The organism is Niallia circulans NBRC 13626, assembly GCF_001591585.1.
Lineage (GTDB): Bacteria > Bacillota > Bacilli > Bacillales > Cytobacillaceae > Niallia > Niallia circulans.
Genome location: NZ_BCVE01000001.1, coordinates 114,413 through 468,772 on the forward strand (window position 1 = coordinate 114,413; position 354,360 = coordinate 468,772).

The window sequence follows — 354,360 nt, forward strand, 5'->3', positions numbered from 1 at the left end:
CTAATCAACGTAAATCAGCAAATTTTATTTTTAGTTGTTTCTTTTTCATTTCATCAATCGTTTTTTGTGGTGCACCAACATCTGTGAGAAGGATATCAATTCCTTCGATTGGTACGGATTGCATAAACATTTCATGACCAATTTTTTCATGCGGTGCTAAACAGACCACTTTTTGTGCAACGCTGGCAACTGTCTGAGCAAATGCAGCTGCTTCAGGAGTAGAGGTACTTATACCTTTAGCATTAATTCCTCCTCCAGTTAAAAAACAAATATCCAAGGAAAATTTGCGCATCATTTCCATTGCAATACAATCAATTATACTACTTGATGAAGATCCTCTTAATTTCCCTCCGATTAAATAAGAAGCTATATTTTCTTTCATTCTAACAAGATCGGCAATTTTCAATGAATTTGTAACGATTGTATAAGGGAAATCAGTTGGCAAATATTTTACCATTCCATAATGTATACCTGCTCCTCCAATAAAAACAGTATCATTTTCTTTAATATAAGAGGCTGCTAATTTGGAGATAGCATTTTCATGCGGGGCAGCCGTTCCATATCGAATAGCTGATGGCTGCGGCATTGTTCTTACTTTAGGTATTGCTTCAGAAAGAATGGCGCCACCATATGTTTTTTGCAGCACTCCTTGTTCTTCCATAATTGTTAAGTCTCTTCTAATGGAATCAAGAGACATCTCAAATTTACTTGCTAAATCTTTAGCAATAACTTTCCCATCTCTTGAAATTATCTCTAAAATTAATTTTCTTCTTTCCTCCGCTAGCATACTGTTCCCTTTCCCATCAAAATCTAAATTCATCTTATTCCGTTTCATTAACTTTTGTCAAATGTTTTTTTCATTTTTCTTCCGTTTTATTCCGTATTATGCCTTTTTCACCCTATCGAAACATATGTTCTATTATTAATCTTTTCCTAATTTCTTTATTTTTCGTTTCATAAAAAACTACAGTGTAAGCACAGCAGTTTTTATGAAAGCTCCACATCATATTCCATTCTTTTTGCTGTTTCTTTCGCTATTTTCACACCTGCTAAACGTTTGACAAGATGAAAGGACATATTAATGCCTGCCGAGATGCCACCTGATGTAATAATGCGCCCTTCATCGACAAACTTCACCTTCTTTACCACATTGACTTGTGGGTATTCCTCCTCAAGCCTAGTAAGGCTCGCCCAATGTGTTGTCGCGTTCAATCCATCAAGCAGCCCTGCTTCAGCAAGCAATAACGCTCCCGTACAGACAGAAGCCATCCATTGAACCTCTTCCATTTGTTCCTTAATCCAATTAATCACCGTTTTATTATGTACTTCTCGTTCTCTTGCACCTAGTCCCCCTGGGATGATTAAAAGATCGAACTTGGGCATCGTTTGGAAACTATAATCCGGATATACCTTTAATCCATTTCTCGCTCGAATCATTTGTCCCGTTTCCGAAATAGTCTGCACTATAAACGGTTTAGACCCATCCTCTCTTGTTGTAACAGAAAACACTTCAAACGGGCCAGCAAAATCTAATACCTCCACATCATTAAATAAAAATATCCCTATTTTCCATTGGTCGGTTTGCATTTTATCTCTCCTTCGTTAAAGCTATATTCTAGCTAGTTACTTATTATTATACTTAAGAATTTCATCATAGAGAGATAAATTATCTTAAACTTGATTAACTGACTGATTTTTGAAAAAATAAAAGGATAAAAAGGAGAGGCGGTTATTTAAAGTGAATGGACAAAAGAGGCTGCGAGATTATGGAATAATAATTGGAAAATTAGAAACAGGTAAAAGAAATGCCATTACAGATGTAGAAGGTGTCACAGTTGGCCATACTACATTAAATAATAAAGACACTCAGACTGGTGTTACCGCAATAATCCCCCACCAAGGCAATATATTTAAAGAAAAGGTAATCGCTGCAAGCCATGTAATTAATGGGTTTGGCAAAACAATGGGTTTAATGCAAATAACAGAATTAGGAACGATTGAAACACCTATTCTTTTAACCAATACATTAAGTATCGGTGTGACAGCTGATGCATTAATTGAATATATGCTAGAACATAACGAGGATATTGGTAGAACAACAGGTACTGTTAATCCCATTGTGTGTGAGTGTAACGATATGTTTCTTAATGATGTGAGAGCAAGAAAGATTACGAAAGACCATGTTTTCGGGGCAATCGCTAATGCTTCTGCGGAATTTGATGAAGGATCAGTTGGTGCTGGCCGCGGCATGCTATGCTATTCTTTAAAAGGTGGAATTGGAACCTCTTCCCGCATAATACATATGGAGCATGGTAGCTATACAATAGGAGTACTGGCACTGACCAACTTTGGTACTCTGAGTGATCTAGTGATAGCGGGGAATCCAATTGGACAACAGCTCAAAAAACAGCTTACACAGACAAATAAAGATAAGGACAAGGGCTCTGTTATCATCATCGTAGCTACTGATCTTCCCGTTTCGGAAAGACAATTAAATCGAATAATTAAGCGCGCAGTAACAGGATTATCACGAACAGGTTCGATTATCACAACAGGAAGTGGTGAAGTAGTCATTGGTTTTTCTACAGCAACAAAAATACCACACGAAAATCCTTATTCCAGCGTCCCCATCTCAGCCATTCATGAAGAGGATATCGATGTTGCATTTAGAGCTGTTGGAGAAGCTACAGAGGAAGCAGTGCTAAATTCCTTGATAACCGCAACCCATGTAATTGGTCGAGATGGGAATGAACGGCCAGCCCTTAAAGATTTATTAAGAGAATACAACATTCATTTACTTTAGAAAAAAACAGACGCCTGTATGATACAAAGCGTCTGTTTTCCTTATTTATATTTACCTTGCAAAATCGATTCCTCTAACGGACGGCGGCTAGACGGAATTTCTCTTGCTTGAAAATCTTCCGGCAACGCTTCTTTTTCCCCTTGATAACCAATGGCAATAGTTACTTGAATATCAAATTCTTCTGGGATGTTTAATACTTCACGAGCTTTTGCTTTATCAAATCCACCAATAGCATGTGTTTTTAAACCTTCTTTTATAGCCTGCAAGGATAAGAATCCCCATGCAGTTCCGCTGTCAAAAGCATTCATCCCATTTTGTTTATCCGAAATAAGCACTGCTAATACCGGTGCATTTTTACACCACTCTAAATTTCTTTCAAAAATAAAAGAATGGAATAATGATCGTTCCTCTGCTGTTCGAGCAACAATAAAACGCCATGGCTGCAAATTATTTGCAGAAGGCGCCCAGCGAGCCGCCTCAAATAGGCGCATTAAGACTTCTTCAGAAACTTCTTTATCTAAAAAAGAACGGGGTGACCAACGATTTAAAAAAATAGGATCAATCTCGTGGTCTGCTTGACGAAATGTATGTATTTCATTTTCCTTCATAAGTATCCACCCTCAAAAGTTATTTCATTTCTATTCCATTTTAATGATAAAAAAATGACAATTCAACTAATTGATTCTAAAGAATAGAAAGAATCAATCAAAATAAACAGGCTCCAACGGATTAGCCATATGTTTAAAGGCTAGTAATATTTGTGATTCTGTATTTCTTGGAATGGATAAAGGCGGAAGATCATCTTTTGCAAAGAAACCGACAGAGCTAGTTTCTACTCCTTCCTGCGCCTCTCCTCCTACAATCTCACACTGAATGAACATTTTATATACATGGTATGGAGATGGAGGATGCGGGTGGCATTTCTTATCCATAACCGCAATTAATTTTACAGCTTTCACCTCAAATCCTGATTCTTCTTGTACTTCTTTTACTGCGACTTCAGCTGGAGTTAAGCCAATATCGCCCCAGCCTCCTGGCAAGGCCCAGGAGTTATCTGTCTTCTCTTTCACCATTAGTATTTTATTATCTTGAAAAACTACTGCCCTAATATCTACTTTCGGTGTAGCATACCCTGTTTCATTTGCAAAAAGATCACGAATACATATTGTATCCACCTTGGTATATTCCGACATAATTTCTAAACTGATCTTCCTGATATCTTCAAATCTTTCCAAATCATAAGTATCCTTTGAATAGCTTAATCCGGCTTGGGCGATTGCTTGAAGTTGTTTCGCCCATTGTAACCATTTCGGTTCCATCTAATGACCTCCTTTTTTTAATAAACTGAAACACCTTACAAATTGCATAGACTTACCTTCCAATAACAAACCCAAATACACAAGTTAAAAAAAGTACCAGCACTAACGCAAGGCTTAGCATACCGCTTACAGCTTTTTTCCTTGCTGAATAATAAGCATCACTTTCCATATATTTTTTCATCAACGTATGGTAGTGGCACACTTTATTCCATAGGGTAGTAAGCCACCCATGCATGATAATAGAAAACCCTGCAAAAATAAGAATCTTTAACCATAGCGGCGGTACTATAATCATGGCGCCTGTAGTACTATTAATTAACATCAAATACCCATATAAATAACTGGAATTACGTATAACAATCTTAATAAATAATTCGATAAAGCCGTTAATTGGTGTGCGTTTTTGAAAGATCCGTTTAGAGTTTTTGAAAATACGCGGTTTCTTTCTTCTCATAATGACCGGTTTTTCTATTTCAGGAGCCGCTAAATAGATAGCCTGAACCATGCTAGTTTTACGCTCTTGCTCTAATTCAATATGGAGATCAATGGACGCGATCTTTCGTAAAGCTGTCAAACTAAAGAAGATCGACAACAAGAGAATAATTAGTGATAGTGCATATACTGGAATAGTCATTCCCATATCCACTATATGATAAATCCATTGACTAAACCAATTCAATACAAGAAACAAGAAAACCACCAGCAAGCTTTTTGCCCATATAGAACCTATTTTTCGGATATGGTACTTCCATAACATGAAGCAAGATTGTAAAGCAGTGAAATAGACAAATAAGACAAGGATTTCTGACCAATTTAACAAATAATAATGGAGTAAAAATGGTAGAAGGCATAAGAAGCCTGCTGCCAGCACCATTGTTTGAAAGAACAGAGAATAGAAATAGCTCAGCGCTTTTAACCTTCCAATTAAATGAAGCTGTTTGACTAAAAATACTTTATCAGCTTCCACAATAAGGGTTCGAATATTGCCAATCCATGCCAGAAAGTAAAGGCAGAAAAAAGGAACAATAAAAGGGATCTTATGTATCCAGACAGGCATCTCCAGCCACCAAGAACGATAGATAACACCACAGAAAACACCTAGAGGGACTAAGATATATACAATTACCGTCCAATCAGCAATCGATCGAAGTACTTTCCATTGATAGTGCCAATTGCTAATTAAACGTGAAAAAAACAACTTTCTACTATTCATTACCATGATCCTCTGCTAACAAATGAAAACAATCATACAAAGAGCCATCAGTTAACTGACATTGCTCCCTTATCTCCTCTAATGTTCCTTTTGCCACTAGCTGACCATTATGGATCATAAGAAATCGATCACAAATCTTTTCTGCTGTATCTAATACATGGGTAGACATTAATATGCCAGCACCACGGTTTTGCTCTATTTCCATCGATCCGAGAAAAAGCTTCATGGCATTGGGGTCAAGTCCCATAAACGGTTCATCAATAATATATAAGGATGGATTTGTAATCATCGCAAGTATAAGCATCGCTTTCTGCTGCATTCCCTTTGAATATTTAGTTGGGTTTTCATGCGCGTGTTCCGCTAACTTGTACATATTTAGTAACTCATTAGCCTTTTGCTTATATTCCTTTTCTTCTAGCCCCTCTACTGCTGCAACAAAATCTAGGTGTTCCCATAATGTTAATTCATCATAGAAAATAGGTCGTTCTGGTAAATAGGAATAAGTTATCCCATCTATGTAGGAAACCGTTCCTTCTAAATGTTCGATTAAACCTAATAAACTTTTGATTGTCGTACTTTTGCCAGCACCATTTGGCCCAATTAAACCAACTAATTCTCCTTTTTCAATAGTAAAATTAATTTCTCTAATAATTTCTTTCTTTTGCTCGTATCCAGCTGATTGAATCTCTACCTCTAAAAGAGACATTTACACACCCTCCCCATCACATTCTTCTTTTATACGGACAAATCTGTAAGAAAGTTTCTAAATTAGAAAAAATTTTTGGAGATTAAAAAAATCGCACTACTGGTAGAGAAGCATCATGAAGAAGGAAACAAAAAAATAGATGCAGTCAGATAATAATTACCTTCCTGCATCTATGCCATCGATTATTCGATTTACTATCTTTTACACAGCTTGACTATCCATTTTCACACGCAGTTTGCTTCCAACAAGCTTTATCAAATCAACCACTCGATTAGAATAGCCCCATTCATTATCATACCAAGCTAGTATTTTCACTTTATTTTGCCCGATGACCATTGTAGATAAAGCATCAATAGTTGCAGACTCGGTTGTTGTATTAAAATCAACAGATACTAAAGGTTCCTCTGTAATGCTTAGAATCCCTTTCAGTTTTCCGTTTGAAGCCTCTTCAAAAGCTTGATTAACAGCTTCACTCGTCACATTTTTTTCTAAATCGACGACTAAATCGACTAAAGAAACATTTTGTGTTGGCACTCTTAACGCCATTCCATGAAGTTTTCCTTCTAAATGTGGAAGGATCTGTTTTAAGGCCTTAGCTGCTCCAGTCGAAGTGGGAATAATATTTTGCCCACATGACCTTGCCCGCCGTAAATCATGATGGGGATTATCTATATTGTTTTGATCATTGGTATAGGAGTGAATCGTTGTCATTAATCCATTCTTTATCGTAAAATGTTCGTCTATAACCTTAGCAACCGGTCCTAAGCAATTGGTCGTACATGATGCATTCGAAATAACATGATGTTTATCAATATTTAATATACTATCATTCACACCTATGACGATGGTTGCATCAGCATTTACACCAGGAGCGGTAAGCACTACTTTATGCGCACCAGCTTTTAAATGCATTGCTGCTTTGTCTCTCGTGTTAAATTTCCCAGTAGCTTCTACTACGATATCGATTCCCAATTCACGCCACGGAAGTTTTTCTGGATTACGGTTATTCACTAATAGAATCTCTTGGTCATTTATAAGAATCGAATGTTCTTTAGCCACAACCTTACCTGGAAACTTCCCGTGAATTGTGTCATACTTTATTAAATGTGCTATCGTTTCAGAAGGATAACTGGCATTAATAGCAGTAATATGTATACTTTGATCATTAATAGCATTTCTAAGCACCATTCTTCCAATTCTCCCAAAGCCATTAATTGCAACTGATATTGTCATAGACTTCGCTCCTTTTTAAATATGTTATACTATTAAATTAATACTCTATAATAAGTATAACATATTTAAAATAAAATACATCTTATTTGATTAAAAATAAGATGTATTCTTATAGTGCCTTGAACTTTATCTCACTCCTTTTACAAAATCACTTGGCATCGTAGCTTCTTTGTTATTATGAACAATCCAAGATATTATCGTTGTACTGTCACGAACATTTTTCTTTTTTATTTCCTTTAATAAATAATAGACGCTCTCTTGATTGGAAAACGAATCAAAAGCTTGAAAAATGGATTCCATCCTATGATAATCCGTGTTGGGACATTCAATCAGTCCGTCAGTAGTGAGAAAGATATGTGTTTTTCCCTTTCTTAATTCTTTCACACCCTGATTATAGGAAGGTACTTCTTGATGAAAACTACTGTTTAGCCCAATCCATTCATAAAAGCTACGGTGATTTTGCTGGTATTCTCCTAATCTTGAAAGTTCTGGATGATTGAGTGCAAGTATACAGTCGCCAATTGATAACCACCATAAATAGTTTTCTTTTCGTACAACGATTAAGCACGCAGTTTCTCCTTGAATCATCATGCTTTGCTCCAGAAACTCCTTGCTTGCGAAATGGTTTAAGAAAAAGGAAGTAATTTCTTGGAATACTCTCTTTAACGGTAATTGTAGAATTGTTTTGATCTCCTCTTTCTTTGTCGCTATACTTTTTATTACTAATTCTGCACTTTGTGCTGAATCATGTGCATCCAAGAGGATGACAAGCTCCCATTCGCGTTCTATCCAAATGAAACAGCCGTCTTCATTTTTATATTGACCTGCAGAGGAGTTTCCTCCAAAGCGTCCAAGTACTAAATTATTTCTTAGATGGAGGATATTAATTTCATCTACATAATTCTTATCAGAACCTACCCATTTATATTCCATTACGCTTCCTCAAAAACTTCATTTGCTAAGTAATTTTTTATTCTTTTACATAAAGAGCTCATTTCCTCTTCGTTTGCAATCGGAGCCTCTGGCCAATCATATAACTCCGTTGGTCCCCAATATCTTTCAGGAGTATTGGGATATCTTGCAATTAGATGAAGGTGAAGATGAGGAACCGAATTTCCTGAGACGAGAGCGTAAATATGTTCCGCGTTTTCTGTTTCCTTTAATGCCTTGCTGACTCTTGAAATAATAAGTCCAAACGCCTTTGCTTCATCATTTGTCATCTCAGCAAGTGTAGGAATATGTCTTTTTAAATCGATCATAAGATGTCCTAGGTAACTGCCCTTGCCTTTTCTGTCAATATGACCAACATAAACATATTCATTTTCATAGATTGGTATTCCTGCTGTTTTAATAATCCCTTTATGTTTATCGCATATGAAACAATTGGTTTCCATTTCCCTTTCCCCCTAAAATAGTATAAAAAAATCCTATTGTCTCTTAAAAGAGACGATAGGATTTATCGTGGTACCACTCTTCTTCATTCGTTAGAAAAACGAACCTTCTTAAGCTTAATGACGAGAGCCAACCGTCTAGATATACCTTTCTACCTAACCACTCCTAGGCGAGTTGGGAAGTGATATGCGCTATCTTTCACCAAACGACAGCTCTCTCTAGCATACTTACTTCTTAATACTCCTAATCATCGTGTTTATCTTATTTAACTAATTTAAACTTTCTGTTATTTTAGGAAAAACTTCAAAAAATGTCAATCGTTATTTTCTAAATAGGTCTGACAATTCATTTTCATTTTTTATCACAAAAATTTTGTTCTGATACTGTTTGTATGTATGAAAGAAAAAAGGTTTACCTACTTGCTCGAAATGCTTATTCCATTTAAACATTTTAAAGAAAATTGTTAAGTTTGGCTGATAATGGGCCATTTCTTGACCAAGCTTCTGTTTAACGTATCGTTTTACGATACGATAGGTGCGCTTAGAATAATTGGTGTCCAAAAAAACAATGACGTCTGCTTGTTGAAAGCTGCCACTTACCCATTCCTCACTATGAACACCTTCTACAATCCATCTATCTGTTTGGGTGATGGACAGTAAATGTGCTTTCCTCTCTTCTTCCGATCTTCTAATATCTCCACTATCTGATCGTTTCCAAACAACATTATCTAATTCATAATAGGGAATTTGTAATTTCATTGATAAATCTTTTGCTAATGTTGTTTTTCCACTAGCTACAGAACCAATGATATGTATCTTATTAGGAGTAGCTTTCACTATTTCCCCACCTCCTTTATACAAGATTTTCATGAGTGTCGGGGAAGCATCTATTCAATATTTAAAGATAAAGACATCTTTCCATTATCACGGAAAGAGGGATCTGCTACTTTTTCGACCATTATTTGACTATCTTTTACGTGAATTACAGAAACGCAGCAATTATCATGGTGTGGGTAATCAGCCATATTTAGCAGAGATTTAATGAAAAATCCAATCGTAACACCATGAGAGAAAACCAAAATATTGCCGCCTGTATCTTTATGCTTAGCAATAATATCGTCAACAGCCGCTCTTGTCCGCGCTAATAATTCAGTAAAGGATTCTCCATCTTGGACTTTGCTTTCCATATCTGTAAAGGAGAAGAGTCTTTCCACTATATCTCCATGCTGTGCGATAATGTCTGTCTGCAGCATTGCTTCTAACATTCCGAAATTCATTTCTTTTAATCTTGCATCTTTTGTTAATTGAATATTTCTATTACCAATAGCAAATTTTGCCGTATCTAACACTCTCTGACTATCACTGGCATAAGCAGCCTCAAAAGGTATATCTGATAAACCAGCACCAACCGATCTTGCTTGTAAAATCCCATTTTCTGTTAAAGGAGAATCACAAAACCCTTGCATTCTCTTTTCGATATTATATTGAGTCTCTCCATGTCTGATAAAATACAGTCTCAATTCCTTCTTCATTTGAAACTCCCTTCCTTTGCTTTATTTTTCACAGGATACTATCAAGAAAAGCGGAATCCTCATTCGCCTTTCATATTCTTCTTTTTGCAGAAAATTTTCTCGTTTTGGCATTCCTTCCCGTAAGTCGGTTATTTTAAAGCCTGCTTCTTTTAACAGTCGAAAATACTCCTCTATCGTGCGATGATATTTTACTACTTCCTCGTCTATCCATCGCTCAATTCTTTCTCCCATGGAAAAGTAATCATCGACAATCCAATTCGTTCTTTTTTTCGAGGAAACGGAACTTTCAAATGTAGAAAGACATAGAGGATGCTGCACACTAAAGATAAACTTACCATTATCATTTAACTGATCATATACACCCTGAAAAATTGGCTGTAAGTCTTTAATATAGTGAAATAATAAGCGTGAGACAACGATATCCACTTTGCTATTGGTAAATTTCCAATCCTCTAGTGTAGAATGGTAAACAGAAGCAGTTGTGCCATTTAAAAGATGGGAAGCTTCATCAAACATTCTCTTTGAACCTTCTATTCCTGTATAGCATGCTGCACCTTTTTCTAACAGTTCTATACCAAAACGAGCATCTCCACAACCTAAATCAAGGACAGATTTACCGTCTACTTCCCCTAATAGCTCATACAAAATAGGGCTTTCTATACTATTGTTGGGGCTTGTTTCTCGATTTCTTCTAGCCCGATAACTTTCAAAAAATTGTTCCTTATCGTATAAAGATGAACCTGTATATGCCATATCTCCACCTACTAAATTTCATGTAATTTTTTTACAAGCAAATCTACTAAAATAGCATAACCTTCTTCCCCAAAATGAAGACCATCATTATGTATACCTTTTAGTTTCTTCTGATAATCTTCTAAAGAGAGCATTTCAGTATAAAAATCAATAAAGTATGCTCCTGTTTCATTGGCAACTTCCTTAACTGCATTTGCATACCTTGCTAAAACCTCATTTGCCCTCGCAAACTGCAACGTTTCATCGACGGGAGCTGGCGTAATCAGAATAGCTTTGTCTGGATCAATTAATTGGACGATTCTCCTCCTATTTTTTCGATAGGTGGTAAGTCAATCATCTTATGAAAGGCTGCATCATTTGCACCAAATAAAATTGTTACTAAATCAGGCTGCTTCTGGATAACATCTGCTTCAATTCTATTTAATGCATCAACCGTGTTATTCCCATTTATTCCTGCATTGATTATTTCATAATGATCGATTGTATCTGCCAGCATGGCTGTCAAAACAGGTTCGTTTCTAGTTTCTCTCCCTGCGGTAATACTATCTCCAAAGCATATTAAAACAGGTATTTTTTCTCCCTCCTTCCTATAAGAATATTCAAACCACTTGCTTCTATCCTATTTTATACTAATTATAATGATTCGTCTTTTTCTTTTCATTGATTAGGGGAAATAAAAAATTACAAGTAGCAATTAGATTATTGCACAAATTACTTCTGCTGAAATTAACCTTTTCGCTCTGCTAATCTTTTTTCTACACGCTGAAATCCCCATTTCATAATCATTGGGACACAGAATAAGATAAACAACAATCGAAATAGCTGATACGTTGTGATAATCGGCAAGTTAGCATGAACAGATTGGCCAAGTACGGCCATTTCTGCCATTCCTCCTGGAGCTAACCCAATAAAAGCAGTCAATAATGAGATATCCTGATCTACACTTACTAAAATATAGCCAAGTACTAAAGAAAAAAGGACTAGTAAGGCAGAAGTTACTGTTACCACGCTTAAAAACTTTGCTTTGTTTTCGATATTACCAAATTTAATTTGTAAACCTAGATCAATACCTATCAATGTTTGCGCCACACATGCAAGAGTTGTCGGAATTGCAGGTACATCCATCCCAGCAATCGATATAGTTGCAACAAGAAGCATCGGACCAATCATAAACGGCGCTGGAAACTTCCACTTTTTTACTATGCTTGCAATTAAATAGCAAAAGAATAAGATCAAGAAAATGATCCAATGATAGCCCGGGCTTCCATTAGTGGATGTTACCGCTGCCACTCCTTGATTGCCATACAAAATCGGACTATATACGAGGAGTGGAACGAGAATCATGACAGATAAAATTCTACTTATTTGAATAACTGTAACGACAGTGAGATCAATTCCTTTTATTTCTGAACTAATCGCCACCATTTGAGATAGTCCCCCTGGGATACTGCCGGCAACAGTTGATTTTAAATTACTATGCGTTAATCTTGAGGTTATAAAGGCGAGAAGTATACTAAAGGCAAGCATAACAACCGTCATGAAAAGCATAGAGGGGAGATGGATCCCCATTTCAATAAGTGTCTGGCTGGTAAATTGTCTTCCAATGAGGTAGCCAATAACAAGGAGTCCGATATCTCGAAATGAGAAAGGTAATTTCGGAGAGATTTTGGCAAGCCGCACATAAAGGATCGTACTGAACATGGGGCCAAGCAGCCAAGACAGGGGAAGCTGGCATACTTGAAACACCCATCCTCCAAGTACAGCGCTTAAACATAAGAAAAGTAATGACATAATTTCGATCCCTTCATAAAGAAATAAGTACTTTCATTATACTACTTATTTCTCCTTAAAATGAAGAATCTCTTGTTTATTGGTGATTCGTTCCTTTATAACTAATTTCCTTCACTTTTACTTTTTCTAATACCCATTCTTCCTTTTTCCATATCCACCAAGTTTCTAAGTAACCAATCGTATCAACTGTCGCCAGTCCACTAATTCTTTGTTTCCCTTTCATCGCCGTTTGATTGTTAAATCGTGTTACTTTTAATTCAGAGAAAGGGGATAAAATTAATTCAGTTGGTTCATTTAATCTTCCTTTATGGTAAAGACCTAGTTTCTCATAATGGTTTCTCCGATCATACAAATCGAAAATATATGTTTTTTCTTTGTTTATTTTTATTTCAGCTTTATAGGCATCTTTAAACTGACTTTCAACCGATGCCAACTCTGGTTTTTCCAATTCTATTAAATGATTGCCTTGCAGTTGAAAGAAATAAAAGTTTTTTTCTGTCCCTCTTTCATTCGCAGAAACAGTAAGTAATATTTCTTTCTGATGATCATCATTTATATCGATTATATGTAATGTAGGATCAAATCCGCCTTCCACTGTTAGAGTGGCGCCCTTATCTTTTCCTTTCGTTACCTTCAGGGAAAATTCCTTAAAGAAATTACTATTTTCAGGCTGATCGGATGCATCTCCTTTTAATTGCACAATTTCTTCCTGCTCATCATTAGTTATATCAATTTTTTCTTCCAAAATTAATTTGTTTGTTTTATCTTCTTTTTCCATTGCATATACACCAGTAATAGCAGTTAAAGTCATCAAAAAGAAAGCACATAAAGCAACAAGCATTTCCCTTCTCATGCTAAAACCTCCCTATGTCTTATTACTTTTAGAGTGTCCTTTTTTGGTAAAATCATGTAAGAAAGGAAAAGAAAATTTAATAGAAGGTTTTTGCATAAAGTAAAGCGGCATTATTAGAAGGTAAATGAGCTCTATCGTTCTTGATTTTCGTATTAAAAAAGCGGGGGTTGCTCGGATAAAGGCTGCTATTTTCAGTGGTATTATAAAAAGTAGTATTCATTTGTTTGATGAACGCTATTTTCACCGGCATTCTTCGCAAAAGTGGTTTTCTTTCATTCGATGAACGCTTTTTCCCCTTCGTTCTCTTCAATAGAGGTTTTCATCGCTTTTTCCTATATCCAAAACTTATTCATTTATAAAAAGAAGTTCCCGATTCGCAGGTTAACCTTGCGAATCAGAAACCTCTTATTCTAATATTATTTATACTTGCTCATCGCTAACTTTTTCTTCCCATAATTCAACAATTTTACCTGCTTCTGTTTCATCGATAATAAAGGATCCATTTGAATAGCGATCATTAAAACGAAGATCTGCTGTTTTCACCGATTCAATTTCGCCTTTTTCGGTTTGAATATAAATGGTATCTTGTGCCCCAGCTATTGTCATCCCAACAATTCGGTGTGGATTTGCTTTTAATTCTCGAAGCATAATCAAGCCTCGTTTTGCTCTTCCAGAAAACTCAAATTCAGTGAGTTTCATTTTTTTTATGGAACCGCGTTGCGTAATAATAACGACGCTTTCCTGCTGAGGATTTGTTATAACTTTACCAGCAACAACATAATCATTGTCTTTAAGATTAATACCTTTTACACCAGCTGCTCTTGCGCCAACGATATTGATTTCTTCTTCATGGAATCGTAAGGCATAGCCGATATGAGTTGCTATTAAAACTTCTTGTTTACCGTTTGTTAGGAAAACATCTACTACTTCGTCGACTCCTTTTAGGTTAATAGCAACTAATGGTTTAGAGTAACGCTGTGCTTTATAGTTAATCAACTCTGTTTTCTTTGCCATACCATTTTTCGTAAAGAAAAGCAGATATTGAGTTTGTTCAAAATCTTTTATAGGCATCGCCTTAATAATCGATTCATCTCGGTCAATTGGTATAATATTGGAAATATGCTGACCGAGATCCTTCCAGCGTATATCTGGCAATTCGTGTACCGGTAAATAGAGATAATTGCCTTTGTCTGTAAACAATAACAAGACTTCAGTTGTGTTTACATCTATCTTAGCAAGTATTCTATCTGTATCTTTCATGCCAAAATCTTGGCCATTGCTCGCTGCATAAGAACGCTGGCTTGTGCGCTTAATATATCCATCTTTCGTTACAGTGACAATTACATCTTCACTCGCTATTAAGACTTCAAGATTGATTTTAATTTCTTCAATTTCATCTTGTATTAATGTACGTCTTTCACTAACAAAGCGTTTTTTTACGTCTTTTAGTTCTTTTTTAATAACCGAAAGCAATTTCTTTTCACTTGCTAGGATTGCCGTCCACTCTTCAATTTTTTTAGCCAACTCTGCCGCCTCTGCTTCTAATGCCGTTATATCTGTATTGGTTAAGCGGTATAACTGTAAAGACACAATTGCTTCTGCTTGAGGCTCAGTAAATTGAAAAGCAGCCATTAAGTTATTTTTCGCATCTCGTTTATCTTTTGATGCGCGGATCGTTGCTATAACCTCATCAAGAATAGATAATGCTTTAATTAATCCATCCACAATATGCTCTCGATCTTTAGCTTTTTGCAAGTCGAATTCAGTACGTCGTTTAATCGTTTCTTTTTGATGCTCGATATAAGCATCAAGTAAAGCGATAATTCCCATTAACTTTGGACGTTTATTATGAATGGCAACCATATTAAAGCTGTAGGTAATCTGTAGATCGGTATTTTTAAATAAGAAATTTAGAATTCCGTTTGCATCTACTTCTTTTTTTAACTCAATTACAATTCGCAATCCTGTACGATCCGTTTCATCTCTTACTTCTGCAATTCCTTCAACTTTACGATCCAAACGCAATTCATCAATCTTTTTCACAAGATTGCTTTTATTTAGCTCATAAGGAACCTCGGTAATGACAATTTGCTGCTTGCCGCCTCTTAATGTTTCAATTTCTGTTTTCCCGCGAACAATGATTTTCCCTTTACCAGTCTCATATGCCTTTTTAATGCCTTCTACTCCTTGGATAATACCACCAGTCGGAAAATCTGGACCTTTTATATGTTTCATAACGTCTTCCACTGTACAATTTGGTGAATCCATGCGCTCAATCACACCATCGATAACTTCTCCCAAATGATGTGGTGGTATATCTGTTGCATATCCTGCCGAGATACCTGTAGAACCATTCACTAACAAATTCGGAAATTTCGCTGGTAACACCGTTGGTTCATTGGATGTATCATCAAAGTTTGGAATGAAATCAACTGTTCTTTTTTCAATATCACGGAGTAACTCTGCAGAAATAGCCGATAATCTAGCCTCTGTATAACGCATAGCTGCCGGCGGATCCCCGTCAATACTACCGTTATTTCCGTGCATTTCAATTAGGACATTACGAACCTTCCATTCTTGACTCATTCTTACCATCGCATCATATACAGAAGAATCGCCGTGGGGATGGTAATTACCAATAACATTCCCGACTGTTTTTGCTGATTTACGGAAATGTTTATCATGTGTATTTCCTTCTTCATGCATCGCATAAAGAATACGACGCTGAACAGGCTTTAATCCATCTCTCGCATCCGGTAACGCCCGTTCTTGAATAATGTATTTACTATACCGTCCAAAACGATCACCGAGAACATCCTCTAAAGGTAAATCACGGTATTGCTCTAATGAACTCATGATGGACTCTCCTCCTCAGTGACCATAATATTTTCATTTTCGAGAATATTGCCTTCTTCTTCTAATCCAAATGCAACATTCGATTCAATCCATTTTCTACGTGGCTCAACCTTATCACCCATTAATGTTGTGACACGACGCTCTGCACGGGCCAGATCATCTATCTTAACTCGTATTAATGTTCTTGTTTCAGGATTCATCGTTGTTTCCCAAAGTTGATCGGCATTCATCTCGCCAAGACCTTTATACCTTTGCAAAATATAGCCTTTTCCCACTTTTTTAATGGTATCTTGCAAGTCATCATCACTCCATGAGTATTCAATGACTTCTTTTTTTCCAGAACCTTTACTAACCTTATACAATGGAGGTAAAGCGATATATACCTTACCTGCTTCTACTAGAGGTTTCATATAGCGATAGAAAAACGTTAATAGAAGAACTTGAATATGTGCACCGTCTGTATCAGCATCTGTCATGATGATGACTTTATCATAGTTTGAATCCTCTACTTTAAAGTCGGCTCCCACTCCAGCTCCAATCGCATGAATAATTGTGTTTATCTCTTCGTTTTTAAAGATATCTGCAAGCTTTGCTTTTTCTGTATTAATTACTTTTCCGCGCAATGGAAGAACAGCTTGAAAGCGGCGATCTCGCCCTTGTTTTGCGGAACCACCAGCAGAATCTCCTTCCACTAAATATAATTCATTTCTTTGTGGGTTTTTCGATTGGGCAGGAGTTAGCTTACCAGAAAGAACAGCCTCTCCACGTTTACGTTTTTTCCCGCTTCTTGCTTCTTCTCTTGCTTTTCGAGCAGCTTCTCTAGCTTGTGCCGCTTTAATCGATTTTTTAATTAAAAGGGAGCTGACTTCAGGATTTTCCTCAAAGAAATAAGCTAAGTGTTCAGAAACAACAGCATCCACAGCTGATCTTGCCTCACTTGTCCCTAATTTTCCTTTTGTCTGCCCTTCAAATTGTAATAAATCTTCCGGTACACGTACAGAAACGATAGCAGATAAACCTTCACGGATATCGGAACCATCCAAGTTTTTATCCTTTTCTTTCAGAAGATTAACTTTACGCGCATATTCGTTAAACATACGAGTCATGGCTGTTTTGGCCCCAGCTTCATGTGTCCCGCCATCCTTTGTGCGGACATTATTAACAAAGGACAAAACATTTTCTGAATAGCCATCGTTGAATTGAAAAGCATATTCCACTTCAATCCCGTTACTTTCGCCTTCAAGACTTACGACTGGATGCAAGGTATCTTTCTCTTCATTTAAATATTCAACAAATGCTTCTATTCCATTTTCATAATGGAAAACACCGTGCTCATTATTTCTTTCATCGATAATTTCAATTCTTAGCCCTTTTAATAAAAAGGCAGATTCTCTTAATCGTTCACAAAGCGTTTCATAATTATAAGTGGTTGTTGAAAATATCGCTGGATCTGGCTTAAAGTGAATCGTTGTTCCAGTTTGATTTGTTTTCCCGACTTTTTCTAGTGTGGTGACAGGTTTTCCGCCGTTTTCAAAACGTTGTTCATAAATAAAGCCATCGCGCTTGATCTTTACAACAACCCATTCTGATAATGCGTTCACAACAGAAGCACCTACACCATGTAAGCCGCCACTTGTTTTGTAACCGCCTTGTCCAAATTTTCCTCCAGCATGAAGAATGGTAAAGATAACTTCAGGAGTTGGCTTTCCAATCTTATGCATTCCAGTCGGCATTCCACGTCCTCTATCTTTGACACTAATGGAATTGTCGCGATGAATTTTTACAATAATTGCATCTCCATATCCAGCCAGTGCTTCATCGACTGCGTTATCTACAATTTCATATACAAGATGATGCAAACCTCTAGAATCTGTACTCCCGATATACATACCTGGACGTTTTCTGACAGCTTCTAAACCTTCTAACACCTGAATGGCATCATCATTATATTCGAATGCTTGCTGATTTTTTGCCACTGACATACCCCTTTCACTTCTACAAATCCGACATAGTATCTTTCTATGTATCATGTCGAACAATTGTTTATGTATTCGTCTAAAAAACGAATTATCCTCTAAGATTCAAAACATTTATCGGAAAATTGTTTATTAGGCAGTTAAGAATTTTTGTCACTTTCTTATATAAAGCTAATTTCTATCGTTAACAATAATTCTAAAACAGCCCTGCTTTTTATTAGACGAGTTTAAAAGAAGGCTTTTTCTACTAACCTTCTTTTTTCAAATTATCGAATTTTAATAAACAGTTGTTGATACCTGTCTGATTAAGAACATTTGTTCTCATTTCGTATTGTAGCACATATTCTCATTTTTCACGTTCAATTTCCATTTTATCTTTCGATTTTTTCCCGACAAAACCAATATTATACCAATAATGGCAAAAGCAAAAGATTTTTTTAAAGAGGATTTCCTCTTTTTATCTATATTATGTTAACACAGATTCTATGGAAAAACGAATAAGATTATAAATACTGTCTTCTTTTTTTTAAAATTGATAACGTTTTAACCACTCAAACAAACAGTCTTTATAGGATAAATGCTATTCTATTACAAACGACAAAGCAGAATGATTAGTGACAACCATTCTGCTTTGTCGTTTCCTATTTTGTCATCGCATGTTCTACTTTAATGCAGCGATCCATGATTACCGTATAGCCTTTTTCTGTTAGATCATGAAATGTTTCTTCATGTACAAGCCCCAATTGAGCCCAAAATACATCTGCATCTATTTTTTCAAAGTCAGCTGCAACCTCTGGTAAGAATTCCGATCTTCTAAATACATTAACAATATCAACATGTCCCTCGATATCTGTTAATTGCTTAACTGCTTTTACACCTAGCACTTCGTCCACCGTTGGATTTACGGGGATAATTTCATATCCTGCCTTTTGCATTGCCTCTGAAACCATATAGGATGTTCTGGAAGGATTATCGCTTAAGCCAACTACCGCAATTTTTTTCGCTTTTTTTAAAATTTTTCCAATTTCTTCTCGACTTGGATTTTCAATTGTCATTAAAATCGCTCCTTTTCCAATTCATTTCTAGTATATTTCCCCAAAGAGGGAAGAAAAAACGATGGAAAGCATAATAGAATACACTATAACAATAGCAAATTTTTCCACACTTCAAAAGAAAATTGCATTATTTACAAAGATTTATTCCAACCTAAAGTTTTTAGCAATATCTAAACATCTGCAGGGATCATTTTCAAATAATACCTTAAATCTCCCCACTTATCATTCTAATAAATGCTCGCAAGACTTATATCGGTTCCCAGAAAGCACGCTTTTCCATTGTTTTATATTGAACACTGAAGCAATATTATTCATTATAATTCCCTCTATCCCTTCCAAAATAGTTACTCTAAAAACAATGTGCTTCCATTTTTTAATTCATTATCGCTTCTTTTTAAAACAAAATTGGTATTTATTACTAGCCTTTTTCCTTTGTTTTTTTAGAAAAAAAAAGTAGAAACATCCAGCGAAAAAAATATTTTCAAAAGTTACTTATATACTGCTTATCCCTGCCGATATAGTAGTGTAAATATTATTTTAACTTAAAGGAGAAATCTGCTTGAAACTACTAAAAATCTAAATATTACCAAGAAACTTTTTATCATTATTTTAGTAAGTGCCCTTTCTCTGGGAACTATTGGATACACGGGATTGCACTACATTAAAGATATGGCAAAAGATTCACAAGAAATGTATGAGAAAAGTTTAATACCGATATCCAATCTTATGCAGATGAGAATTAACACAAGAGCTAGTAATGGCTACACTTTAGAGCTCTTACTTACTACTGATTCAGCCAAAAACAAACAATTAAATGATCAGTTAACAGCTACATCTCAAGAAACGGATCAGCTGTTGTCTGAATTTTTAAAAGAAAACTTAACAAGCGAGGAAAAAGAGCTTGTTACCGTATATAACGAAGAAATGCAAAAGTTAAATGATGCAAGAAAAGATGTTATCTCACTTGCCTTACAAAATAAAAATGAAGAAGCCTACCGTATTTTTACAACTGATGTTGAGGAATATAGAATCAAAGTAAATGACACTCTTACAGCGCTTCAAAACTTAAAAGCTTCTTCTGCAGAAGCTACTTATAAAGAAAACTTAGATAGTGTACAAAAAATTACTATTTTTGTCTTTATCATTAGTATTGTTGCTCTCATTCTCTTATTATTTATTAGTCTTATTATCAGTCGTATGATTGTAAGACCAGTAAAACAAATAAAAGATTTGTTATTTAAAGCAGAACAAGGAGACTTTACAGTAAAAGGAACCTATCAATCAAAAGATGAAATAGGTGAACTAACTACCTCTTTCAACCGAATGACGGAGAAACTCCGAAATGTATTTAGCACTGTTCAGGAATCCTCACAGCATGTAGCGTCTGCATCGGAAGAACTTAGTGCAAGTGCAGAACAAAATAGCAGTGCAAGTGAGCATATAAGCCTGACTATTCAAGAATTAGCAACTGGCTCTGAAACACAAGTAATGAAGGTAAAAGAAAGCAATCAAGTCATCACAACAATCTCGGAACATACAAATTCAATTGCTGCACATACGGAAAAAATGTCTGAAAACGTTAAGCATGCATCTGAAGTGTCGACAGAAGGCAACGAAGCTATTCAACAAGTAAATAAGCAAATGAATTCGATATACTTAAACGTTAATAGTCTTTCAGATGCAATAAGCATTTTAAATGAACGTTCAACCGAAATTGGCCAAATCACGGATGTTATTACCGGAATCTCAGCCCAAACAAACCTGTTAGCTTTAAATGCAGCTATCGAAGCTGCTAGAGCTGGTGAGCACGGAAAAGGATTTGCGGTTGTTGCCGACGAAGTAAGAAAACTTGCAGAAGAATCAACGGCCTCTACCGAAAATATTGCGAAGCTAATCCACATGATCCAAAAGGATACTGAGCAAACCATTGAAACAATGAAAAAAGCTTCCAACGAAGTTCAATCTGGATTAGATATTGTGCAGATTGCCGGAAACTCTTTTCAAAAAATTGAAATAGCTGTAAAGAATGTAGTTGGTCAAATCGAAGAAATATCGAAAGCCTTAGTGAAATTTACAGAAGGTACAGACATTATTAACCATACAATTTACGAAGTAAGTGATGTTGCGATTGAATCCGCAAATAGGACACAAAATATATCTGCAGCAACCCAACAACAGCTTGCTTCTATGGAGGAAATTTCCTCTTCTTCCTTATCTCTTGCAAAATTAGCTGAAGAGTTACAAACAATAGTTAATTTATTTAAGATATAAAATGCTATCAAAAACCACTTTCCTTTGTATGGGAAAGTGGTTTTTAAGCATTACTTATTGTTCTTTTTTCTCTAAAGATAAAGCAGACCATGCTGCTTCATTAGCAAAGGTACGCGACCAACTCGCAAGTCCAGCTAAGTTATACTTTTCGACTAATTCTGCTCTCTTCGTTAAAGATAATTCATCTTCCAGCCAAATTTTAAAGGTTGATTTCGTTTTTTTATCATAATATTCCCCATAATTTTGACCGCTCGCTTCATCATAGGTAGGAGTAACTTTATGTTCTTTTAACCACTCCTCCACACTTTCCATCGAAAGTGATTTAGAGGATAATTCTCCATTTTCTTTTTCTTCCCATAGTCGCGCATATAATGGTACTCCGAGGACAAGCTTATCATTTGGAACAATGTCAAGTAATGTTTCTAAATTTGCTTCAACCCATGGAAAACTTGCCACACTTCCAGGATTCGGGCTTGTTGCCCAATGCTCATCATATGCCATTACAACAAGATAATCGACAATCTCAGCTAAATGGTCTCGCTGTAAGAATGCTGAATAATTTCCGCCAGCTATAAACGTTATATCCATTGACACAGTCAGACCCGCATCATGTAAATAAGGTGTAGCTTCTCTCACAAATTGGGTGATATATTTGCCATCTTCTTCCCGAACATTTTCAATATCAATGTTAATTCCATCTAAATCGTACATTTCACTATAGACTAAGAGTTGTCTAATCACCGTTTGCCTTTTCTGATAGTCTTTGAATACTTCGTGTGTTTTATCAGGATCAAAATCATTAGAAAACAATCCCCACACTTGATAGTCTTGTTTATGCGCCCAATTAACATAAGCTTTTGAGCCTAAATTACTAACATTACCATCATTCCCCTTCAGTTTAAACCAAGTTGGGGATACAACATTTACACCGTGCATTTTTGAAATCTTTGAAGTATCTGGATTTCTTGAATAAACAGCTTCCCATGTTAATTGGATTGGTCCATTGACCTTCTTCAATTTAGGTTCTTTCTGTTCTAATTCAACTTCAACAACCTCTGATTTCCCTTTATCTACATATTGCTTTTTTACAAACCCAGCAATTCCATTCGCTTTTCTTACAAAATAAAAATCATCTACATCTTTTTCAATTGTTACATGCTCACCAGGTGCTAATTCCCCTGTGTAAGGAGATCGTAATGCAGCCTCTGAACGCAATCTGGTGAAATCCTTTCTAACTTTTTTCGTAGTAAATATTCCACTTGCTCTTTCTTGTCCATTTTCCTCTAAAAGCACCACATGGTCATCCTCTACTAAAGTGTATTGGATTGGATAAAAGCTTGCTAATGGATCTAAGGCCAAGTAAACTGTTCCATTCTCATCTCTTAATGGATGAAAGGAAAGTTTAGTGTTTTTATTATTTACATAATAGGAAACAGAATCGGACGGAAATTGGATCACTTTATCTTTAGTCGTTACAATAACGGAATTACTATTCTCATCAAAAGTGATACTTTCATCTATTTTTTCCTGCCAAATATTTAGCGGCAAATAAACCGTCCCCTTGTCTATAATGGCATTGCCGACTTGTTCTCCATTTAATAATACAGGATTTTCCCCTTTGAAATAATCCACCTTATCCTTATTGCCAAATGGGTAAAACATTAGCATAATGAAAGATATAGCGACTATTAATGCCGCTATGATAATACCGCCAATTAATTTTCTCTTTGTTGGCTTTTTTTGAAATGAATAATTTATTTCTGTCATTTTTACCTCCTTGAAGTAGTCCCTGCAAACGGATTCTATCAAAATCTAGACGATTTTCGAATGATAATAGTTTCATATTAACACAGAATTCGACAAAAAATAGAACCATCCAAACGGAAGGATGGCTCCCTTACTTAAGTTCTATAAAGTTATTACTAGTTCAGGAATACGGTATACATCCATTCTTTTTTCGATTCTCTACTCCTATGTCTTTTTCTATTCTAAATCTTTTAAATTTATCTTTTTAACAGAAAAAGAAAAGAAAACACTGATAATCACATAGTAAATACCTAAAATAGCAAAACAGTCTGTTGCAACTACGATTAGTTCTTTCTGCAGCATGATATATCTCCAACCGAAAGAACTAAGCAAAAATATTAATGGAAAAAATAAGAATAAAAGGATGAATATAAAATTTCTCTTATTATTCATTACCAATTCTCACCTCACTTCTGGAAGTACCTTCTAATATGCTTATCAATACCTTATTTATTGTACTCAAGGAAGGTTTTCCTATATCCATAAAATGACCGGAAGCCTTTGCTTTCATAATAAGTATTAGAAGTACTGCTAGCAAGCATTTCCACTCTGGTTAAGGGGTATTTACTATGTACATAGTATAAGAGTGCTTTCCCAAGACCAATCCCTCTATAGTTCGGATCAACGAGTAATTCGCAAATAAACAAAGTAATCGAACGATCGGTAATACCTCTAATATAGCCTATTAATTGATCATTAAGAGTAGCGACATAGGCAGCATTCGAATGATTCCAGGCAGACTTAGTATCTTCTTTATTCTCTACTAAGTTAGTCCAGTGTTCGAGTTTGTTTAATTCATGAATCGATTGGAAATCATCTTCTTTATATGGACGAATTTGAATAGCTAACCCATTTTTTAAATTAATCACTTTCACACACCTACTTTTCTAATTTTTAAATATTATAGTGGTCATTGGCGTATTGCAATCTTTCATTATTAAAAATCTGATTTTCCCTTTTGGAATATTGTACCATATGATAAGAAAAGACGCTCCTAAAGGAACGTCTCAGACCGTCGACAAACTCCTAATTCAGTAATTAGGAGTTTGTCTTAGTTTATAAATATGCATCTTTTAAATAAGAGTTGATTTCCGCTGCAGGGGTTCGCTTTCCGCGGGGCTCGCGCTGAGCCGCTTCGGCCTAAGGCCTGCAGGGTCTCAGACTGTCTCGCAGATCCCACAGGAGTCTCACCCCTTCCACTCCAATCAATGCATAATAATTCCATTTGCATTTCCTAAATTCCTTTTGTCAACAAGCTGAGACGCTCCTAAAGGAACGTCTTCTTTTGTACTCTTTAATTTTTAGAAACACCATTTACAGGTCGATCAAGTACAATACGCGGAGCAGAAACTACTAAAAGAACAAGAATAATCGAACATAAAATAGTTGCTCCTAAGTAGGAACCACCGTTTACAATCAAGGAATTGATAAATGGTGACATACCTTCTGGTGCAAATTTTGCCCATACAGTTACACCTGCAATGAAATGCCAAATATAGCGAGTAAACCCACCAACAACCACTGCCAAAATAATTAAGCCAGTCGCTAATCCTTTTTGTTCCGTTTTTAAAGCATTTTGAATTGAGGAAGCAAATAGTCCAGCAAAGCCAATACAAGCAAATGCAACTAAATATTCTAAAATTACTTGCCAGAATGTTAAAGCTTGTAAATCAAAAACTATTTGCAGTAGTCCCCATAAAAATCCTGCACTTGCACTAGCTTTAAAGCCCCAGCGAAATGCGACGATAAAAATAGGTACCATGGCAAAAGAAATCGAAGTATTAAATATTGGGATAGATGGCAATAAATCAAGGATAAGTGCAATTGCCGCCATGATTGCCACTTCTATCATGACAACTAATTTCATATTTTTCATAAAAAAATCTCCTTTTTCTGCAGACCAAAAGGAGAACTAACGCGCGAAATGAATAATATAGCAATACTATATAAACTCTTCCCACATTCCTACGTTAGAATTAACTAACAGGTTCGAAGGGTCAGATCGATTGATCACTCTCAGCATTACGCTCCCCTTGTGGTTTGCTTTTTATCAAATTACATTTATTATAACATAGATTCTCCTTATAAATAGACGTTTTCCTTAAATAAAATTCAGACGTTAATATTTATAGCATCAATAATGAGATTTTTAAACTGTTTGGGTTATGTTCATTTGTTTTTTAGAATTTGTTTCCTTTTTAACAACATAACCCATTAATAACAAGCCTAATATCCCAAATGAGAATAATCCTAAAGACATCGTTAAGGCAGAAATTTGGGTGCTTATAGTAATTGCTAAGCCAGCTACTATCATCTGTCCTTGACCAATCAATCCATTCAGAGCTAAATAAGAGCTACGGTAATTTTCATTCACTAAATCTGCAAGGATGCTTTGATTAATCAGAACATACATCAATTCGCCTATTGAAATAAACAGCATCATCATAATAAGCCATAATGGTGACGAGATATAGGTTAGGATACAATAACTAACCACAAATAAACACATTCCTATAAAATATTGCTTATTGTCCGATATTTTTTTCATCATCCATGTAACAATACCTACACAAAAAACTACCAGTATAGTATTTTCCGCATGAAGAATTCCCACCATATTGATACCATTTACAGGAAGGATTCCAAAAAGGTTAGTATCTTGCATTGTATCTCTTAAATGAATGGCAATATAATTTGTTAAGTGGCTCTCAAGAGAGAAGATAAGGAAGCAGGAAAGTAAATAAATCATAAAAGTCCGGTCTTTCCAGACATGAAGATAATTAGACCAAATAGTAAATTTAGATTTATTGTCGCTCCTTAAAAATTTATTTTTCATAAGAGATTCTTTAATAAATACATAGGTAACTAAGCTTGATCCAAGTGACACAATACCAACTAATAGGAAGAAATAGAAATGATAGTCAATAAAGAAAAATGCTCCTGTGATAGTACCAAGTGCGGTTGCTAAATTTGCTAGCCAATACATCGCTGTAAAAACAAATTTCCGTTGCTCTGCCAATACTAAATCATGAATCATTGCTGTAGATGCAGGGAAAAACATGCCATTAAAAAATAAATTAATCATAAATAAACCAGCGCTTATATATGGTAGATTAATCCATGGTGAATTAAAGACTGCAATAAAAAGATAGGTTATTCCTATGCCCGCTTCTGCTATTATCATCATTTTTCTTCTCCCGATTCTGTCTGCCAAGTAGCCGCCGATTAATGCGCCAACTATACCAGAGAGAATGACTATGATGACAATTACTCCTGTTAGCGTTGATCCGATTAGTGAGCTAAAATAAACAGATATATAAGGGATGATTGCACTTGATGTTAAAGAAGTAACAAACTGTAAATACATGCGGATACGAAGGGAAATATGTAATTGCTAAATGTTTTCATCGGCTATTCCCCTTCCATACCAAATAAACGGTAAGCTTGATTTGTAAATGTGCTTGTAAACATAGCATGCGCATGATCTGAATAGGTTAACCGAGCTCCCATTAGGAAAGCCAGATATCCATACCCCACCTCTTTGGAGTTACTTTTTGGCAAGAAGCCTTTTTCCATTCCTATATGAACAATTTCTTGAATATAAACTAAAAATAGTTCAACAAATTCATCTAATGCATGAATTTCAGCGAATCTATCTGGCTGCCCAATCACATATTGCACAATACGAAGTTCTTTTTCGGACTCCATGAATAAATTCAGATGTTTTTGAATGATATATTTAAGTTTTTCTTCAGTTAAATCAGTAAGTTCATTTTTGGTTTCATTTATTATCTCCTTAAATAATTGGAGAGGTCTATTTACACATTCTGTAAACAAAGTTTCTTTATTTTCATAATAAGTAAATACCGTTCCAAAACTAACACCTGCTTCTGCAGCAATATCCTTAATGGTTGTTTTACTAAAACCGTTATGTGAAAACAACTTTAAAGCAGCTTGGTAAATATCTTCTTTTTTTTGTTCAGATCTTGGTTTAGCCATTTGAATTCCCCACTTCTTAAATGATTGATTAATCAATCATATTATATAAAAGAAAATATTGGTAGTCAAACTCTTTTTGTGAAATTTTCAAACTATTTATCCCCTTACTAAAAACTCCCTTATTAAGGGAGTGAAGTAAATGTATGCCGCTCGTTGCTGCCGCTTATATCGTAAACAAATCTTTCACCTGTAATTTATTTCTTCTTAATGATTGATATTCACAAGAGAAAGGCTTTGTTACATAGTCCCTTACCCATTCATCTTGGTATTTTAGAATCTTTTTAATAGCCTCCACTATATAGTATACTTCTGCGTTGCTCATTGTAGGATGTAAGGATATTCGCACCCACCCTGGTTTATGGGAAAAATCTCCTTCTTGTATTTCTTTGCTTATTGCTTTGGAATATTCCTTTGTAATTGGTAGTAAATAATGTCCGTATGGACCAGCACACGAACAGCCGCCCCTTACTTGTATACCAAAGCGATCATTCAATAATTGTACGACTAAATCATAATGAATATCTTCACAAATAAACGAGATAATGCCTAACCTATCTTCATTTTCTCCTTCTAGTATGCGAACTCTATTGATTTTCTTCAGTTCTGACATAGCTAATTGAATTAACTCCTTCTCTCTAGCCGCTATTCTTTCTATTCCCATTTCTTCTTTTAGTTGTATACATAACGCTATTTTAATCGCTTGTAAAAATCCTGGCGTTCCCCCATCTTCCCGTTCTTCATCCTCTTTTTTGTAGAGGATATCTCCCCACTCATTCGTAAAATCAACGGTTCCCCCTCCTGGCTGATCCGGTATACTGGAATAAATAAGCTTCTTTGACATCACTAGCACTCCGCTTGTTCCCGGTCCACCTAGAAATTTATGAGGTGAAAAATAAATAGCATCTAATCGTTCCTCTTTATTATCAGGATGCATATTCATTTCTACATAAGGAGCTGATGCCGCAAAGTCAACAAAGCAATAGCCTTTATACTTATGCATTATTTTTGCCAGCTCGTGGTAATTTGTTTTCCTTCCAGTAACATTAGAGCATGCTGTAAATGCCCCTATTTTTAATGGGATGTCCTTATATTGCTCTAGCAAAGATTCTAAATGTTCCTTGTTGACATCCCCATTGTCATTTGGCTTAATCATTATGACATCTGCATTTGTCTCCAGCCATGATAAATAATTAGAATGATGTTCCATATGAGTGACAAATACTACAGCAATTTTCTCCTTTTTCGCACATGCACAGCTATTCTTTAAACCTATTATTCTTTGTAATTTATTAACAACCCCTGTCATACCAAATCCATCGAATAAAATAATGTCATTTTCGTCTGCATGAACATGCTTTTTGATAATTCGCTTTGCTTCCTTATATGCCTTAGTCATATAAGTACCTGTAATATTTGATTCCGTATGTGTATTAGCAACATAAGGACCTAATTTATTGATAATCTTCTCTTCAATAGTCTTATATAATCTGCCGCTTGCCGTCCAATCCGCATATAGCAGCTGCTGCGTTCCATAAGGTGTAGAAAAGGTTACATTATTGCCAATGATATTATGCTTAATTTTTGAAAAATAATGTTCTAATTTAGTATGATATTGGTAGACAGACTCACCAACTTTAATTCTAATCAATTTAAATATCCCCTTTCTCTCTCCTTCTTTAACCTATGTCAAAATAAGAAGAGAGGTTATTGCATTTCGGATAGTTTGAAAAAAATTCATAAGAAGGATGGAACATATATGATGATTACCTTGCCTGATTATGCACTTGACTATATGGAGAACTTAAATCAATCTGGACGAAGCAAACTTACATTAAAACAGTACGAATCTGATTTAAAGAAATTTTTCAGCTGGCTTTCTACATACAAGGAAAATACTAAATTTGAAACAATAAAGGCATTAGGAGCTGATGACATTCGCGCTTACTTTCATTATTTAAAGGAAAAGCAACTGTCACAGGCAACAATACGCCGTCTGGCATCTGTCCTTAGCAGACTAATGATGTACCATCAATGTGTTTGTGCCCATGAAATTCATAAACTAGCTGAAGCTGCCCCATTGCGTTCCCTGACTACAAAAGATTTTATTACAAGTGAAGAATATAATAAATTATTGCAAAATCTGCTGACAAAGGATTTTGAAGGAACCAAAAAATCGGCTCGAAACTATCTGCTGACAAGAAATTGGACAATTGTGGCTTTATTAAAAACTTTTGGCCTGACACCTCTCGATATACATAGTATTGAAATGAAAGATGTAAACTTAGCACAAGGAGAACTAACTCTGCATAGAGAGGATAATGCGTTCCTTCTCGCCATTCCAAGTGATATTCTGACAAAATTACGAGCATACTACTTTTCCATTCCGGAAGTCCTTCGACCAAAATATTATTCTAATGATCCTGTGTTTGCCGCCTTTAACAATATTTCTTATTCTTTTCAATATGATTATGATCGACAAAAACCAAAAGCTCTGTCTGTCCGCGCTATTCAAGAAATGATTAAAGATGAAGTAAGAAGAGCAGGTTTACGTAAAATTTCTGCAGTCAATTTTCGCAATGCTGCTATATTAAAAGAACTAGCATTAGGAGTGAGCGATGAGAAGGTAATGCACCAATTTCATTTAACAAGTGAAGCTGCACTTAGAAGGTATAAACAATATTTGCAAAATAAAATCAATAGTTAAATAGAAAAAAGCTGGACCTCCAATATAAAAGGTGGTCCAGCTTTTTCTTCGTTATTGCTGTGTCGCATCATTTTCTTCCCAATACACCTTTGAGAATACGTCAGCAAATGCTGCAATGCTGCGGTTCAATTCTCCTTGCGTATTGTCTATCCCACCTACTTCAAGTAGGATAGCACGGTCAGAAAAGTTCTGATTGTATACTCCGTTTCCTTCTTCTTTTCCCTTAAGGAATACGCCTCTTGATATCCCAGGGTATTTTTTTTGCAGTTCAGCATGAAGCTTTTTGGCAAATTCTTGATTTTTTTCATATCCTTTATTCGCATTGCCTATAATAAATAGTAATTTGGCATAGTTTTTGCCATTAATCGTAGCACTAGTAGTTTTTTTCCTTGCTGAATCTCGGTGTATATCAATTAAATAGTTTATATGTTTATTTTCGCTAACTGCTGTCTCCACCACTTCTTTAGAAACGGCATAAGATGAGAAGAAATTCCAGCCTCTATCAAGAAGCTTTTGGTTAATATTTGTTTTATCTAATTGCACGCCAATCCCTTCATCTTGCAATAGACTACTTAATTTATTACTTAATCCAACTACATTAGCCCGTTCATCTGAGCTGACTGCTTCATTTTCATTTGCATTCTTTAAAAGTGGTAGATAGGCTTCTAGATTATGAGTATTGTAGACCAACACTGTTTTATTTTTTGGAGTAGTAACTGGTGCTTTGTTATCTGAAGGCTTTTCTTCCTTCTCCACTTTTTCTTCATCTACTTCTTTAGGATTTTTCATAAGCTCTTCGGATGGTGTTGACTCAAACGGAAGATTAGCAAGACTTGTCCCTTCTTCTGCGACAACTATTTCAGTATGAAAAAAAGTCAAAGCAGGTAGTTCTCTTCCTAAAAGTGTGCGCGTGTCATCTAAACGAATATTAGTGGCAATTTGAAAAAGAATATTTCCGATTGAAAGTCCCTTTCCATCTGATTTTGGAAAAAGATGATTTTCACTATGAAATATTTCTGTATAAATTTCCGTTGTATTTACAGATTTTAAGATATTGGCAACATTATCAGAAGTTAATTTAAAGGAAAAAATAGAGGTCGTGATTCCCGCAATAAGGATAAACATTAGGATGATTCCTAATATTGTTGTGTTCAAATATTGGATTAATGTACGTGTTTTGGAGGTTTGCATATAGGTACATCCCCTTTCTCCTTATAGATATATGTCTATTTACTAGAAAATAGTCTTGTAATCTATGAAATATTTGATAGGGAATTGTAATTATTTTAAGGAGGATTTATAAATTTTTTTATTATTTTGGATGCGTAAAATTTATGATAGAAACTGTTGAAAACTGCTATAATTAGCTATCTAATCTTCCATAAAAATTAAAAATCACCTTCTAGAAAAATTGTCCATTTCTAGAAAGTGACCAAGTATTGGCATTGCTTATTGAAAGGAAAAAAGAAACTCTGCTTCACAAATCAATTCACCAGCTACTGTTGCTTTACCTCTTGCTTTAGCAAAGCTATTTTTCACCTTTTCAACCATTACTTCCATACAAAGCTCATCCCCAGGAAATACAGGCTTACGAATTTTGGAATGATTTATGCCTGCTAATAAGGCAAATTTATTCCTATGTTTTTCTTCACTATGAATAGCTACTGCAGTAACTTGAGCAATCGCTTCAATTATAAGGACGCCTGGCATAATCGGATTATTTGGATTTTGTCCCGTTGCAAATGTATCTTCCTTGTTAATTTGCTTTACTCCAACTGCCATTTTGCCTTCTTTTAACTCTAATATTTCATCTACTAAAGGCAGAGGATACCGACTTAGTATATCCTTCACTTTCTGTAGATTCATCATTGCTTACCGCCTCTTTTATCTAATTCATTTTGTAATTGTGCCATTACATCACTTAATTCCCTTGTAATATCAGCTGGATCTTTTTTTGTACCATCTTCCTTTTTCAAGGAAATTGGATCACCGAATATAACATGTATTTTCCTGCCCCTTAAAAGACCCTTTAAATCTGTTGGACCACTATAAGCTGCTGGAACGATAGGCACTCTCGCCAAGTTTGCAATGGTAGCAGCTCCCTTTTTTAATGGCACATCCTCAGAAGTTCTTGTTCCACTAGGAAAAATTCCTACTATCTTCTTGTCCTTTAATAGTTTTACTGGCGTTTTTATACTGCTTGGGCCTGGATTTTCTCGATCCACTGGAAAAGCATTAATACTATGCAAAAATTTAGCTGCTTTTGGTTTATTAAATAACTCTTTCTTTGCCATAAAGTGAATTTCATTTGGTAATAAAGAAGTACCAAGCGCAACCACATCCACCCAGCCAATATGAGAACATGCAACCACATAACCAGTATCTTGCGGTAATTTATCTTTATTGATTACCTTTGTTCTTCCAAAAATTTTTAAGACAACATTTGCAAATCTGCTCGTAAATGCATACATTTTTTCTTTCTCCTTTATGTAAAAATTACTAATATTTATGTGTAGCATTACTATATATATAAGATTTTTAAAATGGCCAAATATTCCGCTGATAAAAACCGCTATCAAAAATAATATCATCTGCTATTAGTACTAGATACTATTTTTTTACTACCTACTTATTATATCTCATTCTCGTTAAAAAAAATAGTATCAAACCATTACAAAATAGGCATCTCCCAGTTGAAGGATCTATTGTAATTAAAGTAGTAATTAAAAAATATGGATAAATTAAAATAGATTCGCTATAAAAATTCAATGTATCGAACTAATTTTCAAACAAGTTTCTTAAACCCTTCTTGCTGATATGCATAGGACACAGCAAAACGCCTAAGACCTTGCAGACAAATGGCAGAAAGCAATTTTTGCGCTATTCCCTTGGAAAGGGCCGTGTAATCAAGCTGCAAATAATGACATAAGCTTTCTTTATCCAAATTAAAAAACCTAAACAATCATAAGAGATTATAAATGACTTCTCCGTATAATTGTTTAGGTTTTATTTAATTCTAAGACTTATATCCATGCGGCTTTCCTATTATATAGTAATCGAGGACAATACTATCCGCTTAATCGTATTTGCGACTCCATCCTGGTCATTCGTTTCAGCGACCTCTTGTGAAGCATCTTTTACATCCTGCCTTGCATTTCCCATCGCTACAGGATATCCGACCTTGATTAACATCGATAGATCATTCATACTGTCACCCATTGCTAACACATCTTTTAAGTGAATTCCTAAGTGATTCGCTAGTTTTGTCAATGCGTTTCCTTTGGAGGCATCCTTATGCTCAAATTCAAAATTATAGGTTCCAGATGAAACAAGAGTGATGGCGGAATCATCTTCGAATGTTTTCCATCCAGCGTCTAGCTTCTCTTTATCAAAGGAAAATGCCAAAATATTATAGACATCAATTGCAGGATTTTCTATTTCTTTATAGCTATCAATATAAGAAAATCCAGTTTGCGAAAATTGAATAGTCGCATGCTTTTCAAGCTCTTCTCTGCTAATTTGAGGATTTGCCGTACATAAACGATCAAGTTCAATTGCAATTAATTGTCTACCACGCTGTGGCGAGTAAAGATAATCGCTGCTAAAAACTTCATAATAGTAATCTCTCTCATCTAACCATTGTAATAGACTCATTGCTTTTGGCTTATCCATCGGAAGATGATCAAATAGGTTTCCTTCTGGATCATGAATGGTCGCACCATTTGCGCCAATAACCCAAGTTTTTAATCCAGTTTCTTTGAAAATCTCCATAACATCTGGATAGTTTCGACCTGTTGCTACAATTACTTCTATTCCTTTTTCTTGTGCACTTTTCAAACTGGCTGCATTTTCTGGACTAATCTTACTTTCATGATTTAAAAGAGTGCCATCTAAATCGGTTACAATACATGTAATCATCCTTCTCCATCCTTCCTGTCTGCCACTAATAACTCCACACCATTTTCCTTTAATAACTGAATAAACCATTCTTCCGGTTCTTTATCTGTGATAAAGAGATCAATATCGGAAAGATTCGCGAATTGGTAAAAGTCAGTAATGCCTATCTTGCTATTATCACCAACTACAATAACCTGCTTTGCTTGCTGCATCATCTTTTTTTTAACATCACCGTCTTCTTCGTCGACAATTGTTAGTCCTTTTTCAGATATACCGACAATACCAATAAACACTTTATCTACATAATATTTATCTAATCGTTGAATAACAGAATTCCCGTATAAATAGCGATGTTCTTTTTGCATCACTCCACCTAATAAATGAATTTTCGGCAATTGCTTATCTGATAAAATATCCGCCAAATTGATAGAATTTGTTATCACTGTACATTCTTGATTAATAAAACTTCCGATTGCCTGCACAGTGGTGGAGGCGTCTAAAATAATATGATCATTTTCTCGAACAAAGGATGCAGCTAATTTTCCAATTGCTTTCTTTTCTTCTGATACAGCTTTCAATCGATTATGATAATTATCTACTTTACGATGAATTTTTGGTAAAAGTGCACCACCCCTTGTTCGAATAATTACTTGTTCCTCTTCTAGTTTTACTAAATCTCTTCTAGCTGTATCTCTGGAAACATGAAAGAGGGAACAAATTTCTTCCACTGTTATTTTTTCATGCACATTTAAATACTGAATAATGTCCATTAATCTTTGCTCTTGTGCCATATTATCCCCTCAAATTCATTTCATCTATTTACATTTTAAGTTATTCACTTATAAATTTCCATTAAAATAAGCAAAATAATTATTTTCACTTAAAAAAAACGCAAACGGATATCTACTTCATCCATTTGCGTTTTTAATTATTTCCTTTCTAACCAGTCAACCGTTCCATTAATCAGCTTCATAAATTGGCTGCCAGATGAGAAAGTATGTATTCCCTCTTCAATAAATACGGATTCAACAGTTCCTGTATTTCTAGTTAAATATTCATTTTTATATTTATTCAAATAGTGATAAGGAATATCCTCATCAGCAGTACCGTGCACAAGAAGAACATCTCCTGAAAACTTATGACAACTCTTTAATGGATTATAATCTATTAAAGAATCGAAATAAGTTTGATAAAAAGAATAGCCGTAAAAATCAACGACTTCTCTTTCTGCTAATTCAGACAATCTCTCTTCTCCAAATATTCGTTTAATATCAACCGCTGGATCCCCGACAGCAGCCCACTGAATTAACCGTCTGACTCGTGCATCTTTGATAGCTGTCAATACAGCGACAGCTCCACCCAAACTATGGCCAAGTAAAATAAGTTCCATTATCGAGAATTTTTCATAAGCAAATTGAATAATGGCTTCTGTCTGATCGATTAAATCAGACAATTTTGTGCTGCCATACTCACCACTAGATTCGCCACATCCCCTATAATCAAAACGAATCACTAAATAACCCAATTCTGTCAGTACATTACTTGCCTTAACAAACAAGCGATCAACGCCAATTCTACTGCCAATTAACCCATGGCACATTATCACTACTTTATATTCATTCTGTATTTTCTTTGGATAATCAACAGACAAAACAATGGTATCGTCTTTCCAGTTGATTGATCTTACCTCGGTCATCATTTCCTCCCCCTAAACCTTCATACATCTATTATACATTATTCCTACCTGTTTAGTAAGTTTAAAACAGGAATTATCTGAAATCTTTTTTATCATATAATAATAGAACCTCTTTCCAACTTCAAGTTTGTTATTAAAATATGATAAAATAAACAGGATTATCGACTGACAAATTAAAGGAGATTCTTATGTATTATATTGATTATCATCACCATTCCAATCATTCATTTGATTCTAAAGCAATAATGATGGATATTTGTGAAAATGCTATAAGAAAAGGGATAAATGAAATTTGTTTTACCGAACACTTTTCTGTCAATCCGAATGCCCCGACTTACGGTCATATGAATTGGCCAACATATTTAGAAGACATCAACAAATGTAGAATTAGTTATCAGGATCAATTAATAATTAAATTAGGAATTGAACTATGTGAACCCCATTTATTACGTGAACAATATAAAACAGTGTTAGCACCAATTCCTTTTGATTATATTCTTGGTTCTGTTCACAATTTACACGGGCTAACACTTCGTAAATATATGAATGCTCACCCTGATGAGGATATTTATCTTACTTATTTTAAAGAGGTTCTTGAATTAGTTACATACGCAGATATTGATGTCCTCGCTCATTTTGATTTAATGAAGCGATATGCCCATCCAACACGAGGTATCTATCACTTCCCTGACTATCAGGAGATTATCACTACTATCTTAACAACAGCAATTAAAAGAAACATCGGTTTAGAAATTAACACTTCTGGCTGGCGAACAAGCTTAAATGAATCATTACCTTCTTTAGAAGTGTTGGCATTATATAAAAAGTTAGGTGGAGAAATACTTACAATTGGTTCTGATTCCCATAGAAAAGACGATGTTGGCGCAGATTTCATGCAAGCTCTTAATCTAGCAAAGAAAGCAGGTTTTACAGCATATTACAAATATGAAAAAAGAAAACCTATTCGAATAGATATGTAGAAATCTTAACAGCTTCTTATAAGCATTAGAGCTAAACTAGCAGAGACTCTTCTATGGGTAATATTTTCGATCATTCGGTTAGGAACGGCTGATAAAAAAATAATTAAAAGGACAATACAGCACCATTACTCCATATTATCCGAAAATAAATAAAAAAGAGTGCAAAGGTAGTTACCGATAAAAGTTAGTATTGTTATTCTAACTTTTGGAGATCAGTACCCAAATGACACTCTTTTTTATTTTTGGAAATTCGCTTTAGATATAGGAAACAATCAGTTCTGCTTTCCCAGTCAATTCAAATTCACCAAATTTATATGGCAGTAAGAAATGATCCCCTTTTTGGAAAGTGAATTCTTTGCCATCCTTTTGCAGAGATCCATCGCCTTCAATTACGCTACATAGTAAAAAATCTTGGTCTTGTTTTCTAGTAGACTGTCCGTCCAACACCCATTTTTCTACTGTAAAATAATCACATGTAACAAATTTAGTAATCTCCATGTTTCCTTGTTGTTCAACAACTGGAGTAGTTGCCGCTAATTGATGTGGAACAGTTGTAACGTTAATTGACTGTTCAATATGCAGCTCTCGCTTATTGCCGTCGCTATCTGTACGATCATAATCATATACACGGTATGTTGTGTCAGAATTTTGTTGTGTTTCAAGGATGATAATTCCTTCACCGATAGCGTGAATTGTTCCGCTAGGTACAAAGAAGAAATCACCTTTTTTCACTGGTACCTTGTTTAATAATTCATCCCATTTATTTTCAGCTATCATCGTTGTTAATTCATCTTTTGTGTTCGCGTGATGCCCAAAAATGATTTCTGCTCCTTCTTGACAGTCAATAATATACCAACATTCCGTTTTACCAAGTTCTCCATTTTCATGAACTTTTGCATAGTCATCATTTGGATGCACTTGTACAGATAAATCTTGATTAGCATCTAATATTTTTGTTAATAACGGAAAACGGTCACCTTCTATATTACCAAAAAGCTCATGATGATTCTCCCATAACTCTTCTAAGTTTTTACCCGCTAATGATCCGTTCTTTACTATACTTTGACCATGTGGATGTGCAGAAAACGCCCAGCACTCCCCTGTTATTTCACTCGGAATATCATATCCAAAGCTACGCAGTGCAGTACCGCCCCAAATTCTTTCTTTAAATACTGGTTTAAAAAATAATGGCTCGTTCATATGATTTGGAACTCCTTCTTTACAATATTTACTAGACTATTCTATCATACTCCCACATAAATTGGGTTTGATTTTCATAAAACGAAAATATCGATCTGCTGCCGATTTTATTAAATGAAAAAGGGATAACATACAATTTTTTCTAAAAATACAAAAAATATGAGGACAAATAGGAAGAAAGGTGATTTAATAGATTTGTAATATACCACTTATAGGGGGGAAATTATGAAAAAGTGTAAATGGAAAACAATTTTTGCTTTGTTATTAACGGTGACATTAGTATTAAGCGCAATGCCATCAAAAGAGATCCTAGCATCAGAAGGAGAAATTTCAGCTGCTACTCTTTCGATCGGAAAAGAGTTATCCTCGAGCTTTCAGCCAGATGAACATGTTAAATGGTTTAAGATCGATCCAAAATCTGTCGTGACTAAAGCAACTCACCTAGAGGTTGAATTAAATTCGACGGAAGAAATGAATATTAGCGTATATTCAAGTAAAGATAATGCTATGTCAGACAACACCTTCGATCAATATAACGCCGTTAGCTTTATGGATAATAAGGGCGTCATTTACTTCCCGATTGCTTGGGAAGGTCCGTACTATATTAAGGTTGAGTATTATTCCAACGTAGATGATGAGGAATACATAGAAGAAGAGGAAGTACCTGAACCGAATAGTCAATTTTCCTTAAAAGTAACGGATACAAAGCAAGCTCCTACTGTTGAAGCAGAAGAAGCTTGTCCAGTTGAATTAAGTACCAAGGAGTCAAAGGACAGCCAAACAATCCTTACACAATTACGTACTATTAGAGATACCATTTTGTCTTCAACGGCAAATGGGAAAAAACTATCTTCTTTATACTATCAAGTATCGCCATTTTTATCGGCGAAAATGATATTTAATAAGCAGCTAAGACAAGATGTATTAACAAATTTAAAAGCGCTAAAACCGATTTTCACTAACCTGCTAGATAATGGTACAAGCAGCACCTATAAAATTGGAAAAAACGAAGCAAAAGCAATAAATAATTTATATGAAATCACCTTAGAAGCTTCTCCTACCGCTTTACAAACCAAGATTTCATCCCTCGCTAACAAAGTAGAGTTATCTAATATAGAAGGAAAAACGCTTGATGACATTTTTACTTTATTAGGAGCTTCCAGCTCAAGTATAACGAACAAAGAGATAAATAATAAATATATTGTAAAAATGAAATCTGGTAAAACAGTTTCTTCTTTGAAAAACAGTTTGGGTAAAACTTCTGCTCAATCTATTAAAGGGTTAGAAGGAAGCGAAAAAATTGCTGACGGGATGTTTACCCTTGAATTGAATGAAGGAAAATACACAACGAAGAGTGCTAATACCCTTATTAACAAGATTCAAAACGCAAATGAAGTAGAGTATATAGAGCCTGTACAGCAATATACCTTACTATCCTTGCCAAGTGATGTATCTGCACCTTACCAATGGTCATTAAAAAACACAGCCCAAACAAATGGGAAAAATGGTGCTGATATTCAATTTGAAAAGCTTTATCAACTTCAACAATCTACTGATGTTAAACAAATGAAAATTGCTGTCTTAGATACTGGTGTGGATGCTTCCTTAGCCGATTTAAAAAATAAAATCACAGCGGGTTATAATTTTATCAACGAATCAGACAATGTATATGATGACAATAATCATGGTACACATGTAAGCGGCATTATCGCAGCAGGTATAAATAATGGCTATTCTATGTCTGGCATCCATTCAAACGCAAAAATTATGCCAGTCAAAATATTAGATGCATCTGGCTCTGGTGATACGGAACAAATTGCAAAAGGAATTAAATATGCGGTAGATCATGGCGCAAAAGTCATCAACATGAGTTTGGGTGGTGGTTATAGTAGAGTAATAGAGTCCATGCTTCAATATGCCAACAGCAAAAATGTTACTATTATTGCAGCAAGTGGAAATAATGGTTATGAAGGACTTGATTATCCGGGCTCTTCCAAATATGTAACGGCCGTTGGAGCTTCGAACGATTTAGATATCGTTGCTGATTATTCAAGTTATGGGAAAGAGCTTAAGCTTGTTGCACCAGGTTCCAACATTCCAAGTCTTGTTCCCAATGGAAATCTTTTATTATACAGTGGTACTTCGATGGCTACGCCACATGTATCTGCTGTGGCTGGATTATTGCTTTCTTTAAATGGGAAGCTAAAGCCTAAAGAGGTAGAAAAATATTTAATTGAAACAACAACATCTATTGTTTTTAAGGAAAATGACAATCCTGAAAATGAATTTTCGGAAGAATATCCAGATGATTTACCCGCTAGTAGTAATCCCATCGGTTTTGATAAAGTATCTGGCTGGGGGCGATTAAACGCATTTTCTGCTTTTAGTGCTCTAAAATTAAAAGCAAAAATTAATCCTGTTTATAATAGTACTCGATTACTTACCGGAACAGCTGAACAAGGAAGCAAAGTAAGTGTAAAACTTGGCAGTAAAACCTATTCTTCGTCAGCAGACAAAAATGGCAAGTTTACAGTAGAAATACCTTTACAAAAAGCGGATAAGCTTATGTATGTCCAGCTTTCAAGCAAAAATGGAACGGCAAGTACATCCCTCAGAACAACTGTTCAAAGAGACACGAAAGCTCCAAATGCACCAACCGTTCAAAAGGTTGGCGATAATGATAGTTTGCTGAAAGGAACAAGTGAACCTTTTGCTAATATTAATGCAAAGGTTAAGGGGAAATTGATCGGTAAAGGAACGGCCGATAAAAGTGGGAAATTCGCTATTAAAATCAAAAAACAGAAAGCTAATACAATTGTATCTGTTACAGCTGCAGATGGTGCAAAAAATACAAGTAAACCAGCAACCGTGAAAGTTGTGGATAACACACCACCTCCTATCCCAACGATAACTGGAACAATCAGTAATAAATCAGATAAAATCACTGGTAACGCGGAAGCTAATTCTACTGTTACTGCCAAAGCAGGCAAAAAGAAGCTCGGTTCTGCAGTTGCTGATAAAAAAGGAAAGTATACGATTAAAATTAAAAAGCAAAAAGAAAATACTAAAATCAGTGTTACAGCTACAGATAAGGCGAAAAATATAAGTAAAGCGAAGACTATTACAGTAGCAGATAAAATAGCTCCTGCTAAGCCAAAAGTAAATACGATCACGACGAAAACAACAAAAGTAACAGGAACTGCTGAAAAAAATGCAACCATTATCATTAAAAGAAACAACAAAGTATTAGCAGAAGGAAAAACAAATAAAAAAGGAGCTTTTTCTATCAAAATTAAAAAGCAAAAAGAAAAAACCTCTTTAACTATTACGGCAAAAGATACATCTGGTAATGTCAGCAAATCTGTTATAAAAGTGGTCACAAAGGCAAAATAATAACAAAGACTCTCCTTTTAGAAAAATTTCATTTCTAAAGGAGAGTCTTTTTTTAAGCACCTCTATTTAATTGTTCTTTCTTCGTTACTGTCTTTTCATTTCTAATCGTTTTACCATGCAAATAGTAATAAACAGCAATGCCGATTAAAATATAAATGCTGCTTAATGAATAGAAAGAATTTAATCCAATAGCATCACCAATAATTCCAACAATATAGGAGCCAAACCCTATTCCTATATCAAATATGGATAAAAAAGTAGCTGTTGCGAGACCTCTTCGATGTGGTGCTGCTTTCTGAATCGCAATGGTTTGTAGACACGGGAACATTGATCCATATCCTAAGCCAATTAATGCAGCAGATAATAAGAACATCCATTCAGATTGTGCAGTCCCCAAGACAAGCATCCCGATGGAAAATAGTACGATACATGGATAAACAATTTTATTTGCACCATAGCGGTCAAACCATTTACCAGCAAAAGGTCTTGCTATTAGCATAAAGATAGCGTAAACCACAAAGAAATATCCTGAAACACTTATAAATCCTTTGTTTTCAGCATAAACCGAAACAAAAGAAAGAATCGATGAATAAACAAGACCGAATATGGCTGCTACGATACTAATTTTTACTGCCGTACTCTCTATAATTCGATCAAATTGAATTCCTTTTTTCTCTTTCACTTTCGCTTCTTGTTCTACTCTCTCTGTTTCCATATCTGAGTCCAGTTTCATAAATCCACCTGTTAATATCGCAAAGAAAGCAAATATTAGCGCCAATATAAACAAGGTAGAAGTTCCCCATGAGTTAATTGCCTGGAGTCCGATAAATGGACCGACTACCATCGCTAAATTCATACTCATTGAATAATACCCCATACCTTCTCCTCTTCTGGAGCTTGGTAAAATGTCTGCAACAATTGTCCCGGTAGCGGTTGTAGCCATACCAAATCCAATGCCGTGTAATGCGCGAACGATGAGCAAACTAGTGATAGAATCACTAAATAAATAAAAAACCGCTGCCACTAAGAAAATAAGTAATGATGTAACAAATATGGCTTTTTTGCCAAACTTCTGCATCAAGTTACCAGCTACAGGCCGGATAAGAATAGCTGTTATTATGAATACCGTAACAACTAAACCTGCTGTAGACTGCTTTCCATTTAATTCTCGAATCGCATAGATTGGTAATGAAACTAGTAAAAAATAAAACGTCATAAATAAAAAAAAGTTACTTACCCATATTTGGATAAATCCCTTTGTCCATAATGGTTCTTTATTCACTTCTTTTCCTCCTTGATTGCTAATGAATGAATCCATTCAAAAATTATATGTTGTAAAGTCTTTTGAGATTCGATTGGCAATTGTTTAAGTAACTCCTGATTTGCTAGCAGAACAGCTGCTTCCCATTTCGCATACTGCTGTATAGCAAAATCTGTTAGAAATACTCTATTTGTCCTCTTGTCTTCTCCCTTTATTTGCAGAACATATTTTTTCTCCACGAGCTTCTTTATGGTACGTGTTACTGGAGGGGGTTCTATGGATAGATAATCGGCGATTTCCTTTTGAGTAAGGGGACCATTCTTTTTTAATACATACAAAATTGCCCATTCAGAGCTATAAATATCAAATGGCTCAAGTGCTGTATTTAATTGTTTGGTTAATTGTCGTGCGAGCTGCTGGATAGAATGGAATAAATCATGAGTCGTGTTCATTGCTTTCTCCGATCTAAAATTAATTACCTAGGTAACTATATCATAACTTTATTGGAACGGCAAGATACTATTTCATTTAATCAAACGTTTGATTAAATGAAAATATTACTATGTATAAAAAAGCACCCTTAGGTAGACTTTTTAATGTCTACCTATAGGGTGCTTTTTTACTCTTCTGCTGCTATATTTGTTAGTTTTTCGCCAGTCTTCTACAAAACTGAAATGGAAGTGGATGACAAGCTCCTATAGCCTTTTTAATTTGTAACTAATTGAAAAAACAGGCAATTCACTAATTAACCATTTTACCAAATGCTACTAATTAGGCGAAATGCCATCCTTGGTATAAATAGTAAAATGTTCCAGACTACTTCCCCAACTATCTCAAATAATACTTCTTTTAAAAAACTGTTACTTTTTCTTGTTTTAATTTTCATCTTCTAACTTCCCGTTATAAAATTTGGGTACCTATTCTGGGTTAATAACTATAACTTGACTGCCTGAATAGATTCTTCTATTCAATTCCATCTTCCACTATCCTACTGCTTCTCTATAAGCAAGCCTTTGATCTAGCAGCAGAGTTAAATATGGACATCAGGTATTGCTGTTGGTTACCCCACTTGCATACATATCTATTATTACAGCTTAATCAGCAAAGGTATTTATTATTTACTGCGAGTAAAAACCTTTACTATCGCACTAATTATTCCAGGCACAAGAAAAAAGACGCCAAAAAAGACAGTGAGTAGATTATACTGTGGCGTTTTATAGAAATTAAACCATTCAGTGATAATAAAACTGTCAAGAAGCTTCCCGAATATTGTTCCATCCATATCTCTGTATTTAAGTATCCATCCTGTTGCTTCTGATGAAAAAAAGAATATTTGTGACAATACAAATACACCAATAGAAGATACCCAATATTTTTCCAGAAATGATGAAGCTTTTTGTTTCCTAACCAATGTAAATCCCATCCTTTACAAATACTCTTGTCTATATATTCATAAATTCATACGTATGGTTAGGAATTAAGTTTCAAAATCTTCCCTGTTTTATTAGAAAAATTGAATTGAATATTAATACCATTTCTACTAACTTGTTAATCCAATTATCAATAGAACCTTAAAACAGAAGGAAACGGCGGGAGGAATACTCTGTTCCTGAGGTACCAGAAAGGCTTGCTCACGATGGATTAATTGGAAGCATGATGAAAACAAATAGTTTTTATATTTGCACTGTAATAACAGAATGTTCAACTATACAAAATTAAGTATTATGTTTGCACCATCTTTATAAAATAGCTATCTTATCACCAATATGAATAATTCCAGTCTTAATCACACTTGCATATAAACCAAAATGGTTATTTCGCTCTTTAACAATCTGTTTTAATAGCTTCGGCTGTCGGGTGCCTGTTTCAGGATCTACTGTTATGATCATACATCTTTCACAAAACTTATTAATCTCCAGAATTACATCTGAACCGATTTTAATTTGTTTCCCTAGTAAATCTTGTTCGTTTAGGTCACTTTCTTGGAGATCATAGACAATATTTCCTCTGAATCTTCTCTCATCAATCGATTCACCAAATGATGTAGATAATTCTGATAGAGCTTTTGTGGAAATTAATAACAGATTATCTTCTTCAATTGCTGGAAAGGGAACAAAGGTTGGAGCATAGGCGATTGAATCTAATGTCCGATTCGTTTCTTGTTCTAATCTTTCTAATAATGCCGTTTCGCCCCAAATATATTCCGAGCCATCATTGGCAGTTATAGTTAAATTAGGATATTTTTCTATTGACTCTTCTCCTGAAAAGCCCGCTTTATATGTAACCATTTTAGGGTATTGCGTAATGGTTAAATGCTTATTATTCGCTCTATCGATAAAAGCATGACTTCGATCGCCATATATTCCATACGACATAATCCGTGCCTTTTCCAAGCTTTCTCCAGTAAATGATTTTATTGGATAGCGCATGATCTTTTGTATATTGCCTATCATCTTTTCTCCCCCTTTACTCTCTTTCTTCTATTAAAACAAAAAAACTCTCTAAAACCAATTATTTTAGAGAGTTTTTCGAAAATTAAGGCTTTGTTTCCTTCATATCTACCGATAATAGTCGTTCTGTGCGCGTATCAAAAGTTAAATGAACAAATACACCAATTTCCTTTTGATCTTTGTTTACAATTAGCTTAAACTTTTCCACAGAAGTTCCTTTCTTATCTTCCTTGCCTACATGCAGATAATCAGTAACTTCACTATTAGGATATTTTTCTTGTGTTTTTGTTATGGCAATTCTCCCCCATTTTACATAGGAAGGCAGCTCTTCCGCACCACCATGTAAAGGACTGCTAAGCTGCATTAGGAATAAGCTTACCAAAAAGATGCTTATGAATGGATATTTTAATTTTTTCATGCAAACATCTCCTTTCTTGTTATTTCTAGTATGAACAGAGAAACAAAATATATGTATTTTTATATGTTAACTAAATTATATTATAGGTTGACACAAATCAATTAGAGAAGTATAGTTAATTACAGAAATTAAACAAAAGGGAGTGGCCATTTTGAAACAGTGGAAGCCAATAGATATAACAATGATTGCGTTATTTGTTGCTTTTATGGCGGTGGGAGCAAATGTTACAAGTTTTCTTATCATTGGAGGTGTTCCCGTAACTCTTCAGACTTTCTTCTCTATTCTTGCAGGGCTGATTCTTGGTAAAAGATTGGGAAGCGTGGCAATGTTTGTTTATATGCTTGTTGGTCTTATCGGAATACCCATCTTTGCAGGGATATCGGGCGGCCTTATGGTAATCACCAGACCATCATTTGGCTTTATTTTAGCCTTTATTATGACAGCATTTTTTGTCGGTTTCTTCATCGAAAAAAAACAAACCATTCCATTCTATATTTTTAGCGGCTTCATTGGATTATTTATTAATTACATAATTGGGACTAGTTGGATGTATTTGGCTTATAAAGTTTGGTATGCTGCACCAGAAGGATTTACTTACCAGCTAATGTGGAGTTGGATGGCTCTACCTTTAATAAAAGACATCATCCTAACTTTTATCGCTGGTATTTTAGGACATCGTTTATATTATTCCGTCATCAAAAAAAGTTCCCTTCGCGTGCATTGGCATGAAAATTCATCGCGATAAGAAAACTGCCACATAATAAGGAACAGCTGAGAAAAAAGACTATAGACAAACCTCATAATTACTTAAGGTAATTGCCTATAGTCTGAAAGTCCTCAATAATGGAGGACTTGTTTGTTACCAAATCCGATTGCTTTTTATATTATTCGCTATAATACGACTTTTTTTCCTAAAAATCCTGTCTGATTATGCGCTTTCCCAAGAAATATTTTTCCTATTCCCATTTCCCTCTTCATGAAACTTTATCTTATGTCGATGGAGTAAGAATAATCCAGTGATTCTAATTTATCGGTTAATACATGTATTTCTACATCCCATTTACCCGGCTGATTTAACTGAAGATTTTCTGCAAAATAATGTCCTTCCTTTTCCTTCGTTAATGGAAAAGACATTTCTTTCTCTCCTTGTCTTAAACTAATTGTAATTTGTTCCACAGGATCGATTGGCTTGCGGTTATTATCAAATACAAATACTTCATACTGATTTTGTACACCTGTTTTCTTAGGTGTGATCGATAAACTGATATTTTCATTATAACCAAGTTCTGCTTCTTCATAGAACGGCAGGTCGATAGGCAAGGTTGGTGTCTGTATTTGAGTAAACGCCGTAGTTACAAGCAATATTAATATGCCAAGTGTAATTTCCATTTTTATTGATTTTTTATAAAAGTCTTTCTTTCTTAATAGAAGTCTGCTGACAAGGTGATATGCACCAAAAATTAACATTAAAACAAGTAAACCAATTTTAATAAGCAAAACCTTTCCATATGCCGTACTTACTAATGACTGAAAATCAGGAATTAATAAGGAGGCATTTATTGCGCCAGAAATGGCTAAAACCGCAACAGTAATAAGGGCCCATAATGAATACCTCTCCATAGTTGCCCAATATAAATCATGTCCTTCCCCTTCTTTAGAAAATATTCCTTCTCGTAAAAAGAGAATAATGACAATCATTCCGCCAAGCCAAATAGATGCTGCTATTAAGTGAAAGAAATCAAGCACGATAGCTACTGTCTCATAAGGCGAACTGGAAGGATGACCAAGAAATGCTTTTGAAAGCATGATGCCTATAAATGCTAATCCGGGAATTATCCAATGCTTTCTTTCTAAATAAGCTTCTTTTGTCCAAATAAATCGTTGTGCAAGGAATAAAATAGCCAAAAGGATCATTTGTACAATCCAAATAATTCCTTCCTTCGTACTTGTCAATGTTTCCATTAAATTACTTGGCTTTATACTAGCTAATAGACTCACACCAGCATAGCTTTGTGTTTGAATAACTAATGAGCTAATAATACTAATGGCAAGGAATAAGACAGCAATAATGGATATTTTTTTCGTTCTTTTTACTAGCTTTGCAGATAATTTTTCATTTCTATACCAAATTGTATAGCATAACAATAATCCCATATAGATAGAAAAACCTATATAAAGAAAGCCTTTATTGATCATCGTACTTATAAAGCTCACTAGATTACCATTGTCCTGTTGAGTTGGAAAAGCTGCACCATCAGGTAATTCTCCAATGCTGAAAGGAATCATCCCAGAAACGGAATGGCCATCAGCAGATACAACCCTCCATTCTACCGTATATATATCATTCGGTAAATCTGACTTTAGATCAACTTCCATTGATTTTTCTGTATCAGGATTAATGACTACATTTTTCTTGTCTACTCTTTCACCCGATGAATTTAAAACATTTAAGATTTTAAAGCCAGTTTGAATCTTTTCATTAAACTCTATGTATACCTTCTCTGGCGCTGTCTTTAATATTTCATTCTCACTAGGGTTTGAATTTGTAATATAAGCATGTGCAGAAACTTTATTAATCCCTAAAAAACTAAACATTAGTACAACGATAGGAAGAATCATAAACAGCCTTTTGCTATCCACTTTTAAAATCACGTCCTTCTATTTTCTCATTCCCCTCCCAATTATAGCGAAAGAATAGTCATTCGTACAATGAAGTGTTACCCTTCCTTAACGGGTTCGACATTATCCAAGGAGAAAAGTCAACTTTTGTCTTTATAGCGCACTTTTTGCGCTTTCCCAAGAAATATTTACGGAAAAATCGAATAAATCCTGTTGATCTGGTAAATAATATGAATAAATTTAAAAGGAGGTAGGTCCATGGATATTAGCATGACTGCCGATGAAGTAATGTTGGCTATTCAACAATTACGCTCAAATGGCATGAATATGAATAAAAAGAAGATAAAACAAAGCCACCCGGATTTAATGCGCCATGCGCTCCATTATTTTCCTGATTGGAACAGTGCGGTTGAAAAAAGCGCATCTGCTTAATAATACCAGATTAACTACTTCTTAGTCATACATATTCAACAAGTGTCTGATAACACCATAGACTTACGAAAAAAATGAGTGAACAAGGTTTTTCAACAGTATCAAATAGAAGTTAATAGAGGCTTCCCTTACAATATAACCACTTAGATTTTGGCTGGTTAGAAACGGGAAGTTCTCTTTTTATTTGTACACGACCTTTACTAAGGAAGAAGGGTATAAGATAGAATGAAGGAATTCTTAATATTATTAAAGAATGGAAACCGTTCGGCTCTGCTTGCTGCTTTAGTAAATACCGTTATCTCCTTATTAAAAGGAGTTGCTTACTTTCTCACCGGTAATGTGGCGATGTTTGCAGAAACCATGCACTCCCTTGGTGATGCAGCCAATCAATTTTTTGTGTTTATTGGATCTGCATTAAGTAAAAAAGCTCCAACAAAACGCTTTCCCGGAGGATTTGGCAGACTTGTCAATATTGTTTTATTATTTGCTGTTTTAATCGTTGGAATTATGGCTTATGAAACAATTCGCGAAGGACTTGATCATGTTCTTAAGCCACAAGAATCAACAGGCTTTTTACTCATTATCATTATCCTCTCCATATCTGTAGGCTTAGAATTTACCGTTTTAATTAAAGCAATGAAAGAAATTGTAGCAACAGCGGGTTTAAAAACAAGAGGTTTACAATTGTTTTCTGCCAGCATTGCCTATTTAAAATCTGCCAAGCCTGCAACAAAGTTAGTATTTTTAGAAGATTCCGTAGCAACAGCAGGAGGAATATTAGCAATTGCGGCAGTAATAGTAAGTGAATATACAAACTTTAAACAAGCAGAAGGCATTGTATCCATTATCATCGGCATTTTTATGTTTATTGTTGTTGGGAGAGTTTTTTTAGATAACGCTGCAGGTGCTATAGGGGAAGCAGATTTAGAAATGCAAGATACAATTGGCAATATTGCGATTAAAGATCCTGATGTACGTGATATCCAAGATCTAGCAGTTTACAAAGAAGGGGAAGATTTCCACGTAGAACTAAGTATCGAAATCGATAGTAAATTAACCGTTGAGCAAGTCGATAAAATAAGACAACGAATTGAAAAGCAAATTTTATCAGAAAAAGGCGTATCTGATGTGATTATCGAATTTGATAAAGATGATGGTATTTTAAAATGGCCCCATTTTATTTCTGAATTGGATAAACATAAAAAGGTGGCTGAAAAGCATACAAATTAATAAATCTAGGCTTATAAGATTCATTCTTGAATAAGTAGTGAATTAAAAATCACCAATACTTCCATCATAAAGGCCAGGAATTCTAAAAAAATCCCTGGCCTTCCATTTATAATGAATCTATTTAATTACCGCGTCTTCAAACGGCGCATAAAATACTCCCTTAGGTGCTAGAACACTGGTTTCTGACTCCTCTTCTCTCCCATCGACTTTATAAGTACCTGCTGGAAAATAATCATAATAACCAGACTTTACATGTAAATCCACATAGTATTCATCGAGTTCTCTCATTAATATGTGATATGCTTCTCTATCCATAATTTCACCTAAATCATCTAGTTCAAAATTTTCTTTCACTGCCTCCATAAATGGTTCACAAGACTCTGCCGCAACATATAAATCTACGTCACAACATTCCATACAAAGTAAAACCTCTTCACCTTTTATATTAGCATAAGCATCATCGACCATTTGTTTTAAAATCTGTTTGATCTTTTCTTGATTAACCAAATTCATGGTTGTTTTCACAACAGTTCCCTCCAAGTATTTACAACTGACAAAAATATCTATAGCTTTATCATACACAAAAACAAGTACAAAATGAAATAATATCATTTTGTACTTGCTTCAGCCTTTTATTTTAAAATATTTTTTACAATTTCATATGAACGAAGACGTTCAGATTGAGAATACACTTGTGTGTTGATTATTATTTCGTCCGCTTGGGTTTCCGCTAAAAATGTTTGTAGTTTCTGAGTAACTGTATCTTTGGAGCCGATAATAGATGCTTTCAATTGCTTGTGAACAATAGCTTTCTCATAAGTACTCCACATTTCCTCCATATTGGAAACCGGGGGCTGCAGTTGTGCCGGCTTGTTCCGAATAAGACTTAAAAACTGCTGTTGTGAAGACGTAGCAAGATATGCCGCTCTTTCATCCGTATCTGCTGCAATAATATTCACTCCAACCATCACATACGGCTTCTTTAAAGTTTCTGATGGACGGAATGAATGAAAATAAGTATTAAGTGCAGGAATCGTATAGTCTGGTGAAAAATGGCTAGCAAATGCAAATGGCAGGCCAAGTTGAGCAGCCAATCTAGCACTAAAGTCACTGGAGCCTAACAGCCAAATCGGTATTGTTTCCCCTTCCCCTGGTATAGCCCTTACTGGTAAATTTGTCTCTTCGTATGGTTTAAAATACGTTCTTAATTCCTCTAGCAATTCTGGAAAATCACTTCCATCACTTTGATGGTAACGTCTTAATGCTCTTGCTGTCAGTTGATCACTGCCAGGAGCCCTTCCAAGACCTAAATCAATACGATTGGGGTACATAGATTCTAATGTACCAAATTGCTCAGCAATAACTAAAGGCGAATGATTCGGTAACATAATCCCGCCTGCCCCCACTCTAATCTTGCTTGTACCCCCAGCTAAGTAGCCAATTAATACGGAAGTAGCACTACTAGCAATCCCAGGCATACTATGATGTTCAGCTACCCAATAGCGGTTATATCCCCACTTTTCAGATTGTTGAATAAGTTCTAAACTATTTTTAAAACTTTCAGCAGCATTGCTTCCTTCTCTAATCGGTGCTAAATCAAGAACGGAATATTTTATTTCCTGTAATGTTTTTCCCATATATCCAACCCCTTCTCTCTACACTATAAAACTGTTCCATTCTTCCCTTCAACTTTATTGCCTGTACATTGAAACATCCGTGAATATATTAATCAAAATGATTTAATAGTTGCTTACTGTTTACATACTCTAATGTATCTTGATGATATCGTGAAAGAATATATTCCATTTGCGGCATTGGGGAAACAATCGGTATTTTCTTGTTTTTTATAATCCTAATAATTGGTTTTGCAGTTGATTTTGAATCCACTATTGCCCATTTTCCTTTTTTCTTCTGAAGCGTTAAATCAATGATCCCAAGGTGATTTCCCCAGTTTCCTGCTTGGACTGTCGGTTTTCCATTAATCAATCCTTTTTCATGGTTAACACCTTTTGGCCCTTTTTCTCCTTTAACTGGAAAGATACCATGCGAGTGACCATAAAGAATAACATCTATTCCTTTGACTTTGCTAATATCTCTGACATTATTCCCTTGTTTTGGCCAATATTGATCAGAATATAAACCGGCATGTACTAAAGCAATGATTAAATCTGCGCCTGCTTTTTTCATTTGAGGGACAATTTCTTCCGCTGTTTTTCGCATATTTTTTATGATAAGTTTATCTTCCAAATGCTCCTTGTCCCATACCTGGGTTATTGGAGTAATTAATCCTATGACACCCACCTTAATATTTTCCGTTTTTCCTTGATCATTTACTAACTTTTTATCTAATAGTAGATAAGGTTGAAAAAAATGAATATCATCTTGTTCATATCCATTATGATCATCAACATAAATATTAGCATTCGTATAGGGGAAATCAGCCCCTATTAGCGTATTTAACAAAAAATCCAATCCGAAATTGAACTCATGATTCCCAACCGTTGCTGCGTCATATCCCATTAAATTCATACTCTTATAGGCTGGATGAATATCACTAGAATAAAACATCGGCGAATTTGCTACATATTCAGCTAGCGGACTCCCTTTTATCACATCGCCCACATCAAACAGCATTGTATTTCTTTGTTCTTTTTTTGCCTGCAATATTAAACTTGCAACACGATTGTATCCATATTCAATCGTTTTCTTTTTCTCTTCGTAATTATAATCTAAAAGATAAGAATGAATATCCGTTGTCTCTAAAATTCGAAGTGGAAAGATAGATTCCTTGTGATTTTCTTCAGTAGCTTTTGTAAGTATAGGGTTGGCATGTATAAAAAGGATAAAAGTAATACAAATAATAACAAAGAATTTCTTTTTCATCTCTAAGTCTCCCCTTTTCTCCGAGCACACCTTTTCGCTTGCCTTAGTTTATACAATAATGAACATACCTACACAGAAATTAACAAAAGGAATTAACAATATCGTTTCCTAAAATAGAAAATGTGGGAAATTTGTCAACTAATCAGAAGTTTTGATAGCTTTTGTCTTGTTGCAGGAAATTAATTCCCCCTTCTCTAAATACATATAGTAAAGATGGTCAAATTACCTTGATTATTCAAAAGGAGAGAGAGAAATGAAAGCATATACGATAGGTGAAGCATCAAAAAAACTGACGACAACCCCAACTATGTTAAAACAATGGGAAAAGGAATTTCAAGGAATTATCGTGATACCTAGAACAAAAACAGGGGCGCGTATTTATACCGAAAAAGAAATTACCCTCCTTCATGAGGTGAAAAATTTATATAAAGAGAAACGAAAAACAGCTGAAGTAAAAGAAACATTAACAATGCTCATTAACAGACCTAAGAAAGCAGAGATTGCGGAAATAAAAGAAAAAAGCGAAAACACAGCCGTCGAATTGCTTCCTAAAAAGGATGCTTTAGAACCTGCTGAGACGACGAAATCACAAATTACAGAACAAAACTTTCGCCTATTACTTTCTTCCTTGGAAAATTATAAACAAGATTTTCTTGAAGAAGTTAAAGATGAAATTAGAAATGGGATTAAAACGGAAGTATTAGAAACAATTTCAAAGGAAATAAAAGCTGGCCATGAAGAAACAATTTCCCATATTACTAATTCAGTTAAGGAAACGCAGACACAAACATCCGAACATTTAGATGAATTTTCCGAACTTTTACATAAAAACGCAGAAGCGACCACAACTAAATATGAAGAAATTCAAACGAAGATCAAAAAACTTTCCCAAATTTCAAAAGCTGAAAGAAAAACCTACTCGAAACAATGGACATCTAATGTTTCATCCACAAAAGAAATTAAATCAATGATCGAGCATCTCTCGAAATCAAATGAAGAACTAAACAAAACGGTGGAACAATTAAATGAAAATGATCAATATTTTATGGAAACATTGCAGCTAGAAAGAGAACAACTGAATAAAGAAATTAAACAAAGAGAAAGAAGTTTCCAAGAGCTTGTCCAAACATTTCGTCATGCCGCTGCTGCTCAAGAAAAAAGGAAATCCTGGTGGAAAATTTGGCAATAACAAACTTAGGAAAATATTAAATAATGGATAACATGTAAAATTTACTGAAAGAGTAGCCAAATAATTTCCCTTTTTGGTTACTCTTTTTCATTTGTCCTTTTCATATGGTAGTATGGTATTGAAGAAATGTAAATTTAATGGAGGTAAAAATGTCAATCACTTATAAAGTTTTGTTCCTAGATATTGATGGAACTATCTTAACACCAGAAGATACGATCCAAGATTCCACAAAAAAAGCAGTGCAATTAATGAAAGAAAAGGGATTAGAGGTCTTTTTAGCAACTGGAAGACCACTACATGAAATATCACATATTGGAGAGACACTCGCCATAGAATCGTTTATCGGTTATAATGGCGCATATGCAATACATAATGGAAAAGATGTTTTTAGACAACCGATGAGTCCTGACTTGGTCACGAAATACTTAGATATTGCCAATGAAAAGGGAAATGAACTAATTTTATATACAAATACTCATAATTTACTTTCCCACCCTGAAGAGAAAATGACAAAACAATTTAGTGAAAAATTCCATTTAAAGCAAAATAGAGCTTTTACTCTAGATGAAAAAGCGAATATTCTAGGAATTACTATTATCAATTTAAGAGAGGAAGATATTTCACTATACGAAGATTTCCCTGATATCCACTTATCACAAGTTAATATCGATGGATTTAGACATTCCTATGATGTTATTAGTGACAAAGTAAATAAAGGGTTTGCTGTCTCCCTTATTTTAAAAAGATTAGGAATCGATAAAGAAGCTTCTATTGCTTTTGGAGATGGTCTAAATGACAAAGAAATGCTCCAAGTAGTTGGAGAAGGATTCGCTATGGGGAATGCACATGAGTTGTTGTTTTCCTATGCTAAGCATACAACCACATCTGTTACCGATTCAGGTATTTACAATGGCTTGAAATGGCTTGGATTAATCGAAGAATAAGTAATCATTCCTTTAACAAAAAGGATCAGTCTCCTAAAACGGAAACTGATCCTTTTTTGTTACACTTCTGTACTTTCCTCAGTAGCTTCTTTGTTCAGATGTTGTAATATTTTCTTATCAAAATATTCTTCATTCATCTTGTAGGAGATTTCAAATGCTGGAGTGCTGGCAAATTCTTTTTTTATCCAGAAAAAATTCTCTTCTTTTATTGGCTCTGTTAAATCAAGCATAATAGTGATTTCAAGAGAGATAAGATTTTTGTTTTTTGTAATATTTACAGTTGGATTCGTACTTCTTGCTACTTTGTTTATAAGCTTTTTGTTAAAAAGCATGGAAAAGTGAAGTTCGTTACCGCTTTTATTTTTCTTATTGACTTTTAGTAAATAAGAATCACCTAAATCTACTAATTTCTCTTTATCCATATTCTCTATTGCTAAAATTAAGCGTATGTACGTATTTTCCACTGGTGAAATGTTTATTTTTGTCGAACTCATTTGTTACCTCCTCTTACTTGAAACCGCAAAATGAACCCTCTTTATCATATGACAACATTTCATTTATTATAACGAAAAAAGGGAGCAAAAAATAACTGCATAAATATAAATTATAATGGCAATATCCTATTGTTTGCATCCTTCATCTCCTACCTTGTATATTCTTATCTTTCTAACGTTATAATGCAAATAAAATGCTTAAAGAAAAGAATGCATTTTGGAGGAAAGAAATACCTTTCATGTGTATAATAAAAATTGTAGTAACTTTTCATAGTTATTAGGAATTCTTAAATGAGGAGCTTAAAGATATGAATGAAATTAAAACAGTAGAAACATTTGAAGAAATTATTAACAATGGAGATACAAATATTGTGAAGTTTTTTACCACTTGGTGCCCTGATTGTACAAGAATGGATATGTTCATTGGGGAAATCATGGAAGCAAACAATGACAAAAAATGGTATAGTTTAAATAAAGATGAACTTCCTGAAATAGCTGAAAAATATGATGTCATGGGGATTCCCAGCCTGTTAGTTTTTAAAGACGGCGAAAAAATTGGTCACTTACACAGCGCCAATGCCAAAACACCTGAGCAGGTAGAAGACTTTTTAGCATCATATAAATAATTTTTGGAAATAAAACGAGGAGAAATATTGATTTCTCCTCTCAGCTTGTTGACAAAAGGAATTTAGAAAATGCAAATGGAATTATTATGCATTGATTGGAGTGGAAGAGGTGAGACTCCTTTGGGAGATGCGAGACAGTCTGAGACCCTGCAAGCGGCTCAGCGCGACCCCCACGGAAAGCGAACCCCAGTAGCGGAAATCAACTCTTATTTAAAAGAATGTATATTTATAAACTAAGACAAAAGAGGATCAGAATGTTTTCATTCTGATCCCCTTTTGTCTTATATGGTCTTTTTTCGTTATTTTATTGTATTTTAATCTATTCTTTATACTCTTCTTAAGTTGTTACCGGACTCACCCAAGTCCAGTTGGCCGTCAAGCGTAGTCTCCATCTTGTGAACTAAGTGATTTGGTGGAACAAGTTAATCTAAGCAATCATTTCTAATTGATCTCTTTGAATAGAAGAATGTTTGGAAAGCATGATTTCACCTCTAAAAAATATCTACCTATATTTTAAAACCAGAGCAGTTAAAATTCTAGACTAACTTGATGAAACCAGGTTGATTGGAGCGGAAGGGGTGTGACTCCTTTGGGAGATGCGAGAAAGTCCGAGACACTGCAGGAGCGTATGATACGAAGCGGCTCGGCGCTCGTCCCAAAGAAAGCGAACCCCAGTAGCGGAAATCAACACCCTATTAGAAGAGATCACAAAAAAAGACCATAGGCAAAACCTCAAAATTCAAGGAGTTTGTCTATAGTCTGAAAATTAGACTCATCTTTTTTTAGGCTATCCTAACTCAACCTGTATTACGTAAACCAGCAGCGATGCCATTAATGGTTAAAAGAACTTGGTTCAGTAATTCCTTATCAGGAACTTCTTGGTCACGAAGCTGTTTAATTAAATCAACTTGGAAGAAATTCAATGGATCTACATATGGATTTCTTCTATAAACAGACTCTTGAATAGAAGGTGTGTGATCAAGTAATTCTTCTATACCAGTGATTTCTAATAAAATAGCTCTTGTCTTATCATACTCTTCTTTAATATTTTGATAAATACGATTACCAATGGCTTCATTTTCCACAAGGGAAGAATATTCTCTTGCTGTTGTTAAATCTGCCTTCATTAATGCCATTTGTAAATTATCAATCGTCGAGTGGAAGAATGGCCATTTTGCGTACATTTGTTTTAAAATTTCAATATTACCTGATTTTTGCTGAGCAAACTCAGTTAATCCAGTACCAGCAGCATACCAAGCAGGAAGCAGCTGTCTACTTTGAGTCCATGCAAAAACCCATGGGATGGCACGAAGATTTTCAAAAGTTGTCGTATTTTTTCTGCTCATTGGCCGTGAACCAATTTTTAAATTTCCGATTTCATTTAAAGGCGTTGCTTCTTTAAAATAAGTCATAAAATCAGGATCATTAAAAACCAATGATTGATATTTTGCAAGCGCAATAGCAGATATTTCTTCCATGCAATCTTCCCAAAGATTTCTCTCCTCTTTATGTTCGCTAATATCCTTAGAAATATGAGCAATTGCCATAAGCAACGTAGAAGTTGCTTGCTCTAAGCTTCTAAAAGCAATATCTTCTAATAAATAGCGCGAGGATAATACTTCCCCTTGTTCCGTGATTTTCACGCCATCCCCTAATGTTTCACCTGGTTGAGATAGGATACTCTTATTCAACGGACCACCGCCGCGACCAAGTGAACCGCCACGACCATGGAAAAATTTCAAGCCGATTTGATAGTTACTAGCCATTTCGTGAATTTCACGCTGAGCTTTAAATAATTTCCAGTTTGCTGTTAATGTGCCACCGTCTTTACTACCATCAGAATATCCTAGCATGATTTCCTGCTGATCATTATGTTGTCTTAAATGTTCACGATAAACCGGCATACGGAATAATGTTTCAATGATTTCAGGACCGGCGATTAAATCATCAATTGTCTCTAATAATGGTGCTACATTTAAGTGACTTTCTACTGTTCCATCCGCATGCAGTCGATAAATTCCAGCTTCTTTTGCTAATACAAGTACTTCAAGAATATCACTTGGCGACTGTGTCATACTGATTAAATAAACATTAATTGCTCGTTCTCCAAACTTCTTATGTGCTTCTCTAATCATGTTAAAGGTGCTAATCATTTCCTGTGTTTCATTTGAATAATCTTCGTTTAATAACAGAATAGGACGAGGATCATTCAAAACAGATTCAAGAATTCCTAATTTTTCATTTTCTGGTAAATTTTTATAATCATCTGTTATGCCGACTTTACGCAGAATCTCGTCTATAGCTGCCTCATGCTCACCACTATGATTACGAATATCCAATGTGGCTAAATGAAAACCAAACAATTGCACTTGTCGAATTAGTTTTTGTAAATCTTTTTGCTGATGAGCTTTCGGTTGGTGCAAGGCAAAGCTTTCTTGAATTAAATATAAATCATCAAGTAACTCTCCTGCCTTCACATAACCTTTTTCAGATTTGCCATATTCTTTTAATCTTTCTAAAATAATTGAAAATTTCCGGCGATAAACTTCTTTTTCAACTGGCCATTTCTTTTCTGGTGTAAGATATAGCTGTTCTTCCTCCATAATCGTCTGAATAAGCTTTGAACTAACCTTAACACGATTAGTAGAATGACTGAATCTCTTCATCAATTCATCTACTGCATGAATGTATTTTTGGATGACTAATTCATTTTGCTTATGCAGTGTTTGCCATGTAACGTCAGGTGTTACATTTGGGTTACCATCTCTGTCTCCACCAATCCAAGAACCAAACCATAAGAAATTAGGTACTTTCCATTCGAAATTAGGATAGTTTTCATCCAGAGCATCCTGAACCTCTTGATGGATTTCTGGCAATACATCAAATAATGTTTGCTCAAAATAATAAAGACCATTTCTAACTTCATCCATTACGGTAGGACGTTCCTGCCGTAATTCATCTGTCTGCCACATGATCGTTATCTCTTCAAATAGATCATCATTTAAATGCTGTCTCTCTTTCTTCGTCAACATTGGGTTATCAAGTTGTTTTAAGATATTAGCAATTCTCTTTTGCGATTCTAAAATCGTACGTTTTGTTGATTCTGTTGGATGCGCTGTAATAATAAGTTCTAACGAAAGAGTATTTAACACTTCTTGAATGGTCTCTTCAGATAAATTCTTTTGTTTAAATGCCATGATTGCACGATCAATGGAATATGGCTGTACACCTTTTTCTTGACTTAGTTGGTATTCTCTTCTACGACGAATACGATGATTTAACTCAGCAACATTCACCAAATGAAAATATTTCGAAAACGCTCGAATAACTTGTCTGCGAACTGGCTTATCTAGTCTTTCCATTTCGAACTTTAATTGGTTATATGTATGTTCATTATTTGTTTCCCGCAGTTCTTTTGCTAATTTACGAATTATTTCTACCTTGTCTAATAATTCTTGGCCACCATGGTGGATAAGTACCTCACCAAGAATATTTCCAAGGTGTTTGACATCTTTTCGTAAAGGTAAACTGCTCTCATTTCCTTTTATCGTTGTTGTCATTAGATTACCATCCCTTAATCTAAATTTTTTAACATAAATACTTTATTACCATTAATCCTATCATTATTCTTTTAAAAATTCATTAACAAAAATCGATAATTAATAGATAGATAAGATAGATTTTTAAGGAATCATCTATTTTTTATATTAATCATACAACAATAAGCATCTATTGGATTTTTTTGTAAATTTTTTTGGACTTATGGGAATACATGAGACCTAAATATTATTTTTTCGTGATTCTCATCATTTATGTCATTAATGTATATAACCTAAAAAACTAAATATGTAAACTCAAATGCTCTGTTACGCTTAAAAGTGACGGATTATATACAGAACAGGTTTCATTTAGGAGTTAATTATAACATATAACAGTCAGTATGGAAATGTCTCATTTAGAATGAGGACAAAAGCAAATATTAAAAAAACAGGAAGTGTTTCCACTTCCTGTTTTTTAATGATGATGTTGTTCTTTTGATGGATTATAAATAGTGAATCCTGGCTGTGGAACATGAAAATATTGAATCCATACACCATCCAAGAAATCTGCATCTCTCGTATCTAATAAAATGGGAATATCTTTGTCAGACTGCACCACTTCATCATGTTCCGTCTTCTTGTCCAATTTTAAATCGTAATGTGCATGGTTTCCATGATTCTCTGTTATGTATACCCGAATCATTTCTCCTTCTTCAGCTTTTTCTAACATTTGATTAAGCACTTTAACAGCGTGTCTGTTTATTTTGACTTTCATCTAATAATCCTCCTAAGCAAACATTTGCCTTCTTCATAATACTATCCCATTGTAATCTTCCGGAAGGACGTTTGCAAATAATCAAGACTGTATGAGCAAATTAATTCATTTTCTTCTGTTTCTATTATGCAGAGCTCCTTTGCTCTTTTATAAAGATTCCCTAGATTGTCTCCCTTCTGTTTATAAAAACAAAAAAGCAATCCAATATATCTAAATGGATTACTCTTAAAATTCAATATAATCAAGTCAGAGCAAGCTCATTTTGAAGGGATTTTAAAGTATTAAGCTCCTTGGCAAAAAGCTCAAACTGCTCTTTATTTAAGCCATCTAACGATTCATTTACTTTATATTCTAAATAATTCATTCTTAATTCCATATCCATTAAGGAAGTGATCTTTTTATTCGCAATAAATTCTTCTATTTCATCTATGAACATGAAGAAACTATAGTCATTTACCATAACAAGTAAAAGCCAGCCAAGCGAATCAACGTATTTTTTTTCTTCAGTAACGGTAATTATATCTCCTTTATGTAAATCAAGAATGAAAGTATGTTCAGGTCTAGGACAGGTACATTCGATCATATATTGAAATGGAGCTAAAACAATGAAATCATTTTTCATTATATCTTACACCTTCCTAATCTTTTCGTTATTTGTTTTCATTTTAAATGAAAATGATTATCACTGTCAATTATTTTTCCTTATAATAATATTGAGGATAAAGAATATCTTTTTTATTAAAAAATAAGTTATATTCCTCTAACTCCACCTTTAGGATCTAAAACACAACCCCTATACTCCACCTCTCAATATTATGGAGTGGAGTATAGGGGTTCCTATGGTTAAACAGATTGTGTTTCAACCACAGATGTAACTTTTTCGAAATTAGTTTTACTCGTATTTCTATTAGCTATTTTTTCCTTGAAGGTACTCATCATAAAGGAAATTATAAATACTGATACAATACTGTATAAGCCTCTAATTAGTCCTACACTGTACAAGCCAATTAAAATAACAATTGTATCAAAAATGAAATTTGTTTTTCCCATATTCCAATTAAATTGTTTTTGAAGTGTAATAGACAGAATTTGGGCTCCCCCTAAAGACGAACCATTCATAAACAAAATAATAGTTCCTATTCCAATAATAAAGCCCCCAATGATAGATCCTAGTAGGGGATATAGAGCGAATGGCGGTAGAATGATGGATAACAAATAGGAAAATAATGTAACTAACGATACAGCTAAAATGGTTGAAATCGTAAATTTCTTCCCCATTTTAAAGTAAGACAAAATATAAAACGGGATATTTATTAAAGTAAATAAGATTGAAAATGAAATAGGTAATAAATAAGAGATACTTAATGCGAGTCCAGCTGTTCCTCCAGTAACAATTGCTGACCCTTTTAATAAATACAGACCAAATGATGTAATTAAACAACCAAACATCATTACTATTATTTTTCTCAATGCAACACACTCCTATAGTAATCATGATAAGTAGAAGATAAAAGAGGATTTATCGGTGAAATCCTAAAAATTTGTGATTTTAGGGTGGAATTCTTACATATATAATGATAGAATATATCGAAGTGTTTTTACATACCAATATGAATGTAATTACCTTGTACTTCCTCTATTTCGCATAAATATATGCATCATTACATTCATTTTGCAAAAAGGAGTATTCATTAAAATGGATAAGGTTGACATACAACTACTAAAAATTTTACAAGAAGATGCCAGAATTACGGTTAGTGATTTATCCAAAAAGTTAGCTTTGAGTCGCCCGAGTGTTTCGGAAAGATTATTAAGATTGCAAGAAAAGGGTATAATTTTAGAATTCAGCGCCCGAATTTCACCTGCAAAGTTGGGGAGAGAAACGCTTTTATACATTCAAATCAGTGAACTAAAAGAAGAACCACATGCATTTGAGGAATTTATTAAAACAGAAGCAGACATTATTGAATGCCACCGTGTAACCGGTACTGTCAGTTATATTATTAAAGCAGCTGTTTCTGGAATAGACGGAATGAGAAATTTGGTCGATCGCTTAATTCCCTATGGCACTATTAATACTTCAGTCATCTTGGCTTCACCTGTTCCCTTTAGACATATATTACCTAACGAACAATCACAATAAAGAACAAAAAATGAAAAAGTCTAGTCGTCATAAGTGGCAAAATGTCTCCTATGATGACCAGACTTTTCTTCTTGCTTAATCTAATATAGCGAATAATTCTTCAAGCTGATGTATTTCATATGTGGGCAGTACATCTTGCTTTTCAGCCTTTTCGCGATTAATCCAAACGGACTTAATTCCCGCCCGATTAGCTCCTAAAATATCTGTCATTAAATTATCTCCCACCATTAAGCATTCTGATTTGTCTACACCTATTAAAGAAACAGCATGCTCAAATATAGAAGGATCAGGCTTTCCTCTGCCAAAATCGCCAGAAATTACAATATGATCAAAATAAGGAGAAATTTCAGGTGTAATAGATAGCTTTGTATTTTGCAAATGAGGTGATCCATTCGTTAATAATAACAATGAGTATTTCCCCTTTAATTGATTAAGGACAGAAAATGTTTCTTCATATACGAAAGGAGATTTCTTTCTATTTTCTGGAAAAGCTTCCGCTAATTCTTCGCCAAATTCAGGATCATCAATTCCAAGTGCTAGTAATCCTTTGGTCCATGCATCTTTCCGGTAAAACCGGATGAGCTCTCTCATTTTTGGAAAAGAAGCATGTTCTTCAAGAAACTCTCCCCAAAGTCCTTCAAAGGGATTAATCCCAATCATTTTCGTAAATTCATATGTATCATAACCTTCATATAAAGCTCTGGCTTCCTTCCGCACAGCTTCTTCTAAGCGTACAGCCGAAATAGTATATTTCTCTTCTGCCAATTTACATGTTTTAAAAAAAGCTTCTTGTACACTTTTTTTATCCCATAGTAGTGTATCATCCAAATCAAAAATAATTGCTTTAATTGTCATTTTCCGTTTCTCCTTTTAAACAAAAATATTTTATTCAAAGCATAGCCAAGAAAAAGGAATCTTTCTTTATAAGATTACAAGTGTTTTTAAACCACGTAAACCCTTCTTTTTCATAAAAAAAGAACTTTGCTATTAGAAGCAAAATCCTTCTTTGAAAAATAATATTTTAAGATATTATTTTAGTTTTTTTATAAAAACAACTTTTAAATAATTACTTTCTGTTACCTCATTAATATTCGCAAAATCGGCAGGTAAACCAAATTGTTCGACTATTTGATATGTTTCTTTCTGATGATGAAAGGCAGCATCAATAAATCCCTTAAACTTCTTCATATCAAAGGTTGCACAATTGGTGGAAGCGACAATAATTCCGCCATTTTTGGTTATGGCAATTGCTTCTTTAAGTAAATTAGTATAGTCTTTTGCTGCGCGAAAAGTATGCTTTTTTGAACGTGCGAAGCTAGGAGGATCTAGAATGACCATATCAAAGCTAAGTTGTTTCTTTACTGCGTATTTAAAATAGTGAAAAACATCTTCTACGATAATTTTTTGACTCGATAAGTCAATATCATTTAACAGAAAATTATCTGTTGTTTTCTGCTTGCTTCGATTTGCCAAATCAACACTAGTAGTCGATAAACTACCACCAACAGCTGCCGCGACCGAAAAAGCCCCTGTATAAGAAAAAGTATTTAGAACATTTCTTCCTTTTGCATATTGATCTCGAATTGTTTTGCGAACATCTTTTTGATCTAAAAAGATTCCTGTCATAGCCCCTTCATTCAAGTTTACTGCGTATTTAATCCCATTTTCTAAAATAGTAAGGGGGAAATCAGCTTTTTTCCCAACCACAAAATCATCGTCTTCCATATATGTTCCATTATCGTCGAATCTTTTTTTCTCATAGATTCCGTCTATTTCTAATAATCGCTGCAACGATTCAATAATCCAGCTTTTATATTTATAAATGCCAATACTGTACCATTGGATTAACAGATAATTTTGGTAGAGATCAACAGAAAATCCTCCAATACCATCGCCTTCCCCATTAAAAATTCGAAAAGCAGTCGTTTCATGATCCTTAAAATAGGCTGCTCTTTTATCAATCGCTTTTTTTAGCCGCTTTTCAAAAAAAGCACAGTCAATAGGAATGTTCCTTTCTCTTGTTAAAATCCAGCCAATTCCTTTATTTTGAATAGCATAATATCCTCTGCCAATAAATTTGTTTTTCTTTGTTATAACGTCAATTATTTGCCCTTCCTCAAGAGAAGTATTAGCATTTATAGCTTCTTTATAAATTAAGGGATTTCCATTTAGTAAATTTTTCTCAAATGGTGTTTCAATTTGTACTGTTACGATTTCCATTTTGCCACCTTTAACTTTCCGACCTAATATTTTCATATGCCCTTTCTATTATACATGAAATGAAGCTAGACGCTAATTTTCCTATCGGAATTTGGATTAATCGTATATTACATTTTTTCCTTCTTCACTTAACTTTTTTAAAGATTCAAGCATATGATTTATTTCTTCATCAGAATGTCTTTCCCATGCGCCTAACTCAGCTATAATTTTCACTGGGGATTTAGAACGATACGAGCGGGTTGGGTTTCCTGGAAATCTCTTGTCCGTTACGTTCGGGTCATTTTCAAAATCACCTAATGGTTCTACAATGTATATTCGTTCTTTTGAAGTAGACCTCGCTAACTCAGCACCCCATTTAGCAGCATTTAATGTTGCAGTAAAATATATATGGTTCGATTTTTTATCTTGGTAATTTGATAAGTGATTAGGTTCTAATAAATCGCCAATTTTCAGTTCTGCTTTCGTACCATGAAAAAACGGTCCATTGTCTAAAGCATTTATTTTAGTATCCATCCAATGCACTCCTTAATTATTTTGATTTTTGTACAACAATATTAGTATAGTGGGAATTTATTAAAAAACTAGTCTATAAATAGTAGTGTTAGTAATGGTATAATATTAGTAGAAAAAGAAATAATTATTTAACTAAATGGGATTAGACTGGACTAGGTACTATCTTAAGTGAACTGCGAGAATATCCTAGATCCTGCCCGGAGAGCACAATAAAATAGCAGGCTTCGTCATAATTATTCCGTAAAAAGCGAAACAAAAGTCTGCACGCGTCTCCTGCAAGACTTCTTTAATAAGTCAAAAACCGAACGAATATACTGCGATGCTAATAGGATAGTCGTATATTCGTTCGGTTTTATATTTGGTTAGAATACTTTTGCTCAGCCTCTTTTTATTTCACGCAAATTATCTCATCGACAATGCCATATTCTTTTGCTTCTTCAGCACTCATAAAATAATCCCTTTCTGTATCATTTGCTATTTTCTCAAAAGATTGACCCGTTTTCTCGGCCATAATACGATTAATATGTTCTTTTAGTTTTAATATTCGTTTCGCAGATATTTCAATTTCAGTTGCCTGCCCTCTCGTTCCACCTAATGGTTGATGAATCATAATTTCGCTATTCGGTAAGGCATATCTTTTGCCTTTCGTACCGGCAAGAAGTAATAACGCACCAAAGGATCCAGCCATTCCTGTACAAATAGTCCGAACATCCGGCTTAATATAGTGCATCGTATCATAAATAGCAAAACCAGCAGAGGTGGAACCGCCAGGGCTATTGATATATATAGAAATATCTTTCTCTGGATCTTCTGCTGCAAGAAATAGCAGCTGAGCCACGATATTGTTAGCAACTTGGTCATTGATTTCATCTCCAAGCATAATAATTCTATCCTTCAAAAGTCTTGAATATATGTCATAGGACCTTTCTCCATTTGCTGATTGTTCAATAACATAAGGAATAGTACTCATTTGTTATAAACCTCCTGTATTCGATTATTATGCGGCCATAAGCATTGGCTGTTGAGACAAATATTTTTTTTCTTCTTTAGCTAAAAGGATGTTTTTATAGATTGAATTAATTAAAATAGCGGGATCTTCTCTCTTTAGTACCTCATAGTACAGCCTTTGCATGTTTTCCTTATCTTCATCATGCTGATTTTTAACGATTATCGTTTCTTTTTTCACTTGATTCCTGGCTCGGAACAATACTGATTTCACAGCAGTTTCTGTTATATTTAATAATTCTCCAACTTCTTTTAAGCGAAATTGAAACCCCTCTACGAGCAGATAAATTATCCCTTGTTTAAAGGTCAATTTTTCAGCTAGGAATTCAGCCAGCATCAGAGAGGTTAAATTTTTTTCTTCTGCTTTTGGTTCCTTTACTGGGATACCAATAATATCTTGTTTTTTTCTTAATTTATCAATCAATTGATTATCAGCAATTTTTTTGAGTAAAGCAGGCGTAATATCTTTATCTTTATAATTTTCCATCGCTTTTAAAAGGGCTTCTTGAATTAAATCTTCTCGTTCCCATTTATCTAAAGAAAGATACCGACAATAGGAATCGAGTTTTTGATACAGAATTTTTATATTTTGCATTTCCATCCTCATTGATAAATCCCTCCTTTGACTGTTTATATATAGAACGTTTCAGATAGCGAAAAAGATACGGGGTCAAAAAAATTATTCTTCTAATCGATATTTTTTCTCCTTTTGATTTTCAGGCACTTTCTTAGCCAACTCCATTGTATTAAGCAACTTTCTTGCACGGTCTTCCACGATATTATAGCTCTGCCATTTTTGATCTGTATGCTGAAGGCGTTCCTTTTTTGCAAGCAATAATTCTTTTACCCTCTTCATATCAGGATTTTTTTCGTAATAATCTACTAGAACCGGAATAGCTGAATAAGATAGAGAATCTATATAGGTAAAATCAATTAAATTTGTTTCCTCAAACCGCTGCAAATTTTTGCTAACGATTATACGATCGATGTCCATAACATTCAGGCCACAGTAATATAACAAGGAGAGCAATAAGAAAAAACGCATAAGTTGAATTTTCTCCATCCAAATTTTTATCAATGTGAATGAGAAAAATACCGCCAATAGTAAAATAAAAGAATGAGAAAATAATCGTAAATACGTATAACCATACGCCTGTTCATATAAAGACAATCGTAAATGAGCAGACAAAAGAATGATAAAGCTAAAAGCAATTAAAAAGGATAAAATTATTTTTAAGAAAAGAGTGCGTTGTTTAGCAAAGCTATTTACTAACAAAATAATTGATATGTTAATCACTGTCACGATAATAAGTTCAAAGAATCCTCTTCTCGCATAGGTAGCATATGTAAAACCTTTCATTAATACATCATTGAAAAAATATTGAAATTGTACGATGGTATAAAATATATATAGCCCATTAATGAAAAGTAAAATAGTTAATAAAGTTGCTTGCTCCCATCTTCCTTGTTTTCCTTTTCTTTCGCTTGGAATAATAATCGACCTTTTACTAATTGTCTTCATGAATAGTAATAGAAAAATAAATATTAAACCTATTCGTAGCAATGTACTTATTCCATCTATATGAAATGAAAAAAGCCGGGTGATTATGGTTACCATCATATTATTAAAATGCTGATCTGAGGAACTAAGCAGGAAAATTAATAACATTAAAATCGGTGTTACAATAACCATTCCTAATACTATTCTTTTTATAGCGACATAATTCCTTTCATCAGCACGTCTCTTTACCGATTTCCGCACAAGAAAGGTTAAATATTTTCCTAATTTAAAAAAGGAAGATACTTTCTTTTTTAAATAAAAATAAAAGAAAACATCTTTATTGCTCCAACTAAGAAAAGAAGGACTCGTTAGTAACGTTGTATGAAAGCCGATTAAACTAAAAACAACAATAAAATTTAAGGCATAAAAATACGGATTAGCAATGAAAACAAAAGACAATGTTAATAGCCATATGCACACAAATAAATATATACCAATTAAACGATGTGTATGCGTTTGTTTCCTCGTTAAATAAAAATAATAAACATAAAAAACGACAACAAAAATACTAAGCGAAATTCCAATTGTCTCTGTAAATAACGTTATTTCTGCAATAATTGCTAGTAAAAAACAGCCTATAAAATAAATAATATTTTTCTTGTTCATGCTATTTCCTCCTTTACATAGATAATCTATATAGTTAAACAAAAAAATAAATAGAACTTCGTTACACAGTAATACTAGGTAGTGTACAATAGAACAACTTATACCGATCTTGTTGTTCCATAGCGAAAGGCGAGATAACATATTGGATATAACATTATCGTAAAAGAAATACAGATAAGTACAAATTCCGGTGTTAATAATGGATCAAAGAGTGTTAACGGAATAATCTTAAAGACAATGGAACTCATAAGTAATAGATTAGGAACTAAAGAAATACAAAATGTCTTCAGTAAAAGTTTTTTTCCGCCAAGACCAAATTCCTTGCCCACTTCATATCCAAGTAAAAGCCAAAAGAATAAGTAAAGAACAATAAGAAAAAAAGGAATACTGGTTAAGAGTGACCATAATTTACTGATTGTTGGATTGGATAAGCGATGATAAATGACCGTCAAACTAATTCCGCCGACAAAGAAAAACAAATTAGCAAAAAAGAAATTCCATTGCGTTTTTTTCGCAGTCATGTTTAACTCTTCTTGATACATGGCGGCAATCTCTAGTGGTGTTCCTAATCTTTGGATTGCCAAAATTAACGCTTCTTCTTCTGAACATTGTTTTTCGAAAGCAATATCTTCCAACATGTCTACTAGATGTAGCTCATACTCCATGCATATTTCTTCTGATTGCTCATGATCTTGGAGTAAATCCCGCAGCTGTTTCATGTAGGATTCTTTTGAAGAAATCATATTCCTTTTCTCCCAATCACTTTATCAATCGTTTGCACAAAGTTTTTCCATTCTGTTGTTTTTTGCTCCAATATTTGCTGACCAGAATCGGTAATTCGGTAATATTTCCTTGCTGGTCCTTTTTCTGATTCTTTCCAGAAAGATTCTACATATTCCTGTTTTTCTAATTTATGCAGAGCAGGATATAAAGTCCCTTCTTTTACTTGCAAAGAATAATCACTTCTTTTTTCCATTTCTTTGACAAGTTCATATCCATACATTTCTTTTTCTGCTAACAGCTGTAGAAGTATTAAAGATGTACTTCCTTTTACTAGCTCTCTATTGAACATATTTTCACCTACCTAGAAATAAAATGTACTTTGTTAGTATTGTATCGTTCCTATCGCTATAATGCAATATAAAATAGGACTCTCCAATCTAATTTTTTCCTCCGTCTATGCCTTTAAAGACTAGGAATCTTAATTTAGCCACTGATTATTGTTTAGCGAAAGAATTGGTTCGCTTCCTTCGATTTCTTTTTTCAAAACGCTATTCCCTAAATACTGAATAAAAAAACCCGAATAATTATGCGAGTATCCATTATTTGGGATACTCGCATAATTTTCGAGTCTAATTTAGAATGGAGTACTTATAACCCACCTCTGATCTTTAACAGGAACATATTCCCTGCCAATTTTACAAGAATGATTATATTAGAGATAAAATAACAGGCAATGTTATTAAACTAGCTAATGTGCTAAAAAAGGTTGCACTTGATACAAAATCAGGTTCTGTTCCATATTGGACAGCATAAAGGGTTGTGTTTGCTGCTGCTGGCATTCCAGCAAGCAGAATCATTATTTGCTTTAATATTTCATCTACTGGCAAAATAAGCGTCAGCAGCCATGCAATAACTGGCGAAACTATAAGTTTAAGTAACAATGAAATAGATAGAGGGCGATATGAAATATTTTTTATACGGACATTAGCAAGTTGTATTCCTAAAACAAGCATGACGGTTGGAATGGCCGCATTGCCAACTAGCTTAATTGCCTCAAGCATCGTTGCTCCAATCGGTAGATGAAGAGAATGCAAGACTGCTCCTAGAATTGCCCCATACATAACTGGTACTTTTAATACTTTTTTTAAAGTATCTTTCCCATTTCCATCATCAACAGAGCCTTTTGCTGCATAATAAACACCAATCGTAACCATAATTAATTGCTGAATAACCATTAAGATAACTGCATAGTGCAAGCCTGGCTCTCCGAAAACAAATAAAACGAGCGGAGTGCCATAATTACCGTTGTTCATAAATGCCGAGGATAGTATCATTCCGCATGTCTTTCTTACCGAATAACCTCTAATAAATCCAATAATGTAAACAATCGCGACAATACTTAATACTAACGTTAATGCGTACAGTGTCATATACAAATAGTCCATTGTAAAAGTTGTTTCATAAAAAACACTAAAAGACAACAATGGCGTCATCAAATAGACAGATACAGCCGAAACAGATTTTATATCAATATGAAGCATCTTTTGTCCAATGAAACCAACGGAAAAAATAAAAAAAATAGGTAATAAAATACTTAAATATTCCAATAACATCATCCAATCTTCATGAACTATGACATACCCTGGTGTAACTGCCAGCAATTAATTTCTAACTTGACCTTCTCCATAAATAAAATATTTAAAGGATGTTAAGGCATTTAATCCCATTGGACCTCTAGCATGCAGTTTTTGCGTACTGATTCCAATCTCCGCCCCATACCCAAATTCAAATCCATCTGTAAATCTTGTACTCGCATTATGATAGACTGCTGCAGCATCTACTCCAGATAAAAAAGTTTCTGCATTTTCAATATTTTCAGTAATAATCGCTTCTGAATGCTTAGTACCATAAGTATTAATATGGTTAATTGCTTCTGTAACTCCATCTACTATTTTTATACTTACTTTCAAAGCAGAGTATTCCGTATACCAATCTTCTTCTGTCGCTTTTTTTGCAAAAGAAAAAGTAGTGCAGACAGTGTCATCTCCATAAATCTCCACACCATTTTGATGTAGTGCTTCTAAAAGAGCTAATCCATATTGAGCAAACCATTTGGTTTCGATTAAAATAGTCTCTAAGGCATTGCATACAGATGGACGCTGTGTTTTACCGTTCAAACTAATCGTAAGTGCCATTTTCAACTCTGCGGTTTCATCAATAAATAAATGGCAATTGCCTGCACCTGTTTCAATAACTGGAACGGTTGCTTCTTTTACTACCGTATCAATTAACCCTTTGCCGCCACGAGGGATTAGTACATCTAAAAATTCTTTTAAATGAAATAGTTCTTTCGCTGTTTCTCTGCTTGTATCTTCAATTAGCTGGACGGCTTCTTTTGGAATTGCGGATTTCTCCAGTGCACGATGGATTGTATCAACAAGAGCCAGATTTGATTGCTTAGCAGATGAACTTCCTCTTAAGACAATACTATTCCCTGTTTTCAGAGCAAGACTTGCTGCATCAATCGTTACATTTGGTCTCGCCTCATAAATCATTCCCATTACGCCAATTGGCACAGTTTTCTTAATAATTTTTAAGCCATTTTCTTTTTCAATTTTTTCTACCACAACACCGACTGGATCATTTAGTTTAATTAACTCTTTTAGTGCTAAGGCCATATTATTAATCCGTTTTTCATCCAGCATAATTCGATCTAAAACAGAAAGAGATAGATCATTTTCTTTCCCGTTTTCAAGATCTATTTTATTAGCTTTTATAATTAAATCTTGGTCCTCTATTAATTGCTTGCTAATAAGGGATAAAGCTGCATTTTTCTGTTCTGTTGTCTTATTTAATAATTGATAACTTGCATTCTTTGCTAATTTACCTTTTTGATATACTTCGCCCATTTTCCATCTCTCCTTTTTATAATTTCACCCATTTATCACGATGAATAACTTCGATTTTTGGATGTTTTATCATTGTTTTTTCTTCTGCTCTTTGTGTAATAATAGCTTTTAGCTCTTCTGAAGAATAGAGTACTTCCCCTTTTCCGATAACTCCTTTTTCACCATAGACTTCGACAACATTTCCTTTTTCAAAGAGCCCTTCGACTTTATAAATACCAGCTGGCAGCAAGCTCCCACCTTTATTTAGCAAGGCCATTTCTGCCCCTTCATCCACATAGAGACTGCCTTCAACGGTAGAATGGAGGGATATCCATTGTCGATTATTGTTAATAGATGATAAAGCATCTGAACCAATATAGGTTCCGTCTCCTTTCCCCTCTATAATATCGATGAGCTTCTTCTCTCCCTCGCCTTTTCCAATAAAAACCTTTACTCCTAAGGAATTAGCTGTTTCTGCAGCAATCAACTTTGATTTCATGCCACCAGTTCCAATCTTTGAACCAGATCCTTTAGCAGCATTCTTCCATTCCACCGTTATTTCAGGCAAATAATCAATCCGTTTTGCTGAAGGATCTTCTTTTGGATTTTTGTCATATAAGCCATTAATATCTGTGAGAATCATTAACTGATCGGCATGGACAAGTCCACTAACAAGGGCAGACAACATATCATTGTCTCCAAACGTTAATTCTTCTACAGATACGGTGTCATTCTCATTTATAATTGGTAAGATATTTCTTTCTAATAATTCCGTTAATGTAGAATAAGCATTTCGGTAGCGATCACGTTTGGAAAAATCATTTCTTGTTAGTAATACTTGAGCGGGAACAATCCCAAACTTACTTAATTGTTCATTATAGCTTTGAATTAGCAAGCTTTGACCAACTGCTGCTGCTGCCTGTTTCCCTTTCAATGTAACCGGTCTTGAAGGATAGCCGAGTTTTCCAAAGCCCGCAGCCACTGCTCCTGAAGATACTAAAAGTACTTCATGACCATATTCTCTTAATTTTGCAATGCTTGCGATATGGTCACTTAGCTTTGATTGATCGATTGCACCTTTTGTATCTGTAAGAGAGCTGCTCCCGATTTTTACAACAATTCTTTTCTTCTCCATTTGATTTCCTCCGTACTAAGTTAATCCGAATTCACCCAATTAAAAAAGCTCATTTTCATCCTCATAAAAGGACGAAAATGAGCTTTCCGTGGTACCACCTTAATTGAACCAATATACAAATTGATTCCACTTTGTCTGATAACGCAAGAAATGCGCCTACTGCAGCAGGACTTGAAAGGCAGGTTCTGTGTTCTTTCATTATGAAGTCTTTCAGCTTATAAACTTCACTCTCTTTTATGAAAGGTTCTCACATACTAATCCTTTCGCTTCGTTCGATTTTCTTTTTTCTAATTATAAGCAGTTTTCACTATTGTTTCAATCGTTTTTTGAAATTTATAAGAATAGCCAAAAATTTTTTGTTCTATTTATCAGTAAGAGATTATTTTTTTATCCCAGCCATTTCTTTTTTTAAGGCCCATTTTCTGATAGCATAAGCGACACCATTATCATTATTCGTAAAGGTAACAACATCTGCTGTCTGTTTCACTATATCTTGTGCATTTCCCATGGCAACGCCTATTCCTGCTTCTTTAATCATGCTAATATCATTTAAACTGTCTCCAGCCGCTAATACTTGATCCATTGTAATATCTAGAAGCTCACACACTTTTTTAAGTCCTTTTGCTTTATTTATACCAAGCGCATTGACCTCAATATTTACTGGAGAAGAATTGCTGATTTCAAAGCATTTTTTCTCGTTTAAGCTAGTTAATACTTGTTCACGAACTTTATCATCTTCTATATGATAGCCAAATTTGAGCCATTCTGATTTATTGATGTCTTCCGGCATTTCATCTACCCAGACTTTCTCACAACTAGCAGCCCACATTTTCGCTTTATGCTGTTGTGCTAGTTCCCACATCCATTGGATATTGCTTGCATCAACAAGATTTCTTTCGATTAAATTACCATTCATATCCCATATTTCACTACCATTTACTGTTATTAGATAAGAGTTTAATAACAAACTTTTTGCATGATCTCTACATGTTGCAATAGTTCGACCAGTACTTAATACAACATGCAGTCCTTGTTCATGAGCCTCTTTAATCGCTTTTTTATTTTCTTCTGGAATTTCTCCTTTTTCGTCTAATAAAGTACCGTCCATATCTAGTGCGATTAATTTAATCTCTTTGTCTTCTAACCTCTTTGTCATTTTGCTGTTCCTCCTAATGATTATTTTTAGAAGTGATAGCCAAAAAACACGACTGTCAGAATTTCCGCATTCTTAAGCTGTATATTTATCTTTTTTTACCATAACTTAGATTTTTGAAACAGAACTTGTTCATTCTATGCGAAATAAACTGTTTGCAATAATCCTTAAAATTTTTTGCGAATCAACGTAATAACAAAATTCAAATCATTTCTTCTGACTAACATAATCAACTTCTAAATTTACCTTCCCTACTCATTAACATAGTATAACGAATGGGGATAAAAAAGTAAAAAATTCCGATAAGTCTAACAAAACTTCATAAAATCATTAGGATTTTAACAAAATTTTTACCTTTCCTTCAACATACGATCATAACATTTATGAAGATGCTTCCATGCTTCTATTTATGTGTATTTTTTTACTTGAATATACACTATGTAAAACCATTCCGAACATAACTAAACAGATACCAAAAAAACTTAAATGACTAGGTAAGGGGGCAGAAAGAAATAGAACTTCTCCTATTAAGGCAAATAAAACTTCTAATGATTGTGTTGCCTCTACCGCTCCTAATTTAATCAAATTGTCTTTTACTAAATCTGTTGCGGCAAAAAATAAGATGGTAGCAATTATCCCGGAAAATATGGCGACTATGGCCGACTGAAACACTTGCTGCTTACTCGGTAATCCTACTGTGTACGCGCCAACACCTGATAATAGAACCCAAAAAGGAATACTAGCTGCAGTCATACCTAATACCCTTTGAAATACATCTAATCTCCCATCACACACCTCCATCATCTTCCGGTTACCTAGTGGGTAGGCAAAGGATGCAATAAGAATTGGAATAAGGCAAAATAATGCATTCTTCAAGGAAATGGATACGGCAAATTCAAGCTGCATAATGATAATACCTAAGACAATTAACATAGAAAAGGTTAAGCTCTTAAAAGGAATTTTCCTTCTCATATTTTGAATACTGCCGTTTTTATCCCTTTTTTGCTCATAAAAAAAGGGAGCAAGCAATGTTCCAGATATAATAGTCAGCTGCCATGTTCCTGCTACCAGCCAACCAGGTCCATATGCCCCTGCCAAACAAATACCTCCATAAAACAAGCCAAATCCTACTGTACTCCAAAGGATCCAAGGAACTGGATTCCTTCTTAATTCTTTCCATACTGCTGTTAAATTCCTTCTCCATCCAACTATTAGGAGCAATAACGGGACCATAAAAAAATAACGCAGAGAAGCACTCCAAATCCAGCTTCCTCCTCCTATTTCCATAGACTGATTTATTACAAAAGTAAACGCAAAAAATAAAGCTGCAAATATCCCTAAAATGATTGGCCTCAATTGTTACCCTCCCTTATTTTTGTTAATCAAAAAACTTATATCCAATATATCGCATATTGGATATTAATAACAATAATTTTTTCATTTCCTTCTAAACTATGTTTTTTGTGTTATTTAATTGTGGATGCTTCTTGTTGTGACCAAATCATAAAAAAAGGTCTGTACCTTTAAATGTACAGACCATACGATTATCGTTGATATTGAACACGATGAAGGTTAGCAAAAATACCATTACGCTCTAATAATTCATCATGCTTTCCTTCTTCTTCTATCCCATTTTCAGTAACTACTACAATGCGATCAGCATTACGAATAGTTGCAAGCCGATGAGCAATAATTAATGTAGTTCGATTTTTAGCTAGTTCATTTAAAGAATTTTGAATAATTAATTCTGTTTCTGTATCAAGGGCAGAAGTTGCTTCATCCAATATTAAAATTGGCGGGTTCTTTAAGAACATCCGAGCGATGGCAATCCTTTGTTTTTGACCACCAGAAAGCTTTAATCCTCTTTCCCCAATTTGGGTTTCATAGCCATCTGGTAATTTAAGCACTAACTCTTCCAAATGCGCTCTTCTTACTGCCTCGTAAATTTCTTCATCTGTAGCATGTAAATTTCCATACGCTATATTTTCTTTCAGCGTACCTGTAAATAAAAAGACATCTTGCTGTACGATTCCAATTTGTGATCTTAATGAACTCATTGTCATATCACGAATATCGATACCATCAATTTTAATACTACCACTATTTACATCATAAAAACGTGGTATTAATGAACAAATAGTTGTCTTTCCGGCTCCGGATGGACCTACAAAAGCAATTGTTTCACCAGCAGCAATGGAAAGATTGATATTTTTCAAGACAGGATTTTTATCATAACTAAAGGATACATCATTTAAATGGATATTTCCTTTTAATGATTCTACTTCAATTGCATCTTCCCGATCTTGGATTTTTGGTTCAGTATCTAACAACTCCAAGAACCGTTTAAATCCTGCCATTCCTTTCGGATAGAGTTCCAAAATCGCACTAATCTTATCAATCGGTTTTTGCAGTATATTTACAAAAAGGATAAAAGATACTAATTCGCCAATTTTCATCTGATTATTAAAAGTTAACCATGCACCAAATACTAGCACGACTAATGTGAAAAATCGCATTAACATATAAACCGAAGAAGAAGTAATCGACATTACTTTATATGCACCGATTTTGGCTTTACGGAATCTTCGGTTATTCACTGTAAATCGTGAAATCTCAAATTCTTCATTTGTAAATGATTGTACAACACGCACACCAGATACACTATCTTCCACTCTTGCATTGACATCTGCAATATCTCCATACATTTGTCCCCAAGCTTTGTTCATGCTTCGGTTACAGTATGTAATTAACCAAACAAGAATTGGAACAATAAAAATAACGATAAGTGCTAGTTTAATATTAATCGTAAGCATGATCCAAAATGCTCCGACAAATGTCATAATGGCAATAAATAAATCCTCTGGTCCATGATGGGCCAGTTCTCCAATATCAAATAAATCATTGGTAATCCGACTCATAATATGTCCCGTTTTCGTATTATCAAAAAAAGAAAAGGATTGTCTTTGCACATGAGTAAATAATTGACCTCTCATATCTGTTTCAATATTAATCCCTAATTTATGTCCCCAAAAGTTAACAATGTATTGAAGAAAAGTACTTATACCATATAATAGCAGCAAACCCACACCTACAGATAAAATACTACTCCAATTTCCTTCTGGAAGAAGTTCATCAATATACCAAGAAACGGCAAGTGGAAATGCCAGCTCTAATAAAGCAACCACTATTGCACTGGAGAAGTCGAGCGTAAATAATTTTTTATGTGGCTTATAATATGTAAAAAAGCGTTTTATCATAATCTTTCTCCTTCACTCCTATCGTTTTAATTACCGTTTTACCAAATAACTAGTTTTTCTCCCTTTTTTTTATTGTTGCAAGATACTATTCTTCCTTTACTTCGATTTTCCCATAGTAAAAAATGTAATCTTTTACCAGATTCGAGCGTAATGAGAATCATTATTGATTATATTAGCAATTTACTTTTTCTACAAGAAAAATATTTATCATTTCGAAATAATTAAAGAGGAATAGGAAAATAGGAGTAACGACTGATTGCATATTTTTATTTTAAAAAAGGAAAAAAATAATTTAGTTAATATTCTTTATTTTTAGATTATTCCATTAATTACTCTTTTTTCTTTAGTAGTTTTTAGTATAATAGATAGAAAGAAGAACTGCCTTTAAATATAAGCTAATCTTGAAAAATGGTATTTTAATGTATCATGAATTCTATGTTCTATAAAGGAGCGTGTTTTTTTGGATTATCATCTCTTAACCTTTGTAACCGTTGCTGAAAAACTGAATTTTACGAGAGCCGCAGAAAGCTTACATATTACGCAATCAGCAGTAACACTTTCTATTAAAGCCTTGGAAAAAAAATATAATGTTACCTTCCTAGACAGAACGAATAAGTATGTAAAACTCACTAAAGCAGGCGAACTCTTTTATTTTCATGCTAAGAAAATTTTATCGGAGTACAAAGAAGTAAATGATTTAATAGAACACCTTTCCGAAAAAAAGAGCCGTCCTCTCACCATCGGTTCAAGCTTTACATTTGGAGAGTATTTACTGCCAAAAATAATGGCTAAAAATGTAAGAATCAACAAAAATCAAGAGAAACCAATGATAAGTATTAGAAATTCCAACCGTATTGTTGATCAACTATTACGTGGAGAAATTGATTTAGGCATCATTGATAGTCCTTTAAAAACACACCCTCACCTCTCCATTACACCTTTTAAAGAAGATGAATTAGTAATCATCGTCAGTAAAAATCATCGATTTGCAAATGAAACATTTGTGGAATTAAGCGATTTATATGAGGAAACTTGGATTTTAAGAGAAGAGGATTCCGGAACGAGGCAGATTATTAATCAGTTTTTTCATGATCAGGCATTCTCCCCGCCGGTGATTCGGTCATTTGGGAGCATACAGATTATTAAAGAATCAATCGAAGCTGATTTAGGCATTTCTATTCTCTCTAAATATGCTATTCAAAAAGAAATTTTCATGGGGAGTCTAAAAATATTACGGATAAAAAATAGACCAATCACCAGATATTTTTCCTATATTATTCCGGAATTTTCTTTTAAACAACATGCAGTTTCCCCGCTGATCAAGGCGCTGACCAAAGAAAATAAACGATTATATCAAAATATAAATTTGGGGAATAATATGTAGTTGAATTCCAGATTTTATATTCGCAAACAAGATTGTCGAAATTGATAGATGCAAAAAGTAAAGAGCACTTTTAAAAATACGGAAATGAACAATTATATATTTTTAGCAACTATTCAAAAAGAATTGTAACAAGGCTAAATAGCCATTCTATTAAAATATATAATCCCTTTGTTAAGCTAAAAGCTAATTATGAGTTTTATATAGAATACTTTCTTCTAATTTTTCTCAAAAGAGTATTAAAAATCCCCAAAAATATTTATTTAATGGAAAAAAATAGAGCAGCCTGAATACACCAAGACTCCCTGTTGGATAGGGTAACAGCTAGCCCAACGGAAAACGAAGTGTATTCAAGCTGCTGGTAAATAAACAGCAGCCCTCACTAAAACCTTCTTTTATATCCTAAACAAATAAAGAATTTTGCAATTTTTTTTCATATTGTTCACTATTATCACTAAATAAAACACATATGTCCCAACCTTAAAAAGCAGGTAATGTATTCCCTTTTTTACTAGCAGCTATTAACGCTTTTATTTCTTCTAATTTATTTTCTGAAAATAGTTGTACAATTTTACTTCCTACAATGACACCATCACAATATTCTATCATGCTCATAACATGTTCAGGAGAAGAAATTCCAAATCCAGCCAGAACCGGGATAGGACTAACTTCCTTAACCTTTAATAAATGGGCTCCTAAATGATCATGAAAGCTTGAGCGAGATCCCGTTATTCCGGTAACAGTTACAGCATATAAAAAGCCATTTCCTTTTTTGGCAATTTTTTCGATACGATCTAAGGGACTTGTTAAGGTTACTAATCGAATTATTTCCACACGATATTTTGCTGCTGCTTCTTCTAATAATACTTCTTCTTCAACAGGCAGATCAGGAACGATTAATCCATTAATCGCTGCTTCTTCACAATCCTGAAAAAATTTCTCTACTCCATAGGCTAAAATAGGGTTTAAATAAGTCATGATAACAAGCGGAATATTCGTTAACCCTCTAAATGACTGTATAGTTTCTAAAACACCTTTAAGCGTAGTGCCCGCTTGAAGAGAACGAATCCCTGCTGCTTGAATAATAGGTCCATCCGCAACTGGATCAGAAAATGGAATACCAAGTTCAATAGCTGTTGCACCTGCTTCTTCTAGGAAAAGTACTTTCTCCTTTAATGTTTCCAGTCCTCCATCTCCAGCCATGATATATGGAACAAACGCTTTATCCCCTTTATCAAGTACCGCTTTAAAGGCTGCTTCAATTGTTATCATCCTCTTACTCCCCCATTCTTTCCATAACTGTATTTACATCCTTATCTCCTCTACCAGATAAACAAACAATAATTCCTTCCTCTTTATTCATCTTCGCTGCCAGTTTTACTGCATAGCTGATGGCATGTGCACTTTCTAAAGCAGGGATAATCCCTTCAACCTTACAAAGTAATTGAAGTGCTTCGAAGGCTTCGTCATCTGTAACAGATTCATAGATAGCACGACCGATATCATGTAGGAAGCTATGTTCAGGACCAATCCCAGGATAATCTAAGCCAGCTGAAATAGAGTGTGCTTCTTGGATTTGACCGTCTTCGTTTTGCAATAAGTACATATAGGAACCATGCAAAACACCTGGTTTTCCTTTCGACAATGATGCAGCATGTTTTTCTGTATCAAGACCATGTCCTGAAGCCTCTACTCCATATAAAGCAACATTTTTCTCCTCAATAAATGGGTAAAAGATTCCCATTGCATTACTACCGCCGCCGATACATGCCACAATCGCCTCAGGTAGCCTGCCGATTTTTTCGATGTATTGTTTTTTCGCTTCTTTACCAATAACACTTTGAAAGTCACGTACCATCATCGGAAATGGATGTGGTCCCATAACAGATCCAAGAATATAATGAGTATCTATCACATTTGTTACCCAATAACGTAAAGCTTCATTACATGCGTCCTTTAAGGTAGCACTTCCAGATGTAACACCAACAACCTTTGCGCCTAACAACTCCATTCGAAAGACATTTAATTTCTGTCTTCGAATGTCCTCTTCTCCCATGAAAATCGTACATTCTAAGTTTAATAGAGCACATGCTGTCGCTGTTGCTACTCCATGCTGGCCAGCTCCTGTTTCTGCGACAACCTTCTTTTTGCCCATTCTTTTTGCAAGGAGCGCCTGTCCAAGAGAGTTGTTGATTTTATGAGCACCAGTATGATTTAGATCCTCTCTTTTCAAATAGATTTTTGCACCGCCAGCATATTTTGTAAGATTTTCTGCATAATATAGCGGTGTTTCTCTGCCTACATAGTCCTTTAAGAGATTATTTAATTCTTCATGAAAAGCGGGATCTTCTTGTGCCTTTTTATATTCCGCTTCAAGTTCTGTTACTGCCAGCATCAGTGTTTCCGGAACATATCTTCCTCCATACATTCCAAAATGGCCGCTTTGATCTGGATAAACATAAGTTTCTGTCATAATAAGCTCCCTCTTTTCTTAAATTTGAACAGTTTTTGCTAATTCTAAAAATACTCTTATTTTTTCTGAATCTTTCTCGCCATCTGTCTCCACGCCGCTGCTTACATCGACCATGAATGGATGGGTGGTTTCTATTGCTTCCGTAAGATTATTTTCGTTTAGCCCGCCGGCAAGAATAACTTTCTTATTGCCAAAGTCATAACCCTTTAACAAATTCCAATCAAACGCTATTCCATTTCCGCCATGATACTTTCCTCTCGGGCTATCAAGTAGTGCATAGTCACAAGGATAAGCTGCCACTTGTTTTAAATCCTCTGGCGTGGAAATACTAAATGCTTTAATGATTGGCAAGGAAAAACTTGCTGCGAATTCTGCCGTTTCATCACCATGAAGTTGAATTACATTGATTCCTGTAACATTCACAATTTTCATTATATTCTCTTTGGACTCATTGACAAAAACGCCTACCTTCATTAAGTCTTTAGGAAGAGTAGCGATAATATCCTTAGCCTGTTTTTCACTTATTTTTCTTTTACTATTTGCAAATACAAAACCAATTGCACTTGCACCATAGCTAACAGCACATGCTGCTGCTTCTATTGTCGTAATTCCGCAAATTTTTACATTCATTCTATCTCCGCCCTTATAGACACTTTCATTTCTTTCATTTTCGTTTCAAGATCCGCTGCTTTCATAAAACTTTCCCCAACTAAAATAGCATTTGCTCCGCTTGCACTAACTTTTTGGATATCTGCATATGTGGAGATGCCGCTTTCACTAATCATATACCTGCCACTTTCTTTGATTTTTTCTGCAAGATTCTCGGTAGTATCTAATGTTACTTCAAATGTTTTTAAATTCCGATTGTTGACTCCAATTAATTCGGCCTTCGTCTTTAAAGCTCTTTCTAACTCTTCTTCATTATGAACCTCTAATAACACTTCAAGTCCAATATCTGTTGCATACGTATATAACTCATGAAGTTCTTTATCTTTTAAAGCTGCAGCAATTAATAGGATAATGTCCGCTCCATAATATTTCGCAAAATCAATTTGAATTTTATCGACGATAAAATCCTTGCAGAGAATTGGCAGATTTACTGTTTCTCTTACTTCCGCCAAATCCTCATATGTTCCTTTGAAAAATGGTGTATCCGTTAAAACAGAAATGGCATCTGCACCATATATTTCATACATTTTCGTCTGTTCCTTAGGATCTTTATCGATATTTATATCCCCTTTTGATGGGGACGCCCGTTTAAACTCAGCTATAATTGCTAAGTTTTCCGCATCCTTCAATTTCTCTATAAAGGATCTTTTTTTAAAAGAATGCTTCTTCGTATGCAGTACTTCCTTTCTCTCATAAAGATCAGCAATTGTTTCTCTTTTTTTGGTAATAATTTTATCTAATATGGTTGTCACTTAAATCCCTGCCCCTTCCAATTCTTTACTAACCTCTACTAATTGGTTTAATTTATAAAGTGCTGCTCCAGAATCAATGCTTTCCTTTGCTAAATGTACTCCCTCTCCAATACTTTCCGCTCTTCCTGCTGTATAAATGCCAATGCCTGCGTTTAACAGGATCGTATCTCGATAAGCACCTTTTTCTCCTTTTAACACTTTTAATAAAAGTGCTGCATTTTCCTTTGCATCGCCTCCACGTATTTGATCATTTGTATAATAGGGAAGATTAACATCATCTGGAGTAAGAATGGTTTTCTCTATTCTTCCATCTTGTAAAATGACAAGTTGATTACTACCTTGTAGGGAAGCTTCATCCATTCCACCTGCTCCATTTAATACTACCGCTCGTTTTCTACCAAGTTTCCGTAAGCTTTCCGCAAAAGTAAGTAATAAATCGCTTCTGTATATTCCTAACACCTGGCTTTCTAAAGAAATTGGATTAGTTAATGGACCAATCAGATTAAATATAGTTGGAAGTTTTAATTCTCGTCGAACCTTCATTATTCTGCCCATTTTCGGCTGCACATGTTGTGCGAATAAGAAAGTGATTCCTACTTCTTCTAATTGCTGCATATTTTGTTCTGGAGTAACATTTAACTTAATGCCAAGCTCTTCTAATACATCCGCACTTCCTGTCTTACTAGATATACTGCGATTTCCGTGTTTAGCGACAGGAATTCCAGCTCCAGCTAACACAAATGCCGAAGTGCTGCTAATATTAAAGCTTTGTGATTTGTCTCCACCTGTACCACAATTATCGATACACCCACTGACTGGTTCAGCAAAAGACAAGGTTTGTTTACGAACGGCTTTTACAATACCCACGATTTCTTCCACTGTTTCTCCCTTCATTTTTAAACTGGTCATAAAAGCAGCAATTTCTGTATCGGTAATGTCATCAGAAAAAAGAAGATCCGCAGCTCCTTCCATTTCTGTTTCGGTTAATGACTTATTCGACATGATTTTCTCCACATAGTGTTTCATCTCTGCACTTCCTTTCGAGTTTCATTGATAAAATTTTGCAATAATTGCTTCCCGCTCTCAGTCCCGACCGATTCTGGATGAAATTGATAGCCATACAGGGGATAATCTTTATGTTTGATCGCCATAATTTCATGGTCATCAGTTGAACTAGCCAAAACCTCAAAGTCATTCGTTAATGTATCCTTTTTTATAACAAGAGAGTGATAACGCATCACCTCAATCGGTTCCTCCAAAGCATGGAAAAATGGGTGACCATTAACTTGTAATGTCGATGTTTTTCCATGCATGACATTTACTGCCTTCACTATCTCTGAACCGAAGGCATAACCAATTGCCTGATGCCCTAAGCAAATCCCTAATATGGGAAATTCCCGATAAAGGGATTGGATAAGTTCAATTAATATGCCTGCATTTTCTGGCCTGCCTGGTCCAGGAGACAAAACAATGCCATGAGGATTTAATGTCCGAATTTCCTCTATAGTTATTTCATCATTTCGAACAACCTTTATCTCTTCTCCCAACTCCCCTAAATATTGAAATAAGTTATACGTAAAAGAATCATAATTATCGACTAATAAAATCATGTTGTCCCTCCAAAAATAATTTTAATTTATGGATTGTTTCTTCATATTCCTTTTCTGGGATGGAGTCGTGAACAATTCCAGCACCAGCTTGAATGTATGCCTTTTTGTCTTTAATAACCATCGTACGGATAGCTAAAGCAAAGTCCATATTCCCATTTTGGGAAAAATAGCCAACAGCACCGGAATAAATACCTCGCTTTGTTCCTTCTAATTCATTTATAATTTGCATTGCTCTAATTTTAGGTGCACCTGACACTGTCCCTGCAGGCAAGCAAGCAATTAGGGCATCTACACATGAGTAATCCTTCTTTAAATCTCCACTAACTTCTGATACAAGGTGCATAACATGCTTAAACTTTTCTACTTTTATATACTTATCAACAGAAACACTGCCAAAATTACTCACTTTGCCAACATCATTCCTTGCTAAATCAACAAGCATTTTATGTTCCGCTAATTCTTTTTCATCTAGCAGTAAATCTTGTTCTAACTGAGCATCCTCTTCCTTCGTCTTACCTCTAGGTCTTGTACCTGCAATAGGATTGGTAATGACGTTGCCATTTATGGTTTTAATCAAGCTCTCAGGCGAACTTCCAAGCACTGCATAATCTGCAAAATCAAAGAAATACATATATGGGGACTGATTTTTGATACGCAGTTTACGATAATAAGAAAAGGGCGATCCTTCTATCTTAGCTGTCATTCTCTGCGAAGGAACTACTTGAAAGATGTCTCCTTCTAAAATATAATGCTTTGCTTTCTTCACTTTCTCCATAAATTGTTCTTTCGATATACTCGCTTGAAAGGGAGTTAACTTTACCTCAGATGATTCTTCTTTAAATGGTGCTGTAATCTCTAACTTTCTTATCTGCAGGCGGAACTTTAACTCTTTTTCCGTTGTAGTGTCTTTTAATGGGCTAGCAATTAAATAAACTTTAAGTTCTAAATGATCAAAAATTACTAAATCTTCAAAAAACATAAGATGCACATCAGGGATTCCGATTTCATCCTTTGCTTCTGGGCCAATGTTTTCATAAAGTCTGATATTGTCATACCCAACATATCCAAAAGCACCTGCATTAACTGGCAGTTGAAAGGGAAGTGGCGCTTTTTTTTCAGGCAAAAATTCGCTGATTAAGTCAAGTGCTCTTCCTTTTCTTATTTCTCGCTTTTCCCCTTCCAGAATAGTTGTTTCCAATCCTTTCCCAATAACTTCAAAGGTTGGATCGCAGCCAATGATAGAAAACCTTCCCGAATCTTCGTGTTTTAATGAGCTTTCGAGCAAGAATTTCTTTTTTCCAGATAACCTTTGATAAATACTAATGGGTGTCAGTGTATCTCCTTGGATTTCATCGATTAACAAAATGCTTTTTTCCATCATAAATCCTCCTAGTCAGCTGCTTTTGAAAAATGCTCAGCTTTAAAATTCTATAAAAAAAAGTCCCCTATCTGCATGATCATTTGCAAATAGAGGACGATTCATAAACCGCGGTACCACCTCAGGTTAGAGTGAAGCTTCACTCTCTCTTATCGAGTACAATATTATACTCTATCCCGGTAACGGAGGATACCGTCAGGCCATACTTCTTGTTCAAGCCTACACTCAGAAGTCCATTCGGTATAATCAATGTATCGGTTCACACCAGCCACCGACTCTCTTTAACATCTTTCTTATACTTACTACTCTTCATCATTGTTTTCCCATATTTTTTTGAAAATAAAAAAGGGTCTCTCTCCTATAAAAAGGACGAGAAACCCGTGGTGCCACCTTCATTAGCTTAATTAAATCAAGCTCACTTTAAGAAATCAGTCTTATAAGACAAATTTCTGTCTCTTGTAACGATGAGACATTCGCTAAAGCCTACTACAAAAGTTGGTTCGGTTTAGAAGCTCAGAAGCCCATTCTCTTTATCGTCCACACTGGTTCACACCAACCACCAGCTCTCTGACGTTTTCAATAAAGATACTACTCTTCATCATTGCCGTTCGATATGTTAATTACATAATAGTGAACTCTCACATAAAAGTCAACCATTTTCTTCAAAAATTCATGTAGTTTTTTGAAGTGCCTTTTTATAGCGATTCTTCCAATCTTCTGCTAACTCGTCAATTTGCAGGATTGATTGGATTGCTTCTTTATTTTTACGATCAAGAAGCATTACTTTTGTTGCGTCCCAAACTGATATCTTGTTCTGCGGACGTTCTATAAGCTCCATCGTAGAATCTTCGCTGACTACTCCTTCTTCTAGCACCTTTAAAAAATAGCCAGTATAACAAGTTTCCACAATTCTACTTAAAAATGGATCAATCTGATTATATTTTGAAATGGTTGAACATGGTACTCTTCCTTGTGTTACCTGAACAACTGCAGATCCTAACGAAAAGATGTCCCCGATATATGTACTTTTTTCTGTAAATTCCGTTCCGCATATATTTTCCCCAAACGCAGGAGGATTTATTTTTGTTTTAAATTCTTCTTCCCATTTTTTATAATGTTCAAAAGGATAATAACAGACAGCCCTTTCCTTGCCACCATGAAATGCTGGATTAGCAACACCATCGCCTACAAAACCATCAAACGTTAGAATGACTTCACTCACTTTTTCTTTGCCAATCGCGGAAGAAACGCTTTTATTTTTCCATATAAATGTTTTTTCCTTCCCAATACTAAGTGTGATAATTTTTCCCACGTATAAACACCACCACTATTTTTATTACATCATACCATATAACTATACGAAAAGTGCTAATAAACAAAATGATTAAATCCAGTTTTTGGATGATAGAAAATGCTTTATTTTTTGCCGTGGCTGTACATATTAACTATAGTTAACTATTTGAAAGCAGGGAGAATGAAAATGGATCATGTAAATGATGATAAAAACATAGTAAACCTTACAAACAAAGCACAAAAGACAGCGAAGAAGCAAAATGTCAAGGTTTCGAAAATTGCGATATTCTCACTTTCTTCCATCCCATTAGTAATGACCCTTGGAAACAGTATGCTGATTCCAGTATTGCCAGCTATTGAAAAAAAGCTAGATATATCTTCTTTTCAGGTAAGTATGATTATTACAGTCTATTCTGTTTTAGCGATCATACTAATTCCCGTGGCAGGCTATCTTTCCGATCGTATCGGCCGTAAAAGGGTGATTATTCCCAGCCTAATTATTGCTGGTATTGGCGGAGTAATTTCTGGTTTTGCCGCATGGCTGATGGATAACAGTTACTGGATTATCCTTATCGGACGCGCCCTCCAAGGCGTTGGAGCAGCTGGTGCCTTCCCAATTGTATTGCCTCTAGTAGGTGATTTGTTTAAAGATGAAGAACAAGTTAGTAGTACTTTAGGCGTTATTGAAACAGCAAACACTTTTGGGAAAGTACTTAGTCCCATCCTTGGAGCTTTTTTGGCAGGATTTATTTGGTTCATCCCATTTATGTCTATTCCTGTCTTCTGTTTGGTTTCCATCATTCTAATTTTAATCTTTGTGAAATCTCCAAAAAGTAATGAAAAACCTGTACCATTTAAGGAATTTATACAGCATACAAAAGAAACTATGCATAAAGATAAAAAATGGCTCTATGCCATTTTCTTTATTGGTGTAATCGTTATGTTTGTATTATTTGCCGAAATGTTTTACCTATCAGATATATTAGAAAAGAAATATCATATAAAAAATGTTAAAAAAGGGCTCTATCTTGCTATACCGCTAGGAGCTTTATGTCTTACTTCCTACATTACCGGGAAAAAAATTAAAAAGGACAAAAACTTAATGCGCTGGATTACTTTTATTGGATTGCTTGCAATCATTATTGGTACGATTGCACTTAACTTCTCTGACAATATGTGGTTTATCATTCTCTTTCTAACATTGGCTGGCATAGGCATTGGTGCTAGTTTACCACCTCTAGATGCCCTTATTACAGAGGGAATTGAAAAAAAAGAAAGAGGAACCATTACAAGTATATATAGTAGTATGCGGTTTATTGGAGTCGCAGCAGGACCGCCTATTATGGCGATTTTAATGAAGCATATCGACCATTTACAATTTTATTTACTAAGTGCATTTACATTAATCGCTGCGATTGCTGCCTTCTTTCGTTTAAAATATGTCGATGGTCAAGAAGAAAATAAAATAAACCAATAGAAAATTTCTCCATCGGTTCTTTGACCATACTAAAAAAAGCTGTAAATTAACGATTATAAGTCAATTTACAGCTTTTTCAATATTTATTTTTGTTGAACAGGCTTCTTTAATAGTCCTAATAATAAGGCTGATATGATCGCACCTATTACGATAGACAATAGGTATAGCCATGGATTTCCATCAACCAATCCAACTACGAACACACCGCCGTGTGGTGCTCTTAAACCGATATGGAAGAACATTGATAGTCCACCCGTAACTGCGGCACCAATTGCAACAGATGGAATAACACGTAATGGATCACCTGCTGCAAAAGGAATAGCACCTTCTGTAATAAAGGAAAGACCCATAATAAAGTTTGTTAAACCTGCATCCTTTTCTTGCTTTGTAAATTTCTTTTTAAATAAAACAGTTGCTAAAGCAATTGCTAATGGCGGAACCATTCCACCGGCCATAATAGCAGCCATTGGCTCAAATACACCATTGGCAATTAGCCCTGTTCCAAAAACATATGCTGATTTATTGATTGGTCCACCCATATCAAATGCCATCATTGCCCCTAAGATAATTCCTAAGAAGACCGCATTACCAGTACCAATATTTGACAGCCAATTGGTCATTCCAGTGTTAATAGCTGTAACAGGTTCCATAATCACATAATTCATAATAATGCCAGTAAAGAAAATTCCTAATAATGGATAAAGCAGAATCGTTTTAATACCTTCTAATGATCTAGGAAGTACTTCTAACACTTTCTTTAGACCGACAACTAAATAACCAGCTAAGAAACCGCCGATTAATCCACCAAGAAAACCAGCACCACCTTGAGCAGCCATAAATCCTGCAACCATACCAGGAGCAAAACCAGGACGATCAGCAATACTCATTGCGATAAATCCAGCAAGAACAGGCACTAATAATGCAAAGGCATTATCGCCGCCAATATATTTAATAACCGCAGCAAAAGCATTATAACTCGGATCATTCGGATCAGCTGAGTTATAACCAAACATAAAGGAAATAGCAATTAATATTCCGCCACCAACAACAAATGGCAGCATGTTCGAAACACCGTTCATTAAGTGTCTGTAAATTTGACCACCGATTCCTTTTTTCCCTGCGTTTTCTTCGCTGGAATTAGAACCTGATCCACCATTATATACTGGTGCCTGCTGTTTAATAGCACGATTGATTAATTCTTCAGGCTTACGAATACCATCTGCAACAGGGGTTTCAAGCACATGTTTTCCATTGAAGCGTTCCATTTGCACTTTCGTATCAGCAGCAACAATTACAGCCGTTGCTTTTTCAATTTCCTCTGCTGTCAGAACATTTTTTGCTCCACCGGAACCATTTGTTTCAACCTTAATATCAACACCGATTTCAGCTGCTTTCGCCTTTAATGAATCTGCTGCCATATAGGTATGAGCAATCCCCGTTGGACAAGCAGTTACTGCCACAATAAAATTCTTTTTATCAGCAATATTTTCGTCAGCTGTTTCTTCCTCTACATCATAACTGTCAATTATTGATATTACATCTTGTTTAGAAGCCGCATTTAATAATTTCGAGCGCACTTCTTCTTTAAGCAATAATGTAGATAGTCTTGATAGTGCTTCAAGATGAGTATTGTTAGCCCCATCTGGTGCAGCGATCATAAAAAATAAATTTGCCGGCTGTCCATCTAATGATTCATAGTCAACACCACTGCTTGATCGCCCAAACGCAATGGCAGCAGTTTTTACAGCACTCGTTTTTGCATGGGGAATTGCTATTCCTTCACCAATTCCCGTTGTACTTTGCTCTTCTCTTTTTAAAATCGCTTGCTTGTACGTTTCTCTATCTGTTAATTTTCCTGCTGAATGAAGAATATCCACTAACTGATTAATGGCATCAAGCTTTCCATTTCCTTCTATATTCAAAAGGATAGTCTCTTGCGTTAATAATTCTGTAATTTTCATTTTATAACGCTCCCCTTTAATTTTATTTTTATCCACTTTCCAATATCTTTCTAATAAAATGGTGTGTGACCATTATGATTGGACTTGGACTTGCGGAAGAAGTTCTTCTACTTTTTCCTTTGTACATAATCCAATTGAAAAAGCTGTCGCACTTCCTGAGGCAATACTGTAGCGGAAGGATTCTTTTATATCCTGTGTTTCTTTATATTTAGATAAGAAGCCTGCTACCATGCTATCTCCAGCGCCAACTGAGCTTTTCACTTGCCCTTTTGGAACCGTACTAATGATTTCTTCGTGTTGAGTAATCAAGACTGCACCATCACCTGCTAATGAGACGATCACATTTTGCGCTCCCATTTCCAATAGTTTTTTTCCATACGGAATCGCTTCTTCTGGAGTCGAAATAGTTACCCCAAACAATTCACCAAGTTCATGATGATTAGGCTTGATTAAAAACGGTTGATAAGGCAAGACTGCTTTTAATAATTCACCTTCTGCATCTACGACGAAAGAAACATTGTTCGCATGACAGATCTTGACTAGCTCTTCATAAGTCGTTTTAGGAAGAGTAGATGGAACACTTCCAGCTAATACTAGTAGGTCTTCTGACGTTAAAGAAGCAATCTTCTCTTTTAACTCCTGAAACTTTTCTTCAGAAATAGTGGGTCCATTTGCGTTTAATTCTGTTTCTGTATCAGTCTTTAACTTCACATTGATACGTGTATCTTCTTCTACTTTCACAAAATCTGTTTCAATCATTTCTGACAATAGTTGTGTTTCAATAAAACTTCCAGTAAATCCGCCGACAAATCCTAACGCTTTACTTGGCACGCCCATTTTTTTTAACACTCTAGAAACATTTATTCCTTTTCCACCCGCAAATTTACTTGTTTTTTCTAACCGATTTAGTTCTCCTAAATGCACTTCTTTCACTTCGATAATATAATCGACAGAAGGATTTAACGTTAGGGTATAAATCATTCTTTCACAACCTTTATGCTAGTTTTCCTTGAATATAAATCGTTTACTTCTTCATCCAGATAATTAGTAATAATAGAAGCATTGTGCAAATCAGCTATCTTTGCAAAGTAAACTTCGGAGAATTTACTATCATCTGCGACAAAAAAAGCTTCTCTTGACAATGATATTGCTTTGCTTTTCACCATTGCTTCTTCTTGATCAGCAGTAGTATACCCATATTCAGGATGAATACCATTGACACCCATAAAGCACTTATCAAATCGATAGTTATCAAGACTTAATAATGCGCCACGACCGACTAACGCGTTTGTTTTTTCTTTTACATAACCACCTGTAATATAGGTTTGAATACGAGCTTCTAGTAAGCTTGTCATATGCGTAAGACCGTTCGTTACCACCACAATGTCTCGATTCTTTAAGAATGGAATCATTTCTTTAATGGTTGAACCAGCATCCAAATATATACTATCTCCATCTTCTACTAGCTTTGCTGCGTATGCCGCAATCATTTTTTTCTCTTGGAGGTTTTTGAACGCTTTTTCACTCATACTCTGCTCCGTTATTTTCCCTTGAAGCCTAGCTGCACCACCATGCACTCGTTTCAAGAACCCTTCTTGCTCTAATTGAGTTAAATCGCGTCTGATGGTGGATTCTGAAGTATTCAATACATCTATCAAATCTTGAATTTTCACAACACTATGTTGTTTTAGTAATTGTAAAATAAGTTCATGCCTTTCAGGTGTTAACAAGATTATCACGCTCCCTTTTAGGGTATATCTTGGGATTATGTCATTTTCTTTGAGGTGATTATCATTAACTAAACAGATTACGATAAATAAGATTTTTACCCTCATAAAAAAACAACTTAATTTAAGAACATCATACTGTAAACGATTTCACATTTCAAGCATTTTCTTTCAAAAACAATCAAATATTATCATATTTTTGACGTTTTGTGAACGTTTTTAGTATTATATGAATATTTTTATTGTTCTTCCTTTTAAAACTATCATTATTTTTCCCTAAATTATCTCTTTTAATTTACCGATTTTACGAAAATTGCGGCACTAAATGTTCAACACCGACAGAATTTCCTTTATCATTTTCTCGTTGTTTATGGTATTCTGTGTTCTGGTGAGAAAATATTTACAAAAGAAAAGGAAGGAATATATGAAGAAAATTTCTTATTATTATTTAGACTTTGTTAAAATACTATTTTCTGCGGTACTTTTATTTGCCATTTTCGGAACAGTTAACGATACGATTATAAAACTTATTACTGGTTACTCCTTTCCTAATGTGGACTTTTTAAAGGAAACACAGGCTTTAACAGGATTGTTTATCTTACAATATATAGGATTTGCCCTAATTTATTTTGTGATATACAAAAACAGTCTATCTTTTATTGGATTTACTAAAGATCGAGAGCGAAAAAAGCTTTCTCCGATGTGGACTAAATACTTCATACTATTCGGCATAGGATTTATCCTCTTGTTTTATATTGTATTACTTATTGTTTCCTAGATTAATTTAATAGAAAATAATTGCGTAAAAATGAATTGTATGATACTATCAAATCAATATATAGTTATTTTTTTATAAAATTACACTATATATAGTTATCAATTCAATCTTTAATCCAATGTCTCTTTTCGCTTCTATGAAGCGACTTTTTTTTGGATCATTTTCCGCTCTCCGGCTTTAATATCCCCCTATTAATTAAACGTTTTGATAGAAATGCTTTATAATTACCAAAATTCACACACAAAAAAAGCTGCCCAAAGTTTGAGTCAGCCTATTCATTATTCACTTACTCCTATCGGGAAGCGGTCACTTAAGTGCTACTTACTTGATTTGTATGGGATACACTTGCTGAAGGTTCTTGTAACTTTTTAAAATACTCCTCTTTTGTCATACAATAATAAACGCTTGTAATTAATTGGTTATCAAAAAGTTTATAGCGGTTGGTTTTCTGGAATTTATAATGAAATCCACATTTTTCATTTACTCGTCTTGACTTCGTATTAAAATCAAAATGTCCACACCATATTAAATCCAAACACAAGTGTTCAAATCCATATTCTAACAGATAATTGACTGCTTCTGGCACGATCCCTCTTCCCCAATACCGGGGATTAAGAGCAAATCCTACTTCACGCTGTGCTAAATGAGAGAGTTTAGTATCAGGCGTTCGTTCATGAAAACCAATACTTCCAATCACCTTATTCTCTTCTTTCCACACAATCGCATATGAATTTTCATTCTGTAAAAAATAGCGGATTACTTCTTTACTTTCTTGTTCACTTTTATGGGGTGGCCAGCCAGCAAACGGACCTACCTCTTCCTTTTGCGCATATTCATATAAATCTTTATAATCCGCTTCCTTCCACCCTCTTAGCAACAGTCTTTTTGTCTCAAATACATCCATTTACTTTCACCACCAGTTAATTATTAAAACTTTGTCCTCTATTTTACCGCCATGCCAATCTTTCATATATATCCTGTAAAGTGCGACAGCCCAATTGTTCAGCCCTTTGTAAATACTGACACCATAGAACAGCGGTTAATTTAGCATCCCCTAAGGCATGATGACGATTTATGACAGGAATATCACTAAATTCACACCATTCCTCTAATGTCAATATTCTTTGTTGTGGTTCAACAATTTTAAACAAAAAAGAAGTATCAACGATTCGATGTTTAAATGGTGTTTTAAAACTTCTCCAGCATGCAGACTGCATAAAGCTTTTCTCATGGGAAGAGTGATGAGCAATCAGTGTATTATCCTTAACAAATCCAAAAAATTGCACCAGTACATCGGATAGGGGCGGGGCATCATGTAAATCTTCGGTTTTAATTCCAGTTAAACAGCTTATTTCTTCTGGTATATCTATTCCAGCGTTAACTAATGTATAAAATTGCTCATCTAAGATATCGCAGCCTTCTACCTTTATAGCACCAATTGAAATAATTTGATCGCCTTTATCAGGTAAAAATCCCGTTGTTTCAATATCAAAAACAACTGCTTTTAAATTATTTAATGGCAACCTGGAGGCAGCTTCAACCTTTAAATCTTTTTGAAGCTGTCTCATAAAAGCAATTTGCTGAGAATTACTCCCACTCGAGGTAGCGTGCAATACACTCGAATTGACTTTTCCATATAAATCTCTCATATATTGTAGAAACGATTCGACTCCCATTTTAACACCCTTTTTCAATTATCCTTTGTACTTGATGATATAATTTGATACCATGGCGCATTAATCCTTTTATTTCTTGTCTTTGTTCTTTTGTTAACTGTTTTATATTCAAATAATGAACATCTTCATATGTTTTTGCCTCTTTAAATAATTCGATGCGATAATCTAATATTCTCCTAAAAGAGCTTTCATATAGTCTTAACCAGTTGTCATATGTCTCCATCGTTCTTAATGTCTTAATACGTTCTAACGTCGATGTTTCCTGGATTTTTTCCTTAATAGCTAAAAGCCTAATCGAATTAACATACGGTAAATACATCGTATGCTTCAAATGAATGGAACCTTTATGCCTTCCCGTTCTTTCCACAAAAAATTGGCCGAATATTCCGACCCCTTTTTTTATACGCATTACATTATTCATAAATCTTTTTAGTAGCATTGGATGAAGAACGCAGTACTGATGAATATAACTTCTCAACTCTTGAACATAATTTCCCTCTCCAAACAGTTGTCTACTATCATAAAAGATTTGCAAAAATCTAATTGATTCCCAGTTTTCTTTTTCCATCCATTGCTGTAATTGGTGTTTCCATTCTTCTACGGATTTGCACCAGGTAGGATTACTACTCATGACTTTCCCTTCACAATATGGATAACCTATTTCATTTAACGCATCACTTAGGCATTCTCCAAATTGGATAAAATATTGATTGCTGTTTTCGTCATTGCTTTCATAGATAATGCCATGATCTTGATCGCTAAAGATGCCTTGTTCTTTTCTGCCAGCACTTCCTGTAACAAACCAGACAAATGAACATGGAGGTTCACCGTAATTTTTTTTATATTCACAAAGGACAAATTGAAATAACTCCATAAATAGTTCATCGTAAAAATTATTTAACTGAGTGTTTTGATAGGTGGGTGTTTGTAAAAAAAGTTCCTTTTCTCTTTTCCATTCATTTAACCTATGACTTTTAGAGCACATCCATGCACTTCCTTCTTCGATAAGCGATATTTATATGAATCTATATGTCTATCATAACATGTTCTTATTTGCAATTGATTAATGAAAACAGATAAAAGTCTCACTTTTCAGCGAGACTTCTATCCTCATTAAGTTTATAGTCTATTTTCTTAATCGCGACGATAAACGTCTGATTTTATAAGCTTTTTGTTTCGTCTTTTGACAAGAATGCTTCTGGGTAACCATATGAACCATGTTCACTAATATCTAAGCCCATGATTTCTTCTTCTTCTGTTACTCGTAGTCCGCTAACCTTCTTGATAACAAATAGAATGACATAGCTTATTGCAAAAGCGAATAACCCACAAGTTATAACACCAAGCGCCTGCACGCCTAATTGCCCGAAGCCGCCGCCATAAAATAGACCAGCTTTCCCTACTCCCGTATATTCCGCTAACTCTGCTGTTGCAAATAATCCATTAGATAGTGTTCCCCAAATTCCCGCAGTACCATGAACAGATAGTGCAAAAATTGGATCATCGATTTTTCTATTCTCGAAGAAGCGTACACTATAAAATACCAGTACTCCAGCAATTAAACCAATTACTACTGCTGCCCAAGGCTCAACGAATGCACAAGATGCTGTGATGGCAACGAGACCTGCTAAGGCACCATTTAGCATGGTTGTAATATCTGACTTCCCTAAAACAATCCAGGAAATTAGTAGTGCTGCTACAGCGCCAGCTGCTGCTGCTAAGTTTGTATTTAATGCAACATATCCAAAGAAACCGTCCGCTACAGAAACTGTACTACCTGCATTAAATCCGAACCAACCGACCCAAAGAATTAGTACGCTTAACGCTGTATAAACTTGGTTATGACCAAATATCGGGTTAGCCGAACCATCAGCATTGTATTTTCCAATACGCGGCTTTAAAAGCATTGTAGCTGCTAGCGCCGCTGCTGCACCAGTTAAGTGAACAACAGTTGAGCCCGCAAAGTCTTGCTTTCCATGTTCTGCTAACCAGCCGCTTCCCCAAATCCAATGGGCAATGACAGGATAAACCAAAATACCAAATAATACAGAGAAAATGAGGTACACAGATAATTTCGCACGCTCCGCAAACCCACCAAGTGCAATTGTTAAGGAGATGCCTGCAAACGCTAGTTGGAAGACGAAGAAAACAGTAGTTTGTAATCCATCTCCATCTATTTGGCCAACGCTACCGCCATTGTAGAAAAACTCACTCATTCCGACAAAGAAATTAGCATTGTCTCCAAAAATAAATCCATAACCAACAGCCCAGAAAACTAATGAAGCTATCCCAAATGTAAAAATTGTTTTACCAGCAATATGGCCAGCATTTTTCATTCTTGTGGAACCTGCTTCTAATAAGATAAATCCACCAAGCATAAAAATAACTAAAATTGCAGCAATCATTGTCCACAAGCTGTTCATTAAAAACTCTAAATTTTCCATTAAGTTACCTTCCCCCTTTATGTACGTTAATTTACCATCAAGTGTCATATAATCTAACACTCTAATAACTTTATTTTACCTATATTAAATTTTCTGTCAATAAGAATTTTAAATTTAATTTTCTTAAAACTTAAAATATTATATTTATTTTCTTATACCTGTTGTTTTATTTGTTTTATTACGATAATTGTATTTATTTTCGGTGTTTTTTTGAAATCGTTACCATATATAATCTAAAAAGTACCTATTACTGAACGAAACAAAAATCCTTATATATGTAAAAAAAGCTGACACAAGGTCAGCTTTTTATCTTCTATTAGCAAATAAATGTCGCACCGACGATAATTAATAAGATAAACAATACTACTATTAATGCAAATCCGCCACCGAAGCCAACGCCGCCAACAGCTCCAGGACCATATCCGCATCCATATCCACCATAACCGTACATATATACATCTCCCTTTCTCTTTTGTAGTATAATTAACCATTTCTTTTTTCGGTTAACAAATAAGGAGCCTTTATGTTTTCTTATTCTAGCTCCTCTACAAAATCATTGTATGCAGGCAGATATGTATGGGTTGGGTAAATGTCTATTTTCCGCAAAAAAACCTAAACTCTTTCCATTTTATTTTTTAAAAGTATATAGCTTATGCTTGGTCAAAAACTGCTTTTCTTAATTCTATCGTTTGTTTATAAGGATTCTCCGCCATACTTATTTCTGAAATAACAGCGACTCCATCTGCTCCTGCTTGTATAACAGGACGTGCATTTTCAACTGTGATCCCCCCTATCCCAACAATTGGTATAGAAAAGTTCTTTTCTCTTACTATTTCAACAAGAGAGGTGCCTTGTACTGCTTTAGCATCCTTTTTCGTACTTGTAGGATAAATTGGACCTATGCCAATATAATCTGCTCCTGCATCTAGTGCTGCTTGAATCTCCTCGATGGAATGAGCAGATACCCCCAATAGTTTATTACCTAGCATTTTTCTTACTTTTATGGCATTTTCATCGTCTTGTCCAATATGTACTCCATCCGCATTAACAGACAAGGCTAATTCAATATCATCATTCACAATGAATGGAACATGATACTGCTTGCAAAGTTCTTGCATTCTCATTGCCAGTTGAATTTTGTCTTCACCCATTAATGCTCCGTCGCCTTTTTCGCGAAATTGAAAAACGGAAATCCCGCCTTTTAATGCTTCTTCCAAAATAAATTCTGGATCAGATGTACTGTTGTTGCTTCCCATGATAAAATAAATTTTTAGCAATTGTTTTATTTGCTCTTTTGTATAAGTTGTCATATATCCCCCGTATTATCTTTTGCTTTCTTGGTAAGCCCAATGGTTGGTTGGACCATGCCCGCTGCCTATATGAAGATCATTTTTTATAGCTTGATGAATAAATTCCTTACCTAATTGAAAAGCATCATTAATAGAAAAGCCATTGGCAAGGGCTGCTGTAATCGCTGCCGAAAAAGTACAGCCTGTTCCATGCGTATTTTTTGTTGGAATCCTTTCTGCCACCAAGCTTGAAAAATCACTGCCATCAAATAATAAATCAATCGCTTCCTTCTCATCCCCATGGCCACCTTTTATAACGACATAAGTAACACCCATCGCATTTAATCTTTTGGCAGCTTCTTTTCTTTCCTCTATATTTCGAATATCTCTCCCAGTTAATACCTCTGCCTCTGGTATATTCGGTGTTAAAACAGTTGCAAGCGGGAGGAGCTTTTTTTTCATAGCTTCTGTTGCTTCCTGCTGCAGTAAATTAGCACCACCCTTAGCAATCATCACAGGATCAATCACTAAATTTTTCCAACGATACTCTTTTATCTTATCCGCTACCAATTCAATTATTTCACTATTAAAAAGCATACCTGTTTTTAATGCATCTGGTCGTAAATCCACTGCGATAGATTCTAGTTGTTTTTCAATCGCCTCAAGGGTCATTGGGTATACCCCATCTACTCCGCGGGTATTTTGTGCGGTAATAGCGGTGATGGTACTCATTCCATATACTTTAAGTTCTTGGAAGGTTTTTAGATCTGCTTGAATTCCAGCTCCTCCGCCACTATCTGATCCCGCTATTGTTAATGCTTTCGCTGTAGCCATATAATTACCCCCTCTTAATCTCCACTCTCATCGATTCCTTTATATTTTCTTCCTTTATTTTCGCTAACTGATTTAATAATTCGATTTGAAAACTACCTGGACTTTCTTCGCTCGTCTTTTCAAAAGCAAGTTCTGATGCAACTCCATATGTTACTAAACCCGCTATAGAAGCTAGAAAGACATCCTCTTCTACTGCAATAAATGCACCTAAAATGGAGGAAAGTAAACAACCTGTACCTGTAACCTTAGTTAACAAGGAATGACCATTATGGATAATAGAAAGTTTCCCGTCAACAGCAACTATATCTTGTTCACCTGTTATAACAACTGGTACTTGTAATAGCTTTGCAGCTTCCATTGCGATTCCTTGGCTATTATGTTCACTGACAGAGTCTACACCTCTCATTTTTGCTTTAATTCCAGCTACATTCGCTACTTCTGCTGCATTTCCGCGAAGCAAGCTTATTTTTACTTCCTTCATAATGCGGTGTACAGATTCCGTACGATAACTAGTTGCTCCTGCACCAACAGGATCTAGAATTACGGGTGTATTAGCCTGATTTGCAGCCTTCCCAGCTATAATCATACTCTCTACTTTTTCAGCTGTTAGTGTTCCAATATTTAAGACAAGAGCATCCGCTGCTGCTGCCATTTCCGCAACTTCTTCCTTTGCATATGCCATTACTGGTGACGCTCCTAATGCTAGTAACCCATTTGCCGTAAAGTTAGTAACAACAACATTAGTAATATTGTGAACCAATGGCACATGTTTTCGAAGTTTTGTTAATATCGCCGGAATTACCATGTCAACATTTTCATTCATCTCTTAAAATCAATTCCTTTCTAAAGTTCCTTATTACTCTTAAGACTTTTATCCTTTGATAGGTAAAGTGAATCCTCCCTCACATGGAAATTCATCACCACTTTGGATAGTATTTTCTGATGTCCAGTCTTCTCAAATTCAGTTATCCTTACAATTAAGTGCTCTAGTTATAAAAGCGAAATACATTACATACATACAAAAAGCCATAACTAACTGAATTCCTAACACGGATACGAAGGAAGCGCCGTGCGATTTTTCAGCAATTATGGCAAAAATAAAAACACTACGCCTAAGCAAAGTGTTTTGATTCCATTACACCTCCCTACGCTGGCATTATCCAACAGGTTCATTCGGTCAATGGCAGACTAGCCATACTCTCAGCCTGTTTCCACAAGCCCCCGCTTTATATTTAATTGAATTCTCTTAAATTTTAACGAAAAAATAGGAATAATGCAAGAATGGCAGCCTAATAGTCTAATGCATATAAGTAATCTTCTGCTGGTGCTATCGTTTCTTCGGCCTTTTCCAGCTTAATAATAGGCATTATTTGACCTTCATATTCTTTCTTTTCCAAGGTTCCTGTTATCACATACCATTGATTACTTTGTAATTCACCAACATCTCCCTCCATCATATAACCAAACAATCCTAAATCTGCAATACAATGGGTCATAACATATCTTGCAATAACTGCTTGATTATCGGTGAAGGCTTTTTCTCGATGAATAAAACCAGTAATCATCACTTTTTTTCCTGCCATATCGTTTAAATTTGTATGAATCATGTCCATTGTCTGCAAATAATTGTCATCTTCGATTGTAATCATATCTTCTTCCCCTAAGGTCTTGAGCTGACCTTGACTAGCAGAAAAAGTTTGTCCTTGCTCAAATTGAATATTTGGAAGTATACTTTTATCAATCGACATGTCTTGTAAGGTAAAAAACAACATCAAGGGGCTAATAAATAGAAGATAGGAAAAAGTAAGCTTCAGGAAAGAGGCATTCTCATCACATACATCACAATCACAATCGGCCCCCTTTAAATTACTATTTAACAACCGGAAAAATCCAAGAAAAAACATCAATATCATCGTTATACCTAGTAATGGCACCATTTTGGGGGCAACAAGCTGTCCTACATCTCCTGTCACCAATAACTTAAAAATAAGGAGACTGAAGCCAATCAGTACAATTCCTTGCAGTTCGTTTGCTAACTGCCAGGTTGGACTCCATTTGATTTTCACCATTTTTCCTCCTTATATGTGTCATGAAAACAAAATGAATCGTGAAGCTAGCGAAAGTAAGAAGACAACTATTGTAACTATCATAATAAATACGAATACAAATTTCATGCGAAAAGAAGCCATCATGACAAATGTATTTTTAAAATCAAGGATTGGTCCAAAAACTAAAAAACCAATAATCGCTTCAGGGGTAAACATCTTGGCAAAGGAAGCTGCTACGAAAGCATCTGCCTCTGAGCAAAGTGACAGCACATACGCTAGCCCCATCATTACTGCTGTACCTTCAATTGGTGATTCCCCCGCCTGCATGATATAACTATCCTTTAAATATACCTGAGCAACACTTGCAAATACTGCTCCAATAATGAAATATTTCCCGATCGTAAAGAATTCATGACAAGTATGATGCAAAATTCCTTTCCATTTAGAATCTCCTTTGTTTTCATTAATAGGAACGGCTGCCATTAAATCTTCCCTTTGTGTTTTTAATACCTTTTGTTTCGAAAAAAAGAAATAAATAATGAGACTCACTATAATGGCTGCCAATATGCAAATGATAAAACGTCCGTATGCAATCGATAAATTATCTTGGAAGGCATAGTATGTACTGCCAAAAACGATAAAATTAAGAATTGGCGCTCCCATTAACAAGACAACACCAATATGGACAGGAATTCCTTTTTGAATTAATCTGCGAACAACTGGAATAATGGCACATTCACAGACTGGTGTAATCACTGCAGCAATTAAAGCAGCACCAATGGCCGCTATTGGGTTTTTCGGCATAATTCTAGCAATATACTCTTCTGAAATATAAATATTAATTATAGAGGAGGCGATGGCACCTAATAATAAAAACGGAAGTGCCTCAAGCAAAATCCCAAGAAATAACACAAAAATAGTTTTTATTTGATCTGGCAATGCGAAGCTCCATTGCTTTGCCACATAAAGATCCCCGAAAAAAAATAGATACATTAAAGCGATAAATAAGCAAAAGATAAAAATATCCTTCATACGAGTTGGGATAGACATAGCATACTCCTTTTCTTCCATCATTTATCCTTATATAGTTTATATCTATGCTTGTCCTATCCTATCTATGCAAAAATAGTGTATCTTATGATAGATTCGATAAGATACACAAAGAAAGTATTATAGAATTACTTTTTCAGGTAATTTTTCACCTATTAAAATGATCTCTCCTTTTCGATTAGGAAGATATTCCTTTACTTTTTGCCATTCTAGCAAACCAGAAGCATATTGAAAATGATACCAAGAATGATCATCACTATTTTTGATTGTTCCTTTAGCTCGCATTAACTTATCTTGATTATTTTTTAAGAAATCTCGTAATTCGCTTTTCGTCATAGGGGTTGTTTGAACTATTTTCATTGCTTTAATATGATGATGGTGATGATGACGCGAAATAGATTGGTCTTTGATTTTAGTACCTTCCTGTTTTTCCAAATATGCTGTTACTCCATGGCCATAGTTACTATGTAATAATGGAGCATCAGGATTTATCTTTCTAATTCGCTTTTCCACCTTTTCAACAGCAAGCTTGCTTGAAAGCTGATCGATTTTATTTAGGACTAATACTGTTCCATTCTCAATTTGCTCTTTCTGCAGCTGCCTCACTTCTTTGCTGCTTGAAAAAATACTTGTGTATTCCGTAAAATGCAAGCTGTCAATTAAACAAATACTTTCAACGATCTCAAAAGTATCTTTATATTGCTGTTCCTTGAATGTCTCCATTATTTCGGAAGGATTTGCTACTCCAGTCCCTTCTAGCAACACAATTTCAATGTTCTCTTTATGCAATGTTACAGTTAATTCATCAAGTGTTGATCTCAAATCTTCTTTGATTGAACAACAGACACATCCATTTAACAATTCATAGAGTGACTCCTCTTTAAAAAGATGTTTTTCGATATTTGTTTCCCCAAGTTCATTCAATATAATGGCATACTTTTTATTTTTCCCTTTAAAATACTCCATACAGTTTAATAGAGTTGTCGTTTTTCCGCTCCCAAGGAACCCATTTATTAAATAAACTTTGATTTTTTTCATGAAAATACCTCCCGCATATAAAGCCTAACGCTACTTTATGCAAGAGGTACTTTTCATATGACGATTAATAGGTAAATAGATGAAGATTTCGTTTGAGTTGTTCCGCCATATTCAATAAATTCTTTGCAGAACCTGAAATTTCTTCGATAGCAGCCAGCTGTTCTTCCGTTAAGGATACAACCTCTTCAGAAGAAGTCGAATTATCAGAGGCAATCTTTGCTAATTCTCCTGCTGTGATGCTTACCTCTTTTAGTGTGCTTGCCATATCATTTGAAGTTTCCGTAACTTTTTGAATATGTGGTGTCATTTCCTTCATACTATGTACAATTTCTTGAAATCTTGTATGCGATTCATCCGTTACTTCTAATCCTGCTTGAACAGCTCGTGACACCTCTGCCATTCTTTGAACTGTATTCTCAGTTGTTTTTTGTACATCTGTAATTAATTGCGAAATATTACTCGCAAATTGTCCAGACTGCTCCGCAAGTTTACGTACTTCATTCGCTACAACAGCAAACCCTTTGCCTTTCTCCCCCGCCCTTGCTGCTTCTATTGCTGCGTTTAGTGCCAGAAGATTCGTTTGTTCGGAGATAGTAGTAATGCTTTCTGTTATTTTTTCGATATGCTTAGATTGTTCTACGAGTTCTTTAATCATTTTATTTGATTCAGCAACTGTCCCATTGATTACATGCATTTGTTCCAGTGTTGCTTTTATGGAGTTCCCTCCTGCATATGCTTTTTCTATCGTGCCTGTCGAAAGATCTGAAACCTCTTTGCTAAAAACAACGATTTGATTTGTTCCTTTTAAAACAGACTTAAGACTATCGACATTATTATCCAAACCTTTAGTCTGAATTTCGGCACCACCAGCGACTTGCTGAATAGTATTGGTTACATGCTCTGATGCAATAGTCACCTCATTCGCACTTGCTGTTAACTGACCAGCACTTGCCGCTACATTCTCGGAACTTTGCTCGATATTGCTAATAAGCTCTCGTAAATTATTCTGCATCGTATGAAATGCTGCTGCCACATCGCCAATTTCATCTTTAGCGGCCATGTTAATGGCCGTTGTTAAATTACCTTTACTCACTGTAATGGCTTGTTCTTTCAATTTTTTAATTGGTTTGATAATAGAGGAAACAATCACCATCATCATGATCCCTCCAATAATAATAGAGACGGCTAATATCCCTGTTATCGCATACAAAAGACCTTTTGTATGATTGACAATTTCTGATTTTTCCATCGTTCCTGCTAACTTCCATCCAGTTAACTTATTTGTCTGAAAAACCATTTTCCGACTAATCTTGTCTGCTGAATAATCCAATGTGCCAGCTTGTCGGTCATAAAGTGTTTCATAATAGGAGGCTTTCACCACACCCCCTTGTTTTTCATCGGGATGAACAATAAACCGTTTCTTTTGATCAAGTAAGATGACATAGCCTTCTTTTCCAAATGTTATTTCACCTGCGAGTTCTGCTAAGTAATCTAAATTCATGGTTACTGCCATAACGCCTGCATTATCTGCAATCGTTTTTCCAATGGTAATAACCATCTTTTTAGAAACTGGGGAAAGATAAGGATCCATGATAACTGCTTCTCCTGGTTTATTAACAGCCGCTTTATACCAATCTCTCAACCTTGGATCCATATGATCATTATTTTCCTCCATAGACTTCTGAAAAAGCTTTCCATCATTTGTTCCAATATAGATACTAGAAACTTCAGGATGGACTTGGCTATACTGCTCAATGGTTTTCTGCAGACTTTCCGGATCTTTTTCTAATAGTTCTTTCGTCATTGTTTCTGTTAATGCTGACACATCATAAATTTTTTCAGACATTAAATTGGTTATACTCTTATCCAGCATGTTTAAATTAGTACTCGCATTGCTTATAAAATCTTTTTCCATCTGCTTGTTTGCATATAAAAAAGAAAATGCACCAATTAAGATACTCGGAATTAATAGCATTGCTAAAAAGGAAATAATAAGCTTCTTTTTTAACGGAACTCCTTTTCTTTTATGAATAAGAATTTTTTTCAACGTAATCGCCCCTCTCTTTGTATACGCATACATTCTTAAAAGAAAAAAAAGGTAATTCTTTCTGCCCTCTTATTTTACAATAGATAGGCGATGATTCCTATGTCATTTGACCTGTTTTTTATTTGTTACTCGTTAACATTTTATCCTGTCATAAATGTAATCTTTATGTTTAATTGTACGTTAATGGAAACTCTTAAAATATTGGAGGAATTCATATGAAGGATGAAACGATAAAGATTGGTATTGGTGCTGGGGAATACAGGAATAATCCTGGCTGGATTCATACTCAGGAAGATGAGCTTAACTTATTATGGACGATTCAACTTGGCTACAGTTTGTAAAATGTTCCATAGACGCTATTTTAGCGGAACATGTATGGGAGCATCTCACCTTTAAGGAAGGCGTTCAAGCAGCCTCACTTTGCTATCAATATTTGAACCCAGGAGGTTATATTCGCTGTGCTGTACCAGATGGCTTCTTTCCGGATGAATCGTATCAACGAATAGTGCAAATCGGAGGGCCAGGGCCTAAACACCATCCTGCCTTCACTCATAAGATTGTTCATAATTATCAAACATTGTCAAAAATGTTTGAATTAGCAGGATTCGAAGTACATTTATTGGAGTATTGTGATGAAGAAGGTATTTTTCATGAAAATGAATGGCACGGAAAAGATGGCGTGATTTTCAGGTCCAAAAAATATGATCCAAGAAATAACGGGGAAAAGCTTTTATTTCCTTCTCTTATACTCGATGCATGGAAAAGATAATGAAAAATTAACCAGTGCATTCCCTTATAAATATCAAGCTGGAATAAAAAGCAAATTCATCGAGAAATATCCTCTGAATTTGCTTTTCATCTTATAATCTTGCATCAATCGGATCTTCTTCCAAAGCCAATGTTGCAAGGACACATTCATGAATTCTTTCCAATGACTCGAACTGAATAAAACGATTGATACCTTCTATTCCTAAAGCCAATTCCTTTAAGGCATTACGCTGCTTCTTACCTGTTTTGCGGTCTTTTAATCGTCTTAATTGATCCTTTTCTAAATAATCCATGCCATATATAATTTGAAGATATTTCTGTCCTCTTACTTTAATGGCTGGTTGAAGTAATTTTCCCTTTGGATTTCTCGCAAGAAAATGATAAGGTTTAAAGATAACCCCTTCATGACCATCTGTCGTAATCTCTTCCCACCAGCTGACAGCTTTCTTTAATGATTCATCATCATTTACAATCAGATAATCTGTTTTCATAAAAAGACTGCTAATTGTGCTGAAATATTCGTTCTGCTCCATATGCCACTGATGTGTTTGATGAAAATAACTTTCGTTGCTATGTGCAAGGATATGAAATGGAGCGATTTTTATATCCTCTAATTGTTGAATTTCCCAACAATATTGATTGTACACTTCACTAAAACTTTGCGCATTTTGTCGCTTTTGTGCAAATTCTTCTACCCAGCCATGAACAGCCATGCCATTTTGCTGCGCACAAAGAAGCTGCTCGTAAATCTTGTCTCTATCCATCACGCTCATTTCAGCCACATGTGCGTATTGCTGAATAATTAAATCCTTTGCCTTTAAATTCCATGGAAGAATTTCAGCATCAAGCAATACCCAGTCAGTCTGATTCTCTTCAAAATAATTTACAGCTGCTAGATCATAATGAAGCTTTGTCAGAATTTCCTCTTCAAGCTCTTTAGAAAAAAAAGCTCTCCCTGTTCTTGTATAAATTGTGCCTATGCTTCTTTTCCCAACATACTTTTCTGCTGCTTCTGGATTTTTAAATAACAAAAGTATCCCTCTGCTGCCCATATGCTTTTTCTCGACAACCATTTGATCTATCCCATTATCTTTGTAGTAATGATAGGCATCGATCGGATGTTCCAGATATCCTTCGATTGTGGAAGTTTGCGGCGGAGGACTCATCGTTGGCGGTATATAGATTAACTCTTCCATGGGAATTGTAAAATGAGACACTTTGTCCATCGCTGCTTTCACATTATTTTGCGGACAGCTAATTTCTCCAAACGTATCTGTCCAAACACTATAACCATTAATAAATCGCTGAATATTCGGCAGGGCAAGCCTTGTTTCCTGCCATTTTTTCAATGGATTATCTTCTATTTGAGCATAATCCTTTTGAGCCTTAACCGATATAAATTCCCTTTCTGGATAACGAAAGGCCGTTAACTTTCCGCCAAAAACAACCCCTTGATCAATATTAATTGTATTATTCACAAAGAGCGGCTCTGGTTTCGGATCATGTCCCCAAATAATTAATTCTTTCGATAGATGATTTCGGTACCAGTCTCCACGGATCGGCTTCCCGTCTGTGTCCATACCTAATGTTTCTCCATATCTCGTAAAATCAGAAATCGTATTTGATTGTTTGCCAATATAATGATCTTTTATCCCTGCATGGGCAACAACTGCTGTTTTCACACCATTTCTTGTCAGGACATAATGGGAAGGTGAATGAAGAAGCATAGTTTTCCAATCTTCTCTTATTTTTTCTATCTGCTCCTCTGTATATGTAATGGAAAAGGAAGTAAACGCTTCTTTAATCCATTCATCCCCATGACTTAGTGTCACTTTTTTCCCATCAAGCCATCTTGCTATTTTCCAACCATGGTTACTATCAATCATATACGCAAGATTATGGTTAATGTGGGCAGAGAAAAAGAAAAGTGCTTCTGCTGATTTTGGGCCGCGGCTCATAATATCCCCTACCGAAACAAATTTCCGACCTTCTGGATGGCGATATAATCCATCATCATGTTTTATATATCCTAAACGTTCTAGCAATTCGTAACATTCATCCATACATCCATGAATATCTCCGATAATATCTAAGCCATTGTCAGCATTTAAATAGTACGAAGCTTCTACTGTTTCGATATTCACTGACTCGTCCCGATCTCTAATATAATATATTGCGTGATAGCTTTCCCTGTGGATTTTGCGGATTTCCTGACGCATTATTTCAAATTGTCTTTTTACCTTCCCTTTTCCTCTCGAATGGGTGCGCTTTTCGTCTCTTTCAAGGAGAACAGGTAAAGAGAGATCAAAAACAATCGCTACTACAGGAACATGATATTTTTTTCCAAGAATTCGATATTTTTCCCGTTCTGCCTCTTTTAAATGGGTTGCATCGATATAGCTTCGCTTATTCAATGTCGCTCTTGCACTAATCATTTTTTCCATCATTTCAAAGGCAGCTCTTGAGATTTGGCTATATTCTTCCAACAAATTGGCAGCTACTTCTTTAGGCTGATTTGTCCAGTCTAAAAAGTCAATATTACTGACTAATTTCCGAAAATGATCGGAACTAATTACTTCTTCCGCTTGCAGAAAGCCTTTGTTTATCCAATTTTCCAATGTTGTAGATTTGCCACTATTTGATGGTCCTATTAGTAAAACAATACTGTTATGGGGTATTAGAATCGTTTTCATTTATCCACCTCTTTTCTGCGAAAATATGACCATCTGTGTAGGATAGCCGTAACCTTCTACATATTCGCCTATCCCATCGATTTGCGCCTTATAATTAGCATGACTTTCCCAATACTTGGTCCATTCTTTAAACTGTTGCTGCGTCCATTCAAAGCGATGGTCGCTGTGCCTTTTTGCCTCATTCATATCATATACAGCATTGTAATCTTGATTTGGTGTTGTCACAATTACATGATAAGGCTTGTATTTTGTAAAAATGGTGTCAAATATCTTCCCTAATCGATTTTCGTCAATGTGCTCGATGACTTCACAGAGAATAAAGATATCTTTCTTTTCCAATTCACTATCATAATAAAATAAAGAGCCCCATTTAAAAGTTGGAAGAAGAAAGTCAGGCTTACCCACTAATGCCTCGATTCTTTTTTTAGCTTTTAACTGTTCTCGTTCAGAAGGTTCTACTGCGACAAGTTCTTCTATTCCCCTTATAAAGCCTAATTGGGCCGTTAACTTTCCTTCTCCAGCCCCCATATCCACAATTCGGCTATTATGCGGAAGCCCTTTTACAGTTTCTATAATTTTCTCATAACGCCACTGATTTAAGCTTTTCTTTTTTGTCAAAGGTGCTTGTTTTTCCTTTGAAGGCTTTGATTCTATTAACCTTGATTTTTCTATTAAATCTGAAAAAATAAGCGATTCCTTTATAATCTCATTTCTTTTCGGATGGAAGGAAAGCCATCCTTCTCCATATCGCTTCAGCTTATCCACTTCTTTTTCATCAATATAATAATGTTTATATTGGTCCATTACCGGAATCAGCACAAACAAATGGCGGAAACAGTCTTGAATCGTCTGATTTGCCTTCAGCGTAATAAATTTTGCTGAACTTTTTTTCGCGAATGACGCTGGTAAAAGTACCTTTCCATTTTCGATCGTAAGCTCGTATCCTAATGGTTCAAAGAGTCCTGCTAATTCATGATTGGTTAACTTGGTGGATAACGGTCCAAATGTAATTTCTAATGGAAAAGAATAGTTCACCCACTCTTTAAATTCATCTTTTGGCTTTCCATTCAATGCAGTTCCAACTGCTTTTCGTAAAACCGAGCAGAAAATACTGCTGACAGCACTTTCTCTATCATTAATATAATGCGTAATAGACGAAAAATTAGTTTGATTTTTCGTCAATTCCATATTATCTACTGTAACGAAAAATAATATATGGACTTCATGCTCCTCGTTTTTGGTAAAAACAATGCGCACTAACCCGCCCTTTTCTTTTCTTTCATATAAGTTATGGGGATTTTTAGCAATAAGATGGGAGACCATCCTAGCATGCTCGCCATATACCTTTAGACTTATTTGCATATACTCACCTCTTTTTCTCTTAAAACCATTTGAATACTATTTTACCATATTTTTCTTTACAGAATTGTGCATATTTTATCTATAATTAAATAATGACTTTTTTGAAAACAATACAGATTTTTAATAGGGGTAATTGGCTGTTTTTCATAAAAAAGAACCACTATTACGAGTGGTTGCAGAATGAGGTCAAATTCCTTAAAAATTTGAGGATATGCCTATGAACTTTTTTGTGACCGCTTCTAATAGGGATGTTGATTTCCGCTACAAATGTTAAAAAGGGTTCAGAATGAAAACATTCTGATCCCCTTTTGTCGACAAACTGGAACCTCTATCCTCGTGGTTGTCTTAAGAAGGATTTTAAGCTTCTTCTAGGCTTGCAATGTCAACTTCTGTTTGTTCTTGACTTCCGCCTACAAGATGAACAATTGCGGTTGCATCTTTTTCTTTAATATCTTCCAGCCAAACAGAAGCACCGTTATACTTTACTTCTATTTCTGCTGATGAGGAAAGTATTTGCTTTGCTCTGTTAATATCCATCATTCCACCTACTTTCTATATAAAGAAATGTTAAGTTCCCCATAGGGTTCCTTTTTTAAAATAGATCCTTTTTCATTATGTGAAAGTAGGCGGAAATCTATTCTCTCCATTTTTTTGCCTTGCTTGAAAACTATTTAAAGCTCTATTTAAGATGTTTTTCAATCACAATAAAACAGGTGCTGTCAGGAAGTTTAACCACGTTTTGAGACGAATCCATCAATTTTACTTTCGGTAATAGATGCTCTGCATAGCCATCTTGTAAATAATGGTCAAACAATAGCACTTTCCCCTTATTGCCAATCACCTTTTGAATAACATCTTTATATTCAGCAGGGGTAAAGTACCCGAACTGCTCTTGTACTTCATGCGGATAGGCCTCTTCTCCCCATGTATAAGTATATAGAAATTCCATCGCATCATTTATCGGCAATTGAACAGTGCTTTCGTTAATTTGCTCAAACTCGATCTGTCTGCCTTTAAAATCATTTACATAGCGTTTAAAAAAATCCAAGCCATTTGGCAGCTTAAATTCAATTTGTCTCCATTCTTCTTTCGGCTCGGTCATGATACCATCTCTAATAATGATTCTGCCACCTGGTTTAAGGACTTCAAATGCACTTGTCAAGCTATCCAAAATAACCTCTGGATTAAATTTCATCCCTTTATACGGAATATAAGAATACATCTCATGAAGAATCGAAGAAAATATAATGGTATCCATGCTATTCACCGCAAAAGTTTCTTTTAATTGCAGAGCATCTGCCTGTTTAACAAGCCATGTTTTCTTTTCTCTTATCTTCCTTTTTTCTAATGCCTCGATAACATTGGTAGAAATATCAATGCCGATAACAGTTGCATCGGGGTGGCAATCCGATAGAATATCTAACATAATTCCACCGCCTGCCCCTATATCCAGCAGCTTATTTCCTATTGCATAGTCAGCAATCATCTTTTTATGGTCTTCAGCATTATTCATATCAGCAAGATAGTTTTGTTCATTCTGCATTCGATCAAAGCCATCCTTTCGAAAACCAAAAAAATCATATAAAAGAATGATTGCCCGTTCATAAAGGGGTGATTTTTCTGCTTCCTGACAAAATTCAATTAATTTCTCCCCAGCCTTTGAATAAACAAATGTTACGCTAATATTTTCATTTAAAGAGTCAAGCGGAATAATCACTAATTCGACATGTTCATTTGCGCACTCTGTGCCGGCAATTAAATCATCAATCGTTTGTTCTTTCAAAAATGCCTCAATGATTCTCTTTTTGTATAAGTTAATTGTCTTTTTACCTTTATAGTCATAATAGATGTCTTTCATAAACGGTTCAAAGCTGATTTGCTTTATCGTTAATGGATCGACTTTTTGATAGATTAATAGGAAGATTTTCAAAAATTCTTCCAAGGAGAAATCATGCAGAGCAGACTCCACATACCACATATCCGTTTTATGAAAAAATAATTGAAGCAATTCAATTCTTTTCGATTCTTTTAAAAAACGACTATACTCTTCATCAAAATTTTCTCCGTTTTGGATAGCGGCTTTTCTCAGCCTCTTAATTCTTTCCTCTAATGGTAACTCTTGCTCCCTTTTCCCTTCCAAAATAGAGCTAATAACTTCTTTAACTTCCTCTTGAACTTCCTTCCATATTTGCGGTGAAACAGCTTCGATGATACATTGATTCAAGACATATAATAAACGGTACCTATCCTTTTTATCTACTACGAAGTTTTTATTCATAGATAAAATTAATGGTTCTAATTGACAATAGCGAACTTCTCCTCTTATAAATTGACCAATTAATCCATGTGTATAAATAAGTGTAAAAATAAGCTCTTCTAAAACCAACCTGCGTTCTCTATTTGCTGTCTTTCTTATTTCTTCTGCATATATTTGCGCAGAACCAATATTATGAATGCCTAATTGAAATCCCCGTTCTCTCCAATATTTACGCTGAGAAGGAGAGCCGCATTTTGCTACATCGCTCCATATTAAAACCTGTTCAATTATTTGTTTTTCAGCATTATTTAAACTTGTACAATTATCTAAGATTAATAGAGTCTTTTCCACATAGGACAAAACTGGATTGCTTTCTATTCCTTCTAACGAAGGAACTTGTTCTAAGTTTACATTCTTTTCTTTTGTTATATAAAGATATTGCAGCCATTTCTGTTGTCGCAATACCTCTTTATTTCCTTGTCTCACTTCTTGAATTGCCTGTAGAGAGGCCAGCATTTCATTTCCCTCCTGACGAAAATGATGTATACAATGTTATCACCGGACTTAAGTTAATTCTAAACAGTCTTATTATCATTTACAAAGCTTAATACTGTCTCTTTAAACGCATCTTGATTCTCTATGTATGGATGATGCCCGCCATTAATATAGTGAACGACCGCATCTTTACATGGAAAAGTTAAATGATGGTTTGGTCCAACAGCGTGATCAGATGTACCAGCTATAATTAAAGTCGTTTTTTTTATTTCTTTCATAAGTTCTGTAAAATCGTGATAATATTCTTTTAAGGAGAAAACCTTCTTTTGGAAATAGGGGTCAGTTCTTAATTCCTTATCTATCCTATCTACTTCTTTTTTCTTGTCTATATCGGTATATTGAAAATGATCGTAACTTCCGTTCTCGATTAATTTAAAAAGAATCGAATAGAATAATTCTATATAATCCTCCTGTGGGTCAGACGGGAAGATATTTCGTTGTTCTTGTAAAATTTCAAGTCCTCTATTTATTTGATACTCAAACGATTCATACATATTCAGTGTTACATTGACTAATATTAGCCCAATGGTATGTTCCGGAAATCGAGCAGCATAGTTAACTGCAAGAATGCCGCCAAAGGAATGCCCCATAATATACCATTTATTAATTCCTAGCGAAATTCTTAATTCTTCTAAATCCATGATTAATCTATTTAATGAATAATCCTGAGATAGGCAATGTTCAGATCGGCCGCATCCCCGCTAATCTAAATATATCATTTGCAAATCTTTTTCTAAAAGCCCATGGGCAAATAGCTGGAAAGGTTTGCTCCAATATCCTGGACCTCCATGCAGATAAAGGCATGGATCTCCGTTTCCACTCATTTCATAATATACTTGTAAGCCATCACTTGTTTTTACATACATGATTGTCTTCTCCTTTTACAGCAAATTACCTTATGAAGTCTCAATAAAAAGGTGCTAACAAATTAAAACATAGACCTTTATACCATTTAGTTTCATGATGCTTGCTTCAATGATTTTTCCTTAATAAAAATTCCGTTACCATTTTACTAAACCATTCTGGACTTTCATTATGAGGCGTATGCCCACACTGCTCTATTATTTGAATTTCTCCTTGTCGAACATTCTTATCAAAAAAATCTATTTGCTTTTCACAGGTTACTGGATCATATTCACCTACTATTTAAAAGACTTGGTACTTGTATCTTCTTTAATAGTGGTAAAACAGATTCGAAGATCTTGCCTTCATTCCTTAATCTTGCAAAATGGATTTCAGACTTATCATAAAAACGATCCCATTGTTCGTCTGTATAAATACTTGTTTCTAGATTAATAGAATGCAAACTATATATTTCCATTCGTTTTTCTTGCAAATAAGAGCTTAGCTGCAAATAGCCTTCTACCAATTCTTTTGGTGACACAGCTTTAGCAATTAAACGATTGACTTTCTTCTGTAATGGCATCATATTATATCTTGCAAATAAGCTAGCCGTTCTTTTTAATAAGGATTTTGCTGTTAATTCGAAATCAAATGTAGGACACTCAAAAATTAACTTTTCGATAGCATATGGATAGCGATTTGCATATAGGACGGCTAAATATCCACCGAAAGAATGCCCTATAATCGACCATTTAGAAATACCTAGTTGGACACGTAGTTCTTCACAATCTTCTATTAAATGGTTTATTCCAAAAGACTCCTTCTTAAAAATTTCTTCAGAGCGACATACTCCTCTCTGATCTATAACAACTAAACGAAAAAAATTGTTTAGACGATGTGTTTGATTCATGGAAAAGTCAAAACACCCTTCACCTGGGCCGCCATGCAAATATAGAATAGCTTTTCCTGTGATTTTCCCATGCGTCTCCACATATAATTCTTTACTATTAATGTTCAAGTAGTTTACTGCCATCGATTTTCATCCTCCCTTTTTCCATTCTTCTTATGCCTATTGAAAAGGGAGGAGCTCGTGGAAATGGCCATAACCTTGAACGTTAATGGAAGCCTTCAATTAAATACATAAATATTCCTCCTACTCCTTATATTTTGTTTGTACAGGAAAAAGGATTTATCACTTCCCAGCCAATTCCTTCAAAAAACTTTCTTAACAGCCACAAATGGTCACTGCCAATAAGAAGCAAAATACAATCTTGATCATTATCCTTTGTAATCTCTAGCACATTATTAAATATATACAATTCTCTTTTCATCCATTTATCTAGAAATGGAATACCAATTTTTACACCCTGTTTATTTTCAACTAAGACAAAAGATAAATAAAGATCCTCAAGTCTATGTATATATGCGTTCTCATTCAATCGGCGAAATGCCTCTATTAATGAACTTGTTGCAGACAATACGGGACTAGCTTTATTTAAACTTTCCATTTTTTCAGATATTTCTAGATAATTTTCCTTTATTTCATTAAATAGGTTTTGAACATCTTCTTGCCCTAATTCCCCTTCCCAATTTACCCCATATACCTTATCATGGTGTAATTTATTCGCTAATCTAAAACCAATTTGTTCAATCTCATCTGTAGAATATTGATTACTTTCTAGATGAAATTTTTCAATAAGAAGCTGCTCATCTTTTTTATCCCATTCTAAGGCGATTTTGGAAGGTCTCCATTCTGCTAATAATTGAACTAATTCTTCGATCTCTTCGTTTTTCCTTTTTATCATATCAGCATTTTCCGCAAAATGAAAAGTGCCTACTAATATTATCTTCTTCCTCACATACTCACCACCATCGCTAAAAATAATTTATCGTTAATTATTGCTTTTGCCTCTTTTTTGAAATTCTATTTTCTAATTCTATTAAAAATAATTCAGCGTTCTGCGGCGATATTTTTACACTGCCAAGGCTTGCTGTCATGTAAAATATTTCGATTGCTGGTTCGCATGTTAAGTCGAAAACCAGTAAATATATCATTCGTCTTAGCAACTTTAGTAATATTTTCATAGCGGATTTTACTGGGAAAAGGCCCCCCTTTTACTAGTAAATACTCATCAGTAAACACATACTTATTCCCAAATGTAATCCATGCAAAAAAAGAAGTACATAAGATAAAAATGGTGCTCATAATAATACTAGGCAATATGGTTCGTTCCTTCTCTATAAACAATGGACCTAACGTAACAAGCCCCATACTAAAAATAACGACTAACAACATGATAATAAAGAAGCGATCTACTTTCGAACGGAAAATCATGTTTTTCCCCACTCCTCTTACCATACGTATAAGGATAATAGTAAGTTTCAGTCAATTGTCTTTTCTTTTATGTAAGCACGTTGAAATAAAATTTCATTTTATTATTTGTTATTAATTATTGAAATTTCATTTTAGTTTTATTATAATCATCTCAAGGAAATCGCTTTCAAATCTAAACAAACTTGGAGAAGGAGTATTTACAATGGAAGAAAAGCTTGAGCTATTAACAACAGAATCTCGAAATGAGCAAACAATGCAAATCGATACGGCTGAACCAATGGAAATATTGCGGTTAATGAATGAACAAGATCAACTAGTGGCTCTTGCAGTCAAGGAAGTCTTATCTGATATAGAGGTAGCCGTCCAATACGTTTTTGAATCCTTCCAAAAAGGCGGTCGCCTTATTTATGTGGGCGCAGGAACGAGTGGAAGATTAGGTGTTCTCGATGCTGTAGAATGTCCACCAACATTTGGTACAGATCCCGAAATGGTGCAAGGACTGATCGCTGGTGGAGAAACAGCCTTTTTTAAAGCGGTCGAAGGATCAGAAGATCAGCCAGATCTTGGTATCAAAGATTTAAAAGCTATAAGTCTTTCAAAAAATGATACGGTGATTGGTATTGCCGCCAGTGGAAGGACTCCTTATGTTATCGGAGCATTGCAGTATGCAAGAGCAGTTGGAGCAAAAACAATTGCCTTATCCTGTAATAAAAATGCAGCCATCAGTAAAGAAGCAGAGCAAGCAATCGAAGTGATTGTCGGTCCTGAGGTGCTTACCGGTTCAACCCGGTTAAAATCAGGCACTGCACACAAAATGATTTTAAATATGATCTCCACTTCCTCCATGATATTGCTAGGAAAAGCATACGAAAACTTAATGGTAGATGTTCATGTAAGCAATGAAAAGCTTAAGGAACGAGCAATCGCTATTATTTGCAAAATTGCAGATGTCTCCTATGAACAAGCATTAGAAACATTGGAAGAGGCAAACTTACAAGTCAAAACAGCAATCGTCATGTTAAAAACAAATTCAAGCAAGCAAGAAGCAGAGCAGCTTTTAGCAAATGCTAATGGTTATGTAAAAAAAGCAATTCAAAAGTAATCTGAAAAGGTGGTTTAGAATGTGGTAGCAGGTGGTTTAAAAATTATTCAAAGCATGTTGGAGCAGCTCCCCGCTTCCGAGCGAAAGATTGCTGCGTTTATACTAGAAAATCCAAATATGCTCTTAAACAGTACCGTTCATGAAATCGGCGCACATGCAGGTACAAGCGGAGCCGCAGTTATTCGACTCTGTAAATCCTTAGGCTTAAATGGCTTTCAAGATTTAAAAGTTAGAATTGCTGGCGATTTAGTGAAGCCCCTTGAACAAGGATATCGCGATATTGAACCTGATGAATCCTTCTACTCTATTGTTCAAAAAACAACTAGTAACAGCATTCAGAGTATCCGTGATTCTGAAGAAATAATTAATTATGAAGAATTGGAGCGCGCTGTCCACACTATATCTGCTGCAAAAAATGTTCATTTTTTTGGGATTGGCGCTTCCAATATTATCGCTAAAGATGCTCAGCAAAAGCTTCTGCGAATTCATAAAAACGCTACTGCCTTTACTGATATACATCTTGTCGCTACATTAATCGGAAATGCTGGCAAGGATGATATTGTTTTTGGAATCTCCCATTCAGGCGAAACTCCTGAAGTAATTAAAGTCATGTCACTTGCCAAAAAACATGGTGTAAAAACAATCAGTCTAACAAAATACGGTCAATCCTCTGTTGCTTCATTATCAGATATTAAGCTGTTTACTTCCTATTCAGCGGAAGCTCCCTTTCGAAGTGCAGCCACATCGTCACGCCTAGCTCAGCTATATATCATGGATATTTTGTTTCTTTCAATGGCAACAGCTCAATATGAGGACACTATTACCTCTATTGATAAAACAAGAGAAGCTATTCAATTTATTAAAGAAGGAAAGTAGCATTCGCTTAAATGTGTCTTCCCTATCTAGAAACAACATGGTGCCTGGACACATTTGATGGGAGTGCAAAAATAAATAATAGTGGAGAGAAGGGAATTTAAGATGGCTGGTGAAAACAACAAAATTTTAGCAGAAAAGATTCTCAAACAATTAGGTGGTCCTGAAAATATTGTTAGCTACACACATTGTATGACAAGACTTCGTGTCACACCGAAGGATTCTTCCTTAATCAATAAAGAAGAATTAAAAAAAGTGGATGGAGTATTAGGAGTTGTAGTAGAAGAAACACTGCAAATTATTCTTGGCCCTGGAAAAGTAAATAAAGTTACAGAAGCCTTTAGTAGATTAATCGATGATGCTGGCGGGATTAATTTAAAAGAAAAGGCAGCAAACAAAAAAGCTGAGATTAACAAAAAGAATGCAACACCTTTCAAATTATTTTTGCGCAAAATTGCTAGTATCTTCATTCCTTTAATTCCTGCTCTTGTAGCTTCGGGATTGATAACAGGAATTACAAAAGCCATTGTCCAGGCCGGTGTGCTGGCAGAAGAATCACAACTTGCCATCATTTTATCTGTGATTGGCAGTGGATTATTCGGATACCTCGGCATATTAGTCGGCTCAAATGCAGCAAAAGAGTTTGGCGGTTCGCCAGCGCTTGGAGCTATTGCCGGTATTTTGATAATAAACCCCGCTGTTGCTGGCATTCATTTATTTGGCACAGATTTACTGCCTGGGCGAGGCGGATTAATTGGCGTGCTATTCGCAGCTATCTTTATCGCATTAGTTGAAAAACAAGTTCGTAAATATGTGCCAACCTCACTAGATCTTTTTATTACACCGACTGTCGCTTTATTGCTTACTGGTATTTTGACTTATCTTATATTTATGCCGCTTGGTGGTCTTATTTCCGATATTATTACAAAAGGATTAACCTCCTTACTGGATATTGGGGGCGTAGTTGCAGGATTTGTTCTTGGAGCAACCTTCCTTCCCCTTGTTGTCACTGGGTTACATCAAGGGTTAACACCAATTCATCTAGAGTTAATTAATACAATTGGTGATGATCCTCTTCTGCCAATTCTTGCAATGGGTGGTGCTGCCCAAGTAGGTGCGGCGTTTGCGATTTACTTTAAAACAAAGAAAAAACGATTAAAAAGAGCTATTGCTGGTGGTCTTCCTGCAGGGATTCTTGGGATTGGAGAGCCATTGATATTCGGTGTTACCCTTCCGTTAGGGCGTCCCTTCTTAACGGCATGTTTGGGAGCTGGAGTCGGCGGAGCATTTCAGGCTGCATTCGGAGTTGCTACTGTAGCTGTCGGCGTATCTGGTATACCACTTGCATTCCTAGTTGTTACTGGTCAAGTGTTTCTATATTTAGCAGGGGTATTAATTGCTTATGCCGCTGGATTTGTTTTTACGTATTTATTTGGCTTCAAAGATGAAATGGCTGGTGAGTTTGAATGATTGGCATATCCTTTTATTTAATGGATCCTATAGCGGAAGAACGAATTATCCGCGCTGGAAAATTAGGAGTAAAGCGGGCATTCACCTCTCTCCATATTCCGGAAGAGTCTGGGGAATTAGCGACTAGAGCCAAAGCGCTTATGACTCTGGCTGCTGAAGCAGGAATAGAGGTTTTTGCCGATGTTTCCTTAAAAACGCCTAGTCATTTAGGATTAAACAGTTTAATGGAGTTAAAAAAGCTAGGGGTTATTGGCCTTCGATTAGATGATGGTTTTGATAATGAAATGATTTTTTCCCTTTCCAAAGCTTTTAAACTGGCTCTTAATGCTAGTACTTTCCAAGAGGAGGACTTGTCTACACTTATAAAAGCTGGTCTGAACGCCAATCAATTGATAGCATGGCATAATTTCTACCCAAGACAAGAAACAGGATTATCCATTTCCTTTTTTCAATCACAAAATGAAATCTTCCAGCGTTTTGGAATACCTATTAGTGCATATATTCCAGGTGATAAAGAAAAACGCGGCCCCCTATTTGACGGTCTGCCGACATTGGAAAATCATCGGCACTTAGAGCCATATCATGCTGCATTAGAGTTATTTCTAGCAGGGGTTGAGGATGTTTACATTGGTGATTATGGAGTCAGTGAAGCACTACTTCATAAATTAATCGATTTTGACCAGCATCATTATGTCTCCATCCGCATCCAAGGTTACCAAGAAGGCGAGTTCCAGCTTCGTCCTGATCTTTCCCGAGATGTTCTCCGCTTCCTAGATACGAGAAGTCTAGAAAATATCTACCCGGAGAACACAGAAGCACGTCCAGCCGGCACAATCACAAGAGATAATGACCTTTATGGACGCTATCGCGGAGAAATACAAATCACCCTGTGTGATCTTCCAGCAGATGAGCGAGTCAACGTTATCGGAAAGGTGGTTGATACAGATATACCGCTTCTATCCTTACTAAAACCTAGTCAAAAAATAAAACTTGTTCCTGTTTACTCCTAATTAGAGCAAAATTGTAAAGAGGCAAGATACAAAATATAAAAACATCCCAAATGCTTGCTTGGGGTGACAGTTTGTCGACAAAAGGGAATCAGAATGTTTTCATTCTGAACCCTTTTGTAATTTAGGGTCTTTTTCGTTATTTTATTGTATTTTGATTTATTCTTTATGCTCTTCTTAAGCTGTTACCAGACTCACCCAAGTCCAGTTGGCGTTCATGGATGCAAAAATAAGCATCGCCTGCATAGACAATTTTTTAAGCCCCCTTAAAGTTGTCCATCGCATACCATGCTTTTCTTTTCCATCTGCGAAAACACATTCAATCGTTTCTTTTTGCATAAATTTTTCTGATAACTTGTTTATGTCGAAGGTGATCTAAAGCAAGATTTCTTTGAATAGAAGAATGTTTGGAAAGCATGACTTCACCTCTAAAAATTATCTACCTATATTTTAAAACCAGAACTCGCCCCATGAAAAGCGAACCCCTGTAGAAGAAATCAATACCCTATTAGAAGAGGACACAAAAAAGACCATAGGCAAAACCTCAAATTTCAAGGAGTTTGTCTACAGTCTGACATCCCAAAATGCTTGTTTAAGATGTTTTTATTTGCAGCTAAAGAACAACTTGTTTATACAGTAGTTCTTTCAATAAAACGAAAAAACATTTCCTCTTTCGTTATTTCTTTGCTAATAGCTTGTTGAAATAAGTTCTTTCCCATCTCTAAAAGCGGAATTTCCATTGTAGATATTTCCATCAGTTTTGCAATAGATTCGTTATGATAACCTATTATCGCAAGCTCTTCTGGAATTTTGATTCCTTGTTTTTGACAATAGATAACAATTCCTGCTGCAACTTGATCACTTGTCACAATTAATGCAGTCGGACGATTATCCATTTGCAGTAAATGATCCATCACTATTTTGGCATCTTCAAAGTAATTACAGTGATCGATAATATATTCTTCACAATAAGGAAGTTGATGTTCCGAAAGAAACTCTTTATAGGCATTTGCACGTAATTGGCTGCTTGGACCAGTTTTTCTTCCAATACAGTAGCCGATTCTTTGATGCCCCTTTTTATATAAAAATGCTAATGCTTCTTTGAAAATTTTATACTGGTTAACAAATGTAGAAGAAACTTCCTTCCCCTTTGTGTCTTCACACAAAACAATTGTTCCATAGGAAAGATATTCTTGAATTACAGACCATTCGCAAGTTCGCGAACAAATGATGAGGGAGTCAATTTGCTTTTGCTTCAACATTTGTAATGCCTCTAATTCCCTGCTTTCCATATAATCCGTCTGAAACAATACGAGTTTATAATTATTCTCCAGCGCTTGTTTTGCTATCCCTTTTAACAGCAACGCAAAATAAGGATGGTCAGAAAAAGGAAGGACAACACCAATCATTTGTGTTTTTCCTTTACTTAAATGAACTGCATTAATATTTTGTTCATAATTACTTTCTTTAATTGCCGCTAGTACAGCATTTCTCTTTTCCTTGCTTACATATGGATGATTATTAAGGACACGGGAAACAGTTGTTACAGAAACACCAGCCATCTTTGCTAGATCTTTAATGTTTGTCATACTTTTCACCTTTTCAAAACCCAATATCTTTTTTACCTTATATATTAAGAATACAGTTTCTGGTCTTTTCTGTATACCCCAATGAAATAGCCTGCAAAAGATGAAATTTATGTTACATCCATTGATTGTCCAGACGACTTAAGCAAACATAAGCTAAGCTATAAAATAGAAGCAAAATAAATTTCTGCCCCGCTTATCTTATTTGCTTAAAGTGTAAAGGATGAAACGCATACCAGGTTAATGTGAAAAAACAGATAAGCATGGTAGATCTATGTATATTTTTCCAATGTATCCTATTTAAATAAGAGTGCCATTATAAAAAAATTAGGATACAAATACAAATGTCCATTTTTTATTTTTTCGTGCTTTTCTATCAGTCTTGGAGTAATTAATCCATCTCATTTGATTAATTCTGGTCATAATCATTAAATCGATTTCTGCTTGGGCCTCATCCATAATCTCCTTAATTGCTGACAAACTGAGGGAAAAATAACTAGACGCCTCTTTAAATGGGGAATGGTTAACCAATAGCTCCATAAACTGTTTCTCGCTCACAGCTATCTTCTCTAACTCTTCTTCTTTAGTCGTTATGTATTGATAAATTTCCCGTTTTTTTTCTGGCATATTTGCAATCGCGCTTCGATAAAAAATTTGCACTAATACAGGATTAACGGAATTCATTTCTGATTCCTCCATTTTTTGTGTAGATAAAAGTCGTCAAACCCATAAGCTGACGACTTTTCTTTCTATTCATTACCAGCTTGATTTTTTCACTCCTGGAATTTGTCCTTTATGGGCATATTCTCTAAAAGCAATGCGGGACATTTTAAATTTTCTTAAGTACCCTCTTGGTCTACCAGTCACTTCACATCTATTTTTCAAACGAGTCGGTGAGGAATCTCTTGGTAGCTTTCTAAGTGCTTCCAAGCCTCCCTTTTCTTTTAATTCCATTCGAAGCGCTTCATATTTTTCAACCATGGCTTGGCGTTTCTTTTCTTTTACTACTTTCGACTTTTTTGCCATTTCTGCTTCCTCCAATACATTTGAATTACATAAAACGAAATGATTACGATTTAATAACTATAAAAAAATTATTTTGTTTCTCTGTGCAAAGTGCGCTTTTTTAAACGCGGACAATACTTCATCAACTCGATACGGTCTGGATTATTTCGTTTGTTTTTGGTTGTAATATAATTTCTATCTCCTGTTTCTGTACATGCTAAGGTAATTTTCACTCTCATTTTTTCTTCCTCCTAATAAAATTGAATTTTTTTACTCAAAAAAACGCAGGCAGTGGATCAATAAATTTAGTCCAATCCTTTTTCATTTCCATATCAGTCAATAAACAAGCATCTAGCTCTTCTTCCATTTGCTGTTGATTCATGCCAATCCCAATAAACACTAACTCTGTCATGCGATCTCCGTAAAGAGGATCCCAACGTTTTTGTAAATCTGCATCTTCCTCTAAAACTTCTTTCTGCTCGCTTTCCGAATAAGCTGCTACCCACATGCCCGCTTCTTGTATGGTTAAGGACGGTCCAGCTTGGGAAAGTAATCCGGCAATATCATTTCTCGTGGCCAGCCAAATAAATCCTTTCGCCCGAACTACTTCAACTGGCCAGTCTTGCAACCACTGCATTAATCTCACAGGGTGAAAAGGTTTATTGCTACGATACACAAAGGAAGAAATTCCATATTCCTCTGTCTCTGGAATATGCTCTTCATTTAATTCTTTTATCCAGCCTGCACCTTGACTAGCAGCGTCAAAATCAAATAACTGAGTATTTAAAACTTGATTTAAAGGAATTCTGGAATATTCACTTTCTATAATTTTGGCTTCCGGGTTAAATTTTTGGATAACTGCTTTCAGTTCCTGTAGTTTGCTTTCCGAAACTAAATCCGTTTTATTTAACAAAATGACATTCGCAAATTCAATTTGATCAATTAACAAATCTGCTATTTCTCTTTCAGCCATTTCACCCACTGCTTGCTTTCGGTCTAAAAGACTTTCACCAGATGCATAATCATGCCAAAAACGATGAGCATCTAAGACTGTAACCATCGTATCTAACTGACAAAATCGCGATAAATCAATCCCTACACTCTCATCTACATATGTAAATGTTTGCGCAACCGGAATCGGTTCGCTAATTCCGCTTGATTCAATTACGATATAATCAATATCACCTAATTGCACAAGCTTTTCCACTTCAATTATTAAATCCTCCCTAAGTGTACAGCAGATGCAACCATTTTGCATTTCCACCAATTTTTCATCCGTTCTTGAAAAACCGCCCTGTTTCACCAATGAAGCGTCAATATTTACCTCACTCATATCATTGACAATCACAGCCACCTTTAGGCTTTCCCTATTGGATAGAATATGATTTAGCAAAGTAGTTTTGCCTGACCCGAGATAACCGCTTAAAACAGTAACAGGGATTTTCTTATTATTCAATACTCTCACTCCTAAAAAACAAATCGTTATCATTCCGATTTAAACTTTACACTTTAGTTATTTCTGATGAAGTAATAACTATTCTATAATAAAACGAAATGATTACGATTTGCAAGTGTTTATTATATACTTTTTTATTAGGAGTGACATTTAGTTACGGAAGGGAAGTTAAAATTTATGTTAAATTCCCCTTCTTCTTCTATCTTTATCTTAATTACTCTGCTATCTTTATACTATTAGTCTCTGTATCAAAAATTCTAGTGCGAATATCATCTTTAGAAAGCAATAAATCATTTCCCTCTTGATCAAAACAGTAAGCAATTGGGATAGAAAAACCGCAATTTCTATAGGAACCATCAGCATGACTTGTCTGCTAATTTCAACCTCCACCAAAACGATTAACTAGCTATGTTTGTGGTTGACCTGGCATGATATAAGTCGGTATATCTTTCAACATACCATTTTGCACTTCCTTCTTTTAACTTCTAATGTAGTAAGGTAAAACATAGGGCTACTAAATAGAGATAAGTAATTTCTGAGTTGACCATTAACTAAATCAATTTTCCATATCTTTAAAATTTATCTTACTCATAATTTGTAGCTGTAATAAAATCAAAAGCACCTGTTGAGCTAATTTCATTTTGATATTGAAAATTATATATTAAAATCACAGCATTATATGATTTCTTTAGATTTATACTTTTCTGGATTTTTGGGATGACAATTTCTTCATACGAACACCCATCTAATAATGCTGCAATATCACTACTACTATTCTTATACACTTCTTTTTCTATCGTATCCTCATCTGTTTCATCCACATCAATCTTAAAATCGATAAAGAATTGGGATGGGACAGACTCGCCATCCTCATCATAAGTTAAATCTACATACTCTCCTATTGAGTCCTCATCGTTTATATTCCCTAACCAAACTGAAACCCACCCCTGTTTTTCCATTATAGTAGCCTCCTATTTTAGTCTTAAAGTATGAGGCAGAGACATAACTCCACCCTCTAATCTATTACTGCTAACAATTATCATGTGCTTTAACGGGGCTTCCCCCTACATAATCGGGATTGACATCTGATATAGTTGTTCTTATATCTTTAATCTCTTCAGTATTAAATATATCCACACTTAAATTGAGGAACCCTTTAAACTAAGTTCTACTCATGTAAATCTCCTGATTTTCTAAGTTAACGTGCATTTTTCTTTCTATTTTTTTATTTTTAATCCAATTTATAAGCAATAATTTTTCCTTCTGGATAAGCACCATTCCAACCGCAAGGAAAGGCACCAAGTTGATATATCTCAAACAAATCTTCAAAAAAAGATTTATTCTTTCCGTTTATCGCTCGATTAATGGCACAATTAGTAAGATCAGCTACAACATCGTTATAAAATATACTATATTTAAATGAGTTTTTGCTCACATTACCAGCAATAACTTCTAATAATTCTTCCAATCCTTTAGGCTTTTCCTTTTCTGACATTGCGTAATAAGTCTCCCAAACTTCACTCATTTCCAATTCTCTGATATCTTTCCAATTATACTCTTCCTCACCAAAAATCTCATCATAAGCTAAATATTCTGCTTTTTTTATATCATTAATAATAACAATTTTATTGATAATATTATTAGTAAGTTCGCTCTGGAAATTTTTCGAGAACCGAATTACCTCTTCAACTAAATTATTAAATACACCATAGTTCATTACTTTTATACCACCTTTCTCAAAGTCAACGGTTACCCCATCCACCTGCATGTACCATGTTATCTCACCTAATTATCGTCTTATTTTCACAAACCACTTAAAATATAATGCCTTGATGGTACTAGGATTCTAAGCTCTCCGTTCTCAAACAAAATTTTCTTTTCGTTTCACTAAATATCAGTTTAATTTATTATAAATTAAAAAAACCTTGAAAAGGCACTTTGCCAATCAAGATTTGTAATTTTTTTATTTTAAGGCACATACACAATAATTTCACCAATCGGGTATGACCCCTTCCACCCACATGGCCACCCTCCTTGCTTATAAATCTCAAAGATTTTTTCATAAAAATTGTCTGTTTTCCCATTAACTAATCGATTTAATGCACACATCATGAGGTCACCCTCAACTTCCTCATTAATATCAATATAATCCAAAGGAAGAAAGTCGTTCGAGTAATTGTTATAGTCATTAAAAAAATCATATAAATCATCTTGTTCAGTTACTAAATCCAAATCATATACCTTTTGAACAATACTTCCTGCTTCCTGTGATTTAACATTTTCCCATACAGTATCAACTTCACTTGAGTCCTGAGACCAGGCAAGGTTTTGTGCTTCCTTGAAATTATTTATTACCTCTAAATTATTTACATGAAAGTTAATCATATTAAACATCTTATTATGACGAATAAAATCCATTACTTCTTCTACTAATTGAGTGTTTTCACCCAATTTCATTTAGATAACCACCTTTCCCTTAATTCTTCTATTTTTCTTACAATATTGTTATAAATTGCTTTGAAAGCAACTATGTCTAGATAGACTACTAACATCGTCAAAAGGTATAGGTAAAAATACACCATTTGTAAAGTCATTCATTTTCATTTTTAATAACTGGAAGTTTATTTTATGGAATAGGAATTTTATATCTTGCTTGATAACCTATCCAACTTATAGAGCCGGGGAATCCCATTAACTCTAGTAAATTTTTTCCTAGGATCGTGTGAGATAGGGTTTCCAGAAGGACATGGAATAAGTCTATTTGCCTTATCTATAACTTTAGGAATATTTAAAAATAATGGCCGACATCCTATCGCTTTTGATTGCCTTGTTTCGTCTTCTTATCGTTTCATATGCAATGCTATATCTACCCCTTGCTTGACCTTGTGTAGATACTCGAATATTTCTGATAACTTCATAACATGTTATGCTTTAGGATTACCGTAACGCTTAGCCTCTATATTAATCAAATCATTGTATGGGGCTTTTGCGATGCAATCAACCCCTTTACCGATTAGTTCTCTTCTTTATATGCTAAGGCAATCTCTACTACTTCCTCTGGAGATAAATCCTCATCATTCCAAAAAATTAAGTCACTCGGAGCAGGATGAGGAACATTTTCTTCCAAAATTTCTATATATTCACTTACCTTTTCATCAGACTGCTTAGGATTACATATTTTTTTTACTAGTTCAACTAACTCATCTTTAGATAACTTTTTACTCATTTTTCTACCATTCCTAAATTACTGCCCTTTCTTTCCAAATTGATAAGCAGTTTTTTAAATATTTTAGTGTATTTTTGATGAAGTAATCATTAAATTATCAAGTTTGAACACTTCTTTACCCTTATCTATAGGCTTTTATGTAAGTATATATGATTTATGTTTACCATCATGTTCTACTATAGGAGCAATAGAGGTATTTCCCTCTAACATCCTTGAAATATTACGGTTGTTAGACTCCTTTGTAAGTCTATGATTTTCCACAGTCTTCTAAATCTCTTTTTCTAAAATTATCAAAGAATTAAATTGCTTACCTAACAGTTTTATCTCCTTGGCATTACACTAATTGACTCTTTTTATATAAGTTTGGTGTGGGTTTGAAGACTTCTGTCTAATTTAAAGCTATTACATTTTAAGGATTTTCCTATACGCGAGAGGTTATTCAAATAGATTTTCAAACTCAGTAGACCAAAAGAATCCTGCTTCCATACACTTACTATCAATTTTCTCTAGTTCCCCTTTTAGCCACTCCATTACTACTTTAGGTATATCGTTATCAATATAGGCATCCTCTCCGTTAATCTCTATTGCTTTATCAATCATGGATACATAAGCTAATATACATTCTGCAAACTGATTCAGAGATGAATTAACAAATATCACTTTATAATTATCCCCATTAGTAAGTGACACTATGTTTTCATCCTTCTCCGTTATACAGATTGGATTCCCCGAACCAGTTGACCCTAACTGTTCTGGCATATCAAATACATCGGTAATAGGTTTAAATTGGGACGAAGTAAATTCCAAATACGGCGGTGGAGTCTCCGGTAGACCTCCTATAGACAAAAACCTCTTAACTTCATCCGAAAAATATGTATTCATTAAATCTACTTCTTTAAATTTGTTCAGTGGGCCATTCTTAATACAATCCCATTTATTAATAAATTCTTCTGGTGTCATCACCATTCTCTCACCTTCTTGAATCTTTTATAAAGGTATCCAGCCTTCTTGCAGTTTCATCATCTATTCCAGCCCCTAATCCATTTTCCATATTATGGATACCAACAGTAGAAGAACCACCACGTTTTCTAGATTTGTGATTTTTAATATCCTTTTGACCTTTTTGACTTTCCCAGTAATAGGTTTCATCCTTTTCTACTATTCCTTTAAATAAATCTATATTCTTTAGCGAGTACAAAAAACACTTTATGTCTCAAATAAAAAGCAGTAACGTGAGTATACCAACTATCTTGGTTATCTCGGGCATCTGCCTACATTCCATTGAATCTGTCACCATTATGAATAGTTGTTCACTGTATTCCAATAGGTACTAGGTTCATTTTATCTGGTGCCAAATCACACATTCTAGTCTTCTTCCAATTACGGTATCTTAGCCATTCAAATTGTGCCTTGACATTACTTTAACCAGAGAATTTCTGGTACATCTTTAGTTTCTACCACAAGTCCAGCACCCTTGAAAACTACAAAACCAAATTCCATTCCAACTGCAATTGCTTTTTACTTTATCAATTTTCGCTTGTGGATAGTTAAATACTCTCCACCAATAAATGACTTTTTCCGTGACCAAATTTTGTTTGCTGAATTTTTCCACTGTAATGCCTAAAATACCAGTTAATTTATTATAAATTAAAGAAGGCGTAAAAACATTCAAGATATGTTTTATTACCGTTCTTTAATCAGGTAGTAACTCCAAGTAATAATTATCATTTTCTTCCATCTTTCTTAAAAATTCTTCAAGAGAAGTGGCAATTTGAACGTCATAATAATAAACTGGATTTCTATTATTATTATTCAATTCGATGGACATTAATGCCGATTCACTGCCTTCAAAAAATATTAGTTTATTATTCTCAAATTCTTCATAGATTTCTATGCCGGGATAAAACTCAAAATCATTAACTCTTAATCGAAAATCTCTTACAGAATAGGGACCCATAATTCGATTAATATTAAATTCTGAACCTTTAATAAAACCGTAGCCCACCTCTCTATAAAAATGAACTAACTCATTAGGGAATTTTAAATTAAGTGCCTTCTCAGCCTCTTTTATTTTGTTTTCAGCCACTGGATAAAAACTATTTTCTTGGTTTGTCTTAATAAATTCATAGCTCATTATTTTTTACCTCCTATACATAGGGTATTTGCTTTTGGGCTTTTCATGTATACCAGCTTGATGCGCATTTAGGAATATTAATTGTGTTAGTACAATCATTTAGCTAACTCTTCTTTTGTATTTCATCTGCAAATTCAATGCCTAGCTTTTGTTTACAACCCTTCTTTATAACTATATCTAATTAATACTTTAGAATAGAATCTTCTGTGTTTTTTAAAAGTATCTTGAAAATTGTTAGTAAGTATTTATTTGGCCTCCCTATCACTGTCAATGTCCAGAAGTGATAAATTTTATCTATTACCTATCATCTTCTGAGGTTTATTTTTCCTTTACTCTCTTTCTCATTAAAAAGTTTGTCTATGTAATTAATATTATCAAAAATCCAGTATCTATCCTCTTCAGGAATATAACTAGTAAAATCATCACGAATCCCTGTCCAATTATTAGGAACATAATTTTCAAAAGGTAATAGCTCAGGATAAAGGGAGAGAAGCTTTTTTTGATTAAAGTCTATAAATAATGATGGCCTCAATTCTAGAATAGTACTTCCATAATCTTGATGATCAACTAACTTTTTTAATTCTGAAGACGGTACGATATTATCAGTATATTCTTGTAAATAGAGACGATAAGTCTTTTCATTTACAACTGAAATGTTATTTCTTAGAGAAAGAGCAAAGTCCATATCAAAACTAAATCCATTTTTTTCATATAATTTTTTATATTTTACTATATCTAGTATCCAAACATCTCTTTCTGTTAGATACCATGAGAATTGAGAAGAAGTTTTTACCCCGACTATTATATTTTGGGCATACTCCGGTTTTAATAACAACGAAAACACCACTTTCTCATTCTATTTTTGCATAATGTTTATATTCTAAATTCAAACAAATCTATTATTCAATGATTTCTTACCTACCTAAGTTACGATTTATTTCTCTTCTTGTTAATAAAATAGCATATTGGGTATTTTCTTTATCTTGTTCTAATTCCTTTTCCATAATAAGTTTTCCATTAGCGTCCCATTCTTTATAGTTCAATTCAATTGATAACTCGACTTCACTTGTCGATTTAACATTTCCATTTTCATGCCAACAAATACTTTTTCCATTAACTAGTCCATATTTAAAGTACTCTTCACATTTTATTTTTCCACTTTCATAAAATTCGCGATTTAAACCATGAGCTAATCCATCTTTATAGAAACAAAAATAAATTAGATTCCCATTTTCGTACAGTTCGAATGCTAATCCGGTAAATGGCTTTCCACCTTCATCTTCAGGGTTATCAAGAATCTCGTCACTATATGAAGTAAACCATAAATCATCAAAGTTTACACCGTTTTTCAAGACAAAATCCTTTGTATATTTACTATCATTTTCCATAATTAAGCACCTCTAGTATATATTAAGATCAGGCTATGATGTATGCATAGTGTGGATATCTTATCTTTTTCTTTTTGTACCCTTTTGGCATGAAATTATTGAGCTTCCTTGCACGGATTAAATATACCATAAATTCTTCCAGCTTCGCATCAGACCTCGCCACTAATTCCTTCATCTCTAAAAACATCCATCAAGTCGTTTTCATCACAGTAGGCTTTAATTTCCTTTACTTGATATTTAAAACTTTATCCATCTCTTGCTTGTACTTACGTTGAACACGTCTATACCCAACAACGTTCAACCTCTTCACCCTACCGTTGCAGAAATTGTACATTATGTAACCTTTTTTGGTTATCCATTGTTTAGCGCACGTGCATTATTATTCATTTTAGTTTAAGTGCTTTACAAAAAGGAGCCCGTATCTTTAGTTAGTATTACAACCGTACTCCATAATGGTATTGCCATCATGGGGTCTCTATTTCAAGCAGTATTATTCATTCGCTTAACTAAGCATATTACATACAAACAAGCACTTGATACCTTAAATGTGATCAAGTGCTTATCTTGAGATTGGTTCTATTTAATCGGTCCCATAAATTCTGTAATAATAAGAATGTGTTCTCTTATTTTTACCTTTTTTAGATTTTCTACTTTTTCAGATCCACCTAGACCTAGTAAAGGAGTGTATCCAAAACATTCGTCATAATCAGGTCTACCATACTTACTATAAGCTTTAGGGTATGGTTCCCACCGTAATTCATCATTTATGAAGTCATTATCCTTTAAATCATCAAAAAAGAAATTAAAGCCAGATGAAACAATGTGCACGAGTCCTTTCCTAAAGTTCAACAAGTTAACATATTTATTTTTTTCCCACACTATAATATCACCCATCGAGGTCGTAAAAATTGGAATTGCTTGTTCGTACCTTCTATAACATCTTTCTAAAATATCCAAATACTCATCTGGATTAATTAATTTTAAAAAACCGTTTAATAATGTTCCAAAACCATATTTATACCATACTTCTATCAGTTCTCCCGGAAGTTTATCTTTATATTTTAAGATAATCCTTTGATCAACAGTATGATGTTATAAAAAATTCTCAAAGGTATCCAATTAAAATGCTCCCTTAATTTAATTTGTCAACTTTACATTCAAATAAGTATTCTTTGGTGACTTCTTGACATATTATTTTCCACTATTTTTTATGTCGTTACGCCATAGGATGTTCTCTTACTTGATTCCATCGATTCAAGAACGATTACTGGATCGTGTATAATCGCATCGACCGTTTCTGTAGCACTTTTCAAGAAAGTTCATATAATAATAGAGTCATAGTTAATTGTATAGTTGTAATTCCTTTAAAATTTCTGTCCGCCAATCATTCGCAATATTCCCATTCTTATAATTATCCAATAAAAAATTTATTCTTTGAATATAACTATCTGCATTCTCTACACATTTTCCAAAACAATCCATAAAATGGTCTACTAATGTATCATCAACTAAAGCTATTGGTTCTGGATAATATTTGACACCTTCTCTTTCAAATGCTTTTCTACTAATATAAGCAACTGCATCAATAACACAATTCCAAGCTATGACGTCTGTTTCATTATCTGACATTTCTTGAATTATTGTTATACCATTTTCCTCATTATCTAATAATTCATAAAGAATAACCCCTATATTTTCTTTCCCTTTTAGCCATTCCCAACATTTATATATAACTTCTTGGGCTAACATTTGATCTTCCTTGCGAGAAAATACCGACAAAACTTTTTCTGAGAGTCCAAGGAAAAATATTACTTTACCATCTTCTGTTAAACTACTAAAGTTAGCATTTTCCATAATTAACCTCCCACTAATCATTAATCTCCATTTTTAATCATTAAATTAAGCCTACTAGTTATTTTTATGCTTTCACCCATTTCTGATGTTACTTCGATTTTATCTTAACGTATTTTAACCTCTCATTACATAAATGTTAATTTTCGTAATGCTATTTAAACGAATAGCGAGTACTATACGACCATCTCTAGTAATAATACAACTTATATTTCACGTTACCCTATTGTTTATCGCCACGAGCTTTGTCATTGTCTTTAGTTTGCGGGTTTTGCAGTATCATAAGTCCCCCACACCATGTAAAATGTCAAATCATCCAATTTTCGTACTTTTTTATCAATCCTATATAAAATAAAACTCCATGATGTGCAGTACCTTCATGAAGTCTCTATTTTTCAAACATATCATTGCTCTTTTTGTCCAACTCAAATATCTTAATTGTATTTTAATTCACTTGCTTTATGTACACGTAAACCCTTTCGTATAACTAATTTAAGCATTAGAGTACTCTAAACACGTTATCTTTCCTCTTTACACAAATAATTGTAATGACCAAATTCAGGAAATACATCCCAGTTTCTTTCAAGGATATCGCTAGTTTCGCGCTCCTCGACTGAACCGGTCTTTAAATCTCTCTTTTCCATTGCTATAAAGCCATCTTCTCGGAAGCCCAAAATCAAGGTGCTTACTTCTATGTCAGTTTCATCATCATATTCCCAATACATGGCTGTTCTTAAAAAAATCTTACCATCACTCATAACTTCAAAATCATAATTTAAATATTTACGAATCAGGTCATCATAAAACCCTAACGAAACCCATTCATTTGTAACATTTACAATATACTTAGGTTTCTCATCCTCTAATAATACCGCCGTATATGGTTCTTGTTTTTGATGGTATGTGTATGCAGTACGGACATCAAGTATGTTCCAAGGCTTCTTTTTGATGTCCGACCATTCGTCACAATAATAAATTTTCATAGTCAATTATACACCTTCCCCTTAATATCCCTAATAATAATCCTGCTTTTTGCTGCCTCATCAAGAATTATTTGCTGAATTGGTTTATTTTGTACAGGTATTTCTAATATTAATTCACTTTAAGTCGCCCTTCTTTGAAAGCGTTAGAATTAAAAGTCCCATTTGTTATTTTAGAACCCGAAGAATGTTTTTTGTGATTTCATTTAAGTAACTCTTAGCTGTTTTTTTCTTGCACTTCACTAAGTTGAGTAAATTTTCTCGATACTATTTCCTTGTTGGGTGCATTCGAGTCAACTACTTACTTTTTACCCCTACTTCTTTTGCTTCCAACTCTACCTCATCATTAGTTTGTCAACCATTCCATATCATAACTACCCCTGCTATGTAAAATGTCATCTCGCCCATTTCTCTTTCTTATTCAGTCCCGCCAAGTATTAAAACGATACTCCTTGATGGTACAACCATCATGAGCTTTCGATTTTCATGTAAATCATTTTCTTTTTGTCTCACTCAAAAATCCTCACTTTCTTTTTACTAGATTTATGTATCTGTATCGTTTAGCACTACGAGCTTTGTCATTGTTGTCTTTAGTTTGTGGTTTTGTAGTATAATAAGTCCTCTTTGCATGTAAAAATGTAGTCTCACCTATTTATCTTATTATTTTCACAAACACAGTATTAAAACAAATGCCTTGATGGTATAACCATCATGAGTTATGAATTTTCATTAGCATTTTTCATGTAGACCAAAGCATAAATTTCTCACAAAAAACAAAAAGCACCTGTTGCCTATTAGACAATCAAGTGCTTAAAGTAAATTAAATAAGTGTTACTAACTTACGGGCATTATATCAAGGTTTAGATACTACCAACAAGTATCTATTCTGTTAACATATTTAGAAATTCTTCAAAGCTATTACTTACAATATATGTTATAGGATTTAAATCTGAAGACTCTTCATGATTCCAAACGCATACAATAGGCTCTTCAACATTGTTACGATAGTCTAAGCAAACAAAGTCACCTGCAAATAAAACAGCTATTGGTAGCAGTTCAGTACCTACTAAATTTTCATCAAAAACAATTCTTTCGTCTAGTTGTGTTCTAACTACTCCTATATCGTAATACTCATCATCTCTTTCACCGGTTACTTTTAAAATACATAAAAACCTATCAATCGCATAAATATGGCTATTACACTTAAAACTATCCTTTATAGGAGTACCACCATTATATTTTTTTATAAATTCTTTATACGTCTCTGGTAAATTTATTCTCCACTTACCTTCCTTTTCAGAAAGCAAAGTATCGTCCGGCAAGGGATAAATTATTGAACCATCCTTAAATTCCATTACTATACCTCCTCAATATTATTATCTTGGAGCGTCTGCCCACATACCTTTTGTCCTTCCACCATTATGAGGTGTAATATTATGAATGCCAAAGGGGACTAGATCCATTTTACCAGGAACCTCCGTATGATGCCACGTCATCCCTTTTCTTGTACCACCTATTTGTTCGTCTAACCACTTAAACTGTTCTTTATCCGATAACTTCCAAAATCTCTCTGGTAGCTGAACAGTCTCTTCTACAACACCTGCACTTGCAAAGTCGGCAAATCCATACCTCATACCATCTGCTTTTGTAACCTTTATTTCAGGAATATGTCCTTTTTCTATAGCCATTTCTTTTATCTTTCTTTTTTGAACAGAAGACAAGCTATCTCCACCCGGAATAGTATCATCCCAAGACCAAGGTTTGTTTAAATCAACATGTTCTTTATATACTTTTGCATAGTCTTCAATGACTTCATCAAATTTCTTGTTACCATTTATAAAATCATCAATATTTCTTAAATTAGTTTCACTAACTCCCTTATCTTTAACTGTACCCTTAGTAGTTCCCTTCCCTTCCACTTTCCTCAAAGAGGCCGGAACGATTGAATCCATCCGATTTTCTATTGTGGCTCTGCTCCACACATTGATAGGAGCCTGATTCGCTGTACTTAGTTGGAAGGACGGATTGGGCATAAGGTTTTGTCTAAAGAAGTGGGTAACTTCTTGGACATATTGTTTTCCACTATTTTTTATACCATTAGGCCATAGGCTGTTCTCTTTCTTGCTTCCATCGATTCGTTGGAGCGATTTTGTTGTTTTTTGTGAAATGGCTGAACGGATTTCGTTGGCTTTATTTTTACTTTTTTCTCCTTTTAACAGCTTTAGGTATTTTGCTTGGCCGACATATGGGAGGAAGGAAGTGGCTGCACTCCCCGATACATACATAATCCCTTCTTTTTCGGCGGTGTCTGTTATAGACTGCGCCATCGATTCAAGGACGATTACGGGATCGTGTATAATCGCATCGAGTGTTTCTGTAGCACTCTCTATCCTTTTCGTAGAAGCTTTTTTTAGAAAATCTGGCTCTATAGAATCTGGAATTATTCCTGATGCGGCCACGATTCCAGCATCGATCACAAGCGTAATAAGGCCTTTGGCTATCTCATAAATCGCTACTGCGAGACCTTTTACAAAATCCCAAGCTCCCTCTGCTGTTACAGAAATCACATCGCTTACCCTTTCAGAGAAGGTTGTATAGCGATCCTTGACCCGAGAGGCCTTGTTTGCATATTCATCATCTGTGTTTTCATACTTTTTTACTTTTGACTCATAGAGATCCCACAGCTCTTCCATTTTATTTTTTAGCTTGGATTGAACAGATTCCATATCATTTCGAATGCTTTCCAGCTGTTGTTTATTATATCTGCTTCGCTCTTTTTCTTCCGGATCTGTATCGTCAAACAGACTAAATAGAAGGCTGGGGGACCGATATGTTTCCTGAATGGCGCGGCTAAGTCTATAGGTTACTCCCCATTCAATCTGGGTGAGATTTCCCCAAATATCGTTCCGATCGACTCTCATCATGCTGTTTCTGGAAATAGGGCTAATATAGGCCGTTGTATCAGCCACATAGTTTTCAAACAATGTTAATAAATCCTCTATTTGCGTCTGATAGCTTTGGATATTTTTCTTAGATTGCTGCATGAGCTCTTCCCAGGCTTCCAGGCTCTTTCCCGCGTTCCTCTCTGTATAGCCAGCTATCGTATGCAGAGAAGTCTGCATCTGATGAAGAGCCCGCTTATATGTATGAAGCTGTTCAATGATCTGATCCAGAATCCCATAGTTAATTTTTAAGTCCCGTTTCATGACTAGCCGCTCCGAATGTCCTTGCTGATTTCTTCGTCTGCCTTTGTCATTTCTTCCAATATGCTTTTACCGGCTGTATAGACAGCATGCATATTTTTTACTAACTCTTTATTTACATCATTATTCATATGATCCAGAATAGCATCTACTTTATCAATGAAATCAGAATGAAAGTTTTTCAGCTGATTTCTTGTGCCCGTACGAAAGGTGTCTGTGTAACTACTAAACTCATCGATACTGGATTGCAGGGTTTGTAAAGTAGCCTGTAACTCACGGATATCCATCTTTATCTGTGCGGTTCCCAATGGTAAACTCCTCTCTCCTATTTTCTCATCTAAAAGGAACGGATTCAATAGCGACAATCAGTCGATTCAGTTCTATAATCATTTCTTCTATTTTTTCCCGCATCTCTTCTTCCACAGAGGCATTTTCTAAGTCCATTTGCTCAAAATTTTTCTGTATGCCCTCTTTGGCATCTTCCAAAAAAGAGATCATATTTGATACTAAGCTAGAGGAAAAGCTTGACGTATAGTTTGCCATTATCTTTCACCAGCTCTTTCCATTTCCACTTGTAACGATTGCATGTCCTGTGCGGAAAACTCAATCGATGTCATCTTTTTTTCTACAACTAGCTCTTCTTTCATAAGCAGTTCAAATGCTTCTTCCATCTCATCTTTAAAACCCATATGTATGACATTTGTAATCAAAGGCTCTGTGAAATAAAGGATGGCATCTTTCTTCATTTCTCCTACAGGATAAACCACACCGCCGTACGGAAAAAACGTTTGATAACCTGTTGGAACGGTATAACGCTTGGTGATGACAATTTTGGCTGCTGAAGAAGTTTGCTGTTCTGGCAGAAAGTAAAGTGGATTCAGTTCCACAACTGACCCTAATGGCAGCACTTCTCTCATTATTTCCATGCAGGAAGTAACGAAGGGGAAGAAAAGATTGTCCTGTAAACGATAATGGGACTGTCTAAATTGAATCACATGCTCCTTATCCTCTTTTCTATAATAAATGATTTCCTGGTTAGTGCTCTTTATATCATAGGAACGGAGCCCTTGCTTATAAGCAAAATAGAGTTCCCGAAAGACGAGCTCGTCCTCCAAATATAAGTCAGCAAACGCATGGATTGCCGCACGATATTTCCCCTTTGATTCATCGGATAAAGAAACCATGAGCTGAGCTATTTTTTTCATTGCCAACGCCTTTAACTGTTTTCTATCATTCAAATGGCTCCCTCCCTGCCATGTAAATATTTTACATACATATATTATAAATGAGGGAATTGGAAATGATAAGGTTAAAAATAGCTAAATACCAAAGACCTACTTATATTCCTTTATTTTCCTAAATACCCCTTCATTCAAATGCTGTCTACTAATAATTTTGAAGCCGGAAAGACTGACTCAATCAAAGGCTAATTTTGCTTTTTCCTACTAAATTTTCTAAATCAGATTCTATCCTCCTTAGTATATTTTTTGAAATCCCTGCAATCCTTGACCCTTATAGGGATGAGATGGATTTATTATTTTATTGCTTTTAAAACATATTAGCTCTGTTCTTTGGTAAAATATAGAATAGTTCAAAAATAAATTAGAGGATTTTTTTATGATAAATGTGATGAAAGGTTTTTTCGCGAGCTTTTTTTGTTATCTATTTCTTTATGCTATCTTATTTTTAATAGAAAATAAGATAGATGAACTTTTTGAAGCTCTTATTTTTCTGTCTATTAGTGGATTTTTCATTATTTTAATCCAGACCATCATAATGGAGCTTTGTTTTAAAATAGAAGGATATAACCGATTGTTTGCCATAATGATAGGATTTATATACGGTGTTGCCATTTCTATTATATTTTCTGGAACACTTGATACGGAAATCTCCGTTCATTTATGGATTGGTTTTATTGGGAGTATTTGCAGTTTTATCTATGCGATTACTCGAAATGATTTCTAAATGAGGGCTGCCTACAGCATTCTAAGAGAGATACATAAGGGCATTGCTTTACCGACAGCAAAAGATTATGATATGCAACAGCGGCAATTTAAAAATTTCATCCTTTTTTTAGAAAATGAAGGATTTATTGAAAGAGTACTAAGAATCGATCCCTTTTTCTCCATAAAACCAGCTAGATTAACGAAAAAGGGACAAGCCTTTTTAGAAAAATACAATTACTTAGAGGAAACTTATCCAGATAAACAAAATATGATGAAATGGATCCGAGTAGGATAAGAAGTGTACTCGAATGAAGCTAATGAGGAAAACTAAAATCAATTTAATAATAGCTCCAAGACTTCATTCCCATCAAGGAGCTATCTGTTTACGCTTTTTATTTCTCATTATTATTTAAGCTGGTTTTTTTCCCCTTAACCAGCTTCAAAGTTGCCACAATAAGAAAGCTAACTATCACCAATAATAGCCATGAACTCACTTTCCCAACATGAACAAGGCTCCAAGCATCTTTTTGATTGGGATATTCCCATGCACTAAAATAAGTTGCAATGTTTTCCGCTATCCAAATAAAAAATCCAATCAGTACAAAAGAGAGTGCTAGCGGCATTCGATATCTAATACCATTTACCTTGTATAATACCCATGATTTCCAAAACACGATTAGGACCAATCCAGATAAATACCAACGAATATCTATCCAAAAATGATGGGTGAAAAAGTTCAAATATATAGCAGCAGCAAGTGGCACAACAACTAAAAAAGATGGCCAATTTACTAGCTCTACCTTTAACCTCCTCCATGCCTGACATAAAAAACTCGCAACACTTGCGTACATAAAGCCACTAAAGAGAGGGACGCCAAAAATTTTTGTAATGCCCGCTTCTGGATAAGACCATGAACCCATATGAACCTTGAAAAGCTCAAGGGCAAGTCCAATCAAATGGAAAACGGTTATAACCTTTAACTCATCAATCGTTTCCAAACCAGTACGGACCATCACCCACTGCATAAAAAGACAGATAAGAAGCAGCCAATCGTATCTTGGTAACAAGGGAAGTTCTATCATTTTTGTCATTGCCAGTGACGCAAAAATAGCTACAGGAAAAACACAAGCTAAAGCTTGTTGCCATCCGAAACAAATAAGCTGCTTTAATGCTCTTATCACTAGATTTCCTCTTCGTTTCTATATTCCAGTATATCGCCTGGCTGGCAATCCAATGCTTTGCATATTGCCTCTAATGTTGAAATACGGATTGCTTTTGCCTTTCCATTTTTCAAAATAGAAAGATTAGCCATTGTTATTCCAACCTTTTCCGATAATTCTGTTACACTCATTTTTCTTTTTGCTAACATTACATCAATATTTATTATAATTGCCATTTATATCACCTCAGACGATTAAGTCGTTTTCTGATTTTATATCAATTGCCTCTTTTAATAGCTTTTGAAGTACTGCAGCAAAAACGGCAATGACCATCGAAGCAAAAATCAGAACAAGTCCAATTAAAATAATTCCTGGCGCATCATCCCTTTCTGCTAAGAGGTAAAATAACGGCAATCCCAACACAAAAATCGCGCTTATAGAAATGGCACAGTTTTTTATTTTCTTTAGTGCATTAACGGACAACTCCGAAAATGCTTCATTCTTATCAATATAGTTTAACAGTTTAAATGCTTGATATAATGCGAAGTAGAAGGGAAATGCTGCTGCATAAAAATCAAGCATTATCAAATATTTTAAATAAGCATCATTAGGATACAACTCAGCAGCAAAATTTCCGATTTCTGGTACTAAAAAGATACATAAGGCCAGAATAGGTACGCCAATAAGAATAACAGCAATCTTTAAAAAGAGCGTTGATACTTGTTTCATCAAAAACACCTCACTATTTTATTTCTATTTGAATTTATCATACGATTTATCGATTTACAATAAATTTTTATTATTAATTATTTATTTTTTATTGTTTATAATAAAAAAGAGTAAAATAAAAAGTATCTCTTATAAAAAGAAATACTTTAACAATAAAATTATTTATCAATAAACTATCCTGTTACAAACATAAAGTCTTGTACAAATACGGAAACGGCCTTTCAATCAATCCGCTGGTTTTTATACAATGCTTCTGCCTTCTTCAGTTCTTTCTTTACTTCAGGAGAAATTCTTTCTGCTTCTTTTAACGAAATGTCTCCAATTAACAAATCAATTGCTATTTTTCGTATGTTTTCTTCGTGAGACTGATGCAATATGTAGGAAATACAACTAATTTGATCCATTCTTACACCTCTCTAAACATATTTTTATGAATAATTCTATGTTTAGACAGAAAATTCCTTCTTTATTTGCCATTTCTATATCAGGGCAATTCAAATCTGTCTTTTACAAACAATTTGAATTGGGTTCCCATCGAGATCTTGCACCCACCCTGCTCGTAAATCCTTTAAAAAATCATGTGGGGCAGATAACAGGGTGGCGCCATTTTCTATTATATATTGAATAGCTGAATCTGTATCTTCTGTCCATAACACGATTTCGCAACCCCTATTTTTTCCAGGCTTTAAATCATGTACTTCTTGTGCAGATTCTTTTGTTGCAATTCCTAAATTAAAACCGTCCAATAAAAGTTCATAATGTACTGGTTTTCCCTCGATTTCCGCTACAAAGGTTTGTGTGAATCCAAGCTTTTGATAAAATTGTTTTGATTTGTCTATATCATTCACATACAGAATAATTTGTGGAGATTTAAAGTTCATTCAATTTCCCTCCCAAATTCTGAAAATATTGTCCTCCAGTATTTTTATCTATTATGATAAAGAAAGTTCCAACACCCATTAGCTTATATTATCTAAAATGCACCTTAATAAGGCAGTTTATAACTCTTTATTACGCTTTTTCTTTCAGTTCAAAAAGGAAGTTCGTGTGAAATCAAGACAATCTTCTCATTGAAGTCATTCATTTCTTGCCAACAAACTTATGTGATCCATCACAATTAGGCATTTTTTGGGAAAGGCCACAAATACAGTCATTTAATCCCTTGCCATTTAGGATTCTCTCCATTGCTTTTTCAATCCTTGTTACTTTTGTTTTTGCTTGCTTTGGCTGGGAAAAATGAAGAATGTATGCTCTTTGGCGTCCTGGTGTCAATCCTTCAAAAGCTGTTTTTAATGCTGGTATTTCTTCAAATTTCATTTCAAGTTCTTCAGGAATACTGAATTCTTTATGCTCTTTTATCGTCACTTCCAAACCGGATTTTTCCACTTCAATTGCTTCAAGAATATATTCTTTTATGACAGATTCCCTTTTCACTATTTCTTGTAAATTCTTAAAGCGGATTTGCCGTGCTGCCTGGACATTTTCTGTTTGTTGGACTAGAATTCCTTGAGGATCCTTTAAGAGAGCACCTTTATGAAATAACAGGGCACAATACTCTTTAAATCCATGAATAAGCACAATGTTTTTATTTTTATAAGTGTAGCATGGATGCATCCATTTAAATTCTTCGGTCAGTTCTTCGCACTCAAGAGCAAGCTGTCTTAGCTTCACATATTCTTCCTGCCATTTGCTATCTTTGCTTAAATATTCTTCCACCTGAGGATTTAATTTTCTATTTGTCATACGAGTACACCCTTCTATTATTACTCTTTTCTCCAAAATGTCTTACAATTTGCTTTATCAGTAATATTAAAGTCAATCATTTTTTCTAATAAAGAAAAATCAACGGGATTGTCCCACTTTATTCGTACGAGCTGATTCGTATGATCATAGCCAGCTTGCACAATTGCTTCTGAAAATTGGATGATTCCCGCTCGTTCAGGTGCAACTGCCAAATGCTGCTTTGCAATACTAAAGCCAATTATGAATGTTTCATGATCTGTAAACATCGGCTGATTCCAAGCCATTTTCGGAACTAAATTGGGGAATTTCTTCATTACCCACTGTAAAACCTCTTCTGTTCGAGACCGATGCTCTGGATTATCAATCCCTGCTAAAAAATCTGCAAATACTTCCATATTTATCCTCCAACATACATTCTATTGCCACTTAATCTTATTTTGATTCTGAGTCTATCATATCGTATATTCATTTGTTATTCTAGATACAAAGAAGGTTAAGATTCAACACTTTTGCTATAGTTATAAGTTCTTTATACTTATTGTCTTAGCTATTATCCTTAAAAATATACTACACTTAATCCAACATAAATTAACATAGAAATGATAATAAACACTGAAAAGAATAGCCCCTTGCCAAAGCTAGACCAGTTTTTCATCCATCCCCATCTGCTTTTATTTCTATCAAGCCAAAAACAATCTGTAAGAACAACCAATCCTATTATTATCATTAAGACAATCGGATTCTTCTTCTCCCTCCCTTATGATCATTATATGAAAAGTTATTCTATTTTAATCTTGCTCTAAAAGTTCTTTACCGATTAGCTAAAATTCTCTTTTTTCTTCTATAAATTTTGTTATATTAAAAGAACAGTAAAATTCAATAAGTAATATACAAACACAAGGAGACACTTTGATGAAGGAAATTATATTTGTAACAACCAACAAAGGAAAAATTGCATCTGCTGAAAAGGAATTAAAAAATATAAAAGTGACTCCTATACAGGAAGAGTTAAGCGAGCCACGTACTGACGATATTAAAGAGATTGCTAAACAAAAAGTCTTGCAAGCATATGAAATCGTTAAGAGACCATGCGTTGCTTTAGATACTGGTTTTTTCATCGAAGAATTAAACGGTTTTCCTAGAGCATATGTAAACCATATGTTAGATACTATCGGTATTACTGGTATATTGAAATTACTAAAAGAGGAAAATAACCGTGCTTGCGAATTTAGATCTTGTTTGGCCTATTATGATGGTGAACAAATAACCTACTTTGAGAGCAAATCACAAGGAACGATAGCTGAAGAAATAAGAGGTTTAGATAATGATAAAAAATGGTCTGATCTCTGGTATATTTTCATTCCCAAACATTTAAATAAAACACTTGCTGAATTTACGGAAGATGATTTCCATATATATGAAGAAAAGAAAGAAGAGTCCTGTATTCGTAAATTTGGAAAATGGTTTGAAGCGTTGTGATAGAGAAAATCTAATAAAAGCGGTGCAAGAACATACTTAAACACAATATGTTCTTGCACCGAAAAAGCAAACAAGGAATGCTTGGATTCTATTATCTTCATAATCTTAGTTTATTTTATTATTTAACAAATGAACATATAAATTGTTTATAGCAAATCCTTATTTTTGTTATAAGAACGTTTTAAAGAAATGTAGTTAACGAAAAACCATAGCAAACCTGCGAACACTATTAACATAATTGTTTCCATCCATTCATTTATATTGGCTGGAAAACCTGAAAAAATAGCATAAAACAAGAAAAATAAAATGACAAAACTACTTGTTTTCATCACAATACTTCTTAATTCTTTCTTATAAGAATCTTCTGTTGCAATATCTGCATACTCAATGCCAGATAGTATATACCGCCCTAACACATAAAGGAGAAATATAGCAATAGGTAGTAATAGAGATGTTTTAGCATCTAAATTAACATAGTTATTCAGTATAAGCATTCCTGCAAGGATAAGCAAAAGGATTATTGCTCCTTCTGAAAAAAAGTACAAAATCCTTTTTTCCTTATATTCATCATTAGGTATTAAAAAAGATATCCAAGATCTCATGACAACTCGACCTCCCAAAATAAATCATCTAATGTTGTATTTAATTCTTTAGCAATAGCAATACATAAATTCAAACTAGGATTGTATTCTCCTTTTTCAATCAAACCGATAGTCTGCCTAGTAGCATTCACTCGTTTTGCAAGCTGTTCTTGTGTTAAACCTTTTTCTATTCTTGCTAGTTTCATTTTACTTGCCATATACTCACCTACACAATGAAATATATATTTAACAATATGTAAGATTTATCTTACATTATATATTTATAAAATGCAAGATAAATCTTACATTGAAAATTATAATTCCTTAGCAACAATAACATCTCTTTGTCTAATCACGCATTTAAACTGAAAATTACATCTTTTATTCTCATACTAAAAAATTTGTTATGTTTTTTCGAAATCACTTCTTCCCCCCCCTTATAGATTCGCTAGTTAGACGATATAGTTATACCGTAGGATTCACTTTTTAAGGGTAATAAGTTTTCTTCCGTAATGATAATTACTCTTTATTCCTCTCCATCATAATTACTTGATAAATAAAAAAGCTAAATTCAGTTAAGAATTCAGCCAATCATTTTGCATCTGAATATTTTGTATTCAATAACAAGATTTTTCTTTAAACATAGCAAATTACTCCTGTTAAGAAGGATTCATCGATAAAATAAATATTAGGTAAAATAAAAACTTCACTAACAATGGAAACGCCTCGAATATCATATAACATGCTCCTATCCTATTCGATTATCTAATATATAATATGAAGCGACTCCTTTTTTTTGTAAGCGTTATCTTTATGATAATAAAAAAAAAACTCTCAAACAGAGAATCACCTTAACTAACTTTATAAAACTTATCAATCTTACCAGCCAATATTCTTAGAAAGTCATTAATGGTCATATTTTCAATTTTTTTAGAATACCATGACAATTTATTCCCCATGTCTTCTCCATCATAATTAACATTTAATGGAACATACCCTTTTGTTTTGGAAGCTAAAGTATGATCGAAGGCAATGATTAATACTTTCCCCTCAGGCGTTTCTAACTTCACTTTATACCTTGGAAATTTGTAATCTGTGCTATACTTTACACCTTTAATCTTAGCCTTTGTTTTCATACATTCTCCTTTTCGAGTGTGTCTATTACTATTATAGCTTAAATGGAGATAATTAGACATCTTTAATTGGGATAATGGAAACAATGGGTATATATTCATCACAAAACAACAAATATTTCTACCTATCTTACACCTTTTTCCCGTAAGTTATTATTCAGTGTCCGCTATTACCTCTACAGAGCCCTCCTCACTGTAATGGATGATATTCACAATTTTGTAATAAGCTTTTTCAATGACAATTGTTTCTCCAATGGAGGGAGGAATTTGATAAATAACTTGTTTTGATTGCCAGCCCTTTACTTTATGCTGATATAAAGTATTTAGTCTCACCATGCGTTATCGCCTCTTTCTAAGAATGATCCAACAACTAGTAGCTATATGAATATGTATGCATTTCTAAATTTGTCCTTTCCTTTTAAATAAAAAAACTGAAGCCGGTTTATGACTTCAGTTAAGAAAGAGCGCATTCCATAAAAAAGCTCCATAAATATTCACAAAATCTCTCTCTCTATCCAGTGTTTGGGTCTTTCAAAATAGTTTGGTATTTTAGTATGAACATCGCCAATAGCGGAATTAATTTGCGATTGTGTAAGGAAGAGCGCAGCTTCCAGGTTTGCTGCCCTTAAGTCAGCGTCTCGTAGATCTGCACCAATAAAATCAGCTCCCCGCAAATCACTATTCCTTAGATTAGCAGCAATCATGAGCTTCCCTCGAAAATTTTCCCCTTGTAAATCTAATCCTTTTAAATTAGCCCCTATAAAGTCCGATTTATTTTTTAATCTCTTTCTCCCTTTATTCATCCAACTCTCTCTATACTTTATGCTTGAAGCAATTAAGAGCTCGTTAACTTTCCTTCGATGAGAATTAAGATCAATTGTTAAAATCTCTTTCGGTGTTCTCTCGGTTAGTTCAACGGTTTCATCATAAATACGTTGAAGTTTGTCATGAAAAGAAGAAGTTTCCTTTAACGTAAGTGCTTGATTTAGATACCAGAGCATTTCATGTAGTTGTTGAACAAGCGGAAAGATAAGGAACATTTCTTCTGCATGCTTGCCCCTCCGCCAGTCCTCCCCCTTGTAAATGGTTTGAGATACATGCTGCCCCGCACCGAAGCATTCATATGATACACAACCGCGGAATCCTGTTTTTCTCAATTTATCATGGATGGAACAAGCATTGTCTGAACATAAATTTCTGCATGGCATTCCACTCTCTTTATCAAAGGGAAAATCTGCTGATTCTCCATATGGCAATGCTACACAACATAATCCAAAGCAATTTTGACAATCTGACTTTAACGCATTAATCATTTCCAAAACTCCTAGTAATTATTTATAAGCTTCTCGGTGAATCAGACATACTATTTACTAAAATAATATAAATAAGAATGGATATTGGTATAGTAATTATAAAGATTAAGCGAATACCTAATGGCGTAATACCAAGAAATTCACCTATCCCCCCACAAACGCCATAAATCGCTTTATTATTTTGGGATTTCCTCATTTTGCGATTCATCCTAACCCTCCCATTTCATCAAATAAGCATGTGAAATTTCATTATCCTTTTTTCTCATTTCAGAACTTTTCAAGAAATTGATTTCATTCTTCTTCAACTAATTGTGTCTTTATCATCATTTCCTTGTAATAAGTGTAAATTCCCAAGGGATATTCTCCTTTTTCCAACCACGGTGTTCCTCAAATCGATCGATTGTAAACCTAGCCGTAATAACTGCATTAAGAATTTCGCTAAGTGTATAAAAGCGGAGAGAAACATCGGGAAAACCAACTTGCTCTTCTTCAGGGAAAAAATGTTTATATGCGATATCGCCTGTATGTATTTCCGTATCAAAATAAGCATGCTTCGCCGAGAAATCCTCATTCAAGCATTTCAGCAAAGGATGATAATCGCTTAGAATCATTGTGCCACCCTTTTTTAAAAGGGAAAATAAAAGGGACAGAAGTTTATCTAAATCATAAAAATAATGGAGTACTCCACCTTCTAAATAGAGAATGTCAAACGTTTCTCCGTATGATTGTAAATTGATGTCATAAACATCTCCTACCATATAATTTATGGACGTATTAGCATAATACGCTAGCTCTTTCGCGTATCGTTCATTTTCCTTTGATAGATCAAAGACTGTCACCTCAGCTCCTAACAGTGCTAATGGCACTGCTTTCCTACCATTTGACCCACATAGATTTGCTATCTTTTTGTTCTCGACATTCTCTAAAAATGCTCGAGGGTTTTTCCTTATTTCTTTCGCTTTTTCCTTTGGGTGGCCATCTCGCTTTATCCAAAATTCATAGGCACGGTATTCCCATGCTGCTTTATTAGTCGCACTTTGCTCATTCATAAGAAAATCCTCCCCTTGAAATCACTCCCATAATCTTTCCACTTCTACTAATTCATTTTTCATAAATTTCATCCGGTAAATATCTGGCTTTGTCGTATGAAGTAAAAAATCTAAATCAAACCGCCTATCGTAGTAGCTCATCATTAACGTCATTACTACCCCAGGGGTTCCAATTACGATCTTTTTTCCTACATATGTAGTTAGTAACTGTTTTAAAACCTTTATTGCCCGTTTTTGACATACTCTATTAGACTCAGCTCCAGCTAAGGCATAATCTGGATTCGAAAACGACTTACTAAGATATGGATACAATTCATTATTAGTTAATGGAACGGCATCTAGACTAAACACTTTTTCTTTTAAGTCTTCCATAATGAACACCTCTTTGCCCAAGGCTGCAGCTAAATCATTAATGGTTAAGATAGCACGTTGATAAGGACTGGAAACAAAAAGATCAATTTCTTCCTTTTGTAGCATTTTGCTTATACGTTCAGAATCCTCTTTTCCTTTTTCTGTTAACCCTCTTGTTCTTTCTGTTCCTTGGGCTTTTGACGATTCACCGTGTCTTACCATGTAAATATATGTTATCATTTTAATCTCCCACATTTTCCACTCTAATACGTAACCATTCCGTAGGTTTTTTCTTAATAAAGTGCTTTTCGATAAAGGTAAGAACTTCGTCATTTCCTGGCAGTGTTACGAATTCCTTTGCTTCTTCAAAAGACAACCATTTATACTCACTATGCTCATTATTTAAACGTACTTCTTGATTTTCCTCTACGATGCCAACAAATACTGGGGCAATATATAGGTAGTTTTCTACAGGCGAATATATTTGGTCAAATGTATTCGAACTATAAAGGGCTAGCTTGGTAATACCTGTTTCTTCCTTTACCTCTCTTAGAGCTGCTTCCCAAGCTTGTTCCCCTTGTTCTAGGCTTCCCCCTATGTAACACCACATATCTTTAAATACTGGAGTTGCTCGTTTCAATAATAAAACTTTATCTAAACCATTTATTTTTTTTAATAACACAACAGCAATTCCAGTACTGCAAATCGGTGTTGTATCCCTTTCATTTTTTCACTCCAAACATTATGATAAATATTTTGTAAAGTTAAGTCCTTTTTTATTATAGTTCTTTTTTTTTGAAACTGGTAATATTTCTTAGATTTTAATTTGGTTAAAAGGGTATAAAGCTATTAGTGAGTTTCATAACACAAAAGGAGGTTAAAAGATGAGTGTATTACAGAAAATTGCCTTAATACTTATCGTAATCGGTGCTATTAATTGGGGACTTATCGGCCTATTTCAGTTCGACCTTGTCGCGGCGATTTTTGGAGGACAGCATGCAGGATTCTCTCGAATTATCTATAGTATAGTTGGAATCGCTGGTTTGTTGAGTCTTAGTTTACTTTTCTCATCAAAAAGCTTATCAAAAACAAGTTCCAAAAAGCGTACCGCCTATTAAATTGGAATATTCGCGCTTAATAATTACATGTCGACTATATCGTCATTAAAAAAATTAAAACGGCAAACAAAACTATGCATTTGTTTCGTTTGCCGTTTTTTCAATTATTATCTTGTTATAAAATAATCGCCACTAACTGAATTCCACTTAAGAACAGACCGATAATAAATCCGCATACGGCTCCGTTTACCCGAATCCATTGCAAATCTTTACCAACATTATTCTCAATCATATCGACAAGTGTTTCGTTATCCAGCTTATCCAGATTTTCTTTTACTAAATTGCCAATTTGATCATGGTTTTTCTCGATAAAATGAGAAATTTGGTGAATAATCCAAGGATCAATCTTTTCGCTATTTTCTTCGATTTTTTCCACTAACTGCAGAATAAATGGAAGAGCTTTTGTTTCCATAAACTCCTTATTTTCAAGAAGTTCGATTGCCTTCTCTTGTGCTTGCTTCAGACTTGTTAAGATTGTATGATTGGACTCAAGTGAATCAAGTACTTTATCCTTCCATGTATTGATTCCTGCTAATACTTTCTCGTTTTCTGGAAGGCTTTCAATTTCCTTTCGAATGTACAAAACCAGTGCTTCACGGTTTTGCTCCCCATCTTTTTGAAGACTACGCATTCCACTCAAGCAGAGATTTTGGACAATTTGCCCTAACTTTTCCTCTGTTAAAATATTCTGCAATGTTTTTAACGCAAATTGCAGCATGCCGCTTGCCTCGACATTATTTAACACATTCATCGAAACAGAGCCAAGTTTTCGAGCTGTTTCTTCTTTTCGCAGCCAAGCTTCCGTTTTTACTAGAATATGATCCAAAGCCTTCTTGTCAACTTCTTCTGAAATTAATTGATTTGTAAGCAGATTTAGAATATTACTTATTTGCACATCTGATAGAGCCGCTGACATTTGCTTACGCACAAATGGAGTTATTTTTTCGACGTCTATATTTCTAATTGCTTGCTGTGTAGCCTTTATCATTGCTTTCTTTACTGGTTCTGATTCTATTCTTGTGTTGATGGCAGCAGTGATTTTTTCGGTAAAAGGAATATTCTTCACTTTATCCTGGATACTTTCCTTTGATAACCAATCTTTTTTCAAAACATTCACTAACCCATTTACCATCCTATCCCTATTTTTAGGTAGTAAAGCAGTATGTGGGATTGGCAAACCTAAAGGATGTCTAAATAGTGCTGTAACGGCAAACCAGTCTGCTAGTCCTCCGACAAGTCCAGCCTCAAAACCGCCATGAATTAGATGTATCCAACTATTATCTTGAAAAGGAAATGTCAGGATAAACCCCAATCCCATAATAAGCAGTGAATACCTTGCAAGCTTTCTTGATGATTTTTTTTCCACGCATTGTCCCTCATTTTACTTTTAAAATCGTTATTACATCTTTTTAGAGGTAGAACCTCTATTCTGTAGTATACCAATAATCACCTAAAAACAGAAAGAGAAAGTAGATATTTAGCGAATTTTTTCTTATGGTACAACAAAAGCCAAAAGATCTGTTCGACCTTTCAGCTTCCTCGCGCCACTTTATCACTTGTCTAATAGCGATAAAAATTCATTCATTACCTTTCTATACTGTTCAGGTTCTTCTATATAGGCCATATGGGCACTTTCTTCAAATACATGAAAAGCTGCATGTGGAGTTCTGCTACTATAATATTCTGTTGATGCAGGTGTTGCTTCATCATAGCGCCCACAAGTATACAATGTTGGTATAGAAATTTTTGATAGCTGTTCTGTACAATCAAATGTTTTTAAGTTCCCTTGTACAGTAAATTCGGAAGGTCCCCACATTATTTGATACACATGTGGATTTCTAAAGTGCTTACCTTGTTTTAAATGTTCTGGATAAGGCTTTAATCTACATACAAAATGATCATTAAACACTTCAATCGCTTGTTGAAAGGCAGGTGTATCTGTATTTCCCTTTTCTTCACAGCTTCTGATCGTTTCTTGCACCTCTAGTGGTAATAAAGCTAAATTTTTCTTTTGATCTTTTTCCCACAATGGTGCACTTAAACACGGACTGGAGAAAATAATGCTGCTAATTCCTTCTGGATTATTAAAATAAGAAGCAGCTGCAAGAGTAGTGCCCCATGAATGGCCAAGAATATGGACTTTTTTCAACCCTAAACCTGTACGAACTTGAGCGACTTCTTCTACAAACCTGGCTAATGTCCATAGGGAATCATCATCTGGTCGATCTGACTTTCCACAGCCTAACTGATCATATAATATGACTGGTCGATCGGTTGCCAATTCTTTTAACCCTTGTAAAGAGTAAGAGCTAGAACCTGGTCCTCCATGTAAAACAAGCAGTGGAGTACCTTCTGCTGTCTCATTATGTATGATATACCATACTTTTCCCCCTGTAACCTCTAAAAATCCTTCTTTCATCCGCTTACTCCTTTTCGATTATACTAACTAGTTTAGCCTATATAATTATTCCAATATCTTTCTTTCAATTATCTCCACGCGGTTTCCAAATGGGTCACGGAACTCAAAGCGCTCATAGCCTTCAATAGGAATAGAATTGGTGATTTCAACTCCTAAATCACTAAGTTTATTTTTCCAATCCGACATACTATCTACTTGGTAAGCAAGGTGAGACTTAGTAGAATAACGATCAAATCCATCTTCTGTTCCAACATGGACATCCATATTTCCTAGTGATAGCCAAAAACCACCTCTTCCTTGCAAAGATGCAGGCTTCGCTATTTCTTTTAACCCCAGCTCGTCACAATAAAAATCCTTAGCCTTTTCTTCCATTCCTTTAGGAATGGTTATTTGCACATGATGCACACCAATTATATTCATCTTCGCTATTCCTCCCTATATCTTCGTCCTATTAATCTTATAATGAACTAACCTAATAAAACCATATCGTAAAACTAATCACTTATGATTAGAAAAAATAATGGAGAATAGGGGTCAATAAGTCATACATTTCTTGGCTTCTCGACCCTACGTAATAGGGCACAGAATAAATCATACATTAAATCATGAGACTAGCGAAGGTACTAAATACTTTTTACTCCTACAATTAGGTTTTTATTATTCCTTACCAAGCGAAAATCCCGCAAACAGCTTGCCGCCATACGGCTTTAATACTTTTTCCGTAAGCTCTATAATTTTTTCTTTTTCTCTGGTTCGATAAAAGCAATCAAATGCTTCAATAAACTCATCCGCTAATAGAGAATCATAGTGCCGTAAACTCCTGACCATCCATTTCGATGTACCAACCCATTGCTTATTTACTCTTAAAACAAATTCGTGGAGAAGAAAGCTTAATGTGCTCGCAATGAAAATTTCCTCTTGTTTATTGTCTGCTCCGATCAAATCATCTAGTACATCTGTTATAAAGTAACGCTTCGTACGAATTGTTTCCTCTGACCATTCTTTCGGTCCCTCTGCCAGCATTTGTTTTGCTTCTTGTTTGATTGCTTGTAAAGCTCCGTCGTCTCTTAACACGATTCCTTCTGTGATCATTCGCTGCATGGAAGGTTTTGCTATATTATAGTCCATTAAGAAGAAATCTTTATAGGAAGAGAAATTATGTACAAATACTTCGATTGGCCAACCAAATTCCATCATGGACTCTCTATAAGAAGAGACGATTTTTTCATCAAAAATGACAATATCAAGGTCGGAAGTAGCTGTTGCTTGTCCCCTTACTACACTTCCTGCTAAAACAGCAGCATTACAATGTGAATAATATGTATCTATAAAAAGGCGGGCTGCTTCCACTGGCTCTAATCTTTCCATTAATTATCCCCCAATTCTAATCACTAGTATCATCAATCAATAGTTATTTTTAATTCCTTGACAAACACTGCAGTTCCACTAATCTCCACATCCAATTGACCATTCCTCTCAGAAACAATAACAGATACTCTCCCATCACGACCTATCTCCTGACCTTGTTCAATGACAATAGTTTTATTTTTCCATTCCTCATCCACATATGTAATATAATATGCCCCCATCACTCCCGACGATGTTCCTGTAACTGGATCTTCTCTTGTACCAGAGTAAGGAGAGGAAAAATGCCTTCCATGCATAATTGCATTTACATCGTAGGTTTCCAGGCAAAATGGATGAATGGACGCATGAGGAATTTCCGCTAAAATAGCTGGAAACAAGTCATTTTTCACAGCCATTTTGGAAAATACACCTAGTTCTTTAATAGGAACAAGGAGTGTCCACAGCCCCGTATTGCCATAAAGAATCGGAATATTTGTATCTAAATCAGATTCTTTAAGACCGATTGCTTCTGCTAATGCTAATCGTGAACCTTTGAATTGTTTAAATTGTGGTGTAACTTGCTTCATCGTAATGGCAGGAGAAGACTGATCACGATAATCAATTTTAATCGGAAGCACACCCGCCTTTGTTTCGATAGAATAAACTTCTTTTTCAGAGAGCAGCCCCATCGTTTTAAGAGCAAAAACAGTAGCGATAGTAGCATGACCACAAAGATTCACTTCATGTCCGGGGGTAAAATAACGAATTTTTAGATCAGCACATTCTGATGGTGAAACAAACGCCGTTTCATTAAAGCCCACCTCTTTAGCAATTTTCTGCATTTCTATTTCGGTATATTTCTCTCCCTCTAACACAATTCCAGCAGGATTTCCCTTATCCGGCTTATTAGTAAATGCATCATAATGTAAAACAGAAATTTTCTTCATTTCAATTTTCCTCCTACAAGTCTATTTATCTATCATATTCCATCCGCTTTGCTGTTTCCCTTCCTACTTCCTTGCCATATAACTTCTCTACTATATGAAAGGACATATTGATTCCGGCAGATATCCCGCCAGAAGTTAGTATCTTTCCTTCATCTACAAATTTCACTTTCCTAACTATCTGAACCTTTGGAAATTCTTGCTCCAAGCGATCGATATCCATCCAGTGCGTGGTAGCCTTTAAATTATCCAACAACTCAGCCTTCGCTAATAAAAATGCTCCTGTACAGACAGAAGTCATATATTCTACTTTCTTTGATTGCATTTTAATCCACTTAATGACAACAGGATTATAAATTTCGATTTCTTCTGCTCCATAGCCGCCTGGAACAATGAGAATATCCAAATCAGGATGGTTTTCAAAAGAAAAATCCGCTTCTATTCTAAGACCATTTCTTGCTAAAATAGTTCCTCCTTTTTCTGAAATAGTATAGACATGAAATAATTTATTCTCTCCACCAGCTAAAGAAAACACTTCAAATGGACCAGCAGCATCCAATACTTCTACTTCATTAAAAATCAATATTCCAACAATGCGAGCCTTCATAATTCCCCCTAAAATAGTATTCGTATGTAAAATAATGAAAAATCAATTAAGAACCCTAGTCTTTACATCCTACCACGTTTTGTGAATTTTTAAATAATATTCCCACCAAATTTCTTATAAATAAATGGTATAATATTTGTTCGAATGAATTATTTGGGAGGAAAATATGATTCAAGCAATTGGCGTCGTTGATTTTCATTACAAACCAACGCGAACAACGAAATATAGAGAGAATGTAACAAAAAGGATTAACGCAAAAACTAATAAATACGATGATTCTTTTGAAGTTCTGACGATTTCAGAACCATATGATATGGATGGAGATATTTTTGTCCGTGTATCCTGCTCATTTACCATTTATATGTACGAAAAGGCCTATATTCGAAATCCCGAAGAATATGTTGGATCTGTATTTCCTACATTAAAAGAACGGATTACACCGCATATCATTGCAACAAAGGTTTATAGTTTAACAAAAAGAAGATGATTAAATGGGACTGTGCACATTTTTAGCGATTGTTAAGTTATAATAAAGTCATTTAGAATTGTATATAGTTGTTTGCAAGTCCTCCTTTAACTAACGTGGCATTTAGTACAATTAGAATGGAGGAACTAATAACCTTAATATCGAAAAGAATATACAAAACGTAAAAATCAAGAGGAGACACTAAAAAAATAAGAAGTCAACAAAACAAAGCAGGTGGGATATATGGGCGAAAGAAGCAAAAAAATGGATACATATTATAATACAAAGGATATTGCCAAACGCAATGCACTATTAAAGCAATTAGTATTTGACTTGCCAGATGACGGAAAGGACTTTTTTTTAAGAGCTTATAAAAAAGAGCGATATTTAGATATGCGACTTACTGCCATTCGAGGATATGCTGCCTTTGCAAGCGAAGAAGAGGTGGCAATTTTAATGAATAGGATGTTGGAAATCTTAAAAAAGATCCCCGAAAGTACTCCATATAATTATCAGGAATATGAAATCTTGCGGTCAGCTTTTTTGATGCCCTACCTGCTGGAAAAATATAATTATGACTGTTTCAAAAAATTTAATGAACAGTTAGAAAAACAGTACGATGCCATGCCCGAAGTTTTCAAAGGAATTTTTACCTGCAATGAAAAAGGTGAACATATCCAACTGGTTCTCCCAGCAGCAGTACAGAAACGGATTAGAGCTTTCCTGCGTGGGTCAAAGACATCCCTGAGTGATTCTTGAACCCACAAGCCGCTTTTATCATCATGCTCGTAATATTCAATAGAAAATAATTTCGCCCCGCTATCACTTGGTATCTATGATAACTTTTAAAGAAGCTCCTTTGAGCACAAATATATATAATCTACGGAAATTAAACAACTTTAAAGATCTAACACTATATGTATATCTTTCTATCAAATTTTAATAGCTTTAATATCATTTCAAAATTAGCAAGTATTACTGTTAATTTTCCTATTACGCAAATGGTTAATGGAGTAATAGGTATTCATACTATGGTGCCATTTGTTAATGAAAGTGGGAGGTTATAGCTTGGAGAAAACAAAAGGAAAAAAAGCGAAAAAGGACTCCTTTTTTGGGAGCCTGTTAGACATTTTAATAGACTTTTTTGAGATTTTTTATGGATTTTTCCGATTTTTATTTCGCTCGCTTTTGAAATTCTTCTAAATGTGCATATTTGGAGAGAGGCGGAAGAAGAATCCTTTCCCTCTCCTTTATTTATATTTTTCAGCCTTTCTATTTCCTTCTTAATTTGCCTTAAAGTTATACAAAGGCTTAATAATTTCTGCAATATCAATAGTCTCTGCTGTATGTTTAATTATCTCTTCCATTGGTTTATAAGCAAATGGACTTTCATCTAACGTACTATTCTTCACGGAAGTACTCCAAACTTCTTTCATGGCTGACTCAAAATCTTTTAAGCTAACGGTCTTTCTCGCTTTGGTCCTTGACATTAATCTTCCTGCGCCATGAGGAGCGGATTGGTTCCAGTCCTCGTTTCCTTTTCCAAAGGCAATAATGCTGCCATCTCTCATATTCAAAGGAATAATTACTCTTTCTCCTTTTCTAGCAGAAATAGCTCCTTTTCTTAATATCATATTTTCCATATCAATATAATTGTGAATAGTAGTAAATTGATCTAAAACTGCCCAATTCATCTTTGTAACAATAACATCAATCATGGCAAGTCGATTTAAATAAGCATATTGTTGCGCAATCTTCATATCATGCATATAGTCTTTAAATCCTTGGGACTCTAAATAAGCAAGTTCTTTGTTTATTTTTGGTAGTTCCATATTTTTTAAGCTTGCTTGAATTTCAGCATGCCTCCCCTCTTCCTTCAATTTAGCAATCATTTCTTTTTTGATCCCGTCGATATTAACTAAATTATCGTAAGCAAGTGTTTGGTAATATTCTGCTACTTGTGCACCTAAGTTACGGCTTCCACTATGTATAACGATATATACACTTCCATCAGCTGCTTCATTTAACTCGATAAAGTGATTACCTCCACCTAAGGTTCCAATACTATGTTCTGCTCTTTTTTTATTTATAGGAGCTTTCACCTCATCTAAATCAATTTGTTCCCTATATGAATGAGCTTTATCTCTGATCGAGAATCCGCTTGGAATAAACTTACGAACCGTTTCATCTAGTTCATCAAAATTCAAACTTGCTCTGTCTATCTTTAATTTTGCTACCGCCATACCACAACCGATATCTACCCCTACTAAATTAGGGACAATTTTATCTTGAATAGTCATAGTCGTACCTATCGTACAGCCCACTCCCGCATGCGTGTCCGGCATAATTCTAATCTTACTGTTCTTAGCAAATTCCTGATCACATAATTCCTTAATCTGTGCTTCAGCCACTTCTTCTAATTGATCCGTAAATACTTTAGCTCTATTATATTTTCCTGTTAATTCAATCATTTGGTCACTTCCTTTTTTCAGTTTTTTTACTTATAAAGCTTGTATAATCATTGACGTATAGCTCCAATCTGTTATACACTTAATATAACAGATGAAACTGGAATGGGAGGAATAAAACGAATGAATTCTATTTATATTGGGATATCTCTGCAATTATTTCTGGCAGTAATAGTTCCTATTATATTAATGGTGTATTTACAAAGAAAAAAAATGATGTCTTGGAGATCCTTACTTGTTGGTATTGTTATCTTCATTGTATTTTCGCAAATTCTTGAAAAAATCGTTCATTTCATCGTGCTTAGCCCTACTGGAACGGAGTTGAAATGGAGCAGCAATCCTTATCTTTTTGCCTTATACGGCGGCCTAGCTGCAGGTATATTTGAAGAAATTGGCCGCTATTTTGCTTTTAAAGTATGGTTGAAGAACAATCATCAATTTAATGATGGACTATCATATGGATTAGGACATGGAGGAATAGAAGCTATATTTATAGGCGGCATGTCAGCACTAAATTCTCTGCTCATCTCATCTATGATCAAAACTGGGAACTTGGAAACAATATTGGGCCCTGCTGCGACACCTGAAGCCATTAACAACATTAAAGAGCAATTTGAACAAGCTAATGTAATGCTTTTTGCATCTGGTGGTTTAGAAAGAGTCTTTGCCCTTGCACTGCACCTTGCATTATCCATATTAGTCCTTTATGCAATTAGACAGCAAAAATTTATATATGTTATTTATGCGATTCTTATACACGCAGCTATCAATTTCTTCCCAGCATTATATCAGGCGGGTACTATCACCAACCTACTTGTAATGGAAGTTTTTCTAGGGATAATTGCTGTACTATCCATCCTATTTATTGTAAAAATGAAACCAAAATTCGAGAAATAAATATTAGATATTCTGCTCTCCTTTTTATGGAGAGCTTTTTACCATTGTTCACCTTCCCATTCATCCATAATTACTATATCTTCTGTTGCGGCACCTGAACTGGTAATCCCACCATTTTCATAGCTATTAAGTGGTACTACATAATTATTTTTCTTATCATATCCTTTAACCCCATAATATAGTCCTTCACCATTGTAAGAAATAAAATCTTCCTCCTGATTCTCTATCTTTATTTGTGCTGCATTCCATATGGCTCCCCATTTATCTGGCACTTTGTATATACCATATGGTTTTCCACTGATTGATACGTCTTCCTCGATTTGAATTGCTGGTTCATACCATTCACCGCTCCAGCCACTTGTAAAATGTCGGTCTCTTATTAAATAGAAAGTAAGAGTTTCTATCTTTTTTTTGGAATCAAGATTCCATAGAAAATAGGATTCTGACTGATTTCCCGCCTTTATCCTCCATATAAGCGGTTCTCCAGTGGTTGATACATAGGTTACTTCCCATTTATTATCTATCCATTCTAATAAACTATAGCCATATTGATTATCACTAGAAAGATGTGGAATGAAAATATGCTTTTCATCTAAGGCTCTTTGGTCAAAAACTCTATTTATGTTCATTTCACCAGTATCTTCAATCATTTTTCTTATACTAGTTTCATTAGGAAGATCGGATGGAGAGCTTTCGGCTTCCTTTAAGAAAAGAAAAATAAAAAAGCATATAGCAATCATGACTACAACTAGTAAATACCATACTCTTTTAAATTTCATCTAATCTGTTCCCCCTTTTAATACAGATTCAGAGGAGCGAAAATAGTACTGACCCTTTTCTGTTGAAATAAGCATCCCCTTTCCATCTCTTTCCATATAAATGGTAGATTCATAGCCAATCCCCCACTTTGGAGTCGCTCCTAAAAGAATATAGGGAAAGCGTTCCATTGTCTGATGTGGCATCTGTTCTTCCTCTTCCCATTCTTCCTCCTTAATTTCTGGAAATGATTCATAATACCATTGCTGTGTATCCATTTTCCCAATCTCCCAAGAAGACAGACTTTCTATAAACAGCTCTTTATTAAGAACTGCTTGTTTGCCTGAAGGATGAATTAATAGAATGCCAGGATTATTTAGTTCAGCTAAAAAAGTCTCTACTTTATTGGTTGGATACAACAAACTCTGTACCAGAGTACTAAGCAAGGTTGTAATAAGAAAAATATAATTTCCAAAGAATCCAAGCCAAGCAAATGGTCGATACACCTTCCAACGTTCTTTCCGCTTTCCAAAAACCAATATAAGTATCCATACACCAAGTGGTAAAATAGCTATCTTTACTGGTGTTTCACTAACCATAAATGAAAAGTTAAAGCAAAATAAACCGATGTATAAAATAATGGCCATTTTCCATATAACAGGTTTTTCTGTTTGTTTTCTATACACATAACATACTGCACCAATAAGTATGCCCCAACCAATTATAGTCATCATACTTGTACTTAACGGAATGGGAATCCAATAATCAAACATATACATCTCCTATAAATCCATTGAATTAATCCTTATTTTAGCACAATTACCAAATAACAACATCTCATTTTGTAAAAAAGTGAATGATATCGTAATTGTAGAAATAGGATTATATTAGATGGTTTTAAAAGCATATGGTAAGATATTTTTATATGAGTGAATGGAAAATATAAGGAGTGCATGGAATGGAAAATTGGATAATAGAAACGATGGAAAATTTTGGATATACAGGTATTTTGATATTGATTATGTTTGAAAATATCTTTCCACCCATCCCTTCGGAAGTTATTTTGACCTTTGGAGGCGCTATGACTGTAAAGACTAGTATGACCATTACAGGCGTTGTCATCGTATCTACAATTGGTTCTGTACTTGGAGCTATTATTCTTTATTTTATCGGTTCCTTATTGGATATAAAAAGATTGGAAAAAATTATTGATAAATGGGGCCATATCCTTCGTTTAAAAAGAGATGATTTATATAAAGCAGATCGCTGGTTTGATAAATTTGGCTATTGGACAGTCTTCTTCTGCCGCTTTATTCCACTTATTCGAAGTTTAATTTCGCTGCCAGCAGGCATGGCAAAAATGAATTTTGGTATTTTTCTATTTTTAACAACGATAGGTACATTCACATGGAATTTCGTTCTTATTCGTATTGGAGCAACAGTTGGTGATTCATGGGAAGACATCGTTCATTATATGGACATGTACTCCAATGTAGCATACGTGATAATTGCTGTAATAGGTCTTGCTTTTATTGGACAATACATATATAAACGAGTCATTAAGCAAAAATAAAAGGTCGTGGCTGGGACAAAATAAAATATATAATGGATAAAGAAGAACAATCTCTAATTTAGTGGTGAAACCAATTCGTTCCATTACACTACAGACACTTGATGAGTCGGGGAGCAAACTAAGCCTCCTCATATAGTGAGGAGGAGGATTGGCGCTTGCCCGATGGAAAGCGAAGTGTATTCAGACAGCGGGTGATTACCACAAACCTCCTTTCTTAAATTTAATTAACCCCCGAACAACTATACGAATATTTATTAGTGTGTACGTATAATTGTTCGGGGTATATTTGATTGAAAGACTTATGTCCTACCCTCTTTTTGTTCCTTTTCATTTCGGTAACAAGATTTCTATTTTCCAACTAATCTATTTTTTAATCCAAAGCGCTATCCTAAGAAGGAGTTATTTTACCACCAATTTTGAACAGAAAAGGAATAAGCGCCACTAAAATAATCCCTACTGTAAATGTGGCAATGACTAACTCATTCCATCTAATTAAATTTATGGAAAACATATGATAGATTACGAATGAATTGATTGGAAGGTTAAGTAATAAACCAGTAAGAAGTCCAGGTGCATACTTTTTCAAGAAAATAGTTGCAACAAGATGAGGAAAAATAGCATTTAATATCATTGAACCTAAAAATCCAACAAAAATCCATTTCGCTAACACTGATTCTGGCCAGTATAAAAAGCTGGTTGCAGACACATAAGCTAATATAGTTACAAAAATAACAGCAATATAGAATTCACTTGAAGTAACTGGCTTTTGAAACCTCGAAGATTGCTGAGACCATTTAGGAAGCCAAATTGCCTCTTCTATATTATGAAGTGTAATAGCAAAACAAAAAAGTAGTATATGAGAATAGTCCATATCCCTTTACTCCACCCTTAAAGTAATTTTTCCATTTATCCGGACTTAATTTTTATGTTTCCAAATAATCCGGTTTAAAGAATAGTATGCTGCGACAATTAAGAGAAAAATAAGATATACATTTACTGGATGTGTGTCGATAATTCTTCCATGTAAAAAGGCAAACAAGAAATGACAATTATCCCAAGAACGAATATCTTTACTACTAATCTTTCATCCTTCATCCATTATTCTCCACATTCTCAGATGATTATAGAAAGCACTTTGTCTTTCCTATAAATAATGGAAAGTTATAGCTTTAATCAGGCTTCTTTAAGTTTGCAGCTTGAATTATGACTGCTGTCAAACCAGTATCAGATCCTGTTTCATGCCATTCTCCTTGCTCCCAAAAGACTGCCTCCCCTTTCTTTATAAGAAGCTTCCTATTATCGGTATCTCTAACCCAGCCTTCACCCTCGACTACATGGAACAGCTGTGGAACCGGTGCTGGATGATTACCTAATATTCCTTTTGGACCAAGCGTTATTATCCCAATATTCGTAGCTTCTTCTGTTTTCATGATTTTACAATAGCTAGCAGAAACAGAATTGTATTGCTCTATGCTTTTTCCTTCCCCAATTGTAATTAATTTCATTTACCATAATCCTTTCTTTTTATCGGCACAGAATAAACAGTTATTTATACGTTTTTATTTTCGTCATAAAATCCTCTATATCCTCACTAATAAGCTGTTTAAATTTTATTGTATCCTTTTTATACTTTATCGTTATATATTGATTCATTAAATTTCGCGTTAACTGAATTGCTTCTATATTTGCATAATCAAAACTTTCGATTAGTTCATTTCCAGGAATGGAGTCTGCACAGAAAATTAATCGTTTTTCTGTTGCTGCCAGCATTCCTGGACGCACTATTTTTTTATAAATAAACACTTCCAATGAGCATCTAATAGATCCTTGTATCGTTTCGTTTTTCTTTAGTTGTTGGTGCAATATTTGCAAATCTGCTATCATCATTTCTTCCTCCTTCGCCTTTTAAATTACTTTACGGCTGAAGTCGGCAAAAGATTCCTAATCTATTAACCTTAATCATTAGGATTAATGATAGCCAGAATTTGATGGTCTTTCCACTCTCCGTTTATTTTCACATTGCTTTTGGCTACTCCCTCTTTGTGAAACCCAGCCTTTTCCAGTACGCGAATCGAGCCAATATTATGGGGCATCACTCCTGCTTCTAATCGATGTAGACTAAGTGTATGGAAGGCATAATCAACTAATTTTTTCACAGCAAGAGTCATATAGCCTTTGCCGTTACTGTCTTTATCAAGAACATAACCAACAATAGCATTATGTGCCGGCTCTCGTCTTACCATATATAAATTAACACTTCCAATTAACTCATTGGACTCTTGTAGAAAAATGCCAAAATGATAATCAATGTCTTGCTTTGCATTTTCTTTCCATGTGTTAATAAGCTGCTGTTGAAAATTCAATGTATAGAACTCTTCCTTGCGAGCAATCGAATATTCCTTAAAGAAATCTCGATTTTTTAATTCGAGCTTCCATAGTCCCTCTGCATCCTTTTCCTCTAATAATCTTATGTAAATAGAATCAGTTGTTTGAACCATTTTTTATCCACCTCTCTAAATCCTATTTGTAATCATCTTTACAAATGAATACTACAAAATTTTCTAGAAATAATAAATGCAATTTATCATTTGATTTTCTGCTTTTTAAACTAGGTTATAATGAATATCTTTCTAGCAAAAAAAGGTAATTGCAAAGTGACTATATTAAAGGTCTTTTTTTCTATTGGTTAAATTTGATTGCGTAAAATTTATATTCCTATAAAAAGTTGATATTTTCCATTTCTTCGAGACGATTGTTTTTAATCTGAAAAACATTATTTCCTTCTACAGCCATTAACCGATTGTTATAAAAATACATTCCTGTACCTTCGTCTATTCCAAAATGTTCATGGGGCTGAAACTTAATAACAGCTTTCCTTAAATGATTTTCATCCATCCATTCACTAAAATGAACAGCAATAACCGTGTTTTTCAACAGCCCTAATCCTGTTTGCCACTTAAAAATTCGATCTTCATTGTCATTTGCTGAAATGATACAATGCTCCATACTAATTAGAGCTCCAGCAGAAAAACCAGCAATTGGTACTCCTGCTGAAAATTGTTCTTTGAGAATCCTTGATAAAGTAGTCTCGACAATATACTTTGCATAATGTTCCGTATTACCACCACCGATGATAATCCCGGCACTATTCTTTAGCAGTTCAGCGGCCTCTTTCTCTGAAATAGTTGGCAAAGGGATAAATTGGAATTCTGTTATTCCATTTTCCACTAATATTTTTGTATACTTGGGCATATATTCCTTCCAGTTTGGTCTATCGATAATTAGCAAAGAAATTTTTCCTGTTCGTACCGAGATCAGTTCGGAAAATTTTCTTGCCATTTTATATGTAAATGGCGGGCCGCCGCCAAATAAGAATAAATGTCTATCCATTATTATCCTCCCATATTCTCTGAACCGTTATTAATTGATTTCCTTTAAATATTAATTTATAAATATCAGGCATCTCTAAATTCTTCCAAAATGAATAATCATAGTCCTTTGAAAAATAATTCATGATTAAAACCATGATATTTCCATGTGTTCCGATAACAATTTTTTTATTTTCATATTGCTTTAGTATTTGAAATAAAGCTTGGACTCCTCTTTGTTGGGCTGTTATATTAGACTCTCCACCATCCCAGAAAAAGGTTTCCTCTCTCCAAACTTTTTCGATGGCAGTATTAAAATCAGGAATAGATCCTTTTGCCAATTTACGTTCTCTAAATTCGGAGATAAGCTTGATATCTGTTTGAAAATATTCTGCAATTCCTTCTATTGTCTGAATCGCTCTCTTATATGGGCTCGATAAAACGATATCGATAGCTTCCTTTTCCATTCGTTTAGCTACTTGTTTAGCATCCGAGCTGCCTTTCTCCGACAAAGGTCTGCCTCTTTCATCTTCGGAATAAATGGAGTGTGCATGCCTGACAAAATAAATCGTTGTTCTAGATTCCAAATTGCTCATCCCATCCAGCATTTTTTATTCATCTTTCAGAATAGAGTATACATTTATATCAAACGCCTTTCCATTCTGTTCATAGTACTTTCTCAAAACACCTTCATGCTGAAAGCCAAGCTTTTGAATAAGTTTATTTGATGCTTCGTTTTCTAAATAAATCATCGCTCCTACCCGATTTAAATGAAGCTCTTCTAATGCATAGGAGACAACTTTTTGGACTGCTTCAGCTGTATAACCAGAGCGCCCATATTCAGGATGGATTTCATATCCGATTTCTGCTCGTTTATGAGAAAGTACTAAATTGTTTAAACCAAGTGTACCAATAAGTCGGGTAGTCCCTTTGAGCTGCATGCCCCATCTAATTCCTCGTTGATTTTCAAAGTTATTAGAAAAATGCCCTATTAATGCTTCTACTTGCTCTATACTTGTAAATGCCTCTTGCCCATAATACTGCATGACTTCTTTATTAGAAAAATAAGCAAATAAATCCCCAGCATCCTCTTTCTCAATCTCTCTTAATAGCAATCTCTCTGTTTCTAATATTGGAAACATCCTTATTCCCCCTTTTCTCTGTTGATCTTTATTTTACCATAATTTTCTTATTATAAGGGATAGCCTTAGATTATCCTAGGGGAACTATTTTAAATATTTTCACTTCCCTTCAATTTTTTATTCTCATCCAAACATTTGGTTAAAATAGACAGAATCCAGATTATAAATCATTCTTCCTTAAAAAATGTCTGACTATCTATACATTTTATATGTAGAAAACGTTTTTCTTTTTCTTTTATTTTCCATTACAATTATTAATGCATGTTATAATAGTTGGTAAGCGATTAAAGGGAGGATAAACATTGGCGGCAATCTATTTTGTTTTTATTACGGCAATGATTTTATTGATTGTTCTTTCACTCATCTATTTTTGGTGGCGAACAGATAAATATGTGGAAAATCTCCAAGCAATTCGAAAATCATATTATGTTTTATTTTTTCTCCTTGTTTGCCTTGGAATTTTGACAAAGCAGCTGCAAATGGCTGACTGGACCATGATTTTATCATTAGCATGTGCAGCAGTGTTCATTGATATTGCGGTTTTTCAAACACCTGATATTCTTAAAATTTGGAATACTGAATTTCAACATAGTAATTATATTCGGAAAACGATTCGCAAAAATGAAGAAGTATTAGGCTACAATGCTAAAAAGGTTCAGAACTTCACTGAAGTTATTTCCAAAACAGCTGATCATTTTATGGAACGCAATCTTCCCCAGCATTGGCGTCAATATAAAGATGAATTACGGACCTATTTAAACCTATACGCAGACACATTTCAATTTCATATTGCGATTTTCCCTTTTGCGATTAGTGCAAGTGCGGAAGATTTAAAGCAAAACTTAGAATCTGCTTTTAATAGTGTAGAAATTTGCTATAATATTAGCTTTTTAGACAGAGAAGTGAAAGAAAATGTTATTCAAGATCTTCTCGCTGGAAAAAGTATCCCCTTAAAAGATCCAGAAAGTAATATAAATAATGAGGATTTAGTTAAAAATGTTTTCATCGTTGCATATTATGGGGAAAGTTACAATATGTTGATAGGTATCAGCTCCCAGTTCGTGGAAGTGGACGGAATTGACGCTTCCCACATTCTTAATTTAGCACAAATTTTCGATTGGTACATGGTTTAAGGCTCCTTTTTACCTGTTTTGTAGTATAATAATATGTAGAAAAAAATGCATGAGCAAAATTTCACGATCTAAAGATTTATAGTTTTGGAGATTAATAGCTTGTGCCGGATTTTATAAAATTTTTCTATAAAGGAGGAATTGATATGGCAGAAAAAAAGAAAACTGCAATTGCTTCCACTCCTACACCATTCAATAAACCAAAGAACCAATCAAAAAAATCAATGAATCCGAATAGGAGAAAGATGACAGTAGCAGTATCAGAAACATTTGAAGATATTCATGACATGAATAAGAAAGCATTAAACTTACTAGCTAAACGTGCCTAATGAAACAGAGTCTTTAGACAAGGAGGGGAATTTCTGCTCTAAAAAATTCCTCTCCTTGTCTAAGACTCTTCTTTTTTTCCGGTATATATTAAAATCTGTGAGATGTGCGGCTTAATATATGATAAATGGTAAATGATTGATTAAAAATAGGTTTGGAAATTCCCCACTAATTTTTTGAAAGCAAGCTGTAGCTTTTTTGCATTATTTTATCAGACGAACAACTACCACCATTTATTGTTTATTTTCTTGCTGCTATATTTATCATCCTGTATTTCGTTTCCTGAATGCTCACTGCAGAAAAATAATAATTCAACGAGGAATGCTGCAAATAACAATTTACAAGCTAATGATTAGAAAAATTACTTGTATAAAAACACTAATTATACGGACAACCTATAAATAAAAAGTCACGAGGCTATTTTTGTATGACATTAATAAGAAAACAAAGCCAGAATCCCAATAGACGGCATATGTCTGTACCAGCCATGCATTTTTCTGTTTCCGTATACAATAAACAGGCTTTAGCTATTTTAGAAACGATTGAAAAAAGAAAAAGATGATCCTTTTCCTTCCATCGCCACTATTTTATTTTAGGTTCTTTCTTACTGTACTGCACATCTGCTTCTAAATGCTTATCCATATAGGAGTAAAATTTTTCCATTGTATCTTTTTCTTTTAAAATGCTTTGAAGCTTTTGAGGATCTTTCCTAACTACCTTATGTTTTTTTAATAGCTGAAATACATCTGGCAAAATACTGATATCTTCACTTTCTAAATGTAAAATGGATTGGTCCTTTAATTGAATAATTATATTGACATGTAAAGAGGAGCCTAAAAGGTATAGGTAGACAGTAGGAACACGGTGTACATTAAATTCCACAGAGACGATGTCTTTATATCGTATTGTTCTTAAATCCCGTTTCTTTTTCCGTCTAAATAACCCGCATGGTGTAAACAGAATTCCTAAATCATTAAAGCTTGTATAATATATGGGATAAAGCTTACTTGCATAAGGAGGATATTTCTTTTCATATACCTCAATAATAACTGGTAAGACTCTGTTCTTTTTAGGTGATACAAACTCACTCCACTTCATTTCCGCTCCCTCCCAATTGTTAATTGCCTCCTTCAACCCCTTTTATCATTCACTCTTTGATTATAATCTATTTTATTCTGTTACAATAATTATATTGCCAAGCAAATTCTTCTTTTTTAAACTCTATATTCTGCATAGTATATTCTATGTCTAAAGAAAAAGTTATAAAGATTCGTACATTAGATAATTTATTCGTTAAGTATAAGCTATTTTCCTCTATCTCCTCTGAAAATACAGCAATTTTCTACAGCATAATTTTTAGCTCTCCCCTTTTCAATCACCGTCAAAAAAAGGGGAGAAATGACAAAAATTATGAATGTTTTTGTCCCATTATCAGCAGATTTAGCTCTTCTTCTATTAATCCTAAATCTAAGCGCGCAAAAAGTGGCGTGACAGATAGTATTTCCTCAGGAAGTGTAGGCTGTAATCGCCACTCTAAATTTGTAATCCCAAGCATTGCTCTAATTTTCCGGGTGGAAAATGGGACAAAAGGTTCAAGAAGCTGGGCAAGATTGACAATCATAAATGTACAATTTGCTAATGTGATTTCACCAGCCTCCTTATCATTTTTTACTTGTTCCCACGGTTTTTGTTGATCAAAATAGCGATTTGCAGACCGAATATAAGCAAAAATTTCTTCTAACGCTTTTTTACTTTTTCCTCTTTCTATCCAATTACCTGCGCTTCGATAAACTTCGTCTGTGCTAGCAATGATTTCTTTGGAGACTTGTCTATTGGGAATCTTGCTGTTGTATGCTTTTTGAATAAACTTTAAGGTTCGATTCACAAAGTTCCCATAGGCGCCTAATAATTCACTATTATGACTATAAATAAATTCTCGCCACGAAAAGTCCGTATCTCTGGTTTCTGGAGCATTTATCGTTAAAAAATACCGAAGCGAATCAGGATCATATTTCTGCAAAATATAAGGAACCCAAACAGCCCAATTTTGACTAGTAGATAATTTCCTTTTTTCTAATGTTAAATATTCACTGGAGACAATATGGGTTGGTAGAGAATTTCTTCCCAATCCAAGTAAAATACTCGGCCAAATAACTGTATGAAATGGAATATTATCCTTTCCATGAACATAGTAAGATATTGTTTCAGAGTTCCAATAATCATCCACATGGAGACCTTTTGCTTTACAGGCCTCCATACTTGCTGTTAAGTAGCCTGCTACCGCTTCGATCCATACGTAAATTTTCTTTCCTTCAAAACCTTCTAAGGGCACATCAATCCCATTAGGTAAATCTCTAGTTACTGCCCTATCTGGTAGTCCTTCTCGCAAATATCTTTTCGTTAAGGAAACTGCATTTTCATTCCAGAGCTGATTATCTTCTGCTTGTTTTACATAGTTTTCTAGCTCATTCTGAAAATTGCTAAAAGCGAAATAGAAATGTTCTGTTTTCTTAATGACTGGCTCCTCCCCACAAATTTTACAACGTTTATCTTCTAATTCTAGTGGGTCTAATATCGAAGAACAGTGATCGCATTGGTCCCCTCTGGCTCTTTGCTTGCAATAAGGACAAATTCCTTCTACAAATCTGTCTGGCAAGAACTGATTATTCTTTTGGCAGTATGCCTGCTCTACGGTTTTTTTGGATAAATACCCCTTTTGCAATAAGCTTAGAAAAATCTCTTGAACAGAAGCATGATGATGCTTTGCATCTGTTCTTGTGAAAAGATCATATGAAAAGCCTAGCTTAGAAAAACACTGGGAAAATTCAGCATGATAGCGATCCGCTATTTCTTGAACGGATGTATTCTCTTGTTGGGCGCGAATAGAAATAGGTGTCCCATTACAATCACTTCCTGATACGTAAAGAACTTTTTCTCCCTTTTGCCGATAATAACGGGCTAAAATGTCCCCTGGCAATAATGCTGCCACGTGCCCTAAGTGCAAAGAGCCATTCGCATATGGCCATGCTCCTCCTATAAATATATTCATATTTACTTCCTCCTTTTATAGAATTGCTTCTTTCGTTCATTTGAAATTATTTATCCAAATAAAAAAAGCATAAAAAAACGCCCTAATCTAAAAAGATTAGGACGAGTTAACCCGTGGTACCACCTAGCTTCACAAATAGTTTACACTATTTGCCTCTATTCAGTACGTCTTTAAAAAAAGAAGAGATACTGCTGCTGTTATAACGAGTGCCTATCTCGTCGTAGTCTACTCACGGATCGTTTTCGGTACGAAGCTCCAAGGTCATTTTCAATAAGGTTCATTTGCCTCTTTTCCACCGTCAGAAGCTCTCTATAAAATCTCCCCTTATTTACTTTTCCTTTTCAACGCCTACAAATTTATTAAGATTTATTGTAATTATATCCATGCTAAATGTCAATATGTTTTGAAAAAACAGGATAATTTCTACCATCCACCCTATATGATAGCGCCTACATAAACATGCAGATCATTAGGAACGATAATGTTTCCATCTTTACTGTACTTATCGAAAAGAAACCCCAGTTCTTCTACAAATTCATCATAAAAAGGATCATCTTTTTGCGGAGAATAAGATGCAGAAAGATTTCGGCCAATAAAATGTTCTTTATTCATTTTTAATGGATTGGATACCGCATAATGTTCATATCCATTTGTGAAAAAATGCTGCAGACCTAAACGATCAATATTTATACCGCCACTAAAACCTTGGAAATTCGGACAATATCTTTTGGATATTTTAGCAGTTTCTGAATTTAATTGACTCGTATGATCACGACTATTCCAAATGAGCATCACCTGACCATTTTTCTTTAGTATACGTCTGCATTCTTTTTTAAATGCATCCGCTTCAAACCAATGAAACGCCTGTGCAACTGTAATTAAATCCACACTATTATCTGCGATTCCTGTGTTTTCGGCTGAAGCATCTAGGCAAGTTACTTGTTTGAAGTCTTCCATTCTTGCTTTAAGAATAGATCTCATATCATCATTTGGCTCTATAGCGATAATATTTGTGCCGATATTTGCAGCTAGCTCGGTAAAGATTCCTGTGCCTGCTCCAATATCTGCGATGACAAAATGATCATTTGAGCCACTATACTCGGAAATAAGCTCCTTAAAAAAACGTTTAGGATAACCTGGACGATAGCGATCATATAATGTAGACTTCCCTGAGAATTTTGCCTCTGAATTCATTGTATTCCCCCTCTTTTTAACCAGTCCATTTCCTTCTGCCCTAATTAATCCTATTTCCACCATATTAAATAAATATTCCACAAATAGCATTACATTCCTGCTATTGTTTGATTAGAAACAGTCCAGCTTCCATTCAGACTTCATGCTGGACTGTAATCTTATAGATTAGGCTTTAGCAACATAACTTGCCAATGCTTTTTGGACGTCATAAATACTGTTATCTTTTTTAAACTGTTTTGAAATGGCGGGCAATTCTGCCCCAGAGATCCAAATTTTTAATTCAGCATCCAAATCAAAGTGACCTGCCGTTTCTATACTGAAACGCGAAATACTTTTATATGGTACAGACATATACTCAACTTTTTTACCTGTCAGTCCTTGCTTATCAACAAAAATTAGTCGTAAGTCTGTGAATACAATTAAATCTCTGACTAATTTATAAGCAAGCTCGATTCTTTCATTCGAACCGATTATGCTGCTTAATTCTTTTTCTAGTTCTTTCACATCTGTTTCACTTGCAATTCCCAACAACCCATTTAAAAAGCCCATTTAATCAACTCCATTTTTTGTTCATATAAAAATTTAAGATTTGTAGCTTAATTTAATTATCTACTTTCTTGCTAATGTTTGCAAAATATTCGATAATCATCTACTTGATTTTCTTTTACACCTGTAATAAAATTATTACATATGAAACATATAAAAAATGGAGACAAATTACTTCTTGTTCTTGAAGCATTATCAAACCCATACCGTTTGAAAATTATCGCTATCTTGAAAAATGAAAAGAAATATGTCAGCCAACTAGCAAGAGAGCTTGGAATCAGTAGACCGTTATTATATTTACATCTTCAAAAATTAGAAAATGCAGAATTAATTAAAGGTCATCATGAAATTTCTGAAGATGGAAAAGCAATGAAGTATTATGTGTTAATCCCTTTTTCGCTTCCTTTATCAGAGGAATTAATTGCAAACCTGGCTGATAGTGTCACGATTAAGAAAAGAAAGGAGTAAATAAAAAAATATTTTAGGGGGAACAAAATGCAAATATTTAGTATGATCAATCTCTTTATCGTAAGTATTCCTATTCTAATTGTACTTGGTTTCATATTTTATTTAGCAAGATATATGAAAAGAGCGGAAACTCGAGCAGATGAGAAGTTGAACTTAGAAAAAGAAAACATAGCTTATCAAAAAGAACAAATAGAAGCACTCCACAAATTGAAAGAAAGAATTGTGAACATCGAAAAATTGTTAAATGAGACAAATTAAAGGAGATAAACGATGAGCGTTCTTTTATTATTCTTGCCAACTTTAATTCTTTATATTTTTATTCCAGCTTTGCTGATTTTTATTCTCGTACGTTTTCTAAAAAGAAAAGAAGCACGAGCTATAGAAAGACTAAAAGTAGAAAAGGAAAGCCTTTCGATACATAAACAGCAAATGACCATTATTAATGACTTAAATAAAGAACTTTACGCGATTGAAAAAATGCTAAAAGATGTAGAATAATCTACACCATTTAGCATTTTTTTCTTTATCTTCATACATTATTCATTCAAAAAAGGGAAAAATAATATTAAGACTAGGAAGGAATGAAGTGATGTATGAAAAGACAAACAAATTTACCATTGATAATCATGGTTATCCTTGTAATTATTATTCAACCTTTAAATGCTTTCGCCATTTCACCGAATGTTGTTATTACAAAACAATATAAAAATATTGAAGAACTAAAATATCCATCCCTTGTTAGTGCTCCTAACAACAAAGCGCAGAATAGCGTGAACAAAATCTTATTACAACATATAAAAGCATCGTATAATCAATACATAAAGTTGATGAAAGAAATGGAAAACCTAAAAAAAGATCCAATTTGCAAAGAATCAGCATCTGCCTGTCAGTTTGAATATATAACCAACTATCAAGTCAAATATAACCAAAATAATAAATTAAGCATTTTGTTTTCTGACTATCAATTTACCGGGGGAGCACATGGGAATACAGTGATAACAACCTATAATTTCGACCTCAAATCAGGAAAGCTATTAACATTAGATGACTTTCTACCTTCCAAGGAACATTATGGCAAAGTCACAACTTATGCGATAGCATATATGAAAAAACACCCAGAAATTTTTTACTCAGATGCAAAAGAATTCACCGATTTTAAAGTGACAGACGAAACGAATTTCTATTTAGCAGATAACGGGATAGTGCTCATTTTCCAGCAATATGAAGTTGCCCCGTATGCTTCTGGCAATCCTTCGATATTCATCCCGGCATCTGTATTCTCTATATAAGGAATAATAATTTAAAAAGTAAAGGTGCATTATTATACATTGCTTGAAGCCGAAACAGCTTCATCTAAAAAACCGATTCTGAAAGAGTTATTTTATGCGAACTAAAATAACTCTTTCAGAATCGTATTATAATTAATGAAAAACACGAATAATCATTAGAAGATCGTATGCAGGCTTCTAATAAATATTCGTGTTCGTCTTTTTAGTGGATATCCAACTGCTATTTTCCTTTATTTTTTCTTTGTCTCTCTATTTCTGCTTGCAGGCGGCCTTCAGGAGCAAAGTCTTTTTCCCAATTTGGCGGCTTAATAATTTTACCATCTTCTTCTCTAAATCTTGGTTTACCATCTTCAAATAGCTTACCCATATTTGCTTCTTGAACAATTTGGAAGAGAGAAAATGGTTCAACACCAGCAATGACAAAACTTCCTTGATTAAAGTATTCTACATCCGTTAAAGCATCCATTTGTGCTACTAATTTATCGTCAACGGGTTTCTTTTCCGAAAGTATTTTATCAGCAGCTTTATTTAGTCCCTTTAAAAACTGCTCATATAATGCTTTAAATTTACTTTCGTCCCCTTCTGCTGTTGCATATAAAAATTCTACTAACTCTTCTCCAGTCCAAACAGCTCGATTAACAGCTGTTTTTTCTGCGATTGCAGTAGGTTCTGCAGCTACTTCATGTCCAAATGCTTCATGAAATTTTTTTACCATATGATACATTGTATTATTATCCATTATTACTCCTTCTCACAACTTTAGCCAATTCCCTCAACTAGTCTAGCTTGGTTTAGTTAAGAATTGCTGACTTAATTAATTAATTAATCATAGATATTGTACCATTAGATTCCCTGTTTTGCAGGGGATTCGATTAATTTTAAAAAATTTCACGGCAAAAGGCTTCTCTATCTTTTATATAACACCTTTAAAATCCTATTATAATAATCTTTTTCAAATAGTGAAAAAACACTAATTTACTACAGTTTAATAGCCTGTTATAATACTAGAGGGAAAGAGGTGTTTAATCAATGGAGATATTTAGTATTCAAGAATTAGAAAAAGTAATACGTCATGTCGAAATTGAAGGACAAGGGGGAATTTTTCAAGAAGAAACAGGGAAACAACCTAAAGATTATCCGAAGGAATTCCTTGGTCGTATCGTTAATTACATTACTGATAATCAGTTAATTAAAAAAATCCAGAAATTAACCGATGATGAAGCACTTCACTTATTTGTAAAATCAGTATACGTTGTCTGTATTAAGGATTTACATAGCGCTGATGATATCCAGGAACAAGATCTTGTACAAAAAGTTTTTTCTGATTATTTAAAAGAAACATCGATGGCCTAATAAAATATAAATATATTTTGCAACATAACAAAGACTAGGATGGCTTCCACCCTAGTCTATTTTTTCCATTGATTTAGTACGGTACATATTACTGTATATAAGCTTTGTCGGATTTTTTTTGTATAATTTTTCATATTTCTTGTGGGCCATTAAGTTATCTTTCCAATTAGGAGGAAAGACGATTTTCTCTTTTAATTCTTGAAAAATACTCATGTTTTTCCCACCCTTATCTAGATGATAATCTTCGTATACCCGCTTCCACTCCTTCTTTAAACCTAATTTTCCTAATCCATTTTTATTTTTTAGTATGGAAAGGATTTTCCCAAAAAGAATCACACAATAGTTGTACTTCCCTCCATCTTTGCGTAAAATAAATAAATAGTTATCTATTTTTTAAAGGACAGGAAGTTAATTATGACAAAATTCGGTTGGTTTTTATCGTTGGTTGGATTTCTTGCAATCTTAAGTAGTATTCTTTATCCATTTGATGTTATTAGTAAGCAAACAGTCTTGATTCTTCTTTTTGGAGGCGCTGGAACTATGTTTGTTGGTTCAATGATTAGAAATTTATCCCTTCTTAAAAAAATTCCAAAATAACTGGAGGAAAACGGGAATACTAAGCTAATGCCCCATTTCTATCCAGTCACAAGGCTGTCTCTACAAACGGGACAGCCCTTTTCAATCAAGAGGAGGAAGGAAAATGGAAATTAGACAGCTACATTACTTCGTTGAAGTGGTGAAACAAAAAAATATGACAAAAGCCTCGGACAAGCTGCATATTTCACAGCCTGCTCTAAGTAAAGCGATCAAAAGCTTAGAAGCGGAGATTGGCTTAACCTTAATTCACCGTTCCAATAAAACCCATGAACTTACAGATGCAGGCTCAGTAGTTTATGAATATGGACAAAAAATTATTGCTCAAGTGGAAGAAATGTCATCCACCTTGCATGATATGACCAATTTAACAAGAGGAAATATTAATATTGGTCTTCCGCCGATCATTGGAAGCTTATTCTTCCCCAAAATAATAGCCGCATTTCATAAAGCATATCCAAATATCCAAATAAATATAAAAGAATATGGGGCGGCAAAAGTTGTGAAAAGTGTCGAAGAGGGTGAATTTGAAATGGGTGTCGCTGTTCTTCCTTTAGCAGATGAGGCTTTTAACGTCTTCCCTCTTGTAAAGGAAGAAATGAAATTAATAGTACCTGTATCTCATCGGCTTGCAAATAAAAAGAAGGTGCAAATGAAAGAATTAAAAGAAGAAGAATTTATTTTTTACAGTGAAGAATTCGCCTTATATGAAATTATGCGCAAAAAGTTCATTCAAGAAGGATTTGAACCAAATATTATCTTCAAAAGCTCCCAGTGGGACTTTATGGTTGAGATTGTGGCAGCGAACCTAGGAATTTCGATTCTCCCCGAATCAATATGCAATCGAGCAAATAATAATCAAGTTCGCTTTGTTGATTTAGAACCTATTACCAATTGGGAACTAGTTATCATTACGAAAAAGGATCGCTATTTATCCGTTGCTAGCAGAAGATTCATTGACTTTGTTCTTAACAATGAATAAGGTCTATATAGCTCTGCTAGCATCATTATAACTATTAGTTATATTAACTATAATTACTATGTATTTTACGAATAACCAAGTTAAGCGTATGATATTCATATACGAAACAGATGGAAGATTTCATTCCATCAAATGAATATCAGAAGGTGATCTCATTGAAGAATATAGTGATAATTGCTGGGCAAATCATATTCCTTCACGTTTTTCTTTTTATCGGGATGGGAATTAAAATGATTGTTACGATACCAATTCCTGCTTCAATGATTGGATTAATAATTCTTTTTATTGGATTAAAGCTTAAATTAGTGAAAGTGGAATGGGTAGAAAAAGGAGCAGCTTGGCTGCTTGCAGAATTGTTATTATTTTTTATTCCATCAGCTGTTGGAATTGTTAATTATAACGAAATTTTCAATATAAAAGGAATTGAAACAGTCTTACTAATCGCAATAAGCACATTTTTTGTTATGGGGGCTACGGGTTTTACTGCTGAAAAAATTTATAACAGAAAGAGACGTTTTAGCAAATGATCAAAATTATTATTCTTACCATTATGACTTATGTACTTTATCGAATAGCAAAAGCATGTTATAAAAAATATAATATGCCGCTATTTCACCCATTATTAGTTACCCCCATCTTGCTCATCTTATTTATTACTGTTTTTCATATTCCAGCAACAACTTATATGGAATCAGCTCAGCCTTTAACCCATTTATTGGGTCCAGCGACTATCGCTTTTGCTGTTCCTATTTATAAAAATTTACATTTATTAAAAAAGCATTTTTCCATTATTATAGTCAGTGTAACAACAGGCACATTGGTTGCTATCTTTTCATCCTATTTATTATCTATTTTGATTCGATTAAACAATGATTTTATTATGAGTATTTTACCGCGTTCCATAACTACCCCTATCGCTATTGTTGTTTCAGAAGAAATCGGTGGTCTGCCGACATTAACAACAATATTCGTCATTATTACAGGGGTTCTTGGAGGAATTATAGGTCCTTATGCTATAAAATGGCTGTCCCTTCGTTCTCCCATTGCAAAAGGCTTAGCGCTTGGAATGGGAGCACATGGGGTTGGAACATCAAAAGCAATGGAAATTGGTGAACAAGAAGCAACCTTCTCGACATTAGCCATGATATTAGCAGCATGGATCACTGTCCTATGGGGTACATCCTTAATTCCATTAATGCTTAGCTTGACTGTATGATTAATCGAGTTTTAGGGACAAAAAATTTTATTGGAGCTGCATTAAAAACGCAAAAATAGTGCTAGAGACATTAAACTCCTAAGGAAAGGTGAATGTCTCTAGCACTATGGAATGTTCGATAAAAATGATCAAAAGAGCTCAAACGATATATGTTTGCATTTATGTATTTATTTGCGTTTATTTTAAGCTGGAAAATAAACGCAAATATCAAAAAAATCTCCATCAGTGGTTTGGACCATACAAGATTTATCCCACTAAATATAACCTTCAGTGGAAAAGTCTTGTGAGGTCCATCCTATTTTGGAAAATTCCTCTTTTATTTTGAATATATACTATTATTATTTACTACTTGAAGCTCTCTAGTTGTTTTTACCATGTCACTTCCGCAGATTGGGCACTTTGGTGTCTCACTGCTTTTAAAATTATCACGAATCCAACATTTACATGTGTCTGATGTACAATCCCAAACCACCACTTCTTCTTTAACAATTTCTTCATTATTTCTTCTACCAAATCCCATTGCCAAATGAAGCACCTCCAGGAAGCTAATTATTTGTTAAAACTTCGATTCCCATATTCGTTCATAAAAGTAAATCATTTACTGCTACGAACTAAATAATGAACTACAAAACGATAGTTTTAACAGGATAAAAATAAAAAACACTTGTAAACCAGAGAAAAACATAAAAATCCCTAAACAAGTGTAAACAAAAAAATATGAACAAAATCTATTATTAAATATACCATATCCTGATAAAAATGTCAAACTGTTTATTATGCCATACTTTCTACCCTCAATGCAAATATTATTTTAAAAAACTACTTTATTTTTTTAAAATCGATTAGAGAGCAATTTAGTCCTAGCAAGAATACAATTAGCTATTCCCGCTTTTATATGATATTATTTTCAGAGTGAAAACACTATAATATTGTTGCGAATTTATTGGAGGTTTATGGAGTGAACATTAAAGAATATACTGTTGAGGAAATTAAAGATCCTACCGGCATTCTTGCTGGTCAGCGCTTTGAATTTTTTCTTACTGTCGAGTTTGATGAGGAAGATGAATTAGCAGATGAAGATCATTTACAAATAAAAATCTTATTTTCAGTAGACGTAAATGGATCCCGTATATTGAATTATCATTTTTATAATAGTTTAGAAAATAAATATTTGGATTATGGTTTAGAGGATGAAGAATTAGAACAAATACAAGCATTTTGCAAGCAGCATTATTTAGAGGATTAATATTAAACCAATGCCGTTCAGATGGAATTACGCTAATAAAGCTGGAGAAAATAATCTCCAGCTTTTTTCTTTATACTTCTACCGATTTTCCATCCTCTACAATATGGTGCATTAAATGAGCCAGATAGTGAATAGGGCCAAAGTCCTCTTCCTCTTCTTCGCCTTCTTCATATTGGAGATCATTTAGGTGCAAGGCAACAAATTGATAAAAATCTTTTAGTTGAAAACTAAAGCATGCTGTTGGTTCTTCCTTTTCTTCTTCATATTGCAGAACTAAGTATGATTCTTTACCGTGTTCATCTTCAGCGTCAAAATAAATAAAGAATCCGATATTTGTATCTAATTCAAATAATTGACGTGTACCGCCACTGGTAACACGATTAAAATCGTCCTCACTTAGTTTTTGCACAATCATTTGGTCTACTCCATCTTCTACATGAAAATTCACTGTAAATTCTTTCATGTTCTGCACCTCTTTCTTTCTCTATATCACTTAACAGATCAAAATAAACTCCACTTTAAACTCAATGTGGAACACAGCTGCATGAGCCGATAAGAAACAAACATCAAGGAAATTTTTTTCCCGCTTGATGAAAGTATTCTATCTTATTTTATCCAAACAGTTTCCATTTAGCAAAAAAAGAGCCCCGTAGGACTCTTCCTTACATTTTATAGTTTTGTTACATTTACAGCCTGCGGCCCGCGGCTGCCTTCTTCTATATCAAAATTAACTTCTTGACCTTCGTCTAAAGTTTTGAATCCTTCTGTTTGGATCGCTGAATAATGTACAAATACATCTTCTCCGCCATCTACTTCGATAAATCCAAAGCCTTTTTCTGAATTAAACCATTTTACTTTACCTGTTGCCATTTTTTTATTGCCTCCTAGATTTAAATAACAAGGATATATCCTATCCTTCATTTACCTAGTTTCCCCAATTTATTTCTTTTAAAACGCTGAAACATTAAATTCCATTATTTTCTTCCTACTATTAGGGAGACATAGGTATAAAGTAAACTTAAAACGATTACTTACTTCTGTTACGACTTCTAGGTCTTCTATCACCAGAAGAGTTCGGGCGTTTTCTATCATAGCTGCCTCGTTCTCCCCCACGATCAGAACGACGTCTACGATTACCGCCGCCAGATCGGTTATCTTTTTTCTTTGAACGCAGTGGTTCAACAGCCGTTAATTTAACTGGTGTAGCATCTGGCTCTTTTGTAAGAAGCTTCAATGCTGCTGCAAGTAGTGTTACAGAATCTGTTTCTTCTAATAAACCTTCTGCAACTCGCTTATACTCTGCATAGTCATTTTCTTCGATTGTTTTGGCAATTTTACTAATTGTTGCTTGTTGGTTTCCAGCTAACACATCTGTTAGAGAAGGAATCGGCTTCTTCGTCATTGATTTCTTCGTCACATTTTCAATAATACGTAAATGATCAAGTTCTCTAGGAGAAACAAATGTTACAGCAAGACCTTTTTTACCAGCACGTCCTGTTCTACCGATTCGGTGAACATAGCTTTCTGGATCTTGTGGGATATCAAAGTTATAAACATGAGACACACCGCTGATGTCAAGTCCTCTAGCTGCTACATCTGTTGCTACCATAATATCAATGCTTTGTTCCTTGAAACGACGAATTACTTGGTCACGTTTACCTTGTGGAATATCACCATGAATTCCTTCTGCAGAGTATCCACGTTTAATAAGACCTTCCACCACTTCGTCCACACGTCTCTTCGTACGACCAAAGACAATAGCAAGTTCAGGTGATTGAATATCCAGCAAGCTGCATAATACATCAAATTTTTGACGCTCTTGTACTTCGATATAATGTTGCTCAATGTTTGTAACAGTCATTTCTTTCGCTTTCACTCTTACAACTTGAGGTTCAACCATAAATCTTTCAGCAAGGCTTTGAATTCTTTTCGGCATTGTTGCTGAAAACAATAACGTTTGACGAGACTCTGGAGTTTCGCTTAAGATTCTTTCAATATCATCAATGAAGCCCATGTTAAGCATTTCATCTGCCTCATCAAGAACAATCATTTTTAAATCTTGTAAACGAATTGTCTTACGCTCAATATGGTCAATTAATCGACCAGGTGTAGCCGCAATAATTTCCGGCTTCTTTTTAAGTCCGCGAATTTGGCGGTTAATGTCTTGTCCACCGTATATTGGCAGGGTACGGATTCCTTTTACTGAGCCAATACGATTTAATTCTTCTGCTACTTGGACTGCTAATTCTCTCGTTGGAGCAATAACTAGTCCTTGAACTGCTTTGCCAACCTCAATTTTTTCTAATAAAGGCACACCAAAGGCAGTTGTTTTACCAGTACCTGTTTGAGCTTGTCCAATCATGTCCTTACCTGATAATGCAATCGGAATCGCCTGCGCCTGAATTGGTGTTGGCTCTTCAAATCCCATATTTGATAATGCTTTTTCTAAACTGCTGCTTAATTTAAAATCTGAAAAAGTTGTCAATACTTTTTCCTCCTTGTTATTGTACTCCGTTGATTGATATTCCTTAGAATATAGGGCCAGAAATGTCGTAGGATAGGATCTTTATCATTTTTAAATGAATGGATCCCACTAATTTTAGCGCATGATTACTCTTATATAGACCTTAAAACACCGCCCTATTATTAGGGACATTATTTGTTTAGAAAATACCAACCTAGAGTGTATTGTTTTATTTTGTTATAAATATATACTCTCCATTTTATTTCACTTTTTTTCATTTTCCAAAACATTAAGGTAAATAGGACCAATTAAAAGCCTGCATACCATACTTTAGTGGGAAATTATGTGGTTTTTTAACGGATGAATATAATGAAGTTGATGGAGAATTTTTTATCCAAATGCTAATCTAAGCCATTGATTTTTGTTATTCTTCCTTTCAATGAAAAACAAAAGCTTTATGGGAAACATCATTAAAAAAGGTGATGCATTTTGAAAGGCATCACCTTTTTTTGTTTTCTTATTAAGCTTTAGTTACGTTAGAAGCTTGTGGTCCACGGTTACCTTCAACGATTTCAAAAGTTACGTCTTGGCCTTCTTCTAAAGTTTTGAAACCTTCTGTTTGAATTGCAGAGAAGTGAACAAATACGTCTTGACCTTCAGAAGACTCGATGAATCCAAAACCTTTTTCTGCGTTAAACCATTTTACTTTACCTGTGTTCATTGTAAAACCTCCAAAAATGTGTTACACACTAAGCACCTAATATAACTTTTAGGAATCGATACGTCATTCAACATGAAAAAGCCGTAACTGAAATGATGTAGAAGAAATCGCCTACATACATTGCAGCTACGACCACCTTATCCATAAAACATATACCGAACTTAATTGCGTTACACTTATAATATAATTTTTTTACGTTTTTGTCAATAACGTTTTCAAAACTTATAATATTACACCAATGGTATATTTTTCCTATTTGATTTTTTAACGTTATTCCCCGATTGCTGCTTCTGCAGAGTCAACCGTATGCTTTAACAGCATACTAATCGTAACTGGTCCAACTCCTCCTGGAACCGGGGTAATGGCAGAGGCTTTTTCAAAACAAGCTTCATAATCAACATCTCCGATATTGCCTTTATTATAGCCGGCATCCAAAATAACTGCACCTGGTTTAATCCATTCACCTTGAATAAAATTAGGTTTTCCAACAGCAGCAATCACAATGTCTGCTTGTCTGACATGATTTTCTAAATGAACCGTTCTTGAGTGGCAGGTTGTCACGGTTGCATCTTTATTTAAAAGCAATGCAGAAACAGGCTTTCCTAAAATTGGACTACGCCCTACTACTACCGCATGTTTTCCATTAACTTCTATATTATAATGCTCCATAATTTTCATTATAGCTGCTGGAGTACAGGATGGATATTTACCAAATCCTAAAGCTGTTTGCCCATATCCAAAACTAGTAACACCGTCCACGTCTTTCTCAATCTCAATTGCTTCAAATGCTTTCCGTTCATCTATATGGCTTGGAACTGGATGTTGTAAAAGAATCCCATGCACCTTTTCATCCTTATTTAATGAATGAATCGTTGCTAACAACTCTTCTGTTGTTGTTTGTTTATCTAAATGAATTTTTCTTGATTCTATGCCGAGCTTTGCACATGCATTCCCTTTCATTCGTACATACGTTGCGGATGAAGGATCATCGCCAACTAATATTGTTGCCAAGCATGGAGTAATCCCTTTTTCCTTTAAAGCACTTATTCTTCCTCTTAATTCATCTTTTACTGCATTTGCTACTACATTTCCGTCTAAAATTAATTTTTCCGACATGTATATACCTCCTGGTAAATTATAAAAAAGAAGTGCTTTTTTGCCCTTCTGCCCAGACGACCGGCTATACATATACACAGCTCCCATATGGTTATTTCCATTTATGTCGTCAGTCACTATGTATTGATAAGTTCATTTGTATCATATCATAGCTCCCTTTCAAATAAAATAATCTTCCCGTTATTTTATTTGAAAGATAGTGGGAAGTACCAGATTAGCTTTATCAAATATAAAAGGACCTTTTAAGTCTGATGATCAACTCAGATTTAAAAGGTCCCATTCATGTATTCATCGATCGAATACAATTAAGCAATGCATATATTTAAGGAAATACACTTCTATTAAAAATGGTGTAATGCCTAAAACAACGAAAGCCCTACCTCTCTTTCATCCTTACGGTTCCTAGACCGCGCCAGTGTGAATTTAGGGTGAATTGTGCAGAACACAAAAATACATTTTTGAAAAAATAATGGAAGGATTAATCCGCATTAGGAAGGATTTAAATGTGTTTTTGAAGATAAATGGAGTGTAATTGTTTTGAATGCTATTATATAGTTGTTCCGTATACTTATAAATTTCCTGTTACTTTACACAATAATTCTACAAAATTCTGTTAAACCTCAAATACATACAAGGAACATCTTATCGCAAAATTTGCTTATAGTCAACTATTAGTTTCCCTATTTTTGTAAAAACGCTTATTTTGTGGAAGGGTTAATCGATATTCTCACTATTATCAGGCACTCGTTTCCCTCCATTTCATACACTTAATTATCATGTTGTAATCAATGAGCTTCCTATCCTGTTGTCTGCTCGAGGCGACCGCATGAATCACTTACGTGCGGTCGCTTCGAGCTAACCAACCTATCATTTGTTCTAAAGAATTTCATTAAATGGGAAAGCCTTATTTCCTATTAACTTTCCATTACCCTGCAAACGGAATAGTTGCTTTGTGTATTTCTTTTTCTAGTTCGGCTGTTAGGGTATTAGTTCTTTCGGTGCTCCAATCGTAATATTCTGCCATGTATTCAATTACTGCATCTTTTACTTCCTTTACTTTAGCAATATCAAATAAAAGCATTCCTGTCCGTCTTAGTAGTACATCTGTCGGAGTTATTGCATATTCATATTCCATTGCATAGTGAATCCGTGCAAGTAGGACTGGGGAAAGTTCTTCATATTTCCCGCTTAACTCCTTTGCAATTTCATAAAGAATAGGCGCATTACTGCCATATAGCCTTGCAATGTTTTCTGCTTCCTCTTTTGAAAGTCCTCCATTCATTCCCTTTGATACAACATCTTGGATATACGTAGAAAAACCTTTTGAACCACCAACATCTCCACCAGAGATTGGCATCGACTTTGTCATACATTGTTTAAATGACTTCCCCGTCTTCTCTTGCAATCTAGTGGAAACAAGATTAACAACTGTTTCAGCCATTTTACGATACCCCGTTAATTTCCCTCCAGCAATAGTAATAAGCCGACTGTCAGACTCCCAGATTTCATCCTTGCGAGAAATTTCAGAGGGATCTTTTCCATCTTCCAAAATCAATGGTCTAACTCCCGCCCAGCTTGACTCCACATCTTCTGCGGAAACGGAGATCGAAGGAAACATAAACTTAATTGCTTCTAAAAGATAATCTCTATCTTCTTTCGACATCGAAGGATGAATGGGATCTTCACTATAAAAAGTATCTGTTGTCCCAACATATGTTTTTCCATCCCGTGGAATAGCAAAAACCATTCTCTTATCTGGTGTATCAAAATAAATCGCTTGTTTTAAAGGAAATACAGATTGATCAATAACTAAATGAACCCCTTTTGTCAGCTGAAGCGCTTTACCTTTTCGGCTTCCATCAATCGTTCTTAATGTATCAACCCATGGTCCAGTTGCATTTACCACAACATTGGCATAAATAGGGTAAACCGTATTTGTGATAAGATTTCTAACTTCTACACCTTCTACTTTTCCGTTTTTATCATATAGGAAGTTCTCTACTTTCGTATAGTTAATCGCAGCTGCACCACAATCTACGGCCTTTTTCATTACCTCTACAGTCAGTCGGCTGTCATCTGTGCGATATTCCACATAATACCCTCCGCCTTTAAGACCATCTTTCTTAATTAATGGCTCTTTTGCAAGTGTTTCTTCTTTCGATAGCATTTTTCTTCGTTCCGATTTTTTTACTCCAGCTAAGAAATCATATACTCTTAGACCAATATTGGTGGAAAATTTTCCAAACGTTCCTCCTTGGTGTAACGGAAGTAACATCCATTCTGGTGTAGTTACATGTGGTCCATTTTCATACACCACTTCTCTCTCCTTCCCTACTTCTGCAACCATCTTCACTTCAAATTGCTTTAAATAGCGGAGACCACCATGGACGAGCTTTGTTGATCTGCTTGAAGTTCCTGCTGAAAAATCCTGCATTTCTACAAGAGCAACTTCCATTCCTCTAGCTGCGGCATCTAAAGCAATTCCCGCTCCTGTAATACCTCCCCCGATCACTAACACATCAAATTTATTATTCATTAACTGTTGTTGTATTTTTTCTCTACTACTTGGCTTCTTTTGCAAAGTAAAACCCTCCCTATACTTAAAAAACTTGTTAGTTTAATAATTTCCTTTCGTAATACATTCAAAACAATTTAGTTTGTACATGATCTATATACAAACAAAAAGAGACCACAAAGTTACATTACCAATAGAACGATAATGCTTTGTGGTCTCTCCATTTCTCCAGACAAAAAATATTAACTTGTGTTTATTATATCATATTAACCTAGATATTCATAGTATTTATATTATTATATTAAACTTTAAAACAGTAGGTTCCCCTTTTATTTAAAAGCCATTGTAGCCTTAACAGCTTTCTTCCATCCAGCATATAATCCTTCTCTTGTCTCTTCCTCCATTTTTGGTTCGTAGGAACGATCTAGGCTCCATTGTTCCGCAATTTCCTTTTGATCTTTCCAGAAACCAACAGCTAAACCAGCAAGATAAGCTGCTCCTAATGCAGTTGTCTCATTTATAACTGGTCTTTCCACAGGAACATTTAATATATCTCCCTGGAACTGCATAAGGAAATTGTTTCGAACGGCTCCTCCATCAGCTCGTAATGTTTTAACTTGAATATTCGAATCAGATTCCATTGCAGCCAGAACATCTTTTGTTTGATAGGCAAGTGATTCTAGTGTTGCCCGAATAAAATGCTCTTTTGTTGTCCCTCTAGTTACTCCAAACATTGCCCCTCGCACATCACTGTCCCAGTATGGAGTTCCTAATCCAACAAACGCTGGTACAATATAAACTCCATCTGTAGAATCTACTCTGCTTGCATAGTCTTCGCTGTCTTTCGCATCTTTTATCATTCTTAAGCCATCTCTTAGCCACTGGATAGCAGATCCTGCCACAAATATACTTCCTTCAAGGGCATAATTTACTTTTCCATCTATCCCCCATGCGATTGTTGTTAACAAGCCATGGTCTGATTTTACTGCTTTTTCACCTGTGTTCATTAACATAAAGCAGCCCGTACCATAAGTATTTTTCGCCATTCCCGCTTCAAAACATGCCTGACCAAATAAAGCAGCCTGTTGATCTCCTGCCACTCCTGCAATTGGAATTCTATTTCCAAAGAAATGTCCTTCCACTGTATGAGCATATATTTCAGAAGATCCTTTTACTTCTGGGAGCATCGATTTTGGAACTGTTAATATTTCAAGTAGTTCTTCATCCCATTTTAATTCATAGATATTAAACATTAACGTACGTGAAGCATTTGTATAGTCTGTTACATGCGCTTTTCCACCAGATAATTTCCAAATTAGCCATGTATCAATTGTACCAAATAATAAATCCCCGTTTTCTGCTTTTTGTCTAGCTCCATCTACATGATCTAAAATCCACTTTACTTTGGTACCTGCAAAATAAGCATCAATTAAAAGTCCTGTTTTATCACGGAAAAGCTGATTATATCCTTGTGCTTTTAGTTCTTCACAAATTTCATTTGTTTGTCTTGATTGCCATACAATGGCATTGTATACGGGCGCCCCAGTATTTTTATCCCATACAACAGCCGTCTCCCGTTGATTGGTAATCCCAATACCTTCTATTTGTTCCGGCTTAATATCTGATTCTGATAAAACTGTCGCAATAACAGCTAAAATAGAACCCCATATTTCATTTGCATTATGTTCAACCCATCCTGGCTTCGGAAATATTTGTGTGAATTCCTTTTGGGCCACATGCACAATATCCCCTTTTTTGTTGAAAATAATCGCCCTTGAGCTTGTTGTCCCTTGATCTAATGATAATATAAATTTTTCCATGAATAAAACCTCCCATTAGTAAATGATTATGCTACTTTTTTACCAATACTTTTACTTTCCCCTTTTGTCTTAAAAAATGCAAGTAATAATACAATGACAGTAATCGCTATTACAATCCAAAAGCTTGATAAGACAACCCCTTTAAAGATATACGTATAAAAAACGGCTGCTAGTGATCCGCCTAAAATGGGACCAACAACTGGTATCCAAGCATATCGGAAATTGGATGATCCTTTGCCGGCAATTGGTAAAACAAAATGGGCAATTCTTGGACCAAGGTCACGTGCAGGATTAATAGCATAGCCAGTTGTTCCCCCTAATGACATCCCAATTACAACAATAAGCAAGCCTACAGCAAGCGGGTTCAATCCCTCAGCAAAACTATTTGCTCCAATAAACAATAAGCCAAGCACTAACATAAACGTCCCTATCAATTCGCTTAATATATTTCCAAAGGTATGTGGAATAGCAGGACCTGTTGAAAAGACTGCTAATTTTGCTTCCGCATCCTTTGTTGCACCCCAATGCGGGAGATAGTGTAAATATACAATACATGCACCTAAAAAAGCGCCAATCATTTGTGCCAAAATATACGGCAATACTTGATTCCAAGCAAAATCACCAGTGATTGCAAGCGCGATGGTAACAGCTGGATTTAAATGGGCACCACTAATACTTCCGACAGCAAATGCTCCCATTGTAACTGCCAATCCCCAGGCAAGAGTAATCACAATCCACCCTCCACCATTAGAGAACGCTTTCTTTAAATTCGCACCAGCTACAACGCCTCCCCCAAATATAATCAAAATCATGGTACCAACAACTTCTCCCATAAACGCAGACATCAAAATCCCCCTTTTCCTTGTTTCACTCTGTTAAAATTCTGACAATGAATTATATTAAACTGCTTTACCCCTAAACTACCATCATACTAACATTTATTTTTATCATTACAGAGTGATTGTCATATAACATGCAAAAAAAGGAGAACACGACAGATTAAGCCACTAAAATTTTGGTGACTACTGCGTGTATCTCCTTTTCTCCAACACATTAAATTAACTTGTAAGGTTATTGTAAACGCTTCCTGTTGGTCTGTCAATTATTTTTATTGTTTTCACTATAAAAAAATTATTTACTTTATTTTTTGCCATAATTCTTTTTTAGAAGTAGTTATACTAGTAGCCCCTGCTTCAATTGCATTGCTTATATCCTTATCCGTGCGAATCAAACCACCTGCAAGAATGGGTACATTTAAACTCTCTTTAATTTCTTTAATCATCCAAGGCATTGTTCCTGGAAGCACTTCGATATAATCTGGATGTGTTCGTTGTACTAGTTTAACGCTTTTCGCTATTGCATGACTATCAAGGAGAAATACCCTTTGAATTGCTATCACGTTTTTCTGCTTTGCTTTTAAAATAACCGATGATTTTGTAGATATAAGTCCATATGGTTTAAATTCTTGACAGATAAACTCTGTTCCAAAATCATCACTTTTCAATCCTTGGATTAAATCAACATGATAAATCATTTTCTTATTTGCTTTTTTTGCAAGCAAGCTTATATGTTTTAACTGTGAAACATGTACCTCTAAAAATACGCCAATTTCATAATCGCTTTTTAAAAACGCTTCGAATTCCTTCATATTTGATGATGCTGGAATAATAGGTTGATTCATTTCATTTCCCCCAAAAAGTTTCATTCTTAATCTCTTCATGACCATTCAAGGCTTCCCAACATTCACTACCGTTTCGTTTTAAATTCATATAGGCGAAATGCTAATATGCAAACAGCAGAATAGGCGATACCTATTGAGTAGCCACCTACAACATCTGTTGGATAATGGACACCTAAATATACTCTGCTTGTTCCTATTAAAAGAATAAGCATACAAGCAATTATGTAAGCCATCACTTTCTTTCCAGTTGAATTAAGCAAATGTATACATAAGTACGCACATGAGCTGAAGAAAATAAGAGAACCCATAGAGTGTCCACTTGGAAAACTATAGCCTTTTTCTATTATAACAGGCAATATATCCGGACGCTCTCTTTTGAAGAACCATTTAAGAAGCGTATTTAATAATGCACCAAAACCATTAGCAGAAATAAAAAAAATGGCTAAAGCATACTTTTTCTTCCATAGTAAAAGTACTGTAATAATTAGTATCGCTGCTGCGATAAACAAAATAGACCCTAAAAAGGTTATTCGTTCAACCCATATTGTTAATTCGTCTGAAATAAATGATTGAGTAAAATGGATGATTGTATCATCAAATGAAATAATATCTGAGCTCTTTACATGTCTTGCAATAATATAAAATAGCCCGCTAAAAATCAGGATAACTGCTAACATTACACCGATATATTTTGACGTTATTCTTCTCTCCATGTAAATCCCTCGCTGTTATATTTTAGTGCTAGCTATTTCGCAGTAGCTAGCACTTTATTTTTAAGCTTCTTTGACAACTTTCTTTCTTGTGGTCTTTTTCTTTTTTTCCTCTGTTTTCTTACTAGGCTTTGTATTATCAATAGATGCTTGTAGTGCAGCCATTAAATCCATGACATTCGATTCCCTTGGTTTATCTGTGCCTGTCACTACCTCTTTGCCAGCTTTCTTTGCTTCAATCAATTCAAGAAGAGCTGTTCTGTATTCATCTGTATATTTCTCTGGTGTAAATTCAGTGGTTAATTGATCAATTAATAAAATCGCTGTTTCTAATTCTTTTTTCTCTATTTGATTTACTTCCGGAACATTTGGTACATCGTCCACCTTACGAACTTCATCAGGAAAATGAATAGTTTCCATTACGAGAGTATTTTCATAAACCCGAATAATTGCCAGCTGTTCTTTGGAGCGAATAATAATTTTCGCAATTCCCACTTTCCCTGTCTCAAGTAAGGCTTGTCTTAATAAAGCATATGCCTTATTACCACCCTCACCGGAAGACATATAATAACATTTTTCAAAGTAAATAGGATCAATCTCTTCCATCTTCACAAAATCAATAATCTCCACTGCTTTATCTTCATTCTCTTTGTGCAGATTTTTCAAATCTTCTTCATCAAGCACAACATATTTTCCTTTTGCATATTCATATGCCTTTACGATTTCTTCTGGAGCAACTTCATTTCCACAAGCAGAACATTTCTTTTCATATTTAATTGGGGCATGACAAGCCTTATGAAGTGTTCTAAGCTTGATATCTTTATCTTCTATTGCTGAATGCAGCTTAATCGGTATGCTTACTAATCCAAAACTTATATTTCCTTTCCACATTGTATGCATAATTAATCTCCAATCTTATTAGTTGAACACAATATTTCTTTTATGAAAAAAAGCAATATTCATCACTTTTTCTTCTATCTATTTATACATTGTGTCACCGTTTTTTTTTCATACTATTTAATTATTGGCAGCAGACACTGTTCATACTATGTACTTAAATAGATATACTAATAAGAGTTAGATAAATCAGGAGGATAGACAAATGCATACAGCTGCATTTTTTATTAGTAATTATTATAAAAAAACAGACTCATTTGGTGTCAGTGTCGTTGGAAACGAGAATATTATCACTGTAGGTTCTTTTCAAAAAGGCTTAAAAAAAGCAGAAAAAACAGCATTAATACAGATTATAAAAGAACATGCTATAAAGGAAGATGACGATTTATATTATTTAAATCCAGGAATTTGCGTAGAATTACAGTTTTCCTCCTTTCAACAGTATAAACTGAGCAACCCCGTTTTTATCCAATTTTTATATAATATAGATTGGAAAGACTGTACATTAGAGAAACTGGTCGCAACAGAGTCTACGCCTATTACTCATGCTGATAAACCTCTATTTCCCAACACCACGATTACGAAACTCGATTATATTTTATATTTAAAAGAGGTCAGTCCATATTTACTTCCTTTTTTAGAAAATCGCTTATTGACTACGATTCGATTTCCCCATGGTTTATTTGGAGAATCTTTTTATCAAAAACAATGTCCAGACTACGCTCCATCTTATGTACAAACATATAAGAACGACGACATAGAGTATATCATTTGCAATAACCTAGAAACGCTTATGTGGCTTGGAAATCAATTAGCGTTTGAATTTCATATACCATTTGAAACCATTTATTCTAATAGCATGCCTTCTGAAATTGTCTTTGATTTAGATCCGCCTTCTGTGGAACATTTTTATATGGCTATTAAAGCGGCAAAAGTTCTACAACAGATTTTGGAACGATTACATCTTTTATCTTTTGTGAAAATATCAGGAAATAAAGGAATTCAGGTATATTTACCACTTCCAGAAAAAACATTTACTTATGAAGAAGTACGTTTATTCACAGAATTTATTGCAAACTATATGATTGCGGAAAATCCAGAGCTTTTCACCATAGAACGATTAAAGAAAAACCGCAAAAACAGATTATACATTGACTACATCCAACATAGTGAAGGAAAAACAATTATCGCTCCCTATTCTATTCGCGGTAATAAAGGAGGATATGTTGCATGCCCAATTGAATGGGATGAATTAACGGAAGATTTACATCCTCGCCAATTTTCAATGGACGTTGTTTTACAAAGACTACAAAAAGGGATTCATTCCTTCGCTGGTTATTTTGCGGCAAAAGAAAAACAACCTTTTCGTCAAGTACTAGATGTGTTAACAAATGTCCAAAACACTGAAGGGCAGAAAAAAATCTGAATAGATGATTGCGAAAACTTTCTAATCATATCCTTGTATGCAAACATAAAGACAATAAAACGCCCAAACAAAGGAACGGAAATTTTTCTGTCTAATGTTTGGGCCTATTTCTAGAATAATTCTGGCTATGCATGTTGTTATACTAATTTGCATTCTTCAATGGGGATAGTGACAAATGACTCGATGACCGGATGCCTTAATGTTCTGCCTTCTGTCCATTCTAAAAAGGAGATTTTGACAGTAAGTGCTGGCCGCAGCCAGACTCCATCTTTCGCTTTCCTGAGATTAGCAAAAGGACTCTCATTTATAATGATTGGCTCAATCGCTTTTGAGACAGCAGCCCAGTCATTTGCGGTCAATTTACCCGAACCAGCACTTCCAATATAAACCAGCTTCCCCGACTCATCAAATAACCCAAGGTGGAGAGAATGGACCGTTTTATTTTTAAATGTTACTCCTCCCACTATAGCGATTAAATCCTGCTCTTTTTTTCGCTTAAGCCATCTGGCATCCTTTCCGCCCAGAACATAGGAACTACTAAGATCCTTGCAGACAATTCCTTCTAACTGATGTTGTTGACAAACAGCAAATAAACCTCGCATATCTGTAAAGTTTTCAACTAGACGAATATCTTTCGTCTCAGCTACTTTTTCATGCAATATTTTTTGTCTTTCCAGTAATGGTTTGTCTACCAGCCACTGTCCATCGAGGAACAGGATATCAAAAATCATATAGGTAATCGGGATTTCCTCTTGTAGCTCACTTAATCGCTCAAGTTTTCGCACTCTGTCCCGTCTCATTACTTCATAAAAGGATGGTTTCCCATCCTGTAAAGCAATGACTTCGCCGTCGAGAATACAATTTTTTGCCTGTACAAAGGAACCGGTCTTTAATAATTCAGGATATTGCTGCGTTCTTTCATTTTTCTTTCGATTAAATAATTTTGTGTCCTCTCCATCATAGTAGGAGAGAATTCTTGTTCCATCCCACTTAACTTGAGCAATCCATTGATCCCCTTTTGGAATTGCTTCTGTTAGTAGTGGTTCAAATGGCTTTATTGGTTTCATGTGCTTTTATTCCTTTTATTCTTACCATTTGCTAATAGAACAAAATTATACAAGGATCTTATCTATCTCAAACTGCAAACAAACCTCAGAATTTTAGAAATAGTAGTTGGTCTTTAGGATATTTTTTAATTTCTTCGAATAGAGATGAGATATTGCTTCCCGTCGGGCTCGCGCTGAGCCGCGGTCTGCCTTCAGTCTGCAGGGTATAAGACTGTCTCGCTAATCACGCAGGAGTCTCCCCCTTAGACTACAAGCAGCGCATAAAAATCATTTTTAACTTTTCTAAAATCATTTTGTCAACAAACTAATCTATTTTTAATTTTTTTGACGCTCTTAACCTTGCTGTTTAACTACTAATAATGCTAGAAATGAAGTTTGTCCATTTTCTAATCACTTTATCATCTATAACAAAAAGGTCAGTTTCTATTCCACATAACAGAATGTTGAATAGACCTAACCTTATCCTTCCATACTAACCAACTACTGTTCTCTCCAAATTTATTTTAAATGATTTTCGACATATTGCTTTGCTTCTTGTTGTAGTTTTTTATATTGAACAGCTTCTTCCTCGAAATATATCTTATTCGTTACGGCATAGTTTTCTATTGTATCCCATTCAAATGATACATCTGCACGATATACATAAGTAGCGTTGCCAATTAAATCAATTCGATATTGATCATTTTGATAATGTACATAGCAGCGAACTTTGCCCCCATTATTATACACATCCACATAGGTATTTTTTTCATTAAACCCATTTAGTATGGAAACAAGAGTGGAAGCAGACATAGCAGTCCCACAAGCATTTGTAAACCCTACTCCTCGTTCGTATGTACGCACATAAATACTTCCTTTTTCTAATATTGAAACAAAGCTAACATTTACACCGTCTGGAAAATACTCATTCGGACCATTCACATATTTACTTATCGTTTCTTGAATATCCGAATCAAGTATTGCCTTATCTACAAGTGTAATTAAATGCGGATTAGGTACAGCTAAAGCAGTAAATAATAAATCTTTATTTAACCCCGGAATTTTCTCATTTATTAGTGTAGTCGATTCTACCTCAAGCGGCAGATCCTTCGTCTGAAAAGATACAGGAGATATTTCTACCAAATACGTTGGGATATCCGGATAAATATCTGTTTCATTTTTCACTTCTAAATTTGCTTTCATTGTTTCAATCATCGCTTCCTCTACCTGAAGGAGTTCACAAACATATCGAGCGACACAACGAATACCATTTCCACACATCGATGCTTCGGAACCATCGGCATTAAAAACTCTCATTCTTGCATCAGCAACTTGACTAGGCATTACAAAAAGAATACCATCCGCTCCTAAAGAAGAAGCTCTATTACATAGCGTTTTAGCTATTTCTGCTCTTTCTTCTTCGGTAAACTGATAGGCGTCTGAAATTTCATCTATTATTAAAAAATCATTGCCACTTCCATGACATTTTGTAATTTTTATATTCATTTCATCGTTCCTCCAAGCTATATTTGTTTCTTATTTATTTTACTGTTCCTTTGTCTAACCTGCAATCAATTCTTCCTTGCCCCAAAAAAGAGAAAACCTTAACAGCTTTTAGTCAAGTCGTTAAGGTTATTACCATTCATCCATATAAATCATCATCTAATAGCTTCTTTGCCCATGAAATAGATTCTGCATATACTTTAAACAATTCCTTTTCTTGAATATCCAATTCTTTACAACCAAGTGCAATTCCCGACCAGTCAGCTGTTTCTGCTGCAATGACCAATTGAAGCACATCATATTGAACATTTTTCTGTCCTGATAAAGCTTGTACAATTGTCTCATCCAATGGTAGATCGGAAAGAATGGTATCCATATCCTTGTTCATAATGGTATCCATAAGAGAGAACATTCCCGTCAAAAAAAAACTTCCATATTCTATTCTTCCCGGTATAAGTTTTGCTACCGCTTCGCACATTTTAGAACGTATTAAGCAATTATGAATCACTTCTAAAGAAATTCCATTCTTCCAGTCCTTTTCCCTAACTGTAAGAATATAAATCCATTTTCGAAGTTCTCTAAGCCCAATATATACAATGGCATGTTTAATACTGGTTACTTTTTGCTTTACTCCATATCCTAGTGTGTTAATTAATTTCAATAACTTATATGATAAAGAAATATCCTGTTCAATCAATTTAGAAATACGGGTTATATCTGGATTTTCATCATGTAATAGCTCAAGGATCTTATAATATGCCGTCATATAGGTTGGCACATCATGGGAAGACATGATGACTGGTCTTGAAAAATAATAACCTTGAAAATAATGATAGCCGCTGTTTCTAGCTTGTTCATACTCCGTACTTGTCTCAAGTTTTTCAGCAATTAATTCAATGTGATGCTTTTTAGCAATCGCTTCTAATTCTGTTCGCACTTCTTTAGTCGTATGTTGAAAATCGATTTTAACCATATCTGCTAATAGCAGTAAAGAATAGGAGTATGGGTTACTTTTCTCTAAATTAAAATCATCTAAAGCCAATTTGTAGCCTAATTGTTTGAGTTCTAAACAAATATCTATAATTTTTTGACTTGGAACAACAGTTTCTAGAATCTCTATTACAATATCCCTTGGCTGAAAATATGTAGGAAGTTTAAGTTCTAATAAATTCTCAGTAAAATTAATAAAACAAGGTTTACCGTCTGATAATTTATCTATGCCAATATTAAGAAAACTGTTAATAATAACATTTGTTGTCGCCTGATCACCATTTATATTGGGGAAGGAATTAATATTATTATGTCTATATAGTAGTTCATATCCATAAACTTCTTCCATTCGATTAAATAGTGGCTGTCTCGCCACAAAAACTTCCATTTATTTACCTCCGTCAATCTTTTTGCGCTTAGTTATTGTCATTTTAATAAATTTATTAGTAGAAGGTTGTCGAACCTTGCTTGTAAGAAAATAAAATTCTTACCAGAAATGTCATCGTTAATGTTTAGGGGTCATCTAGGTTGTATTTAAAGGGAATGGAGAAAAGATTCTTTGATTCAAGGCTATATATAATCAAAATGATAGCTAATCCAGAAAAAAGAACTTTTTTACATTCTATTTTTCTAAAAGCTGAATAAAACGGGGAATTCTAAAAATACAGGGCAGTTTAAAATACCATTAAATAGAGTAAAGCTATAGAGACAAAAAGCTTATGCACAAAAACGAGTATAGTTAGACAGCTAGTAACAACTTCTGAAAAAAGAAAATGACTTTCTAATTTCAGAAGTGATTTTGCTATTAATGTGTATATTGAAGTAAAAAATTAATCAAAAATAATGAGGATATGAAATACAAAGGCAGTGATACTTCTTTCGCTTTACCTAAAGCAATCTTTAAAATTGGGTAAAGAATAAACCCAATAGCCATGCCATCTGCGATACTGTACGTAAACGGAATCATCGCAATAATAAAGAAGCTAGGAAAACTTTCACTTAAATCCTTTAAATCCAGATTTCGGATATTCTGTAGCATTAATCCTCCAATAATAATTAAAATTGGTGCAATCGCACTATCTGGAATTAATTTTATGACAGGAATAAAAAATGCTGAACAAATAAACAGAATACCTGTCGTTACAGCTGTTAAACCTGTTTTTCCACCAGCGGTCATACTTGCTGAGCTTTCAACTGTAGCTACTGTTGGACTTGTGCCAAATAAACTAGATAGAAAGACAGAAATAGAAGTAGCTCGAAAAGCTTTTTGAAATCGCTCAGATTTGTTTATAAATTGGACATGATTGTTGACCAATCCAATATTCTCAAACACAAGGACCATTGTAAGAGAAAATACGGCAATCCAAAAAGGAATCGATGCAAGTTTTTCAAAAGACAGATGACCAAACACACTTTTGTATTCTTGAAGGTGAACCGACTGGCCACTTCCTGCATTTACATTGATCAGTCCAAACATCCAAGCAATGAAAGTACCAACAATAATCGTGATCAGAAAGTTTCCCTTCACATTTCTTAAAAATAGAATAATACTTATTAAAAATGTGAGTACTGTTGCTAGTACATGTAAATCATTAAAAGATCCCAAGGCAATAATTGAATTTGTTCCTCTTTCTACTATCCCGCCTTTTTCCAATCCAATTAGCATTAAAAATAGACCTAAACCAACGCTAATCGATTCTTTTAATGAAACAGGAATAGAATCACTGACAATTCTAGCTAGTTTCGTAAAAGCAACAATCATAAAGAGAATTCCAGAAACAAACACTACTGCCAACGCTTCTTGCCAGGTTAGAGCCATTGAATTTACAATGGTATAAGAAAATAACGCATTGATACCCATACCTGGTACAAGCAAAATTGGCACATTTCCATAAAAACCCATTAAAAAACAGCCAACAACGGATGTTAAAATGGTTGCAATGATTGCTGCTTCCAATGGAATACCTGCTTCTGCTAAGATTAAGGAGTTTACTACCACGATGTATACAACAGTAAAAAAACCAATAAACCCTGCAAGCACCTCTTGTTTAATGGATGTTTGACTTTCTTTTAGCCGAAAAAATGAAAAAATATAATCTTTCATCTGATATACCTATTTAGTTGTATCCCTCTCCCTACCCGCTTCCCCTATAAAATGCAAGTAAAGCATGTCAAAGACTGACATGACTTTTAGCATTCAATAAGGTAGCCACAAGAAATTATAATAGCAGATTGCCAATGTTTTGCCAATGTTTTTTAGGAGAAAATACTCATTTTTTCCTATTTTCCTTATTGCTATTTCTTATTATTTAGTCATTTTTCCTTAAATCAGCTTATCAAAGAAAAACTTTCTGTTCTAAAACTCCATCCATATTAATGATTCGTATAAGCGAATAACTTTGTCAATATAGCATAGAGGTGAATAATTTCTTTATCAGACGCATGGTGATCAATTGACAATAGCGGCAGATTAGGATCTTGAAAACGTTTGGCCCACTCTTTTGGCATCCAGCCCTTTCTTAACTGGGCCAATTTATGACCATCTTCTTGCTCAAACTGATACTCCATTTGTCCAAAGGTTTTTTTCATTATGATTGTGTCTTCCCCATAAAGAAATTGGATCACTAATCGTTTTTCTGTCTTTATTTCTAGAATTCTGCTGATTATTTTTTTATCCTTATTTTTTATATCTATTCTATCTTTTTTTAATGTAAAAACATATTGGAGATCCCCTTGTGTATTATAAAAGCCATACGATTTTGTATAAAATCGATCGAATAAGAACGGCAAATACCAACGAATAATCGAGAATTTTTCATCTTTTATTTCTCCTATCTCTTGTCCATCTCTATCAAAAACAACCATTCTTAAGGATGGCGCAGGTAAAAAAGATAAAACCACCGTATTTGTTTTCAAAATTGATCTTGCTTGTCCCGCGGAGAAAAAATTCTCCATTTTCTCTAAACGTCGTTTATGTAAATAAAATTGACTAAAGCAAATTACACTGTATATTGCGAATGGGACTAAAAGGTAAAGAAAAATGATATTTGAATGATTAAATAGAAAGATGCCTATAAAAAGAAAGATAGGAATACAACTAATTAAACTAGCGTTCAAGGAAGATATGGCTGTATATTTATAATATTTTTCAATATTCATCATGAAGACTCCTTTATATCCATTCTTATAATGAAAGGTTAGCGCGACTGTGCACTTATCTTTCTCTTTCTTTTTATTCTATTAATTTCTAATGAAATCTATGATTAATTAGAAGAAAAATTTTAAAAGAGTCTAAACTATCATGTTACCTATTATTAAGGTTTGAATGTGGTAATATAAAAACCGAAGAAGTAGATGGTGGTTTATATGTTCATGCAGGGAAGTTGAGCTTTTTCAGCACATTGGTATGTATATGTGAGAAAAAATAAAATGCCAGCCTATTCGTTAAAAAGCGAGTCACCGAAATTGGTCGCTAATTTAAACGAATAAGCTGCCATTATAAAAAGGTTAATGATCTATATTATTTGATAAAACGAATCGTTAAAGGAATATGATAATCCTGGCCTTCATAAGCCTTAATAGCAGCAATGATTGTAAATACAAATGCCATAATTCCGATTATTGGTAAAATAATAAATCCGATTAAAAGAAACACAAGAATCCATGCTATGAAGGAATAAATGGCATAGGAAATTAAAAAGTTAAAATATTCTTTACCATGATAATCCACAAAAGGCGAATCTTTCTTCACGAGCCAGATAACTAATGGTCCGATAAAAGTAGTAAAAAAACTAGACACATAAATCAACATCGCAAAAACTCTATCATCATTTGATGATCTGTCTTTATTTAAATCCATGAAAGAAACCTCCAACTAAAATAATAATTGCTATGTTATTATATACGATTATTCTATATAAATGTTTCATTTTCTCATAATAATTGTCCAATTAATTCAAATAAGCTTTCATCCGTGACATTTATCATTCTTTCTTGCCTGTTTATATACTTTATCGGCAAGAGTTAAACCCTTTCTGCTATTGTGAATTAGTTTATCTTTCTTTACAATGATTCATTAATTTTTTACAATTTGTTTGTATTTTCCTATTTTCAATTTCACCGAAATTTTGTATGATATAGAAAAGTAATTTGTTATCATGAGATAATATTTAAAGATGGGAAGGCAAATGGTGCGCCACCGCTTTGGTTCTAGTGGGTTCGATTCCCACCCCGAAATTTTTTTTCAATTGGATTAAAAATTTCGAGGGTGGGCTTTTTCTTATGCATGAATAAGTTCTGCTCTCAAATGGAGGGATTATTGTGTTAAAAAAAAGAGATCTTGAAGAATGTCAAGCATTATATCCTTTAATGACGCATCCTGATGTCTTCCCTTTCGTGCGTCAAAAAGCTTCTTCTTATGAAGAATACCTTTTTCTTACCAAACAGACTATAGAAGCGGAAGAAAGAGGGGAACTCATTTCTAGAACGATATTAGATGAATGGCAAAATCCGATTGGAACCATAAATCTATATGATATAAACGAAAATATCGGTTTCCTCGGAACTTGGTTAGGAAAACCTTATCACGGCATGGGATACAATCAAATAGCAAAAGATTTATTTTTTGCTGAAGCATTTTTTGAGCTGAATATCGAAAGCATATTAATGCGAATTAGAAGCAATAATATCCGCTCACTAAAAGCAGCTGAAAAGCTTCCCTATGTGGTTTCTGCAAATGAAACAAGAAGTAATTTGTTACAAATTTTAAATACTTCTGGGATCCCTTATCAACTATTTGAAATTCCTAAAGATTTATTTACTCTATACACATTACGTCAAAATACGGAAGAGACGACAAATGATTGCAGAGAGGCGTAATTTAGCTCCGATAATAAAATAAGATCAGTCGATAGGAGAATAACTATCACTGATCTTATTTTATTCTTCTATAATATTGTCAGCGAATTGGATGAAAAAAACCCTCCATATATTCATCCCCGCCTCTGATTGAAAGATTATAGTAATTTATTGCTTCTTTTTATAGCTTTGATAATTCTTATTTCCACCAGAAAGATTATAGATATTCATGAATCCTAAATTACGCAGGATATTTTGGGCAGCATTTCCGGTTACACCACTATTACAATAAGTAACAGTGAGCCGATTTGGATCTAGCTCCTTGCATTTCTCTCGCAAATCGCCCAAAGGGATATTAATAGCGGTATCCACACATGACACATTAAATTGTTGTGCAGCTCGTGTATCAATAACTTGAATGGATTCCTCTTTTTCTATTCTTGCGGTTAAATCTTTTGGCGTGATTAATTGATTTTTCTTTTCAATTGCATTATGCAAAGCCATCCCAGTATACATGACAGGATCTTTTGCCGTACTAAATGGCGGCGCATATGCAAGATCAAGATGAAATAAATCTTCCGCTTTTGCATTAAATGTAATGGCTGTAACAAAAACATCTATTCTTTTATCGACACCTTCTTCCCCTACTATTTGTACACCCAATATTCTGCCTGTTTTCCGATCGGCAATTGCCTTGATTACTAATTGTTTGCCACCCAAATATTCAGCTCTAGCAGGCTTGATATTATGAAGAACTTCTATATCATAGCCTTCCTCCAATGCTTCCGTTTCGTTCATACCAGTTTGTCCAACAGCTAAGTCAAAAACACGAAGAATAGCAGTTCCTAAAATTCCTCTATGTTCTAATGATCCTCCGGTTATCACATCACCGGCTATTCTGCCCATTTTATTTGCTGTGCTTCCTAATGGCCGATATAGGGGTTTCCCGGTTATAAGGGAATAGCTCTCAGCAACATCCCCTACCGCATATACATCAGGTAAGTTAGTTTGCATCTTATTATTTACGGCAATAGCTCCAGAATGTCCTATATTTACACCGATTGACTCTGCTAACTGAACATTAGGCCGAACCCCTGTTGCTAAAATAACCAAATCTGTTTCTATAATATTTCCTGATTTTGTTTTTATTTCATTAGTAGTTATTTCACTAACTTCCTCATTCAATAGAAGGTTAACTCCTTTTTTTTCTAGATGGTCTTCTACATATGTAACAATATCTATATCCATATGTGATAATATGTGATCACTGCGTTGTACTAATGTAACATCTAACCCTCTATTTGTTAACTGTTCAGCCATCTCTAAACCAATATACCCTGCCCCTATAATCGCAGCTCTTTTTGGCTCGTTCTTTTTTATAAATCGGTCAATAGCACTTGTATGTTGAATGGTTCGAATGTGGAAAACATGATCTTTATCTGCCCCCTCCATTGCTGGAGTGTAGGGTGATGCTCCTGTTGCAAATACTAATACATCATAAATATCCTCAATTACTTCACTTGTATTCAAGTTTTTCACTTGAATCTTTCTCCGCTTTGCATCTATAGCGATAACCTCATGCCGTACAAGAATATCAACATTATATCGTTTCTTAAACCAAGCCGGATTTCTCGGTGTTAAAGTTTCTAATTCATCAACTTCTCCGCCTAAGAAATAAGGAATTCCACAACCGGAGTAAGAAATGTCATAATCTGCATTATAAAGTGTGATTTCTGCCTGCTCGTCATTTCTGCGTGCTTTTGTTGCTACTGAAGTACCTGCCGCTACTGATCCTATAATAACAATTTTCATGATCATCCTCCTATAAACAATAGTGTATTTTATAATTTATCTTTTCCTGTACTGTTACCCCATAAACGATTTTTCTAATGTCTATTAAGAAATGATTGATAGCCATAAGTATAAACCAATTAATGTAATCATAAGGGTTGGAATGGTTAAAATTATCCCTGTCTTAAAGTAGGTTCCCCATGAAATCTTTACCCCTTTTTGAGACAATACATGAAGCCATAATAAAGTAGCTAATGAACCAATCGGCGTAATTTTTGGTCCTAAATCCGAACCGATAATATTAGCATAAATTAAGCCTTCTTTTATTACTCCTGCTGCATTTGTATCCGCTATAGCTAAAGCATCAATCAAAACAGTGGGCATATTATTCATAATAGAAGAAATAACAGCCGCAAGAAATCCCATCCCTATTGTCGCAAGAAACAGTCCATGGTCGGAAGCAGTTTGAATAAGATTTGATAACAAGCCAGTTAAGCCTACATTACGAAGTCCGTAAATGACTACATACATTCCTATAGAAAAGAAAACGATTGACCACGGCGCTCCTTTTATTACATTGCTAATGGATACTGCTTTGCTTCGTCTGGCAAAAACAAGAAAAACAAGTGAAAGGCTGCCAACAACAGCGGATACCGGAATCGCAAGAAATTCACTGCCAAAATATCCAATTAGTAGAAAGGCTAAGATTATCCAAGAAAATCGGAACATTTGCGGATCCTTAATAGCTTCTGCCGGCAACTTTAGATGGTTTAAATCATACATTTCAGGAATTCTCTTGCGGAAGTAGATATATAGAACAAGCATACTTGCCAATAAGGAAAATAAATTGGGAATAATCATTCTAGAAGCATATTCAACAAATCCGATTTCAAAAAAATCTGCAGAAACAATATTTACTAAATTACTGACGACTAGAGGCAAAGAGGTTGTATCTGCAATAAACCCACTTGCCATGATAAATGGAAAAACCATTCTTTCTTCTACCTTTAATGCTCGAACCATCGACAGCACAATCGGGGTTAAAATAAGCGCTGCACCATCGTTTGCGAATAAAGCTGCCACAAGAGCACCTAAAAGGGAAACATAAAAAAACATTTTTAGCCCGCTTCCATTAGCCATTCGAGCCATATGTAGTGCTGCCCATTCAAAAAAACCTATTTCGTCTAAAATAAGGGAAATGATGATAATAGCAATAAATGCAAGTGTTGCATTCCAAACAATTCCAGTCACATCTGCAACATCATTAAAATCCACTACCCCGACTAATAAAGCGAATATTGCTCCCCCACAAGCAGACCAACCAATAGAAAGATTTTTGGGCTGCCAAATCACAAATGTTAATGTTAATAGAAAAATAATAATTGCCAAAAATGTGTGTAGCAAATTAAGACTCCCTCCATTAGTTACATATAATTTTAATCCCTTTTTATTCCAATACTGTTATATCCTCACATCCATTTGATAAAAATTGTAAAATTTCATTTATCAGTCCATAATATTTACATGTCTTGTTTAATGAATAAAAAACCCATTGACCTTTCTTTTGTTCTTTAACAATCTCTAAGTCTCTCATTTTACGGAGATGCTGACTAATAGCTGGCTGCGACATATTATATATTTCTACCAATTCACATACACAAAATGCTTTTTCGGACAACAAACTTACAATAGATAATCTTGTCTTATCTCCTAACAGTTTTAATACATCTGCTGTCTCTTTTTTAGATAATACAGGTAAAGATTGGTTTTTCTTCATCATTTTCCCCCCTTATTTATGCTACATATAAGCATATACTTATATATTTATGGGAAAGGTAACAAAAAACAAACACATTAATCAGTATTTGTTATCCTGTTATAATTAGAGAAAACTATCCTATCCTTTGAATCTTCATAATAATGGGAGTACTTTTACTTTGCAAGCCAAAAAATAAACGCGGTTGTCCCCCTCTATTTTACGAACAAATTTGAAGTTTTCGTTTTTTCTCTCCTTCAATCACCCTATTTATGGTATAATACGAAACGTTATTGTAAAGAAAGAGGACAAGCAGATGAAACAAACATATTCTATCAAACAAAAGCTATCTCAAATGATTATTATTTTATTTCCTGTACTGGTTACCCAGGTTGGTATTTTTGCATTAAGCTTTTTTGATACAACGATGTCTGGACATTATAGTCCGGTTGACTTAGCTGGAGTAGCAGTAGGCAGCTCCTTGTGGACGCCAATATATACAGGACTTAGTGGTATATTGCTTGCTTTACCTCCGATTGTCTCCCAATTAATAGGAAAAAACGAGCAAAAAGGGGTATCATTTTCTGTTATCCAAGCAGCATACTTATCTTTTAGTATGGCTATCGCCTTATTAATTATTGGTTATTTCTGTTTAGATTCGATTCTTGCAAATCTTGGCTTAGAACAGGATGTCTATAGAGTCGCATATCATTACTTAATCGCATTGAGTACCGGAATTATTCCTATTTTTCTATACTTTGTACTGCGTTCTTTTATTGATTCTCTTGGCCAGACGCAAATTACCATGTTTATAACGCTAATCGCAATACCGATTAATATTCTCTTAAATTTTGCACTAATCAATGGCATTTGGATTTTCCCCGAATTAGGCGGAGTGGGAACTGGGTATGCAACTAGTATTACTTATTGGGTAATGCTCTTTATTGCGGTTTATATCGTCCATAAAAAAAATCCTTTTGTAGCTTTTCAGTTATTTAGCCAATTTCCGGCCGTATCATGGAATAAATGGAAAGAAATATTGACAATTGGCGTCCCGATTGGTTTTTCTGTATTCTTTGAAACAAGTATTTTTAGCGCAGTCACGATTTTAATGAGCAATTATGATACCAATACAATTGCTGCCCACCAATCAGCTATTAATTTCGCTTCTCTTTTGTATATGGTTCCCCTCAGCATTTCTACTGCTTTAACCATTCTTGTTGGTTATGAAGTTGGAGCTAGACGAACAAAAGATGCTAAAGCCTATAGTTGGTTAGGTGTTGGACTTGCTGTAATCATCGCATTTATTAGCGGAATGATTCTTTTGACGTTTCGAACTAACATTGCTGGTATTTATACGAATGACTGGGAGGTTCTCCATTTAACAGCCCACTTTCTTATTTATGCGATATTCTTTCAACTATCTGATGCAATACAAGCACCAATTCAAGGAGCTTTACGAGGGTATAAAGATGTAAATGTTACCCTTATCATGAGTTTTCTATCATATTGGGTAATAGGTCTGCCTAGCGGATATCTTCTTGCCACTTACACTAACTTAGGACCCTTTGGCTATTGGATTGGACTCATTATCGGCCTTGCAACCGGTGCAATTTTCTTAACGAGCAGACTATTTAAAATTCAAAAACACAAATTTAGTGATAAACAATATGAAAATTAACACCGAACTGTGTCAATTAACACAGTTCTTTTTTATGAGATGAAAATGAATTCCTGCCCTAAATCTCCCTTTAGGCAAATACACACTTTTGGCATATGTGAATACAATAAAAAATAAGCATATATTTGTAAGTGAGAAAGGATGAATTTCCAATGTTCCCGTGGAATTTATTCCCTTTTAATAAAGATGCCAAAAGTAGAATGGACCAAATGAATCCGCAAGATATCCAGAAGTATGTGCAAGAAATGATGGATAAACTTATGCCTGAATCTCTACAAAAAATGGAACCAGAGAAAATGTTTCAGAGCTTTTCAAAAGGAGCAAATTATCGTAACGATAATCTTAACCATGCCGAGAAATTTAATTATGTTGTTTTTGAAACACATCATCATGTCTATGTCAGAATTCCTATTCTTGATAGCAGCTGGTTAGAGCATATTAAGATTTTTTATACATCCAATCAACTTATTATACAGCATATCCCCTTATTTGAAGATAAACACACAATCACACTTCCAGCAATTGTTCGAAAAAAAGGATCTGTCGCACTTTATAAAGATGATATTTTAGAAATAAGAATTCAAAAGAATATTGATATTCACTATTCAGAGATTGATGTTACAGAAATGAATTAATAGAAAGAGGAGATTTTTATGAGTTTTGATAACTTAAAAAAAATCTATCAATTTTCAGAGAATAGTCATAAGGAAGACTACTGGAAAGATATGTTTGGATCAAATGAAAAAGCATGGTTCTCCCATCCATCTGCATCCATAAAAAATAGTGATGCGTTTCCTGCTTGCGATTTTTATCTATTCCATTCTCGATATTATATTGACATAGAGTTACCAGGAATAGATATGAATCAGCTTTCGATACATTTAAATAACAATCTTTTATGTATTGAAGGTTATTACCAAACCATTATTCCTGATTGTGCCTATCTTTTAAAAGAACGGCAAAACAAACATTTTATTAAAAATATAACAATACCCAATTATGTAAATCAAAAAGATATTGACAAGAAATATGATAATGGAATATTACAGCTTTCTTTTCCCTATAAAGAAAAGGAGGGAAAGTAACTTCCCTCCGACTAATTATCCTCTTTAAATTTACCGATAATAATTATAGAAATAATTTATCATAGCAATAAAACGGTTTGTCTTTTCCATCAAAAAATGTCGAACCAACCTTATTATATCCATTCTTCACAAATAAGTTTTGGGCCTTATCATTTAATGAATATGTATCCGTTTTTAAGTAAAAAATATCTTGTTCAATCGCATACACTTCAGCAAATGCTAGTAAGTTACTTGCAATGCCGCCTCCACGAATATCAGGATCAACAACTAAACGGTGTAAAACCATATATTCCTTATTATCATAACTCCAATCAATTTTCTCATAATTTTTATCGCCAATTCGATCTATTGTAATAGAACCAACGACTTTATCATCCATAATAGCTACAAATAGATTATTGTTTTCCATATCAGCCAGGAAGCTGGCTTCGTTTGGATATTTATGAGACCATTGATCATTACCTTCTTCTTGCATAATGACCAAAGCCTTTTTTACAATCTCCATAATAACTGGTAAATCATCTATATGTCCTTGTCTAATTTCCACAAATAATTTCTCCTATACAATAATTTATTACCTGATGTCCTATTCTTTATTTTGCTTTATATAAAAGTAGATATTCAGGAAAAATCATTATATAAATTTCTAATCAAAAATACCACTATTTTGATTAATTATAGCGTTTATTCTAGAATTTCCATTTTTCAGATAAAAATATATCCGGACACAAAAAAAATACAGCCTCATCATCAATAGATTGAAGCTGTATTTTTAAAGTTGCGGAAATTTATACTTTATTTACCAATAAATTGCTGCGTCCAATAATTACCATTTTCTACATAACCAACACCAATATGGGTAAATTTATTGCTTAAAATATTCGCACGATGACCTTCACTATTCATCCATGCATTTACTACTTCTTCTGGCGTTCTTTGACCTTTGGCAATATTTTCTCCGGCTGCTTTATACGTTACACCAAATTGTTTCATCATATCAAATGGGCTTCCGTATGTTGGGCTTGTGTGATCAAAATAATTATTTGCACTCATATCTTGTGACTTTGCTTTTGCAACTTTACTTAATTCATTATCTAGAGTAAGTGCTGGCAATCCATTCTTCGCTCTTTCTTTATTCGTTAAATCTACTACTTGCTTTTCAAATGCGCTCACGGAAGAACTTGCATTAGCTGAATTGCTTTTTGTAGATTCAGGGGTAGTATTTTGTTGTGTTGTATTAGATTTTGAATTTGGTTGCTGCTGTACATTACTAGTTTCTTTTGGTTTCGCTGTTTCTTTTTGTACTTCTTTTGGTTTCGCTGTTTCTTTTTGTACTTCTTTCGGTTTGATTGTTTCTTTCTGTACTTCTTTTGGTTTGACTGTTTCTTTTTGTACTTCTTTTGATGTTTCCTTCTGTTTAGTAACAGGATAAAAAGCCTGTTGGTTATCCATAGATCCTATTAACTCGTTCAAAACTTTATCTATATCTATATGATAATTAGAAGATATATTATGGAAAATTTTATTTAACTGTTCTTCTGAAAGATTGTGTGCTTGATAGATTGTTTTAGCTTCTTGTGGTTGAATCGTTGAAGCCTCCGCTTTATTTGCTAGTGGAGTTGCCATCAATAATGTTGAAGCAGCTGCCACTGAAAAAATTAAATTCTTCTTTTTCATTGTTTATTTCCTCCTTGGTTATCCAAATCGAAATAGTCGTAGATTTTGTTGTTTCGACTTACAACAACATCATACCATACGTTTTTTTGTCATATTTCTGGATATTAAAACCAATAGAAAGAAATTGGAATCATTTCACATGGGTAAAAAAGGGATATATAATAGGTTAATAGCTATATCAACTAATTTATCTCCCTTCTTTTCTACAAAATATGAATGGTTATAAAATCCTTTTTTTATATTTTATAGTAACTGAACTATATTTTAGATCAAAAAACATCCTTGACAAACTTTTTTGGACTAACTTTAAATAACATTAAAGACAAACAGTTTACAAAAATTTAGGGTTTATTACAAGCTTTTAGTGTTTATTCTTATTCCTTAGAATGCATAAAAAACGGTAAATTTGGAAACCTAATATGGATTAAAATACCTTATAAAGAATGGAGTATTGATATGAACAAACCGTATTGCTGCCCCAATTGCAAAACAAATCGCAGTCGCTTTAATATTATTCAGCAAGTTCCTCAATCCGTTAAGCTAGATCCGCAAACAGGCAATGTTATAGAGGAATATTCATCTGAGAATTTATCTCCTTTTCATATGGGATATACTGGTCCAGATTATCGAATTCAATGCGCTGCTTGTGGTTTGGTTGAAGATGAAAAAACCTTTATTAAGTTTGGAGAAATGAAAGGATAATAAACGGATTTAAGCATAATGGTAAAAAATGTGGGTGGGACTTAACAAAATATATAATGGTTAAAGACGAACAATCTCTAATTTAGTGGTCAAACCAACTCGTCCCATTACGTTACAGACATTCCATTTCACACCGTTTTTAAAGATTATTTCTTTCCAGCATTTATTTCAAAAGAAACTAAATGGAGCAGCCATGATACACGTAGACTCCTATGGGAGCTGCGAGAAAGTTCAAGACCACACAGGAAAGAGGAGGCTTGGCGCTCGCCCCATGGAAGCGAAGTGTATTCAGGCTGCGGGTGATTACCACAAACCTTCTTTCTTAAAATAAATAAAAAAAACAAACAATTATACGAATTTTTTTAGTGTGTACGTATAATTGTTTGGAGTTAGAATTTGGTTGAATTACTTATGTCCCACTCTCTATCTTTTACCTGAACTATTCAAACGGATGTTCCTTCACTTTTACCTTCCATCCTTCTAATGGTGAAGTCCGAACTAATACTAGATCTTTTTTTATATTTCTTGTTCTGGCATTTTTCATATATACATTACATTCAATGGTAAGAGTAACTTGCAGCGCCTGCCCATAAACTTCAGGATTAACCTCATTTAAACGATTTATTTTGATATTCTCTATCATAGCTAGTTCTGAAGACCAATCTTGCTTCGTTGTAATGTATGATAAAATGGTTGCATCTTTTTCTTTTATCCCTGCGATAAAGGCTTTGACTACATCATTGGGATTCATTTGTTCTAAGTACTGTCTTAATTGACCTGCTGCTTTATAGATCATTAATTTATGAGAAAAATCCATCTTATCTGTTTTATGTGTTGTGCTCCCTAAAAAATGCACACAAAAATGTCCAGGAAAGTTATTTGCTAAGGCACCTGCTCCATGAGGCATGCCATGCATGGAAGCTGCGAACCATTGATCATTTACCATAATGAGAATCGCTCTTCTTCTCCAACTCCATTTCCCTTCATAAATACCTTTCATTATCTTTGTATCTTTTACAGTTAATGGCTGTACATCTGCATGTTGGCTGCCCGCTCTCCGTTGTACCTTAAACTGCTTACCTGTTTCAATATCTAAAATAGTAAATTTGCTATATTTTGGAATAATCTCATTAATGGCATTCCATGATAATAATTGAATATCAAAACTAATCGGGGAAGAAATATTTTCTTCGGCTCCCATCACTAAAGGTGCCGGAGTTATAAGAATACAAAAAAGAAAAAGTAATAGGAATTTTTTCTTGTTCACAATAAACCACCTTCAATATGATTTCCTATTGAAAGTTTGCCCTATTTTCTTCTCCGTACTCTGATTTATCTTCAATTGTTAAAATATCATGCTATTTATAATTGATCCAACGCTGCCCCTATCTTCTTCCAATCGACATTTTCTCCAATAAACACCATATTCAGTGGCATTTTCATGTCTTCTCTCATAAATAAAGGCATGCCGTATGAATATTGAAATAAGTCTGGATGTTTTGCTTGGTGAAATTGAACATATCCTTTTATGCGATAGATCGTATCAGGCAGCTCTCTTAAGAAATCTTCAAATTGGTCTGCTCCAATGCTCTTTTGGAATGTATAAACAAATGTACTTAAATGCAAAGAATGGATGGATGTTTTTTCGATATCCTTATAGTAATGGCTCTCCATTTGGAGTAATTTTTCAAAAGGGAATTTGGAATAAGTAGTCAGCAAACTAAAAGCATGTGGATTAATCGATTGAAGCTCAAAGCTAATTTTTGCTTTTTCAGCTTCTGTTAACTCGTCTTCTTTATTAATAATTAATATACTTGCATGCCTTGCTTGCTCTAGAATAAGTTGTTGAATTGGTGCGTTTAAAGCTGATCGCTCAAGCCACTGTCTTCCATCTATAACTGTTATGATTCCTTTGAATCGTAGACGATTGGCAAAAAGAGGAGAAAGAATCCCATCTATCGTTTCAACAGGATGAGCAGCTCCAGTTGTTTCAAAATAAATAACATCTGGTTTTTCTTCCACTAATAATGTTTGTATTTGTGCTTCCACTTCATCTTGGATCGTGCAGCATACACACCCACCAAGTAACTCTTTTAATGGAATATCATCATCTATTTCGTTAGAGTCAATGGAAATCCTGCCTAATTCATTCATTAAGACAGCCACTTTTCTGCCAAGCTCTTTCTCTTTTTTTAATATTTCTTTTAATAATGTTGTTTTTCCACTACCTAAAAATCCGGAGAGGACGTATATATCTGTCTGTTTCATCTTATATCTTCCTTTATTTATAATAATTTTTGAAAAAAGAGCATGCTTACTTTTTGAAAACAGCCTAAGAAAAAGAGGATGACAATTGTCTGTCACCCTTTACCATGAAGATCTTATTTTTTCATTTCATCTTTTAATACTTCTATCGCTTTTTTCATTTGTGTATCTGATTTTTGAAGTTTTTCCCGGAGTTTATTCATTAATTCTGTTGTTGTTTCTCCGGTAATAATTCCATCTTCTTTTAATTTTTCTTTCTTTTGAAATTCTTTTGCAGCATTTTCCATACTATCATCAAAATAGCCATTTGTATTGTCTACATCATATCCTAATGCTTTTAGCATTTCTTGCGCCGTTTTAACTTCTTCTGAATTGCTGCCTTTTTTCAATTTACTTTCTGGATTAATCATTGTTAAGCTTGCATAACTTGGAAGTTCTACTTTATAGGATGGTTCAATCCCTTTTTCATGAATCCAGCTACCATTTGGTGTCAACCACTTATCTACCGTAAATTTAATATTACTTCCATCTGTGAAACTTTTTGCTTGTTGAACGGTTCCTTTACCAAACGACTTAACGCCAACAAGTGGAACATTGGCAGATTGATTAACCGCACCAGCTAATATTTCTGAGGCACTTGCACTTCCACCATCGATTAACACAACAAGTGGAATGTCCATATTACTGCTATTTTGCGAAGTAACTTTTTCTACAGTTCCATTTTTATGTTCGATTTGATAAATAATTTCCCCATCTGGGACAAATAAACCAGCAATTTTCTTTACTTCTTCTAATAAACCGCCTGGATTATGACGTAAATCAAGGACAATACCTTTCATACCATCCTCTTGATATTTATTTAAGATATCGACTAATTCCGTTGCTGTATGCTCCGAGAAGCTTGTTATTTGGATTTTAGCAATTTTATCTTTACCCATTTCTCCATAAACAGTCTCAATCGGAATCGTATCTCTTGTAATCGTTATTTTTAACGGTTCACTTACACCAGACCGTTCTATTTCTAATTCTACATTTGTCCCTTTTTCACCACGAATTAAAAGAACAGCTTCTGAAGAACTCATTCCTTGTAATGACTCACCATCTACTGTAAGAATTTTATCGTTCGGTTTAATTCCTGCCTTTTCAGCTGGTGATCCTTTTATTGGCGATACTACTACAATGCTATCATTTAATTGCTGAATTTCTGCTCCTATGCCTTCAAAAGAGGAAGAAATACTTTGTTGGAAGTTTGCAGCCTCTTCTTCATTCATATAATCAGAATATGGATCATCAAGTGCTGTAAACATCCCGTCAATAGCACCATTCACTAAATCTACTGAATTTAAATCCTTGTAATAGTTATCCATTAATGTATCATACGCTGTATACAGTTTATTGAATTCTTCCCTCTGATTATTTACCGTAACAGCAGGCTCATCACCAAAAGAAAAAGCAATCGTTGTAATCCCAGCAGCGGCAATGACTACTACAAATAAAAGCATGACAAAATAAAACTTCTTAATTTTTATATATCCTTGTTCGCTTTCTTGCTCTATTTCTTTTTCTGTATTATTGTTACTGTTATCCAAATACTTCACCACTTTCGTTTCCAAGAGAGTTTTACACTATGTATGCAAATAGAATACCACGTTTATTTTTACTTAATCAAATATAAGGAAATTCTTCTATTAATAGGGAACAGAAAAGGAATGATTGATGTGGTATTCCTCCTTTTCTGCGCCCTAGCTTATATTTTTCGAACGACCTTAAAGTACTCTTCTAAGGTCCAGTCATTTTCATAAATATCTTTTGCAGATTTTTTACCTACATATCGAAAATGCCACGGTTCAAATTCATATTGTGTGATTTTCTCCTTCCCTTTCGGATAACGGAGAATAAAGCCATATAAATGAGCATTTTCCTTTAACCATTTTCCTTCTTTCGTCTCTCCGAATTCCTCTGTTAATAAGAAGTTGGCACTCTCACTTGATATATCCATTGCAAGTCCTGTTTGATGTTCACTATTTCCAGGGTACGCAACTGCTTGTACCGCCTTCTCTTTTCCAACCCGGCTAACCTCCGCATCATAGACCTCCGTTTGACGGTTGTAAGAACGATAACCAGAAACTGCATAAAGTGTAATGCCACTTTTCTTTGCATCGTTAAACATGTCCTGCAACGCTTTTGCTGCTTCTTTTCTCATATAACTTTTTTCAATATCCTGATTACCAAAGGAAAATTCAACATTTGGTCTCACTAAATCCTTTGGAGCATAGCCATCTGGTAAGCCGAATTCTTTATTAACAAGAGAAACAATATTTGTTGGATTTTGAATGATCTTTCTTCCATCAACCTCTTTTATGTCATTAAAAAAAATAGATTCAAGTGTCCAAGGTGTTTTTTCTTCCTCTGACACTGTCTCAGAAGGTTGTTGCTCCTCATCCTTGACCTGATCCTCTTTGTTAACTGGTGTTTCCACTTCTTGTTCCTTTTCAGTTTTATCCCAAAAAGAAACTTTGTCTTGTATTGATTTTAAATCTACTTTTTCACACCCTGTTAACATTGCAATCGCTAATGCTAAAGATGAGATAGCTACTGATTTCTTCATTTATGTCACCTTACATATCATTAAATTTTCTACACTACTGGATTTTATAAAGGTATGCAAAAAGCATACCTTTTTCTATTGCTAATTATTTTATTGCTGCTTCTAAAGCCACTTCAATCATTTCATTAAATGTTGTTTGTCTTTCATGTGCTGTTGTTTCTTCGCCAGTTAAGATATGATCACTTACAGTTAAAACAGAAAGGGCTTTACGATTAAATTTAGCAGCTATCGTATAAAGTGCAGCTGTCTCCATTTCTATTGCTAAGATTTGATATTTCGCCCATTTTTCCAGCTCAGAATTATCGTTATAAAACATATCTGCGGTAAAGACATTTCCTACTTTTAAAGATAGTCCTTTATCCAATCCACTATCATACGCTTTTTTCAGCAAATCAAAGTCCGCTGTTGGCGCGTAATCTACTCCTCCAAAGGTTAAACGATTCATTTGAGAATCCGTTGAAGCACTCATTGCAAGAATGACGTCTCTTACTTTTACATCCTTTTGGATTGCACCACATGTTCCAACACGAATTAAGTTTTGGACATTATAGCTGCTAATTAACTCATTAATATAGATAGAAATAGATGGAACTCCCATCCCTGTACCTTGTACACTAATTCTTTTTCCTTTATATGTCCCTGTATAACCAAACATATTACGAACTTCATTATAGCACACTGCATCTTCTAGAAAATTTTCAGCAATATATTTTGCTCTTAATGGATCCCCTGGAAGTAAGACAGTTTCTGCAATTTCCTGTTCTTTTGCACCAATATGTACACTCATTTTTATTTCCTCCAATTGACACTCATTTCATTGTTTCAATCCAAATATTACATGCTTATGAAAACTTCACTATTTGTACTATATCATATTCTAATATGCTGTAAAACATATTTAATTTTAGCATAACAAATTTTTGATGAGGTTATACTAAAATTAGTTTTCCTACACTAAGAGAGGCAAAACTAATTTTTATCCTATTTTATAGGAAAATAAAGGATTCTGTCATGAGGGGGATTATAATGGGTAAAAAACATCGAAATAGGATTAATTCTCCAAAGAAGAATAATCATATACCAAAAGAGGCTATTATTGCAGAACAGGAAGCGCATGGAAAAGAATACTCTGCAACGGGACGCAAACGATAATATGACCTTTCAAGCTATTAGAGTGCTATAAAATTAGGTATAAAAAAATGGTGAGATTTCCTCACCATTTTTATTATCTTTATTCATCAAGTTCTTCGTCAATAATGCATTTGTCCAATAAATATTCAAATGTAATGTCAGCCAATTCTTCCATTTCACCTTCAGTAGGAACGAATCCCCTTTTTACTAGCTCACGAAAGAAAAACTCTGCTATTTCCTCAGTATCAATAATTACGTCGATTTCTTTCATGCTTATCGCCCCCCTTTTTTAAAGAATATATGTGACATTAAGAAAAAAATGCTTTCACAATAAAATTATCTGATAAAACAGGCTTTTTTTCAAGAAATATTATCTAGTATATAGCAAATTAATTGAAAAAATAGACATGCTTTGCATCCGGTCCACATATAGTTTAAATAAAAAAGGGAGGCATTTAATAATGAATAAAATCCAATTCGTAGTCGAAGAAATAAAAATAGATTTGAACAAGGAAAACAGTGAAATCCTCACTATTTTTCATTCCCTTTTACAAAAGCTTTTTTCCCTTCTAGTCATTAGCAGCATACCGATGTTTATCTATCTATTATTCTAGATTTTCGTTTCATTATCTTTATCAGATCTGCTGCTGACCAACTTGAGTTTTCGAAGGGTTAACTTCATAACCTGCTCATATTCGGTATCTTTAAATAAAGAATATAAAATACTGTAATCATTATAGATATCTAGCAATCCGTCAATGAGCTCTTTCTTCTCCTTACTTCTTTCTAATAATTCTTTTTCGGTCTGCTGGAAAGAGCTATTCGCCTTTTTTAACTCAATGGATTTTTGTTTTTTATCCAATATATAAAGTAGTCCTAATTTTTGTATAAATGAATCTGCACTATCTGCATCTGCTACTAGGGTTAATTCATCTTCCCCTGCTTCTAGCCATTCTCCATCACTTACTCTAGAAAGCTCATAAATTACATCTTCCCATGCATCGTTTTTATATCTCCAAATTTCTGTTCGAAACCCCATTATTTTAAAAAGATTGGATCCATATCCTTTCACTTTGACTAAATCACCAATAAAGAAGTGAAATTCAATATCAATCTTCTCTGAATCCATAATTTCACCATCATACTCAGAAAGCATTTGCAAACTGGATTCCAAATATAAACCTTCACTTTTATTTACTTCATATACATGCATATGATCCAAATATTTTACATCCGTGATTTTTCCGACCGTTCCATATATCGTGATCACGACTGTATCACCAATTTTGAATTTTGGTTTTTTTCGATTCGCCATAATAACAAATCCTCTCTAAACAAGATTGTGTGGCACTGCTACTTATGCGTTTTTCCCCCACACTCTTGAATAGAATATTTGATCCATGAAGATGGGGGATATTAAAGGAATATTATCCTATCTTCAATTACCATGTAATTTCCATCCTTTTCCGGCTATACTTTCACTTATTTGGTACTACTATCATATGCAACAAACCACTATTCGCGCATAAAAATTCTCTATCTTCCTAATTGTGTTATTGTCACTCCTTAAACGGTTTATTCATTATATGTGTATAGGTTAAAAGGAAGAATACTTTCCAATGTTTAAGTACAAGCATCAGCTCTTCCTTTTTTTCTTCTTATTATTTAAGGAATAATTAACCTTTTAGACAGGCAACATTAAGAAGATAAAAAAACATCCAAACAAATTGTGGTTGGATGTTTTCAATAGCTATAATTCTTCTTTTCTTCTTGAAATAAATATTTCTCCCATGCCTCATCAAAAATACGCATGCTCGGAAGATAATGACCATTTAATTCTAGATAATCGCTTATTTCATCATAATCAAAACTATTTTTGGGAAAATCAAGATCAAGATAAGCTTCATTCGCAAATTCGCTAATTTGATCATTTGGTTCGGGATGTCTAAACTTCATAAGAAAATGATAAAAAGATTTAGTCATGATCTCACCTTCCTTGATCGATAGATATAACGTATACTATACATAATTGAAAATAATGGTGCAAGTGATTTAGTTGAATTTAAATTCATTCAATAGTAATTGTTCGAAGAGCCTAAATTTCTTCTCATTCAAAATACAATAAAATTACTGGTTACCTTGTATTTCTGTAGGGTAATTTAATGAACAGGATATTCGTTAATTAATAAGGAGGGTAAGCAAATAGAAAAATGAAAAAAGGATTGAAATATTTTATTTACTCTCTTATTTTTATTGTCATAACCAGCATGGCATATGCATTAGTTCATTCTGAACAACCGAAAAGAAATGTTTACAAAAAAATTACGGATGGAAAACAAGTGAACTATTTAATTGTAGGCGATAGTATTGGCAGGAGTTCAGGGGCAAGCAACAATCATCGAAAATGGTTTCACCTTATGGAAAGGAGCTTAACAGAAAAATATGGAGGCTCATTTAAAAAACAGTTAGTAGTACAAAGCGGAGCCACTGCATTTGAAGGATTATATAAATTGAAAAATAGTTTATCTAAAAATATTGATTTAGTATTTATTGTATTTGGAGAAAATGATCGAAAATATATGGATGATAAGCAATTTTATTTCTTTTATCAGTCTTTATTAGAAGAGGTTGTCCTCCGTTATCCTGATGCAGAATTAATAACAATTACAGAAAGCAGTCTAGATAATGAGGACTTTGTGAACGTTATAAAACAGATATCTAAAAACTTTTATGCAACAAATATTGATATGAGAATTCCTTTTCGAGAATCTAGATTATCAACTGAACGATTAACAAATGATCTTGTACACCCAAATGACTATGGATATTATCTATATGCTCAAGAAGTCGTTAATACGCTGCAAAAAGCAATTCACGATAAAAAGAAAGTACTGACTTCTACTATACCTGTTAATGAAGTATCTAGTTTGAAGATGAAAACCAGTTATCCTATTGATTCAATCGACCCTTCTTTCCGAAAAAAAGATGGTTATTATACATCCGGTAAAATTGGCGCAAATATTGAATATCATTTTAGTGGTTCTTTTTTAGGAGTAAACGTAATCAGAAGTGAAAAGGGTGGAATGATGGATGTATTTATAGACAATAACTATGTAACTACTATTTCCACATGGTGGCCATTTAAAAAAGAAAGATCACTCTATGTTACTAGCGGTCTAAAAAATACGGATCATAAGGTTACTTTTCAAATTTCCGCACATAAATCAAGATATAATATAACCGATCAACATTTGATCCAAATATCTTCTATTATCACTAATTAGCAAGAATACTTCCTTAAAGAAAGGGGGGGATACCTATCATGGCATCCCCCTTTCTTCTATTATCTAAATAAACTTAAATACTTACCGTATCCTTTTTCTTCCAATTCTTCTTTTGGTATAAACTTCATCGCTGCTGAATTCATGCAGTATCGTAAGCCTGTAGGTTGCGGACCATCATTAAATACGTGACCAAGATGAGAATCAGCCTCCTTACTTCTCACTTCTGTGCGTATCATTCCATGACTAGTGTCTTTCTTTTCCGTTAATTCTTCTTCATCAATTGGCTTTGTAAAACTTGGCCATCCACAGCCAGCATCATATTTATCAAGGGAACTGAATAATGGTTTTCCTGAAACAATATCGACATAAATCCCATCACCAAATTCATCCCAATATTCATTACGAAATGGTGGTTCTGTTCCATTGTTTTGTGTTACTTCATATTGTATGGGTGTTAATTTTTCTTTTAGTTTGTCTTTTTCCATTACTCATCTCTCCAATTCTCTTGAATATATGCTGCACGTCCTGATCCAATATGATAACGATTATAATGTTCAGGATTCTTTCTGTAATAATCCTGGTGATAATCCTCCGCAGGATAAAAAGTAGATGCTGGAAGAATTTTTGTTACAATCGGTTTACTAAATCTACCACTTGATTCTAATTGTTGTTTAGATATTTCAGCTGCTTGCTTTTGTTCCTCACTATGGTAAAAGATTGCTGTTTGATAGGATTGACCGCGATCATAGAATTGCCCCCCTGCATCAGTTGGATCAATTTGCTGCCAATAAATACTAAGCAAATTTTCATATGAAAAAACATCTGGATCATATGTAATTTGGACTGCTTCATAATGTCCCGTCGTTTCAGAACAAACTTCTTTATAGGTTGGATTCTCTTTATGTCCTCCTGTATACCCAGAAACAACTTTGATAATCCCTGGCTCCTGATCAAAAGGCTTAACCATACACCAGAAACATCCTCCTGCAAATGTTGCCACTTTTACATTTTCCTTCACATCTATACCCCCCTAAATAACTTTCTCCTCTTTTTTATTCCCTTATCTCCATGATTTCACACTATTAGCTTAATGTTTATAAGAGAAATATGCAAAAATTAAGTCTCTAAAAGAAACGTAAATCCCCTGATTCATAAGACCAAGGGACTTTTTATAAAAACAATCAAGTAACTACATCTTCTTAAATTGTTTATTCCTATTTTTCCATATTTTCTTTTGATCTGATTGTGCTTTTTTATCTTGTCGTCTCTCAAGAAAAGCCAGTTCTCTTAACAGCTTTTTATAGCTAAGTAATCGTTCTTCTTCGATTTTCCCATTTTCAATAGCAAGCTTTACTGCGCAGCCAATTTCCTTTTCATGCTGACAATCTCGGAATTTACAATATGCTGCAAATTCTTCTATTTCAGAAAAACTATTAGAAATACCCTCTTCACTATTCCATAATTGCAGCTCCCTCATTCCTGGAGTATCAATTAATACTGCACTATTCGGCAACAAAACCATCTCTCGATTTGTAGTAGTATGTCTTCCCTTTGCATCGGACTCTCTAATTCCTTGGACTTCCTGTTTATTGTATCCGCATAGATAATTTGTTAAAGTAGATTTCCCGACACCAGATGAACCTAATAAAGCGACTGTCTTTCCAGGAGAAAGAAATGTTGTCAACGTTTCTAATCCAATGTTATTTACAATACTTACTACTATAATAGGAATACCAAAAGCTACTGATTCTACCAAAGTGACTTTTTCACTAATATCATCTACTAAATCCGCTTTCGTTAAAACAATGACCGGACTTGCTCCACTTTCCCATGTTAAAGTTAAATAGCGTTCTATTCTTCTTATGTTTAAATCTTCATTCAATGAATTAACTAAGAAAATAGTATCAACATTGGCTGCTACTATTTGTTCTTCGGTACTATTACCTGCTACTTTTCTAGAAAATTTGCTTACTCGAGGTAATATGTTTATAATGGTTCCTTTTTCTTCAAGAATTCTCGGCGAAACAATCACCCAATCGCCAACTGCGGGTAATTCTTCTCTTGACTGTGCAGTGTATGCTAATTTTCCGGATACTTCACATAAAAGCTCACCATATTCCGTCCACACTCGATACATTCTTTTGTGTTCTAAAGAAATTCTGCCAATTATTTGATTTTCCTTTGCAACCATTTCAAACGCTTCTTTGATAGTTTCGTTAAAACCAATCTGGGTTAATTCCATGTATAGACCTCCAAATATTTGTAAATTAAAAAACCATGGTGCATACAGCCCATGGTTTCCCTACAAACATTTAGAAGTCTCCACATAAGAACTTATCCTCTATCTATAGATGACAAATACTCATTTATTGACGTAACCGTTTGGGCTGTATGCTATATGAATAAACGATTTAAAAAATGTATTGTTACTCATAAGACATCAGCCCCTTTCACTTATTAATTTTATTATATAAATATTCATTTAAATTGTAAAGCCTATTTTATTAGGCACTCTCCCTAATCTTTAGCATATTCTATTTTCAGAAGACTCATTTCTTCATCTGTCAAGCTGGATTTACTTTTAAATCGTAATGGAAAGTAAGAGAATTATGAATATTAGGGGGAAGTTCCATGACAAGAGATCATTTTCACTCCATCCAAGAAGCTGGAATGTATAACGTATTAAGTGATTACTATAAATATACGAATCCTGAATTACATGTATATTATTATCATAAGCATCTTCAAAGCTTAACCCATGCTTTAAAGAAGGAAAGTAAGTCTGCTATTGTCTCGGACATCCAGAGGCAAAATGAATATGGGAAAGTCAGGTTTTTACAAGGCACTAATAACTTGCCTGCTGTTGATATTTACATGAATGGTATATGTCTGTTAAGAGAAGTATCCTTTAAAACGATGAGCAATGAATTAACATTGCCTGCTGGAAAATATCAACTGGATATATATGAAACTGGGAAGCAGATAGATCCATTATCCAGTCAAATATTGAATATTGATTGTAATGCATATCATACTTTTGCTCTTGCTGGCAATGAAAGAAACCTCACAATACATTCATTTCCTGAATTTCCAATTGTACCAGCAAACGAAACAAAACTACGAATTATTCAACTGGCAGAAAACCTGCCAACCATTGATATCGCCGTTCAAAAAGGAGATATCGTATTTCCATCCATTCCTTATAGAGGAGCAAGTTCTTATTTAGGATTGTTTCCAATGACTGTCTATTTAGAAGCAAGAAATACAGAAACAAAGGAAGTATTAAAGAAATTTCCTGCTCTCCAATTAGAAGCCGATAAAACATATAGTGGATTTATTGTCGAAGAAACCGATGAAAAAACTTGTGAATTATTAATTTTTTCCTGTTAGCATAAAGAGGCTATTCTCAAAATCTCCCACCAATAATCCATTTACATTTGGGATAGGAGACTTTTTAGAAATAGCCTTTCATACATTACTTATTCAGTTGGCAGCAATAAATTAAATTGAATTATATTTTGCTCTAAATCAAATGTTTTCGCCTCTACTAACATTCCGTTTTTCAAGTCCATCTTAGTTAAATGAACATATATTTCTTCTTCATTTGGCTGAATATCAACCCAATCTGGAAAATTATATTGATTTTCAATGAAATTCATTACATAAGATACGGGTAACGGCAGATGACCAATACTTATTTCTTTTTGTTTTAATAATAAATCCCCATTTTCTAATGCTATTGGTTCAAAGGTTAATTTCATTTGAATATCTGTTTGAAAAATCGGCATCGTACCATATAGCTCTACTTGATCCGCTATATTTATTTCATAATGAATCGGACCATTAAGTCCTTCTTTTTCTAGAAAATGATTAATTAGCTTCGTCAAATCCTCACGATTTGTTGTAACAGCAAATGGAACTTCTTCTCCTTGCTGCTTTAATATCGGTGTCTTCTCAACTGGTTTAAATATCATTATCGCTATATAAATGATACCAAGTACAAGAACACCTGCTAATGTTAAAAATGCTAGTTTCCACTTGTTCTTAAACAACCTTTTCTCCTCAATTCTCCGTCTGCAAATTCTCCAGTATATCAGCTAGTGGCGCTGTTAACATCTTTTCATAGATGGCTTCAGCAATAAGCTGATATCCCTTGTCATTAGGATGAAAATAATCTTCATAAAGTAAATCTGATGTTGGATTTTCAAAAATATTCTCGATACTCACGAAATATGTATGCTCATATTTTGCTAATACCCTTTCACTTGTACTATTCCAATCGGCCACAATTTGATTCATTTCTTTGATATCGGAAAACATCTTGATAAATGGGTTATAGACCCCAACTACTATTACGACAGCTTTAGGATTGTATTCTCGTATACTAGCCAAAACATTATTTAGATTATCTTCATATTCGCTTAATTGTGCCTTAAAAGAATCCATTTGCAAATTGGTAATATTATTTCGTACAACTTTCATAATATCATTTCCACCAATAGTAATAATTACACCATCTGCTTTTTTAATTGACTCACTAACTTCCTCTGTTTTAATTCTTTTTAATAACTGATCGGACCTGTTGCCTCTTACCCCATAATTCAAAAAATCTGCCTTATTTACTCCTTTAGTTTCTTCAAGTAAAGTTTGCAGATATGGAATATATCCCCCTTTTCCAGTGCTGTCACCAACACCTTGTGTAAGAGAATCTCCAACAGATACTATTGCTAATTCTTTTGGTAAAAAACTGACTGGTATATCCTTTTTATTCAAAACTACCATATCTTTTTCTGTATTATAGAGTGTCTGATTGGAGCAGGAAACAAGCATTAAAAGAGAAAATAATAAAACAAGAAAGGTAAATGGTTTTTTCATCTTTTCACCTACCTTCATTTTTTATAGTATAGCATATTGAAGAGAATTCGAAATGAATTTATGCACTTATTTTTTTCCAATAAGCTCCCAATATGCATCCTAATCACTGCGAAATAAGTAAAAAATTCTCTTATTTAAACTTTTTCTTTTAGGAAACTCTAAATTCATCCATATGTAAGGAGAATTACTTTTTTTACTCATTAAGATAGAGAGGGATGAAAATTCTAAATAACGTGCCCCTTCCTTTTTCGCTTTGTACTTCAATATGTCCTTTCATCTGCTCAACCATCTGATAACAAACCATTAAACCCATCCCAGTCCCCTTTTCTTTTAACGAATAAAATGCAGTACCTAATCGGTTTATCTCTTCTTCTGTCATTCCTATTCCAGTATCCTCTATTTCAAATACCCCATATTTCTTTACTGGATAAAGGTTAATAGTTATCGTTCCTCCATTTTTCATTGCTTCAATTGCATTTTTTAAAATATTTATAAGTACTTGCTTTAATTCATTATTATTAGCTTCTAGGTATACTTGTTGAATATTCTTTTTAAAGTGAATACCTTTGCCCATCATTGCATAAGAGTGCATTAAGTCAATGACTTTATTTGCCAATGCTGCTCCATCAACCTTTTGTGATTGTTCCACATCAGGCTTTGCTAAAGATAAATAATCATTAATAATTGTTTCTGCGCGATTCATTTCCTCAATCATTAATTTAATATATGTTCTTTCTTCTTCACTCATATGTTCTTTTGCATAAAAAATTTGCAAAAAACCTTTGACGACAGTCATCGGATTTCTTATTTCATGAGCAACAGATGCAGCAAGCTGACCAACTGCATTCATTTTCTCCGCTCTTTGTAATTCCTTATTCATTTTCAAGTAATCTACAATATTATCCATTTGCATAAGTGCTTCTTCCATTGTAGTTAGTTGAAAATCCTTTGATATTGTTCCAAGCTCTTTTGCAGTATTGGTTAAACGATAGAAAAGAGACGCAAGATTAGCAACAACTTCATTATAATTTTTCATCAACCCTTGTAATTCTGAGTTCTCATTTATCTCCATTTTAACATCAAAATTCCCACCACTTATTTCATTCAAACCTACCATCATTTTGTTAATAGGGTGAAGGATTTTATTTAACCAGTTTCTTATATAAATAAACAGAAAGATAAAGCTAATTAAAAGGAAAAATATCATTTGAAGTGCGAGTTTTTTCAGAAAATAGAACTGGTCATTGAGTTTCCTTTCCATTCCAATAACGCCCACCAAATGGCCTTTTTTATCATAAATAGGAATGAAGGAACTCTTAAAATGGTCTTTATTAAGTTTGTATATGCTACTGTGCTGAACTTCATGCATAGTAATTGTTCTCTTATATACAGGCATTATATTTTCTGCTAGTCTATCAACATAATGAATTCCTATTTTTTGATTTTGCTGTGAGATAACAGCTATATGATTTTGCTTCTCATTTTCTGCTAATACCGATATATAAATGCGTTCCTTTATTTCCAAAATGCTTTTATTAAAATCTGGAGAGTTGATTATATTATGAAGTAGTTGCTTAGAATCAGTCCTTTTCGATTCACCCATATGCAAGGAAACATTATCACTTAATAATGTTAAAATTTCTTCCCCATCCTTTTCAAAATATGTCTTCCACTCTTTATACTGGTAATAGAATATGAATGTTACAAAAAGCATGAGAAGAAAAAAGGGCAGAAAAAAAGAAACAACTTGATATTTATTTACAAACGGAATAGTATTATATTTTTTTATCATACTGGCCACCTATTTCTTATATTCCTTGGTTACAAAAGACATACTATACTTGAAACTACTTCTCCCAATTACAATTGAATTATATATCGTTATTTATGTTCGTTATCTTAATTTATATGTTGATTCGACATTTTCACTTAAATTCCCTTTAATTACCCCATTTTTTTAATTCACTAATTTTAAAAAAAGAGGAGGTATGAATTGCTCTTTCCTTCTAATGAATAAGAGGATTCTACATTTATCCTCACAAAATCAAAGTGTTTCAGATATAACTTATTTAGACAGAAAAAGCCAAACAATCACAGGATGTTCCTATGATTGTTTGGCTTTTATTGTTTTTATATTCCTATAACCCACAACATTCTTTTTGTCGAGCAGCAATCTGCCTTTTGCTGAATCCTACAATAAAAGAATGATTATTCCATATAATAGCTAAACCCGATTGCCCCTGGTCCCGTATGGGTGGAAATGATAGGAGTTGTATAGTCAATATCAACTCTATTAAAACCAGTAGCCTTTTCTATTGCTTCTTTCAATTTAAGCGCAACATCTAGGCTGCCAGCGTGTGTAATGCCTACCCCTTTGATCTTTTTTCCTATGCTGTCTTCCGCAAAGGCATTAGCTAAATATTTCACTGCTTGTGAACGACTTCGTACCTTTGCTACAGGTGTATATACACCGTCCTCTAGAGTTGCAATGGGTTTAATATTTAATAAAGAACCTAGAAACGCTTTCCCTTTTCCTATTCTTCCGCCCTTCATTAAATTCTCTAATGTATCTACTACAACAAAAAGTTTCGTATGTTTTTTCACATGATTTAATCTTTGCAAAATTTCGGCAGCGTTATGCCCGTTTTTTACCATTTCGGCTGCTTCTAATACTTGAAAAGATAAACCTTTAGAAATAAATTCTGAGTCTACAACAAAGACGGTTGCCTTTGTTAATTGGCTGGCACTTTTAGCTGATTCTACTGTCCCACTCATTCCACCAGTCATATGAATGGAAATTATATCAAAGCCTTCGTCTGCAAGTTCATCATATTTTTCCACAAAAGTGCCAACAGATGGCTGGGAGGTTTTAGGTAGCTCATCTGCTGCTATCATCTTATCGATAAATTCCGCTGGTGAAATATCTACTCGATCCAAATATGATTTGTTATCAACATAAATAGATAAAGATACTACCTCAATTTCATATTTTTCTAAAATTTCTTGTGATAAATCTACCGTTGAATCTGTTACAATTTTGATTTTTTTCATTTCACACTTCCTATTAATCATTCATTTTTCAATTAAGCGCTTACTTTATTATACATTTATTTTTATTATATTCCTATGCTGCTTTGTATTTTTTTGAGCATCTATTATCCACTATACCACAAATTAAGCATTTCGTAACCTGTGAATCGCATCACAATCTCTGACGAAATAACTGAACTCAAAACGCTTTAAAAAGTAAATGCATGCTCAAAAAACCATGCGCTCAATAACAACGCGCATGGCCATATTAGATGGATTAGACCAGTAAATGGAATAAGTTAGAATCTCTATTCACTTCCGTATACGGAAATCCTTTTTTATCCATTCGTTCAATTAATTCTCTGTAATCATCCCTATTTTTCAGTTCTAAACCTACAAGTGCAGGACCACTTTCCTTATTATTCTTTTTGACGTATTCAAATCGAACAATATCGTCATCAGGTCCCAAAACATCATCTAAAAACTCTCTTAGTGCACCTGCTCTTTGCGGAAAATTAACAATAAAGTGATATAATAAACCTTCATATAATAAAGAGCGTTCTTTAATATCCTGCATGCGATCAATGTCATTATTACCACCACTAATGACAACCACAACATTTTTGCCTTTTATTTTTTCCTTATACAAGTCTAGCGCAGCAACTGGAAGAGCTCCAGCTGGTTCAGCGACTATGGCATGCTCATTATATAAAGACAAAATAGATGTACATACTTTGCCTTCAGGCACTAACACGATATCATCTACATAATCTCTGCAAATTTCAAAATTCTTTTGTCCAACACTCTTGACTGCTGCCCCATCTACAAATTTATCAATTTTATTTAATGTTACTACTTTATTTCTAATTAAGGCTTCCTTCATCGAAGGGGCACCAGCTGGTTCTACACCAATCATTTTCGTTGCTGGAGAAACGCTTTTCATGTATGTACTTAACCCTGCCATTAAGCCACCGCCACCGATACTTGCAAACACAAAATCAATCGGGACATCAATATCATTCATCATTTCGATTGCCATTGTCCCTTGACCAGCAATAACATTTTCATCATTAAATGGATGGATAAATGCTCTTTCTTCCGCTTCTGCACACGCTACTGCTTCTACATATGAATCATCGAAAGTATCCCCTATTAAAACAATTTCTACATTTTCTTTGCCAAACATTTTAACTTGTGTGACCTTTTGCTTTGGAGTTGTTGCAGGCATAAATATTTTTCCATGCACATTTAAATAACGACAAGAATAGGCCACTCCTTGTGCATGATTCCCTGCACTTGCACATACTACGCCATTTTTCATTTTCTCTTTTTCCAGCATCTTCATGGAATAAAATGCTCCTCTTAGTTTGAAGGAACGAACATGCTGTAAATCTTCCCTTTTTAAATAAATGTTGCAATCATATTTTTCGGATAACCGATAATTTTTTTGTAAGGGAGTATGGGCTACTATGTCTTTAATACCTTGGTATGCAATAATAATATCCTCCAATTGCACCCATTTTTTCATTACATTTTGTTCCATTTCCACACCCTCATTTCTAACCATTTTAATTTGTACATTATATCATGAATTATTCTTTTATCACTAACAAAATTTTAAATTTTCATTTTTTTTAAACTTTTTTGACCACGTAAAATTATCTGATTGCAGCGTATTCGGCAATTGTTTGTTTTTATGAAAGAAATCCATTACAATTAGGGGATAAGGAGTGAATAAAATTATGAATTTTTCGATTAAAGATTTCTCATTAAAAGAAGAGATTGCAAATAGTATTACCCACGGGATTGGCTTTCTTTTAAGTATACCTGCATTAGTGATGCTGATCATTAATGCTGTTGAAACAGATAACCCATGGAGAATCGTCAGTTTCTCTATCTTTGGAGCAACCATGATTATCCTATATTTATGCTCCACCCTATTGCATAGCATTACCCATGAGAAAGTGAAGGACTTTTTCGAGATACTCGATCATTCTTCTATATATCTTTTAATCGCAGGTACCTATACTCCTTTTGTTTTAGTTGCTATCCGTGGCGGGTTAGGCTGGACACTATTTGGAATCGTATGGGCTTTGGCCATTATTGGTATTGTCTTTAAATGTTATTATGTAAAAAAATATATAGTTACTTCCACCATTTTGTACGTTATTATGGGCTGGCTGATTGTAATGGCTATTGTCCCGTTATATCATGCCATTGGCACAACTGGTTTTATGCTTCTCGTAGGCGGCGGGCTTTTATATACGATCGGAAGCATCTTCTATGTCATGCAAAAGATTCCCTACTTCCACGCTATTTGGCACCTATTCGTATTAGCAGGGAGTGCTTTAATGTATTTTTGTGTGTATCTTTATGTATAGATAAAAGTGAATAAAATACACTATTAGTAAATAAGAGGATGGGATATAAGTATCTTGTCTAGAAATAAAGCCAAACAATATACGAAAGTTTGTCGTATAACTGTTTGGCTTTTTTATTAACTTTAAAATGAAGTGTAATGGAGCTACTCTCTGCGGGATGTAGAAACGCTTTATATAGCCCACACAGAGATCAAGCTTACTCAATTCGCATAGGTGGTAGAGTGTCTGTAGCAGAACGGAAACAAATATCTTTCCCTTCTCACACTCTCTCATAAACTAAAAAGGTATGCGGGTAAATATTTTGGTCATCAACTTCCCCTTTTTTTTCACTTACCAGCTTCCATTCCTGCCAATTTAATGCCGGAAAAAAGGTATCTCCTGAAAATTCATGATCAATTTGTGTTAAATACAATCTATCTGTTTTCTTAATTGTTTCTGCAAAAAGCTCCGCTCCGCCAATAATAAAAATTTCCTCAGTCTGTTTCTCTTTGCACCACTCATAAAAATCTTGAATAGAATGGAGAATCGTGCAGCCTTCACACTGATAGGCAGAATTTCTCGTTATGATGACATTTTCACGATTAGGCAAATTTCTGCCAATTGAATCCCTTGTTTTTCTACCCATTACGATTGGATGCCCAGTTGTTATTCTTTTGAAATACTTTAAATCATTCGGCAAATGCCAAGGTAATTGATTATTTACTCCTATTACATTGTTACGATCCATGGCAACAATTAAAGAAATCATACGCTTACTGCTCCTTTAATATGAGGATGGGCTTCATAATTGATAATTTCAAAATCATCAAATTCGAATGAGAAGATATCTTTTACATTTGGGTTAATTTTCAACTGTGGCAACGGCTTAGGATCTCTCGTAAGCTGCAGCTTTACTTGCTCAATATGGTTCGTATAAATATGAACGTCACCAAATGAATGCACGAATTCTCCTACCTCTAAATCACAAACTTGTGCAATCATATGTGTTAGTAAGGCGTAGGAAGCTATATTAAAAGGCACTCCTAGAAATACATCTGCTGATCGCTGATACAATTGACAAGATAATTTGCCTTCTGCTACATAAAATTGAAATAAACAATGACAAGGTGGTAATGCCATTTTCTCAATATCTCCTACATTCCAAGCACTCACTATTAGTCTTCTTGAATCAGGATTTGTTTTGATGGCATGAATTAATTCCGAAATTTGGTCAATTGTATTCCCTTCTCTTGTCGTCCACGAACGCCACTGATGACCATAAACAGGACCTAAATCCCCTTTTTCATCTGCCCATTCATTCCAAATGCGGACATTATTATCTTGTAAGTATTTCACATTAGTATCACCATTTAAAAACCAAAGTAATTCATGGATAATTGAACGTAAATGAAGCTTTTTTGTCGTAATTAAAGGAAAACCTTCGGAAAGATCGAAGCGCATTTGATATCCGAACGTACTAATGGTTCCAGTTCCTGTACGATCTTCTTTTTTTACACCATTTGTTAAAATATGTTCGCATAGATCTAAATATTGTCTCATTTTTTAAACACCCTTTTTTTATTAATCAAGCTATTGAATAGAAGCGATATAATGATATGTTTTTGGAGCATACTCAAAAAGTTTTTCCTTTTCCGTTCCACCAACATAAAACATAGCAAATGTTTCGGCGAAATATTCTTCCGCATATTGTAGAAAATATTGTCTAGTTGGAAATAGTCTACTTTTTTCTTCATTCCATATTGCTTTATATCCTTCTGTTTTACTTCCATATTTTAAAATTTTATAGTCAATAGAATGGGCTAATTCATGATACTCTAAATTAACTGAACTATGACCTTTTCCCTTTTCGCTTGCGCCAATCTTCACTAGCACAACCTTGCCTCCCCCAATACCAGGTACATCATCCCATGGTTTTTGGGAGGTGTATCCTCTAGGAATAATACCAGCGAATTTCTGTGCCGTTTTATTATCTGTTAATTTACCTGTAAATAATTTCACCTTTATTCCACTAGATTGTATCTTATTTAATAGAGTAGGAGGTAACTTATTTAATCTTTCAATTATAGTAGCTGCTTCTGTTTGGTCAAACTTCGCATCAGGCAGTATAATAATATTCCCTAAATTTTCTTTTGCATCGGTGGAAAGATGTGCTTTAACAACTGTTAAATCAGACAGATTTTTTAAGTATGTTTCATTATTTGGAAGCTGTGAGTTTCCCATAAGAATACTGGTTGCTGCTATCATTCCTACTGGTGCCAATCTTTTGAGCCATCTCATCCCTCTTCCTCCCCAATAAACCGACTGCACTTTTTATCCATTACTCATTCATCGGATAAGAATATACTAATCTATTAAAATTATATCATGGGGAGTCAACGCAAAATACTAGTTAATATTGGGTAAGAATTCCTAAAAAAATCCAAAAGAATAAAACATAGAGAAATCACCGCATACTTCTATGTTCACTCTTTTGGACATATGTCAGCAAGGAGAAAAATCAAGACAAAATTTTAATAGTTTTCCTCATTAAACCTCTAAACCATAATTCCGACATAGTGCAGCAAGTCCTCCAGAAAAGCCGCTACCTATTGCGTTAAATTTCCATTCTCCGCCATGTTTATAAAGTTCGCATACAATCACAGCTGTTTCAACTGAAAAATCTTCCCCTAGATCAAATCGGAGAATCTCCATATTATTATCTTCATTTACAACGCGAACAAATGCATTTGAAACTTGTCCAAAATTTTGTCTTCTTGCTTCAGCGTCATGGATGGTTACTGCAATCCCAATTTTGCTTACATGTGCAGGGATTTTTGTGAAATCGATAATGATTTGCTCGTCATCCCCATCGCCTTCTCCTGTACGGTTATCACCTGTATGTTCCACACCGCCGCTAGGATGAATAAGATTATTATAGAAGATAAAATCCACATCATTTATCACTTTCCCATTGTCATCGGCCATAAATGCCGATGCATCTAAATCAAAGCCAGCCCCACCGTCATATTGGTTAATATCCCAGCCTAATCCAATAATTGCTCTTGTTAAGCCTGGATTTGTTTTAGTTAAATCAATTCGTTGTCCTTTAGAAAGATTAATACTCAATTTCTATTCCTCCCTCGTCAAATAATAGATGGATCCTCAAATTACTATTGCTTTACCCCTATCATGAAAACGATTTAACCAACTCTCCTAAACTACCAGCATTTGTACCTGTGCCAACAGCCGCAAACTTCCAATCCTGTCCATGTCTGTATAATTCTCCAGCTATTACACTAGTTTTCCCTGCATAATCATCTGATAAATTGTAGTGAATAAGTGATTGATTCGTCAATGGGTTAACAATTCGAATAAAGGCATTTTGAATCATTCCAAAATCTTGTCTTCTTTTTACTGCATCATAAATATTAACAACAAATATGAGTTTATGTATATGTGCAGGAACTTTACTTAAATCAACGCGGATTTGTTCATCATCTCCATCCCCGTCACCTGTTAAATTATCGCCTGAATGGATTACACTGCCATCGCGACTTTTTAAATTGCCAAAATAAATAACATCACTATTTGCTTGAACCTTTCCTTGTTCATTTACCATAATTACAGATGCATCACAGTCAATACTTGCTGCCTGTCCTCCACCAAAAAGAGAACCGAATAAGCCCCCGCCCTTATTTTGTTGAACAGGATCCCAACCAAGTCCAATTAAAATTCTGCTTAATCCTGGATTCCCTTTTGTTAAATCAACTCTCTGACCTTTTTGCAAATTAATCGCCAATATTCCCAACTCCTATGTATGATATAATTTTACTTTTTTAAAGTTTTTTATTTTAACACTAATTCACACCGATTATTTAGCTCTAAAATAACGTCTTTTAATATTTCTCTACTATCTTATGATTCTAAAGTGCAATCAAACTCCTAGTAATAAACTAGTATCTTTCCCGATTTATGTTAAGATGGATGATATATTTTCTAAGACAATTTCTCGCCTCAGAAAATATATCCATTTCAATCAATGCAGCTAAACTTTATAGAGTTTCGAAACACTTTTCTTATCAATTATTCTCATGATAATTCATAAAAAGTGATTGGAATTAACTCTCTCATTAACCTTGAAGTTTCATTTGCTTAAAGTTATTTTGTAATTCTTCTAATTTCTTTGTGCCTTCTTCTCTTAACCGCTTATTTTCTTCTTCAATTGTTTTTGTTTCTTGCATTCCTTTTATAATAATATTCCAAGATTCTTCAATCGTCTCAATCTTAATGCTGGGACTTCCTGCAAGTCTTGCAATATCGACGCTTTGCTGGGATATATTTTGCGCATTCTTGACAAGCATTTCATTTGTTCTTCTGTCCAGTTCACTCATGCTATCTGCGACTAATTTTTGTCTTTTGGCAGCAACAGCTTGGATTAGTCCATTTTTGAAAATTGGAATCGTCGTAACAAATGCCGAATTAATCTTTCCAATTAATTTTGTATTTCCTCTTTGAAGCAAACGTATTTGCGGTGCTGTTTGCAGAGCAACCATTTTGGCCATTTCTAAGTCATAAACCCGCTGATCAAGGAGCTCTATCGCATTTCTAAGGGAGTCGAGCTGCATACCCGCTAATTGATCTCCAGCAGTTGCTTTAGCTTCGATTTGCGGAAGCACTTGTGTCTTTAATTCTTCCGACTTCATTGCCCCTGCAACTGCATATTTTTCGAGCGTCAAATAATATTGATAATTTTGCTCATACATTTCATCAAGCATCGTCGTCGAATCAACCATTTCATTTTGATATTTCGATATTTCAACATATACTTTATCAATCTCTTGTCCCATAGACTGATATTTCCCAAAAAGTTTTTCCATAATCTTTTCGCTTTTTTTAAACAGTTTGCCAAAGAAACCTTTTGACGCATCTTCAAAATCTTTCTTATCAAATTTATCCATTATTCTGCCGAGCTGTTTTAATAATTCTCCGGAATCTTCCACTTTAGTAGTTCTCATATTGTTAAGAATTTTATCGGAGAATTTTGAAATTTGCGTTGCCGGCTCTTTCCCGAATTCAAGAATCTGAATTTGATCCTTTTCATCAATAGACTGGGCCAATTTTTGCACTTCTGGCTCATTTCTAAGCGCTAATTTAATTTCTGATACTTTTTCTTCTGTTAATAATTCTGCGACCTGGTTATCCGCATTGTTTATATTTGATGGTTGCATGTTCATCCATTATCTCCCTTTCTACTCTTTAAAAATCCGCCAAACAGTCCCCTTTTCAAAAAGGATGGCTCTTTATACTCCATATCAAATACAACGTCCTCGAGCCAATGGGCATCAAATAAATTGTCTTGTATAAAGTTCTCCATATCGACATGTCCAGGTGGATTATAAATAATAATATCAACACCCAATGCATTCATTAAAATTAACATTGCTGCATCTTCTCGCGTGAATACGCCGCTTTTTTCTGTTTTAAATAATACAATACTTGGTACTTCTTGAGAGTAATCAAATTTTTGCAGCATTTTTAAAAGTTCATCTGGTATAAGTAAACATTGTGAAAATAGAAAAATTGCTACATCTTCATCTGATTCATCCGATTGTTTTATAAGTACTGGTCTTGAGCATACTCTTGAAATTGCAGCAGCTATCCCTTTTTGTAAGCCGGTTGGCAGCTGTTTATAATTCCAATAATGGGCACTCATCATCTTTTCCGGATCAAGTAAACCGTTTCTTCCCAGCGCTCCGCGATAATGATATCGGTAATCGCTAATAATTGCTCTTGTAAACGGAAAATCTTTAATCAATAGCGTATCCTCTCGATTGACTATTCCGTGAATACGATCCCAGTATTCTTTGCGATTTTTACTTACACCAAATATTTTAGCAAAAATAGCAGGGATATGCACTTCTCCATTTTTCACTTCAAAGTTTGGTCGAATCATAGCAAGCTCTTTCTCCAAAAGAAAAATTTCATCATATGTAGTTTTTAGGGTAACCGAAAAGGGGATATAATCTCTAAATTGCCATGGTTTATAAAGATTGGATCCCTCATGATGCAGTATACTCTCAATTTCCTTTGACGCTCGATATGCTACAGTCGCTGTTCTTTTTCTTTCTTCTGTAGGAAAGCTTTCAGGTTCTTTCCGTTGTGGATATTGATGCTGAAAAAACAGCTCCTTATCTAGCTTTAACTTTTCTAAAATATCTGTGCCATTAGGATGAACCATTACAATATCACACCCAATGGTAAGGAGATAATAGATAAAATAGGACTGACTTTTACTTGCATCACCATACCAAAGAAACTTAGGCATATTTTCATTTAATTCGGTTTCTTCTAAGACAGGCTGTAAATGATTAATCGACCATTTTACAATATCCACTACTAATCTTCTTAAATCCTTATTTTTCAAGCCGTTTTCTTCCAATTCTGCGAAATGCTGAATTACTTTAATAAAACTTTCCCGCAATTTCCGATGAATAGCTGGAACAGAGGATTTTATCAGTACATTCTCTCCGTCAAGAAAAGCAACAAATCGATTAATGGATAAATTCTGCTCATTCATTCGATTAAATACTTTTTGAATAGATTGGAAATGCTGATTATCGATTGTCCTATCGAGTGTTTCATCTGTTAATAAGTGTAAACCAGTATTATCTTTATGTATCCAATTAAACAGCTGATTATAATATTCATCCTCGTCTAGCGATATTCCCAGTAGTTTAACGACTGCCTGCCCGAAAGTAAATATACGATTACTGGTATCATATAATGGTCTTTCTTTAATAGGCTTTAGCAAAAGTTTAAACCAGTTTTCTTCAGACAATGGAAGTATTATATTATTAATGGTATAAAAGTCTTTATTCATTTTCTCCACTTCCTAATTTTAAACCAAAGATAACTTTCTATCTTTATCATAGCATAGCTCCTTGTAAACACTAAACATTCTACTTTATATTTATTTACGAATTTTTAATAAAAAAGTTTCATTTTTTGTAGTCCGAAAAGAAATCTTTCGTAAGATTTTAAACTGTATATAAACCCACAGAATTTTAGAATTATAAGTTTGTCTATAGTATATCCTATGTATAGGGTTATTGCTTTTTGTTTCAGGGGTTCACGCTTAGCCGCGTTCTGCTTTCAGACTGCAAGGTCTCAGGCTATCCCGCTTATCCTACAGGAGTTCCCCCCTAACCACCACAAGCAGCACATAAAAATCCCATTTAATTTTACTAAATCATTTTATCGTCACACTGAAATCTTTCGTAAGATTTTTCTTTATACTCTTCAACCTGTGTTTTTAGCACCTAACCTTCTGTTTGTGCATATAATACAGTACAATAGGCGAGTAGGTGCTAACTATGAGATCATTTTTTCGAAAATACACATATCATGAAATTGAGACAGATTTAAATTATGTGCAAAATGTTCTATCTTCCAACATGTATGTTTTTATTGATTTAATCTTTATTTCTCTAATAATTAGTTTTTTTATGGCCATCTTTTTCGAATCTATCTTATTTGGGATTATTATATTTGTTTGCTGCTATTTATTCTTTGTCGCCATTTATTGTTTATTGCTCAAATTGATAAAAGATTCACCTGATGATCTATAAAATATATTTATCTTCATTCAAATCCATCTCTTTAACGACTCTAAGGCGACCGTGATTCGGTCGCCTTAGAGTCGTTAAAGAGTAAATTCTTTATAAACTTTTCTTAAGATTTCTTCTCCAGCAGACGCACCTTTATGAGCTGTGGCTTTATGAGAGTATCTACTTGATTCACCACATATTAACTCGCCATGCCTAGGAATAAACGCTGTTTGGCATATATTTAAAAAAGGTAGATCCAATAAGGAATCTCCAGCTCCAATTGTTTGCTCGATTCCTTCTCGTTCCTTTATATACTTTATTGCCTCTCCTTTACAAACAGGACTCGGCATAAAGTAAAGCTTTCTTCCTTGCAATGAGATATTCCAGCCATTTGCTGCTGCTATTTTTGCTAGTTGTATTTTTAAATCGGAGTCTATAGTGGTATTTAGCACATAATAAAAGAAAAGATTATCAGCAATTTTCAATTCTCCAGGGAGAGAATACTCTCGGAGCATTTCCAATATCTCCTCTTTTTCGATACATTCCACACCAAGCTTCCGCTTTAGCCTTTCTTCCCACTCTTTCATGATTTCTCCATTATGATGTATTCTTGCCCCGTTACTGGTTACACAGTAAGATACCGGTACATCTCTTTCAAATATAAAGATCCGCTTATATTGCTCATATGTTCTTGTTGTCACAGGAATAAATAAATAGTGGGAAGCAATCTCTTTCAATAAACCATAGCTCTCCTTTGTCATAAAAGAGACATACTTCCCATTCTTCTCTTCGACCCCAATCATCGATTGATTCCAAGGAGTTTCCATTTCTTCTAAAGCACGTTTGGAATAAATTAATGTTCGATCTAAGTCAGATGCAAATAATTTCATCCCTCTTGCACAACCTTTTTAATCAAACCGCAGCATGTATAGCTCATTTGGGGATATGGAATTATTTCTACGCCTCTTTCTTCGGCAAGCAAAACGATGTGCTGCACATAAGGACTATCCGGATCTTTCATTAAAACCTTCCATGGCACTCTTCTTAAAAGGACTCTTGTAGTTTCTCCAACGCCTGGTTTAACATAATGCGTGCTCTCAATATGAAATTCCTCCTTAATGGCTAGAACTTCTTTCATCCCTCGAAAATCAACGGATTGATCAAAGCCATTCTCATTCATTCTTTCTTCAACTTGCTTTGAATTAATATTTTGAAAAGCCTCAGTAATTTTATCTAAATAAATATTTGATACATCATATGGCTCTAATTCCTGATAATATTTAGCACCATGAAAATCATCCATTTGAATATATCTTTCATTTAGTACGGTACGGCTGACAAGTCCAGACACAGTGGAATTTAAGCAAGCACTCGGTATCAAGAAATCTTCTCTCGTACCATAGAGTGTAGTACAGTATCCTGGATCTGCCAGTACAGCTAATGTATCATCTAAGTGAACCTGATATTTATTAAAAAAACTTTCACAGGCTTTTGTTAATTCAATTGAAATAGCTCCTTTACCTGTCCATCCATCAATAAATTGGATAGCAGATCCTTTATGTGTTTTTAATATGTACTTAATGGCATTTTCATCTATCCCTCTGTCTCTGATGATCGAAATACTATAGTGCGGTAAAGAAACATGATATTTTTCTTTTAAATATCGCTTAATTAATATCCCAATAGGAGTACCAGCTCTTGCTAATGAAACTAAGACCGTTTGTTTTCCATGTTTACGATAAATCTGCTCTGCGACAACTGCGGTACTAAGTGCTACCTTATCTTTATAATCATGCAGTGTCTTCCAAAAAAGCTGTAAATACTGTTCTGGTGGATTATATTCGATTGGTAATGTTTCGCTATAATGTGCTCCACTTTGAATCTTTTTTTCTCGTTCCTCGGTGGAACCTTCTAGTATAATTCCGTTTAAATTTTTCAAAAGAAAAATGACATCTTCACTATTATAAGATCCGAATTTCACTTGCTCATTTATGTTTAAATGCATCTTTACCTCCCGCTAAAATAGACGATATTAATCTTTTTTACCTGAACTGCTTTTAATGCCGTCAGCAGCTCTTTTAAGCTATCTTCTTTCACATTTCTCTCAAAGAATAAAAATATGTCATCATATTGATTAGGCTTTACATTATATAAGAAATTTACAATCTCTTTATCTTCTGGATTTGCAAAACAATATGCTGTTTGAGCTCCATAATGCTCTTCATTATGTGGATAAATTGGACTTCTTGTAGTCGATTGATAAGATATGTCTTCCCCCATGAAGCTAGCTAACTTCATGGGTATATACATAAATTCTCCTGTTCCGACACAAAGACTAGTTCCCCTCCTCTTCTTCTTGAGCATCTTTGCAGCCTCTTTTATCCAATCATCTGTTCCTTCTTCTGTATGAATCCCAAACCTGCCAGTATCCTTTAAATATCGGAAGCTATTGCACTCACCCGCAAGATTTGAAGACGTCAATGGCACAATGCGATCTTTCACATAATTTTCTAGACTAATATATTCTATCAATGGATTCCCTTCATTTGTTACCAAACTCTCCATTTTAGGTGTAAGATTTATTTGCTCCCCAACTAATTCAAAACTACCTTTCAATAAGGAGACAGATTGCACCGTTATTTGCAGCTCTTCTTCAAGAGCTTTCATTTCTAATTGCCATTTATTAGAGCGCCAATCGAGAATGGATGCCACCGTATATTTATCTCTTGGATAGTTTCTATGGAGATCTCGGATAATATTAATCGCTGTTTTTCCAGTTGTGAGTTCATCATCAACGAGAATTATTTCCCGATTATTAGCAAGAATATCCGTTTTTACGTAACATCGATGGGAAGTGGCATGTGAATGTTCTTCTTCAAATGAAATGATTGGATCCAGCTCGTTAATCTTTTCTCTTGTGGTATGAAAAAAGGATGCTTGTTTAAAAGCCTTGAAAAAAGAGTGGCCAAGTGCAGTTGCTGTTTCGGCAAAGCCAATAATAATAGGATTGCAAACTTCTTTTTGGATAAAAGGCTTATCCAGGAAAGGCAAAGAGGAATCATGATAAATCTCCAATAATTTCTCCTTTTGCGGTGAGTGCTTTCCTGTCATAATTTCTTCATATCTCGCTGCAAGCATAAAACCTGTTAGCAGACCTTTTTTTGGTTCTATTGGCAAATGCTTTCCCAGTAGTCTACTGACAAATAAAAACGCCCGTCTTTTATTGATTCTTGCAGCCATTTTAAAAAAGTCCTCGATAGGAAGCTGAAATGGATTTTCTTTAACATAAATGTCCATCTGTAAATGATCAATGATTGGTAATGAAATTTTCTTGTTTAAGTAAGTCAATGTATGTAAATCCTTCATGGAACACCCCGTAAACCTTTGATTTTAAAATAATTTTTTGCGCCCAATATAAATGAGGCTTAATTTCATTCATTTTATTGGAGAAACTACTTTTTATAACACCAATTTCTCCATTATTGCTATCCATAATATTTAATGCATCCAAATATTCTTCATAGGAAACAACGTTTAATGCCTGAACTGGCTTTATATGGGTCGGATGAATAATCGTTTTCCCTGTTAATCCATTCGTTATATCCATCATAACTTCTCTTATTAATCCGTCCATATGTTTATCAATTAGCTGTGTTCGCATACTCATTCCTGCTTTTCCATAACGTTTTCGAAAAGGTGTCTCTCTTAATTGAGGAATTAGAAATCTTTCTTTCGTCGTAAAATACTCCCAGACTGGTCCAGAAACAACATAGGCACTATCTGCCCGTGTAAATATATTAATAATATCTGAAATACAATCTCGAATAATGGCAATATCATATATGGTTGTTTCTGGGCTTCTACGTATCCCATATAATCCACAAAAATCAGTTGCACCTATTCTAACATTTAAAATTAAGTGCTTATAATCATCAAGCACTTTTTTTATGGAGAGAAGCTCATTCATTCGCGTTTCTTTTTCAATTATTTTTTTCGTTTCCAATATCGGCATTGCATATAAACAGTATCCGAGCTTGTTATATTTTTGTAATTCCTTTAAAATAATTTCTCCTGCTTCTGCTTCAAATTTTGGTATTACAATACCTGTTAATAAAGCGATCTTATCACCAAGTATATCCATTAAACTTAAAAACTGCGCAATGGAACGGATTCTAATAAAAATCAATGGCAATTCACTCTTTATCAGGGAGCCATTTTGGATAGCATGATCAATATCGGTTAACTCTTCTACTAATTTTCTTTCTGCTAAATCGACCTCATGATCGCCAATAGAATCCTCCAGACAAATAACCATAGAGGTTAAAGCAGGATGTTTCTTTCTCAATAAGTCCTGATAAATATTAGGTCTAGTTGCAGGCATATACAATGTCGAAGCAAGTGCGTAGGATAATACTTCTTTCTCCGAAGTGCTAAACACCTCTTCTGGTAATTTGAAGAAAAGACGTTCCAATTGTTTTTCATTTAAGTCAGAGAATAATTTCATTTCCTTTGCTCCATTCCAGTATTTTCATTCCATTTATATACTATTCTGAAAATTCACAAATAAATAGTTTTGTTTGAAAGAGGATAATTATTACTATTTTACTATAAAATTCATTTTTTGAGTATTATTTCGTTATGAATGGCTTTAGCTGCATCCATAAGGTTTTTATAGAGGTTTTCGGGAAGGGTTACAGCAAAGAAGTTTTCTTATTAATAAAATAGAGGATATCCCTAGTACTAACTATTGACAGAAACTAGAAATATCCTCAAAATTATTAAGCCTCGCCTTGTTGTTCTGCTTTCTTTTTATTTTTAAAGTGAATAACGAAAGTTGCTCCAAATGCTATTACTAACAATCCGAAGAAATAAATATGTTCGATGTGAATATCAAAAACGCCTAATAGCATCTTAACTGCGATAATCAAGATTAGAATATAAGCAGTTGCTTCCAGCTCTGGAATTTTATCAATTAATTTAAGGAAAACACCCGCTACACCACGCATCATAAGCACACCAAGAATACCACCCAGTAATAATACCCACACTTGGTTACTGACACCAAATGCTGCTAAAACACTATCCACTGAAAAGGCAATATCCATTAATTCAACAGAAATTACCGTTCCCCAAAATAATCCGAATGTGCGAATAAGAATTCCATTTTTGTTGATTCCTTTATTCTCTTCTTCTCCGTCTTCTGGTTGATTCGCAGCTTTTTTACGATCCACGAAGTACTTAATAGAGAGATAGGCCAAATAGGCCGCTCCTAGTATTTTCACCCATGAGAATTCGATTAAATAAACACCAATACCGATAGCTATAAAGCGGAATATGTATGCACCTAGTAACCCGTAAAACAACGCCTTTCTTCTTTGTTCTGGTGGTAAATGCTTAACCATCACGGCAAGAACTAATGCATTATCCGCTGATAACAAGCCTTCCAATATTACAAGTGTTCCAATATAGCCCCAGCTGACTGGGTCTGTTAGTACCTCACCCCACATTTGCCAGTTAAAAAACTGCGCATATGTATCTATAATCGTCTCAAATATCCCCATGAAAAAAGGTTCCTCCTAAAATATGCTTATAAAGTCTTAGCCAATTTGCAGACCAAAGTCTGTTGCTAATGCAGCTAAACCACCTTGGTAACCACTGCCAATAGCACTAAATTTCCATTCATTATTATGACGATATAGTTCCCCAACAACTAACGCTGTTTCAATAGAGAAATCCTCTCCTAAATCGTAACGAATCAATTCCTCATTAGATTCTTCGTTAACAATACGTACAAATGAATTAGAAACTTGTCCGAAATTTTGATTCCTTGCTTCTCCATCATGAATGGTAATCGTAAAAGTAACACGTTGAATATTAGCTGGAATACTTTTTAAATCTACGATAATTTGTTCATCGTCTCCTTCGCCTGCGCCTGTACGATTATCTCCGGAATGAACAATCGCACCATTTCCACCTGATGGATTATTGTAAAATACAAAGTCAGCATCATTTGTTACTTTTCCATTTTCGCCAAGTAAGAATACAGAAGCATCTAAATCAAAATCAGTTCCGCCATCATACTTATTTAAATCCCAGCCTAAACCAATAATTACTTTTGATAAACCAGGATTGCCTTTTGTTAAATCTACTTTTTGTCCTTTGGATAAACTAATTGCCATAATCTTTCTACCTCCAAGTTTTTTCAGTATAGTTCCTTTACGTAATCATAGATAAAAAAGTTTCAATTTCCCCTTTTTAGCTCATCCACTTTGGCGGAGTATTTTTATCCCAGTAAATTTCTCCAAGTGCATAATGAGTTTGGAATTGATCATGATACGTGTGGTAATGGAAGTTAAAATAATAACCTTCCTGTGGGGGACGATCCCTTCTTACATGAAATCGGATAATATCCTCGTTATCTCTCGTAATATGAAATATCCGTTCACTTGTACCTGCAGCAGGAAATTCAGTTACTGTTAAATAACTTAACTCTTCTTCTGGAAAAATATGCGTTACTTCATTAATTGCTTTTTCCATATTTGGAAGAACAACTAAACGAAATTCATCTTCAATTACTGGTTTAATTTTTGGCCCGAATTTTAAATAGCTTTGTGCTTCTGCTTCCTTCATCATATTGCTGATAAAATCTGCTCTTGAGAAATTTCCCTCAGTACTATCAACAAATATCGCTTCATCTTCGATACTTTCTCTAGCAAATGGTACTTCTCGCTCATCAATTGGTTTCTTATCATTATTATTATTATTTAAAAAGGTTGCTGGTGATGGTGAAACAAGACCAAACGTTAAAATAGAAACAAATACGACCAGGCTTTTACGAAGCCAATTAGGCATTTATTACACCTCGCTTTCCGCATCCTGATGTTAATATATGAAAAAATATTTATAGAATAAGTATATATTATTTACTAGCTAATCTTCTACTATTATCCTTATCATAGAGGTTATTTTTTTATTATTCTTTTTTTAACCAGATTCCATAATGGAATTTAGCTGTTTTACGCTTCACCTGTTCAAATTGAAATTGGTTAAATCTGCTGCTCCTAAAATGATCTTTCCATACGACTCTTTCTTTCGCCACTCGCTTTGCTTGATTGATTAATTCTACCGACACTTCTTCATAAAGTGCTAGTTGTTTTAACGGGTTGATTCCAGCTGATGAAATAGTTTCCTCAAACATAGGATCAAAATATACGCAATCTATACTATTGTCTTCTTTTCGAGCAAGTGCCTCTAATGCGTTAATATGCTTGACTGTAACCCTTCGCATTGCCTCATCAACAGCGGCATTACTCGTCTCCCATTCTTTCAAACCTACTTTTACAAGAAAAGCAATCACTTGATTCGCTTCTAATCCTTCCACTTTTCCGCTACTGCCCACGACATAACTTGCAACAATACTATCTGAAGCAAGTCCTAAAGTACAATCTAAGAAACTCTTTCCCTTTGTTAAATTGGTTGCGTCAATAAAAGGATCATTTTCCTTATTCATCAGCCTTTTTATTCGAAAGACTGCTGAATTTGGGTGAAAAAAGAAAGGCTCCTCTCCATTTAACGAACAGAACTCAAATCTATTTTTCCCAATTATCAGAATATCTGATTGATATTGCTCTTTTAAGTGCTGAATAGATACTTTTTCTCTCCTGACATATCTGCAGTTGAAGTCTTTGGCAATTCTATCTGCGAGAATTTGCATGTCCTTATTTGTCCTACCGGCAGTTGTTACAATCATATTTTTTCTCCTACTTCTATGTAATACTATATTCAATACGAATCATGTTAAGATTAGGTCATCATTATAAAATAGATAAATTTAAATTATCTATCGACGAATATAAACCCTATACAAAAAACCTAAAAAAGAAAGTCCATGAGAAAAAAGGTAACCCTTTATTCTCATGAACCAAGTTTTTAGCAATATTGTTCAAAAGCTGATACAAGATTTTCCATAATTGCTTCCATTGAATTTCCTTCAATATCGTAGCGATGAATAAAATGAACAACTTTATTATCTTTGATTAATGCCATGGACGGAGAAGAAGGCTCAATATCCCCGAAAAATTCGCGCATTTTTGCTGTTGCCTCTTTATCTTGGCCAGCAAATACTGTTACTAGTTGATCTGGCTTTTTTTCAGATGCAAGCACTGCCTGCGTTGCTGCTGGTCTTGCTAAACCTGCAGCACAACCACAAACAGAATTAACCACTACTAAAGAAGTACCTTTGTTTGTTTCAATAAATTGTTCCACAGCGTCTTCTGTCAGCAATTCTTCAAAGCCTGCTTGGGTTAATTCTGCTCTCATCGGTTTTACCACTTGTTTCATATACTCATCATATGCCATTGACATAAGTAATCCCTCCATAATATACGTATATTCTATTCCTAAATATACATTAGAAATGTTTTTCGTACAATCTTTAGCATTAGGAAAATATAGTTACAGCTTATTTTCGCGCTTCGGTCATTTGTTTCCAAACAGAACCTTTTGCTTCTTCTCCTAGTTCAATTCGCTCAATTGCTAGTTTTATTTGTAAGCTCACTTCAAATTCTGGATCATCCTCATGAGCCTTAAGTGCAGCCAATGCTCTCTCATCTCCAACTTCATACAAGAACATAGCGGCTCTCCATCGAACAATCTTGCTTTTATCATCTAATGCATGGATCATTTCTTCCATTGCTTCTGGAAACCCTAAGTCGGATAAGCAATCTCCTGCAGTACGCCGCACTGTTACCGTTTTATCCTTTAATGCTTTATATAAGGAAGGAAGAACAGCTGTATCTTCAATCATTCCAAGATAGACAGTCGCAAGTCTGCGGATAGATGGTTTTTCATCATCTAATGCTTTCGTTAGTACAGGAATATCATCTACTGTAGGATCTTCGCTTTGTTCCAGCTTTTGATATCTAACTTTCCAATCTGGATTCTCTAAATCTGCAAATGACAGCCTTGTTCGCACTCGTACCGGTTTTTCATTTGCTTCAGTTTGCGGATTTTTTGCATGCTCAATAATCGCATTAATTCGCTCTTGTGGATATGCTGCAACAAGTTCTTCCACCATTACATGCCCAATTTCCTCAAAGTCACCGTAGCGCACGCCGAAATCTTTCCATTTACGAGTCATTACTACATTATCTTCAGGTGTACGAACTTCTGATACTGCTTGAATAAAGGAATCAGGTAAACCGAACCTTCTTTCTTCAGTGCCATCCGATAATTTAATTTGCATGGGAATCCCTTTATACATTTGAACTTGAACATTTATCTCTCCATAATGTTCATTTATCTCTTTTGACTCCTCTGTAGCCTCGTCCTCCCCAAAGACATTCCGCACTTTTGAAAGTAATTCTTTCCAATCATAGCGGGCATTTCTTTCAACCGCTAGAAAATCAGCTACATGGTAAACCCCTTTAATCCCTTCAATGGAAAGGATATTTTGAATTAATTCAGGTGCTTCCGCTGAATTATCAACCTTATAATTATTACTTTTTCCCATTGGCAGCTCTTGGTCTAAATTAATTTTCATCGTATTAGGACTTGGTGTTGGCTCTATAGAAATAATTCTCATTTTCCATCCCCCTCTTTTTCAACATTTATCTTATCACGCTTAATGCTATATCGAAAATAAACAGCTTTTCTACGAATTATCAGCGATTTCAGATAAATAGCTCCAGCGTTCAATTAGGTGTTCTAATTGGTTATTTAATTGTTCTTGCTCTTTCATTAACTCAGCTGCTTTTTCGAAGTCACTGCCAGTCTCGGCTAATTCTGTTTCTATTTTAGCTAATCTTTCTTCGACTTTTTCGATATTCTCATCAATGGTTGCCCATTCCCTTTGTTCATTATAGCTTAGTCTTACTTTTTTCTCTTTTACTTCCTTTTTAGCAAGTGGTATTTCTGTTTTATCTTTTATTTGTTGATCTTCTTTTCTCTCCACCTCTAAATATTCACTGTAATTGCCATAATAGGTGTCGATAACACCATTTCCTTTTAAAATCAACAGTTGTTCAGCAACCTTATCGAGAAAATAGCGATCATGGGATACGGTAATAACCACACCATTAAAATCTTCTAAATAATCTTCCAGAACCATTAATGTTTGTGTATCTAAATCATTTGTCGGCTCATCTAATAAGAGTACATTTGGTTCTCCCATTAGTATTTTCAACAAATAAAGTCTTCTTCTTTCCCCACCAGATAGCTTCCCAATAATCGTTCCATGGGTATGAAGAGGAAATAAGAATCTTTCCAGCATTTGGGCAGCTGTAATGACTTTTCCATCGGAGGCTTCTATAACTTCAGCCGTTTCTTTTAGAAATTCAATCATTCTTTTAGATGTATCCATATCTTCATTTTCTTGCGTATAGTAAGCCACTTTTACTGTTTGACCAATGATTCTTTCGCCAGAATCAAGGGGTGCCTTGCCTGCTAAAATATTTAAGAAAGTTGATTTACCAGTCCCGTTTTTACCAATTATTCCAATTCTATCCCCTGGTTTTACAAGCAAATTATAATTATTTAAGATTATTTTATCATGGAAACGTTTGTTTGCCCCCAGCAATTCAAAGACTTGCTTACCTAATCGACTACCTTTCAAGGAGATATCTAATTTATCTTTAGCTTTAACATTAGCTAATTTATCATCTAATGCGTCAAAACGCTGAATTCTGGCTTTTTGTTTAGTAGAACGCGCTTTTGCCCCTCTTCTAATCCATTCTAATTCTCTTCTAAATAAATTCTTTTGCTTATCAAGAGTAGCTGCTTCATTTTCTTCCCTGATAGCTTTGGCCTGTAAAAAGTCACCGTAATTGCCTTTATAGCTATACAAATTGCCCCCATCTAATTCAAACATTCTGTTTGTGACACGATCTAAGAAATAGCGGTCATGCGTTACTAATAATAGTGCTCCTGTGTACCTGCTTAAATAATCTTCCAGCCATTTAACTGCCTCAAAATCAAGATGATTTGTCGGTTCATCTAAAATAAGCAAATCTGGTTCTTGAATCAGAACTTGTGCTAAAGCAACCCGTTTTTTTTGCCCGCCTGACAATTCGCCAATCTTCTTATTAAAATTAGTAATACCTAACTTCATTAATACCGTCTTTGCATTTGTATGAACTTCCCAGCCATTTAAAGCATCCATTCTTTTTTGTAAATCAAATAATTTTTCATGAAGCTTATTGTTCTCAGGATCATGGTTGATTTCCATTATCATTGCTTCATAATCTTTAACTAATGCTAAAACCGGTGCATCACCAGCATATACTTGGTTTAATACGGTAAGATCTGGATTTAATTCTGGACTTTGGGCAGAATAGGCTATACGAAAATCCTTGGGTGCTATGATATCTCCTTCGTCTGGAATATCTATTCCTGCAACAATTTTTAATAAGGATGATTTCCCAGTTCCATTGATGCCAATTAAACCTACCCGTTCTTTTTCACTTATTGAAAAAGAGATGTTTTCAAATAACTTTTTCTCTCCATATGTCTTTGTTACATTTTCAATTGAAATACTCTTCATTTTGTACATTCCATTCTTTATAAAATTCTTTTAGAAAGCTTTCCATAAATTGATGCCTTTCCACGGCCATTTTTTTAGCACTGTCTGTATGTAAATGGTCTTTAATTTTCAATAGTTTTTCATAGAAATGGTGAATAGAAGATGAGTTGTTTTTTCGATATTCTTCTTCTGTCATCTTTTCCCTTACTGCTATATGTGGATCATAGATAGGACTTCCTATACTTCCTCCATAAGCAAAAGTACGAGCGATGCCAAGTGCTCCAATCGCATCTAATCGATCAGCATCTTGGACTATTTTTGCCTCCAGGCCATTGGGAGTTATCCCATTTCCTCCTTTAAAGCCAACTGTTTCGATGATAGCTTTAATCTGTTCCTTCTCTTGATTCGCAATTGGAATCTGCATTAGTATATTTGCTAATCTCCGTTGCCCTTCGCTTTTTGATTTATTTAATTTTTCATCTGAAATGTCATGCAATAACGCAGATAGTTCAATAGTATGAGAATACCCAATTCCTTCTTTTTCTGAAAGTAATAAGGCTATTTTACGTACTCTATCTACATGATACCAATCGTGACCACTAGCATCATTCTCCATCTCTTGCTTTATTATATTTTCAACTTTCGTAATAAGCTTCATTTATTCTCACATCCAGCAATCTATTATGTCCATATTGTATCATGAAAAGTAGTTTTTCGAATATGAAAGAACAATCAATATAAATATGAAAGCCGGAGTAGAAAATAAAACTATTCTACACCGGCTTTCGTTTCATTATTCATTTCCTATTTCTTACTTAAAAAGGGCTTTATTTTTGGAAATACCTTCAATGCTGTTCGATAAAATACGTCTTCATGGTAAGTTTCTGGAATGAGCTTTTTTATAAACTCTATATATGGTTCAAATGGGGCTAGCGGCCAATCTGTCCCAAAAAGCAATTTATCATATGATTGGGCAAAAACTAATGCATGGCGTAAATGATCGAGAAAAATCCCTTCATGTGCTTCTTCCAGTTCTTTTTTTGTTCCAACGATTAAACCAGATAAATCGGCATATACATTCGAATTTTTATAAATAATTTCCGCACCAGTCAATGTCCAAGGATCACCGAAATGTGCCATCATAAAATTCACATTACGATGTTTCACAGCCACTTCATCAATTGCTAGAGGATGACTATATTTTAAGTATCCTCTTTCAGAGTATGTATCTCCAGTATGGAACACAACTGGTAATTGATACTTTTCTGCTAGTCGATAAACAGGTTCATATACTTCATCATAGGCATAAAAAGGGTAGTAGCCTAAATAAATTTTTATTCCCACAACATGTGGCTTTTGAATCTCCTGCTCTAATCGTTCTTGTGCCGATAAATCCATATCATATGGATTTATCCCAGCACAGCAGACGACATTGTCTGGAACCAATAAGTCCAAATCTAATCCCATTGGAGTCTGGGCCTTATAATCAGGAAAGCCCATCTCCGGCGTTTCTGTAACCCCCATCCCAATCGCAAGGACAATATCAGCCTTCCTCATCTCTTCTTTCAAGCCATTATAACTATAATCTACAAAGGAAAGATCTCGAGCTGTCTCTTTAAACGATCCAATATTTGAGTAGTGTATATGGGCATCAATTATTTTCATCTACGTATTCCCTTTCTGAAAATGCTATTTGCCTTACCTTATTAACTAAAGAAGACTGTAATTCCCCCTCGGTAAACAGAAGATAGGTTGGTTCTGTAAATAAGCGGTTCTCTGTTCTTCTGCACTTAGCATAGGAAATCAACTGTATCACATCTTTATTACTATAAAAATCTATACCTTTTGATTTATCACTTGCAATATAATAACACTTTTCTTGCTCTAGCGATAAATAGGAATGACCCTTTATATTAACTTCTTGCTCTTCTGAAGCAACCATATATTGTTTCGTACTCACCTTGTTATCCTGAATATGGAGAACAGCTTTTTCCTCCTCATTGCAAGTGATAAATAGGTTTGTATGCCATTCTTCTTCTGCCATACGTCTGCCTGCATCATCGATTATTTCTATAAATGTAATGAGCAAAGGAATCCCTGGCATTGTAAGGAAATATTGTTCATACTTTAACCCCTTCCATTTCTCATGATGCCTTATCGTTGTTACCAGCTTCACACCAGTCCATTCGTTATGATGGATATCTTTTAGACTAGTAAATGCACAAGCTGTCTCTTCCTTTAAGAGAGAAAATACATTTAAATCTGGCGGACCGTTTTTTATACCTCCACACCACGGATTCCACCAACTTTTTGCGATAGGCTTAGGAAAAGCATGCTCCAACCATTCCTTCCCATTTACTACTAAAGAATAGACGCCTGGATAGTAAGCAGGAGAAGCTTTAAAAGATACTATTCCATTCGAAACATGGTATACGGTAACTCCTTCTTCTATTTTTACTTCTGTTGTCATGTTCTTTCTGCTTGGCACAAAAAATAAATCATCGTTATCTATTATTTTTGCCGGCAAAGAAATGGTTGTTTTCACTGTGTTTAGCCCTAATTGAAGATCCCTTTGAGGCTGAATTTGGTAGATTTCTGATGCCCCCGTATCAATTCTCTGTGAATCTCCCTGTCTTTCATTCATTGTTATGGTCATTTCACCTTGTATTGCTTGATTACTATAATTCTTTATTCGTACTTTTAAGTCATTATCTCTATCTATAATGAGATTTGCCTCATTAAATTCAACCTTAAATCCTGGGGTAACAGTACTTGCGTGCTCTCTCTGTAACCCTTCTGCTGCTAACTCCCATTGCTGCCAATTACGATAGGCACCGATATTTACACTGATGGGCGAAAAAGCAACGGATTCATTTTTTCCGAGTATGCTTGTCGCCTCTACATGCACCTTCCAATTATCCATTTTGATGCGGGCCTCTTTAGCCCATGCAACACCGAATGGGGTAGAGTTTGGAGAAGTAAAATACCAATTCCCCGTTATATCCTTTGAATTTAATTCAAAAGGTTGTACTAGGTTCCATTCATTAAAGGAAACAACTTCCCCATTTAAAGGGAAATAGAGATTCTGCCATATGTCAAAAAATGTTTCCTGTACACTGATTTCTTTTTCTTCCAAACTATTATTAGTAATTGTTATCCAACGTTTAATCAACCCTTCTGCAAAGAGCTGATTTGTTAACATAATATCCAGATACGGAAAAGCATTAGACTTAAAGAATAGCTCTAGTTTAATACTGTTTCCAGTCTTTTCTGTACGAACTTTATATGGCTTTTGTTTAGACAGCTCATTGGAATAAGGCTTTCCAATAGACGGTGCAAACAGAGCAAAGTCTGTATGAGCAATTTCTGTCGTAAGATCTATTTTGCTTACGGTAAGTTGATGTGGACCATTATAAACCTGCCAACTCTTTTCTTGTTCTACTACAAACTGTTCGCCAATCCCTTTTAAGGCAAGCGCAATTTCCTTTTCAAATGTTAAAATCCCCTGCTCATTCTCCACAATTTCTCCTATGATTTTTTCTTTAAAACTGCCGCAGCTCTTCACTTGAACCGGAATTCGAATCCACTTCTTCGCTTTTTTAGCCAGTGCGAATGAATACTTATCCCCTTCAAAATATAAGTGGCCATTTTTGGGAATGGTGAAATATCCATTAATATCTTTTTCTAAATTATTACTAATCTCTAAATCTAAGTAAGTCTTCATTCCATTCGCTAAAATGGCCTCTATTTCCTTTCCCTCTATAGAAATAGGCGCTTGCGGGAAAACCCCCAGTTGTAAGCTTGTTTCTAATCCATTAATTCTAACTGTAACCTTTAATGCTGGAAAGGTCTTTCCATCTACAGGTTCTTCTCCTTTTTTAATCGTAAAGGGAGAAGAAATCGCTATTTCTTGATTACCCTTTATCTCTTGAGAACTTTGAAAACTGCATTGAATTCTGCCCTGATTATCTGCCAATGCTTCTAAGGAAAGCGGGTTTGCTGTTTTATTTTTCATCTTTAAATAGACCTTATGCTCTATTTCTTCTATACATTTATGATTGTCCATTGTTAATTCAATCTGAAAATCCTTTGTTTCCAAAGAGCAGATTCCTCTACTTGTTTTTTCAAATTTTACAACAACAGTCTCTGTTTCTTTTTGCCAAATATATTCATAATGTGTAAAACCTCTTTTAATCATCCCATCTGGCTTTATTTCAAGATTTCTTTTTAAATCTGCATACCAATCCATGTTCTTTAAATAATGATTCATTACTTCATCATTTCGGACAGTTGGGATAAAATTCATAAGATGAGTATATTGGTCATTATCCTCCCAAAAAAAACCGCAGCGTTTATATAATGGAACTGCCTTAAGATTACCTGCCCAAGTATATAAATCAAGTCTTGGCCATTTTAATTCTGTCGCTGCATTGAGGGCATGCAGTAAAAGCAGCTTACCAATTTTCTTGCCATGATAATCTGGACGAACATTTAATAAAGGAACATACAAGGCCCCTGCATCTTCTTTATAAACAGAAAAACCACAGTACCCTACTACTTCTTCTCCTATAACAGCTAAGAATGTATCAATATTATCTGAGCTTTGCTGTTGATCGCGTACTTGTTCTTCTGTTTTTCCTGTTCCTCCCCAAGAATCTTTACTTTTTGTCCACATGTCGGCCACTTTACCAGCAAGACCATCATGGTAGCTTACTATTTTAATTGCCTCTGAACCCTTGATTATCTTTTCCACTAAGAACCCTCTTTCCTCTTATTTTCCATTTTTGTTTGCATTGTTACTTCTTTATTTGTATTCATCCTAACTCCTCCTTTCTTTATTGTAGGAATGTTTTTCCAATATTCCTATTCTATCGTATTATTATTGAGAATTTTTGTAAAGATACCATAATAATAATTTTTCTAATAATTATGTATATCCAACAAAACTAGACAAAGCTCGTCAAAGGATTTTTTTTTCTTTTCGCGAAAATTATAAAGACAAGGGTTTTAAACGTCCTTCTTGCCATTGGTCTGTTTCGATTATTTTATAATGAGGGGTGTGTAGAATGTTAAGCGTACAATCAAAAGAACTTACGATTAAGGAAGAAAACAGCAAATTATTAAGTGTGAAGGAAGCTGCAGAATATATTAATGAAGGTCCTGGAGTTGTTCGAAATTGGTTAAGAGAATTGAAAACACTCATACCAGTTATTATTGGCGAAAATGGCTACCGATATTTCGATCAAAAAAGCTTAGACATTTTAGTAAAAGTTAAACAAATGCGTAATGAAAAACAAATGTCTTTAAGACAAATTGAAGATGAGCTGACAAGCCCTTTACCCTCTATCCCCATTGCCGCTGAAGCTACGGAAAAAATTCTTCAAGATTTACAAACAATCAAAGAAGAATTAGAACTTCAAAAAAATTTCAATCAAGTATTAGTACAGCAACTAAAAAAGCAGCAAGAGCATATCGAATTTCAACAAGAACATATTGCCAGTCAAGAAAGAAAAATAACTTTATTAGAAAATCCAATTGTTCTAAAAGAAAAAGAGGAACAATACTATGCTAAATCTAGAAAAAAGAAGCTGGCCGATCTCAATGAGCGGGAAACAAAGGAGAAAAAAAGTGGATTTATCCGCCTCTTTTCTTATCGTTAATCGTTCCTTATCATAAAAAATAAGGATCTTCAGCCCTTTAGTGAAAGGGTGTTCATTCACTAAAAGCAGAAGATCCCTATTTTTTTCTGTTATCAGATGAGCTTTTCAATATCCGCTTTTATCTCACTAGGACTTGTACTTGGTGCATAGCGGTCCACGACATTTCCATTTCGATCAATAAGAAACTTCGTAAAATTCCACTTGATTGCTTTCACACCTAATGTACCTGGTGCTTCTTTTGTTAAATATTGATAAAGAGGATCTGCCTCTTTTCCATTCACATCAATTTTAGCAAACATCGGAAAAGTCACACCGTAATTCATTTCACAGAATGATTTTATTTCTTCATTCGTTCCCGGATCTTGACTCATAAATTGATTACTTGGAAAACCTAGAACAACAAACCCCTCCTCTTTAAACTTTTGATACAATTCTTGCAGCTCTTTAAATTGAGGAGTAAAACCACATTTACTTGCAGTATTCACAATTAATATGATATTCCCTTTAAAATCGCTTAATGCCTGCATTTTTCCATCCATCGTTTTTACTTTAAAATCGTAAATGCTCATTTTACAATCTCCTTATACAGTTAATAATGAATCAATCGATTGAAGGGCAGCTAAAGTTTTTTCCATAAATTCCATCATCGTAATCATATCATCTATCTGTTCTTCTGTGATTAAACGATTAAAATCAATCGTAATATGATTCAGTATCGTTTGCTCCGCCTCAAGTGGCTGATAGCTGATTTCTTGCCTAATCTTCAAGTCTTTTCCCCATATATCTTCCACTAATTGCTGTAATAGTGGATAAAGAGTTTTGTCTTGCTTATGGCGTAAAAAAAGATGAATATAAACGGTAGCACCAATCCATTTTTCTTTTTTTACACTTTCTAATAGTTCCGCCGATAAATTTTGTAAATCAGCGGATAATTCAAACATTAGCTTAGCATTTTGTTGATTTTTCAATCGAAAAGTAATGGTATAATTTCTTGATAGCTTACTACTATTAAATACATCATTTCGATCTAAGACAATAATATCGCCATCTAAATCTTTATCATATATTAAGCCTTCCATTACTGTTCTCATATTTTCAAACGCAGTGGGATCAAACATCCTTTGTTCTCCTTTTTCCTAAATACAACCGTATTTTAAAACAATCCAACTGCTTTACCGTCTTCATCAACGTCCATGTTTAAAGCAGCAGGAGTTTTCGGTAAACCTGGCATTGTCATGACTTCACCAGTGAGTGCTACAAGGAAGCCTGCCCCAATAGATGGCTTGAATTCACGAATTGTAATCGAAAATCCTTCTGGTCTGCCAATTAATGATGGATCATCCGATAAAGAATATTGTGTCTTCGCCATACAAATAGGAAGATGTCCCCAACCATATTTTTCAAAGTCGGCAATCTGTTTCTTTGCTTTAGAAGAATATTCTACCCTATTCGCACCATAAATTTTTGTTGCAATCGCATGCACTTTCTCTTCTATCGTAGTATTAAGCGAATATAAATGTTGAAATCTTTGTTCCTTCTTTTCGAGAATCGCTAAAACCTTTTGAGCAAGCTCTATACCGCCATTTCCACCTTTTTCCCAAACCTCTGTTAAAGCAACGGGAATCTGTGCTTGTTCACAAAGCTCTTTTAACACGCTAATTTCTAATTCAGTATCTGTTACGAATTTATTAATAGCTACAACAAAAGGTAAACCGAATTCTTTAATACTGTCCACATGCTTTTGTAAATTAGCGAAACCTGCTCGCAGCGCTTCTATATTTTCAACCCCAAGCTCCTTCTTTGCTACTCCTCCATGCATTTTTAACGCACGAATTGTCGCAACTATCACGACGATTTCCGGATCTATCTCTTTATTTCTAGCCTTAATATTTAAAAATTTCTCTGCTCCTAAATCCGCACCAAATCCAGCTTCTGTGACAACATAATCTCCTAATTTGGCAGCAGCAGCAGTTGCTATGACACTATTGCAGCCATGGGCAATATTGGCAAACGGACCGCCATGAATAATCGCTGGAGAATGCTCGATTGTTTGAACCAAGTTTGGTTTAATTGCGTCTTTTAGTAGTAATGTAAGCGCACCTTCTACTTTCAAATCTCCCACGGTTACAGGTTCTCTGTCTACATTATACGCAACGACCATTCGAGCTAATCGAACTTTTAAATCCTTAATATCTGCAGCCAGACATAATACAGCCATAATTTCAGAAGCAACCGTAATGTCAAAGCCATCCTCTCTCGGAACTCCTTGTAATGGACCACCTAAACCAATCACTACTTTTCGCAGCGCACGATCGTTTAGATCAACTGCTCTTTTCCAGACTATACGGCGCTGATCAATACGACATTCATTCCCTTGATGTATATGATTATCTACTAAAGCTGCCAGCGCATTATTTGCTGTTGTAATGGCATGAAGATCTCCAGTAAAATGCAGATTAATATCCTCCATAGGTAATACCTGTGCTTTACCGCCCCCTGCAGCCCCTCCTTTTATGCCCATTGTTGGACCTAAAGATGGTTCTCTCATTGCTATGACGGTTTTTCTCTGTAATTTATTCAACGCATCCCCTAATCCAACTGTAACAGTTGATTTGCCTTCGCCAGCAGGAGTTGGATTAATAGCCGTCACAAGGATAAGTTTACCTGATTTATTCTTTTTCAACTTATTTAAGGTAGATGCTGTGATTTTCGCTTTATATTTTCCATATAATTCAAGATCATCTTCTGATAAACCAAGCCTCTCAGCAATATGTATTATTGGTTTCATAACTGCTTGTTGAGCAATTTCGATGTCAGATTTCATTTACGTCTATACCTCCATGATTATCCTCTGCTAATTTCGGTCTTCCTTTTAACATTGTACATTAAATGAGACGTGATACATACACGTTTCGACAAAATCATTATCTTACAAACATACTTATTATGTATCCACTAATCCTTTTTAACATTTCTTCCTTCCAAAAGATTATATAATATCTTTCAAAAATTCAAAACATTATGATTGCGACATATTCAAATCAAACTTATAATAAGCTATGATATTGATGGGAGAAAGTAATAACTAATTTATCGTTTAAAACCGATTGTTATGAAAAAAATGCAGTAAGCACCACTGACATTACTGAAAAGACGATTATAACTTTAGGAGGAGACATACCTTTATGCCTATTAGAATTCCTCAACTTTTGCCAGCACGAGAAATACTGGAAGATGAAAATATATTTGTAATGGAAGAAGGGCGTGCAAGAACCCAGGATATTCGACCATTAAACATATTAATATTAAACTTAATGCCTCAAAAAGAAAAAACGGAGGTACAAATATTGCGATTGCTTGGTAACACTCCTTTGCAGGTCAATATCTCCTTTTTAAGAACAGCATCGTATGAATCAAAGAATACAAGTTCCTATCATTTAGAACAATTTTATCGCGATTTTGCAGCAATAAAAACAAATAAATACGATGGAATGATTATTACAGGAGCCCCTGTTGAATTAATGAGTTTTGAAGAAGTAGATTATTGGGATGAGTTAACCCAAATAATGGAATGGTCGAAAACAAATGTGACATCTACTTTACATATTTGCTGGGGTGCACAAGCAGCTTTATTTCACCATTTTGGGATTAATAAGTATGAACTGGATCAAAAGTGTTATGGAATTTATTCCCACCATGTATTAAATCCGTCAGATAAATTAATGCGTGGTTTTGATGACAGCTATTTAGCTCCACATTCAAGATATACTAATGTATCAAGTGAAGAAATCAATGCACACCCAAACCTTGAGCTGCTGTCTGCCTCTGATGAAGCTGGCGCCTTTATTATTAGTGGAAATAAAGGCAAACAAATCATGGTTACTGGTCACTTAGAGTATGATGCTAGCACACTTGCTGAAGAATACAAACGAGATAAAGAAAAAGGTTTAAACATTCATCTGCCTCTTGGATATTTTCCCGAGAATAATCCGAGTAAAAAGCCATTAAATAGCTGGCGATCCCATGCTCATTTACTATTTTCCAACTGGCTGAATTATTATGTCTATCAAGAAACACCTTATGAGTGGAAATAAAAATGCACCAAGTAAAAAAGACTGGCACATAAGATTCAAACCCAAACGAAGATTATCGTTTGGGTTTTTTAATGATAGACTATTTAGCTGTTATTTCCTCCATTATTCGAAAAATAAACTTCTTCATATGGCTGAATAACCACAAAGCCCTCTCCGGAAAATTTCATTTGAATAGATTCTCCGCTGCCTCTCCCAAAAAACGATTTAAGAGTTATGTCTGTTACAAATTCTGGTTGTAGACTTCCCGACCAAGCAACTGTCGCATTAGGATCTGTGAATACCGGGTTATTTGGAGTAACTCTTAACGTTAATGGTTCGTAATGTGACGTAATGGCGACGATGCCACTTCCTGACAGGTTGATATTAAATAAGCCGCCAGATAGCATCCCGGCAATTCTTTTCATTAACTTAATATCCCATTTGATAGACGGCTCAAATGCCAGTAAATCATTTCCATTTACAAAGATAGAATCACCATTTAAACGGAGAATGGATATTTTCTTTCCTTGGTCAGCTAAGTAAAGTTTCCCCGTTCCTTCTGCTTTCATTAAGGAAGCACCTTCACCAGTTAACGCTTTTTTAAACATTTTACCTATTCCATGTTCCAAAATACCTTCGCGGGTAAAACGAATGTTTCCTCGATAAGAAACCATACTTCCTGCTTTCGCCCAAATTTTATTTGTTAAATTAATTTCAAGCATTCTTTCAGTTTCTAGTTCGAAAACTCCTTCATTTTTATCTTGCTGCTCTGTCTTAACTAAAAATTCCTCTAAGTCATATCTCCCCATTTTCTCACCTCTTCTAAAATTGTTAATTTAAGGATATCATTTAGCTAGTTGCATGAAAATAAAAATATAGGGTAAGGTTAAATATATTTTCTTCTATAATCTATCACTGCAGCCGGCAATTCATGATAATTTTAAACGTGTTTGTATATACTATTTTATATACATTAATTGGTAAGAAAAAAATCATATGTGATTACGAAGGAAAGGGGCTAATTATGGAAAAAATTGTTGCAGTAGAGCGAAATTATATGGGAGACATTATTAGTTTTAAAACATCTAATGGTAGAGTAATTTCCTATCGAAAAGCTTTGCTTGATATCGAAACTGGGGTAATTGATGGAGTAGATGTTGTGGAAAATGAAAGAGAGCAAGAAGATTTATCCTACTCGATAATAGATAACTTTGACAATTATCCACCTATTTTTTAACAGTTTCTTAAAAAATCAAGGGCAATTCTCTGTAGGCGTTTATTCTGCTTTATTAAAGCACACACCTAGAGAAAATTGCCCTTCCTTTATTCGATCGAATCGTTTTTTTGTTGGATTATTTTTAACTCTTCTACATGTTGTGGATTTTCTTCAAAAAATTGCACTAAATCCCCAATACGATCAATAGAGTCCCAGCTTAAATGGTGTTCTATTCCTTCCACATCATTATAAATATTTTCTTCTTTAACCCCAATAATTCGTAATAATTGCTCTAAAAGCTCATGTCTATACACTAATCGTTTACCGATTTTCTTTCCTTTTGGGGTCAAAACCAAGCCTCTATATTTTTCATAAACAAGATATTCATCCTTATCCAATTTCTGAACCATTTTTGTTACAGAGGAGGGATGGACAGATAGGCCTTCGGCGATATCTGATACTCGTGCATATCCTTTATCTTCTATTAGGTTGTAAATGCGCTCAATGTAGTCTTCCATACTAGGTGTCGGCAATTCAACCCCTCCTTTACCAGGATTACTCCTTTTTTCTATTCTATTCCATCATGCTTGTCTACGTTATATGTATGTAAATACCTGTTCAAACAAAAAATTCGCCTCTTTATAGAGGGAATAAGCATTTTAAGGATAAGCTAGTTAAACTAGGATGGTATAAAAGTGTTTCTTAAGCATTTTACTATAAAAAAAATAAGGAAACAAGATTCTTTCTAACACAACCTTCTAAAAAGACTGTTTCCTTATGTAAAATTCCAATGTGCTATACCCTTCTATTTTAGCACTGTTGCAAATTTGTAGCAAAATCTATTCGGGAAATTCCATTTTCCAACTAAAATACTCGTTATCCTGATTTTTCTCATATTTCATGATAGCATCAAATTTATTTCCTTTTTTGCTAATTAATCCTTTAACTGGTGCTTTCCCATTCTTGAGTAGTGCTTTAACCATCGTTTTCGTCGGCTTCTTCTTCATGGTCGCAAGAAATTTATCATTTTTCCAAATGACATATTTACAGCCATTTTTCCAGTTACTGCAGCCAAACCCCTTTTTTCCTTCTATAACAGCATGACCACAAAGGGGACATTTTCCCAATACTTCTGTTTTGGCCTTAGCATATGTAACTTCTTGGATAATGATATCTTCTTCCTTCTTTATTGTTTCAACCGCGTTTGTTGTGAAGCTGCTAATTATTTGCAAAAATTGTTGTTTACTAAATTGTCCTTTTTCAATATCATAAAGTGCTTTTTCAAGTCTTCCTGTGAAATCTAAGTTAAACAAATCTTTAATCGGAAAAATTTCGACCATTCTTCTTCCTAACTCCGTACAAACTAAGCTTTTATTTTTTGCTTCTATATAACCGATATCTTTGAGTTTTTTGATCGTTTCAGCGCGAGTAGCTGGCGTCCCAATGCTAAATCCGCTTAAAATGGATAATACATCTTCCTCTGTATCCGCATCAAAATTTTTTCCGCAAGTTTCCATCAGCCGAAGCAGTGTCTTTTCCGTATGTTCCTTTGGCGGCTGTGTAGTATGGGTGCTAGTGGCTGCTTTTTGTGTAAAAACCTCTTCTTGCAAGTTTACTAACGGAAGCATAACATCTTTCGATTGTATATTCTCAATCTTTTTCCAACCCTCTACTAATTGAACTTTTCCTTTTGTTACAAAGCTACCTTTTAATTCCACATGATTCATGCTTGTGATGATTCTTGTCTCTTCTACCTCAGCAACAGGCATAAATTGCATTAATAACCGATTTTTTATCGCTACATATACTTGTTCTTCCTCTTGGCTTAATTTTTTTGGGAGGACATAAGTAGGAATAATCGCACTGTGGCTTTCCACTTTTTTATTATCAAAAATCCGTTTGGATGGAACAAATTTCACTTCATTTTTAAATGGTAAATCTGCTGCGAGGAGATTTACCACTTTTTGTGTTTTTGCAATTAGACTTTCTTCCAGGGCAATACTTGCTGTTCTTGGGTACGTGATATACTTCTTTTCATAAAGACTTTGCGCAACTTTTAATACTTTATCGGCCGTCCATCCCTTATATTTGCTAGTTATATAGCCTTGAAGATTAGAAAGATTAAACAAAAAAGGCGGATATTCCTTTTTCTTTTGCACTTTCTTATCTGTTACAATTGCTGTTTTGCCTTTAATCTGTTCTTCTATTTCTTTCAAATATAGTTCTTCTTTAAACTTTTCTTCTTTTTTTTCAGTATAAGTACCTATATAACTGCTTCCGTTTTCTGTCATAAACGTTGCCTGCAGTTTATAATAATTTTCTGGAACGAAATTTTCGATTTCTTTATCACGATCATAAATGATTTTAAGAGTTGGCAACAAAACTCTTCCAATATTTAATGCCTTCCCTTTGCCTTTTTGATATTTCAAAGTTGCCACAGAGGTTAAATTAATACCAATTAACCAATCGGCCCATTGTCTGCTGACACCAGCATCTTGAAGAGGACGTAACTCTTTATTAGAGCGAAGATTATTTAATCCATTCAATACTTCATTAGGTGTCCATTCATTCAGCAATAGGCGGTAAACTTCTTTTTCCGTTTTTAAATTATAAATAATACTATCTCCAATGAGTTGCCCTTCTCGATCATAGTCACATGCAGATATAATGGAATCTACATCTTGTCTTTTTATTAATCTATGAATAATTTTCAGTTGTTTTTCTGCTCCACGGTCAGGTTTGTCTCTATCTTTCGGATCAGACTTTACTTTGTATTGAAATTTTGGAGGGATAAATGGAAAATTTTCTAATTTCCATGTAGACATTTTTTCATCATAATCTTTTGCATCATTTAACTGCAATAAATGGCCAAAAGCCCATGTAACAATATAGCCATTTCCTTCAAAATAACCATCTTGTCTGTTTTTTATTTTTAAAGCATCTGCAATGTTTTTCGATACAGATGGTTTTTCTGCCAATATTAATTTCATCTATATCACCTTTTTTCATAACTTACGTTCCTTGTTATTTTATACAAAATAATATTATAATCGCAAAAAAGATAATTGTATAGAAAGGGGAAAAGCTGTAGAAATGCAACTAGAGGATATTGAGGTATTTTCAATTAACTTATAAGATTACTATATTTTTGCTACTGATTTAACCATACAAAAAGGGGGGTTCCTTCCATACTAAATAGACGGAGAACATGGCCTCCGTCTTTCTATAGTAACTAATATGCCACCTTCAGGGATTTTTTAATTTGTAAATACTGTTCTAATTCTTTTAAAACAAAAAAGACATGCGCCTGTTCTTCAAATGAATCCCAGTCATCAGGCAGTTTATCATGCTTAATCAGCTCTTCTACTCTTTGCAGTTTACTCAAAAATAATACGGCTGTATTTCCTGAATGGACACATAAACTAAGTTCTTCCAGAAAGTCTGCCACAAGCTCTCGTTGATTATCTAATGTCTCTACAGATAAAATCCGATCAAAAAGCCTTGATATGATCTCTAATTGCTTTTCTCGAATTGTGAAGTAATGATAATAATAATTCTCTTTTCGAGTAAAATGATTTTCAACATCACGATAGGCGACTGATTTTGCACATTGTACAATATCAGATGCACGCTTTAATTTTGAAGCATACTCTTCTGTGATTTCATTTGTCCGCAAGTAAACAACCATATCCATCAATAATGCTTTAAAATAGTACTCTATATCTTTTTGATGAACTTTCATTTCCTTATCTAGACTAGGCATATAGCTATTAACAAGTAATGCTGCTCCTATTCCAATTACGATTAATCCCCATTCATTAAGAACAACGTCCCAAGTCATATGGTTGGTGGAATATATATGGAGGATAATAACAGTACTTGTTACAACCCCTTCATTTACCTTAAGTAAGACAGTGGTTGGGATAAATAATAGCAATAATAAACCAATGATATACGGTTCATATGCCATACCCTCAAAGAAAACATAGGAAAATGGAATGGCAAGTATACATGCGATAAAACGTGAAAATGCACTATGCAAAGACTTTTTCTTCGAGTTTTGAACACAAAGTATGGTTATAATTGCTGAAGATACATAGAAATCTAAGTGAAAAAACTGGGCGATAGTTATTCCTATACTTACCGCAACTGCTGTTTTAAAAGTTCGATAACCAATTTTATATTTTTTCAGATTTCGCAAAGCTCTATGCATTCGCATCATCAATCACAACCAGTAACTAATAAATCATCCTGTAAAGAAGCTAACCTCGTATTTATTGCAATTTTATCACCAGCTTTTACTAAAAGTTGCACCACAGATCCACTAAATGGAACACTGACATCTTTTATTTCTCCTGCTAATGTTCTAATAGTCAAAATAGGTTCCCACTCATAGAAATAAGCTTTTTCCTTCATTAGAATCTCACTAACAGTTCCTTCAAATGGACTAAGGATCATCTGGTCTTCTCTGGAAATTTCATAATACGGACTTTGACTGCTCTTTACAATCGTTTCAATCATTTTAATAAATCTTCCCTTTTATTTATTTTTTACTTTACTTGTTTTGGGTTTATTTCATAAAAATAAACTCAGTTATATAATAGTAATCATGTTAATAAAAACACATTTCCCCCTATAATTCAATGATTTCAAGAATAATTTTTGCTTTTTTTCACAGGAAATTTTTGCTTAACAAACTCCTTTTAAAAGCCTGTCAGAATTGAACTCCGCAAGTACAACAATGAAAGCGCGCACAGTTTTAAAAAAATAATTTTTCTCGTCACATAAAAAAACTAGCTGTCAGCTAGTTTACATAAAGTACTTCTTAATTTTGCTGTCTGTTTGGATATACCAATTTTCTTTTTCAATTATGTTTGATACAGTTAAAATAAGAGATGGGATTTTTTCTACAATGAATACGATTAACCCGATTTTTTTTACCAAAATGACAAACGACTCCCCATGTGAAAAGCTAGGCAGCACACTCCCTAATTGAAGAATACTTTTTACTAACGCTTCCTTACTGTCTTCCTCGAGAACAATATTTGGGGTAAATCGCAAAATCCAATTTTCCTTTTCAATTGAAAATCGATACATTAAGCCACCCTCTTATTCTAATTCCTAAAAAAAACAAAACTGCTATTTCATCATATGTGGAAAATCATTATTTATGTAACATTGTAGTTTGGGTAAAGACCTCTTTCAGATCCCTCCTCTTTTTCTCATCCAAGTATCATATTATCATCCATTTATTTTGAATCACACCATATTTAATTCTTCTATGTATTCGTTTTCTTTTTTATTCGCTTTATAAGAAAACCCTTCCAAAAATTTAATTAAGTTTTCCGAAAAAACGCTTAGAAACCTTGACTACATATGGGTAATCGTGTATATTATAGACATCATTTAACAAAATTCAGAATAATTTTTTTCTATTATTATTTTGTTCTATGAAAATATTTATTTTATAGGCACAATTCATGTGTCTTGAAAGGCTTAGGAGGAAATTTATTATGCAAAACGGTAAAGTAAAATGGTTCAATAACGAAAAAGGATTTGGCTTCATCGAAGTTGAAGGCGGAGATGACGTATTCGTACATTTCACTGCTATTCAAGGCGAAGGTTTTAAATCATTAGAAGAAGGACAAGAAGTTTCTTTCGAAATCGTTGAAGGAAACCGTGGACCTCAAGCTGCTAATGTTGTTAAACTATAATTAATAATAGTATTCAGGGGATTTTTCAAGGAGTTTTCTTCTTGAAAAATCCCCTTTTATTTTTTGCTTATGGAAAAAGTGACCCCATCACTTTGAACTGGATAGTTTTTCCCCGTATTCCCTTAGCTTATTTCCCACCGTACATTGCGAAATACAAAAGCGGTGAGCTCTCCTTTTACCATACTCTACTTTGTTTTGGCGATATAAAAAACAATCTTTACAATAATCTTGCATTAATTCATCTGCTTCTTTCATCAGTTCTTTTCTTTGCAAGCTTCACCACTCCTTTCTACTTACTTGCCGATTAGAGCAATTGCATTTTGCTATAGATACGTTTCCCTTCTAATGCTTGAGTTGCCAGTTTATCTGCTTCCTTATTGTCGTTTCTGCCAATTGAAGTATAAACCATACTTAAATGTAAAGTTTTGATTTTCGCTTCTATCCGATCGAGCCAATTATTTAAATCTTCTTCATAGCATGGCCACTCGCCTTCTAATTGTTTCAATACTACTTGAGAATCCCCCTTTACTTCACAAGTAACACCCTTGACTTCCAATTCTTCTAAAAGATTTAATGCGTGGAAAAGAGCAGCATATTCAGCTTCATTATTGGAGAGGATATCATGAAATAATTCATTTGCCCTAACTCTAAATTTTTTCTTTCCTTGATGAAAGAAAAGTACGGCGCCAATCCCCGCCGTTTTCGTTTCTTTATGGTAACCTCCATCAAAATAAATCGTAAAGTCATGTGGCTCTTCTTCTAATTCTTCATTTAGCTTTCGTAATTCTTTTAATGTCCAGCTTGTGCCTTTTTCATCATAAAAAAGAATATCTGCTACATCATTGCGTTTTTCCAACTCATCCCCTGCTTCGAGAGCCATACTTGATTGAATCCAATCTGATGTAAAGTAGATAAAATCTTTCTTTTTCTTCATTTGAAATTTATATTCTAATTTGTATTTCATTACGGAACAACCTTTCTACATATAGAATGACGTCAATAAGGGCCGGACTATTCTTATTGTCCGTTAATGGAGGGGAAAATAAACTATTCTGCTAAAAGATATCAAAAATTCACCTAACTATACGGTTTTTATAAAGATTGATTAAGGAGCTCAAGAACCTTTTTGTTTTCTCCCCAGCTGTATGATCTCTCACTTTCTCCCATCTCCGTAAAAAATAGCTTATCAATTAGAACTTCACAGTATGTCATCTACTGAAACTATTGCAAAAACAACGGACTTTTAGAAACCAATCTTTTCATTTATAATATTTTACATCCTATTTCTTATTTATTTTTCATTTCCTATCCTGATGGAAACTTCTCACACCTAATAAGTCGATATAAGTTTAATGATATATATACAATTTATACAATTAGTATGAAAGTAAAATAGTCACAGATCGTACATAATCATTGCTTAATCATATCAAATTTTTTGGAGGTAGCAAAATGATTGAAGTTTATATAGATGGTGCTAGTGCTGGAAATCCTGGTCCAAGTGGTGCCGGTGTCTTCATAAAAGGCCATGGTTCTGCGGATAAATATTCATTTCCTCTTGGTTCAATGAGTAATCATGAAGCGGAATACTATGCATTGATTAAAGCATTAGAAATCTGCATCCATAATAATTATCTTACCGTAAGTTTTCGTACTGATTCGGAACTAGTAAGTCGTGCAGTGGAAAAGGAATTTGCGAAAAACAAAAAATTTGCTCCGCTTTTAGAGCAAGCTTTAAAGCTTATCAGTCAATTAGAATTATTCTTTATTAAATGGATTCCAAGTAATGAGAATAAAACAGCAGACGAATTAGCAAGAATTGCCATTAGAAAAAATAAATAAGGAAGTTTTCATCCTTTCTGTTTTAAGCCTTCCCATCAAAAGCAATAAAATATACATTTCTTTCAAACGGGATTTTTTTAGAAAATAGTGATTTAATCATATAATAAAACCCAATAATTAGCGGATAAAAAAGAGGTTGGCACCAAGTAAAGGCTTGGTAAAACAATCGTTAATAAAACTAGTAAGTAGAGCTGCGATTATATATTTGGTTATTTATGTTTTCCCTAAAGTTAGTTAAGTAACCGCATATGATTAATGAAACAGCATTTAGACTATTCAGGTGCAGGATTACAGCTGCAAACGCGAAGGTTATTTAGGATGTAGGATGCGATATGCAACAACCTTTTGGAATGCCTTAAAAAGAGCAAAAACCCATGCGATTATACGAATTTTCTAATAGCTTTCTCGTATAATCGCTCGGGTTATCTGATAACTGGATCGAAATATCCTCTTTTCTGGATGGAAAATAATATCCCTCTTTTTCTAGAGGGGAAATAAGTGATTTCTTTTTATAAAGCCGATTACTTCTTTTTTTGTTTTCAATTCGTTGTCGTTAAACATCTCGAGTAAGGAAACGAAAAAACTTCCATCAAATTTTTTTTGTATTTTTAAAGTACATTCAATTGCAGTTATGACAAGTTCATCTGTAGCATTTGTATATGCTTTACCAAAATAAATAAAACCTATCACATCTTCACCAAAGGAAAAGCCTTTACTTTCTAAAAAGAGCAAAAATTCCTCTACCGTTTTCAAACTTAACGTACATTCCCCTCTATCCTTTTACCTATATGTTACTTTATATCACGACAATTTTCTAGCTTTTTCAACATTTTTCCGTCTCTTTCCAAACGTTTGTCACCTATTTTTCTTATTCTAGTTATACAATTAAAAAGGCTAGAGAACATAAGAACTTTATTTCTCTAGCCTTTCGTTTACCACCGCAGTAATGAACGTTTCTTTTTTGTAAATAAATGTCCAAGAAAACCAACTAGTACCCCTAATAAAGCTCCTCCTAACACCTCTTGAGGCTGGTGGCCAAGCATTTCTTTCAGTTTTTTTGGCTGCTGCTCCTTAAAGGCGATATTTTTGTCTTTATTAATTTTATCGACTAACTCGCCTAAATCATTTACTTTTAATGTTAATTCACCTGTTTGTCTTCTAATCCCTTGTGCATCATACATAACAATTAAGCCAAAAATTAAAGACAAAGCAAAATCAATTGTTGGTAAACCACGCTTTAATGCTATAAATGTTGTAAGAGAAGATACGCCTGCCGAATGAGAGCTTGGCATACCGCCTGTTTGAAAAAACAAGCCTTTATCCCACTTCTTTGTTTTTAAAAATTGTATAGGTATCTTTAGAAACTGTGCCAACCCAATACTAATTAAAGCAACATAAATGCCCTTATTCATCGTCATCACCTCTTTTAAATAGTCTCTTTCTTTATGGATGATATTATTCTTGGTTGTTCATACTATGAATGAATTTTTATTTCCACAACTAGTTGATGAGGTGAATATAATGAGTAAAAACCATGGAAACAGAGGAAAAACAGCTGGAGGAGTAAATCCACAAGGCTACGGTCAAGACGCCGATATAACTCCATCTCCAAAAAGTAAATTGGAAAATGCAGCGAAAAAGAAAAATACAAAATAATGATATTCCAGTAACCTCGCTATGAGGATGGGGCTGTATTAAAGCCTCATCCAGCTTCTCTTATTCTTTTCCCCCTTCTTACAAATTTATATAGACATAGAACAAAGGAACAGAAAAAGTTATGCTGTAAAAATGTAAATGTCTAGTTTCCCTTTAAAAAACAAAACGAATAAAAAAAGATTATACGAAACATTCCATTAACATTCCGCCTAATCTTTTGGGTTAATCTGTTATTAAAATAAAGTAAGTGCTTCTTTCTTTTCTACGTAATGATGAAATCTTTTAAACTCTAGCTCTTCGAATTTTTTTACTGCACTTTCTGGATTGATATTTAGATAACTTTCTTCTAACAAACAGCTCACTGGTACGTCACATTTAATTTCTGCTAATTGCCTACTTAAATGGAGAATTTCAAGATCCGCTTCAATCTTTGTTCGTTGTCCCTTTGTAAGAAGGGATAAATTAGCTAGAATTCCTTCGATATTCTCATGAACTTGCAGCAGCTTCAATGCTGTTTTTTCGCCAATGCCTTTTACTCCTGGGTAATTGTCGCTTGTATCGCCCATTAAGCCTTTTAAATCAATCATTTGTTTTGGCGTTATTCCTTTTTCTTCTTGAAAACTAGAAGGTGTATAAAGCATATAATTACCATAGCCTTTCTTTAATAGAGCTACGGAAATATGGTCATCTAATAATTGAAGGATATCCTGATCTCCTGTAAGAATAATGACATTTGCTTCCCCTTTCATTTGCTTTGCGATCGTTCCTATACAATCATCTGCTTCAAATCCTGCTACACCTATATTCGGTACATTAAAACTTTCGACAACTTCCTTTACTAAATCAAATTGTGGAATGAGTTCAACTGGGGCTTCCGAACGATTCGCTTTATACGAAGGATACATTTCTGTGCGAAATGTTGTACTCCCCATATCCCAGCAAACCGCCACATGAGAGGGATTAAAATGTTCAATCGCTGTGAAAAAGTGTTTTACAAAACCATGAATCGCATTTGTTGGAATTCCTTTTGTATTGACCATAAATTGACCTGTTACTGCTGTAGCAAAAAATGCACGAAATAATAGCGCCATTCCATCTACTAACATTAGGTTTGCCTGTTTCTCCTTGTTCAAAATGCATCTCTCCTTTATATCCATTAGTTCATTATAACAGAATCTCCAAAAATTGTGGCTGGTAGCTTTTTCTTTTTCTATTACTTACTTAAAAGAATAAATATCCGCTTAAGTATATTGACAATATTTTGTTATTGTTTTATAGTTGATTACACAACTAATCAACCAATCAACAATATAAGGAAGGGGCAGATCGTGAAAGCTGTTTTTGATGACTCAAAACCTATTTTCCAGCAAATTTCAGATATGATTGCAAATGAAATCGTCGAAGGTGAGTTGTTAGAAGGTGACCAAATTCCATCCACCACCGAAATTTCTAAATTTTATCAAGTGAATCGTGCAACGGTACAAAAAGGGCTTGCTGCATTAGTGGAAGCTGGATATGTATATAAGCAGCGCGGAGTTGGAATGTTTGTTTCTAAAGATGCTAAGCAAAAGTTACTTGAAAAGCGAAAAGAAGAATTCTACAACGATTATTTAAAACCAATGTTTGAGGAAGCAAAGCGTCTTGAATTAAAAAAAGAAGAATTATTAAAAATAATTAAGGAGGATTATAAGCATGATTAAACTCGAAAATGTCTCTTTTTCATATGGAAATACGCCTGCTCTGCGGAATGTAAGTATAGAGGAAACAGAACCAATCATCATGGGGCTCTGGGGTCGAAATGGTTCTGGTAAAACAACGTTTATGAAACTTTTAGCGGGTATGGAGAATATTGATGCTGGAAGAATCAATGTAAGTGGGATTACCCCATATAATAATACAGAAACAATGCACAATATCACTTATATACAAGAAAATCATCCATTCTCTATTCTTTGGAATGTCGAAGATGCCTTATATTTCGGTCCATTATTTAATAAAAACTGGGATGCAGATTTAGCCGAACAGCTGGTTTCTCTTTTCGTACTTCCACGAAAAAAGAAAATCAAGAATTTTTCTAAAGGAATGCAAACGATGTTACAAATCATCCTTGGGTTAGCTAGTAAATCACCTGTAACGATCATGGACGAACCTACAAATGGACTGGATGCTCATATGAGAAAACAGTTCTATAACGCACTTTTAAATACGTATGAAGAAGATCCACGTTTAATCATTTTATCGACACATCATATTGATGAAATGGAAGCATTGTGTGAAAAAATTGCCGTCATTAACGAGCAGACAATCGTACGATATGAGGAAACAGAAGAATTAAAGAGTCGTGGGATTCATTTATCTGGATTAGCTTCAGCAATCGAGCCTTTAATAGAAGGATATCCCATTTTAGAGAAAAGAAAACTCGGAAAACAAATGACTGTGATGATGGACGACGTCTATTCGGACAACTGGATATCCAAAGCAAAAGATGCAGGTGTTACTATAGAAAAAGCTAAATTACAGGATTATCTTGTTAACTATACAACAAGAAAAGAGGGACAAAAAATATGAATACTTTTACAGGACCATTCCGATTAATGATGCGCGAAATGAGCATGACATTTTATATCAACGTTTTTATTACTTTTGCTCTGTTTGTTTTTTATAATGTTCTAGGATATATGGGTGTAGCAGAATCTGGTTCCTTTATCTTGTTCGGTCCCCTATTTGTCGTTTTTCTTTTATACCCATTTATTAATTTTAGTGGTTATCAATATATCCTTTCATTAGGAGGGACGAGAAAGCAGTTTGTATTAGCTTTCTATCTTTCCGCAGTCATTTATAGTGTTTTGGGTGGAGTAATTCTTAATTTATTCTATTTTTTCACTACCCTATTAACAAGCAGCAATTATCTTTTTCATTTCGCAAAATTCATCCATACCACGAACTGGCTTATTTATTTTTGGATAGATTTTTCTTGGATTTTCTTTTTATTTAGTTTAGGAATGATAGCAAAGACAGTTTGGTTTAATTATGGCACAGCATTTTTACTCGCTGTATCTACAATACTGCTAATAATCGGAACAATTGCCGTAGTTTTTGGTGACATGAGCTCTTTAATAACTACATTTTTGGAGCATCATTTAAAATTTGTTACCATCTTATTTGGATTATCAATCGTTTTTCTTTTATTATCTTATTCCCTAATGAAAAATGCGCCTTTAGAAAAGGGGGGACGGTTGAATTTCAAACAATATAAACAAAATAATTTAGTCATTCATAGGTAAGTACACTATAGATAAATAATAGAATATAAATATTGAGGACAGCCTCTAAAAAACTAGCGAGAGCATTCGGATCCGCCGCAAGGAAATAAAGCCAAACAATCACTTAAAAGTTTGAATGTTTGGCTCTATTTTTGTTCATTTCCCGTATTCATCAAAAGATAGTCTTATTCTCCATATTTTTCAAAGGGAATTTTCCTCTTTCAAGTCAATTGGCGAACAGGTTTCAATTTCATTTTCTTCATAAGAAATCCAATCACTAAAGCTGCCTGGATAAAGCTTGACCTTATCTAGTCCAGCCATTTTTAAGGAAATATAATTAGGAGTAGCAGTAATGCCAGAACCACAATAGACAATATATTCTTTATTCGCATCTAGAGAAGAGAATCTATTCTTTTGCTCCCTTTCTGTTAAAAAGAAGCCGTTCTCTATCCCTTCTGTCCATACAAAGTTTATTGCTCCTGGGATATGTCCCTTTTTTTTATCAATTGGCTCTATTTCTCCTGTATACCTTTTATGCTCTCTAGAGTCAATCAATATCTTATCTTGGTCTTTTGTTTTTACTAGTGCTAAAACCTCCTCATAAGTGGCAATCATATGAGACTGAATAAGAGGAGAAAAATTACTCTTTGAAAATGCAGGGACTTCTTGTGAGGTCGGATAGTCCTTCTTTAGCCATTCCTTATAGCCACCATCTAAAATATATGTTTTCGAATGACCTATATAGTTCATTAACCACCAAAGTCTTCCGGAAAATGCCCCTTCTCCATTATCATAGGCGATGACTGTTGTATCTTTACCAACCCCTATATTTTCTAACTTATGAACAAACTCTTCTATGGCTGGCAATGGATGCCGTCCCCCATGATTACTGATTGGATCGGAAAGATCCTTTTCCAGATGAAAATAAACACTATTTGGGATATGACTTTTTTTATACCATTCTGAACCTGCATCAGGATTCTTTAAATCACAGCGACAATCAATCACTCTAATCGCATCCTGATCTATGTTTTTATTTAACCAATCAACACTTTTTACAAATTCCATCATTATTCCTCCACTACTGTTCTCATTTCTAGTTCGTTTGCTGCGCAAACTCTGTTTGTGTTGATTCTTTAATAATCCACTCTAGTTTTTCAATATTTTCATGTTCAGTTAATAACGCTGTTTTTCCATCATAATATTCGGCTACTTGTTCTTTTAGATTAACAAGAAGTATATCAAAATGTTGTGCAAATAATTCTTTATAAATAGCAAAAAAGGAGTTAATTTGTTCTTTTATATATATGTTACCATGCTCATCAACCAATTGTTCCATTTCTACTCCCATATTCTTTCGTTCATTCTTTTCAAAAAAACTCTTCGGATTTTTGTAATATTTCATGCCAATTTTATTAAGGATAGTATCTAATTCTTTAAAAGGGGCATGGAAAGTTATATTAGATTCTAACTCTCTTTCTATTTCTTCTTGTAAACGAATTTCTTCATTAATAGACTGAATCAAATGCCGAACTTCCTCATAACCTTCTATTCTTTGTTTATAAAAGAGTTGATCTAGTCTTAGGTTTACTGCTCGTAACTCTTGTTCAAATTCAAAATTCAATTGAATGAGAAACGAAGTAGTCGCAAGCGATAATTCCCTTTTCTTATTGTCTCCTCGTAAGATTGATGGATGATAAGCTTCCTTCATTAATTCATGAAAACGAAACATCACTCTTTGCTTTAAATAAAACAATTGTTCCTCTACTTCCATTTTGAATTTTGCCAGTGTATCCTGGAAATCTTTATTTTCTATTTGAGATAGAATGATCCGTTTTTCCTCCTTCAATCTCGATAACTCTTGTTCTGCTACTTCTTTTTTCGCAAAAGTTGATTCTACCAATTTTTTTAATAAATCTATTGTTTCCACGTAATCTTTCTGAGCAGATTGAAGCATCATGGACAGCCACTCATGTTCGATAAAGTCATACATTTGCTCTTCTGCTTTTTTCATCCACTTTCCATAAACATCATGCTTATAATAGAGACTAGAAACAGGAAGAATTCTTGGCGAACGTATCCCGTATAATTGCAATTGTTCTTGTAGATACTCCTCTACTGCTGCTTGCTCTTCTTCATTCTTTGCTAAATCAATTGCATTAATGACAAAGAATATTTTATCTTTTTCAAAAGCATCCTTTAATCGTCCAAGCTGCATTAAAAACGCGCGGTCTGCTTTGGAAAATGCATGATTATAGTAGCTGACATAAAAAATACAATCCGCTTTTTTCATAAATTCAAAGCTTAATTCCGTATGTCTGCTGTTAATGGAGTCTCCTCCTGGAGTATCAACAAGTGTTATTCCTTTTCTCGTAATCTTACAATCAAAATAAACATCAATGGATGCCACAAAACAAGAGGTCTCTTCTATTGCCACATAATTTGCAAGTTCTTCTAATTCAATGTTGATCTCACTGCCTAAATAATGACGATGGTCAGAATACCCTTTTAGGAAAGCTTGAAGATAGCGAAATTCATTGGCATATCTCTCCATTGGATTAGCCGCGAGCGTGTTTATTATCTTTTGTGCAGCTTCTAAAGAACTTGCCTCTTCCTTCACTAGCTGTAAATAGTCATTTATTTCTCTAAGCATTTCTGACTCTGACTTCCATTTAACAATAACTGTTTTATGTGGATGTTCGTCATCAATTGGTAATATTCTGTTTATTGTAGCAGTTGTTGGGTTTGGTGACACAGGCAAAATGGGATAATCAAGTAATGCATTGGCAAATGAAGATTTTCCAGCACTAAAAGCTCCAAATAAGCATATAGTATATGTTCGATTTTCAATAATGGCAGCTTTATGGAATAAATTTTTCGCTATATGCGCAAATCCCTTTACTTGTTGTAGCTTGCTGCTTAAAAAACGCAGCTGTTTTAATAATAAATCTGTATCCATTTCCTTACTTTCGATTTGTTTTTGAACTTCAGCAGGTTTTATATTCTTTTGTACGGTTTTTGTTTTAGGAGAGGATAGTGACCGATAAGTTATCTCTTCCTCGTTAGTTTCAAGTAACCTTCGCAAAATGCTCGCATCCACGTTTTGTATTTCACAAAGATGTTCAAGCTCTTCTTTCCACTCTTGCCATTTGGTCTCCATCTCCTCTTTTTTCATCTTACAGTTTACAAACTCTTGCCATTTCTTCTCTTCTTTTAAAAGATTTTCTTTTTCTTTCTGTAATTGCTGCTGTCGTTGTTCTTTCCATTGATTAAAGAGTTGGGTGATTTCTTTTCTGAAAGACTGCTTCAAATCATTTTCAACTGTTTCACAATAGACTAGAACATAATTTTCGGAAAGCTGTGCCTCTTTATTTACTAACGCTTTTAATGTCTGGGTACTTAAAATAGATGTAAGTCCTTTAATTTGCGAAAAGAACTCTGCCTTACCCTGTTTCTCAAAAAACTGAGATAATGGTGTTATTAATTGAATTTGAACAAGCTTTTCCAATTCTATGTAAAAAGTTGAAAGTCTATCTTCTCTTTCCCTTTGCGTTTTGCTTTTACTGCCAAATAGGCCAATTTTAAAATTTTTCTGTTCTGATTCTAGATATAATTTAGCTAGTTCCCGAAGATTATATGGCATGATATAGGCATTCTTAATAATCGAATGCCACTCATTTTCTAATGACATCACTGTTTTATTTTCATCCTCATCCATTGTTTGGATGGCTTTTTTGGTTGTCTCTAAGGTTGCTTCTAAAGAATGATACTCGTCTTCTGTTAATTCTAATAATTGGTCCTCGAAGGGAGCGATTATTTCAGCATTCTTTGTTTCTATAAAGGAAATATGATCTTTATATAGCTTTTGAAAGGATTCTTCCAGAGAGTAAGGCAGTATTAATTCTTGTTCTTCCATTTTTCTCATAATATAGTTCTTTAATTCTTTCAATCCTTGATAGAAAGAATTCGTTTCGATTAAGGTGGTAAAGAATATTTTCTCTGGCTTTATCCCATAAGATAAAAAAGAATCATATACACTTTGCTTAAAATCTGCAAACGAAATTTCTGCTTCTCGATGTTTATCCATCTGATTAACAATTAACACAAATTTCTTACCTGACTCCACAAGCTGCTTTGTAAAGTCAAAGTTTATTTCCGACTGAACATGATTATAATCAACTACATAAAAAATAATATCTGCAAGATGAATACTAGATTCCGTTGCTAATTGATGAGCTTGATCTGTACTATCTATTCCTGGGGTATCCATTAAAATAGCATTTTTTATTAGCAGCTCCGTATCTAATTGAACCTCTAATTCTTTTATATTTTCCACTCTTTCTGCTGCCTGTAAAACTGTTTTGATATCAAGCACTTCTTTGTAAACATCTGCTTGATTAGAATGGTATAAAACTTTCAGCTGCTTGCCACCCTTTTTTACTCGGATTATATTGGCTGTTGTGGGAATAGGACTTGTTGGTAAAACTGTTGTACCAACTAGGTTATTAATCATGCTTGATTTCCCGGCAGAATAATGTCCACAAAAAGTTGCAATAAATTCTTGTCTTGTCGCTTTTTTAATAAGCTCTTGTAATCTTTGCGCAGTTTGTTGATCATCATATGCCAAAAAATATTGGTAAAATGCTGCCCATTTATGTAATGTGTCTATATTCGTTGAAAGCATGATATACTCCTTTTCATCTATGTATTTCTTTTATTTTAACTATTTTCCACATAAGAATAAAGTAAAATAAACTGAAAATTGAAAGCGAAGACAAAATAAACTTGGTCCATTTTCCTTATTATTCGAGGACTTCTGATACTTTTGACGTTAAGATAAGAAAATTTTTTTCGATTATTATTGTTTAAATAAAAATAAAAAACTGTTTCTCCTTTTCAGCACTCCTACAAGCAGGTAAAAAGTGCTGAAATGAAAAAACAGTATACAATCCTTTTATATTAGTTATTTCTATTATTTCGTAGCTTTTATAGTATTATGTAAAACGTATTTCATAACAAATAAATAACTGATAAGTGTCAAACCAATTGGAAAAGCAATCATTCGTTACACCCCTATCTTTTTAGCTGAGAATAATTCTCTATCTCAATTAAATAATATCACTATTGAAAATCATTTTCAATAAGAAAAAAGTTATTCAATTTTTAGTATTTTTTCCCAAAAGACCTGATATATCAACAAAAATAGGAAATATGTACCATGAAAAACAACCTATTTTCCGAAAAAAATATAAACAAAATAGGTCTAATTTATGATAAGATATTTTTATCAGACGGATGGGGGAATAGTAAGTGACATTAACAAAAAGTACTACTGAAATTTTAAACGCAACTATAGAAGCTGTAAAAGGTGTTATTCCCTGCGAACAACAAATTGAGAAGCCAAGTTTAACTGTATCACCATTTATTTTACAATCTTTAGGGGTTTTAATAGGATTAACAGGTGATTTCCGTGGTCGAATTATTATCGACGGAAATGAACAGGTTTTTGGTAAGATTGGCGAATCCATGTATGGAATGTTCTTGGAAGGGCCAATGCTGGAATCTTTCTCTGGGGAATTAGGTAATATGCTTGCTGGAAATTTATCTACATTTGTATCTCAAAGTGGAATTGAAATGGATATTACACCGCCTACTGTTTTAGCAGGTCAAACGAAGCTGTCAGGGTTTGATAAGGCTCTAACCCTGCCGATTTCACTTCAAAATATTGGTCAATTAAACATAGTGCTAATTTTAGAGAATTAAAGGATTGTTTCAAGAATCTTTTAGCTTGCAGAATTTTTTTGTCTCATAACTAGTTTGTTATTTTCCATATGATGATCACTCTTATTGCATATTATCATAGAACAAACGAAAAAAAGCAGAATAAACATTTTCTTCTGCTTTTTTTACTGTTTACTTACTATCCGTATGGCTTTGTACTTCTATTTTTATTAGATTCTCCGCTTTATGCCCGCAGCATTTACATATTGTCTTTTCTTTATAGATAGTCAGGCAGTAGCTACAATAATAATTTACCATATAAATCACACCCACTTCTTCATAAACATATATTAGTATATTTATCATTTGTGGAATATGTGCGGAAACGAGAGAAGTTTAACCGTTTTGCTTATATTCTGGTTTATTGAGAGCTACTTTTATAAAAAACATGCCCCAAAAGTTAAGTTATATTATCACGATTGAGGAATATATTTATTACAGATCTAGTTGATAAACATCACTATACTTTTTGTATAAATAATCAATTAAATATTGGGCGTTTAATCCTTCCCCTGTTACATCCTTTAATATTTCGAGCGGTTTTTTCATTTTCCCAAAACGATGAATTTTTTCATTCAGCCACTCTTTAACAGGAAGGCAAGTTACCCTGCTCTAATAAAGCATCAAAATCAGGTATATCTTTTTCCATCACTTGCTTTAGTTGGGCAGCATACATATAGCCTAGAGCATAGGATGGAAAATATCCAAAGCTTCCCCCTGCCCAATGCACATCTTGGAGTACTCCTTCTCCATCATTTTCAGGAACTACCCCTAAATAAGATTGATACTTTTCATTCCATATCGCCGGCAAATCCTTCACTTCGAAATCACCATCAAATAAGCCTTTCTCAATTTCGTAACGAATCATAATATGTAATGGATATGTTAGCTCATCTGCTTCAATTCTAATCAATGACGGCTTGGATTCATTAATAGCTCGATAAAAGTCTTCGACACTCACATCATCAAATTGACCATTAGCAAATGATTTCAAAGCTTCATAATTATGCTTCCAGAACGCAAGATTTCTTCCCACAAAATTTTCATAAAATAGTGATTGGGATTCATGAATACCCATTGAGGTACCTGTGCATAATGGTGTTCCGATAAGCTCTTTCGAAATATTTTGTTCATACAGTGCATGACCTGCTTCATGGATTGTTCCAAAAACCGCCACTCTAAAGTCAGATTCATCATATTTAGTTGTAATTCGAACATCGCCAGGATTGATTCCAGTCGCAAATGGATGCACCGTTTTATCTAAACGTCCAGCGTCAAAATCGTATCCTACTTGTTTTAATACATCAAGACTAAATGCCTCTTGACTTTTTGCTGGAAATGTCTGATATAAAAAATCAGTAGTCGGGGGATTTTTTGAAGCCGCAATTTTATGAACTAACGGTATAATTTTATCTTTTACATCTAAAAATACTTCATCTAAAACAGCAACTGTCATACCAGGCTCATACATATCTAATAAAACATCATATTTATTTTCTTTATGTCCCCAATATTCAATGAATCGTTTATTCATCTCTACTAATTTTTCTAAATAAGGCTGAAACAAGGAAAAGTCCGCTTTTTCTTTCGCTTCTTCCCATACACTTTCCGCTTTTGATTGGAGCATCACATATTCTTTATGTTCCTCTGCAGGAATTTTTTTATTGCGATCAAATTCCTTTTTCATTTCTTCAACTGTCTTTCTTGTAATTGGTGATAATTGAGCTTGGATACTTTCCTCAGAAAGGACAGTAAGATAGGACTCTAGCTCTTCAGAAGTTGATAATTCAAATAATTCAGAGGATAGGACACCGATTACTTCTGTTCGTTGGTCTACTCCCTTTTTTGGGGCACCTGTACGTAAGTCCCAGTAAATTAGAGCAAGTGCTTCATTGTAAGCCCCTATCTTCTTCACATAATTTATAAATTGTTCTTCCATTTCTTTTTGATTAATAGACAATATACTCTCCTCTTTTCTTATCTGTATGATTTTATCTTAACATATTGTTTGGAGTTGAGACATAAGTAATCCAACCAAATATAAAACCGAACAATTAGATGAATGTGCCTTGAAAACCTTGTATAATTGTATACTTTTTCTTCCTAATAAAGAAGATTTGTAGTTATCCCTTGCAGAATCGGCCCATCCTATAAAAGAATGAACATACAAAAAAACTCATAAGATTATTCATGCATTGTTCGATAACAACTTAGAATTTCTTATGAGCCTTTTTATTATTGAACCAATTACATTGCTGTTACTGGTAAAGCCTCTATTACAGCATTCTTTACTAGGCCTGCTACATTTGCATCCATACATATATGAATCGTACCTTTATCTTCATGTGTACGGATTAAGCGACCAACACCTTGACGCAGCCTTAAAACCATATATGGCAAATCAACTTCTAGAAAAGGATTTTCTACATTTTCACGCTTACTTTTATAAACCGGATCATTTGGAGGGAATGGCAAAGAATAGATAAATACGTTTTCTAATGATCTCCCAGGTACATCTAGTCCTTCCCATAGATTTACTGCACAAAGGATTGAATTTTCCTCATTTTGAAATTTTGAAACAAGGGTACTAATTTCTCTTTCCCCCTCAAAGTATATCGGTAAGGAAAATTCCTTTGGCAGATTGTCCTTAAACCTAGCTAAATCTTCTTTACTATTGAAAAGAACAAGAGATCGACCTTCTGCTTTTATTAACTCTTCATAACAATATGCTTGTTTTTCTGTGTCTTCATTCTGATTGAATGACTTAATATATACAGCCATATTCTCTTCATAATCAAACGGAGAATCAACAGAAAACGATAAATAATCAGCTGCGCCAATACTTTTGGCCATATATTCAAAGGATTTATTCTCAGATAATGTTGCCGAAGAGAAGATAATCGGTTTTTGTTGACTAAATACTTCTTCTTGCATAATATCTTGAACAAGTCTTGGCATAATAACAAGCGTTCTTTCCCCGTTATTTTCCTCAAACCAGGTTATTCCATTCATTTCCTTTAAAAATAGACCTAACGAATGAGAAATCTGCTCTAAATACTCTTCTACCACTTTTAAGTCATACTCATTGATAACATACATTTCACTTTCAAAGACAAGCTCTTCTTCTAGCTCAGAAATATAGCCTGCCAATTTTTTACCTGCTTGGATTACTCGATCTGTTTTTTTGATTTCCTGTTTATCTGAACCTTCTGTTTTATAGGATGCATCTGTTAGTTCTCTAAAAAACTGTTCATTTTGATAAATAGTTTCCTCAATAATATTTAGGGTTTTCTCACGTACATCGTTTGCCATTAAACGTGTTAATAGATTTTCTAAGTTTTGCTCTGTCAATCTGTATGTTAATGCACTTTGGGCAGCATATTCTAATAAATGTCCTTCATCAAAAACAACACAAGCACTATCAGGTAATAAAGGAAGCTGTCCTTCTCTTTTTCTAGCTTCTTTTGTCCAAATATGTTCCATATAAAAGTCATGGGAACAGATGATTAAATCTTTAGCATTACGATAATAATCTCGATGTAATGTCTGCCCACAGCGATGGCGTTTATCACAAGTAAAACAATCTTGCATGGAATCCCATGCTACCCCTTCCCAATCCTTATCATTTAAATCTGGATAATCTTTTCTGTCTCCATATGGTGAAAAAGATTGTAATGATCCTGTTCCGTGCACAAAATCTGGAAGGCTGTCATAAATCGTATTATACGTATCTTCCAATGTAATTTTTTGATCCAGTTTAGTTAAGCATAAATATTGGTTTCGTGATTTAGCTAAACGAACATCAATGTTTAATCCAAGCGCCTGCTCTAACTTTGCAATATCGCCTTCTTTTTTTACTAGCTGTTCAATTAACGTCTCATCTGAACAAGCAATAATGGCAGGCTTGTTTACATAACGGGCATAACAAATGCTATATAATAAATAGACAAAGGTCTTTCCAGTTCCTACTCCAGCCTCTGCAAAAATTGTTTTCTTTTCCTTAAACGCTTTTTCTAATTGATAAGCCATATATACTTGCTCATCTCGTAGTTCATAACCTGCTTCTGGAAGAATGTCATAAAAGACATCGCCAATCCACTCTCCCAGCTTCTCATAAAATGATTCTGTTTTTGATACTTCAAATGGCATGCTATTTTGCATGTAAACCCCTCCGACCTACGAATTATGCTGCTTGTCTTTAATCTTTATCTATTTAATAAGCAATGAATAATTTACTTAATTTTTTCATGACGAACCTTAATCATAGTCAATTTGACTGCAATATTCAAGTGAAAAGAGGGTTGCCTCCAAAAGAATCAGGCACCCTCTTTTACATCATTTCATTATTAATTATTTTGGAATATCGTCGTCCTGCTTTTTCTTATCCTCTATCTCTTGATAAGGAATAAGTCATGGCCTGCTGAACCATTTGTTGTGCTGCTGATAATTGCTGTAAAACAGCTTGATCAGCAATACCTTCTTCTTCTATTAGATTTACCGAAGAATTTAACGCACCGATTATTTTTGTATAATCTATATTACTATCTTTCATAAAACTTCCCTCCAGAAAATTACGTATAGAATAAATATATACTGTTACTCAAAAAATATACTTATTTATAAGATGTAACTTTCTAAAAAGCAGACTTTATGTGTTAGTCTCTTTTTCGCTTGCCCCAGTATTGATAATAATCTGTTCGAATGAATCCGTTGAATAGTTTGCGTTTTTTCGTCGCTTTTCTGCCATAATGCGTTTCAAACTCTTCATCACTTGTAAGCATATAAATAGACCATGTTTCAAGTGGTGCAAATGCTTGTCCCATTTCCTGATACATTTTTTGAACAGACGGTTTATCTCCTAACCGCTCTCCATATGGCGGATTGCCTACAATAACACCATTATCTTTCATTGTGGTAAAATCTTTTACTTGCATTTGCTTAAAGGTAATAAGGTCTCCCAGTCCTGCTTCAAAAGCATTTTCTTGCGCTATTTGAATCATCCGATGATCGATATCAGTTCCAATGATTTCAAGTGGTTGATCATAATTTGCGTTTTCTTCTGCTTCTTGACGTACCTCTTCCCATACTTCATTTGGCATCCAATCCCATGTTTCCGAGATAAAATCACGATTAAAGCCTGGTGCGATATTTTGCCCGATTAAAGCTGCTTCAATTGGAATGGTACCAGATCCACAAAAAGGATCTACAAAAGGTCGATCCGCTGTCCAATTAGTTAATAAAATTAAAGCAGCAGCAAGTGTCTCTTTCAAAGGTGCTTCCCCTTGTCCTGCGCGATACCCCCTTTTATGGAGTCCTTGTCCTGAAGTATCAATCGTTAATGTAACAATATCCTTCAAAATAGCAACTTCAATCTTAAATAACGCGCCGTTTTCCTCTAGCCACCCTGTTTTCTTATAATGAGTGCTTATCCGATTAACAATCGCCTTTTTAACTATTGCTTGACAATCTGACACACTGAAAAGCTTTGATTTGACAGATTTACCTGAAACAGGGAATTGTGCATTTACTGGAAGATATTCTTCCCATCTTATCGCTTTTGTTTTTTCAAAAAGTTCATCAAAGGTTGTTGCTTTAAATTCAGCAACTTTAATCTTTACACGATCAGCAGTACGAAGCCACATATTGCTTCTTGCAATTGCCTTTTCGTCGCCTTTAAATAAAACTTTACCATTATCCACCGAACATTCATAGCCTAGCTCTCTTACCTCTTTTGCAACTATTGCTTCAAGTCCCATTGCTGCAGTAGCTATTAAGTCAAAATTTCTCATAACGACTCCTTTATCATCATTTTAGCTGTATTTTCTTATGTATCATTATTGCTTGTTCTATAGCTTCAAATTAGTATGTATATTCCATATAAAAAGGATGACCAGATTATATGAATGACATACTGATTAGAAAAAAATTCTCCCAGCATATCAGACACAAATCTACGTGTCACCCTTTGTCATGTTATTATCATTATAATCAATATCACGCTCTATAAGCCATGTTCTGTTCCTTTGTACTCATGCGACTTTTCATCTCGTACTAAGGCGGTAATCATCTATCTACAGAAAATAATTTCTGTCCTTCTCTTCCGTTCATTTCCTCAGAGAAAGTTCCCCTACCATAATTTGGGTTTCTCGCTCGTGGGGTTTACCTCGTTCCACCCTTGTCATTTCTGACAAAGCTACGTCACTGTGGCACTTTCAAAGTATTCATACCATATCCGAAGACTTAGGTATTTTCCCTGCCGTCAGCATAAATATGCTGCCCTAGCTTATTTTTTGACTAGGCACGAACACTACAAGCATCTCAGCTTGTGCGAGCATGGACTTTCCTCTACAAACAAGGTTTGCAGCGATTACCAAAGCGTTTTATTGATACAATAGCTATTATAGTTGTTTTACCTATCTAATGCAATGGTTATTATAGGAAATTATTAGCTTTTCAACTATAATACTGCATAGAAAATTTAAAAACATTAATCATATAGCTTACTTCCAAATACATGCTTTTCTAAATTAGATAACCTTTTTAAAATATCAAAGTTTGTAGTTCCGGCTGTCGTTGGAGCAGGCTGTCTACGACTAGCTTCCTCTGCCAGCTTCTTTAAACGTAAATTCTCCTGCTGCAGTTCTTCAATTTCTTGGTGAAGGGTTTCATAATCTTTAATAATTAAATCCAAAAACTTATCAACTTCTTCTGGTTTATAGCCCCTTACACCTGTTTTAAATTCTTTTTCTAAAATATCTTTTGCTGTTAATTTCATTTTATCTGATAGCATTTATCGCTCACCTCAGTCGATTACCATTTATCTCAATTATTTTTTCAAAGAAACGCCATTTTGTCAATAAATCTATTAATACTCGTCCTGAAACCTTGCTTCTTCTACAATATCTTGGAGATCTGAAAATTGAATTTTGCGAATTTCATATGAGTTTTGCTCCTGATACTTTTGTGCTAGCTCATATAAGTACTTAGGACTGCCAGGGTTCTCTTCATCATAAAAAAGCAGTAACACATCACTTTTTGTTAGTAAAAAAATATTCTTATCTTTTAATTGCTGGGGACTTTCATAGGGCTTCTTCGAAACAGAATCAACAAAATCAGCTTGCAAGATTATTTCTTCATACCATTCTTGATTTGCCTCTTTCCAATTCTGTTCCTGTTCAAGGAAAGGTGTAATCACCCCTAGTTTTAAGTCTGGATATTCTTCCATCTGCAAATCGTATACTACTTCTGCAGCCCATAGCTCTGTTCCAAGCTGGCCACTTATTAATACCCACTCGAGTCCTTCTTCGAGCAGTGCTTGCAAGTTCTTTCTAATCGCTATCTTTATGTATTCGGCTGCTAATTCGTCTCGCTTAAATATTCCAATTTCGAAAGGCTTATAGCCAGAAATGACGGCTATTTTCATAATAATCTAAGGAACTCCTTCACAATTACAGTAGTTATATAAAATATATCATAAATATATTATCCCATAAAGAATTTATATTTTTTTAGCCAAAGATTGCTGTTTCGCAGCCAGTCTATCATTACAGATTCATTATATGATAAGTATTTGATAAAATGAATGAAAATAATCTACCCAATAAATTTCCACACATTTTTATATAAACATAAACGAGTTTGCAGCAATGCCTCGTGTTCTCATTAGTGTGCAACTTAAGGAAAATGATTCCGTTGTATAGCAAATAACACAATATAATAATACGAGACCCGAAATGACAAAGAGGACTAGAATGAAAACATTCTGGTCCTCTTTGTCTACAAACTACAAGAAACTTAAAAAGCAACTTGTGTTTTTTCCTTATCGTTTTCTGAATGGAAATCCACCAGGCATTCCAGACATACCAGCTTGACCTGGGAAGAATTGACCAGTTGCTGTAAATGGAGTTCCTCCCATTTGAGGAACAGCAGGTGCAGTTGGGAATGGAGCTGGAGCAGGACCCATATTAGCTTGAGTATTAGTTACTACTGTCTCACTAGATTGAGTATGCGGGAAGAAATGTTGGTGCTCGTAGTTCACATGATTTACAGTAGTAGTGTGAGTTGGGTGAATATGCGGCACAATATTATTTGTAAAAGTGTTATTCACGCAACATTTTGTCGGATGAACTACTGCAGGTAAAATATGATTAGGTTTACAATGCATAAGAAAATCTCCTCTCAAATAATTTTAGTTATCTTACAGTAACAACTTATGTTGAAAGGGATAATCTTGTACTAATACAAACACCTATTTTGTCATGTTTTTTAAAGCTTTGTTTATCGATGCAAAAAATTGTATAAAAGAAAAGCGTAAAAGCTGTCTTTTAGTGTTGAAAACAAGATGATAGTTAAACAAACAAGCACAAAAAATAAACACATAACTACTTTATACAATTCGTTCACTCCATTAGTATTTCATTTAGACTATTTATCATTCTATGAAAAATACTTCTTTTCCCTATCTTCTTTCAAGAGAATATTATTTCACTTAATGAATACATTCCTATTTTAATAGGGAACGAGAGTACATACAACTAGGTGATTAATGGAATTATTGATTTCATTTAATCGTATGCAGTTTTCTAACTAGACGTTCGTGCCTTTTTTGAAGTTCTTGTTCCATCTTCCCTAATGTTTCTTGTTTATAAAGTAGATTTTGCGCTTTTTTTGTGAATTGTAATGCTCTTTGAGGATTTTTCTCTTTATGTTCAGCGAATTTTGCTAGTTCAATTAATGATTGAATAACCATGACCTGATTCGTCTTCCCTGTATATGTTTCCGCAATTTTTTGCCACAAACCAAGAGCATCCTCAAACTTCTTCTCTCTTTTATACTCCTTAGCTAATAAAAAAGCTGCTTCTAAAAGCTCTTCTTTATTCTGCTCCTTAATACTCTCTAAGTTTTGCTTGGCAACATTTGTTTGCCCGATAATTGCGTACCATTTCCCTACCTCTAAAGTCTCTCTTGCACTGATTTTTTGATCTTTTCTTAACAATTGACTGCTTAGATGGGTGTACAAGGTAATTAAAGAAAGAATATCTATTTCATTATGCTTTAAGATGCCAAGCATTCCTTCAGGATTTTTTCTTTCTACAAAATCAAAGTAAATCATTGGAGCAAGAAACCCAGGAATGTCATTCTCCCGCTTTACCCCGAGAATTTCTTCTTCCACTATAGATAATTTTGTTCTTTCTAAACGATGCTTCCACATACGGCGGGAAGCGTGGTACAAATCAAAGTGACCAAATTCAGGAAGCTTTGGTACATGCTCCTTAATTAACGTATGTCTTGTTTTCACTTGCGGCCAATCAAAGGCCTTGCCGTTATAGGTTACGAGAGTTGTATAGTCTACATTCTCTAAGAAACTATTAAATAAAGGCACTTCTGCTCCAGGATGTGGCAATACATGCTGTTTTAAAACGATCTCCTCTTGTTGTAGCTGAGCATAACCAAGAATAAAAATAGTATTGCCTGCACCGCCTCCAAGTCCTGTTGTTTCTGTATCAAAAAAGAATAAATCCTTGGGCTGATGTCCTTTTGCAGAAAGGGGATGATCATAGCTTACCTTATTCCATTCATCAACCACCCCACAAAAATCTCGAAATGTATAGTTCCCGTGATTATAATCGAGAGGATAGCGCACTTCTCGAATTAAGCAGTATTCACTATCCAACCAATAAGGCAAGACATTTTCCTGTTCCCACTCCTTCATAAAGGGGATTGTCCCCTTTTTTGCTTCGAGATTTTTCACAAGTATGGTCTGCTCTTCTTTTTTTAGATGTGTCTTCATTCTGTTCAATTTATTTTTAATAGACATTTTAATCCCCTTATATGGAAATCTCACTATTCTCTAAAAGCGAGAGAATTTTCATTACATCTCTTTTACTGTTATGCGCATGGCTCTCTGTCCCTATGCAGGAAGGACAGCCATATTCACAGGAACAATTTTTCACCATTTTTTTTGCTTCTTTTAATACGGCAGGCATTTCTTCATATATCTTCTTACTTAAACCAATCCCGCCAGGATATTGGTCATAGAAGAATATTGTTGCTTTTTCATTATGTTCTGCTTTTACTTGTGGGACTACATGCAAATCTTGTGGATCTGCCATGACAAGTAATGGGGCAATATGCTTTAATGCATGAGCAGCCCCTAATAGACCCTGTTCTGTTTGCTCTTGTTCCCATACCAAATCACTTGGCTGAAAAGATATCCATGCTGCATTTGTATGGAGCTCCTCTTCTGGCAGAGTAATCGGGCCAGAGCCAATATTTTCATGGGTTTCAAATTTTATTTTTTTAAAAATAGTGCTCATTGCAACAATGCTGACATCACCAAATCCGGTTTCTGCTTTTAGATAGTTGCTTTTATTATCTTCTTCTAACACTTTTAAGGATACCGCTAAATTTGCATCTGTATAATAATCAACACTTACCTCGCGGACATATGCTTTCTTTTCTTCCCAATCAAGCTTTTCTACTTGATATTGTATTCCTTGATGCATATAAATTGCTTCTTCATGCAATAATGTCATCGCTGAAAAGCGATCGCTTTCGCCAATTACTCTGCTTTTACTTACATCCGAAATATCAATAATAACGATATTTTCTTGAGAAGCAGAACGGAGACTAATATTATGAGCTGGAAAAGAATCATTCATCCAATACCATTTATCCCCATTTTGAAAAAGAATGCGCTCTTCTGTTAAAAATTCAAGTATTTCGGTAATCTCACAATTGCCAAAAGTATCCCCTTCTTTAAAAGGAAGTTCGTAAGCTGCACATTTCATATGATCAATGAGAATAATAAGATTATCAGGATTTATTCTCGCCGTTTCTGGATTTCTGCTAAAGAAATAATCTGGATTTGCCACCATATACTGATCTAGAGGACTTGAGCTAGCGACCATAATAACAAGGGATTCATCATGCCTGCGGCCTGCTCTTCCTGCTTGCTGCCACGAACTTGCAATTGTACCAGGGTATCCAGTCATGACACAAGCTTGAAGTTGTCCAATGTCCACTCCTAGCTCTAACGCATTTGTACTGACCACACCATAAATATTGCCTTGACGTAATCCCTGTTCAATTTCTCTTCTTTCTGTTGGCAAATAGCCGCCTCGATAGCCGCGGATGGATTTAGGTCCAAGCTGAAATTTGACAAGTTCCTGTAAGTACGTAAGCAATATCTCTACTCGTACACGGCTTTTGGCAAAAATAATCGTTTGAATTTTATTTTTCAACAATTCTCCTGCTAATTGGCGTACTTCTAAAGTAGCACTTCTCCTTATATTCAAAGGGATATTCACAATAGGAGGATTATAAAAAACAAAATGTTTCTTTCCACTTGGAGCACCATTGTTATTTATTAATTGGACACGTTGTTCTGTTAAGTTTTCCGCTAATTCTTTTGGATTTGCAATCGTAGCAGATGTACATATAAAAATAGGATTGCTGCCATAAAATGCACAAATCCGCTTTAATCTACGGATTACATTGGCTACATGACTCCCGAATACACCTCTGTATATATGGAGCTCATCGATAATGACGTACTTAAGATTTTCAAATAGAGATACCCATTTTGTATGATGGGGCAAAATGGCAGAATGAAGCATATCTGGATTGGTAATAACAATATGGCCAGCTTTTCGAACTTTCTGCCGAATAGAAGCAGGTGTATCTCCATCATATGTATAACTATTTATTTGTAGTTCTGCACTTTCAATTAATTCATTCAATTCGCTTTTCTGATCCTGTGCAAGTGCCTTTGTAGGAAACATATATAATGCTCGGGCGTTTTTGTCCTCGGCAATCGACTGGATGACAGGCAGATTGTAGCAAAGCGTTTTACCTGATGCTGTTGGGGTGACAGCAACGATGCTTTTCCCTTCTCGAATTGCCTGATACGAGGAATGTTGATGTGTATATAACCGGGTGACCCCGCGCTTTTGCAAAGCATCTTTTAAATTAGGAATTAAATCATCTGGAAGCGGAACGGTAACAGCCTCTTTCGCTTCAATTGTATGCCAAAAAGAAATTCTCTCTTTATATTCATCTTTTGTTTTTAAATCCTTTATAATTTCTTGAAGATTTTTACGTACTTTCATTTTGTTTCACCTCTAATACATCTATTTTATCGAATAGACGTTCGATTTGAAAGAGATTTTAACAAGAAAAAAGCAGCCATTATTTACTATTTGACGAAATAAAGGAATGAATCGCATTTGCCAGCTTCTCTGGTGCTTCCTGCATACTCATATGCCCTGTTTCTAATTGCACTTCTGAGACATTCCTATTTGTAGCAGAAGTAACGCGATCTAAGGAAACCACTTTATCCTTCGTTCCCTTTATAAGTAAAACAGGAATCTTCGCCTGTTCAACTACACCATTTCTATCTGGTCTTTTTCTCATTGCTGCTTGTGTCTCCATCGCCGCAATTCCATCGGTTTGATAGCCAATTTTTTTTGCTTTTTCTACTTCATCAGTTAAATTCATTAGTGACTCATCTGCGAATAAATTAGGAATTAACCCATTGACAAACTCTTTTATTCCAAGATTTTGGATTTTACGAATAGCATTTAATCGGCCTTCTTTCCCTTCTTCTGTATCAGAATAGGCAGTGGAATGTACTAAGCCAAAGCCTTTTAAATGCTCTGCAAAAAGTTCAGCAAAGGCCAATGTTACATAGCCCCCAAGTGAATGACCAAACATATATACTTTTTCTATCTCTAATTTTTTTAACAGCCTATTTATATCCTTTGCTAAATCTTCTATCTCAAATGGTTCACCGCTATAGGTAGAGCTGCCGTGTCCTCTTAGATCTACTGCTATTACATGATACTTTTCAGAAAGGAGTGGAATGATATACTCCCAATAATCGACACTGCCACAAAAACCATGAATTAATACAACGGTTTCTCCGTTTCCTTCTTCTATATAGGATAGTTGTTCATTGTCAACTACAATATGATTCATCTTTAAAAACTTCCTTTCTTTCTTTTTCCTTTAATATATCACTTTTTTTCTATATGGATGAACGAAACATCCTCTGACTATATAGAATTTCAAAAAATTTACACCCAAACACCAATTCAAGCTATTGGGCATAGGATAGTAGAAAAAAGTATATCCATTTTTAAAGCAAAAAAAAAATACTTAAAGCTTTCATTCATATTTTAAGTGTAAGGAGTGAATTTATTATGTCATCCAATTTCCCAATGGATCCAAACAAAAAAGAAAAAACACCGCAGCCATTAAATGGGTTCATGCGTTCTATGAATCAGTTTTTTCAGGAAAAGCCAGTGAAAAACTTTCTGCAGCAAATGGATGAATTTTTTAGTAACCCATTTCCTAATATGGCTTTTCCACTGAGTGTAAATGAAACAGAAGGTGCTACGATTATTAAGGCAGAGCTGCCTGGAGTTAATAAAGAACAAATTCAATTAGACATCTATGATCATTATTTAACTATCAGTATTAATCATCAGGAAATTTTAACAGAGGAAAATTCGCAGACTAAAACATTTCATACAAGTAAAACGTATAAAAGAAACAGCCGAAGCATTGCATTTCCTCATCCAATTGATGAAAGAAAAGTAACGGCATCTTATCAAAATGGATTGCTTACGATTAAAGTCCCTAAACAAAAAGGAAAAAAAATTATGATTGAAGATCGAGACTAATCCATAAATTCAGAAAGAGTAAATTCTCCTTTCTCTGCACATATTAATAGTGGGTGTTAAAAGAATATCCTCTCCTTCCATACGGTAGAAGGAGGGATCCTTTTTCTATCCCTTCTATTTCTTTCTAATCTTACTTCCTGAGGTGATATGATGAGTTATAGAGATCAGTTAGATTCTCATTCTGCGCTTTTTCATCACAATTGGACGAGACCTAAACGTTCTAAATCCCAAGTAAATGGGCATACGCAAATGTCTCAGAATAATATCATTCTAAGAAGTAATGCAAAAGCACACCGCTGGTAGTAGAGAAAAAGAAATGGAGGCTGTCGCATGACAGCCTCTGCTTATTGCTTCCTAAGGTATGTTACACCTTAAAGATTCCCCCGACTCCTTTTACCAATCCTGTTACTTGATTCATTGCATTCATCATCATTCCTGCAGTATCCATCATTTTATTAAAATCTAAAGAACCATCTTGTGATTTAAAAGAATTCATAATGCTTTTCATATTTCCTTGTTTTTTCGGAATAAAGGACTGCTTTGGATATGGATTCATAAAGCCTTGACTTTGATTCATATAATTGGGTGTGTATTGATTCAGTTCACTGTTCTCCATATAATGAAGTGGATTTTGGAATATATCTTGTGTATTGTTTTTATAAGCATTTTGCGGGTGGTAATAATTCGATTGGTTAGTTTGATAATTCGGCTGCATTGGTGGCATGTTGTAAAAATTTTGTCCATTCATGCCTGCTCCATTCCACTGTCCTTGATTTATATATGGATGATATAGTCTGTTATCAGATGACACAGGATGCGTATAAGCGGTCTGATAAGGTGGCATGTTCCAGCTTTGTTGATTAGATGCTTTATTCATGAAATTCTATCCTCCCACGTTAAAGATATCCTTATCTACTATATGATAATAACGCCTATACTGTGCATTGATGTACCAATAATTTGACCTCTATGTTATCTAAGAAGGAACAGGAATTTAAATTTAACAAAAAAGCAAAAAAAAAAGAGAAATTTCATCTCCCTTTTACTAATCCTTATTTCGTTTCATTTTTTAACGCATCCAGTAATGTTTGCAGTATATATTTTACAGATTTCGCTGAATCAAGAAAGCGTTTTTTACTTGTTTGCGTAAAAAATGCCTGAATGGAAATAATTTCAATATGATCAGCGGCTGTATTTATTTGGATCTTATTCAAATAATCAGGCTTAGATTTCTGCACCCACTCTGTCGCCATTTCCTTCCATTTATCATTAAGCTCTTTAATCTGATTGGCAAAAGGTCGGACAATCTCATAAAAATCCTTATCAACTCCTGATTCCTTCACTTTATAAAACGTATCTAATGCATACTCTACTGCTTCTAGAAGCTTAGTTGTATATTCCATCAATTGATGATTTTCCGTCAATTTTGCCACTCCATTTTTACCTATTATCGTTAATGATTTTATTTTAACGATTTACTTTGCCAAGTTCAAGTAAAGAGGCATTTGTTGTCGCGGACCATCTGTATGAATAGTTAATTTACTGGCTGCCATTTTTTTCTCCATAGTAGTGATTCCTCTTTCTATGTCATTTAAAGAAGTAATATGATCCTTCACAAGATGCATGTTTTGATTAAAGGAATTTAAAAGCATTGCATCCAATGTATCTAATTCCTCTTGGATTTCCTCTAACAGATTCAATAACTTTTCTTTTGTATAAGCATTTTCCATGCAAATCCCTCCAGGCTATTTTGATATATACTCTTTCTTTTTTTTTAGCAACTATCCTGCATCGTTGACAAAACTAGAAGAGATTCGGCAAAGAAAGTACATATTCTTATTACTGGTTTAAATTTCGACAAGATTAAGCAAATATTAGGTTAACCATTTGTTTTTCTGACGAATAAGCGCATGTAATTGCTGCTGTTTTTTCAGATACCAATCAGTAATATGAAAAGGTTCTTTCTGTTCCTTCAGGATGCGCCACTTTTTCTTGATATTCTTTTTAAACCAATCATTTCTTAATATATATTGATGCCTCACTACTGGATAAGCAGCTCGTAAAAAAGGTGTCGTATTGGTTAAATTTGGGTATATGTATTTTTCATAATCACTCCTCGAACCTGTATGTTCTATTTTTCTTGCAAAATCATAGAACTCTTGATATAAATTAGGTTTAAATAAAAGACTTGCTAAAGTATTGCCAAGCTTAATCCGTTCGCTTAGTGATGTGAAGTTAGAAACGCTTGCCCCATAAAGTGTTCCTTGCAAAGTTGGGAAAAGGACTGCGTTAAAATGGAAAAAATCTTGAAAAAGATATGGAAGATAATGAAAAACATGATGCTTAATTGTTGTGTTTTCTATGACAGGCTGTTGAATAACATTTTGTTCATTAATAATTAAGCTATTCATTAATCTTTTCTTATTTTTATTCTCCCAATAGAAATTCCATTCTTCTTCCATAAAAGAGGAAACTTGAAAAAATTTTAATAAATGAAACATTGGCAAGTTTTTTTTCGTCGAATATTCATAGAGTAATAATTGGGGGTATGCATCATGAAAGATCAGCCAATTAGCTTTCTCGTAAGTTAAGAATATTTGCTGTCTTTTTTCTTGACTAACTACTTGTGGGAGCCAACTTCCATTCAAATCGCACATATTCCAGCCTGCATTTCGGGAAACTTGACTCGCAAGAAACGCCCATTGTATTTCTTTATGTTTGTTATAATAGTGGAGATATGCTTTCGTTCTCGAAATATTGTCAAAGTTGCACTTATCGGTAATTAGTCTTATTCTATTAATAAGTTTTTCTTCTTCCAATGAAGAAAAATATGATTTTTTACCTATCAAATTGTTCACCTCTTATGAACGCTTTATGGTATTATTGTTTGTTGATTGCAATAAGTTATACTTTGAAAGAATCTTTGTGAGGTGAAAAAATGAAGATTCATTATCCAAATGGGAAAAGGTACACTCCTTTAAAAAACGTACATACCAAGCCGCCCCAAAAGGTAAATTATAGTAATCGAGGTATGACACTAGAGGATGATCTGAACGAAACCAATAAATACTATTTAGAATTTGGAAAGGCAGTCATACATAAAAAGCCGACGCCTGTTCAAATAGTCCAAGTCGATTACCCTAAAAGAAGTGCTGCTGTAATAAAAGAAGCCTATTTTAAACAAGCTTCCACTACAGACTATAATGGTGTTTATCGAGGTAAATATATTGACTTTGAAGCGAAAGAAACGAAGCATACAACTTCCTTTCCGCTGAATAACTTCCATGAACACCAAATCAAGCATATGCGGTTGGTATGTGAGCAACAAGGAATTTGCTTTGTCATTATCTCCTTTTCTGAAACTAATGAAATATTCTATTTAGATGCAGAAAAACTATTTGTATTTTGGGAAAGAATGATAAATGGGGGAAGAAAATCGATTACAAAACAAGAATTAGAAAGCAATGGTCATTCCATCAGCCTAGGTTACCGACCTCGAATTGACTATATAAAAGTAATCGATACTATTTATGATTTTAACTAATTCCTTTTGTTTTTAGAAAGAAAGGTAGGAATAATTATGACAGATAAATATCAAACGCGAGAGGAGCGCCGTAAACAACTTGAAGCCTCTAAGAAAAAAGCTCCTAAAAAAGCAAAGAAAAAAAGCGGCATGAATTTGTTTAAGCGCGTTCTGCTTATTTTATTAACAATCGGCATTATCGGCATTATTGCCGGTGGTGTGACCTTTGCTATTATGGTAAAAGACGCACCTGAATTAAATCCTGAGACATTAAAGGATCCTATTTCTTCTACTATCTATGACAAAAATGACAAAGAAATAGCAAAAGTAGGTGCCGTAAATCGGGACTATGTAAACTATGAAGATATACCTGATTTAGTGAAAGATGCGTTTATCGCAACCGAGGATTCGCGATTTTTTAAGCATCATGGAATTGATCCTATTCGCCTAGGCGGAGCTGTTATTGCAAACTTCCGAGATGGGTTTGGTTCTGAAGGAGCAAGTACGATTACACAGCAAGTAGTGAAAAACTTCTTCTTTAACCAGCCGCAAAAAACATTAAGCCGAAAAGCACAAGAAGCATGGCTGGCTCTTGAATTAGAACGGAAATACTCAAAAGAAGAAATATTTGAAATGTATGTCAATAAAATCTTTATGTCTGAAAATATGAGCGGCGTGAAAACCGCAGCCAGAGTCTATTTTGATAAAAGCTTAGATGAATTAACCTTACCTGAGGCTGCCCTCTTAGCAGGAATGCCACAGGCGCCAAATGCGTATAATCCGTTTAATAATCCGGAAAGAGCAGAGAAAAGACGTAATATCGTCTTATCTTTAATGCACCAGCATGGCTATATTTCTAAAGCGGAAATGGAAAAAGCTCAAAAGACTTCTGTGGAAGATACATTAGTGGCAAAAGAAAAACGTAAATCAAATGACTTGCCATTTGATCCATTTATAAAACAAGTTATTGCCGAAATTGAGAAAAAATATCCGGATGTTAATGTATTTACAGATGGATTAGAAATTTATACAACAATGGATCAGAAAGCTCAGGAATATGTGGAAAAATTAATGTATGAAGGAGAAATCGTTCCTTTCCCTGACAAAGATTTCCAAGCTGGAATTACATTGTTGGATACAAAAACAGGCGGTATTTTAGCACTTGGCGGAGATCGTGATCCTGAAGTAAAGCTAGGCACAAACTATGCAACAGATATGAAGCGCCAGCCAGGATCAACAGCTAAGCCAATCTTAGATTATGGTCCAGCAATTGAACATTTAAAATGGGGTACTTATCAAACAATCGTAGATGAACGCAGTACCTATTCAGACGGAACACCGATAAGCAACTGGGATAACAGCTATAAAGGCTCTATGACTATGCGAAAAGCGTTAGAAATGTCAAGAAATATCCCTGCTCTTAAAGCATTCCAAGCTGTTGGTGCTGAAAATGCTAAAGAATTTGCCGTGAATCTTGGTATCCCGCTTGAGGAAGCATATGAATCATATGCAATCGGAGCGTTTGAAGCTAGCACACTAGAAATGGCTGGAGCTTATAGCGCCTTTGGTAATGAAGGAGTATATAATGCACCTCATGCTGTGCGATCCTTTAAATTAAAAGATGGTACAAAGATAAATATGGAACCTAAATCAAAAGTTGTCATGCAGGATTATACAGCATTCCTTATATCTGATATGCTAAAAGGCGTTCTTACAAGCAGCGATGGAACAGGAAAACTTGCAAATATTCCTGGATTGCCTGTTGCTGGTAAAACAGGAACAACCAACTATTCACAAGAAGAACGAACTAAATGGGGCATAACGAATTCTAAAAGTGTTCCTGACGCCTGGTTCGCTGGTTACACAACGAATTTCACCATGGCTGTATGGACCGGATATACGGAACGAAAAAATCCACTCACGCCTGGTGCTAATCAGAAAGTTGCCCAACAAATTTTCAAAGCTGTCATGGGACATATTTCTGAAGGGGTAGAAACAGCGGATTTCAAGAAACCAGATAGTGTGGAAACCGTTAAAATTGAGAAAGGAACCTATCCGGCGCGGTTAGCAAGTTCCTATACACCAAGTAGTCAAATACTGACCGAATATGCGGTAAAAGGAAATATTCTTAATGAGGTATCACAGAAATATAATAAACCAGATGCACCAAATGGAGTAAAAGCTAGTTATAATGAAAACAGTGATGAAATTGACTTATCTTGGAATTATGGCAAAAAAGATGGCATTAAATTTGATGTCAGCGTCAGTGTAGATGGTGGAGCTAGTGAGCAATTAACTGTCACTTCTGACACAAGTTTAAAAATCGCTAAACCTACTCCTGGCAGCACCTATAACTTCGCCGTAAAAGCAATTAAAGGTGATCAAGAAAGTGATCCTGCGTCTGCTAGTATTACTGTACCAGAAAAAATTGAGGAACAGCCGCCAGAGGAACCGAATGAGACAATAGATGACGAGGATAAGCAAGACGATCCTAACGGCGAAGATTCTGAGGACAATCAAGATAATGGCGACAATGATGACTCAGACAATGGGGATGAAAATCACAACAATCAAGATAACAACAATGGCAATAACAATGGTAATAATGGCGAGAACAACAATGGCAATAACAATAACAATAATGATAATAACAATACTGGTAACAATAATACTGGACAAAATAATCATCCTAATAGTAATGAACCTAACCAGAACCAGAACCAGAACCAGAACCGTAATAGAGAACAAAATCAAAATGATTCTCAATAAAACGAACTTCCAACAGCGGGGACTTCCCTCCCCCTGTTAAATAATTAGTTAAATTAACCTGACCTCTTTTATTAATGAATAAAAAACCCAACCAATTATACAAAGTTATCACCTCCGTATAATTGGTTGGGGTTTTTTTGATAGAACATTTATGTTCCAGCTTTTTCTACTATTTAATTGCTTCTCTTTAATCTTACTAATTTAATCGCAAACTGTTTTTCTAATTCTTTATATAGCTCATCCAGCTGTTTAAAGGAATGATAACCATTTAATCTTTTTAATATAAACTGAAGTCGATCTTCTAAATTGAAAGGTTTTACTTCTAAACTAGGATCTACTAAACCATTTTTAAATGTGACCGGTTTTTCGTTAACCCAATATAAACATTCTAAAAAGTATTCCACTCCAATCGTTAGTCCTTGTTGAAGCCTATTAGAATCTCTTTCTTTCACAAATAATTGTATTTCCTGTTTAAGCTGTCTCCACTTATCAAAAACCAATTTTACACACTCAGAAAAGTTTGCTTTGTTCCATGGCTGATAAACTACCTTATTATGATAGTAATTAGCCTCATGCAAAAAAGCTGGCATTAGTTCAAAGCTATCCGGAGCGATACTAGGAAATTGCTTTACAGCTGGGAACGGTCCATATATAAGCTCAGGTAGTGCATCTAATTGATTGTTAGCCATTAGACTATCCCCTTCGTCTTCATTCTCTTTTTCCCTTCTCGGCACAATGCTAGTAGTGGACAAGCCTCGCATTGCGGGTTTTGAGCTTTACAGTGATATCTTCCAAAAAAGATCATACGATGATGCGTTACAGACCATTCCTCTTTGGGAACTTTTTTCATAAGTGTTTTCTCTACTTCTAAAACGGAGTCTTTCCAACGACAAAAACCTAATCGCTTACTAACTCTCTCCACATGTGTATCAACAGCAATAGCGGGAATATTATAAGCGACAGAAACAACGACATTAGCCGTTTTTCTTCCGACACCAGGTAAATTAATCAGTTCATCCCGATCCATTGGTATTTCCCCATTATATTTGTCTAAAACCATTTGGCATAGTTTTTGAATATTTTTGGCTTTATTTCGATATAAGCCGATCGAACGAATATCATTCTGTAATTCTTCTAAGGGAACACTCAAATAATCTTCTGGTGTTTTATATTTTTGAAATAAATTTTTTGTTACCTTATTAACAAGGGCATCGGTACACTGGGCAGATAATGATACGGCAATCACTAATTCAAACGGATTAGAATGAACTAATTCACAATGCGCTTCTGGAAACATCTCTCCCATCGTATCTAGACAATATCTAATTTCATCTTTTTTTAACATGTGATCCTCCGAAATGAATATACTTACTCTCTATAAAAAAAAGGGTCATCCTAAGAATAGTAAGACTAACATCTATCTACCTAAGAAATCTTTCTATTTGATAGATGTTTTAATGAAAGTCTAAACGTTATTCTAGTGACAATCCTAGCTTTCAATGTTGCTTTTTTACACAAGTATGCTACTTTTTATCCTATATTAGGAAGAACAATTAGTACTCAGGAGGAAAGAAAAAAGGAGCCTCCTGCTCATTTTTGCCTATACATCCTTCTTCTCCATCAAAAGATTATTGATCCAACCAATTATAAAATGGCACAGTCTTGTTGTTAGAAGATTCTTCTGATTGTTCTGCTTTATAACCAACAGATTGATGCTGTCTAAACTTTTTCCCATGGCTCTTTGCTTGCTCGATTGTCTTAATTCCGTTCTTTTTCCATTCAAACAAGATTCGGTCAATATAACGAAAATTTAATTTACCTGAAATCACAGCTTCCCGAAGCGCTGCTTTTATAATTACTATTTCATGCTGATCGTCGTCAACCCACATATTTAACGTTTCAATTTCAAAAGGAGACAATGGTCTTCCAAATTCTCTTTCAAAACAAGTATATAAATCTGATTCTTCTTTTTCTATTAAAGCTTCTTCTTCTTTTTTATTATTTAGGAGAAATTGCTCAATTAATTTATTCCAAAGAGGCTCTAATGAATATCTCTCAAATCGGATTCCAGTATCACTATTTCCATCTAATATGTCGATAAAGCCTTTGCGGATAAGTTGACTCAATAATTCATGACATTCATTAATATCTATCGTCATTTGCGCAGCTATTTCTGCAGGGGTCGGAAAATCCTTCCCTCGTTCTAAGTAATAATGTACTTGCAGTAAAAGAACTAATTCTTTTTCATTTATTTTTAAATGTTTATAATGTGTTAGAAGTGTGGAAGGAATATTTACATTCCCTTCTTGCAGCCATTTTAAAAAAATTGTTTTATTCATAAGGACACCTCTAATTAAGTATATCATGTTGGCAATAAGCATGTAATAATGAAAATCACCCAAACCTAGCAATAGTTAACAAAAAGAAGAAGGGAGAAAACAAGGAATGTTATCAAAGATGAAAACCTCACACTGTGTATTCGCTGTGAGGTCTTCCTCCTAAACTTTCCGTATTTTCTACCCTTGTTGATTAAGGATATAGACGATTTAATAATCTTGGGAATGGAATCGTTTCACGAACATGCTCCACTCCTGTAATCCAAGCAACTGTTCTTTCTAATCCAAGACCAAAACCAGAATGAGGTACTGAACCATATTCTCTTAGTTCTAGATACCATTTGTATGTTTCTGGATCTAGCTGATGCTCTTCTACACGTTTATTTAATAGATCCATATCATGGATACGCTCAGAACCACCAATAATTTCACCATAGCCTTCTGGAGCAATTAAATCTGCGCAAAGGACAACATCTTCTCTTTCAGGGTCTGGCTGCATATAGAAAGGTTTAATTTTAGTTGGATAATGTGTGATAAACACAGGCTTATCAAAACTTTCCGCAATCGCTGTTTCATGCGGAGACCCAAAGTCATCTCCCCATTCGATATCATCAAAGCCTTTTTCATGTAAGAATGTGATTGCATCGTCATAGCTTATTCTAGGGAAAGGAGCAGTGATTTTCTCTAATTTAGAAACATCTCTTCCTAAAGTGTTAAGCACAAGCTGACAATTTTTCAACACAGATTGAACAACATATGATACGTATTGTTCTTGAACTTCTAAATTCTCATCAAACTCTACAAATGCCATTTCAGGCTCAATCATCCAAAACTCGATTAAATGACGACGAGTTTTAGATTTTTCGGCACGGAATGTAGGGCCAAATGAAAACACCTTTCCTAAAGCCATTGCAGCTGCTTCCATATAAAGTTGTCCACTTTGTGACAGATAAGCATCTTCCTCAAAATACTTAGTTGCAAATAGTTCTGTTGTACCCTCAGGAGCACTTCCTGTCAGAATTGGTGGATCGACTTTTACAAAGCCGTTTTCATTAAAAAATTCATATGTTGCACGAATTATTTCATTTCTTACTTTCATTACTGCATGCTGGCGCTTAGAACGTAACCATAAATGACGATTATCCATCAAGAACTCTGTTCCATGTTCTTTTGGCGTTATCGGGTAATCTGTTGAAGTATGAATCAATTCAATATTTGTTACTAATAACTCATACCCAAACGGAGAACGTTCATCCTTTTGAACAGTACCAGTAACATATACAGATGATTCTTGAGTAATTGATTTAGCTGTTTGGAAAACTTCCTCTGCTACGTCACTTTTGACAATAACTCCTTGTACAAATCCTGATCCGTCGCGAAGTTGTAAAAAGGCAATTTTTCCGCTAGAACGCTTGTTGGCAATCCACGCGCCTACTTTAACCTCTTTATCAACATATTTTGGTAACTCGGCAATAGTTGCTTTAATCACGATTAACTCCTCCAAAAACAAATAAATATATGTACTTAAATAGATACTTCGGTACACCCTATAGAAAAATAAATGGGATTAACGACCGATTGATTCTACTCATAGTAGCAGATTTAATAGAAATCATTCTACACCATAAAAAATATTCTACCAAAACATTATACCTTTACATCTGTAGACAATCAACACTATCGATCACCTTCCAGGATAATATTAGCGTATACAACGACTTTTCTTTTATTTAATCCTACTCCGGTCAATTTCTCTTCAAAAATAAATAACAGAAAAAGAAAGAATGCCCTAAAAGAAATAGTATCTTTGTGGGCATACTCTACTAATAAAACTTTACTTGTTAACGACTATTTTTTTTTCGACAAATTGCTCCATTCGCGTTACTGCTGCTTCTAGTTTTTCAAGTGATGTTGCATAAGATAGTCGGATGTAGCTATCTGCTCCAAATCCTGAACCTGGAACAACTGCTACTAATGCCTCTTCTAATAAAGCTGTTGAAAACTCATCTACAGACTTAAATCCAGTTAATTCTACAGCCTTTTGCACATTAGGGAAAAGATAAAACGCTCCTTGGGGTTTTAGACATGAAAACCCAGGAATATTATTTAATTTTTCATGAATAATATCTAAGCGCTTATTAAATGCTTGACGCATTTCTTCGACTGAATCTTGCGGGCCTGCATATGCTTCTATCGTTGCATACTGAGATGGTGTCGTCGGGTTTGAAGTACTGTGACTCGCTAGATTTGTCATCGCTGTAATAATTTCTTTAGAACCCGCTGCATAGCCAATTCTCCAGCCAGTCATGGAGTGAGATTTTGAAACCCCATTGATAATAATAGTGGCTTTCTTCAGCTCAGGGGATAAAGAAGCAATTGATACATGCTTGTTATCTCCATAAACTAACTTTTCATAAATTTCATCAGATATAATTAAAATATTATGTTCTAGACAAATCTCCCCAATTGCTTTTAATTCTTCTTCTGTATAGATCATTCCAGTTGGATTACTTGGTGAATTGATAATGATTGCTTTCGTTTTGGAAGTAATAGCCTCTTTTAATTGTTCTGGGGTAATCTTAAATTCATTTGATTCATAACCTTTAATAAAAACAGGCTCTCCTTCTGCCAGCTTCACTTGTTCTGGATAACTAACCCAATAAGGCGTAGGGATAATAACTTCGTCTCCTTTGTCCAAAATTACTTGGAACAAAGTATATAATCCATGTTTTGCTCCATTTGTGACGATAATCTGATTTGTTTCATAATCCAGCTGTTGATCTCGCTTTAACTTTGCTGCAATTTCCTTTTTTAATGCTTGTAAACCTGATGCTGGAGTGTATTTTGTATGTCCTTCATTCATGCTTCTAACTGCTGCGTCAATAATATTTTGAGGAGTGTTAAAATCAGGCTCTCCAGCTCCTAAACCGATCACATCATGACCATCTGCTTTTAAACTAGCTGCTTTTGCAGTAATGGCCAAAGTTGTTGATGGAGTTAATGCATTCACTCTTTGTGCTAACTGAATTTTCATTGTTATTTACCACTCCTATTGGTTAATAATTTTCAATTGTTAAAAGAATTTCTCCTGTTTCAAAGTCTATCCAATGATAGTTTATGGAGTCTTTATTTGTATGAGAATAGATCTCCCATACCGGTATGCCATCATACATTCCTAAACGCACATGATTGACTTTTTCTGGCGTCTGCTTCGATAATAATATATTAAGCGCTTCTTGTTTGGTCAGCCCATCTTTTTTCAATTTCTCGGTAACTTTATGGGTTTTTTCATTAATCCAAACAATAATATCCTTATTATCATCGTTTTTACCTTCTAAAATATAATAGGCTTCCTTGCCATTATATAATTGAAAGTTGTCGACTTCTTTCAAATCGACTTCTTTCTTAGCAATATCTTCCGCTACTTCCCTTGCAAATTTAACAGGCTTCATCGCTTGAACATATGTATTAATACTTACAGCTAGTCCAATAAGAACAACAACGACAATTATCCAAATCCATTTCTTCATTTTCATCACTTCTTTAATACAATATTTTATACATAGGTTATTATAACAGGATTTATAAACAGAAAGAAATAATAATACTAATAATCAGTAGTTTTTTCTAGAAATGACCAGCCTGCATCCACTTCCTTTTCTATTTTTTAACAGAAATTCTGTTCCTTTAAAAGTTGATGTGTATGCAAGCTGCATTAATAAGATAACAGAAGGGTTATCTACTTCTACTTCAGCCACTTTTCAATAAACTCGACCATTTTGGCATTATTTTGCTGCTTAATTGGTACAGCAGGAATAGACTTTAAAAATGTTTCCCCATAAGAAGTGGTAACAATGCGCCGATCAAATACAATTATAAATCCTTTATCTTCTTCTGTACGAATTAATCTTCCGAATCCTTGTTTAAATCGCAAAACTGCCTCTGGAAGACTATTTTCTAAAAACGGATTTCCGCCCTCATTCTTAATGCGTTCATTTTTCGCTTCTGTTAAAGGATCTTCTGGTGAAGAAAAGGGAAGTCTAACAATAATTAGGCAGGTTAAGTCTTCTCCTGGAATATCAATGCCTTCCCAAAAACTATTTGTTCCCAATAATATCGCCTTATCGTATCGTTGAAAATTACGTGTTAATCTCATTCGGCTTCCATTAGTAATTCCTTGGGCCAAAATAGCATATTCTTCTAGACAGCCACTTTCTTTCATGTAATCATATGTCTTTTTCAGCATATCATTTGCAGTGAAAAGAATAAGCATTCTCCCTTTTGTAGCTTGCGCGATATTAATGATTTGTTCGCCAATAGTCGATACATACTCATTTAATGAGACTGTATTCACTTCGGGTACATCTGTTGGAATAAGCAGCTGTACTTGTTTCTCATACTTAAATGGGGAATCAATTTGAACCTCTAACTGGTTTTTCCCTAGCCCTAAAACTTTCAAATAGTAATCAAATGAATTATTTACAGTTATAGTTGCGGAGGTAAAAACAATACTTTGTTTCTGATTAAAAAAACGATTCTGTAAAGGTTCTGCAACAGAAGATGGCTGTGTATACAAAACAGCATTATTAGGAAAACTTTTCTTATCTGCTTCCAACCAGGCTATATTGTCTCCTTCACGCAAAAACATCTCTCGCAAATGATTAATATATATTTGCCAGTCATTTAATATCGATTCAATTCGTTCAACTACAAGCATTTGCGAAGAGCTAAATTTTCTATTTTGCTCTTTTAATCGAAGCACTTTCTCTCCAAGCGCGTTTCTTCCATCCTTCCATAGAAAAACCATTCTCTCTGCAACGCTTTTGACTGCATTCCAATCTCCTGTTTCGGTTTTCTTTAAACGGTAGCTGCCTTTTCCTTCTTTACTTGACTGATTTGTTTTTTTCACATAACGTAGAACAGCACGAAACAGTTCATCTAATTCTACATGTAACGATAAAATAAATTGATTGAATTCCACTTTTTCCGTTAGAGATAAATCACCTAGCAAATGTTCTAAATGATACATAAGCTGCTTTTGATCTGTCGTCCCAATCGCATTGATACTTAATCGTACGGCTACATATGAAAAGCGGAAACCAAAATGCTTAGTAGCTGTTTTTTCAAAATGATGGCCCTCATCGATAATGGCATAATGATAAGATGGAAGCAAATGTTGATCTGCTGTTAGATCTTTTACAAGCAAAGCATGATTCGTAATAATCATATTAGCCTTTTGAGCAGCATTCCGGGTTCTCCGATAAAAATCCTTCTGGGCCCATTCTTTTGAAATTGGTAATGAAAAATTTCCGTCATTTTTTATTTTTTCCCAATAATTTATTCCACCGCTTGTTAAATTTAATTCATCTTTATCTCCCGTTTCGGTTTCGGTTAACCACACTAAAATCTGCATTTTTGTTAAAACAATATCATAGTTATCCTCTTGCTCCTTTAGAGATATTTCAAATTTATCTAAACTAATATAGTGATTTCTGCCTTTTAAAAGCGTATAAGTAATAGGAAACGGAAGAATTCTTTTAAGCAAAGGCAAGTCTTTATGAAACAGTTGTTCCTGTAACTGAGTTGTAAATGTACTAATAATAACTTGCTCTTTATTCTCTATCGAAAAATAAGCTGCTGGCACTAAATAACCAAGAGACTTTCCGACACCGGTACCAGCTTCAATAAGCCCATGCTGATTACTTGTTAGTGCTTGATGAACGGCATTCATCATTTCTAGCTGTCCTTCTCTTTTTTGATAAAAAGACAAAGTATCTTTCATTCGTTTTTCAACATTATTTACATCAAAAGAAACGGTATAATCTTTACTTTGGCTATTAATCAAATTATTAGGTAGTCTTTTAAGTGTTAATCCACGATATACTTCCCAGCTTTCAGGTATATACTCAACTTTTGATTGTTTCTCTTGAAGTAATGTTTGTAAATAAATATCTAAATCGCTTTTTAGCGATGAACTTAGAAATTCTAATTGCTTTGTCGTAACTTGAGGCAGTGCATTCAGTTTCTTTAGCAATAAAAGCAATAGTTCTGCTGTCACATAAGCATCACTATCAGCCTGATGTGGTCTTGTATGGACAATCCCTTCCTGTGCGGCAAGGTCTGTTAATTTATAACTGTCTGCTGTAGGGTATAAAATCCTTGCTAGTTCGACTGTATCAAGGATAGGGCCATAAAATTGTCTACAACCTGCCTGTTCTAGCTCTTCATTTAAAAAAGATAAATCAAATAAAACATTATGTGCAACAAAATAAGCATCTTCTAATAAATGAACAATTTTGTCTGCTATTTCTTCGAAAATTGGTGCTGATTCCACCATTTCATCTGTGATTCCAGTTAATTCTTCAATAAACGGAGTTATCGGCTGCAGAGGATTAAGTAAGGAAGAGTACTCCTCAACAATCTTCCCATTCTCTATAACCACCGCTGCAAACTGTATGATTCGATCCCCTTTTCTCGGAGAATTACCGTTTGTCTCCAAATCAACTACTACAAATTTGTTACTCATTACGTCCACCTCAAACTTTCAGTCAATCAAACGGTATCATAAAAATGAAAAAAGGGAAAGATGTTCCTGTTTTATGTAATGATTCTTTTATTGTGCTTTTTTTTCGTTACTTTTACACTTTAGAGAAAAATAAACGAAAAAAAGGTTGGAACATAAATATTCCAACCAAATAGAAATCCGAATCATATACGTACATATTAAGCAATATTTATATAATTATTTTGGTTTTAAGTTTTTCCTGTTGTTATAGCACTGTTTTCTCTGGTTCTTGCTGAAGAATAGTTGTAATACGATTGTTTTCATCCATAATCGCTACTTTAGGCTTATGCTGGGTAAGCTCTTCATTTGAAACATAACAATAAGAAATGATAATAACAATATCTCCTACTTGAACTAATCTTGCGGCTGCACCGTTTAAACAAATCGTCCCAGTTCCTCTTTCACCAGGGATAATATATGTTTCTAATCTTGCACCATTATTGTTATTTACAATTTGAACTTTTTCATTCGCTACCATTCCAACCGCATCTAAAATATCTTCATCAATTGTAATACTGCCAACATAATTTAAGTTTGCTTCTGTTACAGTAGCTCGATGGATTTTTCCGTTCATCATTATCCGAAACATAAGGATAACCCTCCATTATAGTCATATGTTTATCTAGATGCATTGTCTAATTCAAAAATTATATTGTCTATTAGTCTTGCTTTACTAAATTGGACTGCAATCGCAATAATAATCTTCCCATTTAGCTCCTTTAATGTCTCTAATTGGGGATAGGATAATATCTCAAAGTAGTCAACCTTGCCGCTTGACTCTCTTTCAATGAAAGCAATAATAGAATTTTTTAATGTTTCTCTATCTGCAGTTCCTTTTATTAATTCACTTCTAGCTATACTAAGAGCTTTATATAAAATACCTGCCTCTTGCCTTTCGGTTGGCGTAAGGCGAACATTTCTAGAACTCTTTGCTAAGCCATCTTCTTCTCTTACCGTATTAACCGCAACTAGATTAATAGGAAAATGAAAATCTTCTATTAATCCATCTACCACTGCGACTTGCTGTGCATCTTTTTTACCAAAATAAACATTCGTCGGCTGAACTAAATGAAATAACTTCGTTAATACAGTTGCTACTCCATCAAAATGACCAGGTCTTGACTTACCACATAAACAGTTCGTGCGTTTTTCCACTTTAACAGTCACAGACATTTGCCCTGGATACATTTCTTCCACAGATGGATGAAATAAATAATCTACTCCTTCTTCCATTGCCACTTGTTTATCATGTTCAAAATCTTTTGGATAGGAGGCAAAATCTTCATTTGGCCCAAATTGCAGTGGATTGACAAATACACTCATAATAACAATTTCATTTTGTTCTCTTGCAGCTTTAAGCAGTGCTCGATGTCCTTCATGTAGATACCCCATTGTCGGCACAAAGCCAATGGTTACTTGATTCTTTTGTAACGAAGTAGTTATATCCTGTAATTGCTTTGGATTTGTGAGGATATTCATTGGGTGTTTCCTCCATATAAGCTTTTTATTTCTTCCGCTTTCATCTGAAAGCTATGCTTCATTTCTGGAAAGGTCCCCATTTTCACTTCAGAAATATATTGATCGATTGCAAGAGAAATAGCTTCATTGACATTTGCATATTGTTTTACAAATTTTGCAACTCGATCCACACCATATGTGATCAAATCGTGATAAACAAGAACTTGCCCATCTGTTTCACTTCCAGCTCCGATACCGATTGTAGGAATATCCAGTCTCTTACTCACCTCTTTAGCAACTTGCATCGGCACACACTCCAATACTATCGCAAAAGCTCCTGCCGCTTGGCATTTTAATGCATTATCCATAAGCCGCTTCGCTTCATCCGAACTTTTTCCTTGTACTTTATAACCACCTAAGACACCTACTGACTGAGGGGTTAAACCTAAGTGCGCCATCACTGGAATACCAGCATTTGTTAAATAGTTGATTTGTTCAATTACATCGTCTGCGCCTTCCAGTTTTACTGCATTTGCACCTGTTTCTTGGATCAAGCTTGCTGCATTTAATAAAGTATCGCGACGAGATAAATGATAGCTCATAAACGGCATATCAATGACGATAAACGTATCTTCAGCACCGCGTTTAACCGCTTTTCCATGATGAATCATATCATCCATTGTTACTGGAACGGTAGAATTATATCCAAGTACAACCATTCCCAAGGAATCCCCTACCAATATTAAATCTGTTCCTGCTTGTTCAACTAATTTAGCAGAAGGGTAATCATATGCGGTGAGCATCGTAATCTTTTCACCCTTCTGCTTCATTTTGATAAAATCAGTTGTTGCTTTCACTAAGTTTTCCTCCTTTTAAATAGGAAGAGGGAATGGCTTTAAACGAAAAAAAAACCTTCTACAAAGCATAGAAGGATTGTTTTATATGTCTATTTTCATCCCTCTGTCCTTGTCCAATTGTGGATCTAGGCAGATTAAATTATGGTTTATGCACATTCAAACAAACTGGTGCAGTTCATTAAGATACTGCCCGACAAAAGCATTATAACAAATATTTCTCTATCCTGACTATGGGCAAATTACGTTTCCAACAAAATATCCGCAGAGTAAATCGAATGCATAACACCTTGCTCATCTTCAAGTAGCAAAACACCATCTTCTGTAATACCCTTTGCAAGTCCCACTATGCTTCCATTCAGCGTATTAGCCGTCACTTTTTGTCCTAGACTCACCGAATAGCTTTCCCACAGAAGCTTGATTGGATAAAAACCTTTCTCTAAATAAAGCTGATATAATTTTTCCAGCTGCAGCATGATTCCTTGGATAAGTTCTGCCCGATCCCAGCTCTTTTGTGTTTCTAGATAAATAGAAGTGGCACTTGATTGGAGATCTTTCTCAAAGTCCTCAAGCTGCTGATTCACATTAATTCCTATTCCGATGATCAACGAATGAACTCTATCACTATCTGCTTGCATTTCTGTTAAGATGCCTGTTAGTTTTTTTCCATGCAATAAAAGATCATTTGGCCATTTAATATCTGCTTGCACCCCAGTTACTTCATGAATTCCTTGGACGACTGCAACAGCTGTCAGCAATGTCAGCTGCGGCGCTCTCATTATCGGAATGTTCGGTTTTAAAATAAGACTCATCCATATTCCCTTATATTTAGGTGATTGCCATTTTCTTTCTAACCGTCCTCTGCCCCCTAATTGCTCTTCTGCTATCACTAATGTTCCCTCTTCTGCTCCCTCCAGCGCAAGTTTCTGGGCAATAGTTTGAGTAGAATCCACCGAGTCTTCAAAATGAATATTTCTTCCCATGTACTTCGTATTTAAGCCAAAAAAAATTTTATCCGGCACAATTTTTTCTGGTGAACTGATAATTCGATAGCCTTTTTTGCGGACAGCTTCTAATATAAAGCCATCTTTTCGCAATGACTCAATATGTTTCCAAATGGCTGTTCGCGAACACCCTAAAAGTTCTGCTAGCGATTCACCAGATAAATATTGATCAGGGTTATTAGTAAAGGCTTCAATTAATCCTTTTCTTATATCTGATGACATTGTTTCAGCCACTCCTTTATTAATTGCTTGTCATTAGAAAGCTTTTCTTCTACGACATTCCTTTCCACTAAGGAGAGAACATCTTTTATCCACGGACCAGGTTTTTTTTCTGTCCAGCTTAATAGATCGTTTCCGCCAATTTTAAGTTCTTCCATTGATTTAATCGGCAGCTTCTCATACCTTTCTTCTAGATGAACAATATCTATGTTTACCTCGTTATTTTTTAAAAGTTGATACATTTTTTCCACACTAACCGCAACAGATAATGTAGCAAAATACAGCGCCTGATTAGACCAATTAGTCATCTGTTCTCTTTGCAGCATCCAATATATTAGCTTTTGAATAGCCTTTATTTGCTTGACCGATAACTTCCATGCTCGCAAAAACAATTCTATCTGGTGCTTCTCCTTCCTTCCTAGACATAAAAGTAAAACAGCCCATTTTTCTTGCAATTCAAGCTTGGTCAGCGGTAATTTTGCGAATTTAGAAATCCCTTTTTCTTCTGAGGATAGCATCGGTAAAATTTGATACATCTTAGTTTCTACCATAATTTCTAAAGCTTCCAAACACCATGGACCATGTAATAGTTTTTCAAATTCAGCGGTTATTCTCTCTACCGCTATTTTTGAAAGCAGCTGTCGATTATTTCTAATGCCATTCAGCGTTTCTGTCTCTAGGTGGAAGCCTAAAGTACTCACAAACCGAATTCCTCTCATTATTCTTAACGCGTCTTCTTTAAAACGTTCGTTCGGATTGCCAACTGTTTTAATTTCTTTCTTTTCTAAGGATTCTTTCCCATTGAAATAATCGATGACATGGCCGTTTTTATCCATTGCCATTGCATTAATGGTGAAATCACGGCGTTTTAGATCTTCTTTTAGCTCTCGTACAAAATATACTTGCTCTGGTCTGCGGTAATCTCGATATGTGGATTCTGTTCGAAAAGTTGTTATTTCATATGTATGTTGATCCCATATTACCATCACGGTTCCATGGGCAATCCCCACATCAATAGTGTGAGGAAAGATCGATTTAATTTCTTCCGGCGTTGCGGAAGAAGCGATATCGATATCATGAATTTGCTTATTTAATAAATGGTCGCGAACTGCTCCTCCTACAAAATATGCTTCATAACCCGCTTCCTCGATTTTATTAATAATCGGGAGAGCTTCTTTAAACGGATTTATCATTCATTTCACCAGTTTCTAAAATAGATTTATAAATCTCTATATATTGGTCAACGATGATATCGGCCTTGAAATAATCTCGTACTCTCGAAATCGAACGCTGTGAAAATTGGGCATGCTTCTTTTCATCCGTTAACAGCTTTATCGAATGTTCAGCAATATCTTCTATATCTCCAAGTTCACAAATATAGCCTGTCTCATTTGGAACAATTACCTCGGGAATACCGCCGACATTTGTTCCTATGACGGGAACCCCGCACGCCATCGCTTCTAATGCCACTAAACCGAAGCTTTCTTTTTCCGAAAGAAGCAGCATGAGATCACTTAAAGAATAGAGCTCCTCCAAATTCTCTTGTTTGCCAAGGAATAATACCTTTTGTCTTAATTGGAGCTCATCCACTAATTTGGTCACCTTCGACATTTCCGGTCCATCACCAACAAGCAATAGTTTTGCTGAAATCTGATTTGCGATTTGTTTGAATGCTTGTACAACATCCGTAACTCTTTTCACTCCTCTAAAATTAGAGACATGAATAACAACTTTTTCTGTATCGGAAATTGCCAGTTCTTTTTTCAAATGACTTGCGTCGACTTTACGATAAATTCGCTCATCAATAAAATTATAAACAGGGAGTATTTCTTTGTTTGGCTCAATTACTTCATGAGTTTGTGCGATTAATGAATTAGAAACTGCTGTTACTAGATCTGATTTTTCAATTCCAAAACGTATTCCCGCTGCAAGTGATGGATCATATCCTAGTACTGTTATATCCGTGCCATGAAGCGTTGTAACTATTTTGACGTCCCTGTTGCTCATCTGTTTTGCTAATATAGCACAAACAGCGTGTGGGATTGCATAGTGAACATGCAGCAAGTCTAACTCTTCTCGATTAATGACTTCTGCCATTTTGCTGCTTAATGCTAAATCATATGGCGGATATTGAAAAACAGCATATTGATTTACTTCCACTTGATGGTAATAAATATTCGGATACATTTTATTTAAACGAAAAGGAATACTGGAAGAAATAAAGTGAATTTCGTGTCCTCTCTCAGCCAGCATCTTTCCTAATTCTGTTGCAATAACTCCTGATCCGCCAACTGTTGGATAACAGGTAATGCCGATTTTTAATTTTTTCATTTGTCTCCACCTAATAAATCTTGATTTAATAATATTGGCTTAGATTTTATAAATCCTTCTGCATAAATCACACCAACTTCTTTGCCAAACAGTTTTTCTCTTGCTTCTATTGTGTCAATATAACCATTTGTTAATGGGGTTTCCACACTGTTTTCGCCTTTAACAAATTGACTTTGATAACAATTTAAACTAGCTTGCTTTTGCTCCATATAATCGCTAATATCAATAACAAAATCAGGTTTATGAAAACCATTTATCATATAATAGTATTGATTCTGTACTTTATGCGCTGATGTATTTCCAACCCGATAGTTTTTTATACCTGCTGAAAAGACTGCTTCCTTCACAATTCTGGTGCAATTTCCATGATCTGGATGTCTATCTTCCCAATAAGGGGAAAACACTAACTTTGGTTTGTATGTACGAATCACTTCCACTACTTTTTTTATAGCATTTTCTTCTAGATATAAACCTCGATCAGGAATCTGCAATGTAATCCTTTCAGCAATCCCCAAGACTTCTCCTGCCTTTTCCGCTTCTTGTTTACGTCTTTGTACTGTGCCATTTGAAGAAAGATTACTTTCTGTTAAATCACAAATTATAATCTTTCTCCCCTGTGCGGCATATTTTGCAATAGTTGCACCCATGCCGATTTCTACATCATCGGCATGAGCACCAAAAGCGAGTATATCTATTTCATCAGTTATCATTGAGTTTTTCTGTGAATTTTTTTGCCACTGGTTCTGTCTTTCCATGAACTATCTTTCTCCAATCTATGTCACCTTGCTCGAGTCCTCGAATTAATACTTCTCCAGTTCCCATATTTGTTGCTAGAGGAACAGAATAAACATCACATAAACGGATTAATGCTGTAACATCAGGTTCATGAGGCTGTGCTGTTAAAGGATCTCTAAAGAAAAAAACCATATCCATATCATTATTAGCAATATAAGAGCCAATTTCTTGATCACCGCCGAGTGGTCCTGAATGAAAACGATGTACATCTAACCCTGTTGCTTCTTGAATTCTACCACCTGTTGTTCCAGTTGCGTATAAAGTATGCTTTGCAAATATATTTTTATAAGCAACAACAAAAGCAACCATGTCATTTTTCTTTTTATCATGAGCAATTAAAGCAATGTTCATCCTAATTCCACTCCTACTCCATAATATTTTCTAAACCGTATATCAATACATTTACCTTTAATACCTCTTCTACTGCAAATTTAACACCTGACATAAAGGAAGCCCGATTATAAGAATCATGTCTAATGGTTAATGACTCTCCATCTGATCCGAACATAACCTGTTGATGGGCAATTAAGCCTGGCAGACGTGTAGAGTGTATTCTCATTCCATCAAAATCTGCGCCTCTTGCTCCTGGAATGGTCTCTTTTTCGTCTGGATGACCTTGTTTTTTGCTTTCTCTTACTTCCGCAATAAGCTCGGCTGTTTTTACAGCAGTTCCAGATGGTGCATCCAGTTTTTGATCATGATGCATTTCCATAATTTCCACATCTGCAAAATAGCGTGCAGCCATTTTAGAGAATTTCATCATTAACACAGCACCCAAAGCAAAATTTGGCGCAATGATACAGCCGCGATTCATTTCTTCACATAATTTTTCTAATTCGGCTAAGTTTTCTTTAGTAAATCCAGTTGTTCCTACTACTGGTCTAACGCCATAGCTTAAAGCTGTTTTAGCATGATGCATCCCGAACTCAGGCGTTGTTAAATCAATAAGTACATCCGGCTTTTCTGTTTGTAGACATTTTTCTATATCCGTATATACTGGTACATCATAAGAAGCAAAGCCTTCTATCTCTTTTAAGCTTTTCCCCTCATTCTTATGATCTAAAACTGCAACAAGTTCAAAATTCTCTGTTCTTCCCATTAAATAAACTGCTTCTTTTCCCATTCTGCCTCTAGGTCCTGCGATTACGATTTTTACTTTATTCAATGTCCTAACTCCTTAGTATGTATTTTGTCTTTATTGATCTTTTCTTGTCCAACGATCTTTATCCCGTGTATTAAATTTATGCATAACACGATTATGCGCTTCTTCTAAATCGATATTAAGTGAATTGGCTAAACAAGTTAACACGAACAGCATATCCCCCATTTCATCCGTAATTTCTTTCTCTGTTTCCGTTTCTTTTTTTGGTTTCTCCCCATAGTAATGGTTTACTTCTCTAGCCAGCTCTCCTAACTCTTCTGTCAGACGGGCAAGCATAGCCAGCGGACTGAAATAACCTTCTTTAAATTGTCCTATGTATTCATCTACTTCTCTTTGTATGTCTTTCACCGTTTTTTCCTGATTCAATATAAGCACCTCTAGTCAATAAGTAATCTTATCCAATTCCATGTTAGCTAATCTAAACCATTTTTACAAACATTTTTGACGATATTGATATAAGTACCTAAAAATGCTTGTCTTTATTTACCTAACATTATTTTTTCTTGCTTATCTGCTAGATTGCCCAACTGCATGTGATTCGATATAATGGATACGCTAATAATAATGCATTTTGTCTAAGAAAGAAGGCGAGTCGATGTTTAAAAGTATTAAAGTTAAAAATATCTTGTTCATCCTTTTAGGATCTGCGATATTTTCCTTCGGTATTGTTCATTTCAATATGCAGAACAATTTAGCAGAAGGCGGTTTTACTGGTATTACGCTTTTATTATATGCATTATGGAATTGGGATCCTTCCATCACAAATTTACTGCTAAATATCCCTTTATTTTTTATTGGATGGAAGTTATTAGGAAGAAATGTTTTTATTTACACGATTATTGGAACCGTAGCAGTGTCTATTTTCCTCTGGTTTTTTCAGCTTCCAAAGATCGAGTTACATATTCCCCTCACTGAAGATTTGACTCTAGCTGCTTTATTTGCAGGAACATTCATTGGTGTCGGCTTAGGTATTATTTTCCGCTATGGAGGGACAACTGGCGGAGTTGATATTATAGCTAGATTAGGGTTTAAGTATTTCGGATGGAGTATGGGAAAAACCATGTTCTTTTTTGACTTTTGTGTCATTACGCTTTCGTTGATCACCTATCTATCATACAGAGAAGCAATGTATACATTGGTTGCTGTTTTTGTTGGGGCAAGAGTAATCGACTTTATTCAAGAAGGCGCATATGCAGCTAGAGGAGCAATGATCATTTCTGACGATAACGAAAAAATCGCTAATAAGATAATGAGTGAAATGGATCGTGGTGTTACTGTATTAAAAGGACATGGTTCTTTTACTAAACAAGATCGCGAAGTACTTTATTGTGTTGTCGCAAAAACAGAAATTGTTCGTTTAAAAAGCATCATTACAAGCATAGATCCACATGCATTTGTATCGGTTAGTGTCGTTCATGATGTAATGGGTGAAGGTTTCACTTTAGATGAATATAAACAGCCTCTCGAGAAATAAACTAAAAAATTGTATTCACTTTGCATTTAATGAAAGAAAATACTCGCAATGATGAATACAATTTTTTTGTTCTTACTATTGACTTAATAATCATTGCCAAAAATAGAATGATAGATCTCACCTATTATCCCTTTCATTTGATGTACACCTAAATCAGTATTTGTCATAATTATCGCGCCTTTTTTTAATAATGGGTAAGCTACAAGCATGCTCTGAAATCCAATCCCCCATCCTAATGAAGAAATTTCCACTTCTTTATTAGAACTATCTAAAAACACGCTCAGTCCGATCCAATTTTTGTTCCCTTGCGGACTGATTATATCCTTAGCATTTTTTCTCGATAATCCTAATTGACTTCTACCTTCCAAAGCATTCATTAATTCCAATACTAAAATCGCTAAATCAGCGGGAGTAGTCCAAATACCACAGGCTGCTGGATAAGGATAAAAGGGGTAGCTTCCGTAGACAATCTGTCCTTTTTTATCATGACCAGAAGAAATATTTTCGACACCTCTTATATCAATACAGCTCTGATTCATATGTAAAGGCTGAAAGAGAAATTCTTTTAATACTATGTGAAAAGATTTCTGCAAAGTATCTTCAATCAGTTGTTGAATAATGCAAAAGCCAGCGTCCGAGTAATGAAATGCACTCATTGGTTCACAACTAATCTGTATTTTCTGCCGATTGAATACGGAAGTTCCTTCTAATATGTCTATCATAGGAGGAACCTCCTCGTTTTCTTTCCATTCACTAAAACTACCTTCTGGGTCAATAATACCTGATTGATGACTCAAAAGATCTCTTAAAGTTACTTTTTTGCCTTTTATCTGTTTATTTGCTGTTAAATGCCAGGAGCTAAGTTTAACATTAACATCTTCATCTAAATCAAGCAGTCCAGTCTCTACTAGCTTTAAAACCAGCATAGCTGTCACAAACTTACTTATAGAAGCAGAATGGAAGCTTGTCTGTTCATTAATTTTATCCGTTTTACCTGATTCCTTCATGCCATACTGTTTGATACAACTAAGTTTTCCATCTTGTATTACCGCTATGCTTAAACCAGCTATCTTATAATGATTCATTCGTTCTTTTACATTTAGATTTGTTAGTGCCATCCCAACTCCTCCTATTTTCTTTTAGGGCAATTATAGCATAAAAAAACGAACGTACGATCTATTTAGATTATAATTATCTCAAAGCCGAAGCTTCTCTCGCCGTCTATAAGAAATGATATTCTAGCTATTACCTTATTTTAAAGAGGAATGAATTTCACTAACCCGCTTATCCGTTGGTAGTATATATGTCAATATTCCTAATAGCGGCAGCAGGCTACAAATAATCATAATTGCTTGCAAACTAAATGCGTCTCCAATAACACCAAAGATTACTCCACCAAGTGCCCCCATTCCAAATGCTAACCCTACAATTAAGCCAGACACAAGGCCAATCATACCTGGAAGCAGCTCTTGTGCATAAACAACGGTCACACTGAAACTAGACTGTAAAATAAAGCCGATGATAAATAATAAAGGTCCTATTAGCCAAAACGGCATATGTGGGAGTAGTAAAGCAAACGGTGCAGATCCGATTAAAGAAAAGAGAAGAATCGTTCTTTTCCCAAAGCGATCTGCCAATGGTCCACCAAGAAAAGTCCCAATTACACCAGCAAGTAAAAACACAAAAACAAATATTTGCGCATTTTCAATACTTAAGCCAAACTTCTCTATTAAATAAAAGTGAAGGAAATTACTAATTCCCGCTCCATACCACGAACGTGCAAATACAAGGAAAATTAATAAACATATTGCCAGAATAATTTCTTTATTAACAACAAATTCCCGCTTTCCTTGTTGTTTCCTTTGTGGATTTCTAATATACAATTCTCTCTTATACCAAGTTGATACTTGAAATAATACAATCATGCCAATTGTAGCTAGAAGAGTAAACCAAATGGTTCCGAATTGACCTGTTCGTACAAAAATAAAAGCAGTAAATACAGGTGCTAATGACTGACCTGCATTTCCGCCCACTTGATAAATTGATTGGGCAAGCCCGCGTTTCGCTCCGGCTGCCATATAAGAAACACGAGATCCTTCTGGATGGAAGATAGCGGAACCAAATCCAATAAATAAAACGGATAATAAGACCAAGTAAAAATTTGGAGCGAGAGAAAGGCCCAGCATTCCGATTAAGCTTGAGAACATTGCAATCGGCAATAAATATGGTGCTGGCCTTTTATCTGCCAAAACACCAAACACAGGTTGTAAAATAGAGGATGTAATGTTTAATGCAAAGGCAATCCAACCAATTTGTGTATAATTTAATTCCATTGACTTTTGGATAACAGGAAATAAGGCAGGCACAACCGATTGCATACAATCATTCAAAAAATGTCCAAGACTTATCGCAAATAAAATCCGATAAATAGTCATCTCCTGCCGCTTTTTCCCTTGTACATATTCAGCAGTTTGCAAAAAAACCCTTCTTTCTTTTGTTTTCTTTTATGTAAATGGCATTGTTTATTATACACCTAGCATCTTTTAAAATCTATAATTTTCTAAAAACTCAAAATTCAAAGAACTTGATTCATCAAGATATTTCTCTCCCATAAAAAGTTCCGTGTAATACCACAAATCTTCTTTTTTGATGGAGAAAAAACCCAACCAATGATACGAAAGGCTTTCGTATCATTGGTTGGGTTTAGTTTCGACTGGATAAATTAAAGCCCAGCTTATTTTTAATTTCTATTCATCTCTTAACATTCCTGTATAAATCAACAGCAAACGAACTAGTTCGAGAACAGCAACTGCTGCCGCTGCCACATATGTTAATGCTGCTGCATTCAACACTTTTTTCGTTTCTCTTTCCTCATCGTTTCTTATAATCCCTAATGACACAACTTGATCCATCGCACGGTTAGATGCGTTAAATTCCACTGGAAGTGTAACAAATTGAAACAATACGCCGGCCGCCATTAAGATGATACCTAATAACATCATCTCTGGAAGTCTTGCAAACATTCCAATTAAGATAAATATCCACGATGCATTGCTTCCAAAATTAGCAACTGGAACTAATGTAGAACGAAAACGTAAGAAAGAGTATTCTTGCTGATCTTGGATAGCATGACCAACTTCATGTGCTGCAATAGCAGCAGCTGCTACTGAATGCCCATGATAGTTATCAGTAGATAAACGGACAACTTTAGAACGGGGATCATAATGGTCAGACAATACCCCTCTTGTTTCCTCGACAGATACATCATAAAGCCCATTAGAATCTAATATTCTTCTCGCTACCTCTCTACCGGACATATGGGAGGAAGAAGCTACTTTGGAATATTTTTTGTATGCACTCTTCACCTTCATTTGTGCCCAAATAGGGATGAGAATTATTAGAATAAAATATATAAAAATCATGTTTTTCCCCCTATTATTTCTTGTAGTATATTTTTATTGTAAGCAGGAAAAACACCAAAGTCAAATATTATCCCTTTTTTGTTTTTCTTTTTTCCGCTTTATCCCCGAGATATTTCCGCCAGCCAACGTAGGATAAAGTAAGGATAATAATACTTCCGGTCGAAATAATTACCCACCATAAAGAGGGATCTGCCTCATCTTCATAGAGTTGATTAAAAACATCCTGCAATTCACTTTCTAATTGGGTTACTTCCTCCAAATCGCCTTGTTGATTAAAAACTTGTAATCGATACGTATTCATAAACTCTACAAGGGAGTTTAATTCTTGAAATTGTGCGGCGGAAACATCCAGCTTAAGACTTGGATAAATAATTTGATATAACGATAGAAAAGAATCTAACTTTTCATCAAATTTTTCCTTATCATCTAAAAGGATAGCATCCTTCATCTCTCGATAGGTTGACATAACAGGTTCTTCCATCTGTGTCCATAAAGGTTGTTCACCTGATGAAACAGCATCAACCGCCAATCGAAATTTCGTTACCGAATTTATCCGTTCGTCATTTTTAATTGATTGATTAGTGATTGCCTCTACCGCTTCATCATGTGTACCAGTTAAAATCCTCCGTTCATCTACTGTAAATGGACTTCCATTTACACTAACTGAGCTAAACTGGTTCGAAAAATAATCAAGAATTTTTTTTGCATCCTCATAACGTTCTGATCGTACAAGCTGTAATACCTCATCTGAAAGCGTATCTAGTTCATCCAATTCCTTTGCAGGCGTTTTTTGGTCTGCATATACAGAAAAAGAAATAGGCAAAAGTAAAATCAATATCATTAACAACATAACTAATTTAGCCTTCATTCTTGTCCCTCCTCTATCTACTATTAAAAATGTATGATGAGTTGGACAAGGTTAGACTAAAAAAAATGCAATTCTATTGAATCCTCCATTGTAATTCCTCGCTCTTTTTATAGGCATAATAGGCAATCGATAGACTTAAAACACTGAGCCAGAAAGTAAAGTAGCCGATATTTGCCATATATTGATCTAATACACTATATTTAGGCATCATTTTAAACACATAATCTATCACATCATTATGCAATGTCCAAATCGCTACGAGAATAATATGCCCCCATTTAAAACGATAAAAAGGAATATATAATAATCCTTGAATGGCCATTGCCCCATGTGAAATAATGAGCATCCATGAATCAATGCCAATTTTTCCTGTTTCAAAATAAACAAGGAAGTTCATAACTACTGCCCATATACCATATTTAAATAATGTTACTACTGCCAGCGCTTCCATTAGCGGCCAGTTTTTTCTCCATAAAAACGCGATCAATACTAGCACAAAAAAAAGGCTTGCCGTTGGACTATCAGGTACAAACAATAAAAATTTCGCCGGTGTTTCCGCCAACTGATATCTATACCAATAATAGCCATAAACCGTTCCGAAGAGGTTAATAGCGAGTAATAGTCCAATAAAAGATCGATTACTTAATATCATGTAAATGCTTCTCACACTTTTTCTCCTTTTTCTATCTTTATCGTCCTATTTTACCATAGTTTATAAAGTATCGGAAAATCTATCGATATTAAAATAATCCCGCAAAGTCTATTATCAGCTTTACGGGACTAACTGCTTTTTCATTTATTTTGAAAGAACTTCAATTGATTTGTTAAGGTAATAAACATCTCTTTATCGCCATTGTCTAATGCCTCATCAATTAATTGGAGAAGTTTTTCTTTTTGGAATTTTTCTATACTCTTCACTAAAAATTGTTCTGCAATCATTTTATCTTTTTCGGTAATTTGCAGTTTTTTCGGCATAAATGGATTTTCAACTAACACAGCTGCATATTGATGAACTTGATTCGATGCATAAAAATTAAGCTGAATATAAATATCTTCATCACGATTAAGGCGGATATCATGAAAAGACTTTTCTGCATCTGTAGTCATCACATTTTCTTTATAAAATCTAAAAGGTACTTCATCTACACAATGCGTGGACATAATTAAACCTCTTGGACATTTCTCTGCATTTTCAACAAAATGGACTTTTTCCATCAATTGATCATGACTCATTAAATAATTTAAAATCCATACACATTCCCGTCTCTTCAATTGATAGTGATTCAAAAACCAACGAATGAAGTCTTTTTTCTCGTTGACAGATACAGGGGTTTTCATTTTGTAATTCCCTCCTCTGCTTGCAACAAATTTTTACTATCCAACCTGTTTTACCTGCGTCTAAGGAAATGACAATTCTCTTTGCTCTTGATAAGCCTTTTGACAACGTTATTATTAAATCTGGTTCATCCAATAACTTTATTCGTTATCCGTAAGGCGTTGTAATATTTCAATATACTCTTCATTACTTGGATCTGTTTGTAAAAGCATATTAAAAATTTCGGCAGCATCCTTTCTTTTTCCTTCTTCTAAAAGAAAATATCCATAATCATATAGAAAATCTGGAACTTCTTTAAAGAAAGTATATGCTAATTGATATTTGTTTAATGCCTCTGAATATTTTTCGATTCCATGAAATGCTTTAGCAGCATCCCAATGTAATTGAGGTTCTTCTATTTCTTGGTTATCCATCATCTCAATTAACTCTAGGACATCATCAAATCGATCTTGTGTTAAAAATAATTTATTTAATAAAAGAACTGCTTCTGTGTATTCAGGATCTATTGCAAGCGCTTCTCTAAAATGTTCCTCAGCCTTTTGCTCGTCACCACGTTTTAAAGCCAATTTACCACCATATAAGTACAAATCTTTATTAAACTCATCTTGCTTAATTCCCTCGATAACTGTATTATACGCTTCATTCAGCATTTCTTCCTGCTCATAGCTGCGAGCTAAATAGAGATATAAGGAATGATAAGAAGGATCTAGTGCTTTTACCTCTTCAAACCGATTTATAGCAATTGTATATAATCCTGCTTGCGATGCAGTCAAAGCAAGATTAAAGAGCGTATTAATCTCGACTTTTTCCTCGAGCGCTTTTTCATAATAAGGAATAGCATCTTCAAATGCTCCCCCAGCACTTAGATTATCTGCAATTCTCCCATTTATATTTACGCCAGCGATATTTTCCTCTTTCGGTAACACCTTTTGGTAGGACTTAATCGCCTCGGTAATTTTTCCTTGTTCTGCATATAATTCACCTAACGCAAAATCGATAATTACTTCATCTGGTAAAATTTTTTGCGCTTCTTTTAGTTTTTGTTCGCTAACCTCATATAACCCATCCATTTGATAGAGATCAGCAAGCAATAGCAAAGCTTGAGGAAATGAAGGATCATTCGGGTTTAATTGTTCTAAATAAGAAATCGCGGCTTCTTCATTGCCTATTTCCATTTCTACTTCCGCAGCAAGAACAAGTAATTCCCCTTCTTCTGGGTAAGCTTCCAGTAAAACTAAGAATAAATCTTTAGCTTCCTCCAAAAAGCCTAACTGAAATAATTCTTCACCCAGCACAAACCTTTCTTCATTATTTCCCGATTTTAATACATTCTGGTAATATTTTAATGCTTTGTCTTGTTGACCGTCCTCTAATAAAGAAATAATTTCATTAACTCTTTCCATATAATAATCCTCTCTAATCCCCTTCTATACTGTTAGGAAGGAAGGTACTTTTACTTCCAGTAATTCACCAAATCCAGGGCGGTAAAACACTTTATCCCCCGCTCGAATACATTTGCCTTTGTGTATGGTCATTTGTATTCTATCATAATGATAATGAAACAAATCATTTTCTTCAATATTTATGATTGAATCATCCATAGCAAATAAATTATATGTTACTTCTCCACCTTGATACACATTCCCTTTAAATGGATATATCCCCATTTTCACTAAATCATGATAATCTATTGCTATTCCTTCATTTATCTCATGGGGAATAGAGGGTATTTTAACATCTCTCATTAAGATTGACCACATATTTTGTGCTATTTTCTTTTCTTGTGGATCTTTCGTTAAAAAAATCGGAACTAATGGAGCGTTATAGGGGAACAGGGCTTCTTTTATCCATCCCCAAGGTACTTGGTATAACGCTTTTATATCTTCTACCTCGATAAATATAACAGGGATTTTTTCTCTTTTGCATCCTCGTATAAAACTTGGTGATAGCAGTTTTAAAGGAATTTTCACTCCAGCAACATAATCAATCGCACAGTTTAACAAAGGATTCTTCATTTTTTTCACTTGTAACGGCAATTCCCTTTCTCTGTTAACCTCTAAATAAAACAGCAAGGTTGTACACCCTTTTTTAATTAAATTTTCTTCAATGTATTGTTTTTGTTGAGTATATGAAAGAATTCGCGTGACGTGATTATCAAGCATAACTGTGGTGGGAGTCATCATATAAGGGGAACCATCCATTCGCATATATTGATAAGAGTGAAATGTATCTCTCATCAATTCCACCCTGTTATCCTCAATTAGAATGGAGGTCTTTTTTACTCGCTGCCTCTTTAATAAATGTATATTTTCGATGATATACTGCATCCTAAATCACCACCTAGTCTTTTTAAGACAAGCTATGATTTAAAGTTTGCAAATATTCCTCCTGCATGATTTTAATCTTATTTATCGTCAGGAAAAAAATCGCCGATAAACATAATATGTTCATCGACGTCCTCTGTTATTATCCATTTGATAATGCATTGAGATGCTCGAAAAACGAAGGATAAGATACTGAAATTGCCTTAGCATTTTGAAGGATAAGTTCTCCTTCACAAATCTGTGCAGCAATCGCCAGCATCATACCGATACGATGATCTCCATGAGAATCCACTTTCGTTCCGATAAGCTTCTTCCCTCCCCGGATAATCATCCCATCCTCCGTTGCTTGTATATCCGCACCTAATTTCTTTAACTCGGTTACTACTGTATCAATTCTATTCGTTTCCTTCACCTTAAGCTCATGAGCATCCTTTATAACCGTTTCCCCTTCAGCCTGGGTAGCTAATAAAGCAATAATTGGAATTTCATCAATTAACTTCGGAATAATCTCGCCCTCAATCGTTGTTCCCTTTAAATCACTTGTAGACACGGTAATCGTTCCTGTAGGTTCAAATACATCGGTATCATTTTTATGAATCTCCATGCATGCTCCCATATTATGAAGAACATCTAGTATACCAGTCCTAGTAGGATTAAGACCGACATTATTTAATGAAATTTTACTGTTAGGAACGATGCAGCCAGCTACAAGGAAGAAGGCTGCAGAAGAAATATCACCTGGGACATGAATATCAGTTCCAGAAAGCTTTTGAGCACCTTCTACAAAAATCTCCTTGTCTTTTCTGCTAATTTCGCCTCCAAATCGCTGAATCATTCTTTCGGTATGATCTCTAGTAGGTACGGGCTCTATTATTTTTGTAACTCCATCTGCATTCAGACCTGCAAATAAAATGGCTGATTTAACTTGAGCACTTGCTACTGGTAATCGATAGGTAATACTCTGTAAATTACCGCCTCGAACGGATAAAGGAGTATATTTTCCGTCTTCCCTGCCATCAATTTTTGCCCCCATTTCTCTTAGAGGAGCAACAACTCTTGTCATTGGCCGTTTGCCAATGGATGAATCACCAATTAGCGTACTATGAAATGGTAAACCGGATAATATTCCTGTTAGCAAGCGGATAGTTGTCCCTGAGTTCCCAACATCCAAAATATCTTTTGGCTCTTGTAATGCCTCCATTCCTTTTCCGTGTATTACCACTTCTTTTTCATTTTGTTCTATTAGTACACCTAGCTTCCGGAAACAAGCGATAGTACTTAAGCAGTCATCGCCTAATAGAAAATTTGTAACCGTTGTTTTCCCATTTGCTATCGATCCAAACATAATCGAGCGGTGAGAAATTGATTTGTCACCAGGGACTGCAATTTCTCCTTTTAAGCCTCGATTTTTTGTATTAAGTGTGATTAAGTCCAATAGCTTCACATCCTTCTATCCTATCGTAGTATCATAATTAGAATAGGCAGCGATACACTTCTGTGCTCTTATTCTATCTTCTTCGGTTTGAAAACTAATTGCCAGAATCCCGAATATCTCTTCTCTGGTTTCCATTATTCTAATATTCGTTATACTTATTTTTTCTTGAGCTAAATAACCTGTAATCTCAGATATAACCCCTGGATAATCCGGTACATCCACATATAAATCATAAAAAGCTGGGATTGCCCCTTTTTGATCTTGGGGCAAACCATCTCTTACCTTTTTCGCTCGGGAAAAATAGTCATATAATTCTTCGGCACGTTCATTTTCAATGAGAGTAAGGACTCTGTCCATTTCTTTTTTCCATTCATTCATTAACTCAATTAACACGTTTTTATTATGTATTAATATATCCCGCCACATAGAAGGGCTGCTAGAAGCGATTCTTGTAATGTCTCTAAATCCTCCTGCTGCTAACCTAGTTACTAGTTTATGCTTTTCACTAATCTGATCTGCTTGATGTACAAGTGATGCAGCAACTATATGCGGCATATGACTGATAGCCCCAGCTAACAAATCATGCTCTTCAGGAGAAATAACAAGAAATTTCGCATTTGTGCCTTGTAACCATTTTAATAAACACTGAACATGCTGATCCTCAATTTTTTCATGGGGAGTTAATAAATAAAAAGCATTTTCAAAAAGAAGTACTTTTGATGCTGAAACACCACTTTTATGGGAGCCAGCCATTGGATGTCCCCCAATAAAAGTAACGTTTTTATCTAATAGTACTTGTGACTTTTTTGTAATAACAGACTTAGTGCTTCCAACATCTGTGATTATAACTTTTTCTTTCAATTCTATTTTAGAAAGTATTTCGATGATTTTTTCTGTTTCTTTAACTGGTGTAGAAAGAATAATCAAATCAGCAGTTTTTGCACCTTCTTCAATCGTTGTTGAAAGATTATCAATAACCCCCATCATACTGGCTAATTTCAAATTATCCACGGAAATATCAAAACCTGTAATGATGCTTTCTGGGTGTTCTTTTTTTATACATAAAGCTAACGATCCACCTATAAGTCCTAAACCTATTATGAAGACGCGACCGTTCATTCTATCACCGCCTTCTATTCCCAATTGTTATTGCGCCACTTTCTTTTCAGCAAGAAACTGTTTCATTGCTTCAATCAAACCATCGTTTTCTTCTTTTGAGCCTATTGTAATTCGAACAGAGGTTGGATAATTCAATGGAACACCTGAACGGACAATATACCCTTTACTCATTAAGTATTGAAATACTTCATCCCCATCTATTTTGAAATCAACTAGCACAAAATTTGTTTGTGATGGGAAGTAGGATAAATTATTTTCCTCACAGAAACGATATAACTGTTCAAGACCTTCTCTATTTTTCTGACGACAAGATTCCACAAACTCTTGATCCTTTAGGGCTTCTTCTGTTGCAATCTGCCCGAATGTATTAACATTAAATGGTTCCCTTACCGGATCTAATGTGTTTAATAAGCTAGCATTGGCAACACCATATCCTACACGGAAACTTGCAAGACCATATATCTTTGAAAATGTTCGTAAAACGATTAGATTATTAAACTGTCGTGTAAGCGAAATAGCTTCATAATAATCTTCCGCCACTACATACTCGTAATACGCTTCATCAAGTACTACAAGCACATCCTCTGGAACTTTTTCTAGAAAAGCAAGTAAGTCCTTCTCAGGAATATATGTACCGGTTGGATTATTGGGACTGCATAGCCAGACAACACTAGTATTATCATCAATAGCTTTAAGCATTGCAGGCAGATCATGTTCTGCTTTTTCTGTTAGAGGAACTTCTCGAACCTCTGCTCCATCAACGACTGCATTATGCTTATATTGCCCGAATGTATGACTAGCCATTACCGTATTTAAGCCTGGTCTTAACAAGGCTCTAGATATCATTAAAATAATTTCATCTGAACCATTTCCTAATACTAGCTCTTCTGGTTTAACCTTTAAAAACTCAGCTAATGCATAGCGGAGGTTTGTTGCATATCCATCGGGATACAACGCATAAGAGCCATCGACTTTTTTTAAAGCCTCTAATACTTTTGGAGAACTCCCAAATGGATTCTCATTAGACGCAAGCTTAACAATATGATCGAGATTAAATTGTTTTTTCACTTCTTCTATCGTTCTACCAGGTTGGTAAGCTTTCAACCCTAAAAGCTGCTGTTTCCATTTCATTATATTCACCTCAAGTTTATTGTTTTGTTAAATCTGGTCTTAATTGAATCGCTTTTTCTAAATAAGTATGCTGTATTTCATCCTGCGGCAGCTCCGTGTTCCAATGCATCATAATCCGAATACACTTTTCTAATGCAAAAGGAACAGCTATTTCTTTCATACACATGACTGGAACATATGTCCAATCTTCTTGCATACGAATAATTTTAGCTGGGAAAGCAGCATTTATATCATCTGTAACCGACAAAAATACGGATGCTACATCACATGCCTTTATCTTATTTGCGTTTATCATCTCTTTAAAAAGTCTTTCTGTCGCAGAGAGAATTTCTGCTTCGATATTGTTTTTAACCGTTATTGCTCCTCTAACGCCTCTAATCATCTACTTCCCACCTTTAAATAACCCTAATTCTTTTCTAATTACCTCTTCAGTCACTTCTACTAGAACAGGAAAACCTATTTCTTTCAAAAGGACAAAACGTATTGTTCCATTTATAGATTTCTTATCCTGTCTCATTCGATCAATTAAACGTTCTATTTCCAGATCACTTGGAATATCACAAGTATATCCTAGCTGTTTAAGCCACTTTATATACTCCTCCATCGAAAATACTATGTCGTATTCTCTTTTGCTTAATCTTAACGCAAATATCATTCCAATCACGACAGCTTCTCCATGAGTAAATTTTCCATACCCCATCTCTGCCTCAATTGCATGCCCTAATGTATGCCCAAAATTCAAAAAGGCGCGTACGCTTGTTTCTCTTTCATCTTTTTCAACAATCGCTTGTTTAACAAGAATACCTTTCTCAAGAATTTCAGACCAATAAGCTATTTTTACTTGTGATAAATCACTTATCTTGCTATGTAGTTCTTGATAAAAGGTTATATCACTAATTAACGCATGCTTGATTACCTCTCCAAACCCAGATCGAAGTTCTTGAAGCGGCAGCGTAGATAGAAACGTTGTATCATAAAAAACAGCTTCTGGCTGATTAAAAACACCAATCATGTTTTTACCCAAAGGATGGTTTATAGCCACTTTCCCGCCAACCGCACTATCATGAGCTAAAATAGTGGTTGGGATTTGAATAAAAGGAATTCCTCTCATAAAGGAAGCAGCTACATAGCCTGCTAAATCACCGACCGCTCCGCCACCTAATGCTAATACTAGCGATTTACGATCAAGGTGCTGTTCTAGCATATAGGTCAAACAAGCATAAAAAACATCGAAAGTTTTTGCCTTTTCTCCTGCTGGCACTATATAGCTAATGACAGGAAAGGAGGAAAGTTTCTTTTCTACCGTTTTCAGGTGCAACTTTTCAACTGACTCATCGGTAATAATTAAAACTTTTGTTACATCAACAAATTCCTTTTGCAGAAATGCTGAAAGCTCATCAATAACACGTTCTCCGATCCATACATCATATTGTTTCGACGTTGTTTGAATGGAAACAGTCTGCATTAGAATTCCCTCGCGTGTCTATTGTGCTCAGCAATATTAGCTGCAAGCCCTTCAAATCGATCAGCATAAAATTGATCGACAATAGCTGCAGCAAGCTCCCAAGCAACAGCATGCTCTGCTACTACGGATGCCGCTGGAACTGCACAACTATCACTGCGTTCAATGCTTGCTGTAAATTCTTCTTTTGTATCGATATCTACACTCTTTAATGGTTTATATAGGGTAGGAATTGGCTTCATAACGCCTCTTACAACAATTGGCATACCATTTGTCATTCCACCTTCTAAGCCGCCTAGACGGTTTGTTCTGCGAGAATAACCTTTTTCTTGATCCCATATGATCTCATCATGGACTTCACTTCCTGGCTTTCTAGCAGCTTCAAATCCTATCCCAATTTCTACTCCCTTAAATGCATTTATACTCATGATTGCAGCAGCAAGCTTCGCATCTAATTTACGGTCATAGTGTACATAACTTCCCACACCAATCGGCATACCTTCCACAATTACTTCTACTACACCGCCAATGGAATCGCCATTTGCTTTCGCTTCATCAATGGCATTCATCATTTTTAAGCCTGCTTCTTCATCTAAACAGCGAACAGGAGAATTTTCCGTAATTTCCTTAAGTTTTTCAATCGACTCATAATTAGTTATATTTGATTTTATACCACCAATTTCGACAACATGTGAGGCAACTTTAATCCCTAGTAAGTCAAGGAGCTTTTTCGCCACCGCCCCTGCTGCTACACGAACTGTCGTTTCACGGGCAGAAGATCTCTCTAATACATTTCTCATATCACGATGACCATATTTAATGGCGCCATTTAAATCTGCATGTCCTGGACGTGGACGACTTATTTTTCGTTTGATTTCGTTTGCTTCCGCTTCATCAATTGGATCCTGTCCCATAACTTTGGTCCAATGCTTCCAATCATTATTTTCTACAATCAATGAAACCGGTGAACCTAACGTATAGCCATGTCTAATACCGCCGCCAATTTCAACGGTATCGGTTTCTATTTGCATTCTTCTTCCTCTGCCATGCCCCTTTTGCCTTCTAGCTAACTCCTTATTTATATCTTCAGCTAATAAAGGCATTCCAGCCGGAAGTCCTTCGATAATTGTAATTAATTTGGGACCATGTGACTCCCCAGATGTTAAATATCTCATAATGAATCCTTTCTCCCTTCAACGCTTTAAAGTGATTATGTTCCAATATAACATACCAATCCTGTTATGAATAGTGAAAATCTAAAAATCCTCGTAAAATATTACCACGTGATTATCCTATCCATAAGAAAAATAGCAATCATGTAAACAATGGCAAAACAACAATAATTTTTGCCATGTTGTTTTGCCATTAACTTATATTTTCCGATAAAAAAAAGTATCTGCTGTCTCAAATCCATATTTAGCAGGTGTAAAAATTTGCTCCGTACTCCCCACAAAGAAAATCCCACCAGGTCTTAATGCTTGAGAAAATTTATGGTAAAGTAAATCTTTTGCATCCTCTGTAAAATAGATGAGAACATTTCTACATACAATTAAATCAAATGGTCCGCCAAACGAATCCGATAATAAGTTTTGCTTCTTAAATGTTACATTTCTTTTTACTTCCTCTTTTATTTTGAACATTGCACCATCTTTCTCAAAATATTTATCCTTCTGAGCGATTGGTACTTCGTTTAATGCTCGTTCTAAATAAACCCCCTTCTTGGCCCTGTCTAAGGCGTTAATATCAATATCGGTCGCAAGAATTTGAAAGTCTCTCCATTTCATTTCATTAGAAAGAAGCATAGATAAAGTGTACGGCTCCTCTCCTGTTGAGCAAGCTGCACTCCAAACCTTTAATTGTGCTTTTGATTGTAGAAGAGATGGTAAGATTTTTTTCTCCAGTACTTCCCAGCGTTTATAATTACGGTAAAACTCAGAAACATTAATTGTCATTCGATCTAATAGCTCGTCCAATAAATGTTTATCCTTATGTATCGCTTTAAAATAATCTTCAAAAGAAGTAAAACCTCTTTTTTCATAAAGAGAAGTCAACCTTCTTTTCATTTGTGCTTCTTTGTATAAAGACAAATCTATTCCAGATAATCTGTAAAAATTCTTTATAAACTCTTGAAAATCCTTCTCCATTTAAAATTCCTCACAAGTATAATAAAATCAACTACTTTTTAAGTATATACGATTTTCCCACAAAACGGCCAAATTTTATTCCGATTATTCATATAATTACTAGAAAAGCGGAAGCGACTGGTTATCGGTGTACAAACTGGAGGGCACTGACTGAGATAAAGGAAACACGATGAACGTTAGTGAATCGATGTTGACTTATCGTAGGGAAGCGGCCGAAGTTTGCTAGACGATAGGAGCTGGAGCCATACATTGAAAAGCGGAAGCGACTGGTTATCGGTGTACATACTCCACGGTACCAAGTTTCTTAGTTTGATCGTTCAAATAAAATAGCTGCCCTGCATAGGACAGCTAAGTAAGCTATATTAGTAAATCCAACCATCTAATAGTTTCTTATACTCTACTAACTCTTCTTCTTTAAAGAATAGCGCAATTTCCCTTTGGGCACTTTCAAAACCATCAGATCCATGGATAATATTTTTATGTTTTACTACCCCAAAATCTCCACGTACCGTACCAGGCAAAGCTTCCAAAGGATCCGTTTTTCCCATCATCATTCTAGCCTTTGCAATGACTTCCTCTCCTTGCCAAACCATTGCAAAAACAGGACCTGAAGTAATAAAATCTACTAATTGAGTAAAAAACGGCTTGCCTTTGTGTTCTGCATAATGTTGTTCCGCTAAATTTTCTGTAATATGAATAAGCTTTGCACCAACAAGTTGAAAACCTTTCTCTTCAAAACGGGTTACTATTTTCCCAATTAAATTTCTTTGTACCCCATCTGGCTTTACCATTAGAAATGTTCTTTCCATAAGCTCACTCCTACCATATGTATTAGACTAGTAACATGGTCATTCATGAAAAACTTACCACAAAAATCCAATTTATGCAAAAGAAATTTAAAAACGCTTTCATGAAAAAAAGGTTCAAAAGGTTTGCTTATTCCTTTAAAATTTGCGCTTCCCTAAATATTTAGCGATATTATTAAGTGCAGATTTTGCTTTTCCATTTGGCAAATCACGAATAGTTTGCAAAGCCTTTTTTAAATACAAATCACTAACCTGCAAGGAACGATCGATAGCATCTGTATTTTTGATCATGGAGATAATTTCCATTAACTCTATCTTGGACATTCTCTCATGAACAGTTATCACTTTATCGCGCACTTTTTCTTGTTCCATCGCGAATAAAACAGGCAAGGTAATATTTCCTTGAAGTAAATCTCCACCAGCAGGTTTTCCTAATTCTTCTTCCGTACCAACAAAATCGAGAACATCATCTATAATTTGATAGGACATTCCAACATAATAGCCAAATCGATATAACTTATGTTGATACTCTTCCTCTACATCAGAAACAATGGCCCCTACTAATGAGCTAGCCGATATTAATAAAGCCGTTTTCCGCTTAATTCGTCGAAAATAATCCCTTATATTTTGATCAAATCGGTATTTATCTTTTATTTGCTGAATTTCACCGATACATACTTCCACTATCGTATTAGCAAGGACTTTGTGAGCAGCAGGCTTATCTATCTCACTCATAATTTCTATTGACCTAGCAAAAATATAATCCCCTGTATACATGGCAACTTTATTATCCCATTTTGCTTTAATCGTTGGTTGCCCTCTCCTTAAATCGGAGTCATCTATAACATCATCATGAACTAATGATGCCATATGAATTAATTCTAATGAAATAGCAGCCTTTTTTATAATTTGAATATCATAGTTACCAAACTGTCCAGCAAGCAATACGAATATCGGACGTATTCTTTTGCCGCCTGCTTGCAATAAATGTAACGATGATTCTCTTAAAATGGAAGAGTTCGCCTGTACCGTTTCTTCCAAAGCTTTCTCAATCTTATCTATATCCGAATTCAAAAATGAGTACATCATTTTTAATTTCACTAACTACTCACCCAACTTGTATCGATATTTTGAAATAATTATCCAGCATAAAAATGCTTATGTATAAATTTAATCCTATTTATGAAAAAAGAGTCTAAATACAAGGTCAAGAATACAGGATTAAAATGTAGTCCCCCATCAAAATCCAAATATGCTCTTTGGATTTTGATTTAGACTCTCCCCTATGATTGCATAATTATTTATAACCTAAATGAACCGCAGCAACACCACCAAAATAAGGCTTATATGTCACTTTTTTTAGTCCAGCTTCTTGAAACATCTCAGCTAGTTCTTTCATACCTGGAAAATCACGTGCCGATTCCTGAAGCCATGAATATTCCTTATAGCTTTTCGCAAATAATTTCCCGAAAACCGGCATAATGTAGCGAAAATAGAAATAGTATCCCTGTCTAAAGATTGGCATTGTCGGCTGGGACGTTTCTAAACAAACTACCAATCCACCTGGTTTTACAACTCTTCGCATTTCTTTTAAAACAGTTAAATAATCTGGAACATTTCGCAATCCAAAGCCAATTGTCACAAAATCAAACTGATTATCAGGAAACGGCAATTCCATAGCATTCCCATGAATAAGCTCAATATTATCATATTCCGCTGTCTTTTGTTTGCCGATACTCAGCATATTCTCACTAAAATCAAGTCCAACTACTTTACCGTTTGGTCCAACTTGCTCTGCTAAGCTAATTGTCCAATCAGCTGTTCCACAGCATACATCTAAACATGCTGCTCCTTTAGGAACATTCATTCTCTTCATCGTGTCTTTTCGCCATAGTTTATGCTGCTGAAAGCTAATGACTGAATTCATTTTATCGTAATTACCATAAATCTTTTCAAATACATTATGTACCTTTTCTTCTTTAGACTGTTGCTCCTGCATTTTTAATTACCCTTCCTCTACGTACAATTGTTGTTTATTTAAAGCATTTAATAATTGATAGGTATTTTCTCTAAACACCGTTTGTAATTCAGGAAGATTTTCTAGCATCTCTTCTAGTCGTGAACTTGTCTCTTTTAGATATTTATCTAATACGGTAGCTTTATCACTTATAGATAATAAATGGTTTTTATTCTCATACTTATAAAATGTTTCGACGACAATTGATCTTTGTGTGCTGTCATATAATTCTTTTTCTTTGCGTATTCGATAAAGAAACAAGTATTCCTCTATAAGTGAGTTCCATCGATCTAATTGATAAAAGTCCACAAGCTTTTTAATTAATGCTCCCTCAATATTTTTCAGACTTTCTATTACCTGCTCTATTGTTTTATCATTCTGTTGATAAAAGAATATTTTATTCTCATTTACCTCTTTAATTCCTTCTGCTAGGATTTTAAGCATTTTAAAGTCTTCGATTTCCGCTAATATTTTATAATATTGCCCACTATATAAATCCCCTGCTAATACTGTTAACTGTCGATTTCTTTCGTTCCCTTTATGCATCTTTTCATTTGTAACAAGCTCATGGGTATCAAGGGCAATTTGTATAAGTGTAATAGTTGCTGCATATGTAATTATTTCTTGCTTTTTTATATTTGCCTCTAAAAGGACAGATATAATTAGTAATATCTTATGTTCATCTATAACTGGATTTGGTATATGTTTTTGCAAATAATGATTCGAAGTTCGCTCAATCACTCTTTTTTTTACACTTTCTATTAATTCCTGCATAACCATAACATCACCCTTGTTCCCCATTTATTCCTGGTTTTCTATAATTTTGTTTCTCGCATCTACTTTTAATTAAGACAAGTGAAACCATCTCTCGAAAGATTGTCTATCTATCTTAGAACTACAAATTAACAAAGTAAACTTTTTTAAAAAGCCACTTTCCATTTCTATCACATATTCTAATTATTATATCACAAGAAAAAGTAAAGGGATACAATTGGCACTTAGTAAAGGTTCTGCTTTATCTTTTCCGAATTAACTGAACATAATTCAGTTTTGTTACTCTGCACCATGAAAAAACAACAGAAAAAAACCGCGATAATTTTCGCGGTTTTAGTGAAATACTATTATTGTATGTAATTATTTCACTGCGTCTTTAAGTGCTTTACCTGGTTTAAAAGCAGGAACTTTACTTGCTGCGATTTCAATTTCTTCACCAGTTTGTGGGTTACGACCTTTACGAGCCGCACGCTCACGTACTTCAAAGTTACCGAAACCGATAAGTTGTACTTTATCACCATCTTTTAAAGCATTCAAAATTGTATCGAAAACAGCGTCAACTGCTTTAGTAGCGTCCTTTTTTGATAGTTCACTTGCTTCAGCAACTGCATTGATTAATTCTGTCTTGTTCATGCCTTTCACCTCCTCCCGAGTGTTTCAAATAAAAGCTAAAAATTAGTTTCATATCTTTATTTGTAAACAAATTAACGGAATTATATACGTCCTACTGAATTTTTTCTTAATTGAGACCAATTGGTTTCTACTAAAAAGAAATGTCAGTATGAAAAGCCTTAAGCTTTTAATAAAGATTAAGAAACCTTTTATAACGCTAATTCCTTTAAAAGATTATCATAATCATTTCTGCATATCAAGAAATTTTATATATTGATAGCAATATTTTCTTATTTTGAAATAAAAGCGTAACATTAAAACCATATTTTTACCAATTTCATCCATAATTTGAGCGGAAATGGAACTATTCTCCCGTTGTACCAATAATGTAATAAACGGGTATATTTATAATAAAAGAAAAGCCTTTTTATTCATTCATCAAAAAAAGAACTCTAGAATAGAGTCCTTACAAAATAATTGCTATGAGTCCACCAGAGCCCTCGTTAATAATTCTTTCTAATGTTTCTTTCAGTTTATAACGTGCATTTTCTGGCATTAAGGACAATTTTGCTTGTATTCCTTCCCGGACGATGGAACTTAAACTTCTTCCGAAAATATCTGAATTCCAGATGGATAACGGATCATCTTCAAAATCTTGCATTAAGTATCTTACTAATTCCTCACTTTGCTTTTCTGATCCAATGATTGGTGCAAATTCACTTTCTACATCCACTTTAATCATATGGATAGATGGCGCAACGGCTTTTAATCTAACCCCAAATCTAGAGCCTTGACGAATGATTTCCGGTTCATCTAAACTCATATCCACTAATGATGGAGCTGCAATGCCATACCCAGTTTGTTTCACCATTTTTAAAGCATCTGAGATTTGATCATATTCTGTTTTAGCATGTGCAAAATCTTGCATTAATTCTAGTAGGTGGTCTTTTCCTCTAATCTCCACTCCTACAATTTCTTTGAGGATATCATCATATAATTCATCTGGGGCAAACAAATCAATTTCTGCGATACCTTGCCCCATTTCTATACCTGCAAGACCAGCATTTTCAATGAATTCATATTCACTAAATTGCGAAACTACTCTATCCACATCTCTTAATCTCTTAATGTCTTTAACCGTTTCTTTTACTGCTTCTTGATAATTATCTCTTAACCAATGATTTTCTCTTAATACCATTACCCAGCTTGGTAAGTTTACGTTTACCTCTAAAACTGGAAACTCGAATAGCGCTTCACGCATAACATTTAACACGTCTGCTTCGCGCATACTTTCTACACTCATGGCGATAACTGGAATATCATATTTTTCGGAAAGCTCTTGTTTTAGAGCATCCGTATTAGGATGATATGGCTGAGCACTATTTATAATCATAATAAATGGTTTACCAACCTCTTTTAACTCTTCAATTACTCTATTCTCGGCTTCTAGGTAGTTACTTCTTGGAATATCACCAATCGTACCATCCGTTGTAATAACGACTCCAATTGTACTGTGTTCTTGAATAACCTTTCTTGTTCCTATTTCAGCAGCTTCATGAAATGGAATAGGCTCTTCATACCATGGTGTATTGATCATTCTAGGGCCGTTTTCATCCTCATAACCTTGTGCTCCCGGCACAGTATAGCCGACACAATCTACAAGCCTGATATTCACTTCTAATCCTTCATCTACTTTAATAGAGGCCGCTTGATTTGGAACGAACTTTGGTTCTGTTGTCATAATTGTTTTTCCTGCTGCACTTTGTGGAAGCTCATCTTTAGTCCGAGCTCTATCACCTTCATTGTCCATGTTTGGGATAACAACCAATTCCATGAATTTTTTTATAAAAGTTGATTTTCCGGTACGTACTGCTCCTACTACACCTAAGTAAATATCACCGCCCGTTCTTTCGGCAATATCTTTAAAAATATTTACCTTTTCCAAGTGATCCCCTCCTGAACTTTTCCTAGTACATGGGATAGAATTATCCATTTAATACTATTAGACAATATATATTTATGATGTTGTCCTATCTCTTTATGCCTTATTTTTTATTTTCTCCCCCTTTTTTTTGCTAGTTTTTATTTTAAAGTTATAAGACCTTTGTTTATGAACGTAAAAATGATGCCCATCCATACGTTTTATTTTTATGAAACTAGCATGAATTCATTTATAAGCTATATTAATCCCATTTTTTCTGTGTATGAATAAATAAAACCTTCTCTTCAATATATACAAGAAAAAAAGGGATATGACACTTTTTGTTCGCAAATCTATAAAAAACTAGAAAAGGGGAAACTGATTATCGGCCAGTCTAGTAAACTTGCCAATCTGTTGCAATGACATATATCGTTCAAATGCAGCAAAGCGGCGAAAAACAAAAAAAAATCAAAGTAAGAAGTAGGGGAAACTTCTCACTTTGATTTCCATTGACTATTTAACCCAAACCCTGTTCATTCCACTAGGTTGCTTCAAAGCATTTTATGTTATTACATACATTTTCGAACCATTAAAACGCCTAAATTTCCATAAAAAGATTTCGTTCATTCTCCTTTCATAAGAAAGGATTTACAAAGTACACATCTTTTCCTTATTCTATGTACTGAGAAGCAAGAATGTTTATTAAATCTTCCATTTCATTCGTTTTTCCTCTGGCCATTAGGCTTTCGACTGCTTCCTTCGCATCTTTTCCATTGAATAAAATTTCGAATAATGCATTTGTGATAGGCATCGTAACACCGTATTTTTCGGAAAGCTGATGAGCTGCTTTCGTTGTTCGGATTCCTTCTACAACCATTCCCATTTGCTCCAGCACTTCTTCTAGTGCATGACCTTTTCCAAGCATATTACCTGCTCGCCAGTTTCTGGAATGAACACTTGTACAAGTAACAATTAAATCTCCAATCCCGGTCAAACCAGCAAAAGTAAGTGGATTTGCTCCCATTCTTGTACCTAGTCTTGCCATCTCAGCAAGTCCTCTTGTAATTAATGCGGCCTTTGCATTGTCACCAAAACCTAATCCATCTGCAATCCCTGCACACACCGCAATAATATTTTTCAATGCCCCGCCAATTTCTACACCAATAAGATCCGGATTTGTGTACACTCGAAAATTATGATTGATAAATAAATCTTGTACCAGTTCAGCTTCCTTCATATTTTTAGAAGATACTGTAACAGTCGTCGGATGACGTAAGCTTACTTCCTCCGCATGGCTAGGTCCAGAGAGTACAACAATACTCTTTCGGATGCTTTCAGGTATCTCTTCCTCCATTATTTCAGAAATTCTAAGTAATGTACCGGGTTCAATTCCTTTACTTACATGAACGAACGTTTTTGGTTCGTTAATATACGGGAGTAATTGAGGAATTACCTCACGCATCGCTTTTGTTGGTACAGCTAAAACAATGATATCCACATCATGAACACTCTCTTCTAACGAAGTGGTGCCTTTTACTTCATTGGGTAAGGTAATTCCAGGCAAATATTTACTGTTTTGATGTAAATTATTTATCTCTGCAATATTTTTCTCATCTTTTCCCCAAATATGAATAGTATGACCATTGTCGCCAAGTACTAATGATAGTGCTGTCCCCCAGCTTCCAGCACCAATCATTGCTACGGATTTTTTATCTTTCATCCTTTCCACCTCTTTTATTTTCTTTCTCTTGCAAATATTTTAATCGGTGTTCCTTCAAAACCAAAGGCATCTCTAATCCGATTTTCTAAAAATCGCTCATAAGAAAAGTGAAGCAATTCTGGATCATTTACAAAAACAACAAAAGTAGGCGGTCCAACCGCAACTTGGGTAGTATAGTATATTTTTAACCTTTTTCCTTTATCTGTTGGAGTTGGATTCATCGCAACCGCATCCATTATAACATCATTTAACACACTTGTTTCCACTCGGCGTGTATGATTTTCACTGGCAACTTTAATCATCGGAATTAAAGTATGAATACGTTTTTTCGTTTTCGCAGATAAGAATACAATTGGTGCATAATCTAAGAATAAGAAATGCTCCCTTATATTTTGTTCAAAGGTTTTCATTGTTTTTTCATCTTTTTCTACTGCATCCCACTTATTTACGACAATAATAACTGCTCTTCCTGCCTCGTGAGCATAACCAGCAATTTTTTTATCTTGTTCAATAATTCCTTCTTCCCCATCAATAACTACTAAAACAACATCCGATCTTTCAATTGCTCGCAATGCTCTAAGTACACTGTATTTTTCTGTAGACTCATATACTTTTCCTTTTTTTCTCATTCCAGCTGTATCGATAATCACGAATTCTTCGCCATTAACCGTTACTTGGGAATCAATTGCATCACGAGTCGTTCCTGCAACATTACTTACGATTACGCGCTCTTCGCCTAGCATTGCATTCACTAATGAAGATTTTCCTACATTTGGTCGTCCAATAAGCGAAAATTTAATGACATCATCATCATAATCCTTTGTATCACGTTTAGGAAAATGCTTTGCAGCTTCATCCAATAAATCTCCAAGTCCTAATCCATGTGAACCAGAGATCGGAAACGGTTCTCCAAAGCCTAATGAATAAAAATCATAAATTTGCTCTCTCATATCTGGATTATCTACTTTGTTAACAGCTAGCACAACAGGCTTTTTCGCTTTATACAAAATCTTCGCAACTTCTTCATCTGCGGAAGTAACACCTTCCCGACCGTTTGTTATAAAAATAATAACATCTGCTTCCTCTATTGCGATTTCTGCCTGCATACGTATTTGGTCTAAAAATGGTTCATCTCCAATATCAATACCTCCTGTATCAATAAGGTTAAAATCATGATTTAACCATTCTGCCGAGCTATAGATACGATCTCTCGTTACTCCTGGTATATCTTCTACAATAGAAATACGTTCTCCTACTATCCGATTAAAGATAGTAGATTTCCCAACATTCGGTCGTCCAACTATCGCAATAACTGGTTTCGCCATCGCTATCATCCCTTCATATACATAATCATTCTATCCATGCAGCATGATTCCTTAGCATAAACATCTCAAGGTAATCACGATGTTAAAGAACATTCTTAGATTATTTATTTCTTTTATGAACGTAAGCACTAAAGCTTTTTGTACTTTCCGTTTTTATAGCTTCGTTTTAAAAACGTCTTAAAAACTGATTCAAAACGAAACCAATAATCGATTGCTCAAGTAATACCCTTTAACAAAAATAGTAAAATAGGGACTAACCCTTAAACTGAGAGGCAGACCCCTAACTAAAATAGTTTATCAAACAGATGTTAACCTAGCAACATAAAACTATATTTCTTTTATATAAGCTTACTTTTTGATAGTTCTCTTATGAGAATTAATGTCTTACAATAATAAAAACTTCCTCGCTGATTTTATGGGCAATCCCATCTAATATCGCTTCTAAATTTGTCGCTACGGTTTCTAATTCCTTTGTATCTTGGCAATAAAATACACCGCTCCCTGGAGCAACTTTATTTGGATTAGTTGTTATGGAGGCTAAAATGTATTTCTCTATAGTCATTCTAACTCATCCTCCCTTTCTTCACGCTTACTTGGCATGCGAATCGCATTTTCTAGAGTTGGAACTGCACCAATGATGCGAATAGCTTTTTTTTCATTATGTATTTGGGGTAACACAAAAACAGCTACTCTCCCATCTTCAAGGTCTCTTTTTGCCAGAGGTACTAGCGCAGGTGTTCCGGAGTCACGGTATACCCCAAGAGCTGTTGTAACATCATATAAAATAGCTTGTCTTTGCCCTAAATTTGCAATGGTGGTTCTCGCGTTAAAATTCTTAGGTGTGAGAATAAATCCCATTCCATATTTCAACACTTCTTTCTGTCGCTCCGGTAACCCAATATTCATAATGTAAATAGTATCAATATGTAAACCAGCCCCTTTAAACGTCGGTTGAACATATTCTATATCCACTATATCCTTTAATTGACCACCAGACATTAGTTTCTTCGATATGACTACCGAAATGATCGCTGCAAGTATTCCTGTCCATATATTGAAAACAATATATCCAAACGTGCTGACTAATCCTGCAAACATTACTAAATAATTTCTACTTTCAAAAGCAATCGCGATTCCTTCAATATATGTTTTTCCTCTTGGTACCATTTCAAAACTATCTAGTTCTGTTAATGTATTTCTCTCCATATTTCTAACTTCTCGAAATTGAGACGCTGCAACAGTAAGAAATGTTACTGCCGTAAAATCCTTGTTTAATATCGATGGTATTGCAACCGAACCTAAACCTGCTGCAATAAAACCTAACGCTATATGAATGATTTTTCCATGCAAATAAGTCGGGTATTGTCTATAATCCGTGCGCAGCATAAACATCCTTAACAATGTTCCAACAATCACTCCAAATAAAATTGGATAAACGAAATTGCTCATAAGTTTTTTTGTCTCTCCTTTTCAAGCAAAAATACATAATTTTCCCATCTTGCAAGTGTTATTTTTAAGTAATAAAGTGAAATCAGTCCTAGCAAACCAAGTGTTAAAAAGTCGAAAAAGGCCATTGATCCAATGGAATAATCCATCTGATAGTTTCTTATAAGGAAGCTTAAAACCATCTCCCCATTAATACTTCCAATCAGCAAAACAAGTATTTGGCAAAATATATTTTTATGTAACAAGATAAGGAATGTAAATAATATACTTGTTTTCAGCCACACACCTGGAATAAATACCCAAACAGGATCAATAATGGCCATTAACTCATATGTAACATAAGCTAACATCATAAAAAAAGATGAAATAATCGTGTAAATACAGTTCTTCCACCGCAAAGTACCTGTATAAAAAAAAGACATTATTAACACAATCAGGAGCAAAATAGAGCAACTTATTCCTTGCCATTCCCAACGGTAAGGACTTAAAATAATTGCTGTTAATATGTAAATAGAATATTTCGTTCGGCTTGGGTTATTTTTGTCCATAAAAAACGTTGTTATTATCCAGATACACCATGTACAAAATAAAAAGATTGATCCTTCCACATCCTCACTCTCCTCTATTTTTCCATTATGTCTCGGAACTATGTAATTTAAACGAAAAAGTTAGAAGAGCGCATAGTGACTATTCTGTAAATTTTTTTCAGGAAATTTTTTCATTAAGTAGTTTTCTGCCTTCGGAAGAATAATAAAAAGAACTTCTATGAAAGAAAAGAAGGAGAACATCCATTTTATAATGGAAATAAAAAAGCAGGAGGCATTGTAAATGGGTAAAGATAGACAGGAAAAAAAATTAAAAAATAGTAAAAGAGTAGAATCTGATCGTGATCAAGCACTTCATTATAATGGTTCCACTCGGTTACAAAGTCCAGAAGAAGGAAGATTACTTAACGATAATAAGTAAAATACAAAAGAGGTGGCCAAAATGGCCACCTCTTGATTCCATAACATTAATTTTTTAATTTTTTCAATTGCTCTCCAATCATATCACCTAATTGGAAACCTTTTGATTCCTCAGGAAGTTCATACACTTCTTCTTCGTCTATTTCTTTTTCTGTTAATTCTTTAATACTTAAAGAAAGACGTTGTTCTTCTTCATTCACATCTAAAACCTTTACTTGGACTTTCTGTCCTTCTTTTAATACTTCGTGAGGTGTTCCAATATGCTTATGGGCAATTTGAGATATATGAACAAGACCTTCAACCCCTGGGAACACTTCAACAAAAGCTCCATAGGAAACAATACGTTTTACAGTTCCATCTAGTACGCTACCTTTTTCAGCGCGCTCTGCAATGTCTGCCCACGGTCCTGGCTGTGTTTCTTTAATAGATAAAGAGATACGATCATTATTACGATCAACACTTAATACTTTCACCTTTACTTCTTGTCCTTCTTGAACTACATCTGTCGGACTAGAAATATGATCATGAGATAATTGAGAAATATGAACTAATCCATCAATACCGCCTAAATCAACAAAAGCACCAAAATCTGTAATTCTTTGAACGGTACCTGTTAGTGTTTCGCCAACTTCAATTGAGTCAAGGAGGTTTTGTTTTTGTTTATTTTTCTCTTCCTCAACAACTGCACGATGGGATAAAATAAGGCGACTCTTGTCTTTTTCCAATTCTACAATTTTAAAAGAAATGGTCTTACCTTTATAATCAGAAAAATCTTCTACATAATGAGCTTCTACTAAGGAGGCAGGTACAAAACCTCTGACACCAAGATCAACCACAAGTCCGCCTTTTACCACGTCTTTTACTTCTGCTTCAAACACTTCGCCAGAATTAAACTTCTCTTCAAGCTGATCCCATGCTTTTTCCGCATCCACTTTTCTTTTTGACAAAACGAGAGCATCTTCTTCCACTTTAATTACTTCTAATTCAAGTTTGTCTCCTTCAGATACTACGTCACTCGCTTTTTCAATGTGCAGGCTAGATAATTCACTTATTGGTATAATCCCATCGAGTTTACTGTCGCTGATTGCAACAATTACCTGTTTCTCTTCCACTTTCGTAATCTGACCACTTACTACGTCTCCGACAGTATAATTATTTACAACTACATCATTTAATTCCTCAGACATATGTACTCCTCCTTCAACTCTATAGTGCCTGAACATTCTAGAAAAATGTTCAGGCAACCGAAAATAAATTAATCATCCTTACGATTTATAAGAAACCTTCTCTTTAAAGTTCTTACAAACTTCTTTTTTTGTCAAGTAAGAAACACTAGACTAGTTTGAAAGATTAAGTGATTTTTGCTTTCGTTTTCATTAATTGCTTATTTTTTCTCTAGTTAACCCCATGATTTTTTCGACTACCTCATTTATGGATAAGGAAGTAGTATCCAACTCAATTGCATCGTCCGCTTTCTTCAATGGTGCAATTTCACGTTCTGAGTCTAATTTATCTCTTGCAGCAATTTCTTGTTTTAATTGTTCTAAATCTGATTGATATCCTTTTGACACATTCTCTTTATGTCTTCTAATTGCTCTTTCATCAACAGAAGCTAAAAGGAAGACCTTTACTTCAGCGGTTGGAATAACATGGGTACCAATATCTCTACCATCCATTACCACCCCACCGTTTACAGCAAACATTTGTTGTCTTCTTACCATTTCTTCCCTTACAAGCTTATGTTTAGAAACAATGGAAACAGAGTTAGTTACTTGACTTGAACGAATTTCCTTTGTGACATCATGGTTATCTAAAAAGATTAGCTGTCCATGTTCCCCTGGGAAAAGCTCAATAACTGTTTCATTTAACATATTTATTAAACTTTTTTCATCTTCTAAATTTAAATGATGATTAATTGCTTTAAAGGTTAATGCTCTATACATAGCACCTGTGTCAATATAAATGTATCCTAATTGTTCCGCAACAATCTTTGCAACAGTACTTTTCCCTGCTGCTGCAGGTCCATCAATTGCAATGCTAATTTTCTTTTCCATAAATCCTCCTGAACTACTGGCTCAAAAATACCAATTAACTTATTAAAAATTCTCCTATTCTATTTCTCCTCTAAAAGGAATCGGAAACCTTAGCTAGTCCTATTCATAAAAGAGAACATTATTATAATAGGAAGAGCAAGTTTTGCTTTTATGGCTTCACTTTCTTTTATTTTAACATATTCTTTCGACTTTTTATCATTAAATCCTTTTCTTTTATCTATCTCTTTGGATAGGAAGTTTAAGAAAATTCATCCTTATCTTCCAAAGGTCTCAAGAAAGGAGACAAAATTAGAATCCATTACACCCTCATATTGAGTGATTGTTCTTATTTCCGGTATAAAGTCCCAAGTATGAAGCATTTGGCCTATAATAAAAAAGGCAATTTGAAGACCAATAATCTTTATTAAAATTCTTTCAACCGTTTTCACTCCATGCAACTCCTTTTCCTACTTTTCTTATACACAAAAGCTAGAGTCATTTAAAATTTAGATTATAGGAATAGTATCGGAGTAAATGCATGCCTTTATTCAAATTTCAAGCCCTTTCTTTTTTAGCGAAAGTTGACGGTCAAAGCTGAATCTCAGCATCGACTGACGATCAACTGGATCGACGTCCAAAAATTCAATAGCCATTTTATAGTTCTGTTCGTTGTATTCGAAGATTTTTTTTATTTCCGCAGATAAATGTAAATAATTATACTCACCATTTTGTAAAGGTAAGACTACCGAAACTTTAATTTTACTATTTTGCTGCAGATTTATATGTTTAGGAACTATTACTGCAGCCCCGCCTGCACTAAAATCCAACGAAACAGTTGTAAATGGTTCGACAGTATTCTCTTTCTTGAAAGGATGGATAGCCATATCAACACTTGTTTCAATTCTTACAAATTGTCGTCGCTGAATCTTAATCATTTGATCATCAGAAGGAAGCGAAAGGATTAACAGTGGAACATTATTCTCTTTTTTCCTACCGATAACTTCTGAATGAAATAAATAAGCGATACCTTCGTTTGTTACAAAGTTAATCCTTAACTGAGCTCCATTCATGAGAAAAACAAGCTTATTTGTTTCAAGGTGAATTGGATATTCAATACTGATTGATTTCTCCTCGACTCCTAAAATACGACTTTTATACTGTTCTACTTTTGTTTCGCCATGAATCGGTTCAATTACTAACGTATCTCCAATTGAAATCACTTTATCTCACACTTTCCTTCTTAATTATATAAATATCTTAATGCTAGATAACCTAATTTTTCCATATATAAATCGTTTAGAAAATTACCTTCCTAGACTTAAAGTCCTAATAATCAATTTGGTAAATTATATCAAAATACCTACTTTTATGTATCATTATTACATGAACGTTTTATATTTGGCAATACCGTCCCTTCCCTTATCACTTCAATCATTCCGCTTTTATTTACTAATAATTAAAAAAGCTGTCAACATCCTTTTATAAAAGTTTGTTGACAGCGACTTTCTAATTACACAACTTCTTCATATACAGGTTCAGCATTTTTTAACTTCTCTACCTTCTCTTCCACTCCATTATCGGCATTTATATAAATTCGATAAGTGTCCTCACCTAATGTCCCGATAAATTCATAACATAATACTTCTTTATTCAAGTCATTTAAGATGATTGCCAATCCATCATCCATTATTTTTACTTGTTTATTAATTTTCTTGCGTGCATCTTGTTTGGAAATAACCGGATCTTTTATTTCTCTTTCTTTATTTGCTATTAAATAATCCTCTGCTGCAAAACCAATGATATTTCCATTATCCAAGGCAACTTTCATTTTGACACTATCTGGGTAAATTTTCACCCCATCTATTTCGGTGACAAAATTAAACACACCAATATTCTCATACTGCATACTTTCGAATAACGCTAGATTTTTAAATTTATGTTCTTTTAAAAATTTAACTGCTTGATTACTTGCTTCATTTAGACTTATTTTATCTTTCTTGACTTCTCGTGAGACAATTGACCATATTGGATATCCTCCTTTTTTCGTGATATCCATACTAGCTTCTACATTTGTTCCCTTTTCTTTAAGAGAAACACTATAAAAACCGTAGTTTGATCCTTTGCCACTTTCTGTGACTTTTACATCAACAGGATTTTTAAAATCTGCAAATTCTTTTGCGATTTCCTTTGCTTCTTTTTCTGTAATTATCTTCCCTTTTAAATTTTTAAAGTTTTCATCTTTCTTTTCCATGTTTACATTTGTCACACCAAAGCTCGTTTCCTGATAACCTTCTACTTTATCTTCAACCGTTTTTAAACCGTCAATAATGGTATTATCTAATTGTTTATCGGTAGCTAATGCCATCTCAACATCCATCCAGCGAAGATTTTTTTCCAGTACTAAGTGCTGCACGTTTCGTAATTCATCTTGAATGTCTGCTGCATCTTTATACAGCTTTGTTAATGTTTTTGATTCCTCTTCCGATAAAGGTTCTTTATTTAAATCTCTTACCGCTGTCCGATAACTAAAATCACCGATTTTCGCTAGAAACTCTTCTGTTTTATTAAATGGTAGTAGTGTCAATGGTAGTTGACCTACATCGGAATGGGCTTCCGAAGTAATTCGCCATACTTCTGCCAATGCAGGAGACAGAGATTGTTGTGAATTCATTGCTAAAGTTGTCCCAATTTGATCATGAAGCAAATCTACTTGATAGGTTAAATCATGAAAAGCTCTCTGGTAGTTATTCTCTGCGTTTAATAATACAGCATTTTTCTCTTTATGTTCCTGATAGCCCCAAAAGGCCACCCCTGCGACTCCGAGTGTTAATACTCCTATTAATATTCCTCTTAACATTGTCTCACCCCACTATTTACAGAATATATGCTTACCTATTTGTTTAATTTGTGGTCGACCCCAGATCCATCCACTTGTTGCTGTATCTGGATTAAAGTAATATAACGCATGTCCTGTAGGATCCCACCCATTTATTGCATCTAAAACTGCCTCTTTTGCTTGTTCATTAGGCGTTAACCATATCTGTCCGTCAGCAACTGCTGTAAATGCACGCGGCTCAAAGATTACCCCTGATACAGTATTGGGAAATGATGCACTATTAACTCTGTTTAAAATTACTGCTGCAACAGCCACTTGTCCTACATATGGCTCCCCTCTTGCTTCACCATATACAGCATTCGCCATTATTTGAATATCATTTTGCGAAAAACCATTTGGAACATTTGCTGCAGTAGGTTTTTTTCCAGTTGTATTTTCTCCGCCATTTGTATTAGCAGTATTCTTTGGCGCATTATTGTTGTTAGTAGTACCTTGATTACTACTTTTATTAGTTGTATCGTTGTTGCTAGATGCATTATTTTGTTTAGCTGTTTGACTGTTATTATTTGTTTTCTTTTGTACTGTTTCGTTTTGCTTTTTTGCAGTGTTTTTGTTCGAAGAAGGCATTTTTTGCTTTTCTAAATCTACTCCTCCATAATGGGAGAACTTTTTCCCGCGATTTATCTGTTCCTTGACAAATTGCTCATTGTATTTCGTTGCACTTGCTAACTTATTCTTCGTTTTCGTACCGGCTAATCCATCTATCGGCAAACCATATTCATATTGAAAATTTCTTAACGCCCAATAGGTTTGCCAACCAAATACCCCATCAATCTTCCCATTATAATATCCTACATATTGAAGTCTTGATTGCAATTCAATAACATCATCTCCTACCGCTCCATGCTGAATAACCTGATTGGAAAAAGCATGTACTTTTTGTTCAGCATAAGGAAATACTAGTAGTCCTGACATAACAAAAAGGATGATTGATATTTTTGTGAGTAAAAACTTTTTATTCATGCTTATTACCCCCATAACTAATTACTATTAACATTAACTGTATTTTTTGTAGCAATTGGATTTTTATACAAAAAAAAAGTAGAGTGAATGACTTCACTCTACTTTTTTACATACTAGATACTTCAAATACTTATTCCAAAGAGGATTTTAACCATTCCCCTTTCATTGTGGTAAATATTCCCTTTACCTTATTCCTATTATGTCCCTGTCATTCTTCGAATATGTCCGCTGCTTAATTCTCTAGCACTTTTCACCTTTCTAAGGCCTAACCACCATAAATAAAACATAAAAGGAGTGATGAAGATCAGCCAATTTTTCTCTAGAGATACAATATAATCGTATATAGCGTGAAGCAGAAAAGGAACAAGCAAGGAATAGACAAGCCATTTCCCTCTAGGCACAATAAATTTACCTTTTCCAAAATAATAACCCATAATAACCCCAAAAAGGGCATGACTGGATACAGGAAGCAAGGCTCTCCCGATTGCATACTCCAGTCCATTTGCCACTAAATACAAAATATTTTCCATAGTAGCAAATCCTAAGGACACGGCAACCCCATAGACTATCCCGTCATAAGGCTCATCGAAATCGGCATGCTTCACCGCTGTATAAAAAACAATAAACCATTTAAAAAATTCTTCCAGTAAGCTCGTAGTAAGCAAGGAACTCCAAATTCCCTCTGGAATGACATGCTCTGCTTGAAAAACATATTGGATAAACATTATGGGAAACACAAGAAGTGCCCCTGTAATAAAAGACCGCATGACAAGTGATATTGGCTCGGAACCGTATTGGTCTTTTAAATAAAAATAGCTTAATAATGCTAAACCTGGTGCAATTCCGGCTGAAAAAATCGCCAACATTTTATTTCCCCTTTTCCCTTATATAAGAGTTGCACGGTCTCATTTATTTTTTTCTTGTATGGCTTTTGCGATCTGCACACCATGAAATCTACCATTTTCAATAAAGATTTCATTCGCATTATTTCCAGCAGCAATTACCCCAGCAATAAATATTCCTTCCACATTTGTTTCCATGGTTTCCGAATCAAATACAGGTCTTCCTGTTTCTTTCTCAATTTCTATCCCCATTTTTTTCAAAAATGCATGATCAGGATGATATCCGGTCATTGCAAAAACAAAGTCATTTTTTATTTCATGAAGATTTCCATTTACTTCATACAGAAGAGATCCCTCTTTTATTTCGACAACATTTGCCTGAAATTCCATTTTAATTATTCCTTTGCGGACTAAAGACTCGAATTCAGGTAAAATCCACGGTTTGATACTAGTGGAATATTCGTTCCCTCTATACAAAACGGTTACCCTTGCACCAGCTTTGACTAGCTCAATCGCAGCATCCACACTTGAATTTTTCCCGCCAATTACCGCTACATCATGATTGAAATAAGGGTGTGCCTCTTTAAAATAATGCATTACTTTATCCATGTCTTCGCCTGGAACGTTCATATAATTGGGATTATCGTAATAACCAGTAGCAACAATAACGTAAGGAGCGATATACTCCTCTTTTTTTGTTTTTACAAGAAACTCCTGTCCCTCTGTTCTATTGACGTCTAATACTTCTTCATACGCATGGATACGAAGATCTTTTCTTTTTACCACTTCGCGATAATAAACTAATGCTTGATTCCGATTGGGCTTATATTGTTCTGTTAAAAAGGCGACATCCCCAATCTCCAGTTTTTCACTTGTACTGAAAAAGGTTTGATGAGTTGGATAACCATGTATGGCATTTACAACATTCCCTTTTTCAATGATTAACGGATTTATATTTATTGCCTTTAAGGCGATCCCTGCTGCTAAACCACAGGGACCAGCACCAATTATAATTGCTTCTTCTCGTTTCAACATAGTCACTCCTAACATTTTACAAAAAGGTTAGCCTCTTCTAACAAAATCCTTTCTTTTCTATTATGCATTTATTTTAGCTAATAGATGATTCATAACAGAAAAGGCGTACCTCTAAAAAGGTCCAATATAAAAAATCCCCTACCTATAAGGATAGGAGATTTTTGTAAATTCAGCAATAGATTTAATCAAATTTATATCCAACCGCGGAATCTAGATGCTTCCGCCATTTTTCTAACCCCCACCATATATGCTGCCAACCTCATATCAACTCGACGTATTTCGGCAGTATCATAGATGTTTTTAAAGGACTTACTCATTACTTTTTCCAGTCTTTCTTCCACTTCTTCCTCTGTCCAATAATACCCTTGATTATTTTGTACCCACTCAAAATAAGAAACAGTTACTCCTCCAGCTGAAGCTAAAACATCCGGAACTAATAAAATTCCTCTTTCTGTTAAAATGCGAGTAGCTTCTAATGTAGTTGGTCCGTTCGCTGCTTCCACCACAATACTTGCTTTAATATTATCTGCATTATGTTCTGTGATTTGATTTTCTATCGCAGCAGGCACTAAAATATCGCACTCCAACTCCAATAGTTCTTTATTTGAGATGGTATTATTAAATAAGTTTGTAACAGTGCCAAAACTATCTCGTCTATCTAGTAAGTAGTCAATATCTAATCCTTCTGGATCATGTAAAGCACCATACGCATCCGAAATACCAATGACCTTCGCTCCAGCATCATGCATAAATTTAGCCAAAAAGCTGCCCGCATTCCCAAAACCTTGGACGACGACACGTGCTCCTTCTATCTCTATGCCTCTTCTTTTTGCTGCTTCGCGTATACAGATAGTAACACCTTTAGCCGTAGCAGTTTCTCTTCCTTGTGAACCACCTAATACAAGTGGTTTGCCTGTGATAAATCCAGGGGAGTTAAATTCATCAATTCGGCTATACTCGTCCATCATCCATGCCATAATCTGTGAATTTGTAAAAACATCTGGAGCTGGAATATCTTTAGTTGGTCCAACAATTTGGCTGATTGCTCGTACATAGCCCCGGCTTAATCTTTCCAATTCACGAAAAGACATATCACGTGGATCACAGATAATGCCTCCTTTTCCGCCACCATAAGGAAGATCAACGATTCCACATTTTAAACTCATCCAAATAGAGAGTGCTTTCACTTCTGTTTCCGTAACATTAGGATGAAAACGAATTCCCCCTTTTGTTGGTCCCACGGCATCATTATGTTGAGCGCGGTAGCCTGTGAAGATTTTTACAGTCCCATCATCCATTCGCACTGGTATTTTGACTGTCATCATTCGAATCGGCTCTTTTAATAATTCATAAACTTCATCTGAATATCCAAGTTTATTCAAAGCTTTATGAATTACTGTTTGTGTTGATTTCAAAACATCGTGTTGCTCTTCTACATGATTCTTCTCATTAGATTTGTTGGCTACCATTAATAAATCCTCCTAAAAAACTACTTGTAGTTATCCACTGCAGTTCTTCTTTATAAGAATAATTATTTAGCTTCAATAGAATGCAAAACATAAATACAAAATTAGTTGCTAATTCAAAGCATAGTATACACTTTTACTTACATTATGCAAGATCATTTATTTACTTATTTAGATTTAAACGAATCCCTTCCTTCAGAAGGCTTTCATTCCATAATATATTCTTTTTTTACTGTGATAAACTGTTTTTTCCTCATTGCTAGTATCAGTATATTCAATTAAACGATTCTTTGTCCTACCTCACCCTCATTTAATTATCATTATTTCCTTTTCTTCTACACTTTCCCATACAGCTTTTCCCTGAGGCTAAACAAAAATTTAGTGGTAAAATACTATTATGTATCTTCCCCATTTCATTTTAACACTTTCAACAAGTTTTACCAATCATCAACTTAGAAATTTTTATGTACAAAATCCCCTTTAAACACACAAAAAAAGATAGATAATTCCAAACTCCGTCGAAGTTCCTATATCCCCGTTATCTGAGATTAACTTCAAAAATTGGAATTGTTCTATCTTAAAAATAGCTGGTTAAAAAAAATGCACTAATGTTTCAATAGCATTATCTTTTTTGATGACATTCCCATATTCTTCAATTATATATATACTCTTTAAACTCGCTTCTCCAAATTCACTTAGAATAGCAATAATTTGTTCTTCTTTAAATGAAGAAATATCGACAAAGCATAAATAATACCTTTCATTTAAATTATATAAAGAACCACCCTTAAAATTGTTTTGCTCTAACTGTTTTACCGCATCTATTACATATTCTATATCTGTAAACTCATATAATATATCCACTGTTTCTTCTACCGTTACTTGCATCTCTAAAAAGCCCTCTGATAATAATTCTTCCGTATCCAATTCAGTTTCAGTTATTGTTAAGATCATTACCATTCCTTGGGCTTTCATGGAAAATATCTCAACAGCTACCGATCCGTGTATCTCCATATCAAATATGTCATTTGCTTCTTCTAACATTTCATGAAAAAAATACTGCCACTTTATCGAGTCTTTCCATATATCTTCCTTGGTCAATCCACGTTCATACAAATCATCTGTGGTCAGATGGATTTTAATTCTGTTACTATTCAATCTCTCCAAACGCATGACTACGCCTCCTGCCTGCTCCTTGAAAAAACTCTTAATTTAGTTTATGAATGAAAGCAGGAATCGGTGAGTAATATTACAAAGTGGAGGATGATATATATAAGAGCCAACCGATTCAAAAAAGAAATATTGGTCAAATCGTAATAATGCTTTAAATTTAATTGTCCATTTGTTTATGTTGAATCTTGATAATATGAGTTTCTGGATGTGCGCCGAGCCTTAATGGAATACTTGTCGTGCCATATCCATTACTGACAAATATAGTAGTATTTCCAACCACTTTCGTTCCTCCTAATTCGTATGGACCAAATCCCAAAATTCGAATTTGGCCACCATGGGTATGACCACTTAACACTAAGGAAATCTGTTCCTTCTCTTCCATCTTTTCCACTATTTTCGGATTGTGACTGACTAATATTTTAAAATCACTATTCCCCACTTGCTCTAACGCTTTTTCTAAATCATCATATTCTAATGAATAATCTTCAATACCGAGCAAGGACCAGCTTTCCCCATCTGCAGATTGAAAAGTTATTGCTTTATTATTCAATAAAATAATATCTTCATCTAGTAATAAAGTCTCCAAAACATCTCGGTCTATCTCGTAGTCATTATTTCCCCAGACAAAATAAACAGGACCGATTTTTTTTAACTTCCGCAAATTTTCGCGTGTCTTCTCTAACTTAACTCCCTTCTCTAAAAGATCTCCGCCTATAATGACTATCTCAGCTACATCCACCGCCTCATTAATAACGGAATCATCAATTGATCTTCTATGGATATCTGAAATAAAGAAAAGGGTGATTTCACGGAAGGAAGCAGGGAAATTTGGAAAATAAAACATCTCATATTTAACATGATTTTCATTTGCAATTTTTCTCATATGTAAAATTAAAGCAATCCCTGCCAAAACAAGTAAAACAAATCCAACTAGTACATATATCATAAAGTCCCCCTAACTTCCCCATCTTACAAAGGATGATGTTTATATTTTAATACACCTCTTACACTTAATACCATTTTTAAGAAAATTTTTCTCTATTCACTCCCCATCTATATAGCTCCTAATGATAAGTAATTTACTCAAGAATTTCTGCTTCTCTTTTTCCTTCCCTTCAGCTATTCATACTTAAACC

359 protein-coding genes, 1 other RNA gene, 7 pseudogenes, 2 riboswitches and 4 other annotated features are annotated in these 354,360 nt (G+C 34.6%); of the genes and pseudogenes, 68 read left to right on the forward strand and 299 right to left on the reverse strand.

Features of this window, described 5'->3' with window-relative positions:
• Positions 1-4: 4 nt before the first annotated feature.
• The gene (locus BCI01S_RS00690) at positions 5-820 is read right to left on the reverse strand and encodes a DeoR/GlpR family DNA-binding transcription regulator (protein WP_235844416.1); all 816 of its coding nucleotides are present in this window, start codon (positions 818-820) and stop codon (positions 5-7) included.
• 167 nt (positions 821-987) lie between these two features.
• Positions 988-1,587, reverse strand: a complete 600-nt coding sequence (locus BCI01S_RS00695; protein ID WP_047940656.1) for a DJ-1/PfpI family protein — start codon at positions 1,585-1,587, stop codon at positions 988-990.
• A gap of 151 nt (positions 1,588-1,738) precedes the next feature.
• Here BCI01S_RS00695 and BCI01S_RS00700 point away from each other — a divergent pair, with 151 nt between their 5' ends.
• Entirely contained in the window at positions 1,739-2,803 is a 1,065-nt protein-coding gene (locus BCI01S_RS00700) for a DmpA family aminopeptidase (RefSeq protein WP_047940655.1), read from the forward strand.
• A gap of 41 nt (positions 2,804-2,844) precedes the next feature.
• Here BCI01S_RS00700 and BCI01S_RS00705 read toward each other — a convergent pair whose 3' ends face one another.
• The 17 genes from BCI01S_RS00705 to BCI01S_RS00780 form a co-directional block, all read right to left on the reverse strand.
• Positions 2,845-3,411 carry a nitroreductase family protein gene (locus BCI01S_RS00705; protein WP_047940654.1) on the reverse strand — a complete coding sequence of 189 codons (567 nt, stop codon included), beginning with the start codon at positions 3,409-3,411 and terminating at the stop codon, positions 2,845-2,847.
• Positions 3,412-3,504: 93 nt separating this feature from the next.
• Positions 3,505-4,122, reverse strand: a complete 618-nt coding sequence (locus BCI01S_RS00710) for an NUDIX hydrolase (protein WP_061796170.1) — start codon at positions 4,120-4,122, stop codon at positions 3,505-3,507.
• A gap of 52 nt (positions 4,123-4,174) precedes the next feature.
• Positions 4,175-5,335 carry an ABC transporter permease gene (locus BCI01S_RS00715; RefSeq protein WP_061796175.1) on the reverse strand — a complete coding sequence of 387 codons (1,161 nt, stop codon included), beginning with the start codon at positions 5,333-5,335 and terminating at the stop codon, positions 4,175-4,177.
• Positions 5,328-6,041 carry an ABC transporter ATP-binding protein gene (locus BCI01S_RS00720; protein WP_061796179.1) on the reverse strand — a complete coding sequence of 238 codons (714 nt, stop codon included), beginning with the start codon at positions 6,039-6,041 and terminating at the stop codon, positions 5,328-5,330. The genes BCI01S_RS00715 and BCI01S_RS00720 overlap by 8 nt, the downstream gene beginning before the upstream one ends.
• Before the next feature lie 201 nt (positions 6,042-6,242).
• A complete protein-coding gene (locus BCI01S_RS00725; protein WP_061796185.1) occupies positions 6,243-7,274 on the reverse strand; it encodes a glyceraldehyde-3-phosphate dehydrogenase in 1,032 nt (343 codons plus the stop codon).
• 126 nt (positions 7,275-7,400) lie between these two features.
• Entirely contained in the window at positions 7,401-8,207 is an 807-nt protein-coding gene (locus BCI01S_RS00730) for a PP2C family serine/threonine-protein phosphatase (RefSeq protein ID WP_061796188.1), read from the reverse strand.
• On the reverse strand, positions 8,207-8,668 hold the full coding sequence (locus BCI01S_RS00735) for an HIT family protein (RefSeq protein WP_061796193.1): 462 nt from the start codon (positions 8,666-8,668) through the stop codon (positions 8,207-8,209). The genes BCI01S_RS00730 and BCI01S_RS00735 overlap by 1 nt, the downstream gene beginning before the upstream one ends.
• 45 nt (positions 8,669-8,713) lie before the next feature.
• Positions 8,714-8,926, reverse strand: a binding site (T-box leader).
• Between the two features lie 60 nt (positions 8,927-8,986).
• The gene (locus tag BCI01S_RS00740; RefSeq protein ID WP_061796535.1) at positions 8,987-9,505 is read right to left on the reverse strand and encodes a P-loop NTPase family protein; all 519 of its coding nucleotides are present in this window, start codon (positions 9,503-9,505) and stop codon (positions 8,987-8,989) included.
• A gap of 47 nt (positions 9,506-9,552) precedes the next feature.
• Positions 9,553-10,197, reverse strand: a complete 645-nt coding sequence (locus BCI01S_RS00745; protein ID WP_053215577.1) for a histidine phosphatase family protein — start codon at positions 10,195-10,197, stop codon at positions 9,553-9,555.
• 21 nt (positions 10,198-10,218) lie between these two features.
• Positions 10,219-10,950 (reverse strand): class I SAM-dependent DNA methyltransferase, encoded by a 732-nt coding sequence (locus BCI01S_RS00750; RefSeq protein ID WP_061796196.1) that lies wholly within the window; start codon positions 10,948-10,950, stop codon positions 10,219-10,221.
• 11 nt (positions 10,951-10,961) lie between these two features.
• The gene (locus BCI01S_RS26110) at positions 10,962-11,249 is read right to left on the reverse strand and encodes a GDSL-type esterase/lipase family protein (protein ID WP_328004410.1); all 288 of its coding nucleotides are present in this window, start codon (positions 11,247-11,249) and stop codon (positions 10,962-10,964) included.
• Positions 11,237-11,455, reverse strand: coding sequence for an SGNH/GDSL hydrolase family protein (locus tag BCI01S_RS26115; protein WP_268874775.1), 219 nt, complete (start codon positions 11,453-11,455; stop codon positions 11,237-11,239). The genes BCI01S_RS26110 and BCI01S_RS26115 overlap by 13 nt, the downstream gene beginning before the upstream one ends.
• Before the next feature lie 221 nt (positions 11,456-11,676).
• A complete protein-coding gene (locus BCI01S_RS00760; protein WP_082809984.1) occupies positions 11,677-12,741 on the reverse strand; it encodes an AbrB family transcriptional regulator in 1,065 nt (354 codons plus the stop codon).
• Positions 12,742-12,817: 76 nt separating this feature from the next.
• The gene (locus BCI01S_RS00765) at positions 12,818-13,594 is read right to left on the reverse strand and encodes a YybI family spore inner coat protein (protein WP_047940644.1); all 777 of its coding nucleotides are present in this window, start codon (positions 13,592-13,594) and stop codon (positions 12,818-12,820) included.
• Positions 13,595-14,014: 420 nt separating this feature from the next.
• Positions 14,015-16,450, reverse strand: coding sequence for a DNA topoisomerase IV subunit A (gene parC / locus BCI01S_RS00770; protein ID WP_047940643.1), 2,436 nt, complete (start codon positions 16,448-16,450; stop codon positions 14,015-14,017).
• A complete protein-coding gene (parE, locus tag BCI01S_RS00775) occupies positions 16,447-18,426 on the reverse strand; it encodes a DNA topoisomerase IV subunit B (protein ID WP_047940642.1) in 1,980 nt (659 codons plus the stop codon). The genes parC and parE overlap by 4 nt, the downstream gene beginning before the upstream one ends.
• 641 nt (positions 18,427-19,067) lie before the next feature.
• Positions 19,068-19,481: a CoA-binding protein gene (locus tag BCI01S_RS00780; protein ID WP_061796204.1), complete on the reverse strand. Its 414-nt coding sequence runs from the start codon at positions 19,479-19,481 to the stop codon at positions 19,068-19,070.
• Positions 19,482-20,063: 582 nt separating this feature from the next.
• On the opposite strand from BCI01S_RS00780, the gene BCI01S_RS00785 reads away from it, so the two are divergent.
• Complete coding sequence (locus BCI01S_RS00785; protein ID WP_268874787.1) at positions 20,064-21,752, forward strand: methyl-accepting chemotaxis protein; 1,689 nt, start codon at positions 20,064-20,066, stop codon at positions 21,750-21,752.
• Between the two features lie 54 nt (positions 21,753-21,806).
• On the opposite strand, the gene BCI01S_RS00790 is transcribed toward BCI01S_RS00785, so the two are convergent.
• The 7 genes from BCI01S_RS00790 to BCI01S_RS00820 all read right to left on the reverse strand — a co-directional run bounded on the left by BCI01S_RS00790 (position 21,807) and on the right by BCI01S_RS00820 (position 29,205).
• Positions 21,807-23,519 (reverse strand): glycosyl hydrolase family 18 protein, encoded by a 1,713-nt coding sequence (locus BCI01S_RS00790; RefSeq protein WP_047940639.1) that lies wholly within the window; start codon positions 23,517-23,519, stop codon positions 21,807-21,809.
• Positions 23,520-23,735: 216 nt separating this feature from the next.
• Positions 23,736-23,861, reverse strand: coding sequence for a hypothetical protein (locus BCI01S_RS26120; protein ID WP_268874776.1), 126 nt, complete (start codon positions 23,859-23,861; stop codon positions 23,736-23,738).
• A gap of 143 nt (positions 23,862-24,004) precedes the next feature.
• Positions 24,005-24,427: a GNAT family N-acetyltransferase gene (locus tag BCI01S_RS00800; protein WP_047940638.1), complete on the reverse strand. Its 423-nt coding sequence runs from the start codon at positions 24,425-24,427 to the stop codon at positions 24,005-24,007.
• 425 nt (positions 24,428-24,852) lie between these two features.
• On the reverse strand, positions 24,853-25,434 hold the full coding sequence (thiT, locus tag BCI01S_RS00805) for an energy-coupled thiamine transporter ThiT (RefSeq protein ID WP_047940637.1): 582 nt from the start codon (positions 25,432-25,434) through the stop codon (positions 24,853-24,855).
• A 69-nt stretch (positions 25,435-25,503) separates the two neighbouring features.
• A riboswitch (TPP riboswitch) is annotated at positions 25,504-25,602 on the reverse strand.
• A 105-nt stretch (positions 25,603-25,707) separates the two neighbouring features.
• Positions 25,708-26,925 carry an MFS transporter gene (locus tag BCI01S_RS00810; protein ID WP_061796216.1) on the reverse strand — a complete coding sequence of 406 codons (1,218 nt, stop codon included), beginning with the start codon at positions 26,923-26,925 and terminating at the stop codon, positions 25,708-25,710.
• 44 nt (positions 26,926-26,969) lie between these two features.
• Complete coding sequence (locus BCI01S_RS00815; protein ID WP_061796222.1) at positions 26,970-27,557, reverse strand: TetR/AcrR family transcriptional regulator; 588 nt, start codon at positions 27,555-27,557, stop codon at positions 26,970-26,972.
• A gap of 163 nt (positions 27,558-27,720) precedes the next feature.
• The gene (locus BCI01S_RS00820; RefSeq protein WP_047940634.1) at positions 27,721-29,205 is read right to left on the reverse strand and encodes an aminotransferase class V-fold PLP-dependent enzyme; all 1,485 of its coding nucleotides are present in this window, start codon (positions 29,203-29,205) and stop codon (positions 27,721-27,723) included.
• Positions 29,206-29,313: 108 nt separating this feature from the next.
• Here BCI01S_RS00820 and BCI01S_RS00825 point away from each other — a divergent pair, with 108 nt between their 5' ends.
• The gene (locus BCI01S_RS00825; RefSeq protein WP_047940633.1) at positions 29,314-30,261 is read left to right on the forward strand and encodes a tyrosine-type recombinase/integrase; all 948 of its coding nucleotides are present in this window, start codon (positions 29,314-29,316) and stop codon (positions 30,259-30,261) included.
• A 51-nt stretch (positions 30,262-30,312) separates the two neighbouring features.
• On the opposite strand, the gene spoIIP is transcribed toward BCI01S_RS00825, so the two are convergent.
• The 6 genes from spoIIP to BCI01S_RS00855 all read right to left on the reverse strand — a co-directional run bounded on the left by spoIIP (position 30,313) and on the right by BCI01S_RS00855 (position 35,857).
• On the reverse strand, positions 30,313-31,452 hold the full coding sequence (spoIIP, locus tag BCI01S_RS00830; RefSeq protein WP_047940632.1) for a stage II sporulation protein P: 1,140 nt from the start codon (positions 31,450-31,452) through the stop codon (positions 30,313-30,315).
• Between the two features lie 258 nt (positions 31,453-31,710).
• Positions 31,711-32,130: a 3-hydroxyacyl-ACP dehydratase FabZ gene (gene fabZ / locus BCI01S_RS00835; RefSeq protein WP_047940631.1), complete on the reverse strand. Its 420-nt coding sequence runs from the start codon at positions 32,128-32,130 to the stop codon at positions 31,711-31,713.
• Complete coding sequence (locus BCI01S_RS00840) at positions 32,127-32,732, reverse strand: lysophospholipid acyltransferase family protein (RefSeq protein ID WP_047940630.1); 606 nt, start codon at positions 32,730-32,732, stop codon at positions 32,127-32,129. Before BCI01S_RS00840 ends, fabZ begins: the two co-directional genes overlap by 4 nt.
• A gap of 574 nt (positions 32,733-33,306) precedes the next feature.
• A complete protein-coding gene (locus BCI01S_RS00845; protein ID WP_047940629.1) occupies positions 33,307-34,179 on the reverse strand; it encodes a Cof-type HAD-IIB family hydrolase in 873 nt (290 codons plus the stop codon).
• Positions 34,176-34,949, reverse strand: a complete 774-nt coding sequence (locus BCI01S_RS00850; protein WP_047940628.1) for a DeoR/GlpR family DNA-binding transcription regulator — start codon at positions 34,947-34,949, stop codon at positions 34,176-34,178. The genes BCI01S_RS00845 and BCI01S_RS00850 overlap by 4 nt, the downstream gene beginning before the upstream one ends.
• A gap of 137 nt (positions 34,950-35,086) precedes the next feature.
• Complete coding sequence (locus BCI01S_RS00855; RefSeq protein ID WP_235844417.1) at positions 35,087-35,857, reverse strand: alpha/beta hydrolase family protein; 771 nt, start codon at positions 35,855-35,857, stop codon at positions 35,087-35,089.
• Between the two features lie 185 nt (positions 35,858-36,042).
• Between BCI01S_RS00855 and BCI01S_RS00860 the strand changes: the two genes are divergently transcribed.
• Positions 36,043-36,834 (forward strand): histidinol-phosphatase HisJ family protein, encoded by a 792-nt coding sequence (locus tag BCI01S_RS00860; protein ID WP_047940626.1) that lies wholly within the window; start codon positions 36,043-36,045, stop codon positions 36,832-36,834.
• Positions 36,835-37,089: 255 nt separating this feature from the next.
• Here BCI01S_RS00860 and manA read toward each other — a convergent pair whose 3' ends face one another.
• Entirely contained in the window at positions 37,090-38,034 is a 945-nt protein-coding gene (gene manA / locus BCI01S_RS00865) for a mannose-6-phosphate isomerase, class I (RefSeq protein ID WP_047940625.1), read from the reverse strand.
• Between the two features lie 225 nt (positions 38,035-38,259).
• Here manA and BCI01S_RS00870 point away from each other — a divergent pair, with 225 nt between their 5' ends.
• Complete coding sequence (locus BCI01S_RS00870; RefSeq protein WP_061796228.1) at positions 38,260-41,427, forward strand: S8 family peptidase; 3,168 nt, start codon at positions 38,260-38,262, stop codon at positions 41,425-41,427.
• 52 nt (positions 41,428-41,479) lie between these two features.
• Here the strand turns inward: BCI01S_RS00870 and BCI01S_RS00875 are convergent, their stop codons facing one another.
• The 5 genes from BCI01S_RS00875 to BCI01S_RS00895 all read right to left on the reverse strand — a co-directional run bounded on the left by BCI01S_RS00875 (position 41,480) and on the right by BCI01S_RS00895 (position 45,556).
• Entirely contained in the window at positions 41,480-42,709 is a 1,230-nt protein-coding gene (locus BCI01S_RS00875; RefSeq protein WP_047940623.1) for an MFS transporter, read from the reverse strand.
• Positions 42,706-43,140, reverse strand: a complete 435-nt coding sequence (locus tag BCI01S_RS00880) for a MarR family winged helix-turn-helix transcriptional regulator (protein WP_047940622.1) — start codon at positions 43,138-43,140, stop codon at positions 42,706-42,708. Before BCI01S_RS00880 ends, BCI01S_RS00875 begins: the two co-directional genes overlap by 4 nt.
• Before the next feature lie 662 nt (positions 43,141-43,802).
• Positions 43,803-44,099 carry a YfzA family protein gene (locus tag BCI01S_RS00885; RefSeq protein WP_095257239.1) on the reverse strand — a complete coding sequence of 99 codons (297 nt, stop codon included), beginning with the start codon at positions 44,097-44,099 and terminating at the stop codon, positions 43,803-43,805.
• A gap of 328 nt (positions 44,100-44,427) precedes the next feature.
• A complete protein-coding gene (locus BCI01S_RS00890) occupies positions 44,428-45,141 on the reverse strand; it encodes an MOSC domain-containing protein (protein WP_047940620.1) in 714 nt (237 codons plus the stop codon).
• Positions 45,142-45,223: 82 nt separating this feature from the next.
• On the reverse strand, positions 45,224-45,556 hold the full coding sequence (locus tag BCI01S_RS00895; protein WP_061796231.1) for a DUF3889 domain-containing protein: 333 nt from the start codon (positions 45,554-45,556) through the stop codon (positions 45,224-45,226).
• A gap of 151 nt (positions 45,557-45,707) precedes the next feature.
• On the opposite strand from BCI01S_RS00895, the gene BCI01S_RS00900 reads away from it, so the two are divergent.
• Positions 45,708-46,301, forward strand: a complete 594-nt coding sequence (locus BCI01S_RS00900; protein ID WP_235844418.1) for a biotin transporter BioY — start codon at positions 45,708-45,710, stop codon at positions 46,299-46,301.
• A gap of 239 nt (positions 46,302-46,540) precedes the next feature.
• Here BCI01S_RS00900 and BCI01S_RS00905 read toward each other — a convergent pair whose 3' ends face one another.
• Positions 46,541-48,208 (reverse strand): copper resistance CopC/CopD family protein, encoded by a 1,668-nt coding sequence (locus BCI01S_RS00905; RefSeq protein ID WP_061796234.1) that lies wholly within the window; start codon positions 48,206-48,208, stop codon positions 46,541-46,543.
• 225 nt (positions 48,209-48,433) lie between these two features.
• On the opposite strand from BCI01S_RS00905, the gene BCI01S_RS25575 reads away from it, so the two are divergent.
• Complete coding sequence (locus BCI01S_RS25575; protein WP_162837569.1) at positions 48,434-48,607, forward strand: hypothetical protein; 174 nt, start codon at positions 48,434-48,436, stop codon at positions 48,605-48,607.
• A gap of 225 nt (positions 48,608-48,832) precedes the next feature.
• A complete protein-coding gene (locus BCI01S_RS00910; RefSeq protein ID WP_047940617.1) occupies positions 48,833-49,837 on the forward strand; it encodes a cation diffusion facilitator family transporter in 1,005 nt (334 codons plus the stop codon).
• A gap of 117 nt (positions 49,838-49,954) precedes the next feature.
• On the opposite strand, the gene BCI01S_RS00915 is transcribed toward BCI01S_RS00910, so the two are convergent.
• The 3 genes from BCI01S_RS00915 to BCI01S_RS00925 form a co-directional block, all read right to left on the reverse strand.
• Positions 49,955-50,362, reverse strand: coding sequence for a hypothetical protein (locus BCI01S_RS00915; RefSeq protein ID WP_047940616.1), 408 nt, complete (start codon positions 50,360-50,362; stop codon positions 49,955-49,957).
• 107 nt (positions 50,363-50,469) lie between these two features.
• Entirely contained in the window at positions 50,470-51,474 is a 1,005-nt protein-coding gene (locus BCI01S_RS00920; protein WP_047940615.1) for an LLM class flavin-dependent oxidoreductase, read from the reverse strand.
• A gap of 88 nt (positions 51,475-51,562) precedes the next feature.
• Positions 51,563-52,720 carry a metallophosphoesterase gene (locus BCI01S_RS00925; RefSeq protein WP_053215576.1) on the reverse strand — a complete coding sequence of 386 codons (1,158 nt, stop codon included), beginning with the start codon at positions 52,718-52,720 and terminating at the stop codon, positions 51,563-51,565.
• Positions 52,721-52,973: 253 nt separating this feature from the next.
• On the opposite strand from BCI01S_RS00925, the gene BCI01S_RS00930 reads away from it, so the two are divergent.
• On the forward strand, positions 52,974-53,909 hold the full coding sequence (locus tag BCI01S_RS00930; RefSeq protein ID WP_061796236.1) for a MerR family transcriptional regulator: 936 nt from the start codon (positions 52,974-52,976) through the stop codon (positions 53,907-53,909).
• A 149-nt stretch (positions 53,910-54,058) separates the two neighbouring features.
• A complete protein-coding gene (locus tag BCI01S_RS00935) occupies positions 54,059-54,853 on the forward strand; it encodes an HAD family hydrolase (RefSeq protein ID WP_047940614.1) in 795 nt (264 codons plus the stop codon).
• A 59-nt stretch (positions 54,854-54,912) separates the two neighbouring features.
• Here BCI01S_RS00935 and BCI01S_RS00940 read toward each other — a convergent pair whose 3' ends face one another.
• Positions 54,913-55,347, reverse strand: a complete 435-nt coding sequence (locus BCI01S_RS00940) for a hypothetical protein (RefSeq protein ID WP_047940613.1) — start codon at positions 55,345-55,347, stop codon at positions 54,913-54,915.
• A gap of 308 nt (positions 55,348-55,655) precedes the next feature.
• Between BCI01S_RS00940 and BCI01S_RS00945 the strand changes: the two genes are divergently transcribed.
• Positions 55,656-55,973, forward strand: coding sequence for a thioredoxin family protein (locus BCI01S_RS00945; RefSeq protein WP_047940612.1), 318 nt, complete (start codon positions 55,656-55,658; stop codon positions 55,971-55,973).
• Positions 55,974-56,770: 797 nt separating this feature from the next.
• On the opposite strand, the gene ppc is transcribed toward BCI01S_RS00945, so the two are convergent.
• The 4 genes from ppc to BCI01S_RS00965 form a co-directional block, all read right to left on the reverse strand.
• Entirely contained in the window at positions 56,771-59,533 is a 2,763-nt protein-coding gene (gene ppc, locus BCI01S_RS00950) for a phosphoenolpyruvate carboxylase (protein WP_047940611.1), read from the reverse strand.
• A gap of 454 nt (positions 59,534-59,987) precedes the next feature.
• The gene (locus BCI01S_RS00955; protein ID WP_061796239.1) at positions 59,988-60,287 is read right to left on the reverse strand and encodes a heme biosynthesis protein HemY; all 300 of its coding nucleotides are present in this window, start codon (positions 60,285-60,287) and stop codon (positions 59,988-59,990) included.
• 241 nt (positions 60,288-60,528) lie between these two features.
• Positions 60,529-60,909 (reverse strand): hypothetical protein, encoded by a 381-nt coding sequence (locus BCI01S_RS00960; protein ID WP_047940609.1) that lies wholly within the window; start codon positions 60,907-60,909, stop codon positions 60,529-60,531.
• A gap of 221 nt (positions 60,910-61,130) precedes the next feature.
• Positions 61,131-61,757 (reverse strand): YitT family protein, encoded by a 627-nt coding sequence (locus BCI01S_RS00965; protein WP_061796241.1) that lies wholly within the window; start codon positions 61,755-61,757, stop codon positions 61,131-61,133.
• A gap of 226 nt (positions 61,758-61,983) precedes the next feature.
• Between BCI01S_RS00965 and BCI01S_RS00970 the strand changes: the two genes are divergently transcribed.
• Positions 61,984-62,430 (forward strand): Lrp/AsnC family transcriptional regulator, encoded by a 447-nt coding sequence (locus BCI01S_RS00970; RefSeq protein WP_047940607.1) that lies wholly within the window; start codon positions 61,984-61,986, stop codon positions 62,428-62,430.
• Between the two features lie 75 nt (positions 62,431-62,505).
• Here the strand turns inward: BCI01S_RS00970 and BCI01S_RS00975 are convergent, their stop codons facing one another.
• The 14 genes from BCI01S_RS00975 to BCI01S_RS01040 form a co-directional block, all read right to left on the reverse strand.
• Positions 62,506-63,285: an HAD family hydrolase gene (locus BCI01S_RS00975; RefSeq protein WP_061796243.1), complete on the reverse strand. Its 780-nt coding sequence runs from the start codon at positions 63,283-63,285 to the stop codon at positions 62,506-62,508.
• Positions 63,286-63,459: 174 nt separating this feature from the next.
• On the reverse strand, positions 63,460-64,650 hold the full coding sequence (locus tag BCI01S_RS00980; RefSeq protein ID WP_061796245.1) for a class I SAM-dependent rRNA methyltransferase: 1,191 nt from the start codon (positions 64,648-64,650) through the stop codon (positions 63,460-63,462).
• Positions 64,651-64,746: 96 nt separating this feature from the next.
• The gene (gene arr, locus BCI01S_RS00985) at positions 64,747-65,163 is read right to left on the reverse strand and encodes an NAD(+)--rifampin ADP-ribosyltransferase (protein WP_047940604.1); all 417 of its coding nucleotides are present in this window, start codon (positions 65,161-65,163) and stop codon (positions 64,747-64,749) included.
• A 388-nt stretch (positions 65,164-65,551) separates the two neighbouring features.
• Positions 65,552-66,133 carry an ATP-dependent Clp endopeptidase proteolytic subunit ClpP gene (gene clpP, locus BCI01S_RS00990; protein WP_047940603.1) on the reverse strand — a complete coding sequence of 194 codons (582 nt, stop codon included), beginning with the start codon at positions 66,131-66,133 and terminating at the stop codon, positions 65,552-65,554.
• A gap of 27 nt (positions 66,134-66,160) precedes the next feature.
• Positions 66,161-66,775, reverse strand: coding sequence for a sigma factor (locus tag BCI01S_RS00995; protein ID WP_061796249.1), 615 nt, complete (start codon positions 66,773-66,775; stop codon positions 66,161-66,163).
• Positions 66,776-66,847: 72 nt separating this feature from the next.
• The gene (locus BCI01S_RS01000) at positions 66,848-68,335 is read right to left on the reverse strand and encodes a DUF4153 domain-containing protein (protein ID WP_047940601.1); all 1,488 of its coding nucleotides are present in this window, start codon (positions 68,333-68,335) and stop codon (positions 66,848-66,850) included.
• 98 nt (positions 68,336-68,433) lie between these two features.
• Positions 68,434-69,078, reverse strand: coding sequence for a DUF1700 domain-containing protein (locus BCI01S_RS01005; RefSeq protein ID WP_047940600.1), 645 nt, complete (start codon positions 69,076-69,078; stop codon positions 68,434-68,436).
• A complete protein-coding gene (locus BCI01S_RS01010) occupies positions 69,075-69,407 on the reverse strand; it encodes a PadR family transcriptional regulator (RefSeq protein ID WP_047940599.1) in 333 nt (110 codons plus the stop codon). Before BCI01S_RS01010 ends, BCI01S_RS01005 begins: the two co-directional genes overlap by 4 nt.
• Before the next feature lie 358 nt (positions 69,408-69,765).
• Positions 69,766-70,665 (reverse strand): AEC family transporter, encoded by a 900-nt coding sequence (locus tag BCI01S_RS01015; RefSeq protein WP_047940716.1) that lies wholly within the window; start codon positions 70,663-70,665, stop codon positions 69,766-69,768.
• Positions 70,666-70,719: 54 nt separating this feature from the next.
• On the reverse strand, positions 70,720-71,967 hold the full coding sequence (locus tag BCI01S_RS01020) for a glutamate-5-semialdehyde dehydrogenase (RefSeq protein ID WP_047940598.1): 1,248 nt from the start codon (positions 71,965-71,967) through the stop codon (positions 70,720-70,722).
• Between the two features lie 16 nt (positions 71,968-71,983).
• A complete protein-coding gene (proB, locus tag BCI01S_RS01025; RefSeq protein WP_047940597.1) occupies positions 71,984-73,081 on the reverse strand; it encodes a glutamate 5-kinase in 1,098 nt (365 codons plus the stop codon).
• Between the two features lie 379 nt (positions 73,082-73,460).
• A complete protein-coding gene (locus tag BCI01S_RS01030; RefSeq protein ID WP_047940596.1) occupies positions 73,461-74,237 on the reverse strand; it encodes a Cof-type HAD-IIB family hydrolase in 777 nt (258 codons plus the stop codon).
• 378 nt (positions 74,238-74,615) lie between these two features.
• Complete coding sequence (locus tag BCI01S_RS01035) at positions 74,616-75,590, reverse strand: DMT family transporter (RefSeq protein WP_047940595.1); 975 nt, start codon at positions 75,588-75,590, stop codon at positions 74,616-74,618.
• Positions 75,591-75,778: 188 nt separating this feature from the next.
• Positions 75,779-77,491 carry an ABC transporter ATP-binding protein gene (locus BCI01S_RS01040; RefSeq protein WP_047940594.1) on the reverse strand — a complete coding sequence of 571 codons (1,713 nt, stop codon included), beginning with the start codon at positions 77,489-77,491 and terminating at the stop codon, positions 75,779-75,781.
• 460 nt (positions 77,492-77,951) lie between these two features.
• Between BCI01S_RS01040 and BCI01S_RS01045 the strand changes: the two genes are divergently transcribed.
• On the forward strand, positions 77,952-78,875 hold the full coding sequence (locus BCI01S_RS01045) for a LysR substrate-binding domain-containing protein (RefSeq protein WP_047940593.1): 924 nt from the start codon (positions 77,952-77,954) through the stop codon (positions 78,873-78,875).
• Positions 78,876-79,352: 477 nt separating this feature from the next.
• Here BCI01S_RS01045 and trpA read toward each other — a convergent pair whose 3' ends face one another.
• The 8 genes from trpA to BCI01S_RS01085 form a co-directional block, all read right to left on the reverse strand.
• Complete coding sequence (gene trpA, locus BCI01S_RS01050) at positions 79,353-80,144, reverse strand: tryptophan synthase subunit alpha (RefSeq protein ID WP_047940592.1); 792 nt, start codon at positions 80,142-80,144, stop codon at positions 79,353-79,355.
• A gap of 4 nt (positions 80,145-80,148) precedes the next feature.
• Positions 80,149-81,345: a tryptophan synthase subunit beta gene (gene trpB / locus BCI01S_RS01055; RefSeq protein WP_061796254.1), complete on the reverse strand. Its 1,197-nt coding sequence runs from the start codon at positions 81,343-81,345 to the stop codon at positions 80,149-80,151.
• Between the two features lie 18 nt (positions 81,346-81,363).
• Positions 81,364-81,975, reverse strand: a complete 612-nt coding sequence (locus BCI01S_RS01060) for a phosphoribosylanthranilate isomerase (protein ID WP_061796257.1) — start codon at positions 81,973-81,975, stop codon at positions 81,364-81,366.
• Complete coding sequence (gene trpC, locus BCI01S_RS01065) at positions 81,972-82,766, reverse strand: indole-3-glycerol phosphate synthase TrpC (RefSeq protein ID WP_047940589.1); 795 nt, start codon at positions 82,764-82,766, stop codon at positions 81,972-81,974. The genes BCI01S_RS01060 and trpC overlap by 4 nt, the downstream gene beginning before the upstream one ends.
• The gene (gene trpD / locus BCI01S_RS01070) at positions 82,767-83,792 is read right to left on the reverse strand and encodes an anthranilate phosphoribosyltransferase (protein WP_047940588.1); all 1,026 of its coding nucleotides are present in this window, start codon (positions 83,790-83,792) and stop codon (positions 82,767-82,769) included.
• Positions 83,789-84,376: an anthranilate synthase component II gene (locus BCI01S_RS01075; RefSeq protein WP_047940587.1), complete on the reverse strand. Its 588-nt coding sequence runs from the start codon at positions 84,374-84,376 to the stop codon at positions 83,789-83,791. Before BCI01S_RS01075 ends, trpD begins: the two co-directional genes overlap by 4 nt.
• The gene (gene trpE / locus BCI01S_RS01080) at positions 84,357-85,754 is read right to left on the reverse strand and encodes an anthranilate synthase component I (protein WP_047940586.1); all 1,398 of its coding nucleotides are present in this window, start codon (positions 85,752-85,754) and stop codon (positions 84,357-84,359) included. The genes BCI01S_RS01075 and trpE overlap by 20 nt, the downstream gene beginning before the upstream one ends.
• Before the next feature lie 89 nt (positions 85,755-85,843).
• Positions 85,844-86,079: a binding site (T-box leader), on the reverse strand.
• A gap of 37 nt (positions 86,080-86,116) precedes the next feature.
• Positions 86,117-86,365 (reverse strand) — a binding site (T-box leader).
• Between the two features lie 59 nt (positions 86,366-86,424).
• Positions 86,425-87,066, reverse strand: coding sequence for an MOSC domain-containing protein (locus BCI01S_RS01085; protein ID WP_047940585.1), 642 nt, complete (start codon positions 87,064-87,066; stop codon positions 86,425-86,427).
• A 168-nt stretch (positions 87,067-87,234) separates the two neighbouring features.
• Between BCI01S_RS01085 and bcbE the strand changes: the two genes are divergently transcribed.
• Positions 87,235-88,524, forward strand: coding sequence for a bacillibactin exporter BcbE (bcbE, locus tag BCI01S_RS01090; RefSeq protein ID WP_061796261.1), 1,290 nt, complete (start codon positions 87,235-87,237; stop codon positions 88,522-88,524).
• A gap of 83 nt (positions 88,525-88,607) precedes the next feature.
• Here bcbE and BCI01S_RS01095 read toward each other — a convergent pair whose 3' ends face one another.
• The 3 genes from BCI01S_RS01095 to BCI01S_RS01105 form a co-directional block, all read right to left on the reverse strand.
• Entirely contained in the window at positions 88,608-90,485 is a 1,878-nt protein-coding gene (locus tag BCI01S_RS01095) for a PTS fructose transporter subunit IIABC (RefSeq protein WP_047940583.1), read from the reverse strand.
• 72 nt (positions 90,486-90,557) lie between these two features.
• Positions 90,558-91,466 carry a 1-phosphofructokinase gene (gene pfkB / locus BCI01S_RS01100; protein ID WP_047940582.1) on the reverse strand — a complete coding sequence of 303 codons (909 nt, stop codon included), beginning with the start codon at positions 91,464-91,466 and terminating at the stop codon, positions 90,558-90,560.
• Complete coding sequence (locus BCI01S_RS01105) at positions 91,463-92,215, reverse strand: DeoR/GlpR family DNA-binding transcription regulator (RefSeq protein ID WP_047940581.1); 753 nt, start codon at positions 92,213-92,215, stop codon at positions 91,463-91,465. The genes pfkB and BCI01S_RS01105 overlap by 4 nt, the downstream gene beginning before the upstream one ends.
• Positions 92,216-92,636: 421 nt before the next feature.
• Between BCI01S_RS01105 and BCI01S_RS01110 the strand changes: the two genes are divergently transcribed.
• On the forward strand, positions 92,637-92,990 hold the full coding sequence (locus BCI01S_RS01110; protein ID WP_047940580.1) for a hypothetical protein: 354 nt from the start codon (positions 92,637-92,639) through the stop codon (positions 92,988-92,990).
• Positions 92,991-93,300: 310 nt separating this feature from the next.
• On the opposite strand, the gene BCI01S_RS01115 is transcribed toward BCI01S_RS01110, so the two are convergent.
• The 12 genes from BCI01S_RS01115 to BCI01S_RS01165 form a co-directional block, all read right to left on the reverse strand.
• Positions 93,301-93,894, reverse strand: a complete 594-nt coding sequence (locus BCI01S_RS01115; protein ID WP_047940578.1) for a GNAT family N-acetyltransferase — start codon at positions 93,892-93,894, stop codon at positions 93,301-93,303.
• A 43-nt stretch (positions 93,895-93,937) separates the two neighbouring features.
• Positions 93,938-94,666 carry an exonuclease domain-containing protein gene (locus BCI01S_RS01120; protein ID WP_047940577.1) on the reverse strand — a complete coding sequence of 243 codons (729 nt, stop codon included), beginning with the start codon at positions 94,664-94,666 and terminating at the stop codon, positions 93,938-93,940.
• A gap of 1 nt (position 94,667) precedes the next feature.
• A complete protein-coding gene (locus BCI01S_RS01125) occupies positions 94,668-95,651 on the reverse strand; it encodes a DUF294 nucleotidyltransferase-like domain-containing protein (RefSeq protein WP_047940576.1) in 984 nt (327 codons plus the stop codon).
• 175 nt (positions 95,652-95,826) lie between these two features.
• The gene (locus tag BCI01S_RS01130; protein WP_047940575.1) at positions 95,827-97,110 is read right to left on the reverse strand and encodes an ammonium transporter; all 1,284 of its coding nucleotides are present in this window, start codon (positions 97,108-97,110) and stop codon (positions 95,827-95,829) included.
• Between the two features lie 316 nt (positions 97,111-97,426).
• Entirely contained in the window at positions 97,427-97,561 is a 135-nt protein-coding gene (locus BCI01S_RS24555; RefSeq protein WP_082138229.1) for a YjcZ family sporulation protein, read from the reverse strand.
• A gap of 199 nt (positions 97,562-97,760) precedes the next feature.
• A complete protein-coding gene (gene thiE, locus BCI01S_RS01135; RefSeq protein WP_047940574.1) occupies positions 97,761-98,420 on the reverse strand; it encodes a thiamine phosphate synthase in 660 nt (219 codons plus the stop codon).
• Between the two features lie 12 nt (positions 98,421-98,432).
• Complete coding sequence (thiD, locus tag BCI01S_RS01140) at positions 98,433-99,233, reverse strand: bifunctional hydroxymethylpyrimidine kinase/phosphomethylpyrimidine kinase (protein ID WP_061796266.1); 801 nt, start codon at positions 99,231-99,233, stop codon at positions 98,433-98,435.
• Between the two features lie 4 nt (positions 99,234-99,237).
• On the reverse strand, positions 99,238-100,056 hold the full coding sequence (gene thiM, locus BCI01S_RS01145; RefSeq protein WP_047940572.1) for a hydroxyethylthiazole kinase: 819 nt from the start codon (positions 100,054-100,056) through the stop codon (positions 99,238-99,240).
• Positions 100,057-100,522: 466 nt separating this feature from the next.
• A complete protein-coding gene (locus BCI01S_RS01150) occupies positions 100,523-101,302 on the reverse strand; it encodes a TIGR03943 family putative permease subunit (RefSeq protein WP_061796268.1) in 780 nt (259 codons plus the stop codon).
• Positions 101,303-101,320: 18 nt separating this feature from the next.
• Positions 101,321-102,244, reverse strand: a complete 924-nt coding sequence (locus BCI01S_RS01155; RefSeq protein ID WP_161798382.1) for a permease — start codon at positions 102,242-102,244, stop codon at positions 101,321-101,323.
• Positions 102,245-102,451: 207 nt separating this feature from the next.
• On the reverse strand, positions 102,452-103,369 hold the full coding sequence (locus BCI01S_RS01160; protein WP_061796272.1) for a CobW family GTP-binding protein: 918 nt from the start codon (positions 103,367-103,369) through the stop codon (positions 102,452-102,454).
• 64 nt (positions 103,370-103,433) lie between these two features.
• Positions 103,434-105,416, reverse strand: a complete 1,983-nt coding sequence (locus tag BCI01S_RS01165; RefSeq protein ID WP_061796274.1) for a methyl-accepting chemotaxis protein — start codon at positions 105,414-105,416, stop codon at positions 103,434-103,436.
• Positions 105,417-105,631: 215 nt separating this feature from the next.
• Here BCI01S_RS01165 and BCI01S_RS01170 point away from each other — a divergent pair.
• Positions 105,632-106,185: pseudogene (locus tag BCI01S_RS01170) on the forward strand (class I SAM-dependent methyltransferase).
• Between the two features lie 91 nt (positions 106,186-106,276).
• Here the strand turns inward: BCI01S_RS01170 and BCI01S_RS01175 are convergent.
• The 9 genes and pseudogenes from BCI01S_RS01175 to BCI01S_RS01210 form a co-directional block, all read right to left on the reverse strand.
• On the reverse strand, positions 106,277-108,877 hold the full coding sequence (locus BCI01S_RS01175; RefSeq protein ID WP_061796276.1) for a polynucleotide kinase-phosphatase: 2,601 nt from the start codon (positions 108,875-108,877) through the stop codon (positions 106,277-106,279).
• Positions 108,878-110,239: a 3' terminal RNA ribose 2'-O-methyltransferase Hen1 gene (locus BCI01S_RS01180; protein ID WP_061796278.1), complete on the reverse strand. Its 1,362-nt coding sequence runs from the start codon at positions 110,237-110,239 to the stop codon at positions 108,878-108,880.
• 357 nt (positions 110,240-110,596) lie between these two features.
• Positions 110,597-110,779: an H-type small acid-soluble spore protein gene (locus BCI01S_RS01185; RefSeq protein WP_371000768.1), complete on the reverse strand. Its 183-nt coding sequence runs from the start codon at positions 110,777-110,779 to the stop codon at positions 110,597-110,599.
• Between the two features lie 139 nt (positions 110,780-110,918).
• Positions 110,919-113,012, reverse strand: a complete 2,094-nt coding sequence (locus BCI01S_RS01190) for a class I SAM-dependent methyltransferase (RefSeq protein ID WP_061796282.1) — start codon at positions 113,010-113,012, stop codon at positions 110,919-110,921.
• Positions 113,013-113,071: 59 nt separating this feature from the next.
• Positions 113,072-113,740: pseudogene (locus BCI01S_RS01195) on the reverse strand (alpha/beta fold hydrolase); the annotation flags it as partial.
• Between the two features lie 12 nt (positions 113,741-113,752).
• Positions 113,753-113,917, reverse strand: coding sequence for a hypothetical protein (locus tag BCI01S_RS25120; protein WP_156485377.1), 165 nt, complete (start codon positions 113,915-113,917; stop codon positions 113,753-113,755).
• Positions 113,918-114,023: 106 nt separating this feature from the next.
• Positions 114,024-114,927, reverse strand: a pseudogene (locus tag BCI01S_RS01200) (alpha/beta fold hydrolase).
• Positions 114,928-115,054: 127 nt separating this feature from the next.
• Positions 115,055-115,753, reverse strand: a complete 699-nt coding sequence (locus BCI01S_RS01205; RefSeq protein WP_061796284.1) for a DUF5694 domain-containing protein — start codon at positions 115,751-115,753, stop codon at positions 115,055-115,057.
• Between the two features lie 92 nt (positions 115,754-115,845).
• A complete protein-coding gene (locus BCI01S_RS01210) occupies positions 115,846-116,229 on the reverse strand; it encodes a PH domain-containing protein (RefSeq protein ID WP_061796286.1) in 384 nt (127 codons plus the stop codon).
• Between the two features lie 202 nt (positions 116,230-116,431).
• Here BCI01S_RS01210 and murQ point away from each other — a divergent pair, with 202 nt between their 5' ends.
• The 4 genes from murQ (at position 116,432) to BCI01S_RS01230 (ending at position 120,684) form a co-directional block, all read left to right on the forward strand.
• Entirely contained in the window at positions 116,432-117,331 is a 900-nt protein-coding gene (gene murQ / locus BCI01S_RS01215) for an N-acetylmuramic acid 6-phosphate etherase (protein WP_061796288.1), read from the forward strand.
• A gap of 21 nt (positions 117,332-117,352) precedes the next feature.
• Positions 117,353-118,207: a MurR/RpiR family transcriptional regulator gene (locus BCI01S_RS01220; protein ID WP_047940562.1), complete on the forward strand. Its 855-nt coding sequence runs from the start codon at positions 117,353-117,355 to the stop codon at positions 118,205-118,207.
• A 102-nt stretch (positions 118,208-118,309) separates the two neighbouring features.
• Complete coding sequence (locus BCI01S_RS01225; protein ID WP_047940561.1) at positions 118,310-119,674, forward strand: PTS transporter subunit EIIC; 1,365 nt, start codon at positions 118,310-118,312, stop codon at positions 119,672-119,674.
• Positions 119,671-120,684 (forward strand): MupG family TIM beta-alpha barrel fold protein, encoded by a 1,014-nt coding sequence (locus BCI01S_RS01230; RefSeq protein WP_061796291.1) that lies wholly within the window; start codon positions 119,671-119,673, stop codon positions 120,682-120,684. Before BCI01S_RS01225 ends, BCI01S_RS01230 begins: the two co-directional genes overlap by 4 nt.
• Before the next feature lie 174 nt (positions 120,685-120,858).
• Here BCI01S_RS01230 and BCI01S_RS24560 read toward each other — a convergent pair.
• From BCI01S_RS24560 to BCI01S_RS01340, 23 genes and pseudogenes are all read right to left on the reverse strand, one after another.
• Positions 120,859-121,057, reverse strand: a pseudogene (locus BCI01S_RS24560) (transposase); the annotation flags it as partial.
• Between the two features lie 253 nt (positions 121,058-121,310).
• A complete protein-coding gene (locus BCI01S_RS01235) occupies positions 121,311-122,270 on the reverse strand; it encodes a LacI family DNA-binding transcriptional regulator (protein ID WP_047940558.1) in 960 nt (319 codons plus the stop codon).
• A gap of 324 nt (positions 122,271-122,594) precedes the next feature.
• A complete protein-coding gene (locus BCI01S_RS01240) occupies positions 122,595-122,951 on the reverse strand; it encodes a hypothetical protein (protein WP_061796292.1) in 357 nt (118 codons plus the stop codon).
• 72 nt (positions 122,952-123,023) lie between these two features.
• Complete coding sequence (gene rpsN, locus BCI01S_RS01245) at positions 123,024-123,293, reverse strand: 30S ribosomal protein S14 (protein WP_047940556.1); 270 nt, start codon at positions 123,291-123,293, stop codon at positions 123,024-123,026.
• A 68-nt stretch (positions 123,294-123,361) separates the two neighbouring features.
• A complete protein-coding gene (gene rpmG, locus BCI01S_RS01250) occupies positions 123,362-123,511 on the reverse strand; it encodes a 50S ribosomal protein L33 (RefSeq protein WP_016203575.1) in 150 nt (49 codons plus the stop codon).
• 35 nt (positions 123,512-123,546) lie between these two features.
• Positions 123,547-124,728: a GTP-binding protein gene (locus BCI01S_RS01255; protein ID WP_235844419.1), complete on the reverse strand. Its 1,182-nt coding sequence runs from the start codon at positions 124,726-124,728 to the stop codon at positions 123,547-123,549.
• A 584-nt stretch (positions 124,729-125,312) separates the two neighbouring features.
• Positions 125,313-125,687, reverse strand: coding sequence for an immunity 22 family protein (locus BCI01S_RS01260; RefSeq protein WP_061796294.1), 375 nt, complete (start codon positions 125,685-125,687; stop codon positions 125,313-125,315).
• A gap of 272 nt (positions 125,688-125,959) precedes the next feature.
• Entirely contained in the window at positions 125,960-126,445 is a 486-nt protein-coding gene (locus tag BCI01S_RS01265) for a hypothetical protein (protein ID WP_047940713.1), read from the reverse strand.
• Positions 126,446-126,696: 251 nt separating this feature from the next.
• Positions 126,697-127,185: a hypothetical protein gene (locus BCI01S_RS01270; protein ID WP_061796295.1), complete on the reverse strand. Its 489-nt coding sequence runs from the start codon at positions 127,183-127,185 to the stop codon at positions 126,697-126,699.
• 556 nt (positions 127,186-127,741) lie between these two features.
• On the reverse strand, positions 127,742-127,954 hold the full coding sequence (locus BCI01S_RS01275) for a bacteriocin immunity protein (protein ID WP_047940552.1): 213 nt from the start codon (positions 127,952-127,954) through the stop codon (positions 127,742-127,744).
• Positions 127,955-128,389: 435 nt separating this feature from the next.
• Positions 128,390-128,917, reverse strand: a complete 528-nt coding sequence (locus BCI01S_RS01280) for an SUKH-4 family immunity protein (protein ID WP_047940712.1) — start codon at positions 128,915-128,917, stop codon at positions 128,390-128,392.
• Between the two features lie 88 nt (positions 128,918-129,005).
• Positions 129,006-129,192 (reverse strand): annotated as a pseudogene (locus BCI01S_RS25860) (IS1595-like element ISSpps1 family transposase); the annotation flags it as partial.
• Positions 129,193-129,647: 455 nt separating this feature from the next.
• On the reverse strand, positions 129,648-130,088 hold the full coding sequence (locus tag BCI01S_RS01290) for an SMI1/KNR4 family protein (RefSeq protein ID WP_047940550.1): 441 nt from the start codon (positions 130,086-130,088) through the stop codon (positions 129,648-129,650).
• Positions 130,089-130,392: 304 nt separating this feature from the next.
• Positions 130,393-130,932 carry a hypothetical protein gene (locus BCI01S_RS01295; protein WP_047940549.1) on the reverse strand — a complete coding sequence of 180 codons (540 nt, stop codon included), beginning with the start codon at positions 130,930-130,932 and terminating at the stop codon, positions 130,393-130,395.
• Positions 130,933-131,002: 70 nt separating this feature from the next.
• The gene (locus BCI01S_RS01300) at positions 131,003-131,476 is read right to left on the reverse strand and encodes a toxin-antitoxin system YwqK family antitoxin (protein ID WP_047940548.1); all 474 of its coding nucleotides are present in this window, start codon (positions 131,474-131,476) and stop codon (positions 131,003-131,005) included.
• Positions 131,477-132,052: 576 nt separating this feature from the next.
• Positions 132,053-132,553 (reverse strand): annotated as a pseudogene (locus BCI01S_RS01305) (T6SS immunity protein Tdi1 domain-containing protein); the annotation flags it as partial.
• A 264-nt stretch (positions 132,554-132,817) separates the two neighbouring features.
• Positions 132,818-133,330: an Imm6 family immunity protein gene (locus BCI01S_RS01310; RefSeq protein WP_061796297.1), complete on the reverse strand. Its 513-nt coding sequence runs from the start codon at positions 133,328-133,330 to the stop codon at positions 132,818-132,820.
• 515 nt (positions 133,331-133,845) lie between these two features.
• Entirely contained in the window at positions 133,846-134,310 is a 465-nt protein-coding gene (locus BCI01S_RS01315; protein ID WP_061796299.1) for a hypothetical protein, read from the reverse strand.
• Positions 134,311-135,188: 878 nt separating this feature from the next.
• Positions 135,189-135,662: an SMI1/KNR4 family protein gene (locus tag BCI01S_RS01320; protein ID WP_061796301.1), complete on the reverse strand. Its 474-nt coding sequence runs from the start codon at positions 135,660-135,662 to the stop codon at positions 135,189-135,191.
• Between the two features lie 21 nt (positions 135,663-135,683).
• Entirely contained in the window at positions 135,684-137,513 is a 1,830-nt protein-coding gene (locus BCI01S_RS25865; protein ID WP_235844420.1) for an HNH endonuclease, read from the reverse strand.
• Positions 137,514-137,515: 2 nt separating this feature from the next.
• On the reverse strand, positions 137,516-137,818 hold the full coding sequence (locus tag BCI01S_RS01330) for a hypothetical protein (RefSeq protein ID WP_061796303.1): 303 nt from the start codon (positions 137,816-137,818) through the stop codon (positions 137,516-137,518).
• Between the two features lie 25 nt (positions 137,819-137,843).
• Positions 137,844-138,053, reverse strand: coding sequence for a hypothetical protein (locus BCI01S_RS01335; protein ID WP_047940543.1), 210 nt, complete (start codon positions 138,051-138,053; stop codon positions 137,844-137,846).
• A complete protein-coding gene (locus BCI01S_RS01340) occupies positions 138,053-138,748 on the reverse strand; it encodes a DUF4176 domain-containing protein (protein WP_061796305.1) in 696 nt (231 codons plus the stop codon). Before BCI01S_RS01340 ends, BCI01S_RS01335 begins: the two co-directional genes overlap by 1 nt.
• A 379-nt stretch (positions 138,749-139,127) precedes the next feature.
• On the opposite strand from BCI01S_RS01340, the gene BCI01S_RS01345 reads away from it, so the two are divergent.
• Positions 139,128-139,475, forward strand: a complete 348-nt coding sequence (locus BCI01S_RS01345; RefSeq protein ID WP_047940542.1) for a hypothetical protein — start codon at positions 139,128-139,130, stop codon at positions 139,473-139,475.
• On the forward strand, positions 139,476-139,751 hold the full coding sequence (locus tag BCI01S_RS01350; protein WP_061796309.1) for a helix-turn-helix domain-containing protein: 276 nt from the start codon (positions 139,476-139,478) through the stop codon (positions 139,749-139,751).
• Between the two features lie 97 nt (positions 139,752-139,848).
• Here BCI01S_RS01350 and BCI01S_RS01355 read toward each other — a convergent pair whose 3' ends face one another.
• From BCI01S_RS01355 to BCI01S_RS01385, 7 genes are all read right to left on the reverse strand, one after another.
• Positions 139,849-140,634 carry a DUF817 domain-containing protein gene (locus BCI01S_RS01355; RefSeq protein ID WP_047940709.1) on the reverse strand — a complete coding sequence of 262 codons (786 nt, stop codon included), beginning with the start codon at positions 140,632-140,634 and terminating at the stop codon, positions 139,849-139,851.
• 2 nt (positions 140,635-140,636) lie between these two features.
• Positions 140,637-140,852 (reverse strand): helix-turn-helix domain-containing protein, encoded by a 216-nt coding sequence (locus tag BCI01S_RS01360; RefSeq protein WP_047940541.1) that lies wholly within the window; start codon positions 140,850-140,852, stop codon positions 140,637-140,639.
• 10 nt (positions 140,853-140,862) lie between these two features.
• Positions 140,863-141,345, reverse strand: a complete 483-nt coding sequence (locus BCI01S_RS01365; RefSeq protein ID WP_061796312.1) for a DUF2975 domain-containing protein — start codon at positions 141,343-141,345, stop codon at positions 140,863-140,865.
• A gap of 221 nt (positions 141,346-141,566) precedes the next feature.
• Positions 141,567-141,749 (reverse strand): hypothetical protein, encoded by a 183-nt coding sequence (locus BCI01S_RS01370; RefSeq protein WP_061796314.1) that lies wholly within the window; start codon positions 141,747-141,749, stop codon positions 141,567-141,569.
• A gap of 90 nt (positions 141,750-141,839) precedes the next feature.
• Entirely contained in the window at positions 141,840-142,226 is a 387-nt protein-coding gene (locus BCI01S_RS01375; RefSeq protein ID WP_061796316.1) for a VOC family protein, read from the reverse strand.
• A 199-nt stretch (positions 142,227-142,425) separates the two neighbouring features.
• Positions 142,426-143,088 carry a DUF1801 domain-containing protein gene (locus BCI01S_RS01380; RefSeq protein WP_082809989.1) on the reverse strand — a complete coding sequence of 221 codons (663 nt, stop codon included), beginning with the start codon at positions 143,086-143,088 and terminating at the stop codon, positions 142,426-142,428.
• 20 nt (positions 143,089-143,108) lie between these two features.
• On the reverse strand, positions 143,109-143,483 hold the full coding sequence (locus tag BCI01S_RS01385; protein ID WP_061796318.1) for an iron chaperone: 375 nt from the start codon (positions 143,481-143,483) through the stop codon (positions 143,109-143,111).
• A 517-nt stretch (positions 143,484-144,000) separates the two neighbouring features.
• Here BCI01S_RS01385 and BCI01S_RS01390 point away from each other — a divergent pair.
• Positions 144,001-144,567, forward strand: coding sequence for a non-canonical purine NTP pyrophosphatase (locus tag BCI01S_RS01390; RefSeq protein ID WP_061796320.1), 567 nt, complete (start codon positions 144,001-144,003; stop codon positions 144,565-144,567).
• Between the two features lie 146 nt (positions 144,568-144,713).
• On the opposite strand, the gene BCI01S_RS01395 is transcribed toward BCI01S_RS01390, so the two are convergent.
• From BCI01S_RS01395 to BCI01S_RS01435, 9 genes are all read right to left on the reverse strand, one after another.
• On the reverse strand, positions 144,714-145,169 hold the full coding sequence (locus tag BCI01S_RS01395) for a hypothetical protein (protein WP_061796322.1): 456 nt from the start codon (positions 145,167-145,169) through the stop codon (positions 144,714-144,716).
• Positions 145,166-145,366 (reverse strand): helix-turn-helix transcriptional regulator, encoded by a 201-nt coding sequence (locus tag BCI01S_RS01400; protein WP_047940535.1) that lies wholly within the window; start codon positions 145,364-145,366, stop codon positions 145,166-145,168. Before BCI01S_RS01400 ends, BCI01S_RS01395 begins: the two co-directional genes overlap by 4 nt.
• Positions 145,367-145,999: 633 nt before the next feature.
• On the reverse strand, positions 146,000-146,284 hold the full coding sequence (locus tag BCI01S_RS01405; RefSeq protein ID WP_047940534.1) for a 4a-hydroxytetrahydrobiopterin dehydratase family protein: 285 nt from the start codon (positions 146,282-146,284) through the stop codon (positions 146,000-146,002).
• A 150-nt stretch (positions 146,285-146,434) separates the two neighbouring features.
• Positions 146,435-146,617, reverse strand: a complete 183-nt coding sequence (locus BCI01S_RS01410; RefSeq protein WP_047940533.1) for a hypothetical protein — start codon at positions 146,615-146,617, stop codon at positions 146,435-146,437.
• A 158-nt stretch (positions 146,618-146,775) separates the two neighbouring features.
• Positions 146,776-147,594, reverse strand: a complete 819-nt coding sequence (locus BCI01S_RS01415) for a pentapeptide repeat-containing protein (protein ID WP_061796323.1) — start codon at positions 147,592-147,594, stop codon at positions 146,776-146,778.
• A 22-nt stretch (positions 147,595-147,616) separates the two neighbouring features.
• On the reverse strand, positions 147,617-147,802 hold the full coding sequence (locus BCI01S_RS01420; protein ID WP_061796326.1) for a PspC domain-containing protein: 186 nt from the start codon (positions 147,800-147,802) through the stop codon (positions 147,617-147,619).
• Between the two features lie 115 nt (positions 147,803-147,917).
• Positions 147,918-148,643, reverse strand: coding sequence for a class I SAM-dependent methyltransferase (locus BCI01S_RS01425; protein ID WP_061796328.1), 726 nt, complete (start codon positions 148,641-148,643; stop codon positions 147,918-147,920).
• Positions 148,644-148,664: 21 nt separating this feature from the next.
• Positions 148,665-149,234 (reverse strand): histidine phosphatase family protein, encoded by a 570-nt coding sequence (locus BCI01S_RS01430; RefSeq protein WP_061796330.1) that lies wholly within the window; start codon positions 149,232-149,234, stop codon positions 148,665-148,667.
• Position 149,235: 1 nt separating this feature from the next.
• The gene (locus BCI01S_RS01435; RefSeq protein ID WP_235844421.1) at positions 149,236-149,676 is read right to left on the reverse strand and encodes an NUDIX hydrolase; all 441 of its coding nucleotides are present in this window, start codon (positions 149,674-149,676) and stop codon (positions 149,236-149,238) included.
• Positions 149,677-149,878: 202 nt separating this feature from the next.
• On the opposite strand from BCI01S_RS01435, the gene BCI01S_RS01440 reads away from it, so the two are divergent.
• Positions 149,879-150,112 (forward strand): DUF378 domain-containing protein, encoded by a 234-nt coding sequence (locus tag BCI01S_RS01440; RefSeq protein WP_047940529.1) that lies wholly within the window; start codon positions 149,879-149,881, stop codon positions 150,110-150,112.
• Positions 150,113-150,227: 115 nt separating this feature from the next.
• On the opposite strand, the gene BCI01S_RS01445 is transcribed toward BCI01S_RS01440, so the two are convergent.
• The 6 genes from BCI01S_RS01445 to BCI01S_RS01470 form a co-directional block, all read right to left on the reverse strand.
• A complete protein-coding gene (locus tag BCI01S_RS01445; protein ID WP_061796334.1) occupies positions 150,228-151,478 on the reverse strand; it encodes a DUF445 domain-containing protein in 1,251 nt (416 codons plus the stop codon).
• A 186-nt stretch (positions 151,479-151,664) separates the two neighbouring features.
• Positions 151,665-152,531: a proline iminopeptidase-family hydrolase gene (locus tag BCI01S_RS01450; protein WP_047940528.1), complete on the reverse strand. Its 867-nt coding sequence runs from the start codon at positions 152,529-152,531 to the stop codon at positions 151,665-151,667.
• A 45-nt stretch (positions 152,532-152,576) separates the two neighbouring features.
• On the reverse strand, positions 152,577-152,951 hold the full coding sequence (locus BCI01S_RS01455; protein WP_061796336.1) for a VOC family protein: 375 nt from the start codon (positions 152,949-152,951) through the stop codon (positions 152,577-152,579).
• Positions 152,952-153,188: 237 nt separating this feature from the next.
• The gene (locus BCI01S_RS01460) at positions 153,189-153,899 is read right to left on the reverse strand and encodes a nucleotidyltransferase domain-containing protein (protein WP_061796338.1); all 711 of its coding nucleotides are present in this window, start codon (positions 153,897-153,899) and stop codon (positions 153,189-153,191) included.
• Positions 153,900-153,931: 32 nt separating this feature from the next.
• Positions 153,932-154,825, reverse strand: a complete 894-nt coding sequence (locus BCI01S_RS01465) for a PhzF family phenazine biosynthesis isomerase (RefSeq protein ID WP_061796340.1) — start codon at positions 154,823-154,825, stop codon at positions 153,932-153,934.
• Positions 154,826-154,850: 25 nt separating this feature from the next.
• Positions 154,851-155,432 carry a DJ-1/PfpI family protein gene (locus tag BCI01S_RS01470; protein WP_373694321.1) on the reverse strand — a complete coding sequence of 194 codons (582 nt, stop codon included), beginning with the start codon at positions 155,430-155,432 and terminating at the stop codon, positions 154,851-154,853.
• A gap of 163 nt (positions 155,433-155,595) precedes the next feature.
• Here BCI01S_RS01470 and BCI01S_RS01475 point away from each other — a divergent pair, with 163 nt between their 5' ends.
• Together BCI01S_RS01475 and BCI01S_RS01480 are read left to right on the forward strand one after the other, a co-directional pair.
• Positions 155,596-155,916 carry a hypothetical protein gene (locus tag BCI01S_RS01475; protein WP_047940523.1) on the forward strand — a complete coding sequence of 107 codons (321 nt, stop codon included), beginning with the start codon at positions 155,596-155,598 and terminating at the stop codon, positions 155,914-155,916.
• A gap of 222 nt (positions 155,917-156,138) precedes the next feature.
• Complete coding sequence (locus tag BCI01S_RS01480) at positions 156,139-156,654, forward strand: hypothetical protein (protein WP_061796343.1); 516 nt, start codon at positions 156,139-156,141, stop codon at positions 156,652-156,654.
• A gap of 524 nt (positions 156,655-157,178) precedes the next feature.
• Here BCI01S_RS01480 and BCI01S_RS01485 read toward each other — a convergent pair.
• Positions 157,179-158,366, reverse strand: coding sequence for an RtcB family protein (locus tag BCI01S_RS01485; RefSeq protein WP_061796345.1), 1,188 nt, complete (start codon positions 158,364-158,366; stop codon positions 157,179-157,181).
• Between the two features lie 120 nt (positions 158,367-158,486).
• Here BCI01S_RS01485 and BCI01S_RS01490 point away from each other — a divergent pair, with 120 nt between their 5' ends.
• A complete protein-coding gene (locus BCI01S_RS01490) occupies positions 158,487-159,260 on the forward strand; it encodes a YhfC family intramembrane metalloprotease (RefSeq protein ID WP_061796347.1) in 774 nt (257 codons plus the stop codon).
• A 38-nt stretch (positions 159,261-159,298) separates the two neighbouring features.
• Here the strand turns inward: BCI01S_RS01490 and BCI01S_RS01495 are convergent, their stop codons facing one another.
• Both BCI01S_RS01495 and BCI01S_RS01500 read right to left on the reverse strand, forming a co-directional pair.
• A complete protein-coding gene (locus BCI01S_RS01495; protein WP_047940520.1) occupies positions 159,299-160,039 on the reverse strand; it encodes a hypothetical protein in 741 nt (246 codons plus the stop codon).
• Positions 160,040-160,789, reverse strand: coding sequence for a hypothetical protein (locus tag BCI01S_RS01500; protein ID WP_061796349.1), 750 nt, complete (start codon positions 160,787-160,789; stop codon positions 160,040-160,042).
• 185 nt (positions 160,790-160,974) lie between these two features.
• Here BCI01S_RS01500 and BCI01S_RS01505 point away from each other — a divergent pair, with 185 nt between their 5' ends.
• Positions 160,975-161,589, forward strand: coding sequence for a DedA family protein (locus tag BCI01S_RS01505; RefSeq protein ID WP_061796352.1), 615 nt, complete (start codon positions 160,975-160,977; stop codon positions 161,587-161,589).
• A gap of 388 nt (positions 161,590-161,977) precedes the next feature.
• Here the strand turns inward: BCI01S_RS01505 and BCI01S_RS01510 are convergent, their stop codons facing one another.
• From BCI01S_RS01510 to BCI01S_RS01540, 7 genes are all read right to left on the reverse strand, one after another.
• Positions 161,978-162,460, reverse strand: coding sequence for an HXXEE domain-containing protein (locus tag BCI01S_RS01510; protein ID WP_047940517.1), 483 nt, complete (start codon positions 162,458-162,460; stop codon positions 161,978-161,980).
• Between the two features lie 298 nt (positions 162,461-162,758).
• Positions 162,759-163,094 carry a cupin domain-containing protein gene (locus BCI01S_RS01515; protein WP_061796353.1) on the reverse strand — a complete coding sequence of 112 codons (336 nt, stop codon included), beginning with the start codon at positions 163,092-163,094 and terminating at the stop codon, positions 162,759-162,761.
• Between the two features lie 40 nt (positions 163,095-163,134).
• The gene (locus BCI01S_RS01520) at positions 163,135-163,476 is read right to left on the reverse strand and encodes a PH domain-containing protein (RefSeq protein ID WP_082138225.1); all 342 of its coding nucleotides are present in this window, start codon (positions 163,474-163,476) and stop codon (positions 163,135-163,137) included.
• A gap of 68 nt (positions 163,477-163,544) precedes the next feature.
• The gene (locus BCI01S_RS01525) at positions 163,545-164,087 is read right to left on the reverse strand and encodes a GNAT family N-acetyltransferase (protein WP_061796355.1); all 543 of its coding nucleotides are present in this window, start codon (positions 164,085-164,087) and stop codon (positions 163,545-163,547) included.
• Between the two features lie 217 nt (positions 164,088-164,304).
• A complete protein-coding gene (locus tag BCI01S_RS01530; protein WP_061796357.1) occupies positions 164,305-164,979 on the reverse strand; it encodes a Type 1 glutamine amidotransferase-like domain-containing protein in 675 nt (224 codons plus the stop codon).
• Positions 164,972-165,544, reverse strand: coding sequence for a histidine phosphatase family protein (locus tag BCI01S_RS01535; RefSeq protein WP_082138238.1), 573 nt, complete (start codon positions 165,542-165,544; stop codon positions 164,972-164,974). Before BCI01S_RS01535 ends, BCI01S_RS01530 begins: the two co-directional genes overlap by 8 nt.
• A 24-nt stretch (positions 165,545-165,568) precedes the next feature.
• Entirely contained in the window at positions 165,569-166,099 is a 531-nt protein-coding gene (locus BCI01S_RS01540) for a GNAT family N-acetyltransferase (RefSeq protein ID WP_047940512.1), read from the reverse strand.
• A 302-nt stretch (positions 166,100-166,401) separates the two neighbouring features.
• On the opposite strand from BCI01S_RS01540, the gene BCI01S_RS01545 reads away from it, so the two are divergent.
• The 3 genes from BCI01S_RS01545 to BCI01S_RS26125 all read left to right on the forward strand — a co-directional run bounded on the left by BCI01S_RS01545 (position 166,402) and on the right by BCI01S_RS26125 (position 168,118).
• Positions 166,402-167,232 (forward strand): type II toxin-antitoxin system SpoIISA family toxin, encoded by an 831-nt coding sequence (locus BCI01S_RS01545; RefSeq protein ID WP_047940511.1) that lies wholly within the window; start codon positions 166,402-166,404, stop codon positions 167,230-167,232.
• A gap of 143 nt (positions 167,233-167,375) precedes the next feature.
• Positions 167,376-167,558, forward strand: coding sequence for a hypothetical protein (locus tag BCI01S_RS01550; protein ID WP_061796358.1), 183 nt, complete (start codon positions 167,376-167,378; stop codon positions 167,556-167,558).
• Positions 167,559-167,983: 425 nt separating this feature from the next.
• Positions 167,984-168,118, forward strand: a complete 135-nt coding sequence (locus tag BCI01S_RS26125; protein ID WP_268874777.1) for a hypothetical protein — start codon at positions 167,984-167,986, stop codon at positions 168,116-168,118.
• Between the two features lie 20 nt (positions 168,119-168,138).
• On the opposite strand, the gene BCI01S_RS01555 is transcribed toward BCI01S_RS26125, so the two are convergent.
• The 4 genes from BCI01S_RS01555 to BCI01S_RS01570 all read right to left on the reverse strand — a co-directional run bounded on the left by BCI01S_RS01555 (position 168,139) and on the right by BCI01S_RS01570 (position 172,348).
• Complete coding sequence (locus BCI01S_RS01555) at positions 168,139-168,654, reverse strand: hypothetical protein (RefSeq protein ID WP_061796361.1); 516 nt, start codon at positions 168,652-168,654, stop codon at positions 168,139-168,141.
• 310 nt (positions 168,655-168,964) lie between these two features.
• Positions 168,965-170,605: a methionine--tRNA ligase gene (gene metG / locus BCI01S_RS01560; RefSeq protein WP_061796364.1), complete on the reverse strand. Its 1,641-nt coding sequence runs from the start codon at positions 170,603-170,605 to the stop codon at positions 168,965-168,967.
• Between the two features lie 94 nt (positions 170,606-170,699).
• Positions 170,700-170,959, reverse strand: a binding site (T-box leader).
• A gap of 81 nt (positions 170,960-171,040) precedes the next feature.
• Positions 171,041-171,799 carry a class I SAM-dependent methyltransferase gene (locus BCI01S_RS01565; protein WP_167555719.1) on the reverse strand — a complete coding sequence of 253 codons (759 nt, stop codon included), beginning with the start codon at positions 171,797-171,799 and terminating at the stop codon, positions 171,041-171,043.
• Positions 171,800-171,964: 165 nt separating this feature from the next.
• Entirely contained in the window at positions 171,965-172,348 is a 384-nt protein-coding gene (locus tag BCI01S_RS01570) for a PH domain-containing protein (protein ID WP_061796371.1), read from the reverse strand.
• A 141-nt stretch (positions 172,349-172,489) separates the two neighbouring features.
• On the opposite strand from BCI01S_RS01570, the gene BCI01S_RS01575 reads away from it, so the two are divergent.
• From BCI01S_RS01575 to BCI01S_RS01590, 4 genes are all read left to right on the forward strand, one after another.
• Positions 172,490-172,813, forward strand: coding sequence for an ArsR/SmtB family transcription factor (locus tag BCI01S_RS01575; RefSeq protein ID WP_047940506.1), 324 nt, complete (start codon positions 172,490-172,492; stop codon positions 172,811-172,813).
• A 27-nt stretch (positions 172,814-172,840) separates the two neighbouring features.
• Positions 172,841-173,071, forward strand: a complete 231-nt coding sequence (locus tag BCI01S_RS01580) for a hypothetical protein (RefSeq protein ID WP_047940505.1) — start codon at positions 172,841-172,843, stop codon at positions 173,069-173,071.
• Positions 173,072-173,083: 12 nt separating this feature from the next.
• Positions 173,084-173,311 carry a hypothetical protein gene (locus tag BCI01S_RS01585; RefSeq protein ID WP_047940504.1) on the forward strand — a complete coding sequence of 76 codons (228 nt, stop codon included), beginning with the start codon at positions 173,084-173,086 and terminating at the stop codon, positions 173,309-173,311.
• A gap of 95 nt (positions 173,312-173,406) precedes the next feature.
• Complete coding sequence (locus tag BCI01S_RS01590) at positions 173,407-174,102, forward strand: DUF3298 and DUF4163 domain-containing protein (protein WP_061796373.1); 696 nt, start codon at positions 173,407-173,409, stop codon at positions 174,100-174,102.
• 220 nt (positions 174,103-174,322) lie between these two features.
• Here the strand turns inward: BCI01S_RS01590 and BCI01S_RS01595 are convergent, their stop codons facing one another.
• Positions 174,323-174,841, reverse strand: coding sequence for a pyrophosphohydrolase domain-containing protein (locus BCI01S_RS01595; protein WP_047940502.1), 519 nt, complete (start codon positions 174,839-174,841; stop codon positions 174,323-174,325).
• A 290-nt stretch (positions 174,842-175,131) separates the two neighbouring features.
• Between BCI01S_RS01595 and BCI01S_RS01600 the strand changes: the two genes are divergently transcribed.
• Positions 175,132-175,455 carry a hypothetical protein gene (locus tag BCI01S_RS01600; protein WP_047940501.1) on the forward strand — a complete coding sequence of 108 codons (324 nt, stop codon included), beginning with the start codon at positions 175,132-175,134 and terminating at the stop codon, positions 175,453-175,455.
• A 51-nt stretch (positions 175,456-175,506) separates the two neighbouring features.
• Here BCI01S_RS01600 and BCI01S_RS25125 read toward each other — a convergent pair whose 3' ends face one another.
• A complete protein-coding gene (locus BCI01S_RS25125; RefSeq protein WP_156485378.1) occupies positions 175,507-175,668 on the reverse strand; it encodes a hypothetical protein in 162 nt (53 codons plus the stop codon).
• Between the two features lie 201 nt (positions 175,669-175,869).
• On the opposite strand from BCI01S_RS25125, the gene BCI01S_RS01610 reads away from it, so the two are divergent.
• The 4 genes from BCI01S_RS01610 to BCI01S_RS01625 all read left to right on the forward strand — a co-directional run bounded on the left by BCI01S_RS01610 (position 175,870) and on the right by BCI01S_RS01625 (position 178,247).
• The gene (locus tag BCI01S_RS01610) at positions 175,870-176,052 is read left to right on the forward strand and encodes a hypothetical protein (protein ID WP_047940499.1); all 183 of its coding nucleotides are present in this window, start codon (positions 175,870-175,872) and stop codon (positions 176,050-176,052) included.
• 103 nt (positions 176,053-176,155) lie between these two features.
• Complete coding sequence (locus BCI01S_RS01615) at positions 176,156-177,031, forward strand: LysR family transcriptional regulator (protein WP_047940498.1); 876 nt, start codon at positions 176,156-176,158, stop codon at positions 177,029-177,031.
• 146 nt (positions 177,032-177,177) lie between these two features.
• Positions 177,178-177,558, forward strand: a complete 381-nt coding sequence (locus tag BCI01S_RS01620; protein WP_235844422.1) for a CidA/LrgA family protein — start codon at positions 177,178-177,180, stop codon at positions 177,556-177,558.
• Positions 177,555-178,247, forward strand: coding sequence for an LrgB family protein (locus tag BCI01S_RS01625; protein WP_061796380.1), 693 nt, complete (start codon positions 177,555-177,557; stop codon positions 178,245-178,247). Before BCI01S_RS01620 ends, BCI01S_RS01625 begins: the two co-directional genes overlap by 4 nt.
• Positions 178,248-178,563: 316 nt before the next feature.
• Here BCI01S_RS01625 and BCI01S_RS01635 read toward each other — a convergent pair whose 3' ends face one another.
• Positions 178,564-178,767: a cold-inducible protein YdjO-related protein gene (locus BCI01S_RS01635; RefSeq protein ID WP_171510321.1), complete on the reverse strand. Its 204-nt coding sequence runs from the start codon at positions 178,765-178,767 to the stop codon at positions 178,564-178,566.
• A gap of 438 nt (positions 178,768-179,205) precedes the next feature.
• Here BCI01S_RS01635 and BCI01S_RS01640 point away from each other — a divergent pair, with 438 nt between their 5' ends.
• Positions 179,206-179,493, forward strand: a complete 288-nt coding sequence (locus BCI01S_RS01640; protein ID WP_061796385.1) for a DUF6509 family protein — start codon at positions 179,206-179,208, stop codon at positions 179,491-179,493.
• A 70-nt stretch (positions 179,494-179,563) separates the two neighbouring features.
• Here the strand turns inward: BCI01S_RS01640 and BCI01S_RS01645 are convergent, their stop codons facing one another.
• From BCI01S_RS01645 to ku, 11 genes are all read right to left on the reverse strand, one after another.
• A complete protein-coding gene (locus tag BCI01S_RS01645) occupies positions 179,564-179,956 on the reverse strand; it encodes a hypothetical protein (RefSeq protein ID WP_047940492.1) in 393 nt (130 codons plus the stop codon).
• A 206-nt stretch (positions 179,957-180,162) separates the two neighbouring features.
• The gene (locus BCI01S_RS01650; protein ID WP_047940491.1) at positions 180,163-180,363 is read right to left on the reverse strand and encodes a cold-shock protein; all 201 of its coding nucleotides are present in this window, start codon (positions 180,361-180,363) and stop codon (positions 180,163-180,165) included.
• A 157-nt stretch (positions 180,364-180,520) separates the two neighbouring features.
• Positions 180,521-181,978: a degradosome RNA helicase CshA gene (cshA, locus tag BCI01S_RS01655; protein WP_047940490.1), complete on the reverse strand. Its 1,458-nt coding sequence runs from the start codon at positions 181,976-181,978 to the stop codon at positions 180,521-180,523.
• Positions 181,979-182,477: 499 nt separating this feature from the next.
• Complete coding sequence (locus BCI01S_RS01660) at positions 182,478-182,678, reverse strand: cold-shock protein (protein WP_016203922.1); 201 nt, start codon at positions 182,676-182,678, stop codon at positions 182,478-182,480.
• 270 nt (positions 182,679-182,948) lie between these two features.
• A complete protein-coding gene (locus tag BCI01S_RS01665; protein WP_061796388.1) occupies positions 182,949-183,794 on the reverse strand; it encodes a bifunctional 5,10-methylenetetrahydrofolate dehydrogenase/5,10-methenyltetrahydrofolate cyclohydrolase in 846 nt (281 codons plus the stop codon).
• 43 nt (positions 183,795-183,837) lie between these two features.
• A riboswitch (ZMP/ZTP riboswitch) is annotated at positions 183,838-183,921 on the reverse strand.
• A 798-nt stretch (positions 183,922-184,719) separates the two neighbouring features.
• Positions 184,720-186,330, reverse strand: a complete 1,611-nt coding sequence (locus BCI01S_RS01670; RefSeq protein WP_047940702.1) for a glycerol-3-phosphate dehydrogenase/oxidase — start codon at positions 186,328-186,330, stop codon at positions 184,720-184,722.
• A gap of 308 nt (positions 186,331-186,638) precedes the next feature.
• On the reverse strand, positions 186,639-188,129 hold the full coding sequence (glpK, locus tag BCI01S_RS01675) for a glycerol kinase GlpK (protein WP_047940488.1): 1,491 nt from the start codon (positions 188,127-188,129) through the stop codon (positions 186,639-186,641).
• 26 nt (positions 188,130-188,155) lie between these two features.
• On the reverse strand, positions 188,156-188,974 hold the full coding sequence (locus BCI01S_RS01680; protein ID WP_047940487.1) for an MIP/aquaporin family protein: 819 nt from the start codon (positions 188,972-188,974) through the stop codon (positions 188,156-188,158).
• Between the two features lie 290 nt (positions 188,975-189,264).
• Positions 189,265-189,810, reverse strand: coding sequence for a glycerol-3-phosphate responsive antiterminator (locus BCI01S_RS01685; protein WP_047940701.1), 546 nt, complete (start codon positions 189,808-189,810; stop codon positions 189,265-189,267).
• 65 nt (positions 189,811-189,875) lie between these two features.
• Positions 189,876-190,523 (reverse strand): phosphatase PAP2 family protein, encoded by a 648-nt coding sequence (locus BCI01S_RS01690; RefSeq protein WP_061796390.1) that lies wholly within the window; start codon positions 190,521-190,523, stop codon positions 189,876-189,878.
• A gap of 60 nt (positions 190,524-190,583) precedes the next feature.
• Positions 190,584-191,420 (reverse strand): non-homologous end joining protein Ku, encoded by an 837-nt coding sequence (gene ku / locus BCI01S_RS01695; protein WP_047940485.1) that lies wholly within the window; start codon positions 191,418-191,420, stop codon positions 190,584-190,586.
• A gap of 202 nt (positions 191,421-191,622) precedes the next feature.
• Here ku and ligD point away from each other — a divergent pair, with 202 nt between their 5' ends.
• The gene (gene ligD / locus BCI01S_RS01700; protein WP_061796393.1) at positions 191,623-192,843 is read left to right on the forward strand and encodes a DNA ligase D; all 1,221 of its coding nucleotides are present in this window, start codon (positions 191,623-191,625) and stop codon (positions 192,841-192,843) included.
• A 137-nt stretch (positions 192,844-192,980) separates the two neighbouring features.
• On the opposite strand, the gene BCI01S_RS01705 is transcribed toward ligD, so the two are convergent.
• From BCI01S_RS01705 to BCI01S_RS01730, 6 genes are all read right to left on the reverse strand, one after another.
• Complete coding sequence (locus BCI01S_RS01705; protein ID WP_047940484.1) at positions 192,981-193,910, reverse strand: ATP-dependent DNA ligase; 930 nt, start codon at positions 193,908-193,910, stop codon at positions 192,981-192,983.
• A 498-nt stretch (positions 193,911-194,408) separates the two neighbouring features.
• Entirely contained in the window at positions 194,409-195,395 is a 987-nt protein-coding gene (gene dapF, locus BCI01S_RS01710) for a diaminopimelate epimerase (protein ID WP_061796399.1), read from the reverse strand.
• 136 nt (positions 195,396-195,531) lie between these two features.
• Positions 195,532-196,770: an EAL and HDOD domain-containing protein gene (locus tag BCI01S_RS01715; protein WP_047940481.1), complete on the reverse strand. Its 1,239-nt coding sequence runs from the start codon at positions 196,768-196,770 to the stop codon at positions 195,532-195,534.
• A 417-nt stretch (positions 196,771-197,187) separates the two neighbouring features.
• Complete coding sequence (locus BCI01S_RS01720) at positions 197,188-198,486, reverse strand: NCS2 family permease (RefSeq protein WP_061796404.1); 1,299 nt, start codon at positions 198,484-198,486, stop codon at positions 197,188-197,190.
• A 269-nt stretch (positions 198,487-198,755) separates the two neighbouring features.
• On the reverse strand, positions 198,756-199,298 hold the full coding sequence (locus BCI01S_RS01725; RefSeq protein WP_141231669.1) for a hypothetical protein: 543 nt from the start codon (positions 199,296-199,298) through the stop codon (positions 198,756-198,758).
• Between the two features lie 604 nt (positions 199,299-199,902).
• Positions 199,903-200,241, reverse strand: coding sequence for a DUF4870 domain-containing protein (locus tag BCI01S_RS01730; RefSeq protein WP_047940478.1), 339 nt, complete (start codon positions 200,239-200,241; stop codon positions 199,903-199,905).
• Positions 200,242-200,702: 461 nt separating this feature from the next.
• On the opposite strand from BCI01S_RS01730, the gene BCI01S_RS01735 reads away from it, so the two are divergent.
• Entirely contained in the window at positions 200,703-201,260 is a 558-nt protein-coding gene (locus BCI01S_RS01735; protein WP_047940477.1) for a GNAT family N-acetyltransferase, read from the forward strand.
• A gap of 147 nt (positions 201,261-201,407) precedes the next feature.
• Here the strand turns inward: BCI01S_RS01735 and BCI01S_RS01740 are convergent, their stop codons facing one another.
• The 3 genes from BCI01S_RS01740 to BCI01S_RS01750 all read right to left on the reverse strand — a co-directional run bounded on the left by BCI01S_RS01740 (position 201,408) and on the right by BCI01S_RS01750 (position 204,807).
• Positions 201,408-203,051: an FAD-dependent oxidoreductase gene (locus BCI01S_RS01740; RefSeq protein ID WP_047940476.1), complete on the reverse strand. Its 1,644-nt coding sequence runs from the start codon at positions 203,049-203,051 to the stop codon at positions 201,408-201,410.
• Positions 203,052-203,135: 84 nt separating this feature from the next.
• Positions 203,136-204,434: an arsenic transporter gene (locus BCI01S_RS01745; RefSeq protein ID WP_047940475.1), complete on the reverse strand. Its 1,299-nt coding sequence runs from the start codon at positions 204,432-204,434 to the stop codon at positions 203,136-203,138.
• Positions 204,435-204,477: 43 nt separating this feature from the next.
• Positions 204,478-204,807 carry an ArsR/SmtB family transcription factor gene (locus tag BCI01S_RS01750; RefSeq protein WP_095322265.1) on the reverse strand — a complete coding sequence of 110 codons (330 nt, stop codon included), beginning with the start codon at positions 204,805-204,807 and terminating at the stop codon, positions 204,478-204,480.
• Between the two features lie 295 nt (positions 204,808-205,102).
• Here BCI01S_RS01750 and BCI01S_RS01755 point away from each other — a divergent pair, with 295 nt between their 5' ends.
• The 3 genes from BCI01S_RS01755 to BCI01S_RS01765 all read left to right on the forward strand — a co-directional run bounded on the left by BCI01S_RS01755 (position 205,103) and on the right by BCI01S_RS01765 (position 207,552).
• On the forward strand, positions 205,103-206,467 hold the full coding sequence (locus tag BCI01S_RS01755; protein ID WP_047940473.1) for an MATE family efflux transporter: 1,365 nt from the start codon (positions 205,103-205,105) through the stop codon (positions 206,465-206,467).
• Positions 206,468-206,619: 152 nt separating this feature from the next.
• Positions 206,620-207,102 (forward strand): Hsp20/alpha crystallin family protein, encoded by a 483-nt coding sequence (locus BCI01S_RS01760; protein ID WP_047940472.1) that lies wholly within the window; start codon positions 206,620-206,622, stop codon positions 207,100-207,102.
• 18 nt (positions 207,103-207,120) lie between these two features.
• Positions 207,121-207,552, forward strand: coding sequence for an Hsp20/alpha crystallin family protein (locus tag BCI01S_RS01765; RefSeq protein ID WP_047940471.1), 432 nt, complete (start codon positions 207,121-207,123; stop codon positions 207,550-207,552).
• A 43-nt stretch (positions 207,553-207,595) separates the two neighbouring features.
• On the opposite strand, the gene BCI01S_RS01770 is transcribed toward BCI01S_RS01765, so the two are convergent.
• Positions 207,596-208,099, reverse strand: coding sequence for a GNAT family N-acetyltransferase (locus tag BCI01S_RS01770; RefSeq protein WP_061796411.1), 504 nt, complete (start codon positions 208,097-208,099; stop codon positions 207,596-207,598).
• A gap of 248 nt (positions 208,100-208,347) precedes the next feature.
• Entirely contained in the window at positions 208,348-209,229 is an 882-nt protein-coding gene (locus tag BCI01S_RS01775; RefSeq protein WP_047940469.1) for a CAP domain-containing protein, read from the reverse strand.
• 456 nt (positions 209,230-209,685) lie between these two features.
• Between BCI01S_RS01775 and BCI01S_RS01780 the strand changes: the two genes are divergently transcribed.
• On the forward strand, positions 209,686-209,931 hold the full coding sequence (locus BCI01S_RS01780) for a hypothetical protein (protein ID WP_047940468.1): 246 nt from the start codon (positions 209,686-209,688) through the stop codon (positions 209,929-209,931).
• Positions 209,932-210,370: 439 nt separating this feature from the next.
• On the opposite strand, the gene BCI01S_RS01785 is transcribed toward BCI01S_RS01780, so the two are convergent.
• The 5 genes from BCI01S_RS01785 to deoD form a co-directional block, all read right to left on the reverse strand.
• A complete protein-coding gene (locus BCI01S_RS01785) occupies positions 210,371-211,198 on the reverse strand; it encodes a hypothetical protein (RefSeq protein ID WP_235844423.1) in 828 nt (275 codons plus the stop codon).
• A gap of 95 nt (positions 211,199-211,293) precedes the next feature.
• Positions 211,294-212,199, reverse strand: a complete 906-nt coding sequence (locus tag BCI01S_RS01790; protein ID WP_061796414.1) for a CobW family GTP-binding protein — start codon at positions 212,197-212,199, stop codon at positions 211,294-211,296.
• 113 nt (positions 212,200-212,312) lie between these two features.
• Entirely contained in the window at positions 212,313-213,785 is a 1,473-nt protein-coding gene (locus BCI01S_RS01795) for a lmo1851 family serine protease (RefSeq protein WP_061796418.1), read from the reverse strand.
• A 158-nt stretch (positions 213,786-213,943) separates the two neighbouring features.
• On the reverse strand, positions 213,944-214,804 hold the full coding sequence (locus BCI01S_RS01800; RefSeq protein ID WP_047940465.1) for a M15 family metallopeptidase: 861 nt from the start codon (positions 214,802-214,804) through the stop codon (positions 213,944-213,946).
• An 85-nt stretch (positions 214,805-214,889) separates the two neighbouring features.
• Positions 214,890-215,591, reverse strand: a complete 702-nt coding sequence (deoD, locus tag BCI01S_RS01805) for a purine-nucleoside phosphorylase (RefSeq protein WP_047940464.1) — start codon at positions 215,589-215,591, stop codon at positions 214,890-214,892.
• A gap of 239 nt (positions 215,592-215,830) precedes the next feature.
• Here deoD and yoyE point away from each other — a divergent pair, with 239 nt between their 5' ends.
• Positions 215,831-215,956, forward strand: coding sequence for a protein YoyE (gene yoyE / locus BCI01S_RS26130; protein ID WP_095259060.1), 126 nt, complete (start codon positions 215,831-215,833; stop codon positions 215,954-215,956).
• A 79-nt stretch (positions 215,957-216,035) separates the two neighbouring features.
• Here yoyE and BCI01S_RS24565 read toward each other — a convergent pair whose 3' ends face one another.
• Positions 216,036-216,206 (reverse strand): YozD family protein, encoded by a 171-nt coding sequence (locus BCI01S_RS24565; protein WP_082138223.1) that lies wholly within the window; start codon positions 216,204-216,206, stop codon positions 216,036-216,038.
• Positions 216,207-216,396: 190 nt separating this feature from the next.
• On the opposite strand from BCI01S_RS24565, the gene BCI01S_RS25130 reads away from it, so the two are divergent.
• Positions 216,397-216,549, forward strand: coding sequence for a hypothetical protein (locus BCI01S_RS25130; protein ID WP_156485379.1), 153 nt, complete (start codon positions 216,397-216,399; stop codon positions 216,547-216,549).
• Here the strand turns inward: BCI01S_RS25130 and yodN are convergent.
• Both yodN and BCI01S_RS01815 read right to left on the reverse strand, forming a co-directional pair.
• Positions 216,546-217,250 carry a germination protein YodN gene (gene yodN / locus BCI01S_RS01810; protein ID WP_061796423.1) on the reverse strand — a complete coding sequence of 235 codons (705 nt, stop codon included), beginning with the start codon at positions 217,248-217,250 and terminating at the stop codon, positions 216,546-216,548. The genes BCI01S_RS25130 and yodN overlap by 4 nt on opposite strands.
• Positions 217,251-217,678: 428 nt before the next feature.
• Positions 217,679-217,918 (reverse strand): YozE family protein, encoded by a 240-nt coding sequence (locus BCI01S_RS01815; RefSeq protein WP_061796429.1) that lies wholly within the window; start codon positions 217,916-217,918, stop codon positions 217,679-217,681.
• 356 nt (positions 217,919-218,274) lie between these two features.
• Here BCI01S_RS01815 and BCI01S_RS01820 point away from each other — a divergent pair, with 356 nt between their 5' ends.
• Positions 218,275-219,219 (forward strand): SGNH/GDSL hydrolase family protein, encoded by a 945-nt coding sequence (locus BCI01S_RS01820; RefSeq protein WP_167555720.1) that lies wholly within the window; start codon positions 218,275-218,277, stop codon positions 219,217-219,219.
• 59 nt (positions 219,220-219,278) lie between these two features.
• Here BCI01S_RS01820 and msrB read toward each other — a convergent pair whose 3' ends face one another.
• The 3 genes from msrB to rsgA form a co-directional block, all read right to left on the reverse strand.
• Positions 219,279-219,704, reverse strand: coding sequence for a peptide-methionine (R)-S-oxide reductase MsrB (gene msrB, locus BCI01S_RS01825; protein WP_047940460.1), 426 nt, complete (start codon positions 219,702-219,704; stop codon positions 219,279-219,281).
• Entirely contained in the window at positions 219,704-220,237 is a 534-nt protein-coding gene (gene msrA / locus BCI01S_RS01830) for a peptide-methionine (S)-S-oxide reductase MsrA (protein WP_082138222.1), read from the reverse strand. The genes msrB and msrA overlap by 1 nt, the downstream gene beginning before the upstream one ends.
• Positions 220,238-220,408: 171 nt before the next feature.
• A complete protein-coding gene (gene rsgA, locus BCI01S_RS01835; RefSeq protein WP_047940459.1) occupies positions 220,409-221,461 on the reverse strand; it encodes a ribosome small subunit-dependent GTPase A in 1,053 nt (350 codons plus the stop codon).
• 389 nt (positions 221,462-221,850) lie between these two features.
• Between rsgA and BCI01S_RS01840 the strand changes: the two genes are divergently transcribed.
• On the forward strand, positions 221,851-222,609 hold the full coding sequence (locus BCI01S_RS01840) for a DUF4397 domain-containing protein (protein WP_061796435.1): 759 nt from the start codon (positions 221,851-221,853) through the stop codon (positions 222,607-222,609).
• Between the two features lie 89 nt (positions 222,610-222,698).
• Here BCI01S_RS01840 and BCI01S_RS01845 read toward each other — a convergent pair whose 3' ends face one another.
• The 5 genes from BCI01S_RS01845 to ilvA form a co-directional block, all read right to left on the reverse strand.
• Positions 222,699-223,271, reverse strand: a complete 573-nt coding sequence (locus BCI01S_RS01845) for a YpmS family protein (RefSeq protein WP_047940457.1) — start codon at positions 223,269-223,271, stop codon at positions 222,699-222,701.
• 10 nt (positions 223,272-223,281) lie between these two features.
• Positions 223,282-224,094, reverse strand: a complete 813-nt coding sequence (locus BCI01S_RS01850; protein WP_047940456.1) for an SGNH/GDSL hydrolase family protein — start codon at positions 224,092-224,094, stop codon at positions 223,282-223,284.
• A 193-nt stretch (positions 224,095-224,287) separates the two neighbouring features.
• The gene (locus tag BCI01S_RS01855) at positions 224,288-225,886 is read right to left on the reverse strand and encodes an ATP-binding protein (protein WP_053215563.1); all 1,599 of its coding nucleotides are present in this window, start codon (positions 225,884-225,886) and stop codon (positions 224,288-224,290) included.
• A 416-nt stretch (positions 225,887-226,302) separates the two neighbouring features.
• Positions 226,303-227,145, reverse strand: coding sequence for a DegV family protein (locus BCI01S_RS01860; RefSeq protein WP_047940455.1), 843 nt, complete (start codon positions 227,143-227,145; stop codon positions 226,303-226,305).
• A gap of 256 nt (positions 227,146-227,401) precedes the next feature.
• Complete coding sequence (ilvA, locus tag BCI01S_RS01865; protein WP_047940454.1) at positions 227,402-228,667, reverse strand: threonine ammonia-lyase IlvA; 1,266 nt, start codon at positions 228,665-228,667, stop codon at positions 227,402-227,404.
• 199 nt (positions 228,668-228,866) lie between these two features.
• On the opposite strand from ilvA, the gene trhA reads away from it, so the two are divergent.
• Positions 228,867-229,505 carry a PAQR family membrane homeostasis protein TrhA gene (trhA, locus tag BCI01S_RS01870; protein ID WP_047940453.1) on the forward strand — a complete coding sequence of 213 codons (639 nt, stop codon included), beginning with the start codon at positions 228,867-228,869 and terminating at the stop codon, positions 229,503-229,505.
• Positions 229,506-229,764: 259 nt separating this feature from the next.
• On the opposite strand, the gene BCI01S_RS01875 is transcribed toward trhA, so the two are convergent.
• From BCI01S_RS01875 to BCI01S_RS01975, 21 genes are all read right to left on the reverse strand, one after another.
• The gene (locus BCI01S_RS01875) at positions 229,765-230,253 is read right to left on the reverse strand and encodes a dihydrofolate reductase (protein ID WP_047940452.1); all 489 of its coding nucleotides are present in this window, start codon (positions 230,251-230,253) and stop codon (positions 229,765-229,767) included.
• Positions 230,250-231,044 carry a thymidylate synthase gene (locus tag BCI01S_RS01880; protein WP_047940451.1) on the reverse strand — a complete coding sequence of 265 codons (795 nt, stop codon included), beginning with the start codon at positions 231,042-231,044 and terminating at the stop codon, positions 230,250-230,252. The genes BCI01S_RS01875 and BCI01S_RS01880 overlap by 4 nt, the downstream gene beginning before the upstream one ends.
• 30 nt (positions 231,045-231,074) lie before the next feature.
• Positions 231,075-231,782: an anthrax toxin lethal factor-related metalloendopeptidase gene (locus tag BCI01S_RS01885; protein WP_061796437.1), complete on the reverse strand. Its 708-nt coding sequence runs from the start codon at positions 231,780-231,782 to the stop codon at positions 231,075-231,077.
• Between the two features lie 249 nt (positions 231,783-232,031).
• A complete protein-coding gene (locus BCI01S_RS01890) occupies positions 232,032-232,610 on the reverse strand; it encodes a TerD family protein (RefSeq protein WP_047940449.1) in 579 nt (192 codons plus the stop codon).
• A 61-nt stretch (positions 232,611-232,671) separates the two neighbouring features.
• The gene (locus BCI01S_RS01895) at positions 232,672-233,283 is read right to left on the reverse strand and encodes a TerD family protein (protein WP_047940448.1); all 612 of its coding nucleotides are present in this window, start codon (positions 233,281-233,283) and stop codon (positions 232,672-232,674) included.
• 331 nt (positions 233,284-233,614) lie between these two features.
• A complete protein-coding gene (locus BCI01S_RS01900; RefSeq protein ID WP_095259065.1) occupies positions 233,615-234,718 on the reverse strand; it encodes a toxic anion resistance protein in 1,104 nt (367 codons plus the stop codon).
• Positions 234,715-236,364: a YceG family protein gene (locus BCI01S_RS01905; RefSeq protein WP_047940447.1), complete on the reverse strand. Its 1,650-nt coding sequence runs from the start codon at positions 236,362-236,364 to the stop codon at positions 234,715-234,717. Before BCI01S_RS01905 ends, BCI01S_RS01900 begins: the two co-directional genes overlap by 4 nt.
• Positions 236,365-237,186: 822 nt before the next feature.
• Positions 237,187-237,981, reverse strand: coding sequence for an HAD family hydrolase (locus tag BCI01S_RS01910; protein WP_047940446.1), 795 nt, complete (start codon positions 237,979-237,981; stop codon positions 237,187-237,189).
• Positions 237,978-239,096 (reverse strand): cysteine protease StiP family protein, encoded by a 1,119-nt coding sequence (locus tag BCI01S_RS01915; protein WP_047940445.1) that lies wholly within the window; start codon positions 239,094-239,096, stop codon positions 237,978-237,980. The genes BCI01S_RS01910 and BCI01S_RS01915 overlap by 4 nt, the downstream gene beginning before the upstream one ends.
• Before the next feature lie 2 nt (positions 239,097-239,098).
• Positions 239,099-240,457 carry a phosphoribosyltransferase family protein gene (locus BCI01S_RS01920; RefSeq protein WP_172885238.1) on the reverse strand — a complete coding sequence of 453 codons (1,359 nt, stop codon included), beginning with the start codon at positions 240,455-240,457 and terminating at the stop codon, positions 239,099-239,101.
• Positions 240,399-241,595, reverse strand: coding sequence for an HpcH/HpaI aldolase/citrate lyase family protein (locus BCI01S_RS01925; RefSeq protein WP_047940444.1), 1,197 nt, complete (start codon positions 241,593-241,595; stop codon positions 240,399-240,401). Before BCI01S_RS01925 ends, BCI01S_RS01920 begins: the two co-directional genes overlap by 59 nt.
• A gap of 274 nt (positions 241,596-241,869) precedes the next feature.
• On the reverse strand, positions 241,870-242,652 hold the full coding sequence (locus tag BCI01S_RS01930) for a TerC family protein (RefSeq protein ID WP_047940443.1): 783 nt from the start codon (positions 242,650-242,652) through the stop codon (positions 241,870-241,872).
• A 36-nt stretch (positions 242,653-242,688) separates the two neighbouring features.
• Positions 242,689-243,270 carry a TerD family protein gene (locus BCI01S_RS01935; protein ID WP_047940442.1) on the reverse strand — a complete coding sequence of 194 codons (582 nt, stop codon included), beginning with the start codon at positions 243,268-243,270 and terminating at the stop codon, positions 242,689-242,691.
• A 76-nt stretch (positions 243,271-243,346) separates the two neighbouring features.
• A complete protein-coding gene (locus tag BCI01S_RS01940) occupies positions 243,347-243,943 on the reverse strand; it encodes a YpjP family protein (protein ID WP_047940441.1) in 597 nt (198 codons plus the stop codon).
• A gap of 121 nt (positions 243,944-244,064) precedes the next feature.
• Positions 244,065-244,841, reverse strand: a complete 777-nt coding sequence (locus tag BCI01S_RS01945; protein WP_047940440.1) for a class I SAM-dependent methyltransferase — start codon at positions 244,839-244,841, stop codon at positions 244,065-244,067.
• A 179-nt stretch (positions 244,842-245,020) separates the two neighbouring features.
• Positions 245,021-245,455, reverse strand: a complete 435-nt coding sequence (locus BCI01S_RS01950) for a BrxA/BrxB family bacilliredoxin (RefSeq protein ID WP_047940439.1) — start codon at positions 245,453-245,455, stop codon at positions 245,021-245,023.
• Between the two features lie 97 nt (positions 245,456-245,552).
• Positions 245,553-246,674: a conserved virulence factor C family protein gene (locus BCI01S_RS01955; protein WP_061796442.1), complete on the reverse strand. Its 1,122-nt coding sequence runs from the start codon at positions 246,672-246,674 to the stop codon at positions 245,553-245,555.
• Between the two features lie 69 nt (positions 246,675-246,743).
• The gene (abc-f, locus tag BCI01S_RS01960; RefSeq protein WP_047940437.1) at positions 246,744-248,630 is read right to left on the reverse strand and encodes a ribosomal protection-like ABC-F family protein; all 1,887 of its coding nucleotides are present in this window, start codon (positions 248,628-248,630) and stop codon (positions 246,744-246,746) included.
• Positions 248,611-249,267, reverse strand: coding sequence for an HD domain-containing protein (locus BCI01S_RS01965; protein WP_047940436.1), 657 nt, complete (start codon positions 249,265-249,267; stop codon positions 248,611-248,613). Before BCI01S_RS01965 ends, abc-f begins: the two co-directional genes overlap by 20 nt.
• A gap of 146 nt (positions 249,268-249,413) precedes the next feature.
• Positions 249,414-250,274, reverse strand: a complete 861-nt coding sequence (locus BCI01S_RS01970; RefSeq protein ID WP_047940435.1) for an amidohydrolase family protein — start codon at positions 250,272-250,274, stop codon at positions 249,414-249,416.
• A complete protein-coding gene (locus BCI01S_RS01975) occupies positions 250,261-253,362 on the reverse strand; it encodes a GNAT family N-acetyltransferase (RefSeq protein ID WP_061796444.1) in 3,102 nt (1,033 codons plus the stop codon). Before BCI01S_RS01975 ends, BCI01S_RS01970 begins: the two co-directional genes overlap by 14 nt.
• Positions 253,363-253,675: 313 nt before the next feature.
• Here BCI01S_RS01975 and BCI01S_RS01980 point away from each other — a divergent pair, with 313 nt between their 5' ends.
• Positions 253,676-254,269, forward strand: coding sequence for a MerR family transcriptional regulator (locus tag BCI01S_RS01980; protein WP_061796447.1), 594 nt, complete (start codon positions 253,676-253,678; stop codon positions 254,267-254,269).
• A gap of 92 nt (positions 254,270-254,361) precedes the next feature.
• On the opposite strand, the gene BCI01S_RS01985 is transcribed toward BCI01S_RS01980, so the two are convergent.
• Genes BCI01S_RS01985 through BCI01S_RS01995 form a run of 3 tightly spaced genes read right to left on the reverse strand, consistent with a single transcriptional unit; the run spans position 254,362 to position 257,093 of the window.
• On the reverse strand, positions 254,362-254,838 hold the full coding sequence (locus BCI01S_RS01985; protein ID WP_061796449.1) for a glutathione peroxidase: 477 nt from the start codon (positions 254,836-254,838) through the stop codon (positions 254,362-254,364).
• Positions 254,839-254,850: 12 nt separating this feature from the next.
• Positions 254,851-255,387, reverse strand: a complete 537-nt coding sequence (locus BCI01S_RS01990) for a hypothetical protein (RefSeq protein ID WP_047940431.1) — start codon at positions 255,385-255,387, stop codon at positions 254,851-254,853.
• A 35-nt stretch (positions 255,388-255,422) separates the two neighbouring features.
• On the reverse strand, positions 255,423-257,093 hold the full coding sequence (locus tag BCI01S_RS01995) for a formate--tetrahydrofolate ligase (protein ID WP_047940430.1): 1,671 nt from the start codon (positions 257,091-257,093) through the stop codon (positions 255,423-255,425).
• Between the two features lie 361 nt (positions 257,094-257,454).
• Here BCI01S_RS01995 and metA point away from each other — a divergent pair, with 361 nt between their 5' ends.
• Entirely contained in the window at positions 257,455-258,363 is a 909-nt protein-coding gene (metA, locus tag BCI01S_RS02000) for a homoserine O-acetyltransferase MetA (RefSeq protein ID WP_047940429.1), read from the forward strand.
• An 83-nt stretch (positions 258,364-258,446) separates the two neighbouring features.
• Here the strand turns inward: metA and BCI01S_RS02005 are convergent, their stop codons facing one another.
• Entirely contained in the window at positions 258,447-259,151 is a 705-nt protein-coding gene (locus tag BCI01S_RS02005) for an AIM24 family protein (RefSeq protein WP_047940428.1), read from the reverse strand.
• 215 nt (positions 259,152-259,366) lie between these two features.
• Between BCI01S_RS02005 and BCI01S_RS02010 the strand changes: the two genes are divergently transcribed.
• Complete coding sequence (locus BCI01S_RS02010; protein WP_047940427.1) at positions 259,367-259,579, forward strand: DUF3892 domain-containing protein; 213 nt, start codon at positions 259,367-259,369, stop codon at positions 259,577-259,579.
• 86 nt (positions 259,580-259,665) lie between these two features.
• Here the strand turns inward: BCI01S_RS02010 and mntR are convergent, their stop codons facing one another.
• From mntR to BCI01S_RS02035, 5 genes are all read right to left on the reverse strand, one after another.
• Positions 259,666-260,091 (reverse strand): transcriptional regulator MntR, encoded by a 426-nt coding sequence (mntR, locus tag BCI01S_RS02015; RefSeq protein ID WP_047940426.1) that lies wholly within the window; start codon positions 260,089-260,091, stop codon positions 259,666-259,668.
• Between the two features lie 306 nt (positions 260,092-260,397).
• Positions 260,398-262,548, reverse strand: a complete 2,151-nt coding sequence (locus BCI01S_RS02020; protein WP_047940425.1) for a type IA DNA topoisomerase — start codon at positions 262,546-262,548, stop codon at positions 260,398-260,400.
• Positions 262,549-262,790: 242 nt separating this feature from the next.
• Entirely contained in the window at positions 262,791-263,780 is a 990-nt protein-coding gene (locus BCI01S_RS02025) for an aromatic acid exporter family protein (protein ID WP_235844424.1), read from the reverse strand.
• On the reverse strand, positions 263,780-264,079 hold the full coding sequence (locus BCI01S_RS02030) for a hypothetical protein (protein WP_047940424.1): 300 nt from the start codon (positions 264,077-264,079) through the stop codon (positions 263,780-263,782). Before BCI01S_RS02030 ends, BCI01S_RS02025 begins: the two co-directional genes overlap by 1 nt.
• 288 nt (positions 264,080-264,367) lie before the next feature.
• Positions 264,368-264,655, reverse strand: a complete 288-nt coding sequence (locus BCI01S_RS02035) for a hypothetical protein (protein ID WP_047940423.1) — start codon at positions 264,653-264,655, stop codon at positions 264,368-264,370.
• A 416-nt stretch (positions 264,656-265,071) separates the two neighbouring features.
• Here BCI01S_RS02035 and cspD point away from each other — a divergent pair, with 416 nt between their 5' ends.
• Complete coding sequence (gene cspD, locus BCI01S_RS02040) at positions 265,072-265,272, forward strand: cold-shock protein CspD (protein ID WP_009332654.1); 201 nt, start codon at positions 265,072-265,074, stop codon at positions 265,270-265,272.
• Positions 265,273-265,359: 87 nt separating this feature from the next.
• Here the strand turns inward: cspD and BCI01S_RS02045 are convergent, their stop codons facing one another.
• Positions 265,360-265,545, reverse strand: a complete 186-nt coding sequence (locus BCI01S_RS02045) for a zinc-finger domain-containing protein (RefSeq protein ID WP_047940422.1) — start codon at positions 265,543-265,545, stop codon at positions 265,360-265,362.
• 31 nt (positions 265,546-265,576) lie between these two features.
• On the reverse strand, positions 265,577-266,236 hold the full coding sequence (locus tag BCI01S_RS02050) for a reverse transcriptase-like protein (protein WP_047940421.1): 660 nt from the start codon (positions 266,234-266,236) through the stop codon (positions 265,577-265,579).
• A gap of 488 nt (positions 266,237-266,724) precedes the next feature.
• Here BCI01S_RS02050 and BCI01S_RS02055 point away from each other — a divergent pair, with 488 nt between their 5' ends.
• A complete protein-coding gene (locus BCI01S_RS02055; protein WP_047940420.1) occupies positions 266,725-267,114 on the forward strand; it encodes a reverse transcriptase-like protein in 390 nt (129 codons plus the stop codon).
• Between the two features lie 483 nt (positions 267,115-267,597).
• Here BCI01S_RS02055 and BCI01S_RS02060 read toward each other — a convergent pair whose 3' ends face one another.
• A complete protein-coding gene (locus tag BCI01S_RS02060; RefSeq protein ID WP_047940419.1) occupies positions 267,598-267,867 on the reverse strand; it encodes a DUF6123 family protein in 270 nt (89 codons plus the stop codon).
• A 179-nt stretch (positions 267,868-268,046) separates the two neighbouring features.
• Positions 268,047-268,526, reverse strand: coding sequence for a divergent PAP2 family protein (locus BCI01S_RS02065; protein WP_047940418.1), 480 nt, complete (start codon positions 268,524-268,526; stop codon positions 268,047-268,049).
• A gap of 109 nt (positions 268,527-268,635) precedes the next feature.
• Between BCI01S_RS02065 and sspL the strand changes: the two genes are divergently transcribed.
• On the forward strand, positions 268,636-268,770 hold the full coding sequence (sspL, locus tag BCI01S_RS02070) for a small, acid-soluble spore protein L (protein WP_047940691.1): 135 nt from the start codon (positions 268,636-268,638) through the stop codon (positions 268,768-268,770).
• A gap of 233 nt (positions 268,771-269,003) precedes the next feature.
• On the opposite strand, the gene BCI01S_RS02075 is transcribed toward sspL, so the two are convergent.
• The gene (locus BCI01S_RS02075; RefSeq protein WP_235844428.1) at positions 269,004-269,876 is read right to left on the reverse strand and encodes a 5'-3' exonuclease; all 873 of its coding nucleotides are present in this window, start codon (positions 269,874-269,876) and stop codon (positions 269,004-269,006) included.
• A 222-nt stretch (positions 269,877-270,098) separates the two neighbouring features.
• On the opposite strand from BCI01S_RS02075, the gene BCI01S_RS02080 reads away from it, so the two are divergent.
• Genes BCI01S_RS02080 through BCI01S_RS02090 form a run of 3 tightly spaced genes read left to right on the forward strand, consistent with a single transcriptional unit; the run spans position 270,099 to position 272,054 of the window.
• Positions 270,099-270,470: a GntR family transcriptional regulator gene (locus BCI01S_RS02080; RefSeq protein WP_047940416.1), complete on the forward strand. Its 372-nt coding sequence runs from the start codon at positions 270,099-270,101 to the stop codon at positions 270,468-270,470.
• Entirely contained in the window at positions 270,463-271,338 is an 876-nt protein-coding gene (locus tag BCI01S_RS02085; RefSeq protein ID WP_047940415.1) for an ATP-binding cassette domain-containing protein, read from the forward strand. The genes BCI01S_RS02080 and BCI01S_RS02085 overlap by 8 nt, the downstream gene beginning before the upstream one ends.
• On the forward strand, positions 271,335-272,054 hold the full coding sequence (locus BCI01S_RS02090; RefSeq protein ID WP_047940414.1) for a hypothetical protein: 720 nt from the start codon (positions 271,335-271,337) through the stop codon (positions 272,052-272,054). Before BCI01S_RS02085 ends, BCI01S_RS02090 begins: the two co-directional genes overlap by 4 nt.
• A gap of 180 nt (positions 272,055-272,234) precedes the next feature.
• On the opposite strand, the gene BCI01S_RS02095 is transcribed toward BCI01S_RS02090, so the two are convergent.
• Positions 272,235-273,101 carry a sulfurtransferase gene (locus tag BCI01S_RS02095; protein ID WP_047940413.1) on the reverse strand — a complete coding sequence of 289 codons (867 nt, stop codon included), beginning with the start codon at positions 273,099-273,101 and terminating at the stop codon, positions 272,235-272,237.
• Positions 273,102-273,129: 28 nt separating this feature from the next.
• Complete coding sequence (locus BCI01S_RS02100; RefSeq protein ID WP_047940412.1) at positions 273,130-276,717, reverse strand: dynamin family protein; 3,588 nt, start codon at positions 276,715-276,717, stop codon at positions 273,130-273,132.
• Between the two features lie 626 nt (positions 276,718-277,343).
• Here BCI01S_RS02100 and BCI01S_RS02105 point away from each other — a divergent pair.
• Positions 277,344-277,796 (forward strand): chemotaxis protein CheX, encoded by a 453-nt coding sequence (locus BCI01S_RS02105; protein ID WP_047940411.1) that lies wholly within the window; start codon positions 277,344-277,346, stop codon positions 277,794-277,796.
• A gap of 453 nt (positions 277,797-278,249) precedes the next feature.
• Here the strand turns inward: BCI01S_RS02105 and BCI01S_RS02110 are convergent.
• The 11 genes and pseudogenes from BCI01S_RS02110 to BCI01S_RS02155 all read right to left on the reverse strand — a co-directional run bounded on the left by BCI01S_RS02110 (position 278,250) and on the right by BCI01S_RS02155 (position 290,792).
• A pseudogene (locus BCI01S_RS02110) lies at positions 278,250-279,774 on the reverse strand (carboxypeptidase M32).
• A 287-nt stretch (positions 279,775-280,061) separates the two neighbouring features.
• Complete coding sequence (locus tag BCI01S_RS02115) at positions 280,062-281,975, reverse strand: ATP-dependent DNA helicase (protein ID WP_047940409.1); 1,914 nt, start codon at positions 281,973-281,975, stop codon at positions 280,062-280,064.
• A 220-nt stretch (positions 281,976-282,195) separates the two neighbouring features.
• Positions 282,196-282,366 carry a hypothetical protein gene (locus BCI01S_RS25135; protein WP_156485380.1) on the reverse strand — a complete coding sequence of 57 codons (171 nt, stop codon included), beginning with the start codon at positions 282,364-282,366 and terminating at the stop codon, positions 282,196-282,198.
• A 103-nt stretch (positions 282,367-282,469) separates the two neighbouring features.
• On the reverse strand, positions 282,470-283,603 hold the full coding sequence (locus BCI01S_RS02120; protein WP_061796453.1) for a THUMP domain-containing class I SAM-dependent RNA methyltransferase: 1,134 nt from the start codon (positions 283,601-283,603) through the stop codon (positions 282,470-282,472).
• Between the two features lie 210 nt (positions 283,604-283,813).
• An RNA gene (gene rnpB / locus BCI01S_RS02125) (RNase P RNA component class B) lies at positions 283,814-284,193 on the reverse strand.
• Positions 284,194-284,301: 108 nt separating this feature from the next.
• Positions 284,302-284,604 (reverse strand): cell division regulator GpsB, encoded by a 303-nt coding sequence (gene gpsB / locus BCI01S_RS02130; RefSeq protein WP_047940407.1) that lies wholly within the window; start codon positions 284,602-284,604, stop codon positions 284,302-284,304.
• Between the two features lie 75 nt (positions 284,605-284,679).
• Entirely contained in the window at positions 284,680-285,237 is a 558-nt protein-coding gene (locus BCI01S_RS02135) for an SLOG family protein (RefSeq protein WP_095322300.1), read from the reverse strand.
• A gap of 396 nt (positions 285,238-285,633) precedes the next feature.
• The gene (locus BCI01S_RS02140; RefSeq protein ID WP_047940405.1) at positions 285,634-285,978 is read right to left on the reverse strand and encodes a CotD family spore coat protein; all 345 of its coding nucleotides are present in this window, start codon (positions 285,976-285,978) and stop codon (positions 285,634-285,636) included.
• Positions 285,979-286,374: 396 nt separating this feature from the next.
• Complete coding sequence (locus tag BCI01S_RS02145; RefSeq protein ID WP_061796458.1) at positions 286,375-287,631, reverse strand: ribonuclease H-like domain-containing protein; 1,257 nt, start codon at positions 287,629-287,631, stop codon at positions 286,375-286,377.
• A gap of 10 nt (positions 287,632-287,641) precedes the next feature.
• On the reverse strand, positions 287,642-289,924 hold the full coding sequence (locus BCI01S_RS02150; RefSeq protein ID WP_047940403.1) for a DEAD/DEAH box helicase: 2,283 nt from the start codon (positions 289,922-289,924) through the stop codon (positions 287,642-287,644).
• 79 nt (positions 289,925-290,003) lie between these two features.
• Positions 290,004-290,792, reverse strand: a complete 789-nt coding sequence (locus BCI01S_RS02155; RefSeq protein ID WP_061796462.1) for an alpha/beta fold hydrolase — start codon at positions 290,790-290,792, stop codon at positions 290,004-290,006.
• Between the two features lie 224 nt (positions 290,793-291,016).
• Here BCI01S_RS02155 and BCI01S_RS02160 point away from each other — a divergent pair, with 224 nt between their 5' ends.
• Both BCI01S_RS02160 and BCI01S_RS24570 read left to right on the forward strand, forming a co-directional pair.
• Positions 291,017-291,499: an Hsp20/alpha crystallin family protein gene (locus BCI01S_RS02160; protein ID WP_047940401.1), complete on the forward strand. Its 483-nt coding sequence runs from the start codon at positions 291,017-291,019 to the stop codon at positions 291,497-291,499.
• 150 nt (positions 291,500-291,649) lie between these two features.
• Positions 291,650-291,802, forward strand: a complete 153-nt coding sequence (locus BCI01S_RS24570; protein WP_082138221.1) for a YpzG family protein — start codon at positions 291,650-291,652, stop codon at positions 291,800-291,802.
• Between the two features lie 61 nt (positions 291,803-291,863).
• Here BCI01S_RS24570 and BCI01S_RS24575 read toward each other — a convergent pair whose 3' ends face one another.
• The 4 genes from BCI01S_RS24575 to BCI01S_RS02180 form a co-directional block, all read right to left on the reverse strand.
• Positions 291,864-292,376 carry a YppG family protein gene (locus BCI01S_RS24575; RefSeq protein ID WP_082809990.1) on the reverse strand — a complete coding sequence of 171 codons (513 nt, stop codon included), beginning with the start codon at positions 292,374-292,376 and terminating at the stop codon, positions 291,864-291,866.
• Between the two features lie 175 nt (positions 292,377-292,551).
• A complete protein-coding gene (locus BCI01S_RS02170; protein ID WP_047940400.1) occupies positions 292,552-292,923 on the reverse strand; it encodes a YppE family protein in 372 nt (123 codons plus the stop codon).
• A gap of 51 nt (positions 292,924-292,974) precedes the next feature.
• Positions 292,975-293,229 carry a hypothetical protein gene (locus tag BCI01S_RS02175; protein ID WP_061796464.1) on the reverse strand — a complete coding sequence of 85 codons (255 nt, stop codon included), beginning with the start codon at positions 293,227-293,229 and terminating at the stop codon, positions 292,975-292,977.
• A 144-nt stretch (positions 293,230-293,373) separates the two neighbouring features.
• Positions 293,374-294,348 carry a DUF2515 domain-containing protein gene (locus BCI01S_RS02180; RefSeq protein ID WP_061796466.1) on the reverse strand — a complete coding sequence of 325 codons (975 nt, stop codon included), beginning with the start codon at positions 294,346-294,348 and terminating at the stop codon, positions 293,374-293,376.
• An 89-nt stretch (positions 294,349-294,437) separates the two neighbouring features.
• Here BCI01S_RS02180 and recU point away from each other — a divergent pair, with 89 nt between their 5' ends.
• Together recU and BCI01S_RS02190 are read left to right on the forward strand one after the other, a co-directional pair.
• Complete coding sequence (gene recU / locus BCI01S_RS02185; RefSeq protein ID WP_061796467.1) at positions 294,438-295,043, forward strand: Holliday junction resolvase RecU; 606 nt, start codon at positions 294,438-294,440, stop codon at positions 295,041-295,043.
• 36 nt (positions 295,044-295,079) lie between these two features.
• Positions 295,080-297,791, forward strand: coding sequence for a penicillin-binding protein 1A (locus BCI01S_RS02190; protein ID WP_061796469.1), 2,712 nt, complete (start codon positions 295,080-295,082; stop codon positions 297,789-297,791).
• A gap of 173 nt (positions 297,792-297,964) precedes the next feature.
• Here the strand turns inward: BCI01S_RS02190 and BCI01S_RS02195 are convergent, their stop codons facing one another.
• From BCI01S_RS02195 to BCI01S_RS02275, 17 genes are all read right to left on the reverse strand, one after another.
• A complete protein-coding gene (locus BCI01S_RS02195) occupies positions 297,965-298,480 on the reverse strand; it encodes a YpoC family protein (RefSeq protein ID WP_061796471.1) in 516 nt (171 codons plus the stop codon).
• On the reverse strand, positions 298,480-299,136 hold the full coding sequence (nth, locus tag BCI01S_RS02200) for an endonuclease III (RefSeq protein ID WP_047940395.1): 657 nt from the start codon (positions 299,134-299,136) through the stop codon (positions 298,480-298,482). The genes BCI01S_RS02195 and nth overlap by 1 nt, the downstream gene beginning before the upstream one ends.
• Before the next feature lie 283 nt (positions 299,137-299,419).
• Entirely contained in the window at positions 299,420-300,130 is a 711-nt protein-coding gene (locus BCI01S_RS02205) for a DnaD domain-containing protein (RefSeq protein WP_061796476.1), read from the reverse strand.
• A 190-nt stretch (positions 300,131-300,320) separates the two neighbouring features.
• Positions 300,321-301,616: an asparagine--tRNA ligase gene (gene asnS / locus BCI01S_RS02210; protein WP_061796477.1), complete on the reverse strand. Its 1,296-nt coding sequence runs from the start codon at positions 301,614-301,616 to the stop codon at positions 300,321-300,323.
• Positions 301,617-301,961: 345 nt separating this feature from the next.
• Positions 301,962-303,161 carry a pyridoxal phosphate-dependent aminotransferase gene (locus tag BCI01S_RS02215; protein WP_047940392.1) on the reverse strand — a complete coding sequence of 400 codons (1,200 nt, stop codon included), beginning with the start codon at positions 303,159-303,161 and terminating at the stop codon, positions 301,962-301,964.
• Positions 303,162-303,183: 22 nt separating this feature from the next.
• Positions 303,184-303,657, reverse strand: a complete 474-nt coding sequence (locus tag BCI01S_RS02220; RefSeq protein WP_061796482.1) for a cell wall elongation regulator TseB-like domain-containing protein — start codon at positions 303,655-303,657, stop codon at positions 303,184-303,186.
• A 215-nt stretch (positions 303,658-303,872) separates the two neighbouring features.
• The gene (gene dinG / locus BCI01S_RS02225; protein ID WP_061796485.1) at positions 303,873-306,653 is read right to left on the reverse strand and encodes an ATP-dependent DNA helicase DinG; all 2,781 of its coding nucleotides are present in this window, start codon (positions 306,651-306,653) and stop codon (positions 303,873-303,875) included.
• Positions 306,654-306,897: 244 nt separating this feature from the next.
• Positions 306,898-307,281: an aspartate 1-decarboxylase gene (gene panD, locus BCI01S_RS02230; protein WP_047940389.1), complete on the reverse strand. Its 384-nt coding sequence runs from the start codon at positions 307,279-307,281 to the stop codon at positions 306,898-306,900.
• A 29-nt stretch (positions 307,282-307,310) separates the two neighbouring features.
• Positions 307,311-308,171 (reverse strand): pantoate--beta-alanine ligase, encoded by an 861-nt coding sequence (gene panC, locus BCI01S_RS02235; protein WP_061796490.1) that lies wholly within the window; start codon positions 308,169-308,171, stop codon positions 307,311-307,313.
• Positions 308,168-309,007, reverse strand: a complete 840-nt coding sequence (gene panB / locus BCI01S_RS02240; RefSeq protein ID WP_061796493.1) for a 3-methyl-2-oxobutanoate hydroxymethyltransferase — start codon at positions 309,005-309,007, stop codon at positions 308,168-308,170. The genes panC and panB overlap by 4 nt, the downstream gene beginning before the upstream one ends.
• A 239-nt stretch (positions 309,008-309,246) precedes the next feature.
• Positions 309,247-310,230 carry a biotin--[acetyl-CoA-carboxylase] ligase gene (locus BCI01S_RS02245; protein ID WP_047940386.1) on the reverse strand — a complete coding sequence of 328 codons (984 nt, stop codon included), beginning with the start codon at positions 310,228-310,230 and terminating at the stop codon, positions 309,247-309,249.
• Entirely contained in the window at positions 310,215-311,420 is a 1,206-nt protein-coding gene (locus BCI01S_RS02250; protein ID WP_061796495.1) for a CCA tRNA nucleotidyltransferase, read from the reverse strand. Before BCI01S_RS02250 ends, BCI01S_RS02245 begins: the two co-directional genes overlap by 16 nt.
• Positions 311,404-312,558, reverse strand: a complete 1,155-nt coding sequence (gene bshA / locus BCI01S_RS02255; protein WP_061796497.1) for an N-acetyl-alpha-D-glucosaminyl L-malate synthase BshA — start codon at positions 312,556-312,558, stop codon at positions 311,404-311,406. Before bshA ends, BCI01S_RS02250 begins: the two co-directional genes overlap by 17 nt.
• Positions 312,555-313,268, reverse strand: coding sequence for a bacillithiol biosynthesis deacetylase BshB1 (bshB1, locus tag BCI01S_RS02260; protein WP_047940688.1), 714 nt, complete (start codon positions 313,266-313,268; stop codon positions 312,555-312,557). The genes bshA and bshB1 overlap by 4 nt, the downstream gene beginning before the upstream one ends.
• Entirely contained in the window at positions 313,258-313,704 is a 447-nt protein-coding gene (gene mgsA, locus BCI01S_RS02265) for a methylglyoxal synthase (RefSeq protein WP_047940383.1), read from the reverse strand. The genes bshB1 and mgsA overlap by 11 nt, the downstream gene beginning before the upstream one ends.
• A gap of 13 nt (positions 313,705-313,717) precedes the next feature.
• Entirely contained in the window at positions 313,718-314,518 is an 801-nt protein-coding gene (gene dapB / locus BCI01S_RS02270) for a 4-hydroxy-tetrahydrodipicolinate reductase (RefSeq protein ID WP_047940382.1), read from the reverse strand.
• A gap of 30 nt (positions 314,519-314,548) precedes the next feature.
• Positions 314,549-314,881, reverse strand: coding sequence for a nucleotide pyrophosphohydrolase (locus BCI01S_RS02275; protein WP_047940381.1), 333 nt, complete (start codon positions 314,879-314,881; stop codon positions 314,549-314,551).
• A gap of 229 nt (positions 314,882-315,110) precedes the next feature.
• On the opposite strand from BCI01S_RS02275, the gene BCI01S_RS02280 reads away from it, so the two are divergent.
• A complete protein-coding gene (locus tag BCI01S_RS02280; protein WP_061796502.1) occupies positions 315,111-315,989 on the forward strand; it encodes a YitT family protein in 879 nt (292 codons plus the stop codon).
• Positions 315,990-316,072: 83 nt separating this feature from the next.
• On the opposite strand, the gene BCI01S_RS02285 is transcribed toward BCI01S_RS02280, so the two are convergent.
• From BCI01S_RS02285 to BCI01S_RS02410, 26 genes are all read right to left on the reverse strand, one after another.
• Complete coding sequence (locus tag BCI01S_RS02285) at positions 316,073-317,107, reverse strand: serine hydrolase domain-containing protein (protein WP_061796508.1); 1,035 nt, start codon at positions 317,105-317,107, stop codon at positions 316,073-316,075.
• A gap of 132 nt (positions 317,108-317,239) precedes the next feature.
• Entirely contained in the window at positions 317,240-318,424 is a 1,185-nt protein-coding gene (locus BCI01S_RS02290; protein ID WP_061796566.1) for an MFS transporter, read from the reverse strand.
• A gap of 312 nt (positions 318,425-318,736) precedes the next feature.
• Positions 318,737-319,411: a zinc metallopeptidase gene (locus tag BCI01S_RS02295; protein ID WP_047940378.1), complete on the reverse strand. Its 675-nt coding sequence runs from the start codon at positions 319,409-319,411 to the stop codon at positions 318,737-318,739.
• Between the two features lie 67 nt (positions 319,412-319,478).
• Complete coding sequence (ypjB, locus tag BCI01S_RS02300; protein ID WP_047940377.1) at positions 319,479-320,279, reverse strand: sporulation protein YpjB; 801 nt, start codon at positions 320,277-320,279, stop codon at positions 319,479-319,481.
• Positions 320,280-320,352: 73 nt separating this feature from the next.
• Positions 320,353-320,946 (reverse strand): lipoprotein heptaprenylglyceryl N-acetyltransferase LhaT, encoded by a 594-nt coding sequence (gene lhaT, locus BCI01S_RS02305; RefSeq protein WP_047940376.1) that lies wholly within the window; start codon positions 320,944-320,946, stop codon positions 320,353-320,355.
• Between the two features lie 125 nt (positions 320,947-321,071).
• Positions 321,072-321,617: a ReoY family proteolytic degradation factor gene (locus BCI01S_RS02310; RefSeq protein WP_047940375.1), complete on the reverse strand. Its 546-nt coding sequence runs from the start codon at positions 321,615-321,617 to the stop codon at positions 321,072-321,074.
• A 138-nt stretch (positions 321,618-321,755) separates the two neighbouring features.
• Positions 321,756-323,018 (reverse strand): tetratricopeptide repeat protein, encoded by a 1,263-nt coding sequence (locus BCI01S_RS02315; protein WP_061796513.1) that lies wholly within the window; start codon positions 323,016-323,018, stop codon positions 321,756-321,758.
• A 24-nt stretch (positions 323,019-323,042) separates the two neighbouring features.
• Positions 323,043-323,942 carry a hypothetical protein gene (locus tag BCI01S_RS02320; protein WP_047940373.1) on the reverse strand — a complete coding sequence of 300 codons (900 nt, stop codon included), beginning with the start codon at positions 323,940-323,942 and terminating at the stop codon, positions 323,043-323,045.
• A 139-nt stretch (positions 323,943-324,081) separates the two neighbouring features.
• Positions 324,082-325,374, reverse strand: a complete 1,293-nt coding sequence (gene aroA / locus BCI01S_RS02325; protein ID WP_047940372.1) for a 3-phosphoshikimate 1-carboxyvinyltransferase — start codon at positions 325,372-325,374, stop codon at positions 324,082-324,084.
• A gap of 15 nt (positions 325,375-325,389) precedes the next feature.
• Positions 325,390-326,493: a prephenate dehydrogenase gene (locus tag BCI01S_RS02330; RefSeq protein ID WP_047940371.1), complete on the reverse strand. Its 1,104-nt coding sequence runs from the start codon at positions 326,491-326,493 to the stop codon at positions 325,390-325,392.
• Positions 326,494-326,520: 27 nt separating this feature from the next.
• Positions 326,521-327,624, reverse strand: coding sequence for a histidinol-phosphate transaminase (gene hisC / locus BCI01S_RS02335; protein WP_061796518.1), 1,104 nt, complete (start codon positions 327,622-327,624; stop codon positions 326,521-326,523).
• Between the two features lie 16 nt (positions 327,625-327,640).
• Entirely contained in the window at positions 327,641-328,006 is a 366-nt protein-coding gene (gene aroH, locus BCI01S_RS02340; protein ID WP_047940369.1) for a chorismate mutase, read from the reverse strand.
• A complete protein-coding gene (aroB, locus tag BCI01S_RS02345; RefSeq protein WP_047940368.1) occupies positions 328,007-329,089 on the reverse strand; it encodes a 3-dehydroquinate synthase in 1,083 nt (360 codons plus the stop codon).
• Positions 329,089-330,261 (reverse strand): chorismate synthase, encoded by a 1,173-nt coding sequence (gene aroC, locus BCI01S_RS02350; protein ID WP_047940366.1) that lies wholly within the window; start codon positions 330,259-330,261, stop codon positions 329,089-329,091. The genes aroB and aroC overlap by 1 nt, the downstream gene beginning before the upstream one ends.
• 195 nt (positions 330,262-330,456) lie before the next feature.
• On the reverse strand, positions 330,457-331,230 hold the full coding sequence (locus BCI01S_RS02355; RefSeq protein ID WP_047940365.1) for a CheR family methyltransferase: 774 nt from the start codon (positions 331,228-331,230) through the stop codon (positions 330,457-330,459).
• A gap of 362 nt (positions 331,231-331,592) precedes the next feature.
• Positions 331,593-332,039: a nucleoside-diphosphate kinase gene (gene ndk / locus BCI01S_RS02360; protein ID WP_047940364.1), complete on the reverse strand. Its 447-nt coding sequence runs from the start codon at positions 332,037-332,039 to the stop codon at positions 331,593-331,595.
• 135 nt (positions 332,040-332,174) lie between these two features.
• Complete coding sequence (gene hepT / locus BCI01S_RS02365) at positions 332,175-333,137, reverse strand: heptaprenyl diphosphate synthase component II (protein ID WP_047940363.1); 963 nt, start codon at positions 333,135-333,137, stop codon at positions 332,175-332,177.
• A 196-nt stretch (positions 333,138-333,333) separates the two neighbouring features.
• Positions 333,334-334,035 (reverse strand): demethylmenaquinone methyltransferase, encoded by a 702-nt coding sequence (locus tag BCI01S_RS02370; protein ID WP_047940362.1) that lies wholly within the window; start codon positions 334,033-334,035, stop codon positions 333,334-333,336.
• Positions 334,036-334,041: 6 nt separating this feature from the next.
• On the reverse strand, positions 334,042-334,827 hold the full coding sequence (locus BCI01S_RS02375) for a heptaprenyl diphosphate synthase component 1 (RefSeq protein WP_161798381.1): 786 nt from the start codon (positions 334,825-334,827) through the stop codon (positions 334,042-334,044).
• Positions 334,828-335,187: 360 nt separating this feature from the next.
• Entirely contained in the window at positions 335,188-335,460 is a 273-nt protein-coding gene (gene hbs / locus BCI01S_RS02380) for a non-specific DNA-binding protein Hbs (protein WP_016203034.1), read from the reverse strand.
• A 445-nt stretch (positions 335,461-335,905) separates the two neighbouring features.
• Positions 335,906-337,384: a stage IV sporulation protein A gene (spoIVA, locus tag BCI01S_RS02385; RefSeq protein WP_047940360.1), complete on the reverse strand. Its 1,479-nt coding sequence runs from the start codon at positions 337,382-337,384 to the stop codon at positions 335,906-335,908.
• Positions 337,385-338,030: 646 nt separating this feature from the next.
• Positions 338,031-339,080: an NAD(P)H-dependent glycerol-3-phosphate dehydrogenase gene (locus BCI01S_RS02390; RefSeq protein ID WP_047940359.1), complete on the reverse strand. Its 1,050-nt coding sequence runs from the start codon at positions 339,078-339,080 to the stop codon at positions 338,031-338,033.
• Positions 339,081-339,094: 14 nt separating this feature from the next.
• A complete protein-coding gene (gene der, locus BCI01S_RS02395) occupies positions 339,095-340,405 on the reverse strand; it encodes a ribosome biogenesis GTPase Der (RefSeq protein ID WP_047940358.1) in 1,311 nt (436 codons plus the stop codon).
• Between the two features lie 376 nt (positions 340,406-340,781).
• Positions 340,782-340,967, reverse strand: coding sequence for a capping complex subunit for YIEGIA (locus BCI01S_RS02400; RefSeq protein ID WP_047940357.1), 186 nt, complete (start codon positions 340,965-340,967; stop codon positions 340,782-340,784).
• Entirely contained in the window at positions 340,964-341,854 is an 891-nt protein-coding gene (locus BCI01S_RS02405) for a YIEGIA family protein (RefSeq protein ID WP_047940356.1), read from the reverse strand. Before BCI01S_RS02405 ends, BCI01S_RS02400 begins: the two co-directional genes overlap by 4 nt.
• Complete coding sequence (locus BCI01S_RS02410; RefSeq protein ID WP_047940355.1) at positions 341,851-342,459, reverse strand: YphA family membrane protein; 609 nt, start codon at positions 342,457-342,459, stop codon at positions 341,851-341,853. Before BCI01S_RS02410 ends, BCI01S_RS02405 begins: the two co-directional genes overlap by 4 nt.
• Before the next feature lie 220 nt (positions 342,460-342,679).
• Here BCI01S_RS02410 and BCI01S_RS24580 point away from each other — a divergent pair, with 220 nt between their 5' ends.
• Positions 342,680-342,817, forward strand: a complete 138-nt coding sequence (locus BCI01S_RS24580; RefSeq protein ID WP_082138218.1) for a YpzI family protein — start codon at positions 342,680-342,682, stop codon at positions 342,815-342,817.
• Positions 342,818-342,863: 46 nt separating this feature from the next.
• Here the strand turns inward: BCI01S_RS24580 and rpsA are convergent, their stop codons facing one another.
• From rpsA to BCI01S_RS02460, 11 genes are all read right to left on the reverse strand, one after another.
• Complete coding sequence (rpsA, locus tag BCI01S_RS02415) at positions 342,864-344,003, reverse strand: 30S ribosomal protein S1 (protein WP_047940354.1); 1,140 nt, start codon at positions 344,001-344,003, stop codon at positions 342,864-342,866.
• Positions 344,004-344,192: 189 nt separating this feature from the next.
• Complete coding sequence (cmk, locus tag BCI01S_RS02420) at positions 344,193-344,870, reverse strand: (d)CMP kinase (RefSeq protein WP_047940353.1); 678 nt, start codon at positions 344,868-344,870, stop codon at positions 344,193-344,195.
• A gap of 254 nt (positions 344,871-345,124) precedes the next feature.
• The gene (locus BCI01S_RS25585; protein WP_047940352.1) at positions 345,125-345,298 is read right to left on the reverse strand and encodes a DUF5359 family protein; all 174 of its coding nucleotides are present in this window, start codon (positions 345,296-345,298) and stop codon (positions 345,125-345,127) included.
• 99 nt (positions 345,299-345,397) lie between these two features.
• Entirely contained in the window at positions 345,398-346,069 is a 672-nt protein-coding gene (locus BCI01S_RS02425; protein WP_047940351.1) for a flagellar brake protein, read from the reverse strand.
• Between the two features lie 290 nt (positions 346,070-346,359).
• Positions 346,360-347,706 carry a germination protein YpeB gene (gene ypeB / locus BCI01S_RS02430; RefSeq protein WP_047940350.1) on the reverse strand — a complete coding sequence of 449 codons (1,347 nt, stop codon included), beginning with the start codon at positions 347,704-347,706 and terminating at the stop codon, positions 346,360-346,362.
• A gap of 12 nt (positions 347,707-347,718) precedes the next feature.
• Complete coding sequence (gene sleB / locus BCI01S_RS02435) at positions 347,719-348,708, reverse strand: spore cortex-lytic enzyme (protein ID WP_061796524.1); 990 nt, start codon at positions 348,706-348,708, stop codon at positions 347,719-347,721.
• A 197-nt stretch (positions 348,709-348,905) separates the two neighbouring features.
• Entirely contained in the window at positions 348,906-349,574 is a 669-nt protein-coding gene (gene prsW / locus BCI01S_RS02440) for a glutamic-type intramembrane protease PrsW (protein WP_047940349.1), read from the reverse strand.
• Positions 349,575-349,613: 39 nt separating this feature from the next.
• Positions 349,614-350,582: a YpdA family putative bacillithiol disulfide reductase gene (locus BCI01S_RS02445; RefSeq protein ID WP_047940348.1), complete on the reverse strand. Its 969-nt coding sequence runs from the start codon at positions 350,580-350,582 to the stop codon at positions 349,614-349,616.
• Positions 350,583-350,776: 194 nt separating this feature from the next.
• Positions 350,777-352,054 carry a Glu/Leu/Phe/Val family dehydrogenase gene (locus BCI01S_RS02450; protein ID WP_047940347.1) on the reverse strand — a complete coding sequence of 426 codons (1,278 nt, stop codon included), beginning with the start codon at positions 352,052-352,054 and terminating at the stop codon, positions 350,777-350,779.
• 588 nt (positions 352,055-352,642) lie between these two features.
• Positions 352,643-353,224 carry an adaptor protein MecA gene (locus tag BCI01S_RS02455; RefSeq protein WP_047940346.1) on the reverse strand — a complete coding sequence of 194 codons (582 nt, stop codon included), beginning with the start codon at positions 353,222-353,224 and terminating at the stop codon, positions 352,643-352,645.
• Positions 353,225-353,381: 157 nt separating this feature from the next.
• Positions 353,382-354,170, reverse strand: a complete 789-nt coding sequence (locus tag BCI01S_RS02460; RefSeq protein WP_061796526.1) for a metallophosphoesterase — start codon at positions 354,168-354,170, stop codon at positions 353,382-353,384.
• Positions 354,171-354,360 lie beyond the last annotated feature (190 nt).

Bases quoted from the DNA above. Each gene is read 5' to 3' on its own strand.
- BCI01S_RS00690 (WP_235844416.1), bottom strand. From the start codon at position 820: ATGAATTTAGATTTTGATGGGAAAGGGAACAGTATGCTAGCGGAGGAA.
- BCI01S_RS00695 (WP_047940656.1), bottom strand. From the start codon at position 1,587: ATGCAAACCGACCAATGGAAAATAGGGATATTTTTATTTAATGATGTG.
- BCI01S_RS00705 (WP_047940654.1), bottom strand. From the start codon at position 3,411: ATGAAGGAAAATGAAATACATACATTTCGTCAAGCAGACCACGAGATT.
- BCI01S_RS00710 (WP_061796170.1), bottom strand. From the start codon at position 4,122: ATGGAACCGAAATGGTTACAATGGGCGAAACAACTTCAAGCAATCGCC.
- BCI01S_RS00715 (WP_061796175.1), bottom strand. From the start codon at position 5,335: ATGAATAGTAGAAAGTTGTTTTTTTCACGTTTAATTAGCAATTGGCAC.
- BCI01S_RS00720 (WP_061796179.1), bottom strand. From the start codon at position 6,041: ATGTCTCTTTTAGAGGTAGAGATTCAATCAGCTGGATACGAGCAAAAG.
- BCI01S_RS00725 (WP_061796185.1), bottom strand. From the start codon at position 7,274: ATGACAATATCAGTTGCAATTAATGGCTTTGGGAGAATTGGAAGAATG.
- BCI01S_RS00730 (WP_061796188.1), bottom strand. From the start codon at position 8,207: ATGGAATATAAATGGGTAGGTTCTGATAAGAATTATGTAGATGAAATT.
- BCI01S_RS00735 (WP_061796193.1), bottom strand. From the start codon at position 8,668: ATGGAAACCAATTGTTTCATATGCGATAAACATAAAGGGATTATTAAA.
- BCI01S_RS00745 (WP_053215577.1), bottom strand. From the start codon at position 10,197: ATGAAGAAGGAATTGAGACTGTATTTTATCAGACATGGAGAGACTCAA.
- BCI01S_RS00750 (WP_061796196.1), bottom strand. From the start codon at position 10,950: ATGGCATATACAGGTTCATCTTTATACGATAAGGAACAATTTTTTGAA.
- BCI01S_RS00760 (WP_082809984.1), bottom strand. From the start codon at position 12,741: ATGTCATTACTTTTCTTATGTTTAAGCGCTGTACTTGGAGGATGGGTG.
- BCI01S_RS00765 (WP_047940644.1), bottom strand. From the start codon at position 13,594: ATGAGAAGGGAAATGCTTGTTGCTTTATGTGCTTTCTTTTTGATGACT.
- parC (WP_047940643.1), bottom strand. From the start codon at position 16,450: ATGAGTTCATTAGAGCAATACCGTGATTTACCTTTAGAGGATGTTCTC.
- BCI01S_RS00780 (WP_061796204.1), bottom strand. From the start codon at position 19,481: ATGACAATTGAAAATCCAAGTCGAGAAGAAATTGGAAAAATTTTAAAA.
- BCI01S_RS00790 (WP_047940639.1), bottom strand. From the start codon at position 23,519: ATGACAGAAATAAATTATTCATTTCAAAAAAAGCCAACAAAGAGAAAA.
- BCI01S_RS26120 (WP_268874776.1), bottom strand. From the start codon at position 23,861: ATGCTGCAGAAAGAACTAATCGTAGTTGCAACAGACTGTTTTGCTATT.
- thiT (WP_047940637.1), bottom strand. From the start codon at position 25,434: ATGAAAAATATGAAATTAGTTGTCATGATAGAAGTGGCAATCATGGCG.
- BCI01S_RS00810 (WP_061796216.1), bottom strand. From the start codon at position 26,925: ATGTATTTACAGTTTGTTACTTCTTTAACATCAAGTGCAATCATCCCT.
- BCI01S_RS00815 (WP_061796222.1), bottom strand. From the start codon at position 27,557: ATGGCTAAACCAAGATCTGAACAAAAAAAAGAAGATATTTACCAAGCT.
- BCI01S_RS00825 (WP_047940633.1), top strand. From the start codon at position 29,314: ATGATGATTACCTTGCCTGATTATGCACTTGACTATATGGAGAACTTA.
- spoIIP (WP_047940632.1), bottom strand. From the start codon at position 31,452: ATGCAAACCTCCAAAACACGTACATTAATCCAATATTTGAACACAACA.
- fabZ (WP_047940631.1), bottom strand. From the start codon at position 32,130: ATGATGAATCTACAGAAAGTGAAGGATATACTAAGTCGGTATCCTCTG.
- BCI01S_RS00840 (WP_047940630.1), bottom strand. From the start codon at position 32,732: ATGTATGCATTTACGAGCAGATTTGCAAATGTTGTCTTAAAAATTTTT.
- BCI01S_RS00845 (WP_047940629.1), bottom strand. From the start codon at position 34,179: ATGATTACATGTATTGTAACCGATTTAGATGGCACTCTTTTAAATCAT.
- BCI01S_RS00850 (WP_047940628.1), bottom strand. From the start codon at position 34,949: ATGGCACAAGAGCAAAGATTAATGGACATTATTCAGTATTTAAATGTG.
- BCI01S_RS00855 (WP_235844417.1), bottom strand. From the start codon at position 35,857: ATGATGACCGAGGTAAGATCAATCAACTGGAAAGACGATACCATTGTT.
- BCI01S_RS00860 (WP_047940626.1), top strand. From the start codon at position 36,043: ATGTATTATATTGATTATCATCACCATTCCAATCATTCATTTGATTCT.
- manA (WP_047940625.1), bottom strand. From the start codon at position 38,034: ATGAACGAGCCATTATTTTTTAAACCAGTATTTAAAGAAAGAATTTGG.
- BCI01S_RS00870 (WP_061796228.1), top strand. From the start codon at position 38,260: ATGAAAAAGTGTAAATGGAAAACAATTTTTGCTTTGTTATTAACGGTG.
- BCI01S_RS00880 (WP_047940622.1), bottom strand. From the start codon at position 43,140: ATGAACACGACTCATGATTTATTCCATTCTATCCAGCAGCTCGCACGA.
- BCI01S_RS00890 (WP_047940620.1), bottom strand. From the start codon at position 45,141: ATGATAGGCAATATACAAAAGATCATGCGCTATCCAATAAAATCATTT.
- BCI01S_RS00895 (WP_061796231.1), bottom strand. From the start codon at position 45,556: ATGAAAAAATTAAAATATCCATTCATAAGCATCTTTTTGGTAAGCTTA.
- BCI01S_RS25575 (WP_162837569.1), top strand. From the start codon at position 48,434: ATGGATATTAGCATGACTGCCGATGAAGTAATGTTGGCTATTCAACAA.
- BCI01S_RS00910 (WP_047940617.1), top strand. From the start codon at position 48,833: ATGAAGGAATTCTTAATATTATTAAAGAATGGAAACCGTTCGGCTCTG.
- BCI01S_RS00920 (WP_047940615.1), bottom strand. From the start codon at position 51,474: ATGGGAAAAACATTACAGGAAATAAAATATTCCGTTCTTGATTTAGCA.
- BCI01S_RS00925 (WP_053215576.1), bottom strand. From the start codon at position 52,720: ATGAAAAAGAAATTCTTTGTTATTATTTGTATTACTTTTATCCTTTTT.
- BCI01S_RS00930 (WP_061796236.1), top strand. From the start codon at position 52,974: ATGAAAGCATATACGATAGGTGAAGCATCAAAAAAACTGACGACAACC.
- BCI01S_RS00935 (WP_047940614.1), top strand. From the start codon at position 54,059: ATGTCAATCACTTATAAAGTTTTGTTCCTAGATATTGATGGAACTATC.
- BCI01S_RS00940 (WP_047940613.1), bottom strand. From the start codon at position 55,347: ATGAGTTCGACAAAAATAAACATTTCACCAGTGGAAAATACGTACATA.
- BCI01S_RS00945 (WP_047940612.1), top strand. From the start codon at position 55,656: ATGAATGAAATTAAAACAGTAGAAACATTTGAAGAAATTATTAACAAT.
- ppc (WP_047940611.1), bottom strand. From the start codon at position 59,533: ATGACAACAACGATAAAAGGAAATGAGAGCAGTTTACCTTTACGAAAA.
- BCI01S_RS00955 (WP_061796239.1), bottom strand. From the start codon at position 60,287: ATGAAAGTCAAAATAAACAGACACGCTGTTAAAGTGCTTAATCAAATG.
- BCI01S_RS00960 (WP_047940609.1), bottom strand. From the start codon at position 60,909: ATGAAAAATGATTTCATTGTTTTAGCTCCATTTCAATATATGATCGAA.
- BCI01S_RS00970 (WP_047940607.1), top strand. From the start codon at position 61,984: ATGGATAAGGTTGACATACAACTACTAAAAATTTTACAAGAAGATGCC.
- BCI01S_RS00975 (WP_061796243.1), bottom strand. From the start codon at position 63,285: ATGACAATTAAAGCAATTATTTTTGATTTGGATGATACACTACTATGG.
- BCI01S_RS00980 (WP_061796245.1), bottom strand. From the start codon at position 64,650: ATGGAAATCGTAACAGTACAAATTGAAACACCATTTGAGAAAAATTTA.
- arr (WP_047940604.1), bottom strand. From the start codon at position 65,163: ATGGATACTAAAATAAATGCTTTAGACAATGGACCGTTTTTTCATGGT.
- clpP (WP_047940603.1), bottom strand. From the start codon at position 66,133: ATGAGTACTATTCCTTATGTTATTGAACAATCAGCAAATGGAGAAAGG.
- BCI01S_RS00995 (WP_061796249.1), bottom strand. From the start codon at position 66,775: ATGAGGATGGAAATGCAAAATATAAAAATTCTGTATCAAAAACTCGAT.
- BCI01S_RS01000 (WP_047940601.1), bottom strand. From the start codon at position 68,335: ATGAACAAGAAAAATATTATTTATTTTATAGGCTGTTTTTTACTAGCA.
- BCI01S_RS01005 (WP_047940600.1), bottom strand. From the start codon at position 69,078: ATGATTTCTTCAAAAGAATCCTACATGAAACAGCTGCGGGATTTACTC.
- BCI01S_RS01010 (WP_047940599.1), bottom strand. From the start codon at position 69,407: ATGTTCAATAGAGAGCTAGTAAAAGGAAGTACATCTTTAATACTTCTA.
- BCI01S_RS01020 (WP_047940598.1), bottom strand. From the start codon at position 71,967: ATGGGCGAAGTATATCAAAAAGGTAAATTAGCAAAGAATGCAAGTTAT.
- proB (WP_047940597.1), bottom strand. From the start codon at position 73,081: ATGGAGAAGAAAAGAATTGTTGTAAAAATCGGGAGCAGCTCTCTTACA.
- BCI01S_RS01030 (WP_047940596.1), bottom strand. From the start codon at position 74,237: ATGACAAAGAGGTTAGAAGACAAAGAGATTAAATTAATCGCACTAGAT.
- BCI01S_RS01040 (WP_047940594.1), bottom strand. From the start codon at position 77,491: ATGATAAAACGCTTTTTTACATATTATAAGCCACATAAAAAATTATTT.
- trpA (WP_047940592.1), bottom strand. From the start codon at position 80,144: ATGATAACAATTGAAGCAGCCTTTAAAGCGGTACTTGATAAAGGGGAT.
- trpB (WP_061796254.1), bottom strand. From the start codon at position 81,345: ATGACAGAAACTTATGTTTATCCAGATCAAAGCGGCCATTTTGGAATG.
- BCI01S_RS01060 (WP_061796257.1), bottom strand. From the start codon at position 81,975: ATGAATGTAAAAATTTGCGGAATTACGACAATAGAAGCAGCAGCATGT.
- trpD (WP_047940588.1), bottom strand. From the start codon at position 83,792: ATGAAACACTATGTGGAGAAAATCATGTCGAATAAGTCATTAACCGAA.
- BCI01S_RS01075 (WP_047940587.1), bottom strand. From the start codon at position 84,376: ATGATTTTATTAGTCGATAATTATGATTCTTTTACGTATAACTTATTT.
- trpE (WP_047940586.1), bottom strand. From the start codon at position 85,754: ATGGAAAAAAGCATTTTGTTAATCGATGAAATCCAAGGAGATACACTG.
- bcbE (WP_061796261.1), top strand. From the start codon at position 87,235: ATGGATCATGTAAATGATGATAAAAACATAGTAAACCTTACAAACAAA.
- BCI01S_RS01095 (WP_047940583.1), bottom strand. From the start codon at position 90,485: ATGAAAATTACAGAATTATTAACGCAAGAGACTATCCTTTTGAATATA.
- pfkB (WP_047940582.1), bottom strand. From the start codon at position 91,466: ATGATTTATACCCTAACGTTAAATCCTTCTGTCGATTATATTATCGAA.
- BCI01S_RS01110 (WP_047940580.1), top strand. From the start codon at position 92,637: ATGAAGAAAATTTCTTATTATTATTTAGACTTTGTTAAAATACTATTT.
- BCI01S_RS01115 (WP_047940578.1), bottom strand. From the start codon at position 93,894: ATGGATGTATTTGAGACAAAAAGACTGTTGCTAAGAGGGTGGAAGGAA.
- BCI01S_RS01120 (WP_047940577.1), bottom strand. From the start codon at position 94,666: ATGGGAGTCGAATCGTTTCTACAATATATGAGAGATTTATATGGAAAA.
- BCI01S_RS01125 (WP_047940576.1), bottom strand. From the start codon at position 95,651: ATGTGCTCTAAAAGTCATAGGTTAAATGAATGGAAAAGAGAAAAGGAA.
- BCI01S_RS01130 (WP_047940575.1), bottom strand. From the start codon at position 97,110: ATGGAAAATTTAGAGTTTTTAATGAACAGCTTGTGGACAATGATTGCT.
- BCI01S_RS24555 (WP_082138229.1), bottom strand. From the start codon at position 97,561: ATGTACGGTTATGGTGGATATGGATGCGGATATGGTCCTGGAGCTGTT.
- thiE (WP_047940574.1), bottom strand. From the start codon at position 98,420: ATGACAACTTATACAAAAGAGCAAATAAAACAATTGCTAAAAATTTAT.
- thiD (WP_061796266.1), bottom strand. From the start codon at position 99,233: ATGGCTACAGCGAAAGCATTAACAATAGCGGGATCAGATAGTGGCGGA.
- thiM (WP_047940572.1), bottom strand. From the start codon at position 100,056: ATGAATGAAAATGTTGACATGGTAATTCCGGCGATATTAACAAAACTT.
- BCI01S_RS01150 (WP_061796268.1), bottom strand. From the start codon at position 101,302: ATGGTGAAAATCAAATGGAGTCCAACCTGGCAGTTAGCAAACGAACTG.
- BCI01S_RS01160 (WP_061796272.1), bottom strand. From the start codon at position 103,369: ATGAAAAAAATCAAAGTTTATTTAATAAATGGGTTCCTTGGGAGCGGA.
- BCI01S_RS01175 (WP_061796276.1), bottom strand. From the start codon at position 108,877: ATGAAAACGATTCTAATACCCCATAACAGTATTGTTTTACTAATAGGA.
- BCI01S_RS01180 (WP_061796278.1), bottom strand. From the start codon at position 110,239: ATGCAAATAAGTCTAAAGGTATATGGCGAGCATGCTAGGATGGTCTCC.
- BCI01S_RS01185 (WP_371000768.1), bottom strand. From the start codon at position 110,779: ATGATGGATATTAACAGAGCAAAGCAAATACTTTCCTCATCAGCAGAA.
- BCI01S_RS01190 (WP_061796282.1), bottom strand. From the start codon at position 113,012: ATGCTGGCCTCTCTACAGGCAATTCAAGAAGTGAGACAAGGAAATAAA.
- BCI01S_RS25120 (WP_156485377.1), bottom strand. From the start codon at position 113,917: ATGTATGTAAAAACAAGTGATGGCTTACAAGTATATTATGAAATGAGT.
- BCI01S_RS01210 (WP_061796286.1), bottom strand. From the start codon at position 116,229: ATGATTTTCCGTTCGAAAGTAGATCGCTTCTTTATTATCATGTTGTTA.
- murQ (WP_061796288.1), top strand. From the start codon at position 116,432: ATGGAAGAAAAGCTTGAGCTATTAACAACAGAATCTCGAAATGAGCAA.
- BCI01S_RS01225 (WP_047940561.1), top strand. From the start codon at position 118,310: ATGGCTGGTGAAAACAACAAAATTTTAGCAGAAAAGATTCTCAAACAA.
- BCI01S_RS01230 (WP_061796291.1), top strand. From the start codon at position 119,671: ATGATTGGCATATCCTTTTATTTAATGGATCCTATAGCGGAAGAACGA.
- BCI01S_RS01235 (WP_047940558.1), bottom strand. From the start codon at position 122,270: ATGACAAACATTAAAGATCTAGCAAAGATGGCTGGTGTTTCTGTAACA.
- BCI01S_RS01240 (WP_061796292.1), bottom strand. From the start codon at position 122,951: ATGAATTCCGTTAATCCTGTATTAGTGCAAATTTTTTATCGAAGCGCG.
- rpsN (WP_047940556.1), bottom strand. From the start codon at position 123,293: ATGGCAAAAAAGTCGAAAGTAGTAAAAGAAAAGAAACGCCAAGCCATG.
- rpmG (WP_016203575.1), bottom strand. From the start codon at position 123,511: ATGAGAGTGAAAATTACCTTAGCATGTACAGAAACAGGAGATAGAAAT.
- BCI01S_RS01260 (WP_061796294.1), bottom strand. From the start codon at position 125,687: ATGGAAAAACAGGGGTGGGTTTCAGTTTGGTTAGGGAATATAAACGAT.
- BCI01S_RS01265 (WP_047940713.1), bottom strand. From the start codon at position 126,445: ATGAACTATGGTGTATTTAATAATTTAGTTGAAGAGGTAATTCGGTTC.
- BCI01S_RS01270 (WP_061796295.1), bottom strand. From the start codon at position 127,185: ATGAAATTGGGTGAAAACACTCAATTAGTAGAAGAAGTAATGGATTTT.
- BCI01S_RS01275 (WP_047940552.1), bottom strand. From the start codon at position 127,954: ATGAGTAAAAAGTTATCTAAAGATGAGTTAGTTGAACTAGTAAAAAAA.
- BCI01S_RS01290 (WP_047940550.1), bottom strand. From the start codon at position 130,088: ATGAGCTATGAATTTATTAAGACAAACCAAGAAAATAGTTTTTATCCA.
- BCI01S_RS01300 (WP_047940548.1), bottom strand. From the start codon at position 131,476: ATGGAAAATGATAGTAAATATACAAAGGATTTTGTCTTGAAAAACGGT.
- BCI01S_RS01310 (WP_061796297.1), bottom strand. From the start codon at position 133,330: ATGGAAAATGCTAACTTTAGTAGTTTAACAGAAGATGGTAAAGTAATA.
- BCI01S_RS01315 (WP_061796299.1), bottom strand. From the start codon at position 134,310: ATGAAAATTTATTATTGTGACGAATGGTCGGACATCAAAAAGAAGCCT.
- BCI01S_RS01320 (WP_061796301.1), bottom strand. From the start codon at position 135,662: ATGGAATTTAAGGATGGTTCAATAATTTATCCCTTGCCGGACGATACT.
- BCI01S_RS25865 (WP_235844420.1), bottom strand. From the start codon at position 137,513: ATGAAACGGGACTTAAAAATTAACTATGGGATTCTGGATCAGATCATT.
- BCI01S_RS01335 (WP_047940543.1), bottom strand. From the start codon at position 138,053: ATGGCAAACTATACGTCAAGCTTTTCCTCTAGCTTAGTATCAAATATG.
- BCI01S_RS01345 (WP_047940542.1), top strand. From the start codon at position 139,128: ATGATAAATGTGATGAAAGGTTTTTTCGCGAGCTTTTTTTGTTATCTA.
- BCI01S_RS01350 (WP_061796309.1), top strand. From the start codon at position 139,476: ATGAGGGCTGCCTACAGCATTCTAAGAGAGATACATAAGGGCATTGCT.
- BCI01S_RS01360 (WP_047940541.1), bottom strand. From the start codon at position 140,852: ATGGCAATTATAATAAATATTGATGTAATGTTAGCAAAAAGAAAAATG.
- BCI01S_RS01365 (WP_061796312.1), bottom strand. From the start codon at position 141,345: ATGAAACAAGTATCAACGCTCTTTTTAAAGATTGCTGTTATTCTTATT.
- BCI01S_RS01370 (WP_061796314.1), bottom strand. From the start codon at position 141,749: ATGGATCAAATTAGTTGTATTTCCTACATATTGCATCAGTCTCACGAA.
- BCI01S_RS01375 (WP_061796316.1), bottom strand. From the start codon at position 142,226: ATGAACTTTAAATCTCCACAAATTATTCTGTATGTGAATGATATAGAC.
- BCI01S_RS01380 (WP_082809989.1), bottom strand. From the start codon at position 143,088: ATGACAAATAGAAAATTAAATCCTCAGGTGGAAGAATATTTAAGCAAA.
- BCI01S_RS01385 (WP_061796318.1), bottom strand. From the start codon at position 143,483: ATGGAAGTATTTGCAGATTTTTTAGCAGGGATTGATAATCCAGAGCAT.
- BCI01S_RS01390 (WP_061796320.1), top strand. From the start codon at position 144,001: ATGAAGGAAATTATATTTGTAACAACCAACAAAGGAAAAATTGCATCT.
- BCI01S_RS01395 (WP_061796322.1), bottom strand. From the start codon at position 145,169: ATGAGATCTTGGATATCTTTTTTAATACCTAATGATGAATATAAGGAA.
- BCI01S_RS01400 (WP_047940535.1), bottom strand. From the start codon at position 145,366: ATGGCAAGTAAAATGAAACTAGCAAGAATAGAAAAAGGTTTAACACAA.
- BCI01S_RS01405 (WP_047940534.1), bottom strand. From the start codon at position 146,284: ATGAAAACAAAGGCTAAGATTAAAGGTGTAAAGTATAGCACAGATTAC.
- BCI01S_RS01410 (WP_047940533.1), bottom strand. From the start codon at position 146,617: ATGGTGAGACTAAATACTTTATATCAGCATAAAGTAAAGGGCTGGCAA.
- BCI01S_RS01415 (WP_061796323.1), bottom strand. From the start codon at position 147,594: ATGATTAATGCGTTAAAGTCAGATTGTCAAAATTGCTTTGGATTATGT.
- BCI01S_RS01420 (WP_061796326.1), bottom strand. From the start codon at position 147,802: ATGAATCGCAAAATGAGGAAATCCCAAAATAATAAAGCGATTTATGGC.
- BCI01S_RS01425 (WP_061796328.1), bottom strand. From the start codon at position 148,643: ATGAATGAGCAAAGTGCGACTAATAAAGCAGCATGGGAATACCGTGCC.
- BCI01S_RS01430 (WP_061796330.1), bottom strand. From the start codon at position 149,234: ATGATAACATATATTTACATGGTAAGACACGGTGAATCGTCAAAAGCC.
- BCI01S_RS01440 (WP_047940529.1), top strand. From the start codon at position 149,879: ATGAGTGTATTACAGAAAATTGCCTTAATACTTATCGTAATCGGTGCT.
- BCI01S_RS01450 (WP_047940528.1), bottom strand. From the start codon at position 152,531: ATGAAAGAAGGATTTTTAGAGGTTACAGGGGGAAAAGTATGGTATATC.
- BCI01S_RS01455 (WP_061796336.1), bottom strand. From the start codon at position 152,951: ATGAATATAATTGGTGTGCATCATGTGCAAATAACCATTCCTAAAGGA.
- BCI01S_RS01460 (WP_061796338.1), bottom strand. From the start codon at position 153,899: ATGGAAAGATTAGAGCCAGTGGAAGCAGCCCGCCTTTTTATAGATACA.
- BCI01S_RS01465 (WP_061796340.1), bottom strand. From the start codon at position 154,825: ATGAAGAAAATTTCTGTTTTACATTATGATGCATTTACTAATAAGCCG.
- BCI01S_RS01475 (WP_047940523.1), top strand. From the start codon at position 155,596: ATGATTCAAGCAATTGGCGTCGTTGATTTTCATTACAAACCAACGCGA.
- BCI01S_RS01480 (WP_061796343.1), top strand. From the start codon at position 156,139: ATGGGCGAAAGAAGCAAAAAAATGGATACATATTATAATACAAAGGAT.
- BCI01S_RS01485 (WP_061796345.1), bottom strand. From the start codon at position 158,366: ATGATTGAATTAACAGGAAAATATAATAGAGCTAAAGTATTTACGGAT.
- BCI01S_RS01490 (WP_061796347.1), top strand. From the start codon at position 158,487: ATGAATTCTATTTATATTGGGATATCTCTGCAATTATTTCTGGCAGTA.
- BCI01S_RS01495 (WP_047940520.1), bottom strand. From the start codon at position 160,039: ATGAAATTTAAAAGAGTATGGTATTTACTAGTTGTAGTCATGATTGCT.
- BCI01S_RS01500 (WP_061796349.1), bottom strand. From the start codon at position 160,789: ATGTTTGATTATTGGATTCCCATTCCGTTAAGTACAAGTATGATGACT.
- BCI01S_RS01505 (WP_061796352.1), top strand. From the start codon at position 160,975: ATGGAAAATTGGATAATAGAAACGATGGAAAATTTTGGATATACAGGT.
- BCI01S_RS01510 (WP_047940517.1), bottom strand. From the start codon at position 162,460: ATGGACTATTCTCATATACTACTTTTTTGTTTTGCTATTACACTTCAT.
- BCI01S_RS01515 (WP_061796353.1), bottom strand. From the start codon at position 163,094: ATGAAATTAATTACAATTGGGGAAGGAAAAAGCATAGAGCAATACAAT.
- BCI01S_RS01520 (WP_082138225.1), bottom strand. From the start codon at position 163,476: ATGATGATAGCAGATTTGCAAATATTGCACCAACAACTAAAGAAAAAC.
- BCI01S_RS01525 (WP_061796355.1), bottom strand. From the start codon at position 164,087: ATGGTTCAAACAACTGATTCTATTTACATAAGATTATTAGAGGAAAAG.
- BCI01S_RS01530 (WP_061796357.1), bottom strand. From the start codon at position 164,979: ATGGATAGACATTTATTCTTATTTGGCGGCGGCCCGCCATTTACATAT.
- BCI01S_RS01540 (WP_047940512.1), bottom strand. From the start codon at position 166,099: ATGTTTCCAATATTAGAAACAGAGAGATTGCTATTAAGAGAGATTGAG.
- BCI01S_RS01550 (WP_061796358.1), top strand. From the start codon at position 167,376: ATGGCAGAAAAAAAGAAAACTGCAATTGCTTCCACTCCTACACCATTC.
- BCI01S_RS26125 (WP_268874777.1), top strand. From the start codon at position 167,984: ATGACATTAATAAGAAAACAAAGCCAGAATCCCAATAGACGGCATATG.
- BCI01S_RS01555 (WP_061796361.1), bottom strand. From the start codon at position 168,654: ATGAAGTGGAGTGAGTTTGTATCACCTAAAAAGAACAGAGTCTTACCA.
- metG (WP_061796364.1), bottom strand. From the start codon at position 170,605: ATGAATATATTTATAGGAGGAGCATGGCCATATGCGAATGGCTCTTTG.
- BCI01S_RS01565 (WP_167555719.1), bottom strand. From the start codon at position 171,799: ATGAATTCAGAGGCAAAATTCTCAGGGAAGTCTACATTATATGATCGC.
- BCI01S_RS01570 (WP_061796371.1), bottom strand. From the start codon at position 172,348: ATGGGCTTTTTAAATGGGTTGTTGGGAATTGCAAGTGAAACAGATGTG.
- BCI01S_RS01575 (WP_047940506.1), top strand. From the start codon at position 172,490: ATGAAACATATAAAAAATGGAGACAAATTACTTCTTGTTCTTGAAGCA.
- BCI01S_RS01580 (WP_047940505.1), top strand. From the start codon at position 172,841: ATGCAAATATTTAGTATGATCAATCTCTTTATCGTAAGTATTCCTATT.
- BCI01S_RS01585 (WP_047940504.1), top strand. From the start codon at position 173,084: ATGAGCGTTCTTTTATTATTCTTGCCAACTTTAATTCTTTATATTTTT.
- BCI01S_RS01590 (WP_061796373.1), top strand. From the start codon at position 173,407: ATGAAAAGACAAACAAATTTACCATTGATAATCATGGTTATCCTTGTA.
- BCI01S_RS01595 (WP_047940502.1), bottom strand. From the start codon at position 174,841: ATGGATAATAATACAATGTATCATATGGTAAAAAAATTTCATGAAGCA.
- BCI01S_RS01600 (WP_047940501.1), top strand. From the start codon at position 175,132: ATGGAGATATTTAGTATTCAAGAATTAGAAAAAGTAATACGTCATGTC.
- BCI01S_RS25125 (WP_156485378.1), bottom strand. From the start codon at position 175,668: ATGAGTATTTTTCAAGAATTAAAAGAGAAAATCGTCTTTCCTCCTAAT.
- BCI01S_RS01610 (WP_047940499.1), top strand. From the start codon at position 175,870: ATGACAAAATTCGGTTGGTTTTTATCGTTGGTTGGATTTCTTGCAATC.
- BCI01S_RS01615 (WP_047940498.1), top strand. From the start codon at position 176,156: ATGGAAATTAGACAGCTACATTACTTCGTTGAAGTGGTGAAACAAAAA.
- BCI01S_RS01625 (WP_061796380.1), top strand. From the start codon at position 177,555: ATGATCAAAATTATTATTCTTACCATTATGACTTATGTACTTTATCGA.
- BCI01S_RS01635 (WP_171510321.1), bottom strand. From the start codon at position 178,767: ATGGGATTTGGTAGAAGAAATAATGAAGAAATTGTTAAAGAAGAAGTG.
- BCI01S_RS01645 (WP_047940492.1), bottom strand. From the start codon at position 179,956: ATGAAAGAATTTACAGTGAATTTTCATGTAGAAGATGGAGTAGACCAA.
- BCI01S_RS01650 (WP_047940491.1), bottom strand. From the start codon at position 180,363: ATGGCAACAGGTAAAGTAAAATGGTTTAATTCAGAAAAAGGCTTTGGA.
- BCI01S_RS01660 (WP_016203922.1), bottom strand. From the start codon at position 182,678: ATGAACACAGGTAAAGTAAAATGGTTTAACGCAGAAAAAGGTTTTGGA.
- BCI01S_RS01665 (WP_061796388.1), bottom strand. From the start codon at position 183,794: ATGTCGGAAAAATTAATTTTAGACGGAAATGTAGTAGCAAATGCAGTA.
- BCI01S_RS01670 (WP_047940702.1), bottom strand. From the start codon at position 186,330: ATGAATAATAAATTTGATGTGTTAGTGATCGGGGGAGGTATTACAGGA.
- glpK (WP_047940488.1), bottom strand. From the start codon at position 188,129: ATGGAAAAATTTATATTATCATTAGATCAAGGGACAACAAGCTCAAGG.
- BCI01S_RS01680 (WP_047940487.1), bottom strand. From the start codon at position 188,974: ATGTCTGCGTTTATGGGAGAAGTTGTTGGTACCATGATTTTGATTATA.
- BCI01S_RS01685 (WP_047940701.1), bottom strand. From the start codon at position 189,810: ATGAATCAACCTATTATTCCAGCATCATCAAATATGAAGGAATTCGAA.
- BCI01S_RS01690 (WP_061796390.1), bottom strand. From the start codon at position 190,523: ATGGAGAGAAGAATAACGTCAAAATATATCGGTGTAATGTTAGCAGTT.
- ku (WP_047940485.1), bottom strand. From the start codon at position 191,420: ATGCATACAATGTGGAAAGGAAATATAAGTTTTGGATTAGTAAGCATA.
- ligD (WP_061796393.1), top strand. From the start codon at position 191,623: ATGCATACAGCTGCATTTTTTATTAGTAATTATTATAAAAAAACAGAC.
- BCI01S_RS01705 (WP_047940484.1), bottom strand. From the start codon at position 193,910: ATGAAACCAATAAAGCCATTTGAACCACTACTAACAGAAGCAATTCCA.
- dapF (WP_061796399.1), bottom strand. From the start codon at position 195,395: ATGAATATAAAAATTACAAAATGTCATGGAAGTGGCAATGATTTTTTA.
- BCI01S_RS01715 (WP_047940481.1), bottom strand. From the start codon at position 196,770: ATGGAAGTTTTTGTGGCGAGACAGCCACTATTTAATCGAATGGAAGAA.
- BCI01S_RS01720 (WP_061796404.1), bottom strand. From the start codon at position 198,486: ATGAAAGATTATATTTTTTCATTTTTTCGGCTAAAAGAAAGTCAAACA.
- BCI01S_RS01730 (WP_047940478.1), bottom strand. From the start codon at position 200,241: ATGGATTTAAATAAAGACAGATCATCAAATGATGATAGAGTTTTTGCG.
- BCI01S_RS01740 (WP_047940476.1), bottom strand. From the start codon at position 203,051: ATGAAAATTGTTATTATAGGATCAGTAGCGGCAGGTACTTCAGTAGCA.
- BCI01S_RS01750 (WP_095322265.1), bottom strand. From the start codon at position 204,807: ATGAAGAAAAACCAATCTTTACCTGTATTATCTAAAAAAGAGACAGCA.
- BCI01S_RS01755 (WP_047940473.1), top strand. From the start codon at position 205,103: ATGAAACAAACATATTCTATCAAACAAAAGCTATCTCAAATGATTATT.
- BCI01S_RS01760 (WP_047940472.1), top strand. From the start codon at position 206,620: ATGTTCCCGTGGAATTTATTCCCTTTTAATAAAGATGCCAAAAGTAGA.
- BCI01S_RS01765 (WP_047940471.1), top strand. From the start codon at position 207,121: ATGAGTTTTGATAACTTAAAAAAAATCTATCAATTTTCAGAGAATAGT.
- BCI01S_RS01775 (WP_047940469.1), bottom strand. From the start codon at position 209,229: ATGAAAAAGAAGAATTTAATTTTTTCAGTGGCAGCTGCTTCAACATTA.
- BCI01S_RS01780 (WP_047940468.1), top strand. From the start codon at position 209,686: ATGAACAAACCGTATTGCTGCCCCAATTGCAAAACAAATCGCAGTCGC.
- BCI01S_RS01790 (WP_061796414.1), bottom strand. From the start codon at position 212,199: ATGAAACAGACAGATATATACGTCCTCTCCGGATTTTTAGGTAGTGGA.
- BCI01S_RS01800 (WP_047940465.1), bottom strand. From the start codon at position 214,804: ATGAAGAAATCAGTAGCTATCTCATCTTTAGCATTAGCGATTGCAATG.
- deoD (WP_047940464.1), bottom strand. From the start codon at position 215,591: ATGAGTGTACATATTGGTGCAAAAGAACAGGAAATTGCAGAAACTGTC.
- yoyE (WP_095259060.1), top strand. From the start codon at position 215,831: ATGGGTAAAAAACATCGAAATAGGATTAATTCTCCAAAGAAGAATAAT.
- BCI01S_RS24565 (WP_082138223.1), bottom strand. From the start codon at position 216,206: ATGAAAGAAATCGACGTAATTATTGATACTGAGGAAATAGCAGAGTTT.
- BCI01S_RS25130 (WP_156485379.1), top strand. From the start codon at position 216,397: ATGAATAAAATCCAATTCGTAGTCGAAGAAATAAAAATAGATTTGAAC.
- yodN (WP_061796423.1), bottom strand. From the start codon at position 217,250: ATGGCGAATCGAAAAAAACCAAAATTCAAAATTGGTGATACAGTCGTG.
- BCI01S_RS01815 (WP_061796429.1), bottom strand. From the start codon at position 217,918: ATGACTAAATCTTTTTATCATTTTCTTATGAAGTTTAGACATCCCGAA.
- msrB (WP_047940460.1), bottom strand. From the start codon at position 219,704: ATGGAAAAAGACAAACTAAAAGAAAAATTAACACCCATACAATATGAA.
- rsgA (WP_047940459.1), bottom strand. From the start codon at position 221,461: ATGGAATTAACCCAGATTGGTTTTAACGAAACTATCAAAGAAGCGTTT.
- BCI01S_RS01840 (WP_061796435.1), top strand. From the start codon at position 221,851: ATGACAAGAGATCATTTTCACTCCATCCAAGAAGCTGGAATGTATAAC.
- BCI01S_RS01850 (WP_047940456.1), bottom strand. From the start codon at position 224,094: ATGAAAAAACCATTTACCTTTCTTGTTTTATTATTTTCTCTTTTAATG.
- BCI01S_RS01855 (WP_053215563.1), bottom strand. From the start codon at position 225,886: ATGATAAAAAAATATAATACTATTCCGTTTGTAAATAAATATCAAGTT.
- BCI01S_RS01860 (WP_047940455.1), bottom strand. From the start codon at position 227,145: ATGAAAAAAATCAAAATTGTAACAGATTCAACGGTAGATTTATCACAA.
- ilvA (WP_047940454.1), bottom strand. From the start codon at position 228,667: ATGGAACAAAATGTAATGAAAAAATGGGTGCAATTGGAGGATATTATT.
- trhA (WP_047940453.1), top strand. From the start codon at position 228,867: ATGAATTTTTCGATTAAAGATTTCTCATTAAAAGAAGAGATTGCAAAT.
- BCI01S_RS01875 (WP_047940452.1), bottom strand. From the start codon at position 230,253: ATGATTTCTTTAATTGTTGCCATGGATCGTAACAATGTAATAGGAGTA.
- BCI01S_RS01880 (WP_047940451.1), bottom strand. From the start codon at position 231,044: ATGAGACAATATTTAGATCTATGCGAACATATTTTAACAAATGGTGTA.
- BCI01S_RS01885 (WP_061796437.1), bottom strand. From the start codon at position 231,782: ATGAGATGGCTCAAAAGATTGGCACCAGTAGGAATGATAGCAGCAACC.
- BCI01S_RS01900 (WP_095259065.1), bottom strand. From the start codon at position 234,718: ATGAACATGCAACCATCAAATATAAACAATGCGGATAACCAGGTCGCA.
- BCI01S_RS01905 (WP_047940447.1), bottom strand. From the start codon at position 236,364: ATGAATAAAGACTTTTATACCATTAATAATATAATACTTCCATTGTCT.
- BCI01S_RS01910 (WP_047940446.1), bottom strand. From the start codon at position 237,981: ATGAAATTATTTGCATCTGACTTAGATCGAACATTAATTTATTCCAAA.
- BCI01S_RS01915 (WP_047940445.1), bottom strand. From the start codon at position 239,096: ATGCATTTAAACATAAATGAGCAAGTGAAATTCGGATCTTATAATAGT.
- BCI01S_RS01920 (WP_172885238.1), bottom strand. From the start codon at position 240,457: ATGAAGGATTTACATACATTGACTTACTTAAACAAGAAAATTTCATTA.
- BCI01S_RS01925 (WP_047940444.1), bottom strand. From the start codon at position 241,595: ATGAAATTATTCTCTGACTTAAATGAAAAACAATTGGAACGTCTTTTC.
- BCI01S_RS01930 (WP_047940443.1), bottom strand. From the start codon at position 242,652: ATGGGGATATTTGAGACGATTATAGATACATATGCGCAGTTTTTTAAC.
- BCI01S_RS01935 (WP_047940442.1), bottom strand. From the start codon at position 243,270: ATGGCAATTAGTTTATCCAAAGGACAAAAAGTAGATTTAACAAAAGGC.
- BCI01S_RS01940 (WP_047940441.1), bottom strand. From the start codon at position 243,943: ATGCCTAATTGGCTTCGTAAAAGCCTGGTCGTATTTGTTTCTATTTTA.
- BCI01S_RS01945 (WP_047940440.1), bottom strand. From the start codon at position 244,841: ATGATTGTAACAACTGCCGGTAGGACAAATAAGGACATGCAAATTCTC.
- BCI01S_RS01950 (WP_047940439.1), bottom strand. From the start codon at position 245,455: ATGTCAATGGCATATGATGAGTATATGAAACAAGTGGTAAAACCGATG.
- BCI01S_RS01955 (WP_061796442.1), bottom strand. From the start codon at position 246,674: ATGAGAATTATTTCTATAGAGCCAACACCAAGTCCTAATACGATGAAA.
- abc-f (WP_047940437.1), bottom strand. From the start codon at position 248,630: ATGAAGAGTATTTCAATTGAAAATGTAACAAAGACATATGGAGAGAAA.
- BCI01S_RS01965 (WP_047940436.1), bottom strand. From the start codon at position 249,267: ATGAAGCTTATTACGAAAGTTGAAAATATAATAAAGCAAGAGATGGAG.
- BCI01S_RS01970 (WP_047940435.1), bottom strand. From the start codon at position 250,274: ATGAAAATAATTGATGCCCATATACACTACTCAAATATTGGATCGTTT.
- BCI01S_RS01980 (WP_061796447.1), top strand. From the start codon at position 253,676: ATGTTAAGCGTACAATCAAAAGAACTTACGATTAAGGAAGAAAACAGC.
- BCI01S_RS01985 (WP_061796449.1), bottom strand. From the start codon at position 254,838: ATGAGCATTTACGATTTTAAAGTAAAAACGATGGATGGAAAAATGCAG.
- BCI01S_RS01990 (WP_047940431.1), bottom strand. From the start codon at position 255,387: ATGTTTGATCCCACTGCGTTTGAAAATATGAGAACAGTAATGGAAGGC.
- BCI01S_RS01995 (WP_047940430.1), bottom strand. From the start codon at position 257,093: ATGAAATCTGACATCGAAATTGCTCAACAAGCAGTTATGAAACCAATA.
- metA (WP_047940429.1), top strand. From the start codon at position 257,455: ATGCCTATTAGAATTCCTCAACTTTTGCCAGCACGAGAAATACTGGAA.
- BCI01S_RS02005 (WP_047940428.1), bottom strand. From the start codon at position 259,151: ATGGGGAGATATGACTTAGAGGAATTTTTAGTTAAGACAGAGCAGCAA.
- BCI01S_RS02010 (WP_047940427.1), top strand. From the start codon at position 259,367: ATGGAAAAAATTGTTGCAGTAGAGCGAAATTATATGGGAGACATTATT.
- BCI01S_RS02020 (WP_047940425.1), bottom strand. From the start codon at position 262,548: ATGAAATTAATATTGGCAGAAAAACCATCTGTATCGAAAAACATTGCA.
- BCI01S_RS02025 (WP_235844424.1), bottom strand. From the start codon at position 263,780: ATGATGCGAATGCATAGAGCTTTGCGAAATCTGAAAAAATATAAAATT.
- BCI01S_RS02030 (WP_047940424.1), bottom strand. From the start codon at position 264,079: ATGATTGAAACGATTGTAAAGAGCAGTCAAAGTCCGTATTATGAAATT.
- BCI01S_RS02035 (WP_047940423.1), bottom strand. From the start codon at position 264,655: ATGTATCGATTTTCAATTGAAAAGGAAAATTGGATTTTGCGATTTACC.
- cspD (WP_009332654.1), top strand. From the start codon at position 265,072: ATGCAAAACGGTAAAGTAAAATGGTTCAATAACGAAAAAGGATTTGGC.
- BCI01S_RS02050 (WP_047940421.1), bottom strand. From the start codon at position 266,236: ATGAAATACAAATTAGAATATAAATTTCAAATGAAGAAAAAGAAAGAT.
- BCI01S_RS02055 (WP_047940420.1), top strand. From the start codon at position 266,725: ATGATTGAAGTTTATATAGATGGTGCTAGTGCTGGAAATCCTGGTCCA.
- BCI01S_RS02065 (WP_047940418.1), bottom strand. From the start codon at position 268,526: ATGAATAAGGGCATTTATGTTGCTTTAATTAGTATTGGGTTGGCACAG.
- sspL (WP_047940691.1), top strand. From the start codon at position 268,636: ATGAGTAAAAACCATGGAAACAGAGGAAAAACAGCTGGAGGAGTAAAT.
- BCI01S_RS02075 (WP_235844428.1), bottom strand. From the start codon at position 269,876: ATGTTAGTAGATGGAATGGCGCTATTATTTCGTGCATTTTTTGCTACA.
- BCI01S_RS02085 (WP_047940415.1), top strand. From the start codon at position 270,463: ATGATTAAACTCGAAAATGTCTCTTTTTCATATGGAAATACGCCTGCT.
- BCI01S_RS02090 (WP_047940414.1), top strand. From the start codon at position 271,335: ATGAATACTTTTACAGGACCATTCCGATTAATGATGCGCGAAATGAGC.
- BCI01S_RS02095 (WP_047940413.1), bottom strand. From the start codon at position 273,101: ATGGAATTTGTAAAAAGTGTTGATTGGTTAAATAAAAACATAGATCAG.
- BCI01S_RS02100 (WP_047940412.1), bottom strand. From the start codon at position 276,717: ATGCTTTCAACGAATATAGACACATTACATAAATGGGCAGCATTTTAC.
- BCI01S_RS02115 (WP_047940409.1), bottom strand. From the start codon at position 281,975: ATGCAAAATAGCATGCCATTTGAAGTATCAAAAACAGAATCATTTTAT.
- BCI01S_RS25135 (WP_156485380.1), bottom strand. From the start codon at position 282,366: ATGAAAGATAGTAATATAGATTATACAAAAATAATCGGTGCGTTAAAT.
- BCI01S_RS02120 (WP_061796453.1), bottom strand. From the start codon at position 283,603: ATGAGAAATTTTGACTTAATAGCTACTGCAGCAATGGGACTTGAAGCA.
- gpsB (WP_047940407.1), bottom strand. From the start codon at position 284,604: ATGCTATCAGATAAAATGAAATTAACAGCAAAAGATATTTTAGAAAAA.
- BCI01S_RS02135 (WP_095322300.1), bottom strand. From the start codon at position 285,237: ATGAAAATAGCCGTCATTTCTGGCTATAAGCCTTTCGAAATTGGAATA.
- BCI01S_RS02140 (WP_047940405.1), bottom strand. From the start codon at position 285,978: ATGCATTGTAAACCTAATCATATTTTACCTGCAGTAGTTCATCCGACA.
- BCI01S_RS02145 (WP_061796458.1), bottom strand. From the start codon at position 287,631: ATGTCTATTAAAAATAAATTGAACAGAATGAAGACACATCTAAAAAAA.
- BCI01S_RS02150 (WP_047940403.1), bottom strand. From the start codon at position 289,924: ATGAAAGTACGTAAAAATCTTCAAGAAATTATAAAGGATTTAAAAACA.
- BCI01S_RS02155 (WP_061796462.1), bottom strand. From the start codon at position 290,792: ATGAATCATATTGTAGTTGACAATGAACAACTATCCTATATAGAAGAA.
- BCI01S_RS02160 (WP_047940401.1), top strand. From the start codon at position 291,017: ATGTCATCCAATTTCCCAATGGATCCAAACAAAAAAGAAAAAACACCG.
- BCI01S_RS24570 (WP_082138221.1), top strand. From the start codon at position 291,650: ATGAGTTATAGAGATCAGTTAGATTCTCATTCTGCGCTTTTTCATCAC.
- BCI01S_RS24575 (WP_082809990.1), bottom strand. From the start codon at position 292,376: ATGAATAAAGCATCTAATCAACAAAGCTGGAACATGCCACCTTATCAG.
- BCI01S_RS02175 (WP_061796464.1), bottom strand. From the start codon at position 293,229: ATGGAAAATGCTTATACAAAAGAAAAGTTATTGAATCTGTTAGAGGAA.
- recU (WP_061796467.1), top strand. From the start codon at position 294,438: ATGAAGATTCATTATCCAAATGGGAAAAGGTACACTCCTTTAAAAAAC.
- BCI01S_RS02190 (WP_061796469.1), top strand. From the start codon at position 295,080: ATGACAGATAAATATCAAACGCGAGAGGAGCGCCGTAAACAACTTGAA.
- BCI01S_RS02195 (WP_061796471.1), bottom strand. From the start codon at position 298,480: ATGGCTAACAATCAATTAGATGCACTACCTGAGCTTATATATGGACCG.
- nth (WP_047940395.1), bottom strand. From the start codon at position 299,136: ATGTTAAAAAAAGATGAAATTAGATATTGTCTAGATACGATGGGAGAG.
- BCI01S_RS02205 (WP_061796476.1), bottom strand. From the start codon at position 300,130: ATGAATAAAACAATTTTTTTAAAATGGCTGCAAGAAGGGAATGTAAAT.
- BCI01S_RS02215 (WP_047940392.1), bottom strand. From the start codon at position 303,161: ATGAAAATTCAGTTAGCACAAAGAGTGAATGCATTAACTCCATCAACA.
- BCI01S_RS02220 (WP_061796482.1), bottom strand. From the start codon at position 303,657: ATGAAGAAATGGATTTGGATAATTGTCGTTGTTGTTCTTATTGGACTA.
- dinG (WP_061796485.1), bottom strand. From the start codon at position 306,653: ATGAGTAACAAATTTGTAGTAGTTGATTTGGAGACAAACGGTAATTCT.
- panD (WP_047940389.1), bottom strand. From the start codon at position 307,281: ATGTTTCGGATAATGATGAACGGAAAAATCCATCGAGCTACTGTAACA.
- panC (WP_061796490.1), bottom strand. From the start codon at position 308,171: ATGAATATCCTCACAAATCCAAAGCAATTACAGGATATAACTACTTCG.
- BCI01S_RS02245 (WP_047940386.1), bottom strand. From the start codon at position 310,230: ATGTCATCAGATATAAGAAAAGGATTAATTGAAGCCTTTACTAATAAC.
- BCI01S_RS02250 (WP_061796495.1), bottom strand. From the start codon at position 311,420: ATGATAAATCCGTTTAAAGAAGCTCTCCCGATTATTAATAAAATCGAG.
- bshA (WP_061796497.1), bottom strand. From the start codon at position 312,558: ATGAAAAAATTAAAAATCGGCATTACCTGTTATCCAACAGTTGGCGGA.
- bshB1 (WP_047940688.1), bottom strand. From the start codon at position 313,268: ATGATAACTGATGAAATAGATATACTCGCTTTTGGTGCTCATGCCGAT.
- mgsA (WP_047940383.1), bottom strand. From the start codon at position 313,704: ATGAACATTGCTTTAATTGCTCATGATAAAAAGAAAAATGACATGGTT.
- BCI01S_RS02280 (WP_061796502.1), top strand. From the start codon at position 315,111: ATGTTTAAAAGTATTAAAGTTAAAAATATCTTGTTCATCCTTTTAGGA.
- BCI01S_RS02285 (WP_061796508.1), bottom strand. From the start codon at position 317,107: ATGGCACTAACAAATCTAAATGTAAAAGAACGAATGAATCATTATAAG.
- BCI01S_RS02290 (WP_061796566.1), bottom strand. From the start codon at position 318,424: ATGACTATTTATCGGATTTTATTTGCGATAAGTCTTGGACATTTTTTG.
- BCI01S_RS02295 (WP_047940378.1), bottom strand. From the start codon at position 319,411: ATGATTTTTATATATTTTATTCTAATAATTCTCATCCCTATTTGGGCA.
- ypjB (WP_047940377.1), bottom strand. From the start codon at position 320,279: ATGAAGGCTAAATTAGTTATGTTGTTAATGATATTGATTTTACTTTTG.
- BCI01S_RS02310 (WP_047940375.1), bottom strand. From the start codon at position 321,617: ATGAAAACCCCTGTATCTGTCAACGAGAAAAAAGACTTCATTCGTTGG.
- BCI01S_RS02315 (WP_061796513.1), bottom strand. From the start codon at position 323,018: ATGGAAAGAGTTAATGAAATTATTTCTTTATTAGAGGACGGTCAACAA.
- BCI01S_RS02320 (WP_047940373.1), bottom strand. From the start codon at position 323,942: ATGCAGTATATCATCGAAAATATACATTTATTAAAGAGGCAGCGAGTA.
- BCI01S_RS02330 (WP_047940371.1), bottom strand. From the start codon at position 326,493: ATGAACGGTCGCGTCTTCATAATAGGTTTAGGACTTATAGGTGGATCG.
- hisC (WP_061796518.1), bottom strand. From the start codon at position 327,624: ATGAAATGGAAACAGCAGCTTTTAGGGTTGAAAGCTTACCAACCTGGT.
- aroH (WP_047940369.1), bottom strand. From the start codon at position 328,006: ATGATTAGAGGCGTTAGAGGAGCAATAACGGTTAAAAACAATATCGAA.
- aroB (WP_047940368.1), bottom strand. From the start codon at position 329,089: ATGCAGACTGTTTCCATTCAAACAACGTCGAAACAATATGATGTATGG.
- aroC (WP_047940366.1), bottom strand. From the start codon at position 330,261: ATGAGATATTTAACATCTGGGGAGTCACATGGTCCCAAATTAATTACA.
- BCI01S_RS02355 (WP_047940365.1), bottom strand. From the start codon at position 331,230: ATGGAGAAGGATTTTCAAGAGTTTATAAAGAATTTTTACAGATTATCT.
- ndk (WP_047940364.1), bottom strand. From the start codon at position 332,039: ATGGAAAGAACATTTCTAATGGTAAAGCCAGATGGGGTACAAAGAAAT.
- BCI01S_RS02370 (WP_047940362.1), bottom strand. From the start codon at position 334,035: ATGCAGGAGCAACAGTCTAAAGAAGAAAAGGTACATAATGTATTTGAA.
- BCI01S_RS02375 (WP_161798381.1), bottom strand. From the start codon at position 334,827: ATGCAGGAATTAATAGAAAGTGTAAAAAAAAGAGTGATTGAGCGAACT.
- hbs (WP_016203034.1), bottom strand. From the start codon at position 335,460: ATGAACAAGACAGAATTAATCAATGCAGTTGCTGAAGCAAGTGAACTA.
- BCI01S_RS02390 (WP_047940359.1), bottom strand. From the start codon at position 339,080: ATGAAAGATAAAAAATCCGTAGCAATGATTGGTGCTGGAAGCTGGGGG.
- der (WP_047940358.1), bottom strand. From the start codon at position 340,405: ATGGCGAAACCAGTTATTGCGATAGTTGGACGACCGAATGTTGGGAAA.
- BCI01S_RS02400 (WP_047940357.1), bottom strand. From the start codon at position 340,967: ATGACTATAGAGAAATACATTTTAGCCTCCATAACAACTAATCCAAAT.
- BCI01S_RS02405 (WP_047940356.1), bottom strand. From the start codon at position 341,854: ATGAGCAATTTCGTTTATCCAATTTTATTTGGAGTGATTGTTGGAACA.
- BCI01S_RS24580 (WP_082138218.1), top strand. From the start codon at position 342,680: ATGGGTAAAGATAGACAGGAAAAAAAATTAAAAAATAGTAAAAGAGTA.
- rpsA (WP_047940354.1), bottom strand. From the start codon at position 344,003: ATGTCTGAGGAATTAAATGATGTAGTTGTAAATAATTATACTGTCGGA.
- cmk (WP_047940353.1), bottom strand. From the start codon at position 344,870: ATGGAAAAGAAAATTAGCATTGCAATTGATGGACCTGCAGCAGCAGGG.
- ypeB (WP_047940350.1), bottom strand. From the start codon at position 347,706: ATGTTAAGAGGAATATTAATAGGAGTATTAACACTCGGAGTCGCAGGG.
- sleB (WP_061796524.1), bottom strand. From the start codon at position 348,708: ATGAATAAAAAGTTTTTACTCACAAAAATATCAATCATCCTTTTTGTT.
- prsW (WP_047940349.1), bottom strand. From the start codon at position 349,574: ATGTTGGCGATTTTTTCAGCCGGAATTGCACCAGGTTTAGCATTATTA.
- BCI01S_RS02450 (WP_047940347.1), bottom strand. From the start codon at position 352,054: ATGGTAGCCAACAAATCTAATGAGAAGAATCATGTAGAAGAGCAACAC.
- BCI01S_RS02455 (WP_047940346.1), bottom strand. From the start codon at position 353,224: ATGCGTTTGGAGAGATTGAATAGTAACAGAATTAAAATCCATCTGACC.
- BCI01S_RS02460 (WP_061796526.1), bottom strand. From the start codon at position 354,170: ATGATATATGTACTAGTTGGATTTGTTTTACTTGTTTTGGCAGGGATT.